The organism is Burkholderia cenocepacia, assembly GCF_900446215.1.
GTDB lineage: Bacteria > Pseudomonadota > Gammaproteobacteria > Burkholderiales > Burkholderiaceae > Burkholderia > Burkholderia cenocepacia.
The window spans coordinates 225,423-681,196 of the sequence record NZ_UAQZ01000012.1 but is presented as its reverse complement, the minus strand read 5'-3'; the positions used below and the strand labels follow the sequence as shown (position 1 = coordinate 681,196).

Genomic DNA, 455,774 nt, shown 5'->3' with positions numbered 1-455,774 from the left:
GCAGGCCTGTTCACGTCGGTCGGTCCCAAGGACGCCTTCGTCATCAAGCGCTCGCTTTCGAGCCCTCACCTGCTCTCCATCGCCCTCGTCTGCGCAGGCAGCGACGCATTGCTGATCGTGCTCGGCGCGCACGGGCTGTCGGCATTGCTGTCGCGCCATGCCGCCGTGGTGGCAGCCGCGCTGTGGGCCGGTATCGCGTATCTCGCCGGCTACGGCCTGCTCGCGCTGCGCTCGGCGATCGTCGGACGGGAGCCTGAGCATGTAGATGGCTCACGCGTCGCTAGCGAACCCATGCGGTCGCGCACGCTGCTCGCGACCGCCGCGGTTTCGCTGCTCAATCCGTATGCATGGATCGATACGGTGCTGCTGCTCGGGACCGTGATCGTGAGCCACGCGCCGTCTGCCCGCGCACCGTTTGCGATCGGCGCGATGACTGCTTCGCTGGCGTGGTTCCTGATGCTCGTCTATGGCGCACGCGCGTGCCGTGCGTGGTTCGCCCGTACGCTCGCGTGGCGCGTGCTCGATGGCTTCGTCGCGGTGATGATGCTCGGCTTCGCGGTGCGTTTCGCGATCGACGCGCTTTAGGTATCAGCGGCCCGATAGCCCGATAGCGATATCGCGCGGAACGCGTCGTGTGCGTGGGCATGCAGCTCGAATCCGATACCCGGTGCCTGCGGCACGCGCGCGTATCCCGCGTCGACGATTTCGCCATCGGCCAGTCCGCTGAACGGCTGGAACGCGAACGGGCTGATTTCCGCGCCGCCAAGCCCGAGCGCCGCGACGACGTGCAACGAGAACAGATGGCCCCCATGCGGCCAGAACGCGTCGCGCCGCCAGCCGCGCGACACGAAGTGATCGACGATCTGCAGATAGCCCGGCAGCCCGTAGCTGTGCACGGGATCGAACACCAGCACGTCGCGGTCGGCACGCAAGCCGCCGTAGCGGTCGAGCAGCTTCGCTTCCGCGAGCGAAAACAGCGCTTCGCCTGCTGCGATCGGCGGTGCGTATCGCGTGGCGACGTCTGCCTGGAGCGGCAGGTCGAGCGGGTCGCAGATGTCCTCGAACCACCAGAGGCCGAACGGCGCGAGCATGTCGGCCGCCTCGTGGGCGGTCGTCGCGTCGTACGTGTTCATCGCGTCGACTGCGAGATGCGAAGGGCCTGCCAACTGCGCGGCCGCGGCGTCGATGCGGCGCCGGTCCTGATCGAAATTCGCCCCGCCGATCTTGATCTTCGCGTGCGTGTAGCCGAGATCGACGATCCGTCGTATCTCGTCCGACAGGCGCGCGAGATCGTCATGCGGATAGCGGTAGCCGCCGCCCGCGTAGACGCGCACGCGTGGTGCTGCCGTGCGTTGGAGACGATCGGCGAGAAAGCGATGCAGCGGCAGATCGGCGATCTTCGCGGCGGCGTCCCAGATCGCCATGTCGAGCGTGCCGACCGCAACGCAGCGTTCGCCGTGCCCGCCCGGCTTCTCGCCGGCCATCATCGCGCGCCATGCGCGGAACGGGTCGAGGTTCGTGCCGGCCTCGTCGGCGAGCGTATCGGCGGCGGCGAGCAGACGCGGCGCGAAGCGTTCGCGGATCAGGCCGCCCTGCGCGAAGCGGCCGATCGACGCGTAGCCGTAGCCCGTCACCGGGCGCCCGCCGCGCACGACGTCGGTGACGACCGCGACGACGCTCGTCGTCAGGCCGCCAGACGGAATCGCCGGATCGGCATAGCGGGATACGGGAATCGCGCGTTCGTGGATCGCGGTGATGCGCATGGTCGGGGTTCCGAAGGGGCGTCCGGCGCAGGCGGGAGATTCGTGCGCTGCAGCGGAAACGGTGGACGGATCGCTGCATCTTAGGGGTTTGCGCGACCGCGTGCACGACCGGCGAGCGTCATCGTGTCGCCGCCGGACAACCGCGCGTTGAATTCAGCACCGGGTACGGTCGGATAGCGAGAGCCGCCGAGCGGGTGACCATGCTCGGCGCGCCATTTTTCGAACCGGATCGAGTCCGATTGAACCGGCATCCGCCGCTTGCCCTCCCGGCTCCGTGAACCGGAAGGATGTCGAGCGACGACGGTATGCTTGGATCGACCAGCCCGCTCAGGCGAAGACGAAGTACTTGCGCACCGTCTCCACCACTTCCCATGTCCCTTTCATGCCGGGTTCGATCACGAATACGTCACCGGCTTTCAGGTGCTGCGGCTCCTCGCCTTCCGGCGTGATGATGCAGTAACCATCGAGGAAGTGGCAGTACTCCCATTTTTCGTAGTTCACCTCGAACTTGCCCGGCGTGCAGATCCAGGTGCCCATGATCTTGCTGCCGTCCTTCGAGACGTACGCGTTGAGGTTGACGGTATGCGGATCGCCGCCAATGCGCCTCCACTTGGTCGCATCGAGGACAGGCGTCGGGCAGGTTTTGCGCAGAACGGTGATGAAATCGGACATGTCGGCTCCAGACTGACGATCGTGTAAGAGGCTTGTCACGTTAGTTCGAAAGCGTTGTCGCGACTTGTATGCTTCCGACACCGACTCGTCTATTTTCGACATGGGCTTGCGTGCAAAGGAAGGCAGGTTTCCTCCTCTGTCGGAAAGCTGCCATCCCGGTAACGCATGTCTTCCCACAGCAGTCGCCAGCGCACCGCATATTCGTCGTTGGTACCTTCCAGCAGGTACTTGTGAGCCACGCTGCCCTCGAGGAAGTAGCTCGGACAACCGACCTTGCCGCCCGGAAACCATGGCTCCCAGATACCGTCGACAGGGATCTCCCGATCGCTGCAAATCTCGCCGCTTGCGGATTCGTTCCTGGGCGGACACGGAGGAAGCGATGCCGGATATGCACGACCGAGAGGCCAATAGCGCCACGCAGGAAGGGGCGCGTCCGCGAACATGGATTCATAGGTCCAGTGCTCGAAAACACGGGTTCCGCCATCCGCACGCGTTCCGTATGCAAGCATCCCGGTAAAACCGGATCCGACCGTGCACTTGAACGCGTAGCAAATCAATCTCTCGATCCATACGCCCTCCGCGAACCCGGTGGCATACACGGGATCCGCGAAGCTGGTGTCCTTCAGTCCCAGCGAATGGAAAAACGGATCGTATTTCCGGCCGATTTCAAGTGCGCTCCGTCCAAACAACAGGTCGCCGCCTTGCTGACTTCCTGCAAGCAGCGCGTCGTATGCCGCTCGTTTGTCGAGACCTCGGCGTAATGCGTCAATGCCCCGCTCCATTTGCGCGAGTGCCGCCAGGAAATCGTGCGTATACGCGGCCTCCAGCTCTGCCTGATTTGGGCTCGGTGTGTTCAATTGTTTGGCGTACGCGCCGAGGAAATCCCGATACAGACCAACGGCGTACTCGAGGAACGTGAAGCTCGTCCATTGCTTGAGCAGATAGAACGCCTTCGCCCGCGCTTCGTGTTCCTGCCCGGGAGTGATCGTCAATGCATTCAACATCATGGAACCTGTCCGCCCGTGGCCTCTTTGCCGGCATGAGCCACCGCTCGCCGCGCGTGGGCCTGTCGCCTGATCTTGGCCGATCGTTCGCGCTCTGCCGGGAAGAATGCCCGGGCCTCTGCTGGCGACTCGGCCATGAAATCCGACATCGATGCCACCGCTCCGCCCCGGATCCGGACTCGATTCGATACCGTCAGCCGAAACTCCCCGCTTGCCATATCGACTCGAATCCTTGTAGAATTACGCGTTCTGCGGGCGTCGTATAATGGCCATTACCTCAGCTTCCCAAGCTGATGACGTGGGTTCGATTCCCATCGCCCGCTCCACCTCGAACCTAACCGGTTGATTTTGTTCCGGTTACGGTCCTGACAGCACGAATACTCCGCGAGACTACTACAGTGGTGGTCCGTCATGCAGGGTATGTCCTGCCTGTATCGTCGCTCAAGCGGCATCTACGCTGTTCGTCTTGTCGTCCCTAAGCGGTTGCGCGAGTCCATCGGTAGGACGGAAATACACACGTCTACCGGCGTCCGAAGTCTGGCGGTTGCGAAGACTGAGGCGCTTAGAATCCAGCTTCACTGGCGCAAACACTTTCAGGCGATGGACGCGGAAAAACTCAGGAACGAAAGCCCGCTGATTGCTGGCGACGGCATGATTTCAATCACAGCGGCGGCGGAAGCTATCGGTATCTCACCCGGCGCACTTGCTGGCGAACTGCTGAATGATGGGGCGCAGGTCTATACACACGTTCAGGGTCTACGCGGTTGGACGGTTCCTGACTTGAACGACATCGAGCGCGACTATGGCGGCGGCCTCATCCTGAATGACGTTGAGCGCAAAGGCGTCGAGACGATCCATTCCGGCATGGTGCGATTCCTCGATAACCGTGCGACGCTTGGCCGGTTTGTCGCGGGTGAGAGATCCGTAGAGTCCGTTTTGCGGCACGGTGAGCGCGCCGCCGTCATTCTGGATGACGAGCTGGAAGTATCGCTCTCCGAGTGCGTCACGACCAAAACCGCCGTCGCGCAGGTTCGTGCCCGCCTTGCCTTGTATGTGCCGCCAGCAAGCCCTGTCGTGCCGACTGCCACGACGATGCCGCCCGCGCCGCCAGCAAGCCCCGCCGTGACGCCTAGCATGGCGACGCATAGCCCAGACCCAATCACGAGGCGGCAAGGCTCCAAGCGCTTTTCAGACCTGTTCGAGCTTTACAAGCAGGATCGGAGCTGGAAAGAAGAACAGACCCGCCGCATGACAACCGAAGCCGGTCTGTTCGCGGGTCTGATGGATGATCCCGCGCTAGGCGACATCGAGAAAGAGACCGTGCTGGAGTTCGCGCGACTGCTCGCCTTGCTGCCGACAGACCTCCACGATGCACGGCGCAAGTATCTTCGCGAGACCGGCGAGACCAAAACCCTCCACGAGCTGATAGAGCTTGCGAAGCGCGACGGGCTGAAACTCAAGAGTGAAGAGACGGTGAAACGGCACGTCGGAAACGTTAGCCAGATTCTCGGCTACGGCGTCAAGGCGGGCTTGATGCACTTCAATCCGGCATCGGGCTACAAGCGTGGGCGCAGTGCGGGCGCGGGTTCGCGTCCGCAGGACGACCGGCAGACGTTCGAGCCTGACGAACTGGAACGCATCTTTTCGCAGGACTGGTTCACGCGTGGCGCAGGAACCATCACACGCGACGGGTCCACGCGCTGGCGACCGCACTACTACTGGCTGCCGCTGTTGGGCCTGTTGACGGGTGGGCGCATCAATGAACTGTCACAACTCTACCTTGATGACGTGCGGCAGTCTGAGACCGGGACGTGGTTTCTGGACTTCAACCTTGACGGCGACAAGGTGGAGGAGGCGGACGTGCCCGACAAGTCACTGAAGACGGTCAATGCGGAGCGGGTCGTTCCGCTGCATGCCGAGCTGGTGCGTCTCGGCTTACCCGAGTATGTCGCGAGGCTAAGGCGGGCGGGCCATACTCGCCTGTTTCCAGAGCTGAAACGTGACCCCGTGAAGGGCTACGGCAAACCGGCTGGATCGTGGTTCAACGAGCGCTTTCTAGGCAAGAAGCTCGGCATCAAGCGCAACGGGATGAAGACGTTCCACTCGTTCCGGCATACGTTCGTTACAGCACTTGAACGGCTTGACCTGCCAGAGCGCGTGCTGGCGCAGTTCGCAGGCCATGAGCGCGGCACCACGCAGGCCGGAAGCCGCTACGCGAAGGACCGCAGCGCCGACGAGCTGGCGAAGAATCTTGCCGGGCTGCACTTTCCCGCACTCGCTGGCGTAGCGCCGATCAGGATTGACGATGCTTTGGCCGCGATCAAATCGGCAGTGGGGCAGAAGCGACGCGAACCGCGTTGATTCTGCGCTGCGCGCCGTCGGCCACCTCTACTAATCGTCGTCCTCGAAAAGAGCGCTCACTTCGACGCCCAACCCTTCCGCGATGGTTTGAATTGCATCGAGTGATGGGTTCGCCTTGCCCGTTTCGACCCGACCGAAGTAGGAGCGGGCAAAGCCGACTTTATCGGCGAAGGCTTCTTGGCTAAGGTCCGTCTTCTCTTTCCGAAGCTGTCTAACGCGCGCTCCGAAGCGCTGCCGCAAGGATGTGTGGGTCTTCATCCGCGTGATGTTGCGGGGTGGGTATAATCTCGACCACGCACTATTCAGCGCCGCCCCAATAGGGGGCGCTCTAAAAGTGGCGAAATGTGCGTTCATGTGATCTCTGGTGCATAAAAGATGAGCAAAAAAGAAAAGGCCAAATGCTGTCCTGGTTGCGGCGCGGACCAGATCAAGAAAGCATCGCTAGTGCATGCCGAGGGCGTTGGGTTGTCTGCCGGAGCGCTCGCAGGGTCGTCGGGAATCAATGCCGGGATCGGCGTCAATGCTTCAGCTTTGGCCCTCAGGGCCGCGCCTCCCAAGCGGGGCAGCGCATTCAAAAACTTCTTTTGGCTTCTAGTTATCTGGGCGAATGGCTTCGCGTTCGGGCCGAAATGGCTTGGCCTCGACGCTGATACGAGCTTTCCGGTGTGGTGGTTCTTCGGCGGAATTTTGGCAATGGTCGGCGTCGTGGCTGCCAATCGCTCAGAAGCAAAGAAGGTCCACGCCGCTGCACTTGCCGAGTATGAGAAGGTCTTCATGTGCCTTCGTTGCGGGACGTTCTACAAGCCTTTCGAAGACCAAACCGGCAGCCGGACTGTTTGACACCTAGCATTCGCCGCAGTCGCGGCACAAATCGGGGAAACAAAAATGAATATCAAAAGAATCGCCGTGCTGTCCCTTGCTTCATTGGCGGTGAGTGCCTGTATGACTATTGGACATAAGTTCGACCCTGACGCGCTGGACTCGATGCGTCCGGGCGTGACCACAATTCAGGACGCAGAAACCGCGCTGGGCAAGCCCGCATCGTCGTCAGCGGTAGCGAATGGCGGCACGTTGCTGCAATGGATGTATTCGCAGGGCTCCGTGATCGGGGCTTCGGGGGCGCACGTCGCAGTCCTGTTTGATAAAGACGGCAAGATGGTGCGAGTCATGCATCGGAATCAGATGTAACCACGCATATCGCCGCGCTGTCGGGAGCGTCCGGGTCCGGGTGCTCTCTTCCCGTGTATCTTGGCCCGCCGTATAAGGTTTCGTAAAAACTGCCGCCAGTTGAAACACGGTATCCCTTCGAGGTCGGCTATTTCTTCTAGGGGTCTTTACCGCTTCGTGCATGCCGCTTTTTTGTTGCGTGGCGGCAGTGCTGCGTTTCATCCTCTCGGGGCCGGGCGTCGCTTTGCCTCACCCTCTCATGTTCCCGTGAATACAGGGAATGCAGCATGAGAGAGTGTGTGTCAGTGCTGCATGCATATGGTTTACAGTTATTAGGCCCGCCAGACCACCTCTAGGCCCAGCAAGAGCTGGGCGGGATTGAGGTCGTTTTTTTCGCCCCTTTTTTTGGAAAAACCGATCAGGGCTTCAGGTGGCGCAAGGCATCCTTTACCGCGCGCTGAAGCTCGTCGTCCGCTTGCAGGTGGCTGCTCTCGCTTCGTAGGCGTTGCTTCTTGTCGCGCTGCCCTACTGACCGGAAGCTGTGCAGGCCGCGTTCCGGCGTTGCGTCTTTCAAGCGCCTGTTGATCTTGATCGCCTCCAGCTTGAACCGATCCCCTTTGGCTTGTATCTCGGGATCAATGGGCATGCGGAACCGGAAGAAGCGCGCAAGGTTCGTGAACTTGTATCCATCAAGGTCCGCCAGCTTGACTAAGCCAGTGCTCTTGAGTGCATCGCCTTGCAAGGTGACCTCGACGCGTGCGCGCCATTCGTTCGGCGGAAGCGGTTGGCCGCCATCCGTGCGCTTCCAGTAGCACTGCCACGACACGTCATCCCCTTTGTTGCCTTCGCGATAATTTAGAAGCGGGTCTAGCCGCGCTCCCCGCACATCCATGAAGCGATTGGCCCAGACTTGAGGATCGAACTGACGGGGTTTGCTTCCGTCCGTCAGCAAGCTCGATTGCAGGCGACGGGTCATTTCGATAGTTGATGCGTCGCGCTCCACCTCTCCGGTATGCAGGAAGTCGCACGCGACCTCAATCGCTACGATTTCCGGTTCGTGGGTGAGCGGATACGGTGCCGCGAATTCCGCCAATACCTTACTGAGTGCCGCGTAGTTGTTCGCCAACCTGTCGGTTGCGCGCACAACGAACGTATCCGCTACACCACCGGGGCCATCGTCAATAGCGAGGACGTAGAGCTTCCCCGCACCCGCTGCGTCGAGCGCGGATTGGACGTGCTGGAACTGTGTCGGACGTGAGGTGCGAAGCCTCACGTCCAACCAGTCCACACAAGCCTTTCGCCGGAAGTTCTGAAGCGCGACCATGATGCTATGTGCGCGCGGCCAGAGCCGGAGCGGTTGCGATTTTCTGATGCCGCCAGTTGACGTCAGGATCGAATTCGACAACGATGCCCTGCGGCGCTTGCTTCGCGACCGCAAGCGTTGTCGATGCGTGGACGGCCTTGATAAACGCTTTGATTGCACTGCTTGCATACATTGGACGCCACGCGCGCCCGTCGTGGTATCGCACGGCAGGCGTCAGCACATGACCGCACACATCGGTCTTGCCCTTGCGCATGTCGGCGAGAGCGTCATCCCACGACCGCATCGCGCCGAGGAAGTCGCGCAGAATCACGGCGGTTTCGCCCGCTGGATAGATGGTTTCCTTGACCTTCATGCTTTCCCCCTCACGCCGTAGCTCGTTTGCAAACGTCAACGGCTGCTGACAGTTCTTTCAGGACGGCAACCGCGTCCGCCACCTCGATCCGGTAGACCATCAGAGGGTCATCGGTGATTAGCTGGACATATGGCTTCCCGTCCTCGTCCACCTGCGGGTGGATACCGGACACCTTCAGCTTTCTGCCGGTCGTGCTGCCGCCCTTCTCCCCGATGCCATACGCGCGCATGACTTCAGCCGCGCGTCCTGTGAGCGTGACGCTGCCGAGCTGCCGTTGCTTCTCGAACTCGACAAACCGGGCAAGCTCATCCACGACATAGTGAGCCGCCTTGAAGCCCACTACCGTTTGGAATGGGATGCGATACGGGACACGCCTCGTTTGACTGCGATTATTAGTCAGCCAGCGTTGCCAATATCCAACCGACTGCCCCGGCAGGGCCTCATTCAACCATTCCGCTGCCGCCTTGCTGTTCAAAAGTTCCACGTCCTGCTCCTTCAATTTTTCGATAGAGCTATTCTACACACTACTCAAAAACTATTCAATATTTGATTTGAATTAGGTCGTTTTCGGTTATACTGGCCTCACATTAAACGTTCGTCTCGTCGTGAGGCCGCTTGCAGGAGGATGAAATGGCACAAGGGAAATTCGTCGCTTACTACCGCGTCAGCACGGCGCGTCAGGGCGCGTCCGGTTTGGGTCTCGACGCACAGCGCGAAGCGGTTGCCCGCTACCTGAATGGTGGCGAATGGGAACTGGTGGGCGAGTTCACGGAGACAGAGACCGGCAAGGGCGCTGACGCGTTGGCGAAGCGTCCGCAGCTTCGTGCCGCGCTTGAACTGTGCAAGCGCCGTGGCGCGACGCTCATCATTGCGAAGCTCGACCGGCTCGCCCGCAACGTGCATTTCGTGTCGGGCCTCCTGGAAACCGGATGCGACTTCGTAGCCGCTGACATGCCGCAAGCGAACAAGGTCATGATCCAGATGCACGCCGTGATGGCCGAGTGGGAACGCGATCAGATCAGCAAGCGGACAAAGGACGCTCTGGCGGCAGCAAAGGCGCGTGGCGTGAAACTCGGAACGGCAGGAGCCGCGAACCTCAAGCCGAACGTGGAAGCCCGCCAGCGCGCCGCCGACGCCTTTGCAGTGAAGCTGGCAGGCATGGTGGCAGGATTCCGGGCGCGGAACCTCTCTCAGCGTGACATGGTGGCCGAGCTGAACGCTCTTGGCATCAAGACGGCGAACGGCGGTCAGTGGCACCGAGGCCAACTCTGCCGACTGCTCGAACGGATCGAAGCGGCGAACATGCGGCAACAGGTAGACGCCAGCACAGCGCCGACGGTCTGATATACTCCGCGCTACATTTGTTGGTTCCAGCGGGCGAAGTCGCCCACTGGATGTTCCTTTGTAATCAATGGTTTGCGTAGTGTTCGACGCGAGGGTTCGATTCCCATCGCCCGCTCCAGTCCTTCTCAAACCCTTGCCGCGCAAAGCTCACTGGGTTTCCGGCAGCCGCCGAATCTCCCCCCTTCCAGCGATATCCGCCCCTGAATGTGAGTGGCGAAGCATTTCCGTCGCTCGTCCGTCGCAAGATCACCCAATCGCTCGTTCGTGACGAAAAATCCGGCGCCTGCTCCAGCCGCCTCGCGCACGCCGCCTCTACCTTGCAGCAAGAATCACGACGAGAATGGGCAGACACAGCAAACCGTGAAGCACGATCGCGCAATACGCCGGCCTTGCATCCGCTCCAGCATCGCCGTTCGCGTGGAGCAACGCACCTATCGCCCAAACGAGCCCACCGAGCGAAACGACGCCGCACAGGGCCACGACCGCCAGCGCCGCGCCGATCGCGCCGAATCCCGACGAACCGGCAAAGCTCCCCGAATCATCCACGATCGACATGCCGGCGATACCGGCGATCACGCACTCGGCCAGCGCGAGCATGGCCGGGCTGCTGCCGACCTTGCGGCGCACGGAAATCGTTTCACTCATGGCTTTTCTCTCCAAACGCCATTGATCGTGGTTCAAGCCGACGCATCATTTCTCACGACCGTTGCGAAAGCAACCACCGGAGGAACATGAAGCGCCATGTCGGCCGTTACCGCTTCTTGTCGTTCCAGTTGAACTGAAAACGCGCACGGTTCATTGTCATCATGCTGCGCGCGCGTCTGACACGTCCAGCCATGCCGGCTGCGTCAGCGATTCTACTCAATCGCCCCGCAGCGAGACATGGCCGTGCACTCACGGTCCGCACCAAGAAAAAAGGACACGCCCTCCGTCACCGGGAAAGCGTGTCCTAAAACCAGTGCCAGGGAGTGCGCCGTCAGCGCCGGCACCGGTCAACCTTGCGTCGCGCGAGCCGATCGCTCAGCTACCCTGCGCCACTTGCCAGGCCTCGTACAGATCGGGCCCGTCATCACGCGCACGGTGATAAACCAGCTTCATCTCGCGCTCATGCAGCGGCCGCGCAATCTCTACATACCCGCGCGCGGCCGACAGGTCGTACGGCTCGCCGTCCTCGTTCGAATACGCGTAATACACCTCGCTGACGCCCGCCAGATACATCGCCGACAGGCACATCGAACACGGATACCCGCTCGCGTACATCACCGCGCCGCTCAAATCGGTGCTGCCGAGCGCCTTGCTGGCGGCACGCACGGCCTGCATCTCGGCATGCGCGCTCGGGTCGCACGTCGCCTCCACTTCGTTGACCGAACGCGCGAGCACCTTGCCGTCGCGCACGAGCACGGCGCCGAACGGCCAGGTCTTGCGTTCGCGCACGTTCTCCATCGCGAGACGGATCGAATCGACGAGGTAGGTTTCGGTATGAGACATCGGCTTCTCCATTCAGGTGAGGTCAACTGCCGCGGTACGTCGAGAACGACCACGGCGAGCAGAGCAGCGGCACGTGATAGTGCTGTGCCGGATCGAATACGGTGAAACGGATCGGCACGACGTCGGACAGCGCGCTCGCGTCGTTGAAATGCGTGCCGATCGAGAAACGCAGTTCGAACTGCCCGGCCCGGGCTGCTTCGCTGCTCAACATCGGCGCGTCGGTGCGCCCGTCGGCGTTGCTGACCGTCCGCTTCAGCAGACGCGGCGGCGTCACGCTCAGGTCGTAGAGCTCGATCGGCACGCCGCCGATCGGCTTGCCGGTCGTCAGGTCGAGAACATGGGTGCTGATGCCAGCCATTCGCTTGCTCCAATTCGGGTCGGGGGAATCCGCAAAGAACCTGCCGCTCAGCTGCCGCGGTAGTACGTGTAGTTCCACGGCCCGAACTGCACAGGCAGATGCAGCCGCACCGATGCATCGGTGATGCGGAAGCGGATCGGCACCTCGGACAGGAACGCCGGCGACGGCAACCGCACGCCCTTCGTCCGGAAGTAATCGTCGACACGCATCAGCAGCTCGTAGTCGCCGGCCACGTACGTATCGCCGATCAGCAACGGTGCGTCGGTCCGTCCGCTCCGGTTGAGGACTGCGGTGCGGATCGACACGGGTTCGCCCTTCTCGATCCGCGAAAACTCGACGTGCATGCCGACTGCCGGCGCACCATGGTAGGTATCGAGCAGGTGGATGGTCAGCCGCGGGCTCTCGCCATGCTGCGAAATCGGATCGGCAGCCTGCGCGGGTTGCAAGGCATCGCCCTGCCCCGCCGGCAGCGTCGCGGCCTGTACACGGCCGGCCAGCAGCACGCCGCCGGCCGCGGCCATCGACGCCATCACGAACTGCCGGCGCTCACGCTTGATGATGTCGCTCATGATCAGGACTCCTTCGACTTGCGGGCCTGCACGATGGCGGTCACGACCAGGACGGCGGCCATCAGCTCGATCGCCGCGACGAGGTAGAGGCCCGGCGCGAGACTGCCGGTCGCGCTCTTGACGAGCCCGAGCACGTACGGCGCACCGAAGCCGGCGAGGTTCGATACCGAATTGATCAGCGCGACGCCGATCGCCGCCGCACTGCCCGCCAGATACAGGTTCGGCAATTGCCAGAACACCGGAATCGCGCTCATCGTGCCGGCCAGCGCGATGATCATCGCGGCGATCGTGAACGCAGGCGCGACACCGGGCATCCCGAGCAGCACAGCCATCGCCGCCATCGCCAGTGCGCCGCATCCGGCGGGCACCGCGAAATGCCAGCGCACTTCCTGGTTCCGGTCGGAACGCGCGCCGTTCAGGATCATCCCCGCCGCGCCGAACACGTAAGCCAGCGCGGCGATCCAGCCGATCACCACCGTCGCACCGAAGCCCGAGTCGCGAATGATCGTCGGAATCCAGAACGTCAGCGCGGAGTTCGCGCACAGCAGGCAGAAGAAGATCGCGATCAGCAGCCACACCTTCGGATTACGGAACAGCGTGCGCCAGTCGTGGCCGCGCTCGCCGAGCTCGCGTTTGTCCGCGTCCAGCGCGTTGCGCACGACCTGCTGCTCGGCAACGGACAGCCACGTCGCCTGCTCGGGCCGGTCGGTCATGTAGAAGTACGCGACGACGCCCGCCAGCACCGACGGGATGCCCTCGATGACGAACAGCCATTGCCAGCCGTGGAAGCCGTGCGCACCGTCGAGCGACGTCATGATGCTGCCGGCCAGCGGGCCGCCGAACACGCCGGCGATCGCCGACGCCGACATGAAGGTGCCGAACGCCTTCGCACGCCGCGAACTCGGATACCAGTAGGTGAGGTACAGGATGATGCCGGGGTAGAAGCCGGCTTCGAATGCGCCGAGCAGAAAGCGCAGGATGTAGAACTGCGTCGGCGTCTTGATGAACGACTGCAGGATGCAGATGATCCCCCAGCCGATCGTGATGCGCATGATGGTCTTCTTCGCGCCGATCTTCTGCAGCAACGCGTTCGATGGCACTTCGAAGAAGAAGTAGCCGAGAAAGAAGATGCCGGCGCCGAGCCCGTAGACGGCCTCGCTGAACTTGAGCGTATCGAGCATCTGCAGCTTCGCGAAGCCGATGTTCACGCGGTCCAGCCACGCGAGCACCCACAGAGCGCAGAGAAACGGCAGAAGGCGCCACGACACCTTCCGGTAGACGTGCTCCTCGAGCGTCGGCTCGACCGCCGAATAGACTGACGAATGCTGTTCCGTGACCGACACAGGTGTCTCCTGAAATGACGCGGCCGCGCTGCACCGGCGACGCGACCGCCCGTCCCGCGGCCATGCCATGCGGCGGATCGGGTCGAGCATCGGCGGCTTGCAAGGCCGTGATCTTGTTGTGAAGCCCGACCATATCGCAGGGCTCCCGCAGCAGACAGGCGCGGGTTGTTATAGGCCCCATAGCAAACCGCGCTGCTGGCCGCCCCGTACCGCTTCGCGGGGCGTCACCCGTCATGCGCGGCGGTTGTTTCGCCCGGCTCGGCGCCGCTCCCTGCCATCTCGCCATTGCCGCACGCCCCGTTGACGCCGTTCGGCACTCGACGGCAAAGTGGAGCCGCTCAACGAACCCGAAATCACCATGCGCCACGACGACCCGCTCGACACCTACCTGCTTCGCGTGCTCTGTACGCTGGTCGAGGAACGCAGCGTGTCGCGCACGGCGATCCGGATGAATCAGTCGCAACCCGCGCTCAGCAGCGCGCTGAAACGCTTGCGCAAGCTGTTCGACGATCCGCTGCTCACGCGCGAAAAGAACGAGATGGTACCCACCGAGCGCGCGCTGCAGCTCGCGCAGGACGCGCGGGTCGCGCTCAACGCGCTCGACAAGATGTTCAGCGCCGACGACGCCTTCGATCCGCAGCGCACCGACCGCACGTTCACGATCGCGATGCCCGACTACCTCGCACCGCCGTTCTTCGCGGACCTGGCGCGGCGGTTCCGCCAGCACGCGCCGAACGCGAAGCTCGTGACGCTGCCGATGGGGACCGACTACGACTACGAGAAAGCGCTCGCGGAAGGACAGGTCGACGTGGTGATCGGCAACTGGCCGACGCCGCCCGAGCATCTGCACATGAACGTGCTGCTGGAGGACGAAATCGTCTGCCTGATGTCGAAGGACAATCCGCTCGCGAAGCCCGGCAGGCTGACCGCCGAAAGCTATATCGATGCGTCGCACCTGGTGCCGCTGCCCTATTCGAGCTCGCAGCGCGGCGTCGTGGAAAGTTCGCTCGCGACGTTGCGCCTGAGCCGCGGCCGGCAGATGTCGTGCCCGTACTTCAGTCTCGCGCCGTACCTCGTCAGCGAGTCCGACCTGATCCTGACCACCGCGCGGCATTTCGCGGCCTACTACGCGCGCCGCCTGCCGCTGCTGATCCGCCCCGCGCCGTTCAACTTTCCGCTGATGCGCTTCTACGTGCTGTGGCATCCGAACAAGCATCGCTCGAACGCGCACGCGTGGCTGCGCGGGCTGCTGTCGGACAGCGGCGAGCGGCTGACGTCGATCGCCGGCACCGCGTGACGCGCACCACGCGGCAGGCCTGCAACGGCCGGCATGCGGGGTCGATGCGTCGACTGGTATACGGCCAATAGGTCTTGCCCACTTCTGGTCGGACCGGCGCGATTCCTATACTCGGAACCTCCATTCCCGCTCGAAGGTTCCTGCAGACGATGTCCTCGACTCCACTCGACACCACCCACCTCGCCGCGCTCAACGCGATGACGAAGGACCAGTTCGTTCAAGCCCTCGGCGACATCTTCGAGCACTCGCCGGACGTCGCCGAAGCCGCATGGGCCGCGCGCCCGTTCGCGTCGGTCGACGCGCTGCACGACGCGATGATGGCCAGCATCCGCGCGCGCAGCATCGACGCGAGAAAGGCGTTCTTCGATCGCCATCCGGAGCTGTCGGCACAGGCGGTACGCGGCGGCGGACTGACGCACGCATCGGTCAGCGAACAGACGAGCGCCGGTCTCGACGCGCTGACCGACGACGAGGAAATCCGCCTGCAGCGGATGAACCGCGCGTATCGCGAGCAACACGGTTTCCCGTTCATCATCTGCGTGCGCCACTACACGAAGGCCGGCATCTTCTTCGAACTGGAAAGCCGGGTGGCGCGCGACACCGCCTTCGAACTCGACTACGCGCTGAACCAGATCAAGGCGATCACGCGCCGCCGGCTCGATCAGCGCGTCGCGTGACGCACGCCGTGCCCGGTCGCGGAAACGAGGGCCGAAGCGGCATGCGCGTCGGCCCTCGGGCCATTTGACCCCGGCCCGGAGCGCGCCCGGCCGGGCGAGCGGCGCGCCGGCGGCGACCCGCACAACCTTGCCAGCCCGATCAAACCAGTCCATAATCCGGCTCTTTCCGGTTGGCTGAACGGGAAATCCTTAAGGATCAACGGCTTGACGGCGTATCGCCGCTCCCGTCGCCACGTTCCGCAACCGCGCGCCAGCCGCCTCGTCGAAGGCGGCTTTTTTGTACCGCGCCGGCGCTTCCCGCGCGCCCGATGCCCTCGCCCGAACCGAGCCTTTCTCTGTACCGATGATGCACGACGATCCGAACGAAGCCGGCCTGCCGCCGCACGACGACGCCATTCCCGACGCAGCCGACCAAGCCGCCGAAGGCGCCGACGAAGTCAACCCGCTGCACCGCCGCCGCATCCGCAGCTTCGTGACGCGCGCCGGCCGCGTGTCGACCGGCCAGCGCCGTGCGCTCGACGAATTCGGCCCGCGCTTCGTGGTCCCGTATGCGCCGGAGCTGCCCGACTGGGACGCGATCTTCGGCCGCAGCGCACCGCGTATCCTCGAGATCGGTTTCGGGATGGGCGCGTCGACCGCGGAAATCGCCGCGCACCGCCCGGGCGACGACTTCCTCGGCGTCGAGGTGCACGAGCCGGGCGTCGGCGCGCTGCTGAAGCTGATCGGCGAGCAGGATCTGTCGAACATCCGCATCATCCAGCACGACGCGGTCGAGGTGCTCGAGCACATGATCGCGCCGGCAAGCCTCGACGGCGTGCACATCTTCTTCCCGGATCCGTGGCACAAGGCGCGTCACCACAAGCGCCGGCTGATCCAGCCGCCGCTCGTCGCGCATCTCGCATCGCGCCTGAAACCCGGCGCGTACCTGCACTGCGCGACCGACTGGCAGAACTACGCGGAGCAGATGCTTGAAGTACTCGGCGCGGAACCGACGCTCGAAAACACCGCCGCCGATTACGCACCGCGCCCCGACTACCGTCCGGTGACGAAATTCGAACGGCGCGGGCTGCGGCTCGGCCACGGCGTGTGGGACTTGGTGTTCCGCAAGCGCGCAAGCTGAGCGGCTTCGCCCCACGCAAAATGAAAAAGCCCGACCGGCATCTCTCGCCGGTCGGGCTTTTTCATGGGCCCGCGCATCGGCCCATGCTCGGCATCACGCCCAGTTCAGCCAGCCGCTGTAACCGACCAGCAGCACGAACAACCCGAACGCGATCCGGTACCACGCAAATACCGTGAAATCGTGCGTCGCGACATAGCGCAGCAGCCAGCGCACGCACACGAACGCGCTGACGAACGCGGCGACGAGCCCGAGCGCGAACAGCCCGAGCGAATCGACGGTGAACGCCTGCCAGTCCTTGACGGTTTCGTACAGCGTCGCCCCGAAGATGATCGGAATCGCGAGAAAGAACGAGAATTCGGTGGCCACGCGGCGGTCGAGACCGAACAGCATCCCGCCGATGATCGTCGAGCCCGAGCGCGACATGCCGGGCACCAGCGCGAAGCACTGCGCGATCCCGACCTTGAACGCATCGAGCGGCGTCAGCGCATCGACCGACAGCACGCGCGGCGGCTCGCTGCGTTCGCGCTGCCGCGCCTCGGCCCACAGGATGATCGCGCCGCCCACGACGAGCGCGAACGCGACGGGCACCGGCGAGAACAGCACGGCCTTGATCTTCTTCTCGAACAGGAGGCCGAGCGCGATCGCGGGAATCGTCGCGATCACGACGTTCAGCGTGAAGCGCTGTGCGTCGGGCCGGCTCGGCAGCCCGGACACGACGGATACGATCCGCTGCCGGTATTCCCAGCAGACCGCGAGGATCGCGCCGAACTGGATCACGACGTCGAACGTCTTCGCGTGCGAATCGTTGAAATTCAGGAAGCTGCCCGCGACGATCAGGTGACCGGTGCTCGACACCGGCAGGAATTCCGTCAGCCCCTCGACGACGCCGAGGATCAATGCCTTGCAGATCAGGATCCAGTCCATCCGTGGCCCAACTCCGAAATGGTCGAAAGAAAAGGCCACTCTTGCGCGCGCGGCCCGCCCGGCCGTGCGCGCGCCGTCGTCACTTTTCGACGATCGCCACGCGTATGCCGTTTGTAAGAATCGTAATTGTACCGGGTTCGTAGTTCACCCCGGCAAATTGGAGCTGTTCGGGCTTGAACGTGTAGATCGGATAGTTGGTCAGCAACTGCGTCGCCAGCAGGCCGGCGGCCGCGCCGACCTGCTGCGCGTACATCTGCGCATCGCCGTCGAGCATGAGGCTGTCGACGGCCGGCGCCTTCAGCACGACCGAGCGGCTCGGCGCGTCGTACGCGAGCTGGCCCGACACGGTGAACTTGCCGCTGACGGGCCCGCGCAGGAACGGGCTCGCGAAATGGGCGTCGAGCTGCACGGCGACGCGGTTCTGGTCGGGCAGCAGGTTGACGGCCGGGTTCGCGAGCGACACGTCGACCACCTGCGCGACCGTCTTCTGGTAAGGAAACTTGCGCGCGACGGCCTTCTGCACGTCGCCGCGCGAGAACGTGTAGTGATCGGGAATGAACGGGAACGTCGACGCGCACGCGGCAAGCGATACGCACACGCCGACGGCGCCGATGGCGGCAGCGAGAAAACGGCGCCGGCCGGGCGCGCGAGCAACGGTCATGCTGAACCCTCTCCTGGATGCGCCGGCCGCGTCGCGGCCTCGAGGCGCGTGAGCCACGCGAGCGCGTCGTCGCGCGACGCGCCGCACATGTCGGCGGACGGCTGCAGCCCGGAACAGCACGCGGGGCGCTCGGGCCGGCCGAAGATCATGCAGCGCAGGTCGTCGCCCAGCTGCACGCAGCGCACGCCGGCCGGCTTGCCGTCGGGCATGCCCGGAATCGGGCTGGAAATCGACGGCGCGATGCAGCACGCGCCGCAGCCCTCGCGGCACGCATGCGGCGGCGGGACTTCGGCGGGTGCCGGACGGACAGGCATTTCGACGGACACTCGGCTCTCTCGACGAACAACGAAAAACGGTGCGGCAACCGGACGCGGCGTCCGGCAGCCCCACCCCGCATTGTGCCATCGCCCGCTGCGACGTTATTACACAATGCAGCCCGATCGCGCGTTCATATACTCGGAAGCATCCCAAAAAGCGCGAGACCGCCATGCGTTCTGGTTCTGCCGACACGATGTTCCGTCCCGATTTAGTCGCGAAATACGGCGCGAACGGGCCGCGCTATACGTCGTACCCCACCGCGCTGCAGTTCCGCGACGATTTCGACCCGGCCGACTACGGTCGCGCGGCGCGCGACCCCGGCGCATCGTCGAGCGACCTGTCGCTGTACTTCCACATCCCGTTCTGCAACACCGCGTGCTTCTACTGCGGCTGCAACAAGATCGCGACCAACAACCGCCGCCGCGCGCGCCCGTATCTCGACCAGCTCAAGCGCGAAATGGCGCTGCAGGCCGCGCTGTTCGATCCGTCCCGCCCCGTCACGCAACTGCACTGGGGCGGCGGCACGCCGACCTTCCTGTCCGACGACGAAACGGCCGAACTGATGGCGGCCACGCGCGAGCATTTCTCGCTCGCGCCGGATACCGACGCCGAGTTCTCGATCGAAATCGACCCGCGCACGGTCACGCCGGCCACGCTCGTGCACCTGCGCACGATCGGCTTCAACCGGTTGAGCCTCGGCGTGCAGGATTTCGACCCGGTCGTGCAGCAGGCGATCAACCGCATCCAGCCGCTCGCGATGACCGCCGACCTGCTCGGCGCCGCGCGCGCGACGGGCTTTCATTCGGTCAGCGTCGACCTGATCTACGGGCTGCCGCACCAGACGGTCGCGGTGTTCGCGCGCACGCTCGAGACGATCATCGAACTCGCGCCCGATCGCCTGTCGGTGTTCGGCTACGCGCACATGCCGCACCTGTTCAAGATGCAGCGGCAGATCGACGACGCGACGCTGCCGCCGCCCGAAACGCGCATCGCGCTGCTCGGCCTCGCGATCGACATGCTGACGTCGGCCGGCTACGTGTACATCGGGATGGACCACTTCGCGCGGCCGTCCGACGAGCTGGTGCGCGCGCAGCGCAACGGCACGCTGCAGCGCAATTTTCAGGGCTACAGCACGCGTGCGGATACCGACCTGATCGGCTTCGGCGTGTCGTCGATCGGCAAGGTCGGCGACGTCTACGCGCAGAACGCGAAGGACCTGCCCGCGTACGGCGCCGCGCTCGACGCGGGCCGGCTGCCGATCGCGCGCGGCGTGCGGCTCACGCCGGACGACCGGCTGCGCCGCGACGTGATCACGCAACTGATGTGCAACCTGGAACTGCCGTTCTCGCATGTGGAGGCCGCGCACGGCATCCGCTTCGCCGATCATTTCGCACGCGAGCTCGACGCGCTGCGCCCGTTCGAGCGCGACGGGCTGCTGACGATCGCGCGCGACCGCCTGACGATCCACCCGGCCGGCCGGATGGTCGTACGCAACATCGCGATGGCGTTCGATGCATACCTCGGCCAGACGCCGCGGCAGCGCTACTCGCGCACGGTTTAGTGCCGGTTCGCGCCGGCCACGGGCGGGCCGCCGGCCGCAAGCAGGCGGCCGGTTTGATACAGTGTGAGGCTTACACCCGCTTCGCCAGCCCCCAAGATGCGCACCACCAAAGCGACCCACGCGGTCGAACGCCTGAAGACCCGCTCCGGCAACCCGCAATTCGCGGCCGTCGCGATGGCGGGCGGCCTGTTCTATCTCGTCGACCGCTCGGGCGGCACCGCCGAGAAGCGCTGCGAGCCGCTGCCGCTCGACGAATTCGTCAAGTTCGTCGACGAATTCGGCCCCAAAAAACCGCGCAAGGCGAGCAAGCTCGACCTCGCGTTCGAGGCGCAGATCAAGAAGAGCAAGGGGTAAAGGTCTGTTGCAGGCCGCCTGAAGGCTTCGCGGCCGTGCCCTTTGGTACAATCACGAAGTTTCTCTATCCCCGCTGATGGCCGACCTGGCTGCGTGACCACACCATGAATATCGAAAACGCGCGTTTCAACATGATCGAACAGCAGATCCGTCCGTGGGACGTGCTGGATCTGGATGTCCTGGGCCTGCTGTCGATCGTCAAGCGTGAAAACTACGTTCCGGCCCAATACCGCGATCTCGCATTCGCCGATCTCGAGCTGCCGCTGCCCGGCGGCGCCAGCAAGATGCTGTTCCCGCGCGTCGAAGCGCGCGTGCTGCAGGAGCTGGGCGTCAAGAAGCACGAGAACGTGCTGGTGATCGGCGCGGGCTCGGGTTACCTCGCCGCGCTGTTCGCGCATCGCGCGCAGCACGTGACGGCCGTCGAGATCGATCCGGCGATCGCGAAATTCGCGGAAGACAACCTGCGCAACGACGGCGTGACCAACGCCGAAGTCGTGCTCGGCGACGGTTCGCGCGGCTGGGCCGCGAAGGCGCCGTACGACGTGATCTGCGTCGCGGGCGGCCTGCCCGTCGTGCCGCAGGAAATGCTCGAACAGCTCAAGGTCGGCGGCCGCCTGTCGGCGTTCGTCGGCGGCCGTCCGGTGATGAAGGCGCAGATCATCACGCGCATCGACGACAAGCAGTACCGCGTGGCCGACGTGTTCGAAACGTACATCGACCACCTCGTCAACGCGATCGAGCCGTCGCGCTTCAAGTTCTGAGCGGCGGAGCCTCCATGCAGATCCTGACGCCCGCGATGCTCGCGGAATGGCTCGGCGACACGGCGCGCCCCGCGCCGGTCGTGCTCGACGTGCGCGAGCCGTGGGAAATCGCGACCGCGCAGATCGCCGGCAGCGTGTCGATTCCGATGCAGCAGATTCCGGCGCGCAGCGAAGAGCTCGACGACGAAGCGGAAATCGTCTGCGTGTGCCATCACGGGATGCGCAGCGCGCAAGTCGCGATGTTCCTCGAATCGCGCGGCTTCACCAAGCTGTACAACCTGCAAGGCGGGATCGACGCGTGGTCGCGCGACGTCGATCCGTCCGTGCCGCGCTACTGACCGATCCTTCCGGCCGCGCATCACGCGCCGCCGCGCCGCCCGGCCCCCGCCGCCGGCCGCACCGATCCGCCGAACGGGCGCGCATTGCGCGCCCGTTTCTCTTTTCCGCGCGCCGTTCCGTCGTTTCCCGCGTCGCGGCGCCGCGGCACCGCCGTGCACCATTTGCGCCCGCGCGTCTGCACCGCAACGGACCGCGCATGCTGCACCACGCGTCATCCGCACCGCCCCGATGCCCGCCGATGCCCCGCGCAGGCACGCCGGACGTGCATCCGCGCGACTGGCACATGCCTTGCGTTACACGATGGCCGGCGCCGCCACGGCGCACGCACATCCAACACGACAAGGGGATCCCGATGAAACGTCGCAGTCTGTTGAAGTTCGGTTCGATGGCCGGCGCGCTCGCGCTGGCGGGCAAGAGCCCGTTCGCGCACGCGGCCGATGCGGGCACCGGCCCGATCAAGGTCGGCATCCTGCATTCGCTGTCGGGCACGATGGCGATCTCGGAGACGTCGCTGAAGGACACCGCGCTGATGACGATCGCCGACATCAACAAGAGCGGCGGCGTGATGGGCCGCAAGCTCGAACCGGTGGTGGTCGACCCGGCGTCGAACTGGCCGCTGTTCGCCGAGAAGGCGCGCCAGCTGCTCACGCAGGACAAGGTCGCGTGCGTGTTCGGCTGCTGGACGTCGGTGTCGCGCAAGTCGGTGCTGCCGGTATTCGAGGAGCTGAACGGGCTGCTCTACTACCCGGTGCAGTATGAAGGCGAGGAAATGTCGCGCAACGTGTTCTACACGGGCGCCGCGCCGAACCAGCAGGCGATTCCCGCCGTCGAGTACCTGATGAGCACGGAAGGCGGCGGCGCGAAGCGCTTCTTCCTGCTCGGCACCGACTACGTGTATCCGCGCACGACCAACAAGATCCTGCGCGCGTTCCTGAAATCGAAGGGCGTGAAGGACGCCGACATTCAGGAGGTCTACACGCCGTTCGGCCACAGCGATTACCAGACCATCGTCGCGAACATCAAGACCTTCGCGCAGGGCGGCAAGACGACCGTGGTCTCGACGATCAACGGCGACTCGAACGTGCCGTTCTACAAGGAGCTGGGCAACCAGGGGATCAAGGCGACCGACGTGCCGGTGGTCGCGTTCTCGGTCGGCGAAGAAGAGTTGCGCGGGATCGATACGAAGCCGCTCGTCGGCCACCTCGCCGCGTGGAACTACTTCATGTCGGTGAAGAACCCGACCAACACGAAATTCAAGGACCAGTTCGCCGCGTGGGTGAAGGCGAACAACCTGCCGGGCGGCGCGAAGCGCGTGACCAACGATCCGATGGAAGCGACCTACGTCGGCATCCATATGTGGAAGCAGGCCGTCGAGAAGGCGAAGAGCACCGACGTCGACAAGGTGCGCGTCGCGATGATCGGCCAGACGGTCGCCGCGCCATCGGGCTTCACGCTCGCGATGGACGGCAACCATCACCTGCACAAGCCGGTGATGATCGGCGAGATCCGTGGCGACGGGCAGTTCAACGTCGTGTGGAAGACGAAGACGGCCGTGCGCGCGCAACCGTGGAGCCCGTTCATCGCGGGCAACCAGGGCAAGCCGGACGTCGTCAGCTCGATTCCGGCGTTCCTGCGCCGGCAGCGCGCCGCGCTGGCCTGACGTCGAGCGGCGCGTCGCGCTTCGTGTGCGACGTGCCGCCCGCCCGCTGCCGATGCGCCGGCCACGCTTGCCGTGACGGACCGTCGGCAACGGCGCAGCGCCGCCCCACTCCGCTTCCCACGCCCGACAGGATTTCCCGATGCCAACACGCTTTCGCCGAGCCGCCCGCGCGATCGCGGCATGCGCCGCCCTCGCGGGCCTGCTGCCGCACGCCGCGTTCGCGCTGACGGCGGCCGATACCGCCGCGCTCGCCGGCGACGACTTCGACGCGAAGACGGCCGCGATCGAACGGCTCGCCGCCGACACCGATCCGCGCGCCGTTGCGGTGCTCAATGCGCTGTCGAGCGGCGATGCGCTCGCGACCGGCGACGGCCGCCTGCTGATCCAGTCCGGCGACACCGCGCACGACGCGCTCACGCAAGCCGCGACGCCGGCCGGCGACGCGCAGCCGGTGATGCTGAACAACCTGCTGCGCACGAAGATCGCCGGTGCGCTGTCGGGCCTCGCGCTCGCGTCGCCGGACGTGGCCGCGCGCCGCGACGCGATCGACGCGCTGCTGAAGTCGCCCGACCCGGCGCTCAAGCCGATGATCGACCGCGCCCGCGCGAAGGAAACCGATCCGGCGCTGAAACGCCGCCTCGATGCGCTGTGGGCGATCGCCGCGCTGCACGATCCCGATCCGGCGAAGCGCCTCGAAGCCGTGCAGGTGGTGGCCGCGCGCAGCGACCTCGACATGATCGAACAACTGCGCCCGCTCGTCGCAAAAAACGCGGACGGTAGCTACGCGGAGCCCGACGCGCGCGTGCGCGAAGCCGCGCAACACGGGCTCGATACGTTGCACGCGCTGCAGCGCCGCGGCGAAATCGTCGGCACGGTGTTCGCCGGCCTGTCGCTCGGCAGCGTGCTGCTGCTCGCCGCGCTCGGCCTCGCGATCACGTACGGGCTGATCGGCGTGATCAACATGGCGCACGGCGAATTCCTGATGATCGGTGCGTACGCAACCTATGTCGTGCAGACGCTGATCCAGCGCTACGCGCCCGGCGCATTCGACTGGTATCCGCTCGTCGCCGTGCCGGTGTCGTTCGCGGTGGCCGCGCTCGTCGGCATCGTGCTCGAACGGCTCGTGCTGCGGCACCTGTACGGCCGCCCGCTCGAAACGCTGCTCGCGACCTTCGGCGTGAGCCTGATCCTGATCCAGGCGACGCGCATGCTGTTCGGCGCGCAGAACGTGCAGGTCGTGAACCCGTCGTGGATGAGTGGCGGCGTGACGGTGATGCAGAACCTGATCCTGCCGTACAACCGGCTCGCGATCCTCGCGTTCGCGCTCGCGGTGGTGGTCGTCGCGTGGGCCGTGCTGACGAAGACGCGGCTCGGCCTGTTCGTGCGCGCGGTCACGCAGAACCGCCGGATGGCCGCCTGCGTCGGCGTGAAGACCGCGCGGGTCGACGCGTATGCGTTCGCGTTCGGGGCGGGCATCGCCGGCCTCGGCGGCTGCGCGCTGTCGCAGATCGGCAACGTGGGCCCCGATCTCGGCCAGAACTACATCATCGACTCGTTCATGGCCGTCGTGCTCGGCGGTGTCGGGCAGATCGCCGGCACCGTGCTCGGCGGCTTCGGGCTCGGCCTCGCGAGCAAGGCGATCGAACCGTTCTGGGGTGCCGTGCTCGCGAAGATCGCGGTGCTCGTGATGATCGTGCTGTTCATCCAGAAACGCCCGCAGGGCATGTTTGCCCCGAAGGGCCGCAGCGCGGAGGCTTGACGTGACTTCATTCACCGATTCGATATCGAACCCGGTCGCCGACACGTCGAAGCCCGCTGCCGCCGGACGCGCGGTGGACGGCTTCGCGCTCGGCCTGCCGCCCCGCCCCGCGCTGCTGTCGCGCCGCGCATGGCTCGCGCTCGTCGCGCTGTGCGTGGCGATCGGCATCGGCGTGCCGCTCGCCGCACTCGTCGCGCCCGAAGCCAGCGCGTTCCACCTGTCCGCGTACGCGATGACGCTCGCGGGCAAGCTGATGTGCTACGCGATCGCCGCGCTCGCGCTCGACCTCGTGTGGGGCTACTGCGGCATCCTGAGCCTCGGCCACGGCCTGTTCTTCGCGCTCGGCGGCTATGCGATCGGCATGTACCTGATGCGCGAGATCGGCCGCGACGGCAAGTACGGCAGCGACCTGCCCGACTTCATGGTGTTCCTCGACTGGCACCAGTTGCCGTGGTACTGGAGCGGCACGCAGCATCTCGCGTGGGCGCTCGCGCTGGTCGTGCTCGTGCCGGCCGTGCTCGCGTGGGTGTTCGGCTTCTTCACGTTCCGCTCGCGCGTGAAGGGCGTGTACCTGTCGATCATCACGCAGGCGCTGACGTTCGCCGCGATGCTGCTGTTCTATCGCAACGAGACGGGCTTCGGCGGCAACAACGGCTTCACCGACTTCAAGCGCATCGCCGGCTTCGCGATCACGTCGCCGGGCACGCGCACGGTGCTGTTGCTGCTGACGTTCGCGACCCTCGTGCTCGCGTTCATCGCCGCGCGCGCGATCGTCACGAGCAAGCTCGGGCGCGTGGTGACCGCAGTACGCGACGGCGAGACGCGGCTGATGTTCCTCGGCTACAGCCCGCTCGCGTACAAGCTGTTCGTGTGGACCGTGTCGGCCGTGCTGTGCGGCATCGCCGGCGCGCTGTACGTGCCGCAGGTCGGCATCATCAATCCCGGCGAGATGTCGCCCGGCAACTCGATCGAAATGGCGATCTGGGTCGCGGTGGGCGGACGCGGCACGCTGATCGGGCCGATCGTCGGCGCGTTCGCGGTAAACGGCGCGAAGAGCGTCTTCACCGCGTACTTCGCCGAATACTGGCTGTTCTTCCTCGGTCTGATCTTCGTGCTCGTGCCGCTCTTGCTGCCGCGCGGGATCATGGGCCTCGTCGAAACCGTGCTCGCGAAGGGGAAACGCGCATGAATGGAACGGCGCTCTACCAGTTCACGCCGCCCCCCGAGGACGAGCTGACCGTCAGCGGCAGCGCGTCGATGGGGCGCGTCGTGCCGCCCGGCATCGATACGTCGCACGGCACGATTCTCTATCTCGAGGACATCGAGGTGAGCTTCGACGGGTTTCGCGCGCTGAAGAAGCTGTCGCTCTCGATCGACGCGGGCGAGCTGCGCTGCGTGATCGGCCCGAACGGCGCGGGCAAGACGACGATGATGGACGTCATCACCGGCAAGACGCGGCCCGATGCGGGCAAGGTGTTTCTGGGCCAGACGATCGACCTCGCGCGGATGAACGAACCCGAGATCGCGCGGGCGGGCATCGGCCGCAAGTTCCAGAAGCCGACCGTGTTCGAACAGCATCCGGTATGGGAAAACCTCGAACTCGCGATGCAGACCGACAAGGGCTGGCTCGCGTCGCTGCGCGCGCGGCTCGACCGCACCGCGCAGGCGAAGATCGAGGAGACGCTCGCACTGATCGGCCTCGAAAGCCATGCGTATCGCGCGGCCGGCGAACTGTCGCACGGCCAGAAGCAGCGGCTCGAAATCGGCATGCTGCTGATGCAGCGCCCCGCGCTGCTGCTGCTCGACGAGCCGGCGGCCGGGATGACCGACCACGAGACGATGGAACTCGCCGAGCTGCTGAACACGCTGCGCGGCACCTGCTCGATGATGGTCGTCGAGCACGACATGGAATTCGTCGCGGCGCTCGCGGGCGACACGGGACGCGTGACGGTGATGGCCGAAGGCGCGGTGCTCGCGCACGGCACGCTCGACCAGGTCAAGCGCGACGACGCGGTGATCGAGTCTTACCTCGGACGATGATGCGATGCTGAAAATCGAAGCGCTGAACCAGTACTACGGCGGCAGCCATATCCTGCGCAACGTGAACCTCGTCGCCGACGACGGCAAGCTCACCGTGCTGCTCGGCCGCAACGGCGTCGGCAAGAGCACGCTGCTGCGCTGCCTGATGGGCGTCGTCGCCGCGAAAAGCGGCAGCGTGTCGTGGCGCGGCACCGCGCTCGGCGCACTGCCGCCGTATGCGCGCGTCGCGGCGGGGCTCGCGTACGTGCCGCAGGGCCGCGACATCTTTCCGCGGCTCACCGTCGAGGAAAACCTGCTCGTCGGCGCGGCGAGCCGCAAGGCGCCGTCGAAAGTGCCCGATCGCATCTACGACCTGTTCCCGGTGCTCAAGGACATGCGCGCGCGGCGCGGCGGCGACCTGTCGGGCGGCCAGCAGCAGCAGCTCGCGATCGGCCGCGCGCTGATGAGCGAGCCGCAGTTGCTGATCCTCGACGAGCCGACCGAAGGCATCCAGCCGTCGATCATCCAGGACATCGGCCGCACGCTGCGCCAGCTCGTCGACGAATCGCGGATGACCGTGCTGCTCGTCGAACAGTATTACGATTTCGCTCAATCGATCGCCGACCGGTACTGGGTGATGAGTCGTGGCGAGATCGTCGCGGGCGGGGAAGCACAGGACATGGAGACGAACGGGGTGCGGGAGCTGATCGCGGTGTGATGGGCGGCACCGCGGTAGGCACGGCGGTAGGCACGGCGAGGGACACGTACGGTCGGCTCGCGGGACGCGCACACGCGGCGCTTCCTACGAACGCGGCATCTGCATTATTGTTCCGGTAGCATCCACGTTCTTCGCACCCGCTTCCTCGTTTCCCGTTCGCCGCCGATGTCCGCCCCCGATTCGCACGCCTCGCTGTCCCGCCCCGCCGTCGCCAAGTCGTGGCGCGGCCGCCTCGAACTCGGCTTCGAGCGGCATGGTGCGCGCACGACGCTCGCGCACCGGCTGCACGACGGCCCGCTGCGCGTGCAGCGGCCGCTGTACCCGGAAGGCGACGCGATCTGCCACGCGGTGATCGTGCATCCGCCGGGCGGCGTCGCGGGCGGCGACCGGCTCGACATCGACATCGCGCTCGGCGACGGCACGCACGCGGTGCTGACGACGCCCGGCGCGACCAAGTGGTACAAGTCGAACGGCCTCGACGCGACACAGCGTATCGGCATCGCGGTCGGCGCGCATGCGAAGCTCGACTGGCTACCGCAGAACAACCTGTTCTTCGACGCGGCGCACGCGGCGCTCGACTTCACGGTGACGCTCGGCGCAGGCGCGAGCGCGATCGGCTGGGACGCGACGCAGCTCGGCCGGCAGGCGGCCGGCGAAACCTGGTCGGCAGGACGCATCGCGTCGACCTCGGCGCTCGTCGATGCCGACGGCCGGCCGCTGTGGACCGAGCGCGCGCTGCTCGACGCGCGCGACCCGCTGCGCGGCGCGCTGCAGGGCCTCGCCGGTTTTCCCGTCTACGGCACGCTGTGGGCCGCCGGCGCCGCGTGCGACGCCACGCTCGCCGAAGCGCTCGCCGCGCGCATGCCGTTCGACGACACGCTGCGCGCGGGCGCCACCTGCGTGACGCCCGGCATCGTGCTCGTGCGTGCGCTCGCGACGTCGATGGAAGCGCTGCAGCGCCACTTCACCGACTGCTGGCTGCAGTTGCGGCCGATCGTGCACGGCGTCGACGCGCGGCCGCTGCGTCTCTGGCAAACCTGAACGCGCGCATCACGCACCGTTTCGGCGCAGCGCGCGACACGCGCCGCACCCTCTCCATGCATCGCGCACCACGAACGCGCATCGCACCGCGTGCGATGCACATGGCACGCACCTTGCTCCTTACATAAGCGATACACGACGCACGCAAAACAGCGCGGTGCTACGATGAACCGCGCGCCCGCCCGTTGCGTGCGCACCGATAAAAATTACGTTTTCCTGAACGTCTGCCTTCATGAAACTGACTCCCCGCGAAAAGGACAAGCTGCTGATCTTCACGGCGGCGCTGCTCGCCGAACGCCGCCGTGCGCGCGGCCTGAAGCTCAACTATCCGGAGGCGGTCGCCTTCATCACCGCGGCGCTGATGGAAGCCGCGCGCGACGGCAGGACGGTGGCCGAGGTGATGCACTACGGCACGACGCTGCTCACGCGCGACGACGTGATGGACGGCGTGCCGGAAATGATTCCCGACATCCAGGTCGAAGCGACCTTCCCCGACGGCACGAAGCTCGTGACCGTCCACCACCCGATTCCGTGAGGCCCCGCATGATCCCCGGCGAAATCCTCACCGACGACGGCGAACACGAACTGAATGCGGGCCGCGCGACGCGCTCGCTCGTCGTCGCGAACACCGGCGATCGCCCGGTGCAGGTCGGCTCGCACTATCACTTCTTCGAAGTCAACGACGCGCTGTCGTTCGACCGCGCGGCCGCGCGCGGCTTCCGGCTCAACATCGCGGCCGGCACGGCCGTGCGCTTCGAGCCCGGCCAGACGCGCACCGTCGAGCTCGTCGCGCTCGCGGGCGAGCGCGCCGTCTACGGTTTTCAGGGCAAGGTGATGGGGCCGCTGTAAGCCGCGCCCCGCTCTTCAGGAACAGCAACATGACACTACGCTTGAGCCGCCGCGCGTACGCGGAAATGTTCGGGCCGACGACGGGCGACCGCGTCCGGCTCGCCGATACCGAACTGCTGATCGAGATCGAACGCGACTTCACCACGTACGGCGAGGAAGTGAAATTCGGCGGCGGAAAAGTGATCCGCGACGGGATGGGCCAGTCGCAGCGCGTGGCCGCCGACGTGCCCGACACCGTCATCACGAACGCGGTGATCCTCGATCACTGGGGCATCGTGAAGGCCGACATCGCGATCAAGCACGGCCGCATCGCCGCGATCGGCAAGGCCGGCAACCCCGACATCCAGCCGGGCGTGACGATCGCGATCGGCGCCGCGACCGAAGTCATCGCCGGCGAAGGGCTGATCGTGACCGCGGGCGGCATCGACACGCACATTCACTTCATCAGCCCGCAGCAGATCGACGAGGCGCTCGCGTCGGGCGTCACGACGATGCTCGGCGGCGGCACGGGGCCGGCCACCGGCACCAACGCGACGACCTGCACGCCGGGCCCGTGGCACATGGAGCGGATGCTGCAGGCCGCCGACGGCTGGCCGATCAATCTCGGCTTTCTCGGCAAGGGCAACGCGAGCCTGCCGCAGCCGCTCGTCGAGCAGATCGCGGCCGGCGCGATCGGTTTGAAACTGCACGAGGACTGGGGCACGACGCCCGCCGCGATCGACAACTGCCTGTCGGTGGCCGACGACACCGACACGCAGGTCGCGATCCACACCGACACGCTGAACGAGGCCGGGTTCGTCGAATCGACGGTCGCCGCGTTCAAGGGCCGCACGATCCACACGTACCACACCGAAGGTGCGGGCGGCGGCCATGCGCCCGACATCCTGAAGGTGTGCGGCGAGATGAACGTGCTGCCGTCGTCGACCAATCCGACGCGCCCGTACACGATCAACACGCTCGACGAGCATCTCGACATGCTGATGGTGTGCCATCACCTCGATCCGTCGATCGCCGAGGATCTCGCATTCGCCGAATCGCGCATTCGTCGCGAGACGATCGCGGCCGAGGACATCCTGCACGATCTCGGCGCGCTGTCGATGCTGTCGTCCGATTCGCAGGCGATGGGCCGCGTCGGCGAAGTGATCATCCGCACCTGGCAGACCGCGCACAAGATGAAGGTGCAGCGCGGTGCGCTGCCGGAGGACACCGCGCGCAACGACAACTTCCGCGCGAAGCGCTACGTCGCGAAGTACACGATCAACCCGGCGCTCACGCACGGCATCGCGCACGAAGTCGGTTCGATCGAACCGGGCAAATGGGCAGACCTCGTGCTGTGGGAACCCGCGTTCTTCGGGATCAAGCCGTCGATGATCCTCAAGGGCGGCATGATCGCGCTCGCGCAGATGGGCGACCCGAACGCGTCGATCCCGACGCCGCAGCCGGTTCACTATCGCGAGATGTTCGCGACGCGCGGCGGGGCGCTCGCGCGCACGTCGCTGACCTTCGTGTCGCAGATGGCGGCCGATGCGGGCATCGCGGAGCGCTATGGCCTCGCGAAGCGGATCGTGCCGGTGCGCAACTGCCGCAACGTGACGAAGGCCGACATGATTCACAACGCCTGGCGTCCGTCGATCAGCGTCGACCCGGAAACCTACGACGTGATCGCCGACGGCCAGTTGCTCACCTGCGAGCCGGCGACTGTGCTGCCGATGGCGCAGCGCTATTTCCTGTTCTGATTCGAGATCCTCGGTTTCATGCGCACCCTCGACAAACGTATTGCCCCGAACGTGAAACTCGCCGCGTCGCTCGTCGCGCGCGCGCCGACGCTCACGCTCGCCTATGACGCCCGCTGCAAGAGCCGCCTCGCGGCGACGCTCGATACCGGCGAGGACGTCGCGGTCCTGCTGCCGCGCGGCACCGTGCTGCGCGACGGCGACGTGCTCGTCGCCGACGACGGCGCGCTCGTGCGCGTCGCCGCGGCGCCCGAAACCGTGCTGCTCGTGTGCGCGGCCGACCCGCTCACGCTGATGCGCGCCGCGTACCATCTCGGCAACCGTCACACGCCGGTCGAGATCGGCGACGGCTACCTGAAGCTCGAAGCCGATCCGGTGCTCGCGGACATGCTGCGCCGGCTCGGCACGCGGGTCGAAGACGCACGCGCGCCGTTCCAGCCGGAAGCCGGTGCGTACGGCGGCGGCCACAAGCACGGGCACGACGCGACGTTCGCCGAGGATTATGCGCTCGCGCAGCAGGTGTTCGGCGAACATCACGGGCATGCGCATTCGCACGATCACGATCACGATCACGATCACGATCATCAGCATGGTCCCGGCTGCACGCACGGCCACCACGGTCATGACCACCACTGAACTCGTCGCGCTGCTGCACCTCGCGTCGCCGGCGCTGCCGATCGGCGCATACAGCTATTCGCAGGGCCTCGAAGCCGCGCTCGACGCGAACCTGATCCGCGATGCCGATTCCGCGCGCGACTGGATTGCCAGCGGCCTGACCGACGTGCTCGCGCACGGCGAACTGCCGTTCCTCGCACACCAGCTCGCGCGCTGGCAGACCGACGACACGCACGCGCTCGCCGCCGAGAATGCGTGGTTCGTCGCGAGCCGGGAATCGGCCGAACTGCGCCGCGAAACCGAACAGATGGGCTGGTCGCTCGCGCAGCTGTGCGCGTCGCTCGAATGGGGCGACGCCGCACGCCGCGCGACGCTCGCGTCGCTGTCGCCGATCGCGCTGCCGACCGCATTCGCGTACGCGGCCGCCGCACACGATGCCAGCGCCGACGCGACGCTCGCCGCGTATGCGTTCGGCTGGGTCGAGAACCAGACGTCCGCCGCGCTGAAGGCCGTACCGCTCGGCCAGCTCGCCGGGCAACGCATCATCGTCGCGCTGCGCGGCGCGATCGACGCGGCCGTGCGCCGCGCGCTCGCGACACCGCCCGACGCCGTCAACACGTTCGCGCCGCAGCTCGGCATCCTGTCCGCGCGGCACGAAACCCAGTACTCGCGGTTGTTCCGCTCCTGAACCTCTTTGCCCGACCATGAACGCACCTGCCCCCTCCTCCGTCCGCCGCACGAAGAAACTGCCGCCGCTGCGCGTCGGCATCGGCGGCCCCGTCGGCTCCGGCAAGACCACGCTGCTCGAAATGCTGTGCAAGGCGATGCGCGACCGCTACGACCTCGTCGCGATCACCAACGACATCTATACGAAGGAAGACCAGCGACTGCTGACGGTCGCGGGCGCACTGCCCGAGGAACGCATCATGGGCGTCGAGACGGGCGGCTGCCCGCACACGGCGATCCGGGAAGATGCATCGATCAACCTCGAAGCCGTCGACCGGATGCTCGCGCGCTTTCCCGATGCCGACATCGTGTTCATCGAGTCCGGCGGCGACAATCTCGCGGCGACCTTCAGCCCCGAGCTGTCGGACCTGACGATCTACGTGATCGACGTCGCCGGCGGCGAGAAGATTCCACGCAAGGGCGGCCCCGGCATCACGAAGTCCGACCTGCTCGTGATCAACAAGACCGACCTCGCGCCGCTGGTCGGCGCGAACCTCGACGTGATGGCGTCCGACACGCGGAAGATGCGCGGCGAGCGGCCTTACGTGATGACGAACCTGAAGGCGCTCGACGGCGTCGCGGACGTGATCGCATTCATCGAGAAGAAGGGTTTGCTGACGGTGTGAGCGGCGCGGCGGCGCCCTGCGACGCCGCCACGCGAGTCCGGGCGGCATCGCGCCGCCCGCGCCGTCTATGCGTCGTCGTCCGGAGCGTCCTGCACGTCCGGCAGCGCACGCGCGCCGGTTGCGGCAGGCGGCAACAGCGCGGCGAGCACGTCGACCGTGCGCGCGGTCGCGCCGCGGTGACGCGATGCGAAGGCCGCGCCGGCCGCGCCCATCGCGATGCGCCGCGCGTTGTCGGCGAACAGCGCGTCGAGCACGTGTGCGAGATCGAGCGGATCCTCGACCTGCATCGCCGCACCGGCCGCGACCGCATCGGCGGTCGCCTGCGTGAAGTTGAACACGTGCGGCCCGATCAGCACCGGCACGCCGACCGCGCACGCTTCGATCAGGTTCTGCCCGCCGAGCGGCAGCAGGCTGCCGCCGATGAACGCGATGTCGGCCGCCGCGTAGTACGCACCGAGCTCGCCCATCGAATCGCCGAGCAACACCGTGACGTCGTCCGGCAGCGGGTCGGCCGCCGGCCGGCCCGCTGCGAGCGCGGCCGCATCGGCCGCCCACACCGAGCGCCGCACGCACTTAAGCCCGCCGCGCGCGACGAGCGCCTCGACCTCGGCGAAGCGCTGCGGATGACGCGGCACGAGCACCAGCAGCGCGCCGGGCGTACGCATTTCCGCGAACGCCTGCAACACCAGCGCCTCTTCGTTCTCGCGCGTGCTGGCGGCGACCCACACCGGCCGCGCGCCGATCGCGTCGCGCCACGCATGGCCGCGTGCCGCGAGTTCCGGCGGCGTCGTCATGTCGAACTTCAGGTTGCCGAGCACGGTCACGTTGCGGGCGCCGAGCGACGTCAGCCGCTCCGCATCGGCCGGGCTCTGCGCGAGCACGCGCGAGAAGCCGCCGAACACGTCGCGCGTCGCCGCGCCGAATTTTGCCGCGCGCCGGAACGAACGCGCGGACATCCGCGCATTGGTCAACACCAGCGGCACGTCCGCGCGGCGACACTCGTCGATCAGCGTCGGCCACACCTCGGTTTCCATCACGAGGCCGAGCGTCGGCCGCCATGCACGCAGGAAGCGCCGCACCGCGCCCGGCATGTCGTACGGCAGGTAGCAGCGCAGCACGCGATCGCCGAAGATCTGTTCGCCCGTCGCGCGGCCGCTCGGCGTCATGTGCGTGAGCAGGATGTGCGCATCGGGGCGTGCGCGCATCAGCGCATCGATCAGCGGCTGCGCGGCGCGCGTCTCGCCGACCGACACCGCATGCACCCAGATCAGCGGTGCGCGGTCGTCGCGCGAGCGGCCCGCGACGTGACCGAAGCGCTCGGCGATATGCTCGCGATAACCGCGCTCCTTGCGCGAGCGCACGTAGAGCCGGATGACTGCGGCCGGCGCGACGAGCCACCACAGCGCGCGATAGATCGCCCTCAGCATGCGGCCGCCCGGGTATTGCGTCGAAGCAGGCGCGCGCTCAAACCAGCGCCCTGCCCGTCAGGCGTTCGAGAATGCCGAGCGGCGCGCATTCGCGGCGAACCATCGCGTCGACCGGCAGGAAGAAGGTCTGCTCGAGCATGAACTGGCCCGACATCACAGCGTGCGAAGTCTGATCGGAGAAACATATCCACACGCTGCCCGGCGGAAACGGCATCGTTTGCTGCGGACACGTCTTCTGGTAGTCGAGATCGGCCTTCATCCCGTCGTGCAGGTTCAGCATCAGGTGGTCGTATGCGCTGCGCGGCGATTTCGTCACGTGCAGCAGGTTCAGCAGCCACGCCGAGCCCGGGAACTGCGGCCGGATCTTGGGCAGGAAGCGCTTCGCGACGTCCTCGAACGGCTCGCCGACACGCCACACGCGCGGCGCGCCGGCCGGGTTCACGTTCGTGAACACGCGCAGGATGCGCTCGCCGTAGTTCGGCCGCGACGGGAACGCGTCGACGTGCAGCCGGCTGTCGTCCTTGCGCCACGACGTCTGGCGCGTTTCGACCTGCATCAGCCGCAGGCTCGTCGGCGCGACGCGCAGCTTGCCGCGGTATTCGGGAAAGAGGCCGTCGACGAGCGTGCCGGCCTGCTGCTGGAAGCGCGCGACGAGCGCGCGCACGGCCGACTGCGTGACGCTGTCGCCGAGCACGCCGGCGAGCGCGCCGCCGTTCGGCGCGAGGCTGATGTTCTTGCGTTTCGGATCGGCGAGCGCCGGATCGAGCAGCGCTTCCTCGCCGCCTTCGATCGCGAAGCGCAGGTGCGGGAAATACAGCACCTTGCCTTCCTCGACCGCGGCCAGCAACTGCTCGCGCGGCGCCGACAGGTTGTGTCCGCTCCAGTCGGCGGACGGGACTTCGATGATCTGGGATTCGCTCATGATCGGTTCGCGTGTGGACAGCGTTACAGGAGGCCGAAGCCCGCGAGCGCCGACTTCACCTGCGCGATCGACGGGGGCTGCCCCGCCGTGCCGAGATTGACGACGTTCGGCGACCAGTAGCCGCCGGTCCGCCAGGCCGTCGCGAAATTGTACAGTTCGACCGTCGGGCGCTTCAGCGCGGCCGCGATGTGAACCAGACCTGTATCAACCCCGACCGTCGCGGCCGCGCCGTCGATCAGCCCGACCACGGCCGGCAGCGACAGCTTCGGCGGCACGATCGCCGCCGCGCCGAATTCCTTCGCGAGCCGCTCGCTGGTCGCGCGTTCCGCGTCGTTGCCCCACGGCAGCACGAGCGACGCGCCGCGCCGCACCAGCGCCTGGCCGAGCTCGATCCACGCGGCGTCCGGCCACTGCTTGTCGGCGCGCGACGTCGCGTGGACGAACACGACGTACGGCACCGGCAAGTTCAGGCCGAGCGCGGCCACCGCGAGCGCTGCCGCCCGCGTGTCGAGGCCGAACTCGACGGGGTCGGCCGGGGTCGGCGCCGGGTCGTCCAGCGCGGCCGCGACCAACTGGCGCGAGCGCTCGACGACGTGCGTGCGCGGCGCGATCGGCACGCGCTTGCGGTAGAAGAAGCGCACCGGCCATTCGTAGCCGGCGCCGTCGGTGCGGTTGCCGAGCCCGACGAGCGGGCCGCGGGCCCAGCTCGCGACCCACGCGGTCTTGATGAGGCCCTGGCAGTCGATCACGAGGTCGTACTGCTCGGCCGCGAGGCGCCGGCGGAACGCGCGGATCTCGCGCCACGTGGCCCCCGAGAACGGCTTCTTGCGCCAGCGGCGCAGCGAGAACGGCAGCACGTTGCGCACGCCGTCGACGAGCCGTACGAGGTCGACGAAGCTTTCCTCGACGAGCCAGTCGATCTGCGCATCGGGGTGGCGGCGCCGGATATCGGCGATCACCGGCATGTTGTGCACGACGTCGCCCAGCGACGACACACGCACGATCAGGATCTTTTGCACGCTGAAAAAACGCCGGCTGGCAGCCGGCGACAGACATAAAGGGGGGATTTTATCCCGCCCGGAGGGCCGGACAGACAAAAAGCGGCCACGCGCCCGGGGCGCGCGCCGCTTTTCAAGATAAACCCGGCCGATGAGCCGGCCGTCGTACGGGCGGCCCGCCGGCCGCCGGTGCTCAGAACGGCAGCTTGACGTCCGGCTTCGCGGCCGTCAGCACGCGGCGGAAGTCCTCCTGGATGCGCTTGAGCCCTTCCTGCGTCTCGGCTTCGAAGCGCATCACGACGACCGGCGTCGTGTTCGACGAACGCGCGAGGCCGAAACCGTCCGGGTACTCGACACGCAGGCCGTCGATCGTCACGACTTCGTCGGCGCCGTCGAACTTCGCTTCCTTCTGCAACTGCTCGATCAGGCGGAAATTCTCGCCTTCGTCGAGCCAGAGCTGCAGTTCCGGCGTGCTCATCGCGTCCGGCAGGCTGTTGAGCAGCGCGCTCGGATCGGCCGTCTTCGCGAGAATTTCCTGCAGGCGCGCGCCCGTGTACAGGCCGTCGTCGAAGCCGTACCAGCGATCCTTGAAGAACACGTGGCCGCTCATTTCGCCGGCGAGCGGTGCACCCGTCTCGCGCAGCTTCGCCTTCACGAGCGAATGGCCCGTCTTCCACATCAGCGGCTCGCCGCCCTTCGACTTCACCCACTGCGCGAGGTGGCGCGTGCACTTCACGTCGTAGATGATCTGGGCGCCCGGATTGCGCGACAGCACTTCTTCCGCGAACAGCATCAGCTGGCGGTCCGGATAGATGATCTGGCCGTCCTTCGTGACGACGCCGAGACGGTCGCCGTCGCCGTCGAACGCGAAGCCGAGCTCCGCATCGGTGTCCTTCAGCGCCTGGATCACGTCCTGCAGGTTTTCCGGGTGGGCAGGATCGGGGTGGTGGTTCGGGAATGTGCCGTCGATGTCGGTGAAGCGCTCGACGAGTTCGCAGCCGAGCGCCTTGAACAGGCGCGTCGCGAGCGGGCCCGCGACGCCGTTGCCGGCGTCGACGACGAGCTTCAGCGGCCGCGCGAGCTTCACGTCGCCGACGATGCGCGCGATGTACTGATCCGCGACGTCGATTGCTTCATACGTGCCGCTGCCCGTCTCGAACCGCTCGTCGACGATGCGGCGGTACAGCGCCTGGATCTGCTCGCCGTAGATTGCGGCGCCGCGCAGCACCATCTTGAAGCCGTTGTAGTCGGGCGGGTTGTGGCTGCCCGTGACGACGATGCACGAATCGACGCGGCGCTCGCCGCCCTTCAGCGCGAGCGGCACGTTCGCCGCGAAATAACCGACCGGCGTCGGCACCATGCCGACGTCGACGACGTCGACCCCGGCCGCACGCAGGCCGTCGGCCAGCGCGCCGACCAGCTCCGGTCCGGACAGGCGGCCGTCGCGCGCGACGACGACCGCATCGCCGCCCTGCGCACGCACTTCGCTGCCGAATGCCCGGCCGATCCCGCGCGCCGTGTCGACGTCGAGGGTCTTGCCGACCACGCCACGAATGTCATATGCCTTGAAGATGGATTGGGAGATCATCGATTCTCTTCTCTCGGTTGCGTGCATGAAAAATTGTCTGGCTTGCGCGGCCGCCGCTCGCGGGTGCCGCGCATGATACATGCCTGCCGGCGGAACACGGGGCGCAACGGCTGGAGCGGCCGCGATCCCACTTATAATCGCGGGTTTCGATGACGCGCATGTCGCCCATTTTAATGCCTAGCCGCCCCGCCGCCGCCCACCTGCCGCCTCCGGCCGCCCCTCGCGCGCGCCGCCGCTGCCGCGCATGCTGAAGCGCTTCGGCAACCCGGACGTCGCGAAGGCCGTCGCGAACCTCGTCTGGCTGGGGCTCGAACGGCTCACCCAGATCGGCGTCGCGATCGCGATCAGCGGCCTGCTGGCCCGTTATTTCGGGCCAGATCTGTTCGGCAAATGGCAGTATGCGAATACGCTTCTCCTGGTACTGGCGCCGCTCACCTGGGTGTGCGGCGCGGAAATCCTCGTCCCGACCATCGTCCAGCGCCCGCCCGCGCAGCTCGGCGCGGTGCTCGGCAGCGCGTTCGTGCTGCGCATCGCCGTGTCGGCCGCCGCGCTCGCCGCGACCTGGATCGCGATCGCCGCGGGCGCCTTCGACCCGCTGGTCGGCGCGATGCTCGCGGGCCTCGCGGTCACGATGGTGTTCCGCGAGCCGTTCGTCGGCGTGATCAACGCGTGGCTGCAGAGCATGACCTACAGCAAGCCGCAGCTCGTCACCAGCATGGTCACCGCGCTCGCCAAGGCGCTGCTCGTCTGGCTGCTGGTCCGCGCGGCCGCCGGCCCCGCCCGCTTCGCGTGGCTGTGGGCGCTGGAAGCCGCCGCGATCGGCTTCGCGCTGCTGCTGTACTACCGCCATCGTAACGGCGGTGCGCTCGGCTGGACGTTCGACAAGCCGCTGTTCCGGCACTTTGCAACGGCCGGCACCGTGTTCTGGCTCGGCCTCATCTGCATGTACCTGTTCCTGAAGCTCGACCGCCTGATGCTCGAGCGCCACGTGTCGTTCGCCGATCTCGGCCGCTATTCGGCCGCGCAGCAGCTCAACGAAAACTGGATCACGCTCGCGCTGATGCTCGCGCAGACGATCGCGCCCGCCTTCGTCTACCGCGTGCAGGACGTCGCGCGGCTGCGCCGCAACATCGTCCGGCTGATCGCGATGACGGCCGGCCTGATGACGGCCGGCGCGCTCGTGCTCGACGCCGCCGCCCCGCTGATCGTCGGCAAGGTGTTCGGCCGCGGCTACGAGGCGTCGGTCGACATCTTCCGCTGGGCCGTCTGGCTGTCCGTGCCGGCCGGCATCGAGGCGATAGGCAATCTTATCGTTCTCAAATATCAAGCAAAATTCGTGTTGCTGTCGAAATGGCTGCTCGCGCTGGCCATCGCCGCGCTCGTCAACCTGTTCGCGATCCCGCGGCTCGGCCTGTACGGCGCGCTCGTCGGGCTGGCGGCCGGCTACCTGGCCGCGGCCGCCGTCAACTTTTATTACATCCGTTTCAAGCTGCGAACATGACGTCCCCTGCTTGCCCGACCCCGCTCGACGACGTGGCCGTGCTGATGCCGGCCTACAACGGGCACGACGACGTCGTCCGGACCCTCGCGTCGTTTCGCGAGGACGCGCCCGTGCACGTGCTGATCGTCGACGACGGCAGCACGCCGCCGATCGTCGCGCCCGATCTGCCGGGCCTGTCGATCGACGTGCTGCGCATGCCCCGGAACGGCGGCATCGAACGCGCGCTGGCGGCCGGCATCGACGCGCTCGCGGCACGCGGCTTCCGCTACGCGGCCCGTATCGACGCCGGCGATCTCGCCGCGCCGCAGCGCCTCGCGAAGGAGCGCGCCTATCTCGGCGCCCACCCGCGCGTAGCCTGCGTCGGCATGTGGACGCAGGTCGTGTCGCGCGCCGGCGAGCCGCGCTTCATGCTCACGCCGGCCGCCGATCCGCGCACGCTGCGCCGCACGCGCTTCCTGCGCTCGCCGCTCGTGCATCCGTCTGTGATGTTGCGCATCGACGCCGTGCGCGAAGTGGGCAACTATCGGGCAAAGTACCGCGCGGCCGAGGATCTCGATCTTTTTTTACGGTTAATGCAACGCTACGATTGCGCGAACCTGCCGGAACTCGGCCTGTATTACGAGCTTAACGAGGGCGGGATCAGCGCGACCAAACGCCGGCGCCAGCTGGTGTCGACGCTCACGCTGCTGCTGCGCCACTTCAACGTGCTGAACCCGTACGACTGGGCCGGCCTCGCCAAGAACCTGCTGCATTTCGTGACGCCGTACCGTACGCTGCAGCGCATCAAGCAGACGCTGTTCGCCGCGCGGCCGTCCGCCTGACGTGCATCCGGCCCGTTCGGCAATTTCGACGCTTTATTTTTTCTTTTTTTCATGTCCGCCACCTCCCCGCTGCGCATCGCGCTCGTCTGCAACACGGCCTGGGCGATCCATACGTATCGCCACGGGCTGATCCGTGCGCTCGTCGCGCGCGGCGCCGAGGTCGTCGTGATCGCGCCGCACGATCGCACCGTGCCGTTGCTCGAGCAGATGGGCTGCCGCTACGTGGCGCTCGCGGTCGCGTCGAAAGGCACGAGCCCGCGCGAGGATCTCGGCACGCTCGCCGCGCTGGTGCGCCACTATCGCGCGCTGCGGCCCGACCTCGTGTTCCATTACACGATCAAGCCGAACATCTACGGCTCGGTGGCCGCGTGGCTCGCGCGCGTGCCGTCGATCGCGGTGACGACGGGCCTCGGCTACGTGTTCATCCAGAAGAGCCGCGCGGCGAGCGTCGCCAAGCGCCTGTACCGGTTCGCATTCCGCTTCCCGCGTGAAGTGTGGTTCCTGAACCGCGACGATCTCGCGACCTTCACCGACGAGCGCTTGCTCGCGCACCCCGATCGCGCACGGCTGCTGCACGGCGAAGGCGTCGATCTCGAACAGTTCGCGCCCGTGCCGCTGCCCGCCGGCGACGCGCCCGTGTTCATCCTGATCGGCCGGCTGCTGTGGGACAAGGGCGTGCGCGAATACGTGGAGGCCGCGCGTCTCGTGCGCGAGCGCTTCCCGAACGCGCGCTTCCAGTTGCTCGGGCCGCTCGGCGTCGACAATCCGAGCGCGATCGGCCGCGCGGATGTCGACGCGTGGGTCGACGAAGGCATCGTCGAATATCTCGGCGAAGCGCACGACGTGCGACCGCACATCGCGGCGGCCGACTGCGTCGTGCTGCCGTCGTACCGCGAAGGCGTGCCGCGCACGCTGATGGAAGCATCGGCGATGGGCCGCCCGATCGTCGCGACCGACGTGCCGGGCTGCCGCGACGTCGTCGCCGACGGCGAAACAGGTTACCTGTGCCGTGTGCGCGACAGCGCGAGCCTCGCGGAGCAATTGACTCGCATGATCGAACTCGGAACGGCCGGACGCGAAGCGATGGGCGCGCGCGGCCGGCAGAAGGTCACGGCGGAATTCGACGAACAGCAGGTCGTCGAACGCTACCGGCGTACCATCCACTCGTTAACCGGTATCACCCTCTGAAGGAGCGCATCAGCAATGACCGCTAAAGGCACCATCCTCGTCACCGGCGGAGCCGGCTATATCGGCTCGCACACGACCGTCGAGCTGCTCGACAACGGCTACGACGTCGTGATCGTCGACAACCTCGTCAACAGCAAGGCCGAATCGGTGCGCCGGATCGAGCGGATCACGGGCAAGACGCCCGCGTTCCACCAGGTCGACGTGTGCGACGAAGCCGCGCTCGCGAAAGTGTTCGACGCGCATCCGATCACCGGCACGATTCATTTCGCGGCGCTCAAGGCTGTCGGCGAATCGGTCGAGAAGCCGCTCGAGTACTACCAGAACAACATCGGCGGGCTGCTCGCCGTGCTCAAGGTCATGCGCGAGCGCAACGTCAGGCAGTTCGTGTTCAGCTCGTCCGCGACCGTGTACGGCGTGCCCGAGCGCTCGCCGATCGACGAATCGTTCCCGCTGTCCGCGACGAACCCGTACGGCCAGTCGAAGCTGATCGCCGAGCAGATCCTGCGCGATCTCGAAGTCTCGGACCCGTCGTGGCGAATCGCGACGCTGCGCTACTTCAACCCGGTTGGCGCGCACGCAAGCGGGCTGATCGGCGAGGATCCGGCCGGCATCCCGAACAACCTGATGCCGTATGTCGCGCAAGTCGCGGTCGGCAAGCTGGAAAAGCTGCGCGTGTTCGGCTCGGACTACCCGACGCCGGACGGCACCGGCGTGCGCGACTACATCCACGTCGTCGATCTCGCGAAGGGGCACATCGCCGCGCTCGACGCGCTCGCGAAGCGCGACGCGAGCTTCGTCGTGAATCTCGGCACCGGGCAAGGCTACAGCGTGCTCGAAGTGGTGCGCGCGTTCGAGAAGGCGTCGGGTCGTCCGGTGCCGTACGAACTCGTCGCGCGCCGCCCGGGCGACATCGCCGAGTGCTATGCGAACCCGCAGGCCGCGGCCGACATCATCGGCTGGCGCGCGACGCTCGGCATCGAGGAAATGTGTGCCGACCACTGGCGATGGCAGGAGGGGAACCCGCGCGGTTTTGTATAATCCGCTGTCCATTTTCCGAGCGGTCCCATGCTCAGCTTCGCGTCCGGCTTCATCGTCTCCCTGCTCGTCACGCTGTTCATCGTGCGCTACGCGCACCTTCACGAGAAATTCTCGATCGACAGCGACCTGGCCGGCGTGCAGAAATTCCATGTGCGGCCGGTGCCGCGGGTGGGCGGCATCGGGATCCTCGCCGGGGTCGTCGTTGCCGCGCTGGTGCTGTTCCGGCGCTATCCGACGATCTCCGGCAGCATTCTCGGGATCGTTGCGTGCGGGATGCCGGCTTTCCTGTCCGGTCTCGTCGAGGATCTGACCAAGCGCGTGTCGCCGCGCGCGCGGCTGCTCTGCACGATGGGCGCGGCCGCGCTCGCATTCTGGCTGATGCACATCGCGGTCACGCGCATCAGCGTGCCGCCGCTCGACTTCCTGCTCGGCTACGTCGCCATTTCGGCGTTCGTCACCGTGCTCGCGGTCGCCGCGCTCGCGAATGCGATCAACATCATCGACGGCTTCAACGGGCTCGCGTCGATGGTCAGCTTCATGATGTTCGCGTCACTCGCGTATGTCGCGTTCCACGTCAACGACCCGGTCGTGATGTCCGCGTCGATCATCATGATGGGCGCGGTGCTCGGCTTCTTCCTGTGGAATTTCCCGGCCGGGCTGATCTTCCTCGGCGACGGCGGCGCGTATTTCATCGGCTTCATGCTCGCGGAACTCGCGATCATGCTCGTGATGCGCAACCGCGAAGTGTCCGCGTGGTACCCGGTGCTGCTGTTCATGTATCCGATCTTCGAGACCTGCTTCTCGATCTACCGGAAGAAGTTCATTCGCGGGATGTCGCCAGGGATTCCGGACGGCGTGCACCTGCACATGCTCGTGTACAAGCGGCTGATGCGCTGGGCCGTCGGTACGAAGCATGCGCACGACCTGACGCGGCGGAATTCGCTGACTTCACCTTATCTGTGGTTGCTGTGCCTCGTCGCGGTGATACCGGCGACGCTGTTCTGGCGGCATACGGTGCACCTGTTCGCGTTCGTCGTGCTGTTCGCGGTGACTTATGTGTGGCTTTATCTCAGCATCGTGCGGTTCAAGGCGCCGAGGTGGATGGTGGTGAGGAAGCATCGACAGAGCCGTTGAGCGATACGCTCGCTTCCGAACAAAAAAGCGCCCAGCCGGGCGCTTTTTTTACCACTCGGGTTCCGGCCTGGAGCCACGTCACCCGTTCGATGCGACGCGCACCGACGGCACACTCTGCAACACGGGAGCAACCGCCGTCTGGTATTCCGGCACCCAGCGCCGCAGGTCGCGCCGCACTTCGTCATCCGACAGCACACGATGCTGCATCAGCCACGGCAGCAGTTCGTCGAGGAAATTGTCCGGCACTTCGCGCGCCCGCGCGATCCGCAGTTTCGGGTGCGGCGTGCGCGTCGTCGCCTCGTCGTCCGCGAGCAGTTCCTCGTAAAGCTTCTCGCCCGGCCGCAGCCCGGTGAATTCGATCCGGATCTGTTCTTCCGAGAAACCGTACAGGCGGATCAGGTCGCATGCGAGATCGACGATCTTCACCGGTTCGCCCATGTCGAGAATGAAGATCTCGCCGCCGTGCCCCATGCTCGACGCCTGCAGCACGAGCTGCGACGCTTCCGGGATCGTCATGAAGAAACGCGTGATCTCCGGATGCGTGACCGTGACCGGGCCGCCCTTCGCGATCTGCTGCTGAAACTTCGGAATCACGCTGCCCGCGCTGCCGAGCACGTTGCCGAAGCGCACCGTCTCGAACTGCGTGCGCCCGCTCGTCTGCTGCAACGCCTGGCAGGCCATTTCGGCGAGACGCTTGCTCGCGCCCATCACGTTGGTCGGATTGACCGCCTTGTCGGTCGAGATCAGCACGAAGTGACGCACGTCGTGGCGGATCGCCGCCCGCGCCACGCGATAGGTGCCGAGCACATTGTTGCGCAGCGCCTGCCATGCGTTGTGCTCTTCCATCAGCGGCACGTGCTTGTAGGCGGCCGCATGGAACACGATGTGCGGCGCATGGCGCGACATCACCTGATCGAGCAGCAGCGAATCTTTCGCGTCGCCGATGATCGGCAGCACGGGCAAATCCGGAAACCGCTCGCGCAATTCCTCGGTAAGCCGGTACATCGCGTATTCCGAGAGGTCGAACGCAACGAGCTGTGCAGGCGCGAAGCGCAAGATCTGCCGGCACAGCTCGGAGCCGATCGAGCCACCCGCGCCCGTCACCATCACGACGCGGCCACGCAGCAGCGCCTCGACGTGCGGCGTATCGATCGTCACGGCCTCGCGGCCGAGCAAATCCTCGAGATCGATGTTCCGTACCTGCGACAGGAAGCCCTGCCCCGGCATCAGCGCGGTCAGCGACGGCAGCACCATCGCCTTCACGCCGGCCCGCACGCACAGGGTCGCGACGCGGCGCTGGGTTTCGACCGACGCCGACGGAATCGCGATGATCGCGTATTCGACCTTCATCGCATCGGTCCAGTGTTTGAGGTCGTTGAACGAGCCGAGCACCTTGTAGCCGTAGATTTCGCGGCCCTGCTTCGTGACGTCGTCGTCGAGCAGGCCGACGAGGCGCCACTCGCCGGAGCGCGACAGTTCGCGCGCCAGGCTCGCACCTGCCGTGCCGGCGCCGAGCACCAGCACCGGCTTGCCCTTGCCGACGAGTCCGCCGTACAGGTAGTACTCCTTCGTCGCGCGATACAGTGCGCGCGCGCCGCCCATCGCCAGGAACAGCATCAGCGGCGACACGAGCAGCACTGAGCGGGGGATGATCGGTGCCGGCTGGAACATCACGGCGCCGATCATCACGATCATGCCGCCGCCGGTCACCGCTTTCGCGATACGCATCAGGTCGGGCAGGCTCGCGAATACCCAAAGCCCGCGATACAGGCCGAACCCGTGGAACATCAGTGCGTAGACGGGTAGCACCCAAGTCAGCGCCATCAACGCACCGCTCAAGAAGTCATGCGGAACGCTGCCGTTGAAACGGACGAGATAGGCGAATAACCATGCGGCGACAACCGCCGTCAGGTCGAACAGGAAAGCACTCAGGGACAGCCAAGATGCTCTGGATTGCAACATCGGCGGGAAACCTCAAGAATTGTTTTCGGCAGCCACTTGAACCCGGCGCCAACGCATGTCGATCAACCATCCGAACCATGCCAGGACGCCATACCACGCGAGGAACGACAGCCATTGCTGCAGTTCAGGGCGGCCCTTTGCCCACACGGCGACAATTATGCCGGCGAGCATGATGAGGTACCAATAAAGAGCGGTCCGACCGTGGCTGACGCCCGATCGAACCATCCTTTGATAATAATGCTCGCGATGCGCCTGCCAGAACTTTTCTCCGCGTAACAAGCGTCTCAGAAGTGTTACAGATGCATCGAGAATAAAGGGCGAGAACACCATGGCCGGAAACCAGATCGGCCAGACATTGGTACGCCAGCCCCAGTAGCCCAGCGCACCGGCCAGGAAGCCGAGCGGAATCGAGCCGGCGTCGCCAAGGAATAGTCTCGCCGGGTGGAAATTGAGCAGAAGAAAGCCCAGCGCCGCGCCGGCGACCGCCGCTCCGGAAACGACGAGATCGGGCGACTCTTGTGCGCCGCCCAGCGCCGCGACCGCATACCCGCTGAAGCCGAACAACGCCATGCCTCCGGCAAGCCCATCCGCACCGTCCATGAAGTTGTACAGGTTCGTCAGCCAGACCATCGCGAAACCCACGCCAGCGAGCAGCCACCAGGGCGCGTCGACGGGAAAGACGACGATCAGTGCGACGACCGCCACCAAGTGTGCAGAAAAACGCACACGGGCTGGCAGTCCGCGCCGGTCGTCGATCTGCGACATCGCAGCCAGTCCCGCGGCGGCAATCGCGATCAGCCACAGTCGCGGCGCCAGCGTGAGCACTGCAACGACACAGACCGGCACGATACCCCATCCGCCAACGCGGGGTGTAGGCAGCGTATGCAGCGAACGATCGTTCGGAATATCGGTCGCGAGTCGCCAGGCCAGCCCCGTGATGAGTAGCGTCCGCAGGATGAGTGTCGAGGCGACGGCGGCGGCCAGAGCCACTCCCGTCGGCGTAAGCCACGTAGTAATCACGGAATGCATATTGTCTATTTCTGTATGTCGCGCGAACGATACCACGCTGCGGACGCTTCGAGGCCCTCCCGCGTCGTATAGGGCGGTCGCCAGTCCAGTGTGCGCTTTATGCGTCCGGCATCAAGTTGCAGGCTCCCCGTCAGACGATCGACGGCGGCGCTGCGGCCTGTCAGCCTGCCAAGCGCGTACAGCAGCGCGGTGGGGACCGGGAACAGCCGCGCCGGTCGGCCCAGTGCATCGCCGACCATCCGCAGCAATTCTGCAACCGATGGCGCATCGTCATCGGCGACATGAAAGCACTCGCCCGCGGCCCGCGGATCGATTGCGCAACGCAGCAGCGCGTCCCCAAGATTGTCGACATAGACCAGGCTGCGGCGCGCTGCAATCGCGCCCAGCGGAAGAGGCAGCCCCCGCGACACAGCGTCCATCATCCGCAGAAAGTTTGCTCGCACGCCGGGGCCATAGACAAGCGGTGGACGAACGACGACCACATCGAGCCCAGTGCTCGACCCAAATTGCGCGAGCGCCCGTTCCGCATGCAATTTCGAACGGCCGTAGGGATCCCGAGGTTCGGGCGCGACGTCTTCCGCAAGCGGCACGCCGCGGTCGCCTTCGCCGACCGCCTTGATGCTGCTGGCAAACACGAACCGGCGGACACCGTGTGCGCGCGCCGCTTCGGCCACGCGCAGCGTCCCTGTAACATTAGTCGCCTCGAACGCCGCGTCGGGATCGGGAGACTCGTCGCGCATCACGTGAACGCGCGCAGCCAAGTGGATCACACTATCAGCTTCGAGACCGGCCGGCCACGCGTCGACGAGCTCGGCGAAATCCGGCTCGTCATACACCCATTCGCGAACGCCGTCGATGCACCTGCCGGGACGGCGCACCAACGCAGTGACCGTATGCCCTGTGGTCAGCGCCAGCCGGCAGACCGCGCGGCCGACGAAGCCACTCGCGCCCGTCACGACGATGCGGGTCACCACAGCCTCCAACCAAAGCGATTGTAGAACTTGAACGCCGACACCGCGAACATGCGAATGTGCGCTGAGCCCTTGCGGGACGCGCCGCCGCCATGGTGGACCACGCGCGCCAGCGGCACATAGACGGTGCGCGCACATTCGGCAGCCCGCAAGCTGAGATCATAATCCTCGAAATACAGGAAATAGCGCGGATCGAAGCCCTGCAGGCGCGCCAGGACGTCGGTTCGGAACAGCATGAAGCAACCGCTGACAATCGGCGGATCCCATACGACGTCCGTTTCGTTGATGCAGTCGCGCATCTCGTAGCTGGCCAGTCGGCGCTCGAACGGCGACCGCAGGGCCGACGGTAAGAAGCCTCTGACCAACAGATCCACCAACGCAGGATAGCGCCGGCACAGATGCTGGATCCGGCCCGACTCGTCGTCGATGCGCGGTGTCAGCAGGCCTGCTTTCGGATGCACGTCGAGAAAGTCGAGCGCCTGCAAGAGTGTATCCGTCTCGAGGTCGATATCGGGATTCAGGATCAGGTGATAGCGGCTGCGCGCCGCAGTGATCGCGAGGTTATGCCCGCGTCCGTAGCCGACGTTGCCGTGACCGGACAGCACGCTGCACCGGATATCGGCCTCCTCGAAGGCAGCGAGATCCGTCGCGAGATCGGGCAGGCCGCCATTATCGATTACGCAAACGCTGATCGCACTGCCGCCGCGCACGGCATGGAGACGCGCGCACGCAGCGCGGAGACTGGAGAGCGTCCGGGCGAGGAGCGCCTTGTCCGGGTAGTACGTCACGATGGAAACCGACAGTGTTTCGTCGACGGAATGCGGGGAGCGAGAAGATGCTTGCGGAGGAGATGTCACGTGCTGACTGTCGTTTTCCATTGACGTGAAGGACACCCGCAGTGTGCAGGTTGAATGCCCGTCCGTGCAACCGAGATTGCTATTTGTAGCAATTATGCCGTGGCCATTCGTGCCACAGGCATCCAGCGACGAAAAAAGGGCCACAATTTCGGTACGGCGTCTACGGGACACGAACGCCGCCTCTTCGCACCGGCTGCCTTTCCATCACACAACACGCGTTCCCCCGGCAACATCCCTTAGTTGCTTGCGCGTCGCTCGTACCGTTAGACTGATTCCCTTCAGATTGGAGTGAATGATGGAGCGAATCGCTATTTACGGGTGCGGCGGGTTTGGGCGCGAGATTCTGCCGCTGGCACGACGGCATCAAGCCCGAACCAACACAGGATCGGTATCCGGAATCGTATTTGTCTCCGACGCGCCATCGGAAATCGGCACCGTGCAAAACGGTATCGAAGTCATCTCGTTCGATACGCTCGTCTCGCCAGAGCATCGCGATCGCACAGTCGTCGTATCGCTCGGGTCATCGGCGGCGCGACGTGCCCTGGTTCAGCGCTGTGAAAGCGCAGGCCTCACGTTCGGCTCGCTGACGGCCAGCACGCATGTGTCGCTCGACAACATCGAAGTCGGCGAAGGCGCCGTGTTCTGCGATTTTTCGATGTGCACATCGGACGTCAGAATTGGTCGACATTTCCAGTGCAACATCTACAGCTACGTCGCACACGACTGCATCGTTGGCGATTTCGTGACATTTGCTCCACGGGTCTCGTGCAATGGCCGAATCGTGATCGAGGACGACGCCTACATCGGCACGGGTGCCGTCCTGAAGCAAGGTACGCCCGACAAACCGCTGACGATCGGCAAAGGCGCGGTGATCGGCATGGGTGCCGTCGTGACCAAGGATGTGCCGCCGGGTGTAACCGTTGTCGGCAATCCGGCGGTGCCATTGATGAAACGGTCGGCCTAAGCGGATACGAACGCGGGTCGCCCCGCGCTCGCCCGCATACGCTGTCAGCCGTGCCGCTCTGGCGCTTGTGCAGCCAGCACGCCGGGTGGCACATAGCCGAGCAGACTTGCGTACGCTTCTGCACTCACCCACTCGATCCGGTCGAAGTAGGAATTGAATTCCCGCATAAAGTTGAGCACGGGCACGGAAGCATCCGCCGCGATCAACATCTCACATCGTCGGCCCTGGCGCCACGCCTCTTTGAGTTCATCGATCGACGGCATTTGCCCGGCCTCGCTGGAAAAACGCAATACCGGCCCGCTCCGGTCACGTCCGCCGGCCAACCAACGGGTAGTAAACCGCCGCCGGACGATATTGGTCTTCCTGAATTGACCGACACTATCCGACGACGTAACGGACCGCGTATGGACTCGATGCCGATAGAGAGGCTCGTGCAAGTAGTGAAATCGGCCGAACTCCGCGATCTTCAAGGCCAGTTCCCAATCCTGGATACCGGAAAAGGCGTCGTCGGATCCGCCGGCCTTGAGATACGTGCTGCGTCGAATCACCTTTAGATGCGACGCTACCATGCCATCAAGCAGATCGTTCTTGATGTTCATGTCATCCCTGAACGCGATGTTCGGATAGCCGCCATAATCGGCACGACGAACTTCGTCGCCGTTTTCGTCGATATCGAACCGGTCGGTGAACAGATAATCGCATTCCGGCATCTCCGCCAACACTCGCACGACGCGCGCAAGCGCTCCAGGCACCAGCGCATCGTCGCAATCGACGAACGCGATGTATTCTCCCCTCGCGTGCTGGACCGCCTCGTTCTGCGTGTTCGAAATGCCTTTGTTCTCGTCGTTGAGAATGATCCGAACATTCGGGTGGCGCGCTTGTAGGGCGGTCAGCAGCGCCGTCGTACGCTTGTCTGGTGAACAATCGTCGACGCAAACGATCTCGATCGCAACACCCTTCTGCTCGATCACGGACAACAGGCAACCGTCGATGTAGTCGAAATGGTTGTATGCTGGGATCACGACGCTGACAAGCGGCGCTTCCGCAGACATCTCGGCGAGAGCAACTTGCAGCCGCTCAAGCTTCTGCGAGTGCTGCTCCTCCGATTCAGCTTGCCGACCGGATACGCCCGACGCCCCCACCCCCACCTCGTCACGCAGTTGCGCAATTTCTTCGACGTAGGCAGGATGCTTTCGATAAAAATTCTCGAACCAATCGACCGCGGATTCAAAAAAAGCGGGCTCGCGCGCCGAAACCATCGCATCGATCTTCGCCGCAGCATGCAGCCAGCTCTTTCCCATCCTCACATACGACCGGCGCATGCTCTGCGCATGCTGCCGGTAGATCGCATTATGTGCATTGACGTAGGCCATGCGTGCGCCGCGCGCGCTGAGTCCGCACCAGAAGAGCCAGTCTTCCTTCGCACGAGCCGACGTGTCAAATGGATTCTCCGGGAGCGCCGCTCGCCGAAACAGCGCGCAGTGGATCGGAACGGCAAAGCCCCGCTCCCATTTGTAGAGGAAGTCCTGCAAATCTAGCGTAGAATGCGCGATGGCTTCGTCATGCTTAGAAAACACGGTCCGCGAGTCATCGCAGAGCAGGAAATTCGAAATCGACACATCGAGAGCATTCCCCACCCGGAAATGGGCGACCTGTAGGTCGAGCTTCGGCGGAATGATCAGATCGTCCGCATCGAGCAGTTGGATGAACTCCCCTTTTGCGGCCGCAATGCCCGTATTGCGCGCGCCAGACAGGCCTGCGTTGGGTTGTGAAATCACCTGCACGACGGGCGACAGCGCTTCTGCCGCACGCAGATACGCGCCCGTTCTGGCGGCGGTGCTGCCGTCGTCCACAATGATGATTTCCAGCGGCCCGCTATACGCATCCAGCGCTGACGATACAGACTCGATCAGGTACTGCGCCTGGTTGTAACACGGAATCACCACCGACACGAGTGGCAACGACGGGACGTGCGAATCGTTCGACACCATATTTTGTCGGTCAAACTCCATAACCTTCCAACTCCCTAACACACTCCACGAACCGAGGCCACGTATGGCGCGTACCGATCAAATCGACGAGCGCGCGCGCACGCGCGTCCGTCGTGTCCGGATCCGCGATCATCGCCTCCATCGCGACCCGATAGTCGTTTGCAGTCGGGCTCTCGGACAATAGGTATCCCGTGGCACTGGTGATCAGTTCTCCTACGCCACCGACCGCGGGTGCCACGATCGGCACGCCAAGCGCACCGATCTCGAGAAGAATGTTCGGCATTCCCTCCCACTTAGACGTGAAGATAAAGCCGGTATACAACCGGTCCACGACAAGCTCAGCCGGGGATGAGAACGGACCTTCCAGATGCAGATTGGACAGCTTCGGCAACAGTTCGCCCGAATCGACGACCGATTGTCCATACACGTAAAAATCGAACTGCGGGCACACCTTGGCAAGCGCCACCAGCAGATCGATACGCTTCTCCTTGTCGAGTCGACCGGCCCAAAGGAACGCGGGCCGTTTTCCCGACAACGCGGCACTGCGGCGGGCGATACGATCGAGCGCCACATCACGCCAATTCTCCCCCAATGCACGGCTCGGGTTGTAGATCGCATGCAACTTCGCTCCTTGATCGCCGAGTTGATAGACGACGCGGGCGTCCGTCACAAATCGCTGATTGTCGGAGAGCAGAGCCGTCAAGGCCGGCAGACCAGGCTGCAAGAAATATGCGGCGTAACCGGTCTTGCTTTTTCCATCCTCGGCAAACTGGAATGCGAAGATGCATGCAAAAAGCTTGGCAATCCGCTTGAGGTGCTCGCCCGACTCGATGATGACGCTCCAGCCGACCTCGCTATTGATATTGTGAAACACCGCAGGCTTGATCGCCACAATCAGGTCACACAAAAGAACCTGTTTCAACTCATACGAATCGCTGTTCGTGAAATCGCCAAGCACCACCACATGTACGCCGTTGATCTGAACGACACGTTCGTCCACGTGCGACCGGTCGGCTACCACGAGCAATACCTGCTGTTGTGGGTACAATTCACGCACAGCTCGGGCGAAGTTCAGCGCCACGTTCTCCGCACCACCGGTTCCCATAAACGGGACGGCAATGATATGACTTAGAGACGGTTTCAAAAAGGCCCGGTGGGGCTGTTAACTTGCGCGGCGAGCTGTTAACCTCAGGCATCGGAACAACTGAGACCGAGGAGATGGCCAAGCCGATCATTGACGACGAACTGTGGACATTGATCGAGCCGTTATTGCCGCCACCCAAGCCGCGGCGCGAGAAAAACCCAGGCCGCCTGCCTGTTTCGAATCGCGCCGCGCTGACCGGCATCCTGTTCGTTCTCAAGACCGGACTGCGCTGGCGCGACCTGCCCGCCGAGATGGGCTGCGGCTCGGGCGTGACTTGCTGGCGACGGCTACGCGATTGGCAGGCTGCGGGCGTATGGGATCGCCTGCACGAATTGCTGCTTGCGAAGCTGCGAGCAGCAGACCAAATCGATTTCTCGCGAGCCGCAGTCGATTCCTCATCGATTCGCGCCGTTGGGGCGGGCCAAAAACTGGGCCAAACCCCACCGATCGCGCGCGACCAGGTTCTAAGCACCACATCGTCACCGACGCCAATGGCACGCCGCTCGCGGCGATCCTGACCGGCGCGAACGTTCACGATGTCACGCAGCTGCTGCCGCTGATCGATGCGATTCCGCCAATTCGTGGGTTGCGCGGCCACCCACTGCAGAGACCGCGCGTGGTCTACGCCGATCGCGGTTACGACTCTGAGCGGCATCGACGCGCGTTGCGCGATCGCGGTATCGAGCCGGTTATCGCCAAGCGCCGCACCGAACATGGCAGCGGCCTTGGAAAATATCGCTGGGTCGTTGAACGCACGCATGCCTGGCTGCATCACTTCCGTCGTCTCCGCATTCGTTTCGAGCGCCGTGCAGACATTCACGGCGCGTTCCTCAAACTCGGTTGCTGCCTGATCTGCTGGAATACCCTTCGGCGGGCCGACCAGTCTTTATGAAACCGTCTCTTACGTTCTTCACGCCACGGCGGGCTAGGTCGAGTAACAGATTCTGCAAGCGCAATTCCCGCACCCCGTCGCGAAGCATCGGCGGCTGAACGAACGCCGCTTTCAGCGCTCGGCCGATCGATGGGTTCTCCTGTCGCAGCGACAGTAAAACTGGCAGGATCACCCTGCGAATACGCCACTTCATCTGCTGCTGCAGCGGCAGGCGATGATAGACCCGTTGCGCAAAGAACAAAAATTTTTGGTATCGCGGCATAGTTCAGTACCTTGATTTCCCGAATCCAGTCAAATCCGCCCGCCGAGACGCCGATACAACCTGTCTGCCTTGCCCCAAACCGTCCCCCCGATACGTTCGAGCTCAGTCCGAAGCGACGCAATCTCCGCCTGCAACCTCGCATGTTCGGCCTTGAGTGCAACCTGTTCCGATTCAAGCCGCGCCTCTCGCTCGGCACCGGAACGGACCGCTGCTTCGGCATTCTCGAGGTCGCGACGTGCCTGATCCCGCTCGTTACGTACAAGCAGCAAAAACGTCGATGCATCCACAGTGGATAGGGCTATCGTCCGTTCGCGATCGGCGCTCTCTGCCGCGAATTCAGACGACAGCGGTAACGTACCGGCAACCATTTGCGGAGACCACCCGCGCGCAAGCCTCGCGACAAGTGCCGTCAACTCGGGATCGTCGAACAGATGCGACGGAATCGCGAATCGATCACTGTGAGCATTACGCCAATCGAGCAGATCCATCAATTCAAGATATCGGCGCCAGTCGCCATCGACCTCGAAGAATCGCTTGACGAAGATCTGAACGTTTTTCGCGATCAGATCGGGGCGACCCACACGCATCAGATAAGGATGCAGCGTTCGCGCGGAGGTATCCGCGTACTCCCACATTAAGGCATCGAAATTCCGGTGTGTAATGTTGCTTCCGTGGGACCTGTACCGGACAAGCTCCTGCGGAATCACATGAAAAGTCGCCCCGGCCGTCAAGGCGCGTAACCAGAAATTCCAATCAGGCGAATACGTCAGTTCTTCGCGAAACGAGCCGACGCGGTCGTGCACAGACTTTCTCATCAGCACGCCGGAATGGCAAAGATGGTTCTCCCAGATCCAGCAATCAGGCGAATTGAGATCCAGTTCCTTATTGAACCACGGCGCGTACATGTGGCTTTCGCTCGGCACCGGATTGCCCGCATCGTCGATTTCTTCGAGGTACGTACCGCAGATATCGACTTCCGGATGTTGGTCCAGGAATGCCACCTGGACGGCAAGTTTGTCCTCGTTGAATACGTCGTCGGAATCCAGGCTTGCAATGAACTCCCCTCTCGCAAGGCTGAGCGCCGTGTTGTATGCGGCACATGCACCGCGGTTCTTGTCGAAGCGGACTGCATGAATACGTCGGTCCTGAAACGCCTGAATGACGTTCCACGAATCGTCTGTCGAACAGTCGTCGACGATGATCAGTTCCCACGAGTCGAGGGTTTGGTCGATGACGGACCGGATGGTCTCACCAATGAACCGCGCATAGTTATAGGACGTCACGATAATGCTCACACGTGGTCGTCCGCCGTTCCCCGATTGGTTACTTGCCATTACAAATATATTTAACAATATCAACGATACGATGTGCGCCTGCTTCGCCCAGCTCCCCGAACAAGGGCAATGCAAGAACGTCGCGAGATACGCGCGTTGCGACCGGGAGCCGCCCTGGATCGGCGCTAGGCAACGCTCGATAGCAATTGTGCTCACTGCAAAGCGGATAAAAATAGCGACGCGCGAATACGTTGAACTGCTTCAGTCGTTCGTAGAGGTGGTCGCGTGTCACACCACATATTTGTGCATTCACACGAATGATGAAGTACTGCATGCTGTGGCTCACGCCGACCGGCAACCGGAAGCAGCGGACTCCAGGAATCTCCTCGAGCCGATCGAGATAGACTTGGGCAACGCGCTGGCGCGCGTCGTGTTCCGCGTTGTAGTGAGACAAGTTGACAAGTCCGAGCGCTGCCTGAATCTCGTTCATCTTGCCGTTGATTCCAGGCATGATCACGTCGGTTTCGTTCAAAATTCCAAAATTCTTCAGCAAATCGACGCGCTTCTTCAGTGCAACGTCCGCCAGTGCCAAACCGCCGCCTTCCGCCGAATTAAACAACTTCGTCGCGTGAAAGCTGAACATTGTCGCGTCACCGAAACGCGAGATCGGCACTCCATCGATTTCCGTGCCGAATGCATGAGCCGCATCGTAGAGGACCTTGATCCCGTAGTTCTCGCGGATGCGATCGAATGCGGCCACGTCGCACGGCATGCCGTACACATGCACGCCGAGCACGCCGGTGGTACGCGAGGTAATCAATGCCTCAGCGGCCACCGGATCGAGCGTGAGCGTTTCCTCGTCGATATCGCAGAACACCGGCGTCACGTTGTTCCAATGAAGCACATGGGGTGTCGCCGGAAACGTAAACGGTGTCGTGATAACCTCGCCCGCAAGCCGCAACGCCTGGCATGCGACCAGCAAAGCGCTCGTCCCGTTATTGAAGAGCGAAAAATGCGGTGCGCCGAGCCTATCCGCCAGCGCGGCCTCGAGCGCCGCATGCTTCTGCCCACCATTCGTCAACCACGCGCTACCCCATATGTCCGCCAACTGCGCCGAATATTCGTCGAGCGGCGGCAACATTGGCTTGGTCACATAGATCGGCTTGTCGAATACGTCCGGCTTCTGATTCATCCTGCTCTCCACTCCATCCCGTCAGGTTTGCCCGTCGACGCTAAACTCATCATCATCTCGATCACGCTGCGGCCTTCGACAGCAAGCGCGCATGCACCTTGTTCTCGAGGTGGACGGCGCCATACAGTGGCAAATGCGTGCCACGCGACACATTGAATTGCACGGCGATCGGAACGTGATCACATGTGTCGACCTGACCGATGCTTAGATCGATAGGAACCGCCGCCACCGCACTGATGCTGTATTCGCCCGCGCGCAATGGAATCTGGAACGTCCAGTCGACCACATGCACCTCCCCCGCACGGACGTCATAAAGATGAGCATGTTCGAGCCCCGTATCCGAATAGGCGATATCGAAGCCGTTCTTGTCCCGAAGGTGGTAACCGAACGCGAGCGTCGACAGATCCTCTTCCACGTTCACGACCATCCGCAGCGTCACTGTGTCGCCGTAAGTTACCTGTCGCGTCACCCGATCCAGTTCGTCGATCAGTTGCACGTTGACGAACGTCGCGCGGCCATTCCGGATTCGCTGAAATCCGGCACGCTTCTGGAATTCCTCTGCACCAGTACTGATATCAGCGTCCAGTTCGAGCGGTTGCGTCACGGCTTGTGCTTCATCGGAAACGACACGTTGCCTCTTGCGCACGTAAGACGAGTAGTAGGCCTCAATAACGTCATCCGTCGAGCCGCTCGCCAGCATGTTGCCGTGATCGAGAAGAATGGCTCGGTCGCAAAGCGCCTTCACCGCACCTGGATCATGACTGACGAACAGTAGCGTCGTACCCCGGTCCATCAGTTTCTTCATGACGGCCATGCATTTCGCCTGGAACATCGCGTCGCCGACGGACAACGCCTCGTCGACGATCAGAATGTCCGGATTGACGTGAATCGCAACGGAGAACGCCAGCCGTACATACATCCCGGATGAATACGTCTTCAGCGGCTGATCGATGAAGCTCTCGATCTCCGAAAATTCGACGATCGCCGGATACTTCTCTTCGATCTCCTCTCGGCTCATTCCGAGGATCTGACCGTACAGCATCACGTTCTCCCGGCCGGTGAATTCTGGATTGAACCCGGAACCAAGCTCCAACAACGCTGCGACCTTGCCGCTCGTCGCGACGCGTCCGGCACTCGGTGTCAACGTGCCTGAAATCACCTGGAGGAGCGTGGATTTTCCCGACCCGTTGTGACCTACGATACCGACGGTTTCGCCCGGTACGATATCGAAGGAAATATCGCGCAACGCCCAGAATTCCCGATAAAACTGCTTTCGGGAGCCAAGTAGCATCTGCATCAGCCGAGCCCGCGGGCTATCGTAGATGTGAAATACCTTACTCAAGTTCTCTACACTAACCGCAAGATTAGAGGACATCGGCAAATCCCTTCCTGGTACGGTTGAACCACTGGTACCCCAGAGCCGCGACTATGGCGCTCACCAAAAGCATCTTCAACACGCCGAGCCAGTTCGGCGCAGTGCCCCAGATCACGACATTGCGGCTTTGCTCGATGACGAACGCGACGGGATTCAACGAAACGATATGCTGATAGTGGGCTGGCAGCGAACTGACCGGGTAGAACACCGGGGTCAGGAACATCAATACCGTCGTCACCAAGCCAATCGACTGACCGATGTCCTGAATATACACACCGAGCGAAGCGAGAAACCAGCTCAAGCCGAGCGTGAACAGCAGGAACGGCAATACCACCAACGGGAAATAGAACACGGTTGCCGGCACGCTGAATCCCAGCACCACCATCGCGAGCAACAACACGCAAAAGCTGATCGCTGCATGGAAGAGCGCTACGAGCAGAGCCACCGCCGGAAGAACCTCCAGCGGAAACACCACCTTTTTCACATAGTTTGCGTTACTGATGATCAATGACGGAGCACGATTGATCGTTTCGGAAAAGACTTGAAAGACGATCATTCCCACGAACAGCACGACGGCGAATTCGGTCTTCGAGTCGGATCCGGTATTCCATCGTGCCTTGAAGATAACACTAAACACGAACGTATATACGGCCAGCAGGAGCAACGGGTTGAAGAAGGACCACAGCAGCCCGAGCACCGACCCGCGATACCGACCGACGACCTCGCGACGCGTCATTTGATAGATCAGGCGGCGATGCCGCCAGAGGGGAAAGGAACTTTGAATGTTATCCCGCATGACAAACTCTAACTAAACAAGATACCCAAGCGACGCGCCGCACCTTGCGCCATCATCCCGAACAACGTCAGGTGCCGTAATACTCATCGAGAACGAGCGCCAGCGCGTCCACCCATTGCGGGCGATACAGTCCGAAACGTTCATCAAAACGCATATTATCCAGCACCGAATACGTTGGACGTGGCGTCTTGGTCGGATACTCTGCAGCGGGGATAGGGGTTACCTCCCGGATCGCGAGATCGCACTGCGGGGACACACGTCTCGCGCCGGTGAAGATAGCTTCGGCAAACTCGTGCCATGTCGTCGTACCGCGCGCCGTCATATGGTAGACGCCACTCTCAAAAGTACCGGCACGCCGTTCCGCGAGGGACTTCGCGATCGCGTGCACCGTCAGATCCGCGATCGTCCGCGCACTTGTCGGCGCACCATATTGATCGTTGACGACGGACAACGCCTCACGGCTGGTGCCGAGCCGTAGCATCGTGCGCAGGAAGTTTTGCCCACGGGATGCGTAGACCCACGACGTCCGGAACACGAGCCAGTCACCTCCAATATCGGCCACGGCCTGTTCGCCGGCCAGCTTACTTGCTCCGTATACGTTCAATGGACCGATGTCGTCGCTTTCCGAATAAGGTGCCTGCTTGCTGCCGTCGAATACATAATCGGTCGAAAAATGGACCAGCAACGAGCCGCGCGCTGCGGCAACGCGTGCCATCGCACGCACTGCGTCGCGGTTTACGGCAAACGCTGCATCGGGTTCGTTCTCTGCACGATCGACTGCCGTGTACGCCGCCGCGTTGATCACGATATCCGGTGCGACTGTCTCGACAAAGCGCCCTACGGCGGCCGCATCCGCGAAGTCGACGTCGCTGCGTGTCGCGGCCACCACCTTGCCCAGGGGTTGCAGCGCACGCACCAGTTCCCACCCCACCTGACCATTTGCGCCAGTTACGAGAATCGTCGGTTTCCAGCTCATCGTTGCCTCACGCATAGACGTCGGCCTCGCTCAGTTGCTTGCCGGCCGCATCCTTGACTGCCAACAACGGCTCGAAATCGATCGGCCATTCGATCCCGATCTCCGGGTCGTTCCAGACGATGCTGCGCTCATGCTCCGGAAACCAGTAATCAGTCGTCTTGTAAAGGAACTGCGCGGCGTCCGACAGCACGACGAAACCGTGTGCAAAACCAGGCGGCACCCACAACTGCCGATGGTTGTCGTCCGACAGGACAACCCCCACCCACTTGCCGAAGTTCGGCGAATTCTTGCGAATGTCGACGGCGACATCGAAGACCTCACCCTCGACCACGCGAACAAGCTTGCCCTGCGCGTGCTGGATCTGATAGTGCAGGCCACGCAGCACGCCCTTCGACGAGCGCGAATGGTTGTCCTGTACGAATTCGACACCGGGTTCGACCCGCTCGGCGAACTCCTTCCCGTTGAAGCTTTCGTAGAAGAACCCGCGCGCGTCGCCGAACACCCTCGGTTCGATGATCTTGACTTCGGGCAGGGCTGTCACCGTTACTTGGATGGCCATGCAACTTGATCCGTGAGAATATTTTTGAGGTATTGACCGTATGCGTTCTTCGCGAGCGGCTGTGCCAACTTCAGCACTTGCTCCGCGTCGATCCAGTGGCGGCGATAAGCGATTTCTTCCGGACACGCAACCACGAGACCCTGCCGCTTCTGCAACGTCGCGATAAAGCTGGCTGCCTCGATCAGCGAATCGTGCGTGCCCGTATCGAGCCACGCATAGCCGCGCCCCATGATCTCGACGTTCAGGGCGCCGCTGTCGAGATAGCACGAGTTGACGTCAGTGATTTCCAGCTCGCCGCGCGGCGACGGCTTGATGTCGGCCGCGATGTCGCATACGCGATTGTCGTAGAAGTACAGGCCCGTCACCGCGTAGTTCGAACGCGGCTTCGCGGGCTTCTCCTCGATCGACAGCGCGCAGAACGACTTGTCGAATTCGACGACGCCGTAACGTTCCGGATCGTGCACGTGATACGCGAACACGGTCGCGCCCGTTTCCTGCGCATGCGCGCGCTCGAGCTGCTTCGCGAGGTCGTGTCCGTAGAAGATGTTGTCGCCAAGGATCAGCGCCGACGGATCGTTGCCGACAAACTCCTTGCCGATGATGAACGCCTGAGCGAGACCGCCGGGCGACGGCTGTACCGCGTACTGGATGTTCATCCCCCACTGGCTGCCGTCGCCGAGCATCAACTCGAAGCGCGGCGTGTCCTGCGGCGTCGAGATGATCAACACGTCGCGAATGCCCGCGATCATCAGCGTCGACAGCGGGTAGTAGATCATCGGCTTGTCGTACACCGGCAGGAGCTGCTTCGATACGACGTGCGTGATCGGATACAGCCGTGTGCCGGAACCGCCGGCGAGAATGATGCCTTTACGTGCCATCGCTTCTCTCCTCAGGTGCGTTTCGCGTAGTTCGTTTCGACCCACTTGCGGTACTCACCCGATGCGACCTCATCGGCCCAGACCTGGTTGTCGAGATACCAGTCGACCGTCTTCGCCATGCCGGTTTCGAACGTCTCTGCCGGCTTCCAGCCCAGTTCGCGTTCGAGCTTGCGCGCATCGATCGCATAACGACGGTCGTGACCGGGACGATCCGTCACGTAGGTAATCTGGTCGCGATACGAGCCGGCCGCTTTCGGACGGGCGCGGTCGAGCAGATCGCAGAGCGTATGGACGACTTCGAGGTTCTTCTTCTCGTTCCAGCCGCCGATGTTGTATGTCTCGCCGGGCACGCCGCGCGCGAGCACTTCGCGAATCGCGCTGCAGTGATCGCCGACATACAGCCAGTCGCGCACGTTCTGGCCATCGCCGTACACCGGCAGCGGCTTACCCGCGAGCGCGTTCGCGATCATCAGCGGAATTAGCTTTTCGGGGAACTGGTACGGACCGTAGTTGTTCGAACAGTTCGTCGTCAGTGTCGGCAAGCCATACGTATGATGGTAGGCGCGCACCAAGTGATCCGAGCCGGCTTTCGTCGCGGAATATGGGCTGTTCGGCGCGTACGGCGTCGTTTCGGAGAATTGCGGGTCGGTGGCCGACAGCGAACCGAACACCTCGTCTGTGGACACATGCAGGAAGCGGAAGGCCGCCTTGTCGTTGTCGCTCAGGCCGTTCCAGTATTGACGGGCGACCTCCAGCAGCGTGAACGTGCCGACCACGTTGGTCTGGACGAAGTCCGCCGGACCGTGGATCGAGCGATCGACGTGGCTTTCCGCAGCGAAGTGCAGCACGGCACGGGGCTTGTGCTCGGCAAACAGCGTGTCAAGCGCACCGCGATCGCAGATGTCGACGCGCGCAAAAACATGTTTCGGGTTCCGGTCAAGCGACTGCAACGTGCGCAGGTTCCCGGCGTACGTCAGCTTGTCGACGTTGAGCACGGCTTCGTCGGATGCGCGCAACCAGTCGAGTACATAATTGGCACCGATAAAACCCGCGCCGCCCGTAACCAGGATCATGAGGCTCCCTTTAGTAATACACGGTGAACACCCTCGAGGCGCTCGCCGCATCAAATTCGCAAATGCTCGTCACTGGCAACTTGTGACTACTACGCCAAACCGCGGATTTTAACCGGTCGACATGGCCTCCAAAGTCATCAAATGCTAATTTTGTTGGGGAGAAGCACAATTATAGGGAGGCGCCTCACGCAAAAGCCATGCCGCTAACAACTTGATACAGCGCTCCGAACCCGTACTGACCATGAAATTTTATGCCAATTCGTTGAGATTTTTTCATGGAAAATTGTGCGAAATAATGTCAACTCGACCAATATTCCTACGCAGCCGAAACACGGAACCTACGTCGCCTCATGACTCATACCCCCATCGCCATCGGCGACATCCAAGGCTGTCACTCCGCTTTCCAGGCGCTGTACGAAAAGCTTTCGCCCCCCGCCGACACGCCGCTCTGGATCGCCGGCGACGTCGTCAACCGCGGCCCCGGCTCCCTCGCCGCACTGCGTGCGCTCGTCGACCTCGGCCCACGCGCGACCGTCGTGCTCGGCAATCACGACCTCCACTTGCTCGCGGTTTCCGCCGGCCTGCGCACCGAGCGCCTTGGCGACACCATCGGCGAGATCCTCGATGCGCCCGACGCCGACGCGCTGCTCGACTGGGTCCGCCACCGCCCGTTCGTGCATGCGGAGCACGGAATGCTGCTCGTGCACGCGGGCGTGCTGCCGCAATGGGATGCCACGCTCGTGCTCGAGCTGGCGGACGAGCTCCAGCGCGCGCTCCGTGCCCCCGACTGGCGCGACACGCTGCAAGGCCTGTACGGCAACGAGCCGAATGAATGGAGTCCGAACCTGAAAAAACGCGACCGGATGCGCGTCGCGTTCAACGCGTTCACGCGCCTGCGCTTCTGCACGCCCGACGGCGCGATGGAGTTCAAGGCGAACGGCGGCCCCGACAGCGCGCCGCCCGGCTACCTGCCGTGGTTCGACGTGCCCGGGCGCCGCACCGAGGACGTGACGGTCGTGTTCGGGCACTGGGCCGCGCTCGGCCTGATGCTGCGCGACAACGTCGTCGCGCTCGATTCGGGATGCGTATGGGGAAACCAGTTGTCGGCCGTGCGGCTCACGGCCGATCCGGCGCAGCGCACGGTCACGCAGGTGCAGTGCGAAGCGTGCCGCTCGCCGGGCGGCGAGTGACGGCACGCTGATTGGCCGGCCCCGGCCGGGCGGCGCGTCAGCCCTCTCGCCCCGGCACGGGCGCGTCGGTCGTCGCCTCGCCCGCCGCACCGGCACCGAGCTCGGTCGCCGGATACGCATGCTTCTGCAATTCGGCGAGCGACTCGGCCGTCGGCTTGCCGACCTTCTCCTGCAGCGTCGCCAGTGCAGCGGCGATCGCGTCGCGCGCCGCCGCGGACGTCGCGCGACGGTCGCCACCCGGCGCGATCGGTTCGCACACGTAGAGATGCGCGACGAGCGGGCCGCCGCGCAGCACCATGTCGAGCGACTTGCCGAGCGACAGGTCACCCGTGTAGGCCGGCGCGACCGACTGTCGCCCGCTCGCGTCCTCGTACATCAGGCAGATCGGCTGCACCGCGCAGCCGGCCGAGACCGCGGCCTGGAACAGGTTCGCATGGAACGGCAGCAGCTCCTGGCCATCGGACGTCGTCCCTTCCGGAAACACGCACATCAGCCCGCCGGTGCGCAGGCGCTCGGCCATCTCGTGCATGATCCGCATCGCCTCGGTGCGCTTCTCGCGCTGCAGGAACACGGTGTCGAGCTTCTCGGCGAGCCAGCCGACGACCGGCCATTGCCGCACCTCGGCCTTCGACACGAACGGTGTCGGCCGCCACGCGTTGACCGCGTAGATGTCGAGCCACGACACGTGGTTGCCGACGACGAGCGCGCTCGCGTCGAGCCGCGCGCCGTCGTTGTGGACGACGAGGCGCATCCCGCAGATCCGCAGCATCTTGATCGACCAGCGGCGCGTCATCTCGGCGCGGCGCGCGGGCGTGACATGCGAAAAACGCAGCGCGACGATCACCATGCCGCGCAACAGATGAAAGACGAGACGCAGCTTGCGAAAGGCGATCATGGCGAAGGTCCGGCGAGGTTCAGTGGCGCTCGAACGCGACCTGCCCGGCCACGAGCGTGGTACGCACGGTGGCCGGCAGTTCGTAGCCGAGGAACGGCGAGTTGTGGCCCTGGCTCTTCAGCGCACGCGGCTCGACACGCCAGTGCGCGCGCGGATCGAACACGCACAGGTCGGCCGCGCCGCCTTCGGCGAGGCGGCCCGCCGGCAGTTGCAGCACGTCGGCCGGCGCGGACGTGATGCGGCGCAGCGCCTGCGCGAGCGGCGTGCGCGTCTCGTCCGCCCACTTCAGCGTCAGCGACAGCAGCAGTTCGAGCCCCGTCGCGCCCGGCGTCGCTTCGCCGAACGGCAGCAGCTTCTCGTCGTCGTCGACCGGCGTGTGATCCGAGCAGATCGCGTCGATCGTGCCGTCGGCGAGCGCCACGCGGATCGCTTCGCGGTCGCGCTCGCTGCGCAGCGGCGGATCGAGCCGGAACTGCGAATCGAAGTAGCCGATATCGACGTCGATCAGGTGGACGTGGTTCACGCCGACGTCGCAGGTCACCGGCAGCCCTTCCGCCTTCGCCGCGCGCACGAGCGCGAGGCCGGCCGCCGACGACAGCCGCGCGAGGTGCACGCGTGCGCCCGTCACGCGCATCAGTTCGAAAATGGTGTGCAGCGCGATCGTCTCGGCCGCGACCGGCACGCCGGACAGCCCGAGCCGCGACGCAAGCGCGCCGCTCGCGGCCACGCCGCCGCGGCCGATGAACGCGTCGAGCGGACGCAGCCACGTCGTGTAGCCATAGGTGCTCGCGTACTGCAGCGCGCGCAGCAGCACCTGCGTGTCGCGCACCGGCACGTTGGCGTGCGTGAAGCCGACACAGCCGGATTCCGTCAGCGCGACCATCTCGGTGATCACCTCGCCCTTGAGGCCGACCGTCAGCGCGCCGAGCGGATGCACGTTCGCCTGGTGGAGGTTGCGCGCACGGAACTTGAGCATTTCGACGAGGCCCGGCTCGTCGAGGACGGGATCGGTGTCCGGCGGGCACACGAGGGTCGTGACGCCGCCCGCGACGGCCGCGGCCATCTCGGACGCGAGCGTCGCCTTGTGTTCGTAGCCGGGCTCGCGCAGCCGCGCGCACAGGTCGACAAGGCCGGGCGCGACGACCAGGCCCGACGCGTCGATCGTCTTGTCCGCGTTGAAACCGGCGGGCGCGCTGCCCAGCGCGGCGATCTTGCCGTCCGCGACGAATACGTCGGCCTGCCCTTCGGTACCGGCGACCGGGTCGATCAGCGTGCCGCCTTTGATATGAATCTTCATGCGCTGTCTGTGAATGCGTTGATTGCGTTGAATGCCTGAACGAGGAGGCGCGAAAGCGGGCTCAGTCGCTGTTGCCGGCGACGATGCCCATCACCGCCATCCGCACCGCGATGCCGAACGTGACCTGGTTGAGGATCACCGACTGCGGACCGTCGGCGACCTGCGAATCGATCTCGACGCCGCGGTTCATCGGCCCCGGGTGCATCACGATCGCGTCGGGCGCGGCGAGCGCGAGGCGCTCGGGCGTCAGGCCCCACGTCTTGAAATACTCCTGCGCGGACGGCAGCAGCGCGCCGCTCATCCGTTCGTTCTGCAGGCGCAGCATGATGATCACGTCGACGCCCTTCAGTCCCTCGTCGAGGTTGTGGAACACCTTCACGCCCATCTGTTCGAGGCCGCCCGGCAGCAGCGTGCGCGGGCCGATCGCGCGCACTTCCGGCACGCCGAGCGTGGTCAGCGCGTGGATGTCGGAGCGCGCGACGCGCGAATGCAGGATGTCGCCGACGATCGCCACGCGCAGCTTCGTGAAGTCGCGCTTGTAGTGACGGATCGTGTACATGTCGAGCAGGCCCTGCGTCGGGTGCGCGTGGCGGCCGTCGCCGGCGTTGATCACGTGCACGTGCGGCGCGCAGTGCTCGGCGATCAGGTACGGCGCGCCGCTCGATGCGTGGCGCACGACGAACAGGTCGGCATGCATCGCCGACAGGTTGTTGATCGTGTCGAGCAGCGATTCGCCCTTGCTCGTCGACGACGCGTTGATGTTCAGGTTCAGCACGTCGGCCGACAGGCGCGTCGCGGCGATCTCGAAGGTCGTGCGCGTGCGCGTCGAGTTCTCGAAGAACAGGTTGAACACGGACTTGCCGCGCAGCAGCGGCACCTTCTTCACCTCGCGGTCCGTCACGCTGACGAACTGCTCGGCCGTATCGAGGATGTGATTGACGATCGAGCGCGGCAGACCCTCGATCGACAGCAGATGCTTCAGCTCGCCGTTTTTCGTGAGCTGCGGGTTGCCCTTCAGGAACCCGTAGCGAAACCGGTCGGGGCTCGCGGCCGCCGCGGGATTGCCGGTGCGGCCAGTGGTGTCGGTGGTCATGGTGTGCGTGATTCCAACTATGCAAACGGGCCGCGGTGCAAACCAGCGGCCCGGGATACGGTTCGCGTGTCGTTCAGGCGCCGTGCGACTCGCTCTGGGCCTCGATACGCAGCGTGAATCGCGCATCGTCGCGCGCGAGCACGAGCGTCGCGTCGGCCGGCACGTCGAGCGCGCCGCCCGCGAAGCGCGCAGCGACCGGCAGCTCGCGGCCGCCGCGATCGGCCAGCACCGCGAGCTCGACCGCGGCCGGACGGCCGTAGTCGAACAGCTCGTTGAGCGCCGCGCGCACGGTGCGCCCGGTGTACAGCACGTCGTCGACGAGCACGATGCGCGCGCCGTCGATCTCGAACGGCAGCGACGTCGGGCTGGCCTGGCTGTGCAGCCCCTTCTTCGCGTAGTCGTCGCGATGCAGCGCGACGTTGACGACGCCGAACGCCGGTGCGCCGAGATCGCGTGCGAGGCGCTCGGCGAGCCATGCGCCGCCGCTGTGAATGCCGGCGAGCCGCGGGCCGCCCGGTGCGGCGAACGTCGTGCCGTATGCGGCGCGGATCTGGTCGAGCAGGACGCGGTAAAGCGCCTCGGCGTCAATGGTGCTCATGGTCGGACAATTGATCGAGATACTGTTGAAGGATGACGCGCGCGGCTTCGGCATCGAGCATGTCGGTGCGTGCGCGGCCGCGCACGTTACGCTCGCGCAGTCCGGCCTCGGCCTCGACCGACGAATAGCGCTCGTCGACCCACGTGACGGGCAGCCCGAAGCGGCCGTTCAGCTGGTTGCCGAAGCGCTTCGCCTGCTGCGTCATGTCGTGCGGCGTGCCGTCCGGATGCATCGGCAGGCCCACGACGAGCGCGTCCGGCCGCCATTCGGCCAGCAGGTCGCCGACCGCCTTGAAGCGGTGCTCGCGGTTCAAATTCTGGATCACGACGAGCGCGCGGGCCGAGCGCGTCAGTGCGTTGCCGATCGCGACGCCGATCCGTTTTTCGCCGTAGTCGAACGCCAGGAGCGTCGCATCGCGCGCGCTCGCGCCACTCATGCGTGCCCTGCTTCGCCGGACAGCATCGACGAGCTGACGCCGAGCAGGCCGAGCGCGGCTTCGAAGCGCTCTTCGGCCGGCGTGTCGAACACGATGCGCGGATCGGCGGCGACCGTCAGCCAGCCGTTGCGGGAAATTTCTTCCTCGAGCTGCCCTGCCCCCCAGCCTGCATGGCCGAGCGTCAGCAGGAAGCGCTTCGGGCCGGTGCCCGTCGCGACCGCCTCGAGCACGTCCTTCGACGTCGTCATCTCGAGCCCGCCGTCGACGGACATCGACGAGTTGTAGCTCGCGCCCTCGACCGGCTCGTGCAGCACGAAGCCGCGCTCGGTCTGAACCGGGCCGCCGAAGTACACGGGAATGTGCAGCAGCGGCTCGATGTCGAGCTTCAGGTCGATGCGGTTGAACAGCGATTCGAGGTCGATGTCGGTAGGACGATTGATGACGAGGCCGAGCGCACCGCGCTCGCTGTGATCGCAAAGATAGACCACCGTTCCCGAGAACGTCGGATCGGCCATGTTGGGCATGGCGATCAGGAACTGGTTGGTGAGATTGATGCGATCGGAAGGCTTTGACATGGTTTGAATTTTAGCAAAGACGCCGCGACCTGACCGGGCCGCGATCAACAAGCAACGCCGCGCCACGCTGGCAACGGCGCGCGCGGATCACACGGCACTCTAACACGCGCGCGGGCGCTGTCGGCAGCGTGTTGCAGGCCCGCGCGACAAGGGCCGCCGTCGCGTGTCCGTCCCCTTGTTCGTCAGCTCCGGCCGAGCGCCGTACCGAGCGCTGCGGACGCCGCGGTGAGATCCGGCGGCGCGACGCCGGCCGCGATCTTCAGGAGCGCCGCGCGCAGCATGTCGGACGCGTGGCGGTGCGCGTCGAGGCCGCCGTCGGCGAGCGGCACGCCGTGCGCCGCGCGGCGCCACGCTAGGCCGAGCGTGTCGGCGAGCAGCGCCGCGTGGCCGAGCCCGAGCGCGCATGCGGCCGTGCCGACCCGATAGGCCGCGCCGGACGCGTGCCACGCGGCGCCGGCGTCGGCCGTGGCCGGGTCGGCCGCCAGATCGGCCATCGACGCATCGGCGGTCTGCAGGAAATCCTCATAGGCATGCGCGTTGACGGTCACGACGCCGAGCGCGCGAGTGGGCGCGGCCGCGACCGCATCGCGCTCGGCCCGCGCGGCATCGGCCTCCCACAACGCTTCGGACGCGGGCGTGCCGGCGACGTGCCAGTCGACCGTCAATCCGTAGTCGTGCAATACGTCGACGAGCGCGACGTCCTCGGCCGCGGCGCCGAACAGCGCAAAATCGCGCCACAGCAGCGCCACCGTCTCGCGCACCAATTCGGGCGGCGCGCTGCGTCGGCCCTGCGCGTGTTCGCCGAGCAGCAGGTTGGTCCGCGCGAGAAAGCGCTTCAGCTCGGGCGCGCCGCTTGCGCGCAGCGCGCGCGCACACGCGGCCGCGAGCCGCCAGAAATCGTACGGCCCGTCGTCGGTGAGCGCGGCGAGCAGCGCGGCGAGTTCGTCGAGCGCGGCGCCCGGCGCGCCGTGTTCGGCCCGCAGTACGCCGAGCAGCGCCTGCTCGTAACGGGCGCGAATCCGGGGCGCGAATGCGCCGGGCAACGCGCGCAGCGTGGCGGGCGGCACCGCGCGGCCGACCAGCGCGAGCGCATCGGGCGGCGTGCGCGTGCGCAGGTCGGCGGCGCTTTGCGCGCGCAACGCACGGAAATGCTCGAAGAGAACGGGCGAGCACGCGAGCTCGCGCAGGTTGTGGCGTCCGACGGCCGCACGAAAATCGCGCAGCGCGGCACGCCAGCCGGCCGAGGTCGGTTCGGTGACGACGAGCGGCACGGCGGCCGACAGTTGCCCGGCAAACCGTGCGGCCGGCAACCAGCCGGCTTCCGCCAGCACGGCCGCGGCCGCGGAAAGCGGCGCCGCTGCGTCGTCGCGCCGCTCGAATGCGTCGGCGGCCGCCGCCAGCCACGCGTCGGCCGCGCGCACGGCTCCGCCGCGCGGGTTGGGCAATGCGTCAGGGTGGGGAACGTTCGCCGGATCGGACGTCATGGACACGCGCGCCTGTCATCGTCAAGTCGCTCGCGCGAACCGCGGCGCGCGAGCGCCGGGCCGGTGCGAGGCCTGAGCGGAGTGTCCGTGGGCCAGCGGCCCGGTCAGATCTGGACCATCTCGAAGTCTTCCTTGCGGGCGCCGCATTCGGGACACGTCCAATTGATCGGGACGTCTTCCCAGCGCGTGCCCGGGGCGATGCCCTCTTCCGGCAGCCCGGCTTCTTCGTCGTAAATCCAGCCACAAATCAGGCACATCCAGCTCTTGTATTCCATCTTAAGCCGCGTCGGGGAAAAGTCGGTAAATTCGGGAGCCATGATGGTACCGTGTCGGGGCCGGACTGCCTAGCAATCGCGCTGGAGGACGGCAACTACGTTGCGCTGCGCTAAAAATTCCGTCGTACCGGCCGGATTCCACCGCATAATGGTTGAAAAGTGCGGCCTGCCGGGCAACACAGGGCAAAAAAAGCCCATTCGCCTCGCCGTCCGCATTTCCGTCGCTTGTCCGTTTTTCTCTTGCCCCATTTTTACATGTCCAGCAACGCCCCTCCGATCGTCCTCACCTTCGGCCTGTCCGATCCCACCGGCGGCTCCGGCCTCCAAGCCGATCTGATGACCCTGGCGAGCATGGGCTGTCACGGCGTGTCCGTCCTGACCGGCTATACCGTGCGCGACTCGGCCGCCTGCGATGAAGTCACGGGCCTCGATCCCGACGTCGTCGCCGCGCAGGCGCGCATGCTGCTCGAAGACATGCCGGTTGCCGCGTTCAAGATCGGCGCGGCGACGCGTGCGGAAGTCGTGAGCGCGATCGCCGAAGTCGTCGCCGACTACGACGGCGTGCCGCTCGTGCTCGCCCCGGACTTCACGCTCGACGACGAGCACGTGCTCGCCGCCGACGACCTGCGCGAATCGATCGCCGACCTGCTGGCGCCGCAAACCACCCTGCTGGTCGCCGACCACGCGACGCTGATCGCGCTCGCCCAGCCGGACGGCGATGCCGAAGCGCCGAATCTCGACGCGGCCGTATCGCACCTGCTGTCGCAGGGCTGCGAATACATCCTGTCGTCGGAAACCGGCTCGCACCGGCTCGTCAATACGCTGTACGGCGAAGAAGGCCAGCTGCGCGAAGACATGTGGGATCGCTCGCCGCACCGGCTGATGGGCATCACCGACACGCTCGGCGCGGCCATCGCGGCGCTGCTCGCGAACGGCCAGGAGCCGCCCGAAGCCGTGCGCGAGGCGCAGGAATACCTGTACCAGGCCGTGCGCGACGCATTCCGGCCCGGCATGGGCGCGTACCTGCCCGACCGGTTCTTCTGGGCGCGCAGCAACGACGATTCGGATACGCCGCCGGCCGTGAAGGCCGACCCGGCGCCGAGAACGTCGCACCGGCATTGAGTCGCGACGCGGCGGGCAGGTCCCGCCGTCGCACGCCGCGCCTCGACGCTTTGAGGCGTGGCGTATCCGGCCGCCTCGCGTACGCATCGAAAACCGCGCACATAAAAAAAGACCCGCATCGCTGCGGGTCTTTTCTTTTGGCTGGAACGCGCATCGCTGCGCGCCCCGGACACCGTCGACCGAAGTCGATTACATGTCCATGCCCATGCCGCCCATGCCGCCCGGCATGCCGCCCGGCATCGGTGCGTCTTCCTTCGGCAGTTCTGCGACAGCTGCGTCCGTCGTCAGCAGCAGGCCTGCCACCGAAGCTGCGTTCTGCAGCGCGGTACGCGTGACCTTGGTCGGGTCGACGACGCCGGCTTCCACCATGTCGACGTACTCGCCCGTTGCTGCGTTGTAGCCGTAGTTGCCCTTGCCTGCTGCAACTGCCGCCACCACGACGCTCGCTTCTTCGCCACCGTTCGTGACGATCTGGCGCAGCGGCTCTTCCATCGCGCGCAGCACGATCTTGATGCCGGCGTTCTGGTCGGCGTTCGCGCCGGTCAGACCTGCGATCGCGGTGCGTGCACGGATCAGCGCAACGCCGCCACCTGCCACGATGCCTTCTTCCACAGCTGCGCGGGTTGCGTGCAGTGCGTCTTCGACACGGGCCTTCTTTTCCTTCATTTCGACTTCGGTCGCAGCACCGACCTTGATCACTGCAACGCCGCCTGCCAGCTTGGCCACGCGCTCTTGCAGCTTTTCACGGTCGTAGTCCGACGTCGCTTCCTCGATTTGCGCGCGCACTTGCTTCACGCGTGCTTCGATGCTTGCAGCTTCGCCTGCGCCGTCGATGATCGTCGTGTTTTCCTTGCCCACTTCGATGCGCTTCGCCTGGCCCAGTTCCGCCAGCGTTGCCTTCTCGAGCGTCAGGCCGGTTTCTTCCGCGATGACTTGACCGCCGGTCAGGATCGCGATGTCTTCCAGCATCGCCTTGCGACGATCGCCGAAGCCCGGCGCCTTGACCGCAACGGTCTTCAGGATGCCGCGGATGTTGTTGACGACCAGCGTCGCGAGCGCTTCGCCTTCGACGTCTTCTGCGATGATCAGCAGCGGACGGCCAGCCTTCGCGACTTGCTCGAGCACCGGCAGCAGATCACGGATGTTCGACACCTTCTTGTCGTGCAGCAGCACGAACGGGTTGTCGAGGACGGCGACTTGCTTGTCCGGGTTGTTGATGAAGTACGGCGACAGGTAGCCGCGGTCGAATTGCATGCCTTCGACGACGTCGAGTTCGTCGGCCAGCGACTTGCCGTCTTCGACGGTGATGACGCCTTCCTTGCCGACCTTGTCCATCGCTTCAGCGATGCGATCGCCGATCGACGAATCGCTGTTCGCCGAGATCGAGCCGACTTGTGCGATTTCCTTGTTGGTCGTGCACGGCTTGCTGATCTTCTTCAGCTCTTCGACAGCCGCTGCGACTGCCTTGTCGATGCCGCGCTTCAGGTCCATCGGGTTCATGCCCGATGCGACGTACTTCATGCCTTCGCGAACGATCGATTGCGCGAGGACGGTTGCCGTCGTCGTGCCGTCGCCTGCGTTGTCGCTGGTCTTGGAAGCCACTTCCTTGACCATTTGCGCGCCCATGTTCTGGAGCTTGTCCTTCAGCTCGATTTCCTTCGCGACCGACACACCGTCCTTGGTGACCGTCGGGCCGCCGAAGCTGCGCTCGAGCACGACGTTGCGGCCCTTCGGACCCAGCGTGACCTTGACTGCGTTGGCGAGAATGTTCACGCCTTCGACCATCTTCGAACGGGCGGAATCGCCGAATACGACGTCTTTAGCTGCCATCTTCTAACTCCTTGAATTCTTGGGAATATGTACCGTCGGATGACGCTTACTTGGCGTTGACCACGGCCATGATGTCTTCTTCGCGCATGACCAGCAGTTCCTGGCCGTCGACCTTCACGGTCTGGCCTGCGTACTTGCCGAACAGGACGCGATCGCCGACCTTCACGTCGAGCGCGATCGGCGCACCCTTGTCGTCGCGCTTGCCCGGGCCGATGGCCAGGACTTCGCCCTGATCCGGCTTTTCAGCAGCGGCGTCGGGGATCACGATGCCCGAGGCGGTCTTGGTTTCCTGATCCAGGCGCTTGACGATCACGCGATCGTGCAAAGGACGAAGGTTCATATTCACTCCTCTCTTGACTGAGATTGAAGAACGCTTAGGGAATCTGCCCGGCTCATCGCCCGGCAGAGAATTGTTAGCACTCTCGTGCAGCGAGTGCTAATTATATGGACGGGTTTTGACAAATTCAAGAAGGGGAACCGGAGGAATTTTCGGGGCGGCGGCGCAGCGGGGAAAACAGACAAAAGCGACAAAAAACCCTTTTAAAACAAAGACAAACCGAACACATCCTGCTCCGCCCGCGGGCTCGTGCGGCCCGCGCATCTCATCCAGCCCCGTTTGGACACCGGGTAAGCCCGGAGTTCCCGAGACCGCTGACATCGCATCGAAAAAACCGCACGGACGCCGATTTCGTCCGTCGCGACGCGTCCGTCACTCGGCTTCGCCGGGCCGATCCTCACGCATCGGCGCAGTCCGCGCCCGACAGCGGCCGAAAGGTCCTGCCGTCCGTCTCGACGGTCGCACCGAGCCGCCGTGCGAGCCCTTTCGCGCCTTCGCGCATCACGACGTCGTGATTCCACCGGAACAGCGGCCGCGCGAGCGGTTCCAGCCAGTTCATCCAGCGCGCGTGCGTGCGGATGTGCCAGTCGTAGCGCACGACGGTGCGCGCGCCGTCGGCGACGAACGACCAGCGGCCGTCGCCCTCGATCGCGCCGCTCGCATGGCCTTCGAGCGCATGCGGCCGCTCGACGCGCCGCACGCGCATGTCGAAGGTCAGCCGGTACGGCAGCGCGCCCTTCCAGGTATACCGGTGCAGCGCGCCGACGCCGCGCGCGTCGCCGGGCTCGAGCTCGACGGTACGCACGGCGCCCTTCCACCAGTCGGGCCAGCGGTCGACCTGGTAGATCGCGTCCCAGACCGCCGCGAGCGGCGCATCCACCCGCCAGGTCGTCGAAAACCGGTACTCCGCCATGCAGCCTCCGGCATGCGCGTCAGGAACGCGGATGGCGCGCCGTCAGGGCGCGAAGAAACGCTCGGGAAACGCGACGTCGATCTCCACGTCGTCGAGCGTCACGGTTTCGAGCGGCGTGTCGTCATCGCTCGCGTAGCTGATGACCTTCAGCGGAAAACCGTCCGCGGCGTCGAGCCACAGCCGGTAGCGATGCACGCCGTCGACCGCGTGCGCGGGCGCGCCCGTGACCAGCACGCGCAGCGCGGTCCGGCCACCGACGGCCTCCTCGCCTTCGGTCACCGTCGCGCCGCCCTGCTGCAGCGCATGCACGTTGCGCAGCAGTTCGCCGACGTCCGAGCGGTCGACCCGGTGGCCGGTGCGGTCGCGCACGAGCGGATTGGACGGCGACAGCGTCAACGCGGGCGGCGCATGCGTGCCGAACGGGCGCAGCCGCACCTTGCCGTCGCCGGGATCGTACGCGAGCACCGCGCCGCGATGCGGCGACACGAAATCCATCCGGACGAAGCCCGGTTTCAGGTACGCGTAGCGGATTTCGGTGTGCTCGCCGTCGCGCGCCGACGAGCGAATCGTCGCGCGGTACGAGCGGACGTGGTCGAAATGCGCCTGCGCGACGGTCACGGGATCGGCTGTCATGCTCGCTCCTATCAGGCTCGCGGCCAGCAACGCGGCGATCATGGCGCCGCCTCGACATCGAGCACGCCTTCCATTCCGCGCGCGCGATGGCTACCGAAAAACAGCAGCCGGTGCGTGCAATAGTAGGCGAACCGCCCCGGCTGCTGCGGCGTGAAACGAAACGTTCTCGGCGTCGTACCGAGTTCGGTATGCACCGCGATGCCCGCCTGCGGCGGCGCGTCGATCTCGAAGCTGTGCGGCACGACGCCGGGTTCGGCCGATACGGTCAGCTCGACCGGCACGTGCGCGCGGACGATCACGTGGTTGGGCCGGAAGAAATAGCTGCCGCCGACGATCGTCACCCGCTGCACGCCATCGGCATCGACCGGCACGCGCACCGGCGCATCGCCCTGCGCTCGCGCAAGCATCGTGCCCGCGACGCACGCCGCCAGCACGAACCCCTTCATCGTCGCCGTCTTCATTGCCTGCTCCCTGCGGGCGCCGCGCGTCATCCCTTCCACGCGTCGGTCGGGCCGCCCAGCGCACCGCATGCGTCGATCGCGAGTTCGCGCAGACGCCGTTCGTCGCCACGGCCGGACAGCGCATAACCCATGCCGCGATCCGACCCGAAATACGTGTAGCGACCGTCGGTCGACATCGCCCGCGGCGCGAGGCGGCGCGCATCGTATGCGGTCATGTACAGCGTCACGCGCGCGCCGTCCGCACGCTGGTACATGAGCTGCGCGGCCGGCCCCGCGTCGCCGGGCAGCAACCGGCCGCCCAGCAGCGCGTAACCGTATTCGTCGAGCGACGGCGCGCGCACCGGCCGGCCGATGCGCGCCGACAGCCACGCGGCGAGACGGGCGGGATCGGCCGCACCCACCTCCACCGGATGCTCGCGGTCGGCGGCGTACACGGCGTACGCGACATCGGCGCGCGCGGCGAACGCCGGTGCGCGGCCGAATGCCGCCCAGCCCGCATGCAGCGCGACGCCGATCAGCAGGCCGGCCGCCAGCCCCGCGAATGCATGCGCGACGGCGCGCCAGCGCGGCGCGCGGCGCTGCACGAACAACGCGGGCGCGGCACCCGGCAACGGGAACAGCGCCTTCAGCGCATCGCGCTGCGCACGGTAATGCGCAAATCGTTCGGCTTCCTGCGGATCGGACTGCAGGCGCTCGAGCATCTCGCGGCGTTCGTGCCCGGACAATTCGCCGTCCAGCAACGCGGACAGCAGTTGCGCCGACGCATCGTCGTCCTGCTGGTTCGAAGGCTTGCGCGGATCGTCCATCATGGCTTCCCGATCACCCGTAACGTGGCCGTGCCGTGCGCCGGCGGCGCGTCCGACAGCAACGCGCGCATCTGCGCGCGCGCCCGTGCGAGCCGCGACATCACCGTGCCGACCGGCACGCCGAGCACCTGCGCGGCATCGCGATAGCTCAACTCCTCGAGCGCGACCAGCAGCAGCACCTCACGCTGTTCGACCGGCAGCCGGTACAGCGCGCGCTGCACGTCGCGCAACTCCAGCCCGCCGACCGCGCCCGCAGGCGCGGCCATCGTCTGCCACGGCGCCGTCGCGTCGTCGACCGCGATCTCGTGCCGCGCGCGCAACTGGTCGATGAAGCGGTGCCGCAACAGCGTCAGCAGCCATGCGCGCAGGTGGCCGCCGTCGCGCGGCGGCCGGTTCAGCGCACGCTCGAGCGTGTCCTGCACGAGGTCGTCGGCCCATGCGCACTCGCCCGTCAGCGCACGCGCATAGCGCGTGAGATGCGGGAGCCACACCAGCAGGTCCGACTCATAGCTCATCGGGATGCCTCGCGCGTCGCCGCGCGGTCATGGCCGCGCGACGTGCCACATGCCGCCGATTCCGTCGCCGCCCGCGTCGCCAGCCTTGTGGTCCATCTTCCAGCGATACAGCGGGCGGCCGCGGTACGCCCACTGCTTTTTGCCGTCGTCGCGGGCGACGAGGCTCAGCGCGCCCGACGCCTTGTCGTACGCGTCGGCGAGCGCGGGCGGCCAGTTGGCCGCGCACGTGCCGTCGCACATGCTCTTGCCTGGCGCATCGCGATCGAATACGTACAGCGTCATGTGGGCTTCGTCGACCAGTTTCCCGTCGCCGGCCTGTGGCGGTTCGGCGGCCGCCGGCCGCACGATCGCCGCCGTCAGCGCGGCAGCGAAGATCATCCGTTTCATTCCCGTTCTCCTTGGCGTCGTGTCGCGACACGGCGCCGCCGGACGGGACGATCGGCTGCGTCGCGATCATTATCCCGCCGGCCGGCGGTGCCGGAACTCGGTATGTAAACGGACGGCGACGGCCGGTTATTCCATCCGGCAGCGCGACGAGCGGCGACGATCGTTCATGCGACGAAAGAAAGCGACAACGCGGCATGACATCGCTGTCATGCCGCGTTGCGCGACCCGTATTGCACGTCCGTTTCGCACGACGGCCGATGCAGCGCCGTCGTGCAGTTTCGGCCGGTTTCGGCCGCTTACCTCGGCAGTGCGCCGGTCAGCGACTGGAGCAGCGTCGTCACCGGTGCGAGCGGGTTGTTCGGCGAGCTGTTGCCCGAATGCGGCGTCACCGACAGGCTCGGCGCGGAACCGAGCGCCGTGCCCACCGACGTGCCGACCGCGTTGACGACCGTCGCCGTCGAGTTGGCCCCCGTCGTCAGCAGCGAACCGACCGCGCCGGCCGTACCGCCGGCCGCGTTCGCGCCCGCGCCGAGCAGGCTGCCGCCCGCCGCTGCCGTCGAACCGGCCGCCCCCGACAGCGCGCCGGCCGCCTGGCCGAGTGCCGCCGGGCCGGATCCGAGTGCGCCCGTCACCGAACCGAGCGCACCGGTCAGTGCGCCGGCCGGGTTGCCGCCGCCCGTCAGGCCGCTCACGAGGTTCGTGATCGGCGCGATCGGGCCGTTGCCCGCAGCGCCGGACAGCGTGCCGACCACCTGGTTCACGACGCCTTGCACCGGCGCCAGCGGGTTGGAGCCGCCGAGATTGCCGAGGGCACCCGTCACCGAGTTCAGCGCGCCCGTCAGTGCACCGGCCGGATTGCCGCCGCCGAGCGTGCCGACGACCTGGTTCACGACACCCTGCACCGGCGCCAGCGGATTGGTGCCGCCCAGTGCGCCGAGCGCGCCCGCCGCCGAGCCGACCGCGTTGCCGAGGGCGCCCGTGGCCGTGCCGATCGCGTTGCTCAGCGTGCCGGCCGGGTTGCTGCCGCCCAGTGTGCCGACGACCTGGTTCACGACGCCTTGCACCGGCGCCAGCGGGTTGGAGCCGCCGAGATTGCCGAGCGCGCCCGTCACCGAACCGAGTGCGCCGGTCAGCGCGCCGGCCGGATTACCGCCCGGCAGCGCATTCTGCAGACCGTTGACGAGGTTCGTGATCGGCGTGATCGGGCTGCCGCCGCCCGTACCGGACAGCGTGCCGACGACCTGGTTGACGACACCCTGCACCGGCGCCAGCGGGTTCGCGCCGCTGAGCGCGCCCGTCACCGAGTTCAGCGCGTTCGTCAGCGCACCGGCAGGATCGCCGTTGCCGAGCGTGCCGGCGAGCTGCGTGACGGCACCTTGCACCGGCGCGAGCGGGCTCCCGGCGCCGCCGACGTTGCCAAGCGTGCCCGTGATCGTGTTGACCGCGTTGCTCAGTGCGCCGGCCGGGTTGCCGCTGCCGAGCGTGCCCGTGACCTGGTTCACGACGTTCTGGATCGGGGTGATCGGGTTTGCGCCGCCGCCGAGGTTGCCCAACGCGCCGGTTACCGTGCCGAGGGCACCGGTCAGTGCGCCTGCCGGATTGCCGCCGCCGACGCCACCCAGTGCGCCGGTTACCGTGCCGAGGGCACCGGTCAAGGCGCCTGCCGGATTACCGCCGCCAACGCCGCCCAGTGCGCCGGTTACCGTACCGAGGGCACCGGTCAAGGCGCCTGCCGGATTGCCGCCGCCAACACCGCCCAGTGCGCCGGTTACCGTACCGAGGGCACCGGTCAAGGCACCTGCCGGATTGCCGCCGCCAACACCGCCCAGTGCGCCGGTTACCGTACCGAGGGCACCGGTCAGTGCGCCTGCCGGGTTGCCGCCGCCAACGCCGCCCAATGCGCCGGTTACCGTACCGAGGGCACCGGTCAAGGCGCCGGCCGGATTGCCGCCGCCAACGCCACCCAACGCGCCCGTCACCGTGCCGAGCGCGCCGGTCAGTGCGCCTGCGGGATTGCTGCCGCCAAGTGCACCCGTCACGCCGTTCACTACGCCTTGCACCGGCGCCAGCGGGTTCGAGCCGCCGCCAAGGTTGCCCACCGCCCCAGTGATCGTGCCCACGGCGCCAGTCAGCGCACCGGCCGGATCGCCACCGCCGATTGTGCCCGTGAGCCCGTTCACGACGCCCTGAACCGGTGCCAGCGGGTTCGAGCCGCCGCCGATGCCGCTCAGCGCGCCCGTTGCGGTGCCGAGTGCGTTGCTCAGCGTGCCGGTCGCCGTATTCAGCGCGCCGGTCAATGCACCGGCCGGGTTGCCACCGCTCAGGGCACCCGTTACTTGATTCACCACACCCTGAACCGGTGCCAGCGGGTTCGAGCCGCCACCGATGCCGCCCAGCGCACCCGTTGCCGTACCGAGCGCGTTGCTCAACGTACCGGTTGCCGTGTTCAGCGCGCCAGCCGGATTGCCGCCGCTCAACGCACCCGTTACTTGATTCACCACTCCCTGAACCGGCGCCAGCGGGTTCGAGCCGCCACCGATGCCGCCCAGCGCGCCCGTTGCGGTGCCGAGCGCGTTGCTCAGCGTGCCGGTTGCCGTATTCAGCGCGCCGGTCAATGCACCGGCCGGGTTGCCGCCGCTCAACGCACCCGTTACTTGATTCACCACACCCTGAACCGGCGCCAGCGGATTCGCACCACCGCCGATACCGCCCAGCGCACCCGTTGCCGTGCCAACCGCATTGCTCAGCGCGCCCGTCGCCGTATTCAGCGCCCCGGTCAGCGCGCCTGCCGGGTTGCCACCGCCGAGCGCCCCGGTCACCTGATTCACCACGCCTTGCACCGGCGCCAGCGGCTGCACCCCGCCGCCACCGCTGAGTGCGCCCGTCACCGCCCCCACGGCGCCGGACAGCACGTGTCCCGGATCACCGAGCGACGTCTGAATCGCCCCCGACCCGCCCGCCGTCACGGTGACCGAGCCCAGCGGCGACGTGCCCGTCGCGACCAGCCCGACCGACACGCTGTTCGTCGGCGGATTGACGATCACTTGCGGTATCGGCAGCGAGTCGAGCGCCCCCGCCATCGCGGAACCCGAAGCCAGCACCCCGAACACCGTCGCGACCGACAGCGCCACACCCGTCAATTTAAAATTCTGTCCCATCTTTATTTTCCCCATCTCGGTTGGCACTACGTTGACAAAGCATGGGGACGGATTGCACAAAGCGTGCCAATTCCAAAAACGGGATTGATTCGTCTGCCTAATGACCGGTAATAACGTTTTTTAATCGATTTCAGGCGAAATTCGTGAATTGCGGAGCCCGAATCGTCTGATGAAAAAGGTCGCCGGAACGCGGATGTAACGTAACGTTTGCGAGCCCCGTAGTAACGTGTTCCGGTACATTCCGCGTAACGTCGAAACACGCGGGCACGATGAGACCCCATACCGCCATGACGGCCTGCCCATTACGCATTTCAGCAATATGAAAATGCATTGATAAATAGCGAATTTGCTGATTTTCTTTTATCGCGCGATTTTCTTTCTTATCGATTACGCAGATCATTTACGATTGCGTGGATTTCGATAACCCGGATAGCAGAATGAAAAACTGTGAAGCATGCGCATGGCCACCGGCGCGTGCCGGCGGCCGAAGCCGCATCTGCGTGCCGCAGGCTCAGCCGAAGCGTGCGGGCCGGTACGGATGGGGATCGATATAGGTCGGCGCGCCCGTCATCATTTCGGCGAGCAGGCGGCCGGTCGCGGGCCCGAGCGTGAGCCCGTGATGGCAATGACCGAACGCGAACCACAAATGCCGGTGGCGCGGCGCGGGCCCGATCACCGGGCGCATGTCGGGCGTGCACGGCCGCAACCCGAGCCACGGCTCCGCGTCGAGCCGCTCGCCGATGCCGAACGCGTCGCGCGCCAGCGGCTCGGCGCGCGCGAGCTGCACGCCGGTCGGCGGCGCGTCGCGCGGCGCGATCTCGACGCCCGTCGTGAGCCGCAGGCGGCCGCCCTCCATCGGCGCGACGACGAAGCCTGCCTCGGTATCGCATACGGGCACGTTCAGCGGCGTGCGCGTCGGCCGGTAATGCATGTGATAGCCGCGCTTCGCGCGCAGCGGAATCCGGTAACCGAGCGGCGCGAACACCTGATCGGACCACGGGCCCAGCGCGACCACGGCCGAGCGTGCCACGAGCGGCCCGTGTTCGGTCCGGACCTGCCAGCCGTCATCCACCTGCACGAGCGTCGTCGCGTCGCCGCGCACGAACGTGCCGCCGTCACGCTCGAACAGCCGCGCATAGGCCTTGGTCAGCCCGCCCGGGCTCGACACGGTCTTCGGGTCCTGCCAGTGAAACGCGCCGCAGAAGGCGTCGCCGATACCGGGCTCGCGCGCGCGCAGCGCATGCGCGTCGAGCACGGTCATCCGCAGCCCGTGCGCGTCGGCCACGCGCTGCTGCGCGCGCGCTTCCGCGTCGAACAACGCGGGCGAACGAAACGCCTCGATCCAGCCGCCGTCGTGCACGAGCGGCTGCGCGTCGGTGCGCGCGAGCAGCGCATCGTGCTCGACGACGCTCGCCGCGACGAGCGGCAGCAGGTCGCGCGCGGCGGCCGCGAGCCGCTGCGGCGACGATTCGCGCCAGAAGCGTGCGAGCCAGCCCGCATACGCGGGCAGCGCGCGGTAGTCCCAATAGAGATCGACGGAGCGGTTGCGCGCATAGCGCAGCAGCGTGCCGAGCCGGCGCGGAAACGCATACGGCACGACCGACGAGCGCTCGATCAGTCCCGCATTGCCGTGGCTGGTTTCCTCGCCGGGCGCGCGCCGGTCGACGAGCGCGACGCGCAGCCCGCGATCCTGCAGATGCAGCGCCGACGACACGCCGACGATGCCGGCCCCCAGAACAATCACGTCGAAATCCATGGTTCCCCGCACTGCGTCGAGATGGGATGCGCCGTGCGCCGGCCCCGCGGCCGGCACGCGGCGGCGCTTACTTCGCGATGATGTCGCGCTTGAAGTACTTCTGCGACAGCGCGCTCAGCGTGCCGTCCTTCTTCAGCGCGTCGAGCGCGCCGACGATCTTCGCCTGCAGCGCCTTGTCGTTCTTGCGCATCCCGAAGCCGGTGCCTTCGCCGAGCGTCGCCGGATCCTTCAGCGGTTCGCCGACGATCTGGTAGTCGCGGCCGGCCGGCTTGTCGAGGAACCCGTCCTGCGCGGTCTGCGCTTCCTGCACGGCCGCGTCGAGACGCCCCGCGACGAGATCGGCATAGATCTGGTCCTGATCCTGGTACGACACGACGGCCACGCCCGCACTGGCCCAGTGCGCCTTCAGGAAATCCTCCTGCGACGAGCCCTGCAGCACGCCGACGTGCTTGCCGCGCAGGCTCGCGACGTCGGGCTTCAGCGGCGAGCCGTGCTTCGCGACCATCACGATCGGCACCACGTAGATCGCCGGCGTGAAATCGATGCTCTGCTTGCGCTTCGCGGTGATGTTCATCGCCGAGTTGATCGCGTCGAATTTGCGCGCCTGCAGCGCCGGGATCAGCCCGTCGAACGAATTCTCGACCCACACGCACTTCATGTTCAGCTTCGCGCACACCGCGTTGCCGACGTCGACGTCGAAACCCTGCAACTGGCCGGCCGGCGTCTTGCTCTCGAACGGCGGATAGGCGGCTTCGATCCCGAAGCGCAACGTGGTTTCCGCATGGGCCGTGACGGCCGCGCACGCGAGCGCCGCAGCGGCGCAGAGGGAAAGTTTCCAGTTCATGACGGTCCTTCTGTTCTGGAGTGTGGCGATGAAGATCGGGTCGTACGGCGCGCCGGGTCGGGCGCCGGGTCGGCATTCGACGCAGGTGGCCGCCGCATGGCGACGTGTCGGGTCCCGCACGCAGAAATATAGACTTAAAGTCTACTATAGACCATAGGGGATACGAGGAGATCGCGCTGCTTCTTCACGTCGAAATTTCGTCACCCGCTCTTAATACCGTTGATTTCATGGTGTTTTTTAGGACGACGGCAAAGAATCTCTGTCCCGAAAATAAAAATCCTCCCGATTTCATTTGTCTATATTAGACTTTTCGTCCATAACAGACCCCACCGGACGCCGTCTTTCGAGACTTTCTGTCCAGCCCGAACCGGAGATGTCCTCATGACGCAAACCGTCCCTACTCTGCCGCTGACCGTCGACGAGGCCGCGGTGCGCGCGGCGCTGCCGTCGCTCGACGTGCTCGGCACACTGCGCCGCATGTTCGCGTCGCTCGCCGCGGCGCGCGCGGTGCAGCCGCCGCAGACGCTCACGCTGTTTCCCGACCAGGCCGGCGACTTCATCACGTATCTCGGCGCGCTCGCCGACGCACAGGTATTCGGCGCGAAGCTGTCGCCTTACGTCGTGACGGGCGGCAAGCCCGACGGCAAACCGATCGTCACCGCGTGGACCGCGCTGATGTCGATGCAAACCGGCCAGCCGCTGATGTGGTGCGACGCCGGGTTGCTGACCGTCGAACGCACGGCCGGCACGACGGCGCTCGCGGTCGACTGCCTCGCGCCGCGCGACGCGCGCCATCTCGCGATCGTCGGCGCGGGCGCGGTCGGCCTCGCGCACCTGAAGCACACGGCGGCGCTGCGCGACTGGGACGCGATCCGCGTGTACTCGCCCGCGCTGGCCGGCAACGCGGCGCTGCAGGCGGGCCTCGCCGCGCTCGACCCGCGCACACGCGCGGCGGCGAGCGTCGAGGCCTGCGTGCGCGACGCGGACGTGGTGATGCTGTGCACGTCGTCGGGCACGCCCGTGCTCGGCGACGGAATGCTCACGCGCCCCGCGCTCGTCACGTCGATCAGCACGAACGTCGCGCGCGCGCACGAAATCCCGCCCGCGTGGCTGCCGGACATGGACGTCTACTGCGACTACCGGCACACGACGCCCGCGAGCGCCGGCGAGATGCAGATCGCCGCGGCCGAGCACGGCTGGGATGCCGGCCGGATCGTCGGCGACCTGCCCGCGCTCGTCGCCGGCAGTTGCGCCGCGCCATCGCGCACGCGTCACGCGTTCTTTCGCTCGATCGGCCTCGGGCTCGAGGACATCGCGATCGCGCACGCGCTGTACACGCATCTGACGCGTGCATGAGCGGCACGCGCACGCGGGGCCGATACAATGGCGCAACCGCCGCGGCGGCCGCGCGCGCGCACGGGCATGCCGACCGACGGTACGCCGGCTCGCCGGCCCGGCACGCTGCCCGGCGCCCGCCCACCCGAGATCGCGACACCGATGCGCAAGAAGAAATCTCCCGTCAAAGACCTGCTGCTCACCCGCTATGCGCCGATCGCCGACGGTATCGCCGCGCTGTTCTTCCCGTACGCGGAAGTCGTGATCCACGACCTGCACGACCAGACCGTGCTGTATCTCGCGAACAACCTGTCCAAGCGCGAGGTCGGCGACGATTCGGCGCTCGAGGAAATCGATCATTCGGCGCGCGAGCGCGTAATCGGCCCGTACGAGAAGCTGAACTGGGACGGCCGGCGCATGCGCTGCGTCAGCAACGTGCTGTTCGACGACGAAGGCCGGGCGGCCGGGATGATGTGCATCAACTTCAACATCGCGGTGTTCGACGAGGTACGCGCGACGCTCGACCTCTTCATCAAGGGCGCGGGCGTCGTCGCGCAGCCCGACGAGCTGTTCCGCGACGACTGGCAGGAGCGCATCAACACGTTCCTGCACGGCTGGCTGCGCGAGCGCCAGGTCGGGCTGAACGGGCTCACGCGCGAACACCGGCGCGAGCTCGTCGAGGCGCTGTACGCGGAAGGCGCGTTCCGCGGCAAGAGCGCGGCGAACTACGTCGCGAACGTGCTCGGGATGGGGCGCGCGACGGTCTACAAGCACCTCAAGCATCTGAAGGAAACCCAAGGCGACGCCTGAGCGCGACGCGGCGAGCGTAATGACGGCCGGCCCGGTCATCGGTACCGGGCTGGACTGCCGGTTTCGCGTCCATGCTTCGCGACAGGTGGGCGCGGCCCCTTCCGCACGGTCCCCCGGACGACGAAACGTCGAAACATAAAGTGATATAGTCTCGGTTACATTTTTTGCCGCCCCGGACCGCCCATGACGACCGCTCCCACCCCGACTGCCCGCCCGACCCTGACCGTCGAAATCTGGTCCGACCTGATCTGCCCGTGGTGCTGGATCGGCAAGCGCCGCTTCGACGAGGCGCTGGCCGCGTTCGCGCACGCCGACCGCGTCGACGTCGCGCTGCGCGCATACCGGCTGATGCCCGGCCAGCCCGTCGAGCCGGTCGAGGCGATGCTGGCGGGCAAGTACCGGATGTCGCCCGCGCAGGTCGACCAGATGCTGCGCCAGGTGACCGAGGCGGCGGCGAGCGTCGGGCTGCGCTACGACCTGCCCGGCACGCTCGTCGGCGACACGCTCGACGGCCACCGGCTCGTCAAGCTCGCGGAAGCCACGGGTCGCGCGCATGCGCTGACCGAGCGGCTGTATCGCGCGTATTTCTGCGAACACGGCTCGCTGTTCGATCATGCCGCGCTGACCGAATTTGCGGTCGAAGCCGGGCTCGAGCGCTCGGCCGTCGAAGCGGTGCTGCACAGCGACGCGCACCGCGACGAAGTCGAGGCCGACATCGCGCGTGCCGCGCAGATCGGCGGGCGCGGCGTGCCGCTGTTCGTGTTCGGCGGCCGCTACGCGGTGTCCGGCGCGCAGCCGGCCGACGCGTTTGCGCAGGCGCTCGACCGGGCGTGGCGCGACGGCATCGTCGAACTCGGCGGCAGCGACGCGGCCGCCTGCGGCCCCGACGGCTGCGAATTGCCCCGGTCGTAACGCGCCGCCCGCTGCACGCGCGCCGGGCCGGGCGCCACTACGCGACGCTCCTGCCACAAACCGGCAGGAAGCCCGCGCCGTCGACGTCTACAATGCATCCTTTCAAATAACTATCAGAAGGCTGCAGGCCCATGACCCACGGGATTCACGGCGAGAAGCGCTGGTACGCGCTGATCGTGCTCTGTCTCGGCGTGCTGATGATCGTGCTCGACAGCACGATCGTGAACGTTGCGCTGCCGTCGATCAGCACCGACCTCCACTTCACCGAAACGGCCCTCGTGTGGGTCGTCAACGCATACCTGCTGACGTTCGGCGGCTGCCTGCTGCTCGGCGGCCGGCTCGGCGACCTGTACGGCCAGCGACGCATGTTCCTCGCGGGCCTCGTCGTGTTCACGCTCGCGTCGCTCGCCTGCGGCCTCGCGCAATCGCAGGCGATGCTGATCGCCGCGCGCGCGGTGCAGGGGCTCGGCGGCGCGGTCGTGTCGGCCGTCTCGCTGTCGCTGATCATGAACCTCTTCACGGCCCCCGGCGAACGCGCCCGCGCGATGGGCGTCTACGGCTTCGTGTGCGCGGGCGGCGGCAGCATCGGCGTGCTGCTCGGCGGGCTGCTGACGAGCTCGCTGTCGTGGCACTGGATCTTTCTTGTCAACCTGCCGATCGGCGTCGCGGTCTACGCGATGTGCGTCGCGCTGCTGCCGCGCACGCGTGCGCCGGCCGGCACGGCGCGGCTCGACGTCGCCGGCGCGATCACCGTGACCGCGTCGCTGATGCTGGCCGTCTACGGGATCGTCGGCGGCAACGAGGCCGGCTGGCTGTCGACGCAGACCGTCGCGCTGATCGGCGCGGCCGTCGTGCTGCTCGCGCTGTTCATCGCGATCGAATCGCGCGCCGCGCATCCGTTGATGCCGCTCACGCTGTTCGCCGCGCGCAACGTCGCGCTCGCGAACACGATCGCCGTGCTGTGGGCGGCGGCGATGTTCGCGTGGTTCTTCCTGTCCGCGCTGTACATGCAGCGCGTGCTCGGCTACGGGCCGCTGCAAGTCGGCCTCGCGTTCCTGCCGGCGAACCTGATCATGGCCGCGTTCTCGCTCGGGCTGTCGGCCCGGATCGTGATGCGTTTCGGGATCCGCGGCCCGATCGCCGCCGGCCTGCTGATCGCGGCATGCGGCCTCGCGCTGTTCTCGCGCGCGCCAGTCGACGGCGGTTTCGTGTGGCACGTGCTGCCCGGCATGACGCTGCTCGGCATCGGCGCGGGCGTCGCGTTCAATCCGATGCTGCTCGCCGCGATGAGCGACGTCGACCCGGCCGATTCCGGGCTCGCGTCGGGCATCGTCAACACCGCGTTCATGATGGGCGGCGCGCTCGGGCTCGCGGTCCTCGCGAGTCTCGCCGGCGCCCGCACCGACGCGCTCGCGGCAGCGCGGGCCGCGCCGCTCGACGCGCTGAACGGCGGCTACCACGCGGCCTTCGCATTCGGCGCGGCGTTCGCGGCCGTGGCCGCGCTGATCGGGTTCGCGCTGCGGATCCGGCCGCCACGCGCGGTCGAAGGCGCCGGCCCGGCGCTGCACTGACCGTCGGCAGCCGAACCGGGAGCCTGCATCGAATCAGGGCGCGCAGTGTCGCGCCCTTTTTTGCGCGCGGCGGAGGCGCGCGGTTCGTCATATCTGTCAGGCTGACGACGATCCTCGCCCCCGGCTCAAACGCCCGTTTCACATCCCGCCGGCCGCCGCCCGCGCGAGCCTTCCCGGCCGATTTTTAACGCGGTCGTACATTGACGCGCCACTTTTGCGACAATGGCGGACTTTGATGCGCGCCGCCGCGGCCGCGCGCCGTCGCCGAACGCCGCATAACCGCCTGCTTCCGATGTCGCTTCCCCATATCGATCTGCTGTACTCCCTGTCCGGCCTGTTCGTCGGCATTCTCGTCGGCCTGACGGGCGTCGGCGGCGGTTCGTTGATGACGCCGATTCTCGTGCTGCTGTTCGGCGTCCACCCCGCGACGGCGGTCGGCACCGACCTGCTGTACGCGGCCGCGACCAAGGCCACCGGCACGCTAGTCCACGGCCTGAAAGGCTCGATCGACTGGCGCATCACCGGCCGGCTCGCGGCGGGCAGCGTGCCGGCCGCGGCGCTCACGCTGTGGTGGCTGCACACGCACGGGATGAACACGCCGGGCACCGCGCGGATGATCCAGCTCGTGCTCGGGGTCGCGCTGCTGCTCACGTCGCTCGCGTTGATCTTCCGGCCGCAGCTCACGGCATTCGCCGCGCGCAACCCGCTCGCGCCGAACCCCGCACGCACGCTGTGGTCGACCGTGCTGACGGGCGCCGTGCTCGGCGTGCTCGTGTCGATGACGTCGGTCGGCGCCGGCGCGATCGGCGTGACCGTGCTCCTGCTGCTGTATCCGCTGCTCGCGACGACCCGCATCGTCGGTTCCGACATCGCGCATGCGGTGCCGCTCACGCTGGTCGCGGGCATGGGCCACTGGCTGCTCGGCTCGGTCGACTGGTCGATGCTGCTGTCGCTGCTGCTCGGTTCGCTGCCCGGCATCGTACTCGGCAGCCTGCTGTCGGCGCGCGCGCCCGAGCGGCTGCTGCGCAACCTGCTCGCCGCGACGCTCGTCGCGGTCGGCGTGCGGCTCGTGCTGGCGTAAGCAGCCTCTCACGCCTGCCGAAAAACGCCGCCTCAGTGGGTACCCCCACAACCATCTGTCGCCTGTCTTGACGGACGACCAAGCGGTTTCACGACATACCGGTCAGCGCACGTGCAATAGGCAGGTATTTCTCCAGGATGCCCAGCATGGTGGCGGCCTCGGCTTTCGACACCGGCGGAAACGGCGAAACGTACGACGTGCCGTTGCGTCGCTCGTGGGCCTTCGTGATGAAGGCGAATTCCGGGGGGCTCACACCCAACGAGGTGGAAACGCGCTGGATAGCCAGATTGCGGCCGGCATCTTTGGTCCTCACCTCGTAGAACTCGAGAACAGCCTGTACGAGCTGGAAGTAGCCTTCGTAGGCCAAGGTAAATACCTGCAAATGCCGGGTGGGATCCAGTTCGTCGGCAGTGGCCTTGTAGTCCTCCGCATTGCGCAGGAAGCCCGCGATTGCCCCGGGCGTCGGCGCAACCGCCTCGAAGGCTCTCGTCTTGACGAGGTTTTCGTATTCGGTCGGACGCGGCATCACAGAATCCTCAAAGTCGGGCCCTGGGCGATCTGCGCGATAACGGGATCGCTATCGACCAGCGCGGCCCATTCGGCAGGTTCGTACAACGAGAAGTTGATGGGACGCCGCAGATCATGCTCGGCCGCGTGCAAGGCTTCGGATAGATCGAGAAGTTGGGCGTCGCCGATGACGATCAGGTCGATGTCGCTTCGGCTGCTGTCGGTACCCTTGGCCACCGAGCCAAACACGAAGGCCGTGGAAATATGCCCGGCAAAAGGCAACAAGGCGTCCTTCAACGGCTCCGCGACAGCGAACGTCTTTCGCGCGATCTCGACGAGTTCCGGATAGAGGACGAAGTCCGTATTTGCGCGGATGCTCCGCTGCCGGCCTCGGCGCGCGTCCTCCTTGAGTACGCCGGCCTCAATCAGCCGGTCTATCTGCTTTTGAGCGCTGCCGTGTCCACTGCTTGCCAGACGCAGCAATTCCTGCAGCGTAAAGCAGCGGTCGGGTTCTAGCAGCGTGGCACCCAGCACACGTTGCATACCGGGTGTGAGGAGAAAGTCGGCGACGCCCACAAAAATCCTTGGATCGGGGATGACTGTCCTCATTATGAGGATATTTCACCTAATCCTCAATAGAGGGATATAAATCCCTATTTCAAGGATTAAGTGTGCCATCACCCGCAACTTCCGGGGCGACGCCCGTCGAACACAAAAGCCGATGCCCCGGGAGTCCATGACTCACGGGGCATCTGGAACAACAGCGACGCCACCAACGCACGAGACCGGAAGCACCGGCCCGCATTGCGCGAGTGCACTTTTTCGTCGCGTCGCGGCGGGCACCACCCGCCGCCCGCCGCGCTTACTGCCCCTGCTGCTGCAGTTTCTGCTGCTTCAACTGCTGCGTGCGCGCCTGCAGCTTCAGCACGCGCTGCAGCGCGGTGCGGTTCGCGAGGATGCCGTCGTAGAAGTTGGCGAGGTCGCCCTTCAGCGCGGTCCGCGACGCGTCGTTCAGGTAGATCATGTGGCCCGACGGGTAGTTCTTGATCGTCAGGTTCTGCGCCTTGAGCGTCGGATCGAGCGGCATCTGCGCGAGCGTCAGCTCCGTCTGGTGGAACGGCGTGACGGCGTCGAAATAGCCGTTCGCCGACAGCACCTTCAGGTCCGGGTTCACGCTCATCGTCGACGCCAGGTCGCCGGCCGTGTACAGCGTATTGCCACCGCCCTTGTTCGCGCCGGTCGGGTCGATATGGCTGAAGTCCCAGTTGTTGAAGACCTGGTCGTTCAGGTCCACGAACGACGACGTCGACGTGTACTTGAGGTCGGTGTTGATGTAGCTGTTCCACAGCACCGTGTACGCGCCGCCGACGTTCGTGATCGACGGATCGTTGCTGCCGGAGTTCGGCAGGATGTACGGCGCGATGCCCTTGCCCGTGAAGTTCGCGCGACCGTCGTACTGGCCGATCTGCGTGCCCGGCACGAGCGTCAGGAAGAACGTGTACGGCGGGTTGTCGTCCGACGACGGCACGTTGCCGAGCGCGGCCGGGTTGCCGAAGGTCTGGATCAGCGACGTCGGGTCCGTGCCGATGTAAGCGCCCATCTGCTGCGCGGTCGCGAGCTTTAGGTTCAGCCGCACGTTCACGAAGCCGCCGTCCTGCGGGTTCGGCTTCTGCGCGAGCGGCGCGAGCGTGTTGTCCGCGTAGTTGCGGGCCTGGACCATGTACGCGTCGAGATCGGTCGGCGTCGGGTTCAGCGTCGTCTTCTTCCAGTAGAACGCGTCGGCCGCGAGCGTCGGGAACGTGCCCGGGGCGGACAGCGCGTTCGCGTAGTCGAGGATCGACGACTGCAGCGTGATCCCGTTCAGGTCGATGCCGTCCTCGTGCAGCACCCACGACACGACCGCGCTGCGCGCGGTGCCGTACGACTCGCCGTACAGGAACTTCGGCGAATTCCAGCGCGAATACTTGGTCAGGTAGCGCTGGATGAAACGGTCGATCGAGCGCGCGTCCTGGTCGGTGCCCCAGAAGTCCTTGTTCTTCGCCGGGGCGATCGCAGTCGAGTAACCGGTGCCGACCGGGTTGATGAACACGAGATCGGTGCGGTCGAGCAGGCTGTCCGGGTTGTCGAGCAGCTTGTACGGCGCGGGCGGCGTGAAGTTGGGGAACGACGACTGCAGGCGCTTCGGCCCGTACGAGCCGAGCAGCAGGTAGACCGACGACGAGCCGGGGCCGCCGTTGTAGAAGAACGTGACCGGGCGCGGCTTCGACGGGTCCGGATTGTCCTGCGTGTACGCGACGTAGAACATCTTCGCGTTCGGGGCCGACGTGATCGGATCGATCGTCGTCAGGTGGCCGGTGGTGGCCGTGTACTTGATCGTCTTGCCGCCGATCGCGACCTGCCGGTGCACGACCGCCGCGCCTTCCGTCGAGTCGGTGACCGCGTCGTTCGGCCCGGTGCCGTACACGTCGGTGTCGACGTACGGCTGGTCGGCCGCGGTGGCGGTCGTGGCGTCGGCGGTGGCCGACGTGCTGCCGCTGGACGTCGCGGCCGCGGTGGCGGCCGCCGCGCTCGGGCTCGGCCCGTCGTCGCCGCCGCACCCCGTGACGAGCAGCGCCGCGGCCGCCGCGGCGGCGAGCGGTACGCTCAAGGTCGTTCCGAATAGCGCGAAACCGTCTTTCAAGGACTTCCGTGTCGTCATTATTGCCTCTCGAACAGAACGATAAATACCGCCGGTCGCAAAGGATCATTTGCGCCGGCGCTCCGCACCAGGAATGCATTCGTTATGCGACGCACTCCGAGTTTTTTACCGGATCGGCGCATACCGACCGGCACGATTTACCCCACCCATGTTTTTGCAACCGCACAATGGAATCAATTCCATTGCAAACAACCATTCAACGGTTCGCGGCAATATGAATTCATTTCACGAATTCGCACGCGCACGAAATCGATGACGAAGAATCACCCCGTGAAGCCCGCCCACCGGGGCGCCTTCACTTCGAACGGACGAACGATTCCCGTCGGCGAGACACCAATTAATCGCGAAACGGCGATCAATCGCGACTCGAGCCGATTGAATAAAACCGAAAGGATCGATTAACTAAACGGAAAGGAATATTCTCGTATCAGTAATTTATTAAATTAAGTGAAAATACCGGCGCATATTAGGTTCCGGATTTATCGCCGTAAAGTAATAATTTGTTACAGCGCTCGCCATTCGGATGGAAGGCGGTACGGGACCGATTCCAGGCGACGTCGATAAAAAAGCCGGACGGCTGTCCGGCTGGCGGGAGGGGGCGCGACGGCCCGGCCGTCAGAGCGGCACGTCGATCGTGCCGGCGCCGACGGAAATCGCGTTCGCGCCCGGCGCGGCCGAGATCGGCGGCAGGTTCGCGCTCGTCAGCGCGGGCGCGGCGCCCGGCGTGCCGCCGCGCGGCACCGTGCGGATCACCTGCGACGGCGGCAGCGGCGCGCCGTTCTTCAGGTGCTGCCACATCAGGTTCAACGCCTGCACGTTGTAGTAGTGAACCGGCACGAAGCGCGTGTCGAATCCCGGCACCGACAGGAACGCGTCGAAGTGCTGGCCGTTGGTCACCTCGTAGAACACCAGCTGGCTGCGCCCGGCTTCGCTGATGCCGTTCTGCGCGACGTACGCGCGCGACGCGTGGTTCACCGGCACGAGCGCGTCGCTGCGGCCCTGCACGATGATCGCCGGCTTGCCGTGCAGGTTCGCGTTCACGCGCACTGCATCGACGTTCGCGGGCATCCCGAGCATCCCGTTGGTCCACAGCTGGCGCAGGCACAGCGCGCCCGCGAAGCTCGCATCGGGCGTCGCGAGCCGGTGGTCGACGCCGGCGCCGTTGTTGAACACGAGATTGATGCCGGCCGTCGGCGGCACGCCGTTGCCGGCGCCGAACACGGCCGGCATCGGCGACGCGGCGGGTGGCGCGACCGCGCCCGTCGCCGGGTTGGTCGTCGCGAAGCTGAAGTTGCACAGGTTGTCGGTGACGCGCGAGCGCGTGTACGCGTTCGCATAGGTGACCGCGATCGCGGGAATCGCCTGCGAATCCCACATCGACGCCTGCAGCAGGTCGGAATCGGCCAGATAGCCGGCCGCGTGGAGCTGCGCGAGCGCGTCGGCCGCCTGGCTCTGCGTGTCGGCGCCCGCCACCAGCCCGGCCGCGGCGAGCGTCGCGCAGCGCTGCGTGCGGATCGACTGCGTGGTCGCGGCCGGCAGCGCGCTCAGGTACGGTGCGCCGGCGAGCGACGCCGACGCGGCCGCGCACGGTTCCAGCAGGTTCGCGAGCGTCGCGTAATCGGCCAGCGGCCGGCCGAACGACGGCACCGCCTGGCCGCCCGCGCGAACCACCACATTCGGCGCCATCCGCACGTTGATCTGCGGCTCGCCGACCACGACCGCGGTAATCCAGCCGCGGCTGTCCTGCTCGGCCGCCGCGAGCGACGCGCCGCCGCCGTTGCTGACCGACGCGGCGATCGTCGTGATGTCGCCCGCGCGATAGCGCACGCCGTGATGCGTACCGTCGATCACCGGTCCGAACTGTTCGTTGAGCGCCCAGTACGCAAATTCGACCGACTGCAGCGTCGCGCGCCCCCAGTCCTGCTCCGGGTTCTGCTGCGAATGCGCGTGCTTGAACGCGTAGCGGTTCGGGAAACGGCTGTTGAACGCGGCGAGATCGCCGCTCGTCACGTTCGCGGTGAACAGGCTCGCGGTGCCGGCCAGCACCGCGTTGGCGAGCGTGCCGTCGATCAGCGTGACGGTGTCGGAGCCGAGTTCATGCGCGCCGTTGCCGCCGCCCTTGTCGTTGTAGGCCACCGCGCAGCCGCGCTTGAGCGCCCACTCGCCGGCCGCGGAAATCGCGCCGTACACGCCGCGCGAGCCGGACGACGTCGCGGTGACGATGCAGGGCTGCGCGGGATCGAAGCGGGCGGGTACCTGCACGAGCAGCGTCACGTTCTTCGTGCCGCTGCCGTCATCGGCGTACGCGAGATATTCGGCGCCGGCGATCTTGCCTTCGCCGAGCGTATCGTTGCCGTCGAGGTCGACGTTCGGCCCCCATAAGCGGCCGTAGCCGCCGTTCGCGCTCATGTCGACGAGCGCGCGGTAGTTCGACCAGATCGCGAGGCGGCGCAATTCCGCGCTGGTCGGCCGCGCCGGGTTCGCGAAGCCGGGCGCGCTCGCCGCGGCAAGGCCCGTCTTGCCGAGGCCGGCCGTCAGCAGGTCGTCGCTCGCGCCGTCGTAGGCCGTCGTGCGCACGCTGCCGGCCACGAAGCCGGGCAACCGGTTGCGCTCGGCCGAATCGTCGCCGTTGCAGGCGCCGAGCATCGCGACCGCGGCCAGCGCCGCCCCCCACACCACCCGCCTGCCCCACCCGAGCTTCGTCATCGCCGCCCTCTCGATATCGTTATCGGTCCGCCGCCGCGTCCCGCGGCTTTCGGCCTCTGAAGCGCAAACGGGCCCCGGCATGCCGGGGCCCGCCTGGAACGGGCGTGCGCGGCGCTCGCGCGCCGCCGCCCGGCGTTACTGCTGCTGCACCGTCAGCTTGTTCGAGACCGACGTCACGCCCTTCACGCTCTTGGCCGCCTCTTCCGCCTTGTCGATCTGTGCCTGGTCGGGCACCGTGCCCTCCAGCGAGATCGCGCCGCCCTTCGAGCGCACGACGATGTTCGCCACGTCGATGCCGCCGGCCTTCGTAATGGCCTTGCGCACCGCGTAGCCGAGCTTGCGGTTCGCCTTCTTCGCGGTTTTCGCGGCGGCCTTCGGCGCGCTCGTCGCGGCCGCCGGCGCTTCCGTTGCCGCTGCGTCGCTCGACTGCGCATACACGCTGCCCGACAGACAGGCCGCCACGGCGGCGACGCCCAACGCTCTCAACACGATCGACTTCATGCTATCTCCTTATCACTCCGGAACGGCCGTGCACAGTACGGCCGGATACCCCCAAAAACAGCCGGCCCGCGCGCGAACGGGCGGGACAGCCGGTGTTTTCCACGGCGATACGAGAGAGGCGTCACGGGCCGGCGGCCGGCGCACGCGAAAGCGGGCCGGCCGGGCCGGACAGCCGCCGGCCGGACGCGCCCGGTCTCATCACCTGCCGGGTCGCGCGCGAATCGGGCGCGGCTGCGTCGCACAATGTAATCCAGCGCCCGCGGAAGCGCAAAGTTTTTGACGCGGCGGCGCCCGCCGCCGTCGCCGCGCAGCCGCGCGAGCCCGCCCGACTCGCGCATGCGCGGGGAAACCGGTTACCATCGCCGCGAGAATCCGCGTCGTCCCGCGACGACCGTCACCGATGCGTCACGCCAGCGTCATCCGCCGATCCCATGAAGCCTGCCCGCCCTCGCCCGCCGCGCCGCATCCTCGCCCGCTTCGTCGCCGTCTCGTGGCGCGACCTCGCGCTGTCGATCGGCCCGACCGTGCTGCTCGCCGGCGCGGCCGTCTGGCTCGCGGTCAAGCTGATCCAGCCGGCGCCGCCGTCCACGCTCGTGATCTCGTCCGGGCCGCCCGGCAGCACGTACTGGAACGCCGCGCAGAAATACAAGGCGATCCTCGCAAAAAACGGCGTCACGCTCGACGTTCAATCGTCCGAAGGTTCCGCGCAGAACCTCGCGCGGCTGTCGAACCCGAACGCGCCGGTCGACGTCGGTTTCGTGCAGAGCGGCATCGGCCCGAAGGAGCGCGACGAGCATCTCGTGTCGCTCGGCAGCATCGGTTACGTGCCGCTCGCGATCATGTACCGCGGCCCGGTCGTCGCGCGCCTGTCCGACTTCAAGGGCAAGCGGCTCGCGCTCGGCGCGGAAGGCAGCGGCGCGCGCGAACTGAGCCTCGCGCTGCTGAAGATGAACGGCATCGTGCCGGGCGGCCCGACCGAGCTGTTGCCGACCGCCGGCGAGGACGCCGCGACCGCGCTGCTCGACGGCAAGATCGACGCGGCCTTCCTGTCCGGCGACTCGACGCAGATCCCGGTGATGGCGAAACTGTTCCGCGCGCCGGGCGTGCACGTGTATTCGTTCACGCAGGCCGAGGCCTATGCGCGGCGCTTTCCGTACCTGACCGCGATCACGCTGCCGATGGGCGTCTACGACCTCGGCCGCAACCTGCCGCCCGCCGACATCCACACGGTCGCGCCGACGATCGAACTCGTCGCGCGCGACTCGCTGCACCCCGCGCTGTCCGACCTGCTGATCGAGGCCGCGCGCGAAGTGCACGGCCACGCGACGATCCTGCAGCATGCCGGTGAATTCCCGTCGTCCGTCACGCGCGGCTTCCCGCTGTCGGACGATGCCGCGCGCTACTACAAGTCGGGCAAGACCTTCCTGTACCGGCGGCTGCCGTTCTGGGTCGCGAGCCTCGTCGATCGGCTGCTGGTGGTGGTCGTGCCGCTGATCGTCGTGCTGATCCCGGGGCTGCGGCTCGTGCCGTCGCTGTACGGCTGGCGCGTGCGCTCGCGCATCTACCGGTGGTACGGCGCGCTGATCGCGCTCGAGCGCAGCGCGCTCGGCGAACATACGGCGGAGGAGCGCGTCCAGCTGCTTGACGAGCTCGACGACATCGAGGAAGCCGTGAACCGGATGAAGATGCCGCTCGCGTACGCCGGACAGTTCTACGTGCTGCGCGAGCACATCGGCTTCGTGCGCGAACGGCTCACCGCGCACGACCACGACGCGCCGGCGGGCCCGCCCGGCGCCGGCAGCGCGCCGCAGGGGCGCACCGACCCCGCGCCGCCGGCCAGCGACGCCCCCCGGGCGACTCCCGGTTCCGCGTGAGCGGACGATCCGCGATCATTGCTGCATGCGCGTGCCGCCGCGTAACATGGAGGCCGCCGCCAGGCGCCGCACGCCCCACCTTCTGGAGAACGACATGACAACCGGCCTCGATACCGCCCAACCCGCCTGGTTCTTCGACTTCGTGTCGCCGTTCTCGTATCTGCTGCTCGAGCAGCACGACAAATGGCCGGACGTGCCGTTCGACCCGGTGGCCGTGTCGCTGCCCGACCTGCAGCGCCACTGGGGCCAGCGCTCGAGCGCCGACGTGCCGGCCAAGCGCGTGTTCACGTACCGCCACGCGCTGTTCCGCGCGGAACAGCTCGGCATCCGCTTCAAGATGCCGCCCGCGCACCCGTTCGATTCCGACAAGGTGCTGCGCCTCGCGATCGCGCTGCGCGCCGATATCGTCACGGTGCTGGAAATGTTCCGTTTCATCTGGCGTGAAGGCAACGATCCGTCGACGCCGGAAGGCTTCGCGGCGCTGTGCGAACGTGTCGGCGTCGGCCACGGCGACGAGCTGATCGAATTCGAGGAAACCGCTGCGCAGCTGTCGCGCAACACGGCCGACGCGATCGCGCTCGGCGTGTTCGGCGTACCGACGTTCTGGATGAACCAGCAATTGTTCTGGGGCGAGGACGCGCTGCCGATGGTGCTGTACTGCGCACGCACGCCGAACTGGCTCGAATCGCGCGAGGTCAAGCGGATCAGCACGCTGCCGAAGGGACGTACGTGATGGCCGGTATCACGCACGGCAACGCGCGGCTGCGGTAAGGTTACGCGTCACCCGAATCACCCTCCACGAATGGACGACGACCGTACCGCCTCGCTCGACATCTGGCTCGTGCGCGTGTTGCGCACGCTGCTGCTCGAGCGCAGCGTCACGCAGGCCGCGCTGCGGCTGAACCAGACCCAGCCCGCGATCAGCACCGCGCTGCGCAAGCTGCGCGAGACGCTGAACGACCCGATCCTCGTGCGCGGCAAGTCGGGCATGGTGCCGACCGAATACGGCGCATCGCTGCTCGAAGCCGCGTCGCGCGCGCTGCGCGAGGTCGACTTCATCGCGACGCCGCACGGCGACTTCGATCCGTCGTCCGCGCGGCGCACGTTCCGCGTCGCCGCGCCCGACTACCTGAACGATTTCTTCATGCCGACGCTGATCGAGCGTTTTCGCGACGCGGCGCCGCATGCTCATCTGGAAATCGATTCGCTGAATCCCGCGCTCGACCACGCGGGCGCGCTCGAATCGGGCGCGCTCGATCTCGTGATCGGCAACTGGCCGAAGCCCGACCCGCAGTTCGCGCGCCAGGACCTGTTCTCCGACACGATCGTGTGCCTGATGCGCGACGCGCATCCGCTCGCCCGCGCACCGCTCACACGCGAAGCGTACGCGTCGGCCGCGCACGTCGCGCCGACGCCGTACACCGGCGACAAGCGCAACGCGATCGAGATCGGCCTGGCACGCGCGCGCCTCACGCGGCGCATCGTGACGACGCTGCCGTACTTCGGCATCGTGCCGCAGGTGCTGCTGCAGTCGGACCTGATCTTCACGACGACGCGCCGCTTCGCGACCCACTATGCGCAACTGCTGCCGCTCGTCGTCGCCACGCCGCCCGTGCCGTTCCCGCGCATCAAGAGCTACCTGCTCACGCACCCGCAACCCGATCGGCCGACCGACATCGCGTGGCTGTGCGCGCTGATGCAGAGCGTGTCCGACGAGCTGACGGTCGTCCGCACGCGCAAGCGCTGACGCCGCGGCCGGCGTGAAGCGCGGCTGGTCAGGCAGCGCGGCCGCTCAGGCCGTGCAGAAGGTTTCCTGCAGATGGGACCAGCGCACGACGCCCGCCGCATCACGCGTGAACACGGCGGTCGCGCGGCGCGCAGGCAGCTCGCCCGCTGCCGCGTGCTGCGCTTCGAGATAGGTGAGCACCGCATGCGCTGCGTCGGCCGCGAGCACGCGGATCTCCGACAGCGTGATGCGCAGCCCCGGCTTCGCGCCCGCCAGCTTCGCGAACAGCGCGCGCGTGCCGTCGTGGTCGACCACGCGGCCGTCGGTCAGGATCATCGTGAATTCACCGGAAAACGCCGCGAGCAGCGCGTCGAGCGCCGCCGGCGCGGTATCGACGCCGGACAGCCAGCGCTCGATGGCGACGAGGCTCGCGTCGAGCGCGTCGAGATAGACGGAGTGATCGGACATGGGCGCGTGCACGTTGAGATGAAGCGCGGCCCGCTGCCGCGCGTTGCCGTGCAGTGTAGGCAAAAACGCGCGGCCGTGCGCCGGCCGCGCGGGGTCGGCGTCTTATCGCACGCAACTCACATCGTCGCGCGCGCGCCCGGCCGCGACTGCCTTCGCAGCGGCCACCGGCATGCCCGAGCGGGCCTGCAGCAGCTCCGCGCAGACGGCCACCGCGATCGCGCCCGGCGCCTTGTCGACGATGCCCGCGACGCCGATCGGGCACACCATCTCCACGAGCCGCGCGGGATCGACGCCGCGCGCGGCGAGCCGGCGCTCGAACTTCACGCGCTTGGTGCGCGAGCCGATCATCCCGAAGTACGCATAGTCGCGCCGCCGCATGATCTGCGCGGCGAGCGAGAAGTCGAGCGCATGGTTGTGCGTCATCACGAGGAAGTACGCGCCGGGCGGCGCCGCGTCGACGACGGCCTCCGGCGTGTCGGTCGGCTCCGGCTGCACGTTCGGCGGACATTCGTCCGGGAACAGCTCGTCGCGCGTGTCGACCCACTGCACGACGCACGGCAGCGCGCCGAGCAACGTGACGAGCGCGTGGCCGACGTGCCCCGCGCCGAACAGCACGACGTGCATCGGCGCCGGCGCGCCGGTCGCGCGGTTGCGCTGGCCGGTGCCTTGCGCGAACGGCGGGTTCGACGGCCGCGCGTTGCCGCACGCGCCGTCGCAGCCAGCGGCGAACGCGTGGGGCGCGGGATGCGGTGGACGAGCGGGCCCGTTCACGTCAGCCTGCCCGCGCGGCGCTCGCCGCCCGCACCGCGCCGATCGCGCGCAGGATCGACTCGCCGGTGGCCGGCGCGTCGAGCGGCGGGTTCACCCGGTAGTCGCCGACCGCGGCCACGGCGTCGCGCACCGCGAAGAACACCGAGAACGGCAGCAGCAGCGGCGGTTCGCCGACGGCCTTCGAACGGTGGATGCTATCCTCGACGTTGCGGTTCTGGAACAGCCGCACGTTGAACTCGGGCGGCGTGTCGTTCACCGTCGGGATCTTGTACGTCGACGGCGCATGCGTCATCAGCTTGCCGCCCTGGTTCCACCACAGCTCCTCGGTCGTGAGCCAGCCCATCCCCTGGATGAACGCGCCTTCGACCTGGCCGATGTCGAGCGCCGGGTTCAGCGACGCGCCCACGTCGTGCAGCGCGTCGACGCGCAGCGTGCGCATCTCGCCCGTCAGCGTGTCGATCACCACTTCCGACACGGCCGCGCCGTACGAGTAGTAATAGAACGGCCGGCCCTGCAGCTTCGACTGGTCCCAGTACAGCTTCGGCGTCGCATAGAAGCCGTCGGACCACAGCTGCACGCGCGCGAGGTACGCCTTCGCGATCACTTCGCCGAACGGCACGCCATGGCCGCCGACCCACACGACGTCGTTGCCGAACTTCACGTCGGCCGCATCGACCTTGCCGTCGCCGAACTGCTTCGCCGCGAACACCGCGAGCCGCTCGCGCAACTGGCGCGCCGCATCCTGCGCGGCCTTGCCGTTCAGGTCCGACCCGGTCGACGCGGCGGTCGCGGACGTGTTCGCGACCTTGCTGGTATCGGTCGCCGTCACGCGGATCCGGCCGAAACGGATGCCGAGCTCGTGCGCGACCACCTGCGCGACCTTCGTGTTGAGCCCCTGCCCCATCTCCGTGCCGCCGTGGTTCACGAGCACCGAGCCGTCGGTGTAGATGTGCACCAGCGCGCCGGCCTGGTTGAAGTGCGTGACGTTGAACGCGATGCCGAATTTCACCGGCGTGAGCGCGATGCCCTTCTTCAGCACCGTGTTGCGTGCGTTGAAGGCGCGCACGCCCGCGCGCCGCGCACGGTAGTCGCTCGTCGTCTCGAGTTCGCCGAGCAGCTCCTGCAGCACGTTGTCCTCGACCGTCTGCCCGTACGGCGTCACGTTGCGTTCGGTCTTGCCGTACAGGTTCGCGTAGCGCACGTCGAGCGGATCGCGGCCGAGCGAGCGCGCGATGTCGTCGAGGATGTATTCGATCGCGAACGCGCCCTGCGGGCCGCCGAAGCCGCGGAACGCGGTGTTCGACTGCGTGTTGGTCCTGCCGCAGTAGCCGGCGATGTCGACGTCGCCGAGCCAGTACGCGTTGTCGAAGTGGCACACCGCGCGCGTCATCACCGGGCCGGACAGGTCGGCCGAGAAGCCGCAGCGCGACGTCATGTCGAGCGCGACGCCGTCGATGCGGCCGTCGTCGTCGTAGCCGACGTCGAAGCGGTAATGGAAGTCGTGCCGCTTGCCGGTGATCATCATGTCGTCGTCGCGGTCCGGGCGCAGCTTCACCGGGCACAGCAGCTTCCACGCGGCGAGCGCCGCGCAGCACGCGAACAGGCCCGACTGCGATTCCTTGCCGCCGAACCCGCCGCCCATCCGGCGGCATTCGACCAGCACGTTGTGCGACGCGACGCCGAGCACGTGCGCGACGAGGTGCTGCATCTCGCTCGGGTGCTGCGTCGAGCAATACACGTGCATGCCGTCGTCGTCCTTCGGCACCGCGTACGCGATCTGCCCTTCCAGATAGAACTGCTCCTGCCCGCCGAGCAGCATCTCGCCCGACTCGCGGTGCGGCGCGACCGCGAGCCGCGCGGCCGCATCGCCGCGTGCGAGCTTCAGCGGCGGGATCACGTAAGTTTCGGCCGCGCGCGCTTCCTGCGCGGTCAGGATCGCCGGCAGCTCCTCGTAGTCGACCTGCGCGCGACGCGCGGCGAGCCGCGCGATGTCGTGCGACGTCGCGACGACGATGAACATCGGCTGGCCGACGAACTGCACGACGCCCTTCGCGAGCACCGGATCGTCGTGGATGATCGGACCGCAATCGTTGACGCCCGGAATGTCGTCGGCCGTGAACACGGCGACCACGCCCGGCGTCGCGCGCACCGCGTCGAAGTTCATCGACACGATCTTCGCGTGCGGCTTCGCCGACAACCCGAGCGCCGCGTGCAGCGTGCCGGCGACGATCGGAATGTCGTCGGTGTAGGTGGCGCGCCCGCTCACGTGCAGATGGGCGGATTCGTGGGCGCGCGACACGTGCACCTGCGCGGCGTCGGCTTGCGGGTCGAGGGTGCTCAGGAACGGTTCTGCTTGCTGGTTCATGTTCGGTGTTCTCCGTCTTCAGACGCGCGCCGATGCATCGGCAACGTCGGCGCCGGCTTCGGCGGCCACTTCACGCACGTTCAGGGCTTGCGGCGGCAGCGGGTCGTGCGGACGCGTCTCCAGCCAGAACCGGTACACCAGGTTCTTCGCGGTATCGAGCCGATACCCGCTCGTCGCACGCATGTCCGACAGCGGCTGGTAGTCGCGCTCGAGCGCCTGCATCGCGGCCTGCGCGGTGGCTTCGTGCCACTGCGCGCCGTCGAGCACCGCCTCCGTGTGGGTCGCGCGCTTGGGCGTCGCGGCCATCCCGCCGAACGCGATGCGCGGCTCGCGGATCGTGTCGCCGTCCGCGATGAACGCGAATGCCGCGCACACGGCCGAGATGTCCGAGTCGAAGCGCTTCGACAGCTTGTAGGTGCGGAACTGCAGCTGTTCGCGCGCACCGGTGCGGGTCGGCACCTTCAGGCCGACGACGAATTCGTGCGGCGCCATGTCCTTCTGCTGGTAGCCCGTGTAGAGCGCCTCGAGCGGCAGCTCGCGCACCGTGTCGCCGCCGCGCAGCACCACGCGCGCGCCGAGCGCGATCAGTCCCGGCATCGAATCGCCGATCGGCGAGCCGTTCGCGACGTTGCCGCCGATCGTGCCCGCGTTGCGGATCGGCAGCGACGCGAAGCGCTTCCACATCTCGGTCAGCTCCGGATACGTGCCGGCCAGCGCCGCATAGGCCTTCTCGACCGTCACGCCCGCGCCGATCTCGATCCAGTCGCCACGCTCCGCGAGCCGCTGCAGTTCGGCGATCTGGCCGACGTAGATCAGATCGTCGAGCCGGCGCATCTGCTTGGTGACCCACAGGCCGATGTCGGTGCTGCCGGCGAGAATGCGCGCGTCGGGACGCTCGGCCTTCAGCGCGGCCAGCGCGTCGAGCGTGCGCGGCGCCGCGAAGCGTGCACCGTCGACCGTCGTGTAGTCGAACGTGTCGTCGCGCTTGAGCGACGCGAGCGTGCGGGCCAGCGCGGCCGTGTCGACCGGCGCCGACGGGGCCGGCGCGCCTTCGCCGGTCGCACCTTCGCCGGCCGCACCTTCGCCGGCCGCGTCGAACATCCGCACCGCCGCATCGACGATCGGACGATAGCCGGTGCAGCGGCACAGGTTCCCGGTCAACGCGTCGGCGATCTCGGTGCGCGTCGGCACGTCCTTCGCCTTCGCGCACGCGCTGCCGCAGCCTTCGTGGCCGTGCTTCTCGTACAGCGCCCACATCGACATCACGAAGCCGGGCGTGCAAAACCCGCATTGCGAGCCGTGGCAGTCGACCATCGCCTGCTGCACCGGATGCAGCGTGCCGTCCGGCTGGCGCAGGTCCTCGACCGTCAGCAGCGCCTTGCCGTCGAGCGTCGGCAGGAACTGGATGCACGCGTTGACGGCCTTGAACTCGACCGCGCCGGCGTCGGTCAGCTCGCCGACGACGACCGTGCACGCGCCGCAGTCGCCTTCCGCGCAGCCTTCCTTGGTGCCGGTGCAATGCGCGTCCTCGCGCAGGTATTGCAGCACGGTGCGGGTCACGTCCGCGCCGCTGACTTCGCGGATCGCGTGACGATGGTAGAAGCGGATCGGCTCACTCATGTCTCGATGGTTCTTCAAATGGGGGGCAAGGCGGCCTGCGCGGAGCGCTCGACCGACGTTTTTCTGACAGTTTGCACGCTATCACCGTCAAATTCCGCAACCCATAGCCCATCACGCATGCGGCCCATATAACTGCCGCGATATGCGCACCGCGCCGGCCGACAGCCTTGTCGCATGGCGCGCCCGGGCCCGCCCTGGTCGCCCGCGACCGTTCGTGATCCGCCAGAACAAGGTTCGATTAACTAAATGGTACCTGCGGGAAAACCGGTTCCATGGGAAAATCCCGATTCCCTTTTCCGCCGTTTTCCGTTCGTTTCACCATTCGTTCCGACCCCATGTCAACCGATTCCGCCACACCGCCGCGCAGCGGGCTCGCGGTCACGCTGCAAATCGTGTCCGTCGTCTGCTTCACGTTCATCTGCTACCTGACCATCGGCCTGCCGCTCGCGGTGCTGCCGGGCTTCGTCCACGACGACCTCGGCTTTTCCGCGATCGTCGCGGGCGGCGCGATCAGCGTCCAGTACTTCGCGACGCTCGCGTCGCGGCCGCTCGCCGGGCGCCTCGCCGATACGCTCGGGCCGAAGCAGACGGTGCTGCGCGGGCTGATCGGCTGCGGCGTGTCGGGCGTGCTGCTGCTCGTCGCGCTGCTGCTCGCGCACTGGCCGGTCGCGAGCCTCGTGCTGCTGGTCGCGAGCCGGCTCGTGCTGGGCGTCGGCGAAAGCCTGTGCGGCACCGGCGCGATCCTGTGGGGCATCGGCCGGGTCGGCGTCGCGCACAACGCGAAGGTGATCTCGTGGAACGGCATCGCGACCTACGGCGCGCTCGCGCTCGGCGCGCCGGTCGGCGTCGCGATCGCGCATACGCTGAATCCGGCGCTGATCGGCGTGATCGTCATCGCGCTGGCCGCGCTCGGCTTCTACCTCGCCCGCCTGATCGATCCGGTGCCGCTCGTGCACGGCGAACGGATGTCGTACGCGAGCGTGTTCACGCGCGTGCTGCCGCACGGCCTCGGCCTCGCGCTCGGGTCGGCCGGCTTCGGCTCGATCGCCACCTTCGTCACGCTGTACTACGCGGCGCGCCACTGGCCGAACGCCGCACTGTCGCTGACGGTATTCGGCACGCTGTTCATCGGCGCGCGCCTGCTGTTCGCGAATACGATCAAGACCTACGGCGGCTTCCGCGTCGCGATCGTGTCGTTCGCGTTCGAATGCTCGGGCCTCGTGCTGCTATGGCTCGCGCCGGTGCCGCACGTCGCGCTCGTCGGCGCGGCGCTCACGGGCTTCGGCTTCGCGCTGATCTTCCCGGCGCTCGGCGTCGAAGCCGTCGCGCTCGTGCCGCCCGCGAGCCGCGGCGCGGCGCTGTCCGCGTACTCGGTGTTCCTCGACCTGTCGCTCGGCATCACCGGCCCGCTCGCCGGCTATGTCGCGGGCGCGTTCGGCTATCCGCAGGTGTTCCTGTTCGCGGCGGTGGCCGCCGCCGCGGGCGTCGCGCTGTCGATGATGCTGTACCAGCGACAGGCGCGCGTGGCGGGCAGCGGCGCGGCGGCCTGATCCCGCCGGCACCGTGGCAGCCCGGCGGCCGGTCGCGAACGTCGCACCGCCGCCGGGCCAAAAGAAAACGCCCGCGCGATGCGGGCGTTTCGTCATCCGTCGACCGGGTACGGCGGCCGCGCGGCCCGATCAGGCCGTGCGCAGAAACAGCCGGCGCGTGAGGTCGAACGCGACGAGATTGCCGGCCACCACGAGCAGCAGCCCGATCACCGCCAGCGGCGACCACTGGTAGCCCTCGAACACCGTCGACACGGCCAGCGCGACGATCGGGAACAGCACCGTGCAGTACGCGGCGCGCTCCGGCCCGATCCGGCCGACGAGGGTCAGGTACGCGGTGAAGCCGATCACCGAGCCCGGCACGGCCAGGTACACGAGCGCGCCGAGATAGCGCGGGCTCATGTCGGGCGTGAACGGCATCCCGGCCAGCGCGCTGCCGACGGTCAGGATCGCCGCGCCGATCAGCATCGCCCAGCCGTTGGTCGCGAGCGGGTGCAGCCCCATCGACTGCATCCGGCTCGACAGCAGGTTGCCCGCCGAGAAGCACATCGTGCCGGCGAACGCGATCGCGAGCCCCGTCCAGGTCGCGTGGTCGTCGAGATGGCCGGCCATCTGCTGCCAGAACAGGCACGCGATGCCGGTCAGGCCGAGCAGCGCGCCGGCGATCGCCGACGGCCGCAGCGGGCGGCCCATGAACAGCCGCCCGTTGATCGAGTTCAGCAGCGGCGCGGTCGAGAAGATCACCGCGACGAGCCCGCTCGGCACGACCTGCTCCGCGTAGTAGAAACACAGGAAGTTCAGGCAGAACAGCGCGAAGCCCTGCGCGACGAGAAAGCGCCACGCTTCGCGCGGCGGGCGCGCCGGCCGGCGCATCACGCGCAGCAGCGCGAACAGCACGGCGGCCGCGAGCCAGAAGCGCCACGCGATCGATACGGGCGGCGGCACCGAGCCGAGTTGCCACTTGATCGCGATCCAGGTGGTGCCCCAGATCAGCACGGTGACGAAATAAAGCGACAGGTTCATGGCGGCAATCCGGAAAATCGGGTGAATCGGGATCCCGACTATGCCGCCGCACGGCGCGTGCCGATTGTCCGGAATTGCGGTCTTTTTCGGCGCGCCGCACGCGCCGCCGCGCGCCCGCTTATACTCGACGCATCATGAGTTTCTCCCTCTGCGCCCCGCCCATCGACCGCGCCGCCGCCCTGGCCGGCGGCGATCTGCCGTTCGGCCTGCAATCGGTCTGCCGCACGCTCGCCGACGCCAACGCGACGCTCGAGCGCTTCGCGTGGCTCGGCGACCATCTCGCGATCGCCGAATGGACGCGGATCACCGACGAAAGCGAGACGGTCTACGAGCAGCCCGGCCACCACACGCTGTCGTGCTATCTCGACGGCGGCTACCGGACCGAGCGCCAGCGCGTGCCGCGCTACGGCGCGCCGAGCCTGCTGTGCGCGCTGCCGGGCGACCATGAATCGCGCTGGTGGGTGCGCGGCGAAATGCATTTCGTCCACCTGTATTTCCTGCCCGAGCACTTCACGCAGCGCGCGATCCGCGAGCTCGATCGCGAGCCACGCGAGCTGAAGCTCGCGGATCGCACCTACTTCGAGGATGCCCGGGTCGCCGCGCTGCTGCGCTCGCTCGCGCTGGAGGGCTGGGACGATGCCGACGAGCGGCTGCGCGTGAACGAGACCGCGCACGACGTGCTGAGCCTGCTGTTGCGCGGGCAGAGCACGACGCGCACCGATACGTCGTTCCGCGGCGGGCTCGCGCCGGCCGTGCGCCGCCGCGTGCGCGACTACATCGACACGTATCTCACGCAGCCGCTGACGCTCGGCGAACTCGCCGAGGTCGCCGCGCTGTCCGAATACCATTTCTCGCGGATGTTCCGGCTGTCGTTCGGCCGCGCGCCGCACGCGTGGGTAGCCGAGCAACGGCTCGCCCGCGCCCGCGAGCTGCTGCGCACGACGGCACTGCCGCTCGCGCAGATCGCGGCCGCCTGCGGCTACGCGAACGCCGGCCACTTCAGCCATCGCTTTCGCGACGCGCACGGCACGACGCCGAATACGTACCGGCGCGCGATGCAGGGCCGCTGAGCGCGGCCCGCTTCCTCGTTTCGTCGCGGCGTCGCGCTTACGCGCCGCGCCGCGACAGTTCCTGCTCGAGCGCCGCGACGCCGGCCGGCAGGTCGACCGGCACCTTCAGGTCGACCATCGTGCGGCCGAACGCATGCAGCGTGCGGAACAGGTTGTGTTCGCGGCACTGCTCGCCCATCTGGCCGATCCGCACGATCGGCAACCCGAACGAACCCGAGATCTCGACCTGGTACTGCTTCGAGATATGGCCGCAGACCATCCCGGGCGTGAGCCCTTCCGGCGTCTCGATCCCGACCACCGAATTGAGCCGGCAGTCCTTCGGCGCATAGAGCTTGAGCCCCATCGATTCGACGCCCGCCTGGAGCGCCAGCGAGCAGCGCAGATGGCGCGCGAAGCGGCTCTCGAGCGTCTCCGCGCAGACGAGCCGCAGCGCCTCGTGCAGCGCGAGCACGCCCGACACGGGCGCCGTGTAGTGATAGCCGGCGTTGTGCCAGAAGTTCTCCGCGAGCGCCATGTCGAGGCACCAGTGCGCATTCGGCTCGGGGCGATTCTTCATGCGCTCCCACGCGGCGTCGGAGAACGCGATCAGCGACACGCCCGGGATCGACGACAGCCCCTTCTGGCCGCCGGTGATCACCGCGTCGATGCCCCATGCGTCCATCTCGAGCGGCATCGTCGACAGCGTGCACACCGCGTCGACGACGACCAGCGCGCCGGCCGCCTTCGCGAGCGCCGCGATGTCGCGCAGGTCGCGGTTCCACACGGTGTTCGACGTTTCGCCCTGCACGATCGTGACGATCTCGGGCCGCTCGCGCGCGATCGCGTCGGCGATCTCGTCGAGGCTCGCGACCGCGCGATCGGCCACTTCGAGCGTCGCGACGTCGGCGCCGACGCGCGTGGCCATCTCGGCCATCCGCGCGCTGAAGAAGCCGTTGCGGATCGACAGCACGCGCGTGCCGCGCCATGCGAGGTTCGAGATCGCCATTTCCATCGCGGCCGAACCGGGGCCCGCGACACCGAGCACCCACTTCGTGCGGGTCTGGAACACGTAACGCGCCATCTCCTTCACCTGCTCGATGATCTTCGCCATCGTCGCGCCGAGGTGGTTGATCACGATCGTGTTCGCCTTGGCCACCGCGGCCGGGATCGGGACCGGGCCGGCCCCCATCATCAGCAGCGGTTCTTCGGGCAGGATCGCGTCGAGCGGCACGACGACGGGACAGGGAATCGGCGAGTAATCGATGGACATGGCTGGAAAAAGATGAGGAAAGGAAGTGCCCGGACGCGCCGCGGCCCTGCGCCCGCAGCACCGCGCCCGTGGCACGGCGCAGCGAACTGATCGATCATTCCGCGTTCCGCCGCCTCGCGCAAGAGGCACGCACGTGCGGACAGCGCGACGCTGGCCCGGTCCCCGGACCGGGCCAGCCGGACGCGCACCGCGCGCGCGATGGCCTTCCGGATTGAAAAAACGATTGGCTGCCGGGTGCGAAACGGTTCCATTCGGGTTCCGGACGCGCGATTTTCTCGGCCAATATCGAAACGATTCTTCGAAACCGGTGGTTCAGCGCCTTTCGTGGATCGAACGAAATACACCGACCACCTGATACAAATCGCGGAGCGAATTCGATACACAAAATCCGAACGTGGAAAAAACATCCACCATTGCGGTATGTATTGGGGAACGACTCCCGAATTCGCCGTGCCCCGGCGCGTCGCAATTTACCCCAACCCATTGATTGGAATATGGAATCCTCGAAACAGCGACGCATATTCGAATACCGCGACGGTTTTCCAGCGCACGTCCTTGCTGCATTGCAACCTTAAACCGGTACCCGCGATTTCGATTTTACGCAAGCCGCCCGTTTTCTCAGGTTGACGGATATCGGTTCCGCATTTAACAATTGTCTGCGGAATCGAAAAATCTCATTTTCGATACGAGAGCGAACTGGGGCCGCGCGATGCGTTTTCGACGTTGCGTGGCAAAAAATCACAACCAAAATCAATCAACCGGGCCAGAAATACGCAAGCCATGAACCAGATTCAGACCATGCGTGTATTCGTCTGCGTCGCCGAGCAGCAAAGCTTCCGGCGCGCGGCGCACCATCTCGGCGTGTCCAATGCGCTCGTCACGCGTTCGATCGCGATGCTCGAGGGCCACCTGAACACACGGCTGATCCATCGCACCACGCGCAACCTGTCGCTCACCGAGGCCGGCGTGCGCTACCTCGATGGTTGCCGCGCGCTGCTCGAGGAATTCGACCACCTCGAATCGTCCGTCGCGCATGCCGTGCGCGAGCCGGCCGGCACGCTGCGCGTCGTCGCGTCGGGGCTGCTGTCGCCGCTGGCGCTGACGCCGCTCGTCAGCAGCTTCCGGCACCGCTACCCGGAGCTGCGCGTGCAGTTGACCGTCGCCGAAGGGCCGCTCGACGTGCTCGATTCGGGCTACGACGTCGGCATCGTCACCGGCACCCGGCTCGACGGCAACCCGTCGCTGATCGGCCATGCCCTCGCGCCGAACCCGTTCGTCGCGTGCGCGGCGCCGGCCTATCTCGACCGCCGCGGCGAGCCGCGCGTGCCCGACGACCTCCCGGGCCACGACTGGGTCACGCTCGCGCCGCACCAGCACGCGCCGACGTGGCAACTGGTCGGCCACGACGGCGTCGCCCATTCGGTCACGGTGCGCCCCGCCTGCACCGTCAACCAGCTCGCGCTCGTCCAGGCGGCGGCCGTGGCCGGCGCCGGCATCGCGATCCTGCCCGAGCCGTGCGTGGCCGATGCCCTCAACCACGGCACGCTCGTGCGGCTGATGGCCGGCTACCGGATCGACGATCCCGACGCGCAGTTGTCGCTCGTCTATCCGAACCGCCAGTACGTGCCGGCCCGCACGCGCAGCTTCGTCGAGCACGCGCTCGAGCACTTCAGCGCGCCGTCCGCCCGCGACCACACCGACTACGGCTTCCTGCGGCCGGTGCGCGGCCCCGAACGTTCCGACATCGTCACGGGCCTGCAGTAAACTGCGCGCGTCAGCCATCGGAGGTGCAGCGTGCGCGTGATCCTGTTCAGCAGCCGGCAGTACGACGACGATTCGTTCACCGCCGCCAACCGGCCGTTCGGCTATCGGCTGCACTTCCAGCCGTCGCACCTCGACGCGGAAACCGCGATCCTCGCGCACGGCTATGACGTCGTCTGCCCGTTCGTCAACGACACCGTCGACGCGGCCGTGCTCGAACGGCTCGCCGACGGCGGCACGCGGCTCATCGCGCTGCGCTCGGCGGGCTTCAACCATGTCGACCTCGCCGCCGCCGAGCGGCTCGGCATCGCGGTCGTGCGGGTGCCCGCGTATTCGCCGCACGCGGTCGCCGAGCACGCGGTCGCACTGATCCTCGCGCTCAACCGCCGCCTGCCGCGCGCCGTCGCCCGCACCCGCGAAGGCGACTTCTCGCTGAACGGCCTGCTCGGCTTCGACCTGCACGGCAAGACCGTCGGCGTGATCGGCACCGGCATCATCGGCAGCGTGTTCGCGAAGATCGTGATGGGCTTCGGGATGCACGTGCTCGCGCACTCGGTGCCGCCGTACAACGACGAGCTGATCGCGTTCGGCGCGCGCTACGTCGAGCTCGACGAACTGCTGCATCGTGCCGACATCGTCAGCCTGCATTGCCCGCTGCTGCCGTCGACACACCACCTGATCAACGAGCGGACGCTCGCGAGAATGAAGCACGGCGCGATGCTGATCAACACCGGGCGCGGCGGCCTCGTCGATGCGCAGGCGCTGGTCGACGCGCTCAAGAGCGGCCAGCTCGGCCATCTCGGGCTCGACGTGTACGAGGAGGAAAGCGGGCTGTTCTTCGAGGATCACTCCGACCTGCCGCTGCAGGACGACGTGCTCGCGCGCCTGCTGACGTTCCCGAACGTGATCGTCACGTCGCACCAGGCGTTCTTCACGCGCGAGGCGCTGGCCGAGATCGCGCACACGACGCTGCTGAACATCGAGGCGTGGCATGCGGGCGCGCCGCAGAACGTCGTGACGGCAAATCGCTGAGAAACGGCCAATTCGACGGCCCGCAGCGCATCCGCAATCGTTTGCTTGCGCCCCATGCCGCGCACCACCCCTTTCTTCGTCAACAATTCCGCGCATTGTTTCGAATGAAGTAACGTTTCGCGCGCGCCGTCTGCTATCGTTGCGCCGACGTCATCCCTGCCTTCGCCGCTCATGCGTTTCGACGATTCCGACATCGCCGCCGTCTACCGCGCCATCTTCGAACGGCGCGACATGCGCCACTTCACGCCGGCGCCCGTCGATCCGGCCGTGCTCGCGCGCCTGCTGCGCGCGGCGCACCACGCGCCGAGCGTCGGCTTCATGCAGCCGTGGCGCTTCATCCGCATCACCGATCCCGCCTTGCGCACCGCGATTCACGCGCTGGTCGAGGCCGAGCGCCGCGCGACGGCCGACGCGCTCGGCGAGCGCCAGGACGAATTCATGCGGCTGAAGGTCGAGGGCGTGCGCGAATGCGGCGAGCTGCTGGTCGTCGCGCTCGCCGACGGCCGCGAACGCCACGTGTTCGGCCGCCGCACGCTGCCGGAGATGGATCTGGCCTCCGCCGCGTGCGCGATCCAGAACATGTGGCTCGCCGCGCGCGCGGAAGGGCTCGGCATGGGCTGGGTGTCGTTGTTCGACGTCGATGCGGTGCGCACGCTGCTGCGGATGCCCGACGGCGCGAAGCCGATCGCCGTGCTGTGCGTCGGGCACGTCGATGCGTTCTATGCGAAGCCGATGCTCGAGGAAGAACGCTGGGCCGCGCGGATGCCGATCGAAGCGTGCCTGTTCGAGAACGGCTGGGACGCTCCGGCGGCCATCGATGGGGCCGATTCGGCTGCGTCGCCCGCAGGCCCGGACAGCGAAACGAAGCACACCCCGGACGCGATGCCCGACCGGTCGTCCGAACGCATCGCGTGATCGACGGCCGGCGGTCGCCATCATCCCGGCCCTGACACCGCCCAAATCCCACACTGTGAGCTTCCCGGTCGCTGCCTCGTCGCCCGCCGGCAACAAGCGCTCTGGCCCCAAGCATAGGGGTTTTCACTGAAGTAGAATCGCGGCTGACGTTCGCCTCATCCCGCCCGTCCCGCGCATCCTGCGCCTGGCTCGAGCGGCATCTTTTCCCGAGCCTACCGCGATGCCCCTGCCTCTTTTCGCCCTTGCCGTCGCCGCATTTGGAATCGGTACCACCGAATTCGTGATCATGGGCCTGCTGCCCAATGTCGCGCGCGACCTCGGCGTGTCGATCCCGGCCGCCGGGATGCTCGTGTCGGGCTACGCGCTCGGCGTGACGATCGGCGCGCCGATCCTCGCGATCGTCACCGCGAAGATGCCGCGCAAGCGTGCGCTGATGGCCCTGATCGGGCTGTTCATCGCCGGCAACCTGTTCTGCGCGATCGCGCCCGGCTATGCGGTGCTGATGGCCGCGCGCGTCGTCACCGCGTTCTGCCACGGTGCGTTCTTCGGCATCGGCTCGGTGGTGGCCAGCAACCTCGTCGCGCCGAACCGCCGCGCGCAGGCGATCGCGCTGATGTTCACCGGGCTCACGCTCGCGAACGTGCTCGGCGTACCGCTCGGCACTGCGCTCGGCCAGGCGTTCGGCTGGCGCGCGACGTTCTGGGCCGTCACCGGCATCGGCATCGCCGCGGCCGCCGCGCTCGCGGTGTGCCTGCCGAAAAACCTCGCGATGCCCGATACCAGCATCACGCGCGAATTCAGCGTGCTGAAGCACCCGCAGGTGCTGATGGTGCTCGGCATCAGCGTGCTCGCGTCCGCGAGCCTGTTCAGCGTGTTCACGTACATCACGCCGATCCTCGAGGACGTGACAGGCTTCTCGCCGCGCCAGGTCACCTACGTGCTGCTGCTGTTCGGCCTCGGCCTGACGGTCGGCGGCACGCTGGGCGGCAAGCTCGCCGACTGGCGGCGGATGCCGTCGCTGATCGCGACGCTCGCGCTGATCGGCATCGTCCTCGCGCTGTTCGCGGGCACGATGCATCTGCCGTTCGCCGCGCTCGCGACGATTTTCGTGTGGGGCATCCTCGCGTTCGCGATCGTGCCGCCGCTGCAGATCATGATCGTCGACCGCGCGAGCGACGCGCCGAACCTCGCGTCGACGCTGAACCAGGGCGCGTTCAACCTCGGCAACGCGACCGGCGCGTGGCTCGGCGGGATGGCGATCGGCTCGGGCGTGTCGCTCGTGAGCCTGCCGTGGGTCGGCGTCGCGATGGCGGTCGCCGCGCTCGCGCTCACGCTGTGGTCGGCGTCGCTCGAACGCCGCCCGGTGGCCGTGCCGACCGAATACGTGTGACGCGGCCCTGCCGCGATCGTTGCGTACGCAACTCCATTCGAACGTGACGGCCTTCATGGACCTTTCAACGGTCGCGGTGTAGCATCGCGGCCGATGAAAGCCATTCTCAATCGCGATTTCCTCGCGCTGATCCTGAGCGTCGCGGTCGTCGGCCTCGGGACCGGCGCCACGCTGCCGCTGACCGCACTCGCGCTCACCGAAGCCGGACACGGCACCAACGTCGTCGGCATGCTGACGGCCGCGCAGGCCCTCGGCGGTCTCGCGATCGTCCCGTTCGTCACCGCGCTCGCGCGGCACATCGGCGCGCGCCGCGCGATCGTCGTGTCGGTCGTGCTGCTCGCGGCCGCCACCGCGCTGATGCAGTTCACGTCGAACCTGATCCTGTGGGGCGTGCTGCGCGTGCTGTGCGGCGCCGCGCTGATGCTGCTGTTCACGATCGGCGAAGCGTGGGTCAACCAGCTCGCCGACGATGCGACGCGCGGGCGCGTCGTCGCGATCTACGCGACCAATTTCACGCTGTTCCAGATGGCCGGCCCGGTGCTCGTCAGCCAGATCGCCGGCGCGACGCACATCCGCTTCGCGCTGTGCGGCGCGCTGTTCCTGCTCGCGCTGCCGACGCTCGCGACGATCCGCCGTGCGCCGCTCGCCGGCGACGACGCGCATCACGAAGCACACGGCCGCTGGCTCGACGTGCTGCCGCGCATGCCCGCGCTGATCATCGGCACCGGCTTCTTCGCGCTGTTCGATACGCTCGCGCTGTCGCTGCTGCCGCTCTACGCGATGGATCACGGCGTCGCGAGCGCGACCGCCGTGCTGCTCGCGTCGATCATGCTGTTCGGCGATACCGCGATGCAGTTCCCGATCGGCTGGCTCGCGGACAAGCTCGGCCGCGAGCGCGTGCACCTCGGCGCCGGCTGGATCGTGCTGGCCGGCCTGCCGATGCTGCCGTTCGTGATCGCGAATCCGTGGCTGTGCTGGCCGCTGCTGTTCGTGCTCGGCGCGGCGGCCGGCAGCATCTATACGCTGTCGCTCGTCGCGTGCGGCGAACGTTTCCGCGGCGCGGCGCTCGTCACCGCGAGTTCGCTCGTGTCGGCGTCGTGGAGCGCCGCGAGCTTCGGCGGCCCGCTGGTGGCGGGCGCGTTGATGGAGCAACTGGGCAGCAATGCGCTGGTCGGCGTGCTGGTCGCTTGCGTCGCCGCGTTCGTCGCGGCGGCGTTGTGGGAGCGGCGCGCCGCAGTACAACGCGCGGTCTGACGCCGATCGGCGTTGGCGTTGGCGTTGGCGTCGGCGTTGGCGTTGGCGTTGGCGTTGGCGTTGGCGTCGGCGTCGGCGTCGGCATCATGCACCGATACGCATCGGGCCGCTCGCGCCCCCTCCTCCGGTAAACGAAAAACGGCCCGCGCAATGCGGACCGCCCTGTCCTTCCGGACTACGCGTGATCTACACGTGACCTACGCGTAACGTTTCGCGCCGCGATCCGTCACGCACTCCGCGCCGGCAAGATCCTGCCCGCACACGTGCCAAAGCCGACGCGATACCCATCTCCCTGGCACCAGCCGGCGAGCGTCAGCTCGTCGCCGTCCTCGATGAACGTGCGGCTGCCGCCGCCGTTCAGCGCGACCGGCTCCTTGCCGTTCCACGTCAGTTCGAGCAGGCTGCCGAACGAATCCTTCGTCGGCCCGCTGATCGTGCCCGAACCCATCAGGTCGCCCACGCGCGTGTTGCAGCCGGCGACCGTGTGATGCGCGAGCTGCTGCGCCATCGTCCAGTACATGTGCCTGAAGTTCGTGCGGCAGATCGACGTGGCCTCGGCCGCACCTTCGGCGCGCAGCGTCACTTCCAGCGCGATGTCGAACGCATGCTTGCCCGCATGCCGCAGATACGCGAGCGGCTGCGGCGACTGCTCGGGCTGCGCGACGCGGAACGGTTCGAGCGCATCCAGCGTGACGATCCACGGCGAGATCGTCGTTGCGAACCCCTTCGAGTTGAACGGGCCGAGCGGCACGTATTCCCACTGCTGGATGTCGCGCGCGCTCCAGTCGTTCAGCAGCACCATCCCGAAGATATGCGCTTCCGCGTCCTCGCACGCGATCGGCTCGCCGAGCGCGTTGCCCTTGCCGACGATGAAGCCCGTTTCCAGTTCGATGTCGAGCTTGCGGCACGCGCCGAACACCGGGCGCTCCTGGTCGGGCAGCTTCAGTTGCCCGTTCGGGCGCCGCACCGGCGTGCCGCTCACGACCACCGACGACGCGCGGCCGTTGTAGCCGATCGGCATCTCCGACCAGTTCGGCAGCAGCGCATTCTTCGGATCGCGGAACATCGAGCCGACGTTGGTCGCGTGTTCCTTCGACGAATAGAAATCGGTGTAGCCGGGAATCTCGACCGGCAGATGCAGCGTCGCGTCGCGCTGCGCGACGAGCACCTGCGCGCGCAGCGCCGCATCGTCACGCAGTGTCGCGTCGTCACGCGAGAACAGCGCCGACAGCTGCACGCGCACGCTGCGCCACGCGTCGCGGCCGAGCGCGATGAACGCATTGAGCGTCGGTGCGGCGAGCACGTCGGCGCCGGCCGGCAGCGTGACGAGGCCCGCACGCGCGAGCGCCGCGAGATCGACGATCTGGTCGCCCAGCGCGACGCCCGGGCGGCGCGCGCCCTTCGCATCGCTGAAGATGCCGAACGGCAGGTTCTGGATCGGGAAATCGCAGGCGGGATCGTTCGCGGTCTCGATCCAGCTCTTGCGAGCCGGGTCGAGCGTCGCGCGCCAGTCTTGGGTGTCGCTCATCGTTGCTCCGGATTGAAGTGTTTCTTGATGCCTTGCCAGCATTCGAAGTAATCGGCCTGCAGCTGCGCGGTGTCGAGCGCGTAGCGCGTCGGCCGGATCAGCGTGCGGGTTTCGAACATGAACGCCATCGTCGCGTCGACCTTGTGCGGCTTCGTCGTGTCGCTCACGGACGCCTTCTCGAACGTGTCCGCATCGGGTCGGTGGCCCGACATGCAGTTGTGCAAACTCGCGCCGCCCGGCACGAAGCCCTCGGCCTTCGCGTCGTACGCGCCGTGCACGAGGCCCATGAACTCGCTCGCGACGTTGCGGTGGAACCACGGCGGGCGGAACGTATCCTCGGCCGCGAGCCAGCGCGGCGGGAAGATCACGAAGTCGATCGTGTCGACGCCCGGCGTGTCGCTCTGCGCCTGCAGCACGAGGAAAATCGACGGATCGGGATGATCGAAGCTGATCGAGCCGATCGTGTTGAACAGGCGCAGGTCGTATTTGTAGGGCGCGTAGTTGCCGTGCCACGCGACGACGTCGAGCGGCGAATGGCCGATGTCCGCGCGCCAGAGGCGCCCGTTCAGCTTCGCGATCAGCTCGAACGCGCCTTCGCGGTCTTCGTAGGCGGCCTGCGGCGTCAGGAAGTCGCGCGGGTTCGCGAGCCCGTTCGAGCCGATTGGGCCGAGATCCGGCAGGCGCAGCAGCGCGCCGAAGTTCTCGCAGATGTAGCCGCGCGCGTCGCCGTCCGGCAGCGCGACGGCAAAACGCACGCCGCGCGGGATCACCGCAATCTCGAACGGCTCGACGTCGAGCCGGCCGAATTCGGTCGCGATGAACAGGCGCCCCTGCTGCGGCACGATCAGCAGCTCGCCGTCGGCGCTGTAGAAGAAGCGGTCCTGCATCGAGCGGTTCGCCGCATACAGGTGGATCGCGCAACCGTTCATCGCGGCGGCCGACCCGTTGCCGGCCATCGTCACGAGGCCGTCGACGAAATCGGTCGGCTCGACCGGCATCGGCAGCGGATCCCAGCGCAACTGGTTCGGCGGCGTGGGCGGCACGTCGGCCGAATCGCCGAACTCCGACACGAGCCGCTGCGCGCCCGCATACGGCTCGAACGGCCGGTGCACGGCGGCCGGGCGAATCCGGTACAGCCACGAGCGGCGGTTGTGGCCGCGCGGCGCGGTGAACGCGGTGCCCGACAGCTGCTCCGCGTACAGCCCGTACGGCGCGCGCTGCGGCGAGTTGCGGCCGTGCGGCAGCGCGCCGGGCAGTGCCTCGGTCGCGAATTCGTTCGCGAAACCGCTCAGGTAGCCGGCGGTTGCCGGTTTCGACAGGTCAAGCGTCATCGTTTCCTTTCTCCATCAATTCATCACGGTGTTCGGCGCCTGCGCGCCGCTGCGCCGCGTGACGCCTGCGAGGCCCAGCACGAACAGCGCCGAGCACAGCACGGGCACCGCGGCCGCATGGAACAGCGCGCCGTTCGACCAGTTGAGCGCAATCAGTTGTCCGCCGACGAGCGGCCCGAGCACCGAGCCGATCCGGCCGATGCCGAGGCTCCAGCCGATGCCCGTCGAGCGCAGCGACGTCGGGTAATACTGGCCCGCGAGCGCGTTCACGGCCGGCTGCCCGCCGACCACGCAGAACCCGCCCGCGAACACGACGACCAGCAGCCACGGCAGCGCATGCGCGACCGAGCCGATCAGCCCCACCGACACGGCCGCGCACGCGAAGCACGCGAACAGCACGCGCACGAAGCCGTAACGTTCGATGAACCAGCCGAGCGACAGCGTGCCGATCACGCCGCCCGTCTGCAGCACCGTGCCGACGATCACCGCAGTGCCCGGCGAATAGCCGGCGTCGCGCATCACGGTCGGCAGCCAGTTCGACAGGAAGTACAGGTCGATCAGGTTCATGAAGCTGATCGACCACAGCAGCAGCGTGACCGGCAGGCGGCCATGGCGGAACAGCTCGGCGACCGGCGCGCCGCTTGCCGCGCGTTCGCGCACGACGAGCCGCGTGTTCGCATCGATGCCGGCTTCCGGCGCGAACCGCGCGAGCCAGTCGCGCGCCTGCACGACACGCCCTTTCAGCACCAGGAACTGCAGCGACTCCGGCAGCCGCGCGACCATCGCGATCGTCAGCACGAGCGGCACCGCGCCGCCGACGAAGAACACCGAACGCCAGCCGAGCGCCGGAATCAGCGCCGCGCTGATGAAGCCGCCGATCGCCGCGCCGAGCGTGAAGCCGCACGACACGATCATCATCCGCTTCACGCGATGCGCGGCCGGGCTGAACTCGCCGACCAGCGCCATCGCGTTCGGCATGATGCAGCCGAGGCCGAGCCCCGTGACGAAGCGCAACGCCATCAGCACGGGGATCGAGCCCGCGAACGGCGTCGCGAGCATCGTCACCGCGAAGAACAGCGTCGAGCCGATCAGCACCGGGCGCCGCCCGATCCGGTCGGCGAGCACCGACAGCCCGAGCGCGCCGAGCAGCATCCCGAACAGGCTCGCGCTGAACACGGGCCCGAGCGCCTGCTTCGGCACGCCCCATTCGGCGATCACGCTCGGCGCGACGTAGCCCATCGCCTGCGCATCGAAACCGTCGATCACGAGGCACAGCCCGCACAGCGCGAGCAGCATCCAGTGAAACCCCGGGCGACGAGTCTCGTCGATCACGCGCTCGACTTCGAGCACGCGCGCGTCGGCCGGCGCCGCGCTCATTGCGCCACCTCGGCGGCCGGATGCACGGGCGGCGTCACGCCCTGGCGCGCGAGCGCCATCGCTTCGCGCAGCACGTCGGCGTCGCCGACCTGGTTCGCGAGCAACAGGATCAGCTTCGCGTTGACGAGCTGGCTGTCGGCGTCCGACAGGTCGCGATGCATGTCGATCAGCGCTTCGTAGAACGCGTCGGGATCGGCCAGGCGCGGGCGGGTGTCGAGTGAGGGCATGACGGTGTCTCCGGTATCTTGGTCGTATCAGCGTGCACAGGTCGCGCGCGCCAGTGCGTCGGCAATCGCCTGACGGTCGAGCGTGCGCGTGCGGGCGCAGACGTGCTGGTCGGGACGCAGCAGGTAGAACGTGCCAGGCTGCGCGTCGTAGCGCCGCGCGGCGAGCCCGTCGACGTCCTCCACGACGTCGACGCCGGCCACCGGCTGCGCGTGCCCGGCCGGCACGACGAGCACGGGACGCACCGGCAGCGCGAGCCCGTCGACGGCCTGCGCCAGCGCGGCCGCATCGCCCGGCAATCCGAACAGCACGCCGGTGAAACCGTCGCGCAGATGCTGCAACAGCCAGCCCGGCGCACCCTGCGCACGCACCGGCGCATCGGCCGCCGCCGCGCCCGGCCGCATCGCGCACGCGAATGCGTCGCCGCCGCGGTCCGGCGTGTTGAGCGGCGAATCGGCCAGCACGGCCGGCACCGACAGGCGCCCGCTGTTCACCAGCTTGCGCGCGAACTCGCAGTCGCGCGCGAGCTTCAGCGTCGCATCGCGGAACACGCGCGACACCGCGCTTTTCGGCGTGATGAAGTCGGTCGAGCGCGTCGAATTGCGGATGTTCTCGTCGGCCGCGAACTCGCGCTCGCTCGCATACGTATCGAGCAGGCGGTCGTGCGCGCGGCCGTCGAGCACCAGCTTCAGCTTCCACGCGAGGTTGTCCGCGTCCTGCACGCCGCTGTTCGCGCCGCGCGCGCCGAACGGCGACACGCCATGCGCGGAGTCGCCCGCGAACAGCACGCGGCCGTGCCGGAACGTCTCCATCCGCTGGCAGCGGAACGTGTAGACGCTCACCCACTCGAGCTCGAACTCGACGTCTGGCCCGAGCAGCGCGCGCACGCGCGGGATCACGCGCTCCGGCTGCTTCTCGGCGACCGGATCGGCATCCCAGCCGAGCTGGAAGTCGATGCGCCACACGTTGTCCGGCTGGCGGTGCAGCAGCACCGACTGGTTGCGGTGAAACGGCGGGTCGAACCAGAACCAGCGCTCGGTCGGAAACTCCGCCTTCATCTTCACGTCGGCGATCAGGAAGCGGTCCTTGAAGGTGCGGCCGCGGCTCTCGAGGCCCATCATCGTGCGCATCGGGCTGCGCGAACCGTCGGCCGCGATCACGTACTGCGCGCGCAGCGTCGCGACGCCGTCCGGCGTCTCGATCGTCAGCACCGCATGTTCGGCCGACTGGTCGACGCCCGTCACCTTGTGCTTCCAGCGGATGTCGATGTTCGGCAGCTCGAACGCGCGGTCGGCCAGATACCCTTCGACGTAGTACTGCTGCAGATTGATGAACGCCGGGCGCGCATGCCCTTCCTCGGGCAGCAGGTCGAATGCGTAAAGCTGCTCGTCCTGCAGGAACACCTTGCCGACGTGCCAGCTCACGCCCTTGTCGACGAAGCGCTCGCCGCAGCCGAGCCGGTCGAAGATCTCCAGCGTGCGCTTCGCGAAGCAGATCGCGCGCGAGCCGGTCGACAACGTGTCGTCGTCGTCGAGCAGCACGACCGGCACGCCCTGTTGCGCGAGGTCGATCGCGGCCGCGAGGCCGACCGGCCCCGCGCCGACGACGACCACCGGGTGGACGGCCGCGTCGTGCACGCGGGCGCGGTACTCGAACTTCAGCGTCTGGTAATCGAGGCTCATGGTCGCCATCCGCGCGTCAACCCCGCCCGTGCGCGCACCGCCGCGCCCGTCGTCCCGTCCGTCTCCTGCCGGCGCGCCGGCCCGCCTGTCCTGTCAACCGCCACGTCTCGCTCCTTGCTTCCTGTTGATTCGTGAACGGCGCCGTTTCGCGGCGCCCGCATGCCGCATTTCTTGATCGGCGACAAATCCTTGGATTTACGAATAGTAAAACCAATTACGAATAGTGAAATCAACGTAAACCCTAGGCGTTGGCGCGAGGACGGGATAACCATATGAGTGAAACGCCAAGCCGAGCGCGGCGCGCGCTGCTAATATCAAGTCAAGAGGCGGCCCTTTCGGCCGCCATTTTTCCTTCTCACGCCGATGATTCCGCCTACCATCCCCGAGCTGGTCAGCCGTGCCGGGCAACTGCCGTATCTGCGGGAACACCTCGCGCTAGCCGAAGGCGGCACCGCGTGCGCGAATCTGCCCGAGCGCACGCTCGCCAGTGCGTACGAGCCGATCTACGACGTGACGATGCCCGGCGCGCCGCAATCGACGTCGTTCGCCGACGCGATCGAGCGCTACGGCGACGAGCTCGGCTTCCAGGCCGTCACACTGGTCACGGGGGCGCAGCACGATCCGGTCGACGCGGCCGTCGACGACCAGACGCTGGTCGCGATCGACCGCCTGTCGCGCGCGCTGCATGCGATCAATTTCTTCGGCGCGCAACGCCACGGGCTGCTGTTCCTGCGCGTGCACGAGCGGCTGCTCAAGAGCGTGAAGTACGACCACGGCAAGCATTTCTCGTCGGTGCTGCAGCGCTTCGGGCTGCCGCCCGAGCGGATCGTGATCGAGCTGCCGGCGGTCGCGGTCGCCCACAAGACGTTCCTCGGCTACCTGACGCGCAGCTACCAGCATCACGGTTTCAAGGTCGCGGACAAGCTGCCGGACCCGGGCCGCATCCTCGCGGTCGAATCGGACATGGCGCGCCCCGACTACATCAAGATGGATGCGGGCATCGCGTTGCGCGACGGGATGGTCAAGGCGCTCGTCGCCTATGCGCAGCGCGTGCGGATCCCGCTGATCTTCGACGGCGTCGTCGACGAGACGCAGTGCGAGCTGCTGCGCCAGCACGACGTGCGGTTCATGCAGGGGCCGGTGTTCGCGAAGGTCGTGACGGCCTGAACGATTCGCGGAGAAGGCGCGCGCGGGGAGCGGCGCGCCGGATCGCGGATTCCGGAGTCGTGCTGCTTCGGGAAGCGGGTTTCAGCACGCGGCGTCGCTCGACGCCGGCCGGTTCGCTGTTCGTTCACGCAGAAAGATCGGCCGTGCGTGCGCGCGCGATCGACATCGGTGTATCGGCGCGGATGAGCCGCCTATTCTCTTCCACCGTCGTCGTACTTCGGCAAATCGTCGCCGATCTCGACACCCGGCAAACGATCCCGATACCAGACGTGCCACGCCGGACGCAACCGCGACGGTTCGTCGAGCGTCGCGTAGTTGATCTCGACCGTCTGCGGCGCGTCGGCGCGCCGGTATTCGAGTTGCGCGCCGCAACGGCCGCAGAAACGCCGCTCGCCCCATGCGCTCGACGCGTAGACGGTCGGTTCGCCCTGCAGGTATTCGAACGCGTCGATCGGCACCGTTGCCGACGCGACGACCGCCGCGCCGGTCGTGCGCTGACAGAGCCGGCAGTGGCAGAAGCCGGCATCGGTCGGAACGTCGGCGATACGGTAGCGGATCGCGCCGCACGCGCATCCGCCTTCCATCGATTCGGGGTGCGCCATCGCAGACCTCGTCGTCGGTAAGCAGGCGAACGATGATGAGCGCGGTTCGCCCATCGCGCAATACGCCACCGCGCCGCCTCTGCATCCGCCGCGCACGAGCCGATTGCCGCGCGGCGGCAACAGCCGCACGCACGCGTGGCTCAGACCGTCTGGCCGAGCCGCTGCGCGAGCGCCTTCAGTTGCGGCCCGACCTGCGTGCGAAACACGCCCTCGTCCATCGACGACGCCGGGCCGCTGCAGCTCAGGATCAGCCAGCGTCCCTCGCGCGGCTCGCGAAACGGCACGGCCGCCGCGTTCACGTCCATGTGCCACGCACGGAACGAATAACAGCACCCGCCCGCCGAAAATTCGGCCACCGCCTGCTGCGCGGCGGCGACGAGCGCATCGGCGTCAGCCGCGCCGCCGGCCGCACGGTGCAGCTCGGCATAGAGCGCGCGGCGCACGTCCTCCGGCTGCACGGCCAGGTACGCGCGCCCCATCGAGCTCGTCAGCATCGACAGCCGCGAACCGGGCGCGAGCCCGAGCGTCAGGGCGGTCTCGCTGCGGATCGTCTCCAGATAGATCATGTCGAGCCCGTCGCGGCAGCCGAGCGACACGGCCGCGCCGATCTCCCGCGCGAGCGCCTGCATGTGCGGCCGCGCGAGATCGATCGTCCCGAAACCCGACAGCAGCGCGTAGCCGAGCGACAGCACGCCGGCGTCCAGCGCATACTTTCCAAGCGTCTCGTCGTAGCGCAGATAGCCGAGCACGGTGAGCGTATAGGCGAGCCGGTTCACCGTCGCCTTCGGCAGCCCCGTGCGTTCCGCGAAATCGCGATTGCCCAGCATCGTCTCGCCGGGCCGGAAGGCGCGCAGCAGGTCGAGCCCGCGCGCGAGCGCGACGACGAACTTGCGCTCGTCGATCGTGGTGTCGTCGATGGTTGAAAGTGTCATCCGGTGCTACACTGGGTTCGATTTGCAAAACATTGTTCCGCACAGCGGAACGCGAGTCAAGCAAACTTTGACACGGGGCCGGCTCGAAGACCGGACCAACAGGAGATGAGACGATGAGTGCTGCAACTTTTCATTGGGACGATCCGCTGCTGCTCGACCAGCAACTGACCGAGGAAGAGCGGATGGTCCGCGATGCCGCGCAGGCGTATGCACAGGACAAGCTCGCGCCGCGCGTCACCGAAGCGTTCCGCCACGAACGCACCGACGCGGCCATCTTTCGCGAGATGGGCGAGGTCGGCCTGCTCGGCCCGACGATTCCCGAGGAATACGGCGGCCCCGGCCTCAACTACGTGAGCTACGGGCTGATCGCGCGCGAAGTCGAGCGCGTCGATTCCGGCTACCGGTCGATGATGTCCGTGCAATCGTCGCTCGTGATGGTGCCGATCTTCGAATTCGGCTCGGACGCGCAAAAGCAGAAATACCTGCCGAAGCTCGCGAGCGGCGAATGGATCGGCTGCTTCGGCCTGACCGAGCCGAACCACGGCTCCGATCCGGGCAGCATGGTCACGCGCGCGAAGAAGGTGCCCGGCGGCTATTCGCTGTCCGGCGCGAAGATGTGGATCACCAACTCGCCGATCGCCGACGTGTTCGTCGTCTGGGCGAAGCTCGAAGAGAACGGCAAGGACGCGATCCGCGGCTTCATCCTCGAGAAGGGCTGGAAGGGCCTGTCGGCGCCGGCGATCCACGGCAAGGTCGGGCTGCGCGCCTCGATCACCGGCGAGATCGTCCTCGACGAGGTGTTCGTGCCGGACGAGAACCTGATGCCGAACGTGAGCGGCCTGCGCGGCCCGTTCACGTGCCTGAACTCGGCGCGCTACGGGATCGCGTGGGGTGCGCTCGGCGCCGCCGAGTCCTGCTGGCACACCGCGCGCCAGTACGTGCTCGACCGCCAGCAGTTCGGCCGGCCGCTCGCCGCGAACCAGCTGATCCAGAAGAAGCTCGCCGACATGCAGACCGAAATCACGCTCGGCCTGCAAGGCGTGCTGCGCCTCGGCCGGATGAAGGACGAAGGCACGGCCGCCGTCGAGATCACGTCGATCATGAAGCGCAACTCGTGCGGCAAGGCGCTCGACATCGCCCGCCTCGCGCGCGACATGCTCGGCGGCAACGGCATCTCCGACGAATTCGGCGTCGCGCGCCACCTCGTGAACCTCGAGGTGGTCAATACGTACGAAGGCACGCACGACATCCACGCGCTGATCCTCGGCCGCGCGCAGACGGGCATCCAGGCATTCTTCTGATGATCCGGCCATGACGCACGCGGCAGCGTTGCCGCGCACGTGCGCGCCGCCAAGGAAAAAGCCCGCCCGGCATCGCTGCCGGGCGGGCTTTTTTCAGCGGAGCCGCGGCTGCGGGCCGCCGATGCTTACTTGTTCGGCTGCGGCGTCAGGCGCAGATACGGACGCACCGCGTTGAAGCCCTTCGGGAAGCGCTTCTTCAGTTCTTCCGGATCCTGCAGCGACGGGACGATCACGACGTCGTCGCCATCCTTCCAGTTGCCGGGCGTCGCGACCTTGTAATTGTCGGTCAGTTGCAGCGAATCGATCACGCGCAGCACTTCGTCGAAGTTGCGCCCCGTGCTGGCCGGATAGGTGATCGTGAGCCGGACCTTCTTGTTCGGGTCGATCACGAACAGCGAACGCACCGTCAGCGTTTCGTTCGCGTTCGGGTGAATCATGTCGTACAGCTGCGACACCTTGCGGTCCGCGTCGGCGATGATCGGGAAGCCCACGACCGTCGACTGCGTTTCGTTGATGTCGTTGATCCAGCCCTTGTGCGATTCGACGCCGTCGACCGACAGCGCGATCACCTTCACGTTGCGTTTCTCGAATTCGCCCTTCAGCTTCGAGGTCAGCCCGAGTTCGGTCGTGCACACCGGCGTGTAGTCGGCCGGATGGGAGAACAGGACACCCCAGCTGTTGCCGAGCCACTCGTGAAACTTGATCGTGCCCAGGCTCGATTCCTGCTCGAAATCCGGTGCGATGTCGCCAAGACGCAGACTCATGATGTTCCCTCCTCGAACGATGCTGGTTGAAACCGCGCGCTGGACAGCGCGGGGCAGTCCATCAGCTTACGGGAAGCAATGGGCCGTGCGAACGATTATTCCGTTTGATATTCATACTTTTTTGTCATTTTTACCCGGCGTCGTGGCAGGACGGCGGGCTGAAGAGGAAACTTTTCAACCCGTTTGCCGCTCTGTTCATGATTACAAGTCGTTTACCATGCAGTCTTGCGCTGCCGCCGTGTGTCTTCCCGGCTCGCCAGCAGGCAGGGGTTTCGCTACGATGTGAACCTGCAGCATGACAGCACGAAGGGAGTTGCAATGTCGGAAATCAACAAGGAGAAACTGATGTCGGATATCAAAACCGTTCTCTCGGACGCCGAAGACCTGCTCAAGCAAGCTGCGAGCAGCACGGGCGACCGTGCGGCCGAGCTGCGCGAGAAGGCCATGTCGCGCCTCAAGCAGGCCAAGGAAAAGGCAGCCGACGTCCAGGTCGTGGTGGTCGAGAAAGGCAAGAAGGCCGCGCGCGCGACCGACGACTACGTGCACGAGCATCCGTGGACGTCGATCGGCGAGGCCGCCGGCGTCGGCGTGCTGATCGGCCTGCTGATCAACCGCAAGTAACGCGCTCTGCGCCGTTTCGTCCCGCAGGCCGCATGTGCGGCCCGCGGGCGTCGAAGCCTGCCGGTCTGCGCCGGCCGGCTTTGTCCTAGCTGCTCACTGCACGCGCAAGCACCTCATCCATGACGACAGACACCCACTCGCAGCCGTCCGGTCAAGGACCGCTGCGCCGCCTCGTCGGCTCCGCCATCGGCCTTCTGCAGACGCGCCTCGAACTGGTGGGCATCGAGCTTGCCGAGGAGAAGGAGCGCCTGATGGGCGTGCTGTTCCTCGGTCTCGCCGCGATGATGCTCGCGACGATGGCGCTCATCAGCCTGACCGTGCTGATCGCGATCGCGTTCTGGGATACCTACCGCTGGCAGGCGCTCGCCGCGATCACCGCACTGTATGCCGTTGGCGGCATCGTATGCGCGCTGAAGGCGCGTTCGGGCCTGCGCGACGCGCCGACCGTGTTCGAGGCGACGCTCGCCGAACTCGAGAAAGACCGCGACCTGTTCCGCGGCAAGCCGTGAACGCCCTCGCGCTCATCCCTCTCACCTACTTCGCCGACGCGCCATGAGCCAGAACATCACGGGCAATCCATCCCGCTCCCATTCGTCGCGATCGCACTGGAGTGCGTCGCAGCACCGCGCGCTCCGCAAGGAATTGCTGATCCTGCGATCCGAAGTCGAGCGGCTCGAACTCGCGGAAGCCGCCGCCGAAATGCGTCAGGCCGTCACGCGCTTCAGTTGGCTCAAGGTGTTCATCCCCGGCCTGTCCTCGCACAAGTTCGGCCAGTCGGCCAAGAACCTGAACGCAAGCCTCGGCCAGCTCGTCAACCAGTATCCGATGCTGAGTTCGCTCGCGTCGCTCGTGCTGGCGAAGCCCGTCCGCTCGCTGCTGCGCGCGAGCGCGGGCCCCGCGTTGAAGTGGGGCACGCTCGGCTTCGCCGCATGGGAGGTCTACCGGATCTGGAAGCAGTCCCGCGACGAGCGCGGGCTCGACGCACACGACGACTGATCGTCGGCACTCCGCGCGCACGGCCATGCGCCGGTGCGCGCCTTTCTTGCGAACTCAGCGCACGCCCCAGCACGCAGCACCCGGTTCGTCGGCGCCATCGCCTCCTGCGTTGCCTTTCGTTCCGTCCGAGCGCAGCGTGAACGTGCCGCATGTATCGTCGCGCATCGGCCCGGTGTCGAGCGGCGTCGCCGTCAGTTCCTAGCTCACCGGCGAACCGTCGCCGTCCGGCGGCGTGTGCGCGAGCGCGAGCGCGTCCGACAACGCCGGGGGCGGCGCCATGTCGAGCACCGCGAGCGACATGGCGACCATCAACTCGACGAGCGTGAATCCGCACGATCGTTGCACCACATTCTTCAAGGGTCGAGCGCCCCGTTCCATCGCAATCGCCCTCCGCCACGGTGATGCGACGACTGTAGCGGCGCGTGCAAACGTGCGCCATTTGCCTAACGGCCGAGGCGACATGCGATCGCGACCGACACAATCGGCGCGAATCGAACCAATGGAGCAGACGATAAACGGACGCAGCGCGTCAGCGCTTACGTGGAGTCTTGGCGGGGGAGGCGCGACGGAACTCTTCGATCACGTCGGCAAATTCGGAAACGTCCTCGAACCGGCGATACACCGATGCAAAGCGGACATAGGCGATCGTATCGAGGCCGCGCAACTCGTTCATCACGAGCTCGCCCAGCTTCTCGCTACGCACTTCGCGCTCGCCGGTGGCGAGCAGTTGATATTCGATGCGGGCGACCGCCGCGTCGATCGCGTCGGCTGCAACCGGCCGCTTGCGCAGCGCGAGTTGCATGCTCGCGACGATCTTGCGACGGTCGAATTCCGTGCGGCTGCCGTCCTTCTTCACGACGAACGGCAGGGACAACTCGACCCGCTCGTACGTCGTGAAGCGCTTGTCGCAAGCCGAGCAGCGACGGCGCCGCCGGATCGCGGCGCCATCCTCGGACACACGCGAGTCAACGACCTGCGTGTCGTCATGCCGGCAGAACGGGCAGCGCATCGGCGATCAGCGATAGACCGGGAAACGCTTGGTCAGCTCGGCGACCTGCGCGCGCACGCGCTCGATCGTCGCTGCGTCTTCCGGGTTCTCCAGCACGTCGGCGATCAGGTTGCCGACCTGCTCGGCTTCCGCCGGCCCGAAGCCGCGCGTCGTCATCGCCGGCGAGCCGAGACGGATGCCGCTCGTCACGAACGGCTTTTCCGGGTCGTTCGGAATCGCGTTCTTGTTCACCGTGATGTGCGCCGCGCCGAGCGCCGCTTCCGCCGCCTTGCCCGTGATGTGCTTCGCGCGCAGGTCCACCAGCATCACGTGGCTTTCCGTACGGCCCGACACGATCCGCAGCCCGCGCTTGACCAGCGTTTCGGCCAGCACGCGTGCGTTCTCGACCACCTTCTGCTGATATTCCTTGAACTCCGGCGACAGCGCTTCCTTGAACGCCACCGCCTTCGCCGCGATCACGTGCATCAGCGGGCCGCCCTGGATCCCCGGGAAGATCGCCGAGTTGATCGGCTTCTCGTATTCCGCCTTCATCAGGATCACGCCGCCGCGCGGGCCGCGCAGGCTCTTGTGCGTCGTCGTCGTCACGAAATCCGCGTGCGGCACCGGGTTCGGGTACACGCCCGCCGCGATCAGGCCTGCGTAGTGCGCCATGTCGACCATCAGGTATGCGCCGACCGACTTCGCGATCTTCGCCAGACGCTCGAAATCGATCTTCAGCGCGAATGCCGATGCGCCCGCGACGATCAGCTTCGGCTTGTGTTCGTTCGCCAGCTTCTCGGCCGCGTCGTAGTCGATGTCTTCGTTCTCGTTCAGGCCGTAGCTCACCACGTTGAACCACTTGCCCGACATGTTCACCGGCGAGCCGTGCGTCAGGTGGCCGCCGTGCGCGAGGCTCATGCCCATGATCGTGTCACCCGGCTTGAGCATCGCGAAGAACACGCCCTGGTTCGCCTGCGAACCCGAGTTCGGCTGCACGTTCGCCGCTTCCGCGCCGAACAGCTGCTTCACGCGGTCGATCGCCAGCTGCTCGACCACGTCCACGTACTCGCAACCGCCGTAGTAGCGCTTGCCCGGATACCCTTCCGCGTACTTGTTCGTGAGCTGCGAGCCCTGCGCGGCCATCACGGCCGGGCTCGTGTAGTTTTCCGACGCGATCAGCTCGATGTGATCTTCCTGGCGGCGGTTTTCCTGCTCGATCGCTGCAAAGATTTCGGGATCGACGTTCGCGATGGTGCTTTGGGCTCTGTCAAACATACGGTTTCCGTTAAGTGTGTACAGGTTGACCGGAGTGGCCGAGTACGGTGCGCTGCTGGCGGGACCAGCTCGACGTGGCGGAGGAATCCGTATGACGCGAGGCAGGACAGCCACCGGCGATGCACGCAACGGCGCACAACGGCTGCCCAGGCGAACGGCAAAAACGGCGCCCCGCGCTTCACGGTGGGATGCTCCACCTTGAACCCGATGGGTTCTATCGCCAGTCACGCAGGGGTGATGAGCGCATTAGTGTATTGGATGCGTCATGAATAGGCAACCGCACGGCAGTGCGCCCGAATCAATTGGGGCCAGACTCTACGCGCCCGTGCCGAAACGCTTTGCCGCCTTGCCGCGGTGCGGCATTCTCAGTAGGCTTGCGGGATTCCACCCGCTATCACGTTACCGACCAGGAGCAGCAATGATCGTGTTCGTCACAGGCGCGTCCGCCGGCTTCGGCGCCGCCATCTCCCGAGCCTTCGTCAAGGGAGGCCATCGCGTCGTCGCGACCGCGCGCCGCAAGGATCGTCTCGATGCGCTCGCCGCCGAACTTGGCGACGCTCTTCTGCCGCTCGAGCTCGACGTGCGCGACCGCGCGGCCGTCGAGGCCGTGCCGGCCGCCCTTCCCGCCGAATTCGCGGCGCTCGACGTACTGGTCAACAACGCCGGCCTCGCACTCGGCGTCGAGCCGGCCCACAAGGCCAGCCTCGACGAATGGCGGACGATGATCGACACGAACTGCGCGGGCCTCGTCACCGTCACGCACGCGCTGCTGCCCGGCATGGTCGAGCGCGGTCGCGGTCATATCTTCAATATCGGCTCGGTTGCGGGTTCGTACCCTTATGCGGGCGGGAACGTCTACGGCGCGACCAAGGCTTTCGTCAGGCAGTTCAGCCTGAACCTGCGCGCCGACCTGCTCGGTACGCCGTTGCGCGTCACCGACATCGAGCCCGGCCTGTGCGGCGGCACCGAGTTCTCGAACGTCCGCTATCGCGGCGACGACGCGAAGGCGGCGAACGTCTACAACAATGTCCAGCCGCTGATGCCCGAAGACATCGCCGACACGATCTACTGGATCGCGACGCGCCCGGCCTACGTCAACGTCAACACGATCGAGCTGATGCCGATCGCGCAGGCGCCCGGCGGCCCGATCGTCCACCGCGGCTGAAACCCCGCGGGCCCGGCCCCGGGGCCGGGCCCGCGGGGTGCCACGACGCACTACATTCCGTTACGAATCGGTTACGAATCGGGTCTTTGCCTTCCGGTAGAATGCGCGCCATGACTCAGCCTACCCGCTCCCCGGAAGCGCCCCCCGGCTTTACCTGGCCGGTGCGCGTGTACTACGAGGATACCGATGCAGGCGGCATCGTCTTCTATGCCAACTACCTGAAGTTCTTCGAGCGCGCCCGCACCGAGTGGCTTCGCGCATGCGGCGTCGACCAGCGCCAGCTCGCCGACGATACCGGTGCGATCTTCATCGTGCGCAGCACGTCGCTCGACTACCGCGCGCCGGCGCGACTCGACGACACGCTGACGATCACGAGCCGGCCCGGACGCATCGGCCGCGCGTCGGTGGAATTCACGCAGGAAGCCTGGTGTGGCGACACGCTGCTCGTGGCGGGGCACATCCGCCTCGGCTGCGTCGACCGGCACGGCATCCGGCCCGCGGCCATCCCGCCGGCCGTGCTCGACGCGCTGCAACGCGGGCCCGTCATCGACGCCGGGCAGACTGTATTGTCAACGAAGCGCGCATGAGCGCCGTTTAGACAAAGCCTATGAACTTGCCGTTCTGATTCGATACTAAGCAAGGTTCGGCGTCAGGCATGGCCGGCGCGCCGCGCCGCACGCACGCCGGACACCCTTGCCGGGCACCCCCGAAGGGACGTTACTCAAACCTCTATGAACACTTCTCAAGACCTGTCGATCATTTCCCTCGTCCTCAACGCGAGCGTGCTGGCCCAGGCCGTGATGGGACTGCTGCTGTTGCTGTCGCTGATGTCGTGGACCTTCATCTTCCGCAAGTGGTTCGCGATCCGCCGCGCACGCGCACAGACCGAACGCTTCGAGAAGGATTTCTGGTCGGGCGGCGACCTGCAGGCGCTGTATCAGAGCGCGGCGAACAACCGCCACACGATCGGCGCGCTCGAGCGGATCTTCGAATCGGGGATGCGCGAATTCCTGAAGGCGAAGGAAAAGCGCCTCAGCGATCCGGGCCTCGTGCTCGACGGTGCCCGCCGCGCGATGCGCGCATCGTTCCAGCGTGAAATGGACGTGCTCGAAGCCAACCTCGCGTTCCTCGCGTCGGTCGGCTCGGTCAGCCCGTACATCGGTCTGTTCGGCACGGTCTGGGGGATCATGAACTCGTTCCGCGGCCTCGCGAACGTGCAGCAGGCCACGCTCGCGAACGTCGCGCCCGGCATCGCCGAGGCGCTCGTCGCCACCGCGATCGGCTTGTTCGCCGCGATTCCCGCGGTGGTCGCATACAACCGCTACGCGCACGACATCGACCGCCTCGCGATCCGTTTCGAGACCTTCATCGAAGAGTTCTCGAACATCCTGCAGCGTCAGGCCCAGTAAGGAGCGCGCCATGGCAGGAAGCCCCATCCGATCCAGCATGCGCGGCGGCCGCTCGCGGCGCGCAATGGCCGACATCAACGTCGTGCCGTACATCGACGTGATGCTGGTGCTGCTCGTGATCTTCATGGTCACCGCACCGCTCGTCGCCCCGTCGATCATCAACCTGCCGACCGTCGGCAACGCGGCGCCGCAGGAGCAGACGCCGCCCGTCGTCGTCAACATCAAGGCCGACCGCACGATGAGCGTCAAGTACAAGGGCGACTCGGGCGCGACCCAGGAAGACACGATGACGAAGGCCGAGCTCGACAGCTTCATTTCGGCCCGGCAGGCCGACCACCCCGACCAGCCGGTCGTGATCGCAGCCGACAAGACGGTGCAGTACGATGCCGTCATGACCGTGATGTCCGATCTGAAGGCGCGCGGCGTCAAGCGCGTCGGCCTCCTCGTCAAATCGCAATGAACCGGCAGCAATCCACGCGCAGATCCGCCTACCCGCTCCAGCCGCCCCGCGAGCGCGGGACGTGGCGCGCGTTCGCGCTCGCCGCGCTGATGCATGTGCTGCTTGCGCTGTTCCTCTATCACGGCGTGCAGTGGCAGAACAGCACGCCGGCCGGCGCCGAGGCCGAGTTGTGGACCGAAGTGCCCGACGTCCCCGCGCCGCGGCCCGTCGTCACGCCCGCGCCGCCCGCCAAGGTCGCGCCGCCCCCTCCCCCGGTGCGCGACGAGCAGGCCGACATCGCGCTGCAGCAGAAGAAGCGTCAGCAGGAAGCGGCCGCGCGCGAAGCGCTGCTCGAACAGCAGCGCCGTGCGCAGCAACTGAAGGCCCAGCAGGAAGAGGAAGCCCGGCGCGCGCAGCTCGCCGCGCAACAGGCCGCCGCGCTCGCCGCACAGAAAGCCGCGGAACGCGACAAGCAGAAGCAGGCCGAGAAACTCAGGCAACAGCAGCTCGCCGAGCAGCAGAAACTCCAGCAGCAAAAGCAGGCGCAACTCGAAGCGCAGCAGGCAGCGAAGGCCAAAGCCGACGCGGCCGCGAAGGCCAAGGCGGAAGCCCAGGCCAAGGCGAAGGCCGAAGCCGCAGCGCGCGCGAAGGCCACTGCGGCGGCGAACGCGAAGCTCGACCGCGAGCGCAGCGCGCGCCTCGCGCAGTTGCAGGGCCTGTCCGGCGCCGGCGAAGGCGGCGGCGAAGGCCTCGCGAAAAGCGGCACGGGTACGGGCTCCGGCGGCAATGCCGCCACGCCCGGCTATGCCGACAAGGTGCGCCGCCGCGTCAAGCCGAACATCGTTTGGGGCGGCGAGCGGGCAGGCCTGACCACCGTCGTCAAGATTCGGTGCACGCCGTCCGGTGACGTATTGAGCGCATCGGTCTCCCGCTCGAGCGGGAATTCGGGGTGGGATCAAGCCGTGGTCAATGCGATCCACGCATCGGTCCCGTTACCGCCCGATTCTAACGGTCGTACCCCGTCTGACATTACGATCACCTTCAAGGCGGCGGAGTGAAAGGAAATGCGCTTACACTCCGGGCGTCGCTGTCAGGCGGGAACGAATCGGGTATTTTTACTGTCTCTGCGGTTGCGCAGCGATCCAAGCCATACGGGAAGCAAGAAGCATGAGTTTGATGACAAAGCTAGGTTTCAGGGCACTCGTGGCCTCGTGTCTGATTACGGCGGGCAGCGCCGCTAACGCCCAGGTCAACGTGCTGATCACCGGTGTCGGGTCGACCCAGTTCCCCATTGCCACCGCCAATTTCACGAACGAGGCGAACCTGCCGCAGCAGGTCACGTCGATCGTCCGCGCCGACCTCGCCCGCAGCGGTAAGTTCACCAACATCGACGCAGGCAGCACGCCCGTGCCCGAGACCGCATCGGTCGATCTCGGCGCATGGAAGGCCAAGGGGGCGAATGCATTCGTCGCCGGCAGCGTGAACCGCGAGGCGAACGGCCAGTACAAGGTCAACTTCATCCTGTACGACACCGTGAAGCAGCAAAGCCTCGGCGGCCTGTCGCTGACGGCCACCGACACCACGCTGCGCACGGCCGGCCACAAGATCGCCGACTACATCTACCAGAAGCTGCTCGGCGTGCGCGGCGTGTTCGCCACGCGCCTGTCGTACGTGATCAAGACCGGTAACCGCTACCAGCTGCAGATTTCCGATTCGGACGGCCAGAACGCGCGCATCGCGCTGTCGAGCACCGAACCGATCATCTCGCCGGCCTGGTCGCCGAGCGGCACGAAGGTCGCGTACGTATCGTTCGAGCGCAAGAAGCCGATCGTCTACATCCACGACCTGCCGACCGGCCGCCGCTACATGGTCTCCGACCAGAAGGGCAACAACAGCGCACCGGCGTGGTCGCCGGACAGCAACACGCTCGCCGTCGCGCTGTCGCTGACGGGCAATACGCAAATCTATACGGTCAACGCGAACGGCGGCGGCCTGCGCCGTCTCACGCAAAGCAGCTCGATCGACACCGAACCGTTCTACTCGCCGGACGGCCGCTGGATCTACTTCACGAGCGATCGTGGCGGTGCGCCACAGATCTACCGGATGCCCGCGCAGGGTGAAAGCGCCGGTGCCGCGCAGCGCGTGACCTTCACCGGCAGCTACAACACCAGCCCGCGCGTGAGCCCGGACGGCAAGCTGCTCGCTTACATCTCCCGCACGGGCGGGGGCTTCAAGCTGTACGTTCAGGATCTGCAGACTGGCGCGGCGAACGCCATCACGAATACCAATCGCGACGAATCGCCGAGCTTCGCGGCAAACGGCCAGTACCTTCTGTACGCTACCCAGTCGGGTGGTCGCAACGTTCTGGCTGCAGTGCCCTCCGACGGCAGCGCGCCGCCGCAGATCCTGTCCGTCCAGGGCGGCTCCGTTCGCGAGCCGTCGTGGGGGCCCTTCATGCAATGACCACAAGGAGAGTAACCATGATGTCGAATAAAGCTCGTCTGGCCCTGGCCGTGATGATGATCAGCGCGCTCGCAGCGTGTAAGTCGGGCGTGAAGCTCGACGACAAGGCAAACAATGCGGGCGCAGTCAGCACGCAACCGAGCGCCGACAACGTCGCGCAAGTGAACGTCGATCCGCTGAACGACCCGAACAGCCCGCTCGCGAAGCGCAGCATCTACTTCGACTTCGACAGCTATTCGGTGAAGGACGAGTACCAGCCGCTGATGCAGCAGCACGCGCAGTACCTGAAGAGCCACCCGCAGCGCCACGTGCTGATCCAGGGCAACACCGACGAACGCGGCACGAGCGAGTACAACCTCGCGCTGGGCCAGAAGCGTGCGGAAGCCGTCCGCCGCGCGATGGCACTGCTCGGCGTGAACGATTCTCAAATGGAAGCCGTGAGCCTCGGCAAGGAAAAGCCGCAGGCAACGGGTCACGACGAAGCATCGTGGGCGCAGAACCGTCGCGCCGACCTCGTCTACCAACAGTAAGTAACGGAAGAATCGCCGTATGACGCACCGTTCAACCTGGCTGCGCGTTGCCGCAGCATTCTGCGTCGCGGGCGCGGCGTGGTCGGCCGCGCCGGCGCACGCCGGCATGTTCGACGACAACGAAGCGCGCCGTGCCGTGCTCGATCTGCGCAGCAAGAGCGACAACCTGTCGAGCCAATTGTCGGCCGCCCAGCGTACGATCCTCGATCAATCCGGCCGTATCGACCAGCTGAACCAGCAGGTCGCGACGCTGCGCGGCGAGAACGAGGATCTGACGAACCGGCTGACGACGCTCGAGCGGCAGCAGAAGGAGTACTACCAGGATCTCGACACGCGGCTCAAGAAGTTCGAGCCGCAGCAGGCGACGATCGATGGTGTCGAAGGCACCGTGCAGCCGGGTGAAACGGATGCGCTCAGCGCGGCGCAGCAGCAGTTCCGCAACGGCAACTTCAAGGCGGCCGCGGCTTCGTTCCGCGCGTTCATCGCGAAGTATCCGCAGAGTCCCTATCAGCCGACCGCGCAGTACTGGTACGGCAACGCGCAATACGCGCTGCGCGACTACCGCGGCTCGACGGCGACGTGGCAAGGGATCGTCAGCAAGTTCCCGCAACACCCGCGCGCGGCCGACGCCCTCGTGGCGATCGGCACGAACCAGCTCGAGCAAGGCCAGAAGGCGGCCGCGAAGAAGACGTTCGAGCAGGTCGTGTCGCAGTACGCCGGTTCGAATGCGGCGCAGACGGCGCAGGGCAAACTCGAAACGATCAAATAATTATCGTGACGCGTTGTTGACAGCCCCGCAACCCGTCGCTATAATCTTTTGCTCTTTGGGTCGTTACCCAAGTTGTTGAAGCAACGAACCAAAACAAGTTTCAAGAACGTGGGGTGGTAACTCAGTTGGTTAGAGTATCTGACTTTTAATCAGAGAGTCGAGGGTTCGAGTCCCTCCCACCCTACCAACTATCTTCGATAGTGCAAAAAGCCTCCCTCGCGGAGGCTTTTTTGCGTCTGTCGCCGGGCGGCGTATGCTGCTCATTTCCACTTCCCGGCTAAACGCCCGTCGCCCCTCCCCTTGATCGCATCGCTACCACGGTTAGTCCGGCTTCTCCTGGTCGGCACCTGATATCGCGACGATCAGGTCGCCGATCCAATACCGCCCCTCCAACACGACGCCCACTGCCAAAAAGCGGGATGAGCAACTATTGCGACGACCGTTCAGTAATTGCCTCTATCAGTGCCAAAATCACCTCGCGTTTTCGCGCGTCGAGCGCTCGAAATCCAGAGACGATCCGCTGCTCGTCTGGGTTTTCGAGCCGGGCGCCCTCTTCACCGGTAAGCACGTACCAGACATCGACGCCAGCAAGTGCAATCGCGCTCAAGTAGTCGGAGTTCGGGCGCCTCATGCCCTTTTCGTACTGAAATTGCGCGTGTTTCTGGACCCCTCCTAGCGCCGCCAGTTCAGTCTGATTGAGCCCCAAACGCAGTCGTTCCCTTTTTAGTCGCACTTCAAAATCATTCATTTGATATTTTTTTCCCTTGACAATATATCAAACGACTCTAAACTGGAATCCAGAAGTATCCGATTGCTAGCAAACCTCCCGATCGTGGGGCGTTTGTGCGGGCCGACGCTGGCCAGGATCCCTCGATGCGGAGGTTGCATGTCCCTCACCTATGAAATATGCGGCTCACTGTCTGTACGCGGCAATTTCCGGCACTACCATGCGCAGCAATTCGCTCGGAGCATTGCCGAGCCCGCAGACATCTACTTCGCGACCGATGCCGTCACGCGATCTCTCGTGATTCGCATTCGTGGCGCACTGACAGACGACGAAATGAAATCGGTGGACGGTGCATTGGAACAATTCTCCCAGAAATGGGCGCAGACCGGCGCAATCTTCAGGCGAGTGCGCTATGGCGAGGTGTCGTTCGTGCCTGTTGGATTCGCTTTGCATACTGAATTGCTCCAGAAGCTCATTGATGAACAGACTCAACTGGAAGCCCTTCTACAGCGTCAAGCACGGATTCTCGAAAAGTTTCGGCCTACTGCGAGCTAGCGTACGGGCCCACCAACATTGGAGCGCCAACTGCAGCGGTATGGAATCAAACCAACGGAGGTTCAGCATGAAAGAGGTAGCGCCTTATGTCCTGACCGGCGCTCTGGCCGTGCAGGACGATTTGGAAGACGAGCAACTCGATCGCGTATCCCGCCATCTAGGGGGTATCGCCACGGTGTATGCGAAGCACGACAAGATTGCCCACACTGTCGCACTGCGGATCTCGGGCACGCTGGTGCGTGACGACGTGCGCTATATCGAGCAGCGCGTGGAGCGGTTTGCCGAGGAAAACGCCCGCGTCGCCGCGATTCTCATCAGCGAATGGAATGGTGTGACGAGCGAGCTCGTTGTCGGTATGAACTGGGACGCACAATGTCTGCTCAGGCTCGGCGCTGCACAGGAACAGCTCGGGAAGCTCACGGAACAGTACTTCGACTTTTTGCTGCGTATCGAACCCCCAAGTTCCCCTGTCAACGGTAGTCCGCTCGTGCGTGTCGCGATCGAAGCACAAAACGCTTAGTGTTCGATGAATGTTCGATGAACAGGTTCGCACCCTGACCCTGGCTCCGAGATCCCAGTTTGAAGGCCCCCGTTCAAGGAAGGCCGCGTCTCATTGAACCGTTACATGTAACGCTGTATCCTTCGTTACATGTAACAGGAGAATTGAAATGAACGCGTCCCACCCGTGAACGTGAGAGCAGAAAAAGGGGTGGACCCTCACGGGCCAACGGCATCGATGTGCCCAAGTGGAAAATGCACGCATTTCCCGGCAACCGGAGGATCCACGATGAACAGTATGGCCGTAGGAGTCGACGTCGCCAAGCAGGTTTTCCAAGTGCACTACGTTGATAGGGAAACCGGCGGGATCGTGAATAAGGCAATCAAGCGGGCGAAATTCCTTGAGTTCTTCGCGAACCGCGCGGCCTGTCTTATCGGGATGGAAGCGTGTGGCGGAGCCCACCATTGGGCGCGGCAATTGACGCAGATGGGTCACGAGGTCAGGCTGATGCCGGCCGAGTTCGTGAAGGCGTTCAACATCCGCAACAAGAACGATGCGGCGGACGCACGGGCGATCTGGCTGGCGGTACAGCAACCCGGCAAGCCGGTGGCGGTGAAGACCGAGATGCAGCAGGCGATGGTAGCACTGCACCGGATGCGCGAGCAGTTGGTGAAGTTCCGCACGATGCAGGTCAACGGATTGCGAGGTTTGCTGACGGAATACGGGGAGGTAATGAGCAAGGGGCGGGCGAAGCTGGACAAGGAAATACCGGTCGTGCTTGGCCGAATCGCGGAGCGCTTGCCAGCGGCGCTAATCGATACGTTGCGCGAGCAATGGAACGGGTTGGCAAAGCTCGACGAGCAGATCGCGGAAATCGAACGCCGGATGCGCGAATGGAAGAAGGAAGACAAGGCGGTGAAGGCGATTAGCGAGATACCGGGCGTAGGTTTGCTGACGGCCACCGCAGCGGTAGCAATGATGGGCGACCCGAAGGCGTTCAGCTCGGGACGAGAGTTCGCGGCGTGGGCCGGGTTAGTGCCGAAGCAGACCGGCTCGGGCGGTAAGGTGAACTTACACGGGATCAGCAAGAGGGGCGACATGTATCTGCGCACGCTACTGATTCACGGGGCACGAAGCGTGCTGACGCATGCGAAAGAGCCCGGTGAGTGGATCGAGCAGATGAAGAAGCGGCGACCGCCGAATGTGGTGATCGTCGCACTGGCCAACAAGATGGCACGGACGATCTGGGCTGTACTGGCCCATGACCGGCCGTACCAAAAGGGTTACGTGAGCGTGAAGCCGGCCTGATCGGTGAATGCCACGTTGAAGATCAACGTTTAACACTGGGTGAACGTCGAAAGGTTGCGCAGGAATCGAGTGTGATGACAAGCCAGGTAGGACCGGGACTCGCTAAACCTGAATCGTGGTAAGAGCTTCGAGCTCGCCAGGAGAATGAGGCGCGAGTCAGCGAATTTCATAGGGGCCCGCAGCGGCAGTACTGGCTGCAACAAGGCCGGATATAGAGCTGCAGCCCATCCTGTCTGTCTGAACACACGAAAACTGTTGCAAACGGGACGCGTTCATATAGGCCACAATGGCAGCTACCACTTCCGAGCGTGTTCGAATTCACCGCGAGAATCTTCGTGCGGCCGGGCTACGTCCAATTCAGATATGGGTGCCGGACGTCCGCCAGCCGGGTTTCGCCGATGAATGCGCTCGGCAATCGCGCATGGTCCACCAGAGCATCGACGAGAACGATCTGCTCGATTTCATTGAACAGGTTACGGACCTCGGACACTCACAATGAATCGCGGGAGCATTGTCACAGTCGCGCTCCAAGGTGACTTCGGCAAGGCTCGGCCGGCGCTCGTGGTGCAGTCGGACCTGTTTGCCGAACATCCCAGCGTAACGTTGCTGCTAATGTCGAGCGCAATGGTCGATGCGCCCTTGATACGCATTACTGTTGTCCCATCCGAGCAGAACGGCTTGCGCATGCCGTCCCAGATTGCCGTAGACAAAATGTTCACCGTGCGCCGCGAGAAAATCGGTCGCCCCATCGGCCACCTCGAAGATGAACTGATGGTTGCCGTCAATCGTTCGCTACTCGTTTTTCTAGGACTAGCGTAACCGAGCCGCAAAAACAGCGGGCGGATTGCAGTACAAGACAAGGCCCCCTCTCCGATCACTGCATCAGTGACAGTCGGCACTTACCGCCCTTGATCGCGACCTTTTTGTTTGCCGGAGACAACTGCACACTATGGTCGCCGTGCGTACGCCTGTCAACGCCAAACCTACCCAGTTGCCACGCTGGTACTCCCTCCGTAGATTCGAACCAATGCAGCGATCCATCTGCGTGCCTTGCAAGGTCGGGTAAGCGACGCGCTTGCAATACGTCGTCACCGTCGTCGCTATCCGCGCACCACACCGCTTCCAACATGCGCCGAACATGTGCAAACAAGCCCGAGCCAGACTAAGCGTTGAACTCGGCCCGCTAAAGCGGGAGTGGGACGCATATTGTGCACAGCGTGGCCTGACACCCAGTGAGGGTTTGCGGCAGTTCGTTGCGAAGGTCATAGCAAACGCTACAAATCAACCGCAGCCACATCAGCCCCTACCGCCACGACAAGGCCCATGCAAACAAATTGGGATCGCGTTGACCCACGCCGAGCTCGCACGCGTAAAAAGTGCGGCCTATCTTGACGGCTTCACGGCAAATCGATGGATTGTGGCACTGATCCGCGCATACCTGACGGACGAACCGCAGCTGGGTAACCGAGAATTGACGCTTCTCGCCGAATCAAACCAACAGCTCGCGGTAATTCGGAGGCAGCTGGGCGAGCTTGCAAGACACGTCAACGCAACCGGGTGTATAGACGGGCTCGATGGAGAGCAAATCCGTGCCACGATCGACGCCCATCTACGTACCGTGGCGAAGCTGCTGCGCAGAAACCTCGATCGCTGGAGCCGGTGATATGTCTTTTCCGAGAGTCTACGTCGACGAACTTTTGCTCAACTGGGGAGATCGCCTGTTTCACGATCCCCTACGGCATGTTCAGCCGCCGCGCCTTTCGGAGTGGGCGTTCCACCGAGACGCAATGCATCTGCGCGAGAAGCTGATGATGACACTTCGAGGCGCCCCCGAAGTGATGGTCAAGATCAGCAATAGGGCATCCGGTCCGCAGGGAATGAGCGTCGTCCGTCGTCACTTGAAGTACATTTCGCGCGACGGTTGTGTCGAACTGGAGGGCCAGGACGAATGCCTGATTGCCGGAAAGCAGGCATTGGATGCTCTGATCGAACAATGGCATGTAGGCGGATGGGGCATCCCTCAAGAAAGCAAACGTCGAGAGACTCTCAACGTCTTGCTATCGATGCCCCCGGGTACCGACCGCCAGGCAGTATGGGACGCGGCACGGGCATTTGCACACGAAACTTTTGGTGACGGACGTCCGTATGTCTTCGCGAAACACGATGACGAGGCACATCCCCACGTACATATGAGCGTTCACACCCGTGGTCCGGACGGCCGGCGACTCAATCCACGCAAACGAGATTTGCATCAATGGCGAGAAGCCTTCGCCCAACAACTTCGCGCACGCGGCGTCGACGCAAATGCAACGCCCAGAATGGCACGCGGCCAAACGCGGCGTCTTTCGAAGCAGGCAGCTATTTGGGGGATGCTACAAGAGACCCCAATACGCTCTCCCGTAATCGACGACGGGACACGCCATGACTTGTGGAAAGCACATATCGAAACCTTGAGCGCCTGGCACCAAATTGCACGCACATTGGCTAACTCCAATGCCCCCAAAGATCGGGCGATGGCGATAGGCGTCGTAGAGTTCGTACGGCAAATGCCCATTTGTTCATTGGGCCCGACGAACATCCCGGGCTCACTGCCATGGCCGACCCAGTCGACGGAGCGAGGGCGTTCACCAGCGGTACCAGACCTGCAACTGGACAGAAGTCGCCTGCCATCATTAGATGTTGAGCGCTGATGACCGACCGCCACACGGGCACATGAACAAAGGACAGTGAACCCGCGGCACACCGACGAACGCGGCCATCGCGGACATCATCGCTCAGCAGACGGCTTCGGCGGCGCACGCCCCGCAAGTCGTCACTCTTGAATTGACTGCGCGGAATCGGCGTCGATATAACGCGGCTTCGCGTTCTGCAAGTCGCGCGTGTTCTTCTGCACGGCCACCGAGCCGAACAGCGCGAGCACGAACGACATCGCGTAAAAGCCCTTCTCGCTCAATTGCAGCGTCGCGTTGAAAAGGCCGACGATCAGCAGCGCGATCGACAGTAGCAGCGCGATCCAGCTGAGGCCGTAGTAGATGCCGGTGACGGGAATGCCTTCCGCGCGGTCGCGCACGCTCTTCTGCAGCGAGATCGCCGCATAGAGGCCGAACACCAGCACGGTGAAGTAGTAGCCCTTCTCGTTGAGCTGCATGCCGGCGTTCCAGAGCCCGATCAGGAAGGCTGCGAAACCGGCGAGCAGCGCGGCCCACGATGCGGCCACGAACGCGAACGACGGTTGCTGGATGGTGGTCTGGTTCATTGCTGTGCCCTCTCTTTCTTGTTGTTCGAAATCGTTTTCGTTGAACTGCGTTTCGCGCATGGTAGCAGCTTTGGCGCGTGTCCCGACGGCCGTGTTTGCACGCTTACGTTTCGCGCCGCGCGCGCCGCCAGCGCCCCGGCGTCGTGCCGAGCACCGCGCGAAACGCCTTGCCGAACGCGGCCTCGGACTGGTAGCCGACCGCCTGGCCGATTTCCGCCTGTCCGCGCTGCGTGTCCTGCAGCAGCGCGCACGCATGCATCATCCGGATCTGCGCGACGAACGCGCCGACGCTCATCCCCGCCTTCTCGCGGAAATGCCGCGCGTAGGTCGCACGCGACATCGCCGCCGCGGCGCCGAGCGATTCGACCGTCCACGGTTGCGCCGGCGCCTGCAGCACGGCCTGGACCGACGGGCCGAGCCGCGCATCGGCCGCGAGCGCGAGCCAACCGGACGGCACGCGCGCGCCGCGACCGTATGCGCGCAACGCATATGCGAGCAGCGCCTGCCCGAGCGCATTCACGATCGCGCCAGCGCCCGGCTGCACGTTCGACGCCTCGGTACGCAGCACACTCGTCAGCAGTTGCAGCGGCACGGCCCCCGAGGTGTCGCGCAACCCGACGTGCAATACCTGCGGCAGCGTACGCATCAGCAGTTCGCCCGCGCCGCGTGCATAGATGAACCGCCCGCAGAGCAGATCCACGCTCGCGTTGCCTGTTACGGCCGGATCGACATTCGACTTGACCGGCAGAACCACACCGTCGCCGGCCCCCGAATCGCGCAGCGGCGCGAGCGGCTTCGACCGGTGGCCCGCTGCGTCGAGCAGGTCGTGCGCGCCACCTGCAGGCAGCAGCACGAAATCGCCGTCGGCGAGTTGCAGCGTGCGCCCGTCGGCGGCGCGCAGCCGGCAGGTTCCAGCCAGCACCAGGTGGAACGCCGCCTCGCCGGGCGGCAGCGGATCGTGCGGCATCGCGAACGGGCCGTCGAGCAAGCACCGCACGTCGAGCTCGACATGGCTGCGCCCCAGCGACAGCAGTTGACTCAATGCATCCATGAGACGATCGCGCTAAAAATTGACACTCTAACGTATCGAAACCCTCAGCGCGAGCGATCAGAATAGCCTTGCATCGCACGAGATCGCGGCACCCGCCGCCCTCCTCACTCTTCTCGAAAAGGACGCATCATGCTGAACTGGAACGAATACCGGAAGGAACTCTCGACGCGTATCGGAGACATCGCCAAGCTGTCGCCCGATACGCTGGCCGGCTACAAGGCGCTGTCCGGCGCCGGGGCCAAGACCGGCCATCTCGACGCGAAGACGCGCGAGCTGATCGCGCTCGCGGTGGCCGTCACGACACGCTGCGACGGTTGTATCGCCGTGCACACGGCCGAAGCGGCCAAGCATGGCGCGACCAAGGAGGAAGTGGCGGAAGCGCTCGGCGTCGCGATTGCGCTGAATGCCGGTGCGGCGCTCGTCTATTCGGCGCGGGTGATGGACGCGCTCGGCGACTGAGCCGGCGGGTGCGGCACGATCAGCGGGCCGCACCGCATTGCATCGTATGGCGTTGCGTGGTGCCCGGCCGCATGGCCGGGCGGCTGCGCATCGCGCGTACGGGCCTGCCACGCATGACGATTGTGGGCGACTCGCCTGGACGCGCCTGCGTCGCGGAGTCGGCTACCATGCGCAAACGATACATCGTGAAGGAGCGCTCCATGTGCCGCTGGCTCGCCTATACGGGTAATCCGATCCATCTGGAAACCGTGCTGTTCCGCGCGAAGCATTCGCTGATCGACCAGAGCCTGCATTCAGAGCTGGGCGCCACGACCACTAACGGCGACGGCTTCGGCATCGGCTGGTACGGGCATCCCGACGAACTCCCGTTCCGCTATCGCTCCGTGCATCCCGCGTGGAACGACCGCAACCTGCGCGAAGCCGCGCGTGCGATCCGCTCGCGGATGTTCATCGCGCATATTCGCGCGGCGACCGACACGCCCGTTCAGGAAACCAACTGCCATCCGTTCCGCCACGGTCGCTGGCTGTTCGCGCACAACGGGCTGATCCGCGATTTTCACAAGCTGCGCCGCGACCTGACGATGAAGGTCGATCCCGCGCTGTTCCCGACGCTCGAAGGCTCGACCGATTCCGAGTTGATGTTTCGCCTCGCGCTGACGTACGGCCTCGAGCAGGCGCCGCTGCCCGCGCTCGAACGGATGGTCGGTGTGGTCGAGGAAACCGCCGCGCGGCATCGCGTCGCCGACCCGCTCAACATGACGATCTGCGCGACCGACGGCGAACGGATCGTCGCGGTGCGTTACTCGAGCGAGCGGCAATCGCGCTCACTGTTCCACAGCACGTCGTTCAAGCATCTGCACGAGCTGTATCCGCACAACCCGCGTATCGCCGAAGCCGGCGATGACGCGTTCATGGTCGTGTCCGAACCGCTCGTCGACTTGCGTGGCGCGTGGGAGGAAGTGCCGGAAGGGATGGCGATCGTCGCGCATGGCGCGGATGTGCAGCAGCGGCCGTTCACGCCGCGGCACAAGTAGCGGCCGCGCCGTTGATCGCGTCGAATGGAGAAGCCAAACGTATGCGGAGGAACGAATTCGTGAAAAAAGAGCGGATTGCAAACTTTCCGGCGCGTTACAATTGTCAACAGCAGTTAACGAAGTTCGCACAAAACCGCTGCACGACGCCCGCACCTCCGATCGGAAATGATCCAAGATTCCAGAAATCAGCCGTCCGCCATGATGGCGGACCATGAATCCACACATCCTCGTCTGAAACAGCATCGAGCCTTCGTGGTGTGGCTGACCGGAATCTCCGGCGCAGGCAAATCGACACTGGCGAATCTGCTAAAGGAACAGCTCGATGCGCGCGGGCTTCGCACGTATCTACTGGACGCCGATCGTCTGCGTGAGGGACTGAACCGGGATCTCGGATTCAGTGACGCCGACCGCCATGAAAATATCCGACGAACCGCCGAAGTGGCCAAATTGCTGGTGGATGCCGAATTCATCGTCATCGCCGCGCTGATCTCACCGTTTCAGGAAGCACGCGAGAAGGCCCGTGCTTGCTTCGACGCTGGCACGTTTGTCGAGGTCTTTGTCGACGTTGCACTGGACATCGCCGAGGCACGCGACCCCAAGGGACTTTACGCGCTGGCCCGACAAGGCACCATTCGCCAGTTTACCGGCATCGATTCCACCTATGAACGGCCGCGATCACCTGACGTGCACGTCCGAACGGCCGAGGCCAGTCCTTCGGAGTGCGTGGACGCGATCCTCCGGAAACTGCCGCTCGACAACTGACGCCGTCGAGATGGCCATCGTTACATGGTTGTCGGCTCGCTGCGAAGGGAACGGCACTCACTTCCGCGCGTGCCACCCATGTGCAGAAGCGGTCAACGCCAATCGCGCCATCAGCCGCGGCCCGCAAACCTCATCCGAACCGACTCAAGCTCACCCGGCAACCTGCGCGAACGCGTGCGCCGCCGCGGCAGCGCGACGAACCCCAGGCGTTCGTACAGCGCCCGCGCGCGCACGTTGCGCGTCAGCACGTCGAGCACGACATCGCGATCGCCATCGGCCGGCAACACGCCGGTATCCAGCGCATCGCGAAACAGCGCGCTGAAAACGCCGGTGCCACGCTGGCGTTCATCCGTCGCGCAATGCGCGACGAGGATCTGCGAACGCTTCGGCGCCGGAATTTCCGTTTCGAGGATCAGCCCGCGCAACAACTGGCCGATCGTGCGGCGCACGCCGAAAAAACGCGAGAGTGCCCACACGACATGCAGGTCGTCGAACATCGTCTGCTGCCCGTCGTGAATCGCCAGCACGCCGAGCACGGTGCCGTCGTCGGCGACCGCGACACGATGCCGGCGCCACGAGAAGCGCCCATGACGCGACCGGAACGCCTGCTGCAGGAACGCGATGCAGCGCGCGTCGCTTTCGCCGAGAAAGAACCCGAATTCGGCCACGCCGGACGCAAACACGAGCGGCGCGCACGCCGCCGCGTCGGCCGCCTCGGCCGCACGAAACCGCACGCGCTCACCGGCGCGCGGCACCGCTTGCGCGAACGCACCGGCCAGCGTCATGCGCTTCGCCCCGCGAGTCGCGACAACACCCCGACCGTCCGGCTGATCTGCTCGGGCTCATGCGTCGAGCAGATGAAGAAGCGCAGGCGCGCGGCCTTTTCCTCGACGGCCGGATAGAAGATCGGCTGCACGTTGATTCCTTCATCGAACATCGCGTTGGCCCATTGCGCGGCCTTCAGCGAGCTCCCCGTGATCACCGGCACGACCGCGAACCCGGCGCTCGTGCCCGTGTTCAGCCCGGCGGCGCGCGCCTCGGTCAGGAACTGCCGCCCGCGCGCCTGCAGTTGCGCGACGCGCTCCGGCTCGGCCTGCAGGCGCTCAAGCGCGGCCAGCGACGCTTCGGCGAGCGTCGGCGCGAGCCCGACGCTGTACAGGAAGCCCGGCGCCAGGTGCCGCAGCATGTCGACCAGCGGCTGGCAGCCGGCGATGAAGCCGCCGCAGCCGGCCAGCGTCTTGCTCATCGTGCCCATCCACATGTCGACCTGGTCGGGCGCCACGCCGCAATGCTCGCGAATGCCCTTGCCGGTCGCGCCGAGCACGCCGAGCGAATGCGCCTCGTCGACCAGCAGGAATGCGCCGTGGCGCGTCTTCACGTCGACGAAGCGCTGCAGGTCGGGGAAATCACCGTCCATGCTGTACAGCCCTTCGATCGCGATCAGTACGTGCCGGTATTCGCGGCGCACGCGCGACAGCAGCTCGTCGAGCGCCTGCCAGTCGTTGTGCGCGAAGCTCAGCCGCTTCGCGCCGCTCAGCTGCGCGCCCTGCACGATGCTGTTGTGCGCGAGCGAATCGTGGACGACGAGATCGCCGGGGCCAAACAGCGCGCCGATCACGGTCACGTTCGTCGCGTGGCCGCTCACGAACGCGACACAGTCGTCGGTCTCGTAGAACGCAGCCAGCGCGCGCTCGAGATCACGCTGCACCGGGCGCTCGCCCGCGACCATCCGGCTCGCGGAGGCCGACGTGCCGTAGCGGTCGATCGCGGCTTTCGCACGCGACGACACGGCCGGATCGCCGGCCAGGCCGAGGTAGTTGTAGTTCGCGAAGTTCAGGTACTCGCGGCCGCCGATCTGCGTCGTCGCGCCGGCCACGCCTTCATGCACGCGGAAGAACGGCGAGTCGACGCGCAGCTTCTCGCCCATCTCGCGCATGATCCGGACCTGCTGATACTGCGGCATCGATTCGAAGCGGCTGCGCGCCGATGCGGTCTGCGCGGCCAGCGTGCCGGGCACGCCCGGTGCCGCGGCCGCATCGGTCGCGCGCTCCAGCTGCCGTTTCAACGCTTTCGCCGCCAGTTGCTGGCGAAGATGCTCTCCCAGTGCCATTGCTTCCTTCGCTTGTATCTCGAAAAGGCGCTATGTTACGCCGAGCATCATGAAAAAGCGTGGTGTCACGCGTCGGGAAACTCGGCCCACTGCCATGCGTCGGATTCGGCCAGCAGCGCGTCCACCAGCCGGAAATTCATCTCGTGGCTCGGCCGCAGTGCGCTCACGCGCGCCAGCAGCGGCGCGCCGGCCAGCGCGAGATCGCCGACCAGGTCGAGCACGCGGTGGCGGACGAACTCCTCCGGCAGCCGCATCCCGCCCAGCACGCGATTGCCGACGATGGACGCCGTGCACGACGGTCGCGCGCCGCGCAGGATCGGCACGCCGCGCAGATAACCGGCGACGATCGCGGGTACCGCCCACTTCACGCGGCCATACGAGCGCGACGGCGCGATTTCGGTCGCGAATGCGGCCGGCGTCAGCGCCCCATCCCAGTGCATGTCGCCGAAGCCGCGCAGGTCGTTGCGCACGCTCAGTTCGTAACGCGGCGCCGGTTCGATCCGCATTTCGCGCCGCTGGTCGCCCTCGCCGTCCGTGACGACGACGGGCCGCAGCACGCGGATGAAGCGTTTCGGCGCATCGAGCGCGACACGGCCGCACGCGCGGATCGCATCCACCCAAGGTGCCGCGCTGCCATCGAGAATCGGCACTTCTTCCGCATCGATCTCGACGATCGCGTGATCGATCTCGCATGCGAGCAGTGACGCAAGCAGATGCTCGATCGTGCGAACGCCGACGCCGTCGGCGTTGCGCAGCATCGTGCACAGCGGCTGCGCGCGGCGCAGCGCGGGATCGACCGGCAGCGTCGCGAGCGTGCGCCCCTGCGCGACGCGACGGAACGCGATGCCCGTCACGCCCTCTTCCGGACGCCCGGGCAGGATCCGCACACCCACCCGGCGCCCCGTGTGCAGCCCGTGACCGTCGATCGCCAGCGGACGTGCCAGCGTGCCCTGACGCGTCGCCCAGCCGGACGGCGCGCTCATCGCGTGACCTCCAGCGTCGGCGACGCCTGGCCCGCGGCGGGTGCCTGCCGCGCATCGAGCATCGCGCGCGCTTCGCCGTCGATCGCATGCTTCGCCGCGAGCGCCGCGACGGCCTCCTGCGCGGCATCCGTCGCGGCATCCGTCGCGGCGCCAGCATCCGCATCGGTCGACGCGCCGATCGAATCGACGATACGCCCGGCCAGCGTCGTCACCGACGCGCCTTCGGCAATCGCCATCACCGACAGCTTGACCTCGAACGCTTCCTCGACCGCGAGGCCGAGTTCCATCCCCATCAGCGAATCCATGCCCATGTCGAGCACCGACTTGTCGAGCGCAATGCGATCGGGCGTCATATGCAAAATCCGCGCGATCTGCGCCTGCAGCGTCCGCGCCACCAGCGCGATCGCTTCGTCGCGCGGCAACGCCAGCACCTCTTCGCGCAGCTGCGTGCCGCCATCGCGCGCATCGCCGCCGCTCGCATGCGATTGCAGCAGCGAGTACCGGCGCGCCTTCGCGGCCGGCATCCCGCGCGCTACCGCGTGCCAGTCGAGCCGGACCACGGCTTCGCCGGCCGCGCCCGCGACCAGTGCGCGCTCGAGCGCGACCATCGCCTCGTCGGACGTGATCGACGCACCGCCGATCCGCGACTGCAACGCCTCGCGCGTATCCGCGTGGCGCGCGAGGAAGCCGACGTCCTCGAGCGGCCCCCAGGCCATGAACGTGCCCGGCAACCCTGCCGCGCGACGATGTTCGACGAGCGCCTCGAGGAAGGTGTTGGCCGCGACGTAGTTCGACTGCCCCGGATTGCCGAGATAGGTCGTCGCCGACGAATAGACCACGAACAGGTCGAGCGGCAACGCGCGCGTCGCGCGATGCAGGTTCCACGCGCCGGCCAACTTCGGTGCGAGCACCGCGACCATCCGCGCGTCGTCGAGATTGCGCACGAGGCCGTCGTCGATCGACATCGCGGAATGCAGCACGCCCTTCAGCGGATGGGCGCCTCGGACGATCGCGGCAATCATCGCGTCGACCGCTGCGGCATCGGTCACATCGCACGACACGACGTCGACGGTGACGCCGAGCGACGCGTGCCAGCGCGCCACCTCGGCGCGCGCCGCGACAGTGAGTTCGCCGGAGCGGCTCGCGAGCGTCAGCCGGCGCGCGCCATGCTCGACCATCCAGCGTGCGCTCGCGAAGCCGAGGCCACCCGTGCCGCCGACCACCAGGTAAGCACCATGTGGATCGAGCGCGAACGACTCCGCGCGCGCGACGCCGCGCGTCGGCGCGGGCGTGCCCGACGGATAGGTCACGAGCACCTTGCCGATCTGGCGCGCCTGCTGCATGTAGCGGAACGCATCCTCGGCCCGCTCGGCCGGGAACGCGCGATACGGCAACGGATGCAGCACGCCTGCCGAGAACAGCGCCATCACTTCGCCGAACAGCCGCGCGGTCAGCTCCGGCAACGCACCCATCAACTGGTCGGCGTCGATGCCGAAATAGCTGATGTTGTTGCGGAACGGACGCAGCCCGATATGGCTGTTTTCGTAGAAATCGCGCTTGCCGAGTTCAAGGAAGCGGCCGAACGGACGCAGCGTATCGATGCTGCGCACCATCGCTTCGCCGGCGAGCGAATTCAGCACGATGTCGATGCCCTCGCCGCCCGTCATCGCGCGAATCTGATCCGCGAACGCAAGGCTGCGCGAATCGAGCACGTGATCGGCGCCGAGCAGGCGCACGAACTCGCGCTTCTCGTCGCTGCCGGCCGTCGCGAACACTTCCGCGCCGAAGTGGCGCGCCAACTGGATCGCGGCGATCCCGACGCCGCCCGCGCCGCCGTGCACGAGCACGCGCTCGCCGCGGCGCAGCCGCGCGAGTTCGACGAGCGCGTAGTACGCGGTGAAGAACGTCGTCGGCACGGTCGCCGCTTCCTCGAACGACAGGCGTTCGGGTTTCGGCGCGATGGCCTGCGCGCGCGTCCTGACACGCGTCGCGAACGACGCCGGCGCAAAGCCGAGCACCGCATCGCCCGGTGCGAACTTCGTCACTGCCCTGCCCACCCGGACGACGCGGCCCGACAATTCCATGCCGATCGTCGCGCCCGCGAAGCCGGTCTCGACCGCTTCATCGGACAGGAGCCCCATCGCATACATCACGTCGCGGAAATTCAGGCCGGTGGCCACCGGCTCGATCTCCACCTCGTCGTCGCCCAGCGCGCTTTCCGGCAACGCGAACCATTCGAGATTGCGCAGCGAGCCCGGTGCGTCGAATGCCAGCACCGACGCGCGTGCAATCGCGCCGTCGCTGCGCGCCGCGGCCTGTGCGGCCGTCAGCATGCGCGGCACCAGCCGCCCGTGCGCGCTCAGCACGACTTCTTCCTCGACCGCCGCGCCGGTCAGCTCGCGAATCAGCGCATCGGGAATCCCGTTCGCCGCGGGGTCGACGTCGATCAGGCGGCACGCGAGTTCGGGATGCTCGTTCGCCAGCACGCGACCGAGGCCCCACAGCGTCGCCTGTTCCGGATGCGCGTTCGCGGCGCCGGCGAACGGCGCGCCGCCGCGCGTGACGACGGTCAGCCGCGTGGCCGCGTTCGGCTGCGCACCGAGCGCGCGCACCAGCGCCGCCAGCGCGATCACGCCGTGACGCAGCGCGGCCATCAGGACGTCTCCGGTCGTCGTATCGGCAAGCGGCGTTTCCGGTGCGCAGAACACGACATGCGCGGGCTGCCCGACCGGCAACGACGCGATCGCATCGGCTGCGTGCGTGACGTCGACGATATCGGCCGGATAGCCGGCGTGCGCGAGCGCATCGGCCAGTTTCCCGCCGAAACCGCCGGCCTCGGCCGGGGCGTGCATCACGAGCCATTGTTCGCTGCGGGCGAGCGTATCGAGATCGTTCGGTTCCTCGCCGCGTTGCGCGACAACGGCGCTCGCGGGGTTGCGCGCGATGACGAACGTCGGCGTGCCGTCCAGATCGAGCGATTGCTCGACGTGCCGCACGACATCGACGAAGCCCGCGCGTTCGAGTGCCGCATCGAGATCCGCCGGTGTCAGCGGCACGGGTGCATCGGCGTCCGTCGACGAAGCCTGCGCGCCGAATACGATGTCGGAGAAACGGCCGCGACGCGATTCGGCCAGCAGCAGCAATCCGCCGGGCGCCAGCCATGACCGCATTGCATTCAACGCGTCGGCCACATCGTGGCGGCCGCTCAACGCGCGGTTCGCGACGATCAGGTCGTAAGGGCCGGCTTCGTCGGCCGCCAGCGACAGCCGCTCGCCCGATTGCAACGCAACCGTGCGCACCGCCGCTTCCGCATCCGCGTCGAACCCGGCGAGTTGGCCGGCAGTCCCGGCGATCGTGTGATCGCAACGTGCGGCCGCGAGATGCATGCCGAGCGTCTGCAGCACGTCGCCATCCGTCGCGCCCAGCTCGAGCACGCGCAACCGGCGTGCCGGTTGCCATTCATCGACCGCCTGCTCGACGCTCGCCGTCAGCAACGCGTGCACGTGCTGCCACGTCGGCGATGCGGCCAGGAGTTGTTCGACCAGGCTGTGGCCGGTCGGCGACAGCAGGCGTGCGCCGTCCTTCGCGCCGTTCAGCACGTCCGGCAACGCCGCGCCGCAATGCGCGAGCAGCGTCAGCTCGGCCACGTGCCCCGGCGATTCGGCCAGCAGCCCGCGCCACAGCTCGTCGAGCGGCGGCAACGCCGCGCACGCCGCGTCGTCACGCACGAGCAGCGCGCCATCGCGATGAGCGAGACCGTCTTCGACCAGCATGTCGGCAAGACGTGCGGCCAGCACCTCACGCCCGGCCGCCGGCTGCCATGTGCCGGCGAATGCGCCGAGCGCATCGAACGCGCGGAGCGCGTAGAGGCTCGCCAGCACGTCGAGCAGCGGCAGGATTTCGGTCAGATGCTGCGTCCGGCGGCCGTCGTGCCCGGCCGCGTCGAGCCGCGCGGCTGCATGCGCGAGCAACGCGTCGGGGGCCGGCAAACCGGCTGCATCGACGTCACCCGGCAGTGGCACCTCTTCAAGGCGGTAGACGAAGCGCGCGGGCAGGTTCTGCCGGCGGCCGACGAGATCGACACGCCGGAACCGGCATGCGCCGAGCCGCGCGACGATCGCGCCGCGCGCATCGAGGAATTCGAAATGCGCGACGATCGAATGCGGGCTGTGCCGGTCGATCCGCACGAGCACCCGCTCGACCGTGTCGCCGCGCAGATAGTCGACCCGTCCGATCTGCACCGGCACGTAAGCCGGATGCTCGCCTTCGCGCGCATGCGCCGCAAGGAGTGCGAACAGCGGATGAAACCCGCTGTCCATCAGCGCCGGATGCAGCAGATAGGTGGACAATGCCCGCGCGTCGCCGCATGCGGCCGGCGCGGCGACGTCGGCCAGCGCCGCGTCATCGTCCGCGGCGACCCGCACGGTGCGGACCCAGCGGAATGCTGGCCCGTAGCTGAGGCCGATGGCCGCCGTGTTTGCATACAGCGTGTCGCCGTCGGCGGCGGGCAACGCGAGCAGGCGATCGAGCGCGCCCGGCGGCACGACGCTCGCATCGCCGAGCGTGTTGCCGCTTTCCAGCATCCGCCCCGTCACGTTCAGCGTCCATGCACCGTCGGACATCCGGTCGCGCGTCTCGATCGTGAAGGTCGCGGTACGCGACTCGATCACGAGCCGGAACAGCTTCGCCTGCTGCGGCTGGAATACCACCGGCGTGCGGATTTCGACGTTTTCGAGCGCCGCATCCGGCATATCGAAGAAGGTGCGTGCCGCGGCGAGTGCCATTTCCACGTAGCCCGCCCCCGGGAACGCCACGCCGCCGTCGACGACGTGATCGGCCAGCATCGGCAGCTTCGCCGGATCGAGCTGGTTTTCCCACGCGAATGCGTGCTCGTGCAGGCGATAGCCGAGCAGCGGATGCTCGCGGCGACGATTGACGAGGCCGTAGCCTTCGACGGTCGGCGTCAGCCAGAAGCGGTCGCGCTGCCACGGATAGGTCGGCAATGCAGCGCGCGATTCGCCCGGCGCGAAGCGGTTGGGATCGACGCTCGCGCCGTGCGCGATCGCCGCGAAGATCGCTTGCCGCAGCGTCGCCGCGCTGCCGTGATCGCGCTTGAGCGTCGGCAGCGCCATACCGGTCACGCCGGCGGCCGCGAATGCCTGCTTCACGTACGTGCGCAGGATCGAATGCGGCGAGACCTCGACGAACAGCCGGACGCCCTGCTCGATCAGATGCCCGATGCCGTCGCCGAAGCGCACCGGCTCGCGAATGTTGCGCCACCAGTAGCGGGCATCGAGCTCGGTGCCGGCCAGCGCGCCGCCGGTCACGGTCGACACGAACGTGCCGTTGCCCGGCTGCGGCCGCAGGCTCGCCAGCTCGGCCAGCACGACCGGCTCGATGCGGTCCATGTGGCTGCTGTGGAATGCGTAGTCAAGATCCAGCATCTGGAAGAACTTGCCGCTGCCGCGCAGCGCGGCCTCCAGTGCCTGCAAGCCCTGCAGCTCGCCCGCAAGCGTCACCGCGTCGGGGCTGTTGATGCCCGCGATCTCGACGCGCCGCGCCAGCCCGTGACGCGCGATCAGTTCGCGCGCCGCCGCATCGCCGATGCCGACGGCCGCCATCCGGCCGCTGCCGCGCGTCATCGCCTGCGCGCGGCTGCGGATCTTGATCACGCGAACCGCGTCGGCGAGCGACAGCGCGCCCGTCACCCACGCCGCGGCAATCTCGCCGACGCTATGGCCGATCGCCGCGTCGTAACGCATCCCGCGCGCGTCGATCACGCGAATCATGCCGACCTGGATCGCGAACAGCAGCGGCTGCGCGTTCTCCGTCGCGGCGAGCCATTCGGCGCCCGCGCCGGCCAGCCATTCCGCGCTCGGGCCGCCGCGCATCACGTCGACGAGCGACGGGCTGCCATCGGCGCACCACAGCGCGTCGACTTCGTCGAGCGCCGCGCGGAACACGGCGTTCTCCGCATAGAGTTCGTTGCCCATCCCGACCCACTGGCAGCCGTTGCCCGAGAAGACGAGCGCGGTGCGCACCGCATCGGCCGGCGCCTGGCCGGTTGCCACGCAGGCCGGCAGGCCTTCCTGCGCCGGCTGGGCCAGTGCCGCAAGCGCGGCGCGGCCTTCGGCTTGGTCGGCCGGGGCAACGATTGCGCGATGTTCCAGCCACTGGCGACGACGTGCGGCCGCGGCGGCTAGTGCCTGCCAGTCGCCGCCGTTGTCGAGCATCGCCAGATAGCGGCCCGCGAGCGCGCCGAGCGCATTCGAGCTGCGCGCGGTCAGGACGAGCGGAGACAGTTGTGCTTGTGTCGGCTCGGGCTCACGCGCGGCCGCCGACGCCGCGTTTGCAGCCGGCGCCTCCGTCAGCACGACGTGTGCGTTCGTCCCGCCGAAACCGAACGAGTTGACGCCGACCGTCAGCGGCGCGTCACCCGTGTCGAGCCGCATGTAGCGATCGACGACACGCAAACGCCCGCCGTCGAAATCGATCCCAGGATTGGGCGTGACGAAATGCAGCGAGCGCGGTACCGCGCGATGCTTCAGGCACAGCACGGCCTTCAGCAGCCCGGCCATGCCGGATGCCGTCTCGAGATGGCCGATGTTGGTCTTGACCGAGCCGATGAGCAGCGGACGATCCGCCGGGCGCTCGCCCGACACGACGTCGATCAGCGCACGCGCTTCGATCGGATCGCCGACCGCCGTACCGGTGCCGTGCGCTTCGAGATAGGCCAGCGACTGTGGATCGATGCCCGCGCGGGCGTACACGCTGCGCAGCAGCGACGCCTGCGCGGCCGCGCCCGGCACGCTGATGCCGCCCGGCGAGTGGCCGACCGAGTTCACGCCGGAGCCGGCGATCACCGCATGGATCGTGTCGCCGTCGGCGAGCGCGCGATCGAGCGGCTTGAGCAGCACGAACGCGCCGCCTTCCGAGCGGACATAGCCGTCGCCGGTCGCATCGAACGCCCGGCAACGGCCGCGCGGCGACAGCATCGACGCCTTCGAGAAGCTGACGAAACCGAACGGGTGCAGCAGCAGGTTGACGCCGCCTGCGAGCGCCACGTCGGCTTCGCCGGACTGCAGCGCCTTGACGGCCTGGTGGAGTGCGACGAGCGACGACGAGCAGGCCGTATCGACGGACATGCTCGGGCCGCGCAGGTCGAACAGGTAGGACACGCGGTTCGACGCGATGCTCAGGGTGTTGCCGGTCGCCGAATATGGATCGATCACGTTCAGATCGTCCATGTTGCGGTTGCCGTAATCCATGCTGGCGGCACCGACGAAGACGCCGCAGTTGCTGCCGCGCATGTCGGCCGGGCGCACGCCCGCGTCCTCGAATGCTTCCCATGCGAGTTCGAGCAGCAGGCGCTGCTGAGGGTCCATCTGGGCCGCTTCGCGCGGGGAAATGCCGAAGAATGCGGCATCGAAGCCGGCGACGTTGTCGAGCACGCCGGCAGAGAACGTATAGCTCTTGCCCGGCTCGCGCTTGGACGGGTGCTGGTAGAAATCGGTGCCGAAGCGGTCGGCGGGGATTTCGGTGACGGCGTCGCGTTCGTCGCGCAGGAGTTGCCAGAAGTCGCCGAGATTATTCGCGCTTCCGGGAAACCGACAAGCCACCCCAATTATTGCAATCTTACTGTTCATCTTTTATGTCGCTTTCTCGGATGCGTGCGGTTCTTCCGCGCGATTTCCGTCGTCTTGTGTCACGTGCAGCAATACCGCCCCTAACTCCTCCGCCGGCAAATTTCGGCATTCGGGAGCAACTGCGCCGTAATTCCGCCAGATGAAATAATCGCTGTGTTGCGGATTTACGTCCAGTTTATGAAAAACATGAGGCAGCGCGGGAACGTGATCGCCGTAGAAACAAACGACCGTTTCACGATTGCTGGTACGCAAATGATCGAGCAATCGTCCGATCATCGCGTCCGCATTTTCAATGTGCCGCAAGTATGCTGTAAGGTCTTGCCAGGAGGCATCTTCGCCGAGAGTATGCCTTGAACACGATTCTCCGGGTAATACCTGCTCCAGATGCAGCGGGCCATGGTTCTCCATCGTCATCGAGAAAATGAAGCGCGGGCGGCCGCCAGGCGCATCGAGCGCGGCAATAATCGCATCCGCCACCGCGTCATCGGAAACATAGGGCCCGGAGCGGGACGCCGCCGCAAAATGTTCGATATCGAGGAATTGCTCGAATCCAAGCAACGGAAATACCCGGTTTCGCCCGAAGAAGTCCGCATAGTACGGGTGAATCGCAAGTGTTTCGTAATTTCCGCGCCCGAACCAGCGGGCAAGCGATGCGCAGACACTGCGTACGAAAGTGTAAGGATAGAAACGCGCATACCCCAACGCCGCCTGGGGCACGCCCGTCAACACCGCAAATTCGGTGCGCATCGTGTTTGCCCCCCAGGCCGGCACGGTCAACTTGCCGTGGCACACCGACTCGCGCCGCGCCTCATCGAAGCGCGTGTACACCGCCGAATCCACCGCCCCGCTGACATGGCGCACATCAAAGTACGACTCGCTCTGGATCACGATGACGTCGGGACACTTCACCGGCTCGCCGGTCGCAAACGGACTGGATTCGTTGGCACGCGCGAACGAGTCGAACGTCGCGGGACGCAGACCATTGAGCAGATAAGCCACGAACACCGCAAAAAAGCCGTGGCGCTGCTGATCGGCTATCGGATCAAGCGTCAGCGGCAGGCGGGCTGCAAGCCCTCGGCACAGTAAGAATGTGACTCCGGGGACAATCGCGAAGGCCAGCCATGGGCGCGGAGAGATCGCGGGCTCGGACAGGTAACCAATCAGCACGATCAACACGCCCGCCACGATCGCAATCACCTTGTCGAGGCTCAGGAACGGCAAGTAGAGTCGAGGGTGGGAAAACAACTGGCTGAACAGGCTAAGATCGGTAAAGACAAAGGGTTCGCGTAAGGATTCGTATTTCGCGTTGCTGACAAGCTCGACCAAGCCAACGAGTGCGATCGCGACGAACGCGGAAAAAATCGGACGGGCAGTGACGAAGAGGAGCAGCGACGCGATGAATAGAACTGCGAGTGCGCGGACCAATGCCCCGGCAAGCGAACGACGCTGCGGGAAACGGGGCACTGCGATGCGATCGGGCGCGAACGACAGGATAGCGGCAGCAATACATGTCAGCCAGGGCATCGCAGTCACTTGATGTCTTCCTCCCTGGGAAAATAAGACAGCTTGTCGAGAATGGCGTCAGCGAGTGACGACGGCAACAGCGGCAACAAGCGCATTCCGAACGCCAGCAGACCGGGAAACGCAACTTCGGCGCGCCCGGCTGCGAGTTTGCGACGGATATATGACGCCGCCTTGTTCGCTGTCCAGAGAAATGGCTTGTCGCTGGGAAATACGTCGCTCATTGACGTTTCAACGAATCCGGGCAAGACCACCGACATCCGGATGCCATTGCGCTTGAGCAACGGCCGGACGGAATCGGCATACGCCTTGATCGCCGACTTGCTCGCACAATAGGCCGGCGAGATCGCCATCCCGCGCAGCGCGGCCAGCGACGCGACCATAACGACATGGCCCTGCTGTCGTCCGCGCATCCGGTCGACGACAGGCAGCACGGCATGCAGGGCGCCATAAAAATTCGTGTCGACCACCCGCGCCGTGCGCTCCAGCCCCTCCCAGTCGTTCGCCGTGGCAAGCGTACTCGCAACTCCCGCGTTCGCGATCAGCAGATCAATCGGATGGGCGTCGTCGAAGCCGTCAAGCCACACTTTTGCACTGTCGGCATCGCGCACGTCAAACTGCCCCGTAACAACAACAGCACCGCGAGTACGGCATTCCGAGGCACTTGCGTCGAGCCGCTCGATATCGCGGCCGACGAGACCGAGCACGACACCCGGCCGGGCGTAAGCCAGCGCAAGCGCACGGCCGATACCGGCGCTTGCGCCAGTGATAACGACATTACGTGGTTGGGCAAGGCTACCCATGCACCTCCTCCACTCGGGCGACGACGCCCGCCACAGCCATCTCGATACCGGACTTTGTGTAGAAATCGCCGTTAATTTGCGTGTGATGCATCACGTAATCGAGAAAGGCACGATAGAGATGCATGTCCGGGCCGTCCGCCTGCGTCCAAAAATCGTCGAGACTACCCTGCCAGGTCAGGCCGGGTATCGCGTAAATCGCCGTGCCAAGCGCGATCAGGGGCCGCTCGTGGTGCAAGGCAGACAAACCCACGGTGCTATTGACGACGACTACCCCACGGGAATGGTCAAGCAAGGTGGGAAGATGGCCGGCATCGATAAAAATCATGCGCTGATCGATGCCGAGTTCCCGAGCCAGTGTCGCTGCGAATTGCTTGTAGGCGATCAGGCCCGTGTCCAGCGGATGGTTCTTGATGACAAGCCGTGCACGAGACGGGGCGTGGCGAGCAAATGAACGCAATACGGCCGAAATGGCAGCGCAAATGCCGTCGAATGGAGAATGCGCGACGATCTGCGCGTCGGAGTTCAGTTGAAGCGGGAACAGGTAATACTCTCGCTTCTCGTCCAGCAATTCCCTGACGACCCGATCGGCCTCCCAGGCATGAACGCGCGACTGGGCGGCGCGATAGGCCAGACCAGCGTATTCCTGGAAACCATTTTTGGGGCGATGGCTCCGGTAGTACGGAAACCGGCGGGCGTGCAACGCGTTCGCCAGACGGTAGGCGATATCGTGGTACACGCGTACCTTCAGGTTATAGCCGGTCGGGTGGCCAAAGCCCGCGGGCGGGACATGCTTGCGTTGGTCGCGATACCAGTCCGGGTCGCGCGGCAGCAACGAGCGACCATTGACGCCGTGATGCTCCATCGTGATCCAGTGGGGACGAACATAGCCCTCCTCGAAAACGTGTACGCGCAGGCCGAGATCCTGTGACCTGCCCCCATCAATAGGGCCAATGGGCTTCTAGCAAAGTCCCTTTAAACCAACTCCTGGAAAGCGGCAGGAGTATCCGCGGTTGCCCGATGTTTCGCCGCAAACTCTGACGGCGCAAGGTAGTTCAGTGCGCTGTGCGGCCTTTGCTCGTTGTAGTCCTGACGCCATGCCGCGATGACTGCCCGAGCATGCGCGAGCGTCGTGAACCAGTGCTCGTTAAGGCATTCGTCGCGGAACTTGCCGTTGAACGATTCGATGTACGCATTCTGCGTTGGCTTGCCCGCCTGAATCAACTTCAGAGCGACGCCGTTCGCATACGCCCACTGGTCAAGCGCGCGGCTCGTAAATTCGGGGCCCTGGTCTGTTCGCACCGCCTTGGGATAGCCACGGAAGCGAGCTGCGCGGTCCAATGCCCGAGCGACATACAAACCTGAGATGCCATGGTCGACAACGATGTCGACAGCCTCTTTCGTGAAGTCGTCGACGACGGTCAGGCACTTCACGCGCCGGCCGTTGGAAAGCGCATCCATCACGAAATCGATTGACCACACCTCGTTGGGGGCGCCCGGCAATGCCAGTTGCTCGCGCTCAATCATTACGCCGTGGCGCTTGCGACGGCGCCGCACAGCCAGCCCTGCCTCACGGTACAGGCGATAGATGCGCTTGTGATTGGCGTGCGTGCCTTCGCGTTCCACTAGGGCGTGCAATCGGCGGTAGCCGAATCGACGACGTTCGTGTGCCAACTCCACCAGACGCGCCGCTAGCACCTCATTCTCGTGGTCTGGCTTCGCGTCGTAATGCAGCACGCTGCGAGAAAGCCCGACAAGCCGGCAGGCGCGGCGCTCGGAGATGTTGACCTTCCCCCGAATCGCCGATACTGCTTCGCGTTTGGCTTGCGGGCTCAGGGCTTTCCCTTGACGACGACCTTCAACGCTTCCATATCGAGCATTGCTTCGGCCAGCAGCTTCTTCAGCCGGGCATTCTCCACCTCGAGGTTCTTGAGCCGGCGGGCTTCCGAGACCTCCATGCCGCCGAACTTCGCACGCCAAGTGTAGAACGACGCATCACTGAACCCGTGCTTCCTGCACAGTTCCTTGACCGGCATACCGGCCTCGGCTTCCTTCAGAAACCCGATGATTTGCTGTTCCGTAAAGCGCTTCTTCATGTTCGTCTTCTTCTCCGAAAACGAACTTTACTAGACTCCGGCTGGCCCTGTTTGCAGGGGGCAGGTCACCTGAACGACTGCATGTATCGGTCGATGGATTTCGCGGCAATCGCCAAACAGGAAGACATCGGTAAAGTCGTTGGCTTCGACGATGTGACGGTACCAGGCCGACAAGCCTTCCGCCTTGTCACAATAATTCCAAGCCGCGCCCCCACCGGCGTAGGCCAGGTCGCCGCCACAAAAATTGACGCGGGTCACATGGTGGCCGCGGCTGCCAAGAACATGCGCGAGCTGGCTGAAAAAAGGGGACGCCGTGCCTTGCAAGGCAAGGAAAGAACGACTCATAGATCAACTATGCAGTAATGGAAAAACCGGCAAACATCGCCATCGAGGCAATATCAATGGGTGCGTTCGGTGAACCGGCATCTTGCCGAGTCGTGTCGATCTTGGTGGAGATCAGTGAGTTGACGCGTCTCACCTTTCAACTTGCCGCTGTTCATCGATTGTCACATTGAGAGATGGCTATTTTTATTCGGAGAGTTGTAGTGGATCTGTAAGTGGAGCGCCACTGCCAGGCTGTGGATGTGACGGCAAGCAGCGCCCTGAAGTATGCCTTATTCCGCCCCTGAGCCGTTAGGGCTGCACGCACTATCGCTCACCGCAACCGGGCATCGGGCGTGGCAGAGCGCCCTGCAGTCGGGTTAATAGATATCTTTGTCTCATTTGCGTCACATCCTGGCGAATGCATTACCAGACGCCGACTCGCAAACGGAGTGGCGAGGGACTCATCAGGTGCATGACAGAGGACCGGCCAGCATTAGAATTGGGCGGCACTGAAGCCGCCGCCCCCGGGTATCGACACCCCTACCGATTGGCTTCCACACTCGTTCTTATGACGATTGCAAGCGATTGACCCGTGCCAGCCAGCGGGAACGAGAGCGGCCTCTCGAAATATCCGTAGCGGCAAGATTCCAGCGTCGACGCAACACGCTGGCCGCATCGCCCGGCAGATGCGGGCGTTGCGCGCGGTCGTCTCGTGGACGCCACGCCGTGCGATGCGGGCGAGGGCGTGGTGACGCACACCCTCGCCCTGCCGCAAGCGCTTATTCAACTGGTGCGGCCGACAACGAGATCGAGATCGCGCATGACATTTGAAGGCGCGCACTGCCCAGGGGCTGGTGATCGCCGCAAAACGCTCTGACAGGATCATGAAATCCCGATGCGCCCAGCTCGCCAGGACACTCGCCCCCCCTACCGCTACACCGCAATCAATCGCCGCCAGAATCGCTTGGTCTTCCCGATTCCCTTGATAACAGGCCGCCACGCCCTGGCCAGCGGAAGCACATCGCGCAAGGCCATGGGCCCTTCGTCCAACCGCAACTCGTTAAAAAGACGGTCCCGTTGAGAACTCAATTCATCATGCCTGCGCGAGAGATCGATGTAAGATTTTTGTAATTCTTCTAGCGCCAGGATGGTCGCAGCATTTTCAGCAAGCGCGTTGTCTCGAGCTTCCGAGATCGTCGCCAGTTCCTGCCTGTGACATTCGCTTGCAATACGCGCGTTTTCGATCTCGCGAGCCGATATGGACTCCCGCTCGGTCACAAGATTATTGAGAGACGAATGAAGGGCGTCCCGATCATGCACCAAGCTATGGCGCTCTTGAATCAGCCCGTCTCGCTCGTGGATCAGCGCATTTCGTTCATGAATCAGCCCGTCACGCTCGTGGATCAGCGCATTTCGTTCATGAATCAGCCCGTCACGCTCGTGGATCAGCCCGTTTCGCTCATGAATCAGTCCATCCCGTTCGTGGGTCAGCCCGTTTCGCTCATGGACCAGCCCGTCACGCTCGTAGATCAGCCCGTTTCGCTCATGAATCAGCCCATCCCGCTCGTGGGTCAGCCCATTTCGCTCATGGACCAGCCCGTCACGCTCATGGACCAGCCCGTCACGCTCGTAGATCAGCCCGTTTCGCTCATGAATCAACCCATCCCGCTCGTGCACCAACCCGTCGCGCTCATGGATCAGCCCATCCCGCTCGTGAATCAACCCCTCTCGCTCATGGATCAGCCCATCCCGCTCCTGAACCAATCCGTCCCGCTCTGAATGAATAGCCAGGCGGCGGCTTGCTCTTTCCCTATATATATTGAATGTGACTTCCGAGATCAGGTCATCGCTAAACCTCATCAGCCCCATTAATTTGTAAGCCGCGTAATCGTAAAACTCTTCGATCGGGTGAAATTTCGCCTCACCATACGGGGCATCAAAAGATGTGATAGAAAAACGCCCGTTCAAGTCAAGAACGTTCAATTTCGCCATCAAGCCATCAATTTTCTTCCAAAGCAGATCAACCCACCAATTGATTTCGGACGATTCCGGATCACCCAATCCGGTTACGCCTTCGCCAGTGATTTTATTGACGCAAGTTCGCCGCTTCATAATAATAAGCGGGACACCGATCTCTTCGGATAAAGCAATGAGATCTTTCAGATAATGGAGATAAATCTCCAGGTACTGATGGCTTGTTGGAGAAATCCTGGTCCAACTACCGTCCATGAACCCGTCCGGCCATTTCCAGTGCGGACCCAGCGCCCCCGACTCCATGTCGGATATAATGCAGCCGTCTTTCTCGTAATAATCGTTGGTGAAATCGCTCGTCGGATCGAAAAGCAAAAACTCATACGAACCCTTTTTGAGTTTGTGGAGTGCCTGCTTCGTCAGCTCGAAATTGATCCGCTCAGACAACTGGTGCTCGGAGGATCCGAAGTATGTGCGTCCGTCAACTTTATTCGACATCAAACAAGGCACACTTACACGCCACAGATGGGTAACATCCGCCAACCGGCTCATTCTTCCAGCCAGAACCTCGGTAACGCACCCTCCGATGCTCAATATTTTGGGCTTTCGCAAAACCGAGACTGGAGCCTGCCCGGCTTCGGTAATATCGGTCCCACCCACTCGAAAAATTTCGCTGATGCTCATGATCTCTTGATTGCCACGATCGCGCCGGCTGGAGCGACACATTCGTGGTCGCCCCCCTTTCGGCCGCAGCAGCACAACTCGACCGTCAGACGAATCGGGCTGCCTACAGGCTTATACTTTCCGTACAGAAAACCTTACAATTTGCATATATTGACACATCAGATCGAGATTTCTCGACAAATAAGAAAGAAAACAAAACAAACTCCGGCGCCGACGTTGCAATTAAGCCACGTCGATACGAAATGCACGCCGCACTCCTTGACAGACGCAAATTGACCGGATTGAAAGGTGAGCAGGGCGAAATTCACAATCGCCCCTGTATAGGCATGAATCGTCAGACTCGATTCAATCTCCGACGACCTGGGATGCTAATACCGAACGCGGGATTCGACCGTCAAGACCGGCCGAAAACGGATCCTGGTCAGGCCTCGGGCGCAAATTTCCGGACAGCGGGCACGACCGTTGCCATGTCCGACAGGTTCAGAAGATGCAATTCAGATGCCTCATCGACGGAAGTATCGTGAGACCTGGTGACCTATGGAGTGCGGGTTGATGCTCGCGACCGGACTCAATTACATACAACACTTCGATCATCAGTAAAAACATGACGCGAGCGCTTGCACCAATTGAAGCGTGTCCGCACGGAGCCTGATTCGGAATCTGAAGACCCCACCGACAAACGTTTGCGCAGCCGGCAAAAAAAACGGCAGCGGTAGGAACACGTTTGCCGGGCATACTAAGGAAGCCACATGAGTAACGGCGGAACGGATTCAAACCATCCCGCACCACTCAAATACTGCGCCAATCTTGCCGGTAGTTCGCGAAACTGAATCGAATCAAATCGATCATGACGCGTCGTGAGAATTGGTGATCCGTCGAAATCCCACCGAATCCCGCAATATACAAGGTCGCAACTTGTCGCCGCTCACGCAGCTCAGAATACGCAAACAAGGGAGGGAAATCAGGAGTAGACCATCAAACCCGGCGAACCACCTTCCCCGTCACCGACCGGATATCAGCCCGATTGCCACATCTTTTGCTTTTTATCTCAAAAATTGGCAACGCTCAGCCGATCTCCAGCCCTCGAATTTATTCAAAAGGTCGCTTCACCGACATGCCAAGCTTCTTTAAAAGAGAAAAATCAAGAACATCTGCCTTTCTCTTTCCGAGAGACTCAACCTGGTAAACCTCCAGGGATTTGAACGCCAGCCCAAGTGCACGCTCATCGTCGCTCTTTTCAAGCTCCGACGGTCGCGTAGCGTGATGAATCAGGAACTCCAATGTAATACCATTCGACGCGTCCGACTCCGCAGGCCTGAAGAATATTTGCTCCTGCACCCACATATTCTTCTCGGCAAACGTCCATCCGGCAGCTCTAACACCGTTCGCAAAGAGATCAACCTTCTGCTCTTTCACGGTAGGCGGGACGAATGCCGAAATGTTGATATCAATTCTCATGAGCGTTCGCGGAGCAAGCGCGTGCCCGGGCACGACAAGCCTCACCACCGACTCCTTGGACCAACGCCCAAACGACTCGGCAAACGACAGGCCCTCACAAGCGATCGAAACAGGATCTTTGGAAAAATCAGCAACCAAAGTTTGCCTTATTTTCCCCGGAACAACATCGGACCGCATAACACATTCCCCTTCAAATTAAGGTACAAAACTCGACAAAGTCATCAAATGCTGACTTAACTCCGACGAACCACTATCTCGAATCGCCTCGCCCAAAGCATCGAGCGACCCATTGACAACGGGTACATCATTGAATCACGTCGTTCGTGAAGTCGGTGGCACGCCCGCATTCGAGGATGCGTAATTCTGCACCATCCCGACCGAGACCGCGAGTGCAATCTGCCGACACACGTTGAAAATAAGTAAAATTCAACATTATGGCGATAATGTAAGCGCGATCCATGCCGGAAGCTCCGGAACTGCACCACCATGGCACACGCCGTCACGGTCATGAAACCCTGCATCCGAGAAATAGTTCCGGCAGGTCACATTTCTCTCGGCAACATTACGAATAGCTTTCACTTCGTCATGGTTAGCGAGTAACCGAGTCATCACAAAGTTTAACAATGCCACCTCAACACCCAAGCCGAAGACGCGACAAGACATTACCACTTGCTCAATGATACTGTCGCGAATCACTGCGACCGCCACTATCCCGTGCCCCGCATGTTTATCCACCATGTCAAAAGCAAGGAACTCTCCACCCGCAGCGAACAGCGCCTCGCACTCCTGCTCGGTCCAACGCTTTCCGGTCGTGTTGAATTGATTCGTCTTATTTAACAATTCGAATGATCTGACGTATTTTGCATCATCGCGGCGATTAATTACTCCTGGCTTTACCCGGATCTCCAGGGATTGCAAATAGGCCTGACGATCCACGCCTCGAGAATTGAGCTCTCGATCGATCTTTGCTCGAATCAGCCCTGTACGCGCCTTCGACTCATCTGTCACGACCGACACCTGCGTTTCTGGCGAATAATGAAGAATCATCCTCCATCGACGCTGATCGCCCGTGAGCATCCGCATCTCCGGGAACGCCCGCCTGACCTCGTCCAGCTCTGCCGGATTATCATCGATAAACAGCACATTCTGCGGAAGTACGTTGACTTCTCGCAGAATCTCCTTGATTGAATCGGACTTCGCCCCCCAATTCACCTTAATCGAGCAAAAATCCTCGAGAGAAATACGACTCCCCCAAACCCTTGAAAAATTCTCAAGAATAAATTTCTCGTCATTCTTACTTGATATAGCCAATAGAATGCCTCGCCTCTTGCACTCCAGGAGTGCTTCCGCGTATCCAAGAGGCCAACCTTCGACGAGCGACGCACTGACAATCTCATCCTCCTCGGCCAAAACCCCTTTCCACAAGGTATTATCAAGATCGGTGACAATCAGTTTTATCGGATTTTTTGATTTCAAAATCCTTAGCGCCTGATCAACGCGCGAAATCAATGCCAGATAAAACTCCGAGCTATCGTTGGCAGCATGAGTAAAATGATTGAAATACCCGTCGTAGCTGAACATATCACCATAATGCTGGCGAAGGTCATTTAACTCAACATAGTACCCGTCATGAGTATGATCCAGAATCTCGGCCAGGCGATCGTTCATGGAACGAACGAGCACATACAAAGATGTTTTTCGATTATTCCAGAACACCCCCCTGTGACTCGCTATCGGCTCGATAAATGAAGTGAAGAAGACAGGCACACCCGCCGGAAGGGCCGACATGAACTTGTTTACAAGTTTCTCCAGGAGTTCGCCGGCATCTCTCAATAGGGACGCCTGCTCCTTCTCCGACATCTTCACATGCATCAAGTCATCCTCGTGGCGAGAGATGACTTGGTACAGGACAAAACGCAATGTCAACTGGACCAGGACCGCATCGTAGTGTTGCCCTGAAATATCCGGAATTTCATTGGGCAACCACGAATTCATTAAAAAATGATCCGCCCTGTGCGAAGTATTGCGGACAATATCCGTCAGCATTTCCGCCGTACATGTTCCGATAACAGCGAAATTTCTTGATTCGCCCTCGTCCAAATCCAATTCGCTTGGAAACATCCATTTTGGATCTGGGCGCATCCTCGTGCTCTCCGACGGATACCACGCCCCCGTTAGCAGCCCAAGATCAAGGACATCGCCATCGACATGCTCTCCCGCCTCAATTTGATAAACATCTAGCGACTTGAGCGCAAGGCCAAGTGAGCGAGAATCGTCAAGCGAATGATCGACATCCATCGGCCTGGTTGGATGATGGATAATAAATTCGAGGGTTACACTACCCACCCCACCATCCTTCGTCACCTTAAAATAGATGCTCTCTGTCTTATTCTTATTATCTTCGTTAAAAGACAATGTCTTTGCCCTAACACCATTTAGTAAAACATCGGCCCTTTGACACCCAACACCCGGAGATATGAATGCCGAAACATTCACCTCGATCTTCATGACGGCACGGGTAGAGACAATTTCGGCCGGCAGGCCAACCTTGGCGATCGTTCCATCAGTCCATCGACCGAACGACTCGGCGGAACATATACCACTGCTCGTACACGGTAACACTTCATCCCGAAAATCAATCCTCAGAACTCGCATCATTTGCTTTCTCGCTCGGATTTCTTTCAGTTTTTTCGGAATACGCCACAGTCGCATGATCAATAGATTTGTCAAATTTTCTTAATTTTACTAAAAACAATCCACGCCGCTGAACATCTGTCTCGACGCCTGGATCACCGACGACGACCAAGCCTCCCTCCCCCTTCACCATTCTCGCGTCGAACTTGTGCATCTTTTCCATCGTCACCCTCTACGCCATCGGATTCTAACCTTGAAGAGAAATTACGATAAAGATTGGCATTTTTCCCAATTCGAAGCCGAACTGGAATTCGCGATATTACGATGTGACACCCAGCGACATGCTCTCGAAACCACCGATCTTGACTAAGACGTTGCCCGACCACTTTGCCCAGTTTTTCCAGCTATACCGTGTCGAACTCGAGGAGATAGCCACGCGCACGGTTACGGCTCACCGAACCCTGACGAGTATGGCGCTAGCTGTCGGCCGCAACGGGCGCTCATCTCCCGGATCAGAGATTGCACGTCGCGATACTCACGGTCTGGTCGACGGTACAACCGCTTCAGCGACATCGTTCTTACGATGCTCGCCTGACTTGCTCATAGGGTGACAACTCTCGGTGACTCCAACTCTGTCGCCACCGTACACGATACCGATCGCATCAACGCGCCTGGATCGGCCTTCCCCGACCCGATAAGCCAATCGTTGAGCAATGAACACGGTCAATTGATAGCGTGATCGGCGCCGCTTTGCGCCGTGACTGGCGGCAACTTCCTTTGGCGGACCGACTTCGGCGACAGCAACGGCCGAGAATTCCTTAGAAGGAGCAGCCCGAGCTGAAGACGGTACGCCAGCGCGGTCACAGGCTTGCCGCGCCCCCTCAACTTGCGAGAGGTCGATTCCGCTCGTATCGAGCCGGCACCGCCAAGCCGCGCACATATTCGATGCATGGACGACATGCACGGACTCAGTGCAAGATTCCGCGATGCGCACCCTTCAACCTCGTGCGTCACAAGTCTCTTGCTCAGGAGCCGTCCGGTTAAAATAGCGCACGCATCAAATTTCGCAGCACTCGGAATCTCATCTTATGGCCAAGGCGACACACCAGACCGTCGACATCGCGTCGAACCGCCGCGCGGGCGGTCTATCACGAAGACGAAAGGCGTCTTGGTTCGAGCGCCGTTGCTCCCGTCAGCATGCTCGGGAAATCCTCGTCCCGGCCGTCCAGACGCAATGCCTCAACGACCTGTCGCTCCCCGAACAGCAATCGACAGCTTCAACGGTGAAGATCGCCTATCGACCTGACGACGCCTACAGCCGAAAGCCGCTGACCGCGGCTGAGCGGCGCGTACTCTGGACGTCAGGGTCCCGCTCGGCCGACAACTTGGTAGAAGCATATGGCCGCGAGCAAGTGATGGGCGTTGACAACATGGACGGCGCCCCCTGCAGAACGGCAGCCGCACTAGGGAATCCGGAGTTGACGCATGCAACGCCACTTGATGAAAACCTCAGCATGAGTACCCCTCTCCCCGACATCAGGCCACAACGATCGGGCGCCCTCTCGGCATGACCCCACTTCCATCGCCGGCGCGCTTCGGATGACATTTGCCCCCGGAGAATTGAGGGCTCGCGCTACAGTGCTCCCATCATTGAGCCGGGTATCGACAGAGGATAGAATATTTATAGCGCCATCAATCCACTCCAGGCAGAAAGACGGAGACATATTTTGGAATTTATTTACAAGCGGAATTAACAAAGAGGCGTGCAAATGGACATCAAAAGCATAATCGATAATCCGCTTCGATTTAAGTTGGGCGACGGCAGCATTTCAAAAAACAATCTGATACTTCGAAGCAGCGGCGAAATTGAAGGTGGACTCGACGAAATTTCGTGGAAAACCGAAGACGGCGCGCTCCTGTTTTTTGACAAAGAAGGCAAAAACTGCACCAAATTCGATTCGATCATATTCGAATCTCCTGAACGGTGGCAGATGTATGGAAGCGGATTTTCACTTGAGAAAAAGAGTCGATCGATCCGCATTCTTGAGCCACTGACGGCCGGCCACTGGAACCATCTCGTTAGTAAAATCAACATCGAAATCGGGAAGAATTTCGAATCCGAAGCGCTTCTAGTTATATTTAACTCCGCAGGTTGCTCTTTTGGGTCGAGAGGCCCCGGAGGAACAAGATGGGAATTTTTTGGCCTCCCAATTGCCCTCAGCATGGATTTCGTCCGCTTTTCCGAAAGCGGCCCCGCCCACTGGTATCTCTACGACGTTCAATATATATTGGACTCAATAACCGGCCTAATAAACAGCGGAAAATACAAGCACGTATTCATGTGCGGAATGAGCTCGGGAGGCTATGCCGGGATATTTTATTCCGAGAAACTATCCGAACTACACCCGGCCGTTAACTTTGTCAGTCTGGCCATTAATCCACAAACAGGTCACGCACCAGAACATCGAAAATTCCTCCGGGAAAGCATTAAGGAGAATTTGCCCGCGATCATATCGGATGACTGTTATGACGCACGCTCTCACGACGAAACCGATATAAGAAATATCATCCTAAATCGTGGCGATCGAACAAACTTAAAGCATAAAATATTTTACGATAGCCTCAATGCTGCGGAACAGTATTATGCTGAAATGCTGACCGGCCTGAAGCAAGTGAACGCCTTTCCACACAAACTCGGAATGAACCACTTCGACGGCTGCATGACGCTATTTAATCTCGACGTAATATCAAATGGAATTCTAGAAGAGCTGGGCGGAGAAAAGCTCAATCTCGACTATATATACTAATTCGCGCATTAGACAGGTGATGGAATGATTGCTTTTTTGAAGAAAAAGCAGGCAAGTGAAGTAGCAGAAGAAGCGCAGCGGAACTGGGAAAGCGTCACCATTGAAAATAGTGACGCCATCGTTGTGATCGGCGACAGCCACATGGATGGCTATTTCTCCCTGCGAGACAAATCCGCCATTAGCCTGCTTTCCTCCTTAACGAAATATCAGGTTAAGAATTTCTCCGTCGCCGGAAACGACTGCTTGACGATGATGAAACGAATCATCGATGACGAGCCTTATTTTGACGGGAAGAGATTCAGCGATTTTAACGCGAAATTCGCTGTAGTCATTAGCAGAGACAATGACGAGTGGATGCGAGCAGCTGGCATGCGACACTGGCAATTCGCCATTGAGCGTTTAATTCGCACCGTCCGCTGCTTTGGCATCGAACCCATCCTCGCCACAGAATTTCGCGGCAGTGCGACAGAGTACTCAGCACTTCGATACATCGCGGATAAACATAACGTGATGTTCGTCGACTCCATGACGCACAACCAGCAAATTGGAGAATTGACGCCAAGCCCATTCTTTGGCGCCAACGAAATTCATACCGGCACACGATCCAATGGGATATTGTGGTTCAATATCGCATCCGCACTCAACAGCTTGCCGGCACCGGATCGGTCGTTAAAACTCTACCGGCCCCGCCATCAAACTACGACCTATCAGATCGAAGATCTAATTAATCTCGACAACTTCGACCTGCTGAACAAATGGAAAGAGATATCAATCACTCACAGCCATCTGCACCGATCGAAACAGAGAGATTACGATTGTGTAGATAACATGTCGGTGGGTGACAACTCGAGAAAGACAGACGAGTATTTTCTACTTGAAAGCAAGCAATCCCTTTTGTTCCCCAATGTCGGTCTGGTAGAGGCAACCCTACCCGGTACACCGAGAACATTAGATGAAGTTAAAGTCGAAGTTAGCACTTTCGAGCAAGGCGTCAGAATTTTTGTTCACGACCACCTCGACGCCGGCTCATTCATTTCCAACCAGGAAAAGTATCAATCAGGACGTGGGGTAGTTAACGGTGCATGGAGGGAGATCGGAGTTTCAAATGAACCGATCTATATTTCGAAGAAAGAATTGCCTCGTGCCATGTGCAATGACAGCATTTCTTTGCTTATCGAAAGCCCTTCGCCCTGGAAGTTAATGGATGTCAAAATCTCGTACCGAGGCAGCCTGGGTAAGCCATCTCTCCCGGCCAAACCTGTATTCCGGGAGTTTGGTGGAGAAATGCTGGTGAATCCGGGCCTTGATCTGACTGATGGCTGGTCGATCACGGGGGAAATCGAACGCATCCAGCCGATTGATGCAGTCAATTTGCCCTTGGCCCCGGACGGAACCGATGGTCATTCTGCCTATCGTCTGGATATTGGCACAGCCCTTGGTCAATCAGTCCGATTGCAGCGGCCGGTGGTGGAGCGCCGCTATCGTTTGACGGTATGGGCCCGCTGCTTCCCCCCAGCCTTTGTCGACCCCGATAAAATCGATCCCACCATCGGTGAAAATAGAGAATTTATCGATCGATCGACTTACAAAGGCCCCCCCCCCATCACTTCAGCTACAAATGATCTGAAGATGCTCCGCCTCGAGTATTCATTTGGAAATATTATTCCAAACGGCGGCGGCATATATATGGAAAATTTTGTTCCGCTGATATGGGCTCCGATATCATTTGATTTTGTTTACCCTGCATTCCCCCGTGACAACGCATGTTTCACATTCCGCTGCTCTGCCCCAAGCGGAGAGATTCAAATTTCAAAAATGTCACTTAGAGAAGTACGCTAAATTTCAACGGAAATTGGCTCGTTTCGTGCGTCTGGAAAGATAGTGCAATAGGAATATCGGAGCGGATATCACTTGGGGTACCGCTCCGCCGTTCGCTGATCTTGCTGACATCCGAAGGCGGCCTCGTTGACCATGACGCGCACGAAATGCTGATGCGGCGCCGAACCCACTGCCCGGCGCCGACAAGCTTGGCAAGGTCAATCGATCCGCCACCGGAATGTTGATCAGTTCGGCCGAAGAGCCAAATTTGCATCGACATCGGTGCTTCGGGATTTCGGGTCGAATCCGGCTGCCGCTTCCGCAATCCGGGCCGTGTGGGTGCGTCCCAAACGGGTAGCAAGCACGGCCCTCAGACCGCATGAGTCGGCTGCGCCGGCTACGAGAGAAATCCTGTTCATTGCATAGTTCTCGAGCCCTCGCCAGGATCAAGGTTGCTTCGGGTAATTCCACATCTAGACGAGCCCGATAACCGTATCAAATTTCTTTCGTGATTTTTAGATACACTCGTTTCGACGCAATCAAATGCTCTGCACGTATTTTCGAACGAAAGCGATTATCTCGGCAGCTCAAGGTATTTCAAGCGCCCTTCCCGAAGCTAGCACCGATGACAGATGTGCCCTCCGGTTCTAACAGCGCTCTGAAGAATGGACAGTACAGAAACCGCGAACCTGCAACCGAGATGATCTATACTTTGACATTCGGCATTGGTATGGCCCAAGAGATGGCAATTGATCTTGCACGACGGTCCCGGGAAGATATCGCTTCTGAGATCAGCTCGTAGAGTTCCTGCCGCGCGTTGCCCATCACAATCGGAACTTGACTGATATGAGAAGTAAACGGCAATTCCCGTTGAGTGCGGCACATCCGCTTATCCGGATGATCCGGACGCGATAGAAGCGATGCCCGCGCAAGCCATCATTCGGAAATTTGATGCCCACGGACATGCGATCCTATTGCAGTAACGCTTCGTGAAGAGAACCCACCTCAATGGCCAACAGCGCTATTTTTTCGATCTGCACACCTAGCCACATCGGGCAAGCATCCGTATTTTTCAACAGCCTGAACGATGCAGATCCTCAAAACAGAAGCAACATCGACAGATATTTATTTGTAGTCGGCGCACCCGCTGATTTTTCGCTTGACGAGTCATTCTGCGACAAGATCATTCGTGCAGAAAGCGTAACCCCACCTCAATTTATAGAGAAGCTTTCAACTCAATACACTCCCGCCGAACTCTGCTGGTCACTCAAACCGGTAATGTTTAAGAAAATATTGGAGAAATACGAATCGGCGCTATATTTCGACACTGACATATGGTTTACAGGAAAAATCGCTGGTATTTTTACCGATTTTCGCGATTCGGATATATTGCTCACGCCGCATTACCTCGAACCGTTCAATCACCAAACGCCATTTGGAGTCAAGGCGCTTAGCCTACTCCGTGGCGGCGTTTTTAACGCCGGATTCATCGGAGTTCGGCGAGGCACTCAGGGTATTTCGTTCCTTGATTGGTGGGCGAGTCAGGTAATCAGATACGGTAGAAATGATCCAGATAAGGGGATGTGCGGCGATCAACGCTGGCTCGATCTCGTTCCGGCACTATATCCGAGTTGCAAAATCTCTCGCCACCCAGGCATGAACGTAGGATATTGGAACTTACACGAGCGACATATCGATCTCACTCAAGGGCAACTTACAGCCAACGGGCGCGAGCTTATTTTTATTCATTTTAGTGGATTTGATCTGGAGCGACCGGAATCTTTCTCCACTCACCTCCCCGCATTCAAGGCACAAGAGCCACTGCTGTCAATCGTTTTGGCTTATAATGCTGCCCTCAAGAAATCCTCAGCCCTAGATAAAAACATCTATATTTATAAAAAATGGTGGCATAAGCAGGTCAAATTTTACAGACGAATTCGAGATGCATACAAAAACCCGCGGGATCAGTTCTCTTCCTAAGCCGCGCACGGCAGCGATCCTTGTGACGTACAATAGATGCGACTATTTGAAGCTCGCTATCAATTCGCTCGAAAGTCAAATTAAGCAAGTTGATTCGCTCTATATCGTTAACAACGCCAGCACCGATGGCACTGCAGAGTACCTGGCCAGCAGCGGGTACAACTCCGATCCTCGCTTCAAAATAATAAATTCAACTCGCAATGAAGGTGGGGCGGGAGGATTTCATCGCGGAATGCGACAGGCAATCGAGGATGGTTACGACTGGCTTTGGCTTCTCGACGACGACTGCGTAGCCCATCCAGCCGCTCTTTCCGAGCTAATGAAAATCGCCATCGGTCCGATCAACAATATCGGATTCGTCTGCAGTCATGTGGTTTGGAAGGACGATAGCCCACATGAAATGAATCTTCCAGGGATTCGGCTACATTCATCGGGCCAACCATTCAATAAGCTTCTTGAACACAATGGCCTACTGGTACGCTCTTGCTCGTTCGTTTCGGCTCTCATCTCCAGAGATGCAGTTCTAAAATTCGGCCTCCCATTTAAAGAAATGTTCATTTGGGGCGACGATATAGAATACACCGAGAGAATTACGAATGGGGAAATGCTTGGAATTTACGCATTCAAGAGCGTCGTTACGCACCTGACGGATAAAAACGAGAGCGACGATCTACTTCGCGCCTCGCCCGAGAAATTCAGAAAACACTATTACGGGATAAGAAATAATCTTTTCAGAAAGAGAATTTCAAAAGGATGGCGACCGTACCTGCTAGATCTCGCTGAAAGTATTTTTATTTATAATGCGAAAATAGCATCCGAACGCAGCAACTCGAGATTGTCTGCCATTTCAACAAACACGCGCGCATCTTTGGCGAGCTTGTTCTTTCGACCATCTGTCGAATATCCCGATCAAGCACGACGCCCCAATCGCAAAGAAAACAGTTCGTCGTGCTAGTTCCTGCCCTGTAAACTTCCAAATTTACAGGGCGACTGGAATGATGGGTTACGCGAGCGGGTCGACTACAAAAGGCGACATCGGAACTCCCGATTTAACCGCGGACAGATACTGCTCCGCGACATCAAGCGCCTCTCCAATCGTTACGTGCATATCCAGGTAGCGATAGGTGCCCAATCTCCCGACGAAGGTCGTATTTTCTTCCTTTCGCGCCAACGCGACATAGCGATTCAGTAACTCCTTATCGTCGACCAGGCGGACAGGATAATAAGGGACGTCGTCCGGACCGCAAGTCCGACTGTGCTCCTTATAAATCACCGTCTTTTCATGCTCCTCCCACGGAGAAAAATGCTTGTGCTCGGAGATACGCGTCCAGGGCACATTTTCTTCGCAGTAGTTGATTACAGCATTTCCCTGGTAGTCCCCTTCGTGCCGCTCGGTAACAAAATCGAGCGTTCGATAGCCCAGGCGACCGTATTCGAAGCCGTACCATGCGTCCAACGGGCCGCTGTAAAATACGTGATCGTAGCTCTCAAGAGTATCTTTTTCAACTTTCGTACCGAGATGCACCTTGATGCTTGGGTGATCAATCATCTTCTCGACGATGTACGTATACCCGTGCTTCGGCATCCCTTGAAATTTGCTTGCGTAATAATTGTCGTCGTAATTGAAACGAATCGGCAATCTTTTCAGAATGCTCGCAGGCAGAACTGAAGGATGCAAGCCCCACTGTTTCGTCGTGTAGCCCTTGAAGAATGCTCCGTAGAGCTCTTTCCCGACAAACCTGAGCGCCTGCTCCTCAAAAGTTTGAGGATCTTCGATAGTTTTATCACCGAGCTCGGCGACAAATTCCTTCGCCTCGTCCGGAGAGAAAGTCTTATTGAAGAAATTATTAATCGTGAAGAGATTAATCGGCAACGAATACACCTTGCCACCGGTTATCGCCTTTACCCGATTTGTGAACGGCATAAATTCATCGAATTGCCGGACATAGTTCCAGACTTTTTCGTTACTGGTATGGAAAATGTGGGGCCCATAAACATGGAGCATCACCCCGGTTTCCGGATCCCGTTCCGAATGGCAATTACCCGCAAGATGATCACGGCTTTCAAATATATCAACGGTCATGCCTGCCAAAGCCAACTCACGAGCGATGACCGCACCAGAAAATCCAGCACCAATAACGCAAATTTTTTTCACGTCAACGTAAGCGGCCAGCCAACCCGTCTTGAGTTTGGCCGAGGCGCTTGGGAGTATCGTGTCCACTTAACGAATAAGCGGACACGTGAACACTATCGAATCGGAATCACTCCCGGAGCGTCGTCGTCGGCAACGCTATAGTGAGGAGTTCAAGGCGCAGGTGGTAGCGGCCTGCCAGGGAATCGGCGTATCGGTTGCGGCGGTCGCTCTGGAACACAGGCTCAACGCGAATCTGCTGCGGCGCTGGATCGATCAGGCGGAAGGCCGACTTCCCAAGAGACCGCTGGGCCGTCCGCCGGCCACGCCACCGTCGCTGCCAGCCTTTGTGCCGGTGGCATTGGGAGCGCCGAGTCCGCATTCGCCGGAGATCCGCATTGAGATTCGCCGAGGAGATCAGTCGATCACGGTGAGTTGGCCGGTATCCGAGGCAACCCAGTGTGCCGTCTGGCTGCGCGAGTGGCTGCGGTGATTCGTGTCGACGAGATCTGGCTGGCGGTCGATCCACTGGACATGCGGGCCGGTTTCGACACGGCCCTGGCACGTGTGGTCAAGGTGTTCGGCGCCGCGCACCCACACCATGCCTATCTGTTCGCCAATCGGCGCGCCACCCGCATGAAGGTCCTGATTCACGACGGGATCGGCATCTGGCTGGCCGCGCGACGCCTGAATCAAGGGCAGTTCGCGTGGCCGCACATCGGCAGCGAACCGAAGCAGCGTGTCTTGACGCACGAACAACTGGCCGGCCTGGTGCTGGGCTTGCCCTGGCAACGCATCGGCGAGGATGGCGTGATCCGTGTCGTCTAAATCCGGCGGGGAGGTAAACAGTCACGCTTCCTCCGTCGGCAGGGTTCTGGCAGACTGACCCGCATGAACCCCGCCGACCTCGACGCACTCAACCCGGAACAGTTGCGCGCCCTTGCCGCGCAACTGATTGCCGAGGTCAAGGAGAAGGAGCGGGAAGCGAGTGAACGAGACAGGGAGCTACGCTTCCGGCAGACCCGTATCGATCAACTCACCCATGAGGTCTCGATCCTCAAGCGCCAGCAGTTCGGCCGGCGCAGCGAACAGCTCAACAGCGAGCAGATGAACCTGCTCGACGAGGCCATCGATGGCGACTTGGTTGCCATCGAGATGGAACTCGAGCAACTCGAGCCGACGCGAGCTGAACGGCAACGCGAGCAACCGAAACGGGCACTGCTGCCGCCGCAACTGCCACGCACCGACGTCCATCACGAACCGGACAGCACAACGTGCCAGTGCGGTTGCGAACGCATACGGATCGGCGAGGACGTGAGCGAGAAGCTGGACTACACGCCGGGCGTGTTTACGGTGGAACGGCACATCCGCGGCAAGTGGGTGTGCAAGGCGTGCGAGACGCTGATCCAGGCGCCGGTTCCACCGCATGTGATCGACAAGGGCATGCCCACCGCCGGGTTGCTCGCGCAGGTACTGGTCGCTAAGTACGGCGACCACTTGCCCCTGTATCGCCAGGAACAGATCTTTGGTCGTGCGGGACTGGCCATCCCGAGATCCACGCTGGGTGCCTGGGTGGGCCGGTGTGGCGTGCAGTTGCAGCCGTTGGTCGACGCACTCGGCCAGGCCATCCGGCAACAGGCGGTGTTGCACGCCGACGAGACGCCGGTGCAAATGCTCAGTCCCGGCAAGGGTAAAACGCACCGGGCATACCTGTGGGCGTATACGTCGACTCAGTTCAGCGAACTGCGCGCGGTGGTCTACGACTTCGCCGAGAGCCGCGCCGGTGCGCACGCTCGCACGTTCCTGAAGGGCTGGCACGGCAAGCTGGTATGCGACGACTACAGCGGGTACAAAGCCTCGTTCCAGCACGGCATCACCGAGATCGGATGCGCGGCCCATGCCCGACGCAAGTTCTTTGAATTGCACGCCAACCACAGCAGCCAGGTTGCGGGGCAGGCCCTGCCGTTCTTTACCGCGCTCTACGACATCGAACGCGAAGCCGCAGCACTGGATGCCGACGAACGGCAGCGGCTTAGACAGCGTCGGGCCAAGCCGGTGTGCGACGCCCTCTATGAATGGCTGATGGCGCAGCGCAAACTCGTTGTGGAGGGCTCGGCGATTGCGAAGGCGCTGGACTACAGCCTGAAACGATGGGATGCACTCACGCGCTATCTCGATGACGGGAATGTGCCGATCGACAACAACTGGGTCGAAAACCAGATCCGTCCGTGGGCAGTCGGGCGGTCCAATTGGTTGTTCGCCGGATCACTGCGTGCGGGTCAGCGCGCGGCCGCCATCATGAGCTTGATCCGCTCGGCACAACTGAACGGGCTCGAGCCTCTCGCCTATCTGAAGGACGTGCTGACGCGCTTGCCGACCCACAAGGCCAACGACATCGACGCGCTGCTGCCGCATCGCTGGCAGCCACTCTCGGCCGCCGCCTAAACTCGCTCGTCAAGATGGGTTGGCTGGCCGCTTACACGTCAACAACCTCAATATTCTGAAATAATATTCAAATGACTCAAACATTTCACCCAGCCTCTATCTAGACTGGAAACGCAAAAATTATGAATACAATTTCTTGTTGATCAGATAAAGTGAATTTTCCGTAACCCTGGATTGAACCTTTCCGACAAATTCGTTCCGAATCGGAAGAATACTGATAAGCAACCGCATGAGAGGCGTACGGAATATCTTGCCTTTACGAAGATAGGCATCCAATGCCTCAAATGGTATTTTATTCCCTTTTGCCTCACCCGAAATACGCAGCCTCTCAAGAATATCTGCCTTGGCAATCCCCGCGCGCAAGAGATCCGTGTAATGCCTCAACCCATCAGGATCGGCTGCTCTGCGCAGAAGTACCCAATAGACGGCGTGGATAAAATCAGCGTCGTGAAGCTTCAACAGATTTCGCAAATCACTTTCGTCGTATGCCGACTTCACCACCGGGATAAGCTCCCGCCTACCGGACAGGTACTCGATTTCCGTGAAGAAATGTGGATCCAGGTTAAGAAACTCGGTGAACTTCACGCTTAATGACGGAGTAGTCAGCGACGTCACCTTATTTTCAACAGGCGCCATCTCGGGCATCGCAATCTCGGTACCCTTTGGCTTTGATTCGTTCGCAGTAACCGCAGCCAGGATTTCAGAAAGCGAGGGACTCGTAATTACGCGAATGATCGGCAACACGAATTTCTGATAATAGTCATTCAAATCCGGATGAAGACTCAGCTCATCTGGATTGCACCCATTCGAAACAGCCTCATCAATCGTTTCCTTGGCGCTCGCGTAAAAACTAAGAAGCGCCTCACCCTTCAATCGATTCGAATGAAAGACGAAATCGAAGAATTGGTGAATGTAGTAGAAATTCGAAAATTTCTCGAACAACCCCATCCGCAGGAGTTCATCCTTGATTTTTCCGTAATTTACAAAATGCGCTTTTTCCTTTCCGTTAGCCGCGCTGGACGATCCAGCAGCAAACACTCGATAGTTGTAGAAAGGACGATCAACCAAGATCACTTCGTCAGCACTGGCGTAGGTAACGAACTTCCAGACCACATCCTGGAATGCCGCGCCACTGGTCTCAAGCATCTTTATCTGATGCTCATCCAGAAAGCTCTTTTTGTAGATGGCCGACCAGATCGACGACTCATAGATCATCAATTCGAGTGACTCGACCGGCTTCACCGAATTTTCGCCTGGTCGAACGACGTGCCGGAAATTATGAGGCGCGGGCGGCTTACCATCGTGATGCTTTGCGAAACTCCCTTTCACGATATTGGCATCGGATTCCTTTGCCTTCTCGTAAAGAGTCTCGAGCATATCCGGCTCAACCCAATCGTCGGTTTCGACAATCGCGATGTATTCGCCACGCGCCTGCATCAAGCCCGCATTTACAGCCGCACCATATCCCCGATTTGGTTGATGAATTGGCTTAACCCGGAAATCTTCCGACGCAAACCTATCCATGATTTCACCGCAACGATCAGGACTTCCGTCGTCGACCGGGATAATTTCGATATTTCTAAGAGTCTGATTGGTAACACTCGAAATGCATTGCTCGAAATATTTCTCGACCTTGAAAGTCGGCATCACCACCGAGATCAAAGGTCGCACATCGGCAATTTGCTCGACATACTTTCCAAAGGAAAGTTTTTTCGACAAATTGTCAAAGACGGCGCGACTTTCTTGCCAGATACTTTCGAGCTGACCGCTGTTCACCGCCAGGTCTTCAATGAACGTAGCAACGCTCTTGATAGAATCAGCCTGATGATAAGGAGCGGAAACCGGAACGCCGGTACTTGCATGTTTCGTGCAGATAAACGGGACGCCAAATGAAAATGCTTCAATGCATTTGATTTTGATTCCGGAAATCAGGGTGTCAGGATTGACAAATACGTTGCAATCCCGATAAAAATCCACAAGGTTATCCACTCGACCGACAATTTCGACTTCCGGCGGCAGAGTTTCGTTTTTTAACGCGGCGTAAATCGATCCCGCGATCTTAAATTTAATTGGAAGCGAGAAATCGATTTTTGAGATCAGATCCAGTACCGCGACAACGTTAGGCGCGTGACTGGACCCGATATAACCGACCACTAGTTTTTTGTCGATTGGACGCAGGTCCAGGTAGCGCTTCGGCGGCAGGTAATAGACGGTATCAACCTTCTTTCCCTCTTGCACGAGTTCACTGAAAAAGTCTGCTTCTTCAGGCTGCAGTGCAACGACATAGTCGGCGCGATTCAAGGCTACAGCTTCCGACTCACGGGTAACCGAGAAATCGAGATTAGTTACACCCCGATCCGAGAGCTTTTTGTTTCTATTAGTGAAAACGTCGTGAGTACAGAGAATTTTTTTAGTCTTTTCTTTCAGCCCCAGAAATGCACGAGACAGGAAAATATAGTTAACGACGCAAATATCAAAATCGAACTCAGCATCGAGCTGCTCGACAAACGACGGCAGTTCCTCACCGGCCCAATCGTCGATACCGTTCGAATAATCTGCCGTGGCGTCGGCCGGCCTTTTCCAAAGCTCGACTGACTGGGCTTTCAGGCAATAGACATGATGCCAATAGTGGTTACCTGGCCGATAGCTCGCGTCGTTATACGTAAGCGCGTGCACAATGTAGCCCAAATCATACAATGCGCGAGAGAATTCACTAAAAATAAGGCTTGCAGCATCCGGGCCGAAAAACGGCATGATGATCAATGCGTGTCGTGCCTTCTTTGCCGCCACGTGCGGAATCGGCGGATAAATGTAACTGCCAGCCATCAAAATCCCCTGTTGAGAAATTAGAGCGATTCGTAAATTTTAATTGCTTCATCAACCGTATCGCAAACCTCGAGTACGCCCTTATTCAGTACTGCGGCATGGTCACAATGGTTGCGAATTAGATCGGTTTGGTGCGCGACGATGATCATGGCTCTATCGGCACGCTTTTCAAATAATTCGACATTACATTTCTGATGGAATCGATGATCGCCGACAGACATACCCTCGTCAATCAGGAAGCAATCGAACTCAATCGACATTGAAATAGCAAATGCCAAACGGGAAGCCATACCGGACGAATATGACTTGACCGGCTCGTTGAGATATCCGCCAAGCTCGGCAAAATCCTCAACCATATTGAGGGTTTTTCGGTAATCTACATTGTAGACACGCGAAATCAGACGTATGTTGTCCTTCCCCGTCAGACTTCCCTGGAATGTCCCACCGAAAGCTAAAGGCCATGAAACGGACATGGTCTTGACGATCTCACCCGAATGCGGCCGGTCCGATCCGCTGATGATTCGGATTAGCGTTGACTTGCCGGCGCCATTGCGACCAAGGATCCCCCATTTTTCTCCGGACTGAACGCGAAAATTGATACCTTTCAGCACTTCGCGCTCCGCCCTCCCATGATGTATAGGATAACGTTTATAGACGTTCCGCAATTCGATCATGGAGCACTCCTAGTGCAACTGCACGCGCCGGATGGCAACATGAGCTATCGACAAAGCGAATAGCGTAAAAATTGACAACACGAAACACGTATATTCGAGGTTATACATCGTAGGCATCCGCGCCCCATAATATCCGTGATGGAAATATTCAACCGCGTCAACCAGCGGAAAATAAATCATCATCTCGCCGATGTGAGGCGGCAGAAGATATGTCGGCACGAAAACCCCGGTAAACGGCAACATCAAATACAAGATTACGTGGGACACTCTTTCGACACTTTCACTCAGCTCCGACAGCGCCGCCATGGTTATCACAAAGCAAAATGAAAACCACATTACCAGAAAATACCCGACCAGCATCGCCAGCAAATCCGCCGGAAGATGGCAAATCCCTATTACGACCAGCACCGCATACAAAACAAGAAACGATGCCGTCGCGCCCGCAAACTCCAGAATGATGCGCGCGTAGAGAATATCCATCGGCCGGATAGGATTGTGATGCAGCAACGCCCGATTGTATTCAATGGCCTTCAATAATCGGGCCGCGGTATTTCGCCAAAACAATATTGTTGGATAGCTAACCGCAAGATACTCGGCAACCGAGTACCCCGTCATCTTCTCGGTGTGGCTAAAAATCAACATGACGCCAACGACAAACATTGCCGGCTCGGCCATCATCCACAATACACCAATCCCCTCCCGCCCGAAACGAGTGATCATTTCACGCATGACCAGCGCCCAAATTACCCGGCACTGAATGCGTAATTGGGTCAGAAATGCAGGCGAACGGGAATTAGCGGTCATAATGCTCTTTTACCCCACCAATCACGATGGTCAACACGCCCCAAAACACTAGCCCAAGCAAGAAGGTCGCAAGAATATTGCGGCCACGGCGCGGGGACATCGCATAATCCGGCAGACTGGGGGCCGCAATTCGCTCCAGATAGAGTTGCTTTCTCTCGGCTTCAGTTCTGGCCTGCTCCAACGAACTGATGGCGCTGGCGAGGATTTTATCAGCAAACTCTTTTTCCAATGTCAGTCGTTGAAATTCCGCAGCCTTGCTCGCGAGGGAATTTCCAGACTCACTGGCGACATGCTGACTAACCTGATCGATGGCCTTTTGCAGCAGAATCGCTCGTTCCCGCAAATTGGGAAGCCCAGGGTTTGCAGGCGACAACCGCTCCATTTCGGCAATTTGTACACGCGTCGTGATCAATTGATCTTGCAACTTGCCGACTTGCTGCAACGGAATCGAAGACTGACGTTCCGGATCGATCACTCCAGCCGTATTTCGATATTTCGCCAGTGCAAGCGCTGCGACACGATCATTTTCTTTGGCAATGTCGACATCTCGTTGAGCCGAGCTGATCAGGTCGAGGCGGGCGCGCTCATTCATTTGATTGACGACTTGCTCGCTCAAATCCAGCAGGCGCTTGTTTATGTTCCACGCGAGTTTCGCATCGAAGGCGTGAGTGTTGAGCGTAACGATTGAAGCGGTTGCGTCAACCTGTACGTCAACAATTTTCTCCGTGTAGTAGCGATAAAACTCTTCGAGGCTATCGCTCCAGCTGAAGCCGGCAAAGCGATTGAAAGGATCGATCGGGCCGTGCTGGAACGCCGACTTGATGTTCTGCTCCTTGTTCAACAGCATCATCGCGTCGCGAGACAGGATGTAATTCTGCACGGTATACGAATCATCCGCCGATCGGGAGAAGCCCCCGACACCTTTCAGCAACCCGCCCAACGTCGGTGAATTAGAGGTTGCCGGGCTGCGAATGAGAAAACTGCTTACGGACGTGTATTCGTCACTCGCAATCAGACCGAAATATACCAATGAAATTCCAGTAGGGATCACGACCGTAAAGAGAAACAACCGATTAATACGCCGCAAAAAATTCATAAACAGTCCGCGATAGATCTTTGATAAATATTTTCTGCTTTTCAGCCAATTTCCGGCAACCTACCACACCTGCTTACTTGAACGTCTGAACGCCGGACACAATCGGATACGCGACAGAGAACACCAGATTCAGTACTTTTTGAAGCTCCGTGATCGGTGCATTCGAGACGTAGAGAAGATCCTTGTTGTTCATCATGAAGCTTTGCGCCACAAAGAAGGAATTCGGATCCTTCAAGTTAACGCGATAAATGACAGGAACCTTTCCGTCAACAGTCGTCCGAACCGGCTCGGTCGGCCAGTTGAGCGCCCGCTGATCCTCCAGCCGGAAAACGAATACACCCTGGACGTCGGCACGAGAATCTTGCAAGCCTCCCGCCCGCGCCATCGCCTGCGCCAGGGTTATGCCCTGACCCTCAAAGTTGATTTCCGCGTTCTTGCCGGTTGCCCCAAAGGCCGTGAGACTGTAAGGCTCGTAGAGCGCAGTCACGACATCCCCGGCGCGGAGATGCACGTTCTGGCGGGGATTGCGGATGATCGACTGCAAGGGCTCCGACGCCACCGCCTGACCGCGCGTGACCTGGATCAACACCTTGTCGACAGGTTGCTTGGCGCCGCCCGCAGATGCAAGCGCATCAAGGACCCGCTCCCGTCGCGCGCTGAGCTGCATACGGGTACTGCTGACCACATCCCCCACAACCGTGACATAGGATGTTTCGTTGCGAGCCAGTTGAACCAGAACTTGAGGGTCGTGCGCAATCGGTTTCAGACGACCGGCGATATAGGCCTGCAATTCGCTCGGCGAACGACCTCGCGCCTTAACCGCTCCGACGAACGGTATGTTGATGTTCCCATCACCATCGATGACCTGAACCGGCAGCTTGGTCACGCGCGCACCGGTCGGCACGCTCCCGGTGGCCATGTCAGCCGTGCTGCCCCCGAACAGGGTCGCCGGCGGCGCCTCCCAGATCGACACCTCAACGACGTCACCCACGCCAAGTTGCTGCTGAAATGACGTATCGTCACCCAATACCGACGCAAAATCTGCGTTGCTACGTTCAGCGTAGAGCCGGCGAGCGACTTGCTCCGTCAAGTCAACGATCTGGATTCCCTGAGGACTATTCTGCGCACCGGCATCGCTGATCTGCGAGCGGCTCGGCCCCGAAGTCGGGATACTCGAACAGGCGCTTAGTCCTATCACACCACCGGCAATAAGCGTCGCCCACGCACTGCGATATACACTAGACATATTTTTGGAGGTCCGTTCTCGTCATTCAAATAGCGACCCGGATTGTCTCACGAGGTAGATTAATTTTGCGTTTCCTAGTCAGAATTCGTAGAATGGCGGGATTCGAACGGCCCGGCCTGCAATCAGGTCGCTCACAAAGACATTACACTCCGCCGTGTTGAATATCTGCCTTGATATTTCCAGATTGCTGTCGCGCCTTGCAGACGGCTTGTTGCCAACTGGCGTCGATCGCGTCGGCCTCGCATATGTTGAGCATTATCGACCTCGTGCCCGCGCGATTTTGAGTGAACTCGGCTATTCGAAAGTGCTCTCCCGAGCAGACTCTGAACGAGCTTTCGATCTGCTGCTCGGTCCGACCCCCACCCGCACCACGATTCGAACGCTCGTCATGCGTGGCCTCCTGGCGCCGCGCCGCGAGCGATTCGACGATGCGGTTCTGTTGCATACGAGTCACAGTGGCATGGAGCGCCTCCGCTACCACCGTGCAATGCGACAGCGCAATATCCGGTCGGTCTTCATGGTGCATGACCTGATCCCGCTCACTCACGCAGAATACTGCCGCCCCGGCATCGACTCGGCGCATCGCCAACGTATCCATACTGCACTACGTCACGCCGACGGCCTGATCGCAAACTCCCAGGACACGCTGGACGCGCTCGAGACCGAGGCCAATCGCGCCGCTCTTCCACTGCCCCCCAGCGTCGTGGCCCGGCTCGCACCAGGCATTACCTCCCGCGACAACGCGCCGCCTCCGCTCGATGAGCCGTACTTCGTGATGCTCGGTACGATCGAACCACGCAAGAATCACTGGTTCATGCTGCATGTTTGGCGCCGCCTCGTCGAAACGCTCGGTGAACGTGCACCCAAGCTCGTCGTCATCGGGCGCCGCGGCTGGGAATGCGAGAACGTCGTGGACATGCTCGAGCGCTGCGACGCGATCAAAAGTGTCGTCATCGAAGAATCGAGTTGCAGCGACACCCGTCTGCGCGCCTGGTTGCAACACGCGCGTGCGCTGCTCTTCCCTTCGTTCGTCGAGGGTTACGGCATGCCGCTTGTCGAGGCGCTTACGTTGGGCGTTCCGGTATTGGCCAGCGATCTCGGCGTATTTCACGAGATCGCGGACGACATCCCGGATTATCTGGACCCGCTCGACGGTCCCGGCTGGATTGCACGGATTCGCGCCTATTCGCAAAGCGACAGTGCCGAGCGCACCGCTCAACTGACTCGTATCGCTCACTTCCAGGCACCGACGTGGCATCAGCATTTCGAGCAGGTGGATCGATTTCTGGAAACGTTTTCTCAATGAGCGTCGCCCCCTTCGGCCCCGCCAGCTCGCACCTGCATCTCTGGTCGAACGGCATCATGCCTCGTCGCGCCGGTCCCGATTTGTCGTGGTTCGCCGCGCCGCTTGCCGAGCGAACTCCGCAGGCCTGGATCGCCTGCATCGACGCCGCGCTGGCCGAAGGCCGCACACTTCACGCCCCTCAGGATGTACGCGCGTTGATGGAGCGCTTCCGCGATGCGTGCGTGTTCGATCCGCCCAACCTTGCGCCGCGCGCTCACCCCGATCTGCTCGAACGCACCGGTACCACGCGAGTGCTCCTGATCGACGAGCCGCTGCCGGACAGCTTGAGCCGCTCGAAACCCGGGCGAATCAGGCAGTTCACCGATATGGTCGACGCCGTTCATCGCGAACATCCCGACTCGGAAATCTGGCTCGCCCGTAACGGCGTCCGACGCGTTGGCGAATACCTCTCTTCGCATGTTTCCCTGCCGGCAAAGACGCTTCGGCAACTCGACGCAAACGGATCCCTTTGCGCATCCATCGCATACTTCGATCACGTCTACACGGTTTCCGCCGGGGAAGGCCTGCAGGCCTTGCTTCACGGCATTCCGTTGCATGTGTTCGGAACCCCGTACTACGCGGGGTGGGGCCTGACTCACGACCATGTCCCCCAACCGGCGAGAAACACGCAGGCGTCGCTGGACACCCTCTTCGCCACCGTATTCCTGCGCCTCGCGCGCCACGTCGATCCGGTCACGCGCGATCCAGGCACGCTCGACGCGCTTCTCGCCACGATCGAAGCTCATCGTGCGGCGATACTGCGCCTCGCCGACTTCCCTCGCCTCGCCGGCATCCGTTTCCAATGGTGGAAGCGCCCCTACGCCACGCCATACCTGACAGCCGGTGGCGCCTCCCTGCGCTGGATCGACAAGCCGGAGCAAACGCGCAAGGATGAACACGCGGTTGTATGGGGCGGACGTAGCGCAACCGGGCTGCCGAAAGACACGCCCATGATCCGACTCGAAGACGGATTTTTTCACTCGACAGGCCTCGGCTCCGATCACATTGCGCCGTGCAGCCAGATCATCGACCGGCGCGGCATCTACTTCGACGCGACCCGTCCGAGCGAGCTGACCGCCATCCTCAACACCGCGCACTTCACCGACGCCGAACTGTCCCGCGCGCGCCAGCTGCGTCACGATATCGCCAACCTGGGCGTCACCAAATACAACCTCGGTCGTCGCCGCCCCACGTGGAGCGCCCCGCGCGACCAGCGCATCGTGCTGGTGCCCGGCCAGGTCGCCGACGACGCGGCTGTCCGCCTTGGCACGCAGCACATCGCGACTGCCGAGGATCTGCTGCACGAAGTACGCCAGCGCTGCCCGGACGCGTTCATCGTCTATAAGCCGCATCCCGATGTCCTCTCGGGCAATCGACGCGGCCTGATCGACGCGGCGTCGCTCGCCAATGCCGTCGATCGCGACTCCGACCTCATTTCCCTTATCGAGATCGCCGACGAAGTGCATACGCTCTCGTCACTATCCGGCTTTGAGGCCCTGATTCGCGGAAAGCGCGTCCATACGTATGGACTTCCTTTCTATTCCGGCTGGGGGTTGACACACGATGCGCTCGAGCAACCGTGGCGCGACCGCGAGCTGACGCTTGACATGCTGACGGCCGGGGTACTGCTCCGGTATCCGCTTTACTGGGACTGGTCGCTCCGACTATTCACCACGCCGGAGGCAATCGTGCGGCAGCTTGCAAGTACAGCGTCCCGGCCTCTGGAAAAAATAGAAGGCGACCGCCTGCGGCTGTTGCGTAAAGCCATCCGCTGGAGCAGAAACGGCCTGTGGTACCTCGCATGGCAATGTCGGAAAAGTTTTGAATTGCGAACGCAACCGGACACGACGCCACAACGCACATTTCGCTCGGTTCATGGCAAGTAGACCAATCGACGTTGAACCGAAGGGGACTCGGATACTGAAAAACTCATTGTTCGTGCCTTCCGGAAAATACTACCTGGATGGGTCAGTCGATCATCGAGAAATCCCGGCTGAACACCGTCGGGCCGTACACTGGCATGCCCCGGGCGGTCGGCCACTAAAGGCTGGACATGCCACTGGATTTTCCAGGTAAGTCCGTAGCCGCTGCAAAGGCACCATTGCATTCAGGCACCTTGCCGAAATGACAAATCACTTGGGCCAGCATGAAAGCAAGCGGCCCGCACATGGAAAATATTGTTTCGTTGAAAGCTTGTGTATTTGCTTCAACGTCACACTGCGGTCACGAGAATGAAGGATTTGAAGGAAAAATTACGTAAAAATACGATGCCCACAAAGCGTTCGCACAGCCCGGCGTGGCAGAATGCGAATCAATTGTTCGATCTTGCACTGCCTGACATCTCTCTATGAACATTTATCCGGTAATCCTGTGTGGCGGCAGTGGCACCCGCCTGTGGCCCATGTCACGCGGCGGCTATCCGAAACAATACCTGAAGCTGACGGGCGACCAGACGCTCGTCCAGCAGACGGCAATCCGCCTTCAGCACATTCCCAGTGCGGCGGCGCCCATCGTCGTCACCAACAACGAACAACGCTTCCTGGTCGCGGAACAACTTCGTCAGGTCAACATCACGCCATCGTCGATCGTGCTCGAACCGGTCGGCCGCAACACCGCGCCCGCCATCGCGATCGCGGCGCTGCTCGCCATGCGCGAATCGCCCAACGCGCTGCTGCTGGTGCTGCCGTCGGACCACGTCATCCTCAACGAGCAGGCATTCATCGCTGCAGCCGGTGAGGCAGCCGCCATCGCAGCAGATCAGCGCCTCGTCACGTTCGGCATCACGCCGACGGAAGCGCACACCGGCTTCGGCTATATCCGCCGCGGCCCGGCCGTCGCCGACGGCAAGCAGGTTTACAAGGTCGACGCGTTTGTCGAAAAGCCCGACGCGCCGACGGCCGAGCGCTTCCTCAGCGACGGCAATTACTACTGGAACAGCGGCATGTTCATGCTGAAGGCGTCCACGTACATGGAGGAATTGCATCGCCATGCGCCGGAGATCGCCCGTCAGGCGGAACTCGCATTCGAATCCGCCAAGCGAGACAACGACTTTGTCCGTCTGGACGCGGACGTGTTCGCAGCCTGCCCCAACGTCTCGATCGACTATGCGGTCATGGAAAAGACCGAACGCGCCGCAGTTGTCGCGGCAGCGGACCTAGGCTGGAACGATATCGGCTCGTGGAGCGCGCTTGCGGAAATTGCTGACGCCGACGAGCAGGGCAATGCGCTCATCGGCGACATCTTTACCGACGCGGTGAAGAACTCGTACATCCGCGCGGAACACCGGATGGTTGCCGCTATCGGCCTCGACGACATCGTCATCGTGGAAACCGCCGACGCCGTGCTGGTCGCGCATCGCGACAAAGCGCAGGACGTCAAGAAAATCGTCGAGTGGCTGAATGCGTCCGGTCGTCACGAATCGGTTACGCATCGTCGCGTTGTCCGCCCGTGGGGCTCCTACGAGGGTATCGACCAGGGTGACCGCTTCCAGGTCAAGCGCATCATCGTGAACCCCGGCGCGCAGTTGAGCCTGCAGATGCACCACCATCGCGCCGAGCACTGGATCGTCGTGAAGGGCACCGCAATGGTCACGAACGGCGACAAGGAAATCATGCTGACCGAAAACCAGTCGACCTACATTCCGCTCGGCGCGACCCATCGGCTGACGAATCCGGGCAAGATCCCGCTCGAACTGATCGAAGTCCAGTCGGGCGCATATCTTGGCGAAGACGACATCGTCCGCTTCGAAGACACGTACGGTCGCGCAGCGAAGTAAACACGGCAATTTCCGGTCACGCGCCGTAACCGGCGCCGATCCGAAGCACCAGATGGGCAGCACGCACACGCGTCCTGCCCATTTCTCATTACGTCAACCAATGTCAGCCCGGTTGCCCGCCCCTCCCAGGTCAGGTTATAAAAGCGCCACCCATCCGGTGCATGCGCCGCCCTTTCTACCCCTGACTTCGGAGAACGCATGATCGATCTCGCCACAGCCCAGCAATTCCTGATGACCCGCGGTCTCGACTTCGGCCTCAACCTCCTCGCCGCGATCGTATTGTGGTTCGTCGGTCGCTGGGCGATCCGCATCGCCACGCGCCTGCTCGGCAAGGTCGTGCGCCGCAGCGGCAAGGTCGACCCGACACTGACCGACTACCTGACCTCCGTCGTCGGCGTGCTGCTGACGATCCTGCTGATCCTCGCGATCCTGCAGATCTTCGGCGTTCAGACCACCTCGTTCGCTGCCCTGCTCGCCGGCCTCGGCCTCGCGATCGGCACGGCCTGGGGCGGCCTGCTCGCGCACTTCGCCGCAGGCGTGTTCATGCAGGTGCTGCGCCCGTTCAAGATCGGCGACGTGATCAGCGCAGGCGGCGTCACGGGCACGGTGAAGGAGCTCGGTCTGTTCGGCACGACGATCGTCACCGCCGACAACATCGTGACGATCGTCGGCAACAACAAGATCTTCTCGGACAACATCGCGAACTACAGCGCAACGTCGTACCGTCGCGTCGACCTGACCGCGAAGATCGCGAACGGCGTCGATGCGGTCGACGCGATCAACCGCCTGAAGACGTCGATCCAGCAGATCCCGAACGTGCTGAGCACCCCGGCGCCGGACGTCGGCGTGCTGCAGTTCACGCCGGAAGGCCCGCTGCTGTTCGTGCGCCCGTCCACGGCGCCCGAGAACTACTGGCAGGTGTACTGCGACACCAACCGCGTGATCCTCGAGACGTTCCGCGACGCGCAATACCCGACGCCCGAAACGCCGCTCCTGCATCGAAGCGCATGACGGCGGTACCGGACGAAAAAAAGCGTGGCACTGAACTGACCCCGCAAAGTTGGACGGTTAACCGCTAAGCGCCCAAGGGCTGAGTCCTGTATTGCACGGGACTCAGCCCTTTCAATTTGAGCTTGATGCGTTCGTGGTTGTAGTAGTGGATGTAGTGGTCGAGCGTGTCGCGTAAATGGCTCACGCAAGTGAAACGATGACCCTTGTAGCACTCGGACTTGAGCGTACCGAAGAAGCTTTCCATCGCGGCATTGTCGAGACAGTTGCCCTTGCGCGACATGCTCTGGGTCAGCTTGCGCTCCTCCAGTTGCCGGCGATACGCCGGCATCCGGTATTGGGCGCATTCAACCGGTCGTCGCAACACCTTTAATCGAAGAGGTGTTGCATGAAGCGAACGGCGGGACGGGGATATCAACTGACGGGGCGAGAAGCGATGCCTTCGCCGGGTGCCCCATCGCTTCGGAATGAGATCGAGCGTAGGTTTTGGGAACTGAGGTTCCCTCGGTTTTTCGCCTTCCAACGGTCCCGAGTTATGCAGCCGCATCCTTGGTCTGCTGAGCTTTGATCCAGTCCCGAAGGAACTGCTCCGGAGAAACGAGGCCGAGAGACGAATGGCGACGACTGCGGTTGTAAAACACTTCGATGTATTCGAACAGATCGGCCTTCGCGTCCTGATGCGTCCGATAGCGCGTGGCGTGGACCCGCTCGTTCTTCAAACTGTTGAAGAAGCTTTCCGTCGAACCTGTCCGCATTTTTGTGGGCGAGGCGGTTGAACAGCACGTTATCCACGCGCCTGCATAAATCGCTCGCCGAACAGGATAGCAAACTGGTTCATTGCTGATTTCCAGTCGAACGCGGACCGCACGGTCTTGGCCAGTACGTTGCGCAGCGCCAGCCAGAGCAGCTTGATTGCCGCCTCGTCGTTCGGGAAGTGACCACGGGTCTTGATGATCTTGCGCAGTTGCATGTTCAGACTCTCGATGGCGTTTGTCGTATAAACGACCCGTCGAATCTCCGGCGGAAACACGTAGAACGGCACGACGTGCTCCCACGCGCGTTGCCACGACTGCACGATCGTTGGATACTTCACGCCCCAAGGCCCGTCGGCGAAGTCTTGCAGCGCCTGCCGTGCCGCCTCTTCGCTGGCAGCCGCGTAGATCGGGCGCAGCGCGGCGGCGAGCACCTTACGGTCCTTGTAGCTGGCGTACTCCAGACTGTTGCGGATCAGATGCACGATGCAGGTCTGAACGGTGGTCCGCGGATAGGCCGCGCTGATGGCCTCGGTCAGCCCCTTCAATCCGTCCACCACGGCGATCAGGATGTCCTGACAGCCGCGCGTCTTCAGTTCGTTGAACACCTTGAGCCAGAACTTGGCGCCCTCGGTCTGCTCGATCCAAAGGCCCAGCACATCGCGCTGGCCGTCGGCCTGAATGCCCAAGGCCAGATAGACAGCCTTGTTGCTGACCACGCCGTCGTCGCGGATCTTGACCCGCAGTGCATCGAAGAACACGACCGGATACATCGTCTCAAGCGGGCGGCTCTGCCAGCTCAGCGCCTCGGCCATCACCTCGTCGGTGACCGAACTGATGAAGTCGGGAGATACCTCGGTGCCGTAGCTCTCAGCCAGAAAGGCCTGAATCTCGCGCACGCTCATGCCGCGGGCGTACATCGCGATGATGCGTTCGTCGAAGCCGGTGAAGCGGCGCTCATGCTTTGGAATCAGGATCGGTTCGAAGCTGCCGTCGCGATCGCGGGGGACTTCGACCCGAACCGGGCCCCGATCGGTGATGACGGTCTTGCCGCTGGCGCCGTTGCGCTCGTTGGCTTGCCCGGCCGGCTTAGACTGGCCCGACGGGTAGCCCAGATGCAGATTCATCTCGGCACCCATTGCGCGTTCGATGACTGCTTTGTTGAACGCCAGCATCAAATCCTGGACCTCGGTCGGCGTCATCGGCCCCTTGACCAGTTGGTCCAGCAGTTCCTTGGGCAGTTCAGGCAGCGGCCCGCGGGCCGCTGCCTGACGCGCTACAGTTTGCCTTTTCTTCTTCATTGGCATATCCATGACCTTTACACCTCATGATATGCCCCGCCCACGAAATCACGGATAGGCCCTTTCCGTCGGGGCGTTATCCCAACAATTTCCCTTGCGGCTCATCGAACAGCGCATACCGTAGCTGGCCAGTTTGCGCTGGAACTCGTGACTCGCGTACTGGCTGCCCCGATCCGAGTGGCACAGTGCGCCCGGCGCGGGTCGGCGGCGGAACCAAGCCATCGTCAGCGCGTCCGTCACGAGATCCGCCGTCATGCGCGGCCTGATCGACCAGCCAACCACCTCCCGGTTGAACAGGTCAAGCACCACGGCCAAGTACAGCCAACCCTCGTCGGTCCAGATGTACGTGATGTCCGAGCTGAACACCTGATTCGGCTCGGCGGGCGTGAACTCGCGATTCAACAGATTCGGCGCAACCGGCAGCTTGTGCTTCGAATCGGTCGTCGCTCGGTAACGGCGCTTGTGCCGGGCCCGGATGCCGTTCTCACGCATCAGCCGTTCCACGCGCTCCTTGCTGGCTGGAAAGCCGCGCTCACGAATTTCCTTGGTCATGCGTGGCGAGCCGTATGCACCCTTGGCCTCGGCGTGCACCGTCCGGATCAGCGTCAGCAATTGCGTGTCCGTCAATCGCGTTCGACCCGGTCTACCGCCGCGCTTCCACGCGCGATAACCGTTCACGCTAACCGACAGCACGTAGCACAACGACGACAGCGGATATTGCCCGACCTGCCGGTCGATCCAGGCATACCTCACAGCAGGTCCTTCGCGAAGTATGCTGCCGCTTTTTTTGCGATCTCAAGCTCCATCTGCAGGCGCTTGTTCTCCGCTCGCAGACGCGACAGTTCCATCTGCTCCGGCGTGACCGGCTTCGCTCCGGCGCCGTTGAGCTTGCCCGACGCTTCGCTCTTCACCCAGTTGCGAAGCGTCTGCTCAGAAATGCCCAACTCGCGGGCCACCACGGCCACTCTCTGGCCATCCTTGACCCGCCGTACGGCGGCCAACTTGAACTCTGCCGTGTACGACTGTTTCGGTACCTTGAACATGCCTGATTTCCTTCCTTTCCGTCGAGTTTACACACGACCTATTGGAAGGCGAAATTTCAGGGGAAGCTCAGTCCGATCATGCTCGCTTCACTATCGAGTCCGGTGTACAGGTATTTTTCGCCGACCCACATAGTCCATGGCAACGTGGCACGAATGAGAATACGAACGGCCTATTGCGACAATACTTTCCGAAGGGTACAGACCTATCCCGATGGAGTGCACGAGAGATCCAAGCCGTTGCACATACACTGAACACAAGGCCTCGAAAGGCGCTCGGGTGGAAGACGCCGGCAGAAGCTCTGAACGAATATCTAAAATCTGATCAACAATCGAGTGTTGCGACGACCGGTTGAATGCGCCTTGCCAGCCTTGATCCGAATGCAATAACGGTTTGTCCTTGCCTCGCAGCTTGGCTAGCGCCTTCTTCAGCATGTCGCTGACCAACTTGAAGGTTGGACGTTGATCCATCTGGTAAGCCACGATCTCGCCGTTGTATAGATCCATCACCGGCGACAGATACAGCTTCTGCCCGCCGACGTTGAATTCCGTCACATCCGTCACCCACTTCTGGTTGGCCTGCGTGGCACTGAACTGACGTTGCAGCAGGTTGGGCGCGGCCTGACCGACCTCACCTTGCCAGGAACGGTATTTCTTCGGGCGCACCAAGGACTTCAGTTGCAACTGCTGCATCAGCCGCTGCACGGCCTTGTGGTTGACGAGATGCCCGGCTTGCCGAATCGCGGCCGTGACGCGTCGATAGCCGTAGCGTCCCTTGTGATGGTCGAACACCGTCCGGATCTTTGCCTTCAGATCAGCGTGACGATCGTCGGCATTCAGCGTCCCGAGCTGGTAATAGAACGTGCTGCGCGCCAAACCGGCCACCTTCAGAAGTGCTGCTACCGGATGATGCTGTCTGAGCTCGCGCACTATTTGCGTTTTTTCTTTTGCGCTGCCTGCTTCTTGGCCAGCAGCGCATCGAGCTTTTTTAGGTACGCCACCTCCGCACGCAGATACTCGTTTTCCTTGAGCAATTCCTCGCGCGAGCGTTCATCCGGTGTGCCGGCTTCGGTGGGTTTGGGTGGAGGTGATGTGACCATCTGTCGGGAGCGCCCTCGCGGCCGGGGCGTCAAAGCGTTTATACCGCCTTCATCATACAGACACGCCCAACGGGCCACACTACCCGCATCACGAATGTCATACAGCGCCGAGACTTCACGCAGCGACAACTCATCGCGCTGCATGTGCTGCAACACCCGCAGCTTGAATGGTGCGTCGTAACTACTGTATTTGCTCTGCAGTCCCGCACGGCCATGCGCGCGATACGCCGCAACCCAACGCTGCAACATTCCGGAATGGATGCCGTGACGGGCTGCCAGTGCGTCAAAACCACTATCGCCACGCAAATATGCGCTGACCACCTGTTGCTTGAATTGCTCGTCGTACTTCGTCATGAAAAACACCCCAAAGATTGGATCGGTGTCCAACTTTTGGGGTGCAGTTCACACCCGCCACGCTTTTTTATTGACTGAAGCAAAGCTCCCGCTCAACGCCCACCCGCCTTCGGCACATTATCCGACTGCTTCCCGCGCACCAGCTTCCACACCGCGCCAAGCGCAACCGGCACGACCGCCGCTCCGATCCCGACCAGCACGATCACGTTCAGGTACTGGCGGATGAACGGGATGTTGCCGAAGAAATAGCCGAGCAGCACGAGCAGCAGCACCCACACCAGCGCACCGATCACGTTGAAAAGCTGGAAACGCGCGGCGCTCATCGACGACGCCCCCGCCACGAACGGCGCGAACGTCCGCACGACCGGAATGAAGCGTGCGAGCACGATCGTCTTGCCGCCGTGCTTGTCGTAGAACGAATGGGTCTTCTGCAGCGCGGCGCGATCGAGGAAGCGCTCGAGCACCGGGATATGCGTATTGAACACCTTCGGGCCGATCCAGCGGCCGATCATGTAATTGACCGTGTTGCCGGAAATCGCCGCGACGAGCAGCAGCACGATCAGCAGGCCGACATTCATCTCGCCCGTCGCCGCGAACGCGCCGCCGATGAACAGCAGCGAATCGCCGGGCAGGAACGGGAACACGACGAGCCCCGTCTCGCAGAACACGATCAGGAACAGCACGAGATAGACCCACGCGCCGTACTGCCGGATGAAGTCGCCGAGGAAGGCGTCGATATGCAGGACAAGGTTGACGAAATGAAGCAGCGTATCCAAATGCGATTCCTCGAAGGCGATAGGGCCGGAACGGCCGAAAAAGGCTGAAGCGCCCGCCGGTCAAGGCCGGGCGTGTTACGGACCCATGATACAGAAACTACCTTAAGGCTCCGTGAAAAAACGTAACCGCCGGTCGCCCCGGCACGCATTCGCCGCCTCGCTATAATTCGGCCATGTCCGATATCACCGAAACGGCCGCGGGCGCCGCGCCCGCCCCTGCTCCGCGCCCGCTGCGCGCAATCCAGCCTCTGCCCGACCAGCTGATCAGCCAGATCGCCGCCGGCGAGGTCGTCGAACGCCCGGCGTCGGTCGTCAAGGAGCTGCTCGAGAACGCGATGGACGCCGGCGCCAGCACACTGCGCATCGTGCTGGAAGAAGGCGGCGTCAAGCGCATCTCGATCACCGACGATGGCTGCGGGATCCCGCCCGACGAGCTGGCGCTCGCGCTGATGCGCCATGCCACCAGCAAGATCCGCTCGCTCGAGGAGCTCGAAGCGGTCGCGACGCTCGGGTTCCGCGGCGAAGCGCTCGCGTCGATCGCGTCGGTCGCCGAGATGTCGATCACGAGCCGGACGGCCGATGCCGCGCATGCGATGAAGATCGACGCGCAGACGGGCGTGCTGTCGCCCGCCGCCGGCGCGACCGGCACGACGATCGAGGTGCGCGAGCTGTACTTCAACACGCCCGCGCGGCGCAAGTTCCTGAAGAGCGAGCAGACCGAGTTCGGCCACTGCCTGGAAATGATCCGCCGCGCGGCGCTCGCGCGGCCGGACGTCGCGATCTCGGTGCTGCACAACGGCAAGGCGGTCGAGCACTGGAATGCGACCGAGCCGGCGCAGCGCGTCGCGAAGATCCTCGGCGACAGCTTCGCGACCGCGCACCTGCCGCTCGACGAGCAGGCCGGCCCGCTCGCGGTCTACGGCTGCGCCGGCCTGCCGACCGCAAGCCGCGGTCGCGCCGACCAGCAATACTTCTTCGTCAACGGCCGCTTCGTACGCGACAAGCTGCTGACGCACGCGGTACGCGCGGCCTACGAGGACGTGCTGCACGGCGACCGCTACCCGTCGTATGTGCTGTTCCTCGATCTGCCGCCCGAAGCCGTCGACGTGAACGTGCACCCGTCGAAGATCGAAGTTCGCTTCCGCGATTCGCGTTCGATCCACCAGTACGTGTTCCATGCGGTTCAGCGCGCGCTGGCGCGCCACGCGGGCGCGTCGCCGGAAACCACCGCGGGCGGCCATGCCGCGCAACTCTCACCGGTACCGCGCGGGCCCGCTTCGTTCCTGGACACACCGCTCGGCCAGAGCCAAGGCCACGCAACCGGCAGCGGCGGTAGCGGCTTCTCATCGCCGTCGTCGTCCTCGTCCTCGTCGTCGGGCAACACGTGGATGCGCCAGGCGCGGATGACCCAGGGCACGCTGCCCGTCGCGCAGCCGCTCGCGCTCTATGACGCGCTGTTCGGCCGCAAGGACACCGGCGCGGGCACGCCGGACGGCACGACGACCCTCGCACGCGATTCGGCCGACGCGCCAATCGCACCGCTGTCGGGCTTCACCGCGTCGCCGATCGCAACGACCACGCACGACGAGCAGCCGCTCGGCTTCGCGCTGGGTCAGATCCACGGCATCTACGTGCTCGCGCAGAATGCACACGGCCTGGTTATCGTTGACATGCACGCGGCGCACGAGCGGATCCTGTACGAACAGTTCAAGAACGCGCTCGCCGACCGCTCGGTCGCCGTGCAGGCGCTGCTGCTGCCGATCTCGATGACGGCCACGCCGGTCGAGATCGGCACGGTCGAGGAAGAACGCGACACGCTCGAATCGCTCGGCTTCGACCTGGCGGTGCTGTCACCGACGACGCTCGCGATCCGCGCGGTCCCGGCGCTGCTGAAGGATGCCGACCTGCAGTCGCTCGCGCGCGCGGTGCTCGCCGACCTGCACGCGTTCGGCGGCTCGCGCGTGCTCACCGAGCGTCAGCACGAACTGCTCGGCACGCTCGCGTGCCACCACGCGGTGCGCGCGAACCGGCGCCTGACGCTCGACGAGATGAACGCGCTGCTGCGGCAGATGGAAGCGACCGAACGCGCGGACCAATGCAATCACGGCCGGCCGACGTGGTATCAGCTCACGCTGAACGATCTCGACCGCCTCTTCATGCGCGGACAATGAGCGCGGTACCGCACGCCACCCCCAGCCCGACGACGATCGCCTGCCTGCTCGGCCCCACCGCATCGGGCAAGACGGCCGCGGCGCTGGCGCTCGCCGCGCGTCGCCCGATCGAGATCGTCAGCGTCGATTCGGCGCTCGTCTACCGCGACATGGATATCGGCACCGCGAAGCCTTCGCGCGACGAGCGCGCGAGCGTGCCGCATCACCTGATCGACATCATCGATCCGGCCGATGCGTATTCGGCCGCGAGTTTCCGCGCGGACACGCTGCGCCTGATCGGCGAGATCGCCGCGCGCGGCCGCACGCCGCTGCTCGCGGGCGGCACGATGCTGTACTACAAGGCGCTGACGCAGGGGCTCAATGACCTGCCGGGCGCCGATCCGGACGTGCGCGCGACGCTCGATGCCGAAGCCGAGCGCGATGGCTGGCCCGCGCTGCACGCGCGGCTCGCGCAAGTCGACCCCGACACGGCCGCGCGGCTCGCACCGAACGATTCGCAGCGGATCCAGCGTGCGCTCGAAGTGTTCATGCTGAGCGGGCAGCCGATGTCGGTGCTGCTCGCCGCACCGCGTCGCACGGACGATGCGGCTGCGGCTTACCGCTTCGTGCCGGTCGCGCTCGAACCGTCGGATCGCGCGGTATTGCACAAACGGATCGCACAGCGCTTCGATGCGATGCTCGACGCAGGCTTCATCGACGAAGTCGAGCGGCTGCGCCGTCGCGAGGATCTCCATCCCGACCTGCCGTCGATGCGCTGCGTCGGCTACCGGCAGGCGTGGGAATTCCTCGACGGCGATACCGACTACCGGACGATGCGCGACAAGGGCATCTTCGCGACGCGCCAGCTCTGCAAGCGCCAGATCACCTGGCTGCGCGCGATGCCGGAGCGGATCGTCGTCGACTGCATCGCGCCGGACTCGACGGCCCGCGCACTCGACGCGCTCGAACGCGTGCTCGACGGCCGCACGCCGGGCTGACCGCGTCAGCCGCGCGCTCGCGCTGCCAGATGCGCGCGGGCGCCGTCGACGATCAAGGCCACACCACGCTCGAACGCTTCATCGCCGCCGCGCGCGCGCAGCGCGGCCCAGCCCTTCGCGAGTAGCGGATACTCGGCCGCGTCCGGCAGCGGCGCATCGGCGTCGCCGTCCGCTTCCGCCTGCTCTTCCAGCACCCATCCAACCACGAAGCGACCCAGCGCATACATCACGTCGACCGCGTCGTCCGGCGCGAAACCCGCGTCGCAGAGCAGCGCGACCTTGCGTTCGATCGAGCCGAAATGCAGCGCGCGCGGCCGCGTCCCGGCATGCAGGCGCGCGTCGTCGCGATAGGCCAGCAGCGCACGACGGAAACTGCGCGCGTTGTCCAAAAGCCACGCATCCCACGCTTCGCCCGGCCGCGGCAGCGACGCATCGTGACGCTCGAGCATGATCGCCTCGGCCATCGCATCGAGCAGTTCGCCCTTGTTCCTGAAATGCCAGTAAAGCGTCGGCGACTGCACGCCGAGCCGCTCGGCGAGCTTCCGCGTCGACAGCCCGTCGATGCCGACTTCGTCGAGCAGCTCGAGCGCCGCGCGCAATACCATGTCGCGCGTCAGCCGCGCTCCTGTGTCCTTCATCTCTATCACCGATAGGGAAAGCTGTGGAATAATTGCCACTCTATCACCGATAGAGTCACGCTCTTGAATCCGTCCCTGATTGCCATCCTGACCACGGTCCTGCTCGACGCGATCGGCGTCGGGATCGTGATGCCGATCCTGCCGGGGCTGCTGCGCTCGCTCGCCGACGCGGGCAGCACCGATACCCACTACGGGATCCTGCTCGCGCTGTACGCGTTCGCGCAGTTCCTGTGCGCCCCGCTGCTCGGCGCGCTGAGCGACCGCTTTGGCCGCCGGCCCGTCCTGCTCGCGTCGCTCGCGGGCGCTGCGCTCGACTACCTGCTGATGGCGCTCGCGCCGACCCTCGCGTGGCTTTACATGGGGCGGCTGATCGCAGGCATCACCGGCGCGAACGTCGCGGTCGCGACTGCCTACGTCACCGACGTCACCGCCGAACCCGATCGCGCACGACGCTTCGGCCAGCTCGGCGCGATGATGGGCATCGGCTTCATCGCGGGCCCGCTGATCGGCGGCCTGCTCGGCGCGCTGCACCTGCGTGCACCGTTCGTCGCGGCCGCCGTGCTCAACGCGCTCAATCTCGTGCTGGGCTGGCGTGCGTTGCCGGAATCACGGGCGCCTTCGGCCCGCGAAGGCCATGCAGTTGGCGCGCTCAATCCGTTCGCCAGCCTGCGCCGGCTGACCGGCGCGCCCGCGCTCGCACCGCTGATCGGCATTTACGTGATCGTGGCGCTGGTGTCGCAGGCGCCCGCAACACTGTGGATCCTGTACGGCCAGGAGCATTTCGGCTGGTCGACGCCGATCGCGGGGCTGTCGCTGGCGGGCTACGGCGCGTGTCACGCACTCGCGCAGGCATTCGCGATCGGGCCGCTGATCGCGCGGCTCGGCGAGCGCCGCGCGCTTGCACTGGGCCTCGCGGGCGACGCGCTCGGGCTCGTGGCGATCGCGTTCGCGACCGCCGCGTGGGTGCCGTTCGCGCTGCTGCCGCTGTTCGCGGCAGGCGGCAGACGTTGCCGGCCCTGCAGGCAATGCTGGCGCGGCAGGTCGACGATGCGCGCCAGGGTGAACTGCAAGGCGCGCTCGCGAGCGTGGCCAGCCTGATCGGCGTCGCGGGGCCGCTGGTCGTCACCGCGACCTATGCGGCGACACGCGCGACGTGGCCGGGGCTCGTCTGGGCCGCGGCCGCGCTGCTTTATCTGCTCGTCCCGCCGTTGCTGGCCGGTGCCCGGCCGGCGGGCGCGGCACGGCCGTCGGCATGAGCGTTGGCGCGCACCGTCGCGCTCACTGCGCGAGCGTCACCAGATTCGCGTCGCGCACGAGCTGCCAGCGGCCGTCGGCCTTGCGGACGATCGTCAGCGTATGGCCCGACCGGCGGATCGTCTCGCCGCCCGGCGGGGTCGCCTCGATCTCGATGAAATTGCGCATGTACGCCCAGTCGCCCAGCACGCGCAGCTCGTCGATCCGGTAACGGCCGTCGATCTTCGGCGCGTTGCCGCCCCCGGCGTTCGCGTCGCGCGACGCGGCCGCGAACGCCGCCTTGTCGAACGGCGGCTTGCCGGCCACCATGAAGATCGCGTCGTCGGCGATCAGGTCGAGCACCGTCGCCAGATCGCCGCGCCGGCTCGACACGAACCAGTTGTCCACGAGCTCGCGGATCGCGTGTTCGTCTTCGGTCATCGTCGTCCCTCCTTCGTCGGCGCGCGCCCGTACGCCACGCGGCGCCCGAAAAAAAACCGCCCGGATCGACTCCGGGCGGTTTTCCGTGCTGCATCTACTGCAGGCAGTGCGTCAGACCACGACCGTCTGCGCCTCACCTTCGCGGGTCGCACGCACGGTGCCGATCTTCCACACCTGTTCGCCGGCGGCGGTCAGGTCGGCGATCGCTGCGTCGGCATCGGCCGCCGAAACGATCACGGCCATGCCGATGCCGCAGTTGAACACGCGGTGCATTTCCGCATCGGCGACGCCGCCGTGCTCCTGCAGCCACTTGAACAGCGGCGGCAGCGGCCATGCGTTCTGGTCGAGCTCGGCGGTGAGGCCTTCGCGCAGCACGCGCGGGATGTTCTCGACGAGACCGCCGCCCGTGATGTGCGCCATGCCCTTCACCGACAGCTTCTGCATCAGCGCGAGCAGCGGCTTCACGTAGATGCGGGTCGGCGCCATCAGCGCGTCGGCCAGCGAGCGGCCGTGGAAATCGGCCGACAGGTCGGGGTTCGCGCGCTCGATGATCTTGCGCACGAGCGAGAAGCCGTTCGAGTGGATGCCGCTCGATGCGAGGCCCAGCACCACGTCGCCTTCGGCGATCGTGCTGCCGTCGATGATCTTGCTCTTCTCGACCGCGCCGACCGCGAAGCCGGCCAGGTCGTATTCGCCGTCCGGGTACATGCCCGGCATTTCGGCCGTTTCACCGCCGATCAGCGCGCAGCCCGACAGTTCGCAACCCTGCGCGATGCCCTTGACGACCGTTGCCGCGGTATCGACGTCGAGCTTGCCGCACGCGAAGTAGTCGAGGAAGAACAGCGGCTCGGCGCCCTGCACGAGGATGTCGTTCACGCTCATCGCGACGAGATCCTGGCCGACGGTGTCGTGTTTGTTCAGATGAAACGCCAGCTTGAGCTTGGTGCCCACGCCGTCGGTGCCCGACACGAGCACGGGCTCCTTGTACTTCTTCGGCACTTCGAACAGCGCGCCGAACCCGCCGATGCCGCCGAGCACGCCGTCGCGCAGGGTTTTCTTCGCAAAAGGCTTGATCTTGTCGATGAGTGCGTCGCCCGCGTCGATGTCGACACCTGCGTCGCGATAGGACAGACCCTGAGCGTCGGGAGCGGATTTCGGAGGATTCATGGGGGAATGCGAGAAGGTCGGTAAAATGCGATTTTACCCGAAGCCGGCCCGTTGGCCGGAATTCCCAGCACCGAATCGTCAGGGATTGCATCTTGGTCAACACGTCCCCGTTTTCATCGCCGAGCGAACCGCGCCGAAACCGGCGTGGCGCCGTGCGTGCGGCCGCGCGTGAAGCCCGTGAGGATACAAGCCCCGGCGCGTGCCCGGCGTACGGCGCGCGTTTTTTCAACCGACCCGCATTGTGACTGTTGTGTCTCGTCAACTGACGCTCGATCTCGGCACGCCGCCGCCCGCCACGTTCGACAACTTCATCATGAACGAGGAGAACGACGAGCTCATCTCGCGCCTGCAGAAGCTCGACCTCGCGCTCGCGGCGGGCCCCGTGCCGGACCGGTCGTTCTACATCTGGGGCGAGCCCGGCTGCGGCCGCACCCATCTGCTGCAGGCGCTCGTGAGCGACGCGTCGTACGGCTATGCGCGCTACCTGACGCCGCAGAGCCCGCTCGGCGCGTTCACGTTCGACCCGCGCATCGGCATCTACGCGATCGACGACTGCGACCGGATGAGCGACACGCAGCAGGTCGCGCTGTTCAACCTGTTCAACGAAGTGCGCGCGCACCCGTCGAGCGCGTTCGTCGCGGCGGGCCCCGCGGCGCCGCTCGCGCTCGACGTGCGCGAGGATCTCCGCACGCGCCTCGGCTGGGGGCTCGTGTTCCACCTGTCGCCGCCTTCCGACGCCGGCAAGATCGCCGTGCTCAAGCTCGCGGCGAAGGAGCGCGGGATCGCGCTGACCGACGACATCGCCGCGTACCTGCTGACCCATTTCCGCCGCGACATGCCGAGCCTGATGGCCTTGCTCGACGCGCTCGACCGCTTCTCGCTCGAGCAGAAACGCGCGGTCACGCTGCCGCTGCTGCGCCGGATGCTCGCGCGTCCCGGCGACGACATCACACCACCGGGCACGGGCCCGAACCGCTTCGAGTAAAATGCGCTTCCATGACTAATCTGGCACTCTTTGACCTCGATCACACGCTGATCCCGACCGATAGCGACCACGAATGGGGTCGCTTCATGGTGAAGCTCGGCATCGTCGACGCGGAAAGCTTCTCGCGTCAGAACGACCAGTTCTTCGCCGACTACAAGGCCGGCCAGCTCGATATCCACGCGTACCTGTGCGCGATGCTCACGCCGCTCGCGAAGTATTCGCGCGCGCAGCTCGCGCAATGGCACGAGCAGTACATGCACGAGGTGATCCGGCCCGCGATGACGCCCGCCGCGCTCGAACTCGTGCGCCGGCACCTCGATGCGGGCGACCTCTGCTGCGTCGTGACGGCGACCAACGAATTCATCACGCGCCCGATCGCGACCGCGTTCGGCGTCGACACGCTGATCGCCTGCGAGGTCGAGACGACCGACGGCCACCCCGATTCCCCGTACACGGGCCGCCCGACCGGCACGCCGAGCTATCGCGAAGGCAAGATCGTGCGGACCGAAGCGTGGCTCGCGTCGCTCGGCAAGCACTGGGACGACTTCGAACACAGCTACTTCTACAGCGACTCGCACAACGACATCCCGTTGCTCGAGAAAGTCACCGACCCGATCGCGACCAACCCTGACGACACGCTGCGCGCGCATGCAAGCAACCGCGGCTGGCGTATCCTCGATCTCTTCTGAACGTCGTGATCAAAAAATTCATCCGCAAGCTGCTCGGCCAGGACGAAACCGAGCAAACGCCTCCCGCCGCTGCCCCGGCCGACGCAGCGGCCCCTGCTGCCCCGCGCACTCCGAAGGGCGCCCGCGGCGGCGGCGCGAAGAAACCGCGCAGCAACCATGAGCCGACCGTCGTGCCGGCCAGCGTGCACGGCATCAACCCGGCGCTGATTTCGAAGAACGCGGTGCGCGTGACCGACACGCTGCAGCAGGCGGGCTTTCGCGCGTTCATCGTCGGCGGCGCCGTGCGCGACCTGCTGCTCGGCATCGCGCCGAAGGACTTCGACGTCGCGACCGACGCGACGCCGACCGAGGTGCAGCGCCTGTTCCGCCGCGCGCGCCTGATCGGCCGCCGCTTCCAGATCGTGCACGTGCAGTTCGGCCAGGAACTGATCGAGGTGTCGACGTTCCGCGCGCTGGTCGACGCGCCGCCCGAGGCGGCCACGGCCGAACCGCCGAAGCGCCTGAAGCGCGACGAACTCGATCGCCGCACGCACGCGGTCGACGCGAGCGGCCGCGTGCTGCGCGACAACGTGTGGGGCGAGCAGCACGAGGACGCCGCGCGCCGCGACTTCACGATCAACGCGATGTACTACGACCCGTCGACGCAGACGGTGCTCGACTACCACGACGGGATGGCCGACGTGCGCGCCCGCCTGTTGCGGATGATCGGCGATCCGGCCACGCGCTTCCGCGAGGATCCGGTGCGGATGCTGCGCGTCGTGCGCTTCGCGGCGAAGCTCGGCTTCGAGATCGAACCGCATACGCGCGAGCCGATCCACGCGCTCGCCGACCTGATCAACAACGTGCCGGCCGCGCGCCTGTTCGACGAAATGCTGAAGCTGCTGCTGTCGGGCCACGCGCTCGCGTGCCTGCAGCGGCTGCGCAAGGAAGGGCTGCACCACGGGCTGCTGCCGCTGCTCGACGTCGTGCTGGAACAGCCGCAGGGCGAGAAGTTCATCACGCTCGCGCTGAACAACACCGACGCGCGCGTGCGCGCCGGCAAGCCGGTGTCGCCGGGCTTCCTGTTCGCGACGCTGCTGTGGCACGACATGCGCCAGCGCTTCGAGCAATACACCGCCGCGGGCGAGATCCCGGTGCCGGCGCTCCATCGCGCGATGGACGACGTGCTCGACATGCAGACCGAGAAGCTCGCGATCCACAAGCGCTACTCGGCCGACATGCGCGAGATCTGGGGCCTGCAGCTGCGCCTCGAGAAACGCTCGGGCCGCAGCGCGATGCGGCTGCTGGAACACCAAAGGTTTAGAGCGGGGTATGATTTCCTCCTGTTACGCTGCGAATCCGGCGAGCTCGATGCGGAAGTCGGACAGTGGTGGACGGATTTCATCGAAGGCGACGCGGCCGCTCGCGAGGCATTGCTCACGCAGGGCGGCTCGAAGGAAAAATCGCCCCGCAAGCGGCGGCGCCGCGGCGGGGCGCGCAACCGCAAGCCGGGTGAAGGTGCCGCCGAGCAGGCACCGGATACCGCAGGCGATACCGCGAGCGGTTCCGACGACTGACGCGCGCGCCGGCGAACGACGTAGGAAGTGATGCCATGACGGTTGCATATATCGGACTGGGGGCGAATCTCGGCGATGCGCGCCAGACCCTGAAGGACGCGGTGGTGTGCCTCGCGCAGCAGCGCACCATCTCGATCCTCGGCAAATCGAGCCTGTATCGCACGGCGCCCTTCGAAGCGGGCGGCGACGATTACTACAACTGCGTCGTCAAGCTCGACACGACGCTGTCGGCTCGCGAGCTGCTCGCGCTCTGCCAGAAGATCGAACATCACTTCGGCCGCGAGCGCCCGTATCGCAATGCGCCGCGCACGCTCGACCTCGACATCCTGCTGTTCGGCGCCGATTCGATCGACGAGCCCGACCTGATCGTCCCGCACCCGCGCCTTACCGACCGCGCGTTCGCGCTCGTGCCGCTCGTCGAGATCGAGCCGGCGCTCGACATCCCCGCGCGCGGCCGGGCCGACGCCTTTCTCGCCGCCGTCGCGGATCAGCGCGTCGAAAAGGTGCAGACCTGCCAGTGCCTGATGCAAAAGGCGCTCGCTGCCGGCGAAGACGCCGACAAGACCCGCTGCCGATGAACGCCACTCCGCTGACCGTCACCGCGCCCGACCTGCGCGCCCCACACCGCTATCTCGTGATCGAAGGCCCGATCGGCGTCGGCAAGACGACGCTCGCGCGCCTGCTCGGCGAGCGCTGGTCGATGCAGACGCTGCTCGAGCGCCCGCAGGACAACCCGTTCCTCGAACGCTTCTACCGCGACACCGCGCGCTACGCGCTGCCGGTCCAGCTGTCGTTCGCGCTGCAGCGCGCGCAGCAGGCGCGCGAGTTGATCGGCGCGCTCGACACGGGCCGCCCCGTCATCGCCGATTTCATGCCGCAGAAGAACGACATCTTCGCGCGGCTGAACCTGCCGGAAGACGAGTGGCAGTTGTACCGCTCGGTCGCCACGCACGTCGACGTGCCGCAGGCGCCGTCGCCCGATCTCGTCGTCTATCTGCAGGCGAGCCCCGAAGTGCTGTTCTCGCGCATCCAGAAGCGCGGGCTGCCGATGGAATTGCAGATCAGCGACGCGTACCTGCGCTCGCTCGTCGACGCGTACAACGAATTCTTCTACCACTACGACCGCACGCCGGTGCTGACGGTCGCAGCCGAACACCTGAACCCGCTGGATTCCCCCGAAGATCTCGCCCTGCTGGTCGAGCGCATCGAAACGATGCGCGGCCGCAAGGAATTCTTCGTCAAGGGCGAGACGACGCGCTGACGCGTCCCGCCTGTCGCTCTTCACCCATCGACCCGGATTTCCCATGACCTATCTCCAGGAATCGAGCCGGCCTGCCGTGACGGTACCCAAGCTGCAGGCAATGCGCGACGCCGGCGAGAAGATCGCGATGCTCACCTGCTACGACGCGAGCTTCTCCGCGCTGCTCGATCGCGCCGGCACCGACGTGCTGCTGATCGGCGATTCGCTCGGCAACGTGCTGCAGGGCCACACGACCACGCTGCCGGTGTCGCTCGACGACATCGCGTACCACACCGCGTGCGTCGCGCGGGCCCAGCCGCGCGCGCTCGTCGTCGCCGATCTGCCGTTCGGCACGTACGGCACGCCGGCCGAGGCGTTCGCGAATGCAGTCAAGCTGATGCGCGCCGGCGCGCAGATGGTCAAGCTCGAAGGCGGCGAATGGCTCGCCGATACGATCCGCTTCCTCGTCGAGCGCTCGGTGCCCGTCTGCGCGCACCTCGGCCTCACGCCGCAATCGGTGCATGCGTTCGGCGGCTTCAAGGTCCAGGGCAAGACCGAAGCCGGCGCCGCGCAGCTGCTGCGCGATGCGCGCGCGATCGAGGATGCCGGCGCGCAACTCGTCGTGCTCGAAGCCGTGCCGACGCTCGTCGCGTCCGAAGTCACGCACATGCTGAAGATTCCGACGATCGGCATCGGCGCGGGCGTCGACTGCTCGGGGCAGGTGCTCGTGCTGCACGACATGCTCGGCGTGTTCCCCGGCAAGCGGCCGCGTTTCGTGAAGGATTTCATGCAGGGGCAGCCGAACATTCAGGCGGCCGTCGAAGCCTACGTGCGCGCGGTGAAGGATCGGTCGTTCCCCGGCCCCGAACACTCGTTCTGACGTAGAAGCCCGGATGTAAAAAAGCGCGGCGCCCTTTGCGGGGCGCCGCGCTTTTTTTGCGTGCGGCATGGACGACCGGCTCGCGGCTCCAGCGCCCGCCCGTCGCGTCGTTACTTCAGCACCGCGTCGAGCGCACCGCGCAGTGCATTGGTCAGCAGCAGCCCCTGCGCGCGCGCCAGATCATCGCAGGTCACGACGCGCTCGACCGCTCCGAATGCGGGATCGTCGAGCAGCACGCCGCGCATCACGCCCGGCAGCACGCCGGACGCCAGCGGCGGCGTCACCCACTGGCCATCGAGCTTCACGAACAGGTTCGAGCGCCCGCCTTCCGTCACCTCGCCGCGCTCGTTGACGAACAGCATGTCGAACCCGCCGAGCGCCTCCGCCGCCTGCCACGCGCGGTCGTATTCGGCGCGGCGCGTGGTCTTGTGCAGCAGCAGCGCATCGCTCGCGCGGGTCGGCGCGAAGCCGTGGGCCGACGCGAGCATCGCGCCGACCGGCCCCGCCGGCAGCGGCTTGAGCGGCGCGGCGACGATCTCGATCGTGCCGTCCTTCGCCAGCGCGAGCTTCATCCGGTACGCGCCGTTGCCGTCGAGCGCCGCGCAGCGTGCATCGATCTCGCGACGCAACGCGTCGGCGTCGAAGCGGAAGCCGAACGCATCGGCGCTTCGCTGCAGCCGCGCAAGATGACGATCGAGGTGGCGGATGCCGTCCGCCCGCGTGGCGGCCGTCGTTTCGAACAGCTGGAAGCCGGGATCGGCATCCGTCAGGAATCGCGCTTTCAACTCGCACTCCGCATATTCGTCGGCCGCGACGCTGTCGAGCACGATGCCCGCGCCGACGCCCATCGTGCCACGCCGCCGGCCGGCAATCGCCGTTGCCGCGTCGCGCGTGGCGCTCGTCGCGACGGCATCGGCTGCGACCGCCTCGAGCGTCAGCGTCCGGATCGCGACCGACAGGCAGAAATCGCCGCAACCGGGCGCGCCGTCGGGCGCTGCAGCACCTGTCGGCGCGGCCTCGTCCTGCGGCGCATCGAGCCAGCCGATCGCGCCCGTATAGAGCCCGCGCGGCGTCGACTCGATCGTGTCGATCAGCTGCATCGTCTTGTACTTCGGCGCACCGGTGATCGACCCACACGGAAACAGCGCGCGCAGCATCTGCGCGAACGTCGTGCCGTCGCGCCAGCCGGCTTCGACCGTCGACGTCATCTGCCACACCGACGCATAAGGCTCGGCGGAGAACAGCGCCGGCACCTTGACGGTGCCCGTGCGCGCGATCCGCGACACGTCGTTGCGCAACAGGTCGACGATCATCACGTTTTCCGCACGGTTCTTCGGATCGCTCGCGAGGAACGCGGCGGCCGCCGTGTCTTCACGTGGATCGGCCGAGCGCGGCGCGGTGCCCTTCATCGGCCGCGCACGCAGCACGTCGCCGTGCTTCTCGACGAACAGTTCGGGCGAGCACGATACGACCCATGCGCCGCCCGGCAGCGCGATCAGCGCGCCGTAGCGCACCGGCTGACGCGCGCGCAGCCGCCGGTACAGCGCGAGCGGCGTGCCGAACACGTCGAAATTCAGCCGGTACGTGTAATTGACCTGATACGAATCGCCTGCGCGCAACGCGTCGTGCACCGCGGCGATCGCCGCGTCGAACGCATCGCGCGACACACTCTTCGCGACATGCGCGACACCGGCGATCGACGGCGTGCCGCCGCCGTCCTGCTGCGCGAGCCACGCATCGACTTCGTCGCGCGACAGCCGCTCGCAGCGCGCATACAGCAAAAAGCGCAGCGGGGCATCGCCCGGCTGCGCCCGTTGCAGGTTGCGTCCGAATGCGTAATCGCCGACGACGACCGCATGCAGCCCGTCGCGCAGATCCTGCGCGAGCGCCGCATCGACCGCGTCGAGCTGCGCCGGGTCCGTGCACACGCGTTCGCGCACGAAGCCCGAATACAAACGACTCGACCGCGCGGACGCGGTCGAGTCGCAATCGTCCAAGAGCGCGAACGACGCGCTCTCGTTGCCTTCAGTCATGCTTTACTCGAAGAAGCTCTTCACACGGTCGAACCAGCTCTTGCTCTGCGGGCTGTGACGCGCGCCGCCCTCGGCCAGCGACTTCTCGAACTGCTTGAGCAGATCGCGCTGCTGGTCGGTCAGCTTCACGGGCGTCTCGACCTGCACGTGCACGTACAGATCGCCCGCAATGCTCGAGCGCAGCCCCTTGATGCCCTTGCCGCGCAGGCGGAACGTCTTGCCCGACTGCGTGCCTTCCGGCACCGGGAACGACGCACGGCCGGCCAGCGTCGGCACCTCGATCTCGCCGCCGAGCGCGGCGGTCGTGAACGGGATCGGCATCTGGCAATGGAGATCGTCGCCGTCGCGCTCGAACACCGAGTGCGGCTTGATGTGGATCTCGACGTACAGGTCGCCCGGCGGCCCGCCGTTGATGCCCGGCTCGCCGTTGCCGGCCGAACGGATCCGCATCCCGTCGTCGATCCCGGCCGGGATCTTCACTTCGAGCGTCTTGGTTTCCTTCACCTTGCCCGACCCGTGGCAATGCGCGCACGGCTCGGGGATGTAGGTACCCGTGCCGTGGCACTTCGGGCAGGTCTGCTGGATGCTGAAGAAGCCCTGCGACATGCGCACCGTGCCTTGGCCGTGACAGGTCGGGCAGGTTTCCGGCTTCGTGCCGGGCTTCGCCCCCGACCCGTGACAGACTTCGCACGACACCCAGCTCGGCACGCGGATCTGCGTGTCGTAGCCGTGCGCGGCCTGCTCGAGCGTGATTTCCATGCTGTAGCGCAGGTCGGCGCCGCGATACACCTGCGGGCCGCCGCGGCCGCCGCGCGCGGCGCCACCCGCGGCCTGGCCGAAGATGTCGCCGAAGATGTCGCCGAAGGCATCCGCGAAGCCGCCGAAGCCCTGTGCGCCCGCACCGCCCATGTTCGGATCGACGCCCGCGTGGCCGTACTGGTCGTACGCCGCCCGCTTCTGGCCGTCCGACAGCATTTCATAGGCTTCCTTCGCCTCCTTGAAATGCTCTTCCGCATCCTTGCTGTCCGGATTGCGGTCAGGGTGATACTTCATCGCAAGCTTGCGATATGCCTTCTTGATTTCGTCGTCGCTCGCATTCTTCGCGACGCCCAGAACCTCGTAGTAATCCCGTTTCGCCATATCGATTCACTGTGCCGCCACGCATCGCGCACGCGGCGGCTCCTTTCGCCCGCAGTAAAGTCTCTCGACTCGTCTGGCGCTGCACCGTCCGCGGACGGCTCGCGCAGCACCCGCCAAAAAACAAATGTGCCCGGAGGGCCGCAAGGCCCGCCAGGCGTGGAGTCGATCCGGCCATCCGGAAGGAAAGACAGACCGCTTGTCAGCCGCGCCGCGCGCGTTTCGCGCGCGGCGTACGGTGCCATTGCAACCCGGCTCAGTCCTTCTTCACTTCCTTGAACTCGGCGTCGACGACGTCGTCGGCAGCCTGTTGCGCACCGCCCGCATGGGCCGCGCCTTCCGCTGCACCGGCCGCGCCGGCGGCACCTGCCTGCTGGGCCTGCATGTCGGCGTACATCTTCTCGCCGAGCTTCTGCGAGACCTTGCCGAGCTCCTCGACCTTCGCGTCGATCGCCGCCTTGTCGGCCGACGTGTCCTTCAACACGTCCTCGAGCGACTTCAGCGCGGCTTCGATCGCTTCCTTCTCGCCCGCGTCCAGCTTGTCGCCGTACTCGGTCAGCGCCTTCTTCGTGCTGTGCACCAGCGCGTCGCCCTGGTTGCGCGAATCGGCCAGCTCGCGCAGCTTGTGATCTTCCGCTGCGTTCGCTTCCGCGTCCTTGATCATCTGGTCGATTTCAGCCTCGGACAGGCCCGAGTTCGCCTTGATCGTGATCTTGTTTTCCTTGCCGGTCGCCTTGTCCTTCGCGCCGACGTGCAGGATGCCGTTCGCGTCGATGTCGAAGGTCACTTCGATCTGCGGCACGCCGCGCGGTGCCGGCGGGATGCCTTCGAGGTTGAACTCGCCGAGCAGCTTGTTGCCCGCTGCCATTTCGCGTTCGCCCTGGAACACCTTGATCGTCACGGCGCCCTGGTTGTCGTCCGCCGTCGAGTACACCTGGGCGTGCTTCGTCGGGATCGTCGTGTTCTTGTTGATCATCTTCGTCATCACGCCGCCGAGCGTCTCGATACCGAGCGACAGCGGGGTCACGTCGAGCAGCAGCACGTCCTTGCGGTCGCCCGACAGCACCTGGCCCTGGATTGCCGCGCCGACCGCGACGGCTTCGTCCGGGTTCACGTCACGGCGCGGATCCTTGCCGAAGAACTCCTTCACCTTCTCCATGACCTTCGGCATGCGCGTCTGGCCGCCGACCAGGATCACGTCGTCGATGTCCGACACCTTGACGCCTGCGTCCTTGATCGCGATACGGCACGGTTCGATCGTGCGCTCGACGAGATCCTCCACCAGCGCTTCCAGCTTCGCGCGGGTGATCTTCAGGTTCAAGTGCTTCGGGCCCGACGCGTCCGCCGTGATGTACGGCAGGTTGATTTCGGTCTGCTGGCCCGACGACAGCTCGATCTTCGCCTTTTCGGCGGCTTCCTTCAGGCGCTGCAGCGCGAGCACGTCCTTCGACAGGTCGACGCCCTGCTCCTTCTTGAACTCGCCGATGATGTAATCGATGATGCGCTGGTCGAAGTCTTCGCCGCCGAGGAACGTGTCGCCGTTGGTCGACAGCACTTCGAACTGCATTTCGCCGTCGACGTCCGCGATCTCGATGATCGACACGTCGAACGTACCGCCGCCGAGGTCATACACGGCGATCTTGCGGTCGCCCTTCTCGGCCTTGTCGAGGCCGAACGCGAGCGCCGCCGCGGTCGGCTCGTTGATGATCCGCTTGACTTCGAGGCCCGCGATGCGGCCGGCGTCCTTGGTCGCCTGGCGCTGGCTGTCGTTGAAGTACGCCGGCACCGTGATCACGGCTTCCGTGACCGGCTCGCCGAGGTAGTCTTCGGCGGTCTTCTTCATCTTGCGCAGCACTTCGGCCGAGACCTGCGGCGGCGCGAGCTTTTCGCCGTGCGCTTCGACCCATGCGTCGCCGTTGTCGGCCTTGATGATCGAGTACGGCATCAGGCCGATGTCCTTCTGGACTTCCTTCTCTTCGAAGCGGCGGCCGATCAGGCGCTTCACCGCGAACAGCGTGTTCTTCGGGTTGGTCACCGACTGGCGCTTGGCCGGCGCGCCGACGAGCACTTCGTTGTCGTCCATGTACGCGATGATCGACGGCGTGGTGCGCGCACCTTCCGAGTTCTCGATGACCTTGACCTGGTTGCCTTCCATGATGGCGACGCACGAGTTCGTGGTGCCGAGGTCAATACCGATGATCTTTCCCATTTTTTCCTAATCTCCAGAAATGCTTGTTTGCTGCGCGAAACGCCGCGTTTTTGGGCGGTTTCGCACGCCAGAATTCAACTCTGTTCCCGAAATGCGTCCGTCCGATCCGTTTTCAAGACCGGACGAGCGATGCGGATATTAAATTTTTTCAATCGCCGCCGGCTAGCGGATCGTGTGGGCCATCGGTGCCGTCGCCGGCCGGCGCACCGGCCGCCGCGGCGATCTTCGCGCGTGCCGCCGCGACGGCTGCCTGGAACTGCGCGAGGCCATGCCAGCCCGTCGCGCGACCGAGCCGCTTGCCGCGGTGGAAGAAGAACCACGTCGGCACGCCGTGCAGCCCGAAGCGGCGCCCCAGCTCGCGATGTTCGTACACGTTGCAATGGAACCACTTCAGGCGGAGCGCACGGATGGCATCGGGCTGCGCGAGCATCGCCTTCTTCGCGATCTCGCAGTTGAAGCAGTCGACGCCCCAGAAGAACACCACCGCCAGCGCTTCGCCCGCGCCATCGATGGCCGCGTCGAACGTGCCGGCGTCGAGCGCCTGCATGTCGAACGCGTCGAACGCGGCCGGATCGACGCCGGCGGGCACCATTTCCGCTGCCTTACTTCGACTGCGCGACGGTGACGAGCGCCGGGCGCAGCACGCGGTCGGCGATCATGTAACCCTTTTGCAGCACGGTGACGACGGTGTTCGGCTCCTGCTCGGCCGGCACCATCGAAATGGCCTGGTGCTGGTGCGGATCGAACTTCTCGCCGACCGGGTTGATCGCGACGACGCGGCCCTTCTCGAGCGCGCTCGTCAACTGGCGCAGCGTCAGCTCGACGCCTTCGCGCACCTTCGCGATGTCGCCGGAGGTATCGCTGACGGCCGCTTCCAGGCTGTCCAGCACGGGCAGCAGGTGTTCCGCGAAGCTCTCGATCGCGAACTTGTGCGCCTTCGACACGTCGTCCTGCGCGCGGCGGCGCACGTTCTCGGTCTCGGCCTTCGCCCGCAGGAAGCTTTCCTGAAGCTCGGCGACCTTGGCTTGAGCCTCCGCGAGCGCCGCGTCGGCGGCTTCGGCGGCGGGTGCGGCGCCTTGCGCCGCCTGCTTCTCGCTGCCGATGTCTTCGGCCGATGGGGTAGCCGGGTTCTCTTGCGTGTTTTCCATGTCGCTGAAAGTCGATTAGAGGTTGAAGCCAAATCGGCAACCGCCGGACGTATACCCGGCGGCACCGCACATTACTGGTGCAAATAAGGGCGAAAACTGCGATTTCAAGAGGGTCATTCGCCGGCATTCGCCAATGCCGCGAAACAACCGCGCATTTTCCGGTGCAGGCGTCGCATAGTCCGCCGGATCGGGCGAAACGGCCTGTAACAACGCTTACCCGGCAAGGACTAGCTCCGCACAGGCCGGCTGCACTACACTCCATTCAAGCGTCGGAAAGCGTGTTTACCCTGAGCTGACCGCCGCCTGACATCCACCTGGCGCCGTTTTCACCCTTGTTCTCGAGGGGAGTACCGTGAAACTGACCTTTGCGATATCGGTGGTCGCGCTGGTACTCATTGCCGGCACCACCACCATATGCCTGTCGGGAGCCGTCACCGACCGCACGACCGAGTACGGAAGCGCGCGGGCGACGTTCGACCAGATGTTCAGCTCCCACCAGAAAATCTGTCGATGATGCGCCGGTCGCGCTTCGTCGGCCGGCCGTGCAGTTCGGCCGCCGGCTCGCGATACGTGCGGCGCCGCTCCAGTTCGGCGAGCCGCGCGGCCCGCCCCGCTTCCGTTTCCTCGTAGAGCGTCTGCGCGACGCTCGCGGGCCCGCGCACGTCGCATACGCCCAGCACGGCAATGTGCCAGACGATGCCGTCGATCGCAATCTCGACCTCGTCGCCCACCCGCACGTCCTTCGCCGGCTTGACCGCCGCGCCGCCGATCTTCACGTGGCCCTTGTCGACCGCGTCGGTCGCGAGCGAGCGCGTCTTGAAGAACCGGGCCGCCCACAGCCATTTGTCGATGCGCAGCTTCGCGCCCGGCTCGGTGGAAATCTTGTAGTTCATGATCAGTTGACCGGTTCGGGCTGCGCAGCCTTGACGGGCCAGCCCTGCAGATTCTCCGCGACGATTTCACCGAGCGCGCCGATCCATGCGGACGCGCCGTTCAGGCACGGAATGCGGTGGAAGGTCTTGCCGCCGCCCGCAAGGAACTCGTCGCGCACTTCCATGCCGATTTCCTCGATCGTCTCCAGGCAATCGGCCGTGAAGCCGGGACAGAACACGTCGGCCCGCCGCACGCCGGCCTCGCCGAATTCGCGCAGCGTCGGCGCGGTGTACGGCTGCAGCCATTCGGCCTTGCCGAAGCGCGACTGGAACGTGACGCGGCACTCGGTGGTCGACAGCCCGAGCGCGGCCATCAGCAACGCGCCCGTCTGCTGGCACTGGTCGTGATACGGATCGCCGAGGTCGAGCGTGCGCTTCGGCACGCCGTGGAAGCTCAGCACCAGCTTGTCGCCGGCCGCGAAATCGGGCCGGCCGTGCTGCGCCCAGTACTGGCGCACCTGCTCGGCCAGCGCGTGGATATAGGCCGGATGGTCGGCATAGTGCCGCACCGTGCGCACTTCCGGCTGATTGCGCATGCGCGCGAGCGCGTCGAACGCGGCATCGAATGCGGTGGCCGTGGTCGACGCCGAGTATTGCGGATACATCGGCATCAACAGCACGCGCTCGACGCCCGCGCGCTTGAACTGGGCAAGCGCGTGCGAAATGTTCGGGCTGCCGTAGCGCATCGCGTAGTCGACCGTCACGTGATAGCCGTTCGACGTGAGCAGATGCCGCACGCTGTCGGTCTGGCGCTCGGTGTACACGCGCAGCGGCGAACCCTCGGGCATCCAGACGGCCGCGTACTTCTTCGCGGACGCGCGGCCGCGCAGCGGCAGGATCAGCGTGCGCAGCAGCACCTGCCAGACGGCCTGCGGGATTTCGACGACCCGCGGATCCGACAGGAATTCGGCCAGATAGCGCCGCACCGCGCGCGGCGTGGGCGCGTCGGGCGTGCCGAGATTGATCAGCAGCACACCGATGCGGTGGGCGGCCGCGACGCTCGAAGGCGGCTCAAGATCGAAACGCATGGGCAAGAACGTGCTCGGGGCACGGGACCGGACGGCCCTCAATTATAGCGGGCCGCCCCATGCCGTTCGGCCGACTGTCGCCGCGAGCGGCGCCGCGGCACGATAGCGGGGCGGGATCGAGACGGTGATTGCCTGCAATCGCCGGCGATCGCGGGTTATTGCTGGCTCAGCGTGAGCGACAGCAGGCGCGCGGTGATGTCGACGATCGGTATCACGCGGTTGTACGCCATGCGGGTCGGGCCGATCACGCCGAGCGTGCCGACGATCTTGCCGTTCACCTCGTATGGTGCGGTCACGACGCTCATTTCCTCGATCGGCACGAGCGTCGATTCGCCGCCGATGAAGATCTGCACGCCCTGGGCGTGGCTCGATACGTCGAGCAGTTGCAGGAGGCCCGTCTTTTGGTCGAATACGTCGAACAGCTTGCGCAGCCGCGCCATGTCGGACGAAAGGTCCGCCACTTCGAGCAGGTTGCGCTCGCCGGAAATCAGCACGGTGTCCTCGGTGTCGGGCACCTCGGTGCTGGCCGTCACGGCCGCGTGCATCAGCGTCGTCATGTCGCCGCGCAACTGGTCGATCTCGTCGCGCAGGCGGCGGCGCACCTCGTCGAACGACAGGCCGGCGAAATGCGCATTGATGTAGTTGGACGCCTCGGTCAGCTGCGACGGCGAATAGTCGCGCGGCGTCGCGAGCATGCGGTTCTGCACGTCGCCCTCGGGCGTGACGATGATCAGCAGGATGCGCTTGTCGGACAGGCGCATGAACTCGATCTGCTTGAACACGTGGCTGCGGCGCGGCGTCAGCACGACGCCCGCGAACTGCGACAGGTTCGACAGCACGCTCGCGGCGGCCGCGACCACCCGCTGCTGCGGCTCGCCGGCCTGCAGCGTGTTCTGCACCTGGCGCGCGACGGCCTCGGCGTCGATCGGCGCCTCGACCGTCAGCATCGTATCGACGAACAGCCGGTAGCCGCGCGGCGTCGGAATGCGGCCGGCCGACGTGTGCGGGCTCGACACGAGGCCGAGCTCCTCCAGGTCGGACATCACGTTGCGGATCGTCGCCGGGCTCAGCTCGAGCCCGGAGTAACGGGACAACGTGCGCGATCCGACTGGCTGACCGTCGGCGATATACCGTTCGATCAGGGTTTTCAGGAGGGTTCGTGCGCGAGGATCTAGCATGGTGGAAAATTTTAGCGCAACCGCGCGACCGCGGCGAGTACCGTCCGCCACCGTTGCGCGGGCCGGCCCGATCCGGCCCCGTCGGCGCACAGCCGGTTCTTTTCGTCAACGAGCTATGGTGTAATGCCGGCATGAAAACCGGTAATCAGTTCAATACTGTCGCGCTCGTCGGCCGGAGCAACACGCCCGGCATCGCCGAGCCGCTCGCCACGCTGGCGGACAGCATCGCCACGCTCGGCTTCGAGGTCGTCTTCGAAGGCGATACCGCGCGGGAAATCGGCATCGCCGGCTACCCGGCGCTCACCCCGGCCGAAATCGGGGCGCGAGCGGACGTGGCGATCGTGCTCGGCGGCGACGGCACGATGCTCGGCATCGGCCGCCAGCTCGCGCCGTACCGGACACCGCTGATCGGGATCAACCACGGGCGGCTCGGCTTCATCACCGACATCGCGGCATCCGACATGCAGGCGCTCGTCCCCGTGATGCTGGCCGGCAAGTTCGAGCGCGAGGAGCGCTCGCTGCTCGAGGCGCGGATCGTGCGCGACGGCGAACCGATCTACCACGCGCTCGCCTTCAACGACGTCGTCGTGAACCGCAGCGGCTTCTCCGGGATGGTCGAGCTGCGCGCGTCGGTCGACGGCCGCTACATGTACAACCAGCGCTCGGACGGGCTGATCGTCGCGACGCCCACTGGCTCGACCGCGTATGCGCTGTCGTCGGCCGGCCCGATCCTCCATCCGCAGCTGGCGGGCATCGTGCTCGTGCCGATCGCGCCGCACGCGCTGTCGAACCGGCCGATCGTGCTGCCCGACGATTCGAAGATCGCGATCCAGATCGTCGGCGGCCGCGACGTCAACGTGAACTTCGACATGCAGTCGTTCACGTCGCTCGAACTGAACGATACGATCGAGGTGCGCCGCTCGAAGCACACGGTGCCGTTCCTGCACCCGATCGGCTACAGCTACTACACGACGCTGCGCAAGAAGCTGCACTGGAACGAACACGCATCGAACGAAGACGACAAGGCGTCCTGACGCCGCTGCTCCCGACACCATGCTCCGCCACCTCTCGATCCGCGACTTCGTCATCGTCGCCGCGCTCGATCTCGAATTCGACAGCGGCTTTTCCGTCTTTTCCGGCGAAACCGGCGCCGGCAAATCGATCCTGATCGACGCCCTCGCCCTCGCGCTCGGCGAACGCGCCGACGCGAGCGTCGTGCGCACCGGTTGCGGCCGCGCCGACATCACGGCCGAATTCACGCCGCACGACCGCGTCGCGCGCTGGCTCGACGAACACGCGTTCGACGCCGAGGACACCGTGATGCTGCGCCGCGTGATCGACGCGAACGGCCGCTCGCGCGCGTTCATCAACGGCACCAGCGCGACGCTCGCGCAACTGCGCGAGCTCGGCGAGATGCTCGTCGACATCCACGGCCAGCACGCGCACCAGCTGCTGATGCGGCCCGACGCGCAGCGCGAGCTGTTCGACACGCATGCGGGGCTCGTCGCCGATGCCGCGAACGTCGCGCGCGCATGGCGCGTGTGGCGCGACGCGACGCAGGCGATCGACGCCGCGAAGGCGCACGAGCGCGAATTGCAGCTCGAACGCGAAAAGCTCGCGTGGCAGCTCGCCGAGCTCGACAAGCTCGCGCCGCAAGCCGGCGAATGGGACGAAGTCAGCAACGAACACAAGCGCCTGTCGCATTCGGCGAACCTGATCGAAGGCGTGCGCGGCGCGCTCAACGCGCTGTCCGAGTCCGACGACGCGATGCTCGCGCAGCTCGGCGCGATCGTGTCGAAGCTGCGCAGCCTGGCCGACTACGACACCGCGCTCGGCGATGCGCTCGCGTCGCTGGAGCCGGCCGAGATCCAGTTGCAGGAAGCCGTCTATTCGCTGTCGCACTACGCGCAGCGCGTCGATCTCGACCCGGAGCGGCTCGCGCAGGTCGAAGCGCGGCTCGACGCGCTGCACTCGACCGCCCGCAAGTTCCGGCTGCCGCCCGATACGCTGCACGAAGAGCATGCGGCGCGCCGCGCGCAGCTCGCCGCGCTCGACGCGGCCGCCGATCTCGGCGCGCTCGAGGCCGCGCAGGCGAAGGCGCGGGAAGCCTATCTCGCCGACGCCAAACGCCTGTCGAAAGCGCGCGCGCAGGCCGCGAAGGCGCTCGGCACGGCCGTCACGGCCGGCATGCAGGAACTGTCGATGGCGGGCGGAAGCTTCGAGGTCGCGCTCGTGCCGCTCGCCGACGGCGGCCCGCACGGGCTCGAACAGGTCGAATTCCGCGTGGCCGGGCACCCGGGCGTGCCGCTGCGGCCGCTCGCGAAGGTCGCGTCGGGCGGCGAGCTCGCGCGGATCAGCCTCGCGCTCGCGGTGATCGCCAGCGCGGCGAGCCCGACGCCGACGCTGATCTTCGACGAAGTCGACACGGGGATCGGCGGCGGCGTCGCCGAAGTGGTCGGCCGCCTGCTGCACCAGCTCGGGCGCGACCGCCAGGTGTTGTGCGTGACGCACCTGCCGCAGGTCGCCGCGCGCGGCGACCATCATTTCCAGGTGGCGAAGGGCGCCGACGAGCGCGGCGGCACGGTATCGACCGTTGTTGCACTCGACCGCGCGAACCGGATCGAGGAAGTCGCGCGGATGCTCGGCGGGCTCGAAATCACGGCCACCACACGCAAGCACGCGAAGGAAATGCTGGCGGCCTGATGCGAGGCGGGAGCCGTCCCGCGCAAGCCGAACGGGCTCGCTCCTTCGATTCAGGGCGGTACGCGGATCGATGCCGCGCCCCGCCCTGCTTTCTTCAAACGGCCGTTTCAACCGCACCGAATACGCGTGTCCACAACGCCGTCACGGCCGCCCGCTCGTCGGCCACCACCGCCGGGTCGACGCGCGCCTTCTCCATCCCGTCGAGCCGCAGCTTGTGCTGCAGCTTCCGGTACTTGCGGTACGCCGCGCCGACGCGCTCGGCCTCGTCCTGGCCCATCAGCCCGAAGCGCGCGACCTCGCGCAGCAGCGCGATGTTGCCGGTGTTGCGGATCAGCTCGGCGTCGCTCGACGCATGCAGCAGCACCCAGTACTGGACGATGAACTCGATGTCGACCATCCCGCCGCGATCGTGCTTCAGGTCGAACAGCTCGGTCTGGTTCGGGTGGCCGGCAAATACCTTGCCGCGCATGTCGACGATCTCCTTCGCGAGCACGCCGCCGTCGCGCGGCGTCGTCAGCACCTGCTGGCGGATCGCCTCGAAATCCGCGCCGATCTGCGCGTCGCCCGCGCTGTAGCGGGCGCGCGTCAGCGCCTGGTGCTCCCACACCCACGCGGTATTCGCCGCATCGCCCTCGCGCAGTTGATAGCGGCGAAACGCGTCGAGATCGGTGACGAGCAGCCCGGCCTCGCCGTTCGGCCGCAGCCGCAGGTCGATGTCGAACAGTGCGCCCGCGCCGGTCGCCGTCGTGAGCCAGGTGATCAGGCGCCGCGTAAAGGTGGTGTAGACGTCCGCCGCGCGTTCGTCCGGATCGTCGTACAGGAAGATCAGGTCGAGATCCGACGCGTAGCCGAGCTCCTTGCCGCCCAGCTTGCCGTACGCGATCACCGCGAACTTCGGCACGTCGCGATGGCGCTTCGCGAGCTGCGACCAGACGACTTCGATCGTCACGTCGAGCACCGCGTCGGCCAGCTCGGACAGCCGGTCGCTCACATGCTCGACCGACAGTTGGCCGGCCAGATCGATCAGCAGGATCCGGAACACCTCGGCGTGCTGCGCGTGGCGCAGCAGGTCCATCTGCTGCTCGGGGCCGTCGGCCGCCGCGAGCCGCGCGCGCAGCGCATCCTTGAACGCGGGCCAGTCGAACGGGCTCGCGATCGCCTCGTCGTCGAGCAATTCGTCGAGCAGTTGCGGGTGGCGGATCAGGTAGCCGCCGCCCCAGCGCGTCGCGCCGAGCACCGACAGCACGCGGTCGAGCGCGGCCGGGTATTCGGTCAGCAGCGCGAGATAGACGCCGCGCCGGCTCACCGTCTCCAGCAGGTCGAACAGGCGCACGATCGTGTCGTCGCGGCGCGCGGCGTCGATCTTCGGCGCGGCGTCGAGCGCCCGCTGCGCGACGCTGTCGAAGCGCTGCCGGCTCTTTTCCGGCAGCCCGGTGTAGCGCGACGATTGCCAGATCGCGCGCAGCCGCGCGAGCACGGCGGCCGGATCGGTGAAACCCAGGCCGTCGAGGCGCGCGACCAGCGCGTCGTCCTCGCCGTCGTCGGCCAGCGCGCCGCTCCAGATCCACGCGGCGGCCGTGTCGTCGCCGGCCGCGCACGGCGCGCCGTTCGCCTTGTCGGCAAAAATCTGGTCGAACTGCGTTTCGACGAACGTGCGGTGGCCGTCCAGCACCGTCATCAGCGCCGCATAGTCGGCAAACCCGAGCGACGCGGCAAGCGCCGCACGTTCGTCGGGCTCGACCGGCATCGCATGCGTCTGCGCGTCGTTGCGGTATTGCAACCGGTGCTCGAGCGTGCGCAGGAAGTTGTAGGCGTCGGTCAGCCGCGCGCATACGTCGTCACCGATCAACCCGCGCGCGTGCGCATGTCGCAGCACCGCGAGCGTCGGCCGCACGCGGAATTCCGCATCCTGGCCGCCACGGATCAACTGGAACACCTGCGCGCTGAACTCGATCTCGCGGATCCCGCCGCGCCCGAGCTTGATGTCGTCGGCCTTGTCGGGCCGCATCGACGCGCGGCGCGCGGCTTCTTGCCGGATCTGCTGGTGCAGCGAACGGATCGCGCCGATCACGCCGAAATCGAGATAGCGGCGGTACACGAACGGCTTGACGATCGATTCGAGCTGCGCCGCGAGCCGCTGCGCGGCGTCGCTGTCGCCTTCCGACACGAGCCGCCCCTTGATCCACGCATAGCGCTCCCATTCGCGCCCCTGCACGTAGAAATATTCCTCGAGCATCCCGATGCTGCAGACGAGCGGCCCCGAATCGCCGTTCGGCCGCAACCGCATGTCGACGCGAAACACGTAACCGTCGGCCGTGACCTCGGACAGCACGCCGATCAGGCGCCGGCCGAGCCGCGTGAAGTATTCCTGCGTGGACAGCGGCGAACGCGCGCCGCCGGTGGTCTCGCCGTCGTCCTCGTAGACGAAGATCAGGTCGATGTCCGACGACACGTTGAGCTCCCGGCCGCCGAGCTTGCCCATCCCGACCACGCCGAGCACGACGCGCTGGCCGTCGGCGCCGCGCGGCTCGCCGTACAGCGCCTCGAGTTCGGCCGACAGCAGCGCGAGCGAGCGCTGCACGGCCACTTCGGCGAGGTCGGTCATCGCGCCCGTCACCTCGGCGACGTCGGCCAGCCCGCGCAGGTCGCGCTCCGCGACCGCGCCGAACGCCTCGGCGCGCAACTGCCGCAGCGCGCGCTTCAACTGCTCCTCGCCCGGCGCCGCCGTGCCGGCGGGTGTCGCGAGCAGCTCGGTGAGGCGCGCGTCGAGCTGCGCGCGGCCGAGCGGCGCGGCCGCCCACGCGGCGATCTGCTCGGCCAGCGCGGGCCGCGCGGCAGCGGCGCGGGCAAGGTATCGGGAATAGGACGTGCTGATCAGGGCGGAAGCGTCGGTCATCGAGAAGCGGGCCTGGCGAAAAGGCCGGCAGGCTGCGGGCCGGCGCGTACGCGCCCCGCTGCCGACCGGCCCCATGGACTCGGCGCGGCACCCGCCGGACGCGCGCGCGCCCGTCGCGACACCGCGCGCCGGAAAGCCCGTGCCGTGCTGCCCCAACGGCCGCCGGCACGAACCCGTGTGATACATTTCAACGTCAGTCTGCAAAACTACCATATCGCCGCCCGTCCGCCGCATGTCCGACCGTCAGGAATCCGCCGTAGCTGCGCCCGAAGCGGGACCTCCGAAGCACGATCATCCGGTCCTGCGTCGCGTGTTCAGGGTGACGCTGGCAGTCGGGATCGGCACCTACTTCGTCGCGTCCGGCGCCTTCCTCGGGCTGCGCTACGTGCTGCTGCCCCGCATCGACGAATTCCGCCCGCGCATCGAGCGCGCGGTGTCCGACAAGCTCCACGCGCAGCTTTCGATCGGCAAGCTTTCCCCGAACTGGTCCGGCATGCAGCCGGGCGTCGAACTCACGAACCTGACGATCCGCGGCCGTGACGGCAAGGTCGCGCTGTCGGTGCCGCATGCGACCGCCGCGCTGTCGTGGATGTCGCTGCTGCGGCTGTCGCCCGCCCTGTCGAGCCTGATCGTCGACCAGCCCGACCTGGTCGTCGCGCGGGCGGCCGACGGCTCGCTGAGCGTCGCGGGCGTCGGCGTGGCCACCACCCACGGCGGCAACGACACGTTCGGCACCTGGCTGCTGAAGCAGGAGGCGATCGTGCTGCGCGGCGGCACGCTGCGCTGGCGCGACGCGCAGCACGACGCACCGGAGCTCGTGCTGTCGGGCATCCGGCTCGCGGTGCTCAACGACGGTCGCGTGCACAAGGCGGCGCTGCAGGCGCCGGCCAACGGCACGCTGCTGCTCGGCCCGCTCGATTTCCGCGCACGCTTCAAACACAAGCCGCTCGCGCCGATCGGCAAGCCGGCGAACTGGACCGGCGACGCGTACCTGTCGACCGGCCCCGTCGACCTGCAGACGCTCACGCGCTATCTCGACGTGCCGCTCACGATCCACGCGGGGCGGATCGACAACGCGATCTGGGCGACCTTCGGCGACGGCCACTTGCGCTCGGCGGGCGGCGACCTGCAAGGCGCCGACGTCGCGCTGCGCGTGCGCCCGACGCAACCGCGGCTCGACGTGCCGACGGTCGGCTTCGGCTGGGACATGGTGCTCGACTCGGGCCACGACTACACGCTGCACCTGACGCGCTTCAATGCGGAACTCGGCCAGCCGCCGCTGCCGGACGGCACGCCGCTCGCGCGCTCGCTCGCGCTGTCGACGCTGACGGCGCGCTACCGCGTGCCGACCGCGAACCAGGGGCAACTGCTCAGCGTGGTCGGCGACCGCGTCGATCTCGGCATCCTCAGCGAATTCATCCGCGGGCTGCCGCTGCCGGCGCGCCTGCGCAACGAGCTGATCAAGATCGACCCGCGCGGGATGGTGTCGAACTATCACATCGAGGTCGAGCGCGCGAAACCCGCGCACCCCGATCTCGCCGACGAGGAGCGGCGCATGGGCGCCGCACCGATCGTCCGCTACCGCTTCCTCGGCGATCTGCAAGGCATCAGCTTCGCCGCGCAGGAGCCGCCGCCCGGGCTCTCGCCGCGCGGCCACCCGCGCGCCGGCTGGCCGGGCGTCGAGAACCTGTGGGGCCGCGTCGATGCGAACGAGACCGGCGGCGCCGCGCATATCGACACGGTCAACGCGGCCGTCACCGTGCCCGGCGAATTCGACGAGCCGCGCCTGACGTTCGACCGGCTGCGCGGCAATGCCAAATGGACGATCACGCCCGCGCCCGGCGACAAGCACGCGCGCGTCGACGTGTCGCTGCCCGACCTGCTCGTGTCGAACCCGGATGCCGAAATCGCGGTGTCGGGCTCGTACACGAACCCCGGCCACGGCCGCGGCTCGCTCGACCTGCGCGCCGATTTCGCGCGCGCGTCGGTCGCGCGCATTCCGCGCTACCTGCCGACCGGGATGTCCGAGCACCTGCGCGACTATCTCGGCCACGCGCTGCAGGACGGCAAGGTGACCAAGGGCGCATCGATCGTCGCGCGCGGCCCGCTCGAGAAATTCCCGTTCGAACACGAGCCGGACGCCGGCGTGTTCCACATCGTCGCGCCGTTCACCGGCGGCCGCTTCGAGCCGACGCCGTACCCGCCGCGCAAGCTTGCGAACGGCACGCCGAGCGTCTGGCCGGCGCTCGACGGAATCGACGGCGTGTTCGAGCTCGCGCAGAACAAGCTGCGTTTCGACATCGACCGTGCACACTACAAGCGCGTCGCGCTGACGAAGGTCGCGGGCCGCATAGACAACCTCGGCAATCCGTCGCACTCGCCGCTGATCATCGACGGCCATGCGCAGGGCCCGCTCGCCGACCTGATCGACTACGCGGACAACAGCTCGCTCGGCACGATGAGCAACCACATCGGCCAGCGGATCGACGCGCAGGGCCCCGCGTCGCTCGCGCTCAAGATCACGATTCCGCAGCACGTCGCCCATCCGCACACGCACATCGAAGGCGCGCTCGGGTTCGGCGGCAACACGCTGTCGACGAGCGGCGTGCCGCCGCTGTCGGCGCTGCGCGGCAGCGTCCGCTTCACCGAGGCGGGCGCGTCGCTGCACGCGCTGTCGGGGCGCTTCCTCGGCGGCCCGGTGCGCGCGAACGGCACCTTCCAGTCACACGGCCCGTACGCGGTGGACGTCGACGGCCGGCTCGCGCTCGACGCCGCGCGTGGCCTGAACCTGCACGGCGCGGCCGCCGCGCTGCTCGAACACGTGGTCGGCGACGCGCCGTACAAGGTCGCGGTGCGCGGCGCGCCGGGCCGCCTGCCCGACGTCAGCGCGCAATCCGACCTGACCGGCGTCGCGCTGAACTTCCCGGCGCCGTTCGCGAAACCGGCCGGCACGCCGATGCCGTTCCGCTTCACGCTGCAGCCGGCGCCGCAGGCGGACGGCAAACGCCTCGAACATGCCGACCTGACGCTCGGCCCCGTGTCCGCGACCTACCTGCTCGACGCGACGCGCGGCCAGCCGCTGCGCGCGGTGCGCGGCGCGATGGGCATCCACCGGATGCCCGACATGCCGCAGGACGGCGTGAGCGCGGCCGTCGACGTCACCGAGCTGGACGCCGACGCGTGGCTCGCCCTCGCCCACACGCTGCAGCCCGACACGCCGCGGGCGCCGGAACCGCAAGCCGCGCCGCGCGTCGATTTCGCGAGCTTCGCGCCGAAGCGCTTCGCGTTCCACTTCGGCACGCTGAAGCTGCTCAAGCGCAACTGGGAGAACGTGATCGTCGGCGCGTCGCACGTCGACGACCTGTGGCAGGCCAACATCGCGTCGAACCAGGTGTCGGGCTACCTGTCGTGGGCGCCGGGCGGCGGTCACAACGGCGCGGGCGTGCTGAACGCGCGGCTCGCGAAGCTGGTCGTGCCGCAGAGCTCGCAGCACGACCTCGTCGGCCGCGCGATGAACCTGCCGACGCCGACCGACCGGCCGATGCCGTCGATCGACCTGATCGTCGACCAGGTCGTCGCGCGCGATCACGACATCGGCCGGCTCGTCGTCAACGCACGCAACATCGACGAAGACGGTACGCCGGTGTGGCAGCTCGACAAGCTGGAACTGTCGAACCCGGCCGCGAAGCTCACGGCGACCGGCAACTGGCGCACCTCGCGCCGCGCACTGGCCCGCGGCGTCGACGAAAACGACGCGCCGCGCCGGACCGTGTTCGACTTCAAGCTCGACATCGACAACGCGGGCGCGCTGCTCGACCGCGTCGGCCTGCCGCGCACGCTCGCGGACGGTCACGGCTCGGTCACGGGCAAGGTCGGCTGGCGCGGCGGCCCGACCGCGCTCGACTTCCCGTCGCTCGGCGGGCAGGTCGCGCTCGACCTCGAACACGGGCAGATCCTGAAGGTCGATCCGGGCGCGGCGAAACTCCTCGGCGTGCTGAGCCTGCAGAGCCTCGCGCGCTTCCTGACGCTGAACTTCCGCGACGTGGTCGGCAAGGGGCTGCCGTTCGACAAGATCACCGGCACCGGCCGAATCTCGAACGGGATCGCGCGCACCGACGATTTCTCGATGATGACGGGGCCCGCGAACGTCACCGTGCGCGGCGCGGTCGATCTCGGCACCGAGACACAGGACCTGCATGCGCACGTCGCGCCGAAAATCAGCGCGGGCGCGGCCGCGATCGGCGCGGCCATCATCAACCCGCTGCTCGGCGTCGGCGTGCTGGCCGCGAACTACGCGCTGTCCGAGACGCTGTCGCGCGCGTTCGCGCTCGACTACGCGATCACCGGCTCGTGGGCGTACCCGCACATCGAGCGGGTGCGGAGCGATCAGGGTAAGATGAATCACGGTCCGGCCGATGCGGCGAACCATTGAGCGCGCATCGCACCACGCAGGGCGCCGGGCCGCACCCCATTTATGACGCAACCGATTCCGCGATGACCGACCACGCCCGTTCCGCCACGCCCTTCCAGGTCGCCGCGCTGCAGATGGTGAGCACGCCGGACGTCACACGCAATCTCGCCGAAGCGCGCCGCCTGATCGCGGAAGCCGCCGGCGAAGGCGCGCAGCTCGTGCTGCTGCCCGAGTATTTCTGCTTCATGGGCCACCGTGACACCGACAAGCTCGCGCTCGCCGAACCGTACCGGGACGGCCCGATCCAGCAGTTCCTCGCCGACGCCGCGCGCCGCCACGGCATCTGGGTGATCGGCGGCACGCTGCCGCTGAAGGCGCCCGAACCCGATCGCGTGCTGAACACGACGCTCGTGTTCGATCCGTCCGGCAACGAAGCCGCGCGCTACGACAAGATCCACCTGTTCAACTTCGAGAAAGGCGACGAATCGTTCGACGAGGCGCGCACGATCCGCGCGGGCGACACGGTCGTCGCGTTCGATGCGCCGTTCGGGCAGGTCGGCCTGTCGGTCTGTTACGATCTCCGCTTTCCGGAGCTGTATCGCCGCATGGGCGACTGCGCGCTGATGGTCGTGCCGTCGGCGTTTACGTATACGACGGGCCGCGCACACTGGGAAACGCTGCTGCGCGCGCGGGCCGTCGAGAACCAGTGCTACGTGCTCGCGGCCGCTCAGGGCGGCAAGCACGAGAACGGCCGGCGCACGTGGGGCCACAGCATGCTGATCGACCCGTGGGGCGAGATCGTCGCGGTGCGCGACGAGGGCGCCAGCGTCGTGCTCGGCGCGATCGATCCGCAACGCATCGTCGACGTACGCCAGAGCCTGCCTGCGTGGCGGCACCGCGTGCTGACCTGAATCCGCCGCACCGCTTGAAACGCCGCGCGGCCCACCTATCTGCCCGGCAGCACCCGACAACTTTTTGAGAAACCCCGATATCCGCATGAACATCATCGAACCCGGCATCCGCAATCTCGCGCTGGCGAAGGACATCCTGCTCACGCCGTACGGCCTCGACGAAAGCCTGCTCACGCGCACGATCGCCGACATCTTCACGCATCGCGTCGACTACGCGGACCTGTACTTCCAGGCAACCCGCAGCGAAGCGTGGAGCCTCGAGGAAGGCATCGTCAAATCGGGCAGCTTCAGCATCGACCAGGGCGTCGGCGTGCGCGCGGTCGCGGGCGACCGCACCGCGTTCGCGTACTCGGACGACCTGTCGCCCGAAGCGATCGCGCAAGCCGCCGCCGCCACCAAGGCGATCGCGGCGGCCGGCGGCGGCCGCCAGAAGATCAAGGCAGCCACGTCGCTGACGGGCATCTCGGGCCGCGACCTGTACCTGCCGTCCGACCCGCTCGCGTCGCTCGACGCGACGGCCAAGGTCAAGCTGCTCGAACGCATCGAGCAGATGGCGCGCGGGCGCGATCCGCGCATCACGCAGGTGATGGCGGGCCTCGCCGGCGAATACGACGTCGTGCTGGTCGCACGCAGCGACGGCGCGCTCGCGGCCGACATCCGCCCGCTCGTACGCGTGTCGGTGACGGTGATCGCCGAGCAGAACGGCCGTCGCGAGATCGGCTCGGGCGGCGGCGGCGGCCGCTTCGACTACGGCTACTTCACCGACGACGTGCTGTCGCGCTACGTCGACGACGCCGTGCACGCGGCGCTCGTCAACCTCGATGCACGTCCCGCGCCGGCCGGCGCGATGACGGTCGTGCTCGGGCCGGGCTGGCCGGGCGTGCTGCTGCACGAGGCGATCGGCCACGGCCTCGAAGGCGACTTCAACCGCAAGGGCTCGTCCGCGTTCGCGGGCCGGATCGGCGAGCAGGTCGCCGCGAAGGGCGTGACGGTGGTCGACGACGGCACGCTGCCGAACCGCCGCGGCTCGCTGAACATCGACGACGAGGGTAACCCGACGCAGTGCACGACGCTGATCGAGGACGGCATCCTGAAGGGCTACATCCAGGACACGCTGAACGCGCGCCTGATGAAGATGCCGGTGACGGGCAACGCGCGGCGCGAGTCGTACGCGGCGCTGCCGATGCCGCGCATGACGAACACCTACATGCTGAACGGCGACAAGGATCCGCAGGAAATCATCGCGTCGGTGAAGAACGGCCTGTACGCGGTGAACTTCGGCGGCGGCCAGGTCGACATCACGAACGGCAAGTTCGTGTTCTCGGCGTCCGAGGCGTACATGATCGAGAACGGCAAGATCACCTACCCGGTGAAGGGCGCGACGCTGATCGGCAGCGGCCCGGAATCGCTGAAGTACGTGAGCATGATCGGCAACGACATGTCGCTCGACACGGGCGTCGGCGTATGCGGCAAGGAAGGCCAGAGCGTGCCGGTCGGCGTCGGCCAGCCGACCCTGCGGATCGACAAGATGACGGTCGGCGGTACGGCATAACCGCATCGCGGCGCAGACAATCCGCGCAGTTTGACGAAAACACGCGGATTGTCCGCATTTTCGACGGTTCCCGGTTGCCAGCCGGCCGGGGACGGGGTATAAATTCCGAATCAACTTTTTTGACGAGCCGAATTTCCGTCATGTCCGCCAAGTTTTACTTTTACTTTTTTTGGTATCTCAGACCGCTGGCGGATCGAGAGGGTTGATGGCGCGTAAAGCGCAACCGAAATTCCCGAAAAAACCGCCGGCGAACCCGGCGGTTTTTTTTCGCCCTTCGCCAGCCGGTCGCCGCCGCAGCCGTTCAGCAGCCCCGACCGACACCACTGAATCGCCCGAATCGATGAATCTGCCGCACGCCCACTGACCGAACGGCGCCCGGAAAATGAGGAGAAACAGCATGCCCCCGCACAACACCGACGACGTCCGCATCCGCGAACTCAAGGAACTGACGCCGCCCGCCCACCTGATCCGCGAATTCGCGTGCTCCGAAGCCGCGTCCGAGCTGATCTACCACTCGCGCCAGTCGATGCACCGCATCCTGCACGGGATGGACGACCGGCTGATCGTCGTGATCGGGCCGTGCTCGATCCATGACACGAAGGCGGCGATCGAATACGCGGGCCGGCTCGTGAAGGAACGCGAGCGCTTCAAGGGCGAACTCGAAATCGTGATGCGCGTGTACTTCGAGAAGCCGCGCACGACGGTCGGCTGGAAGGGGCTCATCAACGATCCGCACCTCGACAATAGCTTCAAGATCAACGAAGGGCTGCGCACCGCGCGCGAGCTGCTGCTGCAGATCAACGAAATGGGGCTGCCGGCAGCAACCGAATACCTCGACATGATCAGCCCGCAGTACATCGCCGACCTGATCTCGTGGGGCGCGATCGGCGCGCGCACGACCGAGTCGCAGGTGCACCGCGAACTCGCGTCGGGGCTGTCGTGCCCGGTCGGCTTCAAGAACGGCACCGACGGCAACGTGAAGATCGCGGTCGACGCGATCAAGGCCGCGTCGCAGCCGCACCATTTCCTGTCGGTGACGAAGGGCGGCCATTCGGCGATCGTGTCGACGGCCGGCAACGAGGACTGCCACGTGATCCTGCGCGGCGGCAAGGCGCCGAACTACGACGCGGACAGCGTGAATGCCGCGTGCGCGGACATCGGCAAGGCCGGCCTCGCCGCGCGTCTGATGATCGACGCGAGCCATGCGAACAGCTCGAAGAAGCACGAGAACCAGATTCCCGTGTGCGCCGACATCGGCCGCCAGGTCGCGGCCGGCGACGAACGCATCGTCGGCGTGATGATCGAGTCGCACCTGGTCGAGGGCCGTCAGGACCTGAAGGAAGGCTGCGCGCTGACCTACGGCCAGAGCATCACCGACGCGTGCATCGCGTGGGACGACAGCGTGAAGGTGCTCGAAGGCCTCGCGGAATCGGTGAAGGCGCGCCGCGTCGCGCGCGGCAGCGGCAATTGAAGGACGCGTACGGCCTCGCCTGGCGGCAGATTGGCCACCCGGCCAGCCTGCGGTCGGCGCGTCGCCCTGCCAGACTAGCTAACACTACCTAGCTAATCAGAGGCCGACCATGCCGACCGTCAACATGCACGATGCCAAGTCGCGGCTTTCGAGCCTCGTCGAAGCGCTTGAATTGGGGCGGGAGTCCGAAGTCGTGATCGCCCGCAATGGGCATCCGGTCGCCCGGATCGTTCCTTACGCCGCGCCGAAGCGGATCGGCGCAGCCCGTCAGCTGCTGGCCGGATTGAATATCCCGACAAGCGTCGACGCATTCAATGCCGGCGATGAATCGATCGCCGCCGACTTCGATGCCAGCTCGGATCACGGGCTCGCGCCGTGAAGCTGCTGCCCGACACGCACATCGCGCTCTGGGCGGCTGAAGGCGCGCCGCAACTGTCGGCAACCGCGGCCGCGTTGATCGAACATCCCGAAAACAGGCTGTACGTCAGCGCCGCGTCAATTTGGGAAATCGCGATCAAGTACCGCACAGGCAATCTGCCCGTCCATCCGAGAGATGCACGTTCGGCCTTTCGGCTTGCGGGTTTTGCGGAGTTGCCGATCAGCAGCGATCACGTCGAAGGCGTCGCCGTACTGCCCGACTTTCCCGATCATGCCGATCCATTCGACCGCATGATGGTCGCGCAGGCACTCCATGAAGGGATACCGCTGATCAGCGCCGATGCCAAGGTGTGGCGCTATCACCCCACCTTGATGCTGCGCGCCTGACGTGCCATCCGCAACGAAGAAGCCCGGCTCGCGCCGGGCTTTTTTATTGGCCGGAGACCATCGGTGCGCGCATCACTCGAGCGCGCCCGAACCGAAGATCTCGGTATTCACGCGCTCCGGCGCGACGCCCAGCGCGACGAGCGCGTCGCGCTGGGCCTTCATGAACGCGACCGGCCCGCAGATGTAGTAATCGGCGTCCGCCACCAGCGCGTACTGCTGCACGCGCTCCGGCGTGAGGCGCCCTTCGAGGTCGTGGTCGATGCCGACGCGATCGTTCGGGCCGACCAGTTCGTACAGCACCGTGCGCTTCACGTTCGCGTGCTCGCCGACGGTGTCGTTCAGCCAGTCGCGGAACGCGTGCACCGCGCCCGAACGGCAGGCGTGGATGAACCGCACGTCGCGCGGGCTGCCCGCCGCGATCAGCGCCGACGCCATCGACATCATCGGCGTGATGCCGACGCCGCCCGAGATCAGCACGACCGGCGTATCCACGTCGCGCTTCAGCGAAAAGTCGCCCATCGGCGCGGTGACTTCGACGATCGCGCCCTCTTCGACGCCATCGTGCATCAGCATCGACACCTTGCCGGCCGGAATCGCTTCCGGCTTGCCGGCCTCGCGCTTCACCGAGATGCGCAGCCACTGGCCGTGCGGCGCATCGGACAGGCTGTACTGGCGCGGCTGGTCGACGCCGAGCTCGCCGACGAAACGCTTCACCGTGACGTACTGGCCCGGCTCGAACGTCGGTGCTTCGCCGCCGTCGGCGGGCGTCAGGTAGAACGACGTGATCTCGTCGCTTTCACGCACCTTGCGCGCGACCTTGAACGGACGGAAGCCGCTCCACGCGGCGTTCGCGTACAGATCGGCCTCGGCGCCGATCATGATCTGCGCGAGCTGGCCGTATGCGACGCGCCAGGCTTCGAGCGTGTCGGCATCGACCGCGTCGCCGAGCACCTCGACGATCGATGCGAGCAGGTTCTCGCCGACGATCGGGTAATGCTCGGGGCGGATGTTCAGGCTCGCGTGCTTGTGCGAGATGCGCGACACCGCGCCGCCCAGCGCGCCGAGGTTGTCGATGTTCGCCGCATACGCGTAGACGGCCTTCGCGAGCGTCTCGGGCTGGCTGCCGGTCTTCTGGTGCGTCTGGTTGAACAGGTTCTTCAGTTCCGGATGACGCGCGAACATGCGCTGGTAGAAGTGCTTCGTGATCGTCGCGCCGTGCTCGGCGAGGACGGGGGCGGTGGCCTTCACACGGGCCATCTGGTCAGCGGTGATGTGGGTCATGTTCGTTCTCCGTTAAACATGCACAAACAATACATGTTTAAAAACGGACGCCCCCCGGGCAAATTGTCGCAGTGCGCAAAAACGCGACGGCGGGCTAGCGGACGCGCCCGCGTTCCCACAGCACGTCGGCGCCGCCGCCGGCGCGGTTCAGCACGCGCGCCAGCACGAACAGCAGGTCGGACAGCCGGTTCACGTACCGCCGCGGTGCGTCATTGAGCGTGTCGCTACGCCCGAGCGCGACGATCGAGCGCTCCGCACGGCGGCACACGGTGCGGCAGACGTGCGCGAGCGACGCCGCGCGCGAGCCGGCCGGCAGGATGAATTCCTTCAGCGGCGGCAGCGTCGCGTTGTAGTCGGCGAGCCACCGGTCGAGCCGGGCGAGATGCGTGTCGTCGAGCACCGCGTGGCCGGGAATGCACAGCTCGCCGCCGAGATCGAACAGGTCGTGCTGGATCGTGACGAGCGCCGCGCGGACGTCGTCCGGCAGCGTCTCGGCCAGCAGCACGCCGAGATTCGAGTTCAGTTCGTCGACGTCGCCGATCGCGGCGATCCGCGCGTCGTCCTTGCCGATGCGCCGCCCGTCGCCGAGGCCGGTGGTGCCGTCGTCGCCCGTGCGCGTCGCGATCTTGCTCAAGCGGTTGCCCATGCGAATGTCCTCTCGTGCGCGGCCGCCACGCGGCCCGGTTGGCTGGAACGCGATTATCGCAGCCCGCGGCGGCAGGCGCAGCGGACGTTACAGCGTAGAATGGGCCGACAGTTCGACAAGCAGTCAGGAGACATTCGTGAATCACCCTGCCCCGCCGGCCGCCACGCGCCGCCCGCTGCCCCCCGCCATGCTCGATGCACTGCGCGCCGCCTTCGGCGAGCGCGTGTCGACCGCCGACGCGGTCCGCGCCCATCACGGCCGCGACGAATCCCCGTTCGATCCGCAACTGCCCGACGCCGTCGTGTTCGCGCACAGCACCGACGACGTGCGCGAGGTCGTGTCGCTGTGCTCGCTCTACAGCGTGCCGCTGATTCCGTACGGCGCCGGCTCGTCGCTCGAAGGCCACCTGCTCGCGGTGCGCGGCGGCGTGTCGCTCGACCTGTCCGAAATGAACCGCGTGCTGTCGATCAACGCCGAAGACCTGACCGTGACGGTCGAGCCGGGCATCACGCGCAAGGCGCTCAACGAAGCGCTGCGCGACACCGGCCTGTTCTTCCCGATCGATCCGGGCGCCGACGCCAGCATCGGCGGGATGACCGCGACCCGCGCATCGGGCACCAACGCCGTACGCTACGGCACGATGCGCGAGAACGTGCTCGGCCTGACCGCGGTGCTCGCGGACGGCCGCGTGGTGAAAACCGGCTCGCGCGCGCGCAAGTCGTCGGCCGGCTACGACCTCACGCGCCTGTTCGTCGGGTCCGAAGGCACGCTCGGCGTGATCACCGAGATCACGCTGCGCCTGCACCCGCTGCCCGAGGCCGTGTCGGCCGCGATCTGCACGTTCCCGACGATGGGCGACGCGGTGCGCACGGTGATCGAGACGATCCAGATCGGCGTGCCGATCGCGCGCGTCGAATTCGTCGATGCGCTTGCGGTGCGCTCGATCAACCGTCACTCGAACCTGACGCTGACCGAGGCGCCGACGCTGTTCTTCGAGTTCCACGGCACCGATGCCGGCGTGAAGGAACAGGCCGAACTCGTGCAGGCGCTCGCCGGCCAGAACGCCGGCCAGGGCTTCGAATGGGCGACCCGTCCCGAGGATCGCACGCGGCTCTGGTCCGCACGCCACAACGCGTACTTCGCGATGCTGCAGTTGAAGCCCGGCTGCCGCGCGGTGACGACCGACGTGTGCGTGCCGATCTCGCAGCTCGCCGCGTGCGTCGAGGAGACCGAGATCGACCTGCGCGCGTCGTCGCTGCCCTGCCCGATCGTCGGCCACGTCGGCGACGGCAATTTCCACGTCGCGATCCTGATCGATCCCGACAAGCCCGAGGAACTCGCCGAAGCCGAACACATCAACGACCGGATCGTCGAGCGCGCGCTGCGCCTGGGCGGCACCTGCACGGGCGAGCACGGCGTCGGGCTGCACAAGATGCGCTTCCTGCCGAAGGAGCACGGCGACAACGCGATCGACACGATGCGCGCGATCAAGCTCGCGCTCGATCCACGCAACCTGATGAATCCAGGCAAGATTTTCACGTGCTGACCGGCGGCGCGAGCTCGCGCCTCACGCAGGAGACTTCATGAACGCTCCCGTCGAACTGTCGAGCGCCGCACGCGCGCAGCGCCAGCGCGAAGTCGTGCAGGCGCTGATGGCCGTGCTGCCGACGCACTGCCTGCTGTACCGCGACGAGGACACGGCGCCGTACGAATGCGACGGCCTGTCCGCGTACCGCCGGCTGCCGCTCGCGGTCGCGCTGCCCGAGACGGAATCGCAAGTGCAGCGGATCGTGCAGATCTGCCGCCGCATGGAAGTGCCGATCGTGCCGCGCGGCGCCGGCACGAGCCTGTCGGGCGGCGCGCTGCCGATCGCGCTCGGCGTCGTGCTGTCGCTCGCGCGCTTCACGCGCATCGTCGAAGTCGACCCGTACGCGCGCACGGCGACCGTGCAGCCCGGCGTGCGCAACCTCGCGATCTCGGAAGCGGCCGCGCCGTACGGCCTGTATTACGCGCCCGATCCGTCGTCGCAGATCGCGTGCACGATCGGCGGCAACGTCGCGGAAAACTCCGGCGGCGTCCACTGCCTGAAATACGGGCTGACCGTGCACAACGTGATGCGCGTGCGCGCGGTGACGATCGACGGCGAGGTCGTCGAATTCGGCTCGCTCGCGCTCGACATGCCGGGCCTCGACCTGCTCGCGGTGATGATCGGCAGCGAAGGGATGTTCGCGATCGTCACCGAGGTCACGGTGCGGCTGATCCCCAAGCCGCAGACCGCGCAGCTCGTGATGGCGAGCTTCGACGACGTCGTCAAGGGCGGCGAGGCGGTGGCAGCGATCATCGCGTCGGGCATCATCCCGGCCGGGCTCGAGATGATGGACAAGCCGGCCACGCAGGCCGTCGAGGCGTTCACGCACGCGGGCTACGACCTCGACGCGAAGGCGATCCTGCTGTGCGAATCGGACGGCACGCCGGAAGAAGTCGCCGAGGAAATCGTGCGGATGACGGCCGTGCTGCGCGAACACGGCGCGACGCGCATCCAGGTGTCGCGCAACGAACATGAACGGCTGCGCTTCTGGTCCGGCCGCAAGAACGCGTTCCCGGCCGCCGGGCGCATTTCCGCCGATTACTACTGCATGGACGGCACCGTGCCGCGCCGCGCGATCGGCCCGCTGCTCGCGCGCATCGAGCAGCTCGAAACGCGCTACGGGCTGCGCTGCATCAACGTGTTCCATGCGGGCGACGGCAACATGCATCCGCTGATCCTGTACAACGCGAACGATCCGGACGAGCTGCACCGCGCCGAGCAGTTCGGCGCGGAAATCCTCGAATGCTGCGTGGAATTCGGCGGCAGCGTGACGGGCGAGCACGGTGTCGGCATCGAAAAACTCAATTCGATGTGCGTGCAGTTCTCGCCGCAGGAGCGCGACGCGTTCTTCGCGGTCAAGCGCGCGTTCGATCCGGCCGGGCTGCTGAACCCGGACAAGGGCATCCCGACCCGTGCGCGCTGCGCGGAATACGGTCGCCAGCACGTGCGCGGCGGGCTGCTGCCACGCCCCGACCTGCCGCGCTTCTGAGCGGCGTGCGGGCCGTGGCCCGCACCGGTGGCCGCGGTCCGCGGGTCTGCCGCGCCCGCGCGGCGCGTTCGCGCGCCGGCGCGAGCCTGCCGCACGCGATACGGGGCTTAGGGATAGTCGCGATGTGGAATCGCGCCACCCCGGTACAATCGACCGGACAACGAGACGAGAAAGCAACGGAACATGGAAGAGGACGACATCGTCGCCGGATGGGCCGAGCGCATCCGCGCCGCCAGTGCCGACGGCCGGCCGCTGCGGATTCGCGGCGGCGGCACCAAGGACTGGTACGGCCAGGCGCTCGAGGGCGAAATACTCGACACGCGCGCGTTTCAGGGCGTCGTGTCGTACGACCCGGCCGAACTCGTCGTCACGGTCCGCGCGGGCACGCCGCTCGCGCAGCTTGAAACCGTCCTCGCCGAGTGCGGCCAGATGCTGCCGTTCGAACCGCCGCATTTCGGGCGCGCGGCCACCGTCGGCGGCTGCGTCGCGGCCGGTCTCGCGGGCCCGCGCCGCGCCACCTGCGGCGCTCCGCGCGATTTCGTGCTCGGCACCACGCTGATGAACGGCCGCGGCGAGATGCTGCGCTTCGGCGGGCAGGTGGTGAAGAACGTCGCCGGCTACGACGTGTCGCGGCTGATGGCCGGCGCGCTCGGTACGCTCGGGCTGATGCTCGACCTGTCGATCAAGGTGCTGCCGATGCCCGTCGCCGAAGTCACGCTGAAGTTCGAGATGACCGCGACCGACGCGGTGCGCAAGCTCAACGAATGGGGCGGCCATCCGCTGCCGGTCAGCGCGAGCGCGTGGCGCAACGGCACGCTCGTGCTGCGCCTGTCGGGCGCGGAAGCCGCCGTCAAATCCGCGAAAACGCTGCTCGGCGGCGAAGTCGTCGACGCGGTCGAGGCCGAGCGCTTCTGGTCCGGTCTGCGCGAGCACACCGACCCGTTCTTCAACGGCATCCCGCCCGGCTACGCGCTGTGGCGCCTGTCGCTGCCGTCGATCACCGAACCGATGCACCTGCCGGGCACCCAGTTGATGGAATGGGGCGGCGCGCAGCGCTGGTGGATCACCGACGCCGACGCGCAAACCGTGCGCATGAGCGCGAAGCAGGCCGGCGGCCATGCGACGCTGTTCCGCGCGGGCGACACCTACGACCGCAGCGCGGGCGTGTTCACGCCGCTGCCGGCGCCGATGATGAAGATCCACCGCGGGCTGAAAAGCGCGTTCGATCCCGCCCGCATCTTCAATCGCGGCCGGCTTTACCCTGAGCTCTGAGGGCTGGATGCAAACGAATCTCGCCGATTTCATCCGCAATACGCCCGACGGCGACGAGGCCGACGCGATCCTGCGCAAGTGCGTGCACTGCGGGTTCTGCACCGCGACCTGCCCGACCTATCAACTGCTCGGCGACGAACTCGACGGCCCGCGCGGCCGCATCTACCTGATCAAGCAGATGGTCGAAGGCGCGGCCGTCACGCGCAGCACGCAACAGCATCTCGACCGCTGCCTCACGTGCCGCAGTTGCGAGACGACCTGCCCGTCCGGCGTCCAGTACGGCCGGCTCGTCGAGATCGGCCGCAAGCACGTCGAGGCGCAGGTGGAGCGCCCCGCGCAGCAGCGGCTGATGCGCCGCGTGCTCGCGAGCGTCGTGCCGAACGCCGCGCTGTTCTCGCCGATGATGCGGCTCGGCCAGCACGTGCGGCCGCTGCTGCCGAAGCGGCTGCGCGACAAGGTGCCGCCGCGCACGCGGCTGCTCGAATGGCCGCACCGCACGCATCCGCGCAAGATGCTGATGCTCGGCGGCTGCGTGCAGCCGTCCATGCTGCCGAACATCAACATCGCGACCGCGCGCGTGCTGGACGCGCTCGGCATCGAGACGGTCGTCGCGCCGGACGCGGGCTGCTGCGGCGCGATCCGCCTGCATCTGAACTATCACGACGAAGCGCTCGACGACGCACGTCGCAACATCGACGCGTGGTGGCCCCACGTCGAACAGGGCGCCGAGGCGATCGTGATGAACGCGTCGGGCTGCGGCGCGACGGTGCTCGAGTACGCGCACCTGCTGCGCGACGATCCGGCCTACGCGGAGAAGGCGCAGCGCATCGTGTCGCTGACGCGCGACATCTCCGACGTGCTGCTCGCGTTCGAGGCCGAACTCGCGACGATCGCGCGGCGCCGCGCGATCCATACGGTCGCCTACCACCCGCCGTGCACGCTGCAGCACGGTCAACAATCGCGCGGCAAGGTCGAGCGCCTGCTGGAGACGCTCGGCATCGACGTGCGGCTGCCGGCCGACAGCCACCTGTGCTGCGGCTCGGCCGGCACCTACTCGCTGACGCAGCCGTCGCTGTCGTACCGGTTGCGCAAGCAGAAGCTGCTGAAGCTCCAGGCGCTCGAGCCGCAGATGATCGTGTCCGGCAACGTCGGCTGCATCGCGCACCTGCAAAGCGGCACGCAGGTGCCGGTCGCCCACTGGGTCCAGCTCGTCGAGCATCTGCTGTACGGCTAGGGGCTGTTCGCGCCCATAACGGGCGCGCGCGGCGTCCGTATAATGAGCGGATCGATGCGCCGCGGATCGCGACGCATCGGCTTCATGCCCGCTTCCGTGCCGCTCCCGTGCCTGCTTCCGTGCCCGTCATGTCCGATCTCGCCGCCCGTCTCGACTCCGTTCACCGCCGCATCGCCGACGCCGCCCGCGCGGCCGGCCGCGATCCCGCCACCGTCGCGCTGCTCGCCGTGTCGAAGACGTTTCCGGCCGACGACGTGCGCGCCGCGCATGCGGCCGGCCAGCGCGCCTTCGGCGAAAACTACGTGCAGGAATCGATCGACAAGATCGACGCGCTCGCCGACCTGCGCGCGAGCCTCGAATGGCATTTCATCGGCCCGCTGCAATCGAACAAGACGCGCCCCGTCGCCGAGCGCTTCGACTGGGTCCATTCGGTCGACCGGCTGAAGATCGCGCAGCGCCTGTCGGAACAGCGCCCCGCGCACCTGCCGCCGCTCAACGTGTGCGTGCAGGTGAACATCAGCGGCGAGGCGTCGAAGAGCGGCGTCGCGCCGGCCGACGTGGCCGAAGTCGCGCGGGCGGTCGCCGCGCTGCCGTCGCTGCGGCTGCGCGGCCTGATGGCGATTCCCGAACCGGCCGACGACCCCGACGCGCAACGCGCGCCGCATCGCGCGCTGCGCGCGTTGTTCGACACGTTGCGCGCCGGCGGCCTGCCGCTCGACACGCTGTCGATGGGCATGTCCGCCGATCTCGATGCCGCCGTGCTCGAAGGCGCGACGATCGTGCGCGTCGGCACCGCGATCTTCGGCGCGCGCGATTACTCGCACTGAACGCCGCGCCCTTTTCCGGCTTTCCGTTCACTCACTCGCTCATTCCCGACATCATGAAAATCGCATTCATCGGCGGCGGCAACATGGCCGCGGCCCTGATCGGCGGCCTGATCAAGCGCGGCGTCGCCGCGGACGGCCTGTATGCCATCGACGTCAACGAAGAAGTCCGCGCGCGCGCGGCACAGCAATTCGGCGTGCACACCGGCGCGGCGATCGACGCGACGCTCGCCGATTACGACGCGATCGTGCTCGCGGTGAAGCCGCAGGTGCTGCACGACGTCGCGCAGGCGCTGGCGCCGCACCTGAAGTCGCAGCTCGTGATCAGCATCGCGGCCGGCATCCGCGGCACGGATCTCGCCCGCTGGCTCGGCGGCTACGCGCGCGTCGTGCGCACGATGCCGAACACGCCCGCGCTGGTCGGCATGGGCGTGACGGGCCTGGCCGCGCTGCCGGGCGTCGACGCCGCCGGCCGCGAACTCGCGTCGAACGTGCTCGGCGCGGTCGGCGAGATCGTGTGGTTCGACGACGAAGCGCAGCTCGATGCGGTCACCGCGATTTCGGGCAGCGGCCCCGCGTACGTGTTCTATTTCATCGAAGCGCTGCAGGAAGCCGCGCGCCGCCTCGGCATGAACGACGAGCAGGGCCGCGCGCTCGCGGTCGCGACGTTCACCGGCGCCGCGCAACTGGCCGCGCAGTCGGGCGAGCCGGCCAGCGTGCTGCGCGAACGCGTGACGTCGAAGGGCGGCACGACGGCCGCCGCGCTCGCGGCGTTCGACGCGCAGGGCGTGAAGGAAGCGATCGTGCGCGGCGCGCTCGCGGCCGAAGCACGCGCGAAGGAAATGGGCGACGAGCTCGGCCGCGCGTAAGCGTGACGGCGGCGCCGGTCATGCGTAAGCACGAGACCAGTACCGTCTGTGAACGCTCGGTGACGAGTGCCATGATGTCCTGTGAAGGACACGAATGACCGGTCGTGTCCACGATAGGAGTTGTGGACAGAGTGACTCAGACAGTCGAGATCCCGCCGAAACGGCAAACTCGCCGACATCCGACGGAATGGAAGCGGACCATCGTCGCGCTGACATTCGAGCCCGGCGCGTCGGTCGCCCGTGTTGCTCGCGAGAACGGCATCAATGCCAATCAGGTGTGGGCATGGCGCCGCCTCCATGCGCAAGGCCTGCTAACGGACGATGCGATTCCAGACGCAATGCTGCCGGTTGTCGTCAACGAACCGTCTCAGCCGTCGATGGCGCTCGAGGTGCCGACTGAGACCGACAACATACCGTCCGGCTCGATCCAGATTCAGCATGGCAAGACGTCGATTCGCATCGAAGGCGCGCCGGACCCCGACGTGCTGCGTTCTGTTCTCGATCGCATTCTACGATGATCGGTCTGCCTCAAAACACGCGGATCTGGATCGCGGCGGGCGTCACCGATATGCGATGCGGCTTCAATTCGTTGGCCGCGAAGGTACAGACGGTGCTGGAGAAAGATCCGTTCTCTGGACACGTGTTCGTGTTCCGGGGCAAGCGCGGTGACCTGCTGAAGTGCTTGTATTGGAGCGACGGCGGGCTATGTTTATTGGCGAAGCGGCTCGAAAAAGGACGCTTTGCTTGGCCCCGTGCCGACTCTGGTGTGGTCGCGCTGACAACCGCGCAGCTGTCGTTGTTGCTCGAGGGCTTCGATTGGCGACAGCCGGTCGAAGCCGTGCGTCCACGTAGCGCGCTGTAAACCATTGTTAACTGGCGTTCGCGTGATCGCGGGCAGTCGTAAACTGTCCTCATGGAATCAACCTCGACCGCGCTGCCCGACGACATCAACGCTCTGAGAGCGTTGCTGCTTGAGCGTGATGCTCAGGTAGCTGAGCTGCGAAAGCAGCTCTCGTCGCGGGCTCTCGAAATCGAGCATCTGAAGCTCACGATCGCGAAACTGCGCCGAATGCAGTTCGGCCGGAAATCGGAGAAACTAGATCTCCAGATCGAACAGCTCGAATTGCGGCTGGAGGATCTGCAGGCTGACGAAGGCGCCGCCGATGCGTCTGCCGCTCCCGAGGCAAAGCGGCCGCGCCGCGAAGGTGCGAGCCGCAAGCCGCTACCCGGACATCTTGAACGCGAAGAGCGCGTCCATCTGCCCGCCGATGATGACTGCCCCGATTGCGGTGGGCAGCTCAAGCCGTTGGGCGAAGACATCGCGGAGCAACTCGAATACGTGCGTGCGCACTTCCGTGTGATCCGTCATCGCCGCCCGAAGCTGGCCTGCGCGCGCTGTGACCGCATCGTGCAGGCCGCGGCGCCGAGCCGCCCAATCGATCGGGGCATCCCGGGTCCGGCGCTGCTCGCCCACATCGCCGTGTCGAAGTTCGCATACCACCTCCCGCTGCACCGCCAGGCGGTGATGTACGCGCGTGACGGCGTCGAGATCGATCCCGGCGCGATGGGCTACTGGATGGGTAGCATCACGGCGCTGCTCGCACCGTTGGTCGACGCCGTGCGCCGCTACACGTTGGCCTGCGGTAAGGTGCATGCGGACGACACTCCGCTACCGGTGCTGGTGCCGGGCAACGGTCGTACGAAGACAGGACGCCTCTGGGTCTACGTGCGCGATGATCGGCAGAGTGGCTCCGACGAACCGCCGGCGGCCTGGTTCGCCTACACGCCTGATCGCCGTGGTGAGCATCCGCAGCGACATCTCGCTGACTTCGCCGGCGTGCTGCAGGCTGACGCGTTCGCTGGCTATGCCGAGCTGTATCTCGACGGCCGCGTCCAGGAAGCCGCATGTATGGCTCACGCGCGCCGGAAGATCCACGACCTGCATGCGGTGCGCCCCAACGCCGTGACGGAGGAGGCGCTGCGGCGGATCGGTGCGCTCTACAAGATCGAAGAGCAGATCCGCGGCAAGCCGCCCGACGAACGGCGCAGTGTGCGCCAAGCGCGGGCGGTGCCGCTACTCGACGACATGAAGCGCTGGTTCGAAGCGACGCTTGCCACGCTCTCTGCAAAATCTGACACGACCAAGGCGATTCGGTACGCGCTGAATCGCTGGCCGGCGCTCGTCTACTACTGCAGCGATGGGTGTACGGAGATCGACAACCTGATCGCCGAGCGAGCATTGCGAGGCGTCGCTCTCGGACGGCGGAACTATCTGTTCGCCGGCGCCGACTCTGGCGGCGAACGTGCCGCCGCGATGTACAGCCTGATCGGCACGGCACGTCTGAACGGCCTCGATCCCGAGGCGTATCTCGCCTACGTGCTCGAGCGCATCGCCGACCATCCGGCCAACCGGGTCGACGAACTGCTCCCGTGGAACGTCGCACCATCGCTGCCGCCTACTGCTCGCGTCGAGCCCATCCGATAGCGTCGCGGAGCTCCGCGGTCAACAACCTGCACTACGGTACTGCTCGGGCGCTTACGGTCATGCCGGCGCCGGATGTAAAAAAAGCGACCGTCAGGTCGCTTTTTCGTTGGCGCCGCGAGAAAGAGCGCGCGGTGTGTCGTTCAGTTGCCCGCCAGCAGGTAATGCGCGGCGATGCCCGCGAACAGCACGCCGCCCAGCCAGTTGTTGTGGCGGAACGCCGCGAAGCACGGCATCCGTTCGCGGTCCTTGATCAGCGTGTAGTGATACAACGCGCAGCCGAGCGCCGCCGCCCAGCCCACCCAGTACGCGGGACCGAAGCCGAGCGTCACGCCGATCCACACGTAGATGCCGAGCGTCATCGCGTAGCACGCAATCACGGCCGCGACGTCGAAACGGCCGAACGTCAGCGCGGACGTGCGGATGCCGATCTTGATGTCGTCGTCGCGATCGACCATCGCATATTCGGTGTCGTACGCGACCGACCAGAAGATGTTCGCGACCAGCATCACCCACGCCAGCATCGGCACCGTATCCTGTACGGCCGCGAACGCCATCGGGATGCCGAAGCCGAACGCGATGCCGAGATACGCCTGCGGAATCGCGAAGAAGCGCTTCATGAACGGATAGGAGCCGGCGACGAACAGCGCGACGACCGACAATTGTTTCGTCAGCGTATTGAGCGGCAGGATCAGCAAAAACGCGATGAACGACAGCCCGACCGCGATCGCGACGGCTTCCCATGCGTGGATCTTGCCGGACGTCAGCGGCCGGTCGGCCGTGCGCTTCACGTGACGGTCGAAATCGCGGTCGGCGTAGTCGTTCATCGCGCAGCCGGCCGAGCGCATCAGCAGCGTGCCGAGCGTGAAGATCACGAGCAGCGGCCAGCGCGGGTGGCCGTCCGACGCGATCCACAGCGCGTTGAGCGTCGGCCACAGCAGCAGCAGGCTGCCGATCGGCTTGTCCATCCGGACGAGCCGCAGATACAGGGGAAAGCGGGCAAGCATGGCGAAACACCGGGAAGAGAATCCCGGCATTTTAGAGCCGAGCGGTGCTTCGCGTCATGTCGGCACGACGCGCCGCCGGTGACCGCAGCGGGCCGGCGGGCCGCCGCGACCCGCTACGCGCGGCCACGCAGCGGCGCGCATCAATCCGGGGACAGATGCAAAGCCGCTCCGAAGCAGGCCGGCTGCCGTCCCCGGCCGCGTGCGGCTTACGCGAGCAGCGACCGCAGCATCCATGCGGTCTTTTCATGCGTCTGCAGGCGCTGGGTCAGCAGGTCCGCGGTCGGCTCGTCGCTCGCCGCATCGGCGATGGGGAAGATTTCACGCGCGGTGCGCACGACCGCCTCGTGCCCTTCGACGAGCTGACGGATCATTTCCTCGGCGGCCGGCACGCCCTTCGCTTCCGGCACCGACGACAGTTTCGCGAACTCGCCGAACGTGCCGGGCGCGACGACGCCCAGCGTGCGAATGCGTTCCGCGACGGAATCGACCGCGAGCCACAGTTCGTTGTACTGCTCCTCGAACATCAGGTGCAGCGTGTTGAACATCGGTCCGGTCACGTTCCAGTGGAAATTGTGGGTCTTCAGGTACAGCGAAAACGTATCGGCGAGCAGGCGCGACAGGCCGTCCGCGATGTTCTTGCGGTCCTTGTCGCTGATACCGATGTTGATCTGCGTGGCGTTGCCTTTCTTGGCCATCTTCGGGACTCCTCATTCGAAATGTTGAACCGGCGAAAATGCGTCGAGCAATCCGCATGCCGCGTCGCGCGGCATCCGTTCGCGACTCGCCAGTCTAGCGTCGCGAAATCGTCGCTGCCCTCGCTGCCATCGTTGTCGTCAGCCGCCTGCGGCCGACACGACCGGCGCGAGCGCGTGCAGCGCCTGCGAGACCAGCTCCACCGCCCCGCCGACGACGATCGCGAAGCCGACGGCGTAGCGCGCCAGTTCGACCGGCGAGCGCAGAATGGGCGACGCGGCGGCACGCATGTTGAGCATCATTTGCGTCATGGTCACTCCTTCGACAAGACATCGTTCCGAGAAGAAACGGCCGGTCGTTCGACCGGCCGTTTCAGGTTACTGCATCACTGCTTTACTGCATCACCGCATCACGGCCAGGTTCATGCGAGGTCGAAGCGGTCGAGGTTCATCACCTTGTTCCAGGCGGCGACGAAGTCGCGCACGAACTTCTCCTGCGCATCCGCGCTGCCGTACACCTCGGCCAGCGCGCGCAGTTGCGAGTGCGAGCCGAAGATCAGGTCGACGCGCGTGCCCGTCCACTTGACCGCGCCCGTCGCGCGATCGCGCCCTTCGAACACGTCGTTCGCGGCCGACACCGGCTTCCATTCCGTGCGCATGTCGAGCAGGTTCGCGAAGAAGTCGTTCGACAGCGTGCCCGGACGATCGGTGAACACGCCGTGCTTCGAGTCGCCGACGTTCGCGCCGAGCACGCGCAAGCCGCCGACCAGCACGGTCATCTCCGGCGCCGTCAACGTCAGCAGTTGCGCCTTGTCGACCAGCAGCGCCTCGGCCGGCGTCTTGTACGGGTGCTTCAGGTAGTTGCGGAACCCGTCGGCGAGCGGCTCGAGCACGGCCATCGCGTCGACGTCGGTTTCTTCCTGCGACGCATCCATCCGGCCCGGCGCGAACGGCACCGTGATCGCGATGCCCGCGTTCTTCGCCGCCTGCTCGACGCCGGCCGCACCGGCCAGCACGATCAGGTCGGCCAGCGACACCTTCTTGCCGCCCGTCTGCGCATCGTTGAACGCCTTCTGCACGCCTTCGAGCGCTTCGAGTACCGCCGCGAGCGCCGCCGGCTGGTTCACTTCCCAGTCCTTCTGCGGCGCGAGGCGGATGCGCGCGCCGTTCGCGCCACCGCGCTTGTCCGACCCGCGGAACGTCGCCGCGGACGCCCAGGCGGTCGACACGAGCTGCGACACCGACAGGCCCGTGGCCAGCACCTTCGCCTTCAGCGCGGCGACGTCGGCGTCGTCGATCAGCGGATGATCGACGGCCGGGATCGGGTCCTGCCACAGCAGGTGTTCCGCCGGCACTTCCGGGCCGAGGTAGCGCGAGCGCGGACCCATGTCACGGTGCGTCAGCTTGAACCACGCACGTGCGAATGCGTCGGCGAATTCGGCCGGGTTCTCGTAGAAGCGGCGCGAGATCTTTTCGTAGGCCGGGTCGAAACGCAGCGACAGGTCGGTCGTCAGCATCGTCGGGCGATGCTTCTTCGACGCGTCGTACGCATCGGGAATCACCTCGTCCGCATCCTTCGCGACCCACTGGTGCGCGCCGGCCGGGCTCTTCGTGAGCTCCCACTCGTAGCTGAACAGGTGCTTGAAGAAGTCGTTGCTCCACTTCGTCGGCGTCGAGGTCCACGTGACTTCGAGGCCGCTCGTGATCGTGTCCTTGCCCTTGCCGGTGCCGAAGGTGCTCTTCCAGCCGAGCCCCTGCTCCTCGAGGCCCGCGGCTTCCGGCTCGGGGCCGACGTTCGAGGCCGGGCCGGCGCCGTGCGTCTTGCCGAACGTGTGACCGCCCGCGATCAGCGCGACCGTTTCCTCGTCGTTCATCGCCATCCGCGCGAACGTCTCGCGGATGTCGTGCGCGGCGGCGACCGGGTCGGGGTTGCCGTCCGGACCTTCCGGGTTCACGTAGATCAGGCCCATCTGCACCGCGGCGAGCGGGCTTTCGAGCTCGCGCTTGCCCGTGTAGCGGCTGTTCGGGCCGCCGCTCAGTTCCAGCCAGATCTTTTCCGAGCCCCAGTAGACGTCGTCCGGTTCCCACGTGTCGACGCGGCCGCCGGCATAGCCGAACGTCTTGAAGCCCATCGATTCGAGCGCGACGTTGCCGGTCAGGATCAGCAGGTCGGCCCACGAGATGTTGCGGCCGTACTTCTGCTTGATCGGCCACAGCAGGCGGCGCGCCTTGTCGAGGCTCACGTTGTCCGGCCAGCTGTTGAGCGGCGCGAAGCGCTGCTGCCCGCCGCCCGCGCCGCCGCGGCCGTCGGCCGTGCGGTACGTGCCCGCGCTATGCCACGCCATGCGCACGAACAGACCGCCGTAGTGGCCGAAGTCGGCCGGCCACCAGTCCTGCGACGTCGTCATCAGCGCGTGCAGGTCCTGCTTCACCGCGGCGAGATCCAGCTTCTTGAACGCCTCGGCGTAGTCGAAATCCGGGTCCATCGGATCGGACAGCGCCGAATGCCGATGCAGGACGTTGAGGTTCAGCTGATTCGGCCACCAGTCCTTGTTCGTCGTGCCGCTGCCTGCGGTGTGGTTGAACGGGCACTTGGTTTCGTTCGACATGCTTTTTCTCCTTTACTTGCTCGTAGGCCCCCACGTGCCGGGCGCGGTTCGTGGAGCATTGCGGGGGGTAAGAAACGGAACAGGCGGCTTCTCCTGTCGTACTACGGGATGTCGTGCGCGGCCTTCGGCACGCGTTCCCGCTGCAACGCGCCGCAGGCGGGGCGCTCGGGGACGCGGCGGCCGGCAGTCGTCATGCCGGCGCGGCGGGTGGTTTTTCGTGTATCGGACATGCAATGCTCCCTCATGGCTTGACGGCGGGTGAATCGGGGGAACACAGAACCGGTGCGCGGCGGCACTCATCCGCCATACACACGGTCCGCCAGGTACGCGAACGCAATCGGACGCAGGCCGCGAACCGCCGCCCTGGCGCGATGTACGACCATGTCGCGCGACGGGATGTTCCGTTGCGCGTGCTGCAATACCGACCGCATCATAACATCCTCCTTTGACGTTTGCATTCAACGTGCATCCCGCACGTCGGCTACGACGCCGATCCATGTAGAGGATTCTATCTTCATCTATCAATTATTTGAATTTGATAAATTTCATCTATGCGATAGGGAAAAATAAACGGGGCCGCAAGGCCCCGTTCATCATGCCGCCACACCCGCATGCGCGGGCGTCAATTCATCGTGGCCGGCATGTCGAGCTTCGCGACGCCGGGCAGCTCGCAGGCAGAGATGGCGTCGCTGATCGCGTCGATCGCGGGCATCCGCGTGAAGCTCTTGCGCCATACGAGCACCACACGCCGATCGGGCACCGGTTCGTTGAACGGCACGTACGACAGCAGTTCGGCATCGGGACCGTTCGCGCGCGGGCCGATCTCGGCGACCGACATCCGCGGCAGCACCGTGATGCCGACGCCGCTCGCGACCATGTGGCGAATGGTTTCGAGCGACGAGCCCTCGAAGGTCTTCTGGATGCCGTCGGCCGTCTGCGAGAAGCGCATCAGTTCCGGACACACGCCGAGCACGTGATCGCGGAAGCAGTGGCCGTTGCCGAGCAGCAGCATGGTTTCCTGCTTCAGGTCCTCGGCGTCGATCTCGTCGCGCTTCTCCCACGGGTGGCCCGCCGGCAGCGCGACGACGAACGGCTCGTCGTACAGCGGCCGCACCATCAGGCCGGTTTCGGGGAACGGCAGCGCCATGATCGCGGCGTCGATCTCGCCCTGCTTCAGCAGTTCGAGCAGCTTCAGCGTGTAGTTCTCCTGCAGCATCAGCGGCATCTGCGGGACACGCTGGATCATCTGCTTGACGAGCGTCGGCAGCAGGTACGGCCCGATCGTGTAGATCACGCCGAGGCGGAACGGGCCGACGAGCGGGTCCTTGCCCTGCTTCGCGATCTCCTTGATCGCGAAGGTCTGCTCCAGCACGCGCTGCGCCTGGGTGACGATCTGGTCGCCGATCGGCGTCACGCTCACTTCGCTCGCGCCGCGCTCGAAAATCTGCACGTTGAGCTCGTCTTCGAGCTTCTTGATCGCCACCGAGAGCGTCGGCTGGCTCACGAAGCACGCTTCGGCCGCGCGGCCGAAATGCCGCTCGCGCGCAACCGCGACGATGTATTTCAATTCAGTCAGCGTCATTGTGGGTCAATCAGAGATATACAGGCGATAGGTTTAATTTATACACCTGTTGGCACCGGTTCGCCAAGTTTCTCTGCATCGCAAGGCGTCGATTGGCGTCGATCGGCGGCTTTCGATCCGGCCCCGGGCCGCTCGATCAGGCCTTCAGGTACTGTTCGCGCGCGCCGAGCCAGCGCGCGAGATGCTGCGTGACGACCTCCGGGTACGCGGCAATCAGCCGCGCCGCGGCCTCGCGGGCCGGGTCGATCAGCCAGCCGTCGGTCTCGAGGTTCGCGAAACGCAGCATCGCCGCGCCCGACTGGCGCGCGCCGAGGAATTCGCCCGGGCCGCGGATTTCGAGGTCGCGCCGCGCGATCTCGAAGCCGTCGGTCGTCTCGCGCATCGTCTTCAGCCGCTCGCGGCCGGTGAGCGACAGCGGCCCGCTGTACAGCAGTACGCACACCGACGCCGCGGTGCCGCGCCCGACCCGGCCGCGCAGCTGGTGCAACTGCGCGAGGCCGAAACGTTCCGCGTGCTCGATCACCATCAGCGACGCGTTCGGCACGTCGACGCCCACCTCGATCACCGTCGTCGCGACCAGCAGCTGCACTTCGTTGCGCGTGAACGCCTCCATCACGGCCGCCTTGTCGGCCGGCGACAGCCGGCCGTGCACGAGCCCGACCTTCAGCTCGGGCAGCGCCGCGGCCAGCGTCTCGTAGGTTTCGACGGCCGTCTGCAACTGCAGCGTCTCGCTCTCCTCGATCAGCGGGCACACCCAGTACACCTGGCGCCCGGTGAGCGCGGCCTCGCGCACGCGGGCGATCACCTCGTCGCGCCGCGCGTCGCCGACGACGCGCGTCAGCACCGGCGTGCGGCCGGGCGGCAACTCGTCGATCGTCGACACTTCGAGATCCGCGTAGTACGTCATCGCGAGCGTGCGCGGAATCGGCGTGGCCGACATCATCAGCTGGTGCGGCTGAAAGTCGCGCGCGCCGTTGGCCGCGTTCGCGGCCTTCGCACGCAGCGCGAGACGCTGCTCGACGCCGAAGCGGTGCTGCTCATCGACGATCACGAGGCCGAGCCGCGCGAATTCGACCGTGTCCTGGATGATCGCGTGCGTACCGATCACGAGCTGCGCGGTGCCGAGCGCGGCCGCCTCGATCGCCGCGCGCTTCTCCTTCGCCTTCAGGCTGCCCGCGAGCCACGCGACCGTGACGCCGAGCGGCTCGAGCCATGCGCGCAGCTTGCGCGCGTGCTGTTCCGCGAGGATTTCGGTGGGCGCCATCAGCGCGGCCTGGTAGCCGGCGTCGATCGCCTGCGTGGCGGCCAGCGCCGCGACGACCGTCTTGCCGCTGCCGACGTCGCCCTGCAGCAGCCGCTGCATCGGGTGCGCGAGCGTGAGGTCGTGCGCGATCTCGTCGACGACGCGCGCCTGCGCGCCCGTCAGCGTGAACGGCAGCGCCGCGTAAAGGCGCGTGGTCAGCGCGTCGGCATCGCGCGCGGTGCGGCGCGGCATCGCGGGCGCGGCGCGCGTGCGGCGCTCCTCGTGCGCACGCTTGAGCGACAGCTGCTGCGCGAGCAGTTCCTCGAACTTGATGCGCGTCCACGCCGGATGCGAGCCGTCCATCAGCGCGGCTTCGTCGGAATCGACGCGCGGGTGGTGCAGGATGCGCACCGCCTGCTCGAGCGTCGGCACGTCGAGCGGCTTCAGGTAATCGCGCTGGATCTCCGGCGGCAAGAGCTCGGGCAGCGGCGTGCGCTCGACCGCGTTCTCGATCGCCTTGCGCAGATACGCCTGCGACACGCCGGCCGTGCTCGGGTAGACGGGCGTGAGCACCTGCGGCAGCGGCGCATCCGCTTCGACGACGCGCACGGCCGGATGCACCATCTCCATCCCGAAAAAGCCGCCGCGCACGTCGCCGCGCACGCGCAGCCGCTGGCCGACGGCCATCTGCTTGACCTGCGACCCGTAGAAATTCAGGAAGCGCAGCACGAGCTGCTCGCCGTCGTCGTCCCGGATCTTCACGACGAGCTGGCGGCGCGGCCGGTACGCGACCTCGTTGTCGAACACGACGCCTTCGGTCTGCGCGATGCCGCCCGGCAGCAATTCGCCGATCGGCGTGAGCGTGGTTTCGTCCTCGTAGCGCATCGGCAGATGCAGCACGAGATCGATCGAACGCGTGAGCCCGAGCTTCGCGAGCTTGTCGGCGGTTTTCACCGGCTTGTCGGCGGCCGGCTTCTTCTTGCGCTTCGCACCGGCCGCGCCTGCCTCGTCGCTCGCGGCGGCGCCGTCGGCGTCGGGCGCGGCGGCCGCGGGCTGCGCGAGCCGGCCGTCGGCGCCGCGCTTCGGGCCGGCGCGACGCGTACCGGCGCCCGATGCGGACGGCACGGGCGACGCGGCATCGTCCGCGTCGAACGGATCGGCGGAATCGGCAACGGCGGCGGGAGAACGGCGTGGTGACACAGGCATCGGATCGTCTGGGTGCTTCGCAAGGCAAGTACAATAGCGGCTTTCACGTCGTCCGAACGAACGACGCCGGCCAGGCCGCGCATCCCGTCATCATAGCGGCTCGCGCGCCCCGATTACGCGTTTCCGCCCTGCCGGCGACGCCCGCCGGCCGCTTCGAACCAGCCCGCATGTTCACGCTTTCCGATTTCGATTTCAATCTGCCGCCCGAGCTGATTGCACAAACCGCGCTGCCCGATCGCACCGCGAGCCGCCTGCTCGAGGTCGACCGCAGCGTCGAGCCCGCACGCCTCGTCGACCGCCATTTCGCCGAATTGCCGTCGTGCATCGCGCCCGGCGACCTGCTCGTGTTCAACGATACCAAGGTGCTGAAGGCGCGTTTCTTCGGCCAGAAGGCCAGCGGCGGCAAGATCGAGGTGCTGATCGAGCGCGTGACCGGCACGCACACGGCGCTCGCGCAGATCCGCGCGAGCAAGTCGCCGGGCGCCGGCACGACGCTGCGTCTGGCCGACGCGTTCGACGTGACGGTCGGCGAGCGCGTCGAGCCGTTCTTCACGCTGCACTTCCCCGCGCCGTGCCTCGACCTGATCGAACAGTACGGCCGCCTGCCGCTGCCGCCGTATATCGAGCACGATCCCGATGCGACCGACGAGACGCGCTACCAGACCGTCTATGCGAGCAACCCGGGCGCGGTCGCCGCGCCGACGGCCGGGCTCCATTTCGACCAGCCGCTGCTGGAGCAGCTCGACGCGCTGGGCGTCGAGCGCGCGACGCTCACGCTGCACGTCGGCGCCGGCACGTTCCAGCCGGTGCGCGTCGACAACATCGCCGAGCACAAGATGCACAGCGAGTGGTACGACCTGCCGCAGTCGCTCGTCGACAAGATCGCCGCGACCCGCGCGCGCGGCGGCAACGTGATCGCGGTCGGCACGACGTCGATGCGCGCGCTCGAAGCCGCGGCGCGCTCGGCCGACGAAGCCGGCCGCCCGCTCGCGGCGACGCAGGCCGAAACCGACATCTTCATCACGCCCGGCTACCGTTTCCGCGTGGTCGACCGGCTCGTGACGAACTTCCACCTGCCGAAATCGACGCTGCTGATGCTGGTGTCCGCGTTCGCGGGCGTCGAGACGATCCGCGCCGCGTACCGGCACGCGATCGAAGAACGCTATCGGTTCTTCAGCTACGGCGACGCGATGCTGCTCACGCGGCGCGACACGCCGGAGGCGCCGGGCGCGTGAGCTCCGCGGGCGGCTCGTCCGCCTGGTGCGTCACCCGTTTTTTCACCGCCGCCGGGCTTCCCGGCGGCGTTTCCAACATGCGCCGGACTGTTTTCCGGTAGCGAGGAGCACGACACGATGACCGAAGGTTCATCCCACGATACGCACGCCCCCGTGCAGGACCGCCCGGCCAACGGGCTCGAATTCGAACTGCTGACGACCGACGGCCACGCGCGCCGCGGCCGCGTGAAGCTCAACCACGGCACGGTCGAGACGCCGATCTTCATGCCGGTCGGCACGTACGGCACCGTGAAGGCGATCCAGCCGCGCGAGCTGCACGAGATCAAGGCCCAGATCATCCTCGGCAACACGTTCCACCTGTGGCTGCGCCCGGGCCTCGACACGATCGACGCGCACGGCGGCCTGCACGGCTTCATGGGCTGGAACAAGCCGATCCTGACCGACTCGGGCGGCTTCCAGGTGTTCTCGCTCGGCGACCTGCGCAAGATCACCGAGGACGGCGTCACGTTCGCGTCGCCGATCAACGGCGACAAGCTGTTCCTGTCGCCGGAAGTGTCGATGCAGATCCAGAAGGTGCTGAACTCCGACGTGGTGATGCAGTTCGACGAATGCACGCCGTACGCGACCAACGGCGTGCCGACGACGCACCAGGAAGCGGCCGACTCGATGCGCATGTCGCTGCGCTGGGCGAAACGCTCGCTCGACGAATTCAACCGGCTCGACAACCCGAACGCGCTGTTCGGGATCGTCCAGGGCGGGATGTTCGAGGACCTGCGCGACGAATCGCTCGCGGGCCTCGCGGAACTCGGTTTCCACGGCCTCGCGATCGGCGGGCTGTCGGTCGGCGAGCCGAAGGAAGACATGATGCGCGTGCTGCGCCACGTGGGCCCGAAGCTGCCGGCCAACAAGCCGCACTACCTGATGGGCGTCGGCACGCCGGAGGACCTGGTCGAAGGCGTCGCGAACGGCGTCGACATGTTCGACTGCGTGATGCCGACCCGCAACGCGCGCAACGGCTGGCTGTTCACGCGCTTCGGCGACGTGAAGATCCGCAACGCGACGCACAAGAACTCGCTGAAGCCGCTCGATTCGACCTGCACCTGCTACACGTGCCAGAACTTCTCGCGCGGCTACCTGCATCACCTGCACCGGGTCGGCGAAATCCTCGGCGCGCAGCTGAACACGATCCACAACCTGCACTACTACCTGCAGCTGATGAGCGAGATTCGCGAGGCAATCGAGACGCACACGTTCGACGCATTCCGGCAACGCTTCGCGGAGGATCGCGCGAGAGGGGTCGACTGACGGGCCGGCGGCCCGCATCGCGGCCAGTCACATAGGACGTGTACTAATTGGCCTGATCAAATCACCGGTCGCGACCGCCAAACATTACAATTACCTTTCCAAACAAGTCGCAACGGTGTCGGTTCGCGCTTTAACAGCTTGATCCGAAAGCGCATTTGCCGATCCGTCTGCGCATGGGGCCGGTGGTAGAATAACCGGCTTATTTTTCGATCTTCCCCTACGGAGAGACCAACGTGCCGTTCATTTCCAATGCCTTCGCGCAAGGTGCCGGTGGCGCCGAATCGAGCCTGATGAGCTTCCTGCCGCTCATCCTGATGTTCGCGGTGCTGTACTTCATCATGATCCGTCCGCAGATGAAGCGTCAGAAGGAACACCGCAACATGCTCGCGGCCATGGCGAAGGGCGACGAAGTCGTCACGAGCGGCGGCCTCGTCGGCAAGGTGACGAAGGTCACCGAAGGCTACATCGGCGTCGAAATCGCCGAAGGCACCGAAATCACCGTGCAGAAGGCTGCCGTCACGACCATTCTGCCGAAGGGCACGATCAAGTCGCTGTAAGGCTTTCACCGAGCGTCCGGCTCCCCGCGCCGTGCCCGCCTGAGAGAGCGGGCCGCCGCGGCGCCGGACGCGACGCTTTCACGCCAACCACCCGTTCGGCCCCCTCATGAATCGTTATCCACTCTGGAAATATGTCGTGATGGTCGTGGCGCTCGCCATCGGCCTTCTGTACACATTGCCCAACTTCTTCGGCGAAGCGCCGGCGGTGCAGGTGTCGAGCGGCAAGGCCACGGTCAAGCTCGACTCGACCACGCTGACCCAGGTCGAATCGGCGCTCGCATCCGCGCAGATCAAGCCGGACGACGTCACCTTCGAGAACACGGCGACCAACGCGAACATCCGCGTGCGCCTGAAGGACACCGATACGCAGCTGCGCGTCAAGGACCTGCTGCAGAAGTCGCTGAACGCCGACCCGAACGATCCGCAGTACGTCGTCGCACTGAACCTGCAGAGCGCGTCGCCGCGCTGGCTGACCGCCCTGCACGCGCTGCCGATGTATCTCGGCCTCGACCTGCGCGGCGGTGTGCACTTCCTGCTCCAGGTCGACATGACGGGCGCGCTCACCAAGAAGCTCGACTCCGACGCCTCCGACGCGCGCTCGCTGCTGCGCGACAAGAACATCCGCGACGGCGGCGTGAGCCGCGTCGAGCAGTCCGTGGTCGTCAACTTCAGCGATGCGCAGACGGCGGAAGACGCCCGCAAGGTGCTCGCCGCGTCGATCACCGAGCTGCAATGGGCGACCCAGCCCGGCGGCGGCGGCACGCAGGTGGTTGGCACGTTTACGCCGGCCGTGCAGAAGGCCGTCGAGGACGCCGCGCTCAAGCAGAACCTGACGACGCTCCACAACCGCGTGAACGAACTCGGCGTGTCCGAGCCGATCCTGCAGCAGCAAGGCAGCGACCGCATCGTCGTCGAACTGCCGGGCGTGCAGGACACCGCGAAGGCGAAGGACATCATCGGCCGCACCGCGACGCTCGAGGCGCGCCTCGCCGACCCGATCAACACGCACCCGAACCCGAACGACCCCGTGCCGCCGGGCGAGGAGCTGTTCACGCAGGGCATCCAGGCGCCCGTGCTGCTGAAGAAGGACGTGATCTTCACCGGCGACCGCATCATCGACGCATCGGCCGGTTTCGACGAACACCAGCGTCCGTCGGTCAACATCCGCCTCGATTCGGCGGGCGGCCGCGCGGTGCGCACGGTGTCGCGCGACAACATCGGCAAGCCGATGGCGATGGTGCTGTTCGAGAAGGGCAAGGGCGAAGTGCTGACGGTCGCGACGATCCAGTCCGAACTCGGCGACCGCTTCCAGATCACGGGCCAGCCGACGCCGCAGGCCGCGGCCGACCTCGCGCTGCTGCTGCGCGCCGGTTCGCTCGCCGCACCGATGGACATCATCGAGGAACGCACGATCGGCCCGAGCCTCGGCGCCGACAACATCAAGATGGGCGTGCACTCGGTGATCTGGGGCTTCTGTGCGATCGCCGTGTTCATGATCGCGTACTACATGCTGTTCGGCGTGGTGTCGGTGATCGGCCTGTCGGTGAACCTGCTGCTGCTCGTCGCCGTGCTGTCGCTGATGCAGGCGACGCTGACGCTGCCGGGTATCGCGGCCATCGCGCTCGCGCTCGGTATGGCGATCGACTCGAACGTGCTGATCAACGAGCGCGTGCGTGAAGAACTGCGCGCCGGCCAGCCGCCGCAGCTCGCGATCCAGGCCGGCTACGCACACGCGTGGGCGACGATTCTCGACTCGAACGTCACGACGCTGATCGCCGGCCTCGCGCTGCTCGCGTTCGGCTCGGGCCCGGTTCGCGCGTTCGCGATCGTGCACTGCCTCGGTATCCTGACGTCGATGTTCTCCGCGGTGTTCTTCTCGCGCGGGATCGTCAACCTCTGGTACGGCGGCCGCAAGAAGCTGAAGTCGCTCGCGATCGGCCAGGTGTGGAAGCCGGAAGGCGCCGCTGCCGCCGCGTCGTTCACCGATGCGGACGAATCGACCGACACCGCGCGCGCCGCGAAGCTCGCCGCCCCGGCGAAGGGCAACGCGCCGCGCGCCGGCAAGCCGCAGCTGCGCAACCGCGCGCAGCAAGGCGTGTCGCCGAAGAAACCGGGCTCGACCCAATAAGGCCCCGGAGACGAAGCCATGGAATTTTTCCGCATCCGTAAAGACATTCCGTTCATGCGGCACGCGCTGGTGTTCAACGTGATCTCGCTGGTCACGTTCCTCGCCGCCGTGTTCTTCCTGTTCCACCGCGGGCTGCACCTGTCCGTCGAATTCACCGGCGGCACGGTGATCGAGGTGCAGTACCAGCAGGCCGCGGAGCTCGAACCCGTGCGCGCGACGCTCGGCAAGCTCGGCTATGCCGACGCGCAGGTGCAGAACTTCGGCACGTCGCGCAACGTGCTGATCCGCCTGCAGCTGAAGGAAGGCCTCACGTCCGCGCAGCAGAGCGACCAGGTGATGGGCGCGCTGAAGGCGCAGAGCCCGGACGTCACGCTGCAGCGCGTCGAGTTCGTCGGCCCGCAGGTCGGCCGCGAGCTCGCGACCGACGGTCTGCTCGCGCTCGCGTGCGTCGTGATCGGCATCGTGATCTACCTGTCGTTCCGCTTCGAATGGAAGTACGCGGTGGCGGGCATCATCGCCAACCTGCACGACGTCGTGATCATTCTCGGCTTCTTCGCGTTCTTCCAGTGGGAGTTCTCGCTGGCGGTGCTCGCGGCGATCCTCGCGGTGCTCGGCTACTCGGTCAACGAGTCGGTCGTCATCTTCGACCGGATCCGCGAAACGTTCCGCCGCGAACGCAAGATGAGCGTGCAGGAAGTGATCAACCACGCGATCACGACCACGATGTCGCGCACGATCATCACGCACACGTCGACGGAAATGATGGTGCTGTCGATGTTCTTCTTCGGCGGCCCGACGCTGCACTACTTCGCGCTCGCGCTGACGGTCGGCATCATGTTCGGCATCTACTCGTCGGTGTTCGTCGCGGGCTCGCTCGCGATGTGGCTCGGCATCAAGCGCGAAGACCTGATCAAGGAAAAGAAGACCGCGCACGATCCGGACGATCCGAACGCCGGCGCGCAGGTTTGAGCGCCACGCCGTTTCGGCATCGAAGCAAAGCCGGCCCTCTGGGCCGGTTTTTTATGCGCGGGCCGCCACGATGCGGCATGCCAACGGCCCGGCCGGCATCGTCACGGGTGTCGGCTACAATCGTCACCGCCCTGCCCCGCCGCCTGCCGGCCGCGCGCGTGGACCGGGCAAGCCCCCCTCTTCACCCGTCCGAACGTGCGGTCCCGATGATGCCTCCCATGCGTGTCGTTCGTCGCCTCGCCGTCTGCGCAGCCGTCGCGGCCGCGTTCCCGTATGCGCCGCTCGTCGGTGCGCAACCGGCATCCGCGCCGGCCGCCGCTTCGGTGCCCGCCGCCCCACCGCCATCGCCCTGCCCGCCCGACTGGGAGCCGCAGATCTGCGAACTGAAGGCGGCCGTCGACGTGCTGAAGCAACAGCACCTGACCGACGTCGACATCGGCGCGCTGCTCGACGCCGCGACCCACGACGGGATCAAGACGCTGCCGTACGCGCGCTTCTTCAACGCGAAGGAAGAGCAGGAACGGCGCGACGACGAGCGGCGCGCCCGCGACGGCACACCGGGCATCGGGATCGTGTTCGAAACGCGGCCCGACGGGCTGCACATCATCGACGTGGTTCCCGATGCGCCGGCGGAAAAGGCCGGCGTGCGGCCCGACGATCTCGTCGTCGCGATGAACGACCGGAGCGTCGTCGGCATCGACGGCGGCGAACTGATGAAACTCGCGAAGGGCGACGCGGGCGTGCCGCTGAAGCTCACGGTGCAGCGCGGCCCGAAGCATGCGGTGCTGACCTTCGCGCCGGTGCGGGCGATCGTCAAGCCGCGTCCGGCAACCGTGAAGCGGCTCGACGGCGACATCCTGTACACGCGGCTGTCGAGCTTTCCGGAGCCGGCGGTCGGCGACTATATCGATGCGGTGCAGGCCGCGCGTCGCGCGGGGCCGCCGGTCAAGCAGATGATCCTCGACCTGCGCATCAATGGCGGCGGCGCGCTCAATGCGGCGATCGGCATCACCGCGCTGTTCGCGGGACGCGACCGCACCGCGATGGTGACGGTCGAGCGCGGCGACACGCATCGCCGCCGCTACACGACCAACTGGCCCGACTACGAACTGCCCGTCATGCACGGCCAGGATCCGCTCGCGCCGCTGCAGGCCGACGACTGGTGGCGCACCGTGCCGCTCGTCGTGCTCGTCGACGGGCAAAGCGCGTCGGCTGCAGAAGCGACCGCGGCGGCGCTGAAGGATCTCGGCCGCGCCAAATTGCTCGGCATGCCGACCTACGGGAAAGGGCTCGCGCAGACGGGCGTCGACCTGATCGACGGCACGCGCCTGAATTTCACGTTCGCGCGCAATCTGCGGCCGAACGGCTGCCCGATGGACGGCTACGGCGTCGTGCCGGACTGGCTCGTGCCGCCGCGCCGCGATGCGGACGTCGACGGCGTGCTGCTGTGGTATCGGGAAGTCGATCTCGCCCGCGCCCCGTATGCGGACCGGCAGGCGCCCGACCCGTTCGCGCAGGTGCGCAAGGCCCGCCAGAAGCTGCGCGACGAGCGCGTGCGCGCGAAGGTCGATACGGCGCGGAGCGCGGCGCTGCCGCAGCGCGCATTCGGCACGGCGGCCGACTGGCAGCTCCGGCAGGCGCTCGATGCCCTCGCCGGCCGCCCGGTGCAGACCATCGCCGCGCCCGCGCAACTGATGCCGGCGCAGCCGGTCTGCGAGCGCGGCGGCAACTGAGCCGCCGCCCGCCCCGTTTCAGCGGAATCCGAACCGCCGCCGCAGCACGACCAGCGCCGCGAGGCTCAACACGGCCGCGAACATCAGGTAGAAGCTCGGCGCGGTCTTCATCCCGGTCTCGCGGATCAGCCACGCGATGATGAACGGCCCGAAGCCACCGAAGATCGTCACCGCGACGTTGTACGCGAGCGACATCCCGGTCGTGCGCGTCTGCACCGGAAACACCTCGGACAACAGCCCCGGCAGCGCCGCGAAGTAGCCGGTCATCAGGAACGCGAGCAGCACCTGCAGCGCGATCAGCGTGCCGAAGCCCGGATGCGCGACGAGATACGCGAACGCCGGATAGATCAGCACGAGGATGCCGACGGCCGGCGCGATCATCACGCGCACGCGGCCGTAGCGATCCGACCAGTGGCCGACGAGCGGCGCGAACGCCATCTGGATCACGCCGACCACGAGGATCGCGGCGAATGCGGCGGACGGCGCGAGGCCGAGCTGCTTCACGCCGTAGGTCGGCATGAACAGCACGAGGTAGGTGGCGACGGTGCCGAGCACGACCACGCCCATGGCCGCGACGAGGCGCGCCTTGTGCGACGCGAACGTATCGCGCAGCGGGTTGGCGGTGCCTTCGGCCGCGAGGAATTCGGGCGTCTCGTCGACCTTGGTGCGGATGTAGTACGCGACCGGCCCGAGCAGCAGCCCGAAGAAGAACGGCACGCGCCAGCCCCACGACGCCATCTGCGCGGCCGACAGCTGCGCGTTCAAGACGGTGCCGAAGCCCGCGGCGAGCAGCGTCGTGAGCCCCTGGCTCGCGACCTGCCAGCTCGCGAAGAAGCCGCGCCGGCCGGGCACGTGCTCGGCGAGGAACGCGGTCGCGCTGCCGAACTCGCCGCCGGCCGAGAAGCCCTGCATCAGCCGCGCGGCGACGAGGATCACCGGCGCGGCGACACCGATCGTCTCGTAGGTCGGCAGCACCGCGATGATCAGCGTGCCGGCCATCATCAGCAGGATCGACAGCGTGAGCGCGGCCTTGCGACCGGCGCGGTCCGCATACGCGCCAAGCACGATCGCGCCGAGCGGCCGCATGAAGAACGACACGCCGAACGTGCCGAGCGTGAGCAGCAGCGACACGGTGTCGTTGCCGGCCGGGAAGAACAGCTTCGAGATCGTCACCGCGAAAAAGCCGTAGACGACGAGATCGAACCACTCGAGCGCGTTGCCGATCGACGCGGCGACCACCGCGCGCCAGACGCGCGGCGACGAGGCAATGGAGCTGGACTGCGTGACGGCATGCATCGGCGATCTCCTTGTCGTTGTACGTTCTGTTCGAGGCGGCCGCCGTCGCGCCGTCGGCCTGCCCGGCGCCGCATGGCCACATGCGGCGCTCGGGCGATTATAGGCGCGCAAAAAAAAACGCCGCGCCCCGGTAACGGGAACGCGGCGGTTGATCCGCGGCGGCCGGCACGATGGCCGGCCGTGCCGGGAAGCCTTACTGCTGCTTGACCGCTTCGGCCGTGATCAGCAGCTTCGTCTTCATCTTGAAGCCGTACTGCTTGCCGTAGTCGAGGCCGAAATCGTCGCGGCTGAATTCGCCGACCGCGTCGACGCCGCACACTTCACGCTTGAGCATCGGGTGCGGCATGCACTTGAACGAATCGATCTTCAGCGTGAGCGGCTTCGTGACGCCATGCAGCGTCAGGTTGCCGACCACCGACACCGGCTTGTCGCCGTCGAACTTGATCGTGCCCTTGTAGTTCGCCTGCGGGAACTTCGCCGCATCGAAGAACTCGGCCGTCTGCAGGTGCTCGTCGAGCTTCGCGCTGCCCGTGTGGATCGACGCGATGTCGGTCGTCACGTCGACCGTGCCGGTCTTCGCCGCACGGTCGAGCGTCACGGTGCCGCTCGACTTGTCGAACTTGCCGCGCCAGACCGACAGGCCGCCGAAGTGGTCGGCCTCGAAGCTCGGGTACGTGTGGCTCGGGTCGAACTGGTAGGTGGCGCTTTCGGCGAAAGCCGAGAACGACAGCGAAGCGGCCAGCGCGCCGGCGGCGATGATCAGATGCTTTTTCAAACCTTTTCTCCTGGAAACGGCGCCGCGCCCTCGCGCGGCATTCAGTTGAGGCAACAACCCGCCGCCTACTTCGTGGCGACGAGATGGAACTTGATCTGCACTTCGTCCGCGACGATCGACGTGTCCTTCCACTCGCCGGTGCCGACGTTGAAGGCCGAACGCTTGATCGGCAGCACGCCGTCGAACGTCTGCGTCGCGCCGTTTTGCGCGACCGTGACGGGCACCGTGACGGTCTCGGCCTTGCCCTTGATCGTCAGCTTGCCGGTCACGTTGTACTTGTTGCCGCCGGCCGGCGCGATCGCCGACGACACGAAGGTCGCCTGCGGATAGGTCTTCGCGTCGAACCAGTCCTTGCCGGCGACCTGGTCGTTGTACATCTTGTCGCCGAGGTCGAAGCTCGCGACGTCGATCGTCATTTGCGCGCTGCCCTGCGCGGCTTTCGCCGGGTCGAACTTCACCTGCGCGGAAAACTTCTTGAACGCGCCTTCGGTCGGCACGTTCATCTGCTTCGACACGGCGGACACCTTGCTCTTCGCGAGATCGACGTCGGCATGCGCCGCGCCCGACGCGACAAGCGCCGCCGCGGCGAACGCGGTCAGCATGGAGCGGGAGAAAGACACTTTCATGGGATCCTTCATTTGGCAAAGGGAAGCATGCGCGACAGCAGGCCGTCGCGGTCCAACAGCTGGTGCTTGAGCGCCGCGAGCACGTGCATCGCGACGAGCGCAAGCAGAATGTAATTCAAAGACACGTGCAGCGTCTTGAAGGTTTCCTTGAGCGCCGGATCGGGATCGATCAGGCGCGGCAGCGGCACGATGCCGAGATAGACGACCGGGATGTTCGACGCCGAGCTGTACAGGTAGCCCGTCACCGGGATCACGATCATCAGCACGTACAGCAGCATGTGCACGCCGTGCGATGCCGCGCGCTGCCACGCCGGCGTGTCGCCCGGCAGCGGCGGCGGCACGTGGGTCGCCCGCCACAGCACGCGCACGACGGCCAGCGCGAACACCGTCACGCCGATCCACTTGTGCCACGAGAAGTACTTCAGCTTGGTCGGCGTGAAGCCGGGGATGTCCGTCATCACCCAGCCGAGCGCGAAGCCGCAGACGATCAGCAGCGCGATCAGCCAGTGCAAGGCGATCGCGGTGTGTGCGTACCGTGCCGGCGCGGCCGGCGGCGATTTCGATGCCATCTTGGATTCCTCAGTTCAGCGAACGGCTGCGCCGGTAAATTCGTCCGACGCATGTCAAGGGCGCCATGCTACCGCAACCTTTTGACGTGCGCGGACTCCGAGAACAGGCGCGCCAGCCGGCTGACGGCTTCCCGCCATGTTACCGACCGGTCACGAAACTCACGATCCTTGACGCATCGAAAAAGCCCTTTTGGTAAGATTGGCGCGGGTTCCGGCCCCGTCGACGCGTTCCCCCAGCCGTCGCGACACCGCCTTTTCCATGCAACGATACGACCTGATTGCCTGCCACGAATGCGACGCACTGTTGCATAAACCGCGCCTGAGCGGCCGCGAGATCGCGCGCTGTCCGCGCTGCGACGCGCTGCTTTATCGCAACAGCACCACGCAGATCGAGCGCATCACCGCGCTCGCGGTCGCCGCGCTCGTCACGTTCATCATCGCGCAGACGTTCCCGATCCTGGAAATGGACCTGAACGGCACGCGCGTGCAGACGACACTGATCGGCGCGATCGACGCGCTGTGGCGTCAGGACATGGCGATCGTCGGCGTGATGGTGTTCTGCTCGACCGTGCTGTTCCCGCTCGTCGAGATGGCCGCGCTGCTGTACGTGCTGCTGCCGATCCGGCGCGGCATCGTGCCGCCCGGCCTGAACCTCGTGCTGCGCACGATCCAGCTCGTGCGGCCGTGGGGGATGATCGAGGTGTTCATGCTCGGCATCCTTGTCACGATCGTGAAGATGGTGAGCCTCGCGCGCGTCGTGCCCGACGCGGCGCTGTTCGCGTTCGGCGCGCTCACGCTGATGACCGCCGTCGTGCTGATGTTCGACCCGCGCACGCTGTGGGACATCGCCGACGACCTGCGCGCCGGCCGCGCGCCGGAGCGGCCCGACGCCGCCGCGCCGCTGCCGGACGCACCCCGCCGATGACGAGGCCCATGCCGACCGCCGCCCGCGAGGGTTACGCCAGCTGCCACGCGTGCGGGCTCGTGCAGACGATCGACCAGCCGCACGCGCATTGCGCGCGCTGCGGCAGCGCGCTGCACGTGCGCACGCCGAACAGCATCATGCGCACGTGGGCGCTGCTGCTCGCGGCCGCGATCCTCTACATTCCGGCGAACCTGCTGCCGATCATGCGCACGTCGTCGATCGTCGGGTCGCAGCAGGACACGATCATGAGCGGCGTCATCTATTTCTGGACGTCCGGCGACTGGCCGCTCGCCGTGGTCGTGTTCGTCGCCAGCATTCTCGTGCCGATGCTCAAGCTCGGCGTACTGACGATCCTCGTCACCAGCGCGCAGCGTCGCGCCGCCTGGCGGCCGCTGCAGCGCACGCGTCTCTACCGGATCGTCGAGCGCATCGGCCGCTGGTCGATGCTCGACATCTTCGTCGTGACGCTGACCGTCGCGCTCGTCCATTTCCGTTCGCTCGCCGTCATCACGGCCGGCCCCGGCGCGCTCGCGTTCGGCTCGGTCGTGATCCTGACGATGCTCGCGTCGATGCAGTTCGATCCCCGCCTGATCTGGGATCCAGTCGAAACCTCAGGGAATCACCATGAATAGTCCACAAGGCCCGCAGCACGACGCGCCCCGGCCGCCCGATCCGGCGATCTCGACGAAAAGCGGCTGGCTGCCGTCGCTCGTCTGGCTCGTGCCGCTGATCGCCGCGCTGATCGGCATCGGCCTCGTGATCAAGTCCGTGCGCGAGCGCGGCCCGGAAATCACGATCAGCTTCCACAGCGCCGAAGGGCTCGAGCCGGGCAAGACCCAGGTCAAGTACAAGGACGTCGAGATCGGCATGGTCAAGACGATCAAGCTGTCGAAGGACCTGTCGCGCGTGCTGGTCCAGGTGCAGCTCAAGAAGGAAGCGGAGGACTTCGCGGTCCAGGGTTCGCGCTTCTGGATCGTGCGGCCGCGCGTCGGCGCGACCGGCGTCTCGGGGCTCGGCACGCTGCTGTCCGGCGCGTACATCGGCGTCGACGCCGGTCACGGCCAGGACACGCTGACCGACTTCACCGGCCTGGAGACGCCACCCGCCGTCACCGGCGACCAGAAAGGCACGCAATACGTGCTGCGCGGCGATTCGCTCGGCTCGGTCGACATCGGCTCGCCGGTCTACTACCGCCGCGTCCAGGTCGGCCAGGTGGTCGGCTTCTCGCTCGACAAGGACGGCACGGGCGTCACGTTCAACGTGTTCGTCAATGCGCCGTACGACCAGTACGTCGGCCTGAACTCGCGCTGGTGGCAGGCGAGCGGCGTCGACCTGCGGCTCGATTCGAGCGGCCTGAAGCTGAACACGCAGTCGCTCGCGACGGTGATCCTCGGCGGCATCGCGTTCCAGACGCCGCCGAACCAGGGCAGCGGCGCGACCGCACCGAACAACACGACGTTCCGCCTCGGCTCCGACGAGGGCGACGCGATGCGCGACCCGGACGGCCAGCCACTGCAAGTCGTGATGAACTTCAGCCAGTCGCTGCGCGGGCTCGCCGTCGGCGCGCCGGTCGACTTCCGCGGCATCGTGCTCGGCGAAGTGACGAACATCGGCATCGACTTCGATCCGAAGACGAAGAACTTCCTGATGCCGGTGACGATCAACGTGTATCCGGAACGCCTCGGCCGCCGCTTCCGCGAGACGATCGAGAGCAAGGGCGAACCGGCGCGCCGCGAGATCGTCGAGCGGCTCGTCCAGCACGGGCTGCGCGGCCAGTTGCGCACCGGCAACCTGCTGACGAGCCAGCTGTACGTCGCGCTCGACTTCTTCCCGAAGGCGCCGGCCGTGAAGATCGACACGAGCCGCCTGCCGCTCGAACTGCCGACCGTGCCGAATACGCTCGACGAGTTGCAGCTGCAGGTCGCCGACATCGCGAAGAAGCTCGACAAGGTGCCGTTCGACCAGATCGGCGCGAACCTGAACAGCGCGCTCGCGAACGCCGACAAGCTGTTCAAGCAGCTCGACACGCAGGTCGCGCCGGAAGCGCGCGACACGCTGTCGGCCGCGAAGCAGACCTTCTCGACCGCCGAGGCGACGCTGCAGCAGGATTCGCCGCTGCAGTCCGACGTGCGCGGCGCGCTGAAGGAACTCACGCGCACGCTGCAATCGCTGAACGCGCTCGCCGACTATCTGGAGCGCCACCCCGAATCGCTGCTCAAGGGCAAGCCAGGAGATAAACAATGACGACACGCGTGAACGGTTTCGCGAGCGGCGCGGCGACGGCGCTCGCCGTACTCGCGCTCGCCGCGTGCAGCTCGCCGCCCGCACGGTTCTACACGCTCAGCCCGGCCGACGCCGCGGCGCCGCTGCGCACCGCGCCGGCCAATCCGGCGTTCCTGATCGAGGTGCCGTCGGTCGGCGTGCCCGAGCAGGTCGCGAAGAGCCAGCTGGTCGTGCAGAAGAACGCCGCGCAGGTCGACGTGCTCGAGCAGGAACGCTGGGCGTCGCCGCCCGCCGACGAGATCCGCCGCGCGCTGTCGGACGATCTCGCCGCGCAGCTCGGCACGATCGACGTCGCGAATTCCGCTTACCCGCCCGGCGTGCCCGTGTACCGCATCAGCGTGAACGTGCAGCGCTTCGAATCGTGGCCGGGCAAGCGCGCCGCGGTCGACGCCGTGTGGAGCGTGCGCTCGCTCGCCACGCAGGCCGTGATGACCTGCCGCACGAGCGTCGCGGAACCGGTCGCCGACGGCTACGACGCGCTCGTCGCCGGCCACCGGCGCGCGCTCGACGTGATCGCCTCGCAAGCCGCGGACGGCGTGCGCGCGATGGCCGCACGCCGCGGCACGGCGGCGACGGCCACGCCCACGGCCGGCGGCAAGACGGCCGCCGCGCCGGTCGTGCCGTGCCCGGCCAGCCCGACGTCCGGCGGCGATGCCGGCGCGACGGGCAAGTCCGGCGCATAAGCGGACGCGGACGGCGCGCGGGCGAACGTTCGACACGACGTGCGACTGCGCGGTGTCGAATGGCGCCGCCCGGCCAGCCGTGCCCGCGAGTATCGTCGGCCGCACGCCGCCGCAGCCGGCTTCGCCGATCGCCGTCATTGGCCAAGCGGTCGTTGACATTCTTTGTCAAAGCCGCCGGAACCCGCGCCATGCAACGCGGTCGGCTTGCGTTTTCCGGCCCGATTGACGATCCTACGCACTTTCAGGCTCGCGCCGTTCGCCGTGCGCACCAGCCAGCGGCGCCGGGCCGCGTTCGGCCCGACCGCCATGCCTCCCGGCGCCCGCACGCGAATCGCGTGCATCGCAGCGGGGCAGCCGCATCGCGGGTCGCCGCCCGTCGTCCGGCACCGGCCCCGTCTCACCCGTTCTCACCGGCGCCGCGCCGTTGCTCCGGCCGGCATCCCGAACCCGCCCGTCCCGGGCTTTCGCTATTCCGTTTATGTTTCGTTCCCTGACGACCCTGATCAAGAAGTGGCGCGCGTCGCGCAATGCCGGTCACCAGCTCGATGCGCTGCTCGCGCACGCCGATGCCGACGCGTCGTACGCCGAGCGCAGCGAATGGCTGATCGAGCTCGCGCACTGGCTGCGCCGCAACGGCACGGTGCAGGACGCGCAGGCCGAACGCGACGCCGACACGCGCGCGTATCCGGCCCATGCGCGGTTGCGCTACCTGTTCCACGTGCTCGACCGCAATCCCGCGTGGAAAGCGCACGCCGCACGCATCCTGCGCGGCATCCTGCGCGAGTGCGACGGCATCTCGCTGCTGTGCGATGCAGGCATGCCCGTGCATTCGGGCTTCTTCGGCGCGCTGTTCGAGCGGATCGACTCGTCGCTGATCCCGCCCGCGCCGAACCGCCGCGAGCTGTCGGCGTTGTTCACGCTGATGTTCCCGACGCCCGAGGACGCGAAATGGATCGACGCGCTGCCCGACGACCTGCTCGCACGCCTGGCCGAGCTGATCTCGTTCGACGTCACCGAAGAAGAGCGCCACGAGCCCGGCTCGTTCTCGCGCGACCTGCTGGCCGCGCTGCACAACCTGACCTGCCAGATCAGCTCGACGGGCCTGTCGCAGACGGTGCGCAGCCGGCTGTCCGACGACGATGCGCGCAAGCCGCTCGAATCGCAGCCGTTCTACCGCCTCACGCGCGCGATGCTCGCGGTCGAGACCGCGCATGCGGCCGTCGAGGACGGCGGCGACCCGAGCAAGCTGCTGCACGAGGTGAACTACCTGCGCGTGCTGCTCGACGAATGCCGGATCGCCGTCGACGACGTGTTCGCGCACCTGTACCGCAACGGCGTGTCGGTCGACATCGTGTTCCAGGTCGAGCGGATGCGCATGCGCATCCTGCGCGCCGAAACGCTGCTGAACGCATGGATGGCGCGCGACGACCTGCATGGGATGGCGCACCTGACCGCCGAGCTCGTCGACGCGAACCAGAACAGCCAGAGCGTCGCGCACCTCGTGCGCAGCAACTTCTCGCTGTTCGCGCGCAAGCTCGTCGAGACCAACGCGGACACCGGCGAGCACTACATCTCGCGCGGCCGCGCCGAGTACCTGAAGATGCTGCGGATGGCCGCGGGCGGCGGCCTCGTCACCGTCGTGACCGTGTGCGTGAAGTTCGCGATCACGGGCGCGCACCTGCAGTCGATGCTCGAAGGGCTGCTCGCGGGCATCAACTACGCGGCCAGCTTCATGCTGATGCACTTCCTGCACTTCACGCTCGCGACCAAGCAGCCCGCGATGACCGCGCCGACGCTCGCGCGCGAACTCGACGACACCGGCCACGAGGAAGGCGTGAAGGCGTTCGTCGCGTCGGTGATCGCGCTGATCCGCACGCAAGCGGCCGCGATTTCCGGCAACGTGCTGGTCGTGCTGCCGGTGTGCCTGCTCGTGCAGCTGTTCGCGAGCAACGTGCTGCACGCGAACCTGATCTCGCCGGAGAAGGCGCACGCGACGCTGCATTCGTTCTCGCTGCTCGGCCCGACGCCGTTCTACGCCGCGCTCACCGGCGTGCTGCTGTGGGCGTCGAGCCTGCTCGCCGGCTGGGCCGACAACTGGTTCGTGCTGCACCGGGTCGGCGATGCGCTCGCGTACAACCGCCGGCTGCGCCTGACGCTCGGCGCGGCCGGTGCCGCGAAGCTCGCGCACTTCTGTCGTTCGAACGTCGCCGGCGTGGTCGCAAACGTCGGCCTCGGCCTGATGCTCGGCCTGATCCCGGCGATCGTCACCGTGTTCATGTTCCCGTTCGAGGTGCGGCACGTGACGCTGTCGGCCGGCTCGATCGGGATCGCGCTCGGCGTGCTGGGCAAGGGTGCGCTCAGTACGCCCGAACTGTGGTGGGCCGGCGCCGGCGTGCTGAGCATGGCGATCCTCAACGTGCTCGTGAGCTTCGCGCTCGCGTTCACGATGGCCGTGCGCTCGCGCAGCCTGCGCCCGACCAAGGTGCGCGCGCTCGTCGCGGCGATCGTCCGCACGGTGCTGTCGAATCCGCTCGCGCTGTTCTGGCCGGCGGGCAACCCCGCCGCGCGCGCCGGCCAGCCGGGCGCGCACTGACCTGCGGCGGGGTGCGAGGCGGCCGGTCGCCGCCGCGCCGCCCTTCCGGCGCGCACCTATGACCGTCGCGCCGGCGCCGCCGCGCCGAAACGCCGGCCCCGGTCGTCCGCGCCGCGTACAATAGTGGACTTTTGCACGTCCTCACCCGCCTTATGTCCTCGCCCACCCTGTTCGAATTCTTCGCCCCCTGCCCGCGCGGCCTCGAAGCGGCGCTTGCCGCCGAGCTGGCCGAAATCGCCGGCCGCCACCTGAACGGCGCGCCGTTCACCGCGGGCGCGCAGGTGCCGGGCGGCGTCCATTTCAGCGGCGGCTGGGCCGCCGGCATGGCCGCGAACCTCCATTCGCGGATCGCGAGCCGCATTCTGCTGAAGATCGCGCACGGCCCGTACCGCAACGAGCAGGACGTCTACGCGCTCGCGCTCGAGCAGCCGTGGGAGCGCTGGTTCGCGTCGACGCAGACGCTGCGCATCGACATCACCGCGATCAAGTCGCCGCTGAAGAGCCTCGAATTCACGACGCTGCGCGTGAAGGATGCGATCTGCGACCGGATGCGCGAGAAAACCGGCGCGCGCCCGAGCATCGACACCGGTGCGCCGGACGTGCGCGTGTTCGCGTTCCTGACGGCCAACGAATGCACGCTGTACCTCGACACGTCGGGCGAGCCGCTGTTCAAGCGCGGCTGGCGTCTCGACAAGGGAGCGGCGCCGCTGCGCGAGAACCTCGCTGCCGGCATCCTGCGCCTGACGGGCTGGACGCCCGGCACCGCACTGTACGACCCGATGTGCGGCAGCGGCACGTTCCTCGCGGAAGCCGCGCAGATCGCGCTCGGCGTGGCGCCCGGCGTCGAGCGCCGGTTCGGCTTCGAAAAGCTCAAGCAGTACGACATTACCGCGTGGCAGGGGCTGAAGGTCCCGGCGCTCGACGCGAAGCGCGCGGCGCGCGCCAGGCGCGGCGAAGCGCTCGGCGTGTACGGCAGCGACATTTCCGGCGACATGCTCGAGAAGGCGCGCGCGAACCTCGAACGCGCGGGCGTGCCGTCGGTGTGGCTCAAGCAGGTCGACGCGCGCGGGATGACGCCGCCGTCCGACGGGCCGGGCATCCTCCTCGCGAACCCGCCGTACGGCGAGCGGATCGAAGTGCGCGGCCGCAGCGCCCGCGGCGAGGTGCGCGAAACCGGCCGCAACCGCGGCAACGACGACGCATTCCGCCGCACGCACACCGACGCGCCGGACAGCGAGTTCTTCAACGCGCTCGGCGATGCGCTGAAGCAGCGCTTCACGGGCTGGCAGGCGTTCCTGCTGACGTCCGACCGTTCGCTGCCGGGCCAGTTGCGCCTGCGCGAATCGGCCAAGACGCCGTTGTTCAACGGCGCGCTCGAATGCCGGTTGTTCCGCTTCGACCTGATCGCCGGCAGCGTGAAGGCGCGCCCGGCGGCCGCGGAAGGCGACGCGTAAGCCAGCCGTCCGCTGTCACGAGCAACGACGTCCAGGGGCCGCCATCGCGGCCCCTGTGCTTTTGCGCGACCGGTCAGTGCTTCGACTTCGACCAGCGCGCCATCGTGAACGGCAGCGCCTGCCCGGTCTCGAGCAGCGTCTTCAGGCTCGACAGCACGACCGGCCAGCCGCCGCGAATCCCGCGATCCATCTCCGAACCGGGCACCAGCCCGTCGTGCGTGACGGTCAGTTTCACGACGCCCTCGTACGGCTCGACCAGATAGGTCACGCGTGATTCCTCGCCCTCTCCCGACGGCGTGCGCCACGTGACGACCAGCCGGCGCGGCGGATCGTTCTCGACCACTTCGCCGACGATGTCGACCCGTGACGGGTCGTCGTAGTCCTGATGTTCCCAGCGCGACCCCGGCCGCCAGTCGGGCGACGCGTTGCGATGCCGCACCCAGTAGTCCTTCGTCAGCTCGGCGTTGGTCAGCGCATCGAACACGCGCTCGGGCGTGGCCGCGATGAAGGTCACGTACACAAAGGCGGGATTACCCATCGTCATCTCCTGTGTCGCGGGGCGCTTCCAGCCCGCGCTTGAGATCCGCCAGCGCCTGCAGGCGCTGACGCTCGAACTTGCCGATCCAGCGTTCCGCGATGTCATGGATCGGCACCGGATTCAGGTAATGCAGCTTCTCCCGGCCGCGCCACGTCGTCGCGACGAGATTCGCGGCCTCGAGCAGCGCAAGGTGCTTGCTGACGGCCTGCCGGCTCATCGCGAGCCCGTCGCACAGCTCGGACAGCGTCTGGCCGTTTTTCGCATGCAGCAGGTCGAGCAACTGACGGCGCGTGGCGTCGGCCAGCGCCTTGAAAACGAGGTCCATGCCGCTCCCGGGTCGATGACCTCATTATGCAACCAAATGGTTGCATGTCAAGGGTGACAACTCTACTGACAATACGGTGTCAGCAGCCCGCGATCACACTGCAATCCCGGCGCAATGCAGGCTGGTTTCCACACCGAATCCGCATAACAACGCAAACAACGCAACAAGGAGCTCGTCATGACGTCAGCAACCGCTACTGCCACCCTGGAACGCGCGATCGCCTGGTTCGACATTCCGTCCCTCGATTTCGACCGCGCGATCCGCTTTTACGAAACCGTGCTGCAAACCACGTTGCAGCGCGAAATCATCGGCGGCGTGCCGATGGCGACCTTCGATCGCGACGCGTCGAGCACGGGCGGCAGCATCGTGTTCGATCCGCAGCAGATGAAGCCGAGCGCGAACGGCGTGCTCGTCTACCTGAACGCCGGCGAATCGGTCGTCGCGGCGCTCGAACGCGCGAAGCGCGCGGGCGGCGTCGTGCAGGGCTCGGTCGTCGAGCTGCCGAACAACTACGGCTACGTCGGCTACCTGATCGACACGGAAGGCAACCGCGTCGGCCTGCACGCGCCGAAATGCCACTGAGCGCGGCGCTCAGCGGGCCGGCGCGGCGCTATCATCGCGAAGTCCCCGTAGCCAGAGGAATCGAGGTGCTGTCATGACCCGCCGTGCCGACCGCCTGTTCCAGATCGCCGAGCTGTTGCGCGGGCGTCGCCTCACGACCGCGCAGCAACTGGCCGACTGGCTGTCGGTGTCGCCGCGCACGGTCTATCGCGACGTGCGCGACCTGCAACTGTCAGGGGTCCCGATCGAAGGCGAGGCCGGCATCGGCTACCGGCTGAACCGCAACGCGAGCCTGCCGCCGCTCACGTTCACGGCCGAGGAGCTGGCGGCGCTCGCCACCGGCGCGCGCATGCTCGAGACCTGGGGCGGGGCGCGTTTCGCGAGCGGCGCACGCTCGGCGCTCGCGAACATCGCGTCGGCGATGCCGGCCGACAAGCGCACGGCGCTCGACCGCCTGCCCGTGTTCGCGCCGTCGTTCCACATCGACGAGACGTTTTGCGCGAAGGTCGACGCGATCCACCAGGCGATCGACACGCGCCACATCGTCAGCTTCGGCTATCGCGACCGGCTCGGCGCGCATTCGCAGCGCCGCGTATGGCCGCTCGGGCTCGTCTACTGGGGCGGGCGCTGGACGATCGGCGCGTGGTGCGAGCTGCGCGACGATTTCCGCACCTTCGACATCGCGCGGATGGGCGACATCACCGTGCACGAGCAGTTCCCGGACATGGAAGGCCGGCGGATCGCCGACTACATGCGGATCGCGGAAGCGCCGATGCGCTGACGCGACGCGGCGGCGCGCACCCGCCGCCGCCCTTCGTTTTCCGCGCGCCGTGTGGCGCCCACCTCCGCTTTCGCTACCCGCCGAATACCACGGGCCGCTTCGGCCGCTCGTCGACGTGCAGCGAAAACACGTCCGCACGCGCATAGTGGCCGACGACGTCGAAGTCGTAGCGCGCCTTCACGAGCTCGTCGGTGTCGATACGGGCGGTGACGAGCCCGGCCTCGCCGATCAGCGGCTCCGTCAACGGGTCGCCGAGCGGCCCGACGATCACGCTGCCGCCGCGGATCAGCGGCCGCTCGGGGTCCCAGCCCGGCACGTCGATGCCGAGCGCGCGCGGCGACGGCTGCACCTGGCACGCGCTCACGACGAAGCAACGCCCTTCGTGCGCGATGTGCCGCATCGAGCTTTGCCACACGTCGCGCTCGTCGACGGTCGGCGCGCACCAGATCTGCACGCCTTTCGCGTACATCGCGCAGCGCAGCAGCGGCATATGGTTCTCCCAGCAGATCGCGGCGCCCGCGCGGCCCGCGGCCGTCTCGACGACGGGCAGCGTCGAGCCGTCGCCCTGCCCCCAGATCAGCCGCTCGGTGCCGGTCGGCATCAGCTTGCGGTGCTTCGCGACGAGCCCGTCGCGCGGATCGAAGAACAGTGCCGTGCAGTACAGCGTGCTGCCGCCGCGCTCGATCACGCCGACCACGAGGCTCGCGCCGGTGCGCTGCGACAGCGCGGCCAGTTCGTCGGTTTCGGGCCCCGGTACGTCGATCGCCTGCGCGGCGTAGCGCGCATACGCGTCGCGCCCTTCGGGCAACCGGTAGCCGAGCCGCGTGCCGAAGATTTCGCCTTTCGGATAGCCGCCGAGCACGGCCTCGGGCAGCACGACCAGCGACGCGCCGCTGTCGCGGATCGCGGTTTCGTAGCCGAGGATCGTGTCGAGCGTGGCGCGCGTGCCGGCGGGCGATGCGCCGATCTGCAGCGCGGCGATGACTGACGTGGACATGAAGGCGTCTCCGGTGAATGCGGTGAATGGGATGACGCCATCTTTGTCGATATCATTTCATCGATCAAATCGATACAACGATAACTGACATGAATATGGATGATATCGCCGGGCTCGACCTGAATCTGCTGAAGGTGTTCGAGGCGCTGTACGAGGAAGGCGGCGCGAGCCGCGCGGCGCTGCGGCTCGATCTCACGCAGTCGGCGGTCAGCGCGGCACTCGGGCGGCTGCGCGTGATCTACGCCGATCCGCTGTTCGTGCGCACCGGCCGCGGGCTCGCGCCGACGCCGCGCGCCGACGAACTGAAGCCGATCCTGTCCGACGCGCTCGACCGCTGCCGCGAAAGCCTCGCGATCGCGGCGGACGGCGGCGAGCGCGTCGGCCGCACGATCTCGATCGGGCTGTCCGACGATTTCGAGATCGCGCTCGGCCGCGCGCTGATCGATGCGGTCGCGCAAGCAGCCGCCGGCATCCGGCTGATCTTCCGGCAGACCCACAGCGGCATCGCCGGCGACGCGCTGCTGCGGCACGGCGTCGATCTCGCGATCGCGTCGGGCGGATTCTCGGCGAACGGCCTCAGCAGGCACGCGGTCGCCACCGGCGGCTATGCGTGCCTGATCGATCCAGCCGGCCGCGCACGGACGCCGCGCACGCTGACGCTCGCCGAGTTCCTGCGGCGCGACCACCTGCTCGTGTCGTCGGGCGGCGTGATCGGCATCGTCGACGAGGCGCTGGCCGCGCTCGGCCACAAGCGGCGCGTCGCGGCGTCGACCACGCATTTCGCCGCGCTGCCGTACCTGCTCGCCGGCTCCGACGCGGTCGCGACGATTCCCGCGCATGCGGCGCGTGCGATCGCGCAGGCGACTTCGCTGCGCGCGCTCGCGTGCCCGGTCGACCTGCCGCGCTATCCGGTCGAAATCGGCTGGCGCACGAGCACGCAGCGCGACCCGGCGATCGTGCGCGTACGCGACGCGATCGCCGCCTGCGTCGCACGCCTCGTCACACCATGAAAAAGACCCGGCCGGCTTGCACCGGTCGGGCCTGTCCGGAGGCGCGGCGCCGCGCATCGAAGCGGGCGCCGCGTAGCCGGGGCGGGCGTTACTCGACGGCCTTCACCATGTCCTCGATGACCTTCTTCGCATCGCCGAACACCATCATCGTCTTGTCCATGTAGAACAGGTCGTTGTCGAGACCCGCGTAGCCGGCCGCCATCGAGCGCTTGTTGACGATCACCGTGCGCGCCTTGTACGCCTCGATGATCGGCATCCCCGCGATCGGCGATTTCGGATCGTTCTTCGCGGCCGGGTTCACGACGTCGTTCGCGCCGAGCACGAGCACCACGTCCACCTGGCCGAATTCGCCGTTGATGTCCTCCATCTCGTGCACGATCTCGTACGGCACTTCCGCTTCCGCGAGCAGCACGTTCATGTGCCCCGGCATCCGCCCGGCAACCGGGTGGATCGCGTACTTCACGTCGATGCCCTTCTCGACCAGCTTGTCGGTCAGCTCCTTCAGCGCGTGCTGCGCGCGGGCGACGGCGAGCCCGTAACCCGGCACGATCACGACCGATTCCGCGTTGCCGAGCATGAACGCCGCGTCGTCGGCCGAACCCGACTTCACCGGCCGCTGCTCCTGCGCGCCCGCCGCACCGCCGGCCGCCGCTTCGCCGCCGAACCCGCCGAGGATCACGTTGAAGAACGAGCGGTTCATCGCGTGGCACATGATGTACGACAGGATCGCGCCCGACGAGCCGACCAGCGAACCGGCGATGATCAGCATCGCGTTGTTCAGCGAGAAGCCGATGCCGGCCGCCGCCCAGCCCGAGTACGAGTTCAGCATCGACACGACCACCGGCATGTCCGCGCCGCCGATCGGGATGATGATCAGCACGCCGAGCACGAACGCGATCGCCGTCATGATGATGAACGGCAGCCACGCCTGCGTGATGAAGAACAGGATGCCGAAGCCGAGCATCGCGATCGCGAGCATCAGGTTGATCAGGTGCTGGCCGGCATACACGACCGGCGCGCCCTGGAACAGCCGGAACTTGTACTTGCCCGACAGCTTGCCGAACGCGATCACGGAACCGGAGAACGTGATCGCGCCGACGAACGTGCCGATGAACAGCTCGACGCGGTTGCCGTACGGGATGAAGCTCGACGACACCGCGTCCTGCGGCACGAGCCCGAACGCTTCCGGCTCCGACACCACCGCGTACGCGATGCACACGGCCGCGAGACCGATCAGCGAGTGCATCGCCGCGACGAGTTCCGGCATCTTGGTCATCTCGACGCGCGCGGCGACGAATGCGCCGACGCCCCCGCCGACGATCAGCGCGCCGAGCACGAGCGCGAGGCCGAGCGGCAGGTTCGCGCCGAGCCACGCGGCCTGCTTGACGATCAGCGCGATCGTCGTGAGGATCGCGATGGCCATCCCGACCATCCCGAACAGGTTGCCGCGCCGCGCGCTCTTCGGGTTCGACAGGCCCTTCAGCGCCTGGATGAAGCACACCGACGCGACGAGGTACAGCAGCGTAACGACGTTCATGCTCATCGCGCGCCCTCCTTGCCGCCCTCGACACGCTTGGGCTCCTTCTTGCGGAACATCTCGAGCATGCGCCTCGTCACGAGAAAGCCGCCGAACACGTTGACGGCCGCGAGCGCGACCGCGAGCGTGCCGAAGAACTTGCCGGTCGCGCCGACGGTGAGCGCGGCCGCGAGCATCGCGCCGACGATCACGATCGCCGAGATCGCGTTGGTCACGGCCATCAGCGGCGTATGCAGCGCCGGGGTGACGTTCCAGACGACGTGGTAGCCGACGTACACCGCCAGCACGAAGATGATCACGTTGATCACCGTGTGATTGATGACTTCCATGGTCTCCTCCGTTATTTGCGCGCGAGCTCGCCGTCGCGGCACAGCAGCGTCGCGGCGACGATGTCGTCGGTCAGGTCGATGTTCAGCGTGCCTTCCTTCGTGACGATCAGCTTCATGAAGTCCAGCAGGTTGCGCGCGTACAGCGCCGACGCGTCCGACGCGACCATCGATGCGAGGTTCGTGTAGCCGGCGATCGTCACGCCGTGGTGCACGATCACCTGGTCGGCGACGGTCAGCGGGCAGTTGCCGCCCTTGCGGCCGTCGATTTCCGGGCCGCGGCCGGCCGCGAGATCGACGAGCACCGAGCCGGGCTTCATCGACTGCGCGGTGTCGACCGAGATCAGCGTCGGCGCCGGACGGCCGGGAATCAATGCGGTGGTGATCACGATGTCGGCCTGCTTCGCGCGCTCGTGCACGAGCGCGGCCTGGCGGCCGAGCCACGACGGCGGCATCGGGCGCGCATAGCCGCCGACGCCCTGCGCGGCTTCGCGCTCTTCGTCGGTTTCGAACGGGACGTCGAGGAACTTCGCGCCGAGCGACTCGATCTGCTCCTTCACGGCCGGCCGCACGTCGGACGCCTCGATCACCGCGCCCAGCCGCTTCGCGGTCGCGATCGCCTGCAGGCCCGCGACGCCCGCGCCGAGAATCAGCACGCGCGCCGCCTTCACGGTGCCCGCGGCCGTCATCAGCATCGGCATGAAGCGCGGATACAGCGATGCGGCCACCAGCACGGCCTTGTAGCCGGCGATGTTCGCCTGCGACGACAGCACGTCGAGACTCTGCGCACGCGTGGTGCGCGGCGCGGCCTCGAGCGCGAAACCGGTCACGCCGGCCGCGGCGAGTTTCGCCGCCTGTTCGCCGTTGAACGGCTCGAGCATGCCGACCAGCACGGCGCCGCGCTTGAGCAACGGCAGTTCGGCGTCGGTGGGCGCCTGGACCTTCAGCACGAGGTCGGCGGCAAAAGCGGCCGACTGGTCGGTCAATTCGGCACCGGCGGCCACATAGGCTTCATCGGGATAGCTGGCTGCGCTGCCGGCCCCTTTCGCGATACTGACGCGATGGCCGGCCGCCGCGTATTTCTTCACGGTTTCCGGCGTCGCAGCCACACGCGCCTCGTTGGCCCGCGTTTCAGCAGGCACTCCAATATGCATCGTCAGTTCCTCCAGTCATTGTCAGTATTTCTTTTCTTGCGATTTTTACTGCGCAACGAGCCGGACAGGCTGACTTACCGGCTCACGAGCAACGGCTTTCACGCTGCACTTTAACCGAAAGCGATGGCCCCGCCAGCACTTTCCGCACGACCGTGCTCGAATGCGACATGCGCTTGACCCGTGCCGTCACGCATCCCCGGCACGGACGATCTGCCGGGGTCGGATTCGTCTAACCAGACGGCCGGCAGCGTTCGGGCGCAACCGGTAAAATGCCGAACCATGAAACCCGAACTCTGGACCCCGCATGTGACGGTCGCCGCGCTCGTCGAGCGCGCCGGCCGCTTTCTCGTGATCGAGGAAGAAACCTCGACGGGCCTGCGCATCAACCAGCCGGCCGGTCATCTCGAAGCCGGCGAAACGCTGGCCGACGCCGTGATCCGCGAAACGCTCGAGGAAACCGCGCACCCGTTCACGCCCGACGCGCTCGTCGGCGTCTATCTCGCGCACTACGAGCGCCCCGGCAGCGCCGGCGCGACCTACCTGCGCTTCACGTTCTGCGGCACGGCCGGCGAGCCGATCGCGGGCCATGTGCTCGACGACGGCATCGTGCGCACGCTGTGGATGACGGCCGACGAGCTGCGCGCGTGCAGCGAGCGCCATCGTTCGCCCGCGGTGATGCGCTGTGTCGACGACTATCTCGCCGGGCGGCGCATCCCGCTCGATTTCGTGCACACGCATTCGGTCGCCCCGCGCCCCGAGGCATTCGAACGTCAGGCGGTCAGCAAATGAGCAAGCGCCGTGTAGTGGTGGGCATGTCGGGCGGCGTCGATTCGTCGGTGACCGCGTGGCTGCTGAAGGAACAGGGCTACGACGTGGTCGGCCTGTTCATGAAGAACTGGGAAGACGACGACGACGGCGAGTACTGCTCGACGCGCCAGGACTGGATCGACGTCGTGTCGGTGGCCGACCTGATCGGCATCGACGTGGAAGCCGTCAACTTCGCCGCGGAATACAAGGACCGCGTATTCGCCGAGTTCCTGCGCGAATACTCGGCCGGCCGCACGCCGAACCCCGACGTGCTGTGCAATGCCGAGATCAAGTTCAAGGCGTTCCTCGACCACGCGATGTCGCTCGACGCGGAAATGATCGCGACCGGTCACTACGCACGCGTGCGCGAACGCGACGGGCGTTTCGAACTGCTGAAGGCTTTCGATCATACGAAAGACCAGTCGTACTTCCTGCACCGGCTGAACCAGGCGCAACTGTCGAAGACGATGTTCCCGCTCGGCGAGATCCCGAAGACGAAGGTGCGCGAGATCGCCGCGCAGATCGGGCTGCCGAATGCGAAGAAGAAGGATTCGACCGGCATCTGCTTCATCGGCGAACGGCCGTTCCGCGATTTCCTGAATCGCTACCTGCCGACCAAGCCGGGCCCGATGAAGACGCCCGACGGCAAGGTGGTCGGCGAGCACATCGGCCTCGCGTTCTATACGTTCGGCCAGCGCAAGGGCATCGGCCTCGGCGGCAGCAAGAGCGGCAGCGGCGAGCCGTGGTTCGTCGCCGCGAAGGACATCGCGTCGAACACGCTGTACGTCGTGCAGGGCCACGATCATCCGTGGCTGCTGTCGCGCGAGCTCGTCGCCGGCAACGTGAGCTGGGTCGCCGGCGAGCCGCCGGCCGACGGCTTCGCGTGCGGCGCGAAGACGCGCTACCGGCAGGCCGACGCGGCGTGCGTATTCGGGCTGGCCGCGACAGGCGCCGAGGCCGCCGGCCCGGCAGGCGAAGCGCGCTTCTCGCTCGCGTTCGACGACGCGCAATGGGCCGTCACGCCCGGCCAGTCGGCCGTGCTGTACGACGGCGAGATCTGCCTCGGCGGCGGCATCATCGAATCCGCGGCCACCGGCCAGCCCGGTCAGGCCACGTCGACGGGCCACGCGCCGGCACTCGCCGAAGCACGCTGACATCCATTCGGTTTAGACTTGCGGCACGTCGCGCCCGGCGGAACACGATTCCGCCGCGGCCGGCGCGCCGCCGCGCAGCGTACGCATGGCGGTATTTCAAGATTCTTACGGAGTCCCCATGCTTTCAAGACGCTACCTCGCGATGTGGTGTGCTGTCCTGCTGCTCATCGCCGCGGCCGCACTCGCGTCGATCCACGTGCTTTCGTGGCTGTGGATCATCCTCCCCGTCGCCCTCGTCGCGCTCGGCCTGTACGACCTGAACCAGGACCGCCACGCGATCCTGCGGAACTACCCGCTCTGGGGCCACTTCCGCTTCCTGTTCGAATTCATCCGACCTGAAATCCGCCAGTACTTCGTCGAGGACGACACCGACGAGAAACCGTTCTCGCGTGCGCAGCGCAGCCTCGTCTACCAGCGCGCGAAGAACGTCGCCGACAACCGCCCGTACGGCACCGAGCTGAACGTGAAGGCCGTCGCGCACGAATGGATCAGCCATTCGCTCGCGCCGACGAAGCTGCCGAACCACGATTTCCGCATCCGCGTCGGCGCGAGTCGCGCGCAACCGTACGACATTTCGATCTTCAACATCTCGGCGATGAGCTTCGGCTCGCTGTCCGCGAACGCGATCCGCTCGCTGAACCTCGGCGCGAAGAAAGGCGGCTTCGCGCACGACACCGGCGAAGGCTCGCTGTCGAAGTACCACCGCGAGCACGGCGGCGACATCATCTGGGAAATCGCGTCCGGCTACTTCGGCTGCCGCAACGACGACGGTACGTTCAATCCGGACAAGTTCGCGAAGCAGGCCGCCGATCCGCAGGTCAAGATGATCGAGGTGAAGCTGTCGCAGGGCGCGAAGCCCGGCCACGGCGGCGTGCTGCCGGCCGCGAAGATCACGCCCGAGATCGCCGAGACGCGCGGCGTGCCGATGGGCAAGGACTGCATCTCGCCCGCGACGCATTCGGAATTCTCGACGCCGCGCGGGCTGCTCGAATTCGTCGAGCGGCTGCGCACGCTGTCCGGCGGCAAGCCGACCGGCTTCAAGCTGTGCATCGGCCATCCGTGGGAATTCTTCGGGATCGCCAAGGCGATGCTCGAGACCGGCATCGTGCCCGACTTCATCGTCGTCGACGGCGCGGAAGGGGGCACCGGCGCGGCGCCGCTCGAATTCACCGACCACGTCGGCGTGCCGCTGCAGGAAGGGCTGCTGCTCGTGCACAACACGCTCGTCGGAATCGGCGTGCGCGATCGCGTGAAGCTCGGCGCGAGCGGCAAGATCATCACCGCGTTCGACATCGCGCGCACGCTCGCGATCGGCGCGGACTGGGTGAACTCGGCGCGCGGCTTCATGTTCGCGGTCGGCTGCATCCAGGCGCAGCACTGCCACACCGACCGCTGCCCGACCGGCGTCGCGACGCAGGATCCGGTGCGCCAGCGCGCGCTCGTCGTGCCCGACAAGGCCGAGCGCGTGTACAACTTCCACCGCAACACGCTGCATGCGCTGCAGGAACTCGTGCAGGCGGCCGGACTCGCCCATCCGTCCGAGCTGCGCGCGCATCACATCGTGCAGCGGGTCGCGCCGCACGAGGTGCGATTGATGTCGCAACTGCTGAAGTACCTGAAGCCCGGTGCGCTGCTCGACGGCCAGACCTGCGGCTTCTCGCTGTACGACAAGTGGTGGCCGATCGCGCGCAGCGATTCGTTCACGCTCGGCGAAGCCGTGTACGCATCGATCGAGTGACGCACGCGGCCGCTCCGCTGCGGCGGCCCACGCGACAAAAAGAAAAGCGCCCCGCGGGGCGCTTTTCTTTCGTCTGCCGAATGCGCGCGGGCCGGGCCGCGGCTCAGTTCTGCGGCAGCGTATCGGCGAACGACGGTCGCTGCTGCAGCTTCACGAAGTGCTTGTCGAGGTTCGGGTGGCGATCGCGCCAGTTGAGCTCGGGCATCCGGAAGTCGAGGTAGCCGAGCGCGCAGCCGAGTGCGATGTCGGCGAGCGTGTAATGATTACCGACGCACCACGTCTTGCCGCCGAGCCCCTGCGACATCGCGACGAGCGCATCGTCGATCTTGCGTTGCTGGCGCGCGATCCAGCTCGGGCTGCGCTGCCCTTCTTCGCGCAGCGTGTGTTCGAGACGGATCGCGACCGCCGCGTCGAGCACGCCGTCGCCCAGTGCTTCCCAGCAGCGCACTTCCACGCGCTCGCGGCCCGACGGCGGAATCAGCTTGCCGACCGGCGACAGCGTATCGACGTATTCGCAGATCACGCGGGAATCGAACACCGCGGCACCATCCTCCATCACGAGGCACGGGACCTTGCCGAGCGGATTCGAAGCATGAATATCCGTCTCCGGCGCCCACACGTTCTCGAGCTCCAGCTTGTAGTCGATCTTCTTTTCAGCAAGCACGATCCGCGCCTTTCGGACGTACGGGCTGCTGAGCGAACCGATTAATTTCATCATCTGCCTTTTTAAGGGAACCGCCGAGAGTATACGTTGTCGTCGATCATAACCGGCCGGTGCAGCCGGGTAGAAAATCGCCCGTCCGGCCTGTGGATGGTTTGCAACAGCGGCCGCGCGGGCCCAGTCGGTGCGGCTTCCGGCCCCACTCTCACGCACGGCGTCACGCGGCGCTACAATCGCACGAATGAACGCGCCCCTCGATACCGCCATCGCCGTCGATGTCTACCGCCAGCGCCGTGAACGCGTGCTTGCCGCACTGCGTGCCGCGGGCGGCGGCGTCGCCATCGTCCCCACCGCGCCGGAAATGCTGCGCAACCGCGATACGGCCTACCCGTACCGGTTCGACAGCTACTTCCATTACCTGACGGGCTTCACCGAGCCGGATGCCGTGCTCGTGCTGAACGCGGCCGCGCCGCACGGCGCGCCGGAATCGATCCTGTTCTGCCGCGCCAAGAACGTCGACCGCGAGATCTGGGAAGGCTTCCACTACGGGCCCGAGGCCGCGCGCGACGCGTTCGGCTTCGACGCGGCGTTCGCGGTCGACGTGATCGACACCGAGATGCCGCGCCTGCTCGCCGATGCGGGCACCGTCCACTACCGGTTCGGCGCATCGGCCGACTTCGAGCGCCAGCTCGCCGGCTGGATCGACGCGGTGCGCGCGCAGGCACGCGCGGGCGTCGCCGCGCCGGACGCGCTGCTCGATCTCACGCCGCTGCTCGACGACATGCGGCTCGTGAAGGACGAACACGAACTCGCGATCATGATGCGCGCCGCGCACATCTCCGCGCTCGCGCATCGCCGCGCGATGCAGGTGTGCCGCCCCGGCATCCGCGAATACGAGCTCGAGGCCGAGCTGCTGTACCTGTTCCGCAAGCACGGCGCGCAGGCGCCCGCGTACGGCTCGATCGTCGCGGCCGGCGCGAACGCGTGCGTGCTGCACTACCCGGCCGGCAACGCGGCCGCGCGGGACGGCGACCTGATCCTGATCGACGCCGCCTGCGAACTCGACGGCTATGCATCCGACATCACCCGCACGTTCCCGGCGAACGGGCGCTTCTCGCCCGCGCAGCGCACGCTGTACGACATCGTGCTCGCCGCGCAGCAGGCCGCGATCGACGCGACGCGCGCGGGCGTGCCGTTCGAGGCGCCGCACGACGCGGCGGTACGCGTGCTCGCCCAGGGGCTGCTCGACACCGGCATCATCCCGAAAACGCGCTTCTCGAACGTCGACGACGTGATCGCCGAGCGTGCGTACACGCGCTTCTACATGCACCGCACCGGCCACTGGCTCGGCATGGACGTGCACGATTGCGGCGACTACCGCGAGCGGCTCGCCGCGCGCGACGCCAACGGCGCGCTGCCGTGGCGCACGCTGAAGCCCGGCATGACGCTCACCGTCGAGCCCGGCCTGTATGTGCGCGCGGCCGACGACGTGCCGCCCGAGTACTGGAACATCGGCATCCGCATCGAGGACGACGCGATCGTGCGCGAACACGGCTGCGAACTGATCACGCGCGGCGTGCCGGTCGCGGCCGACGAGATCGAGGCGCTGATGCGCGCGGACGCATGACCGGCCGCCGACCGTACCCTCCGTTTCACGAATCAAGATGACGACCGCTTCCTCCCCGGCCACGCCGGACTACGACCTCGCCATCGTCGGCGCGGGCCCCGTCGGGCTCGCGCTCGCCGGCTGGCTCGCCCGCCGCAGCGCGACGCAGCACGCGTCGATCGCGCTGATCGATGCGCGCGAACCGGCCGCGAGCGCGAACGACCCGCGCGCGATCGCCGTGTCGCACGGCAGCCGCGTGCTGCTCGATACGCTCGCATGGCCCGCCGACGCCACGCCGATCGAACATATCCACGTGTCGCAGCGCGGCCATTTCGGCCGCACGCTGATCGACCGCGACGAACACGCGCTCGCCGCGCTCGGCTACGTGGTGCGCTACGGCTCGATCGTGCAGGCACTCGCGGGCGCCGTACGCGGCACGCGCGTCGACTGGCTCACGTCGACCACCGCGCACACGCCGCAGCAGGATGCCGACGGCGTCACGCTGACGCTCGACGGCCCGCAAGGCGAACGCACGCTGCGTGCGCGCATCGTCATCAACGCCGAAGGCGGGCTGTTCCACCAGCAGCAGGCCGATACGGGCAAGCATCGCCGCGACTACGGCCAGACCGCGCTCGTCGGCACGGTCACGGTATCGGCGCCACGCCCGAACGTCGCGTGGGAACGCTTCACGCACGAAGGCCCGCTCGCGCTGCTGCCGCTGGGCGGGCCGCGTCAGGCCGACTACTCGCTCGTCTGGTGCTGTACGCCCGACGAAGCGGCGCGACGGGCCGCGCTGCCCGACGATGCGTTCCTGCGCGAGCTCGGCAGCGTGTTCGGCGAACGCATGGGCGAATTCGTCGCGATCGCCGGGCGCGCGTCGTTCCCGCTCGGCCTGAACGCCGCGCAGACGCTCGTCAACGGCCGCATCGCGATCGTCGGCAATGCCGCGCAAACGCTGCATCCGGTGGCAGGCCAGGGGCTCAACCTCGGCCTGCGCGATGCACACACGCTCGTCGACACACTGTCCGCACAAGGCTTCGAAGCGACCGCGCTCGCGACCTTCAACGCGCGCCGCGCGCTCGACCGGCGCTTCACGATCGGCGCGACCGACACGCTGGCGCGCCTGTTTACGATCGATGCGGGCCCGCTGCCGCTGCTGCGTGGCGCGGCGCTCACCGCGCTCGAATTCGTGCCGCCGCTCAAGAAGGCGATCGCACGCCAGATGATGTTCGGCCAGCGCAACTGACACGCGGCGCGCCGCACCGCCTCTCCAGGCAAACCGGGTCAAATCGGCGGGGCATGGGAATACGGTAAAATGCCCGTTTTCCGTCTTCCCTTCCCCTGCCCGCGCGTGCCGCGGGCGGCGCCATTGCGATGCCCGTTATCGGCCCTCACGTATTGCGTAACAACCTGTTCGTCGCCCCGATGGCCGGGGTGACGGATCGTCCGTTCCGCCAGCTGTGCAAACGGCTGGGGGCCGGTTACGCCGTGTCCGAGATGGTCGCGTCGAACGCGCAGCTGTGGAAAAGCGCGAAGACGATGCGGCGCGCGAACCACGAAGGCGAAGTCGAGCCGATCGCGGTGCAGATCGCCGGCGCCGATCCGGAGATGATGGCCGAAGCGGCCCGCTACAACGTCGACAACGGCGCGCAGATCATCGACATCAACATGGGCTGCCCGGCGAAGAAGGTCTGCAACGTCGCGGCCGGCTCCGCGCTGCTGCAGAACGAGCCGCTCGTGCAGCGGATCGTCGAGGCGGTCGTCGCGGCGGTCGGTACCGGGCCCGATGCGGTGCCCGTCACGTTGAAGATCCGCACCGGCTGGGACCGCGAGCACAAGAACGCGATCACGGTCGCGCGCCTGGCCGAGGCGGCCGGCATCTCGATGCTGACCGTGCACGGCCGCACGCGCGCCGACCTGTACCGGGGCGACGCCGAGTACGACACGATCGCGGCCGTGAAGGCGGCCGTGCGGATTCCGGTCGTCGCGAACGGCGACATCACGTCGCCCGCCAAGGCGAAGGCCGTGCTCGATGCAACCGGCGCCGACGCGCTGATGATCGGTCGCGCCGCGCAAGGCCGGCCGTGGCTGTTCCGCGAAATCGATCATTTCCTGCAAACCGGCGAGCTGCTGCCCCCGCCGCGGATCGACGAGATCCAGCACGTGATGAACGAACACCTGGAAGACCACTACGCTTTCTATGGCGAATTCACCGGCGTCCGTACTGCGCGCAAGCACATCGGCTGGTACACTCGCGGCCTTTCCGGTGCCAACGGGTTCCGGCACCGAATGAACACGCTCGATTCCACCCGCGAGCAACTCGCCGCCGTCAATGCATTCTTCGAGGCGCAAAAGGCGCTGTCGGACCACCTCGTCTACGTCGACGACGAAGAGGAAAACGGCCAGGGCGAGTCGGACGACCATAACCAGTTAGCAGCATGAGCAAGCACAACATCGAACAATGTGTCCGCGAGAGCCTGGACGTGTATTTCCGGGATCTAGACGGCTCCAATCCGCACGACGTCTATGAAATGGTGATGTCCTGCGTCGAAAAGCCGATGCTCGAGGTCGTGCTCGTACAGGCCGGCGGCAACCAGTCGCTCGCCGCGGAGTACCTCGGCATCAATCGCAATACGCTGCGCAAGAAGCTGCAGCAGCACGGCCTGCTGTAGGCGGCCGTCCCGTCCCCGTTTCCCTGGCTATTGGTGGTTCCATCATGATCAAGCAAGCGCTCATTTCCGTTTCCGACAAGACCGGCATCGTCGACTTCGCGAAGTCGCTGTCCGACCTCGGCGTCAAGCTGCTGTCGACGGGCGGCACCGCGAAACTCCTCGCCGACGCGGGCCTGCCCGTGACCGAAGTGGCCGATTACACGGGCTTCCCGGAAATGCTCGATGGGCGCGTGAAGACGCTCCACCCGAAGGTGCACGGCGGCATCCTCGCGCGCCGCGACCTGCCCGAGCACATGCAGGCGCTCGAACAGCACGGCATCCCGACGATCGACCTGCTCGTCGTGAACCTGTATCCGTTCGTCGCGACGATCGCGAAGGACGACTGCACGCTCGCCGACGCGATCGAGAACATCGACATCGGCGGCCCGACGATGCTGCGCTCGGCCGCGAAGAACCACCGCGACGTGACGGTCGTCGTCGATCCGGCCGACTACGCGGTCGTGCTCGATGAAATGAAGGCGAACGGCAATACGGTCGGTTACCCGACCAACTTCCGCCTCGCGACGAAGGTGTTCGCGCACACCGCGCAATACGACGGCGCGATCACGAACTACCTGACGAGCCTGACCGACGAGCTGAAGCACGCATCGCGCAGCGCGTACCCGGCCACGCTGAACCTGGCGTTCGACAAGGTTCAGGACCTGCGCTACGGCGAGAACCCGCACCAGAGCGCGGCGTTCTACCGCGACCTCGCGGCGCCGGCCGGCGCGCTGGCGAACTACCGCCAGTTGCAGGGCAAGGAACTGTCGTACAACAACATCGCGGATTCGGACGCGGCGTGGGAATGCGTGAAGACGTTCGACGCGCCGGCCTGCGTGATCATCAAGCATGCGAACCCGTGCGGCGTCGCGGTCGGCAACGACTCGGCCGACGCGTACGCGAAGGCCTTCCAGACCGACCCGACCTCGGCATTCGGCGGCATCATCGCGTTCAACCGCGAAGTCGACGAAGCGGCCGCGCAAGCCGTTGCGAAGCAGTTCGTCGAAGTGCTGATCGCCCCGTCGTTCTCCGACGCCGCGAAGCAGGTGTTCGCCGCGAAGCAGAACGTGCGCCTGCTCGAAATCGCGCTGGGCGACGGCCATAACGCATTCGACCTGAAGCGCGTCGGCGGCGGCCTGCTCGTGCAGTCGCTCGATTCGAAGAACGTGCAGCCGCACGAGCTGCGCGTCGTCACGAAGCGGCACCCGACGCCGAAGGAAATGGACGACCTGCTGTTCGCATGGCGCGTCGCGAAGTACGTGAAGTCGAACGCGATCGTGTTCTGCGGCAATGGCATGACGCTCGGCGTCGGCGCCGGCCAGATGAGCCGCGTCGATTCCGCCCGCATCGCGAGCATCAAGGCGCAGAACGCCGGCCTGACGCTGACCGGCTCGGCCGTCGCGTCGGATGCGTTCTTCCCGTTCCGCGACGGCCTCGACGTCGTCGTGGCGGCCGGCGCGACCTGCGTGATCCAGCCGGGCGGCTCGATGCGCGACGACGAAGTGATCGCGGCAGCCGACGAGCACAACATCGCGATGATCCTGACGGGCGTGCGCCACTTCCGTCACTGATCGCCGCACGCGGCCCGCGCGGCCGCTGCACCGGAACCCGGCGGCATCATCCCCGCCGGGTTTTTTATTGCGCGACGCCTTCGCGCACGGCCGGGCAACCGGTGTGCCGCACCATTCGTTGTAGTATCGCTGCATCACGCCACTCTCCTCACTCATGCGAATTCTCGGCATCGACCCCGGCCTGCGCGTCACCGGCTTCGGCGTCATCGACGTCAGCGGCCACCGGCTCGCCTATGTCACGAGCGGTGTGATCCGCACGCCGACGGCCGACCTGGCCACCCGGCTCGGCACGATCTTCCAGGGCGTGTCGACGATCGTGCGCGAACACGCGCCCGACCAGGCCGCGATCGAAAAGGTGTTCGTCAACGTGAACCCGCAGTCGACGCTGCTGCTCGGCCAGGCGCGCGGCGCCGCGATCTGCGGCCTCGTCGCGGGTGGCCTGCCGGTCGCCGAATACACGGCGCTGCAGCTCAAGCAGGCCGTGGTCGGCTATGGCCGCGCGACCAAGACGCAGATGCAGGAAATGGTCACACGGCTGCTCAACCTGTCCGGCCAGCCCGGCTCCGATGCGGCCGACGCGCTCGGCATGGCGATCTGCCATGCGCACGGCGGCAACACGCTCAGCACGCTGGGCGGCCTCGCGCCGGCGCTCGCGCAGAAAGGGCTGCGGGTGCGGCGCGGCAGACTGGTCGGCTGACGCCGCACACCGCGGCCCGGCACGTCGGCTCGACTGCATTGGCCGCCTTGCCCGGTTTGCCCGCGCCCGCCATGCGCGCGACCCGCGCCGCTTCGGCCTGACGGCCGCGCCCATCGGCATTGCGCCGCGCGTGCGCTACACTCGCGCTTTCTTCCTCGCATCCCGTCCTCCATGATCGGTCGCATCGCCGGCATCCTGCTCGAAAAGAACCCGCCTCATCTGCTCGTCGACTGCAACGGCGTCGGCTACGAAATCGACGTGCCGATGAGCACCTTCTACAACCTGCCGCAAACGGGCGAACGCGTCGTGCTGCTCACGCAGCAGATCGTCCGCGAGGACGCGCACCTGCTGTACGGCTTCCTGACGCAGCAGGAGCGCACGACCTTCCGCGAACTGCTGAAGATCACCGGCATCGGCGCGCGCATGGCGCTCGCCGTGCTGTCCGGCATGAGCGTGCAGGAACTCGCGCAGGCCGTGACGATGCAGGACGCCGCCCGCCTCACGCGCCTGCCCGGCATCGGCAAGAAGACCGCCGAGCGCCTGCTGCTCGAACTGAAGGGCAAGCTCGGCGCCGACCTCGGCGCGCTCGCCGGCGCCGCGTCGCCGTCCGACCACGCGACCGACATCCTCAACGCACTGCTGGCGCTCGGCTACTCCGAGAAGGAAGGCCTTGCCGCGATCAAGAACGTACCGGCCGGCACCGGCGTGTCCGAAGGCATCAAGCTCGCGCTGAAGGCATTGTCGAAGGCGTAACGCGCGTTCGATCCGGCCGTCGAAGCCAGTGTCGCGCCGCCGCGCGGCGCTCGCCAGTCGGCCGTTCGGCCAGGTGGCCCGGGCTGCGTCGCGCGGTACAATGGCCGCATGATTGAAACCGACAAACTCGCCACCGAGCAGCGGATCATCGCCGCCACACCTGCCTCGTCGCACGAGGAGGTGTTCGAACGTGCGTTGCGACCGCGCCAGCTCGATGACTACGTCGGCCAGGAAAAGGTGCGCGGCCAGCTCGAGATTTTCATCGAAGCCGCGAAGCGCCGCTCCGAGCCGCTCGACCACGTGCTGCTGTTCGGGCCGCCGGGTCTCGGCAAGACGACGCTCGCACACATCATCGCGCGCGAGATGGGCGTGAACCTGCGCCAGACGTCGGGCCCCGTGCTCGAGCGCGCGGGCGATCTCGCCGCGCTGCTGACGAACCTCGAAGCGAACGACGTGCTGTTCATCGACGAAATCCACCGGTTGTCGCCGGTCGTCGAGGAAATCCTGTATCCGGCGCTCGAGGATTACCAGATCGACATCATGATCGGCGAAGGCCCGGCCGCGCGCAGCGTGAAGCTCGACCTGCAGCCGTTCACGCTGGTCGGCGCGACCACCCGCGCGGGGATGCTCACCAACCCGCTGCGCGATCGTTTCGGGATCGTCGCGCGCCTCGAGTTCTACGACGCCGATCAACTGTCGCGCATCGTACGGCGCTCGGCGTCGCTGCTGAATGCGCAGATCGATCCGAACGGCGCGCTGGAAATCGCGAAACGCTCGCGCGGCACGCCGCGGATCGCGAACCGGCTGCTGCGTCGCGTGCGCGACTTCGCGGAAGTGAAGGCCGACGGCCAGATCACCGCGGCGGTTGCCGACGCCGCGCTCGCGATGCTCGACGTCGATCCGGTCGGCTTCGACCTGATGGACCGCAAGCTGCTGGAAGCGATCCTGTACAAGTTCGATGGCGGCCCGGTCGGCATCGACAACCTCGCGGCGGCGATCGGCGAGGAGCGCGACACGATCGAGGACGTGCTCGAACCGTACCTGATCCAGCAGGGCTTCCTGCAGCGCACGCCGCGCGGGCGCGTCGCGACGCTGCTCACGTATCGCCACTTCGGGCTGTCGGTACCCGACGCGCGCCGCCCCGAACGCGACGAGTGGGATACCCCCGACGGGAAGTAATCCGTCGCCCGAGCCGCACCGCCATGACGACGCCGCCCAGCCGCCACCCCACCGCGCCCGCGCCGGGCCCGCGCTGGGCCGAGCCGATCCGCAAGCGGCTCGTGGCCGGCATCACGCACCTGACGGCCGGCGGCGGTGGCCCGTCGATCGATCTCTCCTCTCCGCCCGGAGACCCGGGGCTGTTCGGCCCCGACGCCGTCTGCTGGCGCGTGCATGCCGATTTCACGTCGATGATGACGGGCGGCATCGCCGCGTTGCTGCTGCAGGCGCTCCACCCGCTCGCGCTCGCGGGCGTCTGGGATCATTCGTCGTTCCGCACCGACATCTTCGGCCGCTTGCGGCGCACCGCCACGTTCATCACGGGGACGACGTTCGGCAGCCGCGCGGACGCGCTCGCGCTGATCGAGCGCGTGAAAGCGATCCATGCGCGCGTCACGGGCAGCGCGCCGGATGGCCGGCCGTACCGCGCCGACGATCCCGCGTTGCTGACCTGGGTGCACGTCGCGGAAGTGTCGAGCTTCCTCGCCGCGCATCTGCGTTACGTGAATCCGGCGCTGCCGGGCGAACTGCAGGACCGCTACTACGCGGAGACGGCACTGATCGCCGAGTTGCTCGGCGCCAATGAGGTTCCTCGTTCACGCGCCGAGGTGGCAACCTATCTCGCGCGCATGCTGCCCGAACTCGAAGCCGGGCCGCGTACCTTCGACGTGATGTCGATCCTGCTGAACGTGCCGGTCGCGAAGCCCGCGCTGCGGCCTGCCGCGTCGCTGGTGATGCATGCCGGGATCGACCTGCTGCCGCCGTGGGCGCAGCGCATGCTCGGCGTGTCGACGTTCGCGCCGTTGCGGCGCGCGGTGGTCCGGCCCGGCATCCGCGCGGTCGCCCCCGTGCTGCGCTGGGCGCTCGTCAACGGCGCGTCAAAGCGTGCGCGCCGCCGCGCGACGGCCACCCCGTCCGACGACACTCCGCCAGCCTGACGATCCGCTTGTTCGGATCATTTCAATTTACCGTCAAATACCTGTGACAAGCTGACGGGCTTGCACCCGCGCACGGTCGCACGTCCTGCCTGTCACGCACGCCCGTGGCCCGCGCGGTGTCCCGCCACCCGCTACCGACACCCGATGCCCGCGATGCCACGCCTGCCGATCCGTTTCGCCCTTGCCGCCAGCCTGTCCACCCTCTTCGCCCTCGCCGCGTGCGGCGGCGACGACGTCGTCGCCGTCGCACGCACGGACGCACAACCGCCATCCGGCGGCACGACGACGCCGGCTCCCACGCCGCCCGCCACGACCACCCCGCCACCGGGCAAGTGGAAGGCGGCCCGCGCCGGCGACCTGATCGACGTCACGCTCGGCGATCTCCATCCGACGCAGGGTGCGATCGGCTACGACCAGATCTACTACAAGCTCGGCCGCTACGAACTGCAGCCCGACAAGAAGTTCGACGACTTCTGCGCGGATGAAGGCCTCGGCGGCGTCGCATCAAGCGGCTACACGGCCCGATCGTCGCTGCGCGAGCCGGCCAGCTACACGTGCGCAACGACCGACGCGAACGCCCGCGACCGCTCGGTGCTGAACCCCGTCGTGATCGGCCCGAACGGCGACGCGCTGTACCTGACCGACGGCCACCACGGCCTGTCGACCTATTACGAAACGCCCGACGGCGGCCCGGCGCTGCACGTGCACGTCGTCGTCAAGGACAACCTCAGCGACTACTCGGGCGACGCGTTCTGGCAGCAGATGCAAAGCCGCGGCTACCTGCGCCTGAAGAACGGCGAAGGCAAGCCGATCACGACCGCGCAACTGCCGACCGGCCTCGGCCTGACACTCGGGATGACGAACGACCGCTACCGCTCGCTCGTCTATTTCACGCGCGACATCGGCTACAGCAAGCCCGCACAAGCGACCGACTACCTCGAGTTCTACTGGGCCGACTGGCTGCGCGCGCAGCCCGGCACGTTCGCGCTGGCGAGCTACGACCTCACGCGCGGCGGCACGACCGATCCCGACCCGGCGAAGGCCGACACCGGCTACCTGAATGCGGTCTGGAACGCATCGACGCGGATGGTCGCGGCCACCGACCCCGTGATCGACGGCAAGACGGGCGCCGACCTCGGGCGCGCCGATGCGATCAACGGCGGGAAGAAATACAGCAAGGGGGAATTCGACAAGCTGCGCCAGCCGATCACGGCCGACAAGCCCGGCAAGATCGCGTACGCGCTCGACTACAAGACGCGTCACGGGCTGCCGCAGTAAGCATCACACCGAAAGGAAGAAAGGGCACCCCGGGCCGGCCATGCCGGACGGGGGTGGCGCGCTCAAAGCACCTTGCGGTACCCGTCGTCGTCGCTCGCGGCTTCGAGATGCGACACGTCGGCCCACCGCACGACCTGCGCACGACCATCCACGTAATCGACGACGTTGATGCTGGTGTTGAGCAGCTGATAGGTACGCGGCGCCGACAGCTCGATCCCGTTCGCGAAGCGATACACGCAATCGAGCACGCCGCCGTGCGCGACGCACGCGATGCGGCCGCCCGGATGCGCGGCGACGATCGGTTCGAGCGCATGCAGCACGCGGTGATAGAACGCACGCTGCGACTCGCCGCCCTCCGGCGCGAAGCCCGGGTCGCGCGTCTGCCAGGCCGCATACGCGTCCGGAAACAGCGCCTCGATCTCGGTGCTGTCGTGCCCCTGGAATGCGCCGTACGAACGCTCGCGCAACCCTTCGCGCAGCAGCAGCGGCAACCCGAGCGCATCGGCGAACGGTTGCGCGGTCTGTTGCGCGCGCATCAGGTCGCTCGAATACACCGCGTCGATCCGCGCGCCGTCGCGCGCCTCTCTCGCGAGCCGCGCCGCCAGCCGCTGCGCCTGCTCGAGCCCGGTGTCGGCCAGCGGGATGTCGATATGCCCCTGGATACGCTTGATGCGGTTCCAGGCCGTCTCGCCATGGCGGATGAAAAGAATCTGCGTGGTGGCCATCGCGGCGAATCTCCGGGGAAGAATCAGGGCCGCACTTGCAGCCAGAACGTCACGGGGCCGTCGTTGACGAGCGACACCTGCATGTCGGCGCCGAACTCGCCCGTCTCGACGACGGGATGGCGCGCCCGCGCGGCGGCGACGAAATAGTCGAACAGCCGCGCGCCTTCGTCGGGCGGCGCGGCCGGCGTGAAGCTCGGACGCAGTCCGCTGTTGGTATCGGCTGCCAGCGTGAACTGCGACACGAGCAGCAGCCCGCCCGCGCGGCCTTCGCCGTCGATGTTCGATACCGGGAGGTTCATCTTGCCGGCTGCGTCGCTGAACACGCGGTAGCCGAGCAGCTTCGCGAGCAGCTTGTCGGCCGCGGCCTCGGTATCGCCACGCTCCGCGCAGACCAGCGCGAGCAGGCCCGCGCCGATCTCGCCCGTCGTCCGGCCGCCGACGCGCACGTCGGCGCGCGTCACACGCTGGATCAGCGCGATCATGCGGTCAGCGTGACGCGTGCGAAGCGGCGCTTGCCGACCTGCACGACGAACTCGCCGGCCTCGACCTTCAGGCCCTTGTCCGACACGGTCGCGCCGTCGATCTTCACGCCGCCCTGCTCGATGTTGCGCAGCGCTTCGCTGGTCGACGGCACGAGGCCCGCCTGCTTCAGCAACTGCCCGATCGCCAGCGGCGCGCCGGCCAGCGTGACCGACGGAATGTCGTCCGGCACGCCGCCCTTCGCGCGGTGGTTGAAGTCCTCGAGCGCGCGCTCGGCGTCGGGCTGCGAGTGGAACCGCGCGACGATTTCCTGCGCGAGCAGCACCTTGAAATCGCGCGGGTTGCGGCCGCCTTCGGCCTCGCGCTTGAAGCCGGCGATCTCGTCGAGGCTGCGGAACGACAGCAGCTCGAAGTAACGCCACATCAGCGTGTCCGAGATGCTCATCAGCTTGCCGAACATGTCGGTCGGCTTCTCGCTGATGCCGACGTAGTTGCCCTTCGACTTCGACATCTTCTCGACGCCGTCGAGGCCTTCGAGCAGCGGCATCGTCAGGATGCACTGCTGTTCCTGGCCGTACTGCTTCTGCAGTTCGCGGCCGACCAGCAGGTTGAACTTCTGGTCGGTGCCGCCGAGTTCGAGATCGGCGTTCAGCGCGACCGAATCGTAGCCCTGCATCAGCGGGTACAGGAATTCGTGGATCGAGATCGGCACGCCGCCCTGGAAGCGCTTCGTGAAATCCTCGCGCTCGAGGATCCGCGCGACCGTGTAGCGCGACGCGAGCTTGATCATCCCGTCCGCGCCGAGCGGCATCGACCATTCGCTGTTGTAGCGGATCTCGGTCTTGTCGCGATCGAGCACGAGCGCGGCCTGCTCGAAGTAGGTCTTCGCGTTCGATTCGATCTGCTCGCGCGTGAGCGGCGGGCGCGTCGCGTTGCGACCCGACGGATCGCCGATCAGCGACGTGAAATCGCCGATCAGGAAGATCACCGTATGGCCGAGATCCTGCAGCTGGCGCATCTTGTTCAGCACGACCGTATGGCCGATGTGGATGTCCGGTGCGGTCGGATCGAGGCCGAGCTTGATGCGCAGCGGCGTGCCCGTGGCTGCGCTGCGCGCGAGCTTCTGCGCGAACTCTTCCTCGATCAGCAGCTCGTCGACGCCGCGCTTCGTGACGGCGAGCGCATGCCGGACTTCGTCGGTGATCGGGAAAACGGGCTTGGAACTGGGTTCGGTGCTCATCGGTGCCAGGAAGAATGTCGCAAAAACAGGGATTTTCCCATAACTTGCGCGCGCATCGCTTAACGACGCGTCACGTTACGCGGATAATCGGGCGCAAGGCGCGCGGCACCGGCCCGCGCCGCACGATCCAGGAGAACCCAACGTGCCGCAACGACAGCCGCAGCCTGCCCATCCGGCAGACGGCATCTACTTCGGGCTGATGTCGGGAACCAGCATGGACGGCGTCGACGGCGTCGCCGTGCGTTTCGAGGCCGGCCGCGCGCCGGTCGTGCTCGCGGAAGCGTTCGTCGGCTTCGCGCAATCGCTGCGCGACGCGCTGTTCGCGCTGCAGCAGCCCGGCGACAACGAGATCGACCGCGAATCGCTCGCGGCGAATGCGCTCGTCACGCGCTATGCGGTGTGCTGTCATGAATTGCAGCGCACGGCCGGCCTGTCGCGCGACGAGATCCGCGCGATCGGCGTGCACGGCCAGACGGTGCGCCATCGCCCCGAGCGCGGCTATACGCGCCAGCTCAACAATCCGGCGCTGCTCGCCGAACTGACGCAGGTCGACGTGATCGCCGATTTCCGCAGCCGTGACGTGGCCGCCGGCGGTCACGGCGCGCCGCTCGCGCCCGCGTTCCATGCGACGGTGTTCGGCGCACCGGGCGAAACGCGGGTCGTCTGCAATCTCGGCGGGATCAGCAACATCACGATCCTGCCCGGCGCGGGCGGCGACGTGCGCGGCTTCGACTGCGGCCCCGCCAATGCGCTGATCGACGCATGGGCGACCCGCCATCTGGGCAAGCCGTACGACGACGGCGGCAAGTTCGCCGCCCGCGGCACCGTCCACGCGGCGCTGCTCGCTGCGCTGCTCGACGAACCGTATTTCACCGCGCCGCCGCCGAAAAGCACCGGACGCGACCTGTTCAATCCCGCGTGGCTCGATGCGAAGCTCGCCGCGTTCTCGCAGGTCGCACCGGAGGACGTGCAGGCGACGCTCACCGCGCTCACCGCCGTGTCGGTGGCGCGCGAAGTCGCGCAGCACGCACCCGGCTGCAAGGCCGTGTTCGTATGCGGCGGCGGCGCACGCAATCCGGTGCTGCTCGACGCACTCCGGCACGCGCTGCGTGAAGCCGGCGTGCCGGCCACCGTCGATACGACGGCCGCGCTCGGCGTGCCACCGCAGCAGGTCGAAGCGCTCGCGTTCGCGTGGCTCGCGTACCGCTTCACCGCGCGCCAGCCCGGCAATCTCGCGACGGTCACCGGCGCAGCCGGCAACCGCGTGCTGGGCGCGCTCTATCCGCGCTGACGCGATATCCGCCGCGCGGCGAGCGCTGCAGCGCGAGCGCGCATAAAAAAACGGGGCATGAAGCCCCGTTTTTCATTCCGGCGAACCGGCGCGAATCTGTCGCGCGCTCAGACCGAGAACGACGAACCGCACCCGCAGGTGGTGGTCGCGTTCGGGTTCTTGATCACGAACTGGGCGCCGTTGAGGTCGTCCTTGTAGTCGATCTCGGCGCCGACCAGGTACTGGTAGCTCATCGAGTCGATCAGGAGCTGGACGCCGTTCTTGTTCATCACGGTGTCGTCCTCGTTGACTTCCTCGTCGAACGTGAAGCCATACTGGAAGCCGGAGCAGCCGCCACCCTGCACGAACACGCGCAGCTTCAGGTCGGGATTGCCCTCTTCGTCGATCAGTTGCTTGACCTTGTCGGCCGCGGCGTCGGTGAAGACGAACGGCAGCGGCATATCGGTCGTCGTTGCTGCGGTTTCGGTAACAGCGTTCATTCGAACTCTCCAAAAAGCTTTAGCCGCTATTGTAGGGCCGATCAGAAGATCGTGCCGAAGTCCATGAAATCAATAGGTTCTTGTCGATTTCATCAAGCGTGCCCGCGCGAGCGGCCGCCGCAGCGGCCCGGGCGCGGGAAACAGCGCGCATAAAAAAACCGCCAGCGTGAAAGCTGGCGGTTTTTCCGGCGGACGCCACCCGAAAGCGGCGAGGCCATGAAGCGGAATTAACGCTTCGAGAACTGCTTTGCGCGGCGTGCCTTGCGCAGACCGACCTTCTTACGCTCGACTTCACGCGCATCGCGCGTGACGAAGCCTGCGCTCGACAGCGACGGCTTGAGCGTCGCATCGTAGTCGATCAGTGCACGGGTGATGCCGTGGCGCACTGCGCCTGCCTGACCCGTTTCGCCGCCGCCGTTGACGTTCACCTTGATGTCGAACGTCTGGCCGTGGTTCGTGAGTTCCAGCGGTTGACGCACGATCATCAGCGACGTTTCGCGCGAGAAGTAGTCAGCGATGGGCTTGCCGTTGACGATGATGTCGCCCTTGCCAGCCTTGATGAAGACACGTGCGACAGCGCTCTTGCGGCGGCCCGTGCCGTAGTTCCAGTTACCGATCATGTGGGCTCCCCTTAGATCTCGAGCGCCTTCGGCTGTTGAGCCGAGTGCGGATGCGTCGCTTCTGCGTAGACCTTCAGCTTCTTGATCATCGCGTAGCCGAGCGGGCCCTTCGGCAGCATGCCCTTGACCGCCTTCTCGAGCGCGCGGCCCGGGAAGCGTTCCTGCATCTTGCCGAACGTCGTTTCATAGATACCGCCCGGGTAGCCCGAGTGACGGTAGTACTTCTTGTCCAGCGTCTTGTTGCCCGTGACCTTCAACTTGCTCGCGTTGATGATGATGATGAAATCACCAGTGTCGACGTGCGGGGTGAACTCAGGCTTGTGCTTGCCGCGCAGACGGCGTGCCACTTCGCTGGCAACACGGCCGAGAACCTTATCCGTCGCGTCAATCACGTACCATTCGCGCGTCACCTCATGGGCTTTTGCGGAAAACGTCTTCATGATCGATCCAAAAAAAATGCTTTGCCCGATGTGTTCTTCCTGCTTGTCTGTGTGCGCTTCGAGGCGCGGTGCAGGCTCTCCCTGTTCTTTTTCCGTGGGCATGAATGCGGAAAAGCCCTGAATTATAAAGGAAATACGGTTGCGTGGTCAAAGAGAATCCACGTCCCGTGTCCGCGGCGGCCGAAATGGGCCAAAATTCGGTCGTGCCCCGACAAGCCAGGCGAACCGAGCGCCTGCGGCGGCACCCCTCGACGCGCGGCACATGACCTTGCCGCGCCAGACCGGCCGAACCCGAAAAACAACAAACCAGCATGATGAAACAACGACTTACGCCCTTCGTCGCGGCCGCCCTGCTGGCCGCCGCGGCGCCCGCCGTCGCCGCCCGCTCCGGCTGCGAAGCCAAGCTCGACGCGCTCGATGCGCGCATCGCCGAGGCCCGAACCGCCCATGCCGAAGATCGTATCGCGCGCCTGCGCGCGGTGCGCGAACGCGTCCGCCACTTCTGCGCGCGCGGCCACGGCCACGCATCGGCCGCCCATGCGCCGGCGCCCGATGCCGGCTCGCGCGGCACGCCGCCCGACGCGACCTCGCAGCCGGCTGCGCGCCAGCCGGCGTAACGGTGCCGACGCGCGCAAGCCGCGCGCCGATGTTTGCATGGGACGAAAAAAAGCCCGAACGGCTGGTTCGGGCTTAATCCACCTTAGGAGGAGGGTGGAGGAGACATTCGGAGGTTGCCGCAGCGCGACAACCAATGAGGCTCATTATACGAATGCCCCGCCGACTTCACAAGAAAATTTGCATTGCGAAATCAAATCTCATGATGCGGGATTTCGATCGGCAAGCCGAGGAAGGTAATTTTCTCTTTCAAATCATATACATAACCACCTCACACGCGACCTGAAACCGTCCTCGCCTAGAGCAAAACCCCTAAATCCGGCAGGGAAATCATCGGCCGGCGCCCCGCTCGCGCGGCGCCGGCATGGCGCGTCGTGCAGCGCATCAGCCGATCGTTGCACCGCGGGCTACAATGCCGGATCGAATCCGAATCAGGCAACGCTGGAGTGCAAGCATGGAATGCAAAGTAAGCTGGATGGGCCAGGACGGCATGGCGTTTTCCGCCGAGACCGGCAGCGGGCACCTCGTCACGATGGACGGCGCGCCGGAAGGCGGCGGCCACAACCTCGCGCCGCGTCCGATGGAAATGGTGCTGCTCGGCACTGGCGGCTGCACGGCCTATGACGTCGTGCTGATCCTGAAGAAGAGCCGCCAGGAAGTCACCGGCTGCTCGGTTACGCTGAAGGCCGAGCGCGCGAGCGAAGATCCGAAGGTGTTCACGAAGGTGCACTTCCACTTCACGGTCACGGGCCGCAACCTGAACCCGGCCACGGTCGAGCGCGCGATCAACCTGTCGCACGACAAGTACTGCTCCGCGTCGATCATGATCGCGAAGACGGCCGAACTCACGCATTCGTTCGACATCGTCGCGGCCTGACCGCACGGCGCGCAAGAAAAAAGGGCCGGCGCTCCGCAAGGAGACGCCGGCCCTTTCGCATTCGAACGGCAAAGCAGGCCGATAAGCCGGATTCTGTGCACGCCGCGCACCGAAGCACGCAACGCGTGGCAGTCATTCCTCTAGGCGCGCCATTGCTGACGCGCTCAAGCTTCCTACCCGCAGACGAGACGGGGGCCCCGTCCTGCATCCGAAAATGCGCGCCTGCCTACTTGGAATTGCTCCGGGTGGAGGTTACCGTGCCGGCGAACGTCGCCGTCGCCGCGGTGCGCTCTTACCGCACCGTTTCACCCTTACCTGATCCCGGCTTGCGCCGGGCCATCGGCGGTTTGCTTTCTGTTGCCCTGTTCCGCGTGTCGCCACGGATGGCCGTTAGCCATCACCCTGCCCTGTGGAGTCCGGACTTTCCTCGCCCCCGCGCGCCCGAAGACGGCGAGGCCGCGACTGCCTGGCCTGCTTTGCGACGCGCATTCTAGCACTGCGCGCCGCCGTCGGCAGCGCGCGAGCGGCGGCCGCGGCGAAACACGGCCGGATCGTCGTAGAACGCGGCGTCGGCGTTCGCCGCGCACCAGCCCGGCACGCCGAGCACCGGCAGCGGCGCGAAGTCGCGGCTCGTCAGCGCGCGCGTCGCCAGTTCGGCGGCGATGTGCGCGTCGACATGCGCGATCCGTCGCGCGTCGGGCCATGAAAAATAGTCGGCGCTCACTTCGACGATCCAGGCGTGCGCGGTGCAGGACTTGTACGGTACGACGAGCTGTTCGAGCAGCGCATGGCCGACGAGCCGCGCTTCGCAACGCGTGCCCCACGCATCGCGCGAGCTCACCAGCAGCCGCGGCCAGTCGAAGCCGCGCAGCGCGTCGGCGAGCGCGTGGTCGGCGGTGACGAACAGCGTGCCGTTCTCGTCGAACAACGTGAGCGCATCGCGCAACGTGCCGCGCACCGGGCCGACGCCGCCCGCCGCGTCGATCGCCGCGGCCTGGCGCGCGTTCAACGCGGCCTTGGTGCGCGGGTACGCGAACCAGACGAGCGCATTGAAGAAGTCGTGAAGATGGTGGCGGGTCGGCACCCGCCCGGTGTCGGCAATATGGGTCTCGTACGCGACGCCGGGCGGCAGTTCGGCCTGCGGCACGAAGCGCAGCGGCCTGCCGCGACCGGTGACGCGATCGCCGCCTCGCGATACGCGATCCAACGCGCCGTTCAACGCATCGAGCAGCGCGGCCGCGCCCGCACGGGCAGCCGCCTGCCACGCGCGGCCCGGCTCCGCGTAAGGCGCGAGCCACGGCGCGGACCAGTCGATCCGCGCGAAATCCGCCGCCGCGCGACCGGCCGCGGGGCCCGGTTCGCGCGGTGGCGCGCAGCTCACGCCAGTTTCCAGCCGATCGTCTCGCCGCCGCGCAGCGGCACGACCGGCGTCTCGCCCGCGAAGATCTCGCGCGGCAGTTCCCACGGCTCGCGGCGCAGCGTGACCGTCTCGGCGCTGCGCGGCAGCCCGTAGAAATCGGCGCCGAAGAAGCTCGCGAACCCTTCCAGCTTGTCGAGCGCGCCGGCCGTGTCGAACGCTTCCGCGTACAGCTCGAGCGCGTGCAGCGCCGTGTAGCAGCCCGCGCAACCGCACGCGGTTTCCTTCGCGTCGCGCGCGTGCGGCGCGCTGTCGGTGCCGAGGAAGAAGCGCGGGTTGCCCGACGTCGCGGCCTCGACCAGCGCCACGCGATGCGTCTCGCGCTTCAGCACCGGCAGGCAGTAGTAATGCGGGCGGATCCCGCCGACGAACAGCGCGTTGCGGTTGTACAGCAGGTGATGCGCGGTGATCGTCGCGCCGAGCAGGCCGGGCGCCGCGTCGGCATCGCGGACGTAGTCGGCCGCGTCCTTCGTCGTGATGTGTTCGAACACGACCTTCAGGCCCGGGAAATCGCGGCGCAGCGGCGTCATCACGCGGTCGATGAACACCTTCTCGCGGTCGAACAGGTCGATCGACGCATCGGTCACCTCGCCGTGCACGAGCAGCGGCATGCCGGTTTCCTGCATCGCCTCGAGCGTCTTCGCACATTTCGCGAGATCGGTGACGCCATGGTCGGAATTCGTCGTGGCGCCTGCCGGATACAGCTTCACGCCGTGCACGAAGCCGCTTTCGCGCGCGCGGCGGATTTCGTCGGGCGGCGTGTTGTCGGTCAGGTACAGCGTCATCAGCGGCTCGAACGTCATCCCGGCCGGCAGCGCGGCGAGGATGCGCTCGCGATACGCCTGCGCCTGCGCGGTGGTCGTGACCGGCGGCTTCAGGTTCGGCATGACGATGGCGCGGCCGAACTGGCGGGCGGTGTGCGGCAGCACGGCGGCGAGCATGTCGCCGTCTCGCAGGTGCAGGTGCCAGTCGTCGGGACGGGCGAGCGAAAGCGTCGCCGGGGAAGAAGCGTTCGAGGCAGTCATAGGAGGCGTCGTGAGGAACGGGCGTGCCATCGGCGGGGCCGGAACGCACGTGCGCGGGCCGACTGACGGCAAACCGCAACACGGGGCCTTTGGCCAGCGGAATCCGCTTTTTACCGCTCAGGGCTCGGTGATATGCTAGAAGCCGCATTGTACCGGGGTTCGCCCGGTTCGTTACCCCCTGCTTCAGCCTGCCGCCCCACGTAAAATGTGCCAACTCCTAGGAATGAACTGCGCCGCGCCGACGGACGTCACATTCTCCTTCACAGGTTTCGCGGCCCGGGGCGGGCTCACCGATCACCATGCCGACGGCTGGGGCATCGCGTTCTTCGAAGACAAGGCCTGCCGCCTCTTCATCGATCACCAGGCATCGGCCACGTCGCCGATCGCCGAAATGGTGAAGCGCTACCCGATCAAGTCCAAGAACACGATCGCGCACATCCGCAAGGCGACGCAGGGGCACATCCTGCTCGAGAACAGCCATCCTTTCATGCGCGAACTGTGGGGCCGGCACTGGATCTTCGCGCATAACGGCGACCTGCAGGACTACGCGCCGGACATGGACGGCAGCGTCTACCATCCGGTCGGCACGACCGACAGCGAACAGGCGTTCTGCGTGCTGATGCAGGGGCTGCGCGAAGCCTTTCCCGGCGCGCAGCCGCCGCTGCCGGAGCTGTTCGAGCGGGTCGGCGAACTGACGCGCGGCATCACCGATCACGGCGTGTTCAACTTCCTGATGTCGAACGGCCAGGCGCTCTTCGCGCACTGCTCGACGCGGCTGCACTACCTCGTGCGGCGCTGGCCGTTCTCGACCGCGCATCTCGTCGACGAAGACCTGTCGATCGACTTCGCCAAATACACGACGCCCGAGGATCGCGTCGCGGTGATCGCGACACAGCCGCTCACCGACAACGAAGTCTGGACCGCATTCGAGCCGGGCGAGCTGATCATGTTCCAGTGCGGCGACGTCGCCGCGCGGATGCAGATTCCGGTGCCCGAGCGCGTGCTCGAGAAGCTGCGCAACCCGTCACTCGACGCGTCGGCGTCCGCGCCGCGCGCGGTGGTTCGCGAAGCGCTCGCTACCGCGGCCGACGGCGATTCCGACGACGCGATCGATTTCTGACGCCCGGCGCGGCATCGGCTGCGCCCGCTTTCTGCTCATTTACCGCTGGCTGCGCAGGCGTCATACCGCACTGTCGACGACGCGCGTCGTCGGCGCAAATCGCTCGGCTCCGGGCAATCGGGTTCCATTTTGAGCACCAGCCGGCGCAATCAATCGATGCCACACAACACTCGCTTGATTTTATTAAATTACAAGCGAAAATAAATAAAAGATGCAGCAAACAAAATAATCACCAATCAAAACGAAAATCCCGGATCTGCATTTTAACGCGCGCACGCCTGCCGGAACCGTGCGCTATCCCACCTACTCCGGTCACCCTACCGGATTCTCACACCCACCGCCCAAACCCGCCTCCATCATAGCTTTCGGTTCGATTACCCACACAAATCAAAAATACCACGCACTACGGTTCGCATCATTACAGTTTCCAGTTTATCGATAATCGACGCCCATTCGAATCAGTAGACTCCGCCCATCCTCGGTGTAACTAAACACGATTGGCGCGACACGCAGCCATAGCCGCCGCACGCCCCTTCGGATTATTTCCCCACCGCGGAATGCGAATTCGCCGAATGGCGGCGAATGCCACGTCAAAAGAAGAAAGAGGGGTATGTCGTGAATCACTCATTTCGATCGATATGGAGCGAGGCCGCCGGCTGCTGGGTCGCGGTGGCGGAAACGACCCGGGCGCGCGGCAAGCGCTCGGGCAGCGCATCGGGGGCAAGTCGCCGCACCGCGCACGAGGCAACGCGTCACGCCACGCGCCGGTCGCCACTGCGCGTCGCGGCGCTCGGCGCCGCCCTGGCCGCGCTGTCGGTCGGCACCGTACACGCGTCGACCTGCGGCAACGGCGCCGCAATCGCGAGCGGCGGCACCTGCGTGCTCGACAGTTTCAACCCGACCGTCAACAACGACCTCGTCGGCGCCACGACCGTGTCGGGCGGCGACCGGGTCGGCCTGACGGGCGCCTGGACGGGCGCGACCGGCGACATGGGCTACACGCCGATGCCGCTCGCCAACACGTCCATCATTTCGGGCAACTCGAATCAGCCGTTGGTCACGCTCGGCGGCAAGACGCAAAGCGTCGGCACCCCCGATTCGATCACGGGCGGTCGCACGTCCGTCGCCACCTACGACTCGTCCGCGTTCGTGTCGTCGAACGCCGGCTCGACCGTCGTGCAGGTGTACCACGACGTGAACGGCGACCAGTACGTGAACACGCGGATCGGCACGGTCGCAAGCTCGGGCGGCACGCTCGACGTCTCGATCGGCAACGCGGCGAACGCGCCCGCGGCGACCGGCAACGTGATGACGATCGCGGCCAAGCAGAGCGATCTCACCTACGCGGACGGCACCGGCTCGGTCCCGAGCGTCATCAACTGGAATTCGCGCAACCAGATCTGGTTCATCACCGGCGACTATCTCGCGAGCGGCGGCCCCGTCGGCAGCATCCAGCTCGACGTGCCGACCTACGCGGGCACCTTCACCGCGTTCGACGGCAGCACGTGGACCGTCACCGATGCCGCGTCGCTCGCCGCGTACAACGACTTTCTCGTGCGTTCGGTCCGCAACGGCGCGCTCGGCTCGCAGACCGCCTACGACAACGCATTCGGCCAGGCCGTGACGCTCTCCCCGCAGACCTTCGAGTATGCGAACAACGTGTCGCCCGGCGACAAGAACGCGCTGCCCCGGAACTACCCGTCCGCGATGCACGGCACGGGCGCAAACGCGACGCTGCACATCGGCGAGGACGGCCAGATCGACTTCCGCGGCTCCAACACGATCGACGCGAGCGCGGCGGTCGTCGCGGAGAACGGTGCGCACTTCGTCAACGACGGGCGCCTGTCGGGCGACTTCACGCTGGTGCGCCTGCTGAGCGGCGCGAGCGGCGTCAACAACGGCACGATCTCATCCGGCTACACGGCCGGCGACAACGTCGACACGGGCACCGCCCGGCCCGACAACTTCGGGCTCGGCACGTATGTCGAAGGCAGCGGCGTGTATGCGAACGGCGCGGGCACCACGTTCGTCAACAACGGCGTGATGAACGTCGGCGCGTGGGATCTCACCCGCAACCGGCTCGACCTGCAGAACTACGCGGTGGCCGCGACGGACGGCGCGCACGCGTCGAACGCCGGCACGATCAACGTCGGCGTCAACGCGACGACGCTGGACAGCCAGGTGATCGGCGGCCTCGTCGCCGGCGGCAGCTTCACGAACGAAGCCGGCGGCACGATCTATCTCGGCCGCGCCGCGCAGTACGACGTCGCCGCGCCCGAAGCCACGAACGACGTCGCGCTCGCCGCGCACGCGTACGGCATCCTGCTCGGCGCGTCGGGCACCGCGAGCAATCTCGGCACGATCGTGATCGGCACGCAGACCCAGAACGGCGCCGCGCTGGCGAGCATCGGCTCGACTTCCGGCACGCTGACCAACGCGGGCGCGATCGTCGTCAACGGCGCCGCGGCCGGCACGCCGCTCGCCAACGTCGGCATGCTGGCGGCCAACACCGCCGCGACCGTGACCAACACGGGCACGATCACGCTGAATGGCGTGAACGGCATCGGCATCATGGTCGTCGGCACCGGCACGAACGCGACGGCCGCGACGTCGACCGGCACGATCAACGTGGCGGGTGGCCTCGATCCTGCGTCGGGCACGCGCAACTATGGCGTCTGGGCCGAGGGGCCGCTCGCGAAGGCCACGCTCGACGGCGCGCTGAACCTGACGGGCGCGGGCGCGATCGGCGTGCATGCGCGTTCGGGCGCGACGATCGACGTCGGCGCGAACGCCGTGCCGGCCTTCATGTCCGGCACCAACCAGATCGGCTTCTACGCCTACGGCGCGGGCTCGAAAATCAACGTCGCCGCGCAGCACCTGAGCGTCGACACCGACGATTCGACGCTGTTCCGCGTCGCGGGTGGCGCGGCCTACACGGGTGCATCCACGGCCGGCGTGCTGACGACCGACGTCAACGGCCAGCGCTCGCGCGGCGTACTCGCAACCGACGCCGGCACCACGCTGTCGACCGGCAACGCGGTCTACGACGTCAACGGCGCGAACGGCATCGCGATCGCGGTCGAAGGCGGCGCGAAGGGCACGATCGACGCCGGCGCGACGATCAACCTGAACGCGGCCGGCGCGACGGCGGGCGTCGTCGACGGGCAGGCGCACGACCTCGCCGGCGCGAATGCCGGCGCGCCGGTCGCGACGACGCTGACCAACCACGCGGCCGTCACGTCGTCGACCGCCGGCGTGACCGGCTTCATCGCGCAGAATCTCGGCACGCTCGAGAACCGCAGCACGGTGCTGCTGACCGGCGCCGGCTCGACGGGCGTCGTGGCCGGCACGCTCGGCACGGTGAACAACGCGTCGACGATCCGCGTGACCAACGGCACCGGCGCGCTCGTGCAGGGTGCGTCGGCCACGCTCGCCAATGCGGGTTCGATCGAAGCCGACGACGGTGTCGCGGGCGTGCGTCTGACGGGGGCCGGCGCATCGGTCGCGTTGTCGGGCGCCGGCACCGTCATCGCGAACGGCAACGCCGACGGCGTGCTGATCGACTCGACCGTCACGGGCGGCGGCATCGCGGCCGGCGCGACGTCGATCGCGGTCGGCGGCTCGGGCAGCGGGGTCCGCAACCTCGGTGCGAATGCAACGATCGCGCTGTCCGGCACGCAGGTCGCCACGACCGGCAACGGCGCCGACGGCCTCACATCGACCGGCGCCGGCGCGCGTATCGCGACCGATGCGGCCACGGTCGTCCGCACGGCGGGGGCCGATGCGCGCGGCGTGTCCGTGTCAGGCGCCGACTCCACGCTCACGGCCAACGGGACGACCATCGCGACGACCGGCGCGAACGCGCATGCGATCATCATGGACGGTGGCGCGACAGCCCTGCTGTCGGGCGCGAAAGTCACCGCGTCGGGCAACGCGGCCGACGGCATCGTCGCGCAAAACGGCGGCCGCATCGCCGATACGGGTTCGTCGCTCGCCAGCGCGGCCGGCAGCGGCGCCACCGCGAACAGCGGCGGCGTGCTCGCGTTGACCGGCACGGCGCTCACGGGCGCGACGGCCGGCGTGCTGACGTCGGACACGCTCGCGAACGGCGCGACCAGCTCGGTGCTCATCGACGGCGGCAGCGTGACGTCCGCCACCGGGCCGGCCTTCGCCGCGCGCGGCGGCACGGCCGACATCGCGGTGCGCAACGGCACGGTCGTGACGGCCGGCAACGGCACGCTGCTGAATCTCGCGAACGGCAGCAACGTCACGTTCAGCGCATCGGCGGTCAACCTCGCGGGCGACATCGTGTCGGACGCGTCGAGCACCGGCAACGTGTTCCTCGCGAACGGCACCACGCTGACCGGCAAGATCGACCCGGTCGCGCTGACCGTCGACGGCACGAGCACGTGGCGCATGACGGGCAGCTCGGTGCTGAGCAGCCTGACCAACGCGGGCCTCGTCGCGTTCGCCGCGCCGACCGGCTCGCCGACGCTGACGGGCAGCTACAAGACGCTGACGACCGGCGGCTACGTCGGCAACGGCGGCACGATCGCGCTGAACACGTATCTCGGCGCCGACGCATCGCCGACCGACCGGCTGATCGTGAACGGCGGCGCGGCGACCGGCACGACCGGCCTGAAGATCGCCAACACGGCCGGCGCCGGCGCGCAGACGACCGGCGACGGGATTGCCGTGGTCGTCACGGCCAACGGCGGCACGACCACCGCGTCGGCGTTCCATCTCGCCGGCCCGGTACAGGCCGGCGCGTACGAATACCGGCTCTATCGCGGCGGGCAAGGCGATGCGAACGGCTGGTACCTGCGTTCGCAGCTCGACCCGACCGACCCGGTCGACCCGATCCACCCGTCCGGCGGCGGCGACGGCGGCAGCAACGGGAATGGCAACGGCAACGGCGGCGCGCTCGCGTATCGTCCGGGCGTCTCCGGCTACGCGATGACGCCGCTGCTGAACGCCGACTACGGCTTCTCGACGCTCGGCAGGCTGCACGAGCGCGTCGGCGACCTCTACAACGTCGAGAAGCAACAGCCCGGCAATCGCGACGGCGTGTGGGGGCGCATCGGCGGCCAGAGTCTCGATGCGAACGCGGGTCGCTTCTCGGCCGACGAACGCACGTTCTTCGCGCAGTTCGGCAAGGACTGGACGCTCGACCAGGCACCGGGCGGCGCCGGCAGCACGCATGCGGGCGTGACGGCCAGCATCGGCGTGTCGAACGCGAGCTTCAGCGACATGGCGCGCGCCGGCTCGCCGAACCTGTCGACGTCGACGGGCTCGGTCGAGATGCATGCACAGAGCGTCGGCGGCTACTGGACCCGCTACCTGTCCGACGGCACCTACTTCGACAGCGTCGGGCAGGTCACGCACTACGGCAACCGCTATCGCGACAGCTACGGCAACGAAGCGTCGCAGAACGGCTTCGGCGTCGCGCTGTCGCAGGAAGTCGGCAAGCCGTTCGCGATCGGCACGTTCCCCGTTGCGATCGAGCCGCAGGCGCAGCTGATGTATCAATACCTGAAGCTGAACGGGTTCAACGACAACGTGTCGGCCGTATCGGGCACGACGACGAATGCGCTGCGCGGCCGCGTCGGCGTGCGCATCTTCCGGCCGAACCTCCAGTCGGACGCGGGCGGCGGCGCCGCGACGCCGTACTTCACGGCCGACGTGCTGCACGACTTCCTGTCGCCGGGGCAGACCGTCGTCGGCGGCACGCCGTTCGCCACGCATCTCGGGCGCACCTGGTACGAGCTCGGCGTCGGCGTGACCGCCGGCTTCGGCAAGTCGGGCGAGCTGTACGCGAACGCGAAGATCGCGCGCAACATCGGCGGTGACTACCGGCGCGGGATCGTCGGGCAGGTCGGCTACCGGTACAGCTGGTAACGCCCGGCGGCGGACGAAAAAAAACCGCCCGGCTGCCTGCCGGGCGGTTTTCGCATGGTCGCGCGCCAAAACGCGCGAACGCTCATCAGTGCAGGATCTTCGCGAGGAAGTCCTTCGCGCGTTCCGATTTCGGATTCGAGAAGAAATCATCCTTGCGGTCGTCCTCGACGATCGCGCCCTTGTCCATGAAGATCACGCGATGCGCGACCTTCTTCGCGAAGCCCATCTCGTGCGTGACGACCATCATCGTCATCCCTTCCTGCGCGAGTTCGACCATCACGTCGAGCACTTCGTTGATCATCTCGGGATCGAGCGCGGACGTCGGCTCGTCGAACAGCATCGCGATCGGGTCCATCGACAGCGCGCGCGATCGCGACACGCTGCTGCTGGCCGCCCGACAACTGGCCCGGATACTTGTGCGCATGCGCCTTCAGGCCGACGCGATCGAGCAGCTTCATGCCCTTCTCCGCCGCTTCGTCCTTGCCGCGGCCGAGCACCTTGATCTGCGCGAGCGTCAGGTTCTCGGTGATCGACAGGTGCGGGAACAGCTCGAAATGCTGGAACACCATCCCGACCTTCGAGCGCAGCTTCGACAGGTTCGTCTTCTTGTCGCCGACCGACTGGCCGTTCACGAGGATCTCGCCCTGCTGGAACGGCTCCAGGCCGTTCACGGTCTTGATCAGCGTCGACTTGCCCGAGCCCGACGGCCCGCACACGACGACCACCTCGCCTTTCTTGACCTCGGTCGTGCATTCGGTGAGGACCTGAAACTGGCCGTACCACTTCGAAACGTTCTTGATGGAAATCATCTTGTGACCTTTTTCTGGAGACCCTTGACGAGAGCAGACGCCAACGAGCAAATCACGAAATAGCATGCGCCGGCGAACAGGACCATCTCGACGGTCGTGCCGTCGCGATCGCCGATGTTGGCGGCCGTGCGGAAGAAGTCCGCGAGACTGATCACGTACACGAGCGACGTATCCTGGAACAGGACGATCGCCTGCGTGAGTAGCAGCGGCACCATCGCGCGGAACGCCTGCGGCAGGATCACGAGGCGCATCGCCTGCGCGTAGTTCATGCCGAGCGCGAACGCGGCATTCACCTGCCCGCGCGGCACCGCCTGGATGCCGGCGCGGATGATCTCGGAATAATACGCGGCTTCGAACAACGAGAACGCGACCATCGCCGAGGCAAGGCGGATGTCGATCGTCGGCGACAGCCCGAGCACGCCCTGCAGCACCTGCGGCACGATCAGGAAGAACCACAGCAGCACCATCACGAGCGGGATCGAGCGGAACACCGTCACGTACGCCTTCGCGAACCATGCGAGCGGCTTGACGCCGGACAGCCGCAGCAGCGCCAGCAGCGTGCCCCAGACGATCCCGACCACGATCGCGATCAGCGTGATCTTGAACGTGACGACCGCCCCCGACCACAGCGTCGGCAGCGCGCCGGGAATACTACTCCAGTCGAACTGATGCATCACTTGCCTCCGATATAGCCGGGCAGCCGCGTACGGCCTTCGATCCAGCGCATGAACGCCATCACGACGAGGTTGATCAGCACGTAGGCGAGCGTGACCGCGATGAACGACTCGTAGGTCTGCGCGGTGTAGTCGACGAGCTGGCGCGCCTGCGCGGACAGGTCGAGCAGACCGATCGTCGACGCGACGGCGGAATTCTTGAAGATGTTCAGGAATTCCGACGTGAGCGGCGGCACGATGATCCGGTATGCCACGGGCAGCAGCACGTAGCGATACGTCTGCCATTGCGTGAAACCCATCGCGAGGCCGGCCGCGCGCTGGCCCTTCGGCAGCGCGTTGATCCCCGAACGCACCTGTTCGCACACGCGCGCGCCCGTGAACAGGCCGAGACAGACGATCGACGCGGTAAAGAACTGCGTGGTCGGCGGCAACTGCTTGATCCAGGTGCCGATCGACGCAGGCAGCAACTCGGGTATCACGAGATACCAGACGAAGAACTGCACGATCAGCGGAATGTTCCGGAAGATCGACACGTACACGGTACCGATCGCGGACAGCCATTTGTTCGGCACGGTGCGCAGCACGCCGAACAGCGACCCGACGATCAGCGCGATGACCCAGGCGACGAGCGACACTTCGATCGTCACCCAGAAGCCGGACATCAGCCATCCGAAATAAGTCGTCGGCTCGCCGGTCGACACGGGGCTCAGAAAGATGCCCCAGTTCCAGTGGTAAGACATGGGCAAGACTCCAGCAAAAAGAAACGGAAGAAGCAGCGCCTCTTCCGTTTCAGTAGCGTCATTTCTGCATCAACGGCCGTGTGGTCAGTCGAGCGCCTTGTCGTTCGGGTTCGCGTACAGCTTCTTCATCGAATCGGACAGCGGGAAGTTCAGGTTCAGCCCCTTCGGCGGGATCGGGTTCTCGAACCACTTCGCGTAGATCTTCGCGGCTTCGCCCGACTTCTCGACTTGCGAGATCGCGTCGTCGACGACCTTCTTGAAGTCGGCGTCGCCCTTGCGCATCATGCAGCCGTAAGCCTCTTCCGATTGCGGCGTGCCGACGATCACCCATTCGCCCGGCTGCTTCGCCTTCGCGCGCTCGCCCGCGAGCAGCGCGTCATCCATCATGAATGCGACCGCGCGGCCCGATTCCAGCGTGTTGAACGAATCGCCGTGATCCTTCGCGCTGATGATGTTCATGCCGAGCTGCTTGTCGTTGTTCATCTTGCGCAGCAGGCGCTCCGACGTCGTGCCGGCCGTCGTCACGACCGTCTTGCCCTTCAGGTCGGCGAAATCCTTGACGCCCGAATCCTTCTTCGTCATCAGGCGCGTGCCGATCACGAAGATCGTGTCGGAGAACGCAGCCTGCTGCTGGCGCTCGAGGTTGTTGGTCGTCGAGCCGCACTCGATGTCGACCGTGCCGTTCTGCACCAGCGGAATACGGTTCTGCGACGTGACGGGGATGTTCTTCACCTGCAGGTTCGGCAGGTTCAGCTTCTTCTTCACCGCGTCGACCACCTTCAGCTGGAACTCGCGCGAATAGCCGACCACCTGCTGGTTCTGGTCGTAATAGGAGAACGGAATCGACGATTCGCGGTGGCCCAGCGCGATCACGCCCGTGTCCTTGATCTTCTTCAGCGTGCCCGTCTCCTGAGCATGCGCGCCGCTTGCGAACGCGCAAAGCGCCGCGACCGTCAGGACTGCCTTGTGGAATTTCATTTTGGTCATCTCCTTGGCTAAAACCCGCGCCAGTGTATCAAAGTAATATTTTTGAAAGTACTGGTTGTTTACCGCACTACGAATCGCCCTGTGCGAAGCCTTCCTCCAGACTTCGGGCGCTCCGAATGCGCGCGCGGGCGATGCCGGATCCGGCACCGCCCGCGAGGGTTCATATCCGCAATCGGGTGGATTGCGTCATGAATCGATCATAGTCGACGATCAGGGACGCCCGGTTAGGGACGCCCGGTCAGGGACGCCCGATCAGGGGTAGAGGCCGCGCATTTCGCGCGCCATCAGGATGCGCTTGCACGCGACGATGAACGCCGCCGTACGCACCGTCACCTTGTGCTCTTCCGCGACCGCCCACACGCCGGCGAACGCTTCGCGCATCACGCGCTCGAGACGATGGTTGATCTCGTCTTCCGTCCAGAAGAAGCTCGAGAAATCCTGCACCCACTCGAAGTACGACACGGTCACGCCGCCCGCGTTCGCGATCACGTCGGGGATCACCAGCACGCCGTTCGCGCTCAGGATGTCGTCCGCCGCCGTCGTCGTCGGGCCGTTCGCGCCTTCGACGATGATCTTCGTGCGGATCTTCGCTGCGTTCTTCTCGGTGATCTGGTTTTCCAGTGCCGCCGGGATCAGGATGTCGGTCTCGACCGTCCAGAACTCGTCGTTCGGCATCGGCTCGGCGCCTTCGAAGCCCGCGACGCCGCCCGTGCGTGCGACGTGGTCGAGCAGCTTGTTCGAATCGAGGCCGGCCGGCTGGTAGATCGTGCCCGTGTGATCCTGCACCGCGATCACCTTCGCACCCGCTTCCTGGAACAGCTTCGCCGCGATGCCGCCGACGTTGCCGAAGCCCTGCACCGCGATGCGCGCGCCTTCGATCTCGAGGCCCTTCTTCTTCGCCGCTTCCGAGCCGACGACGAACACGCCGCGGCCCGTGGCTTCCTTGCGGCCGAGCGAACCGCCGAGCGAGATCGGCTTGCCGGTCACGACGCCGGTCGACGTCTGGCCCTGGTTCATCGAGTACGTGTCCATCATCCACGCCATCACCTGTTCGTTGGTGTTGACGTCCGGTGCCGGAATGTCGGTGTTCGGCCCGATGATGATGCCGATTTCGCTGGTGTAGCGGCGCGTCACGCGCTCGAGCTCACCACGCGACAGCTTGCGCGGGTCGACGCGGATGCCGCCCTTCGCACCGCCGTACGGCACGTTCACGGCCGCGTTCTTCACCGACATCCATGCCGACAGCGCCATCACTTCCGACAGCGTCACGTCCTGGTGGTAGCGCACGCCGCCCTTGCCCGGGCCGCGCGACACGTTGTGCTGCACGCGATAGCCTTCGAAGTGCGCGACGGTGCCGTTGTCGAGCTCGATCGGGCAGTCGACGATCAGGATGCGCTTCGGGCGCTTCAGCGTTTCGAGCCAGCGCGACAGCGAACCGAGGTACGGCGCGACGCGATCGACCTGCTGAAGGTAGTTGCCCCACGGGCCGAGATCGTCGGCGTGCAGGTAGGACGGGATGGACTGCTGTTGCGAAGACATGGATGCTCCAACGTTCAACGGATTGCGCACATTGTCGAAAAACCGGTTTTTTTTATCCAATGCCGTTTGTTTATTCGATTATGCGTTTCTTGCATGATCGCGATTTTTCGCAAATCCGCGGTCGATTTGCGCAAGAACGGCCGCGATCGGCCGTGCATCGCGTTCGCGAAAAATCGGATGGCGTGGATGCGTGCCGCCCGCCGGACCGCCGTCCGACAGGCGCCGCAAGGCCGCCGTCGGCCGGCCGGGCCCGGTTGGCCGGATTAACCGCCGGCGGTTAATCTGCCGTGTCGCCGGCTGTGTCGCGCAGTTCGTCACGCACGACGTCCCACAGTGCGCGCACCAGTTTCTGCCGCGGCTCGTCGCCCTGCAGCGCGAGCTTGTCGCAGTACAGCCGGATCTCCATCGTCAGCGTGAACGGATGCGCGCCGCGCGCCGACCGGTCGAGCCGGATCAGCCGGCCGCCCGCGACCGCATCGTCGACCGCGCTGTGCGGCAGGAACGCGACGCCGTGCCCCGCGAGCGCCATCGCCTTCAGCCCTTCGGCCATGTCGGTTTCGTACACGCGATCGAGGAACAGCCGGGTCGGCGCATTCGCGATGATGACTTCGGTCATCCGGCCGAGATACGCGTTCGGCGTATACGACAGGTACGGCACGCGCGCGTCGGCCGCGCCCGGCAGCGTATGGCGCGGCCGGCCCGCGCGGCCGGGCGCCGAGAACGGGCTGATCGGCTCGCTGCCGAGGATCAGCATGTCGTAGCGCGCCGGGTCGAGCGCGACCGGGTGGCTCGGGTGGTGGTAGCCCATCACGAGATCGCAGCCGCCCTCGACGAGCGACAGCACCGCGTCGTGCACGTTCAGCGCGCGCAGCCGCGTGTGGACCTGGCCCATCTTCGCCTCGATCCGCTGCAGCCAGCGCGGGAAATACGTGAGCGACAGCGTGTGCGGCACCGCGAATTCGATCGTCGGCACCGGCGCGCCGACGTGGCCACGCAGCAGCGTGCGCGCCTCGTGCGCCTGCGACAGCATCGTCAGCGCCTGCTCGTAGAAGATCTGTCCGGCCTGCGTGAGCCGCGTCGGATAGACCGACCGATCGATCAGCTCGGTCGCGAGCCACGCCTCGAGCGCCTGGATACGCCGCGAAAACGCCGGCTGCGACACGTGCCGCAGCTCGGCGGACCGGCTAAAGCTGCGCGTTTCCGCGAGGGAGACGAAGTCTTCGAGCCATTTCAGTTCCATGCAGGCGGGCGCGGCGGGCGGCGGTCGGGAAGAAGCCTGCATTCTACCGGCGGCCGGACCCGGCCGGCGGTGTCGAGCGCGGCCCGGCGAGCCGGCGCGGGCGCCCGCCGGCCGGCCATTCGCGCGTCGCTGCGCCGCCGCCCGGGCGTCGCGCGCCCGCGGCCACCGCGGCCGGACCGGTTCGGCCGGGATCGGCCCGCGCCAATGGTAAAATGCCGGATTCTCCTTCCCCTCGCTCGACCCGGCCCCAAGGCCCGCCCGATCATGTCCGACACTCGTCCCGATACGCTTTTCGCCCTCACCGCGCTCTCGCCCATCGACGGCCGCTACGCCAGCAAGACCGAAGCGCTGCGCGACTGGCTCTCCGAAGCCGCTTTCATGCGCCACCGCGTCACCGTCGAGGTGCACTGGCTGATCGCGCTGTCGCGCGCCGGCTTCGCGGAAGTCCCGCGCTTCTCCGATGCGTCGGAACAGTTCCTGCTGCAGCTCGCCGAGCGCTTCACCGCGCACGACGCCGCGCGCATCAAGGAAATCGAGCGCGTGACGAACCACGACGTGAAGGCCGTCGAATACTGGCTGAAGGAATCGGTGAAGGGCCAGGCCGAACTCGAGAAGGCGAGCGAATTCATCCACTTCGCGTGCACGTCCGAGGACATCAACAACACGTCGCACGGGATGATGCTCGCCGGCGCGCGCGAACACGTGATCCTGCCGGCGCTGCGCACGGTCTACCAGCGCCTCGTCGCGCTCGCGCACGCCCACGCCGAACAGCCGATGCTGTCGCGCACGCACGGCCAGCCGGCCAGCCCGACGACGCTCGGCAAGGAACTCGCGAACGTCGCGGCCCGCCTCGCCCGCGCGATCACGCGCATCGAGAAGGTCGAGATCCTCGGCAAGATGAACGGCGCGGTCGGCAACTTCAACGCGCACCTGTCCGCGTATCCGGAATTCGACTGGGAAGCGTTCTCGCGCGACGTGATCGAAAACCGCCTGAAGCTCACGTTCAACCCGTACACGATCCAGATCGAGCCGCACGACTACATGGCCGAACTGTTCGACGCGGTCGCCCGCGCGAACACGATCCTGCTCGACCTCGACCGCGACGTGTGGGGCTACATCTCGGTCGGCTACTTCAAGCAGAAGACGAAAGCCGGCGAAATCGGCTCGTCGACGATGCCGCACAAGGTCAACCCGATCGACTTCGAGAACTCGGAAGGCAACCTCGGCCTCGCGAACGCGACGCTGCGCCACCTCGCCGACAAGCTGCCGGTGTCGCGCTGGCAGCGCGACCTGACCGACTCGACGGTGCTGCGCAACATGGGCGTCGCGCTCGGCTACTCGCTGCTCGCGTACGACTCGCTGATCCGCGGCCTCGACAAGCTCGAAGTGAACCCGCAGCGCCTGAACGAAGATCTCGACAACTGTTGGGAAGTGCTCGCCGAGCCGGTGCAGACGGTGATGCGCCGCTACGGCATCGAGAACCCGTACGAGCAGCTGAAGGAACTGACGCGCGGCAAGGGCATCACGCGCGAGGCGCTGCAGGAATTCGTCGGCACGCTGGCGATCCCGCAGGATGCGAAGGAGCGCCTGCTCGCGATGACGCCGGCGTCGTACATCGGCAAGGCCGTCGAACTCGCGAAGCGGATCGCGTAAGCGCCGCCGCCTGACGAAAAAAGCCCGATGCGAGCAATCGCATCGGGCTTTTTGCTTGTCGGACGATCAGAACGAAATCATCCGCCCCGGGTTGAGCGCGCTCATCACGCTCATCGCCGCCTTCGCGGCCGGAATCGCGATCGGCGACAACTGCCGGCCAAGCGGAATCGCGCGATGGTCGATGCCCGTGAGCATCGAGAAATCGTCGTTGCGACCGACGAAATCGTCGCAGATCGCCTTGCCGATCCGCACCGTCTGCGCGACGCCGTGCCCGCTCCAGCCCTGCACCATGTACATCGGCACGCGGCCGTCGGTCTTGCGGCTGTCGGTGGCGCCGTTCAGCGTGAAGTCGCTGACGCCGCTCCAGCAGTAGTCGAGCGCGAAGCGGCCGTCGTGCTGCGGAAACACCGTGTTCAGCCGCGTCAGCAGATACGCGTTGACGTCGGGCTGCGCCCAGCAGGTGCCGGTGCCCTGCCCGCCGAACAGCAGCCGGTTGCCGCGTACCGGCCGGTAGTAGTCGATCTGGAACTGCGTGTCGTACACCGGCATCCCGGCCGGCATCAGCGTCGCGACGTCGACGTCGAGCGGCGCCGTCACGCTCACGTACGTGAAGAACGGCACGGTGGTCGCCGCGCCGTCGTCCAGCAGCCGGAACGTCGTGTTGTGCAGCGCGAGCACGACGCCGCGGCGCGCGGTGATCGTGCCGCCCGGCGTCGTCGCGACGACGCCCGCGGGCGTCTCGTCGAGCTCGAGCACTTCGGTGCCCTCGTACAGCGCGCCGCCGTTCAGCTGGAAGCCGTGCACGAGGCCGCGCACCAGCGCGAGCGGATGGATCTGCCCGCCGATCGCGTCGATCGCCGCGCCGTGGTACAGCCCCGAGCGCACGTATTCGTCGTGCAGCTGATGGCGGCCGACGAGCGTCACGCCCGCATCGCCGAGATGACGGCGCGCATCCGCGCCGTCGAGCAGCGCGCTCATGTGGCCGGGGTGAACCGCCGCCGTCACGTGGCCGCGCTTGCGGTCGAGATCGAGCGCGTAACGCGCGCCGATCTCGTCGATCAGGTCCATCGACTCGGCCGACGCGAAGCGCCACAGCCGCTTCGCGTCGTCGTGCGCCAGGTGGTCGATCATGTCGGCGGCTTCCCAGCGCGCGAGGCCGGGCGTCAGCTGGCCGCCGTTGCGGCCCGACGCGGCCGAGCCGACGTGATGCTTGTCGACGAGGATCGTGTCGACGCCCGCTTGCGCGAGATGCAGCGCGGCCGACGCGCCGAGCAAGCCCGCGCCGATCACGAGCACGTCGCACACGATGTCATGCGCGAGCGGCGCGCTGTTTTCATGGCGCGACAGCGACGCTTCGTACCAGTTCGCCGGATGCTCGCCGTCGTAGCGGGCCGGATCGCACCAGTTCCAGTTGTCTTTTTCGATGTTCAGTTGCGTTTGCTCGAAACGCGCTTCTCCCTGGATCAGGGGTTTGCTGTTGGACGTCATGATTGCACTTGCATGGTCTTGGGCCGCCTGTCGATGAGCCTGCTGGCTTCGCGGGTGGGGCAGCCGGTTCCACATGGGTGTCAACGAGAAAGGGGGCGCGATGGCCCGTGTTGACGGCGGGCACGCTCGTGCCGCCTGGATCCCGGACTGTGCGAAAGCACGTATTGAAAGGTGCCGGGACACCCAATTTCTACACCGCAGAAATAATTCTACAGTGTAGAATAAGCTTTCGTCAAGTTTACAACTGGCGCCGTGCCGGCCTGCCAGCCCGTCTCGATGAAAGACAAACCTGCCCAGGGGCCGCGCGGCCTCGACAAGGACGCGATCGTCGCGGCCGCGCTCGCGCTGCTCGAAGACGTCGGCGAAGCCGCGTTCAGCGTGCGCAAGCTCGCGCAGTCGGTCGGCTGCGACCCGATGAGCGTGCTGTATCACTTCAAGTCGAAGGAAGGCCTGAGCCGCGCGATCGCGAATGCGCTGTCGCGCTCGCTCGTGCCGGTCGATCCTTCCCTGCCGTGGCGCGAACGGCTGCGCGACCTCGCGCGTCAGTACCGCGCACTCGCGTTGCGCTACCCGGCCGCGTTCGCGCTGCTGCAGCGGCACATGAGTACGGGGCCGGCCGATCTCGCGCACATCGAGGCCGTGCATCGCGCGCTGACCGACGCCGGCATCCCGCGTGCGGCGCTGCCGGCGGTATGCGTCGGCTGGTACGCGAGCGTGATCGGCCTCGCCGCCGCCGAAACGGGCGGCCTCACGCGTGCCGCGAACGACGTCGAACTCGCGGAAATGCACGCGCTGTCCGACGCCGGGCATCCGCTCGTCAAGTCGGCCGCCCCGCTCTATGCGCAGCTCGATCCGGCCGTCGTGCACGACACGATGCTCGACGTGCTGCTCGACGGGATCGCGCAACGCGCGCGCACGGCCTGACCGGCCCGCGCATCGCAAACGAAAAAGGCGCCCGAAGGCGCCTTTTCCATGACGATGGCCGCGGACCGCGCTCAGTGCTGCTGCGCGAGACCGATCTTCAGCATGACCTGATCGACGATCTGCTCGGGCGTCAGCTCGATGCTGACCTCGATCGCCTCGTCCGGGCCCGGCTCCTCGAGCGTGTCCAGCTGGCTCTTCAGCAGCGACGGATCGAAGAAATGGCCGGTGCGGCTCTTCAGGCGCTCCTGCAACACTTCGAACGAACCCTTCAGATACACGAACCGCACGTCGGTGTCGGCGCCGCGCAGCACGTCGCGGTACGACCGCTTCAGCGACGAGCACGTGAACACGGCCGTCTCGCCCGCGCGCTGCTTTTCCTCGATGGCCGCGCGAATCGTGCGCAGCCACGGCCAGCGGTCTTCATCGGTCAGCGGAATACCGTGGTGCATCTTTTCCTTGTTCGCCGCGCTGTGAAACGCGTCGCCATCGGTATAGCTGCACGACAGGCGTTCCGCCAGCATTTCGCCGATCAGCGACTTGCCGGCGCCCGACACGCCCATTGCGATCAGAATCATTGACTACCCCTTGTTACAGAACCATGCTCAGCAGCAACGTGAAACTGAGACCGAGCACCGAGATGATGGTTTCAAGCAGCGACCAGGTCTTGAACGTCTGACCCACCGTCATCCCGAAGTATTCCTTGATCAGCCAGAACCCGCCGTCGTTCACGTGCGAGAAGATCAGCGAGCCCGAGCCCGTCGCGAGCACCAGCAGCTCCGGGCTGACCGACGCGCCCGACGCCGCCGCGATCGGCGCGACGATACCGCAGGCCGTCGTCATCGCGACCGTCGCCGAACCCGTCGCGAGACGCATCAGCGCCGCGACGAACCAGCCGAGCAGCAGCGGCGACAGGTGCGCATGCTTGGCGGTCTCGACGATCTGCTGCGAGATCCCGCTGTCGCGCAGGACACCGCCGAAGCCGCCGCCCGCGCCGACGATCAGCGTGATCCCGGCGATCGGCGCCAGGCACTCGCCGCAGAACTTCTGGATCTGGTCGCGGTTGAAGCCCTGCAGCTTGCCGAACGTGAAGAAGCTCACGAGCACGGCGATCAGCAGCGCGACGTCCGAGTTGCCGGCAAAGCGCAGCAGGTTGTTCGGCAGCGACTTCGGTGCGAACACCAGGTCGGCCCAGCTGCCGACGAGCATCAGCACGACGGGCAGCAGGATCGTGAACAGCGTGATGCCGAAGCTCGGCAGTTCGCGCTTGCGGCCATCCGCGTTCGAATCGACGAATTGCGACGCGAGCGGGTTGTTTTCCGGCAGCTTCACGAACTTCGAGATCGTCAGCGCGAACAGCGGGCCCGCGATGATCGCGGTCGGCACGCCGACGACGAGACCGAAGGCGATCGTCTTGCCGATATCGGCGCCGTATTGCTGGACGGCCAGCAGCGCGGCCGGGTGCGGCGGGATCAGCCCGTGCACGACCGACAGGCCGGCCACCATCGGCAGGCCGACGACGAGCAGCGACTTGCCGGTGCGCTTCGCGACGTTGAACGCGATCGGGATCAGCAGCACGAAGCCGACTTCGAAGAACACCGGCAGGCCGACGATGATCGCGACGAACATCATCGCCCAGTGGATGTTCTTTTCACCGAACCAGTCGATCAGCGTGGTCGCGATCCGTTCGGCGCCGCCCGATTCGGCCATCATCTTGCCGAGCATCGTGCCGAGGCCGACGACGATCGCAATGTGGCCGAGCGTGCCGCCGGTGCCCGTTTCGAACGACTTGACGATCTTGTCCATCGGCATGCCGACGACGAGACCGAGGCCGAGCGAGACGATGATCAGCACCAGGAACGGGTAGATCTTGTAGCGCGCGATCATCAGGATCAGCGCGGCAATCGCGATCAGCGTGAATACGAGCAGCATGCTGCCTTGGACGGCCCCCATGTGGCACTCCTCCTAGAATTGTTCGAACCGGGCGAGTCGTTGCGAGTATGCCCGGCTATGCAGGTCTCCGAAACACGGGGGGTACCCACCCCGTCAGGACGCTGAATTTTACTTATCTTTGCGATCCGCGGATAGAACCGGTTCCATCAGCAAAAACCCTCGGTAAAACAAGCACTAACGCTCGCTTTCCGAGGGCTGATTCTTCATTTCATACAAGTATTAACGGGGCAGCTGGCTCGCCGCTTGCGCGAGGCGCGTGACTTCGGCCCAGTCCTGCGCGGCGAGCGCGGCCTTCGGCGTGAGCCATGAGCCGCCGACGCACACGACGTTCGGCAGTTTCAGGAAGTTCGGCGCGGTATCGACCGTGATGCCGCCCGTCGGGCAGAACTTCAGCGCCGGGAACGGACCGTGGAACGCCTGCAGCATCGGCACGCCGCCCGCCTGCTGCGCGGGGAAGAACTTCACGATGTCGTAGCCGAATTCGAGCGCCTGGATGATGTCGCTCGGCGTCATCACGCCCGGCAGCAGCGGCAGGCCCGCGTCGAGCGACGCGAGGTGCAGCTCCTTCGTCAGGCCCGGCGACACGCCGAACGTGGCGCCCGCGCGCTTCGCCTGCGCGCAGTGCTCGGGCTTCGTGATCGTGCCGACGCCGACGACGATGTCGTCCGCGAGCTGGCTCGCGCGCTGGATCGCTTCCAGCCCGGCCGGCGTGCGCAGCGTGATCTCGAGCACCTTCACGCCGCCCGCGTGCAATGCACGCGACACGTTTTCGCCCTGCTCGACCGAGTCGAATGCGAGCACCGGAATGACCGGGCCCAGCTTCACGATTTCAGCAATCGTCTTCATTGAATTGGCTCCTTGAAATTCATGCGGCGACGCTGACGGCGGTTTCGCCGACCAGCGTCCCGAAAACCGATGCGCCCTGCTCGGCCGGCGCCGCGGCCGCGCGGAACACGCCGAACAGTTCGCGCCCGAAACCGACTTCGTTCTCGGCCTGGTGGCGCGGCTGCGCGACCGGGCGTGCGTGCCACTCGGCGTCGTCGACCTCGATGTCGAGCACGCCGGCTTCCGCGTCGATCACGAGCACGTCGCCCGTCTTCACCTTGCCGATCGGGCCGGCCAGCAACGCTTCCGGCGACACGTGGATCACGGCCGGCACCTTGCCCGACGCGCCCGACATGCGGCCGTCGGTGACCAGCGCGACGTGAAAGCCCTGATCCTGCAACACGCCGAGCAGCGGCGTCAAACGGTGCAGCTCGGGCATGCCGTTGGCGCGCGCGCCCTGGAAGCGCACCACCGCGACGAAATCGCGCTTCAACTCGCCGCGATCGAACGCTTCCTGCACGGCTTCCTGCGAGTCGAACACGATCGCGGGCGCCGTCACCTTGCGGTGCTCGGGCGCGACCGCCGAAATCTTGATCACGCCGCGACCGAGCCGGCCCTGCATCAGGCGCAGGCCGCCGTCCGGCTGGAACGGCTCGCGAATGCCGCGCAGCACCTTCGTGTCGTGGCTCTCGGCCGCGCCATCGACCCACGTCAGCTTGCCGTCGATCAGCTTCGGCTCCTTCGTGTAGTGCGCCAGCCCCTTGCCGGCGACCGTCGTCACGTCCTCGTGCAGCAACCCGCCTTCGAGCAGGTTGCGTACCAGGAACGCGACACCGCCCGCCGCGTGGAAATGGTTCACGTCGGCCTTGCCGTTCGGGTAGATCTTCGCGAGCAGCGGCACGACCGCCGACAGCTCGTCGAAGTCGTTCCAGTCGATCAGGATGCCGGCCGCGCGCGCGATCGCGACGAGGTGCAGCGTGTGATTGGTCGAGCCGCCCGTCGCGAGCAGCGCGACGATCCCGTTGACGATCGCCTTTTCGTCGATCACATGGCCGATCGGCGTGTAGTGGCCGCGCTCGACGGTCAGGTCGAGTACGCGGCGCGCGGCCTCGGCCGTCAGCGCGGTGCGCAGCGGCGTGTGCGGGTGAACGAAGGCCGAGCCCGGCAGGTGCAGCCCCATCAGCTCCATCAGCATCTGGTTGCTGTTCGCGGTGCCGTAGAACGTGCAGGTGCCGTGGCCGTGATAGGCGGCCGATTCGGCTTCGAGCAGCGCGTCGCGGCCGACCTGGCCGGTCGCGAACTGCTGGCGGATCTTCGCCTTGTCGTCGTTCGACAGGCCGCTCGTCATCGGGCCGGCCGGCACGAAGATCGTCGGCAGGTGGCCGAACTGCAGCGCGCCGATCAGGAGGCCCGGCACGATCTTGTCGCAGATGCCGAGGCAGAGCGCCGCGTCGAACATGTTGTGCGTGAGCGCGATCGCCGTGCCCATCGCGATCGCCTCGCGCGAAAACAGCGACAGCTCCATCCCCGGGTTGCCCTGCGTGACGCCGTCGCACATCGCCGGCACGCCGCCCGCGAACTGCGCGACCCCGCCGTTCTCGCGCGCGGCGGCCTTGATGATGTCGGGGAAGTCCTTGTACGGCGCATGCGCGGACAGCATCTCGTTGTACGAGGACACGATGCCGATGTTCGGCTCGCGGATCGCCTTGATCGCGAACTTGTCGTTACCCTCGAGGCCCGCGAAGCCGTGCGCGAGATTCGCGCACGACAGCGCGCCGCGTGCCGGGAACTTGCCTTGCGCGCCGTCGATGCGCTGCAGATAGGCGGAACGGGTCGATTGGCTGCGGGCGATCACGCGTTCGGTGACCTTCGCCAGAGTGGGGTGCAGCGACGTCATGCTGGGCGCTCCTGTATGCCGGCCGACACCGGCGGTTGGAATCGTGGGGACGGTCGAGCTTCGTCGATCGAACGAAGGCAGTCTAGTAGAAAAACTACAAGCACGCAATGTGGTTTCGCGCCCTCGCAACCGTTATTCCCGCCACCAGCAAGGCTTTAATCAGTGAAAACCCTAATCCACCTTACTCGACCCAAGCCGAAACTTCTGCAATATCGCTAGTATTTTTATGTAGATTTTCTACAATTCGATTGCGATACACTCCCGCATCCGAACCCGATTTCCACGTGCCGTCCCATGCTGCCCCGCATTGAAGCGATCCGCCCCGAGCTGCGCCCGTCCGAGCGCAAGCTCGCCGACTACATCCTCGCCGCGCCGCGCGAAGTGCTCGACCTCGCGATGACCGAGCTGTCGACCCGCGCCGGCGTCAGCCAGCCGACGATCGCGCGCTTCTGCCAGGCGCTCGGCTGCAGCGGCTTTCGCGAATTCAAGATCCGGCTCGCGCAGAGCGTCGCGCCAGGCGTGTCGTCGGTGTACCGCGACGTCGAGCCCGACGAACCCGCGCCGGGCATCATCGGCAAGGTGTTCGACCGCACGATCGGCGCGCTGATCGAGGTGCGCAACAGCCTGTCGGCGGGCAGCGTCGCCGACGCGATCGCGCTGCTGTCGAACGCGTCGCGGATCGAGTTCTATGGCGCCGGCGGCTCGGGCATCGCCGCGCAGGACATCCAGCACAAGTTCTTCCGGCTCGGCGTGCCGAGCGTCGCGTATTCGGATCCGCACACGTTCTCGATGTCGTCGGCGCTGCTCGGGCCGCACGACGTCGTCGTCGCGATCTCGAACACCGGCCGCACGCGCGACATCGTCGACGCCGCGCGCTCCGCGCTCGCGTGCGGCGCGAAAGTCGTCGCGATCACGCAAAGCCATTCGCCGCTCGCGAAGCTCGCGACGGTCAGCCTCGCGTCGAACGTCGCCGAGGAAACCGACGTGTTCTCGCCGATGACGTCGCGGATGTCGCATCTCGCGATCGGCGACATCCTCGCGGTCGGCGTCGCGCTGTCGCGCGGCCCCGCGCTGATGGAGCGCGTCGGCCGCGCGAAGGAAGCGATCACGCGGCGCCGGATCGACGACCCGACGAAGGAGTAGCGGTCGCGGCGACGCCGCGCGTAAACGAACAACGGCGCCCCGAGGGGCGCCGTTGCGCACGATTCGGCGGTGACGTACCGCCGGCCGCGCCGCCGCCGGCCGCGCCGCTCAGAACGGCTTGATCACCACCAGCGCGACCGCCGCGAGCATGCCGAGCACCGGCAGCTCGTTGAACACGCGATACCACTTGTCGGTGCGGGTGTTCTCGCCGCGCTCGAACACCCGCAGCAGGTGCCCGCAATACGCGTGGTAGACGATCAGCAGCAGCACCACGGTCACCTTCGCGTGGATCCAGCCCTGCCCCTGGCCGATGCCGATCACGAGCCACAACCACAGCCCGCACGCGAGCGCCGGCACCGCGATCATCGTCATGAAACGGAACAGCTTGCGCGCCATCAGCAGCAGGCGCCGCACCGCGGCCGGATCGGTCTCCATGGCCAGGTTCACGTAGATGCGCGGCAGGTAGAACAGCCCCGCGAACCACGCGGCGATCAGAACGACATGGAACGTCTTGACCCAGAGCATTGCCATCGGTTGTGCGCCTCGCTGTTGACTTACTGACGGCCTTCGCCGTGCCCGAGCACCACGTACTTCAGCGACGTGAGCCCTTCCAGGCCGACCGGGCCGCGCGCGTGCAGCTTGTCGTTCGAGATGCCGATTTCCGCGCCGAGGCCGAATTCGAAACCGTCCGCGAAGCGCGTCGACGCGTTGACCATCACGCTCGCCGAATCGACTTCGCGCAGAAAACGCATCGCACGGTCGTGATCCTCGGTGACGATCGCGTCCGTGTGATGCGAGCCGTAATGGTTGATGTGCTCGATCGCGGCGTCGAGGCCGTCGACGACCTTGATCGCGAGCACCGGCGCCAGATACTCGGTGTGCCAGTCTGCTTCCGTCGCGTCGACGAGCGGGCCGACGCCCGCGTCGGCGAGCACCGCGCGCGCGGTCGCATCGACGCGCAGTTCGACCTGCTTGTCGCGATACAGCTTGCCGAGCGGCGGCAGCAGCTTCGCGGCGATGCCGCTCGACACGAGCAGCGTCTCCATCGTGTTGCAGGTGCCGTAGCGGTGCGTCTTCGCGTTGTCGCAGACGGTCAGCGCCTTGTCGAGATCGGCGCGATCGTCGACGTACACGTGGCAGATGCCGTCGAGGTGCTTGATCATCGGCACGCGGGCCTCATTGATCAGCCGTTCGATCAGGCTCTTGCCGCCGCGCGGCACGATCACGTCGACGTATTCGGTCATCGTGATCAGCTTGCCAACCGCCGCGCGATCGGCCGTCGCGACGACCTGCACCGCGTCCTGCGGGAGGCCTGCCGCCTCGAGCCCTTCGCCGATCAGCTTCGCGAGCGCCGCATTCGATTCGAGCGCTTCGGAGCCGCCGCGCAGGATCGTCGCGTTGCCGGACTTCAGGCACAGCGCGGCCGCGTCGATCGTCACGTTCGGGCGCGACTCGTAGATGATGCCGATCACGCCGAGCGGCACGCGCATCTGGCCGACCTGGATCCCACTCGGGCGGAACTTGAGGTTGCCGATCTCACCGATCGGATCGGCGAGCGACGCAACCTGGCGCAGCCCTTCGACCATCGTCTTCAGCGCCTTGTCCGACAGCGTCAGGCGATCGACGAACGCCGCATCGAGCCCCTTTTCACGGGCGCGGGCGACGTCGCGTGCGTTCGCCTCCTTCAGCGCCTGCGCGTCGCGCTCGATCGCGCGGGCCACGGCGTCGAGGGCCGCGTTCTTCGCGGCCGTGCTGGCGCGCGCCATCGCGCGGGAAGCGTGCCGGGCGCGACGGCCCAGGTCGGTCATGTACTGATCGATATCCATCGTGTGACTCGAGAAGCGAGCCGCGCGGAGCGGCATGAATTCGTGGGGAAGCGGGGGACGGCCACCCGGGGACGGCCACCCGGGACGGCCGTCCGGGAGTGACGATTCGCGGGACAACCGTCCGTGCAGGGCAGCGGCCGATATGCCGCGCCAGCTATCGAAGCATTGTAAGCGGGTTGCGCAGCGCGCGCTGAAGGCACGAACGGGACTTAGCGTCGCACGCGACCCGCGGTCGGCGGTCGCTCGCCGCGGGCGCCCGCGACCGTCATCGCGAGCTGGAACAGCCCGTCCCACGGATCGGGCGGCGGTTCGTCCTGCGTGCGGCGGCCCGGCGTGACGGCCGTCAGCCCCTTGACCTGCCGATCGAGCTTCGCGGCGAACGCGAGCGCCTTTTCGAGCACCGCCTCCGACACGCGGTTCAGCGCGGGCGCGATCAGCCGCTCGCGCGGCCCCCACACACGGTTCTCGCGCAGCAGCGTCGCGAGCGGCTTGCCGGCCGTCGTGCCGCGCTTGATCCGCAGCAGCGTGCGCAACTCCTCGACGACGGCCCACATCACGAGCACGATCGCCTCGCCCTCGCCTTTCAGCCCGTCGATCATCCGCGCGAGCCGCGCGGCGTCGCCGGCGAGCATCGCTTCGTTCAGCTTGAACACGTCGTAGCGCGCGACGTTCAGCACCGCGTCGTGCACCTGCTCGAACGACAGCGCGCCCTGCGGATACAGCAGCCCGAGCTTCTGGATTTCCTGGTGCGCGGCGAGCAGGTTGCCCTCGACGCGCTCCGCGATGAACTGCAGCGCGCGCCGCCCGTCCTCGCCGGGCGCGGCGCGCTGGCCCTGCATCGCGAGTCGCTGGCCGATCCAGTTCGGCAGTTGCGCACGGTCGACCGGATCGATCTTCAGCGCGACGCCGCCGTTCTGCAGCGCGGTAAACCATGCGGATTTCTGCGTGGCCGCGTCGAGGCGCGGCAACGTGACGAGCATCAGCGCGTCGGGGTTGGGCGTGGCCGCGAGCGTCTTCAGCGCGTCGGCGCCTTCCTTGCCGGGCTTGCCCGACGGAATGCGCAGTTCGATCAGCTGGCGCTCGCCGAACAGCGACATCGCCTGGGTCGCGCCGAGCAGCACGCTCCAGTCGAAGCCGCGCTCGACCGTATGCACCGACCGCTCGGTGAAGCCGGCCGCGCGTGCGGCCGCACGAATGCGGTCGCACGCTTCCTGCGCGAGCAGCGGCTCGTCGCCGTAGACGGTATAAAGCCCGGCCAACCCCTTCGCGAGGTGCGGCTCCAGCGCATCAAGTCGCAATTGCATCGCTGCGTGCGCCCGCGATCAGAGCGGCGGCGGCGGCAGCGGCGCGCGCGGCGCCACGCCCGGCACCACGTCCTCCGGCGCCGGCGTCAGCGAGTGGACGATCGCGAGGCGCCGCATCAGCTGGTCGACCGCGTCGTTCTGCATGTCGCCGTACAGGATGTCGGCTTCCTGCGCCTTCGCGTTCGTGTACTGGTCGCTGTACGTCATCGCGCGGTTCAGCGCGATCGCGCTCGGCGGGATCAGCACGGTGCCGTCCTTGCTCGTCAGCGTGTAGTTCAGCGTGTAGAACAGCGCGTATTCCTGCGCGGAGCCGTACTTGTTGAGCGTCAGCGTGTTCTGGCCACGCGACTCCCACATGCGCAGCACGGCGTCGGCGTCGTCCGCCGACTTGACGATCTTCGTGTCGCTGCCGGCCTGGACGAGGCGCGTGAGCCGCGCCTCGACGGGCGCCGGCGCACCGGCCACGAACAGGTGCTTGAACGCGTAGTCCTGCTGGCCGCGCAACTGGAAGCCGCATGCCGACAGCGCGACCGCGCTGCCGACGAGCATCAAAAACGATCTGCGGATCACCTTCGCTCCTTCTGGGTACGTCCGACGGCCGGCGGCCGTCAGACGACGATGTTCACGAGGCGGCCCGGCACGACGACGATCTTCTTCGCCGGCTTGCCGTCGCTGAACTTCGCGAATGCCTCGTCGGCGACCGCCGCCGCTTCGATCGCGTCGCGGCTCGCATCCTTCGCGACCTTCAGCGCACCGCGCACCTTGCCGTTCACCTGCAGCACGAGTTCGATCTCGGCCTGCTCGAGCGCGGCCTCGTCGACCTTCGGCCACGGCGCATCGAGCAGCGGGCCGAATTCGTCCGCGTAGCCGAGCGCCTTCCACAGCTCGAACGTGACGTGCGGCACGACCGGGTACAGCACGCGCAGCAGCACGCCGTACGTCTCGCGCAGCACGGCGGGCGTCGCGCCCTTCGCGCCGTCGATCGCGTTCAGCATCTTCATCGCGGCCGACACGACCGTGTTGTACTGCAGGCGCTGGTAGTCGAAATCGGCCTGCTTCAGCACGCTGTAGATCTCGCGGCGCAGCGCCTTGTCGGCGTCGCCGAGCGTCGCGGCGTCGAACCCGGCGCGCGCGGCGAGCGCTTCGCGGTTGCCGTAGCCGAAGCTCCACACGCGGCGCAGGAAGCGGCTCGCGCCTTCGACGCCCGCGCCCGACCACTCGAGCTGCTGCTCGGGCGGTGCCGCGAACATCGTGAACAGGCGCGCGGTATCGGCGCCGTACTGGTCGATCAGCAGTTGCGGATCGACGCCGTTGTTCTTCGACTTCGACATCTTCTCGATGCCGCCGAGCACGACCGGCTGGCCGTCCGCGTTCAGCGTCGCACCGACCGGGCGACCCTTGTCGTCGTGCGTGACCGTCACGTCGAGCGGGTTGTACCAGGTCTTCTTGCCTGCCGCGTCCTCGCGGTAGTACGTCTCGTTCAGCACCATCCCCTGCGTGAGCAGGTTCTTCGCCGGCTCGCCGAACTTCACGAGGCCGAGGTCGCGCATCACCTTGGTCCAGAAACGCGAATACAGCAGGTGCAGGATCGCGTGCTCGATGCCGCCGATGTATTGGTCCATCGGCATCCAGTAATCGGTGCGCGCGTCGACCATGGTCTCGGCGTCCGGCGCCGTGTAGCGCGAGAAGTACCACGACGAATCGACGAAGGTGTCCATCGTGTCGGTTTCGCGCTTCGCCGCCGCGCCGCATGTCGGGCACGTGCAGTTCAGGAACGCTTCGGACTTCGCGAGCGGGTTGCCCGTGCCGTCCGGCACGAGGTCTTCCGGCAGCACGACCGGCAGATCCTGCTCCGGCACCGGCACGTCGCCGCACGACGGGCAGTGGATGATCGGGATCGGCGTGCCCCAGTAGCGCTGGCGCGACACGCCCCAGTCGCGCAGGCGCCACGTGACCTGCTTGTCGCCGAAGCCGCCGGCCTTCAGGTCGGCCGCGACCGCGTCGACCGCTTCCGCGTAGCGCAGGCCGTCGTACTTGCCGCTGTTCACGCAGACCGCGGTTTCCTTGTCGCCGTACCACTCTTGCCATGCGTCGAGCGAGTACGTCTGCCCCTCGCTCGCGATCACCTGCTTGATCGGCAGGTCGTATTTCTTCGCGAACGCGAAATCGCGCTCGTCGTGGCCCGGCACGCCCATCACCGCGCCTTCGCCATAGCTCATCAGCACGTAGTTGCCGATCCACACCTCGACCGGCTCGCCGGTCAGCGGGTGCTTGACCGAGAAGCCGGTCGCGACGCCCTTCTTCTCCATCGTCGCGACGTCGGCTTCGGCAACGCCGCCGCGCTTGCATTCCTCGATGAACGCGAGCAGTTCCGGCTTGTCCTGCGCGAGGCGCGTGGCGAGCGGGTGCTCGGCCGCGATGGCGCAGAACGTGACGCCCATGATCGTGTCGGCGCGCGTCGTGAACACGCGCAGCAGCTTCTGCTCGCCGTCGAGTTCATACGGGAAGCCGAAGTTCACGCCGAAGCTCTTGCCGATCCAGTTCTGCTGCATGATCTTCACGCGCTCGGGCCAGCCGAGGCCGTCGAGATCGTTCAGCAGCTCATCCGCGTACTGCGTGATGCGCAGGTAGTACATGGGGATCTCGCGCTTCTCGACGAGCGCGCCCGAGCGCCAGCCGCGGCCGTCGATCACCTGCTCGTTCGCGAGCACGGTCTGGTCGACCGGGTCCCAGTTCACGGTGCCCGTCTTCTTGTACGCGATGCCCTTCTCGAGCATCTTCAGGAACAGCCACTGGTTCCACTTGTAGTAGTCAGGCTTGCACGTCGCGATTTCGCGCGACCAGTCGATCGCGAGACCCATCGACTGCATCTGGCCCTTCATGTAGTCGATGTTGTCGTAGGTCCACTTCGCGGGCGGCACGCCGTTCGCCATCGCGGCGTTCTCGGCCGGCATCCCGAACGCGTCCCAGCCCATCGGCATCAGCGTGTTGTAGCCGTTCATCCGCAGATAGCGGTACATCACGTCGTTGATCGTGTAGTTGCGCACGTGACCCATGTGCAGCTTGCCGGACGGGTACGGCAGCATCGATACGCAGTAGAACTTCGGCTTCTGCGAATCTTCCTTCGTCTTGTAGGCATCGGCTGCGCGCCAGTCGCCCTGGGCGGCGGCTTCGACGTCGGCGGGTACGTATCTCTCGTGCATGGTGTGGTTCGGGCTAGGCTTTAAGCGGCGCGACGGCTCGCGCGCAGGATTGGATCGAAAATCGTGCGTGCCCGGCGCGGGAACGGGCTGACCGGTTCCGCGCCGGGAAAAACGTCGATTATACCGCCCGTGCGGGCCCGCACGGCCGGTCGCGCGGGCCAGGGCCCGTTCACGCCAATAACGGGCTTGCGCCGGCCCCCGGAATGAATTTTTCCAAACCGGGGAGCGCGCGCCGGGGCCCGCAGCGACGGCGTATCAGGCGTATCAGGGTTTCGCGCCGGCGGCGGCCGGCGCGGCCGCGCTCCCGGCCGGCGGCACGTCGGTCACGAAGCCGATCCGCGTGAGGCCCGCGGCCTGCGCGGCGCCCATCACCTGCGCGATCACGTCGTAGCGCGTCGCGCGCGACGCACGCAGCCGCAGTTCGGGCGGCGCGGCGCCCGCGGCGGCGGCCTTGAACCGCGCCGGCAGCGCGTCGAGCGCCACGGGCGCGTCGTCCCAGTAGAGCTTGCCCGCGTCGTCGATCGACAGGGTGACGGATTGCGGCGTGTCGCGCGCGACACTCGCCGCGACCTTCGGCAGGTCGAGCCGGATCGCGTGCGTCATCAGCGGCGCGGTGATGATGAAGATGACGAGCAGCACGAGCATCACGTCGATCAGCGGCGTCATGTTGATTTCCGCCATCGGCGCGGACGTCTTGTGGTGCTCGAGCCCGCCGAATGCCATGGTCGTTCCTCCGGAACCGGCGCGTCAGGCGCCCTGCGCGCACACGAAGACGTGCAGATCGCGCGCGAAGCCGTCGAGTTCCTCGGCGAGCTGCCGGACGAGCCGGCCGAGGATGTTGTACGCGAGCACTGCGGGAATCGCGACGACCAGCCCGAACGCGGTCATGATCAGCGCCTCGCCAACCGGCCCCGCGACGTTCTCGATCTGCGCCTGCCCGCTCGCGGCGATGCTGCCGAGCGCGTGATAGATGCCCCACACGGTGCCGAGCAGCCCGACGAACGGCGCGGTGCTGCCAATCGACGCGAGCAGCACCTGGCCGAATTCGAGACGCCGCTGCGAGCGCAGCATCGCGTGACGCAACGCGCGCAGCACGCGTTCGCTGCGCTCGACACGCGCGGCCAGCGCGGCCGGGTCGTGGTCGTCGGCCGCATCGCGCGCGGCTTCGGCGAGCGGCACGAACACGCGCTCGCGATCGGCGCCGGCCAGCGCGGCGATGCCCGCGTCGAGCGACGGCGCGCGCCAGAACGCGGCGAGCGCGCGCGGCCCCTGCCGCTTCGCGCGGATCAGCAGCCAGGCTTTCATGAAGAGGAAGCACCAGCTGGCGACGGACATCGCCAGCAGCACATAGGAGACGGCGTGCGTGATCGCATCGCCGCTTTCGAGGTAGTGGACAACGCCGGTGGGAATCGCCATCGGAGTTTCCTCGCGGTGTCAGCGCAGGCCGAGCACGTCCTGCATGTCGAACAAGCCGGCGCCGCGCGCCGACAGGAAGCGGACCGCACGCAACGCGCCCTGCGCGTACGACACGCGGCTCGACGACTTGTGCGTGATCTCGATGCGCTCGCCGATCCCGGCGAACAGCACGGTGTGATCGCCGACGATGTCGCCGCCGCGCACCGCGGCAAAGCCGATCGACGACGGATCGCGCTCGCCCGTCACGCCGTGGCGGCCGTACACCGCGCAGTCGTCGAGCGAGCGGCCGAGCGCGCCGGCGACGGCTTCGCCCATCATCAGCGCGGTGCCCGACGGCGCGTCGACCTTGTGGCGGTGATGCGCTTCGATGATCTCGATGTCGTAGCCGTGCGAGAAATGCTTCGCCGCGAATTCGAGCAACTTCAGCGTGACGTTCACGCCGACGCTCATGTTCGCCGCGAACACGATGCCGATCTTGCCCGCCGCGGCTTGCAGCTCGGCCTTCTGCTCGGCGGTGAAGCCGGTCGTGCCGATCACGAGCTTCACGTCGTGGCGCAGCGCGGCCGCGATATGGGCCATCGTGCCTTCCGGACGCGTGAAATCGATCAGGTACTCGGCCTGCGCGAACACGGCGTCGAGATCGTCGGTCAGCTTGATCCCGGTGTCCTTGCCGAGGAACGCACCGGCGTCCTGGCCGAGGAACGGCGAACCGGCGCGGTCGAGCGCGCCGACGAGCTGCGCGTCGGCATCGTTGAGAACGGCTTCGATCAGCATCCGGCCCATTCGGCCCGATGCGCCGGCAATCGCAATCTTCATGGCTTTCTACACGACAGGTCTAAAGGCGGGCGGCGCATGCCGCCCCGTTTCCGCACGCCGGCCGCTTACTGCGCCGGTGCGGTGAGCGGCTGGTTCTGCAGGTTGTCCGAGCCTTGCGGGCCGACGGGCGGCGACGCCTCGTTCGACACGTTCGGCGGCGGCGGACGGTGGAACTGGAACTGCGGCTGGATCGCCGGCGCGGCGCCCGGCGGCTGGCCGCCCGGCACCGGCGCGCCGCCCGAGGCCTGCGCGGCCGGCGTGAACCGGCGCGAACCCGAACCCTGGCCCGACACCTGGTTGGTCGCGCGGTTCGCCGCGCGCGCCGCCTGGGCGTTCGCATCCTGGTCGACCGCCGCGCCGGATGCCGGCACGGTGGCCGGGCTCGCCGCAGCGGCAGCCTGCGCGGCGCTCGCGGCGGCCGCGGCTTCGGAAGCCTTCTTCGCCGCGGCAGCGGCCTTCGCCTTCTTGCCGCCGCGGTCGCCGTCGATGTCGGCCAGCAGGTCGAGCTCGGACGGCAGGTTGTCGGCGCCGGTCCAGCTCGTGACGCGATCGCCCGAGAAGTTGACCACGAGGTCGCGCTGCTGGACGATCGACGTCGAGCCGCGCTTGAAGTAGAAGAGATAATCCCAGCGATCCGCGTGGAACATGTCCGCCAGCAGCGGTGTGCCGAGCAGCGCGCGGACCTGCTCGCGCGTCATGCCGGCCTGCAACTGTGCGGCTTTCTCCTGCGACACGAAGTTGCCCTGCACGACGGTGATCCGATACGGCGTGATGCTCTGCGCAATGCGCTGCGTCACGCTGTCGTACGACGAACAACCCGCCAGCGCGACAACGGCGGCGGCAGCGATGATGGCACTCCGCATGCGACTCCTCTGAAAGTGCGAAAGCGATTCTGGGATCATTTCCTTCACCGTGCTGGCCCGCGTGCAGGCCGCGCGTATATCTGGAACGGCGAAAAGCCGGTAACATTGAAGCCCTGCATTGTACTCTAGGGATGCCTAGCCATGACCAATCCGACGGATCTCAAGAATATCGGGCTAAAGGCCACCCTACCGCGCCTCAAGATTCTCGAGATCTTCCAGCAGAGCCCCGTGCGCCACCTGACGGCCGAAGACGTCTACCGCAACCTGCTCAACGAGCAGCTCGACATCGGGCTCGCCACCGTCTATCGCGTGCTCACGCAGTTCGAGCAGGCCGGCCTGCTGTCGCGCAGCAACTTCGAGTCCGGCAAGGCGGTGTTCGAACTGAACGAAGGTTCGCACCACGACCACCTCGTGTGCCTCGATTGCGGCCGCGTCGAGGAATTCTTCGACGCCGAGATCGAGAGCCGCCAGCAGGCGATCGCGAAGGAACGCGGCTTCCGGCTCCAGGAGCACTCGCTCGCGATGTACGGTTCGTGCACGACCGAGAACTGCCCGCACCGCAAGCACTGAAGCGCGCCACCCGCGCACGCAAGACGGCCCGGCCGGCATCTCGCCGCCCGGGCCGTCCGCTTTTTCGGGGAATGGTGCCGCGCGCCCGGAAGGCTTACGAAAGCCCTTCGGCGCCCGCGCAGGCCGGCTCGAACTCGAGCGCCCACGCGCATTCCAGCGGGATCTCGTCGCAATTCGGCTGCGGCCCGCCGCGATCGACGATCACGAAATCGCTGACCGCGTCGAGCGCGAGCAGCGGATGGTGCCAGACGCCCTTCGCATAATTGACGCCCTGCCAGCCCTCGGCCAGGAACGCGCGCATCGCGTCGGGCCGGAATTCGCCGGCCGGCGCGACGACGATCGCGTAGCGCGACACCGCCGCGAGCGGGATGAACGCCTGGCTGCCGTGAGGATGACGCTCCATCAGCGTGATCGCGACCGGCACCGCGCGCGGCTGCGCGCGAAACACGCTGACGAGCGGCCGGCCGCCGTCCGCGCAGACGTCGATCGTCGCGAGATCGTGAAAGCGCTCGGTCGTGCCGCCGTTGATCGGGAAATGCCGCGCGCCTTCGAGCGCGATCACGTCGCCGAACGGCGCGAACGCTTCGCGGGTCAGGCGCTCGACGCGCAGGATCGGGGTTCCGCTCATGCCGCTGCCCTCCTTCAAGCCGGCTCGCCCCACAGACGCAGGCGCGACACGCCGCCGTCCGGGAAGATGTTGAACCGCACGTGCGTGACGGGGCCGAGCGCCGCGAGCTGGTCGAACGTGTGCACGTGATCCATCTGCAGCTTCTGCTCGCCGAGCAGTTCGGCCCAGAACATCGCCTGCGTGACGAGCGAATCGTCGGTGCCGCCCGTGACGTGCGCGGCCTGCAGCGAGCAGCGATCGGGGAAATTGCCCTTGAAGAACGCCGTGTCGACCTCGACGCGCCGGAGGATGCCCGGCCGCGCGAGCGCGACGATCGCCCAGTCGTTGCCGGGCTCGCGGCGGCGCCGCGTTTCCCAGCCGTCGCCCATGTTCACGCCGCGCCCCGGCATCAGCATCTGCGAGGCCGGGCCGAAGTGCTGGTTGTTCGCGGCCACCAGATAACCGCCGTTCTCGATCGCCGCGAGATCGACCAGCTCGCCGGCCGGCACGTGACGCCAGTCGCGCTGCGGCTGGCCGTACACGCGCAGCCGCGCGAGCCCGCCGTCCGGATACAGGTTCACGCGCAGGTGCGTGACCGGCCGCGCATCGTCGACGCTCACGTAGTGATGCGAGTTGCCCTGCAGCGTCGTCGCGGGGACGATGGTGCGCCACTCGGCGTCGTCGGGCGGCGTGTCGCCGTCCACCGCGCAGGCCTCGATCGACGCGGCCGGCGGAAAGTTGCCGGTGAAGTGGCTCGTATCGAGATCGACGCCGAAGATCACGCCCGGGCGCGCGAGGCGCACCACGCAGAAATCATGGCCGGTCGTGCGCTTGCGGCGCGTTTCCCAGCCGTCCATCCACTTGCCGTGGTCGTCGTACTTGCCGGGAATGAACACGGCCGGCTCCGGATTCAGCATGCGCTCCTTCGGCGCGAAGAATTCGTCGCTGGCGAACAGCGCCTGCGCCCCGAGGCGCGGGTCGGCGAGGTTCATGTAGCGCCGCGTGAAAGCCGGCGCGTTCGGATCGAGAATGGGGGCTGCCATGTCGTCTCCATCATGTTGAGAAGCGCCGGCACGTCATCGCACCGGTCGCATGAAGTTCGGTCGCGCGGGGCGGCCAGGGGCGCCGCGCCGCGCGGGAGTCGCGTTCAGAGCGCGTGGGCCTGGTCGCCGGCGACCGGTGCGGCGCTGCCCGGCGCGTCGGCCACGTAGCGCAGCTCGCGGTTCAGCACGCGTTTCGCGCGGGCGCGGTCGATGTCGTTCTCCCACACCGCGACGACGACCGTCGCGACGCAGTTGCCGATCAGGTTGGTCAGCGCGCGGGCGATGCCGACGAACCAGTCGACCGGCAGGATCAGCACGAGGCCGAGCACCGGAATCGCGGGAATCGCCGACAGCGTCGCCGCGAGGATCACGATCGCCGAGCCGGGGATGCCGTGCGCGCCCTTCGACGTGACGAGCGACACGAGCAGCACGACGATCAGGTCGTGCGTGGACAGCGGCGTGTTGGTGGCCTGTGCGATGAACAGCACGGCGAGCGTCAGGTAGATCGAGAAGCCGTCGAGGTTGAACGAATAGCCGGTCGGGATCACGAGGCCGACGGTCGAATCCTTGATGCCCATGTATTCGAGCTTGCTCATCACCTGCGGCAGCACCGCGTCCGACGATGCCGTGCCGAGCACGATCGACAGTTCCTCGCGCAGGTAGCGGATCAGCTTGAACACCGAGAAGCCCGCGAGCCGCATCACCGCACCGAGCACGACCGTGACGAACACGAAGCAGCTCAGGTAGAACACCGCGACCAGGTAGCCGAGCTGCTTGAGCGACGCGACGCCGTACTTGCCGGTCGTGAACGCGATCGCGCCGAGCACGCCGAGCGGCGCGAGCTTGATGATGAAGCCGATGATCCGGAAGAACACGTGCGACAGTTCCTCGATCAGCGAATTGACGCGTTGCGCCTTGTCGCCGAGCAGCGACAGCGCGGAGCCGAACAGCACCGCGAACACGAGGATCTGCAGGATGTCGCCCTTCGCGAACGCGTCGATCGCGGTCTCGGGGATGATCTTCATCAGGTAGCCGGCCGTGTCCTTCAGGCTTTCGGCGTTCTTCGCGTACGTCGACAGCGACGCCGCGTCGAGCGAGCGCAGGTCGATGTTCATCCCGACGCCCGGGCGCGTGAGCCACGCGAGCACGAGCCCGATGCCGAGCGCGAGCGTCGTCATCACCTCGAAGTAGACGACGGCTTTCAGGCCGACCCGGCCGACCTTCTTCAGGTCGCCCGCATTGGCCATCCCGCTGACCACGACGCAGAACACGATCGGGCCGATGACCATCTTGATGAGCTTCAGGAAGCCGTCGCCGAGCGGTCGCAGCGACTCGGCGAAATGCGGGAAGAACGCGCCTAGCGCGACCCCCAGGATCAATGCGACGACTACCCGGCCAAACAGCGAATTGAGGAATTTCGACACGGCGCTCTCCCGATCCAACGGTTGCAGTTTCGTCTGTTCATACTGGTAAGACCAGTGATGTTATGGTGGATAGTAGGAAGCCGATATAGTGGCGTCAAGGACGGACAAAATAGGGATTTCCCGCCCCTGTGCACGCCCCGCCGGCGCATCGGAAAGGGGCAGATCGTGGCTTTCCCGTAGGGCGGTCGTGCGCCGCCCGCGTGCGGATTACAATGCCGGTCAGACCGGCCATCGTTCACATCATGAAAAATGTTCCGCATACCGTGACCGACGCCGCCATCGCGACGATCCGCGACCGGATCGAGGCAGGCGTGTATCCGGTCGGCAGCCTGCTGCCGGCCCAGCGCCAGCTCTCCGAGGAGCTGGAGATCAGCCGCGCGTCGCTGCGCGAGGCGCTGTCGACGCTCGAGGCGCTCGGGATGCTGCGCATCCGCGCGGGCAAGGGCGTGTACGTCGAAAGCGCGCAGGCGTCGGCCGCGCATCCGTGGCAATTCGCCGAGCAGTCGTCGCCGCCCGATACCTACCAGATGCGCTATGCGCTCGAAGGGTTCGCCGCGCGAATGGCCGCGCACGTGGTCAGCGATGCCGACATCGCGTGGTTCGAGGACAACCTCGCCGACCTGCACGTCGCGCTGACCGAAAGCGCGCTCGACGAGGCGTCGCGGCTCGATTTCGACTTCCACATGCGGATCATCCATCTGGCCGGCAACGCGGCGATCGAGTCCATCCTGCGCAGCAGCGCGGACATCATGAAGGAAAGCCAGCGCATGCCGTTCTACCGGCGCGAGCTGCTGCTGTCGACGTGGCACGAGCACCGCGCGATCGTCGACGCGCTGATCGCGCGCGATGCGGCGGCCGCCGGCACCGCGATCGAAACGCACATCGCGAACGCCGCGCAGCGCGCGGGCATCTTCTTCCCGACGCCCGGCGCGTAATCCCCCCGCGCCGCCGCCCGGCCGGTCCGGTCACCGTTCCGACCGATCGCGATACGCGCGCACGCAGTCGATGAACGCGCGGGCCGCGACGCTGCGGTATGCGCCCTTGCGCGTGAGCAGCGCGGCCGTGCGCGTCGGCAGCGGCGGATCGATCTCCAGCGCGCACAGGTCGCCGCTCTCGCGCGCGACCGCGTCGGGCAGCACCGTCGCGAGCCGGCCGCGCCGCACGAGCTCCAGCACCGCGCTGACCGTATTCGTCTCGATCGCGATCAACGGTCGCGCGTCGTGCTCGACGAAATACCGGTCGATCCGCTCGCGCGTCGCGAACGCACGGCTCAGCAGCACCAGCGGCTCGCCGCCGAGTTCGGCCGGCGTGAGCGCGCGGCGATGGCGCGCGAGCCGATGCGTGCGGCCCGTCACCAGCGCGAGCGGCTCGTCCCACAGCGGCAGCGCGTCGATGTCCGGCGCGCGCGGCGGCATGAACGCGAAACCGGCGTCGAGCCGGTCGTCGGCGAGCAGCGCCTCGATGCGTTCCTGCGGCATCGCGTCGATCGTCAGCGCGACGTTCGGATGGTCGGCATGGAACGCGTCGATCAGCGAGCCGCTCAGGTAGGCCGCGAAAGTCGGCATCATCGCGAGCCGCAGCGAACCGCGGCCGAGATCCGCGACATCGTGCAGCGCGCGCTGCCCGGTATCGAGCTCGTGCAGCGCCGCGCGCGCATGGCGCGCATAGACCTCGCCGAATTCGGTGAGCCGCACCGTGCGGCCCGAGCGGTCGAACAGCTGCACGCCGAGCGTTTCCTCGAGCTGGCGGACCTGCTGCGACAGCGTCGGCTGCGACACGTGCAGCGCGTCGGCCGCGCGCGTGAAACTGCGCTGCTCGGCGACGGCCAGGAAATAGCGGATGTGGCGGAGAAGCATCGCGGCCAACGTATTGGTTTTGCCAATAGAGACCATAACGATCCAGTCTTGGACGCTATGGGTCGATTCCCGCATCATACGCACATCCGCTTCCACGCACCGCCGCTGCCGGCGCACCGGAGCGGCACGCCCGGGCCTGCCCTGCCGCCCGCCGCACGACGATCCGCCGGCCGCCCGATCCGGGCCCGGCCGCGATCCGCCCGGCGCGCATCGGCTCACCGCCGATCCGTCGACGCCGGCCCCGATTTCCGTCACCCCGCGCAGCCCACGGCCCCGTGCCGCCGGCCGGCGCCGCCGTTTTTCGCGATAATGGAACCGCATCACGACAACCACCCTCCCCTCACCCGCGGCATGACGCTGCTGTTCGCGTGCGCGTGCGGCATCGTCATCGGCAACATCTACTACGCGCAGCCGCTGCTCGCCGCGATCGCGCACAGCTTCGGGCGCGCGCCGACCGAGCTCGGCTATCTCGTCACGCTGACGCAGCTCGGCTATGCGGCCAGCCTGCTGCTGATCGTGCCGCTCGGCGATGCGGTCAATCGCCATACGCTGATCGTGCGGTTGCTGATGCTGAACGTCGTCGCGCTGGTCGCGGTCACGTTCAGCACCAACTTCACGATGTTCGTCGTCGCGAACGTCGCGGTCGGCTTCGTCACCTGTTCGACGCAGCTGCTCGTGCCGTTCGCGGCGTCGCTCGCCGATGCGCGCTCGCGCGGCCGCGCGGTCGGCACCGTGATGAGCGGACTCCTGCTCGGCATCCTGCTCGCGCGCGTCGCGGCCGGCGCGATCGCCGACGGGTTCGGCTGGCGCGCGGTGTACGGCATCGCCGCGGTGCTGGTGCTCGCGCTGACCGCAGTGCTCGCCGTGAAGCTGCCGAAGGATCGGCGCGACGCGCGGCTCGACTATGCGGCGCTGATGAAGTCGCTCGTCGCGCTGGTGCGCGCGCAGCCGCTGATCGCGCTGCGCTCGACCTACGGCGCGCTCGTGTTCGCGTGCTTCAGCCTGCTGTGGACGGGTCTCACGTTCCTGCTGAGCCAGCCGCCGTACAGCTATTCCGAAGGACAGATCGGCCTGTTCGGCATCGTCGGCGCAGTCGGTGCGCTCGCGGCGACGTCGGCCGGCCGGCTGGTCGATCGCGGCCACGGCAATGCCGCCACCGGCCTGTTCGCGGCGGCCGTGCTCGGCGCGTTCGCCCTGATCGCGACCGGCGCGCATTCGCTCGCGGCGCTGATCGCCGGCATCCTGCTGCTCGACGTCGGCGTGCAGGGCATGCACATCTCGAACCAGAGCGTGATCTATGCGCTGGCCGGCCATGCGCGCAGCCGCGTGACGACGATCTACCTGACGAGCTACTTCATCGGCGGCGCGCTCGGCTCGTTCGCGGCGAGCGTCGCGTACGGCCTCGACGGCTGGCGCGGCGTATGTATCGCGGGTGCCGCGCTATCGGGTGTGCTGATCGCGCTGTGGCTCGCGTCGCAACGCGTCGGTTCGCGGCAGGTCACGCAATGAGGCGGTAGAGCGGCAATCCGGCGATTCGTTTGCGCCGCACGACGAAAAAGGCACGCGCCGCGCATCGCGGGCGTGCCTTTTTGCCAGGGGCGTCGCTGCCGTCTCGACGCGCCAGCGCCGCACCGTCACGCGGCCTCGTTCGCGAAATCGATCAGCACCTTCATCGCCCGCTGGCGGTCGCCTGCCAGTTCGAATTCGAGGTTCGCGTCGCGCATCGGGAACACGCGCGTGACGGCCGGCCGCAGGTCGACGCGCCCCGCGTTGATCAACTGCACCGCCAGCGCGAATTCCGCGTGGAAGCGGAACGAGCCGCAGATCGACAGCTCCTTCGCGACCACGACGTTCTGCGGCAGGCTCACGTCGCCGCCGAGCCCGAGCTGCACGACGATGCCGCGCGGGCGCATCACGTCCAGCCCGTCGCGCAGCGCGCGCGCATTGCCCGAACACTCGATCATCACGTCGAACGTGCCCTTGCCGGCGCCGTAGCGCTCGACCCAGCCGGCATCGGCTGCCGCATTGATCGTGCGGTCCGCGCCGAGCGCGCTCGCGATTTCCAGCGGCGCGTCGACGACGTCGGTCGCGACGATCTCCGCCGCGCCGTGCACGCGCGCCGCCGCGACCGCCAGCACGCCGATCGGCCCGCACCCCGATACGAGCACGCGCTTGCCGATCAGCGGGCCTGCCCGCGACACCGCATGCAGCCCGACCGCGAACGGCTCGGCGAGCGCCGCGAGCGACAGCGGCACGTGATCGGCGACCTTCACGCACTGCACCGCGTCGCACACGAGCGCGTTGCGAAACGCGCCCTGCACGTGCGGCATCCGCATCGCGCTGCCGTAGAAGCGCATGTCGAGACACTGGTTCGGCAGCCCTTCGAGACAGTAGCGGCACACACCGCACGGCCGGCTCGGATTGACCGCGACGCGATCGCCGACCTTCACCGACGTCACGTCCGGCGCCACTGCCGCGACCGTGCCCGCGACTTCGTGGCCGAGCACCATCGGCTGCTGCAACCGGATCGCGCCGAAGCCGCCATGCCGGAAGTAATGCAGGTCCGAGCCGCAGATGCCGCCCATCGCGACGTCGACACGCACCTGGCCCGGGCCGATCTCGCCCGCGTCCTGCTCCTCGACCCGCAGGTCGTTCGGCCCGTGGATCACCACACACATGCAACGCAACCGCATGACGCGCTCCTGGTTAGACGGCACTGGTCAGCCCGCCGTCGACGAACAGCGTCTGGCCGTTCACGAAATCGGACGCGGCCGACGCGAGGAAGATCGCCGCGCCGCACAGCTCGTCGACCTGCCCCCAGCGGCCGGCGGGCGTACGCTTGCACAGCCAGTCAGAAAACGCCGCGTCGTCGACCAGCGCGCGATTCAGTTCGGTTTCGAAATAGCCGGGTGCGAGGCCGTTCGCCTGGATGCCGTAGCGCGCCCAGTCGGCGCACATCCCTTTGGTCAGCATCCGCACCGCGCCCTTGGTCGCCGCATACGGCGCGATCGTGGGCCGCGCGAGCTCGCTCTGCACCGAGCAGATGTTGATGATCTTGCCGTGGCCACGCGCGATCATGTGCCGCGCGACGGCCTGCGCGACGTTGAACACGCCGTCGAGATTCACGCGCATCAGCGCATGCCAGTCGTCCGGCTCGAAAGCGTCGAGCGGCGCGCGGCGCTGGATGCCCGCGTTGTTCACGAGGATGTCGATCGCGCCGACGCGCGCCTCGAACTCGTCGATCGCCGCACGGACCTGCGCGTGCTCGGCCACGTCGAACACCGCATGGTCGGCCGCGAAGCCTTCGTCGCGAAACCGGCGCGCGAGCGTCGCGGCCTTCTCTTCATTGCGATCGTTGATGACGATCGCCGCGCCGGCTTCCGCGAGCCCGCGGGCGAGCGTCAGTCCGATCCCGCGGCCGGAACCGGTAATCAGCGCGCGGCGGCCGTCGAGGCGGAACCGGTCAAGCGCATGGGTCATGGATGTCTCCTCGTGCCAGTCGAGCCGGCCGCCCGTCGCGCCCGGTCTCGTGTTCACGATATCTTCGGCCGCCGGCCCGGCCCGCGCCAATGGTCTTTTTTGATCCGGTTATCATGAAAACTGATTACCGTCGCGTCGTACCCGCCACCCATGGAACTCAAGCAATTGCGCGCCTTCGTCACGCTCGCGGAAGAGCTGCATTTCGGGCGCGCCGCGCAGCGCCTGTTCATCGTGCAGCCCGCGCTGAGCATGCAGATCAAGGCGCTCGAGGCGGAACTCGGCGCGCGCCTGTTCGAGCGCGACCGGCACAAGGTCGAGTTGAGCGACACCGGACGCGTGTTCCTGCCGGAAGCGCGGGCGACGCTGCAGCAGGCCGCGCGCGCGGAACAGATCGCGCGGCTGTCGAGCCGCGGCGAAATCGGCACGCTGCGGATCGCGTTCGTGTCGTCGGTGTTGCCGGCGCTGCTGCCGGCCGTGCTGCGCACGATGCGCGAGCGCTACCCGCTGATCACGCTCGAATTGAAGGACATGCCGACGCCCGACCAGGTCGCCGCGCTGCGCGACCGCCGGATCGACTTCGGGATGATCCGGCTGCCGGCTGCGTATGCGGGCATCGACACGCGCGTGGTGCTCGAGGAAGGGTTCGTCGTCGCGCTGCCGCTCGACCATCCGCTCGCCGCGCACCACACGGTTTCGGCAGCCGCACTGCGCGGCCAGCCCGTGTTCGTGCTCGCGCGCCGCTACGCGCCCGGCTTTCACGACGACATGCTGCTCGCGCTGAGCCGCGCGGGCACGACGCTCGACATTGCGCAGGAGTTCGGCGAATTCACGACGATGCTCGCGCTCGTCGCGGCGGGAATGGGGATCGGGCTGATCCCGGCGGAAGCGGCCAGCGCGCTGCCGCCGAACGTGCTCGCGCGGCCGCTCGACCTGGCCGGGCATCGCAGCGGCATCGGCCTCGCGTGGACCGATCTCGACAGCCCGCTGAAGCGCGCGTTCGTCGATGCGATCGAGCACGTGACGGCGAACGCCGGGCAATAAAAAACCCGGCCGGGAAACCCCGGGCCGGGCTCGTTCGCCACGCCGGCCGCGTTGCGACGGCCGCGCGACGTGCGGGATTACTTCGCGTTCGCGAACGCGACAGCCGTATCCAGCATGCGGTTCGAGAAACCCCACTCGTTGTCGTACCAGCTCGACACCTTCACGAGGCGGCCCGACACCTTGGTCAGCGTCGCGTCGAACGTCGACGAAGCCGGGTTGTGGTTGAAGTCGATCGACACCAGCGGTGCGTCGTTGTAGCCGAGGATGCCCTTCAGCGCGCCTTCCGATGCTTCCTTCATGATCGCGTTGACTTCCTCGACCGTCGTGTCGCGCTTCGCGATGAACGACAGGTCGACGATCGACACGTTGATCGTCGGGACGCGGATCGCGTAACCGTCGAGCTTGCCGTTCAGTTCCGGCAGCACGAGGCCGACGGCCGATGCCGCGCCCGTCTTCGTCGGGATCTGGCTGTGCGTGGCCGAACGCGCGCGGCGCAGGTCTTCGTGATAGACGTCCGTCAGCACCTGGTCATTCGTGTACGCGTGGATCGTCGTCATCAGGCCGGTTTCGAGGCCGATCTTGTCGTTCAGCGGCTTGACGAGCGGCGCGAGGCAGTTCGTCGTGCACGATGCGTTCGAGATGACCGTGTGCTCGGCCTTCAGCACGTCGTGGTTCACGCCGTAGACGATCGTCGCGTCGACGTCCTTGCCGCCCGGCGCCGAGATGATCACCTTCTTCGCGCCGCCCTTCAGGTGCGCGCTCGCCTTTTCCTTCGTCGTGAAGAAGCCCGTGCATTCCATCACGACGTCGACGCCCAGCTCGCCCCACGGCAGTTCGGCCGGGTTGCGGTTCGCGAGCACGCGGATCTTGTCGCCGTTCACGACGAGGTAGTCGCCGTCGACCGACACTTCGCCCGGGAACTTGCCGTGCGCGGTGTCGTACTGGGTCAGGTGCGCGTTGGTCTTCGCATCGCCCAGGTCGTTGATCGCGACGATCTCGAGATCGTGCTTCTTGCCGTTTTCATAGAACGCGCGCAGCGTGTTGCGGCCGATACGGCCGTAGCCGTTGATTGCGACGCGAATCGTCATGGTCTATCTCCTGATGGCTGAAAAAATTCGTTTCGTGCAGCTTCACGGTGCGACGCGCGCGAGGGGTGGCGCGCGTCGCGTATGCTTTTAGGCCAGCACGGCCTTCGCGGTCTCGACGACGTGCTCGACGGTGAAGCCGAAGTACTTGAACAGCACGCCGGCCGGCGCCGATTCGCCGAACGTGTCGATCCCGACGACGCCGCCTTCGAGGCCGACGTACTTGTGCCAGAAGCTCGTCACGCCCGCTTCGATCGCGACGCGGCGCACGCCGTGCGGCAGCACGCGTTCGCGGTACTCGGCGTCCTGGCGGTCGAACACGTTGGTCGACGGCATCGACACGACGCGGGCCGCGATGCCCTGCTGCGCGAGCGGCTCGACGGCCTTCATCGCGAGTTCGACTTCCGAGCCCGTCGCGATCAGGATGATCTTGCGCGCGACGATTTCTTCGTCCCAGTCCTTCAGCACGTAGCCGCCCTTCTCGATGTTGGCGATCTGCGCATCGGTACGCGGGTTGAACGCGAGGTTCTGGCGGCTGAAGATCAGGCTCGACGGACGATCCGCGGCGACCGCGTGAGTCCAGGCGACGGCCGTCTCGACCGTGTCGGCCGGACGCCAGACGTCGTGGTTCGGAATCAGGCGCAGGCTCGACACGTGCTCGATCGACTGGTGCGTCGGGCCGTCTTCGCCGAGGCCGATCGAATCGTGCGTGAACACGAAGATCGACGGCACCTTCATCAGCGCGGCCACGCGCAGCGCGTTGCGGCTGTAGTCGGAGAACGTCAGGAACGTGCCGCCGAACGGCTTGTGGCCGCCATGCAGCGCGAGGCCGTTGATCGCGGCGCTCATGCCGAATTCGCGCACGCCGTAGTTGATGTGGTTGCCGAGCAGCACGCCCGCGCCTTCCGGATTCGCGCGCACCGCCTTCGACGCCTTCCAGTTGGTCAGGTTCGAGCCGGTCAGGTCGGCCGAGCCGCCGAGCAGTTCGGGCAGCGCGGCGGCCAGCCCTTCGATCGCCTGCTGCGACGCCTTGCGGGTCGCGACCGTCTCGGCGCGCTCGTTCGCGCCGGCGATGATCGCTGCCGCCTTCTCGGCCCAGTCGGCCGGCAGCTTGTTCGCCATCCGGCGCTCGAATTCGGCGGCTTCCGCCGGGAACTTCGCGCGATAAGCGGCGAACGTCGCGTCCCATTCGGACTCGGCGCGCTTGCCGGCTTCCTTCGCGTCCCAGGCCGCATAGACTTCCTGCGGAATCACGAACGGCTCCCACTTCCAGCCGAGCGCTTCGCGCGTCTTCGCGATTTCTTCCGCGCCGAGCGCCGCGCCGTGCACGTCGTGGCCGCCGGCCTTGGTCGCCGCGCCCTTGCCGATCACCGTCTTGCAGCAGATCAGCGTCGGCTTGTCCGACAGCTTCGCCTTCGCGATGGCCGCGTCGACCGCGTCGACGTCGTGGCCGTTCACGTTCGGGATCACGTTCCAGCCGTACGCTTCGAAGCGCTTCGGCGTGTCGTCGTGGAACCAGTTGACGACGTCGCCGTCGATCGAGATGCCGTTGTCGTCGTACAGCGCGATCAGCTTGTTCAGCTTCAGCGTGCCCGCGAGCGAGCAGGCCTCGTGCGAGATACCTTCCATCAGACAGCCGTCGCCGAGGAACACGTACGTGTGGTGATCGACGATCTTCGCGCCGTCACGGTTGAACTCGTCGGCCATCAGCGCTTCGCCGAGCGCCATGCCGACCGCGTTCGCGAGACCCTGGCCGAGCGGGCCGGTGGTCGTCTCGACGCCCGGCGTGATCCCGTATTCCGGGTGGCCCGGCGTCTTCGAGTGCAGCTGGCGGAAATTCTTCAGCTCCTCGATCGGCAGGTCGTAGCCGGTCAGGTGCAGCAGCGAGTACAGCAGCATCGAGCCATGGCCGTTCGACAGCACGAAACGGTCGCGGTCGGCCCAGTGCGGGTTCGTCGGGTTGTGCTTCAGATGGCGCGACCACAGCGCGACGCCGATTTCGGCCATGCCCATCGGCATGCCGGGGTGGCCGGAGTTCGCTTGCTGGACGGCGTCCATCGCGAGCGCACGGATCGCGTTGGCCATCAGGGTGGTGGAGGCGGGAGACGAAGTCGTCATGTCGAGTCCGGAGAACGAGTCGAGGAAACGGGGGCACGGCGGCATCCGGAAGCTCGAGCGTCAATCGTTCCCGGCGCGCGGTGCGGCGCCTGACGGACGCGAAGCGGACGGAGCCAACGGACGGGGCTGCAAAGCTCGTCATTTTAACAGATGGGCTGACATTTCCCTTGTCGGCGCATCGTGTTCCGGCACGGTTTTCCACCAAACCGCCCGCCTCCTATAATTCAGGCGTCGGAACTGCCCGCCCCAGCGGCCCGCCCGTGAGCACCACCCTTCTCTTTCACCCTACGCCCGACGCCACCTACGGCTTCCCGAATGCGCGGCGGCTCGCGCACGTCGCGTCCCCGCACCAGCAGATCGAAGTCTGGGAAACCCCGCAGCTCGGCCGGCTGTTCACGCTGGACGGCCGGCCGATGACGTCGGTCGGCGACGAGTACGTGTATCACGAGTGCATGACGCACCCGGCCGCGCTCGCGCATCCGTCGCCGAAGAAGGCGCTCGTGCTCGGCGGCGGCGACGGCGGCGCCGCGCGTCAGTTGCTCAAGCACGCGTGCATCGAACGGATCGTGATCGCCGAACTCGACGACGAGGTGGTCGGGATGGCGCGCCGCTATCTCGACGACGTGCACCAGGGTGCGCTCGACGACCCGCGCGTCGAGGTCGTGATCGGCGACGCCGCGCATTTCGTCGAGGCGACGATCGAACATTTCGATCTCGTCGTGTTCGACCTCACGCCGCCCGATTCGCCGGCGGCCGGCCTCTATACGCGCGCGTTCTACGCGCGGCTCAAGCGGATCCTCACGCGCTGCGGCGCGATCTCGATGCATCTCGGCTCGCCGGTGTTCCACGCCGCGCGCATCGCGGCGCTGCTCGACGACCTGCGCGCGAGCTTCGCGGTCGTCGATCCGCTGTCCGCGCACGTGCCGCTGTACGGCTCGCAGTGGCTGATGGCGATCGCGAGCGACACGCTCGATGCGGCCGCGCTGTTCGCGCACGATGTCGACGAACGGCTCGCGGCCCGCCGCGTCCACGGCCTGCGCTACTACGATGCGCGACTGCATGCGTCCCTCTTTGCCCTGCCGCGCGCGCTGCGCGATACACTGGGCGTTCGCCGCTGAACATCCGGACGGCCGCAACGTTCCGTTGTTCCAGCATGAGACCGGCGCAGGCGCGAGAAGCGCCGACACTGTGCAACAGGAGATTTTCATGACCGATCCACGTCCGGCCAACGTGCCTTGGTTGACGCCCTACCTGGCCGTGCGCAACGCGCGCGCGGCCATCGAGTTCTTCCAGGCCGCATTCGGCTTCACGGTGCGCGACGTGCACGACGAGGACGGCGCGATCATGCACGTCGAGATGGCCTATCGCGGCCAGCTGATCGTGATGTTCGCGCCCGAAGGCGCGTTCGGCTCGCCCGCGCTCACGCCGAAGCACGCGAACGCCACCGCGCCGCAATCGTTCTATCTGTATGTCGACGACGTCGACGCCACCTGGCAGCGCGCGCTCGACGCGGGCGCGAAATCGCTGAGCGCGCCGCAGGATCAGTTCTGGGGCGACCGGTTCGCGCAGATCGAGGATCTCGACGGCTACCGCTGGGCGCTCGGGTGCCGTCTCGACGCATGACCGAAACCGCCACACGCATGACCGAAGCCACCACCACCGCGGCCGTGCCGCGCTTTTTCGTCGACGCCGCGCTGCGCGCCGACGCCACGCTCGCGTTGCCGGCCGACGTCGCGCGCCACGTGCAAGTGCTGCGCCTGCAGCCCGGCGACGTGCTCGCGCTGTTCGACGGCACGGGCGGCCAGTACCGCGCGCGGCTCGTCGAGGTCGACAAGCGCAGCGCGCTCGTGCAGGTCGATTCGTTCGAGCCCGCCGAGGCCGAGCCGCCCTATCGCGTGACGCTCGCGCAGGGGATCGCCGGCGGCGACAAGATGGACTGGGTGATCGAGAAGGCCGTCGAGCTCGGCGTCGCAGCGGTCGTGCCGCTGTCGACCGCGCGTGGCGTCGTGAAGCTGTCCGGCGAACGCGCGGACAAGCGCGTCGCGCACTGGCGCGGCGTCGTGCGCGCGTCGTGCGAGCAATGCGGCCGCAACCGCGTGCCCGACGTCGCGCCGGTCATCGGCTTCAGTGCATGGCTCGACGCGCTGCCGGCCGCGCCGGCCGACGGCGAACTGCGGCTGCTGCTGTCGCCGCGCGCGAGCATCCCGTTCGCGTCGCTGCCCGACGCGCCGCCCGCGGCCGCCGTCACGCTGCTGATCGGACCCGAAGGCGGGCTGTCGCCCGACGAGGAAAATGCAGCTCGCGCACGCGGGTTCACCGCGCTGTCGCTCGGGCCGCGCGTGCTGCGTACCGAGACGGCCGGCGCGGCCGTGCTCGCGGCGTTGGCGGCGCGCTGGGGCGGGTGGTAAAAACGCGTCGGCGCGCCGCGTTCAACGGCTCGCCCCACACCGTGCTTCGCGCGCCACGCCCTGCAGCCGGACGCGAATCGCAGACGCAAAAAAGCCCGCTCGAAGCGGGCTTTTGACGGGTCGTTCGGCGAATCGGCCACGCGGACCGATGCGCTTACGCGAACGAGTAGAACACGCGGAACGCGACCTTGCGCTCGGCCCAGAATTCGGCCGCCTCGCGAAACACGTCGAGCAGCGTTTCGCGCCCTTCCTTGTCGAATTTCTGCGCGATCGGCAGCCCTTCGAGGACGATCACGAAGCCGGGCTGCGCGCCGGCCTTCGCAACGAGGTCGGTCAGGCAGTCGTACAGCGCGTCATAGTTCTTCCCGAAATGCTTCGGAAACAGGAACGAGGTCGCGATCGTTTCCATCACTTCCTGCTTCGACTGCGCGGCGCCGCAATACGCGTACAGGAAATGCTGGCCGAGCCGACCGGCTTCGTCGGCGAGATCCTGCACGCGGAACGCGCGGATCGACTGCACGAGATTGGGTCGCACGGTCGTGAAAAGGCTCATAGGCTCCTCGTTCGATGAAAGCCCGGGCTCGGCTTCCTGTTGCTCCGGCGTGCCGCCGGCCTGCGCCGCCGCGTGCAGCTGAATCACACGCTGAAACAGATTGCCGTCGCCGGCCGCGAACAGTTCCGCCGCCGCCGTATCGTGCGCGTAGATGGAGTCGCTCATGCCATTCGTCCCGAAGTCATTCAACAATACGTTTAAAACTGTTGTAGTGGTCGCCCGTGTAATAACAGTTGTCGATCCGGCGCAACGGACCGCCACAGACGATCCGGCGCGCGCCGCGATTGCGCGCACGCGGCGTCGGCACCGTGTACTCATGGTAGTAGCCGCGCTTCGCCTTCGGCAGGATCCGCTCGCGATTGCCGAATACGACGCCGTCTTTCTCGTACGGATAGGGGCCGCCGGCGGCGATCAGGCTTAGCGTGGTCACGGCCTCGCGCGGAAGACTGGCAGTCGGGATCGTATCGAGCCCGCTGGCAGCCACGTCGGCCGGAACGGCCTCCCGTGCGTAAGCGGCGGAAACCAGACTGCCCGTCGGCGTGCCGACGATACCCATCGCGAACATCGCGAAGACGGACGCGAGCGCGCCGTTGCGGAGCCACTTGCGTGCCATGAACCAGGGTTCCCGCTGTTAAATCAAGTAGTTGACGACCAACAAAGGCGTTAGCGTAGCGTTATTGGCCGCGCGAATCAATGTCCGTTTGGGAATGGAAAGCCTCGCGATGCCGCGAATTCCGCATTTTTTACCGAAATCGCACTACATTTATCTTACATAAGATAGAATGCGTGCGGCACCTCTCGGTGGGCAAGAACTGCCTCCTTGCCTCGCTCGCTGCCTGGAGTGGAGAGATGCTGCTGTTGCTTTGCGGGAAGCGCGTGTGCGCCCTGCCCGGTGGCGTGCCCGTTGCGGGCACGCCTCTTTTTGCTTTTGTTTACAATTTTCCCGGGCGCGCCACGCCGGTTCGACCGGGTGGCGCGTTCGTTCTGGCTCAGCGCGCGGCGTTCACGTCGGCGACCAGCAGCGCCGCCATGTTGACGATGCGACGAACGGTCGCCGATTCGGTCAGCACGTGCACCGGCTGCGCGGCGCCCAGCAGGATCGGCCCGATCGCGATGTTGTTGCCGGCGGCCGTCTTCAGCAGGTTGTACGCGATGTTGGCGGCGTCGATGTTCGGCAGGATCAGCAGGTTCGCGTCGCCTTCCAGCGTCGATTCCGGCAGGATCTCCTTGCGCAGCGCCGCGTCGAGCGCGACGTCGCCGTGCATCTCGCCGTCGACCTTCAGTTCCGGTGCGGTTTCCTGCAGGATCGCGAGCGTATCGCGCATCTTCTTCGCCGACGGTGCGTTGCTCGTGCCGAAATTCGAGTGCGACAACAGCGCGACCTTCGGCTCGATACCGAACCGGCGCACTTCTTCCGCGGCCATAATCGTGATCTCGGCCAGTTCTTCCGGGGTCGGATCGACGTTCACGTGCGTATCCACGAGGAAAATCTGGCGGCCCGGCAGCACGAGGCCGTTCATCGCCGCGTACACGCTGCAGCCCGGACGCTTGCCGATCACCTGGTCGATGAAGTGCAGGTGGCGGTGCGTGGTGCTGATCGTGCCGCAGATCATCCCGTCCGCTTCGCCCTTCTTCACCAGCATCGAGCCGATCAGCGTCGTGCGGCGGCGCATTTCGACGCGCGCGAGCTGCTCGCTGATGCCCTTGCGCGCCATCATCTTGTGGTACGTCTGCCAGAAGTCGCGGTAACGCTCGTCGTGCTCGGTGTTGACGACCGTGAAATCGGTGCCGGGCGTGAGGCGCAGGCCGTAGCGCTGGATACGGTGCTCGATCACCGACGGGCGGCCGATCAGGATCGGCTTCGCGAGCTTTTCGTCGACGATGATCTGAACGGCACGCAACACGCGCTCTTCTTCGCCTTCCGCGAACACCACGCGCTTCTTCTCTTCCGGCGCGGCGCGCGCGATCTGGAAGATCGGCTTCATCGTCGTGCCGCTGTGATACACGAACTGCTGCAGGTGGACGCGGTACGCCTCCATGTCCTCGATCGGGCGGGTCGCGACGCCGCCGTCCATCGCGGCCTGCGCGACGGCCGGCGCGATCTTCACGATCAGGCGCGGATCGAACGGCTTCGGAATCAGGTATTCGGGCCCGAACGACAGATCCTGGATACCGTATGCGGTCGCGACGATGTCGCTCTGCTCGTGCTGCGCGAGCTCGGCGATCGCGTTGACGGCCGCGATCTCCATTTCACGCGTGATCGTCGTCGCGCCGACGTCGAGCGCGCCGCGGAAGATGAACGGGAAGCACAGGACGTTGTTGACCTGGTTCGGGTAATCGGTGCGGCCGGTGGCCAGCACGGCGTCCGGGCGCACTTCGAGCGCGAGCTCCGGCAGGATTTCCGGCGTCGGGTTCGCGAGCGCGAGGATCAGCGGGCGCTCGGCCATACCCTTCACCATCTCCTGCTTCAGCACGCCGGCGGCCGACAGGCCGAGGAAGATGTCCGCGCCGTCGATCACCTCGGCCAGCGTGCGCGCGTCGGTCTCGCGCGCGAAACGCTCCTTGTCCGGATCCATCAGTTCTGCGCGCCCCTTGTAGACCACGCCGGCCAGGTCGGTCACCGTGATGTTCTCGAGCGGCAGCCCGATGTCGACCAGCAGGTCGAGACACGCGAGCGCGGCAGCGCCCGCACCGGACGCCACCAGCTTGACCTTCTTGATGTCCTTGCCGACGACCTTCAGGCCGTTCGTGACGGCCGCGGCCACGACGATCGCGGTGCCGTGCTGGTCGTCGTGGAACACCGGGATCTTCATCCGCTTGCGCGCTTCGCGCTCGACGATGAAGCAGTCCGGCGCCTTGATGTCTTCGAGGTTGATCCCGCCGAAGGTCGGCTCCAGCGCGGCGATCACGTCGACGAGTTTGTGCGGGTCCGACTCGTTCAGCTCGATGTCGAACACGTCGATGCCCGCGAACTTCTTGAACAGCACGGCCTTGCCTTCCATCACCGGCTTCGACGCGAGCGGGCCGATGTTGCCGAGACCGAGCACCGCCGTGCCGTTCGTCACGACGCCGACCAGGTTGCTGCGCGCGGTGAAACGCGCCGCGTTGAGCGGATTCTCGACGATCTCCTCGCACGCGTACGCCACGCCCGGCGAATACGCGAGCGCGAGGTCGCGCTGGTTGATCATCTGCTTGGTCGGGGCGATCGCGATTTTGCCGGGGGTCGGAAATTCGTGATAGTCGAGCGCGGCTTCGCGCAGCTTGGCTTTGGAGGAGGCTTGGGTGGACATGTGTCTCGTGACGGGCGGATTAGAATAACTGTTCGACGGCATTGTAGCGCCAATCATCGGCCGCCAGACCGGCGATTCGGGTGCAACAGCCGCGACAAAAATGTACTGGATAGTGCAGGAGCGCCGCCACTCGCCTCGTACAATGCCGTTCCTTTCACCGTTTCGGATCGCCCGCCGTGCCAGCCGCCCTCTCCGAGTTTTCGCTGATCGAACGCTTCTTCACGCGCCGCGCCGCGCAGGGCGCGCGCGCGTCGACGCTCGGCATCGGCGACGATTGCGCACTGATTGCGCCCCGATCCGGGAAATTGCTGGCCATTTCGACGGACATGCTGGTGGAAGGCCGACATTTCTTCCCCGACGTCGCGCCCGACGCGCTCGGTCACAAGACGCTCGCGGTCAACCTGTCGGATCTCGCCGCGATGGGCGCTGAGCCGCGCGCGTTCACGCTCGCATGCGCGCTGCCGCGCGCCGATGCGGCGTGGCTCGAGGCCTTCAGCAACGGGCTGTTCGCGCTGGCCGAGCGATACGGCTGCGAGCTGATCGGCGGCGACACGACGAGCGGGCCGCTGAACCTGTGCGTGACCGTGTTCGGCGAAGTCGCGCCGGACGCGGCGCTGCGGCGCGATGCCGCGCGCGACGGCGACGACGTGTGGGTATCCGGCACGCTCGGCGACGCGCGCGCGGGCCTCGGCGTCGCCCGCGGCGAGTGGACGGCCGGCGCGGACGAAGCCGCCGCGTTCCGGCACGCGCTCGAGCGGCCCGAGCCGCGCGTCGCGCTCGGCCTCGCGCTCGCGGGCGTCGCGCACGCGGCGCTCGACCTGTCGGACGGCTTGGCCGGCGATCTCCAGCACATTCTGACGCGCTCGAACGTACGCGCCGAGATCGACGCCGACGCGGTGCCACGCTCGGCCGCGCTCGCGACGCTGCCGGCCGACGTGCAGCGCCGCTGCACGCTGGCGGGCGGCGACGACTACGAACTGTGCTTCACCGCGCCGGTGGCAGCCCGCGCGGCGGTCGAAGCGGCGGGCGCCGCGGTCGGCGTGCCGGTCACGCGAATCGGTACAATACGCGCGTTGTCCGCGCCGTCGGCGCACCCCGCCATCGCGTGGCGCGACGCCGCCGGCGCGCCCCTCGCTCTCACGTTGCACGGCTTCGACCACTTCCATGCAGACTGATCCGACGCCCGCGCGCGCCGCGGCCGAGCCCGGCGCCGCGCCACCCGCGCCGACCCGCGTGACGGCCCGCTTCATGCTGTCGCACCCCGCGCATCTCGTGTCGCTCGGCTTCGGCAGCGGCCTCGCGCCGATCATGCCCGGCACGTTCGGCTCGCTGTTCGGCTGGCTCACGTTCGTCGTGCTCAACCGCTACCTGACGGTGCCCGAATGGTGGGTGCTGATCGCCGTCGGCTTCATGGCCGGCACGTGGGTCACCGGTTTCACCGCGAGGAAGGCCGGCGTGGCCGATCCGGGCGCCGTCGTCTGGGACGAGATCGTCGCGATCTGGCTCGTGATGCTGTTCGTCACGCCCGCGACCTTCGTCGGTCAGCTGTGGGCGTTCGTCGCGTTCCGCTTCTTCGACATGCTCAAGCCGCCGCCGATCCGCTACTTCGACCGCCGCCTGAAAGGCGGGCTCGGCATCATGGTCGACGACCTGGTCGCCGCGTTCATGACGCTGCTCGTGATCGCGCTGTGGCGCTCCGTCGGCGGCTGACCGATTTCCCGACTCCCGTTTCCCGACGCGCATGCCAACCGATTCCGTCGTCCATCAGCTTGCGATCCGCGCAGGCAACAAGCTACGTGACGAGCACCTCACGCTCGCCACCGCCGAATCCTGCACCGGCGGGATGATCGCCACGGCGATCACCGACATTTCCGGCAGCAGCCAGTGGTTCGAGCGCGGCTTCGTCACCTATTCGAACCAGGCCAAGATCGAGATGATCGGCGTGCCCGCCGACCTGATCGACAAGCACGGCGCGGTCAGCGAGCCCGTCGCGCGCGCGATGGCCGAAGGCGCGCTGCGCAACAGCCGCGCGCAGGTCGCGCTGTCCGTCACCGGCATCGCGGGCCCGGCCGGCGGCAGCGAGAAGAAGCCGGTCGGCACCGTGTCGTTCGGCTGGAGCAACCGGCTGCATACCGATGTCGAGACGCTCGTGTTCAAGGGCGATCGCGAACAGATCCGCACGCAGGCAGCCGCGCATGCACTGCGCGGGCTGCTGAAGCTGCTCGACGAGCGCGAAGGCTGACCGGCCCGGGCGCGTGCCGCGCCCCTGTTCGGTTATTGAATCGCGTCGGGCTTCACGACGATCCAGTTCTTGTCCGCCGTCACCGGCAGGCCGAGCGACTTCTGCTTCGCGGCCGATTCGTCCGACCACGCGCGGATCTGCACCATCTGCTTGTCCTTCTTGTTGACCCACACGCGCACGCCGCCGCGCGCGACGTCGGTCGCGTTCAGCAGCATGTAGCCGTCGGACGTCGGCGTGTCGCCCGCGACGAGCACCGGCTTCTTCCACTGGTCGATCCAGCCGACGATCGAACCGAGCTTGCCTTCGTACCACGTCATCGGGTTCATCAGGAACGGCGTGATCACCAGCGCGCGGTTCGCGGCCTCGTCGTACTTGCCGGCCTTGATCTGCAGCCGCGACGTCGTCAGCGCGCCGGTCGCCGGATTGCGCAGCAGCGTCGTCACGCCGATCACGTTCTGCGGCTTCACGTTGTAGCCGTACTTCGGGTCGGCCAGCACGAGCCGCGCGAGCTCCTCGTGCGCGGCCGTCATCACGTAGACCTCGATGCCGTTCTCGCGCAGCGCGTTGTACAGCTCCTGCATCCCGCGGAAGAAGCGCGGCGGATTGACCGTGCCGTCGACCACCTTGTCACCCTGCCAATAGCGGATCGGGATCGGCTTGCCGTCGGCGAGCATCGCGTCGACGTGGCGCTTCAGGTCGGCGAGCGACTGGCCGGCGAACGCCTGCGCGATCCACGGATAGCAGACCAGATCGTCGATCTCGCACAGCCGGTAGTAGTAGCTCGTCAGCGACTCCTTGTAGTCGGCGGAATCCTTGAACGGGATCAGCTTCAGCGACGGGTCGAGCGCGTCGCGCGTCAGCACGCCGCGATTTTCGAGGTACGGCAGCAGCGATTCCTCGAGGTCGTAGCGGTAGGTCGTGTTGTCGGCGTCGAACACCGCGTAGTCGCCGCGGTTCGCGTGCGCGGCGATCATCGCGTTCAGCGCCTTCGCGCCGTCGGCCGGCCAGTGCGACAGATCCGCCGCATGGGCGAACGTCATGCACAGCGACGCGGCGAACGCGCTCAGAAGACGGCGGGACAGCTTGGGCATGGCGTCGCTCCCTTTCTTGACGTTTTCGTGACGGATCGATGACAAGCCGCAGCATCGCGCGATTGGTGCGCGGGGATGCGGTGCGGAAGCGACGGGAAGTTGTCCGCGTGCGCCAGCGCGCGCCGGGCCGGCAGAGGAGCGGAAAAACGGGAGGGAAGCGGCGGGCTCGCGCGCGGGAGCACGCCGGCGCCGGCTGCCCGGGCGGGCGCTGGCGCCGGCCCGGACCACCGGTGCGGCCGATCAGCGATGCGCGTTGATCGTGTCGCGCGTCTTCTGCGCGGCGAGCGCCGCGGCTTCGGCGAAATCCTCGCCCTTGCTCGCGTACAGGATCGCGCGCGACGAGTTGATCATCATCCCGGTGCCGTCCGCCGTGCGGCCTGCGTTGACGGTCGCCTGCACGTCGCCGCCCTGCGCGCCGATGCCGGGAATCAGGAGCGGCATGTCGCCGACGATCCCGCGCACGATCTCGATCTCCTTCGGGAACGTCGCGCCGACCACGAGGCCGAGCTGGCCGTTCTTCGCGTTCCATTTGTTCGCCGCGAGGTCGGCGACCACCTGGTACAGCGGCCGGCCGTTCGTGTCGAGGAACTGCAGGTCCGAGCCGCCCGGGTTCGACGTGCGGCACAGCACGATCACGCCCTTGCCTTCATGCTCGAAGTACGGCTCGACCGAGTCGTAGCCCATGTACGGATTCACGGTGACGGCGTCCGCGCGATAGCGCTCGAACGCCTCGCGTGCATACTGCTCGGCCGTGCTGCCGATGTCGCCGCGCTTCGCGTCGAGGATCACGGGCAGGCCCGGATGCTGCAGATGGATGTGCGCGATCAGACGTTCGAGCTGGTCTTCCGCGCGATGCGCGGCGAAGTAGGCGATCTGCGGCTTGAACGCGCTCGCGTACGGCGCGGTCGCATCGACGATCTGCCGGCAGAATTCGAAGATCGCGTCGGGCTGGCCGTCGAACTGCACGGGAAAGCGCGACGGCTCGGGGTCGAGGCCGACGCACAGCAGCGAATTCGTGCGTTGCCACGCGGCGCGCAGCGATTCGATGAAAGTAAGCGGGGAAGACATGGCGGGTACTCGCGGCAAACCGTTGGTAGACCGCGTATTTTACCCGCGTCGCCGGCGCCCCTCGTGTGTCGCGGCATTGCTGCGCGCATCGGCGCGCTCGACGGTGAACGCGAAACGCCGCGTGAGCCGCTCGCCGGGCGCGAGCAGCGTCATCCCGTGCGCGGCCGCGCCGCCCGGCAGGTTCACCGCATTGATCGGATGATCGACCGGCTCGAAGCAGAAGAAATCCTCGCCCGGCGGCGTGTAGAGCACGTATGCGTCGGCGTCGGCCGCGACGGTCAGCGACAGCCGCCGGCGCGGCCAGCTCACCGTCGCGTGGCCGCCCCAGCCGGTGAACGCGTGATTGACGAGCGTGGCCGGCAGCGGATACGCGACGCCGAACTGCCAGGCCGGCGGCACGCTGACGTGCCGCACCGGCAGGAAATCGGCGCCCGACAGCCACAGGCCGCCCGCCGCCGCGGCCAGCTCGGTCGCCACATCGCGCACCAGGAACGGATGCACGCCGAGCCCGAACGGCAGCCGCGCGCGTCCCGCGTTCTCGATCGTCAGCGCGATCGACAGCGTCGCGTCGTCGAGCTCGAACGACTGGATCGCGCGGAATGCATACGGCGCGCCGGCCGTCCGGTCGAGCGACAGTTGCAGCGACGTGTCGGTCGCATCGTCGACCTGCCACGGCGCGAGCCAGCCGTCGCCGTGGATCGGCAGCGGCTCGTCGCGACGGTTGCGCGGCACCGCGACCTTGCGCCCGTCGCATTCGAAGCGCCCGTCGCCGATCCGGTTCGAATACGGCAGCAGCGGATAGCATGCGAGCTCGTTCGGGTCGGTCGCCGTCTCCGGGTGCTCGCAACGGCGGAACACCGGCACCAGCGCGCCGTTCTCGCCGCGCCAGTCGAAGCGCGCGATGCCGCCGCCGAGGTGCGGCAGCACGTCGAGCCGCAGCGACGCGTTCGACAGCGTGACGGCCGCCGCATGCGCGGCGCCGACGCCCTGCGCGAACACGGCCGTCTGCGGGCCGGGGCTGACCGGCTGGGCGGCGGCGGCCAGGCGCGCGCGGCGCGACTGGCTGGTGGACGACGATGCGCGCGAGGACGTGGCGGTCATGGTGAGCTCCTTTCCTTCGTCGAAGAAACGATGCAGGTCGGTGCGAACGGTCAGGCCCAGCCGCCGTCGACGATCACGTCCTGCGCGGTGATCATCCGGCTGTCGTCGGCCGCGAGAAACAGCGCCATCCGGGCGAGGTCGGCCGGCAATAGTTCGGCGTCGATGCACTGGCCGGCCTTGATCGCCGCGCGGCCCGCATCGTCGAGCCACAGCCGGCGCTGCTTGTCGGTCATCACCCAGCCCGGCACCAGCGAATTCACGCGGATGCCGAACGGGCCGAGATCGCGCGCGAGGCCGCGCGTCAGGCCCTGCACGGCCGCCTTCGCCATCACGTAGACGGGATAGCCGCCGTTCTTCAGCATCCAGCTGATCGAGCCGAGATTGATGATCGCGCCGCCGCCCTGCCGCTTCATGTCGTCGATCACCGCCTGCGCGGCGAAGAACTGGTGACGCAGGTTCACCGCGATGCCCGCGTCGAACGACGCGGGCGTCACGTCGCCGATCGCGTGGCGCGTGTCGTTCGCCGCATTGTTCACAAGCACCGCGATCGCGCCGATGCGCGCGCGGATCGCGTCGATCGCCCCGCGCAGCGCATCGATGTCGGTCAGGTCGCACGGCAGGAACAGCGGCGCATGGCGCACGTGCGCGAGGCGTTCGGCCAGCGCGGCGCCGGCCGCCGCGTCGAGGTCGACGAACGCGACGCGCGCGCCCTGTTCGGCGAAGTGCTCGACGAACGACGCGCCGATGCCGGTCGCGCCGCCCGTGATCAGCACCGCGCGATCCTCGAGGCTCGGGTAGCGCGCGAAGCGCGCGTCGCTCGCGGCGTGCGAGTCCGGCGCGGAAGTATCGATGGTCATGCGGATCGTCTCCGTGGAAACAGGTCGGTCAGTCGCGTACGCCGCGGTTCTTCAGCTGGTCGAGCAGCACGGCCGCGAGCAGGATCGCGCCACGCACGAGGTACTGGTAGAACGCGTCGATGTTCAGCAGGTTCATCACGTTCTCGACGGTGCCCATGATCAGCACGCCGATCACGACGCCCGAGATCGTCGCGCGGCCGCCCATCAGCGACACGCCGCCGAGCACGCACGCGGAGATCACGTTCAGCTCGAAGCCCTGCGCGGCGTTCGGCTGGCCCGACGTGATGCGCGACGCGAGAATCACGCCCGCGAGGGCTGTGACCGCGCCCTGGATCAGGAAGATGTACACGCGCGTGCGTTCGACGTTGATCCCCGCGAGCCGCGACGCTTCCGGATTGCCGCCGATCGCGAGCGTGTTGCGGCCGTACACGGTCTGGTTCAGCAGCACGCCGAAGCCGATGAAGCACAGCAGCGTGACCCAGATCGGCAGCGACACGCCGAACATCGACATCCCGCCGAGCGCGATGAAGGTATCCGACGACACGCCGACCGCCTGCCCCTTCGACACGATGAAACCGAGCCCGCGCACGATCTCCATCGTCGCGAGCGTCGTGATCAGCGCGTTGATGCGCAGGTACGCGATCACCGCGCCGTTCACGAAGCCGATCGCGGCGCCGGCCGCGACCGCCGCGACGATCGCGACGAACGTGTTGTCGGTCGCGTTCAGCACCATCGCGCACAGCACGCCCGAGAACGCGACGGTCGAGCCGATCGACAGGTCGAAGTCGCGCGACGCGAGACAGAACATCATCGTGCACGCGACCATGCCGATCTGCGAGATCGACAGCGCGAGGCCGAGCATGTTGTCGATCGAGAAGAAGTGATCGACGGTCAGCGACATCGTGATGAACATCACCGCGAAGATCGCGATCAGGCTGTATTCGGTCAGATGCTGCCACCACTTCTGGCGGTCGCTCTGCTGCGGAACCAGCGCGTCGGCCGACGGCTTCACGGCGGCGCTGGCCAGGTTTTCGTTGACTTGCATGATGTGTCTCCTGCTCCTGCATCGCGCGGCCCGCGCCGCGCGTGTTCGATTCGAATGTCGTATGCCGCGTCAGGCCGCCTCGGCCGCGCTCGTCTGCGGCAGCGCGAGGTTCAGCACCGCGTGCTCGTTCGCCTGCGCGCGCGGCAGCTCGCCGGCGATCCGGCCTTCGCGCATCACGACGACGCGGTCGGACACGCCGAGCACTTCCGGCAGTTCCGACGACACCATCACGATCGCGCAGCCGCGCTCCGCGAGCCGGTAGATCACGTCGTAGATCTCGTGCTTCGCGCCGACGTCGATGCCGCGCGTCGGCTCGTCGAGGATCACGACCTTCAGGTCGGGCTCCGCGAGCCAGCGCGACAGGATCGCCTTCTGCTGGTTGCCGCCCGACAGGAAGCGGATCTTCTGGCGCCGGTTCGGCGTCTTGATCTTCAGCCGCTGGATGAAGCGGTCGGCCGTTTCGCTCTCGGCCTTGCCGTTGATGAACAGACCCGCGCGCAGCGAATGGCGGCGGCAGCTGATGTTGATGTTCTCCGAGACCGACGCGATCGCGATGATTCCTTCTTCCTTGCGGTCCTCGGGGCACAGCACGATGCCGTGGCGGATCGCGTCGCCCGTGCGCTTCACGTCGATGCGCGCGCCGTCGAGCGTCAGCACGCCCGCGCGCCGGCGGTCCGCGCCGTACACGAGCCGCATCAGCTCGCTGCGACCCGCGCCGACGAGCCCGAAGAAGCCGACGATCTCGCCCGCGCGCACCGAGAAGCTTGCCGGTTCGCGCAATGCCGGCCCGTCAATGCCTTCGGCGGAAAACCGCACGTCGCCGAGCGCGCGCGGCGCGTAATGGTAGATGTCCGCGATCTCGCGCCCGACCATCTCGGCGACGAGCCGCTCGCGCGGCACGTCGGCCAGCGCTTCGTGCGACGCGATCTTGCGGCCGTCGCGAAAGATCGTGCACGCATCGCACAGCCGGTAGATCTCGTCCATCCGGTGCGAGATGTAGATCAGCGCGCGGCCCTGCGCACGCAGGTCGTCGACCAGCTTGAACAGCACTTCCGTCTCGCGATGCGACAGCGAGCTCGTCGGTTCGTCGAGCGCGATCACGCGCGCGTTGCGCATCAGCGCCTTGCAGATCTCGACCATCTGCCGCTGCGCGATCGACAGCCGCCCGAGCCGCGCATCGGGATCGAGATCGACGCCCATCTCGGCGAGCCGCTCGCGCACGTAACGCTTCGCCTCGCGTTTCCTCACCCAGCCGAACGCGTTCGGCAGGCGGCCGAGCAGCAGGTTTTCCGCGACCGTCAGGTCGGGCACGTACTGCAATTCCTGGTGAATCACCGCGATGCCGGCCGCGATCGACGCGGCCGCATTCGCGAACTGCACGGGCTGGCCGTCGACCAGCACGCTGCCCGCATCGGGCTGATATTCGCCGCCGAGAATCTTCAGCAGCGTCGACTTGCCCGCGCCGTTCTCGCCCATCAGGCCATGCACCTCGCCCGCATGCACGTCGAACGAAATGCCATCGAGTGCGCGCACGCCAGGAAACACCTTGCCGATATTGTCAAAACGCAGTGCCGCTGACACGTCGTCTCTCCACTTCAGAATCGATCGACCGCCGGCCGCCGCATCGCCGCGGCAGCCGGCGGGCCGCTTACTTCGACGCGAGCCCCATCTCCTCGCGCACCTTCGCCACGTTGTCGCGCGTCGCGAGCATGCCCGTCGTCAGCGTCAGCGGCGGCGGTGCCTTGCCCTGCGTGATCCACGCGTACATCAGGTCCGAGGTTTCCTCGCCGTGGCGCTTCGGGCTGATGATCACGGTGCCGTAGAAGCCGGTCGGCTGCGGCTTCTTGAACTCGTTCAATGCCGAATCGGAACCGCCGATGCCGATGCCGATCATGTTGTCGGCCTTGAAGCCGCGCCCTTCGGCCGCGCGCACCGCGCCGAGCACGGCCTCGTCGTTCAGGCCGTACGCGACCCAGTGCTTGAACTGCGGGTTCTTGGTGAGTGCGATGTTCGCCGCGTTGAACGCGTTCTCGGTGTCGGTCTTCGCCTGCGGTGCCGCGATCACGTTCGCCTTCGGGAAGCCGGCGGCGACCAGCGCGTCGGTCGCGCCGCTCGTGCGGTCGTGCGCGGTCGGCAACTGCTCGTAGGTGATGTCGATCGCGCCGACGTCCTTCATGTCCCAGCCGCGCTTCTTGATCTCGGCCGCGATGCCGTCGCCGACCTGCTTGCCGATGTTGTACGCGGAAATCCCCATGTGCGGCACCGACTCGATCGGCTTGCCCGCGCCGTCGACGAGGCGGTCGTCGACCGTCATCATCTTCAGGTTGTGCGACTTCGCCTTCGCGACGATGCCCGGCCCGAGCTTCACGTCGGGCGTGCAGATGATGAAGCCCTGCGCCTTCTGCGCGGACAGGTTGTCGATCGCGCTCATCACCTTCTCGCCGGACGGCGCGCCGATCTTCACGAGCGTGAAGCCCTTCTGCTTCGCGGCGATCTCGGCGAATTTCCATTCGTCCTGGAACCACGGCTCCTCAGGCTGCTTCACCAGGAAGCCGATCTTGACCGGGTCGGCCGCGTGCGCGACCGGGCTGCCCATCACCACCGCGGCCGCAGCGGCCAGCGTTACGAACGTTCTGCGTTTCATCTCCAGTGTCTCCTTGTTTTCATCGAACAGGATGCAGCCGCTTGTTGGTTTCGACGCAGCGTGCGCGCGGCCGTCGCACGTGCGGTCTTTCGAATCGTTACGTCAGTTGCGTCAGTCGTGATACAGCGCCGCGCGCCCGCCGTCGACGGTGATGCACGCGGCGTTGATGAACGGCGCCTCGTCGGACGCCAGGAACACGGCCGTCATCGCGACCTCCTCCGGGCGGCCGATCCGCTTCATCGGCTGCAGCGCGAGCGTCTCCGCGCGCGCGGCGGCCGGATCGGGCTGCGCGTCCCACCAGTCGCGCGTCAGTTGCGTCTCGATGTAGCCCGGCGCGATCGCGTTCACGCGCACGTTGCGCGCCGCGTATTCGATGCCGAGCGCACGCGTCAGGCCGAGCACGCCGTGTTTCGCGACCGGATACGGGAAGCAGCCCGGGATGATCCTGAACGCATGCGTCGATGCGATGTTCACGATGCTGCCGCGACCGCGCTCGACCATGCCCTCCAGCGCCGCGCGGCAGCCGTGCCACACGCCGTCGAGATCGACCGCGAAGCAGCGCCGCCAGTCGTCGTCGGTCATCGTCAACGGATCGGCGAACACGTTGATGCCCGCGTTGTTCACGAGCACGTCGAGCGGGCCGAACGTCGCTTCCGTCCGCGCGAGCGCATCGCGCACCGCCTGCTGCCGCGCGACGTCCGCCTGCAGCGGCAGCACGCGCGCGCCGTCGCATTCGTGCGCGATCGCGGCGGCCGTGTGCTGCGCCTGCGGGAAGTCGAGATCGACGAGCGCGACGGCCGCGCCTTCGCGCACGAACGCGCGCGCGATCGCGGCGCCGATGCCGCGGCCCGCGCCCGTCACCATCGCGACCTTGCCCGCGAGGCGGCCCATCATGCGGCTCCGCCGCGCGCCGCGCGCAAGCCGACCTGGAACGCGCGCGCGTTCGCCGCGGTCGTGTCGGCAGACTGGCCCGGGCGATACAGCGCCGAGCCAAGCCCGAAGCCGTTCGCGCCGGCGTCGAGGAACGGCCGCATGTTGTCCGGCGCGATCCCGCCGACCGGAATCAGCGGCACCGCGCGGTCGATCACCGCGCGCCAGGCCTTCACGACGCTCACGCCGAGCTGTTCGGCCGGGAACATCTTCAGCACGTCGGCGCCGTTCGTCAGCGCCGCGAACGCTTCGGTCGGCGTCGCGACGCCCGGCGCGCTCGCCAGCCCGCGCGCGCGCGCGCGGCGGATCACGGCCGCGTCGCTGTGCGGCATCACGATCAGCGCGCCGCCCGCATCCTGCACGCGGTCCACGTACTCGGCGCGCAGCACGGTGCCCGCGCCGACGATCATGTCGTCGGGCAACGCGCGGCGCAGCTCCGCGATGCTGTCGAACGGCTCCGGCGAGTTCAGCGGCACCTCGACGATCCGGAAGCCGGCTTCGTAGAGCGCGCGGCCGTGGTCGGCCGCTTCGGCGGGCGTGATGCCGCGCATGATCGCGATCAGCGGACACGCATCGAACGCGCGCATCAGCGCGGCGTGGGGCGTGTACGGCGCGGGCAGTGTCAGGTCGGACGACATCGAAAGTTCCTCCGCAAACAGTTCATTGATCCGCGCAGACGGGCTCGCCGTCCGCGCGCACGAGCCCGGCACGCGACGCGATCCGCCACAGGCCCAGCTCGGTCGCATGCGCGGCCACGCGCGCATGCGCATGGCCGAATACCTGGAGCGCGTCGACGTAACGCGAACACAAGCCGTCGTCGCCGATCAGCAGCAGCGGCTGATCGGCGAGCGCGATGCCGCGCTCCGCGAGCATCGCGTCGAGCGCATTGAGCTCGTGACCGATCAGCAGGCCCGACAGGTAGTCGCCCTGCGCATCGGGCGCGAGCCGGTCGGTCAGCCCCAGCGTGCGCGTGCTGAAAATCGTCGCGAGCAGCCCCGTGTGCTGCGCGCCGCGTGCGACCGATACGCCGCGCACGAACGCGTCGCGGTCGGGCGACGCACCCGGGCGCATCGTGCGGCCGAGGATCGTGTGATCGCGCAGCACCGCGAACAGCTCGCCGGTCATGAAGGTCTGGAAGCGTTCGATCATCCCGTCCTTCACCCACGCCCATTTCGCATGCGTGCCCGGCAAGCCGATCAGTACCCCTGAACGATCGGCGCCAAGCGTGGGATCGCTCGCGAGCGCGCCGACGATCTGCGTTTCTTCGCCGCGCATCACGTCGGGCAATTCGCCCGTCGCGATCACGCCCGGCACGATCGAGACCGTCGCGCCGCGCGACGTCGTCACGGTGATGAGCCCCGCGACGAGCGCGTCGGCGCCGGCCGGCACCGCGACGTACGGCGCTTCGCGCCAGCCCTGCGCGCTGCCGACCATCCCGGCGGCGAGCACCGGCAGGCCGGGCGTACGGTCGAGCCAGTCGCCGCACGCTTCCTCGAACACCGCGTCGAACGCGCGCGCGCCGCCGCCCGGCACGTGCATCACGCCGGCCGCCCGGCTGCGCGTGTCGATCGGCACGCCGTGCGCGTCGTACAGATACGCGCGCAGCGACGTGGTGCCCCAGTCGAGCGCGATCAGCGACGGGGAGGCGGAACTGGCATCCGGAGCGGGCCGGGTCGAAGTCGTCATCGTTTGATCCTGCGGGTACCCTGCGGCGGGCTCCAGCCCAGTTCCGCGGAAATGGCTCGCGCTTCGCGCTGCACGAGCGGAATCAGTTCGTCCATGCGGTCGTGCGGCATGTACGGAATCGTGCTCGCGACCGACACCGCCGCGACGATCGCGCCCGACGCGTCGCGGATCGGCGCGGCCACGCAGCGGATCGACGCCTCGTTTTCCTCGAGATCGAACGTATAGCCGCCGGCCGCGTAATGGGCCATGCGCTGCAGGAACGCGCTCGTCTCGGGCCGGTTGTCGGGCTTGAAGTTGACGCCGGCCAGCGCGCGCCGCGCGGCCTCGAACAGCGAGCGCCACAGGTCCGGATCGAGGTCGAGCATCATCGCCTTGCCGATACCCGTCGACGCGAGCGGCATCCGGTGGCCGACGCGCGAGCGCATCTCGAGGCCGCGCGTGCCGGGAATCTTGTCGATGTACAACACGTCGTCGCCGTCGCGCACGCCGAGATGGATCGTGTCGAGCGTCGCTTCCGCGAGCGCTTCCAGATGCGGGCGCGCCACCGCGGTGAGCGGCATCTGCTCGAGCGCGATCGTGCCGAGCTCGATCAGCTTCGGGCCGAGCAGGTAGCCGCCCTGCACCTGGCGCAGATAGCGCGCCTGCACGAGGCTGCTGACGAGCCGGTGCGTCGTGCTGCGCGTCGTGCCGAGCGCGGCGCCGATCGCGCGCATGTCGCGCGCGCCGTTGGCGATCGCCTCGAGAATCGCGAGGCCGCGCAGCAGCGTCTGCGTGCCGGCCTGCTGCGCGGCGAGGTCGAGCGGCGTGCTGGTCGCGCCGATGCTGTCGGTCAGCGACGCATCGTCCGGCATCGCGCGCCGGGCGTCGAGGGCAAGGGAGTCTGGCATCTTGGTCATGGGGCGGGGCTTCTTCAACGGAATCGGTGAAGCCGCCCGCGCGGCGCCGGAACTACGTCCGATGCGGCGGCGTGGCGGCGGTCGATGCACCGAGTAAAGCGCCCGGCGAACTTCATGGAAGGTGTCTCCGTGTGCGACGGGCGCCGCGCGATGCGTGGGTCCGAAGCTGTCGATGTGCTTCGGATTGTAGGAGCGCACGCATTCGTCTCCAATATTTGAATGCGTTGCCCAGATAATGAGAATCCCGGCTAAATCCACGGCGAGCCCGGTATCCCCGGCCGCGCCATGCGCACGGGGGCGGAACCCGCCGTTCCGCAGGTTCCGCCCCCGTTTGTTCGCCGCGTGCCGCGCTTACTGCTGGCTCGTGCTGCTGCGCGCCTGCATGTAGCGCTGTACGTCCGCGAACGACACGCGGCCGCTACCGGCGGCATCCATCTGCCGGAAATGGTTCGCGACATAGCCGAGGCCGGCCGCGCGCGCCTGCGCCTCGGTGATCGACCCCGTGTTCTGCGTGTCGGCCGCGCTGAACTGCCGCGCGAGCTTGCGCACCACCTGCGCGTGCAGCGCGGCGCCGGTCGTCTGCGTGCCGGCGGTCGCGTGGCGCGCGGCCGGCGGCACGTACGGGTCGCCGAGCTGCGCCTGGCGCGCGCGCGCCGGTGCGGCGGCGTCGCTCGCCTGCGCGAACGCGGAGAGGGATGTTGCGGCGCCGGCGCATGCGAGCGCCGCGGCAACGACGATGAAACGATTCTTCATGTCAGGCTCCAGTCTGGAATGAGGTCGTCGACGGCCGGCGAGCAGCGCCACCTGGGGCGCCTGTCGCCGGCCTCACGCATCGCATCAGTGCGCGGCCGCGCCGTAGAAGGTCACGAGATCGGCTTTCTCCTGCGGACGCGACGTATCGTCGAGATAGACCATGTGCCCGCCCTGATAGTCCTTGATCGTCAGGTTCGGTTGCGTGCCGAGTCGCGCGAGGTCGAGCTCGGTCTGGTAGAACGGCGTCGCGATGTCGTGATACCCGTTCAGCGACAGCACCTTCAACTGCGGATTCAGCGTCAGCGCCGCGGCCAGATCGGGAATCGTGTCGGGCATCGCGAGGCCGTCGTGCGTCCAGTCCCACGTGTTGATCGCATTGCTGCTCACCGAGTAGGCCGACTGCGCGGTGTACTTCAGCTCGTTCGGCAGGTAGCTGCCGATCGTGTCGGTGAACGGCTTCGTGATGAACGAGCTGGACGGATCGCCGTCGGCCGCGAGCGGGCTCGACACGGGCACGTTCACGCGTGCGTCGTAGCGGCCGATCAGCGTGCCCGGAATCAGCGACAGCTGGAAGCTGTTGTCGAAGAAGGTCGGGACCACGTTGAAGTCGGCATTCCACAACGCCTGCTTCACGCCGGTCGAATTCGCCATCGTCGTGACGAGATTCGGCGGCGGCGGCGTGTGGCTCGCGAGGTACGCGTTCACGGCCGGCGCGTAGCTGCCGGCCGTCAGCAGGCGCATCTGGTCCGCATACTGCGGCAGGTTCGACGGGTTCGGATTGTCGAGCTGATAGTACGCGCCGACCGTGCCGTACGACGGCACGAAGCCCGCGCAGCTCACAGGGCTCGCGCCCCTGTTCGAGTTGCCGACATAGTCGCTCGCCATGTCGCAGTTCGTGTTGTAGTTCAGGATCGACGACTGCAGCACGATGCCGTCGAGCTTCACGCCGGCCGTCTCGAGCAGGTTCGCGAGCACGTCGGTGCGCGGCGTGCCGTACGACTCGCCGAACAGGTACTTCGGCGAAGCGCTGCGCTGGTTCACGCTCAGGTAGCGCGTCACGAAATCGCGGAACGCGCCGGCGTCCTGGTCGACGCCCCAGAACGTCTGGTTCGTGTTCGGTGCGACCGCTTCCGAGAAGCCGGTGCCGATCGCATCGACGAACACGAGGTCGGTCGTGTCGAGCAGGGTTTCCTGGTTGTCGACGAACGGGAACGTCGACGTGTTCGCGTTCGGGTCGCCGGTCTGGATCCGGCGCGGGCCGAACGAGCCGAGGTGCAGCCACACCGACGCCGAGCCGGGGCCGCCGTTGTACAGGAACGTGACGGGCCGCTTCGCCGCGGGCTGGTTGTCGGCCGTGTAGGCGACGTAGAAGAACGATGCTTCGGGCGCGCCCGTCTGCGGATTGCGGGCGACGAGGTGGCCGGCGGTGGCCGTGTACCGGATCGTCTTGCCGTTCAGCGTGATCTGATGGTGCGTGACGGCGGCCTTCTCGACCGCGGCGGACGCGTCGAGCGACGCGTTTGCACTCGACGAATAACTGTTCGGATCGTTGTACGCGCGGTCGACCTGACCGGCGGGATCGGCTGAATTCGCGACGCTCGCGGCAGACGACGACGTCACGTCGTCGTTGCAGGCCGTCAGAATCAGCGAAGAACACACCACTCCCAACAACAGCTTCGCTTTGCTCGCTGGCATCGTTGCGTTCCTTCTCTCGGATGTTTTTTGTGTCGAGCGGCCGGATAAGCCACCCCCCGCCTCGATTGCGGCCGATAAGCCGAGGCGCTGGCCAATATACGCGAGCCCGTCAGCTTTGAAAAATTTTGAAATATTTGGCGTGCAAGCGGTGCAGCGCACACCTTTCAGGAATGCTTCGATTCGCGAAACGTTGCATTTCACGGCGCTTTCAGCGACTTTCGCGTTTACCCGCGGCGGCTAAAAAAGCACGGATTTCGTGCGACGCCGGTCAACAAAATCGCGCACTTATCGGTATTGCTCAGTAAAGCGAAATAGACGGATTCGTCTAAAGGATGTGGCCCGAAATGGCGGCGACACGGATGCGCTGCAGCGCACCAATCGCGCGTCGACGACGGAATGGACAACGCAGCAGCGCGGGCGCGCCGCTCACTCCGATTGCGGCAGTTCGGCCGCGCCCATGCGGCGCGCGATGACCGCCGCGCGCTGCGCCTGATAGGCCGAGCCGCGATGCGCATCGAACCAGCGCGGCTTCGGCAGCATCACCGCGAGACGCGCGGACTGCCACGCGCCGAGCCGGCTCGCGGGAATCTTGTAGTAATAGCGCGCGGCCGCTTCGGCGCCGTACACGCCGCGCCCCCATTCGACCGAATTCAGGTAGATCTCGAAGATGCGCTCCTTGTCGAGCACCGTTTCGAGCATCCACGTGATGATCAGCTCCTGGCCCTTGCGGATGTAGCTCTTCTCGCGCGACAGGAACAGGTTGCGTGCGAGCTGCTGCGTGATCGTCGAGCCGCCCGCGACGATCCTGCCGCGCGCCTTGTTCTTCTCCCACGCCTGCAGGATCGCGTCGACGTCGTAGCCGTTGTTGGTCGCGAAGGTCGAATCTTCGGACGCGATCAGCGCCCGCTTCAGGTTGCGCGAGATCTGGTCGTACGGCACCCACTGGTGCCGGATCTGCGCGGGCGGCGTGTCGCGCGACAGCCACCACGCGTCGGTGCGCATGAAGGCGGTCGAGCCCGGATTCACGAACGACCACAGCGCGATCTGCGCGAGATAGAACAATTGCGTCGCGAGCCACGCGCCCGCGAACACCGATCCCGCGTAGACGGCCCAGCGAGCGAGGCTCACCGTCCGCGTGCGCTGCGTGCCGCTCACCGCCACCACGGGCCGCGCTCCGTTCAGCTCGCCGCGAGCGCCTGGCGCAGCGCGGCCAGCACCGGTGCGCCGTCCGGCCGCACGCCGCGCCAGATGAAGAACGATTCGGCCGCCTGCTCGACCAGCATCCCGAGGCCGTCGGCCGTGCGCGCGCCGAGCGACGCCGCGTGCTGCATGAACACGGTCGGCTGCGCGCCGTACATCATGTCGTACGCGAGCGTGCCGGCACCGAACGCCGCGGGGTCGCATTCCGGCAGCGCGGCGTCGAGGCTGCCGGCCGTCGCATTGATCACCACGTCGTACGGCTCGGCCCGCACGACGCCGGGGCCACCGCCCGCGAGCGTGCAGCCCGCGTCGTGCGCGGCCTGCATGAACTGGCCGACGAGCGCTTCGGCCTTGCTCGCGGTGCGGTTCACGATTCCGATCGACAGCGGTGCGCGATCGAGCAGCGGCAGCACGACGCCGCGCGCGGCGCCGCCCGCGCCGAGCAGCAGGATGCGCGCGCCGGCAAGCGACACGCCGAGATTCGCCTCGATGTCGCGCACGAGGCCGACGCCGTCGGTGTTGTCGCCGTGGAGGCGGCCGTCGGCGTCGACGCGCAGCGTGTTCACCGCGCCTGCCGCCGCCGCGCGCGCCGACAGCGTGTCGGCGAGCGCATGCGCGTCCAGCTTGAACGGCACCGTCACGTTCGCGCCGCGCCCGCCTTCGGCGACGAACGCGCGCACGGCCGCCTCGAACCCGTCGATCGGCGCGAGCCGGTGCGTGTATTCGATCGGCTCGCCGGTCTGCGCGGCGAATTGCGCGTGGATGAACGGCGACTTGCTGTGCGCCACCGGGTTGCCGAACACGACATAGCGGTCGGCGCCGCTCGTCGACGCAGCTGCGCTCATGATGCGCGCCCCTCTTCGCCGTCGTTGCCGCTCGCGGCTTCGCCGCCGTCGGCCGCCGCGCCGTCTGCCTCGGCCAGCGCTTCGGCCTCGGTTTCCGCCGACGCGTCTTCCGCGTCGACCAGCGTGTCGTCGCCGCCTTCGGCGTCGTCCTCTTCGTCGGCCGCGTCGCCGCTCGTCACGGTCGGCGCGTCGAGCACGTTCAAGAGGCGCACCGACGCCTCGATCGTCAGCTCGTCGAGCGACATCACGTCGAGCAGCACGCGCGTGCCGCGCGCATGCACGCCGAGCCCCGGCACGTGCAGCAGCAGCGGGATTTCCTCGAGGCGCACGAGATCGCCCTTCACGACGCTCGCGACCACCTGCTTCTTCTGTTCCTGCGCGAGCCAGCGCAGGCACCAGAAGTACTCCATCCGGCGCTGGTAGTCGGCGTAGGCCGTATACGTATCGTCGAAGCCCTGCACGACCGCGTAGAGATCGGCGTCCTTCGGCTTGAACGGCGCGGCGAGCTTCGCGGTGACGCCGTGCTGCACGCACGCGAGCAGTTGCCACTGGTTCACGAGGTCGACGTAGCGGCGCAGCGGCGACGTGCTCCACGCGTACTGCGCGACGCCGAGGCCTTCGTGCGGCGCGGCCGTCGTCTGCATCCGCGTGCGCTTCGGGCCCGGCGCGCCGAAGCCGCGCTGCGAGCGGTAGATGCCCGGCACCGTGTGGTCGTGCAGGAACGCGCCCCAGGTCGAGTTCGCGAGGATCGCGAGCTCCGACACGATCAGGTCCAGCGGCGAGCCGCGGCGGCGCGGCGTGATCGTCACGTGCTCGCCTTCGACGTAGAAGTTGTAGTCGGTGTTGCGCTGCACCTCGCGCTTCAGGCCGTAGCCCGCGCGCGCGACCTGGCGCTTCTCGAACAGCGCCTGCGCGAGCGGCCACAGCACGGCGATGTCGTCCTTGTGCGGGTAGTCGCCGGTGCCGGCCGCGAGCGTCTCTTCGTTGACGAGCTCGTCGAGCGTGTTGTGGCGCAGGTTGTTCTTCACGAACACGAGCTCGGCGCGCGTCTCGCTTGCGACGATGTCCTGCGTGTCGCGGTTGACGATGATGTACAGCGACAGCGCCGGGCGGTAATCGCCCTCTTTCAGCGTGAACACGTCGACGACGTCGTCCGGCAGCATCGTGATCTTGTCGCCCGGCATGTAGACGGTCGACAGGCGCGCGCGCGCGATCGCGTCGACCGCGTCGCCGCGCACGATGCCGAGCGCCGGCGCCGCGATGTGCACGCCGATCCGCACGCGGCCGTCGGCCAGGTGCTCGACCGAGAACGCGTCGTCGATTTCGGTGGTCGTGATGTCGTCGATCGAGAACGCCTCGACGTCCGCGCGCGGCAGATCGTCCGGCAGCGGGCCGACCGTGACGGGCGGAAAGCCCGTGCCGTGCGGGAAGAATTCCGCGAGAAAGCGCGCTTCGTGCAGCGCACGCGGCGACTCGATGCCGCCGCAGTCGAGCATCAGCCGCGCCGGCGACACGCCGCGCGCGCCGGCCGCCGCTTCCATCGCCTTGTATTCGATCGAATTCTTGTCCGGCCGCGTGAGCAGCCCGAGCACCTTGCCCGCGAACGCTTCCGGCAGCTTGCCGGCCTTCAGCTCCTCTTCATACTGCGCCTGCACCAGCGCCTGCTGGCGCTTGCGCTCGAGCGACGCGAGCGCCATCTTGAGCTGCTCTTCCGGCGCGCGCTGGTACTGGCCGCGCCCCTTGCGACGGAAGTAGACGGGCGAGCCGTGCAGCCGCAGCACCAGCGCCGCGCGCTCGACCGGGCCGTACGTCGCGCCGAAGTATTCGGCGGCCAGCGCCGTGTACGCGAACTCGTCGGCCGGCGCGCATTCCCACAGGAAGTCCAGATCGATCTGCTGCGCGGCCGTGTCGGCCTCCTGCATCAGTTCGCCCGCGGCCGGCTTGTCGAATTCGATCAGCACGTCTTTCGCGCGCACCTTCGCACGCCGCCCGCCGGGCAACTCGACCTGAAATGCGTCGCCCTGGCGCGACAGCACGCTGCCCGCCTTGAAACTGCCCGATTCCTCGAAGAAAACGTTCACTCAGTACTCTCGTTCAGACTGCCGGGCGCCGCGTCGGCGGCGCCGCATGATGATGGGGATTCGATCGGCACGCGGCCGGTTAAGACGTCTTTCCGTCGCAAAACGCGAGAACGTCGTCGACATAGTCGGCAAATTCGCTGATCCCGTGATCGCTGCCGTCGATCACGCGGGTTTTCGCGCCCGGGTAATGGGCCAGCATCTCGCGGTAATCGAGCACTTCGTCGCCGGTCGCCGCGAACAAATAGTAGCGGTCGGCGCGCGTGATCGCCGGCACGCGCAGCGCGTCGAGTTCGTGCAGATGCCGGCGCTCGACGACGATCGTGCCGCCGCCGTGCCACAGCGGCTGTTCGCCCAGATGCTGCTCGAGATCGCGCTGCGGCACGATCGCCGGATTCAGCAGCACGGCCTTCCAGCCGTGCTTTTCGGCGAGCCATGTCGCGTAATAACCGCCGAGCGAGCTGCCGATCACGGTGACGTCGCGGGCACCCGCGACCTCGGCTTCCGCGACGGCGATCGCCTCGAGCGGCGACACCGACAGCGACGGGCACCGCCACTCGCCGGTGCGGCCGAGTTCGGCCATGCGCGCGGCGAGCAGCCGCGACTTCTGCGATTCCGGCGATGACCGGAAGCCGTGCAGATACAGGATCACGTGCGGCTCCCGAGCGCATCGAGCAGCTTCTGGTGCACGCCGCCGAAGCCGCCGTTGCTCATGACGAGCACGTGGTCGCCCGGACGCGCGGCCTCGACCACCGCCTTCACCAGCAGATGCAGATCGTCGAATGCGCGCGCGCGGTCGCCGAGCGGCGCAAGCGCTTCGGCGAGATTCCAGCCGAGCGCATCGCGCCCGGTCGGCGCGCCGTAGCCGAACACGAGATCGGCATCGGCGAGGCTCGCCGGCAATTGCGACTTCATCACGCCGAGCTTCATCGTGTTCGAGCGCGGCTCGAGCACGGCGAGGATGCGGGCATTCTGGCGGCCGATGCGCGCACGAAGGCCGGCGATCGTGGTGTCGATCGCGGTCGGATGGTGCGCGAAATCGTCATAGACGGTCACGCCGTCGACGCTGCCGCGCACTTCCATGCGGCGCTTCACGTTGCGGAACGATGCGAGCGAAACGGCCGCCTGCGCGGGCGGCACGCCGACGTGGCGCGCGGCGGCGATCGCCGCGAGCGCGTTCATCCGGTTGTGGTCGCCCTGCACCTGCCACGCGACTTCGCCGACGCGCTCGGCGTGCGAATACACCGCGAAGCGTTCGTCGACCGGCACGCCGTCCTCGGCCGGCAGCGCCTGCCAGCCGCCGTCGACGCCGAAACGCTCGACCTCGCTCCAGCAGCCGCGCGCCAGCACGCGCTCGAGCGCATCCGAGCGGCCGTTCGTGACGATCCGGCCGACCCCGGGCACGGTGCGCACCAGATGATGGAATTGCGTCTCGATCGCGGCGAGATCGGGGAAGATGTCGGCGTGATCGAATTCGAGGTTGTTCAGTACCGCGGTACGCGGCCGGTAGTGGACGAATTTCGAGCGCTTGTCGAAGAATGCCGTGTCGTACTCGTCGGCCTCGATCACGAAGAAGCTCGAATCGGTGAGCCGCGCGGACACGCCGAAGTTCAGCGGCACGCCGCCGATCAGGAAGCCCGGGTTGAGCCCGGCGTCCTCCAGCAGCCACGCGAGCATCGACGACGTGGTCGTCTTGCCGTGCGTGCCCGCGACCGCGAGCACCCATTTGCCGGCCAGCACGTGCTCGCCGAGCCACTGCGGGCCCGACACGTACGGCAAGCCGCGATCGAGGATCGCCTCCATCAGCGGGTTGCCGCGCGTGACGACGTTGCCGATCACGAACAGGTCCGGTTTCAGGTCGATCTGCTCGGCGCCGTAGCCCTCGATCAGCGTGATGCCCTGCGCCTCGAGCTGCGTGCTCATCGGCGGATAGACGCCCGCGTCGCAACCCGTCACCGTGTGGCCCGCCTCGCGTGCAAGTACGGCGAGACCGCCCATGAAGGTGCCGCAGATGCCAAGAATATGGATGTGCATAGATGAATGCTTTCGCGCCGCCGGGCGCCGTCGATTCGGAAAGGATGCGTGTGCGTCGCGCCGGACGGGCCGTGCGGCCGGCGCCCGGCCCACGACTTTGCCGCGACACAAAGGACACTATTGTAACTGACGGCCTGCGATGCCCGGCGACCCGAACGATGCCCGCGAACGGCGCCGGCGCCCTCGGGCGGCGGGCCGCCGCACCCGTGCTCGGGCGCCGCGACGATCGAGTATGATTGCCGGATCATGTCTCGCAAACCTCTTGTCGATCCGCGGCGCGTCCGCGAGGAAATCGCCCAGTCCGCCGCCCGCCTGATCGCGGAGGACGGCCTGGACTACGCCGGCGCGAAACGCAAGGCCGCGCGCCAGTTGCTGGGCGATTCGCGCGTTGCCGGCGAATGGCTGCCGGATAACGACCAGATCGAGGAAGAATTGCGCGAGTACCTCGCGCTGTTCCAGAGCGACACGCAGCCGGACGAATTGCGCCGCCTGCGCGAGATCGCGCTCGACTGGATGCGCCGGCTCGCCGAGTTCCATCCTTATGTGACGGGCGCCGTGCTGAACGGCACCGCGAACGCGCATTCGGATATCCATTTGCAGGCATTCACCGACAACCCGAAGGACGTCGCGATCTACCTGCTGAACCAGAACGTCCAGTACAACGTATCCGAGACGCGGCATTTCGCGGGCCGCGGCGACGTCGAGACGCTCAGTTTCCTGTGGCGCCCGCGGCGCGACGTGGATGCGATCGGCATCCATCTCGCGCTGTATGCGAGCGACGACCTGCGCGGCGCGGTGAAGGCCGACGCGCGCGGCCGCGTCGCCCGCGCGGACGCCGCCGCGCTGCGCGCGCTCGTCGCGGCAGGCCAGGCCCCTTCCGAACCGGAATGATTCAACGATGATGATGAAACGCATGTTGGCGCTCGCGGTGGTCGCGGCCGCCGCCGTCGCCGGCGGAGTCGCCGCCGGTCACTGGTTCCGCGGCACGGCCGACGACGGTGTCGCCGTCGCCGCGCCGACCGCCCACGGCAATCCGGTCGAGCAGCTGTGGGCGTCGTCGCTCACCGGCGTCGACGGCAAGCCGGCGACGCTGACCGCCTTCAAGGGCCAGAAGGTCGTCGTCAATTTCTGGGCGTCGTGGTGCGGCCCGTGCGTCGAGGAGATGCCCGAGCTGGTCGCGCTGTCGCACCAGTACAAGCAGAAAGGCATCCGTTTCGTCGGGATCGGCGTCGATTCCGAGCAGAACGTGAAGAACTTCCTGCAGAAGGTGAAGGTCGACTATCCGGTGTTCGTCAGTGGCTACGCGGGCGCCGATCTGGCCCGTAATTTTGGGAATACCGCCGGCGCGCTGCCGTTTACCGTCGTCATCGACGAAACCGGCAAGATCCGCGAGACAAAATTAGGACAAATCCAGCCGGCCGAGCTGAAAAAGACGCTCGACGCGCTGTAATCGGCCCGGACAGCGGCCCGCGCGTTGCCGGCGATTTGCAGGTCGATCGCCGCAATTTCGCGGGAATTCGCCGATACTTTGCGTTCGCACCGGTAATTCTTGCAGGTCCGACGCGTCTGGCCGTTCGGCAAAACTAGACAAATTTCTCTAAATAGCGCTAAAGTTCGCGCAATTCCGCAGAAATAGAAGCGACCATGACACGATTGCTGGTGTTGCACGGCCCCAACCTGAACCTTCTCGGCACCCGGGAACCGGAGGTGTACGGCCGCGTCACGCTCGCGCAGATCGATCAGGCGCTTGCCGCGCGCGCCCGGGAAGCCGGCGCCGACCTGTCGTCGTTCCAGAGCAACCATGAAGGCGCGCTGGTCGACCGCATCCAGGCCGCGCGGGAGGAACAGACCGATTTCATCCTGATCAATCCGGCCGCGTATACGCACACGAGCGTTGCGATCCGGGACGCGATCGCCGGTGTTGGCATCCCGTTCGTCGAGGTTCACCTGTCGAACGTGCATCGCCGCGAAGCGTTCAGGCACCACTCCTACTTTTCCGACCAGGCCGAAGGCGTGATCTGCGGGCTCGGCTGGAAAGGTTATCTGTACGCGCTCGAGTACGCGCTGGACAAGCTGCAAGGCACGTCGCGCGGCTGATTTCGCGATCTAGATTCAGCGCCGGCCCCTAACCGGCGCTTTCACGTATTGAAAGGGGAATTCCCGATGGATCTTCGTAAGCTGAAAACTCTGATCGACCTCGTTTCCGAATCCGGCATCTCCGAGCTGGAAGTGACGGAAGGCGAAGGCAAGGTGCGTATCGTCAAGAACGCGCCGCCGGTCTACGTGCAGCCGACGGCTGGGTATGCCCCGCAAGTCAGCGCGCCCGCTCCGTCGGTCGCGCTGCCGACCGAAGGCGCTGCCGCGCCGGCCGCCGGCGCCGCCGCCGCACCGGCCGCTCCGCAGGGCCACGTCGTGACGTCGCCGATGGTCGGCACGTTCTATCGCGCGCCGTCGCCGGGCGCCGACCCGTTCGTGCAGGCCGGCGACACGGTCAAGGAAGGCCAGACGATCTGCATCATCGAAGCGATGAAGCTGCTCAACGAGATCGAGTCGGACAAGGCCGGCGTGATCAAGGAAATCCTCGTCGAGAACGGCCAGGCCGTCGAATACGGCCAGCCGCTTTTCGTGATCGGCTAAGCCCGCCGCGCGGCCCTGCCGGCCGCGCGCCGCCGATGCTCGCCAGGCGCCGTTCGCGCGCCCCTCGAAGAGACGAATACTCGCTATGTTTGAAAAAATCCTCATTGCCAACCGCGGTGAAATCGCGCTGCGCATCCAGCGCGCGTGCCGCGAACTCGGCGTCAAGACGGTGGTCGTCTACTCGGAAGCCGACAAGGAAGCCAAGTACGTGCGCCTCGCGGACGAAGCCGTCTGTATCGGCCCGGCCCCGTCGAACCTGAGCTACCTGAACATGCCGGCGCTGATCAGCGCCGCGGAAGTCACCGATGCCGAGGCGATCCACCCCGGTTACGGCTTCCTGTCGGAGAACGCCGATTTCGCGGAGCGCGTCGAGCAGTCGGGCTTCACGTTCATCGGCCCGCGCCCGGAAACGATCCGCATGATGGGTGACAAGGTCACCGCGAAGCAGACGATGATCAAGACCGGCGTGCCGTGCGTGCCGGGTTCGGAAGGCGCGTTGCCGGACGATCCGAAGGAGATCGTCAAGATTGCGCGCACGATCGGCTATCCGGTCATCATCAAGGCGGCCGGCGGCGGCGGCGGGCGCGGGATGCGCGTCGTGCACACCGAAGCCGCGCTCGTCAACGCGGTGAACATGACCCGCGAGGAAGCCGGCCGTGCGTTCGGCAACCCGCAGGTGTACATGGAGAAGTTCCTCGAGAACCCGCGCCACATCGAGATCCAGGTGCTGTCGGACGCGTACAAGAACGCGATCTGGCTCGGCGAGCGCGACTGCTCGATGCAGCGCCGCCACCAGAAGGTGATCGAGGAAGCGCCGGCGCCGGGCATTCCGCGCCGCCTGATCGACCGTATCGGCGACCGCTGCGCGGACGCGTGCAAGAAGATGGGCTACCTCGGTGCGGGCACGTTCGAATTCCTGTACGAAAACGGCGAGTTCTACTTCATCGAGATGAACACGCGCGTGCAGGTCGAGCACCCGGTATCGGAGCTGATCACGGGCGTCGACATCGTGCAGGAACAGATCCGCATCGCGGCCGGCGAGAAGCTCACGCTGCGCCAGCGCGACATCCAGTTCCGCGGACACGCGATCGAATGCCGGATCAACGCCGAAGATCCGTTCAAGTTCACGCCGTCGCCGGGCCGGATCACGTCGTGGCATACGCCGGGCGGCCCGGGCGTGCGCGTCGATTCGCACGCCTACAATGGCTATTTCGTGCCGCCGAACTATGATTCGATGATCGGCAAGCTGATCACCTACGGCGCGACGCGCGAACAGGCGATCCGCCGGATGCGCATCGCGCTGTCGGAAATGGTCGTCGAAGGCATCCAGACCAACATCCCGCTGCACCGCGAGCTGATGATCGACTCGAAGTTCGTCGAAGGCGGCACCAGCATCCATTACCTCGAAAACCGGCTCGCGCAGAAGCAGCAGGTCGCACCGGAAGAAGCGTAAGCATGAGTTATCGCGAACTCGTCGTCGAACTGGCCCGCGAGCATGCGGAGGCCCTGTCCGACGCGCTGCTCGATCTCGGCGCGCTGTCGGTGTCCGTCGAAGACGCCGACGCCGACACGCCCGACGAACAGCCGCTCTTCGGCGAGCCGGGCCTCGTGCCGGATCGCACCGCGTGGCAGCACTCGCGCGTGGTCGCGCTGCTGTCGGCCGACCATGAGCCAGCCGTGCTGCTCGCGGCGGCCACGAACGAGATCGGCCTCGCCGAAACGCCGCAGTTCGTCGTGCGCGAAGTCGAGGAGCAGGACTGGGTGCGGCTCACGCAGTCGCAGTTCGAGCCGATCCCGATCGGCGAACGGATCTGGGTCGTGCCGTCGTGGCACGATGCGCCCGACCCCGATGCGCTCGTCCTCGAACTCGATCCCGGTCTCGCATTCGGCACCGGCAGCCACCCCACCACCCGTCTGTGCATGGAGTGGCTCGAGCAGTCGGTGAAGCCCGGCCAGTCGGTGCTCGACTACGGTTGCGGCTCGGGCATTCTTGCGATCCTCGCGAAGAAATGCGGGGCGAACCCCGTGATCGGCATCGACATCGATCCGCAGGCGGTCGAATCGGCGCGCCAGAACAGCGAACGCAACCGTGCGGAGGTCACGTACGGGCTGCCCGATGCATGCCCGGACGGCGAATTCGACATCGTCGTCGCGAACATCCTGTCGAACCCGCTGAAGCTGATGGCATCGATGCTCGCGTCGAAGGTCAAGCCGGGCGGGCGCATCGCGCTGTCGGGCGTGCTCGCGCGCCAGGCGGACGAAGTCGCGGCCGTTTATGCGCGCTACGTCGACATCTCGGTCTGGCGCGAACACGAAGGCTGGGTATGCCTTGCCGGAACCCGCCGCGAAAGCCATTAGAATAGCGCTGTCCTTCACTCTGGCCAGCAGGCCGCCCGGCTCGACATGCTTCTTGCGACGCGCTGCCCTCATTGCGAAACCGTCTTCCGGCTGCAGCAGGAACAGCTCGCGCTGCATCAGGGGCTCGTGCGCTGCGGGCATTGCCACGAAGTCTTCAACGCCTCCGAATCGCTCGTTCCCGAGTACGCGCAGCAGCCCGAGCCGGCGTTGACCGAACCAGCTGCCGCGCCGAGCGACAGTGAGGCGCAGCCGCAGGCCGTGCCGGCCCGGCTGTTCGCCGCCGACGCACCGCCTTCCGGCCTGCCGACCGGCACCGACTACAAGCCGGAAGGCTGGGACATGTGGGCGCCGTGGCTCGACGCCGGCGTCGATCCGTCGCTGCAGCACAGCGTCGAGACCGTGCGCACCGAGCCGCTGATACCGGTCGCGCTCCCGTCCACGGAAGCCGGCGTCGTTCATCTGTCGGGCACGCCCGCACCGTTCGCGTCCTCGCCGGCCGAGCTGGATTCGTCGACTACCGTCGAGCAAGCGGCCGAACCGCATTCGCCGCACACGCGGCACGAACCGCATGAACCCGAAGCGGCCGAGCACGCGCCCGTCGAGCGCGATCCGCGCGAGCCGCGCTTCGTCGCTCGTCCTCCGTCGGAAGCGGACACCGCGGCTGAACCCGCCGAACCTGTCGGTCACGCGCGTTTCGCCGCGCCGGACGACGAACACGCGCCGCGCGAACCGCGTTTTGCGTTCACGCCCGCACCGGCCGTCAGCGAAGCCGAAACCGCATCGGAACCCGATACTTTCCCCCGGCACGACACCAGCCCGACCGCGGCAGCGGCCGATGAACCGGCAGCCCGGCCTGCCATCCAACCGGCCGTCCAACCGGCCGTCCCGTTCCCCGCCGCACTGGCCGATGACGATCGTCCACACTTCGCCGTCACGCGCGAGACCCGCGCGCCGCAGCGACGCGGGATGCTCGGCGGCTTTGTCGGCGGCCTCGTCGCGGCCGCGCTGGTCGGGCTGCTCGCCGTGCAACTGGCGTGGTGGCAGCGCGAAACGCTGATGATCTACTGGCCCGTCACGCAAGGCTGGTTCCGGCAGGCCTGCGCGCCGCTCGGCTGCACGGTCACGCCGCCGCGCGCGATCGACGGCCTGCGGCTCGACGCGACCGACCTGCGCCAGCTCGACGGCCCGCGCGAGCTCGAACTGAAGGTGCCGCTGACGAACCGCTACCGCGTCGCGCTCGCGTACCCGTCGCTCGAACTCACGCTGCTCGACGATACCAATCACGTCACCGTGCGCCGCGTGCTCGCGCCGCGCGACTACGTGCGCCCGGGCACGCCGATCGACGCCGGGCTGCCGCCCGGCACGACGCAGACGATGGTCGTCCGCCTCGAAACGAACGGCACGCCCGCCTCGAATTTCCGCGTCCAGATCTTCTATCCGTGACGCGCCGCGGCGCGCTTGCGCGCCCGTCTCAACCCGCGCGCCCGAGCGGCGCGCTATTTCGGAGCACGAACATGAGCAAAGTTACGCTGGGTGGCAACCCGATCGATCTCGCCGGCACGTTCCCGGCCGTCGGCGCGCAAGCCGCCGATTTCAAGCTGGTCGGCAAGGACCTCGCCGACCTGTCGCTCGCCAGCTTCGCCGGCAAGCGCAAGGTGCTGAACATCGTGCCGAGCCTCGACACGCCGACCTGCGCGACGTCGACCCGCAAGTTCAACGAAGCCGCGTCGTCGCTCGACAACACCGTGGTGATCGTCGTGTCCGCCGACCTGCCGTTCGCCGCCACGCGCTTCTGCACGACCGAAGGCCTCGCGAACGTCGTGACGGCATCGACGTTCCGCACCGGCCGCGCGTTCGCGAACGCGTACGGCGTCGACGTGACGAGCGGCCCGTTGAACGGCCTGACCGCACGCGCGGTGGTCGTGCTCGACGCGCAGGACAAGGTGATCCACGCGGAACTCGTCGGCGAAATCAAGGACGAGCCGAACTACGATGCAGCGCTCGCCGCACTGAAGTAAGCTTTCTTCCGCTTTCTCCTGCCGCGCCGCGCCCTTCGCGCGGCGTTGTCGCGCAGGGCCCCTCATTTCTACAGGAACGCACACCTTGGCTACGCTGATTTGCGGCTCGATCGCCTACGACTCCATCATGACCTTCGAAGGGCGGTTCCGCGAGCACATCCTGCCCGACCAGGTGCACCTCATCAACCTGAGCTTCCTCGTGCCGACGATGCGCCGCGAATTCGGCGGCTGCGCGGGCAACATCGGGTACGCGCTGCACCTGCTCGGCGGCGATGCGCGCATCATGGGCACGATGGGCGCGCTGGATGCGCAGCCGTATCTCGACCGGCTCGACCAGCTCGGCCTGCGCCGCGACCACGTTCGCGTGCTGCCCGATACGTACACCGCGCAGGCGATGATCACGACCGATCTCGACAACAACCAGATCGCGGCGTTCCACCCGGGCGCGATGATGCAGTCGCACCTGAACCATGCGGGCGACGCGCCGGACATCAAGCTCGCGATCGTCGGCCCGGACGGCTTCGACGGGATGGTCCAGCACGTGGAAGAGCTCGCCAAGGCCGGGGTGCCGTTCGTGTTCGATCCGGGCCAGGGTCTGCCGCTGTTCGACGGTGCGACGCTGCGCCGCAGCATTGAACTTGCGACCTACGTAGCGGTCAACGACTACGAGGCCAAGCTGGTGAGCGACAAGACGGGATGGTCCGAAGATGAAATCGCCAGCCGGGTCGACGCCCTCGTCATCACGCGCGGCGAGCACGGCGCGACCATCCGCCACAAGCAGGGCGCGGAGCAGATTCCGGTCGTACCGGCCGAGCGCATCGCCGATCCGACCGGCTGCGGCGACGCCTTCCGGGGCGGCCTGCTGTACGGCATCGAGCATGGCCTCGACTGGGCAACCACCGGCCGCCTCGCGAGCCTGATGGGCTCGCTCAAGATCGCCCATCAAGGGCCCCAGACTTACGTACTGACGCGCGCCGAAATCGACGCACGCTTCGAGACTGCATTCGGTTACAGTCTCAAATGAATATTGTGGGAGAGCAAAGATGTTGACGAAAAAAACCCTCACGCTCGCGGCCATGCTGACGGCCACGCTGACCCTCGCCGGCTGCTTCACGGCACCCGGCTCGGCGGATGTCTATAGCGTCGGCCAGGCGCAGCGCGAACAGACCGTCCGCATGGGCACGGTCGAAAGCGTCCGCGCGGTGCGCATCCAGTCCGACGGCGGCGGCAGCGCGATCGGCACGCTCGGCGGCGGCGCCCTCGGCGCGGTCGCGGGCAGCGCGATCGGCGGCGGCAAAGGCTCGATCCTGACGGCGATCGCCGGCGGCCTCGTCGGTGCGGTCGCGGGTAACGCAGTCGGCGAAAACCTCAGCACCGCGAACGGTGTCGAAATCACCGTGCGCCTCGACAACGGCGATCTGCGCTCGATCACGCAGGCGGCAAGCGGCGAAGCGTTCCGCGCCGGCGAGCGCGTGCGCCTGCTGTCGAGCGGCGGCGTCACGCGCGTCACGCACTAACCGGCATCCTCAGCACGCGGCGCAAGCCGCGGTCGAACGCATGTGCGAAGCCGCACATGCGTTTTTTTTCGTCCGCGCGCCTTCGTCCACGCACGCGTCGGCCAGCCGATCGATGATCCATGCGGACGAAAAAAATCCCGCCACCTGAGCCAGATGGCGGGATTGATTGAGTAGCGCTACTCAACCCACGGACACCACGTGAGTGCCCGGGTGATGCTGCTCAGCCGCGATTACGGACGGCTGCCGGTCGGGAACGGCCATGCCGCTGCCGGGTTGAGCGCGGTCTTCACGCCCGATGCCGGCGCAACCGATGCGGTCGACGCGGTCGTTGCCGGTGCAGCCTTCTTCACGACGGCCTTCTTCGGAGCAGCAGCCTTCTTCGCCGGTGCGGCAGCCTTCTTCGCAGGGGCAGCCTTCTTGGCGGGCGCAGCCTTCTTCGCTGCAGCCTTCTTCGCAGGCGCGGCCTTCTTCGCTGCAGCCTTCTTCGCCGGCGCGGCCTTCTTCGCAGCAGCCTTCTTCGCCGGTGCGGCCTTCTTCGCAGCAGCCTTCTTCGCCGGTGCGGCCTTCTTCGCAGCAACCTTCTTCACTGCGACTTTCTTGGCGGCAACCTTCTTCGCAGCGGCCTTCTTAGCCGGTGCTGCCTTCTTCGCGGCGACCTTCTTGGCTGCAACCTTCTTCGTTGCGACCTTCTTGGCTGCGACCTTCTTCGCAGCGGCCTTCTTCGCCGGTGCTGCCTTCTTCGCGGCAACCTTCTTCACCGCGACCTTCTTCGCAGCAACCTTCTTCACTGCGGCCTTCTTCGCCGGAGCAGCAGCCTTCTTCGCAACGGTCTTCTTGGCAGCAACTTTCTTAGCAGCCGGTTTCTTCTTGGCAGTAGCCATGTTGTTCTCCTTCAGGTTCAGATGAGAGTCAGTTCAAACTACACCCTTCGTCAAAACCCGCTTCCCGCGGACGCTGTTCAGGACGTGCGCTTCGAAGCGGGCTATTCATCGGCGTACGCAGATACCGCGCGCTTACGCTAATGAATACGGTATGGCGCGCGTGACCACCCGGCCTCGCGCGCCAAATCAAGTCGGTAGCCGGCGCACCTCGCGCCGCTACCCCTAATCGCTTGATCAAGCGGACCGCCACATGGCCGTCCGCTTTTTCCGGAGGGAAGTTTGCCCATCCCACTGAAGGGTTCGCAAAGTGCCTGTCGTATCGTTGGGCCGTTAAGGCACCGGGCATGCTTTGCATCAGGCGTTCTTGCTCCTAAACCTTGGGCCGGGGCCGAGAGGCCACCGGCTGCTCCATCATGTAACGGGTTCGCTGCTGCGGGTTATTCCCAGGACAGCGCGCCCCCCGTCTGATACTCGATCACACGCGTCTCGAAGAAGTTGCGTTCCTTCTTCAGGTCGATCATCTCGCTCATCCACGGGAACGGGTTTTCCTCGTTCGGGAACAGCGGATCGAGGCCGATCTGCTGGCAACGGCGGTTGCTGATGAAGCGCAGATAGCTCTTGAACATCGACGCGTTCAAACCCAGCACGCCGCGCGGCATCGTGTCTTCGGCGTAGCGGTATTCGAGTTCGACAGCCTGCTTGAACAGCTCGCGGATCTCGGCGCGGAATTCCGCGGTCCAGAGATGCGGGTTCTCGAGCTTGATCTGGTTGATCAGGTCGATGCCGAAGTTGCAGTGCATCGACTCGTCGCGCAGGATGTACTGATATTGCTCTGCAGCACCCGTCATCTTGTTCTGGCGGCCGAGTGCGAGAATCTGCGTAAACCCGACATAGAAGAACAGGCCTTCCATGATGCAGGCGAACACGATCAGCGACTTCAGCAGCTTCTGATCCGCCTCGAGCGTGCCGGTCTTGAAGGCCGGGTCCGTCAGCGTATGAATGAACGGGATCAGGAATTCGTCCTTCGCGCGGATCGACGTGACCTCGTGATACGCGTTGAAGATCTCGCCTTCGTCGAGGCCGAGCGATTCGACGATGTATTGGTACGCGTGCGTGTGAATCGCTTCCTCGAACGCCTGGCGCAGCAGGAACTGCCGGCACTCGGGCGCCGTGATGTGGCGGTACGTGCCGAGCACGATGTTGTTCGCGGCGAGCGAGTCGGCCGTCACGAAGAAGCCGAGGTTGCGCTTCACGATGCGGCGCTCGTCCTCGGTCAGACCGTTCGGGTCCTTCCACAGTGCGATGTCGCGGGACATGTTGATTTCCTGCGGCATCCAGTGGTTCGCGCAACCGGCCAGATACTTTTCCCACGCCCACTTGTACTTGAACGGCACCAGCTGATTGACGTCAGTCTGGCCGTTGATGATGCGCTTGTCGGCGACATTGACCCGCGCTTCCGTACCGCCGGCGGGAACAGCCGATGCTTGCGGCGGCACCGCAAGATCGCCTTCGAAAATGTCACGGACCTGATGGGCGGCAGGCGTTGCAGCCTGCATTCCGACAGCCATCCCGGCGGAGGTGCGCATCGCGTTTTGCTGCGCTCCGCTCGCGGGGGTTACGGCAGTCTTCTCGTCATCCCAGTTGAGCATAAATTCTCACCATCAATTTAGAACGGTTTGTACCATCTTTTCCTGAGCGATAAAAGGGTTCGCTCACGAAAAATCCTTTTTTCGATTCGCGTTGCGACCTCGATACAACACTTTGAGCAACGCATCGTCGTTCATGCAGCGCGCGATGTGAGTCGCGCTTGTATCGCGAGGTGCGCTCGACGCATCGAACGCTGATCGAAACGCGACGCCGTCGGGGCTGTTTCGATCGCTTGTCACTGCCTGCAACGCAGGTGTCGCGTTACAGATTCCTTATCATTTTTTTAGTTGAGAGCGGCGCACACTGCAACCTCGATCGGTCGTCGTGTGCGCCGCGCAGGCCTGCTTCTCAGGTCAGGCGCACTGCGTTACTGGCACGCTTCGCATTCGTCGAAGCCGGGATCGCCCGGACGCATCGTGCACACCGGACCGTCCGCTTCGACCGGCGCGAGTGCCGGCGCCGCGTTGATCGCGCCCGACGATGCATCGCCGCCTGCCGCACCGAAACCGCCCGCCGCGCCTTGCGCGCCGCCGCTGCCCGAGCCGCCGCTGCCTGCACCGCCCGTCGGCACTGCGTTCAGCGCGCCGTGTGCGACCGTCGACTTCTCGACGTGCGTCGCCGCCATCGTGCGGAGGTAGTAGGTCGTCTTCAGGCCGCGCAGCCATGCGAGCTTGTAGACCTCGTCGAGCTTCTTGCCCGACGCGCCGCCCATGTAGATGTTCAGCGACTGCGCCTGGTCGATCCACTTCTGGCGACGCGACGCCGCTTCGACCAGCCACGTCGGGTCGACCTCGAACGCGGTCGCGTAGATCGCGCGCAGGTCGGCCGGGATGCGGTCGATGCGCGACAGCATGCCGTCGAAGTACTTCAGGTCGGCGACCATCACCTCGTCCCACAGGCCGCGTTCCTTCAGGTCGCGGACAAGATACTCGTTCACCACCGTGAATTCGCCCGACAGGTTCGACTTCACGTACAGGTTCTGGAAGGTCGGCTCGATACAGGCCGACACGCCGATGATGTTCGAGATCGTCGCCGTCGGCGCGATCGCGACGCAGTTCGAGTTGCGCATGCCGTGCGCGGCGATCCGCGAACGCAGCGTCGTCCAGTCGAGCGATTCCGACGTGTCGACCTCGACGTAGCCGCCGCGCGCTTCCGTCAGCAGCTTCAGCGTGTCCTGCGGGAGGATGCCGCGATCCCACAGCGAACCGCGGTAGCTCGAGTAGCGGCCGCGCTCTTCGGCCAGCTCGGTCGACGCGTAGTACGCGTAGTAGCAGACGGCTTCCATCGAACGGTCCGCGAACTCGACCGCCGCTTCCGACGCGTACGGCGTGCGCAGCAGGTGCAGGCAGTCCTGGAAGCCCATGATGCCCATGCCGACCGGGCGGTGCTTCAGGTTCGAGTTACGCGCCTTCGGCACCGCGTAGTAGTTGATGTCGATCACGTTGTCGAGCATGCGCATCGCGACGCTGATCGTGCGCTTCAGCTTGTCGTGGTCGAGCGCGTAGCTGCCGTCGGCCTGCTTCACCAGGTGGGCGACGAGGTTCACCGAGCCGAGGTTGCACACCGCGATTTCGGTGTCGCTCGTGTTCAGCGTGATTTCCGTGCACAGGTTCGACGAGTGGACGACGCCGACGTGCTGTTGCGGCGAGCGCACGTTGCACGGATCCTTGAACGTGATCCACGGGTGGCCCGTCTCGAACAGCATGCCGAGCATCTTGCGCCAGAGCTGCTGCGCCGGGATCTTCTTGAACAGCTTGATCTCGCCGCGCGCGACCTTGTCTTCGTAAGCCGTGTAAGCCTTCTCGAAGTCGGCGCCGAACTTGTCGTGCAGGTCCGGGCAGGTCGACGGCGAGAACAGCGTCCAGTCGGCGCCTTCCATCACGCGCTTCATGAACAGGTCGGGGATCCAGTTCGCCGTGTTCATGTCGTGCGTACGGCGACGGTCGTCACCGGTGTTCTTGCGCAGCTCCAGGAACTCCTCGATGTCGAGGTGCCACGATTCCAGGTACGCGCAGACCGCGCCCTTGCGCTTGCCGCCCTGGTTCACCGCGACGGCCGTGTCGTTCACGACCTTCAGGAACGGGACCACGCCTTGCGACTTGCCGTTCGTGCCCTTGATATGCGAGCCGAGTGCGCGCACGCGCGTCCAGTCGTTGCCGAGGCCGCCCGCGAACTTCGACAGCAGCGCGTTCTCCTTCAGCGCTTCATAGATGCCGTCGAGATCGTCCGCGACCGTCGTCAGGTAGCACGACGACAGCTGCGAGCGGTGCGTGCCCGAGTTGAACAGCGTCGGCGTCGAGCTCATGAAGTCGAAGCTCGACAGCACGTTGTAGAACTCGATCGCGCGCGTTTCGCGGTCGATCTCGTTCAGCGACAGGCCCATCGCGACGCGCATGAAGAATGCCTGCGGCATTTCGATGCGGGTGCCGTCGACGTGCAGGAAGTAGCGGTCGTACAGCGTCTGCAGGCCGAGGTAGCCGAACTGCAGGTCGCGGTTCGCGTCGAGGGCTTCGCCGAGGCGCTTCAGGTCGAACTGCAGCAGCTTGTCGTCGAGCAGGCCGGCGTCGACGCCGCGCTTCAGGAACTGCGGGAAGTATTCGGCGTAGCGGGTCGACATCTCGGCCTGCACGACTTCCTCGCCGAGGATCTCGCGGCGGATCGTGTGCAGCAGGATGCGGGCCGTGACCTGGCTGTATGCCGGATCCTTTTCGATCATCGTGCGCGCCGCGAGGATCGCCGAGTCGTAGACCTGGCTCATCGGCACGCCGTCGTACAGGTTCTTCACCGTCTCCGCGACGATCGGGTCAGGGTTAACCGCAGCGCCGAGGCCGTCGCACGCCGACACGATCAGCGCGCGCAGCGCGTTCAGGTCGAGCGGGCGCGTGACGCCGTTGTCGACGACGTTGATGCCGGTGGTCGACTCGCCGCCCGCGGCCGCCGCTTCCTCGCCCGCATGCTGGCGCTCGAGGTGACGCTTCTCGCGATACAGCACGTACGCACGCGCGACGTTGTGCTCGCCGCCGCGCATCAGCGCGAGTTCGACCTGGTCCTGGATGTCTTCGATATGGAACGTACCGCCGTTCGGGCGGCTGCGCACGAGCGCGCGAACGACATTGTGCGTCAGTTGTTCGACCTGCTCGCGTACGCGCGCCGATGCCGCGCCCTGCCCGCCATTGACGGCCAGGAAAGCCTTGGTCACCGCGATCGCGATCTTCGAGGGTTCGAACGACACCACGCTGCCATTGCGGCGGATCACCTTGTAGTCGGCGAACGTGGCCTGCGGCGCGAGCGCCTTCGCGCCCTGTTCGGTCCCGCCGAGCGGACGGCTCGAGGCGCTCTCGTACTGGGACGTCGCGTTGTCGGTGGTTTGCATGTGCAAAGCTCCTGGTGTTGGATGGTGCGGAGAGAACCGCGGATTAAAACGAACGCTGCGCAATGCGGTGCGCGAGCGGTAAGAGGCGAGCGATGCGCCGGGGAAGCCGGTTCGGTCGATGCGCGACAACCAAACCGGTCGTGTGCTTCGTCATGTATACCCTGCCCCGTCGATGTTCGCTGCGCTGATCGCGACGCCCGGACCGCCCGGCCTGACGCGCCGCCCTGAGAACCCTGTCCGCCGGCGTGGCCGCCGGCTGGTGCCGCTCGGGTTTTCCCCTGCGACACACACTATATCTAGTACAGAACTGCTCAACTGGCACCAAGTATAGTGGACATTCGGAGGACGTCCAAACGGATAATTTGCGATAGAGGTCTTGACATCGCTCACGCGCAGACACGGCAAGGCATTGGTCGGAGAAAAAACTTTCTCCGCTCAAAAAACCCCGCGATCAGTGCTGACGGAAAGGAAAGTATTCGGCGGAAAAACCGGCATCGCTCGCGAAGCGTTGCCAATCGAAATGCGGGCCCGGGTCGGTCTTGCGGCCCGGTGCGACGTCCGAATGCCCGGCGAACGCGTCGACCGGGTAGCGCGCGGCGAGCGCGCGGGAGAGCGCGGCGAGCACCGCGTATTGCGCCTCGTCGAACGGCACGTCGTCCGCGCCCTCGAGCTCGATGCCGATCGAGAAGTCGTTGCAGCGCGTGCGGCCGAAGAACTCGGACGCGCCCGCGTGCCACGCGCGCTCGTCGCACGACACGAACTGCACGAGCTCGCCGCCGCGGCGGATCAGGAAATGGGCGGACACGCGCACGCCGCGCAGGTGGCTCTGGTAATAGGGGTGCGCATCGCAGTCGAGGCGATTCAGGAACAGCGCCTCGATCGCGTCGCCGCCGAATTCGCCGGGCGGCAGGCTGATGTTGTGGACGACCACGAGCGTCGGCACCGCACCCGCGGGCCGCATCTCGAAGTTCGGCGACGGCGCATGGCGCGCTTCGCGCACCCAGCCGTTCGCGTCGACCGACAACGCCGGCGCGTCGCTCATCGCGCGTCGCGGCCGTTCACGCGCGCGGCGTGGCGCTGCGCATGCTCGACGCTGCAGAAGTATTCGCCGCTCGCGGCCACGGCGTCGCCCTTCGGCGCATGCACGCCGCATTCGGCGCAGCGCACCATCGGTTCCGGCAGCGACCGCGCGTCGCCGCTCGGGCGCGCCGCGCCGGCGCCAGCACCGGGCGCACCGTCGTAACCGGCGCCGCGGCCGGCGCGCGCCTGCGCCTGTTCCTGCGCGTGGCGCAGCTTGCGCGCGAGCCACGAACCCGCGAAGAAGAGAAGGATCAGGAGAAGAATCTGTCGCATCGGAAACCTGCGGTCAAACCACGGAGCGGTGCAGCAGCACCTCGAAAACGAACCGGCTGCCGACATACGCGAGCAGCAGCGCGGCGAACGACACGAGCACCCAGCGCGCGGCGCCGCGGCCGCGCCAGCCCGACGTCTTGCGGGCAACCAGCAGGCCGCCGAACATCAGCCACGACAGGATCGCGAACACCGTCTTGTGGTCGAGCCGCAACATGCGCGCGTCGACCTGCTCGCTGAACAGGATGCCCGACGCGAGCGTCAACGTCAGCAGCACGAAGCCAGCGCCGATCAGGCGGAACAGCAGCTTCTCGAGCGTGAGCAGCGGCGGCAGCGTTTCGAGCCAGCTCGCGATCCAGCCCGTCGAGCCGTCGCGCCCACCGCTTCTCAGCGACTGCAGGCGGCGCTCGACCATCAGCATCAGGATCGCGTGCAGCGCGGCGATCGCGAACAGCCCGTAGGCGATGTTCGCGATCAGGAAATGCAGCTTGAACAGCGGCGCTGCGGCATAAGGAAGCACCCGCACGCCGCCGAACACGAGCGGCAGCAGCGACGCGCCGCACGCGAGCGGCAGCACCAGCAGGCGCAGACTGTCGAGCGGGAAGAAGAAGCTCTCGATCCAGTAGATGCCGGCGCCGAGCCAGAACATCGCCGACAGCGCGAACGCGAAGCCGAACACCATCGCGTCGTTCGGAAAGATCGTCATGTGGAGCAGCACGCCGTGCGCGACCAGCGCGGCGAACAGCAGCGCGCGGCCGGCCCCGCTCATCCCGGACGCGGCGGACGCCGGAACCGGCACGGCCGGCACGCTCGCGACGAGCGGCGTCGCGCCCTGGCGGTGCGAGCGCCAGCCTGCGACGGCGAGGCCGCCGTACAGGAATGCGGTGAGGGCATACAGTACAATATCCATGTTCGAAGTTTACACTAGGCCCCCTTCCCGCGACGGCTCCCTTTGTTCGGTTCCGCCGCGCCTTCGGGCCCCACTGTCCATCGCTCCCCATGCTCGACAATCTCACTCAACGGATGGCGCGCGTCGTCAAGACGCTGCGCGGCGAGGCCCGGCTCACCGAGGCGAACACGCAGGAGATGCTCCGCGAGGTGCGTCTCGCGCTGCTGGAAGCCGACGTGTCGCTGCCGGTCGTTCGCGAATTCATCGCCAAGGTCAAGGAAAAGGCGCTCGGCGAAGAAGTGATCAGCAGCCTGTCGCCGGGCCAGGCGCTCGTCGGCGTGGTCCAGAAGGAACTGACCGCCGTGATCGGCGGCGACTACGAAGGCAAGGCCGCCGAGCTGAACCTCGCGGTCACGCCGCCCGCCGTGATCCTGATGGCCGGCCTGCAGGGCGCGGGCAAGACCACGACCGTCGGCAAGCTCGCGAAGCTGCTGCGCGAGAAGTACAAGAAGAAGGTGCTGACCGTGTCGTGCGACGTGTATCGCCCGGCCGCGATCATGCAGCTGAAAACGGTGACCGAGCAGGTCGGCGCCGACTTCTTCCCGTCCACGCCGGACCAGAAGCCCGTCGACATCGCGCTCGCCGCCGTCGACTGGGCGAAGCGCCACTACCATGACGTGCTGCTCGTCGACACGGCCGGCCGCCTCGGCATCGACGAGGCGATGATGCAGGAAATCGCCGCGCTGCACGGCACGCTGAAGCCGGCCGAAACGCTGTTCGTCGTCGACGCGATGCTCGGCCAGGACGCGGTCAACACCGCGAAGGCGTTCAACGACACGCTGCCGCTCACCGGCGTCGTGCTGACCAAGCTCGACGGCGACTCGCGCGGCGGCGCCGCGCTGTCGGTGCGTCACGTCACGGGCAAGCCGATCAAGTTCGTCGGCGTCGCCGAGAAGCTCGACGGCCTCGAGGTGTTCCACCCCGACCGGATGGCGAACCGGATCCTCGGCATGGGCGACATCCTCGCGCTCGTCGAGGAGGCGCAGCGCGGCGTCGATGTCCAGGCCGCGCAGAAGCTCGCCGACAAGGTCAAGAAAGGCGGCGATTTCGACCTGAACGATTTCCGCGCGCAGATCTCGCAGATGAAGAACATGGGCGGCCTGTCGTCGCTGATGGATAAGCTTCCCGCGCAGTTCCAGCAGGCGGCGGCCGGCGCCGACATGGGCCAGGCCGAGAAGTCGATCCGCCGGATGGAAGGGATCATCAGCTCGATGACGCCCGCCGAGCGCGCGAAACCCGAGATCATCAAGGCGACGCGCAAGCGCCGCATTGCAGCCGGCGCGGGCGTGCCGGTGCAGGAAGTCAACCGGATGCTGAACCAGTACGACCAGATGCGTACGATGATGAAGAAGCTGAAGGGCGGCAACATGCAGAAGATGATGCGCGGCCTGAAGGGCATGATGCCCGGCATGCGCTGATTTCGTCCGTCGGCCGGCGCGCGGGTTTTTGCCGTAGCGCGCGCCTGCCGTTCTGCTTCATCCTTATTTGTATACCGACTGCCCGCCAGAACACATGAACCGCGAAGAAGCCCTCCACATTTTCGACCACTCCGAAGAGATCGTCTCGGCCGACGCCGTCAACGCGTCGATCTCGAAGATGGCCGACGCGATCCGCGCCGAGATCGGCGACGCGTTCCCGCTCGTTCTCTCGGTGATGGGCGGCGCCGCGGTGTTTACCGGGATGCTGCTGCCGCATCTCGATTTCCCGCTCGAATTCGACTACATCCACCTGACCCGCTACCGCAACACGACGCAGGGCAGCCCGGAGATGCACTGGCGCGTCGCGCCGCGCGAATCGGTGAAGGACCGCATCGTGCTCGTACTCGACGACATCCTCGACGAAGGCGAGACGATGGCCGCGATCCGCGACCGCATCCTCGACATGGGCGCGCAGCGTTTCATGTCGGCCGTGCTGTGCGAGAAGACGCTCGCGAAGGCGAAACCGCTGCACCCGGACTTCTGCGGCTTCTCGGTGCCGGACCGCTACGTGTTCGGCTGCGGGATGGACGCGAAGGGCTACTGGCGCAACCTGCCGACGATCCGCGCGCTGACCGCGAACGTCTGATCGCCGCCCTGCCCGCCATATAAACAGAAAGCGGCGCGCCGGTTTCCCGGCGCGCCGCTTTTTTTCGTCGACCGCCCGCCCGCGCTACGGCTGCAACTGGTGCACGAACGCGCGAATGCCCGCGAGCAGCATCTCGACCGAGATCGCGACGAGCACGAGGCCCATCAGCCGCTCGAACGCCGCGACGGTCCGTTCGCCGAGCCACGCCTGAATCCTTTCGGCCAGCACCAGCGTGATCGCGCAGACGATCATCGTGACCGTCAGCGCGCCGACCCACTCGAACATCTTGCCCGGCGCCTGCGACGTCAGCAGCATCACCGTCGCGAGCGCGGACGGCCCGGCCAGCGCCGGAATCGCGAGCGGCACGATGAACGGCTCGCCGCCCGCGCGCGGATCGCTGCCGAGCGCGCCGTCCGGATGCGGGAAAATCATCCGCAGCGCGATCAGGAACAGCACGATCCCGCCGCCGAGCCGCAGCGACAGGTCGGTGAGGCTCATCATCCGCAGGAAGCGGTCGCCGACCACCATGAAGAACAGCAGGATCATGAACGCGATCCCCACTTCACGCAGGATCAGCTTCACGCGCCGCTCGCGCGGCACATCCCGCATCGCCGAAATGAACAGCGGGATGTTGCCGAGCGGATCCGTGATCAGCACGAGGAGCACGGTGGCCGACAGGAACGTGTATTCCATCGTGTCCCCCGGTCGCCGCGCTTAGTGCGCGAGCGCGGCGCGGATCTTCTCGGCGACCGTCGCCGCGGCCGTGTCGGCCGGCAGCAGCGTCGCTTCGGCATCGCGGCGGCCCTGGTACTCGATCTTGCCTTCCTTCAGGCCGCGCTCGCCGATCACCAGACGATGCGGCACGCCGATCAGTTCCCAGTCGGCGAACATCACGCCCGGGCGCTCGCCGCGATCGTCGAGGATCACGTCGATGCCGGCCGCGACGAGTTCCGCGTACAGCTTGTCGGCCGTCTCGCGCACCAGGTCGCTGCGGTCATAGCCCATCGGGCACAGCACGACCTCGAACGGCGCGATCGACTCCGGCCAGATGATGCCGCGGTCGTCGAAGTTCTGTTCGATCGCCGCGCCGAGAATACGCGTGATGCCGACGCCGTAGCAGCCCATCAGCATCGGCTGCGGCTTGCCCGACTCGTCGAGGAACGTCGCGCCCATCGCTTCCGAGTACTTGGTGCCGAGCTGGAACACGTGGCCGACTTCGATGCCGCGGCAGATGTCGATCACGCCCTTGCCGTCCGGCGACGGATCGCCCTTCTTCACGTTGCGCACGTCGGCGACGTCCGGCTCCGGCAGGTCGCGGCCCCAGTTCACGCCGGCGATGTGATAGTCGACCTCGTTCGCACCGACGACGAAGTCGCTCATGTTCGCGACCGTGCGGTCGGCGATCACCTTCACCGGCTTCTTCGTGCCGACCGGGCCGAGATAGCCCGGCGGCGTGCCGAACCACTCGACGATTTCCTGCTCGGTCGCGAAGCGATGGTTCTTCAGGCCCGGCAGCTTCGACACCTTGATCTCGTTCAGGTCGTGGTCGCCGCGCAGCATCACGAGCCAGATGGTCGGCTCGGCGCCTTCGTTGTCGGTCGCGAGCACGATCGACTTGATCGTGCGCTCGAGCGGGATCGACAGCAGTTCGGCGACGGCCTCGCACTTCGCCTTGCCGGGCGTCGCGACCTTTTCCATCGCTTCGGCGGGCGCCGCGCGCTCGGCAATCAGCGGCAGCGCTTCGGCCGCCTCGACGTTCGCTGCGAACTCGGACGTCGGGCAGTACGCGATCGCGTCCTCGCCGGTGTCGGCGATCACGTGGAACTCGTGCGAGAAGTTGCCGCCGATCGAGCCGCTGTCGGCCGCGACCGCGCGAAACTCGAGGCCGAGGCGCGAGAAGATGCGCACGTACGCGTCGTACATCTTGCGGTACGACTCGTTCAGGCCGGCCGCATCCTTGTCGAACGAATACGCGTCCTTCATGATGAATTCGCGGCCGCGCATCACGCCGAAGCGCGGACGGATCTCGTCGCGGAACTTCGTCTGGATCTGGTAGAAGTTCACCGGCATCTGCCGGTAGCTCTTGATCTGGTTGCGCGCGATGTCGGTGACGACTTCCTCGTGCGTCGGCCCGATCACGAAATCGTTGTCCTTGCGGTCCTTGAAGCGCAGCAGCTCGGGGCCGTACTGCTCCCAGCGACCCGACTCCTGCCACAGCTCGGCCGGTTGCACGGCCGGCATCAGCAGCTCGATGGCGCCCGCCCGGTTCATTTCCTCGCGCACGATCGCCTCGACCTTGCGAATCGAACGCAGGCCGACCGGCAGGTAGTTGTAGATGCCGCCGGCGACGCGACGGATCATGCCGGCGCGGACCATCAGCTTGTGGCTGACGATCTCTGCGTCGGCGGGTGCCTCTTTCAGGGTGCCGATAAAGAAACGGGAAGCTTTCATGCGGACGGTTCCAAAAACGGCGCCCCCAGGCGGGGCGCCCGAAAAAGTTTCAAGGTGAAAAAGCTGCGCGCGGCGAACAACGAGGGACGACGATGGCGCAGACGACGTAGCAGACTAATCAGGGACAATTCAGCCGGCGTACCCCGCGCGGATTCGCTCCGTCACGGTGCGCAGCGCCCGTTATCTGTTTATAATCAAAGCAATTTTAAAGGATTCGAAGGTGGTTGTATGCTGGATCGTGAAGGCTTTCGCCCGAACGTCGGCATCATCCTCTTGAACGCGCGCAACGAGGTGTTTTGGGGCAAGCGGCTCCGCGAGCATTCCTGGCAGTTTCCTCAAGGTGGGATCAAGTACGGCGAGACCCCCATGCAGGCGATGTACCGGGAACTGCACGAGGAAACGGGCCTGCATCCGGAACACGTCAAGATAATCGGCCGCACTCGCGACTGGTTGCGTTACGAGGTGCCTGACAAGTTCATCAAACGCGAAGTACGCGGTCATTACCGCGGCCAGAAGCAGATCTGGTTCCTGCTGCGGATGGTTGGACGCGATTGCGACATTTGCTTGCGCGCGACCGACCACCCGGAGTTCGATGCGTGGCGCTGGAACGAGTACTGGGTGCCGCTCGATGCGGTGATCGAGTTCAAGCGGGATGTCTATCAGTTGGCGCTGACGGAACTGTCGCGCTTCCTGCGCCGCCCGGCGCAGCGAGCCGAGAAGCCGCGCGGGCCGCGTGTGTCGCGCTATCCGCGCGTCATCGGCGCACAGGCCCAGACGCTGACGATTGTCGACGCATCGGTAGTCTGTTCGGAGATCGAAGTGGAGGCGAGCACGCTCGACGAGATGCCGCCCCGCGTGATCGTCGGCAAATGACGAGTCGGACTGCATGACCGGGCGCGACCTTGTGTCGCGCCCTTTTTTTACGAGGAATGCATATTGAAAGCGATTGCTCTCGCGCTCGCATCGATCGCCGCGCTGGCCGCCCTGGCCGGCTGCGCGAACTCGAAAGCGCCGTCCAACAAGGATGACAGCGAGTTCGTGTACCTGCTCGACCGTCAGGGAAGCTGGAAGGAAAATACCGTCGACACGCTGCCGCCGCTGCCGCAAACGGGCGATCTGCTGCCGTTCAACGTGTCGCAGAACACGCCACTCAAGTTCTTCGTCGATGCGAAGTCGCTCGACGTCGGCACCGACGGCGTCGTGCGCTACGCAGTCGTCATCACGAGCCCGGCCGGTGCCCGCAACGTGAACTACGAAGGCATCCGCTGCGACACCTACGAATGGCGCCAGTACGCGGGCCTGAACGCCGACCACAACGGCTGGGATCGCACGGTCGAGAACGACTGGCGGCGCATCGAGAACGGCGAGCTGAACGCCTACCACTCCGCGCTCTACCAGGACTACTTCTGCGCGAACAAGATGCCGCAGGGCTCGACCCGGCAGATCCTCGAAAACATCCGGTTCCACCGCACCGCGATGACGCAGTTGCGCTGACGGTACGCGATGCGGGCCGCCCGCATCGTCCCGCCGCACGAAAAAGCCCGCATTGCGCGGGCTTTTTCATTTGAACGACGGCACCCGGCCGGCGATCACACCAGCACGAGGTTGTCGCGATGAATCAGTTCGGGCTCCAGCATGTAGCCGAGCACGGTCTCGATCTCGCCGCTCGGCTTGCGGTGAATCAGCTTCGTTTCCGCACTGCTGTAGTTCGTGAGCCCGCGCGCCACCTCGCGCCCGTCCGGGCCGACACATGCGATGACTTCGCCGCGCGCGAATGCGCCCTGCACGTCGATCACGCCGATCGGCAGCAGGCTCTTGCCGCCGGCCGTCAGCTTCTCGACCGCGCCCGCGTCGATCACGACGTGGCCGCGGACCTGCAGATGGTCGGCCATCCATTGCTTGCGTGCCGCCATCCGCGCGGTCCGTGCGATCAGTTGCGTGCCGATCGCCTCGCCGGCCGCCAGACGCACGAGCACGTCGGCCTCCCGGCCGCTCGCGATCACGGTATTCGCGCCGCTGTGCGCCGCACGCTTCGCCGCGAGGATCTTCGTCAGCATCCCGCCGCGACCGAGACTCGAACCCGCGCCGCCTGCCATCGCCTCGAGCTCGGGGGCGCCCGCATTGGCCTCGCCGACGAGCGTCGCATTCGGGTCCTTGCGCGGATCGGCCGTAAACAGCCCCGACTGGTCGGTGAGGATGATCAGCGCATCGCCTTCGATCAGGTTCGCGACGAGCGCGCCGAGCGTGTCGTTGTCGCCGAACTTGATTTCGTCGGTGACCACCGTGTCGTTTTCGTTGATGATCGGCACGACGCCGAGCCGCAGCAGCGTGAGCAGCGTCGAACGCGCATTCAGGTAGCGCTCGCGGTCCGCCAGATCGGCATGCGTGAGCAGGATCTGCGCAGTGCGGATGCCGTGCTCGGTGAAGCGGCTTTCGTAGACTTGCGCGAGCCCCATCTGGCCGACCGCGGCGGCGGCCTGCAACTCGTCGATTTCCCGCGGCCGCTTGCTCCAGCCGAGCCGCTGCATACCTTCGGCAATCGCGCCCGAACTGACGAGCACGACTTCCTTGCCCTGCGCACGCAGCGCAGCGATCTGGGCCGCCCAGCGGCCGATTGCAGCATGATCGAGCCCCTTGCCGTCGTTGGTCACGAGGCTGGAGCCCACCTTCACCACCAATCGCTTCGAATCCGCGATGATCGAACGCATCCTGCACTGTCTCCTGTATCTGATGCCTGCCCGGCCGGGCGCGATTGAACGCCAACGCCGGGCGGCACGCCCGGCGCGTTGGCGAACGCTCAGGCGTCGTCGCCCGGCGTCGCACCGCCCTTCGCCGGCGGCGCATCGCGGAAACGCACGTCGGCCGCGAGATCCTCCGCCTCCGCCGCGCGATGCGCGTCCGAATGCTCGGAAAGGTAGTCGTAGATCGCGTAGCACAGCGCTTCGCAGCCCTGGCCCGTCAGCGCCGAGATCTCGAACACGGGGCCGTCCCAGCCGAAGCGGTCGAGGAAATCCGCGACGCGCGCCTCGCGCTCGTCTTCCGGCACCATGTCCAGCTTGTTGAGCACGAGCCAGCGCGGCTTCTCGTAGAGCGCCTCGTCGTACTTGCGCAGCTCGCCGACGATCGCCGTCGCTTCCGCGACCGGATCGACGCTTTCGTCGAACGGCGCGAGATCGACCAGATGCAGCAGCACACCGGTACGCTGCAGGTGGCGCAGGAATTGATGCCCGAGGCCCGCGCCTTCGGCCGCGCCTTCGATCAGCCCCGGGATATCGGCGATCACGAAGCTCTTGCTCGGACCGACCCGCACCACACCGAGATTCGGCGCGAGCGTCGTGAACGGGTAGTCGGCGATCTTCGGCTTCGCGTTCGACACCGACGAGATGAAGGTCGACTTGCCCGCGTTCGGCATGCCGAGCAGGCCGACGTCGGCGAGCACCTTCAGCTCGAGCTTCAGCATGCGCCGCTCGCCCGGCTTGCCGTCCGTCTTCTGGCGCGGCGCGCGGTTCGTGCTCGACTTGAAATGCAGGTTGCCGAGGCCGCCGGCGCCGCCCTGCGCGAGCATCACCCGCTGGTCGTGCTCGGTCAGGTCGGCGATCAGCTCGCCCGTGTCCATGTCGCTGATGATGGTGCCGACCGGCATGCGCAGCGTGACATCGTCGCCGCCCTTGCCGTAGCAATCCGAGCCGCGACCGTTTTCGCCGTTGCGCGCGAGGTGCTTCTTCGCGTAACGGTAGTCGATCAGCGTGTTGATGTTGCGGTCGGCGATCGCGTAAACGCTACCGCCGCGGCCGCCGTCGCCACCGTCCGGCCCGCCGAACGGGACGAATTTCTCGCGGCGCATCGACGCGCTGCCATCGCCTCCGTCGCCGGCGATGACTTCGATTCGTGCTTCGTCAATGAACTTCATTCGTCACTCCGCCCAGTATTTCCGCTATTGTGCCGCGCGCCGGCACGCTTGAACAATCTGCCGTTCGGCCGATCGTACGCCGGTCGCGCGAGGGTCGCCGGCCCGCATTTGCAGGCGGCGACCCAATAAAAAAGGCCCCGCGAAGACTGCGGGGCCTTTCGGCTACGAAGCCCGTGGGTGCCTGACTTAGGCAGCCGCCGGGACGACGATGACCAGATGCTTCTTGTCCGCGCCCTTCGTCGCGAACTTGACGTGACCGTCGACCAGCGCGAACAGGGTGTGATCCTTGCCCATGCCGACGTTCTCGCCAGCGTGCATGCGCGTACCGCGCTGACGCACGATGATGCCGCCGGCATTGATTGCCTGGCCGCCGTACACTTTCACGCCGAGACGTTTCGACTCGGAGTCGCGGCCGTTCCGGGAAGAGCCGCCTGCCTTTTTGTGTGCCATCTGATTGCTCCTTTACCGAGGCGCTTACGCGTTGATCGCGTCGATGCGCAGCTCAGTGTAGTTCTGGCGGTGGCCGCCGTGCTTTTGGTAGTGCTTCCGGCGACGCATCTTGAAGATGGTGACCTTGGCATGACGACCGTGCGACACAACGGTGGCCTTGACGGAAGCCCCACTGACCAGCGGCGTACCGAACTTAATCGATTCGCCTTCGCCCACTGCGAGAACCTGGTCGAGCGTGATTTCAGCGTCAATGTCAGCCGGTATCTGTTCTACTTTGAGTTTTTCGCCAACGGCAACCTTGTACTGCTTGCCGCCGGTTTTTATGACCGCGTACATTGAGAACCTCACTCTGGATCCAATTTTTCCGCACACCACGCGCGGAAAACACGTGATTATACATGGGGTTAGCACCGAAGTCAAAACCGATCGACGATTACCGCGCGCGGGCCTCGGCCAGACGGCCAAAATCGCGCTGCCGGTACGTCTGACAGACCGGCATATCGCGGATTCGACTTATAATCCGCCGCATCACCCAATTCCATCATCATGTCGTCGTCCACCGCCTCCCCCACCCTCAGCGCCGCCCACCTGCTCGCCCCGATCACCAGCGACATGGAGCAGGTGAATCGCGTTATCCGGCAAAGCCTCGCGTCCGACGTGCTGCTGATCAACCAGATCGCCGAGTACATCATCGGCGCGGGCGGCAAGCGGCTGCGTCCGGCGTTGCTGCTGCTCGTCGCCGGCGCGCTCGGCGAAACGTCGCACCAACGGCACGTGCTGGCCGCCGTCGTCGAGTTCATCCACACGGCCACGCTGCTGCATGACGACGTCGTCGACGAATCCGAGCTGCGCCGCGGCCGCCAGACCGCCAATGCGCTGTTCGGCAACGCGGCGAGCGTGCTGGTAGGCGATTACCTCTACTCGCGCTCGTTCGAGATGATGGTCGGCGTCGGCAAGATGCGCGTGATGGAGATCCTGTCCGAAGCGACGACGATCATTTCGGAAGGCGAGGTGCTGCAGCTCCTGAACATGCACGACGCGGACGTCGACGAAACGCGCTACATGCAGGTGATCCGCTACAAGACGGCCAAGCTGTTCGAGGCGTCGGCGCGCCTGGGCGCGGTGCTCGCGGGCGCCGATGCGCCGACCGAGGCCGCCGCCGCCGAATACGGCCGCCGGGTCGGCACCGCGTTCCAGATCATGGACGACTGGCTCGACTATGCGGGCACCGCCGAGGCAATGGGCAAGAATGCCGGCGACGACCTGCGCGAAGGCAAGCCGACGCTGCCGCTCATCTATCTGATCGAGCGCGGCACGCCCGAACAGTCGGCGCTCGCACGCGAGGCGATCGAACAGGGCGGCACCGATCGCTTCGACACGATTTTCGAAGCGATCACGCGCTCGGGCGCGCTCGATCACACGCTCGAATGCGCACGCCAGGAAGCGCAGGCCGCGGCAGCGGCGATTGCCGCGTTCCCCGATTCGATCTACAAGGAAAGCCTGCTCGGGTTGTGCTCGTACTCGACGTCGCGGCAGTCATGAACACGCCGCGAACGGGACGCGGCGCCTTGTCCCGAAAAATTTCTTCATCAAAGTATTCCCTTTTAGAAAAAACATTGTTATAGTTACGTTCTTGCTTGAGACGACGCAGCGATCTTCACGAAGACAGCGAAGTCCGAAGAGCAAAAATCGGGGTGTAGCTTAGCCTGGTAGAGCGCTACGTTCGGGACGTAGAGGCCGGAGGTTCGAATCCTCTCACCCCGACCAGATTTAAAAAAACCGTGCACCGTGTGCACGGTTTTTTTTCGTCCGGCCGCCGCGAGCCCCTCGTGTCGCGCGCGACACATCGCGGTCGCCGGCCTCTGCTATATTTCCCCCATCCCTGTCCTTCACTGCCCTTTCCAACGCGTGGACCAAATTCCCTTATGGGCGCAAATCGGCGCCGTCTTCCTGCTTCTCCTCTGTTCCAGCTTCTTTTCCATTTCCGAGACCGCGATGATGGCGCTCAATCGCCATCGGCTGAAGCATCTCGCCGGCCAGGGCGCACTCGGCGCGAAAACCACGCAGGGGCTGCTCACGCGCACTGACTTGCTGCTCAGCGTGATCCTGATCGGCAACAACCTGTTCAACACGATCATCCCCGTCCTCACGACGTCGCTCGCACTCCATACGTTCGGCCGCAACAATCTCGCGCTGTCGATCGCGACCGGCGTCGTCGCGTTCCTGATCATCGTGTTCGCGGAAATCGCGCCGAAGATCGTCGGCGCGACGTTCCCCGAGCGCATCGCACTGCCCGCGAGCCTCGTGATCGCCCCGCTGATGCGCGTGTTCAAGCCGGTCGTCTGGTTCGTCAATGCGCTCGCGAACGGCGTGCTGTGGGTGCTGCGCATCAACACGAAGAAGGGCCGCGACCAGCGGATGTCGGCCGACGAGCTGCGGGCCATCGTGCTCGAATCGAGCAGTTTCATGCCGACCAAGCACCGCAGCATCCTGCTCAACCTGTTCGACCTCGAGAACATCACGGTCGACGACGTGATGGTGCCGCGTCGCCAGATCGAGTCGCTCAACTTCTACGCGCCGCTCGACGACATCCTCCATCAGCTCGAAACCTGCTATCACAACCGGCTGGTGGTCTACGAAGGCGACATCGACAAGGTGCTCGGCGTGCTGCACGTGCGCAAGACGCTCACCGCGCTGCACAACCAGGATTTCGACCGCGAGACGCTGCGCTCGCTGCTCACCGAACCGTACTACGTGCCGTCGGGCACGCCGGTGGTCCAGCAGCTCCAGTTCTTCCAGGAAACCCGGCATCGCACCGCGCTCGTCGTCAACGAATACGGCGAACTCGAAGGGCTCGTCACGCCCGAGGACATCATCGAGGAACTGATCGGCGAATTCACGACGTCGATGCCGCGCAGCGAACGCGCGGGCGGCTGGGACGAGAACGGCGAATGCATCGTCTCGGCCAGCATGCCGCTGCGCGAACTGAACCGCTGGCTGCACCTGAAACTGCCGACCGACGGGCCGAAGACGCTGAACGGGCTGGTACTCGAGATCCTCGAGGAAATTCCGGAAGACGACGTGTGCCTGAAAATCGGCGACGTGATGCTCGAAGTGATGCGCAGCGACGATCAGGCAGTGCGCACCGTCAAGCTGTTCAAGCCGCGCGGCGCGCGCACCGGACGCACCGCAGCGCGCTAGGGCCTGTTCGCGCTAATAACGGGCTTGCGCTAGCCCTAGCCGAACGGCCGACTGCCGGCGCCGCCCGCGGCGCGCGATCATCTGCGCATCACGGTCAACAGGCGGCCCGCGTGCCGGCTCACATGCATTTCCCTTCCTCCGGGGCGCCGCTGCATCCGCAGTCGTCGCCCGCGCACGCCGGCGCGCCGCCCACCGCGCCCCACGCACTCGATGCGGCCCAGCTCGACGATGCTCCCGCCGTACGGCTGCTGACGGACACGCTGCATGCGGCGCGCGTGCGCGACGCGTCGGACATCCACGTCGAGCCATTCGAAGCCGGCTGGCGCATCCGTCTTCGCATCGACGGCGTGCTGCACGAACATGCGCGCCCGCCGCTACACCTGCGCGATGCGCTCGTCACGCGGATCAAGGTGCTCTCGCGCATGGACATCGCCGAGCGGCGGCTTCCGCAGGACGGCCGGCTGCGCATCGCGATCGACGGCGGCACGCGCGGCGACTACCGCGTCAGTTCGCTGCCCACGCTGTTCGGCGAAAAACTCGTGCTGCGGCGGCTCGAAACACTGCCGCCCGATCTCTCGCTTGCCAACCTCGGCTTCGACGCGCGGCAGGCCGCCGCGATGGAGGCCGCGATCCGCGCGCCGCACGGCCTCGTGCTCGTCACGGGCCCGACCGGCAGCGGCAAGACCCTGTCGCTCTACTGCGCGCTGCAGATGCTCGATCGCGACGCACACAACGTCTGCACGGTCGAGGATCCCGCCGAGATCCAGCTCGACGGGATCAACCAGGTCGGGGTCGCCGACAAGGCGGGACTCACGTTCGCGACCGCGCTGCGGGCGCTGTTGCGGCAGGATCCGGACGTGATCATGGTCGGCGAGATTCGCGATGCGGAGACGGCCGATGTCGCGATCAAGGCTGCGCAAACCGGCCACCTCGTGCTGTCGACGCTGCACACGAACGACGCGCCGGCCGCCGTCGCGCGGCTGCTCGATATCGGCGTCGCGCCGTACAACCTCGCGGCCGCGCTGCATCTCGTCACCGCGCAGCGTCTCGTCCGGCGCCTGTGCGTCGCCTGCCGCGTGCATTCGGACGCATCGGTGCGTGCGCTGCGGGAAGCCGGCTGCGACCCGGCGGCGCTGGCAGCCGGATGGCGGCCGTTCGTCGCGCGTGGCTGTTCCGCCTGTCACGGCATCGGCTATCGCGGCCGCATCGGCCTGCATCAGACGATGCCGGTATCGCCCGCGCTGGCGGAGCGCATCGTCGCGCGGGCGAGCGTCGGCGAACTCGCGCAGTGCGTGGCGGCCGAGGGGGTCCGCAGCCTGCGCGACGCGGCATTCGCCCGCGTCCTGGACGGCACGACGAGCATCGCGGAAGCCGTCGCGGCCACACCTGCGGCATGAGCATAAGTATGCGCACGCCACCGCGCGAAACCCGCTTTGCATGGCGCGGGCGCCATCGCGACGGCTCGCCGCGCCGCGGGATCGTCGTCGCCTTCGACGCCGCGGCCGCGCGCGCCACGCTCGCACGCGACGGCATCGCGGTACTGTCGCTCGACGGCCGCGGGCCGGCCCGTCCGCCCGCGGCGGCCGCACGCGACATCACGCGCTTCACGCGCCAGCTCGCAAGTCTGCTGCAGGCCGGCCTGCCGCTTGCGCCGTCGCTCGAGATGCTCGCCCGCACCCGCACGCGCGACGGCGTGCCGCGCATCGCCGCGGGACTCGCCCGTGAAATCGTCGGCGGCCGGCGCTTTGCCGATGCGCTCGCACGCTATCCATCGCAGTTCGGCACGCTGTATCGCCAGTTGATCGAGGTCGGCGAGGCGTCCGGGTCGCTCGGCATCGTGCTGACCCGGGTCGCGGAACATCGCGAGCGCGCCGATGCGCAATGGCGCAAGCTGCGCGCCGCACTCGCGTATCCGGCCGCCGTCATCCTGTTCGCGCTCGCGATCTCGGCAGCCTTGATGGTGTGGGTCGTGCCGACCTTCCGGCAGATCTTCGACGGTTTCGGCGCCGCCCTGCCCGCGCCGACCCGCGCACTACTCGCGCTGTCCTCGGCACTGTCGGCGTGGGGCGGTGTGCTGCTGGCCGGTGCGGCCGCCATAGCGCTGGCCGCGCAGCATGCGCTGCGGCGCTCGGTCGCGCTGCGTCATGCGCTCGCGCGGCGCCTGCTGCGCGCGCCGCTCGCGGGCAGCGCGCTGGAACGGTTCGCGGCCGCACGCTGGTGCCGCTCGCTGGCGACCCTGCTCGGCGCCGGCGTGCCGCTCGCCGATGCGTTCGCCACGCTCGAGCGCACGGCCGGCCACCCGGTGTTCGCGCACGCCACCGCGCACATCGCCGCACGCGTGTTGCGCGGCGTCCGTCTGGCCGATGCGATGCATTCGGCCGGCTGCTTTCCGGACGACGTCGTGCAACCGATCGCCGTCGCCGAGGAAACCGGTGCGCTCGACTCGATGCTCGGCGACATCGCCGCATTGTGCGAACGCCAGCTCGACGCGCGTCTCGATGCGCTCGCGGCGCTCGGCGAACCGTTGATCGTGATCGTCCTGGGCGCGCTCGTCGGCGGCCTCGTGATCGCGATGTACCTGCCGATCCTTCAGCTCGGCAACGTGGTGTAGCATCGCAACCGATTCTGTCGCCTTTTAGTCCGATCCTTGAGCCTCATGACGCCAGCGCCCCTGTCCGCCGTTTCCGATTCGCCCGAGAGCACGCTGCTCGCGCTGGCGATGCTGCCGCCCGCGCTGCAGTATGCGTTCGCGGTCGTCATCGGCCTTTGCATCGGCAGCTTCCTGAACGTGGTCGTGCACCGGTTGCCCGTGATGATGCAGCGCGCGTGGCAGGCCGAGATCGCCGAAGCGACGGGCGCCGCAAGCACCCCGCCCGACGATGGTTATCCGCCGCGCTACGATCTGTGGCGCCCGCGCAGCGCCTGCCCGCATTGCGGCCACGTGTTGCGCGCATGGGAGAACATCCCGGTCGTCAGCTATCTGATGCTGCGCGGACGCTGCCGGTGCTGCGGCCATGCGATCGGCATCCGCTATCCGCTCGTCGAGCTCGCGTGCGCAGGGCTCGCGGCCGGCTCGCTCGCGGCGTTCGGCCCGACCGTCGCCGCGCTTGCCGCGTTCGCGCTGTGCGCGGCGCTGCTCGCGATGAGCGCGATCGATATCCGGACCGGCTACCTGCCCGATTCGATGACGCTGCCGCTGCTGTGGGCCGGGCTCGTGCTGAACCTCGGCGGCACGTTCGCTTCGCTGCGCTCGGCCGTGATCGGCGCGATGGCCGGCTACCTGTTCCTGTGGTCGATCTACTGGCTGTTCAAATGGCTGCGCGGCATCGAGGGCATCGGTTTCGGCGACCTGAAGCTGCTTGCCGCGCTCGGCGCATGGATGGGCTGGGCCGCACTGCCGCAGGTCGTACTGTTCGCGGCGGTGACCGGCGCGGTCGTCGGGCTCGTCGCGACTTGGCGCGGCCGCATGCGCTTCGAGGAGCCGATTCCGTTCGGCCCGTTCCTCGCGGCCGGCGGCGTCGCCACGCTGTTTTTCGGCACCCCTTTCTATGCGGCGCTCGGAGGCTGACATGTTTTCAGTAGGACTCACGGGCGGCATCGGCAGCGGCAAGACGACCGTTGCCGACCTGTTCGGCGCCCGTGGCGCGTCGCTCGTCGATACCGACCTGATTGCCCATCGCATCACCGCGCCGGGCGGTCTCGCGATGCCGGCTATCGAGCACGCTTTCGGTCGCGGCTTCGTGGCCGCCGACGGCTCGCTCGATCGCGCGAAGATGCGCACACTGATCTTCAGCGACGACGACGCGCGCCGGCGCCTCGAAGCGATCACGCATCCGCTGATCCGTGCAGAGACCGATCGCGAGGCGCGCGAGGCTCGGGGCCCGTACGTGATGTTCGTCGTGCCGCTGCTCGTCGAGTCGGGCACGTGGAAGGCGCGCAGCGATCGCGTGCTGGTCGTCGACTGCCCGGTCGAAACGCAGATCGCGCGCGTGATGCGGCGCAACGGCTTCACGCGCGAACAGGTCGAAGCGATCATCGCGCGACAGGCGACGCGCGAGGCCCGCCTCGCGGCGGCCGACGACGTGATCGTCAACGACGCGGTCACGCCCGACGCGCTCGCCGCGCAGGTCGATGCACTGCACCAACGCTATGTCGCGTTCGCGGCCGCCGCGCACTGAGCATCGCGCGCAATCGTGATGGTGTACGAAATTGGCGCGTTGCTAGGGTAGAGAGGGGGCATTAGAATGTCCTTCATTGTTTCAATCCCTACCCAAGAGGCGAGCGCGCTTGATTCTTTACGAGTATCCGTTCAACGAGCGAATTCGCACGCTGTTGCGTCTCGAAGATCTGTTCGAGCGCTTCGCGTTCTTTTTGGCTCAGGAGGACCCGCGTGAACACCACGTCGCGCTGACGACGCTGTTCGAAATCGCCGAGGTAACGGGCCGCGCGGACCTGAAATCGGATCTGATGAAGGAGCTCGAACGTCAGCGCCAGACGCTCGCCCCCTTTCGCGGCAATCCGGGCATCGAGCAGAACGCGCTCGAAGCCGTGCTCGGTGAAATCGAGCAAACGCTCGCGAATCTTGCGCAGATGCAGGGCAAGACCGGCCAGCACCTCGTCGACAACGAGTGGCTCGCCAGCATCCGCAGCCGCGCGGTGATTCCGGGCGGGACATGCAAGTTCGACCTGCCGTCGTACTACGCGTGGCAGCAATGGCCCGCCGAGCAGCGGCGCCAGGACATCGCGAAGTGGGTCCTGCCGATGCTGCCGTTGCGCGACGCCGCGGCGATCGTGCTGCGGCTTGCGCGCGAATCAGGCCAGGCGTCGAAGGTCATGGCGATGCAGGGCAGCTACCAGCAGATGCTGTCCGGCCGCACCTATCAACTGATGCAGGTGCGGGTAGCGCCGGAGCTGCGCGTCATTCCCGAAGCGAGCGCAAACAAATACATGCTGTGGGTACGGTTCACCATGCAGGACGGCGACGTGCGGCCGCGTGCGGTGGACATCGACGTGCCGTTCCATCTGACCCTGTGTAATCTGTAACGGCCGCGTGCCGGTTCAACGCTTTCGTATGACTACCGTTGTGAAATGTCCGTCGTGCGGCGCAGAAGTGCGCTGGACGCCTGAAAACAAGTTCCGTCCCTTCTGTTCGGCCCGCTGCAAGCAGCTCGACCTTGGCGCATGGGCCGCGGAAAAGTATCGGATCGGCGGCGCCTCCGACGAGGGCCCGTCGTCGGAAGAGGACGGCACGGACAACCGCCGCGACAGCTGAGCGGCGCGCGGCGCCGCCGTCCGCCGATATGGCCCGCGTTTCCGGCGGGCCGCCACGGCGTCATTGCGACGCCGCTTCCTTCTCGAGCAGTTCGAGCACCGGCAGCGCCGCCGGCAACAGCGGCGCGACCTCGACCGGCAGTTGCTGCCATACGAACGCCTGCCCTTCCTTGCTGTGCGGCTCGCCCGTCCAGCCCGTCACCTTGCAGAAATAGAGCCGCACGTACGCGTGCGGATAATCGTGCTCGAGCGTGTGCCAGCGGTGGCTGGCCGTGACCTCGATGCCGAGTTCCTCGTGCAGCTCGCGCGCCAGCGCATCCTCGACGCTTTCGCCGGCCTCCAGCTTGCCGCCCGGAAACTCCCAGTAACCTTCATACGGTTTGCCCTGCAGGCGTTGCGCGAGCAGATACCGACCGTCCGGCTGCACCATCACGCCGACCGCGACTTCCGTCACCTTGCGGCCGTCCGGCGCCCGCACGGCGCCCTGTGCCAGATCCGCGCTCATGCCTGCTCCTTGCGGCCCGACCAGTCCCGCGCGAACTGCCACGCGACGCGGCCCGAGCGCGAGCCGCGCTCGAGCGCCCACACGAGGGCGTCGCCGCGTGCCGTGTCGATCTCCGTCTCCGGGCAGCCGAAGTGGCGCAGCCAGTGCGCGACGATGTCGAGGTAGTCGTCCTGCTTGAACGGATAGAAGCTGACCCACAGGCCGAAGCGCTCCGACAGCGAGATCTTCTCCTCGACGACTTCGCCGGGGTGAATCTCGCCGTCAGGAAGATGCTTGTACGACTCGTTGTCGCTCATGTACTCGGGGAGCAGGTGGCGACGGTTCGACGTCGCGTAGATCAGCACGTTGTCCGACTGCGCGGCGATCGACCCGTCCAGCGCGACCTTCAGCGCCTTGTAGCCCGATTCGCCGTCCTCGAACGACAGGTCGTCGCAAAACACGATGAACCGCTCCGGACGCTGCGAGATCAGGTCGACGATGTCGCCGAGATCGTGCAGGTCGTCCTTGTCGACTTCGATCAGGCGCAGCCCGTCGTTCGCGTACGCATTCAGGCACGCCTTGATCAGCGACGACTTGCCGGTACCGCGTGCGCCGGTCAGCAGCACGTTGTTGGCCGGCTTGCGCTGCACGAACTGCCGCGTGTTCTGGTCGATCAGCGCCTTCTGGCGGTCGATGTTGTGCAGGTCGCCGAGCGTGATCGATGACACGGCCGGTACCGGCTGCAGGTAACCGCGCCCCTGGCGCTTGCGCCAGCGGAACGCATGCGCCGCGTTCCAGTCGATGGCCGCCGGTGCGGGCGGCAGCATCCCTTCGAGACGGCCGAGCAGCGCTTCCGCGCGCGTCAGAAACTGTTCAAGCTTGTCCATGTCGTTCGAGCGCTCCCGATCAGGAGCGGTAATCCGCGTTGATGCTCACGTAATCGTGCGACAGGTCGCACGTCCAGACGGTGGCCTGCGCGTCGCCGCGCCCGAGCAGCACGCGGATCGTGATCTCGCTCTGCTTCATCACGCGCTGGCCGTCCTCTTCCTGGTAGGCCGGATTGCGGCCGCCTGCCTTCGCGACGAGCACGTCGTCGAGATAGAGGTCGATCTTGCCGACGTCGAGATCCGCGACGCCCGCATAGCCGATCGCCGCGAGAATCCGGCCGAGGTTGGGGTCGGATGCGTAGAAGGCCGTCTTCACGAGCGGCGAATGGCCGATCGCGTACGCGATCTGGCGGCATTCGGCGACGCTCTTGCCGCCTTCGACCTGCACCGTCATGAATTTCGTCGCGCCTTCGCCGTCGCGCACGATCAGTTGCGACAGCACCTGCGCGACTTCCGTCACCGCGTCGCGCAGCGCCGCATAGGCCGGCGAATCGGTCGACGTGATGGCCGGCAGCGTGCTCTTGCCCGATGCGATCAGGATGAACGAGTCGTTCGTCGACGTGTCGCCGTCGATCGTGATGCAGTTGAACGAGCGGTCGGCGACTTCCTTCACGAGCGTGTCGAGCACCGGCTGCGCGACGTTCGCATCGAACGCGAGGAAGCCGAGCATCGTCGCCATGTTCGGCTTGATCATGCCCGCGCCCTTGCTGATGCCCGTCAGCGTGACCGTGTGACCGTCGATCGTCACCTGGCGCGACGTCGCCTTCGGCAGCGTGTCGGTCGTCATGATCGCCTGCGCGGCGTCGAACCAGTTCGCGGCCTTGCGGTTCGCGAGCGCGGCCGGCAGACCGGCCTTCAGGCGGTCGATCGGCAGCGGCTCGAGGATCACGCCGGTCGAGAACGGCAGCACTTGCGCCGGCTCGATGCCCGCGAGGCGTGCGAGTTCCGTGCACGTTTCACGGGCGTTCACGAGGCCCGGCTCGCCGGTGCCCGCGTTCGCATTGCCGGTATTCACGACCAGTGCGCGGATGCCCGCGCCGCCCGCACGCACCTTCGCCAGATGCTCGCGGCAGACGGTGACCGGCGCTGCGCAGAAACGGTTTTCGGTGAACACGCCCGCGACCGTCGCGCCTTCGTCGACGGAAATGACCAGCACGTCCTTGCGATTCGGCTTGCGGATGTTCGCCTCCGCCCAGCCGAGCGTGACGCCGGCGACGGGATGCAGTTGGGCGGGATCGATCGACGGAAAATTGACTGCCATGGGGCACACCTGCCGGATGGAAAATGCCGGCACGCGCCGGCATCGATTGGAAGAACCGGCGGCCGCACGCGCGGGCCGCCACAACTCACATCACTGATTCGAAGCTGCGAACGACGCGGCACGCGTGACGCGCGCCGCCGACGATCATGACAGCTTCCCGTGACATTGCTTGTACTTCTTGCCGCTGCCGCACGGGCACGGGTCGTTGCGGCCGACCTTCGGCATTTCGCCGCCGGGGCCGCCGTGCGTCATCGCGCTGCCGACCATGTCGGCCGTCGCCGTGGCCGCCGCAGCAGCAGTCGTGACGTTCGCCACCGGGGCGCCGGCGTCCGCGTAGTCGGCGTGCTGGTATTCGACGTTCTCGAGATGACCGCCGCGCTCCTCGATCTGCTCGGCCGCCTCCTCGAGCTGCTCCGGCGACTGGATCTGCACGTTCATCACGATGCGCGTGACTTCCTGCTTGATCGCGTCGAGCATCGCGGCGAACAGTTCGAACGCCTCGCGCTTGTACTCCTGCTTCGGGTTCTTCTGCGCATAGCCGCGCAGGTGAATGCCCTGGCGCAAGTGGTCGAGCGCCGCGAGGTGCTCGCGCCACAGGCGGTCGACCGTCTGCAGCATCACCGAGCGCTCGAACGCGCTGAACGATTCGCGACCGACCATCGCGACCTTCGCCTCGTACTGCTCGTCGGCGGCCGTCGTCACCGCGTCGAGGATCTCCTCGGCCGTGATCGACGACGACTCGTTCACCATTTCCTGGATCGCGAGATCGAGCTGCCAGTCGTTGCGCAGCGCTTCCTCGAGCTCGGGCACGTCCCACTGCTCTTCGATGCTGCCTTCCGGCACGAACTGGCGGACGACTTCGGTGATCACGCCGTGACGCATCGCAGTGATCGTCTCGGTGATGTCGTGTGCTTCGAGCAGCTCGTTGCGCTGCTGGTAGATCACCTTGCGCTGGTCGTTCGACACGTCGTCGTATTCGAGCAGCTGCTTGCGGATGTCGAAGTTGCGCGCTTCGACCTTGCGCTGCGCCGATTCGATCGACCGCGTGACGATGCCGGCTTCGATCGCCTCGCCTTCCGGCATCTTCAGGCGATCCATGATCGAGCGCACGCGGTCGCCCGCGAAGATGCGCAGCAGCGGATCGTCGAGCGACAGGTAGAAGCGCGACGAGCCCGGATCGCCCTGACGGCCTGCACGGCCGCGCAGCTGGTTGTCGATCCGGCGCGATTCGTGGCGCTCGGTGCCGATGATGTGCAGGCCGCCCGCGGCCTTCACCTCCTCGTGCAGCGTTTCCCACTCGTCGTGCAGCTTCTGGATGCGGCGCGCCTTTTCGTCGGCCGGGATCGAATCGTCGGCCTCGATGAACGCCGCCTGCTTCTCCGCATTGCCGCCGAGCACGATGTCGGTCCCGCGGCCGGCCATGTTGGTCGCGATCGTGATGCGCTTCGGACGGCCAGCTTCCGCGACGATCGCCGCTTCACGCTCGTGCTGCTTCGCGTTCAGCACTTCGTGCGGCAGCCCGGCCTGCTTCAGCAGGTGCGACAGCAGTTCGGAGTTCTCGATCGACGTCGTGCCGACCAGCACCGGCTGGCCGCGCTCGTAGCAGTCGCGGATGTCGCGGATCACCGCGTCGTAGCGCTCCTTGGCCGTCTTGTAGATCTGGTCCTGCTTGTCGATCCGCTTCGGCGGGCGGTTGGTCGGGATCACGACCGTCTCGAGACCGTAGATCTCGTTGAATTCGTACGCTTCGGTGTCCGCGGTGCCGGTCATGCCGGCCAGCTTCGCGTACATCCGGAAGTAGTTCTGGAACGTGATCGACGCGAGCGTCTGGTTCTCGCTCTGGATCTTCACGTGTTCCTTCGCCTCGACGGCCTGGTGCAGGCCGTCGGACCAGCGGCGGCCGGCCATCAGGCGGCCCGTGAATTCGTCGACGATGACCACTTCGCCGTTCTGCACGACGTAGTGCTGATCCTTGTGGAACAGCGTATGGGCGCGCAGCGCCGCGTACACGTGGTGCATCAGCGTGATGTTCTGCGGCGCGTACAAGCTTTCGCCCTCGCCGATCAGGCCCCATTCGGCAAGCAGGCGCTCGGCCTTCTCGTGGCCCGATTCCGTCAGGAACACCTGGCGCGCCTTCTCGTCGAGCGTGTAGTCGCCCGGCTTCTCGACGCCCGTGCCGTCGGCCTTCTCTTCGCCGATCTGGCGCTCGAGCAGCGGCGGCAGTGCGTTCATCCGCACGTACAGCTCGGTGTGATCCTCGGCCTGGCCCGAAATGATCAGCGGCGTACGCGCTTCGTCGATCAGGATCGAGTCCACTTCGTCGACGACCGCGAAGTTCAGGGCCCGCTGCACGCGCGCGTCGGTCTCGTAGACCATGTTGTCGCGCAGGTAGTCGAAGCCGAATTCGTTGTTCGTGCCGTACGTGATGTCCGCCGCGTAGGCCTGCTGCTTCTGGTCGTGCTCCATGCCGGACAGGTTGATGCCGACCGACAGACCGAGGAAGTTGTAGAGGCGCGCCATCCATTCGGCGTCGCGCTGCGCGAGGTAGTCGTTGACGGTCACGACGTGCACACCGCGGCCGGCCAGCGCGTTCAGGTACACGGGCAGCGTCGCGACGAGCGTCTTGCCCTCGCCGGTGCGCATTTCCGCGATCTTGCCGTAGTGGAGCACCATGCCGCCGATCATCTGCACGTCGAAGTGCCGCATCTTCAGCACGCGACGGCTCGCCTCGCGACACACCGCGAAGGCCTCGGGCAGCAGCTTGTCGAGCGACTCGCCGGCCGCGACCCGCTGGCGGAATTCGTCCGTCTTGCCGCGCAACTGGTCGTCCGTCAGCTTCTCGATCTGCGTTTCGAGCGCATTGATCGTCGCGACGGTCTTTTGGTATTGCTTGACGAGCCGCTGGTTGCGGCTGCCAAAAATTTTCTGGAGAAAACCGGTTGTCATCGGATCGGATCCTGCGTCGCAGCACCGGCGCCCGGCGCGTGTTGCGCGCCCCGGCGCCCGAGCCTCGGCGGCTTAGCGAATTAGTGGACTCAAACGTCGAATTTTAGCACGCGGGGACGCGTGCGCCTGCGTCCCGGCCGCACGGGCATGGCGCGCCGGGGCCGGGCGGACGGGGGCGAAAGCCGCCCGTGCGCGGGCCGGCACGGGTACAATCGGCTGCAACGTCCGCGCGCGTGCGCGCTCGAATAAAGCCTCGATGAACCGATTTTCCAAGCGTTTCGGCCCGCTCGCCGCCTATCGTCCGCAACCCGTGTCCGAAGTGCTCGGTCGTACCGACGCATTCGCGGCGCTGCGCGCCGGTGTCGAGCAGATCGCGTCGCTGCAGCGCGACCTGGGCGCTTGCCTGCCCGATTATCTGGCGAATCACGTCGAACCGGGCTTCATCAAGGACGGCACCCTGACCCTCTTTGCCGCGCACAATGCGCTGGCAGCACGGCTGCGACAGGTCGAGGTGCGGCTGCTCGGCGACCTCCAGAAGCGCGGCTGGCCCGTGACGACGCTGCGCGTGCGCGTGCGGCCGAAGGACGCGCCGGAGCCGCCGCACGTGAAGCAGGCTCGGATGACCTCGGCCGGCGCCGCCGCGCTGCGCGACCTCGCCGACCACCTCGAACCGTCGCCGCTGCAGGCCGCGCTCGCGCGGATGGCGGCACGACACGGCGCGAAGCCGCGTTGACCGCACCGGTCATCGGCGGCCGCCAGCCAACAAAAAAGCGACCCGAGGGTCGCTTTTTTTATCGCTTGCGCTGAACGCCGGTCACGCGAAGGCCGTCTGCGCGTCGAACGCGAACCCCTTCGGTGCAGCCTGCGGATCGTCGAACGTCACAATCTCGTACGCGTCTTCGTGCGCGAGCAGTTCGCGCAGCAACGCGTTGTTCAGGCCGTGGCCCGACTTGTACGCGGTGTACGACGCCAGCAGCGGATGGCCGATCACGTACAGATCGCCGATCGCGTCGAGCATCTTGTGCTTCACGAACTCGTCGTCGTAGCGCAGCCCGTCGTTGTTCAGGATCCGGTACTCGTCGAGCACGATCGCGTTGTCCATGCTGCCGCCGCGCGCCAGGCCGATCTCGCGCAGCATCTCGGCTTCGTGCGCGAAACCGAACGTGCGCGCACGCGCGATCTCGCGAACGTACGACGTGGTCGCGAAATCGACCTCGAGTTCCTGGCCCGTCTTGTCGACGGCCGGGTGACGGAAGTCGATCGAGAACTTCAGCTTGAAGCCGAAATACGGATCCAGCCGCGCGAACTTGTCGCCGTCACGGATTTCGACCGGCTTCTTCACCTTGATGAAACGCTTCGGCGCGTTCTGTTCCTCGATGCCGGCGGACTGGATCAGGAACACGAACGTGGCGGCGCTGCCGTCCATGATCGGGATTTCCTCGGCCGTCACATCGACATACAGGTTGTCGATGCCGAGACCCGCACACGCGGACATCAGGTGCTCGACCGTCGACACGCGCACGCCATCCTTCTGCAACACCGACGCGAGCCGCGTGTCGCCGATCGACATCGCCGATGCGGGAATGTCGACCGGCGTGGGCAGGTCGACGCGTGAAAAGACGATGCCCGTGCCGGGCGCGGCGGGACGGAGCGTCAACTCGATCTTGCGGCCCGAGTGGACACCGATACCCACGGTCTTCACGATGGATTTGATGGTGCGCTGCTTCAACATGGTCTTCTTCGTCTTGATTGAAGATATCAATCAGGAGTTATATTCGATAGGCGGGATTATAGCGTAATTCCCTATTCAACGCTGTCTGAAACTGCGTATCAATCTGTTTCGACAGTTTACCCGTGCCGATACGGGACGGGCCGATGCCCGGAACGGAGGCGTTTCCGGTCATCAGCCCGTGTTACAACTGCCCTGAGGCCGGTGAGCAGCGTTGCCGCAAGGCAACGGCGCACCGCACGATCAGGACGTCAACGTCGCAAGAACACTCGCCGCATCGCTCACTTCGAATTTGCCCGGCGCCTCGACGGCCAGCGTCTTGACCACACCGCCGTCAATCACCATCGCGTAGCGCAGGGAACGAATTCCCATGCCACGCGCGGACAAATCCTGCGTCAGCCCCAGCGCATGAGTGAAAGCCGCGCTGCCGTCCGCCATCATGCGCACCTTGCCCGCGGTGTGCAGATCACGTCCCCATGCGCCCATCACGAATGCGTCGTTGACGGACACGCACCAGATCTCGTCGATCCCCGCCGCGCGCAATTGCTCGGCGTGTTCGACGTAGCCCGGCACATGCTGCGCCGAGCAGGTCGGCGTGAAAGCGCCCGGCAATCCGAAGATCACCACCCGCTTTCCCGCCACCTGGTCGCGCACGCTGCAGGCGTTCGGCCCCAGCGTGCACCCTTCGCGCGCGTCGTCGATGAACTCGAACAATTGCGCGTCGGGCAGCGCGTCGCCCACTTGAATCATGGCTGGTCCCTCATAGCGATACGGTTTTTCAGCGTGTTGCGGACAGCCCGGCCCATCCCGCTTCGCTTGAGCGAAGAGGGCACCTTTCCCGGCCCGGCGTCGCATCCGACGCGGCCTGTCTGGGTCCGTAGCATCCGTCACGCCGGCGATACCGCGGCGATCTCAACGACTGCGCCGCGGCTTCGCCTGTGTTTGCGTCAGTCAGCCTGCTTGCGCAGGAAAGCCGGGATGTCGTACGTGTCGACACCCTTCTCCTGCAGCGCCTGCACGTGCGATGCCGCGGTTTCGCGCGAATTGCGCCACACCGCCGGCGTATCGAGCGCGCCGTAGTCGGCCGTGCTGACGTGCTGCGCCGGCGCGTAGCCGTGCGACACCGCGCTGACCGGCTGGTTGTCCGTACCCGTGCGCAGCAGCGTCATCGGTGCCGACTGCTGCTTCTTCGCCGCACGGCCCAGACCCGTCGCCACGACCGTCACGCGCAGTGCATCGCCCATCGCGTCGTCGTACACCGCACCGAAGATCACCGTCGCATCTTCCGCCGCGTAGCTCTTGATCGTGTTCATCACTTCGCGCGTTTCCGACAGACGCAGCGAACGGCTCGACGTGATGTTGACCAGCACGCCGCGCGCGCCCGACAGATCGACGCCTTCGAGCAGCGGGCTCGCCACGGCCTGTTCCGCCGCGAGGCGCGCGCGATCGACGCCGGCGACCGTCGCCGTGCCCATCATCGCCTTGCCCTGCTCGCCCATCACCGTCTTCACGTCTTCGAAGTCGACGTTCACGAGGCCGTCGACGTTGATGATTTCCGCGATGCCTGCCACCGCGTTGTTCAACACGTCGTCCGCGCACTGGAAGCACTTGTCCATCTCGGCGTCGTCGCCCATCACGTCGAACAGCTTGTCGTTCAGCACGACGATCAGCGAGTCGACGTGATCCTCCAGTTGCTGCGAGCCTGCTTCGGCGACGCGCATGCGCTTGCCGCCTTCGAACTCGAACGGCTTGCTGACGACACCGACCGTCAGAATGCCCATCTCCTTCGCGATCTGCGCGACCACCGGCGCCGCGCCCGTACCCGTGCCACCGCCCATGCCGGCCGTGATGAACACCATGTGCGCGCCGCGCAGTGCGTCGGCGATGCGCTCACGCGCTTCTTCCGCCGCCGCACGACCCATTTCCGGCTTCGCACCGGCGCCCAGACCCGTGTTGCCGAGCTGGATCACCGACGATGCGCGCGAACGCGACAGCGCCTGGGCGTCCGTGTTCATCACGATGAAGTCGACGCCCTGCACGCCGCGGTTGATCATGTGCTGGACGGCATTGCCGCCAGCGCCGCCAACGCCGACCACCTTGATGATGGTGCCGTTGGTCTCGGTTTCCAGCATTTCGAATTCCATTGTTGCCTCCGTCAAGAGAATGACTGCTACTCGGCCGTTATTCGGCAGGAGATCGGGCAACCCCCTGTCGCGCGCCAGCCGCCGGCACCAGCGCGAATTTCGATTCGGTTTGTCAGAAGTTGCTCAGGAACCATTCCTTCATCCGCGAGAACACCTGCCCCGCGTTGCCGGACTGCACGGCGACCTTGCGGCCGCGCATGCGCTGCGCACTGCCTTCGACGAGCAGCCCCATCGCCGTCGAGTAGCGCGGATTGCGCACGACGTCGGACAGGCCGCCTGCGTATTCCGGCGCGCCGATGCGCACCGGTTTCAGGAAAATGTCTTCGCCGAGCTCGACCATGCCCGGCATCATCGAGGCACCGCCGGTAATGACCACGCCGGAGCTCAGGAGTTCTTCATAACCGGACTCGCGCACGACCTGCTGCACGAGCGAGAACAGTTCCTCGACGCGCGGCTCGATCACCGCCGCGAGCGCCTGGCGCGACAGCGTGCGCGGGCCGCGTTCGCCGAGGCCCGGCACTTCGACCATTTCGTCCGGATCGGCGAGCGCCTGCTTCGCGATCCCGTAGCCGACCTTGATGTCTTCCGCGTCCGGCGTCGGCGTGCGCAGCGCCATCGCGATGTCGCTCGTGATCTGGTCGCCGGCGATCGGGATCACGGCCGTATGACGGATCGCGCCTTCGGCGAAGATCGCGATGTCCGTCGTGCCGCCGCCGATGTCGACCAGCACCACGCCGAGATCCTTCTCGTCTTCCGTCAGCACCGCCAGCGACGACGCGAGCGGCTGCAGGATCAGGTCGTTCACTTCCAGCCCGCAGCGGCGCACGCACTTGACGATGTTCTGCGCGGCGCTCACCGCGCCCGTCACGATGTGCACCTTCACTTCCAGCCGGATGCCGCTCATCCCGATCGGCTCGCGCACGTCTTCCTGGCCGTCGATGATGAATTCCTGCGTGAGGATGTGCAGCACCTGCTGGTCGGTCGGGATGTTGATCGCCTTCGCGGTCTCGATCACGCGCGCGACGTCCGTCTGCGTGACTTCCTTGTCCTTGATCGCGACCATCCCGCTCGAGTTGAAGCTGCGGATGTGGCTGCCCGCGATCCCCGTAAACACGTTGGTGATCTTGCAGTCGGCCATCAGCTCGGCTTCCTCAAGCGCGCGCTGGATCGACTGCACGGTGGCCTCGATGTTGACCACCACACCTTTCTTCAGACCCTTCGACTCGCTCTGGCCGAGACCGATCACCTCGTAGTGACCCTCGCCCTTCAGCTCGGCGACGATGGCCACCACCTTCGACGTGCCGATGTCGAGGGAAACCAGCAGATCCTTGTAGTCTTTGCTCATAAAGTGCTCTTGCGTGTGATCTCTCGTTACTTCTTGCGCTTGTCGGTATCGGTCAGGAACCGCATGCCTGCCGCGCGAATCGCGAATCCGTTCGGATAACGCAGGTCCGCGTACTCGATGTCGTTGCCCCAACGCTCCGTGACGGCCGGCCACGCGGCGACCAGGCGCTGGCTCCGGTCATGCAGCGTGTCGCTGTTGCGTTCCTTGCCCAGTTCCACCTGCATGCCGTTCGACAGCTTCACCGTCCACGCGTACCGCGCCGACAGCGTCACTTCTTCCGGCGCCGCCTTCAGCGGCGCAAACCATTTCCCGAAGTCGCGATACCGCGTGACGACTTCCTTCGCGCTGCCTTCCGGGCCGTCGAACGCCGGCAGTTCCTGCTCCAGCTCGCCCTGGTTCGCGGTGAACAGCTCGCCGTCGACGCTCACCAGCTGATCGCTGCCCCAGGTCCCGAGCGGTTTGTACTCCTCGAGCGTGACAGCCAGCGCATTCGGCCACACCCGGCGCACGCTCGCGTGACGCACCCACGGCATCTGCTCGAACGCCGCGCGCGCCGTATCGAGATCGACCGTGAAGAAATTGCCCTTCAGCCGGCCGACCACGCCCGCGCGCACCGTCGGCGAGTTGATGTGCTCGGTATCGCCGTCGATCCGGATTTCCCGCAGCGCGAACGTCGGGCGCTGGATCAGCCAGTAGCAGCCGGCCGCCGCCAACACGAGCAGCAGCAGCGCGTACAGCGCGCTGGCGGCAAGGTTGAGTTGGCGAACGTTGTTCCACATACGTCGTTCCGTTCCTGCGTCAGTCGTTGAGCGTGAGCGACAGCACCTTCACGACCAGCTCCGAATAGCTGATGCCGACCGCGCGCGCGGCCTTCGGCGGCAGCGAGTGGTCGGTCATCCCGGGGGCCGTGTTCACTTCCAGGAAATACGCATTGCCGGCCGCGTCGAGCATGAAATCCGCGCGGCCCCAGTCGGTGCAGCCGAGCACGTCGAACGCGCGGCGCGCGATGCGCTTCAGTTCCGCTTCCTGTTGCGCCGGCAGGCCGCACGGGATCAGGTATTGCGTATCGTCGGCGACGTACTTCGCGTGGTAGTCGTAGAACTCGCCCGCCGGCACGATCTTGATCAGCGGCAGATCGAGATCGCCGGCGATGCACGCGGTGTATTCGCCGCCGCCTTCGATGCTCTTCTCGACGATCACGATCTTGTCGTGCGTCGCGGCTTCCTCGAGCGCGGCCGGCAGCGCGTCGGCCGTCTTCACCTTCAGCACCGCGACGCTCGAGCCCTCGCTCGCCGGCTTCACGAACAGCGGCAGACCGAGCTTCGCGACGATGTCGGTCGCGCGCGCGGCCAGGTCGTCGCCGCGCATCACCGTCTCGAACGGCGGCGTCGGCACGCCCGTCTGCTGCCACACGAGCTTCGTGCGGAACTTGTCGAGGCCGAGCGCCGACCCGAGCACGCCGCTACCCGTGTAGCGGATCCCGTAGAAATCGAGCGCGCCCTGGATCTGGCCGTTCTCGCCGTAGCCACCGTGCAGCGCGTTGAACGCGCGCACGAAGCCTTCGTCCTTCAGCGCCGACAGCGGCCGCTCGGCCGGGTCGAACGGATGCGCGTCGACGCCCGCGTCACGCAGGCCCTGCAGCACGAGGCGGCCCGAGGTGAGCGACACCTCGCGCTCGGCGGATTCCCCGCCGAACAACACTGCCACCTTGCCGAAACGTTTCGGATCGATCCCGCTCATGTCATGCCTTCTGTTGAATGTGTTGCACGAGCTTCGCCGGCACGCCGCCGATCGAACCCGCTCCCATCGTGATCACCACGTCGCCGTTCCGGGCGACCTTCGCCAATGCGTCCGGCACGTCGTCGACCGTCGCGACGAACACCGGGTCAACCTTGCCCGCCGCGCGCAGCGCGCGCGACAATGCGTCGCCGCTGGCCGTCGGGATCGCGGCCTCGCCGGCCGCATAAACTTCGGTCAGCACCAGCGCATCGACGGTCGACAGCACGTTGACGAAATCGTCGAAGCAGTCGCGTGTGCGCGTATAGCGGTGCGGCTGGAACGCCAGCACGAGGCGGCGGCCCGGGAACGCTCCGCGCGCGGCCGCGATCGTCGCCGCCATCTCGACCGGGTGATGGCCGTAGTCGTCGATCAGCGTGTACTGGCCGCCGTCCGCGCTCGGCACCTCGCCGTAGCGCTGGAAGCGCCGGCCGACACCGTTGAACTCCGCCAGCGCCAGCTGGATCGCGTCGTCCGACACGCCGAGATCGGTCGCGATCGCGATCGCCGCGAGCGCGTTCTGCACGTTGTGCAGGCCCGGCATGTTCAGCACCACCGCGAGCGGCGCGCGCCCTTCGCGGATCACCGTGAAATGCATCCGGCCGTCGCGCGCGTCGATGTCTTCCGCGCGCACCTGCGCGTCCGGCGACAGGCCGTAGCGCACGACCGGCTTCGAGATGAACGGGATGATCTGCCGCACGTTCGGATCGTCGACGCACACCACCGCGCTGCCGTAGAACGGCAGGCGCTGCGTGAATTCGATGAACGCCTGCTTGAGCCGCGCGAAATCGTGGCCGTAGGTGTCCATGTGGTCGGCATCGATGTTCGTGATGACTTCGATCACCGGATACAGGTTCAGGAACGACGCATCCGACTCGTCGGCCTCGGCGACGATGAAGTCGCCCGTGCCGAGCCGCGCGTTCGCGCCGGCGCTGATCAGCCGGCCGCCGATCACGAAGGTCGGGTCCAGCCCGCCCGCCGCGAGCACGCTCGCGACGAGGCTCGTCGTCGTGGTCTTGCCGTGCGTGCCGGCGATCGCGATTCCCTGCTTCAGGCGCATCAGCTCCGCCAGCATCACCGCGCGCTGCACGATCGGCACGCGCTTCGCGCGCGCGGCCAGCACTTCCGGGTTGTCGGAGCGCACGGCCGTCGACACGACGACCGCGTTCGCGCCCTCGATGTTCGCCGCGTCGTGACCGATCGCGATCCGCGCGCCCAGCGCTTCGAGCCGGTCGGTCACCGCATTGCGCGACAGGTCCGAGCCGCTGACCGCGTAGCCGAGGTTGGCCAGCACTTCGGCGATGCCGCTCATCCCCGCGCCGCCGATCCCGACGAAATGAATGTGTTTGACGATGTGTTTCATTGCAGTTGTTCCAGGTTCGCGCCGGCCGCCTTCGCGCAGACGCGCGCGACTTCGTCGGTAGCCTCGGGCTTCGCGAGCGAGCGCGAACGTTCCGCCATGTCCGCGAGCGAGGCCCGCGACTGGCCGCGCAGCCAGTCGGCGAGCAGTTCCGCCGACAGGTCGCGTTGTTGCACCAGCACGGCCGCGCCCGCATCGGCGAGAAACGCGGCGTTGGTCGTCTGGTGATCGTCGACCGCATGCGGGAACGGCACGAACAGCGCCGCCACGCCCACCGCCGCGATCTCCGACACCGTCATCGCGCCCGACCGGCAGATCACCAGATCCGCCGCCGCATACGCGGCCGCCATGTCGTCGATGAACGGCACGAGCCGCACGTCCTCGCCGGCCGCGAAACCGGCCGCTTCGTAATTCGCCTTCAGTGCCTCGATGTGCTTCACGCCGGCCTGGTGCACGACGCGCGGACGCTCGCCCGGCGCCAGCAGCGCCAGCGCGCGCGGCACGACTTCGTTCAGCGCGGCCGCCCCGAGGCTGCCGCCGACGACCAGCACGTTCAGCGGGCCGCCGCGCGACGCATAGCGTGCCTGGGGCGGTTCCGTGTGCGCGAGTTCCGCGCGAATCGGGTTACCCGTCCATTCCGCGTGCGGCAGCGCGCCGGGGAATGCGACGAGCACGCGCTTCGCGAGTTTCGCGAGCACCTTGTTCGTGAGGCCCGCGATCGAATTCTGTTCATGCAGCACGAGCGGACGCCCCGACAGCGCGGTCATCACGCCCGCCGGAAACGTGATGTAGCCGCCCATCCCGAGCACGACGTCGGGCCGCACGCGGCGCAGCGCGCCGAGGCTCTGCCAGCATGCGCGCAGCAGGTTGACCGGCAGCGTCAGCTTGGTCTTCAGGCCCTTGCCGCGCAGCCCGCCGAACCGCACGTACTCCATCGGAATACCGTGCTTCGGCACGAGCGTCGCTTCCATCCCGGCCGGATTGCCAAGCCATACGACGCGCCAGCCCGCCGCTTCCATCCGGTGCGCGACCGCGAGCCCCGGGAACACGTGGCCCCCGGTGCCGCCTGCCATCACCATCAGCGTGCGTTGCGACGCGGTCATACCTTCCCTCCGCGCATCAGCACCCGGTTCTCGTAGTCGACCCGCAGCAACACCGCGAGCGCGACGCAGTTCAGCAGGATGCCGGAGCCGCCGTAGCTCACGAGCGGCAGCGTCAGGCCCTTGGTCGGCAGCAAGCCGAGATTCACGCCCATGTTGATGAACGTCTGCGCGCCGAACCAGATGCCGATGCCCTTCGCCATCAGGCCCGCGAACGTGCGATCGAGCGCGAGCGCCTGACGGCCGATCTCGAACGCGCGGCGCACGATCCAGTAGAACAGCAGGATCACGACCAGCACGCCGACGAAGCCGAGCTCCTCGCCGATCACCGCGAGGATGAAGTCGGTATGCGCTTCCGGCAGGTAATTCAGCTTCTCGACGCTGCCACCGAGGCCGACGCCGAACCACTCGCCGCGGCCAAACGCGATCAGCGAGTGCGTGAGCTGGTAGGCCTTGCCCTGCGCATAGCGCTCGTCCCACGGATCGAGATACGCGAAGATCCGCTCGCGACGCCACGGCGACAGCCACACGAGCATCGTGAACGTGCCGACCGCCGTCGCGACGAGGCCGCCGAACAGCTTGCCGTTCACGCCGCCGAGGAACAGCACGCCCATCGCGATCGCGGCGACCACCATGAACGCGCCCATGTCGGGCTCGAGCAGCAGCAGCGCGCCGACCAGGCCGACCGCGAACGCCATCGGCAGGAAGCCCTTCGCGAAGCTCTGCATGTATTCCTGCTTGCGCACCGTGTAGTTCGCCGCGTAGATCGTCACCGCGAGCTTCATGATTTCCGACGGCTGCATGTTGGTGATGCCGAGCGGAATCCAGCGGCGCGCACCGTTCACGCCCTTGCCGACATGCGGGATCAGCACGATCACGAGGCCGACCAGTGCGATCAGGAAAAGATGCGGCGCGTACTTGTCCCAGGTCGACACCGGCACGCGGAACGCGAGAACCGCCGCGATGAACGCGACGGTGAGCGACACGCAGTGGCGCATCAGGAACGCGTAGTCGTGATACGACGCGTATTTCGGCGAATCGGGCATCGCGATCGACGCCGAATACACCATCACGACGCCGAGCCCCAGCAGCGCGATCGCGACCCACAGCAGCGAATAGTCGAAATCGAGCATCCGCGAACGGCTCGGGCGCACGCCGTTGACGACGCTCGCGAGGCCGCCCGTCGCGGCGCGCGTGGCCGACGCGACGCGGCCGCCCGCGGCATTGCCGCCGGTGTCGCGCCGGTCGTTGAAACGGGAGACGAGGCGATCGGACCAGCTCATGGCGTCGCTCCTTTGTCGATGGCGATTTCGTCGACCGCCGCGCGGAACACTTCCGCGCGATGGGCGTAGTTCGTGAACATGTCGAGGCTCGCGCATGCAGGCGACAACAGCACCGCATCGCCCGGCTCAGCCAGGTCGGCCGCCGCGTGCACCGCGCCTTCGAGCGTCGCGTGGTCCACGAGCGGCACGCCGGTTTCGGCGAGCGTGTCGCGGATCGCCGGCGCGTCGCGGCCGATCAGCATCACCGCGCGGCACCAGCGCGCGACCGGCGCGACCAGCGGCGCGAAATCCTGCCCCTTGCCGTCGCCGCCCGCGATCAGCACGATCTTCTGCGCGAGCCCGTCGAGCGCGGCCACCGTCGCGCCGACGTTCGTGCCCTTGCTGTCGTCGACGTAGTCCACGTCGTCGATCGTCGCGATCACTTCGACGCGATGCGCTTCGCCGCGGTATTCGCGCAGTGCGTGCAGCAGCGGCGCTGCCGGCAGGTCGATCGCGCGTGCGAGCGCGAACGCGGCCAGCGCGTTCGCCGCGTTGTGCAGCCCGCGGATGCGCAGCGCGTCGGCCGGCATCAGGCGCTTTTGCGCGATGTCCGGCGTATGCGCGGCGTCGCGCTTGCGCCGGCGGGTCGTCGTCGCTTCATCCGGCGCGTCGCGATCGACGGCTTCCACCAGCCACGCGATGCCGTTGTCGCGCGACAGGCCGTAGTCGCCGTCCTGCGTCGGTTCGTTCAGACCGAACGTGACCGTGCGCGGCGCGTCGGCCGCGCCGGCGACGGGCGCGAACTTCATCACGGCCGCGTCGTCGCGGTTCAGCACGCGCGTCGTCGTCGCGCCGAAGATCCGGCCCTTCGCCTGCGCGTACGCGTCGAAGCTGCCGTGCCAGTCGAGGTGGTCCTGCGTGATGTTGAGGATCGCGGCCGCATCGGGCGCGAACGTGCGTGCCGTCTCGAGCTGGAAGCTCGACAGTTCGAGCACCCATACGTCGGGCAGCGCGGTGTCGTCGATCGCGCTCGCGAGCCGGTCGAGCATCGCCGGGCTGATGTTGCCCGCGACGGCGACCTTCTTGCCCGAACGCTGGCACAGCAGGCCCGTGAGGCTCGTCGTCGTGGTCTTGCCGTTGGTGCCAGTAATCGCGAGCACCTTCGGCTGGTAGCCGCTCGTGCCGAGCGCGCGCAGCGCCTGCGCGAAGAATTCCAGCTCGCCCCATACCGCGACACCGCGCTCGTGCGCGGCGGCGAGCAGCGCGGCGAGCGCCGGTTCGAGCGGCGACAGGCCGGGGCTCAGCCCGACGATCTCGACACCGCCATCGAGCAGCGCGGGCGTGAACGCCCCGCCGACGAATTCCGCATCGATGCCTTCGGCCTGCAGCGCGGCAAGGTGCGGCGGCGCCTCGCGGGTATCGGCAATACGCAGCCGGCACCCGTGCCTCGCGCACCATCGCGCGATCGCGAGACCCGATTCCCCGAGCCCCAGTACGAGCACCATCGGCCGTTGCCGATCTCCAAACATCTCGCCAGACATCCTTGTTACCTTTCCTTTACCGCAGCTTGAGGGTGGTCAGACCGAACAGGCACAGCATCAGCGTGATGATCCAGAAACGCACGACCACCTGCGTTTCCTTCCAGCCGGACAATTCGAAATGGTGATGCAGCGGCGCCATCTTCAGCAGGCGCCGCCCTTCGCCGTAACGCTTCTTCGTGTACTTGAACCACGACACCTGCAGCATCACCGACAGCGTTTCCGCGACGAAGATGCCGCCCATGATGAACAGCACGATTTCCTGGCGCACGATCACCGCGACCGTGCCGAGCGCGCCGCCGAGCGCCAGCGCGCCGACGTCGCCCATGAATACCTGCGCGGGGTGCGTGTTGTACCAGAGGAACGCGAGCCCGGCCCCGCCCATCGCGGAACAGAAGATCAGCAGTTCGCCCGCGCCCGGGATGTGCGGGAACAGCAGGTATTTTGAATAGACCGCGCTGCCCATCACGTACGCGAACACACCGAGCGACGCGCCCACGAGCACGACCGGCATGATCACGAGGCCGTCGAGCCCGTCGGTCAGGTTCACCGCGTTGCTCGCGCCGACGATCACGAAGTAGGTCAGCACGATGAAGCCCCACACGCCGAGCGGATAGCTGATCGACTTCAGGAACGGCAGCATCAGGTCGGCGCGCGCCGGCAGCCCCATCGACAGGCCGCTGCGCACCCACGCCATGAACAGGTCGAACACGCGCACGTTGTTCGCCTCGGACACGCTGAACGCGAGATAGACGGCCGCGAACAGCCCGATCACCGATTGCCAGAAATACTTCTCGCGCGACGACATCCCGCGCGGATCCTTGTGGACGACCTTGCGGTAATCGTCGACCCAGCCGATCACGCCGAAACCGAACGTCACGAGCATCACGATCCAGATGAAACGGTTCGTCAGGTCGCCCCACAGCAGCGTCGCGACCGCGATGCCGATCAGGATCAGCACGCCGCCCATCGTCGGCGTGCCGGACTTGACGAGGTGGGTCTGCGGGCCGTCCTTGCGCACGGCCTGCCCGACCTTCATTTGCGTCAGCTTGCGGATCACCCACGGTCCGCACACGAGCCCGATCCCCAGCGCGGTGATGGTGGCCATCACCGCACGGAACGTGAGGTACGTGAACAAGCGCAAAAAGCTTGCGTCTCCTTGCAGCCATTGCGCCAGCGCCAGCAGCATGCTTCCTTCCTTCTACTCAGTGTGCGGCGGGCACGGTGCCCGCCGCGGGTTGGTTCGTCAGCGCGTCGACCACGCGCTCCATCTTCATGTACCGCGAGCCCTTCACGAGCACCGTCGCCTGCGCGCCGTAACCGGCCGCGAGCAGCGCCGACACGAGCGCGCCGACATCGTCGAAATGGCGCGCGGTGTCGCCGTAGGCCGTGCACGCGTCGCGCGACGCGTCGCCGAGCGCGAACAGCGCGTCGATCCCGCGTTCGCGCGCGTACGCGCCGATCTCGCGGTGGAATGCCGGCCCTTCGTCGCCGACTTCGCCCATGTCGCCGATCACCAGCACACGCGGCGCCGGATGCGCGGCGAGCACGTCGATCGCCGCACGCATCGAATCGGGGTTCGCGTTGTACGTATCGTCGACGACCGTCGCGCCCGCGAGGCTGCCGACGCTCGCCGGCTTCACCTGCAGCCGGCCCTTGACCGGTTCGAACGCTTCGAGACCCTGCCGGATCGCCGACAGCGCGACGCCGGCGCCGAGCGCCGCGGCCGTCGCGGCCAGCGCGTTACGCGCGTTGTGCTCGCCGAGCGCACGCAGCCGCACCGTGACGGCGCCGGCCGGCGTGTCGATCGCGAGTTCGTCGCCGTGCATGCGACCGACGATCTGTGCGTCGTTCTGCCGTTCGGCGTCGTGCAGCGCGAAATCGAGGATCCGGTTGCCGGTTGCCGCGACGCGCCAGATGCCCGCGTACGCGTCGTCGGCCGGGAACACCGCGACGCCGTCCGGCGGCAGCGCGTGGATCACGGCCGCGTGTTCGAGCGCAACGGCTTCGACCGTCGCCATGAATTCCTGGTGCTCGCGCTGCGCGTTGTTGACGAGCGCGACCGTCGGCGCGGTGAGGCGCGCGAGGACTTCGGTTTCGCCCGGATGGTTCATGCCGATCTCGATCACCGCGAGACGATGCGCGGCCGACAGGCGCAGCAGCGTCAGCGGCAGGCCGACATCGTTGTTCAGGTTGCCGGCCGTCGCGAGCCGCGCGTCGGCACCGACCGCCGCCGCGAAGATCGACGCGATCATTTCCTTGACGGTCGTCTTGCCGTTGCTGCCCGTCACCGCGACGACCGGCAGCGGGAATCGCATCCGCCAGCCGTGCGCGAGCGCGCCGAGCGCGGCACGCGTTTCGCCGCCAGCGATCATCGGCATCGCGACGCCCGCCGGCGCGTGCGCGACGAGCGCCGCAGCGGCCCCGCGCGCGGCGACGTCGCCGAGAAAGTCGTGCGCGTCGAAGCGCTCGCCCTTCAGCGCGACGAACAGGTCGCCCGGGCCGACCGTGCGGCTATCGGTCGACACGCGGTCGAACGTGACGCCCGCGTCGCCGTGGACGGTGGCGCCGGGAATCAGGCGGGCGGCTTCGCCGAGACTGAGCATCGTCATTCGGCGCCTCCCTTGCCGTGCGTGGCGCGCGCTGCAAGCGCGAGCCGCGCGTGATCCTGGTCGGAGAAGGTGCGCTTCTTGCCCATGATTTCCTGCGTAGCCTCGTGGCCCTTGCCGGCCAGCACGACGACATCCTCGCGTGCGGCGCCGCGCACCGCCTGCAGGATCGCGCTCGCGCGATCCTCGATACGGCGTGCACGCTCGGGCGCGGTCATGCCCGCGATGACCTGGTCGATGATGTGCTGCGGATCTTCGCTGCGCGGGTTGTCGCTCGTGACGACGACTTCGTCGGCGAGCCGCTCCGCGATCGCGCCCATCAGCGGGCGCTTCGTCGCATCGCGATCGCCGCCGCAGCCGAACATGCAGACGAGCCGGCCGCCGCGCGCCGCGGCGATCGGGCGCAGCGCGTCGAGCGTCTTGTCGAGCGCGTCGGGCGTATGTGCGTAATCGATCACGACGAGCGGTTCGTCGTTCTGCAGCCGGCCGCCGAGCCGCTGCATCCGGCCATTGACCGACTCGAGCCGCTCGATCTCGGCGAGGGCCGCGTCGAACGGCACGTCGGCCGCGAGCAGCGAGCCGAGCACGGCGAGCAGATTGCTGACGTTGAACGTGCCGAGCGTGCCAACCTCGACGTCCGCGTCGCCCCACGACGAACGCAGGCGGAAGGCGGTACCCGTCGCGGTGGCGCGCACGTCGAGCGCGACCAGTTCGCGATCGGCGTCGGGCGCCGGTGCGTCGCCGATCCCGTACGCGATCGTGCGCACGCGGCCGGCCAGCTTCTCGAGCAGGCGGCGGCCAGCCGCATCGTCGCGGTTGAGCACCGCCGCGCGCAGACCGCGCCACGCGAACAGCTTCGCCTTCGCGGCCTCGTACGCGTCGAACGTGCCGTGATAGTCGAGGTGATCCTGCGTGAGGTTCGTAAACACCGCGATGTCGAACGCGGTCCCGTTCACGCGCCCCTGGTGCAGCGCATGCGACGACACTTCCATCGCCACGGCCTGCGCGCCCGCCGCACGCAATTGCGCGAGGCTGCGCTGCAGTTGCGGCGCGTCGGGCGTCGTGAAGCCGGTCGGCACGAGCTGGCCGGGCATCCCGGTGCCGAGCGTGCCGATCACCGCGCACGGCTGATGCAGCGCCGTCAGCGCGGTGGCGATCCACTGCGTGCACGACGTCTTGCCGTTCGTACCCGTGACACCGACCGCGAGCAGGCTGTCGCTCGGATCGCCGTACCAGCCGCTGGCGATCTCGCCCGCGAGCTGGTCGAGCGCCGGCACCGCGAGCGCGACGGGGACGGCCGGCGCATCGGTCAGCCCGTCCGGCTGATACAGCACGGCGGCCGCACCGCGCGCGACGGCGTCGGCCATGAAAGCGCGGTTATCCGCCCCGTCGACCGCATACGCGACGAACACGTCGCCAGCCTGGAGGCTGCGCGTGTCGGCATGCAGTTGCGCCGCGGGGGCCACATGCTGACGCAGCCACGCGAGCGCGGCTGCGATCTGCTGATGCGCCGGATGGGAACTGCGGGCGGCGCTCATCGAACTACTCCTGGTGAATTACGCGTCGTGCTGGACACGATCATATGCTTTGCGCCGCTACCCGCGGCCAGCTTTTGCGGGCCCTTGGCGGCAGGCGATTCCGGCGAATCGTCGGACACGACGAGCTGCTTGATCGGCATGTTCGGCGGCACGTTCAGCGCACGCATCGTGTCGCCGGCGATCGCGGAGAATACGGGGCCGGACACCTGGCCGCCGAAGTGGCTGCCGGCCGTCGGCTCGTCCACCGACACCGCGATCACGACGCGCGGATTCGGCATCGGCGCCATTCCGACGAACGACGCGCGGTACTTGCGCGTATAGCCGTGACCTTCGTGCTTGTACGCGGTACCGCTCTTGCCGCCGACGCGATAGCCCGGCACGGCCGCATCCGGCGACGTGCCGCCCGGCGCGACCACCGTCTCGAGCATCGCGCGCACTTCCCGCGCGGTGGTGGGGTTGAACACCTGCGTGCCGGCGATCGGCTGATTGGGGTCGGTCTTGAAAATGGTCACGGGCATCAGCTCGCCGTCGTGCGCGATCGCCGTGTACGCCCGGGCGAGCTGGAACAGCGACACCGACAGGCCGTAGCCGTACGACATCGTCGCCTGCTCGATGCGGCGCCAGCTCTTCCACGGACGCAGGCGGCCGGCCACCGCGCCGGGGAACCCGACCTTCGGCGCCTGGCCGAGGCCGATGCTCGTATACATATTCCACATTTCCTCGGGCCGCATCGTCATCGCGATCTTCGTCGCGCCGATGTTGCTCGACTTCTGGATCACGCCGCCGACCGTCAGCGTACCGAAACCCGCGTCGTCGGTGATCGGCGCGCCGTCGAGCACGAAATGCCCGTTGCCCGTCTCGACGAGCGTGTTCGGCGTCACGCGATGCAAGTCGAGCGCGAGCGATACCGTAAACGGCTTCATGATCGAGCCCGGCTCGAACACGTCGGTCATGATCCGGTTGCGCAACTGCTCGCCGGTCATGCGCGAGCGGTCGTTCGGGTTGTACGTCGGGTAGTTGACGAGCGCGAGCACTTCGCCGGTACGCACGTCGACGACCATCGCCGCGCCGGCCTTCGCCTTGAACTTCTCGACGGCGGCCTTCAGGTTCGCGTACGCGATGTACTGGATCTTGCTGTCGATCGACAGGTCGACGTCGGTGCCGTTGTGCGGCGGAATCTGCTCGGCGACATCCTCGATGATGTGCCCCATCCGGTCCTTGATCACGCGGCGCATGCCGGACGTGCCGGACAGCATCTTCTGGTCACCCAGTTCGACGCCTTCCTGCCCTTCGTCCTCGACGTTCGTGAAGCCGATCAGGTGAGCGGTGATCTCGCCTTCCGGGTAGAAGCGCTTGTATTCGTTGCGCTGATAGATGCCGGGGATGTCGAGCGCGGCGACCTTGTCGGCGACGTCGATCGGCACCTGGCGCTTCACGTAGACGAAACCCTTGTCTTCCGACAGCTTCACGCGCAGTTCCTTCGACGTCATGCCGAGGAGCTTGCCGAGCTGGTTGATCTTGTCGGCGTCGAGGTCGTCCGGCACCGCATCGGGAATCGCCCAGATCGCGCGCACGGGCAGGCTCGTCGCGAGCACGAGCCCGTTACGATCGAGGATCTTGCCGCGCGTCGCGGGCAGTTCGATCGTGCGCTGGTAGCGGCTTTCGCCCTGCTTCTGATAGAACGCGTTGCCGGGACCCTGGATCCAGAACGCCCGGGCGGCCAGCGCGACGAACGCCATGAACAGCATGAACACGACGAGCTTCGAGCGCCACATCGGCAGATGCACGCCCAGCACGGGGCTCGACGAGAACTTCACGTTCTGGCGCTTCTGGGACGGCTTCATCGCGCGCCCCCCTTGCCCTTGCCGGCCGTGTCGGCCGACGCCGGGATCGGCGCGTCGATCGCCTTCGCGGCGCCCGGCGGCAGCGTCAGGTATTGCGTGCGGCCGGTCGAGATCGGCTGCATTTTCAGCGAATCGTTCGCGAGCTGCTCGATGCGCGACGTCTTCGACAGCGCGCTCTGCTGATATTGGAGCTGCGCATAGTCCTGCTGAAGCTGGCGCTCCTGCGACTGCGCGCGCTGCAACTGAATGAAGATCTGGCGTTGCTGGTTCGTCGAGTTGACGACCGACAGCGCGCAACCCATCACGATGATCAGCAGGAAGATATTGAGGCGGCTCATGGCGTGACGCGCTCCGCAATGCGCATCACGGCCGAGCGGGCGCGCGGATTCGCGGCGACTTCCGCTTCGCTCGGAAACTGGCGGCTGATGATCTTGAGCGGCGGGCTCGGGAGGTCGACGGCGCGGATCGGCAGGCGACGATCGACCGCAGGCGCACTCGCGTGCGCCTGCATGAATCGTTTGACGATCCGGTCCTCGAGTGAATGAAAGCTGATGACCACCAGCCGCCCCCCTTGCTCCAGCAACGACAATGCCGCGTCTAGTACGACTTGCAGGTCCGCAAGCTCTTGATTGACGTGAATCCGTATAGCCTGAAAGGTGCGGGTTGCCGGATCCTTGCCCTTCTCACGGGTTTTGACGACGTGACCCACGATTTGGGCAAGCTCGCCCGTGGTGTCGAGAGGCCCAAGACGGTCGGACTCTGCCCGGCGAGCAACAAGCGCCTTTGCAATCTGAAAAGCAAACCGTTCTTCCCCATAATCCCGTATCACCTCCGTCAATTCCTGCACCGAAGCCCGCGCGAGCCATTCGGCCGCCGACTCGCCGCGCGTCGGATCCATTCGCATGTCCAGCGGACCATCGGCACGGAAACTGAAGCCGCGCGCCGGATCGTCCACCTGCGGCGAGGACACGCCCAGGTCCAGCAACACCCCCGACACCTTCTCGACGCCGCGCGCCGCAAGCGCGTCGCGCATCGAAGCAAAGCTGTCATGCACGATCGAGAAGCGCGCATCCTTGATGCCCTGCGCCGTCTCGATCGCCCTCGGATCCTTGTCGAACGCGATCAGCCGCGCGGCCGGCGCCAGCCGCGCGAGCACCGCGCGGCTATGGCCGCCGCGCCCGAACGTGCCGTCGACGTACACGCCGTCCGGTCGCGTCACGAGCGACTCGACCGCCTCATCCAACAGCACCGTCCGATGCCGCAATTCATTTCCCATCGCGGGCGTCTCCGTCACCGCAATCAGAACGTGAAATTCTTCAGCGCGTCGGGCATGCCCTGCGCCATCGCTGCCTGCTCCTTCGCGTTGTAGGTCTGCGAATCCCACAGCTCGAAGTGACTACCCATTCCCAACAACATGACTTCCTTTTCCAGTCCGGCTGCCATGCGCAGCTCGGGCGATACGAGAATCCGGCCCGCGCTGTCGAGATCGACGTCCATCGCATTGCCGAGAAAAATTCGCCGCCACCAGTGCGCGTCCATCGGCAACGCGGCGATCTTGGCGCGGAACACTTCCCATTCGGGGCGCGGAAACAGCAACAGGCAGCCGTCCGGGTGCTTGGTCACAGTCACCCGTCCTTCTGCCTGTCCTTGCAGCGCTTCGCGATAGCGAGCCGGCACCGACATCCGCCCTTTCGCATCGAGCGTCAGCGCCGACGCCCCTTGGAACACTTTCCGCTCTCCCGTTCAGGGCACCGAAGCACCCGCTCAATGCTGAGAATTTAGCCGGAATAGCCTGCTAAATCACACAAAAATACACTTTCTCACACTGTCTCCCACTTTAGAGGAAGGGTGTGGCACGGTCAAGGGAGCGGCCCGCTTTTTTGACGAATTTTGTTAGTTAGAACAAGGACTTACGCGCACATGCTCATGCGACCCCTCATTCCAAAAACCGTTATAAATGAATGAGCTAGTGCAACTTGTGAAGGTGATACGTGAGAAAGACGGCCCAGACGGGCGTGCGGACGGGGCTTTCGGGGGCGGGAAAACGAGGAGTGAGCGGGCGGTATCGGGGGCGGTGAACCGGGGCGGCGTCCCACGCCACCCCGGCGCCAATCTCAGAGATAGTACGCAGTGCTCGTCATGACTTTCGACGCGGCGCGCATCAGCATCCGCGCGGGCAGCGGCAGCTCGATGCCGCCGGCGTCGGTCGCGGCCTTGCCGTGCTTCACCTCGTCGATCCGCATCTGGTCGACGATCGCGCGCGACGCGGTGTCGGTCGCCGGCAGCTCGGACATGTGGCCTTCGAGATGGCTCTCGACCTGCCGCTCCGTCTCGGCCATGAAGCCGAGGCTGACCTTGTCGCCGAGCGCGCCAGCCGCCACGCCGATCGCGAGCGCGCCGGCATACCACAGCGGGTTGAGCAGGCTCGGGCGCGAGTCGAGCTCCTTCAGGCGGTGCGCGGTCCACGCGAGGTGATCCTCCTCCTCGCGCGCGGCCTCCTCGAACATCGCCTTCGCCGACGCCGTGCGCGCGGTGAGCTTCTGCGCCTGGTAGAGCGCCTGCGCGCAGACCTCGCCGACGTGATTCACGCGCATCAGGCCGGCCGCGTGCGTGCGCTCGGCGGGCGTCAGCTCGGCGTCCGGCGCATCGGCCGGCGCGGGCACCGGCCGGCTCATCCGGCTAATGCCGGTCAGCGATCGCAGGCCGCGATCGAATTCGCTGATCAGTTCATCCAACACCATCCTGTTCTCCTGGCTGCAGGTGCCGCTGCACGCGGCAAGGGCACGAGTCCGCTGCGTAACCGACTTGATTATTCAGCGGAAATTGCGGTTAACCCGTGATTTTAACCATTGTTGCATAAAGGAAACATGGCGGCGTTGAGCTGCAGCATTTCGCTTTGTGGCAAAAATCGGCTTTGCTACATTACGTGCGACTTCTTGCGAAGTTGATGGGGCCCGTCAACAGAACATAACTATCCGCCCCGCCAAAAAAATTCAGTGATTCTTGGAGATCCGTTAATGAAAAAGTCGCTTCTCGCGCTCGTCGCGCTGGGCGCGTTCGCTGGCGCTGCCCATGCGCAAAGCAGCGTGACGCTTTACGGCATCATCGATGAAGGCCTGCTCTTCAACAACAACGCAGGCGGCAAGCACCTGTACAGCATGGCCAGCGGCGTGATGCAAGGCAGCCGCTTCGGTCTGCGCGGCACCGAAGACCTCGGTGGCGGCCTGAAGGCGATCTTCACCCTCGAAAACGGTTTCGACGTGAACAGCGGCAAGCTCGGTCAGGGCGGCCTGATGTTCGGCCGTCAGGCTTACGTCGGCCTGTCGAGCCAGTACGGTACGGTCACGCTGGGTCGTCAGTACGACTCCGTCGTCGACTTCGTCGGCCCGCTCGAGGCAGGCGACCAGTGGGGCGGCTACATCGCCGCTCACCCGGGCGACCTCGACAACTTCAACAACGCGTATCGCGTGAACAACGCGGTCAAGTTCACGAGCCAGAGCTACGGCGGCTTCACGTTCGGCGGCCTGTACAGCTTCGGCGGCCAGGCAGGTCAGTTCGCGAAGAACCAGGTCTGGTCGCTCGGCGCAGGCTACAACAACGGCCCGCTGGTCCTCGGCGTCGGTTACTTGAACGCACGCACGCCGAACCAGTTTGGCGGCATGTTCAACAACGGTTCGACGTCGTCGTCGGTCTCGTCGCCGATCTACGGCGCGTACGCGAACAACGCGAACACGTACCAGGTCATCGGCGCAGGCGGCGCGTACACGTTCGGCGCAGCGACGATCGGCGCGACGTACTCGAACACGAAGTTCAAGGGCTTCTCGGCAGGCCCGTTCGTGAACCAGACCGCGACGTTCAACAACGGCGAAATCAACTTCAAGTACCAGTTGACCCCGGCGTTGATCCTCGGCGCGGCGTACGACTACACGCAAGGCAGCAAGATCGACGGCAACTCGGCAGCCAAGTACCACCAGGGCTCGCTGGGCGTCGACTACTTCCTGTCGAAGCGCACCGACGTCTACGCGATCGGCGTGTACCAGCACGCATCGGGCAACGTGCTCGATTCGAACGGCAACGTCCTGAAGGCAACGGCAGCGATCAACGGTCTCGCAGGTTCGAGCACCAGCAACCAGGTCGCAGCACGCGTCGGCATCCGTCACAAGTTCTAATCAGCTTGTCTGACAAGCCGCAGCATCTTGAAGGCGCCTTCGGGCGCCTTTTTCTTTTTCGGGCGGCGGGTCAGCAGGTCGGTGGGTCGACATGCAAACGTGCGTCGCAGCGTGCCGACGCCAGCCGTCAGGTCGAAATGCAAGAACTGCCGCCGGCTCCCGCACGAAACACGTGCCCCCGGCCATCCACCCGCAGCCGCAAACAAAAAGCCCGGCATGGGCCGGGCTTTTTCGTTCAACCGTCTCGTTGCGTGCGTTACGCGCGTCCGTCACGCAGTTCGCGCCGCAGGATCTTGCCGACGTTCGTCTTCGGCAGCTCCGTGCGGAACTCGACCAGCTTCGGCCGCTTGTACCCGGTGAGCCGCTCCTTGCAGTAGGCGAGGATGTCCTTGTCGGTCAGCGCCGGATCCTTTTTCACGATGAACAGCTTCACGGCTTCGCCGGAATGCTCGTCCGGCACGCCGACCGCCGCGACCTCGAACACGCCCGGATGCGACGCTACCACGTCCTCGACTTCGTTCGGATACACGTTGAAGCCAGACACGAGAATCATGTCCTTCTTGCGATCGACGATCTTCACGTAGCCGCGCGCATCCATCACGCCGACGTCGCCCGTCTTGAAGAAGCCGTCCGCGAACATGACCTTCGCGGTCTCGTCCGGCCGGTTCCAGTAGCCGGCCATCACCTGCGGCCCGCGGATGCAGATCTCGCCGGGCTCGCCGAGCGCGACGTCGTTGCCTGCATCGTCGCGGATCGCGACTTCGGTCGACGGCAGCGGCAGGCCGATCGTCCCGCTGTATTCGGTCGCCGTCACGGGGTTGCAGGTTGCCACCGGCGACGTTTCGGACAGCCCGTATCCTTCGATGATCGCGGTCCCGGTCTTTTCATACCAGCGCCTCGCGACGCCCTCCTGGATCGCCATGCCGCCGCCGTTGGCGATCACGAGCTTCGACAGGTCGAGCTGACCGAATTCCGGATGGTTCAGCAGCGCGTTGTACAGCGTGTTGACCGCAGGAATCGTCGAGATCCGGTAACCCTTCAACTCCTTGATCATGCCGGCGATGTCGAGCGGATTCGGGATCAGGATGCCCATGCCGCCCGTGCGCATCGTCAGGAAACCGCAGACGGTCAGCGCGAACACGTGATACAGCGGCAGCGCGACAACCGTCACGAACTGTTCCACCTCCGGATACTTCTCGTGAGCCGGGTGGTGCCACGCGCCGGCCTGCAGCACGTTCGACACGATGTTCCGGTGCAGCAGCGTCGCCCCCTTCGCGACGCCGGTCGTACCGCCCGTGTACTGCAGGAACGCGACGTCGTCGGGACCGATCTTCTGCGGCTTGAACGCCTGTCGTGCGCCCTCCGACAGCGCGGCCTTGAAGCGCGTGAACGACGGCAGCTGCCACGCGGGCACCATCTTCTTCACGTTGCGCACGACGTAATTGACGAGCCATCCCTTGATGCCCAGCAGGTCGCCCATCGATGCGACGACCACGTGCTTGACGGCCGTATTGGCGATGACGGCCTGCAGTGTCGACGCGAAATTCTCCAGGATGACGATCGCCTCCGCACCGCTGTCCTTCAGCTGATGCTCGAGCTCGCGCGGCGTATAGAGCGGGTTGACGTTGACGACGGTGTAGCCGGCGCGCAGCACCGCGGCGATCGTCACCGGGTACTGCAGCACGTTCGGCATCATGATCGCGACGCGCGCCCCGCGCGCCAGGCCGCGGGATTGCAGCCACGCGCCGAACTGGCGCGACAGCTTGTCCAGTTCGCCATACGTGATGCCCTTGCCCATGCAGACGAACGCGGTACGGTCGCGATACTGCCGGAAGCTCTCGTCGAGCAGGTCCGGGACGGACGGATAAGCAGAGGAGTCAATTTCGGCTGGAACGCCGGGTGGGTACGATTTCAGCCAAATTTTGTCCATGCCGCGCGTCTCCTCACAGATTTTCGAATGGTCGTGCTAAAACGCATCGTAACGGCTCCCCCGCCCCGAGACAACAGGGTTAGATGTCCACTTCGAACTTCCATATCAATTTCGTCTGATCATACGGCGATATTCGATCAAATGCGCTCAACTTCCACAAGACAATCGTAAAACGTCGCCGAATTGCCCAGATCGGTCAGTGCCTGGCTCGTCACTTCGTTCGCGTTCCTGCCGTCCGGCGACAACTTCTTCCACCAGATCGACAATCCGACGACCAGCCCGGCGCGCGCCCGATCGGTAATACGCGCAAGCGCCTGCATCGAGCCGCGATCGTTGAAGATACGGACGACGTCGCCCTCCGCGATGCCGCGCGCGCTGGCGTCGGACGGGTGCATGTCGAGGTGCGGCTCGCCTTCCGTCGAACGCAGGCTGTCGACGTTCACGAACGTGCTGTTCAGGAAGTGACGGGCCGGCGGCGAAATCATCGCCAGCGGATAGCGTGCGGCGAGTTCGGGCGCGGCTTCGACTGATTCGAACGGCGGCAGATAGTCGGGAACGGGGTCCATGCCCATCTGCTCGAGCCGCGGGCTGTAGAACTCGCACTTTCCCGATGGCGTGCGGAAACCGCCATTCGCGAACGGCGCCTCCGGCAGTTTGAGTTTCAGCCAGCCGGCCTGCTTCAGCGTGTCCCAGTCGCTGTCGAGCACCGGATCGTCCCAGCGAAGCGCCGCGCGCGCGACCGCTTCGTCGCTGTGATAGAGCGCGGGCTCGTCGAGTCCCATGCTGCGCGCGATCCCGCGAAAGATCTCCGTGTTCGGCCGCGCGTCTCCCACCGGCGGAATCACCGGCAGATTCGCCATCACATAGGTATGGCCGTACGACTTATGGATATCCAGATGTTCGAGCTGCGTGGTTGCCGGCAATACAATGTCGGCGAAATCGACCGTATCTGTCTTGAAGTGCTCGAGAACGACCGTGAACAGATCGTCACGCGCGAAGCCCGCGGCGACCTTCGACGAATCGGGCGCGACCGCCACCGGATTCGAGTTGTACACGATCAGCGCTTCCACTTTCGGCCCGAACGTCGCATCGCCCGGATGCAGCAGCGCGTCGCCGATCGCGTTCATGTTGATGATGCGCGGCAACTTGTTCGGCCAACCCGGCATCAGGTCCGGACGTAGCAGCGCGGCCTGGTTGACCGGCGCGGACTCCGACGACGAGAGCAGCAAGCCGCCCGCCCGATCGCGCCACGCCCCCGTCAACGCCGGCAGGCTGGCAATCGCGCGCACGGCATTGCCGCCGCCGCGAACGCGTTGCATGCCGTAGTTGAGGCGGATCGATGCCTTGCGGGTGGCGCCGTAGCGACGGGCAAGATCGACCAGCTCCGACGCGTCGATGCCGCAGATCTGCGCGACACGTTCCGGCGGATAGGTCAGGGCGCGCGCCTTCAGTTCGTCGAAGCCGAGCGTATGGTCGGCGATGTAGTCGTGATCGAGCAGGTTTTCGGTAATCAGCACATGCATCATGCCGAGCGCAAACGCGCCATCGGTACCGGGCTTCAGGGCGATGTGCTGATGGCACTTCTCCGCGGTCAGCGAACGATACGGGTCGATCGCGACAAGACGCGCACCACGGCGCTTCGCTTCCTGCGCGCGGGTCCAGAAGTGCAGACTCGATGCGATCGGATTCGCGCCCCATATCAGAATCAGTTCGCTTTCCTCGAAGTGCTCGAGGTGCATGCCGACACTGCCGCCATACGTGTATCGCAGCCCCGCGGCACCGGCCGCCGCGCAGATCGCACGCTCGAGCCGCGACGCACCGAGCTTGTGAAAGAAGCGCTGGGCAATGCCCTCGCCTTGTACGAGTCCCATCGTTCCCGCATAGCTGTACGGCACGATCGCTTCCGGCGCGCGCGCGGCGATCTCACCGAGGCGACGCCCGATCTCGTCGAACGCCTCGTCCCAACTGATCGGCACGAAGCGCCCTTCCCCTTTTTCGCCGATACGCCTGAGCGGGACAGTGAGGCGATCGGGATGATGAACGCGATCCGCGTATCGGCTGACTTTCGTACACAAGACGCCCTGTGTCGGCGGATGGTCGGGATCGCCCGTGACCTTGATTGCCTTGCCGTTCTCGACGGTCACGCGCATTGCACACGTGTCCGGACAATCATGCGGGCAAACGGCCCGGGCTACCTGGGTGACGGCGTTCATCGTTTTGAATGCTGAGATGGGGGTACGCAAATTTTACGTGGACCACGCCGAATAACGCGTTCATTTCACAGCGTTTTTGGACGATCTGATGGAAGACTGGGTGGAAGTGGCAGGTTTCGGCGGGCGGGAGGCCGTGGACGTAGCCTTGGCACCGTTGCGCCGCACGCTTTTCTGGCGCACCAATGCAAAAACCCCCGCCTTTCGGGCGGGGGTTCTTGGCTTAGGGAGCCTGACGATTACCTACTTTCACACGGGAATCCGCACTATCATCGGCGTAGAGTCGTTTCACGGTCCTGTTCGGGATGGGAAGGGGTGGGACCGACTCGCTATGGTCATCAGGCAAAGGGGGTTGTTCTGCTGGCGTGGCCAACAGAACCAATCTTGGAAGAAGCAGTAATTTTGAGTTGTGTGTATCACACACGAGAATCCAACTTGTCGCTCTGGATCGCGGCCAGTGCTTTCACACGGCGCCGATCTACAAGGCAGACTTGTTATAGGATCAAGCCTTACGGGCAATTAGTATCAGTTAGCTGAACGCATTACTGCGCTTACACACCTGACCTATCAACGTCCTGGTCTCGAACGACCCTTCAAGGGGATCTAGTCCCCAGGGATATCTCATCTTAAGGCGAGTTTCCCGCTTAGATGCTTTCAGCGGTTATCTCTTCCGAACATAGCTACCCGGCGATGCCACTGGCGTGACAACCGGTACACCAGAGGTTCGTCCACTCCGGTCCTCTCGTACTAGGAGCAGCCCCCTTCAAATATCCAACGCCCACGGCAGATAGGGACCAAACTGTCTCACGACGTTTTAAACCCAGCTCACGTACCTCTTTAAATGGCGAACAGCCATACCCTTGGGACCGGCTACAGCCCCAGGATGAGATGAGCCGACATCGAGGTGCCAAACACCGCCGTCGATATGAACTCTTGGGCGGTATCAGCCTGTTATCCCCAGAGTACCTTTTATCCGTTGAGCGATGGCCCTTCCATACAGAACCACCGGATCACTATGACCTGCTTTCGCACCTGCTCGACTTGTCGGTCTCGCAGTTAAGCACGCTTATGCCATTGCACTATCAGCACGATTTCCGACCGTACCTAGCGTACCTTCGTACTCCTCCGTTACGCTTTGGGAGGAGACCGCCCCAGTCAAACTGCCTACCATGCACTGTCCCCGACCCGGATCACGGGCCAAGGTTAGAACCTCAAACAAACCAGGGTGGTATTTCAAGGACGGCTCCACCGAAACTAGCGTTCCGGTTTCATAGCCTCCCACCTATCCTACACAGATCGGTTCAAAGTCCAATGCAAAGCTACAGTAAAGGTTCATGGGGTCTTTCCGTCTAGCCGCGGGTAGATTGCATCATCACAAACACTTCAACTTCGCTGAGTCTCGGGAGGAGACAGTGTGGCCATCGTTACGCCATTCGTGCAGGTCGGAACTTACCCGACAAGGAATTTCGCTACCTTAGGACCGTTATAGTTACGGCCGCCGTTTACCGGGACTTCAATCAAGAGCTTGCACCCCATCATTTAATCTTCCGGCACCGGGCAGGCGTCACACCCTATACGTCCACTTTCGTGTTTGCAGAGTGCTGTGTTTTTATTAAACAGTCGCAGCCACCAGTTTATTGCAACCCCTTCACCCTCCTGGCGCAGGCCAGTCAAGCTACAAGGGCGTACCTTATCCCGAAGTTACGGTACCAATTTGCCGAGTTCCTTCTCCCGAGTTCTCTCAAGCGCCTTAGAATACTCATCTCGCCCACCTGTGTCGGTTTGCGGTACGGTCATCGTTAGACTGAAGCTTAGAGGCTTTTCTTGGAACCACTTCCAATTGCTTCGCTCCCGAAGGAGCTCGCGCCACACCCTTGAATTACGCGCCCGGATTTGCCTAAGCGCCTTCTCCAATGCAGCGACCGGGACTTCCAACACCCGGACAACCTTCCGCGATCCGTCCCCCCATCGCATCTAACAATGGTGCAGGAATATTGACCTGCTTCCCATCAGCTACGCATTTCTGCCTCGCCTTAGGGGCCGACTCACCCTACGCCGATGAACGTTGCGTAGGAAACCTTGGGCTTACGGCGAGGGGGCCTTTCACCCCCTTTATCGCTACTCATGTCAGCATTCGCACTTCCGATACCTCCAGCACCCTTTACAAGGCACCTTCGCAGGCTTACGGAACGCTCTCCTACCATGCGAGCAAGCTCGCATCCGCAGCTTCGGTATATAGCTTAGCCCCGTTACATCTTCCGCGCAGGACGACTCGATCAGTGAGCTATTACGCTTTCTTTAAAGGGTGGCTGCTTCTAAGCCAACCTCCTGACTGTTTTAGCCTTCCCACTTCGTTTCCCACTTAGCTATATTTGGGGACCTTAGCTGGCGGTCTGGGTTGTTTCCCTCTTGACACCGGACGTTAGCACCCGATGTCTGTCTCCCGTGATTGCACTCTTCGGTATTCGGAGTTTGCTATGGCGGGGTAATCTGCAATAGACCCCCCAACCATGACAGTGCTCTACCCCCGAAGGTGAGACACGAGGCACTACCTAAATAGTTTTCGGAGAGAACCAGCTATTTCCAGGTTTGTTTAGCCTTTCACCCCTATCCACAGCTCATCCCCTAACTTTTCAACGTTAGTGGGTTCGGACCTCCAGTACGTGTTACCGCACCTTCATCCTGGCCATGGATAGATCACCTGGTTTCGGGTCTACGCCCAGCAACTGAACGCCCTATTCGGACTCGCTTTCGCTACGCCTGCCCTATACGGTTAAGCTTGCTACTGAACGTAAGTCGCTGACCCATTATACAAAAGGTACGCCGTCACCCCTTACGAGGCTCCGACTGTTTGTATGCATGCGGTTTCAGGATCTATTTCACTCCCCTCCCGGGGTTCTTTTCGCCTTTCCCTCACGGTACTGGTTCACTATCGGTCGATCACGAGTATTTAGCCTTGGAGGATGGTCCCCCCATCTTCAGACAGGATTTCACGTGTCCCGCCCTACTTGTCGCACACCTAGTTCTTTCATACTGTTTTCGCCTACAGGGCTATCACCTGCTATGGCCGCACTTTCCAGAGCGTTCGGCTAACAATACAAATAAAGAGTGCAAGGCTCATCCCATTTCGCTCGCCACTACTTTGGGAATCTCGGTTGATTTCTTTTCCTGCGGTTACTTAGATGTTTCAGTTCACCGCGTTCGCTTCGCATGGCCTATGTATTCAGCCATGGATACTCCAAAAGGAGTGGGTTTCCCCATTCGGACATCTACGGATCAAAGCTTGTTTGCCAGCTCCCCGTAGCTTTTCGCAGGCTACCGCGTCCTTCATCGCCTGTGATCGCCAAGGCATCCACCACATGCACTTGTTCGCTTGACCCTATAACGAGTCTGTCTCATCGACAGTCGCTACAGGTTGAGTTCTCGCGTTGTGCCGTATTCCAATTGAGTCGAACATAGAGTTCGAATCATCTTGAGATACATCGATACAATCACAACCCGGATAGTTTCCACGTCCATCTCAAGACGCTTCCGCTATCCAAATTACTTACTTCTTCCAGATTGTTAAAGAACGACAGCCGATATCTGTTGATATCCTCTGACTGGCTCAATCGCCAATGAGAAAAACTCGAACCAAACTTCATTCGAATGTTTGTCATTGAGGATTATCGAAAGCGGCCGGCATTATAACCGTTTAAACCGCTAACAGACAGTCTTTCTGTCTTTACCAACAGCCGATAAGCGTGAGCGCTCAACTTTGCGAGATAGCTCTGGAAAGGAGGTGATCCAGCCGCACCTTCCGATACGGCTACCTTGTTACGACTTCACCCCAGTCATGAATCCTACCGTGGTGACCGTCCTCCTTGCGGTTAGACTAGCCACTTCTGGTAAAACCCACTCCCATGGTGTGACGGGCGGTGTGTACAAGACCCGGGAACGTATTCACCGCGGCATGCTGATCCGCGATTACTAGCGATTCCAGCTTCATGCACTCGAGTTGCAGAGTGCAATCCGGACTACGATCGGTTTTCTGGGATTAGCTCCCCCTCGCGGGTTGGCAACCCTCTGTTCCGACCATTGTATGACGTGTGAAGCCCTACCCATAAGGGCCATGAGGACTTGACGTCATCCCCACCTTCCTCCGGTTTGTCACCGGCAGTCTCCTTAGAGTGCTCTTGCGTAGCAACTAAGGACAAGGGTTGCGCTCGTTGCGGGACTTAACCCAACATCTCACGACACGAGCTGACGACAGCCATGCAGCACCTGTGCGCCGGTTCTCTTTCGAGCACTCCCACCTCTCAGCGGGATTCCGACCATGTCAAGGGTAGGTAAGGTTTTTCGCGTTGCATCGAATTAATCCACATCATCCACCGCTTGTGCGGGTCCCCGTCAATTCCTTTGAGTTTTAATCTTGCGACCGTACTCCCCAGGCGGTCAACTTCACGCGTTAGCTACGTTACTAAGGAAATGAATCCCCAACAACTAGTTGACATCGTTTAGGGCGTGGACTACCAGGGTATCTAATCCTGTTTGCTCCCCACGCTTTCGTGCATGAGCGTCAGTATTGGCCCAGGGGGCTGCCTTCGCCATCGGTATTCCTCCACATCTCTACGCATTTCACTGCTACACGTGGAATTCTACCCCCCTCTGCCATACTCTAGCCTGCCAGTCACCAATGCAGTTCCCAGGTTGAGCCCGGGGATTTCACATCGGTCTTAGCAAACCGCCTGCGCACGCTTTACGCCCAGTAATTCCGATTAACGCTTGCACCCTACGTATTACCGCGGCTGCTGGCACGTAGTTAGCCGGTGCTTATTCTTCCGGTACCGTCATCCCCCGACTGTATTAGAGTCAAGGATTTCTTTCCGGACAAAAGTGCTTTACAACCCGAAGGCCTTCTTCACACACGCGGCATTGCTGGATCAGGCTTTCGCCCATTGTCCAAAATTCCCCACTGCTGCCTCCCGTAGGAGTCTGGGCCGTGTCTCAGTCCCAGTGTGGCTGGTCGTCCTCTCAGACCAGCTACTGATCGTCGCCTTGGTAGGCCTTTACCCCACCAACTAGCTAATCAGCCATCGGCCAACCCTATAGCGCGAGGCCCGAAGGTCCCCCGCTTTCATCCGTGGATCGTATGCGGTATTAATCCGGCTTTCGCCGGGCTATCCCCCACTACAGGACATGTTCCGATGTATTACTCACCCGTTCGCCACTCGCCACCAGGTGCAAGCACCCGTGCTGCCGTTCGACTTGCATGTGTAAGGCATGCCGCCAGCGTTCAATCTGAGCCAGGATCAAACTCTTCAGTTCAAACCTGTTACTGTTTTCGGTTCAGTTAAGAACCGGTCGCTCACTCAAAGCTGACAGGAATATGAATCACTTCATAAACCTGACTTACTTTAGTGTGAGACTCTTGATACTTTTGCCATCTGATCCGAGGATCAGCTCGCTGCCATCAAGCGCCCACACTTATCGGCTGTTAATTTTTAAAGAGCATGTCTGCGAGGGATCTTGAACCCCTCAGCAGCGCTGCGTTTTCAGCAGCAGAGAAGCGAGATTATCAACCGTTTTTTGAGACTCGTCAACAACTTTTTTAACTACTTCGCTGCGACGACTGCGGTTTAATTTCACGTGCACTGGAATCGATAAAACCGACTTCTACAGCACCGCTTCCCTCTTCTTCCCCCGCGCTGCGTTTCCGTTAGCGCGAAAGAGGCGTGATTCTATGCATCCGCCCCGGTCTCCGCAACCCCTTTTGTGAAATATTTTTGACGTGCTATGGCGGGGACCGCTGAGCCTTCCCAGTGCCCCTATATAGGCGGCACGGCAGGCGCAGCCTCGGTCGCCCTTGAACAGCCCCGCCGTATCGCACCCAACCTTCCATCGATTACCGCCCCACCATCGCCCTCACCACGCCGTCCCGCCGAATCAGCCCGTGATACAGCGCCGCGGCAAAGTGCGCGAGGAACGTCAGGAAGAACAGATAGGCCAGCACGCGATGCGCGACCCGGAGCCACGCGAACGTCACCGGATCGGCCGACACCAGCGCCGGCAGTTGCACGCCACCGCCCAGCGTCACCGGATACCCGCCCGCCGACAGCATCGCCCAGCCGATCAGCGGCATCGCCACCATCAGCGCATACAGCACGAGATGCGACCCGTGCGCGGCCACCTTCTGCCACCACGGCAGATCGTCGGGCAACGCCGGCGGCTTCGACAGCATCCGCACCACGATCCGCACACACACCAGCACCAGTACGGCCACGCCCAGCGGCTTGTGAATCGCCACCAGGATTGCGTGCCGTTCGGAAACGGACGCCACCATCCCCACCCCGATGAACAGCATCGCGAGAACCATCGCGGCCATCACCCAATGCAGCACCCGCGCCGGCACACTAAACGTCGTCGAAGCCTTCATCATCGTCCCTCCCCACTCAGTCGCGCCGCGCCCGCCACGCCGGCCTCTTCACTCGTGCGCCGCAGATACGAATCCGCATACGCGGCCGAGCGCGCGGCCAGCAGCGGATCGCCCGACACCTGGATCCCCTGCGGCAGCACCGTCGGGTCGTAATTCACGTCGCGGCACGGGCCGCTGTCCTGCGCCTCCACGCGGTCGAGCACGAGCGTGCCCGCGTCGATCGTCGTGCGCTGCGCGGGCCAGACCTTCGTCGCGTCGTCCACCGGGTCGCCGGGCTCCGCCAGCGTGACCAGCAGCTTCCACTTCTGCGCACCGGCCGCGATGCGCTGCGTCACGTCCTGCTGCAGCACGTTCGGATCCGCGGCCGTCGCGACGTCGCCGGCGCCGGCGCCGGCCGCCTGCTCCGGCACGACGCGCCACCGCACCGCCTGGCGCTTGCCGGCCGCGTCGACGAAATAGAACGCGTTCAGCCCGTAATAGCTTTCGGTGACGTAGCTCGCGCTCGGCTTCGCACCCTTCACCCACTTCAGGAACGCGCCCGCTTCCGGGTGCGCGCCGAAGAACGCCTTCACCTTCGCCGGATCCGGCTTGCCCGTCTTCGGATCGGGGCGGGTCGCGAGCGTCTGCTCGTAGAACGCCTGCGGCGTCGCGACCGGAAACACCGGCATCGCGTTCATCCCGGTCCGCCATTGCTCGCCGTCCGGCGCGGTGAGCTTCAATGCGAGGCTTCGGATCGGCACGCTGCTGTCCGGCGCGTACGGATTTCCGCCCGGCAACGCGAAGCGCCCGACCACCGGCGTGCGCACCGCCTTGAAGAACGGCGCGACCGAATACGCGCTCGCGGCGCCGTTGCCTTCGAAGTAGCCGGTCACGCACACGCCCTTCGCGTGATTGCGCCGGTAGCCGGGATGGACGCCGCTGTTGGTCTGCAGCGCGTCGACGAGCCGGTGCGGGGTCAGACGCGCCGGCGCGAGCCACCCGCCGGCATAGCCGAACGCCGCGGCCACGCCGGCCACCGCGCCGCCGATCACGGCCCAGCGCCACCACCCGCGCCCGGGCTCGCGCTGCGGCGAAGAAGAGGAAGATTGCTTCATCAATGCACTCCCGATCGTCAGATCATTGTCGAACGCGCGTAGGACGCCGCCCGCGCCGCTTTATTCCACGAAAAGTTTTTTCGTATGCTGGAGGGAATAATCGATGCCGGCCGGCGTCCTACGCGGCATCCACGACCCTTTCGGCAACCGGCCCGGCCATGCCCTCCAACGCCCTCGACGACGAAGCATTGCGCGAACTCATCCCCCGGCTGCGACGCTTCGCGCTCTGGCTGGCGCGCGACGTCCACGCGGCCGACGATCTCGTCCAGTCGACGCTCGAGCGCGCGCTGTCGCGCTGGACGAGCCGTCGCGACGACGCGTCGTTGCGCAGCTGGCTCTTCACGATCCTGTACCGACAATTTCTCGACGGCAAACGCAGCGCGAAGCGCTACAGCTGGCTGCTCGGCCGCATCCGCGACGACGACGAAGCGCACTGGCCGTCCGCCGAACGCGAATTCGCGGCACGCGCGACGCTCGAAGCATTCGGTCGGCTCTCGGACGAGCAGCGCAGCCTGCTGTTGCTCATCGCGGTCGAGGGCTTCACCTATCAGGAAGCCGCGGACCTGCTCGAGGTGCCGATCGGCACGGTGATGTCGCGGCTCTCCCGCGCGCGCCAGGCGCTGCGCCAGCTCAGCGACGGGGAACTTCCTGCTCCTTCCTTGCGGCTGATGAAGAAATGAACATGCCTCCGAACGAACACGACCTTCAGGCCTATGTCGACGGCCAGCTCGACGACGATGCGCGTGCCGCGGTCGAGCGCTATCTCGCGCTGCATCCGGCGCGTGCGGAACAGGTGAAGCAATGGCAGCAGGACGCGCAGCGGTTGCGGGCCGCGCTGGAGAGCGTGCGGATGCCGGCCGATAATCCCGCGCTCGATCCGGCGGCGATTCGCGGCCGGCGAGCCGAACGCTCGCGGATGCGGTTCGCGATGGCGGCTTCGTTCGTGTTCTGCGTCGGGCTCGGGACGTTCGGCGGATGGCAGGCGCGCGGGTGGAACGCGCCGCCGCCCATCGCGCCGATGAGCGATGCGGTCAAGGCTTACCAGATGATGGTGGTCGATCGGACGGCCAAGGTCGATTACCGGCCGACCGGTGCGGGTGATTTGCAGGGCTGGCTCACCCGGCGCGTGGGCGCATCGGCGAAGCTGCCGGATTTGAGCGCGGCGGGGTTCAGGCCAGTCGGTGGACGGTTGTTCACGACGGACAGCGGGGCCACCGCCGCGATGGTGCTCTATCAGGATGACGCGGGGCGGACGCTGAGCTTCTATCTCCGGCCCGCGGAATCGGAACATCGGCTGCTAACCGCTGGACAACGCGTGGATGGCGCGCTGCTGGCGCGGTATGGATCCGTGAACGGGCTCAACTATGCGGTGGTCGGGCCGGCCGGGAGTCTCGGGGAAAAGGCGGTCGTGCAGGCGCTCGATCAGCAGACTTGAAGCGGCAGGATGCGCGTCCGGCTGGCGGTCGGTAATGGCCGCCAGCGCCTTTTTTGGCGCGGCTTGGCCGGCTTGCACCGGTGCGTGCTCACCACTCGAATGCACAGCGTTTCGACTGACTTGCTCGCACTGTTATTCACACCGAAACCTCGCTGGCACCCTCACCTTTAAAATCACAGGGTTTCGAGTCGCCGCGGAACGGGATATCCACACCTCTCCTGATGGTGCTGCGTGCTGACTTCGATGGGTTCGCTCACCGTTGACATGCACAGCGTTTCTCGTTGTTTTGGGCATCGATATCCACAACCCGGGTAATTGACCGATCGTCTTCGCCGGGTTCGACTACGCTCACCCATTGAATGCAGCCGGTTTCGAGTGGCTTCGAGTCAACGATATCCACACGGCATTCGACATCCGGACGTCGCCGGCGATTCGTTCGCTGCCCTCTTTCATGGTCGGCAAAGCCTTGCCGGGCAATGCATTCAGGCCGACGAGCCCATCGAAACCGGGACGCTCACCGCTCGGATGCACAGGGTTTCAACTGGATCGTGCGCCGGTTATCCACACACCGCCGCTCGCGCGTCGGGTCACTTCGTCCCGACTCTCCCGAGAATCTCGCCGGTTTCCGGCGCGATGACGTAGTGGATCGACTTCCCGAGCCGATTTGCATTGCCCAGTCCGCGCATACCCGGAATCAGCTTTGCCACGAACGTGATGGTGACGACATCGTCATCTGGCACGGGGTCCACCGTGGATGCCCTTTTATCCGTGATGCAGATCTCGAAGTTATGCAGATCCTGCCCGGTCGCCGCAAAGTCTTCGTAGGTAGCCTTCAGGCCCAGCAGCGTCGCTGTGTTGAGCGTGACCGAACACTGGTCGACCGTGCCGAAATTCAACGTGCTCATCGTGTTCTGCGAATATCACCGGGCGAAAACTGCCCGCGCTGCCGGATGCGCGCGGCAATGCCCGCGGATATCGTGATCCCGTTATCGGGTCCGTGCGGACGGCACATGATCGGTCCCGTTACCTGCTCCCTTTGCAAGCGCCGCTCGCATCACTCTGCTCTTTCCTCGGTTTCGTGACTGGCTCAGGATTCGAAATCAACCGTTGTACGTCGCGACAAAAAAATAGTCGGTGATCGCCGAGATCACGGCCTCGCGCGTGGCGTTATCGATCGTCTCGCCATCGCCTTGGGGCTCGACGTACTTCGTCGAATCGACATAGACGACGAATGCGGGACCGTTGTCCACGCCGGACGACAATGCCTCGCCAGGCACCCGCACGGTACGGTTTCCGTCGGACAGCACGATTTCGCCGCGCGACACCATCGGGACCGTGTACGTCATCGCGTTGCCTCGCGTGATTCAGTCATGTCGTTCGACCACGTATTGCGACGGCCCGCGCCATGCAACCGAACGGTAACCACTTCGAACGACACCGATCTCCCGGTAATACTCGACGAGTGCCTGCGGGCTCCAGTCACGGCCTGCGGAGAACAGCGCATCGAGATCGATGAGCGCGGCTACGAGCGCCTGGCGGTCATGGTCATCTGCGATCGCGCGTTCCCAGCGATCGGATTGTCGAGCGAAGCCCAACTGCTTCAGCACATCGGCGGCAGCTGTCAGCTCGGTCACGACGACCGCAACGCGGCCTGCGATATCCGTCACCAGCATCTCATTGACAGGTGCCTTCATCGATCGCTTCGCCCCGTATCGTCTGCCGTGATCACCCTGCCTCCTTCGTGAGCCATCCAACGATCTTCGC

General features: G+C 65.9%; 412 protein-coding genes, 3 tRNA genes, 3 rRNA genes, 1 other RNA gene, 9 pseudogenes and 1 riboswitch (2 of these 429 cut by a window edge). Of the genes and pseudogenes, 187 read left to right on the top strand and 241 right to left on the bottom strand.

The window, feature by feature from the left end; genetic code table 11:
- Nucleotides 1-585: the 3' portion of a LysE/ArgO family amino acid transporter gene (locus tag DTA15_RS20575; protein ID WP_006488548.1), read on the top strand. 42 nt of this gene lie to the left of the window's left edge; the window shows 585 of its 627 coding nt (coding positions 43-627); its start codon lies beyond the left edge, outside the window; the stop codon is at nt 583-585.
- Here DTA15_RS20575 and DTA15_RS20570 read toward each other — a convergent pair.
- The 3 genes from DTA15_RS20570 to DTA15_RS20560 form a co-directional block, all read right to left on the bottom strand.
- Entirely contained in the window at nt 582-1,763 is a 1,182-nt protein-coding gene (locus DTA15_RS20570; protein ID WP_006488567.1) for an enolase C-terminal domain-like protein, read from the bottom strand. The genes DTA15_RS20575 and DTA15_RS20570 overlap by 4 nt on opposite strands.
- Nucleotides 1,764-2,090: 327 nt before the next feature.
- Entirely contained in the window at nt 2,091-2,435 is a 345-nt protein-coding gene (locus tag DTA15_RS20565) for a cupin domain-containing protein (protein ID WP_006488545.1), read from the bottom strand.
- Nucleotides 2,436-2,524: 89 nt separating this feature from the next.
- A complete protein-coding gene (locus DTA15_RS20560) occupies nt 2,525-3,442 on the bottom strand; it encodes an Imm71 family immunity protein (protein ID WP_006488561.1) in 918 nt (305 codons plus the stop codon).
- Nucleotides 3,443-3,690: 248 nt separating this feature from the next.
- On the opposite strand from DTA15_RS20560, the gene DTA15_RS20555 reads away from it, so the two are divergent.
- Together DTA15_RS20555 and DTA15_RS20550 are read left to right on the top strand one after the other, a co-directional pair.
- Nucleotides 3,691-3,765 (top strand) — tRNA-Gly (locus DTA15_RS20555).
- Nucleotides 3,766-3,850: 85 nt separating this feature from the next.
- Nucleotides 3,851-5,800, top strand: a complete 1,950-nt coding sequence (locus DTA15_RS20550; RefSeq protein ID WP_006488546.1) for a site-specific integrase — start codon at nt 3,851-3,853, stop codon at nt 5,798-5,800.
- Between the two features lie 30 nt (nt 5,801-5,830).
- On the opposite strand, the gene DTA15_RS20545 is transcribed toward DTA15_RS20550, so the two are convergent.
- Nucleotides 5,831-6,058, bottom strand: a complete 228-nt coding sequence (locus tag DTA15_RS20545; protein WP_012492888.1) for a helix-turn-helix domain-containing protein — start codon at nt 6,056-6,058, stop codon at nt 5,831-5,833.
- Between the two features lie 117 nt (nt 6,059-6,175).
- Here DTA15_RS20545 and DTA15_RS20540 point away from each other — a divergent pair, with 117 nt between their 5' ends.
- Nucleotides 6,176-6,640, top strand: a complete 465-nt coding sequence (locus DTA15_RS20540) for a hypothetical protein (RefSeq protein WP_012492889.1) — start codon at nt 6,176-6,178, stop codon at nt 6,638-6,640.
- A gap of 45 nt (nt 6,641-6,685) precedes the next feature.
- Entirely contained in the window at nt 6,686-6,988 is a 303-nt protein-coding gene (locus DTA15_RS20535) for a hypothetical protein (RefSeq protein WP_012492890.1), read from the top strand.
- 397 nt (nt 6,989-7,385) lie between these two features.
- On the opposite strand, the gene DTA15_RS20530 is transcribed toward DTA15_RS20535, so the two are convergent.
- Genes DTA15_RS20530 through DTA15_RS20520 form a run of 3 tightly spaced genes read right to left on the bottom strand, consistent with a single transcriptional unit; the run spans nt 7,386 to nt 9,127 of the window.
- A complete protein-coding gene (locus DTA15_RS20530; protein ID WP_012492891.1) occupies nt 7,386-8,291 on the bottom strand; it encodes a hypothetical protein in 906 nt (301 codons plus the stop codon).
- A gap of 4 nt (nt 8,292-8,295) precedes the next feature.
- The gene (locus DTA15_RS20525) at nt 8,296-8,643 is read right to left on the bottom strand and encodes a hypothetical protein (RefSeq protein WP_006488549.1); all 348 of its coding nucleotides are present in this window, start codon (nt 8,641-8,643) and stop codon (nt 8,296-8,298) included.
- Nucleotides 8,644-8,653: 10 nt separating this feature from the next.
- On the bottom strand, nt 8,654-9,127 hold the full coding sequence (locus DTA15_RS20520) for a hypothetical protein (RefSeq protein ID WP_127837588.1): 474 nt from the start codon (nt 9,125-9,127) through the stop codon (nt 8,654-8,656).
- A 146-nt stretch (nt 9,128-9,273) separates the two neighbouring features.
- On the opposite strand from DTA15_RS20520, the gene DTA15_RS20515 reads away from it, so the two are divergent.
- Nucleotides 9,274-9,987: a recombinase family protein gene (locus DTA15_RS20515; protein ID WP_006493965.1), complete on the top strand. Its 714-nt coding sequence runs from the start codon at nt 9,274-9,276 to the stop codon at nt 9,985-9,987.
- Between the two features lie 312 nt (nt 9,988-10,299).
- Here DTA15_RS20515 and DTA15_RS20510 read toward each other — a convergent pair whose 3' ends face one another.
- From DTA15_RS20510 to DTA15_RS20490, 5 genes are all read right to left on the bottom strand, one after another.
- Nucleotides 10,300-10,632, bottom strand: coding sequence for a hypothetical protein (locus tag DTA15_RS20510; protein ID WP_006488579.1), 333 nt, complete (start codon nt 10,630-10,632; stop codon nt 10,300-10,302).
- 375 nt (nt 10,633-11,007) lie between these two features.
- Nucleotides 11,008-11,475: a nucleoside deaminase gene (locus DTA15_RS20505; RefSeq protein ID WP_006488558.1), complete on the bottom strand. Its 468-nt coding sequence runs from the start codon at nt 11,473-11,475 to the stop codon at nt 11,008-11,010.
- A gap of 22 nt (nt 11,476-11,497) precedes the next feature.
- Complete coding sequence (gene uraH, locus DTA15_RS20500) at nt 11,498-11,833, bottom strand: hydroxyisourate hydrolase (RefSeq protein ID WP_006488577.1); 336 nt, start codon at nt 11,831-11,833, stop codon at nt 11,498-11,500.
- A 47-nt stretch (nt 11,834-11,880) separates the two neighbouring features.
- Nucleotides 11,881-12,402: a hydroxyisourate hydrolase gene (locus DTA15_RS20495; RefSeq protein ID WP_006488562.1), complete on the bottom strand. Its 522-nt coding sequence runs from the start codon at nt 12,400-12,402 to the stop codon at nt 11,881-11,883.
- Nucleotides 12,403-12,404: 2 nt separating this feature from the next.
- Nucleotides 12,405-13,745: an MFS transporter gene (locus DTA15_RS20490; RefSeq protein ID WP_006488553.1), complete on the bottom strand. Its 1,341-nt coding sequence runs from the start codon at nt 13,743-13,745 to the stop codon at nt 12,405-12,407.
- A 358-nt stretch (nt 13,746-14,103) separates the two neighbouring features.
- Here DTA15_RS20490 and DTA15_RS20485 point away from each other — a divergent pair, with 358 nt between their 5' ends.
- From DTA15_RS20485 to trmB, 3 genes are all read left to right on the top strand, one after another.
- On the top strand, nt 14,104-15,042 hold the full coding sequence (locus tag DTA15_RS20485; RefSeq protein ID WP_012492896.1) for a LysR substrate-binding domain-containing protein: 939 nt from the start codon (nt 14,104-14,106) through the stop codon (nt 15,040-15,042).
- 149 nt (nt 15,043-15,191) lie between these two features.
- On the top strand, nt 15,192-15,719 hold the full coding sequence (uraD, locus tag DTA15_RS20480; protein WP_006488536.1) for a 2-oxo-4-hydroxy-4-carboxy-5-ureidoimidazoline decarboxylase: 528 nt from the start codon (nt 15,192-15,194) through the stop codon (nt 15,717-15,719).
- Nucleotides 15,720-16,062: 343 nt separating this feature from the next.
- Nucleotides 16,063-16,839: a tRNA (guanosine(46)-N7)-methyltransferase TrmB gene (gene trmB, locus DTA15_RS20475; protein WP_006488575.1), complete on the top strand. Its 777-nt coding sequence runs from the start codon at nt 16,063-16,065 to the stop codon at nt 16,837-16,839.
- Between the two features lie 93 nt (nt 16,840-16,932).
- On the opposite strand, the gene DTA15_RS20470 is transcribed toward trmB, so the two are convergent.
- From DTA15_RS20470 to DTA15_RS20460, 3 genes are all read right to left on the bottom strand, one after another.
- Nucleotides 16,933-17,763, bottom strand: coding sequence for an undecaprenyl-diphosphate phosphatase (locus DTA15_RS20470; protein WP_006488560.1), 831 nt, complete (start codon nt 17,761-17,763; stop codon nt 16,933-16,935).
- Between the two features lie 79 nt (nt 17,764-17,842).
- Nucleotides 17,843-18,424: a DUF1439 domain-containing protein gene (locus tag DTA15_RS20465; RefSeq protein ID WP_006488582.1), complete on the bottom strand. Its 582-nt coding sequence runs from the start codon at nt 18,422-18,424 to the stop codon at nt 17,843-17,845.
- On the bottom strand, nt 18,421-18,738 hold the full coding sequence (locus tag DTA15_RS20460) for a YkgJ family cysteine cluster protein (protein ID WP_012492897.1): 318 nt from the start codon (nt 18,736-18,738) through the stop codon (nt 18,421-18,423). The genes DTA15_RS20465 and DTA15_RS20460 overlap by 4 nt, the downstream gene beginning before the upstream one ends.
- A gap of 173 nt (nt 18,739-18,911) precedes the next feature.
- Here DTA15_RS20460 and hemN point away from each other — a divergent pair, with 173 nt between their 5' ends.
- The 16 genes from hemN (at nt 18,912) to ureG (ending at nt 33,503) form a co-directional block, all read left to right on the top strand.
- Nucleotides 18,912-20,303 (top strand): oxygen-independent coproporphyrinogen III oxidase, encoded by a 1,392-nt coding sequence (hemN, locus tag DTA15_RS20455; RefSeq protein ID WP_006488538.1) that lies wholly within the window; start codon nt 18,912-18,914, stop codon nt 20,301-20,303.
- A 96-nt stretch (nt 20,304-20,399) separates the two neighbouring features.
- Entirely contained in the window at nt 20,400-20,657 is a 258-nt protein-coding gene (locus DTA15_RS20450) for a hypothetical protein (protein ID WP_006488573.1), read from the top strand.
- Nucleotides 20,658-20,761: 104 nt separating this feature from the next.
- Entirely contained in the window at nt 20,762-21,418 is a 657-nt protein-coding gene (locus DTA15_RS20445; RefSeq protein WP_006488564.1) for a protein-L-isoaspartate O-methyltransferase family protein, read from the top strand.
- 14 nt (nt 21,419-21,432) lie between these two features.
- Nucleotides 21,433-21,756, top strand: coding sequence for a rhodanese-like domain-containing protein (locus DTA15_RS20440; protein ID WP_006488544.1), 324 nt, complete (start codon nt 21,433-21,435; stop codon nt 21,754-21,756).
- A gap of 353 nt (nt 21,757-22,109) precedes the next feature.
- Nucleotides 22,110-23,417, top strand: coding sequence for an urea ABC transporter substrate-binding protein (gene urtA, locus DTA15_RS20430; RefSeq protein ID WP_006488550.1), 1,308 nt, complete (start codon nt 22,110-22,112; stop codon nt 23,415-23,417).
- Between the two features lie 139 nt (nt 23,418-23,556).
- A complete protein-coding gene (gene urtB, locus DTA15_RS20425; RefSeq protein WP_006488541.1) occupies nt 23,557-25,176 on the top strand; it encodes an urea ABC transporter permease subunit UrtB in 1,620 nt (539 codons plus the stop codon).
- Between the two features lies 1 nt (nt 25,177).
- Entirely contained in the window at nt 25,178-26,365 is a 1,188-nt protein-coding gene (gene urtC, locus DTA15_RS20420) for an urea ABC transporter permease subunit UrtC (protein ID WP_006488547.1), read from the top strand.
- Nucleotides 26,362-27,216 (top strand): urea ABC transporter ATP-binding protein UrtD, encoded by an 855-nt coding sequence (urtD, locus tag DTA15_RS20415; protein WP_006488543.1) that lies wholly within the window; start codon nt 26,362-26,364, stop codon nt 27,214-27,216. The genes urtC and urtD overlap by 4 nt, the downstream gene beginning before the upstream one ends.
- A gap of 4 nt (nt 27,217-27,220) precedes the next feature.
- Nucleotides 27,221-27,913, top strand: a complete 693-nt coding sequence (gene urtE, locus DTA15_RS20410) for an urea ABC transporter ATP-binding subunit UrtE (protein WP_006488540.1) — start codon at nt 27,221-27,223, stop codon at nt 27,911-27,913.
- 165 nt (nt 27,914-28,078) lie between these two features.
- Nucleotides 28,079-28,954, top strand: coding sequence for an urease accessory protein UreD (locus DTA15_RS20405; RefSeq protein WP_006493966.1), 876 nt, complete (start codon nt 28,079-28,081; stop codon nt 28,952-28,954).
- 232 nt (nt 28,955-29,186) lie between these two features.
- Nucleotides 29,187-29,489 carry an urease subunit gamma gene (locus DTA15_RS20400; RefSeq protein WP_006491064.1) on the top strand — a complete coding sequence of 101 codons (303 nt, stop codon included), beginning with the start codon at nt 29,187-29,189 and terminating at the stop codon, nt 29,487-29,489.
- Nucleotides 29,490-29,497: 8 nt separating this feature from the next.
- Nucleotides 29,498-29,803, top strand: a complete 306-nt coding sequence (locus DTA15_RS20395) for an urease subunit beta (RefSeq protein ID WP_006491066.1) — start codon at nt 29,498-29,500, stop codon at nt 29,801-29,803.
- A gap of 29 nt (nt 29,804-29,832) precedes the next feature.
- Nucleotides 29,833-31,539: an urease subunit alpha gene (gene ureC, locus DTA15_RS20390; RefSeq protein WP_006491061.1), complete on the top strand. Its 1,707-nt coding sequence runs from the start codon at nt 29,833-29,835 to the stop codon at nt 31,537-31,539.
- A gap of 18 nt (nt 31,540-31,557) precedes the next feature.
- Nucleotides 31,558-32,172, top strand: a complete 615-nt coding sequence (gene ureE / locus DTA15_RS20385; protein WP_006491067.1) for an urease accessory protein UreE — start codon at nt 31,558-31,560, stop codon at nt 32,170-32,172.
- Entirely contained in the window at nt 32,159-32,839 is a 681-nt protein-coding gene (locus tag DTA15_RS20380; protein ID WP_012492899.1) for an urease accessory protein UreF, read from the top strand. The genes ureE and DTA15_RS20380 overlap by 14 nt, the downstream gene beginning before the upstream one ends.
- Before the next feature lie 16 nt (nt 32,840-32,855).
- Nucleotides 32,856-33,503 (top strand): urease accessory protein UreG, encoded by a 648-nt coding sequence (gene ureG / locus DTA15_RS20375; protein ID WP_006476704.1) that lies wholly within the window; start codon nt 32,856-32,858, stop codon nt 33,501-33,503.
- 65 nt (nt 33,504-33,568) lie between these two features.
- Here ureG and waaA read toward each other — a convergent pair whose 3' ends face one another.
- The 4 genes from waaA to DTA15_RS20355 form a co-directional block, all read right to left on the bottom strand.
- On the bottom strand, nt 33,569-34,930 hold the full coding sequence (waaA, locus tag DTA15_RS20370) for a lipid IV(A) 3-deoxy-D-manno-octulosonic acid transferase (protein WP_012492900.1): 1,362 nt from the start codon (nt 34,928-34,930) through the stop codon (nt 33,569-33,571).
- 37 nt (nt 34,931-34,967) lie between these two features.
- Nucleotides 34,968-35,852 carry a Kdo hydroxylase KdoO gene (gene kdoO, locus DTA15_RS20365; protein ID WP_006485119.1) on the bottom strand — a complete coding sequence of 295 codons (885 nt, stop codon included), beginning with the start codon at nt 35,850-35,852 and terminating at the stop codon, nt 34,968-34,970.
- A gap of 23 nt (nt 35,853-35,875) precedes the next feature.
- On the bottom strand, nt 35,876-36,871 hold the full coding sequence (gene waaC, locus DTA15_RS20360) for a lipopolysaccharide heptosyltransferase I (RefSeq protein ID WP_006485129.1): 996 nt from the start codon (nt 36,869-36,871) through the stop codon (nt 35,876-35,878).
- Nucleotides 36,872-37,043: 172 nt separating this feature from the next.
- On the bottom strand, nt 37,044-38,438 hold the full coding sequence (locus DTA15_RS20355; protein WP_006485103.1) for a phosphomannomutase/phosphoglucomutase: 1,395 nt from the start codon (nt 38,436-38,438) through the stop codon (nt 37,044-37,046).
- A 244-nt stretch (nt 38,439-38,682) separates the two neighbouring features.
- On the opposite strand from DTA15_RS20355, the gene DTA15_RS20350 reads away from it, so the two are divergent.
- Genes DTA15_RS20350 through DTA15_RS20330 form a run of 5 tightly spaced genes read left to right on the top strand, consistent with a single transcriptional unit; the run spans nt 38,683 to nt 44,120 of the window.
- A complete protein-coding gene (locus tag DTA15_RS20350; RefSeq protein WP_006485120.1) occupies nt 38,683-39,939 on the top strand; it encodes a lipopolysaccharide biosynthesis protein in 1,257 nt (418 codons plus the stop codon).
- Complete coding sequence (locus DTA15_RS20345) at nt 39,936-40,760, top strand: glycosyltransferase (protein WP_006485112.1); 825 nt, start codon at nt 39,936-39,938, stop codon at nt 40,758-40,760. Before DTA15_RS20350 ends, DTA15_RS20345 begins: the two co-directional genes overlap by 4 nt.
- A 51-nt stretch (nt 40,761-40,811) precedes the next feature.
- On the top strand, nt 40,812-41,948 hold the full coding sequence (locus DTA15_RS20340; RefSeq protein WP_006485113.1) for a glycosyltransferase family 4 protein: 1,137 nt from the start codon (nt 40,812-40,814) through the stop codon (nt 41,946-41,948).
- A gap of 15 nt (nt 41,949-41,963) precedes the next feature.
- Nucleotides 41,964-42,986: a UDP-glucose 4-epimerase GalE gene (gene galE / locus DTA15_RS20335; RefSeq protein ID WP_006485111.1), complete on the top strand. Its 1,023-nt coding sequence runs from the start codon at nt 41,964-41,966 to the stop codon at nt 42,984-42,986.
- Nucleotides 42,987-43,013: 27 nt separating this feature from the next.
- Complete coding sequence (locus tag DTA15_RS20330; protein WP_006485106.1) at nt 43,014-44,120, top strand: MraY family glycosyltransferase; 1,107 nt, start codon at nt 43,014-43,016, stop codon at nt 44,118-44,120.
- Nucleotides 44,121-44,198: 78 nt separating this feature from the next.
- On the opposite strand, the gene DTA15_RS20325 is transcribed toward DTA15_RS20330, so the two are convergent.
- Genes DTA15_RS20325 through DTA15_RS20310 form a run of 4 tightly spaced genes read right to left on the bottom strand, consistent with a single transcriptional unit; the run spans nt 44,199 to nt 48,960 of the window.
- Complete coding sequence (locus tag DTA15_RS20325; protein ID WP_006485114.1) at nt 44,199-46,082, bottom strand: polysaccharide biosynthesis protein; 1,884 nt, start codon at nt 46,080-46,082, stop codon at nt 44,199-44,201.
- A gap of 12 nt (nt 46,083-46,094) precedes the next feature.
- Complete coding sequence (locus DTA15_RS20320) at nt 46,095-47,111, bottom strand: MraY family glycosyltransferase (protein WP_012492902.1); 1,017 nt, start codon at nt 47,109-47,111, stop codon at nt 46,095-46,097.
- A gap of 5 nt (nt 47,112-47,116) precedes the next feature.
- Nucleotides 47,117-48,082 (bottom strand): UDP-glucose 4-epimerase family protein, encoded by a 966-nt coding sequence (locus DTA15_RS20315; protein WP_006493016.1) that lies wholly within the window; start codon nt 48,080-48,082, stop codon nt 47,117-47,119.
- The gene (locus tag DTA15_RS20310) at nt 48,079-48,960 is read right to left on the bottom strand and encodes a glycosyltransferase family 2 protein (RefSeq protein ID WP_012492904.1); all 882 of its coding nucleotides are present in this window, start codon (nt 48,958-48,960) and stop codon (nt 48,079-48,081) included. The genes DTA15_RS20315 and DTA15_RS20310 overlap by 4 nt, the downstream gene beginning before the upstream one ends.
- Before the next feature lie 274 nt (nt 48,961-49,234).
- Between DTA15_RS20310 and DTA15_RS20305 the strand changes: the two genes are divergently transcribed.
- The gene (locus tag DTA15_RS20305; RefSeq protein ID WP_012492905.1) at nt 49,235-49,903 is read left to right on the top strand and encodes an acetyltransferase; all 669 of its coding nucleotides are present in this window, start codon (nt 49,235-49,237) and stop codon (nt 49,901-49,903) included.
- A 44-nt stretch (nt 49,904-49,947) separates the two neighbouring features.
- Here DTA15_RS20305 and DTA15_RS20300 read toward each other — a convergent pair whose 3' ends face one another.
- On the bottom strand, nt 49,948-51,894 hold the full coding sequence (locus DTA15_RS20300) for a glycosyltransferase family 2 protein (RefSeq protein WP_006485126.1): 1,947 nt from the start codon (nt 51,892-51,894) through the stop codon (nt 49,948-49,950).
- Nucleotides 51,895-51,904: 10 nt separating this feature from the next.
- Entirely contained in the window at nt 51,905-52,975 is a 1,071-nt protein-coding gene (locus DTA15_RS20295) for a glycosyltransferase family 4 protein (RefSeq protein ID WP_227743234.1), read from the bottom strand.
- A 137-nt stretch (nt 52,976-53,112) separates the two neighbouring features.
- Here DTA15_RS20295 and DTA15_RS20290 point away from each other — a divergent pair.
- Nucleotides 53,113-53,930 (top strand): IS5-like element IS402 family transposase gene (locus DTA15_RS20290; RefSeq protein ID WP_085964347.1). Its coding sequence is split into 2 segments (ribosomal slippage): nt 53,113-53,461 and nt 53,461-53,930, totalling 819 coding nucleotides; the frame shifts between segments, so codons are not numbered across the junction.
- Nucleotides 53,931-54,221: 291 nt separating this feature from the next.
- Here DTA15_RS20290 and DTA15_RS20280 read toward each other — a convergent pair.
- The 8 genes from DTA15_RS20280 to rfbB form a co-directional block, all read right to left on the bottom strand.
- On the bottom strand, nt 54,222-55,487 hold the full coding sequence (locus tag DTA15_RS20280) for a glycosyltransferase (RefSeq protein WP_006485123.1): 1,266 nt from the start codon (nt 55,485-55,487) through the stop codon (nt 54,222-54,224).
- Between the two features lie 28 nt (nt 55,488-55,515).
- On the bottom strand, nt 55,516-56,658 hold the full coding sequence (locus DTA15_RS20275; RefSeq protein ID WP_006485127.1) for a DegT/DnrJ/EryC1/StrS family aminotransferase: 1,143 nt from the start codon (nt 56,656-56,658) through the stop codon (nt 55,516-55,518).
- Between the two features lie 61 nt (nt 56,659-56,719).
- Nucleotides 56,720-57,955: an ABC transporter ATP-binding protein gene (locus DTA15_RS20270; RefSeq protein WP_227743235.1), complete on the bottom strand. Its 1,236-nt coding sequence runs from the start codon at nt 57,953-57,955 to the stop codon at nt 56,720-56,722.
- 67 nt (nt 57,956-58,022) lie between these two features.
- Nucleotides 58,023-58,829, bottom strand: a complete 807-nt coding sequence (locus DTA15_RS20265) for an ABC transporter permease (protein ID WP_006485117.1) — start codon at nt 58,827-58,829, stop codon at nt 58,023-58,025.
- A 67-nt stretch (nt 58,830-58,896) separates the two neighbouring features.
- The gene (rfbD, locus tag DTA15_RS20260; protein ID WP_006485121.1) at nt 58,897-59,805 is read right to left on the bottom strand and encodes a dTDP-4-dehydrorhamnose reductase; all 909 of its coding nucleotides are present in this window, start codon (nt 59,803-59,805) and stop codon (nt 58,897-58,899) included.
- 7 nt (nt 59,806-59,812) lie between these two features.
- A complete protein-coding gene (gene rfbC, locus DTA15_RS20255) occupies nt 59,813-60,364 on the bottom strand; it encodes a dTDP-4-dehydrorhamnose 3,5-epimerase (RefSeq protein ID WP_006485116.1) in 552 nt (183 codons plus the stop codon).
- Nucleotides 60,349-61,242: a glucose-1-phosphate thymidylyltransferase RfbA gene (gene rfbA / locus DTA15_RS20250; RefSeq protein ID WP_006485115.1), complete on the bottom strand. Its 894-nt coding sequence runs from the start codon at nt 61,240-61,242 to the stop codon at nt 60,349-60,351. Before rfbA ends, rfbC begins: the two co-directional genes overlap by 16 nt.
- 11 nt (nt 61,243-61,253) lie before the next feature.
- On the bottom strand, nt 61,254-62,315 hold the full coding sequence (rfbB, locus tag DTA15_RS20245; RefSeq protein WP_006485109.1) for a dTDP-glucose 4,6-dehydratase: 1,062 nt from the start codon (nt 62,313-62,315) through the stop codon (nt 61,254-61,256).
- A 350-nt stretch (nt 62,316-62,665) separates the two neighbouring features.
- Between rfbB and DTA15_RS20240 the strand changes: the two genes are divergently transcribed.
- Nucleotides 62,666-63,505: a symmetrical bis(5'-nucleosyl)-tetraphosphatase gene (locus DTA15_RS20240; protein WP_006485125.1), complete on the top strand. Its 840-nt coding sequence runs from the start codon at nt 62,666-62,668 to the stop codon at nt 63,503-63,505.
- A gap of 37 nt (nt 63,506-63,542) precedes the next feature.
- Here DTA15_RS20240 and DTA15_RS20235 read toward each other — a convergent pair whose 3' ends face one another.
- The 8 genes from DTA15_RS20235 to DTA15_RS20200 form a co-directional block, all read right to left on the bottom strand.
- Nucleotides 63,543-64,400 carry a lysophospholipid acyltransferase family protein gene (locus DTA15_RS20235; RefSeq protein ID WP_006485105.1) on the bottom strand — a complete coding sequence of 286 codons (858 nt, stop codon included), beginning with the start codon at nt 64,398-64,400 and terminating at the stop codon, nt 63,543-63,545.
- A gap of 19 nt (nt 64,401-64,419) precedes the next feature.
- Nucleotides 64,420-65,697 carry a dihydroorotase gene (locus DTA15_RS20230; protein WP_006485101.1) on the bottom strand — a complete coding sequence of 426 codons (1,278 nt, stop codon included), beginning with the start codon at nt 65,695-65,697 and terminating at the stop codon, nt 64,420-64,422.
- Between the two features lie 61 nt (nt 65,698-65,758).
- Entirely contained in the window at nt 65,759-66,790 is a 1,032-nt protein-coding gene (locus DTA15_RS20225) for an aspartate carbamoyltransferase catalytic subunit (RefSeq protein ID WP_006476735.1), read from the bottom strand.
- 73 nt (nt 66,791-66,863) lie between these two features.
- On the bottom strand, nt 66,864-67,388 hold the full coding sequence (gene pyrR / locus DTA15_RS20220; RefSeq protein WP_006493013.1) for a bifunctional pyr operon transcriptional regulator/uracil phosphoribosyltransferase PyrR: 525 nt from the start codon (nt 67,386-67,388) through the stop codon (nt 66,864-66,866).
- A complete protein-coding gene (gene ruvX, locus DTA15_RS20215; protein WP_006476737.1) occupies nt 67,375-67,824 on the bottom strand; it encodes a Holliday junction resolvase RuvX in 450 nt (149 codons plus the stop codon). The genes pyrR and ruvX overlap by 14 nt, the downstream gene beginning before the upstream one ends.
- On the bottom strand, nt 67,821-68,399 hold the full coding sequence (locus DTA15_RS20210) for a YqgE/AlgH family protein (RefSeq protein WP_006491354.1): 579 nt from the start codon (nt 68,397-68,399) through the stop codon (nt 67,821-67,823). Before DTA15_RS20210 ends, ruvX begins: the two co-directional genes overlap by 4 nt.
- A gap of 182 nt (nt 68,400-68,581) precedes the next feature.
- A complete protein-coding gene (locus tag DTA15_RS20205) occupies nt 68,582-69,883 on the bottom strand; it encodes a FimL-related protein (RefSeq protein ID WP_020979900.1) in 1,302 nt (433 codons plus the stop codon).
- A 104-nt stretch (nt 69,884-69,987) separates the two neighbouring features.
- Nucleotides 69,988-70,158 carry a rubredoxin gene (locus tag DTA15_RS20200; RefSeq protein WP_004186709.1) on the bottom strand — a complete coding sequence of 57 codons (171 nt, stop codon included), beginning with the start codon at nt 70,156-70,158 and terminating at the stop codon, nt 69,988-69,990.
- 255 nt (nt 70,159-70,413) lie between these two features.
- Between DTA15_RS20200 and DTA15_RS20195 the strand changes: the two genes are divergently transcribed.
- Nucleotides 70,414-71,280 (top strand): hydroxymethylpyrimidine/phosphomethylpyrimidine kinase, encoded by an 867-nt coding sequence (locus tag DTA15_RS20195; RefSeq protein ID WP_012492910.1) that lies wholly within the window; start codon nt 70,414-70,416, stop codon nt 71,278-71,280.
- A 189-nt stretch (nt 71,281-71,469) separates the two neighbouring features.
- Here the strand turns inward: DTA15_RS20195 and groL are convergent, their stop codons facing one another.
- The 12 genes from groL to DTA15_RS20135 form a co-directional block, all read right to left on the bottom strand.
- On the bottom strand, nt 71,470-73,110 hold the full coding sequence (gene groL, locus DTA15_RS20190) for a chaperonin GroEL (protein WP_006485462.1): 1,641 nt from the start codon (nt 73,108-73,110) through the stop codon (nt 71,470-71,472).
- Between the two features lie 46 nt (nt 73,111-73,156).
- Nucleotides 73,157-73,450 (bottom strand): co-chaperone GroES, encoded by a 294-nt coding sequence (gene groES / locus DTA15_RS20185; RefSeq protein ID WP_004186661.1) that lies wholly within the window; start codon nt 73,448-73,450, stop codon nt 73,157-73,159.
- Nucleotides 73,451-73,844: 394 nt separating this feature from the next.
- Nucleotides 73,845-74,360: an SRPBCC family protein gene (locus DTA15_RS20180; RefSeq protein ID WP_006485459.1), complete on the bottom strand. Its 516-nt coding sequence runs from the start codon at nt 74,358-74,360 to the stop codon at nt 73,845-73,847.
- 42 nt (nt 74,361-74,402) lie between these two features.
- Nucleotides 74,403-75,035, bottom strand: a complete 633-nt coding sequence (locus DTA15_RS20175) for a LolA family protein (RefSeq protein WP_006485463.1) — start codon at nt 75,033-75,035, stop codon at nt 74,403-74,405.
- On the bottom strand, nt 75,032-75,454 hold the full coding sequence (locus DTA15_RS20170; protein ID WP_006485460.1) for a cupredoxin domain-containing protein: 423 nt from the start codon (nt 75,452-75,454) through the stop codon (nt 75,032-75,034). Before DTA15_RS20170 ends, DTA15_RS20175 begins: the two co-directional genes overlap by 4 nt.
- A 26-nt stretch (nt 75,455-75,480) precedes the next feature.
- Entirely contained in the window at nt 75,481-76,263 is a 783-nt protein-coding gene (locus tag DTA15_RS20165; RefSeq protein ID WP_012492912.1) for an anti-sigma factor family protein, read from the bottom strand.
- Nucleotides 76,260-76,775 (bottom strand): sigma-70 family RNA polymerase sigma factor, encoded by a 516-nt coding sequence (locus DTA15_RS20160; protein ID WP_006490113.1) that lies wholly within the window; start codon nt 76,773-76,775, stop codon nt 76,260-76,262. Before DTA15_RS20160 ends, DTA15_RS20165 begins: the two co-directional genes overlap by 4 nt.
- A gap of 27 nt (nt 76,776-76,802) precedes the next feature.
- Nucleotides 76,803-77,162: a COG4315 family predicted lipoprotein gene (locus DTA15_RS20155; RefSeq protein ID WP_006490109.1), complete on the bottom strand. Its 360-nt coding sequence runs from the start codon at nt 77,160-77,162 to the stop codon at nt 76,803-76,805.
- A gap of 296 nt (nt 77,163-77,458) precedes the next feature.
- Nucleotides 77,459-80,320, bottom strand: a complete 2,862-nt coding sequence (locus DTA15_RS20150) for a beta strand repeat-containing protein (protein WP_034178589.1) — start codon at nt 80,318-80,320, stop codon at nt 77,459-77,461.
- Nucleotides 80,321-80,450: 130 nt separating this feature from the next.
- Nucleotides 80,451-80,720, bottom strand: a complete 270-nt coding sequence (locus DTA15_RS20145; protein ID WP_006487595.1) for a hypothetical protein — start codon at nt 80,718-80,720, stop codon at nt 80,451-80,453.
- Between the two features lie 111 nt (nt 80,721-80,831).
- Nucleotides 80,832-82,076: an NAD(P)/FAD-dependent oxidoreductase gene (locus DTA15_RS20140; RefSeq protein ID WP_020979908.1), complete on the bottom strand. Its 1,245-nt coding sequence runs from the start codon at nt 82,074-82,076 to the stop codon at nt 80,832-80,834.
- A gap of 67 nt (nt 82,077-82,143) precedes the next feature.
- Entirely contained in the window at nt 82,144-82,920 is a 777-nt protein-coding gene (locus tag DTA15_RS20135; protein ID WP_006486410.1) for an ABC transporter substrate-binding protein, read from the bottom strand.
- A 381-nt stretch (nt 82,921-83,301) separates the two neighbouring features.
- Between DTA15_RS20135 and DTA15_RS20130 the strand changes: the two genes are divergently transcribed.
- From DTA15_RS20130 to DTA15_RS20110, 5 genes are all read left to right on the top strand, one after another.
- Entirely contained in the window at nt 83,302-84,276 is a 975-nt protein-coding gene (locus tag DTA15_RS20130) for an ornithine cyclodeaminase family protein (protein WP_012492916.1), read from the top strand.
- Between the two features lie 141 nt (nt 84,277-84,417).
- The gene (locus tag DTA15_RS20125; RefSeq protein WP_012492917.1) at nt 84,418-85,065 is read left to right on the top strand and encodes a helix-turn-helix transcriptional regulator; all 648 of its coding nucleotides are present in this window, start codon (nt 84,418-84,420) and stop codon (nt 85,063-85,065) included.
- Nucleotides 85,066-85,248: 183 nt separating this feature from the next.
- Nucleotides 85,249-85,977, top strand: a complete 729-nt coding sequence (locus DTA15_RS20120; RefSeq protein WP_006485874.1) for a DsbA family oxidoreductase — start codon at nt 85,249-85,251, stop codon at nt 85,975-85,977.
- 131 nt (nt 85,978-86,108) lie between these two features.
- Nucleotides 86,109-87,548, top strand: a complete 1,440-nt coding sequence (locus DTA15_RS20115; RefSeq protein WP_006485880.1) for a DHA2 family efflux MFS transporter permease subunit — start codon at nt 86,109-86,111, stop codon at nt 87,546-87,548.
- Between the two features lie 292 nt (nt 87,549-87,840).
- Nucleotides 87,841-88,629 carry a sulfite exporter TauE/SafE family protein gene (locus tag DTA15_RS20110; protein WP_034178579.1) on the top strand — a complete coding sequence of 263 codons (789 nt, stop codon included), beginning with the start codon at nt 87,841-87,843 and terminating at the stop codon, nt 88,627-88,629.
- A gap of 88 nt (nt 88,630-88,717) precedes the next feature.
- Here the strand turns inward: DTA15_RS20110 and DTA15_RS20105 are convergent, their stop codons facing one another.
- The 3 genes from DTA15_RS20105 to DTA15_RS20090 form a co-directional block, all read right to left on the bottom strand.
- On the bottom strand, nt 88,718-89,155 hold the full coding sequence (locus DTA15_RS20105) for a hypothetical protein (RefSeq protein WP_006485879.1): 438 nt from the start codon (nt 89,153-89,155) through the stop codon (nt 88,718-88,720).
- Nucleotides 89,155-89,745, bottom strand: coding sequence for a nucleotidyltransferase domain-containing protein (locus DTA15_RS20100; protein WP_006494106.1), 591 nt, complete (start codon nt 89,743-89,745; stop codon nt 89,155-89,157). Before DTA15_RS20100 ends, DTA15_RS20105 begins: the two co-directional genes overlap by 1 nt.
- Nucleotides 89,746-89,998: 253 nt before the next feature.
- A complete protein-coding gene (locus DTA15_RS20090; RefSeq protein WP_012492918.1) occupies nt 89,999-91,834 on the bottom strand; it encodes a S10 family peptidase in 1,836 nt (611 codons plus the stop codon).
- Nucleotides 91,835-91,918: 84 nt separating this feature from the next.
- Here DTA15_RS20090 and DTA15_RS20085 point away from each other — a divergent pair, with 84 nt between their 5' ends.
- Nucleotides 91,919-92,236: a hypothetical protein gene (locus DTA15_RS20085; RefSeq protein ID WP_006484778.1), complete on the top strand. Its 318-nt coding sequence runs from the start codon at nt 91,919-91,921 to the stop codon at nt 92,234-92,236.
- Between the two features lie 213 nt (nt 92,237-92,449).
- Here the strand turns inward: DTA15_RS20085 and DTA15_RS20080 are convergent, their stop codons facing one another.
- On the bottom strand, nt 92,450-94,540 hold the full coding sequence (locus tag DTA15_RS20080) for a D-(-)-3-hydroxybutyrate oligomer hydrolase (protein ID WP_020979923.1): 2,091 nt from the start codon (nt 94,538-94,540) through the stop codon (nt 92,450-92,452).
- 135 nt (nt 94,541-94,675) lie between these two features.
- Nucleotides 94,676-95,041, bottom strand: coding sequence for a BON domain-containing protein (locus DTA15_RS20075; RefSeq protein WP_006489437.1), 366 nt, complete (start codon nt 95,039-95,041; stop codon nt 94,676-94,678).
- A 431-nt stretch (nt 95,042-95,472) separates the two neighbouring features.
- Here DTA15_RS20075 and DTA15_RS20070 point away from each other — a divergent pair, with 431 nt between their 5' ends.
- The 3 genes from DTA15_RS20070 to DTA15_RS20060 all read left to right on the top strand — a co-directional run bounded on the left by DTA15_RS20070 (nt 95,473) and on the right by DTA15_RS20060 (nt 98,662).
- Nucleotides 95,473-96,915: a TAXI family TRAP transporter solute-binding subunit gene (locus tag DTA15_RS20070; RefSeq protein ID WP_012492920.1), complete on the top strand. Its 1,443-nt coding sequence runs from the start codon at nt 95,473-95,475 to the stop codon at nt 96,913-96,915.
- Between the two features lie 94 nt (nt 96,916-97,009).
- A complete protein-coding gene (locus tag DTA15_RS20065) occupies nt 97,010-97,648 on the top strand; it encodes a 2-hydroxychromene-2-carboxylate isomerase (protein ID WP_006484951.1) in 639 nt (212 codons plus the stop codon).
- Between the two features lie 69 nt (nt 97,649-97,717).
- Nucleotides 97,718-98,662, top strand: coding sequence for a LysR family transcriptional regulator (locus tag DTA15_RS20060; RefSeq protein ID WP_006484931.1), 945 nt, complete (start codon nt 97,718-97,720; stop codon nt 98,660-98,662).
- A gap of 45 nt (nt 98,663-98,707) precedes the next feature.
- On the opposite strand, the gene DTA15_RS20055 is transcribed toward DTA15_RS20060, so the two are convergent.
- From DTA15_RS20055 to xdhA, 4 genes are all read right to left on the bottom strand, one after another.
- Nucleotides 98,708-99,109, bottom strand: a complete 402-nt coding sequence (locus DTA15_RS20055) for a hypothetical protein (protein ID WP_006484912.1) — start codon at nt 99,107-99,109, stop codon at nt 98,708-98,710.
- A 102-nt stretch (nt 99,110-99,211) separates the two neighbouring features.
- Complete coding sequence (gene xdhC / locus DTA15_RS20050; RefSeq protein WP_006485004.1) at nt 99,212-99,880, bottom strand: xanthine dehydrogenase accessory protein XdhC; 669 nt, start codon at nt 99,878-99,880, stop codon at nt 99,212-99,214.
- A 1-nt stretch (nt 99,881) separates the two neighbouring features.
- Nucleotides 99,882-102,245, bottom strand: a complete 2,364-nt coding sequence (gene xdhB / locus DTA15_RS20045; RefSeq protein WP_006484995.1) for a xanthine dehydrogenase molybdopterin binding subunit — start codon at nt 102,243-102,245, stop codon at nt 99,882-99,884.
- 18 nt (nt 102,246-102,263) lie between these two features.
- The gene (gene xdhA / locus DTA15_RS20040) at nt 102,264-103,865 is read right to left on the bottom strand and encodes a xanthine dehydrogenase small subunit (RefSeq protein WP_006484993.1); all 1,602 of its coding nucleotides are present in this window, start codon (nt 103,863-103,865) and stop codon (nt 102,264-102,266) included.
- A 335-nt stretch (nt 103,866-104,200) separates the two neighbouring features.
- On the opposite strand from xdhA, the gene DTA15_RS20035 reads away from it, so the two are divergent.
- Nucleotides 104,201-105,415: an MFS transporter gene (locus DTA15_RS20035; RefSeq protein ID WP_006484942.1), complete on the top strand. Its 1,215-nt coding sequence runs from the start codon at nt 104,201-104,203 to the stop codon at nt 105,413-105,415.
- A 129-nt stretch (nt 105,416-105,544) separates the two neighbouring features.
- Here the strand turns inward: DTA15_RS20035 and DTA15_RS20030 are convergent, their stop codons facing one another.
- Nucleotides 105,545-106,435 carry a DMT family transporter gene (locus DTA15_RS20030; protein ID WP_006484958.1) on the bottom strand — a complete coding sequence of 297 codons (891 nt, stop codon included), beginning with the start codon at nt 106,433-106,435 and terminating at the stop codon, nt 105,545-105,547.
- Between the two features lie 134 nt (nt 106,436-106,569).
- On the opposite strand from DTA15_RS20030, the gene DTA15_RS20025 reads away from it, so the two are divergent.
- Nucleotides 106,570-107,505, top strand: a complete 936-nt coding sequence (locus DTA15_RS20025) for a helix-turn-helix domain-containing protein (protein WP_006484916.1) — start codon at nt 106,570-106,572, stop codon at nt 107,503-107,505.
- A 37-nt stretch (nt 107,506-107,542) separates the two neighbouring features.
- Here DTA15_RS20025 and DTA15_RS20020 read toward each other — a convergent pair whose 3' ends face one another.
- Entirely contained in the window at nt 107,543-108,754 is a 1,212-nt protein-coding gene (locus DTA15_RS20020) for a pyridoxal-phosphate-dependent aminotransferase family protein (protein ID WP_006484921.1), read from the bottom strand.
- Nucleotides 108,755-109,534: 780 nt separating this feature from the next.
- On the opposite strand from DTA15_RS20020, the gene DTA15_RS20015 reads away from it, so the two are divergent.
- The 5 genes from DTA15_RS20015 (at nt 109,535) to DTA15_RS19995 (ending at nt 115,106) form a co-directional block, all read left to right on the top strand.
- Nucleotides 109,535-110,518: a LysR family transcriptional regulator gene (locus DTA15_RS20015; RefSeq protein ID WP_006484979.1), complete on the top strand. Its 984-nt coding sequence runs from the start codon at nt 109,535-109,537 to the stop codon at nt 110,516-110,518.
- A 30-nt stretch (nt 110,519-110,548) separates the two neighbouring features.
- Nucleotides 110,549-111,547 (top strand): 2-hydroxyacid dehydrogenase, encoded by a 999-nt coding sequence (locus DTA15_RS20010; protein WP_006484953.1) that lies wholly within the window; start codon nt 110,549-110,551, stop codon nt 111,545-111,547.
- Between the two features lie 171 nt (nt 111,548-111,718).
- Complete coding sequence (gene bluB, locus DTA15_RS20005) at nt 111,719-112,462, top strand: 5,6-dimethylbenzimidazole synthase (RefSeq protein ID WP_006484990.1); 744 nt, start codon at nt 111,719-111,721, stop codon at nt 112,460-112,462.
- Nucleotides 112,463-112,682: 220 nt separating this feature from the next.
- Nucleotides 112,683-113,852: an MFS transporter gene (locus DTA15_RS20000; RefSeq protein WP_006484914.1), complete on the top strand. Its 1,170-nt coding sequence runs from the start codon at nt 112,683-112,685 to the stop codon at nt 113,850-113,852.
- A gap of 93 nt (nt 113,853-113,945) precedes the next feature.
- Nucleotides 113,946-115,106 carry an MFS transporter gene (locus DTA15_RS19995; RefSeq protein WP_006484903.1) on the top strand — a complete coding sequence of 387 codons (1,161 nt, stop codon included), beginning with the start codon at nt 113,946-113,948 and terminating at the stop codon, nt 115,104-115,106.
- A gap of 226 nt (nt 115,107-115,332) precedes the next feature.
- Here the strand turns inward: DTA15_RS19995 and fahA are convergent, their stop codons facing one another.
- From fahA to DTA15_RS19965, 5 genes are read right to left on the bottom strand one after another with little or no spacing between them, the layout of a single operon-like run.
- Complete coding sequence (gene fahA, locus DTA15_RS19985; protein ID WP_006484974.1) at nt 115,333-116,634, bottom strand: fumarylacetoacetase; 1,302 nt, start codon at nt 116,632-116,634, stop codon at nt 115,333-115,335.
- On the bottom strand, nt 116,631-117,965 hold the full coding sequence (gene hmgA / locus DTA15_RS19980) for a homogentisate 1,2-dioxygenase (protein ID WP_006484957.1): 1,335 nt from the start codon (nt 117,963-117,965) through the stop codon (nt 116,631-116,633). Before hmgA ends, fahA begins: the two co-directional genes overlap by 4 nt.
- Nucleotides 117,966-117,980: 15 nt before the next feature.
- Nucleotides 117,981-119,342, bottom strand: a complete 1,362-nt coding sequence (locus DTA15_RS19975; RefSeq protein WP_006484902.1) for an MFS transporter — start codon at nt 119,340-119,342, stop codon at nt 117,981-117,983.
- Nucleotides 119,339-119,569 carry a DUF2783 domain-containing protein gene (locus tag DTA15_RS19970; RefSeq protein WP_006484941.1) on the bottom strand — a complete coding sequence of 77 codons (231 nt, stop codon included), beginning with the start codon at nt 119,567-119,569 and terminating at the stop codon, nt 119,339-119,341. Before DTA15_RS19970 ends, DTA15_RS19975 begins: the two co-directional genes overlap by 4 nt.
- Nucleotides 119,570-119,596: 27 nt before the next feature.
- A complete protein-coding gene (locus DTA15_RS19965; protein WP_034178576.1) occupies nt 119,597-121,258 on the bottom strand; it encodes an FAD-dependent oxidoreductase in 1,662 nt (553 codons plus the stop codon).
- A 354-nt stretch (nt 121,259-121,612) separates the two neighbouring features.
- Here DTA15_RS19965 and DTA15_RS19955 point away from each other — a divergent pair, with 354 nt between their 5' ends.
- Nucleotides 121,613-122,416, top strand: coding sequence for an EAL domain-containing protein (locus tag DTA15_RS19955; RefSeq protein WP_006484944.1), 804 nt, complete (start codon nt 121,613-121,615; stop codon nt 122,414-122,416).
- A 191-nt stretch (nt 122,417-122,607) separates the two neighbouring features.
- On the opposite strand, the gene DTA15_RS19950 is transcribed toward DTA15_RS19955, so the two are convergent.
- Nucleotides 122,608-123,018 (bottom strand): GFA family protein, encoded by a 411-nt coding sequence (locus DTA15_RS19950; RefSeq protein ID WP_006484913.1) that lies wholly within the window; start codon nt 123,016-123,018, stop codon nt 122,608-122,610.
- 140 nt (nt 123,019-123,158) lie between these two features.
- Complete coding sequence (locus tag DTA15_RS19945; RefSeq protein WP_006484924.1) at nt 123,159-123,950, bottom strand: IclR family transcriptional regulator; 792 nt, start codon at nt 123,948-123,950, stop codon at nt 123,159-123,161.
- A gap of 113 nt (nt 123,951-124,063) precedes the next feature.
- On the opposite strand from DTA15_RS19945, the gene DTA15_RS19940 reads away from it, so the two are divergent.
- A complete protein-coding gene (locus tag DTA15_RS19940; RefSeq protein WP_006484906.1) occupies nt 124,064-125,251 on the top strand; it encodes an acyl-CoA dehydrogenase in 1,188 nt (395 codons plus the stop codon).
- 125 nt (nt 125,252-125,376) lie between these two features.
- On the opposite strand, the gene DTA15_RS19935 is transcribed toward DTA15_RS19940, so the two are convergent.
- Nucleotides 125,377-126,015 carry a peroxiredoxin gene (locus tag DTA15_RS19935; protein WP_006476788.1) on the bottom strand — a complete coding sequence of 213 codons (639 nt, stop codon included), beginning with the start codon at nt 126,013-126,015 and terminating at the stop codon, nt 125,377-125,379.
- Nucleotides 126,016-126,333: 318 nt separating this feature from the next.
- Between DTA15_RS19935 and DTA15_RS19930 the strand changes: the two genes are divergently transcribed.
- From DTA15_RS19930 to DTA15_RS19920, 3 genes are all read left to right on the top strand, one after another.
- On the top strand, nt 126,334-126,636 hold the full coding sequence (locus DTA15_RS19930; protein ID WP_006485005.1) for an ElaB/YgaM/YqjD family protein: 303 nt from the start codon (nt 126,334-126,336) through the stop codon (nt 126,634-126,636).
- Nucleotides 126,637-126,755: 119 nt separating this feature from the next.
- A complete protein-coding gene (locus DTA15_RS19925) occupies nt 126,756-127,145 on the top strand; it encodes a phage holin family protein (RefSeq protein WP_006476790.1) in 390 nt (129 codons plus the stop codon).
- A 43-nt stretch (nt 127,146-127,188) separates the two neighbouring features.
- Entirely contained in the window at nt 127,189-127,632 is a 444-nt protein-coding gene (locus tag DTA15_RS19920) for a DUF3318 domain-containing protein (RefSeq protein ID WP_006484985.1), read from the top strand.
- 198 nt (nt 127,633-127,830) lie between these two features.
- Here the strand turns inward: DTA15_RS19920 and DTA15_RS39465 are convergent, their stop codons facing one another.
- From DTA15_RS39465 to glyA, 3 genes are all read right to left on the bottom strand, one after another.
- Nucleotides 127,831-127,977 (bottom strand): prepilin-type N-terminal cleavage/methylation domain-containing protein, encoded by a 147-nt coding sequence (locus DTA15_RS39465; RefSeq protein WP_306172275.1) that lies wholly within the window; start codon nt 127,975-127,977, stop codon nt 127,831-127,833.
- 184 nt (nt 127,978-128,161) lie between these two features.
- Nucleotides 128,162-128,641, bottom strand: coding sequence for a transcriptional regulator NrdR (gene nrdR, locus DTA15_RS19910; protein WP_006476792.1), 480 nt, complete (start codon nt 128,639-128,641; stop codon nt 128,162-128,164).
- 6 nt (nt 128,642-128,647) lie between these two features.
- Nucleotides 128,648-129,895, bottom strand: a complete 1,248-nt coding sequence (gene glyA / locus DTA15_RS19905; RefSeq protein WP_006485003.1) for a serine hydroxymethyltransferase — start codon at nt 129,893-129,895, stop codon at nt 128,648-128,650.
- Nucleotides 129,896-130,032: 137 nt separating this feature from the next.
- Nucleotides 130,033-130,133: riboswitch (ZMP/ZTP riboswitch) on the bottom strand.
- 180 nt (nt 130,134-130,313) lie between these two features.
- Between glyA and DTA15_RS19895 the strand changes: the two genes are divergently transcribed.
- The 9 genes from DTA15_RS19895 to DTA15_RS19855 all read left to right on the top strand — a co-directional run bounded on the left by DTA15_RS19895 (nt 130,314) and on the right by DTA15_RS19855 (nt 136,857).
- Nucleotides 130,314-131,060 (top strand): SDR family NAD(P)-dependent oxidoreductase, encoded by a 747-nt coding sequence (locus tag DTA15_RS19895; RefSeq protein WP_006484918.1) that lies wholly within the window; start codon nt 130,314-130,316, stop codon nt 131,058-131,060.
- Between the two features lie 101 nt (nt 131,061-131,161).
- Nucleotides 131,162-131,647 carry a tol-pal system-associated acyl-CoA thioesterase gene (ybgC, locus tag DTA15_RS19890; RefSeq protein ID WP_012492926.1) on the top strand — a complete coding sequence of 162 codons (486 nt, stop codon included), beginning with the start codon at nt 131,162-131,164 and terminating at the stop codon, nt 131,645-131,647.
- A 144-nt stretch (nt 131,648-131,791) separates the two neighbouring features.
- Nucleotides 131,792-132,469 (top strand): protein TolQ, encoded by a 678-nt coding sequence (tolQ, locus tag DTA15_RS19885; RefSeq protein ID WP_006484959.1) that lies wholly within the window; start codon nt 131,792-131,794, stop codon nt 132,467-132,469.
- A gap of 10 nt (nt 132,470-132,479) precedes the next feature.
- Nucleotides 132,480-132,929 (top strand): protein TolR, encoded by a 450-nt coding sequence (gene tolR, locus DTA15_RS19880; protein WP_006484943.1) that lies wholly within the window; start codon nt 132,480-132,482, stop codon nt 132,927-132,929.
- Entirely contained in the window at nt 132,926-133,966 is a 1,041-nt protein-coding gene (tolA, locus tag DTA15_RS19875) for a cell envelope integrity protein TolA (RefSeq protein ID WP_006484905.1), read from the top strand. Before tolR ends, tolA begins: the two co-directional genes overlap by 4 nt.
- 109 nt (nt 133,967-134,075) lie before the next feature.
- Complete coding sequence (gene tolB, locus DTA15_RS19870) at nt 134,076-135,371, top strand: Tol-Pal system beta propeller repeat protein TolB (protein ID WP_012492927.1); 1,296 nt, start codon at nt 134,076-134,078, stop codon at nt 135,369-135,371.
- 17 nt (nt 135,372-135,388) lie between these two features.
- Nucleotides 135,389-135,901 carry a peptidoglycan-associated lipoprotein Pal gene (gene pal / locus DTA15_RS19865; protein WP_006484980.1) on the top strand — a complete coding sequence of 171 codons (513 nt, stop codon included), beginning with the start codon at nt 135,389-135,391 and terminating at the stop codon, nt 135,899-135,901.
- Between the two features lie 19 nt (nt 135,902-135,920).
- Complete coding sequence (gene ybgF, locus DTA15_RS19860; protein WP_006484965.1) at nt 135,921-136,670, top strand: tol-pal system protein YbgF; 750 nt, start codon at nt 135,921-135,923, stop codon at nt 136,668-136,670.
- 110 nt (nt 136,671-136,780) lie between these two features.
- Nucleotides 136,781-136,857: transfer RNA gene (locus DTA15_RS19855), tRNA-Lys, on the top strand.
- A gap of 240 nt (nt 136,858-137,097) precedes the next feature.
- Here DTA15_RS19855 and DTA15_RS19850 read toward each other — a convergent pair.
- Entirely contained in the window at nt 137,098-137,418 is a 321-nt protein-coding gene (locus tag DTA15_RS19850) for a helix-turn-helix domain-containing protein (RefSeq protein ID WP_012492928.1), read from the bottom strand.
- A gap of 138 nt (nt 137,419-137,556) precedes the next feature.
- On the opposite strand from DTA15_RS19850, the gene DTA15_RS19845 reads away from it, so the two are divergent.
- From DTA15_RS19845 to DTA15_RS19815, 7 genes are all read left to right on the top strand, one after another.
- Nucleotides 137,557-137,952: a hypothetical protein gene (locus DTA15_RS19845; protein ID WP_006484952.1), complete on the top strand. Its 396-nt coding sequence runs from the start codon at nt 137,557-137,559 to the stop codon at nt 137,950-137,952.
- A gap of 67 nt (nt 137,953-138,019) precedes the next feature.
- A complete protein-coding gene (locus tag DTA15_RS19840) occupies nt 138,020-138,472 on the top strand; it encodes a hypothetical protein (protein ID WP_006484947.1) in 453 nt (150 codons plus the stop codon).
- Between the two features lie 267 nt (nt 138,473-138,739).
- Complete coding sequence (locus tag DTA15_RS19835; protein WP_012492245.1) at nt 138,740-139,759, top strand: IS110-like element ISBcen5 family transposase; 1,020 nt, start codon at nt 138,740-138,742, stop codon at nt 139,757-139,759.
- A gap of 286 nt (nt 139,760-140,045) precedes the next feature.
- Entirely contained in the window at nt 140,046-140,258 is a 213-nt protein-coding gene (locus tag DTA15_RS19830) for an antitoxin MazE family protein (RefSeq protein WP_012492929.1), read from the top strand.
- Complete coding sequence (locus DTA15_RS19825) at nt 140,255-140,578, top strand: type II toxin-antitoxin system PemK/MazF family toxin (RefSeq protein ID WP_006484901.1); 324 nt, start codon at nt 140,255-140,257, stop codon at nt 140,576-140,578. The genes DTA15_RS19830 and DTA15_RS19825 overlap by 4 nt, the downstream gene beginning before the upstream one ends.
- Nucleotides 140,579-141,104: 526 nt before the next feature.
- Complete coding sequence (locus DTA15_RS39145; RefSeq protein ID WP_226245292.1) at nt 141,105-141,422, top strand: hypothetical protein; 318 nt, start codon at nt 141,105-141,107, stop codon at nt 141,420-141,422.
- Nucleotide 141,423: 1 nt separating this feature from the next.
- Nucleotides 141,424-142,449 carry a relaxase/mobilization nuclease domain-containing protein gene (locus DTA15_RS19815; RefSeq protein ID WP_012492931.1) on the top strand — a complete coding sequence of 342 codons (1,026 nt, stop codon included), beginning with the start codon at nt 141,424-141,426 and terminating at the stop codon, nt 142,447-142,449.
- A gap of 122 nt (nt 142,450-142,571) precedes the next feature.
- Here DTA15_RS19815 and yiaA read toward each other — a convergent pair whose 3' ends face one another.
- Entirely contained in the window at nt 142,572-143,015 is a 444-nt protein-coding gene (gene yiaA / locus DTA15_RS19810; RefSeq protein ID WP_011544671.1) for an inner membrane protein YiaA, read from the bottom strand.
- A 103-nt stretch (nt 143,016-143,118) separates the two neighbouring features.
- Nucleotides 143,119-144,066, bottom strand: a complete 948-nt coding sequence (locus DTA15_RS19805) for a cupin domain-containing protein (protein WP_006484950.1) — start codon at nt 144,064-144,066, stop codon at nt 143,119-143,121.
- Nucleotides 144,067-144,195: 129 nt separating this feature from the next.
- Here DTA15_RS19805 and DTA15_RS19800 point away from each other — a divergent pair, with 129 nt between their 5' ends.
- The 3 genes from DTA15_RS19800 (at nt 144,196) to cysC (ending at nt 146,321) form a co-directional block, all read left to right on the top strand.
- The gene (locus DTA15_RS19800; protein ID WP_006484989.1) at nt 144,196-144,525 is read left to right on the top strand and encodes a carboxymuconolactone decarboxylase family protein; all 330 of its coding nucleotides are present in this window, start codon (nt 144,196-144,198) and stop codon (nt 144,523-144,525) included.
- 200 nt (nt 144,526-144,725) lie between these two features.
- Nucleotides 144,726-145,559: a class II glutamine amidotransferase gene (locus DTA15_RS19795; protein ID WP_012492932.1), complete on the top strand. Its 834-nt coding sequence runs from the start codon at nt 144,726-144,728 to the stop codon at nt 145,557-145,559.
- 198 nt (nt 145,560-145,757) lie between these two features.
- Nucleotides 145,758-146,321 (top strand): adenylyl-sulfate kinase, encoded by a 564-nt coding sequence (gene cysC / locus DTA15_RS19790; protein WP_012492933.1) that lies wholly within the window; start codon nt 145,758-145,760, stop codon nt 146,319-146,321.
- Between the two features lie 110 nt (nt 146,322-146,431).
- Here the strand turns inward: cysC and DTA15_RS19785 are convergent, their stop codons facing one another.
- The 13 genes and pseudogenes from DTA15_RS19785 to DTA15_RS38320 form a co-directional block, all read right to left on the bottom strand.
- Entirely contained in the window at nt 146,432-147,106 is a 675-nt protein-coding gene (locus tag DTA15_RS19785; protein WP_006484910.1) for a GNAT family N-acetyltransferase, read from the bottom strand.
- On the bottom strand, nt 147,103-148,431 hold the full coding sequence (locus tag DTA15_RS19780) for an aminotransferase class I/II-fold pyridoxal phosphate-dependent enzyme (RefSeq protein ID WP_006484929.1): 1,329 nt from the start codon (nt 148,429-148,431) through the stop codon (nt 147,103-147,105). The genes DTA15_RS19785 and DTA15_RS19780 overlap by 4 nt, the downstream gene beginning before the upstream one ends.
- 65 nt (nt 148,432-148,496) lie before the next feature.
- The gene (locus tag DTA15_RS19775; RefSeq protein ID WP_006484998.1) at nt 148,497-149,414 is read right to left on the bottom strand and encodes a UDP-3-O-acyl N-acetylglycosamine deacetylase; all 918 of its coding nucleotides are present in this window, start codon (nt 149,412-149,414) and stop codon (nt 148,497-148,499) included.
- On the bottom strand, nt 149,411-157,060 hold the full coding sequence (locus DTA15_RS19770) for a type I polyketide synthase (RefSeq protein ID WP_006484972.1): 7,650 nt from the start codon (nt 157,058-157,060) through the stop codon (nt 149,411-149,413). Before DTA15_RS19770 ends, DTA15_RS19775 begins: the two co-directional genes overlap by 4 nt.
- A gap of 3 nt (nt 157,061-157,063) precedes the next feature.
- A complete protein-coding gene (locus tag DTA15_RS19765) occupies nt 157,064-158,584 on the bottom strand; it encodes an LTA synthase family protein (protein ID WP_012492934.1) in 1,521 nt (506 codons plus the stop codon).
- 5 nt (nt 158,585-158,589) lie between these two features.
- On the bottom strand, nt 158,590-159,384 hold the full coding sequence (locus tag DTA15_RS19760) for an SDR family NAD(P)-dependent oxidoreductase (RefSeq protein WP_006484930.1): 795 nt from the start codon (nt 159,382-159,384) through the stop codon (nt 158,590-158,592).
- Nucleotides 159,377-160,300 (bottom strand): annotated as a pseudogene (locus DTA15_RS19755) (capsular biosynthesis protein); the annotation flags it as partial. The pseudogene DTA15_RS19755 and the gene DTA15_RS19760, both read right to left, overlap by 8 nt.
- A 56-nt stretch (nt 160,301-160,356) precedes the next feature.
- Nucleotides 160,357-161,477 (bottom strand): IS3-like element IS407 family transposase gene (locus DTA15_RS19750; RefSeq protein WP_102896096.1). Its coding sequence is split into 2 segments (ribosomal slippage): nt 160,357-161,219 and nt 161,219-161,477, totalling 1,122 coding nucleotides; the frame shifts between segments, so codons are not numbered across the junction.
- A 63-nt stretch (nt 161,478-161,540) separates the two neighbouring features.
- A pseudogene (locus DTA15_RS19745) lies at nt 161,541-161,822 on the bottom strand (capsular biosynthesis protein); the annotation flags it as partial.
- A gap of 912 nt (nt 161,823-162,734) precedes the next feature.
- Complete coding sequence (locus DTA15_RS19740; RefSeq protein ID WP_227743236.1) at nt 162,735-164,456, bottom strand: coiled-coil domain-containing protein; 1,722 nt, start codon at nt 164,454-164,456, stop codon at nt 162,735-162,737.
- A gap of 1,089 nt (nt 164,457-165,545) precedes the next feature.
- Nucleotides 165,546-166,091 carry a hypothetical protein gene (locus DTA15_RS19735; RefSeq protein WP_012492935.1) on the bottom strand — a complete coding sequence of 182 codons (546 nt, stop codon included), beginning with the start codon at nt 166,089-166,091 and terminating at the stop codon, nt 165,546-165,548.
- A gap of 255 nt (nt 166,092-166,346) precedes the next feature.
- Complete coding sequence (locus tag DTA15_RS19730) at nt 166,347-168,422, bottom strand: HAD-IIIC family phosphatase (RefSeq protein ID WP_227743237.1); 2,076 nt, start codon at nt 168,420-168,422, stop codon at nt 166,347-166,349.
- Between the two features lie 127 nt (nt 168,423-168,549).
- Nucleotides 168,550-168,762: a hypothetical protein gene (locus DTA15_RS38320; RefSeq protein ID WP_127837589.1), complete on the bottom strand. Its 213-nt coding sequence runs from the start codon at nt 168,760-168,762 to the stop codon at nt 168,550-168,552.
- 874 nt (nt 168,763-169,636) lie between these two features.
- Between DTA15_RS38320 and DTA15_RS38315 the strand changes: the two genes are divergently transcribed.
- From DTA15_RS38315 to DTA15_RS19715, 5 genes are all read left to right on the top strand, one after another.
- Entirely contained in the window at nt 169,637-170,119 is a 483-nt protein-coding gene (locus DTA15_RS38315) for a hypothetical protein (protein WP_012492938.1), read from the top strand.
- Nucleotides 170,120-170,317: 198 nt separating this feature from the next.
- Entirely contained in the window at nt 170,318-171,355 is a 1,038-nt protein-coding gene (locus DTA15_RS19725) for a hypothetical protein (protein WP_006492985.1), read from the top strand.
- 24 nt (nt 171,356-171,379) lie between these two features.
- Nucleotides 171,380-173,194 carry an SGNH/GDSL hydrolase family protein gene (locus DTA15_RS38310; protein ID WP_006484908.1) on the top strand — a complete coding sequence of 605 codons (1,815 nt, stop codon included), beginning with the start codon at nt 171,380-171,382 and terminating at the stop codon, nt 173,192-173,194.
- A 987-nt stretch (nt 173,195-174,181) separates the two neighbouring features.
- Entirely contained in the window at nt 174,182-175,153 is a 972-nt protein-coding gene (locus DTA15_RS38305) for a fucosyltransferase (RefSeq protein WP_012492940.1), read from the top strand.
- Entirely contained in the window at nt 175,116-176,108 is a 993-nt protein-coding gene (locus DTA15_RS19715) for a glycosyltransferase family 2 protein (protein ID WP_077176182.1), read from the top strand. Before DTA15_RS38305 ends, DTA15_RS19715 begins: the two co-directional genes overlap by 38 nt.
- A gap of 48 nt (nt 176,109-176,156) precedes the next feature.
- On the opposite strand, the gene glf is transcribed toward DTA15_RS19715, so the two are convergent.
- Nucleotides 176,157-177,308 carry a UDP-galactopyranose mutase gene (glf, locus tag DTA15_RS19710; protein WP_006484978.1) on the bottom strand — a complete coding sequence of 384 codons (1,152 nt, stop codon included), beginning with the start codon at nt 177,306-177,308 and terminating at the stop codon, nt 176,157-176,159.
- A gap of 85 nt (nt 177,309-177,393) precedes the next feature.
- Between glf and tnpA (DTA15_RS19705) the strand changes: the two genes are divergently transcribed.
- The 3 genes from tnpA (DTA15_RS19705) to DTA15_RS19695 all read left to right on the top strand — a co-directional run bounded on the left by tnpA (DTA15_RS19705) (nt 177,394) and on the right by DTA15_RS19695 (nt 179,729).
- Entirely contained in the window at nt 177,394-177,777 is a 384-nt protein-coding gene (tnpA, locus tag DTA15_RS19705) for an IS66-like element accessory protein TnpA (protein WP_012492467.1), read from the top strand.
- Nucleotides 177,774-178,112 carry an IS66 family insertion sequence element accessory protein TnpB gene (gene tnpB / locus DTA15_RS19700; protein ID WP_006481817.1) on the top strand — a complete coding sequence of 113 codons (339 nt, stop codon included), beginning with the start codon at nt 177,774-177,776 and terminating at the stop codon, nt 178,110-178,112. The genes tnpA (DTA15_RS19705) and tnpB (DTA15_RS19700) overlap by 4 nt, the downstream gene beginning before the upstream one ends.
- Before the next feature lie 63 nt (nt 178,113-178,175).
- Entirely contained in the window at nt 178,176-179,729 is a 1,554-nt protein-coding gene (locus DTA15_RS19695; protein WP_006484960.1) for an IS66-like element ISBcen19 family transposase, read from the top strand.
- 120 nt (nt 179,730-179,849) lie between these two features.
- Here the strand turns inward: DTA15_RS19695 and DTA15_RS19690 are convergent, their stop codons facing one another.
- The 5 genes from DTA15_RS19690 to DTA15_RS19670 all read right to left on the bottom strand — a co-directional run bounded on the left by DTA15_RS19690 (nt 179,850) and on the right by DTA15_RS19670 (nt 186,375).
- Nucleotides 179,850-182,555, bottom strand: a complete 2,706-nt coding sequence (locus DTA15_RS19690) for a glycosyltransferase (RefSeq protein WP_006484938.1) — start codon at nt 182,553-182,555, stop codon at nt 179,850-179,852.
- A gap of 20 nt (nt 182,556-182,575) precedes the next feature.
- Entirely contained in the window at nt 182,576-183,229 is a 654-nt protein-coding gene (locus DTA15_RS19685) for an ABC transporter ATP-binding protein (protein ID WP_006484936.1), read from the bottom strand.
- A gap of 9 nt (nt 183,230-183,238) precedes the next feature.
- A complete protein-coding gene (locus DTA15_RS19680) occupies nt 183,239-184,033 on the bottom strand; it encodes an ABC transporter permease (protein WP_006484915.1) in 795 nt (264 codons plus the stop codon).
- Nucleotides 184,023-185,129, bottom strand: a complete 1,107-nt coding sequence (locus tag DTA15_RS19675) for a KpsE/RkpR family capsule polysaccharide export protein (protein WP_006484976.1) — start codon at nt 185,127-185,129, stop codon at nt 184,023-184,025. Before DTA15_RS19675 ends, DTA15_RS19680 begins: the two co-directional genes overlap by 11 nt.
- Before the next feature lie 73 nt (nt 185,130-185,202).
- Nucleotides 185,203-186,375, bottom strand: a complete 1,173-nt coding sequence (locus DTA15_RS19670; protein WP_006484977.1) for a polysaccharide biosynthesis/export family protein — start codon at nt 186,373-186,375, stop codon at nt 185,203-185,205.
- A 154-nt stretch (nt 186,376-186,529) separates the two neighbouring features.
- Here DTA15_RS19670 and DTA15_RS19665 point away from each other — a divergent pair, with 154 nt between their 5' ends.
- The 4 genes from DTA15_RS19665 (at nt 186,530) to DTA15_RS19650 (ending at nt 192,506) form a co-directional block, all read left to right on the top strand.
- A complete protein-coding gene (locus DTA15_RS19665; protein ID WP_006484962.1) occupies nt 186,530-187,681 on the top strand; it encodes a glycosyltransferase family 4 protein in 1,152 nt (383 codons plus the stop codon).
- Nucleotides 187,678-189,606 (top strand): capsular polysaccharide export protein, LipB/KpsS family, encoded by a 1,929-nt coding sequence (locus tag DTA15_RS19660; RefSeq protein ID WP_006484940.1) that lies wholly within the window; start codon nt 187,678-187,680, stop codon nt 189,604-189,606. Before DTA15_RS19665 ends, DTA15_RS19660 begins: the two co-directional genes overlap by 4 nt.
- A gap of 461 nt (nt 189,607-190,067) precedes the next feature.
- Nucleotides 190,068-191,495 (top strand): mannose-1-phosphate guanylyltransferase/mannose-6-phosphate isomerase, encoded by a 1,428-nt coding sequence (locus DTA15_RS19655; protein WP_006484949.1) that lies wholly within the window; start codon nt 190,068-190,070, stop codon nt 191,493-191,495.
- 198 nt (nt 191,496-191,693) lie between these two features.
- Nucleotides 191,694-192,506 (top strand): mechanosensitive ion channel family protein, encoded by an 813-nt coding sequence (locus DTA15_RS19650; RefSeq protein WP_006484969.1) that lies wholly within the window; start codon nt 191,694-191,696, stop codon nt 192,504-192,506.
- 64 nt (nt 192,507-192,570) lie between these two features.
- Here the strand turns inward: DTA15_RS19650 and DTA15_RS19645 are convergent.
- The 4 genes and pseudogenes from DTA15_RS19645 to DTA15_RS19625 form a co-directional block, all read right to left on the bottom strand.
- Nucleotides 192,571-192,843 (bottom strand): annotated as a pseudogene (locus DTA15_RS19645) (IS3 family transposase); the annotation flags it as partial.
- Nucleotides 192,844-193,036: 193 nt separating this feature from the next.
- A pseudogene (locus tag DTA15_RS19635) lies at nt 193,037-193,243 on the bottom strand (IS3 family transposase); the annotation flags it as partial.
- A gap of 44 nt (nt 193,244-193,287) precedes the next feature.
- Entirely contained in the window at nt 193,288-194,562 is a 1,275-nt protein-coding gene (locus DTA15_RS19630) for an IS256-like element ISBcen18 family transposase (RefSeq protein WP_370448167.1), read from the bottom strand.
- Nucleotides 194,563-194,619: 57 nt separating this feature from the next.
- A pseudogene (locus tag DTA15_RS19625) lies at nt 194,620-195,599 on the bottom strand (IS3-like element ISBcen17 family transposase); the annotation flags it as partial.
- A gap of 59 nt (nt 195,600-195,658) precedes the next feature.
- On the opposite strand from DTA15_RS19625, the pseudogene DTA15_RS19620 reads away from it, so the two are divergent.
- Nucleotides 195,659-195,952: pseudogene (locus tag DTA15_RS19620) on the top strand (IS30 family transposase); the annotation flags it as partial.
- Nucleotides 195,953-195,959: 7 nt separating this feature from the next.
- Here the strand turns inward: DTA15_RS19620 and DTA15_RS19615 are convergent.
- Nucleotides 195,960-197,050, bottom strand: a pseudogene (locus DTA15_RS19615) (IS3-like element ISBcen16 family transposase); the annotation flags it as partial.
- A 92-nt stretch (nt 197,051-197,142) separates the two neighbouring features.
- Complete coding sequence (locus DTA15_RS19610; protein WP_006484968.1) at nt 197,143-197,826, bottom strand: DedA family protein; 684 nt, start codon at nt 197,824-197,826, stop codon at nt 197,143-197,145.
- Nucleotides 197,827-197,999: 173 nt separating this feature from the next.
- On the opposite strand from DTA15_RS19610, the gene mutL reads away from it, so the two are divergent.
- Both mutL and miaA read left to right on the top strand, forming a co-directional pair.
- Nucleotides 198,000-199,997: a DNA mismatch repair endonuclease MutL gene (gene mutL / locus DTA15_RS19605; protein WP_006484994.1), complete on the top strand. Its 1,998-nt coding sequence runs from the start codon at nt 198,000-198,002 to the stop codon at nt 199,995-199,997.
- Complete coding sequence (miaA, locus tag DTA15_RS19600) at nt 199,994-200,974, top strand: tRNA (adenosine(37)-N6)-dimethylallyltransferase MiaA (RefSeq protein WP_006484937.1); 981 nt, start codon at nt 199,994-199,996, stop codon at nt 200,972-200,974. Before mutL ends, miaA begins: the two co-directional genes overlap by 4 nt.
- Before the next feature lie 5 nt (nt 200,975-200,979).
- On the opposite strand, the gene tetR is transcribed toward miaA, so the two are convergent.
- The gene (gene tetR, locus DTA15_RS19595; RefSeq protein ID WP_006484987.1) at nt 200,980-201,612 is read right to left on the bottom strand and encodes a tetracycline resistance transcriptional repressor TetR; all 633 of its coding nucleotides are present in this window, start codon (nt 201,610-201,612) and stop codon (nt 200,980-200,982) included.
- Between the two features lie 63 nt (nt 201,613-201,675).
- Here tetR and tet point away from each other — a divergent pair.
- A pseudogene (gene tet / locus DTA15_RS19590) lies at nt 201,676-202,868 on the top strand (Tet(A)/Tet(B)/Tet(C) family tetracycline efflux MFS transporter).
- Nucleotides 202,869-202,890: 22 nt separating this feature from the next.
- Here tet and DTA15_RS19585 read toward each other — a convergent pair.
- Nucleotides 202,891-203,286 (bottom strand): YybH family protein, encoded by a 396-nt coding sequence (locus tag DTA15_RS19585; RefSeq protein WP_006485000.1) that lies wholly within the window; start codon nt 203,284-203,286, stop codon nt 202,891-202,893.
- Nucleotides 203,287-203,397: 111 nt separating this feature from the next.
- Nucleotides 203,398-204,453 carry a phosphoribosylformylglycinamidine cyclo-ligase gene (gene purM, locus DTA15_RS19580; protein ID WP_006484927.1) on the bottom strand — a complete coding sequence of 352 codons (1,056 nt, stop codon included), beginning with the start codon at nt 204,451-204,453 and terminating at the stop codon, nt 203,398-203,400.
- A 250-nt stretch (nt 204,454-204,703) separates the two neighbouring features.
- On the opposite strand from purM, the gene hda reads away from it, so the two are divergent.
- From hda to panB, 6 genes are read left to right on the top strand one after another with little or no spacing between them, the layout of a single operon-like run.
- Nucleotides 204,704-205,438: a DnaA regulatory inactivator Hda gene (gene hda, locus DTA15_RS19575; protein ID WP_006484992.1), complete on the top strand. Its 735-nt coding sequence runs from the start codon at nt 204,704-204,706 to the stop codon at nt 205,436-205,438.
- Between the two features lie 11 nt (nt 205,439-205,449).
- Nucleotides 205,450-206,127 carry a histidinol-phosphatase gene (locus DTA15_RS19570; protein ID WP_006484935.1) on the top strand — a complete coding sequence of 226 codons (678 nt, stop codon included), beginning with the start codon at nt 205,450-205,452 and terminating at the stop codon, nt 206,125-206,127.
- Between the two features lie 5 nt (nt 206,128-206,132).
- On the top strand, nt 206,133-207,683 hold the full coding sequence (gene pcnB / locus DTA15_RS19565) for a polynucleotide adenylyltransferase PcnB (protein ID WP_006484964.1): 1,551 nt from the start codon (nt 206,133-206,135) through the stop codon (nt 207,681-207,683).
- Between the two features lie 35 nt (nt 207,684-207,718).
- Entirely contained in the window at nt 207,719-208,261 is a 543-nt protein-coding gene (folK, locus tag DTA15_RS19560; RefSeq protein WP_006476832.1) for a 2-amino-4-hydroxy-6-hydroxymethyldihydropteridine diphosphokinase, read from the top strand.
- Nucleotides 208,258-208,944 carry a deoxynucleoside kinase gene (locus DTA15_RS19555; RefSeq protein WP_006484932.1) on the top strand — a complete coding sequence of 229 codons (687 nt, stop codon included), beginning with the start codon at nt 208,258-208,260 and terminating at the stop codon, nt 208,942-208,944. Before folK ends, DTA15_RS19555 begins: the two co-directional genes overlap by 4 nt.
- 43 nt (nt 208,945-208,987) lie before the next feature.
- Nucleotides 208,988-209,803, top strand: a complete 816-nt coding sequence (gene panB, locus DTA15_RS19550; protein WP_006485002.1) for a 3-methyl-2-oxobutanoate hydroxymethyltransferase — start codon at nt 208,988-208,990, stop codon at nt 209,801-209,803.
- A 110-nt stretch (nt 209,804-209,913) separates the two neighbouring features.
- On the opposite strand, the gene DTA15_RS19545 is transcribed toward panB, so the two are convergent.
- The 5 genes from DTA15_RS19545 to grpE all read right to left on the bottom strand — a co-directional run bounded on the left by DTA15_RS19545 (nt 209,914) and on the right by grpE (nt 216,330).
- Nucleotides 209,914-211,836: an aminodeoxychorismate synthase component I gene (locus DTA15_RS19545; protein ID WP_006484970.1), complete on the bottom strand. Its 1,923-nt coding sequence runs from the start codon at nt 211,834-211,836 to the stop codon at nt 209,914-209,916.
- A gap of 3 nt (nt 211,837-211,839) precedes the next feature.
- Entirely contained in the window at nt 211,840-212,976 is a 1,137-nt protein-coding gene (gene dnaJ / locus DTA15_RS19540; RefSeq protein WP_006476837.1) for a molecular chaperone DnaJ, read from the bottom strand.
- 253 nt (nt 212,977-213,229) lie between these two features.
- Nucleotides 213,230-215,182 (bottom strand): molecular chaperone DnaK, encoded by a 1,953-nt coding sequence (gene dnaK / locus DTA15_RS19535; RefSeq protein ID WP_006484920.1) that lies wholly within the window; start codon nt 215,180-215,182, stop codon nt 213,230-213,232.
- 148 nt (nt 215,183-215,330) lie between these two features.
- Nucleotides 215,331-215,774 carry a thioredoxin family protein gene (locus tag DTA15_RS19530; protein ID WP_006484982.1) on the bottom strand — a complete coding sequence of 148 codons (444 nt, stop codon included), beginning with the start codon at nt 215,772-215,774 and terminating at the stop codon, nt 215,331-215,333.
- 10 nt (nt 215,775-215,784) lie between these two features.
- The gene (gene grpE / locus DTA15_RS19525; RefSeq protein ID WP_006484988.1) at nt 215,785-216,330 is read right to left on the bottom strand and encodes a nucleotide exchange factor GrpE; all 546 of its coding nucleotides are present in this window, start codon (nt 216,328-216,330) and stop codon (nt 215,785-215,787) included.
- 352 nt (nt 216,331-216,682) lie between these two features.
- On the opposite strand from grpE, the gene DTA15_RS38630 reads away from it, so the two are divergent.
- Nucleotides 216,683-216,844, top strand: coding sequence for a hypothetical protein (locus DTA15_RS38630; RefSeq protein ID WP_006476841.1), 162 nt, complete (start codon nt 216,683-216,685; stop codon nt 216,842-216,844).
- Here DTA15_RS38630 and DTA15_RS19515 read toward each other — a convergent pair.
- The 3 genes from DTA15_RS19515 to hrcA form a co-directional block, all read right to left on the bottom strand.
- Nucleotides 216,816-217,223, bottom strand: a complete 408-nt coding sequence (locus DTA15_RS19515; protein WP_006484997.1) for an RNA-binding S4 domain-containing protein — start codon at nt 217,221-217,223, stop codon at nt 216,816-216,818. The two genes, DTA15_RS38630 and DTA15_RS19515, sit on opposite strands and share 29 nt — an antisense overlap.
- A gap of 2 nt (nt 217,224-217,225) precedes the next feature.
- Nucleotides 217,226-218,290, bottom strand: coding sequence for a ferrochelatase (gene hemH, locus DTA15_RS19510; RefSeq protein WP_006484983.1), 1,065 nt, complete (start codon nt 218,288-218,290; stop codon nt 217,226-217,228).
- Between the two features lie 155 nt (nt 218,291-218,445).
- The gene (hrcA, locus tag DTA15_RS19505) at nt 218,446-219,468 is read right to left on the bottom strand and encodes a heat-inducible transcriptional repressor HrcA (RefSeq protein ID WP_006484956.1); all 1,023 of its coding nucleotides are present in this window, start codon (nt 219,466-219,468) and stop codon (nt 218,446-218,448) included.
- 131 nt (nt 219,469-219,599) lie between these two features.
- Here hrcA and DTA15_RS19500 point away from each other — a divergent pair, with 131 nt between their 5' ends.
- Both DTA15_RS19500 and recN read left to right on the top strand, forming a co-directional pair.
- Nucleotides 219,600-220,502, top strand: coding sequence for an NAD kinase (locus tag DTA15_RS19500; RefSeq protein ID WP_006492558.1), 903 nt, complete (start codon nt 219,600-219,602; stop codon nt 220,500-220,502).
- A gap of 19 nt (nt 220,503-220,521) precedes the next feature.
- Nucleotides 220,522-222,171: a DNA repair protein RecN gene (gene recN, locus DTA15_RS19495; RefSeq protein WP_006484926.1), complete on the top strand. Its 1,650-nt coding sequence runs from the start codon at nt 220,522-220,524 to the stop codon at nt 222,169-222,171.
- A 94-nt stretch (nt 222,172-222,265) separates the two neighbouring features.
- Here recN and glnE read toward each other — a convergent pair whose 3' ends face one another.
- Nucleotides 222,266-225,067 (bottom strand): bifunctional [glutamate--ammonia ligase]-adenylyl-L-tyrosine phosphorylase/[glutamate--ammonia-ligase] adenylyltransferase, encoded by a 2,802-nt coding sequence (gene glnE / locus DTA15_RS19490; protein ID WP_020979361.1) that lies wholly within the window; start codon nt 225,065-225,067, stop codon nt 222,266-222,268.
- 232 nt (nt 225,068-225,299) lie between these two features.
- Here glnE and DTA15_RS19485 point away from each other — a divergent pair, with 232 nt between their 5' ends.
- The 3 genes from DTA15_RS19485 to tldD all read left to right on the top strand — a co-directional run bounded on the left by DTA15_RS19485 (nt 225,300) and on the right by tldD (nt 231,941).
- The gene (locus DTA15_RS19485) at nt 225,300-229,499 is read left to right on the top strand and encodes a YhdP family phospholipid transporter (RefSeq protein WP_006489292.1); all 4,200 of its coding nucleotides are present in this window, start codon (nt 225,300-225,302) and stop codon (nt 229,497-229,499) included.
- Nucleotides 229,500-229,561: 62 nt separating this feature from the next.
- Complete coding sequence (locus DTA15_RS19480; protein WP_012492945.1) at nt 229,562-230,389, top strand: carbon-nitrogen hydrolase family protein; 828 nt, start codon at nt 229,562-229,564, stop codon at nt 230,387-230,389.
- An 85-nt stretch (nt 230,390-230,474) separates the two neighbouring features.
- Entirely contained in the window at nt 230,475-231,941 is a 1,467-nt protein-coding gene (tldD, locus tag DTA15_RS19475; RefSeq protein WP_006489294.1) for a metalloprotease TldD, read from the top strand.
- A 177-nt stretch (nt 231,942-232,118) separates the two neighbouring features.
- Here the strand turns inward: tldD and DTA15_RS38625 are convergent, their stop codons facing one another.
- Nucleotides 232,119-232,340 (bottom strand): hypothetical protein, encoded by a 222-nt coding sequence (locus DTA15_RS38625; protein ID WP_006497499.1) that lies wholly within the window; start codon nt 232,338-232,340, stop codon nt 232,119-232,121.
- Here DTA15_RS38625 and aroG point away from each other — a divergent pair.
- The 3 genes from aroG (at nt 232,339) to DTA15_RS19460 (ending at nt 234,177) form a co-directional block, all read left to right on the top strand.
- The gene (gene aroG / locus DTA15_RS19470; RefSeq protein WP_006489288.1) at nt 232,339-233,412 is read left to right on the top strand and encodes a 3-deoxy-7-phosphoheptulonate synthase AroG; all 1,074 of its coding nucleotides are present in this window, start codon (nt 232,339-232,341) and stop codon (nt 233,410-233,412) included. The two genes, DTA15_RS38625 and aroG, sit on opposite strands and share 2 nt — an antisense overlap.
- A 109-nt stretch (nt 233,413-233,521) precedes the next feature.
- Nucleotides 233,522-233,791, top strand: coding sequence for a type II toxin-antitoxin system Phd/YefM family antitoxin (locus tag DTA15_RS19465; protein WP_006489304.1), 270 nt, complete (start codon nt 233,522-233,524; stop codon nt 233,789-233,791).
- Nucleotides 233,788-234,177, top strand: coding sequence for a type II toxin-antitoxin system VapC family toxin (locus tag DTA15_RS19460; protein ID WP_006489298.1), 390 nt, complete (start codon nt 233,788-233,790; stop codon nt 234,175-234,177). The genes DTA15_RS19465 and DTA15_RS19460 overlap by 4 nt, the downstream gene beginning before the upstream one ends.
- Nucleotides 234,178-234,249: 72 nt before the next feature.
- Here DTA15_RS19460 and hmpA read toward each other — a convergent pair whose 3' ends face one another.
- Nucleotides 234,250-235,458, bottom strand: coding sequence for an NO-inducible flavohemoprotein (gene hmpA, locus DTA15_RS19455; protein WP_006489296.1), 1,209 nt, complete (start codon nt 235,456-235,458; stop codon nt 234,250-234,252).
- Nucleotides 235,459-235,552: 94 nt separating this feature from the next.
- Nucleotides 235,553-236,104 (bottom strand): cob(I)yrinic acid a,c-diamide adenosyltransferase, encoded by a 552-nt coding sequence (locus DTA15_RS19450; RefSeq protein ID WP_006489302.1) that lies wholly within the window; start codon nt 236,102-236,104, stop codon nt 235,553-235,555.
- Between the two features lie 136 nt (nt 236,105-236,240).
- On the opposite strand from DTA15_RS19450, the gene DTA15_RS19445 reads away from it, so the two are divergent.
- The 9 genes from DTA15_RS19445 (at nt 236,241) to DTA15_RS19400 (ending at nt 245,865) form a co-directional block, all read left to right on the top strand.
- On the top strand, nt 236,241-237,650 hold the full coding sequence (locus DTA15_RS19445; protein ID WP_006489300.1) for an FAD-binding oxidoreductase: 1,410 nt from the start codon (nt 236,241-236,243) through the stop codon (nt 237,648-237,650).
- A 37-nt stretch (nt 237,651-237,687) separates the two neighbouring features.
- Nucleotides 237,688-239,181: an FAD-linked oxidase C-terminal domain-containing protein gene (locus DTA15_RS19440; protein ID WP_006492994.1), complete on the top strand. Its 1,494-nt coding sequence runs from the start codon at nt 237,688-237,690 to the stop codon at nt 239,179-239,181.
- A gap of 183 nt (nt 239,182-239,364) precedes the next feature.
- Complete coding sequence (gene glcE, locus DTA15_RS19435) at nt 239,365-240,453, top strand: glycolate oxidase subunit GlcE (RefSeq protein ID WP_006488938.1); 1,089 nt, start codon at nt 239,365-239,367, stop codon at nt 240,451-240,453.
- Nucleotides 240,454-240,460: 7 nt separating this feature from the next.
- A complete protein-coding gene (gene glcF / locus DTA15_RS19430; protein WP_006488935.1) occupies nt 240,461-241,687 on the top strand; it encodes a glycolate oxidase subunit GlcF in 1,227 nt (408 codons plus the stop codon).
- Between the two features lie 128 nt (nt 241,688-241,815).
- Complete coding sequence (locus DTA15_RS19425) at nt 241,816-242,514, top strand: YggS family pyridoxal phosphate-dependent enzyme (RefSeq protein WP_006488936.1); 699 nt, start codon at nt 241,816-241,818, stop codon at nt 242,512-242,514.
- A 53-nt stretch (nt 242,515-242,567) separates the two neighbouring features.
- Nucleotides 242,568-243,380 (top strand): pyrroline-5-carboxylate reductase, encoded by an 813-nt coding sequence (gene proC, locus DTA15_RS19420; protein WP_006492995.1) that lies wholly within the window; start codon nt 242,568-242,570, stop codon nt 243,378-243,380.
- Between the two features lie 131 nt (nt 243,381-243,511).
- Nucleotides 243,512-243,898 carry an IS66-like element accessory protein TnpA gene (gene tnpA, locus DTA15_RS19410; RefSeq protein ID WP_006481758.1) on the top strand — a complete coding sequence of 129 codons (387 nt, stop codon included), beginning with the start codon at nt 243,512-243,514 and terminating at the stop codon, nt 243,896-243,898.
- Entirely contained in the window at nt 243,895-244,242 is a 348-nt protein-coding gene (gene tnpB / locus DTA15_RS19405; RefSeq protein ID WP_006481825.1) for an IS66 family insertion sequence element accessory protein TnpB, read from the top strand. Before tnpA (DTA15_RS19410) ends, tnpB (DTA15_RS19405) begins: the two co-directional genes overlap by 4 nt.
- Before the next feature lie 51 nt (nt 244,243-244,293).
- Nucleotides 244,294-245,865 carry an IS66-like element ISBcen14 family transposase gene (locus DTA15_RS19400; protein ID WP_006482547.1) on the top strand — a complete coding sequence of 524 codons (1,572 nt, stop codon included), beginning with the start codon at nt 244,294-244,296 and terminating at the stop codon, nt 245,863-245,865.
- 140 nt (nt 245,866-246,005) lie between these two features.
- On the opposite strand, the gene ubiA is transcribed toward DTA15_RS19400, so the two are convergent.
- The 7 genes from ubiA to recG form a co-directional block, all read right to left on the bottom strand.
- On the bottom strand, nt 246,006-246,869 hold the full coding sequence (gene ubiA / locus DTA15_RS19395; protein WP_006483666.1) for a 4-hydroxybenzoate octaprenyltransferase: 864 nt from the start codon (nt 246,867-246,869) through the stop codon (nt 246,006-246,008).
- A gap of 206 nt (nt 246,870-247,075) precedes the next feature.
- Nucleotides 247,076-247,564: a non-specific DNA-binding protein DpsA gene (dpsA, locus tag DTA15_RS19390; RefSeq protein ID WP_006483665.1), complete on the bottom strand. Its 489-nt coding sequence runs from the start codon at nt 247,562-247,564 to the stop codon at nt 247,076-247,078.
- A gap of 138 nt (nt 247,565-247,702) precedes the next feature.
- Nucleotides 247,703-247,873: a hypothetical protein gene (locus DTA15_RS38620; protein ID WP_006483662.1), complete on the bottom strand. Its 171-nt coding sequence runs from the start codon at nt 247,871-247,873 to the stop codon at nt 247,703-247,705.
- Between the two features lie 110 nt (nt 247,874-247,983).
- Nucleotides 247,984-250,170 carry a catalase/peroxidase HPI gene (katG, locus tag DTA15_RS19385; RefSeq protein WP_006483659.1) on the bottom strand — a complete coding sequence of 729 codons (2,187 nt, stop codon included), beginning with the start codon at nt 250,168-250,170 and terminating at the stop codon, nt 247,984-247,986.
- A gap of 101 nt (nt 250,171-250,271) precedes the next feature.
- On the bottom strand, nt 250,272-250,400 hold the full coding sequence (locus DTA15_RS39140) for a hypothetical protein (protein WP_006483667.1): 129 nt from the start codon (nt 250,398-250,400) through the stop codon (nt 250,272-250,274).
- A 392-nt stretch (nt 250,401-250,792) separates the two neighbouring features.
- Nucleotides 250,793-251,752, bottom strand: coding sequence for a LysR substrate-binding domain-containing protein (locus tag DTA15_RS19380; RefSeq protein WP_006483664.1), 960 nt, complete (start codon nt 251,750-251,752; stop codon nt 250,793-250,795).
- Nucleotides 251,753-251,888: 136 nt separating this feature from the next.
- Nucleotides 251,889-254,201: an ATP-dependent DNA helicase RecG gene (gene recG, locus DTA15_RS19375; RefSeq protein ID WP_034178660.1), complete on the bottom strand. Its 2,313-nt coding sequence runs from the start codon at nt 254,199-254,201 to the stop codon at nt 251,889-251,891.
- 167 nt (nt 254,202-254,368) lie between these two features.
- On the opposite strand from recG, the gene queA reads away from it, so the two are divergent.
- From queA to DTA15_RS19345, 6 genes are all read left to right on the top strand, one after another.
- Complete coding sequence (queA, locus tag DTA15_RS19370; RefSeq protein WP_006482460.1) at nt 254,369-255,436, top strand: tRNA preQ1(34) S-adenosylmethionine ribosyltransferase-isomerase QueA; 1,068 nt, start codon at nt 254,369-254,371, stop codon at nt 255,434-255,436.
- A gap of 117 nt (nt 255,437-255,553) precedes the next feature.
- On the top strand, nt 255,554-256,741 hold the full coding sequence (gene tgt / locus DTA15_RS19365; RefSeq protein WP_006482458.1) for a tRNA guanosine(34) transglycosylase Tgt: 1,188 nt from the start codon (nt 255,554-255,556) through the stop codon (nt 256,739-256,741).
- A gap of 233 nt (nt 256,742-256,974) precedes the next feature.
- Nucleotides 256,975-257,298 carry a preprotein translocase subunit YajC gene (gene yajC / locus DTA15_RS19360; protein ID WP_006476868.1) on the top strand — a complete coding sequence of 108 codons (324 nt, stop codon included), beginning with the start codon at nt 256,975-256,977 and terminating at the stop codon, nt 257,296-257,298.
- A gap of 106 nt (nt 257,299-257,404) precedes the next feature.
- A complete protein-coding gene (secD, locus tag DTA15_RS19355) occupies nt 257,405-259,426 on the top strand; it encodes a protein translocase subunit SecD (protein WP_006482461.1) in 2,022 nt (673 codons plus the stop codon).
- A gap of 18 nt (nt 259,427-259,444) precedes the next feature.
- The gene (gene secF / locus DTA15_RS19350; RefSeq protein WP_006482457.1) at nt 259,445-260,395 is read left to right on the top strand and encodes a protein translocase subunit SecF; all 951 of its coding nucleotides are present in this window, start codon (nt 259,445-259,447) and stop codon (nt 260,393-260,395) included.
- A gap of 218 nt (nt 260,396-260,613) precedes the next feature.
- Nucleotides 260,614-262,128, top strand: a complete 1,515-nt coding sequence (locus DTA15_RS19345; RefSeq protein ID WP_006482459.1) for a S41 family peptidase — start codon at nt 260,614-260,616, stop codon at nt 262,126-262,128.
- A gap of 18 nt (nt 262,129-262,146) precedes the next feature.
- On the opposite strand, the gene DTA15_RS19340 is transcribed toward DTA15_RS19345, so the two are convergent.
- The 4 genes from DTA15_RS19340 to DTA15_RS19325 form a co-directional block, all read right to left on the bottom strand.
- Nucleotides 262,147-263,424, bottom strand: a complete 1,278-nt coding sequence (locus DTA15_RS19340) for an MFS transporter (protein ID WP_006482466.1) — start codon at nt 263,422-263,424, stop codon at nt 262,147-262,149.
- Between the two features lie 193 nt (nt 263,425-263,617).
- The gene (locus DTA15_RS19335) at nt 263,618-264,199 is read right to left on the bottom strand and encodes a YceI family protein (RefSeq protein ID WP_006476873.1); all 582 of its coding nucleotides are present in this window, start codon (nt 264,197-264,199) and stop codon (nt 263,618-263,620) included.
- A gap of 65 nt (nt 264,200-264,264) precedes the next feature.
- Nucleotides 264,265-264,825, bottom strand: a complete 561-nt coding sequence (locus tag DTA15_RS19330) for a YceI family protein (RefSeq protein WP_006482463.1) — start codon at nt 264,823-264,825, stop codon at nt 264,265-264,267.
- Nucleotides 264,826-264,833: 8 nt separating this feature from the next.
- Nucleotides 264,834-265,394, bottom strand: coding sequence for a cytochrome b (locus DTA15_RS19325; protein ID WP_006482464.1), 561 nt, complete (start codon nt 265,392-265,394; stop codon nt 264,834-264,836).
- A 259-nt stretch (nt 265,395-265,653) separates the two neighbouring features.
- Between DTA15_RS19325 and DTA15_RS19320 the strand changes: the two genes are divergently transcribed.
- The 6 genes from DTA15_RS19320 to DTA15_RS19295 all read left to right on the top strand — a co-directional run bounded on the left by DTA15_RS19320 (nt 265,654) and on the right by DTA15_RS19295 (nt 273,332).
- Nucleotides 265,654-266,319: a paraquat-inducible protein A gene (locus tag DTA15_RS19320; protein WP_012492950.1), complete on the top strand. Its 666-nt coding sequence runs from the start codon at nt 265,654-265,656 to the stop codon at nt 266,317-266,319.
- Nucleotides 266,320-266,327: 8 nt separating this feature from the next.
- Nucleotides 266,328-266,951 (top strand): paraquat-inducible protein A, encoded by a 624-nt coding sequence (locus DTA15_RS19315; protein ID WP_012492951.1) that lies wholly within the window; start codon nt 266,328-266,330, stop codon nt 266,949-266,951.
- A complete protein-coding gene (locus tag DTA15_RS19310) occupies nt 266,944-268,563 on the top strand; it encodes a PqiB family protein (RefSeq protein ID WP_006482664.1) in 1,620 nt (539 codons plus the stop codon). The genes DTA15_RS19315 and DTA15_RS19310 overlap by 8 nt, the downstream gene beginning before the upstream one ends.
- Nucleotides 268,560-269,285 (top strand): PqiC family protein, encoded by a 726-nt coding sequence (locus tag DTA15_RS19305; RefSeq protein WP_006497516.1) that lies wholly within the window; start codon nt 268,560-268,562, stop codon nt 269,283-269,285. Before DTA15_RS19310 ends, DTA15_RS19305 begins: the two co-directional genes overlap by 4 nt.
- A 478-nt stretch (nt 269,286-269,763) precedes the next feature.
- On the top strand, nt 269,764-271,878 hold the full coding sequence (locus DTA15_RS19300; RefSeq protein WP_006493515.1) for a site-specific recombinase: 2,115 nt from the start codon (nt 269,764-269,766) through the stop codon (nt 271,876-271,878).
- Between the two features lie 152 nt (nt 271,879-272,030).
- On the top strand, nt 272,031-273,332 hold the full coding sequence (locus tag DTA15_RS19295; protein ID WP_006483445.1) for a THUMP domain-containing class I SAM-dependent RNA methyltransferase: 1,302 nt from the start codon (nt 272,031-272,033) through the stop codon (nt 273,330-273,332).
- 73 nt (nt 273,333-273,405) lie between these two features.
- Here the strand turns inward: DTA15_RS19295 and DTA15_RS19290 are convergent, their stop codons facing one another.
- Nucleotides 273,406-273,870 carry an SRPBCC family protein gene (locus DTA15_RS19290; protein ID WP_006493327.1) on the bottom strand — a complete coding sequence of 155 codons (465 nt, stop codon included), beginning with the start codon at nt 273,868-273,870 and terminating at the stop codon, nt 273,406-273,408.
- On the bottom strand, nt 273,863-274,195 hold the full coding sequence (locus tag DTA15_RS19285) for an ArsR/SmtB family transcription factor (RefSeq protein ID WP_006483451.1): 333 nt from the start codon (nt 274,193-274,195) through the stop codon (nt 273,863-273,865). Before DTA15_RS19285 ends, DTA15_RS19290 begins: the two co-directional genes overlap by 8 nt.
- A 177-nt stretch (nt 274,196-274,372) precedes the next feature.
- Between DTA15_RS19285 and DTA15_RS19280 the strand changes: the two genes are divergently transcribed.
- Both DTA15_RS19280 and DTA15_RS19275 read left to right on the top strand, forming a co-directional pair.
- A complete protein-coding gene (locus DTA15_RS19280) occupies nt 274,373-274,777 on the top strand; it encodes a VOC family protein (protein WP_006483432.1) in 405 nt (134 codons plus the stop codon).
- 73 nt (nt 274,778-274,850) lie between these two features.
- Complete coding sequence (locus tag DTA15_RS19275; protein WP_006483440.1) at nt 274,851-275,537, top strand: helix-turn-helix transcriptional regulator; 687 nt, start codon at nt 274,851-274,853, stop codon at nt 275,535-275,537.
- 73 nt (nt 275,538-275,610) lie between these two features.
- Here DTA15_RS19275 and DTA15_RS19270 read toward each other — a convergent pair whose 3' ends face one another.
- On the bottom strand, nt 275,611-276,534 hold the full coding sequence (locus DTA15_RS19270) for a carbon-nitrogen hydrolase family protein (protein WP_006483427.1): 924 nt from the start codon (nt 276,532-276,534) through the stop codon (nt 275,611-275,613).
- 89 nt (nt 276,535-276,623) lie between these two features.
- Between DTA15_RS19270 and DTA15_RS19265 the strand changes: the two genes are divergently transcribed.
- Entirely contained in the window at nt 276,624-277,544 is a 921-nt protein-coding gene (locus tag DTA15_RS19265) for a LysR family transcriptional regulator (protein ID WP_006483426.1), read from the top strand.
- Between the two features lie 88 nt (nt 277,545-277,632).
- Here DTA15_RS19265 and DTA15_RS19260 read toward each other — a convergent pair whose 3' ends face one another.
- Genes DTA15_RS19260 through DTA15_RS19250 form a run of 3 tightly spaced genes read right to left on the bottom strand, consistent with a single transcriptional unit; the run spans nt 277,633 to nt 280,561 of the window.
- On the bottom strand, nt 277,633-279,087 hold the full coding sequence (locus DTA15_RS19260) for an NAD(P)(+) transhydrogenase (Re/Si-specific) subunit beta (RefSeq protein ID WP_006483443.1): 1,455 nt from the start codon (nt 279,085-279,087) through the stop codon (nt 277,633-277,635).
- Complete coding sequence (locus DTA15_RS19255; protein ID WP_006476884.1) at nt 279,084-279,410, bottom strand: NAD(P) transhydrogenase subunit alpha part 2; 327 nt, start codon at nt 279,408-279,410, stop codon at nt 279,084-279,086. The genes DTA15_RS19260 and DTA15_RS19255 overlap by 4 nt, the downstream gene beginning before the upstream one ends.
- Before the next feature lie 11 nt (nt 279,411-279,421).
- Nucleotides 279,422-280,561 carry a Re/Si-specific NAD(P)(+) transhydrogenase subunit alpha gene (locus DTA15_RS19250; protein ID WP_012492952.1) on the bottom strand — a complete coding sequence of 380 codons (1,140 nt, stop codon included), beginning with the start codon at nt 280,559-280,561 and terminating at the stop codon, nt 279,422-279,424.
- Between the two features lie 279 nt (nt 280,562-280,840).
- On the opposite strand from DTA15_RS19250, the gene DTA15_RS19245 reads away from it, so the two are divergent.
- The 3 genes from DTA15_RS19245 to DTA15_RS19235 all read left to right on the top strand — a co-directional run bounded on the left by DTA15_RS19245 (nt 280,841) and on the right by DTA15_RS19235 (nt 284,260).
- The gene (locus DTA15_RS19245) at nt 280,841-281,350 is read left to right on the top strand and encodes an NUDIX hydrolase (protein ID WP_006493325.1); all 510 of its coding nucleotides are present in this window, start codon (nt 280,841-280,843) and stop codon (nt 281,348-281,350) included.
- A complete protein-coding gene (gene mnmA / locus DTA15_RS19240) occupies nt 281,347-282,522 on the top strand; it encodes a tRNA 2-thiouridine(34) synthase MnmA (RefSeq protein WP_012492953.1) in 1,176 nt (391 codons plus the stop codon). The genes DTA15_RS19245 and mnmA overlap by 4 nt, the downstream gene beginning before the upstream one ends.
- A gap of 118 nt (nt 282,523-282,640) precedes the next feature.
- Entirely contained in the window at nt 282,641-284,260 is a 1,620-nt protein-coding gene (locus DTA15_RS19235; RefSeq protein ID WP_006483441.1) for an FMN-binding glutamate synthase family protein, read from the top strand.
- 103 nt (nt 284,261-284,363) lie between these two features.
- Here the strand turns inward: DTA15_RS19235 and DTA15_RS19230 are convergent, their stop codons facing one another.
- The gene (locus DTA15_RS19230) at nt 284,364-284,978 is read right to left on the bottom strand and encodes a glutathione S-transferase family protein (protein WP_034178360.1); all 615 of its coding nucleotides are present in this window, start codon (nt 284,976-284,978) and stop codon (nt 284,364-284,366) included.
- A 184-nt stretch (nt 284,979-285,162) separates the two neighbouring features.
- On the opposite strand from DTA15_RS19230, the gene DTA15_RS19220 reads away from it, so the two are divergent.
- The 10 genes from DTA15_RS19220 (at nt 285,163) to DTA15_RS19175 (ending at nt 295,693) form a co-directional block, all read left to right on the top strand.
- Nucleotides 285,163-286,548: an aminopeptidase P N-terminal domain-containing protein gene (locus DTA15_RS19220; RefSeq protein ID WP_006483436.1), complete on the top strand. Its 1,386-nt coding sequence runs from the start codon at nt 285,163-285,165 to the stop codon at nt 286,546-286,548.
- Nucleotides 286,549-286,585: 37 nt separating this feature from the next.
- Nucleotides 286,586-287,773 carry a UbiH/UbiF/VisC/COQ6 family ubiquinone biosynthesis hydroxylase gene (locus tag DTA15_RS19215; protein WP_006483428.1) on the top strand — a complete coding sequence of 396 codons (1,188 nt, stop codon included), beginning with the start codon at nt 286,586-286,588 and terminating at the stop codon, nt 287,771-287,773.
- A gap of 128 nt (nt 287,774-287,901) precedes the next feature.
- Complete coding sequence (gene dusB, locus DTA15_RS19210; protein WP_006483438.1) at nt 287,902-288,969, top strand: tRNA dihydrouridine synthase DusB; 1,068 nt, start codon at nt 287,902-287,904, stop codon at nt 288,967-288,969.
- Nucleotides 288,966-289,199 (top strand): Fis family transcriptional regulator, encoded by a 234-nt coding sequence (locus DTA15_RS19205; RefSeq protein WP_006476892.1) that lies wholly within the window; start codon nt 288,966-288,968, stop codon nt 289,197-289,199. The genes dusB and DTA15_RS19205 overlap by 4 nt, the downstream gene beginning before the upstream one ends.
- A gap of 44 nt (nt 289,200-289,243) precedes the next feature.
- Nucleotides 289,244-290,809: a bifunctional phosphoribosylaminoimidazolecarboxamide formyltransferase/IMP cyclohydrolase gene (gene purH / locus DTA15_RS19200; protein ID WP_006483450.1), complete on the top strand. Its 1,566-nt coding sequence runs from the start codon at nt 289,244-289,246 to the stop codon at nt 290,807-290,809.
- Between the two features lie 154 nt (nt 290,810-290,963).
- Nucleotides 290,964-291,506: a crossover junction endodeoxyribonuclease RuvC gene (ruvC, locus tag DTA15_RS19195; protein WP_006476894.1), complete on the top strand. Its 543-nt coding sequence runs from the start codon at nt 290,964-290,966 to the stop codon at nt 291,504-291,506.
- A 171-nt stretch (nt 291,507-291,677) separates the two neighbouring features.
- A complete protein-coding gene (gene ruvA, locus DTA15_RS19190; RefSeq protein ID WP_006483429.1) occupies nt 291,678-292,259 on the top strand; it encodes a Holliday junction branch migration protein RuvA in 582 nt (193 codons plus the stop codon).
- Nucleotides 292,260-292,367: 108 nt separating this feature from the next.
- A complete protein-coding gene (ruvB, locus tag DTA15_RS19185) occupies nt 292,368-293,438 on the top strand; it encodes a Holliday junction branch migration DNA helicase RuvB (RefSeq protein WP_006483430.1) in 1,071 nt (356 codons plus the stop codon).
- A gap of 23 nt (nt 293,439-293,461) precedes the next feature.
- Nucleotides 293,462-294,415, top strand: a complete 954-nt coding sequence (locus tag DTA15_RS19180) for an oxygenase MpaB family protein (RefSeq protein ID WP_006483448.1) — start codon at nt 293,462-293,464, stop codon at nt 294,413-294,415.
- Nucleotides 294,416-294,568: 153 nt separating this feature from the next.
- Entirely contained in the window at nt 294,569-295,693 is a 1,125-nt protein-coding gene (locus DTA15_RS19175; protein WP_034178361.1) for a ParB/Srx family N-terminal domain-containing protein, read from the top strand.
- Between the two features lie 62 nt (nt 295,694-295,755).
- On the opposite strand, the gene DTA15_RS19170 is transcribed toward DTA15_RS19175, so the two are convergent.
- The 3 genes from DTA15_RS19170 to tyrS are packed head-to-tail and all read right to left on the bottom strand — an operon-like array spanning nt 295,756 to nt 298,138.
- Nucleotides 295,756-296,418: a histidine phosphatase family protein gene (locus DTA15_RS19170; RefSeq protein ID WP_006483446.1), complete on the bottom strand. Its 663-nt coding sequence runs from the start codon at nt 296,416-296,418 to the stop codon at nt 295,756-295,758.
- Nucleotides 296,419-296,441: 23 nt separating this feature from the next.
- Complete coding sequence (dtd, locus tag DTA15_RS19165) at nt 296,442-296,900, bottom strand: D-aminoacyl-tRNA deacylase (RefSeq protein WP_006483442.1); 459 nt, start codon at nt 296,898-296,900, stop codon at nt 296,442-296,444.
- Entirely contained in the window at nt 296,897-298,138 is a 1,242-nt protein-coding gene (tyrS, locus tag DTA15_RS19160) for a tyrosine--tRNA ligase (protein WP_006483424.1), read from the bottom strand. Before tyrS ends, dtd begins: the two co-directional genes overlap by 4 nt.
- A gap of 142 nt (nt 298,139-298,280) precedes the next feature.
- Between tyrS and DTA15_RS19155 the strand changes: the two genes are divergently transcribed.
- Complete coding sequence (locus DTA15_RS19155; RefSeq protein WP_006483425.1) at nt 298,281-299,429, top strand: anhydro-N-acetylmuramic acid kinase; 1,149 nt, start codon at nt 298,281-298,283, stop codon at nt 299,427-299,429.
- A gap of 107 nt (nt 299,430-299,536) precedes the next feature.
- Here DTA15_RS19155 and erpA read toward each other — a convergent pair whose 3' ends face one another.
- The 3 genes from erpA to rplM form a co-directional block, all read right to left on the bottom strand.
- Nucleotides 299,537-299,908 (bottom strand): iron-sulfur cluster insertion protein ErpA, encoded by a 372-nt coding sequence (gene erpA / locus DTA15_RS19150; protein WP_006476903.1) that lies wholly within the window; start codon nt 299,906-299,908, stop codon nt 299,537-299,539.
- Between the two features lie 227 nt (nt 299,909-300,135).
- Nucleotides 300,136-300,528: a 30S ribosomal protein S9 gene (rpsI, locus tag DTA15_RS19145; RefSeq protein ID WP_006476904.1), complete on the bottom strand. Its 393-nt coding sequence runs from the start codon at nt 300,526-300,528 to the stop codon at nt 300,136-300,138.
- Nucleotides 300,529-300,539: 11 nt separating this feature from the next.
- On the bottom strand, nt 300,540-300,968 hold the full coding sequence (gene rplM, locus DTA15_RS19140; protein WP_009687896.1) for a 50S ribosomal protein L13: 429 nt from the start codon (nt 300,966-300,968) through the stop codon (nt 300,540-300,542).
- Between the two features lie 311 nt (nt 300,969-301,279).
- Between rplM and DTA15_RS19135 the strand changes: the two genes are divergently transcribed.
- Nucleotides 301,280-301,585 (top strand): DUF1090 family protein, encoded by a 306-nt coding sequence (locus DTA15_RS19135; protein ID WP_012492956.1) that lies wholly within the window; start codon nt 301,280-301,282, stop codon nt 301,583-301,585.
- A 410-nt stretch (nt 301,586-301,995) separates the two neighbouring features.
- The gene (locus DTA15_RS19130) at nt 301,996-302,460 is read left to right on the top strand and encodes an OsmC family protein (RefSeq protein ID WP_012492957.1); all 465 of its coding nucleotides are present in this window, start codon (nt 301,996-301,998) and stop codon (nt 302,458-302,460) included.
- A gap of 66 nt (nt 302,461-302,526) precedes the next feature.
- Here DTA15_RS19130 and rnpB read toward each other — a convergent pair.
- From rnpB to pyrC, 3 genes are all read right to left on the bottom strand, one after another.
- Nucleotides 302,527-302,938: RNase P RNA component class A (gene rnpB, locus DTA15_RS19125), an RNA gene on the bottom strand.
- 12 nt (nt 302,939-302,950) lie between these two features.
- The gene (locus tag DTA15_RS19120) at nt 302,951-303,841 is read right to left on the bottom strand and encodes a DUF3025 domain-containing protein (protein WP_012492958.1); all 891 of its coding nucleotides are present in this window, start codon (nt 303,839-303,841) and stop codon (nt 302,951-302,953) included.
- Nucleotides 303,838-304,902: a dihydroorotase gene (gene pyrC, locus DTA15_RS19115; protein WP_006492342.1), complete on the bottom strand. Its 1,065-nt coding sequence runs from the start codon at nt 304,900-304,902 to the stop codon at nt 303,838-303,840. Before pyrC ends, DTA15_RS19120 begins: the two co-directional genes overlap by 4 nt.
- A gap of 205 nt (nt 304,903-305,107) precedes the next feature.
- Between pyrC and DTA15_RS19110 the strand changes: the two genes are divergently transcribed.
- The gene (locus tag DTA15_RS19110) at nt 305,108-306,022 is read left to right on the top strand and encodes a class II glutamine amidotransferase (protein WP_006483857.1); all 915 of its coding nucleotides are present in this window, start codon (nt 305,108-305,110) and stop codon (nt 306,020-306,022) included.
- 615 nt (nt 306,023-306,637) lie between these two features.
- The gene (locus DTA15_RS19105) at nt 306,638-311,920 is read left to right on the top strand and encodes an autotransporter outer membrane beta-barrel domain-containing protein (protein ID WP_012492959.1); all 5,283 of its coding nucleotides are present in this window, start codon (nt 306,638-306,640) and stop codon (nt 311,918-311,920) included.
- 85 nt (nt 311,921-312,005) lie between these two features.
- Here DTA15_RS19105 and DTA15_RS19100 read toward each other — a convergent pair.
- The 6 genes and pseudogenes from DTA15_RS19100 to DTA15_RS19075 all read right to left on the bottom strand — a co-directional run bounded on the left by DTA15_RS19100 (nt 312,006) and on the right by DTA15_RS19075 (nt 317,909).
- A pseudogene (locus DTA15_RS19100) lies at nt 312,006-312,729 on the bottom strand (amino acid ABC transporter ATP-binding protein).
- The gene (gene gltK, locus DTA15_RS19095; protein WP_006483854.1) at nt 312,726-313,403 is read right to left on the bottom strand and encodes a glutamate/aspartate ABC transporter permease GltK; all 678 of its coding nucleotides are present in this window, start codon (nt 313,401-313,403) and stop codon (nt 312,726-312,728) included. Before gltK ends, DTA15_RS19100 begins: the two are co-directional and overlap by 4 nt.
- Nucleotides 313,403-314,143: an amino acid ABC transporter permease gene (locus DTA15_RS19090; RefSeq protein ID WP_006483858.1), complete on the bottom strand. Its 741-nt coding sequence runs from the start codon at nt 314,141-314,143 to the stop codon at nt 313,403-313,405. Before DTA15_RS19090 ends, gltK begins: the two co-directional genes overlap by 1 nt.
- Nucleotides 314,144-314,227: 84 nt before the next feature.
- On the bottom strand, nt 314,228-315,121 hold the full coding sequence (locus DTA15_RS19085; RefSeq protein WP_006483860.1) for a glutamate/aspartate ABC transporter substrate-binding protein: 894 nt from the start codon (nt 315,119-315,121) through the stop codon (nt 314,228-314,230).
- A 261-nt stretch (nt 315,122-315,382) separates the two neighbouring features.
- The gene (locus DTA15_RS19080) at nt 315,383-316,669 is read right to left on the bottom strand and encodes a Glu/Leu/Phe/Val family dehydrogenase (protein WP_006483853.1); all 1,287 of its coding nucleotides are present in this window, start codon (nt 316,667-316,669) and stop codon (nt 315,383-315,385) included.
- Nucleotides 316,670-316,946: 277 nt separating this feature from the next.
- Nucleotides 316,947-317,909, bottom strand: coding sequence for a LysR substrate-binding domain-containing protein (locus tag DTA15_RS19075; protein ID WP_006483851.1), 963 nt, complete (start codon nt 317,907-317,909; stop codon nt 316,947-316,949).
- Between the two features lie 264 nt (nt 317,910-318,173).
- On the opposite strand from DTA15_RS19075, the gene purB reads away from it, so the two are divergent.
- On the top strand, nt 318,174-319,562 hold the full coding sequence (gene purB, locus DTA15_RS19070; RefSeq protein WP_006483408.1) for an adenylosuccinate lyase: 1,389 nt from the start codon (nt 318,174-318,176) through the stop codon (nt 319,560-319,562).
- A gap of 66 nt (nt 319,563-319,628) precedes the next feature.
- Here the strand turns inward: purB and DTA15_RS19065 are convergent, their stop codons facing one another.
- Entirely contained in the window at nt 319,629-321,050 is a 1,422-nt protein-coding gene (locus tag DTA15_RS19065; protein WP_006483418.1) for an NAD(P)/FAD-dependent oxidoreductase, read from the bottom strand.
- Between the two features lie 276 nt (nt 321,051-321,326).
- Between DTA15_RS19065 and DTA15_RS19060 the strand changes: the two genes are divergently transcribed.
- Entirely contained in the window at nt 321,327-321,974 is a 648-nt protein-coding gene (locus tag DTA15_RS19060) for a TetR/AcrR family transcriptional regulator (RefSeq protein WP_006483411.1), read from the top strand.
- A gap of 71 nt (nt 321,975-322,045) precedes the next feature.
- Here the strand turns inward: DTA15_RS19060 and DTA15_RS19055 are convergent, their stop codons facing one another.
- The 4 genes from DTA15_RS19055 to edd all read right to left on the bottom strand — a co-directional run bounded on the left by DTA15_RS19055 (nt 322,046) and on the right by edd (nt 326,646).
- Nucleotides 322,046-322,549, bottom strand: a complete 504-nt coding sequence (locus tag DTA15_RS19055; RefSeq protein ID WP_006483421.1) for a gluconokinase — start codon at nt 322,547-322,549, stop codon at nt 322,046-322,048.
- A gap of 13 nt (nt 322,550-322,562) precedes the next feature.
- The gene (locus DTA15_RS19050; RefSeq protein ID WP_006483417.1) at nt 322,563-323,924 is read right to left on the bottom strand and encodes a GntP family permease; all 1,362 of its coding nucleotides are present in this window, start codon (nt 323,922-323,924) and stop codon (nt 322,563-322,565) included.
- Nucleotides 323,925-324,143: 219 nt separating this feature from the next.
- Nucleotides 324,144-324,770: a bifunctional 4-hydroxy-2-oxoglutarate aldolase/2-dehydro-3-deoxy-phosphogluconate aldolase gene (gene eda / locus DTA15_RS19040; protein WP_006483410.1), complete on the bottom strand. Its 627-nt coding sequence runs from the start codon at nt 324,768-324,770 to the stop codon at nt 324,144-324,146.
- Nucleotides 324,771-324,789: 19 nt separating this feature from the next.
- The gene (gene edd, locus DTA15_RS19035) at nt 324,790-326,646 is read right to left on the bottom strand and encodes a phosphogluconate dehydratase (RefSeq protein ID WP_006483415.1); all 1,857 of its coding nucleotides are present in this window, start codon (nt 326,644-326,646) and stop codon (nt 324,790-324,792) included.
- Between the two features lie 294 nt (nt 326,647-326,940).
- On the opposite strand from edd, the gene DTA15_RS19030 reads away from it, so the two are divergent.
- A complete protein-coding gene (locus tag DTA15_RS19030; protein WP_006483414.1) occupies nt 326,941-327,789 on the top strand; it encodes a MurR/RpiR family transcriptional regulator in 849 nt (282 codons plus the stop codon).
- Nucleotides 327,790-327,897: 108 nt separating this feature from the next.
- Here the strand turns inward: DTA15_RS19030 and DTA15_RS19025 are convergent, their stop codons facing one another.
- The 9 genes from DTA15_RS19025 to DTA15_RS18985 all read right to left on the bottom strand — a co-directional run bounded on the left by DTA15_RS19025 (nt 327,898) and on the right by DTA15_RS18985 (nt 337,217).
- Nucleotides 327,898-328,320: a CopD family protein gene (locus tag DTA15_RS19025; RefSeq protein WP_006483416.1), complete on the bottom strand. Its 423-nt coding sequence runs from the start codon at nt 328,318-328,320 to the stop codon at nt 327,898-327,900.
- A 23-nt stretch (nt 328,321-328,343) separates the two neighbouring features.
- Complete coding sequence (locus tag DTA15_RS19020) at nt 328,344-329,615, bottom strand: glutamate-5-semialdehyde dehydrogenase (RefSeq protein WP_006483406.1); 1,272 nt, start codon at nt 329,613-329,615, stop codon at nt 328,344-328,346.
- Between the two features lie 209 nt (nt 329,616-329,824).
- Entirely contained in the window at nt 329,825-330,919 is a 1,095-nt protein-coding gene (gene holA / locus DTA15_RS19015) for a DNA polymerase III subunit delta (protein ID WP_006483419.1), read from the bottom strand.
- Between the two features lie 18 nt (nt 330,920-330,937).
- The gene (locus DTA15_RS19010) at nt 330,938-331,489 is read right to left on the bottom strand and encodes an LPS-assembly lipoprotein LptE (RefSeq protein WP_006483412.1); all 552 of its coding nucleotides are present in this window, start codon (nt 331,487-331,489) and stop codon (nt 330,938-330,940) included.
- 38 nt (nt 331,490-331,527) lie between these two features.
- Nucleotides 331,528-334,122, bottom strand: a complete 2,595-nt coding sequence (leuS, locus tag DTA15_RS19005; protein WP_006483409.1) for a leucine--tRNA ligase — start codon at nt 334,120-334,122, stop codon at nt 331,528-331,530.
- 264 nt (nt 334,123-334,386) lie between these two features.
- Nucleotides 334,387-334,845: an ExbD/TolR family protein gene (locus DTA15_RS19000; RefSeq protein ID WP_006496723.1), complete on the bottom strand. Its 459-nt coding sequence runs from the start codon at nt 334,843-334,845 to the stop codon at nt 334,387-334,389.
- Nucleotides 334,846-334,869: 24 nt separating this feature from the next.
- Nucleotides 334,870-335,538, bottom strand: a complete 669-nt coding sequence (locus DTA15_RS18995; RefSeq protein ID WP_006491493.1) for a MotA/TolQ/ExbB proton channel family protein — start codon at nt 335,536-335,538, stop codon at nt 334,870-334,872.
- An 18-nt stretch (nt 335,539-335,556) separates the two neighbouring features.
- Nucleotides 335,557-336,354, bottom strand: a complete 798-nt coding sequence (dapB, locus tag DTA15_RS18990) for a 4-hydroxy-tetrahydrodipicolinate reductase (RefSeq protein WP_006485630.1) — start codon at nt 336,352-336,354, stop codon at nt 335,557-335,559.
- A 65-nt stretch (nt 336,355-336,419) separates the two neighbouring features.
- Complete coding sequence (locus DTA15_RS18985) at nt 336,420-337,217, bottom strand: outer membrane protein assembly factor BamE (RefSeq protein WP_006496725.1); 798 nt, start codon at nt 337,215-337,217, stop codon at nt 336,420-336,422.
- A gap of 141 nt (nt 337,218-337,358) precedes the next feature.
- On the opposite strand from DTA15_RS18985, the gene fur reads away from it, so the two are divergent.
- The gene (gene fur / locus DTA15_RS18980) at nt 337,359-337,787 is read left to right on the top strand and encodes a ferric iron uptake transcriptional regulator (RefSeq protein ID WP_006400349.1); all 429 of its coding nucleotides are present in this window, start codon (nt 337,359-337,361) and stop codon (nt 337,785-337,787) included.
- 94 nt (nt 337,788-337,881) lie between these two features.
- Here the strand turns inward: fur and DTA15_RS18975 are convergent, their stop codons facing one another.
- The 3 genes from DTA15_RS18975 to DTA15_RS18965 form a co-directional block, all read right to left on the bottom strand.
- Nucleotides 337,882-338,415 (bottom strand): ureidoglycolate lyase, encoded by a 534-nt coding sequence (locus DTA15_RS18975; protein ID WP_006484667.1) that lies wholly within the window; start codon nt 338,413-338,415, stop codon nt 337,882-337,884.
- Between the two features lie 14 nt (nt 338,416-338,429).
- Complete coding sequence (alc, locus tag DTA15_RS18970) at nt 338,430-339,437, bottom strand: allantoicase (protein WP_006484663.1); 1,008 nt, start codon at nt 339,435-339,437, stop codon at nt 338,430-338,432.
- Between the two features lie 104 nt (nt 339,438-339,541).
- Nucleotides 339,542-340,861 (bottom strand): C4-dicarboxylate transporter DctA, encoded by a 1,320-nt coding sequence (locus tag DTA15_RS18965; RefSeq protein WP_006484664.1) that lies wholly within the window; start codon nt 340,859-340,861, stop codon nt 339,542-339,544.
- A gap of 212 nt (nt 340,862-341,073) precedes the next feature.
- On the opposite strand from DTA15_RS18965, the gene DTA15_RS18960 reads away from it, so the two are divergent.
- Nucleotides 341,074-341,796 (top strand): FadR/GntR family transcriptional regulator, encoded by a 723-nt coding sequence (locus DTA15_RS18960; RefSeq protein ID WP_006484666.1) that lies wholly within the window; start codon nt 341,074-341,076, stop codon nt 341,794-341,796.
- Nucleotides 341,797-341,826: 30 nt separating this feature from the next.
- Here the strand turns inward: DTA15_RS18960 and cynR are convergent, their stop codons facing one another.
- Nucleotides 341,827-342,717 (bottom strand): transcriptional regulator CynR, encoded by an 891-nt coding sequence (gene cynR / locus DTA15_RS18955; protein ID WP_034178447.1) that lies wholly within the window; start codon nt 342,715-342,717, stop codon nt 341,827-341,829.
- Between the two features lie 309 nt (nt 342,718-343,026).
- Here cynR and DTA15_RS18950 point away from each other — a divergent pair, with 309 nt between their 5' ends.
- Nucleotides 343,027-344,226 (top strand): MFS transporter, encoded by a 1,200-nt coding sequence (locus tag DTA15_RS18950; protein WP_012492961.1) that lies wholly within the window; start codon nt 343,027-343,029, stop codon nt 344,224-344,226.
- Nucleotides 344,227-344,351: 125 nt separating this feature from the next.
- Here DTA15_RS18950 and DTA15_RS18945 read toward each other — a convergent pair whose 3' ends face one another.
- Both DTA15_RS18945 and DTA15_RS18940 read right to left on the bottom strand, forming a co-directional pair.
- A complete protein-coding gene (locus tag DTA15_RS18945; protein ID WP_006485710.1) occupies nt 344,352-345,410 on the bottom strand; it encodes an L-idonate 5-dehydrogenase in 1,059 nt (352 codons plus the stop codon).
- A gap of 13 nt (nt 345,411-345,423) precedes the next feature.
- Nucleotides 345,424-346,197, bottom strand: a complete 774-nt coding sequence (locus DTA15_RS18940; RefSeq protein WP_012492962.1) for an SDR family NAD(P)-dependent oxidoreductase — start codon at nt 346,195-346,197, stop codon at nt 345,424-345,426.
- A gap of 150 nt (nt 346,198-346,347) precedes the next feature.
- Here DTA15_RS18940 and DTA15_RS18935 point away from each other — a divergent pair, with 150 nt between their 5' ends.
- A complete protein-coding gene (locus DTA15_RS18935) occupies nt 346,348-347,238 on the top strand; it encodes a LysR family transcriptional regulator (protein WP_006485713.1) in 891 nt (296 codons plus the stop codon).
- 77 nt (nt 347,239-347,315) lie between these two features.
- Here DTA15_RS18935 and gap read toward each other — a convergent pair whose 3' ends face one another.
- Together gap and tkt are read right to left on the bottom strand one after the other, a co-directional pair.
- The gene (gap, locus tag DTA15_RS18930; RefSeq protein ID WP_006485712.1) at nt 347,316-348,326 is read right to left on the bottom strand and encodes a type I glyceraldehyde-3-phosphate dehydrogenase; all 1,011 of its coding nucleotides are present in this window, start codon (nt 348,324-348,326) and stop codon (nt 347,316-347,318) included.
- A gap of 87 nt (nt 348,327-348,413) precedes the next feature.
- Nucleotides 348,414-350,486 (bottom strand): transketolase, encoded by a 2,073-nt coding sequence (tkt, locus tag DTA15_RS18925; RefSeq protein WP_006485709.1) that lies wholly within the window; start codon nt 350,484-350,486, stop codon nt 348,414-348,416.
- Nucleotides 350,487-350,701: 215 nt separating this feature from the next.
- On the opposite strand from tkt, the gene speE reads away from it, so the two are divergent.
- The 3 genes from speE (at nt 350,702) to DTA15_RS18910 (ending at nt 352,849) form a co-directional block, all read left to right on the top strand.
- On the top strand, nt 350,702-351,559 hold the full coding sequence (gene speE, locus DTA15_RS18920) for a polyamine aminopropyltransferase (RefSeq protein WP_006485711.1): 858 nt from the start codon (nt 350,702-350,704) through the stop codon (nt 351,557-351,559).
- Between the two features lie 88 nt (nt 351,560-351,647).
- Entirely contained in the window at nt 351,648-352,064 is a 417-nt protein-coding gene (locus DTA15_RS18915) for a VOC family protein (RefSeq protein ID WP_006485715.1), read from the top strand.
- A 17-nt stretch (nt 352,065-352,081) separates the two neighbouring features.
- On the top strand, nt 352,082-352,849 hold the full coding sequence (locus DTA15_RS18910; protein ID WP_006493615.1) for a 16S rRNA (uracil(1498)-N(3))-methyltransferase: 768 nt from the start codon (nt 352,082-352,084) through the stop codon (nt 352,847-352,849).
- Between the two features lie 154 nt (nt 352,850-353,003).
- Here DTA15_RS18910 and DTA15_RS18905 read toward each other — a convergent pair whose 3' ends face one another.
- The 3 genes from DTA15_RS18905 to DTA15_RS18895 all read right to left on the bottom strand — a co-directional run bounded on the left by DTA15_RS18905 (nt 353,004) and on the right by DTA15_RS18895 (nt 356,734).
- On the bottom strand, nt 353,004-353,567 hold the full coding sequence (locus tag DTA15_RS18905) for a barstar family protein (RefSeq protein ID WP_006476945.1): 564 nt from the start codon (nt 353,565-353,567) through the stop codon (nt 353,004-353,006).
- A 16-nt stretch (nt 353,568-353,583) separates the two neighbouring features.
- Nucleotides 353,584-354,015, bottom strand: coding sequence for a guanyl-specific ribonuclease (locus DTA15_RS18900; RefSeq protein WP_006490731.1), 432 nt, complete (start codon nt 354,013-354,015; stop codon nt 353,584-353,586).
- Between the two features lie 376 nt (nt 354,016-354,391).
- Nucleotides 354,392-356,734 carry an NADP-dependent malic enzyme gene (locus tag DTA15_RS18895; protein ID WP_034178301.1) on the bottom strand — a complete coding sequence of 781 codons (2,343 nt, stop codon included), beginning with the start codon at nt 356,732-356,734 and terminating at the stop codon, nt 354,392-354,394.
- Nucleotides 356,735-356,868: 134 nt separating this feature from the next.
- Here DTA15_RS18895 and thiL point away from each other — a divergent pair, with 134 nt between their 5' ends.
- From thiL to DTA15_RS18875, 3 genes are read left to right on the top strand one after another with little or no spacing between them, the layout of a single operon-like run.
- Nucleotides 356,869-357,867 (top strand): thiamine-phosphate kinase, encoded by a 999-nt coding sequence (gene thiL, locus DTA15_RS18885; RefSeq protein ID WP_006496735.1) that lies wholly within the window; start codon nt 356,869-356,871, stop codon nt 357,865-357,867.
- Complete coding sequence (locus DTA15_RS18880; RefSeq protein ID WP_006493898.1) at nt 357,857-358,402, top strand: phosphatidylglycerophosphatase A family protein; 546 nt, start codon at nt 357,857-357,859, stop codon at nt 358,400-358,402. The genes thiL and DTA15_RS18880 overlap by 11 nt, the downstream gene beginning before the upstream one ends.
- Before the next feature lie 31 nt (nt 358,403-358,433).
- Nucleotides 358,434-358,934 (top strand): CinA family protein, encoded by a 501-nt coding sequence (locus tag DTA15_RS18875; protein ID WP_006488662.1) that lies wholly within the window; start codon nt 358,434-358,436, stop codon nt 358,932-358,934.
- A gap of 32 nt (nt 358,935-358,966) precedes the next feature.
- Here the strand turns inward: DTA15_RS18875 and DTA15_RS18870 are convergent, their stop codons facing one another.
- The 18 genes from DTA15_RS18870 to mpl form a co-directional block, all read right to left on the bottom strand.
- Complete coding sequence (locus DTA15_RS18870) at nt 358,967-360,025, bottom strand: hypothetical protein (RefSeq protein ID WP_006488664.1); 1,059 nt, start codon at nt 360,023-360,025, stop codon at nt 358,967-358,969.
- A gap of 240 nt (nt 360,026-360,265) precedes the next feature.
- The gene (gene pyrF, locus DTA15_RS18865; protein ID WP_006483119.1) at nt 360,266-361,093 is read right to left on the bottom strand and encodes an orotidine-5'-phosphate decarboxylase; all 828 of its coding nucleotides are present in this window, start codon (nt 361,091-361,093) and stop codon (nt 360,266-360,268) included.
- 39 nt (nt 361,094-361,132) lie between these two features.
- A complete protein-coding gene (locus DTA15_RS18860) occupies nt 361,133-362,194 on the bottom strand; it encodes an aldose 1-epimerase (protein ID WP_020979358.1) in 1,062 nt (353 codons plus the stop codon).
- 50 nt (nt 362,195-362,244) lie between these two features.
- On the bottom strand, nt 362,245-363,051 hold the full coding sequence (locus DTA15_RS18855) for an SDR family NAD(P)-dependent oxidoreductase (RefSeq protein ID WP_006491029.1): 807 nt from the start codon (nt 363,049-363,051) through the stop codon (nt 362,245-362,247).
- Between the two features lie 28 nt (nt 363,052-363,079).
- Nucleotides 363,080-364,096: an L-arabinose ABC transporter permease AraH gene (araH, locus tag DTA15_RS18850; protein WP_006491027.1), complete on the bottom strand. Its 1,017-nt coding sequence runs from the start codon at nt 364,094-364,096 to the stop codon at nt 363,080-363,082.
- A 69-nt stretch (nt 364,097-364,165) separates the two neighbouring features.
- A complete protein-coding gene (gene araG / locus DTA15_RS18845; RefSeq protein WP_006491028.1) occupies nt 364,166-365,677 on the bottom strand; it encodes an L-arabinose ABC transporter ATP-binding protein AraG in 1,512 nt (503 codons plus the stop codon).
- Nucleotides 365,678-365,744: 67 nt separating this feature from the next.
- Nucleotides 365,745-366,740: an arabinose ABC transporter substrate-binding protein gene (locus DTA15_RS18840; protein ID WP_006491025.1), complete on the bottom strand. Its 996-nt coding sequence runs from the start codon at nt 366,738-366,740 to the stop codon at nt 365,745-365,747.
- 111 nt (nt 366,741-366,851) lie between these two features.
- Nucleotides 366,852-367,631 carry an SDR family oxidoreductase gene (locus DTA15_RS18835; RefSeq protein WP_012492966.1) on the bottom strand — a complete coding sequence of 260 codons (780 nt, stop codon included), beginning with the start codon at nt 367,629-367,631 and terminating at the stop codon, nt 366,852-366,854.
- Nucleotides 367,631-368,308, bottom strand: coding sequence for a 2-dehydro-3-deoxy-6-phosphogalactonate aldolase (locus DTA15_RS18830; RefSeq protein ID WP_006487539.1), 678 nt, complete (start codon nt 368,306-368,308; stop codon nt 367,631-367,633). The genes DTA15_RS18835 and DTA15_RS18830 overlap by 1 nt, the downstream gene beginning before the upstream one ends.
- Before the next feature lie 22 nt (nt 368,309-368,330).
- Nucleotides 368,331-369,356 (bottom strand): 2-dehydro-3-deoxygalactonokinase, encoded by a 1,026-nt coding sequence (locus tag DTA15_RS18825; protein WP_006487542.1) that lies wholly within the window; start codon nt 369,354-369,356, stop codon nt 368,331-368,333.
- Nucleotides 369,353-370,252 (bottom strand): IclR family transcriptional regulator, encoded by a 900-nt coding sequence (locus DTA15_RS18820; RefSeq protein WP_012492967.1) that lies wholly within the window; start codon nt 370,250-370,252, stop codon nt 369,353-369,355. The genes DTA15_RS18825 and DTA15_RS18820 overlap by 4 nt, the downstream gene beginning before the upstream one ends.
- A 351-nt stretch (nt 370,253-370,603) precedes the next feature.
- Nucleotides 370,604-371,005 (bottom strand): EF-hand domain-containing protein, encoded by a 402-nt coding sequence (locus DTA15_RS18810; protein WP_006496742.1) that lies wholly within the window; start codon nt 371,003-371,005, stop codon nt 370,604-370,606.
- 84 nt (nt 371,006-371,089) lie between these two features.
- Nucleotides 371,090-372,700 (bottom strand): S10 family peptidase, encoded by a 1,611-nt coding sequence (locus DTA15_RS18805; protein ID WP_006496743.1) that lies wholly within the window; start codon nt 372,698-372,700, stop codon nt 371,090-371,092.
- Between the two features lie 426 nt (nt 372,701-373,126).
- Nucleotides 373,127-373,864, bottom strand: a complete 738-nt coding sequence (gene mtgA / locus DTA15_RS18800) for a monofunctional biosynthetic peptidoglycan transglycosylase (RefSeq protein ID WP_006484660.1) — start codon at nt 373,862-373,864, stop codon at nt 373,127-373,129.
- Nucleotides 373,865-373,878: 14 nt separating this feature from the next.
- Nucleotides 373,879-374,745 (bottom strand): shikimate dehydrogenase, encoded by an 867-nt coding sequence (aroE, locus tag DTA15_RS18795; protein ID WP_006493556.1) that lies wholly within the window; start codon nt 374,743-374,745, stop codon nt 373,879-373,881.
- The gene (locus tag DTA15_RS18790) at nt 374,742-376,826 is read right to left on the bottom strand and encodes an RNB domain-containing ribonuclease (RefSeq protein ID WP_006489403.1); all 2,085 of its coding nucleotides are present in this window, start codon (nt 376,824-376,826) and stop codon (nt 374,742-374,744) included. Before DTA15_RS18790 ends, aroE begins: the two co-directional genes overlap by 4 nt.
- Nucleotides 376,827-376,905: 79 nt before the next feature.
- Nucleotides 376,906-377,475 carry a YqiA/YcfP family alpha/beta fold hydrolase gene (locus DTA15_RS18785; RefSeq protein WP_006489407.1) on the bottom strand — a complete coding sequence of 190 codons (570 nt, stop codon included), beginning with the start codon at nt 377,473-377,475 and terminating at the stop codon, nt 376,906-376,908.
- A complete protein-coding gene (gene mpl, locus DTA15_RS18780) occupies nt 377,472-378,857 on the bottom strand; it encodes a UDP-N-acetylmuramate:L-alanyl-gamma-D-glutamyl-meso-diaminopimelate ligase (protein ID WP_006489410.1) in 1,386 nt (461 codons plus the stop codon). The genes DTA15_RS18785 and mpl overlap by 4 nt, the downstream gene beginning before the upstream one ends.
- Nucleotides 378,858-379,103: 246 nt before the next feature.
- On the opposite strand from mpl, the gene DTA15_RS18775 reads away from it, so the two are divergent.
- The 10 genes from DTA15_RS18775 (at nt 379,104) to DTA15_RS18730 (ending at nt 387,387) form a co-directional block, all read left to right on the top strand.
- Entirely contained in the window at nt 379,104-379,748 is a 645-nt protein-coding gene (locus DTA15_RS18775; RefSeq protein ID WP_012492969.1) for a hypothetical protein, read from the top strand.
- Between the two features lie 7 nt (nt 379,749-379,755).
- Complete coding sequence (locus DTA15_RS18770) at nt 379,756-380,307, top strand: TlpA family protein disulfide reductase (RefSeq protein WP_006491130.1); 552 nt, start codon at nt 379,756-379,758, stop codon at nt 380,305-380,307.
- Between the two features lie 194 nt (nt 380,308-380,501).
- Nucleotides 380,502-380,954 (top strand): type II 3-dehydroquinate dehydratase, encoded by a 453-nt coding sequence (gene aroQ / locus DTA15_RS18765; protein WP_012492970.1) that lies wholly within the window; start codon nt 380,502-380,504, stop codon nt 380,952-380,954.
- Between the two features lie 66 nt (nt 380,955-381,020).
- A complete protein-coding gene (gene accB, locus DTA15_RS18760; protein ID WP_006496751.1) occupies nt 381,021-381,494 on the top strand; it encodes an acetyl-CoA carboxylase biotin carboxyl carrier protein in 474 nt (157 codons plus the stop codon).
- Nucleotides 381,495-381,579: 85 nt separating this feature from the next.
- Nucleotides 381,580-382,947 carry an acetyl-CoA carboxylase biotin carboxylase subunit gene (accC, locus tag DTA15_RS18755; RefSeq protein WP_006490723.1) on the top strand — a complete coding sequence of 456 codons (1,368 nt, stop codon included), beginning with the start codon at nt 381,580-381,582 and terminating at the stop codon, nt 382,945-382,947.
- 2 nt (nt 382,948-382,949) lie between these two features.
- The gene (prmA, locus tag DTA15_RS18750; RefSeq protein ID WP_006490720.1) at nt 382,950-383,852 is read left to right on the top strand and encodes a 50S ribosomal protein L11 methyltransferase; all 903 of its coding nucleotides are present in this window, start codon (nt 382,950-382,952) and stop codon (nt 383,850-383,852) included.
- Between the two features lie 45 nt (nt 383,853-383,897).
- The gene (locus tag DTA15_RS18745) at nt 383,898-385,295 is read left to right on the top strand and encodes a zinc-ribbon and DUF3426 domain-containing protein (RefSeq protein WP_006490718.1); all 1,398 of its coding nucleotides are present in this window, start codon (nt 383,898-383,900) and stop codon (nt 385,293-385,295) included.
- A 71-nt stretch (nt 385,296-385,366) separates the two neighbouring features.
- Nucleotides 385,367-385,870, top strand: a complete 504-nt coding sequence (gene tpx / locus DTA15_RS18740; RefSeq protein WP_006476975.1) for a thiol peroxidase — start codon at nt 385,367-385,369, stop codon at nt 385,868-385,870.
- An 85-nt stretch (nt 385,871-385,955) separates the two neighbouring features.
- Nucleotides 385,956-386,894, top strand: coding sequence for a carbohydrate kinase family protein (locus tag DTA15_RS18735; protein WP_006490717.1), 939 nt, complete (start codon nt 385,956-385,958; stop codon nt 386,892-386,894).
- A 19-nt stretch (nt 386,895-386,913) separates the two neighbouring features.
- On the top strand, nt 386,914-387,387 hold the full coding sequence (locus tag DTA15_RS18730; RefSeq protein ID WP_006476977.1) for an outer membrane lipoprotein: 474 nt from the start codon (nt 386,914-386,916) through the stop codon (nt 387,385-387,387).
- A gap of 230 nt (nt 387,388-387,617) precedes the next feature.
- Here DTA15_RS18730 and DTA15_RS18725 read toward each other — a convergent pair whose 3' ends face one another.
- The 7 genes from DTA15_RS18725 to DTA15_RS18685 form a co-directional block, all read right to left on the bottom strand.
- Nucleotides 387,618-388,268: a histone H1-like DNA-binding protein gene (locus DTA15_RS18725; RefSeq protein WP_006490719.1), complete on the bottom strand. Its 651-nt coding sequence runs from the start codon at nt 388,266-388,268 to the stop codon at nt 387,618-387,620.
- 28 nt (nt 388,269-388,296) lie between these two features.
- The gene (locus tag DTA15_RS18720) at nt 388,297-388,623 is read right to left on the bottom strand and encodes a hypothetical protein (protein ID WP_077021886.1); all 327 of its coding nucleotides are present in this window, start codon (nt 388,621-388,623) and stop codon (nt 388,297-388,299) included.
- An 82-nt stretch (nt 388,624-388,705) separates the two neighbouring features.
- Nucleotides 388,706-389,917, bottom strand: a complete 1,212-nt coding sequence (locus DTA15_RS18715) for a ribonucleotide-diphosphate reductase subunit beta (protein ID WP_006476978.1) — start codon at nt 389,915-389,917, stop codon at nt 388,706-388,708.
- Nucleotides 389,918-390,282: 365 nt separating this feature from the next.
- A complete protein-coding gene (locus DTA15_RS18705; protein WP_006490722.1) occupies nt 390,283-393,288 on the bottom strand; it encodes a ribonucleoside-diphosphate reductase subunit alpha in 3,006 nt (1,001 codons plus the stop codon).
- 451 nt (nt 393,289-393,739) lie between these two features.
- Nucleotides 393,740-394,330 (bottom strand): 1,6-anhydro-N-acetylmuramyl-L-alanine amidase AmpD, encoded by a 591-nt coding sequence (gene ampD, locus DTA15_RS18695; protein WP_006490721.1) that lies wholly within the window; start codon nt 394,328-394,330, stop codon nt 393,740-393,742.
- The gene (locus DTA15_RS18690) at nt 394,327-394,641 is read right to left on the bottom strand and encodes a PP0621 family protein (RefSeq protein ID WP_006491491.1); all 315 of its coding nucleotides are present in this window, start codon (nt 394,639-394,641) and stop codon (nt 394,327-394,329) included. The genes ampD and DTA15_RS18690 overlap by 4 nt, the downstream gene beginning before the upstream one ends.
- 13 nt (nt 394,642-394,654) lie before the next feature.
- A complete protein-coding gene (locus DTA15_RS18685; protein ID WP_006489256.1) occupies nt 394,655-395,548 on the bottom strand; it encodes a cytochrome C assembly family protein in 894 nt (297 codons plus the stop codon).
- 89 nt (nt 395,549-395,637) lie between these two features.
- On the opposite strand from DTA15_RS18685, the gene ffh reads away from it, so the two are divergent.
- Nucleotides 395,638-397,005 (top strand): signal recognition particle protein, encoded by a 1,368-nt coding sequence (ffh, locus tag DTA15_RS18680; protein WP_006476982.1) that lies wholly within the window; start codon nt 395,638-395,640, stop codon nt 397,003-397,005.
- A gap of 94 nt (nt 397,006-397,099) precedes the next feature.
- Nucleotides 397,100-397,651 (top strand): hypoxanthine-guanine phosphoribosyltransferase, encoded by a 552-nt coding sequence (locus tag DTA15_RS18675; RefSeq protein ID WP_006489240.1) that lies wholly within the window; start codon nt 397,100-397,102, stop codon nt 397,649-397,651.
- 84 nt (nt 397,652-397,735) lie between these two features.
- Here DTA15_RS18675 and DTA15_RS18670 read toward each other — a convergent pair whose 3' ends face one another.
- Nucleotides 397,736-398,344 (bottom strand): MarC family protein, encoded by a 609-nt coding sequence (locus DTA15_RS18670; RefSeq protein WP_006489246.1) that lies wholly within the window; start codon nt 398,342-398,344, stop codon nt 397,736-397,738.
- Between the two features lie 21 nt (nt 398,345-398,365).
- Nucleotides 398,366-400,102 carry a proline--tRNA ligase gene (locus DTA15_RS18665; RefSeq protein ID WP_006489236.1) on the bottom strand — a complete coding sequence of 579 codons (1,737 nt, stop codon included), beginning with the start codon at nt 400,100-400,102 and terminating at the stop codon, nt 398,366-398,368.
- Nucleotides 400,103-400,330: 228 nt separating this feature from the next.
- Here DTA15_RS18665 and DTA15_RS18655 point away from each other — a divergent pair, with 228 nt between their 5' ends.
- Both DTA15_RS18655 and DTA15_RS18650 read left to right on the top strand, forming a co-directional pair.
- Nucleotides 400,331-400,975 carry an RNA pyrophosphohydrolase gene (locus DTA15_RS18655; protein WP_006496762.1) on the top strand — a complete coding sequence of 215 codons (645 nt, stop codon included), beginning with the start codon at nt 400,331-400,333 and terminating at the stop codon, nt 400,973-400,975.
- 63 nt (nt 400,976-401,038) lie between these two features.
- Nucleotides 401,039-401,596 carry a CNP1-like family protein gene (locus DTA15_RS18650; protein WP_006489238.1) on the top strand — a complete coding sequence of 186 codons (558 nt, stop codon included), beginning with the start codon at nt 401,039-401,041 and terminating at the stop codon, nt 401,594-401,596.
- A gap of 95 nt (nt 401,597-401,691) precedes the next feature.
- Here DTA15_RS18650 and proB read toward each other — a convergent pair whose 3' ends face one another.
- The 4 genes from proB to rplU form a co-directional block, all read right to left on the bottom strand.
- Nucleotides 401,692-402,810, bottom strand: a complete 1,119-nt coding sequence (gene proB / locus DTA15_RS18645) for a glutamate 5-kinase (protein ID WP_006476997.1) — start codon at nt 402,808-402,810, stop codon at nt 401,692-401,694.
- An 89-nt stretch (nt 402,811-402,899) separates the two neighbouring features.
- Nucleotides 402,900-404,012: a GTPase ObgE gene (gene obgE, locus DTA15_RS18640; protein WP_006489254.1), complete on the bottom strand. Its 1,113-nt coding sequence runs from the start codon at nt 404,010-404,012 to the stop codon at nt 402,900-402,902.
- Nucleotides 404,013-404,198: 186 nt separating this feature from the next.
- On the bottom strand, nt 404,199-404,462 hold the full coding sequence (rpmA, locus tag DTA15_RS18635) for a 50S ribosomal protein L27 (protein ID WP_006476999.1): 264 nt from the start codon (nt 404,460-404,462) through the stop codon (nt 404,199-404,201).
- A gap of 24 nt (nt 404,463-404,486) precedes the next feature.
- Nucleotides 404,487-404,798, bottom strand: a complete 312-nt coding sequence (rplU, locus tag DTA15_RS18630; protein ID WP_006025184.1) for a 50S ribosomal protein L21 — start codon at nt 404,796-404,798, stop codon at nt 404,487-404,489.
- 210 nt (nt 404,799-405,008) lie between these two features.
- Between rplU and DTA15_RS18625 the strand changes: the two genes are divergently transcribed.
- From DTA15_RS18625 to DTA15_RS18585, 9 genes are all read left to right on the top strand, one after another.
- A complete protein-coding gene (locus DTA15_RS18625; RefSeq protein ID WP_006489248.1) occupies nt 405,009-406,004 on the top strand; it encodes a polyprenyl synthetase family protein in 996 nt (331 codons plus the stop codon).
- A gap of 148 nt (nt 406,005-406,152) precedes the next feature.
- Nucleotides 406,153-406,229, top strand: a tRNA-Pro gene (locus DTA15_RS18620).
- 141 nt (nt 406,230-406,370) lie between these two features.
- Nucleotides 406,371-407,663 (top strand): HlyC/CorC family transporter, encoded by a 1,293-nt coding sequence (locus DTA15_RS18615; protein ID WP_006489250.1) that lies wholly within the window; start codon nt 406,371-406,373, stop codon nt 407,661-407,663.
- A 122-nt stretch (nt 407,664-407,785) separates the two neighbouring features.
- The gene (locus DTA15_RS18610; RefSeq protein WP_020979379.1) at nt 407,786-409,060 is read left to right on the top strand and encodes a GspE/PulE family protein; all 1,275 of its coding nucleotides are present in this window, start codon (nt 407,786-407,788) and stop codon (nt 409,058-409,060) included.
- Nucleotides 409,061-409,068: 8 nt separating this feature from the next.
- Entirely contained in the window at nt 409,069-410,274 is a 1,206-nt protein-coding gene (locus DTA15_RS18605; RefSeq protein WP_006496766.1) for a type II secretion system F family protein, read from the top strand.
- A gap of 45 nt (nt 410,275-410,319) precedes the next feature.
- Nucleotides 410,320-411,231 (top strand): prepilin peptidase, encoded by a 912-nt coding sequence (locus tag DTA15_RS18600; RefSeq protein WP_006487139.1) that lies wholly within the window; start codon nt 410,320-410,322, stop codon nt 411,229-411,231.
- Between the two features lies 1 nt (nt 411,232).
- Nucleotides 411,233-411,841, top strand: coding sequence for a dephospho-CoA kinase (gene coaE, locus DTA15_RS18595; protein WP_006487123.1), 609 nt, complete (start codon nt 411,233-411,235; stop codon nt 411,839-411,841).
- A gap of 109 nt (nt 411,842-411,950) precedes the next feature.
- Nucleotides 411,951-412,706 carry a cell division protein ZapD gene (zapD, locus tag DTA15_RS18590; RefSeq protein WP_006487143.1) on the top strand — a complete coding sequence of 252 codons (756 nt, stop codon included), beginning with the start codon at nt 411,951-411,953 and terminating at the stop codon, nt 412,704-412,706.
- Between the two features lie 28 nt (nt 412,707-412,734).
- Nucleotides 412,735-412,935 carry a DNA gyrase inhibitor YacG gene (locus DTA15_RS18585; RefSeq protein WP_011544509.1) on the top strand — a complete coding sequence of 67 codons (201 nt, stop codon included), beginning with the start codon at nt 412,735-412,737 and terminating at the stop codon, nt 412,933-412,935.
- A 60-nt stretch (nt 412,936-412,995) separates the two neighbouring features.
- Here DTA15_RS18585 and DTA15_RS18580 read toward each other — a convergent pair whose 3' ends face one another.
- The 4 genes from DTA15_RS18580 to secA form a co-directional block, all read right to left on the bottom strand.
- Nucleotides 412,996-413,439, bottom strand: a complete 444-nt coding sequence (locus tag DTA15_RS18580; protein ID WP_006487137.1) for an NUDIX domain-containing protein — start codon at nt 413,437-413,439, stop codon at nt 412,996-412,998.
- Nucleotides 413,436-414,305, bottom strand: coding sequence for an ATP-binding protein (locus DTA15_RS18575; RefSeq protein ID WP_006487097.1), 870 nt, complete (start codon nt 414,303-414,305; stop codon nt 413,436-413,438). The genes DTA15_RS18580 and DTA15_RS18575 overlap by 4 nt, the downstream gene beginning before the upstream one ends.
- Nucleotides 414,306-414,324: 19 nt before the next feature.
- Nucleotides 414,325-415,566 carry a bifunctional glutamate N-acetyltransferase/amino-acid acetyltransferase ArgJ gene (gene argJ, locus DTA15_RS18570; RefSeq protein ID WP_006496770.1) on the bottom strand — a complete coding sequence of 414 codons (1,242 nt, stop codon included), beginning with the start codon at nt 415,564-415,566 and terminating at the stop codon, nt 414,325-414,327.
- 144 nt (nt 415,567-415,710) lie between these two features.
- The gene (gene secA, locus DTA15_RS18565) at nt 415,711-418,512 is read right to left on the bottom strand and encodes a preprotein translocase subunit SecA (RefSeq protein WP_006493335.1); all 2,802 of its coding nucleotides are present in this window, start codon (nt 418,510-418,512) and stop codon (nt 415,711-415,713) included.
- A 256-nt stretch (nt 418,513-418,768) separates the two neighbouring features.
- Here secA and DTA15_RS18560 point away from each other — a divergent pair, with 256 nt between their 5' ends.
- A complete protein-coding gene (locus DTA15_RS18560; protein WP_006487136.1) occupies nt 418,769-419,245 on the top strand; it encodes a DciA family protein in 477 nt (158 codons plus the stop codon).
- Between the two features lie 81 nt (nt 419,246-419,326).
- On the opposite strand, the gene lpxC is transcribed toward DTA15_RS18560, so the two are convergent.
- The 18 genes from lpxC to coq7 form a co-directional block, all read right to left on the bottom strand.
- On the bottom strand, nt 419,327-420,244 hold the full coding sequence (gene lpxC / locus DTA15_RS18555; protein ID WP_006487145.1) for a UDP-3-O-acyl-N-acetylglucosamine deacetylase: 918 nt from the start codon (nt 420,242-420,244) through the stop codon (nt 419,327-419,329).
- Between the two features lie 240 nt (nt 420,245-420,484).
- A complete protein-coding gene (locus tag DTA15_RS18550) occupies nt 420,485-420,991 on the bottom strand; it encodes a peroxiredoxin (RefSeq protein WP_012492974.1) in 507 nt (168 codons plus the stop codon).
- Nucleotides 420,992-421,188: 197 nt separating this feature from the next.
- The gene (gene ftsZ / locus DTA15_RS18545) at nt 421,189-422,385 is read right to left on the bottom strand and encodes a cell division protein FtsZ (protein ID WP_006487140.1); all 1,197 of its coding nucleotides are present in this window, start codon (nt 422,383-422,385) and stop codon (nt 421,189-421,191) included.
- A 112-nt stretch (nt 422,386-422,497) separates the two neighbouring features.
- Nucleotides 422,498-423,730 (bottom strand): cell division protein FtsA, encoded by a 1,233-nt coding sequence (gene ftsA, locus DTA15_RS18535; protein WP_006487138.1) that lies wholly within the window; start codon nt 423,728-423,730, stop codon nt 422,498-422,500.
- Between the two features lie 26 nt (nt 423,731-423,756).
- The gene (locus DTA15_RS18530; protein ID WP_006477014.1) at nt 423,757-424,509 is read right to left on the bottom strand and encodes a cell division protein FtsQ/DivIB; all 753 of its coding nucleotides are present in this window, start codon (nt 424,507-424,509) and stop codon (nt 423,757-423,759) included.
- A gap of 19 nt (nt 424,510-424,528) precedes the next feature.
- Nucleotides 424,529-425,470, bottom strand: coding sequence for a D-alanine--D-alanine ligase (locus DTA15_RS18525; RefSeq protein WP_006487105.1), 942 nt, complete (start codon nt 425,468-425,470; stop codon nt 424,529-424,531).
- A 1-nt stretch (nt 425,471) separates the two neighbouring features.
- Nucleotides 425,472-426,869, bottom strand: a complete 1,398-nt coding sequence (gene murC, locus DTA15_RS18520; protein ID WP_006487095.1) for a UDP-N-acetylmuramate--L-alanine ligase — start codon at nt 426,867-426,869, stop codon at nt 425,472-425,474.
- Nucleotides 426,866-427,969 (bottom strand): undecaprenyldiphospho-muramoylpentapeptide beta-N-acetylglucosaminyltransferase, encoded by a 1,104-nt coding sequence (gene murG / locus DTA15_RS18515; protein WP_006487111.1) that lies wholly within the window; start codon nt 427,967-427,969, stop codon nt 426,866-426,868. The genes murC and murG overlap by 4 nt, the downstream gene beginning before the upstream one ends.
- Nucleotides 427,966-429,249 (bottom strand): putative lipid II flippase FtsW, encoded by a 1,284-nt coding sequence (ftsW, locus tag DTA15_RS18510; RefSeq protein WP_006487115.1) that lies wholly within the window; start codon nt 429,247-429,249, stop codon nt 427,966-427,968. The genes murG and ftsW overlap by 4 nt, the downstream gene beginning before the upstream one ends.
- Nucleotides 429,246-430,757, bottom strand: coding sequence for a UDP-N-acetylmuramoyl-L-alanine--D-glutamate ligase (gene murD, locus DTA15_RS18505; protein WP_006487155.1), 1,512 nt, complete (start codon nt 430,755-430,757; stop codon nt 429,246-429,248). Before murD ends, ftsW begins: the two co-directional genes overlap by 4 nt.
- A 28-nt stretch (nt 430,758-430,785) precedes the next feature.
- Entirely contained in the window at nt 430,786-431,955 is a 1,170-nt protein-coding gene (gene mraY, locus DTA15_RS18500) for a phospho-N-acetylmuramoyl-pentapeptide-transferase (RefSeq protein WP_006477019.1), read from the bottom strand.
- A 16-nt stretch (nt 431,956-431,971) separates the two neighbouring features.
- Nucleotides 431,972-433,378 carry a UDP-N-acetylmuramoyl-tripeptide--D-alanyl-D-alanine ligase gene (locus DTA15_RS18495; RefSeq protein ID WP_006487084.1) on the bottom strand — a complete coding sequence of 469 codons (1,407 nt, stop codon included), beginning with the start codon at nt 433,376-433,378 and terminating at the stop codon, nt 431,972-431,974.
- On the bottom strand, nt 433,375-434,913 hold the full coding sequence (locus DTA15_RS18490; protein WP_006487098.1) for a UDP-N-acetylmuramoyl-L-alanyl-D-glutamate--2,6-diaminopimelate ligase: 1,539 nt from the start codon (nt 434,911-434,913) through the stop codon (nt 433,375-433,377). Before DTA15_RS18490 ends, DTA15_RS18495 begins: the two co-directional genes overlap by 4 nt.
- The gene (locus DTA15_RS18485; RefSeq protein ID WP_006487157.1) at nt 434,910-436,757 is read right to left on the bottom strand and encodes a peptidoglycan D,D-transpeptidase FtsI family protein; all 1,848 of its coding nucleotides are present in this window, start codon (nt 436,755-436,757) and stop codon (nt 434,910-434,912) included. The genes DTA15_RS18490 and DTA15_RS18485 overlap by 4 nt, the downstream gene beginning before the upstream one ends.
- A complete protein-coding gene (gene ftsL, locus DTA15_RS18480) occupies nt 436,754-437,095 on the bottom strand; it encodes a cell division protein FtsL (RefSeq protein WP_006487110.1) in 342 nt (113 codons plus the stop codon). Before ftsL ends, DTA15_RS18485 begins: the two co-directional genes overlap by 4 nt.
- Entirely contained in the window at nt 437,092-438,033 is a 942-nt protein-coding gene (gene rsmH, locus DTA15_RS18475) for a 16S rRNA (cytosine(1402)-N(4))-methyltransferase RsmH (RefSeq protein ID WP_006487159.1), read from the bottom strand. The genes ftsL and rsmH overlap by 4 nt, the downstream gene beginning before the upstream one ends.
- A gap of 23 nt (nt 438,034-438,056) precedes the next feature.
- Nucleotides 438,057-438,485, bottom strand: a complete 429-nt coding sequence (gene mraZ, locus DTA15_RS18470; RefSeq protein WP_006487094.1) for a division/cell wall cluster transcriptional repressor MraZ — start codon at nt 438,483-438,485, stop codon at nt 438,057-438,059.
- A gap of 386 nt (nt 438,486-438,871) precedes the next feature.
- Entirely contained in the window at nt 438,872-439,498 is a 627-nt protein-coding gene (coq7, locus tag DTA15_RS18465; RefSeq protein ID WP_006487096.1) for a 2-polyprenyl-3-methyl-6-methoxy-1,4-benzoquinone monooxygenase, read from the bottom strand.
- A 276-nt stretch (nt 439,499-439,774) separates the two neighbouring features.
- Here coq7 and DTA15_RS18460 point away from each other — a divergent pair, with 276 nt between their 5' ends.
- Entirely contained in the window at nt 439,775-440,926 is a 1,152-nt protein-coding gene (locus tag DTA15_RS18460; RefSeq protein WP_006487141.1) for a porin, read from the top strand.
- Here the strand turns inward: DTA15_RS18460 and DTA15_RS38615 are convergent.
- The 8 genes from DTA15_RS38615 to DTA15_RS18415 all read right to left on the bottom strand — a co-directional run bounded on the left by DTA15_RS38615 (nt 440,923) and on the right by DTA15_RS18415 (nt 452,575).
- Nucleotides 440,923-441,069 (bottom strand): hypothetical protein, encoded by a 147-nt coding sequence (locus DTA15_RS38615; protein WP_006487162.1) that lies wholly within the window; start codon nt 441,067-441,069, stop codon nt 440,923-440,925. The genes DTA15_RS18460 and DTA15_RS38615 overlap by 4 nt on opposite strands.
- A gap of 113 nt (nt 441,070-441,182) precedes the next feature.
- Nucleotides 441,183-442,856 (bottom strand): long-chain fatty acid--CoA ligase, encoded by a 1,674-nt coding sequence (locus DTA15_RS18455; RefSeq protein WP_006487153.1) that lies wholly within the window; start codon nt 442,854-442,856, stop codon nt 441,183-441,185.
- Nucleotides 442,857-442,993: 137 nt separating this feature from the next.
- Nucleotides 442,994-445,069, bottom strand: a complete 2,076-nt coding sequence (locus DTA15_RS18450; RefSeq protein WP_012492976.1) for a molybdopterin-containing oxidoreductase family protein — start codon at nt 445,067-445,069, stop codon at nt 442,994-442,996.
- 227 nt (nt 445,070-445,296) lie between these two features.
- A 5S ribosomal RNA gene (gene rrf, locus DTA15_RS18445) occupies nt 445,297-445,409 on the bottom strand.
- Nucleotides 445,410-445,564: 155 nt separating this feature from the next.
- A 23S ribosomal RNA gene (locus DTA15_RS18440) occupies nt 445,565-448,445 on the bottom strand.
- A 395-nt stretch (nt 448,446-448,840) separates the two neighbouring features.
- Nucleotides 448,841-450,373 (bottom strand): 16S ribosomal RNA (locus tag DTA15_RS18430).
- Together the 16S, 23S and 5S rRNA genes form the textbook arrangement of a ribosomal RNA operon.
- Nucleotides 450,374-450,950: 577 nt before the next feature.
- Nucleotides 450,951-451,484: a cytochrome b gene (locus DTA15_RS18420; RefSeq protein ID WP_006487164.1), complete on the bottom strand. Its 534-nt coding sequence runs from the start codon at nt 451,482-451,484 to the stop codon at nt 450,951-450,953.
- Complete coding sequence (locus DTA15_RS18415; RefSeq protein WP_006493049.1) at nt 451,481-452,575, bottom strand: catalase family peroxidase; 1,095 nt, start codon at nt 452,573-452,575, stop codon at nt 451,481-451,483. Before DTA15_RS18415 ends, DTA15_RS18420 begins: the two co-directional genes overlap by 4 nt.
- A 158-nt stretch (nt 452,576-452,733) precedes the next feature.
- Between DTA15_RS18415 and DTA15_RS18410 the strand changes: the two genes are divergently transcribed.
- Together DTA15_RS18410 and DTA15_RS18405 are read left to right on the top strand one after the other, a co-directional pair.
- Entirely contained in the window at nt 452,734-453,255 is a 522-nt protein-coding gene (locus DTA15_RS18410; RefSeq protein WP_006487309.1) for a sigma-70 family RNA polymerase sigma factor, read from the top strand.
- Nucleotides 453,252-454,010, top strand: a complete 759-nt coding sequence (locus DTA15_RS18405) for an anti-sigma factor family protein (RefSeq protein WP_006487304.1) — start codon at nt 453,252-453,254, stop codon at nt 454,008-454,010. The genes DTA15_RS18410 and DTA15_RS18405 overlap by 4 nt, the downstream gene beginning before the upstream one ends.
- Before the next feature lie 587 nt (nt 454,011-454,597).
- Here the strand turns inward: DTA15_RS18405 and DTA15_RS18395 are convergent.
- From DTA15_RS18395 to DTA15_RS39135, 4 genes are all read right to left on the bottom strand, one after another.
- Nucleotides 454,598-454,915, bottom strand: coding sequence for a hypothetical protein (locus DTA15_RS18395; protein WP_012492978.1), 318 nt, complete (start codon nt 454,913-454,915; stop codon nt 454,598-454,600).
- A gap of 195 nt (nt 454,916-455,110) precedes the next feature.
- A complete protein-coding gene (locus DTA15_RS18390) occupies nt 455,111-455,338 on the bottom strand; it encodes an Imm74 family immunity protein (RefSeq protein ID WP_227743238.1) in 228 nt (75 codons plus the stop codon).
- Between the two features lie 36 nt (nt 455,339-455,374).
- Nucleotides 455,375-455,704, bottom strand: coding sequence for a hypothetical protein (locus tag DTA15_RS18385; protein WP_012492979.1), 330 nt, complete (start codon nt 455,702-455,704; stop codon nt 455,375-455,377).
- 31 nt (nt 455,705-455,735) lie between these two features.
- Nucleotides 455,736-455,774 carry the 3' portion of a hypothetical protein gene (locus DTA15_RS39135; RefSeq protein ID WP_227743239.1) on the bottom strand. Its footprint extends 330 nt past the window's final position, so only the last 39 of its 369 coding nucleotides appear in the window; its start codon lies off the right edge, out of view; its stop codon occupies nt 455,736-455,738.

Excerpts from the sequence above, each read along its gene's own strand:
- DTA15_RS20570 (WP_006488567.1), bottom strand. The coding sequence starts at position 1,763 with ATGCGCATCACCGCGATCCACGAACGCGCGATTCCCGTATCCCGCTAT.
- DTA15_RS20565 (WP_006488545.1), bottom strand. The coding sequence starts at position 2,435 with ATGTCCGATTTCATCACCGTTCTGCGCAAAACCTGCCCGACGCCTGTC.
- DTA15_RS20560 (WP_006488561.1), bottom strand. The coding sequence starts at position 3,442 with ATGATGTTGAATGCATTGACGATCACTCCCGGGCAGGAACACGAAGCG.
- DTA15_RS20550 (WP_006488546.1), top strand. The coding sequence starts at position 3,851 with ATGCAGGGTATGTCCTGCCTGTATCGTCGCTCAAGCGGCATCTACGCT.
- DTA15_RS20545 (WP_012492888.1), bottom strand. The coding sequence starts at position 6,058 with ATGAAGACCCACACATCCTTGCGGCAGCGCTTCGGAGCGCGCGTTAGA.
- DTA15_RS20540 (WP_012492889.1), top strand. The coding sequence starts at position 6,176 with ATGAGCAAAAAAGAAAAGGCCAAATGCTGTCCTGGTTGCGGCGCGGAC.
- DTA15_RS20535 (WP_012492890.1), top strand. The coding sequence starts at position 6,686 with ATGAATATCAAAAGAATCGCCGTGCTGTCCCTTGCTTCATTGGCGGTG.
- DTA15_RS20530 (WP_012492891.1), bottom strand. The coding sequence starts at position 8,291 with ATGGTCGCGCTTCAGAACTTCCGGCGAAAGGCTTGTGTGGACTGGTTG.
- DTA15_RS20525 (WP_006488549.1), bottom strand. The coding sequence starts at position 8,643 with ATGAAGGTCAAGGAAACCATCTATCCAGCGGGCGAAACCGCCGTGATT.
- DTA15_RS20515 (WP_006493965.1), top strand. The coding sequence starts at position 9,274 with ATGGCACAAGGGAAATTCGTCGCTTACTACCGCGTCAGCACGGCGCGT.
- DTA15_RS20510 (WP_006488579.1), bottom strand. The coding sequence starts at position 10,632 with ATGAGTGAAACGATTTCCGTGCGCCGCAAGGTCGGCAGCAGCCCGGCC.
- DTA15_RS20505 (WP_006488558.1), bottom strand. The coding sequence starts at position 11,475 with ATGTCTCATACCGAAACCTACCTCGTCGATTCGATCCGTCTCGCGATG.
- uraH (WP_006488577.1), bottom strand. The coding sequence starts at position 11,833 with ATGGCTGGCATCAGCACCCATGTTCTCGACCTGACGACCGGCAAGCCG.
- DTA15_RS20495 (WP_006488562.1), bottom strand. The coding sequence starts at position 12,402 with ATGAGCGACATCATCAAGCGTGAGCGCCGGCAGTTCGTGATGGCGTCG.
- DTA15_RS20485 (WP_012492896.1), top strand. The coding sequence starts at position 14,104 with ATGCGCCACGACGACCCGCTCGACACCTACCTGCTTCGCGTGCTCTGT.
- uraD (WP_006488536.1), top strand. The coding sequence starts at position 15,192 with ATGTCCTCGACTCCACTCGACACCACCCACCTCGCCGCGCTCAACGCG.
- trmB (WP_006488575.1), top strand. The coding sequence starts at position 16,063 with ATGATGCACGACGATCCGAACGAAGCCGGCCTGCCGCCGCACGACGAC.
- DTA15_RS20470 (WP_006488560.1), bottom strand. The coding sequence starts at position 17,763 with ATGGACTGGATCCTGATCTGCAAGGCATTGATCCTCGGCGTCGTCGAG.
- DTA15_RS20465 (WP_006488582.1), bottom strand. The coding sequence starts at position 18,424 with ATGACCGTTGCTCGCGCGCCCGGCCGGCGCCGTTTTCTCGCTGCCGCC.
- DTA15_RS20460 (WP_012492897.1), bottom strand. The coding sequence starts at position 18,738 with ATGCCTGTCCGTCCGGCACCCGCCGAAGTCCCGCCGCCGCATGCGTGC.
- hemN (WP_006488538.1), top strand. The coding sequence starts at position 18,912 with ATGCGTTCTGGTTCTGCCGACACGATGTTCCGTCCCGATTTAGTCGCG.
- DTA15_RS20450 (WP_006488573.1), top strand. The coding sequence starts at position 20,400 with ATGCGCACCACCAAAGCGACCCACGCGGTCGAACGCCTGAAGACCCGC.
- DTA15_RS20445 (WP_006488564.1), top strand. The coding sequence starts at position 20,762 with ATGAATATCGAAAACGCGCGTTTCAACATGATCGAACAGCAGATCCGT.
- DTA15_RS20440 (WP_006488544.1), top strand. The coding sequence starts at position 21,433 with ATGCAGATCCTGACGCCCGCGATGCTCGCGGAATGGCTCGGCGACACG.
- urtA (WP_006488550.1), top strand. The coding sequence starts at position 22,110 with ATGAAACGTCGCAGTCTGTTGAAGTTCGGTTCGATGGCCGGCGCGCTC.
- urtB (WP_006488541.1), top strand. The coding sequence starts at position 23,557 with ATGCCAACACGCTTTCGCCGAGCCGCCCGCGCGATCGCGGCATGCGCC.
- urtD (WP_006488543.1), top strand. The coding sequence starts at position 26,362 with ATGAATGGAACGGCGCTCTACCAGTTCACGCCGCCCCCCGAGGACGAG.
- urtE (WP_006488540.1), top strand. The coding sequence starts at position 27,221 with ATGCTGAAAATCGAAGCGCTGAACCAGTACTACGGCGGCAGCCATATC.
- DTA15_RS20405 (WP_006493966.1), top strand. The coding sequence starts at position 28,079 with ATGTCCGCCCCCGATTCGCACGCCTCGCTGTCCCGCCCCGCCGTCGCC.
- DTA15_RS20400 (WP_006491064.1), top strand. The coding sequence starts at position 29,187 with ATGAAACTGACTCCCCGCGAAAAGGACAAGCTGCTGATCTTCACGGCG.
- DTA15_RS20395 (WP_006491066.1), top strand. The coding sequence starts at position 29,498 with ATGATCCCCGGCGAAATCCTCACCGACGACGGCGAACACGAACTGAAT.
- ureC (WP_006491061.1), top strand. The coding sequence starts at position 29,833 with ATGACACTACGCTTGAGCCGCCGCGCGTACGCGGAAATGTTCGGGCCG.
- ureE (WP_006491067.1), top strand. The coding sequence starts at position 31,558 with ATGCGCACCCTCGACAAACGTATTGCCCCGAACGTGAAACTCGCCGCG.
- DTA15_RS20380 (WP_012492899.1), top strand. The coding sequence starts at position 32,159 with ATGACCACCACTGAACTCGTCGCGCTGCTGCACCTCGCGTCGCCGGCG.
- ureG (WP_006476704.1), top strand. The coding sequence starts at position 32,856 with ATGAACGCACCTGCCCCCTCCTCCGTCCGCCGCACGAAGAAACTGCCG.
- waaA (WP_012492900.1), bottom strand. The coding sequence starts at position 34,930 with ATGCTGAGGGCGATCTATCGCGCGCTGTGGTGGCTCGTCGCGCCGGCC.
- kdoO (WP_006485119.1), bottom strand. The coding sequence starts at position 35,852 with ATGAGCGAATCCCAGATCATCGAAGTCCCGTCCGCCGACTGGAGCGGA.
- DTA15_RS20355 (WP_006485103.1), bottom strand. The coding sequence starts at position 38,438 with ATGATCTCCCAATCCATCTTCAAGGCATATGACATTCGTGGCGTGGTC.
- DTA15_RS20350 (WP_006485120.1), top strand. The coding sequence starts at position 38,683 with ATGCTGAAGCGCTTCGGCAACCCGGACGTCGCGAAGGCCGTCGCGAAC.
- DTA15_RS20345 (WP_006485112.1), top strand. The coding sequence starts at position 39,936 with ATGACGTCCCCTGCTTGCCCGACCCCGCTCGACGACGTGGCCGTGCTG.
- DTA15_RS20340 (WP_006485113.1), top strand. The coding sequence starts at position 40,812 with ATGTCCGCCACCTCCCCGCTGCGCATCGCGCTCGTCTGCAACACGGCC.
- galE (WP_006485111.1), top strand. The coding sequence starts at position 41,964 with ATGACCGCTAAAGGCACCATCCTCGTCACCGGCGGAGCCGGCTATATC.
- DTA15_RS20330 (WP_006485106.1), top strand. The coding sequence starts at position 43,014 with ATGCTCAGCTTCGCGTCCGGCTTCATCGTCTCCCTGCTCGTCACGCTG.
- DTA15_RS20325 (WP_006485114.1), bottom strand. The coding sequence starts at position 46,082 with ATGTTGCAATCCAGAGCATCTTGGCTGTCCCTGAGTGCTTTCCTGTTC.
- DTA15_RS20320 (WP_012492902.1), bottom strand. The coding sequence starts at position 47,111 with ATGCATTCCGTGATTACTACGTGGCTTACGCCGACGGGAGTGGCTCTG.
- DTA15_RS20310 (WP_012492904.1), bottom strand. The coding sequence starts at position 48,960 with ATGGAAAACGACAGTCAGCACGTGACATCTCCTCCGCAAGCATCTTCT.
- DTA15_RS20305 (WP_012492905.1), top strand. The coding sequence starts at position 49,235 with ATGGAGCGAATCGCTATTTACGGGTGCGGCGGGTTTGGGCGCGAGATT.
- DTA15_RS20300 (WP_006485126.1), bottom strand. The coding sequence starts at position 51,894 with ATGGTGTCGAACGATTCGCACGTCCCGTCGTTGCCACTCGTGTCGGTG.
- DTA15_RS20275 (WP_006485127.1), bottom strand. The coding sequence starts at position 56,658 with ATGAATCAGAAGCCGGACGTATTCGACAAGCCGATCTATGTGACCAAG.
- DTA15_RS20270 (WP_227743235.1), bottom strand. The coding sequence starts at position 57,955 with ATGCAGATGCTACTTGGCTCCCGAAAGCAGTTTTATCGGGAATTCTGG.
- DTA15_RS20265 (WP_006485117.1), bottom strand. The coding sequence starts at position 58,829 with ATGCGGGATAACATTCAAAGTTCCTTTCCCCTCTGGCGGCATCGCCGC.
- rfbD (WP_006485121.1), bottom strand. The coding sequence starts at position 59,805 with ATGAGCTGGAAACCGACGATTCTCGTAACTGGCGCAAATGGTCAGGTG.
- rfbC (WP_006485116.1), bottom strand. The coding sequence starts at position 60,364 with ATGGCCATCCAAGTAACGGTGACAGCCCTGCCCGAAGTCAAGATCATC.
- rfbA (WP_006485115.1), bottom strand. The coding sequence starts at position 61,242 with ATGGCACGTAAAGGCATCATTCTCGCCGGCGGTTCCGGCACACGGCTG.
- rfbB (WP_006485109.1), bottom strand. The coding sequence starts at position 62,315 with ATGATCCTGGTTACGGGCGGCGCGGGTTTTATCGGTGCCAATTATGTA.
- DTA15_RS20240 (WP_006485125.1), top strand. The coding sequence starts at position 62,666 with ATGACTCATACCCCCATCGCCATCGGCGACATCCAAGGCTGTCACTCC.
- DTA15_RS20235 (WP_006485105.1), bottom strand. The coding sequence starts at position 64,400 with ATGATCGCCTTTCGCAAGCTGCGTCTCGTCTTTCATCTGTTGCGCGGC.
- DTA15_RS20230 (WP_006485101.1), bottom strand. The coding sequence starts at position 65,697 with ATGAAGATTCATATCAAAGGCGGCACGCTGATCGACCCGGTCGCCGGT.
- DTA15_RS20225 (WP_006476735.1), bottom strand. The coding sequence starts at position 66,790 with ATGACCACCGACACCACTGGCCGCACCGGCAATCCCGCGGCGGCCGCG.
- pyrR (WP_006493013.1), bottom strand. The coding sequence starts at position 67,388 with ATGAGCACCATTGACGCCGAGGCGCTTTACCGCGTCCTGCTCGACCAG.
- ruvX (WP_006476737.1), bottom strand. The coding sequence starts at position 67,824 with ATGAGTGGCGCGAGCGCGCGCGATGCGACGCTCCTGGCGTTCGACTAC.
- DTA15_RS20210 (WP_006491354.1), bottom strand. The coding sequence starts at position 68,399 with ATGTCAAAGCCTTCCGATCGCATCAATCTCACCAACCAGTTCCTGATC.
- DTA15_RS20205 (WP_020979900.1), bottom strand. The coding sequence starts at position 69,883 with ATGACGTCCGATCCGGCGAACGTTCCCCACCCTGACGCATTGCCCAAC.
- DTA15_RS20200 (WP_004186709.1), bottom strand. The coding sequence starts at position 70,158 with ATGGAATACAAGAGCTGGATGTGCCTGATTTGTGGCTGGATTTACGAC.
- DTA15_RS20195 (WP_012492910.1), top strand. The coding sequence starts at position 70,414 with ATGTCCAGCAACGCCCCTCCGATCGTCCTCACCTTCGGCCTGTCCGAT.
- groL (WP_006485462.1), bottom strand. The coding sequence starts at position 73,110 with ATGGCAGCTAAAGACGTCGTATTCGGCGATTCCGCCCGTTCGAAGATG.
- groES (WP_004186661.1), bottom strand. The coding sequence starts at position 73,450 with ATGAACCTTCGTCCTTTGCACGATCGCGTGATCGTCAAGCGCCTGGAT.
- DTA15_RS20180 (WP_006485459.1), bottom strand. The coding sequence starts at position 74,360 with ATGGCGGAGTACCGGTTTTCGACGACCTGGCGGGTGGATGCGCCGCTC.
- DTA15_RS20175 (WP_006485463.1), bottom strand. The coding sequence starts at position 75,035 with ATGATCGCCGCGTTGCTGGCCGCGAGCCTGATAGGAGCGAGCATGACA.
- DTA15_RS20170 (WP_006485460.1), bottom strand. The coding sequence starts at position 75,454 with ATGAAGACGGCGACGATGAAGGGGTTCGTGCTGGCGGCGTGCGTCGCG.
- DTA15_RS20165 (WP_012492912.1), bottom strand. The coding sequence starts at position 76,263 with ATGATGGACGATCCGCGCAAGCCTTCGAACCAGCAGGACGACGATGCG.
- DTA15_RS20160 (WP_006490113.1), bottom strand. The coding sequence starts at position 76,775 with ATGAGCTATGAGTCGGACCTGCTGGTGTGGCTCCCGCATCTCACGCGC.
- DTA15_RS20155 (WP_006490109.1), bottom strand. The coding sequence starts at position 77,162 with ATGAAACGGATGATCTTCGCTGCCGCGCTGACGGCGGCGATCGTGCGG.
- DTA15_RS20150 (WP_034178589.1), bottom strand. The coding sequence starts at position 80,320 with ATGGGACAGAATTTTAAATTGACGGGTGTGGCGCTGTCGGTCGCGACG.
- DTA15_RS20145 (WP_006487595.1), bottom strand. The coding sequence starts at position 80,720 with ATGATCTGCGTAATCGATAAGAAAGAAAATCGCGCGATAAAAGAAAAT.
- DTA15_RS20140 (WP_020979908.1), bottom strand. The coding sequence starts at position 82,076 with ATGGATTTCGACGTGATTGTTCTGGGGGCCGGCATCGTCGGCGTGTCG.
- DTA15_RS20135 (WP_006486410.1), bottom strand. The coding sequence starts at position 82,920 with ATGAACTGGAAACTTTCCCTCTGCGCCGCTGCGGCGCTCGCGTGCGCG.
- DTA15_RS20130 (WP_012492916.1), top strand. The coding sequence starts at position 83,302 with ATGACGCAAACCGTCCCTACTCTGCCGCTGACCGTCGACGAGGCCGCG.
- DTA15_RS20125 (WP_012492917.1), top strand. The coding sequence starts at position 84,418 with ATGCGCAAGAAGAAATCTCCCGTCAAAGACCTGCTGCTCACCCGCTAT.
- DTA15_RS20120 (WP_006485874.1), top strand. The coding sequence starts at position 85,249 with ATGACGACCGCTCCCACCCCGACTGCCCGCCCGACCCTGACCGTCGAA.
- DTA15_RS20115 (WP_006485880.1), top strand. The coding sequence starts at position 86,109 with ATGACCCACGGGATTCACGGCGAGAAGCGCTGGTACGCGCTGATCGTG.
- DTA15_RS20110 (WP_034178579.1), top strand. The coding sequence starts at position 87,841 with ATGTCGCTTCCCCATATCGATCTGCTGTACTCCCTGTCCGGCCTGTTC.
- DTA15_RS20105 (WP_006485879.1), bottom strand. The coding sequence starts at position 89,155 with ATGCCGCGTCCGACCGAATACGAAAACCTCGTCAAGACGAGAGCCTTC.
- DTA15_RS20100 (WP_006494106.1), bottom strand. The coding sequence starts at position 89,745 with ATGAGGACAGTCATCCCCGATCCAAGGATTTTTGTGGGCGTCGCCGAC.
- DTA15_RS20090 (WP_012492918.1), bottom strand. The coding sequence starts at position 91,834 with ATGACGACACGGAAGTCCTTGAAAGACGGTTTCGCGCTATTCGGAACG.
- DTA15_RS20085 (WP_006484778.1), top strand. The coding sequence starts at position 91,919 with ATGCGACGCACTCCGAGTTTTTTACCGGATCGGCGCATACCGACCGGC.
- DTA15_RS20080 (WP_020979923.1), bottom strand. The coding sequence starts at position 94,540 with ATGACGAAGCTCGGGTGGGGCAGGCGGGTGGTGTGGGGGGCGGCGCTG.
- DTA15_RS20075 (WP_006489437.1), bottom strand. The coding sequence starts at position 95,041 with ATGAAGTCGATCGTGTTGAGAGCGTTGGGCGTCGCCGCCGTGGCGGCC.
- DTA15_RS20070 (WP_012492920.1), top strand. The coding sequence starts at position 95,473 with ATGAAGCCTGCCCGCCCTCGCCCGCCGCGCCGCATCCTCGCCCGCTTC.
- DTA15_RS20065 (WP_006484951.1), top strand. The coding sequence starts at position 97,010 with ATGACAACCGGCCTCGATACCGCCCAACCCGCCTGGTTCTTCGACTTC.
- DTA15_RS20060 (WP_006484931.1), top strand. The coding sequence starts at position 97,718 with ATGGACGACGACCGTACCGCCTCGCTCGACATCTGGCTCGTGCGCGTG.
- DTA15_RS20055 (WP_006484912.1), bottom strand. The coding sequence starts at position 99,109 with ATGTCCGATCACTCCGTCTATCTCGACGCGCTCGACGCGAGCCTCGTC.
- xdhB (WP_006484995.1), bottom strand. The coding sequence starts at position 102,245 with ATGAACCAGCAAGCAGAACCGTTCCTGAGCACCCTCGACCCGCAAGCC.
- xdhA (WP_006484993.1), bottom strand. The coding sequence starts at position 103,865 with ATGAGTGAGCCGATCCGCTTCTACCATCGTCACGCGATCCGCGAAGTC.
- DTA15_RS20035 (WP_006484942.1), top strand. The coding sequence starts at position 104,201 with ATGTCAACCGATTCCGCCACACCGCCGCGCAGCGGGCTCGCGGTCACG.
- DTA15_RS20030 (WP_006484958.1), bottom strand. The coding sequence starts at position 106,435 with ATGAACCTGTCGCTTTATTTCGTCACCGTGCTGATCTGGGGCACCACC.
- DTA15_RS20025 (WP_006484916.1), top strand. The coding sequence starts at position 106,570 with ATGAGTTTCTCCCTCTGCGCCCCGCCCATCGACCGCGCCGCCGCCCTG.
- DTA15_RS20020 (WP_006484921.1), bottom strand. The coding sequence starts at position 108,754 with ATGTCCATCGATTACTCGCCGATTCCCTGTCCCGTCGTCGTGCCGCTC.
- DTA15_RS20015 (WP_006484979.1), top strand. The coding sequence starts at position 109,535 with ATGAACCAGATTCAGACCATGCGTGTATTCGTCTGCGTCGCCGAGCAG.
- bluB (WP_006484990.1), top strand. The coding sequence starts at position 111,719 with ATGCGTTTCGACGATTCCGACATCGCCGCCGTCTACCGCGCCATCTTC.
- DTA15_RS20000 (WP_006484914.1), top strand. The coding sequence starts at position 112,683 with ATGCCCCTGCCTCTTTTCGCCCTTGCCGTCGCCGCATTTGGAATCGGT.
- DTA15_RS19995 (WP_006484903.1), top strand. The coding sequence starts at position 113,946 with ATGAAAGCCATTCTCAATCGCGATTTCCTCGCGCTGATCCTGAGCGTC.
- fahA (WP_006484974.1), bottom strand. The coding sequence starts at position 116,634 with ATGAGCGACACCCAAGACTGGCGCGCGACGCTCGACCCGGCTCGCAAG.
- hmgA (WP_006484957.1), bottom strand. The coding sequence starts at position 117,965 with ATGACGCTTGACCTGTCGAAACCGGCAACCGCCGGCTACCTGAGCGGT.
- DTA15_RS19975 (WP_006484902.1), bottom strand. The coding sequence starts at position 119,342 with ATGAGCGCGGCGCCGGCCGACGCGCGCGTGCTCGAAGTCGAGCGCGTG.
- DTA15_RS19970 (WP_006484941.1), bottom strand. The coding sequence starts at position 119,569 with ATGCCCTCACTCGACACCCGCCCGCGCCTGGCCGATCCCGACGCGTTC.
- DTA15_RS19965 (WP_034178576.1), bottom strand. The coding sequence starts at position 121,258 with ATGGCGACCATGAGCCTCGATTACCAGACGCTGAAGTTCGAGTACCGC.
- DTA15_RS19955 (WP_006484944.1), top strand. The coding sequence starts at position 121,613 with ATGATTCCGCCTACCATCCCCGAGCTGGTCAGCCGTGCCGGGCAACTG.
- DTA15_RS19950 (WP_006484913.1), bottom strand. The coding sequence starts at position 123,018 with ATGGCGCACCCCGAATCGATGGAAGGCGGATGCGCGTGCGGCGCGATC.
- DTA15_RS19945 (WP_006484924.1), bottom strand. The coding sequence starts at position 123,950 with ATGACACTTTCAACCATCGACGACACCACGATCGACGAGCGCAAGTTC.
- DTA15_RS19940 (WP_006484906.1), top strand. The coding sequence starts at position 124,064 with ATGAGTGCTGCAACTTTTCATTGGGACGATCCGCTGCTGCTCGACCAG.
- DTA15_RS19935 (WP_006476788.1), bottom strand. The coding sequence starts at position 126,015 with ATGAGTCTGCGTCTTGGCGACATCGCACCGGATTTCGAGCAGGAATCG.
- DTA15_RS19930 (WP_006485005.1), top strand. The coding sequence starts at position 126,334 with ATGTCGGAAATCAACAAGGAGAAACTGATGTCGGATATCAAAACCGTT.
- DTA15_RS19925 (WP_006476790.1), top strand. The coding sequence starts at position 126,756 with ATGACGACAGACACCCACTCGCAGCCGTCCGGTCAAGGACCGCTGCGC.
- DTA15_RS19920 (WP_006484985.1), top strand. The coding sequence starts at position 127,189 with ATGAGCCAGAACATCACGGGCAATCCATCCCGCTCCCATTCGTCGCGA.
- nrdR (WP_006476792.1), bottom strand. The coding sequence starts at position 128,641 with ATGCGCTGCCCGTTCTGCCGGCATGACGACACGCAGGTCGTTGACTCG.
- glyA (WP_006485003.1), bottom strand. The coding sequence starts at position 129,895 with ATGTTTGACAGAGCCCAAAGCACCATCGCGAACGTCGATCCCGAAATC.
- DTA15_RS19895 (WP_006484918.1), top strand. The coding sequence starts at position 130,314 with ATGATCGTGTTCGTCACAGGCGCGTCCGCCGGCTTCGGCGCCGCCATC.
- ybgC (WP_012492926.1), top strand. The coding sequence starts at position 131,162 with ATGCGCGCCATGACTCAGCCTACCCGCTCCCCGGAAGCGCCCCCCGGC.
- tolQ (WP_006484959.1), top strand. The coding sequence starts at position 131,792 with ATGAACACTTCTCAAGACCTGTCGATCATTTCCCTCGTCCTCAACGCG.
- tolR (WP_006484943.1), top strand. The coding sequence starts at position 132,480 with ATGGCAGGAAGCCCCATCCGATCCAGCATGCGCGGCGGCCGCTCGCGG.
- tolA (WP_006484905.1), top strand. The coding sequence starts at position 132,926 with ATGAACCGGCAGCAATCCACGCGCAGATCCGCCTACCCGCTCCAGCCG.
- tolB (WP_012492927.1), top strand. The coding sequence starts at position 134,076 with ATGAGTTTGATGACAAAGCTAGGTTTCAGGGCACTCGTGGCCTCGTGT.
- pal (WP_006484980.1), top strand. The coding sequence starts at position 135,389 with ATGATGTCGAATAAAGCTCGTCTGGCCCTGGCCGTGATGATGATCAGC.
- ybgF (WP_006484965.1), top strand. The coding sequence starts at position 135,921 with ATGACGCACCGTTCAACCTGGCTGCGCGTTGCCGCAGCATTCTGCGTC.
- DTA15_RS19850 (WP_012492928.1), bottom strand. The coding sequence starts at position 137,418 with ATGAATGATTTTGAAGTGCGACTAAAAAGGGAACGACTGCGTTTGGGG.
- DTA15_RS19845 (WP_006484952.1), top strand. The coding sequence starts at position 137,557 with ATGTCCCTCACCTATGAAATATGCGGCTCACTGTCTGTACGCGGCAAT.
- DTA15_RS19840 (WP_006484947.1), top strand. The coding sequence starts at position 138,020 with ATGAAAGAGGTAGCGCCTTATGTCCTGACCGGCGCTCTGGCCGTGCAG.
- DTA15_RS19835 (WP_012492245.1), top strand. The coding sequence starts at position 138,740 with ATGAACAGTATGGCCGTAGGAGTCGACGTCGCCAAGCAGGTTTTCCAA.
- DTA15_RS19830 (WP_012492929.1), top strand. The coding sequence starts at position 140,046 with ATGGCAGCTACCACTTCCGAGCGTGTTCGAATTCACCGCGAGAATCTT.
- DTA15_RS19825 (WP_006484901.1), top strand. The coding sequence starts at position 140,255 with ATGAATCGCGGGAGCATTGTCACAGTCGCGCTCCAAGGTGACTTCGGC.
- DTA15_RS19815 (WP_012492931.1), top strand. The coding sequence starts at position 141,424 with ATGTCTTTTCCGAGAGTCTACGTCGACGAACTTTTGCTCAACTGGGGA.
- yiaA (WP_011544671.1), bottom strand. The coding sequence starts at position 143,015 with ATGAACCAGACCACCATCCAGCAACCGTCGTTCGCGTTCGTGGCCGCA.
- DTA15_RS19805 (WP_006484950.1), bottom strand. The coding sequence starts at position 144,066 with ATGGATGCATTGAGTCAACTGCTGTCGCTGGGGCGCAGCCATGTCGAG.
- DTA15_RS19800 (WP_006484989.1), top strand. The coding sequence starts at position 144,196 with ATGCTGAACTGGAACGAATACCGGAAGGAACTCTCGACGCGTATCGGA.
- DTA15_RS19795 (WP_012492932.1), top strand. The coding sequence starts at position 144,726 with ATGTGCCGCTGGCTCGCCTATACGGGTAATCCGATCCATCTGGAAACC.
- cysC (WP_012492933.1), top strand. The coding sequence starts at position 145,758 with ATGATGGCGGACCATGAATCCACACATCCTCGTCTGAAACAGCATCGA.
- DTA15_RS19785 (WP_006484910.1), bottom strand. The coding sequence starts at position 147,106 with ATGACGCTGGCCGGTGCGTTCGCGCAAGCGGTGCCGCGCGCCGGTGAG.
- DTA15_RS19780 (WP_006484929.1), bottom strand. The coding sequence starts at position 148,431 with ATGGCACTGGGAGAGCATCTTCGCCAGCAACTGGCGGCGAAAGCGTTG.
- DTA15_RS19775 (WP_006484998.1), bottom strand. The coding sequence starts at position 149,414 with ATGAGCGCGCCGTCCGGCTGGGCGACGCGTCAGGGCACGCTGGCACGT.
- DTA15_RS19770 (WP_006484972.1), bottom strand. The coding sequence starts at position 157,060 with ATGAACAGTAAGATTGCAATAATTGGGGTGGCTTGTCGGTTTCCCGGA.
- DTA15_RS19765 (WP_012492934.1), bottom strand. The coding sequence starts at position 158,584 with ATGCCCTGGCTGACATGTATTGCTGCCGCTATCCTGTCGTTCGCGCCC.
- DTA15_RS19760 (WP_006484930.1), bottom strand. The coding sequence starts at position 159,384 with ATGGGTAGCCTTGCCCAACCACGTAATGTCGTTATCACTGGCGCAAGC.
- DTA15_RS19740 (WP_227743236.1), bottom strand. The coding sequence starts at position 164,456 with ATGAGCATCAGCGAAATTTTTCGAGTGGGTGGGACCGATATTACCGAA.
- DTA15_RS19735 (WP_012492935.1), bottom strand. The coding sequence starts at position 166,091 with ATGCGGTCCGATGTTGTTCCGGGGAAAATAAGGCAAACTTTGGTTGCT.
- DTA15_RS19730 (WP_227743237.1), bottom strand. The coding sequence starts at position 168,422 with ATGAAGATCGAGGTGAATGTTTCGGCATTCATATCTCCGGGTGTTGGG.
- DTA15_RS38320 (WP_127837589.1), bottom strand. The coding sequence starts at position 168,762 with ATGCACAAGTTCGACGCGAGAATGGTGAAGGGGGAGGGAGGCTTGGTC.
- DTA15_RS38315 (WP_012492938.1), top strand. The coding sequence starts at position 169,637 with ATGGCCAAGGCGACACACCAGACCGTCGACATCGCGTCGAACCGCCGC.
- DTA15_RS19725 (WP_006492985.1), top strand. The coding sequence starts at position 170,318 with ATGGACATCAAAAGCATAATCGATAATCCGCTTCGATTTAAGTTGGGC.
- DTA15_RS38310 (WP_006484908.1), top strand. The coding sequence starts at position 171,380 with ATGATTGCTTTTTTGAAGAAAAAGCAGGCAAGTGAAGTAGCAGAAGAA.
- DTA15_RS38305 (WP_012492940.1), top strand. The coding sequence starts at position 174,182 with ATGGCCAACAGCGCTATTTTTTCGATCTGCACACCTAGCCACATCGGG.
- DTA15_RS19715 (WP_077176182.1), top strand. The coding sequence starts at position 175,116 with ATGCATACAAAAACCCGCGGGATCAGTTCTCTTCCTAAGCCGCGCACG.
- DTA15_RS19695 (WP_006484960.1), top strand. The coding sequence starts at position 178,176 with ATGAACCCCGCCGACCTCGACGCACTCAACCCGGAACAGTTGCGCGCC.
- DTA15_RS19690 (WP_006484938.1), bottom strand. The coding sequence starts at position 182,555 with ATGGCTGGCAGTTACATTTATCCGCCGATTCCGCACGTGGCGGCAAAG.
- DTA15_RS19685 (WP_006484936.1), bottom strand. The coding sequence starts at position 183,229 with ATGATCGAATTGCGGAACGTCTATAAACGTTATCCTATACATCATGGG.
- DTA15_RS19680 (WP_006484915.1), bottom strand. The coding sequence starts at position 184,033 with ATGACCGCTAATTCCCGTTCGCCTGCATTTCTGACCCAATTACGCATT.
- DTA15_RS19675 (WP_006484976.1), bottom strand. The coding sequence starts at position 185,129 with ATGAATTTTTTGCGGCGTATTAATCGGTTGTTTCTCTTTACGGTCGTG.
- DTA15_RS19670 (WP_006484977.1), bottom strand. The coding sequence starts at position 186,375 with ATGTCTAGTGTATATCGCAGTGCGTGGGCGACGCTTATTGCCGGTGGT.
- DTA15_RS19660 (WP_006484940.1), top strand. The coding sequence starts at position 187,678 with ATGAGCGTCGCCCCCTTCGGCCCCGCCAGCTCGCACCTGCATCTCTGG.
- DTA15_RS19655 (WP_006484949.1), top strand. The coding sequence starts at position 190,068 with ATGAACATTTATCCGGTAATCCTGTGTGGCGGCAGTGGCACCCGCCTG.
- DTA15_RS19650 (WP_006484969.1), top strand. The coding sequence starts at position 191,694 with ATGATCGATCTCGCCACAGCCCAGCAATTCCTGATGACCCGCGGTCTC.
- DTA15_RS19630 (WP_370448167.1), bottom strand. The coding sequence starts at position 194,562 with ATGCCAATGAAGAAGAAAAGGCAAACTGTAGCGCGTCAGGCAGCGGCC.
- mutL (WP_006484994.1), top strand. The coding sequence starts at position 198,000 with ATGTCCGATATCACCGAAACGGCCGCGGGCGCCGCGCCCGCCCCTGCT.
- miaA (WP_006484937.1), top strand. The coding sequence starts at position 199,994 with ATGAGCGCGGTACCGCACGCCACCCCCAGCCCGACGACGATCGCCTGC.
- tetR (WP_006484987.1), bottom strand. The coding sequence starts at position 201,612 with ATGAAGGACACAGGAGCGCGGCTGACGCGCGACATGGTATTGCGCGCG.
- DTA15_RS19585 (WP_006485000.1), bottom strand. The coding sequence starts at position 203,286 with ATGACCGAAGACGAACACGCGATCCGCGAGCTCGTGGACAACTGGTTC.
- purM (WP_006484927.1), bottom strand. The coding sequence starts at position 204,453 with ATGAATCCTCCGAAATCCGCTCCCGACGCTCAGGGTCTGTCCTATCGC.
- DTA15_RS19570 (WP_006484935.1), top strand. The coding sequence starts at position 205,450 with ATGACTAATCTGGCACTCTTTGACCTCGATCACACGCTGATCCCGACC.
- folK (WP_006476832.1), top strand. The coding sequence starts at position 207,719 with ATGACGGTTGCATATATCGGACTGGGGGCGAATCTCGGCGATGCGCGC.
- DTA15_RS19555 (WP_006484932.1), top strand. The coding sequence starts at position 208,258 with ATGAACGCCACTCCGCTGACCGTCACCGCGCCCGACCTGCGCGCCCCA.
- panB (WP_006485002.1), top strand. The coding sequence starts at position 208,988 with ATGACCTATCTCCAGGAATCGAGCCGGCCTGCCGTGACGGTACCCAAG.
- DTA15_RS19545 (WP_006484970.1), bottom strand. The coding sequence starts at position 211,836 with ATGACTGAAGGCAACGAGAGCGCGTCGTTCGCGCTCTTGGACGATTGC.
- dnaJ (WP_006476837.1), bottom strand. The coding sequence starts at position 212,976 with ATGGCGAAACGGGATTACTACGAGGTTCTGGGCGTCGCGAAGAATGCG.
- dnaK (WP_006484920.1), bottom strand. The coding sequence starts at position 215,182 with ATGGGAAAGATCATCGGTATTGACCTCGGCACCACGAACTCGTGCGTC.
- DTA15_RS19530 (WP_006484982.1), bottom strand. The coding sequence starts at position 215,774 with ATGGTGCCCGCCGGCGTCGATCCGGCCGCGTTCGACGCGTTCGACATG.
- grpE (WP_006484988.1), bottom strand. The coding sequence starts at position 216,330 with ATGGAAAACACGCAAGAGAACCCGGCTACCCCATCGGCCGAAGACATC.
- DTA15_RS19515 (WP_006484997.1), bottom strand. The coding sequence starts at position 217,223 with ATGAACTACAAGATTTCCACCGAGCCGGGCGCGAAGCTGCGCATCGAC.
- hemH (WP_006484983.1), bottom strand. The coding sequence starts at position 218,290 with ATGCGTTTCGATCTTGAGCCGCCTTCGAGCGTCGCGGCCGCCCACCGC.
- hrcA (WP_006484956.1), bottom strand. The coding sequence starts at position 219,468 with ATGCTAGATCCTCGCGCACGAACCCTCCTGAAAACCCTGATCGAACGG.
- DTA15_RS19500 (WP_006492558.1), top strand. The coding sequence starts at position 219,600 with ATGAAAACCGGTAATCAGTTCAATACTGTCGCGCTCGTCGGCCGGAGC.
- recN (WP_006484926.1), top strand. The coding sequence starts at position 220,522 with ATGCTCCGCCACCTCTCGATCCGCGACTTCGTCATCGTCGCCGCGCTC.
- glnE (WP_020979361.1), bottom strand. The coding sequence starts at position 225,067 with ATGACCGACGCTTCCGCCCTGATCAGCACGTCCTATTCCCGATACCTT.
- DTA15_RS19485 (WP_006489292.1), top strand. The coding sequence starts at position 225,300 with ATGTCCGACCGTCAGGAATCCGCCGTAGCTGCGCCCGAAGCGGGACCT.
- DTA15_RS19480 (WP_012492945.1), top strand. The coding sequence starts at position 229,562 with ATGACCGACCACGCCCGTTCCGCCACGCCCTTCCAGGTCGCCGCGCTG.
- tldD (WP_006489294.1), top strand. The coding sequence starts at position 230,475 with ATGAACATCATCGAACCCGGCATCCGCAATCTCGCGCTGGCGAAGGAC.
- aroG (WP_006489288.1), top strand. The coding sequence starts at position 232,339 with ATGCCCCCGCACAACACCGACGACGTCCGCATCCGCGAACTCAAGGAA.
- DTA15_RS38625 (WP_006497499.1), bottom strand. The coding sequence starts at position 232,340 with ATGCTGTTTCTCCTCATTTTCCGGGCGCCGTTCGGTCAGTGGGCGTGC.
- DTA15_RS19465 (WP_006489304.1), top strand. The coding sequence starts at position 233,522 with ATGCCGACCGTCAACATGCACGATGCCAAGTCGCGGCTTTCGAGCCTC.
- hmpA (WP_006489296.1), bottom strand. The coding sequence starts at position 235,458 with ATGACCCACATCACCGCTGACCAGATGGCCCGTGTGAAGGCCACCGCC.
- DTA15_RS19450 (WP_006489302.1), bottom strand. The coding sequence starts at position 236,104 with ATGGGCAACCGCTTGAGCAAGATCGCGACGCGCACGGGCGACGACGGC.
- DTA15_RS19440 (WP_006492994.1), top strand. The coding sequence starts at position 237,688 with ATGAACGCTCCCGTCGAACTGTCGAGCGCCGCACGCGCGCAGCGCCAG.
- glcE (WP_006488938.1), top strand. The coding sequence starts at position 239,365 with ATGGAAGAGGACGACATCGTCGCCGGATGGGCCGAGCGCATCCGCGCC.
- glcF (WP_006488935.1), top strand. The coding sequence starts at position 240,461 with ATGCAAACGAATCTCGCCGATTTCATCCGCAATACGCCCGACGGCGAC.
- DTA15_RS19425 (WP_006488936.1), top strand. The coding sequence starts at position 241,816 with ATGTCCGATCTCGCCGCCCGTCTCGACTCCGTTCACCGCCGCATCGCC.
- proC (WP_006492995.1), top strand. The coding sequence starts at position 242,568 with ATGAAAATCGCATTCATCGGCGGCGGCAACATGGCCGCGGCCCTGATC.
- tnpB (WP_006481825.1), top strand. The coding sequence starts at position 243,895 with ATGATCGGTCTGCCTCAAAACACGCGGATCTGGATCGCGGCGGGCGTC.
- DTA15_RS19400 (WP_006482547.1), top strand. The coding sequence starts at position 244,294 with ATGGAATCAACCTCGACCGCGCTGCCCGACGACATCAACGCTCTGAGA.
- ubiA (WP_006483666.1), bottom strand. The coding sequence starts at position 246,869 with ATGCTTGCCCGCTTTCCCCTGTATCTGCGGCTCGTCCGGATGGACAAG.
- dpsA (WP_006483665.1), bottom strand. The coding sequence starts at position 247,564 with ATGGCCAAGAAAGGCAACGCCACGCAGATCAACATCGGTATCAGCGAC.
- DTA15_RS38620 (WP_006483662.1), bottom strand. The coding sequence starts at position 247,873 with ATGACGCAAATGATGCTCAACATGCGTGCCGCCGCGTCGCCCATTCTG.
- katG (WP_006483659.1), bottom strand. The coding sequence starts at position 250,170 with ATGTCGAACGAAACCAAGTGCCCGTTCAACCACACCGCAGGCAGCGGC.
- DTA15_RS39140 (WP_006483667.1), bottom strand. The coding sequence starts at position 250,400 with ATGTCCGATACACGAAAAACCACCCGCCGCGCCGGCATGACGACTGCC.
- DTA15_RS19380 (WP_006483664.1), bottom strand. The coding sequence starts at position 251,752 with ATGACGCTGACTGAATTGAAATACATCGTCGCGGTTGCGCGCGAGCGG.
- recG (WP_034178660.1), bottom strand. The coding sequence starts at position 254,201 with ATGCCTGTGTCACCACGCCGTTCTCCCGCCGCCGTTGCCGATTCCGCC.
- queA (WP_006482460.1), top strand. The coding sequence starts at position 254,369 with ATGTTCACGCTTTCCGATTTCGATTTCAATCTGCCGCCCGAGCTGATT.
- tgt (WP_006482458.1), top strand. The coding sequence starts at position 255,554 with ATGACCGAAGGTTCATCCCACGATACGCACGCCCCCGTGCAGGACCGC.
- secD (WP_006482461.1), top strand. The coding sequence starts at position 257,405 with ATGAATCGTTATCCACTCTGGAAATATGTCGTGATGGTCGTGGCGCTC.
- secF (WP_006482457.1), top strand. The coding sequence starts at position 259,445 with ATGGAATTTTTCCGCATCCGTAAAGACATTCCGTTCATGCGGCACGCG.
- DTA15_RS19345 (WP_006482459.1), top strand. The coding sequence starts at position 260,614 with ATGCGTGTCGTTCGTCGCCTCGCCGTCTGCGCAGCCGTCGCGGCCGCG.
- DTA15_RS19340 (WP_006482466.1), bottom strand. The coding sequence starts at position 263,424 with ATGCATGCCGTCACGCAGTCCAGCTCCATTGCCTCGTCGCCGCGCGTC.
- DTA15_RS19330 (WP_006482463.1), bottom strand. The coding sequence starts at position 264,825 with ATGAAAGTGTCTTTCTCCCGCTCCATGCTGACCGCGTTCGCCGCGGCG.
- DTA15_RS19325 (WP_006482464.1), bottom strand. The coding sequence starts at position 265,394 with ATGGCATCGAAATCGCCGCCGGCCGCGCCGGCACGGTACGCACACACC.
- DTA15_RS19320 (WP_012492950.1), top strand. The coding sequence starts at position 265,654 with ATGCAACGATACGACCTGATTGCCTGCCACGAATGCGACGCACTGTTG.
- DTA15_RS19315 (WP_012492951.1), top strand. The coding sequence starts at position 266,328 with ATGCCGACCGCCGCCCGCGAGGGTTACGCCAGCTGCCACGCGTGCGGG.
- DTA15_RS19310 (WP_006482664.1), top strand. The coding sequence starts at position 266,944 with ATGAATAGTCCACAAGGCCCGCAGCACGACGCGCCCCGGCCGCCCGAT.
- DTA15_RS19305 (WP_006497516.1), top strand. The coding sequence starts at position 268,560 with ATGACGACACGCGTGAACGGTTTCGCGAGCGGCGCGGCGACGGCGCTC.
- DTA15_RS19300 (WP_006493515.1), top strand. The coding sequence starts at position 269,764 with ATGTTTCGTTCCCTGACGACCCTGATCAAGAAGTGGCGCGCGTCGCGC.
- DTA15_RS19295 (WP_006483445.1), top strand. The coding sequence starts at position 272,031 with ATGTCCTCGCCCACCCTGTTCGAATTCTTCGCCCCCTGCCCGCGCGGC.
- DTA15_RS19290 (WP_006493327.1), bottom strand. The coding sequence starts at position 273,870 with ATGGGTAATCCCGCCTTTGTGTACGTGACCTTCATCGCGGCCACGCCC.
- DTA15_RS19285 (WP_006483451.1), bottom strand. The coding sequence starts at position 274,195 with ATGGACCTCGTTTTCAAGGCGCTGGCCGACGCCACGCGCCGTCAGTTG.
- DTA15_RS19280 (WP_006483432.1), top strand. The coding sequence starts at position 274,373 with ATGACGTCAGCAACCGCTACTGCCACCCTGGAACGCGCGATCGCCTGG.
- DTA15_RS19275 (WP_006483440.1), top strand. The coding sequence starts at position 274,851 with ATGACCCGCCGTGCCGACCGCCTGTTCCAGATCGCCGAGCTGTTGCGC.
- DTA15_RS19270 (WP_006483427.1), bottom strand. The coding sequence starts at position 276,534 with ATGTCCACGTCAGTCATCGCCGCGCTGCAGATCGGCGCATCGCCCGCC.
- DTA15_RS19265 (WP_006483426.1), top strand. The coding sequence starts at position 276,624 with ATGAATATGGATGATATCGCCGGGCTCGACCTGAATCTGCTGAAGGTG.
- DTA15_RS19260 (WP_006483443.1), bottom strand. The coding sequence starts at position 279,087 with ATGAGCATGAACGTCGTTACGCTGCTGTACCTCGTCGCGTCGGTGTGC.
- DTA15_RS19255 (WP_006476884.1), bottom strand. The coding sequence starts at position 279,410 with ATGGAAGTCATCAATCACACGGTGATCAACGTGATCATCTTCGTGCTG.
- DTA15_RS19250 (WP_012492952.1), bottom strand. The coding sequence starts at position 280,561 with ATGCATATTGGAGTGCCTGCTGAAACGCGGGCCAACGAGGCGCGTGTG.
- DTA15_RS19245 (WP_006493325.1), top strand. The coding sequence starts at position 280,841 with ATGAAACCCGAACTCTGGACCCCGCATGTGACGGTCGCCGCGCTCGTC.
- mnmA (WP_012492953.1), top strand. The coding sequence starts at position 281,347 with ATGAGCAAGCGCCGTGTAGTGGTGGGCATGTCGGGCGGCGTCGATTCG.
- DTA15_RS19235 (WP_006483441.1), top strand. The coding sequence starts at position 282,641 with ATGCTTTCAAGACGCTACCTCGCGATGTGGTGTGCTGTCCTGCTGCTC.
- DTA15_RS19230 (WP_034178360.1), bottom strand. The coding sequence starts at position 284,978 with ATGATGAAATTAATCGGTTCGCTCAGCAGCCCGTACGTCCGAAAGGCG.
- DTA15_RS19220 (WP_006483436.1), top strand. The coding sequence starts at position 285,163 with ATGAACGCGCCCCTCGATACCGCCATCGCCGTCGATGTCTACCGCCAG.
- DTA15_RS19215 (WP_006483428.1), top strand. The coding sequence starts at position 286,586 with ATGACGACCGCTTCCTCCCCGGCCACGCCGGACTACGACCTCGCCATC.
- dusB (WP_006483438.1), top strand. The coding sequence starts at position 287,902 with ATGCCCGTTATCGGCCCTCACGTATTGCGTAACAACCTGTTCGTCGCC.
- DTA15_RS19205 (WP_006476892.1), top strand. The coding sequence starts at position 288,966 with ATGAGCAAGCACAACATCGAACAATGTGTCCGCGAGAGCCTGGACGTG.
- purH (WP_006483450.1), top strand. The coding sequence starts at position 289,244 with ATGATCAAGCAAGCGCTCATTTCCGTTTCCGACAAGACCGGCATCGTC.
- ruvC (WP_006476894.1), top strand. The coding sequence starts at position 290,964 with ATGCGAATTCTCGGCATCGACCCCGGCCTGCGCGTCACCGGCTTCGGC.
- ruvA (WP_006483429.1), top strand. The coding sequence starts at position 291,678 with ATGATCGGTCGCATCGCCGGCATCCTGCTCGAAAAGAACCCGCCTCAT.
- ruvB (WP_006483430.1), top strand. The coding sequence starts at position 292,368 with ATGATTGAAACCGACAAACTCGCCACCGAGCAGCGGATCATCGCCGCC.
- DTA15_RS19180 (WP_006483448.1), top strand. The coding sequence starts at position 293,462 with ATGACGACGCCGCCCAGCCGCCACCCCACCGCGCCCGCGCCGGGCCCG.
- DTA15_RS19175 (WP_034178361.1), top strand. The coding sequence starts at position 294,569 with ATGCCACGCCTGCCGATCCGTTTCGCCCTTGCCGCCAGCCTGTCCACC.
- DTA15_RS19170 (WP_006483446.1), bottom strand. The coding sequence starts at position 296,418 with ATGGCCACCACGCAGATTCTTTTCATCCGCCATGGCGAGACGGCCTGG.
- dtd (WP_006483442.1), bottom strand. The coding sequence starts at position 296,900 with ATGATCGCGCTGATCCAGCGTGTGACGCGCGCCGACGTGCGCGTCGGC.
- tyrS (WP_006483424.1), bottom strand. The coding sequence starts at position 298,138 with ATGAGCACCGAACCCAGTTCCAAGCCCGTTTTCCCGATCACCGACGAA.
- erpA (WP_006476903.1), bottom strand. The coding sequence starts at position 299,908 with ATGAACGCTGTTACCGAAACCGCAGCAACGACGACCGATATGCCGCTG.
- rpsI (WP_006476904.1), bottom strand. The coding sequence starts at position 300,528 with ATGATCGGTAACTGGAACTACGGCACGGGCCGCCGCAAGAGCGCTGTC.
- rplM (WP_009687896.1), bottom strand. The coding sequence starts at position 300,968 with ATGAAGACGTTTTCCGCAAAAGCCCATGAGGTGACGCGCGAATGGTAC.
- DTA15_RS19135 (WP_012492956.1), top strand. The coding sequence starts at position 301,280 with ATGATGAAACAACGACTTACGCCCTTCGTCGCGGCCGCCCTGCTGGCC.
- DTA15_RS19130 (WP_012492957.1), top strand. The coding sequence starts at position 301,996 with ATGCCGGATCGAATCCGAATCAGGCAACGCTGGAGTGCAAGCATGGAA.
- pyrC (WP_006492342.1), bottom strand. The coding sequence starts at position 304,902 with ATGACTGCCTCGAACGCTTCTTCCCCGGCGACGCTTTCGCTCGCCCGT.
- DTA15_RS19110 (WP_006483857.1), top strand. The coding sequence starts at position 305,108 with ATGTGCCAACTCCTAGGAATGAACTGCGCCGCGCCGACGGACGTCACA.
- gltK (WP_006483854.1), bottom strand. The coding sequence starts at position 313,403 with ATGCATCAGTTCGACTGGAGTAGTATTCCCGGCGCGCTGCCGACGCTG.
- DTA15_RS19090 (WP_006483858.1), bottom strand. The coding sequence starts at position 314,143 with ATGTCTTACCACTGGAACTGGGGCATCTTTCTGAGCCCCGTGTCGACC.
- DTA15_RS19085 (WP_006483860.1), bottom strand. The coding sequence starts at position 315,121 with ATGAAATTCCACAAGGCAGTCCTGACGGTCGCGGCGCTTTGCGCGTTC.
- DTA15_RS19080 (WP_006483853.1), bottom strand. The coding sequence starts at position 316,669 with ATGTCTTCGCAACAGCAGTCCATCCCGTCCTACCTGCACGCCGACGAT.
- DTA15_RS19075 (WP_006483851.1), bottom strand. The coding sequence starts at position 317,909 with ATGGAACTGAAATGGCTCGAAGACTTCGTCTCCCTCGCGGAAACGCGC.
- purB (WP_006483408.1), top strand. The coding sequence starts at position 318,174 with ATGTCCGACACTCGTCCCGATACGCTTTTCGCCCTCACCGCGCTCTCG.
- DTA15_RS19065 (WP_006483418.1), bottom strand. The coding sequence starts at position 321,050 with ATGACGTCCAACAGCAAACCCCTGATCCAGGGAGAAGCGCGTTTCGAG.
- DTA15_RS19060 (WP_006483411.1), top strand. The coding sequence starts at position 321,327 with ATGAAAGACAAACCTGCCCAGGGGCCGCGCGGCCTCGACAAGGACGCG.
- DTA15_RS19055 (WP_006483421.1), bottom strand. The coding sequence starts at position 322,549 with ATGATTCTGATCGCAATGGGCGTGTCGGGCGCCGGCAAGTCGCTGATC.
- DTA15_RS19050 (WP_006483417.1), bottom strand. The coding sequence starts at position 323,924 with ATGGGGGCCGTCCAAGGCAGCATGCTGCTCGTATTCACGCTGATCGCG.
- eda (WP_006483410.1), bottom strand. The coding sequence starts at position 324,770 with ATGAAGACGATTGCTGAAATCGTGAAGCTGGGCCCGGTCATTCCGGTG.
- edd (WP_006483415.1), bottom strand. The coding sequence starts at position 326,646 with ATGACGTCGCTGCACCCCACTCTGGCGAAGGTCACCGAACGCGTGATC.
- DTA15_RS19030 (WP_006483414.1), top strand. The coding sequence starts at position 326,941 with ATGCTGCCCCGCATTGAAGCGATCCGCCCCGAGCTGCGCCCGTCCGAG.
- DTA15_RS19025 (WP_006483416.1), bottom strand. The coding sequence starts at position 328,320 with ATGGCAATGCTCTGGGTCAAGACGTTCCATGTCGTTCTGATCGCCGCG.
- DTA15_RS19020 (WP_006483406.1), bottom strand. The coding sequence starts at position 329,615 with ATGGATATCGATCAGTACATGACCGACCTGGGCCGTCGCGCCCGGCAC.
- holA (WP_006483419.1), bottom strand. The coding sequence starts at position 330,919 with ATGCAATTGCGACTTGATGCGCTGGAGCCGCACCTCGCGAAGGGGTTG.
- leuS (WP_006483409.1), bottom strand. The coding sequence starts at position 334,122 with ATGCACGAGAGATACGTACCCGCCGACGTCGAAGCCGCCGCCCAGGGC.
- DTA15_RS19000 (WP_006496723.1), bottom strand. The coding sequence starts at position 334,845 with ATGGCATTCGGCGGGCTCGAGCACCACAAGACGTCCGCGCCGATGGCG.
- DTA15_RS18995 (WP_006491493.1), bottom strand. The coding sequence starts at position 335,538 with ATGGCGATTCCCACCGGCGTTGTCCACTACCTCGAAAGCGGCGATGCG.
- dapB (WP_006485630.1), bottom strand. The coding sequence starts at position 336,354 with ATGAAGATTGCGATTGCCGGCGCATCGGGCCGAATGGGCCGGATGCTG.
- DTA15_RS18985 (WP_006496725.1), bottom strand. The coding sequence starts at position 337,217 with ATGCGGAGTGCCATCATCGCTGCCGCCGCCGTTGTCGCGCTGGCGGGT.
- fur (WP_006400349.1), top strand. The coding sequence starts at position 337,359 with ATGACCAATCCGACGGATCTCAAGAATATCGGGCTAAAGGCCACCCTA.
- DTA15_RS18975 (WP_006484667.1), bottom strand. The coding sequence starts at position 338,415 with ATGAGCGGAACCCCGATCCTGCGCGTCGAGCGCCTGACCCGCGAAGCG.
- alc (WP_006484663.1), bottom strand. The coding sequence starts at position 339,437 with ATGGCAGCCCCCATTCTCGATCCGAACGCGCCGGCTTTCACGCGGCGC.
- DTA15_RS18960 (WP_006484666.1), top strand. The coding sequence starts at position 341,074 with ATGCCGGTCAGACCGGCCATCGTTCACATCATGAAAAATGTTCCGCAT.
- cynR (WP_034178447.1), bottom strand. The coding sequence starts at position 342,717 with ATGCTTCTCCGCCACATCCGCTATTTCCTGGCCGTCGCCGAGCAGCGC.
- DTA15_RS18950 (WP_012492961.1), top strand. The coding sequence starts at position 343,027 with ATGGAACCGCATCACGACAACCACCCTCCCCTCACCCGCGGCATGACG.
- DTA15_RS18945 (WP_006485710.1), bottom strand. The coding sequence starts at position 345,410 with ATGCGGTTGCGTTGCATGTGTGTGGTGATCCACGGGCCGAACGACCTG.
- DTA15_RS18940 (WP_012492962.1), bottom strand. The coding sequence starts at position 346,197 with ATGACCCATGCGCTTGACCGGTTCCGCCTCGACGGCCGCCGCGCGCTG.
- DTA15_RS18935 (WP_006485713.1), top strand. The coding sequence starts at position 346,348 with ATGGAACTCAAGCAATTGCGCGCCTTCGTCACGCTCGCGGAAGAGCTG.
- gap (WP_006485712.1), bottom strand. The coding sequence starts at position 348,326 with ATGACGATTCGCGTCGCAATCAACGGCTACGGCCGTATCGGCCGCAAC.
- tkt (WP_006485709.1), bottom strand. The coding sequence starts at position 350,486 with ATGCCGCCGTGCCCCCGTTTCCTCGACTCGTTCTCCGGACTCGACATG.
- DTA15_RS18915 (WP_006485715.1), top strand. The coding sequence starts at position 351,648 with ATGACCGATCCACGTCCGGCCAACGTGCCTTGGTTGACGCCCTACCTG.
- DTA15_RS18910 (WP_006493615.1), top strand. The coding sequence starts at position 352,082 with ATGACCGAAGCCACCACCACCGCGGCCGTGCCGCGCTTTTTCGTCGAC.
- DTA15_RS18905 (WP_006476945.1), bottom strand. The coding sequence starts at position 353,567 with ATGAGCGACTCCATCTACGCGCACGATACGGCGGCGGCGGAACTGTTC.
- DTA15_RS18900 (WP_006490731.1), bottom strand. The coding sequence starts at position 354,015 with ATGGCACGCAAGTGGCTCCGCAACGGCGCGCTCGCGTCCGTCTTCGCG.
- DTA15_RS18895 (WP_034178301.1), bottom strand. The coding sequence starts at position 356,734 with ATGCCGTCGAACAGTTATTCTAATCCGCCCGTCACGAGACACATGTCC.
- DTA15_RS18880 (WP_006493898.1), top strand. The coding sequence starts at position 357,857 with ATGCAGACTGATCCGACGCCCGCGCGCGCCGCGGCCGAGCCCGGCGCC.
- DTA15_RS18875 (WP_006488662.1), top strand. The coding sequence starts at position 358,434 with ATGCCAACCGATTCCGTCGTCCATCAGCTTGCGATCCGCGCAGGCAAC.
- DTA15_RS18870 (WP_006488664.1), bottom strand. The coding sequence starts at position 360,025 with ATGCCCAAGCTGTCCCGCCGTCTTCTGAGCGCGTTCGCCGCGTCGCTG.
- pyrF (WP_006483119.1), bottom strand. The coding sequence starts at position 361,093 with ATGTCTTCCCCGCTTACTTTCATCGAATCGCTGCGCGCCGCGTGGCAA.
- DTA15_RS18860 (WP_020979358.1), bottom strand. The coding sequence starts at position 362,194 with ATGACCGCCACGTCCTCGCGCGCATCGTCGTCCACCAGCCAGTCGCGC.
- DTA15_RS18855 (WP_006491029.1), bottom strand. The coding sequence starts at position 363,051 with ATGACCATCGATACTTCCGCGCCGGACTCGCACGCCGCGAGCGACGCG.
- araH (WP_006491027.1), bottom strand. The coding sequence starts at position 364,096 with ATGCAAGTCAACGAAAACCTGGCCAGCGCCGCCGTGAAGCCGTCGGCC.
- DTA15_RS18840 (WP_006491025.1), bottom strand. The coding sequence starts at position 366,740 with ATGAAACGCAGAACGTTCGTAACGCTGGCCGCTGCGGCCGCGGTGGTG.
- DTA15_RS18835 (WP_012492966.1), bottom strand. The coding sequence starts at position 367,631 with ATGGGCCGCCTCGCGGGCAAGGTCGCGATGGTGACGGGCGCGGGCCGC.
- DTA15_RS18830 (WP_006487539.1), bottom strand. The coding sequence starts at position 368,308 with ATGTCGTCCGACCTGACACTGCCCGCGCCGTACACGCCCCACGCCGCG.
- DTA15_RS18825 (WP_006487542.1), bottom strand. The coding sequence starts at position 369,356 with ATGACGACTTCGACCCGGCCCGCTCCGGATGCCAGTTCCGCCTCCCCG.
- DTA15_RS18820 (WP_012492967.1), bottom strand. The coding sequence starts at position 370,252 with ATGACCAAGATGCCAGACTCCCTTGCCCTCGACGCCCGGCGCGCGATG.
- DTA15_RS18810 (WP_006496742.1), bottom strand. The coding sequence starts at position 371,005 with ATGAAGAATCGTTTCATCGTCGTTGCCGCGGCGCTCGCATGCGCCGGC.
- DTA15_RS18805 (WP_006496743.1), bottom strand. The coding sequence starts at position 372,700 with ATGCCAGCGAGCAAAGCGAAGCTGTTGTTGGGAGTGGTGTGTTCTTCG.
- aroE (WP_006493556.1), bottom strand. The coding sequence starts at position 374,745 with ATGAGCGCAGCTGCGTCGACGAGCGGCGCCGACCGCTATGTCGTGTTC.
- mpl (WP_006489410.1), bottom strand. The coding sequence starts at position 378,857 with ATGCACATCCATATTCTTGGCATCTGCGGCACCTTCATGGGCGGTCTC.
- DTA15_RS18775 (WP_012492969.1), top strand. The coding sequence starts at position 379,104 with ATGTCTCGCAAACCTCTTGTCGATCCGCGGCGCGTCCGCGAGGAAATC.
- DTA15_RS18770 (WP_006491130.1), top strand. The coding sequence starts at position 379,756 with ATGATGATGAAACGCATGTTGGCGCTCGCGGTGGTCGCGGCCGCCGCC.
- aroQ (WP_012492970.1), top strand. The coding sequence starts at position 380,502 with ATGACACGATTGCTGGTGTTGCACGGCCCCAACCTGAACCTTCTCGGC.
- accB (WP_006496751.1), top strand. The coding sequence starts at position 381,021 with ATGGATCTTCGTAAGCTGAAAACTCTGATCGACCTCGTTTCCGAATCC.
- accC (WP_006490723.1), top strand. The coding sequence starts at position 381,580 with ATGTTTGAAAAAATCCTCATTGCCAACCGCGGTGAAATCGCGCTGCGC.
- prmA (WP_006490720.1), top strand. The coding sequence starts at position 382,950 with ATGAGTTATCGCGAACTCGTCGTCGAACTGGCCCGCGAGCATGCGGAG.
- DTA15_RS18745 (WP_006490718.1), top strand. The coding sequence starts at position 383,898 with ATGCTTCTTGCGACGCGCTGCCCTCATTGCGAAACCGTCTTCCGGCTG.
- tpx (WP_006476975.1), top strand. The coding sequence starts at position 385,367 with ATGAGCAAAGTTACGCTGGGTGGCAACCCGATCGATCTCGCCGGCACG.
- DTA15_RS18730 (WP_006476977.1), top strand. The coding sequence starts at position 386,914 with ATGTTGACGAAAAAAACCCTCACGCTCGCGGCCATGCTGACGGCCACG.
- DTA15_RS18725 (WP_006490719.1), bottom strand. The coding sequence starts at position 388,268 with ATGGCTACTGCCAAGAAGAAACCGGCTGCTAAGAAAGTTGCTGCCAAG.
- DTA15_RS18720 (WP_077021886.1), bottom strand. The coding sequence starts at position 388,623 with ATGCAAAGCATGCCCGGTGCCTTAACGGCCCAACGATACGACAGGCAC.
- DTA15_RS18715 (WP_006476978.1), bottom strand. The coding sequence starts at position 389,917 with ATGCTCAACTGGGATGACGAGAAGACTGCCGTAACCCCCGCGAGCGGA.
- DTA15_RS18705 (WP_006490722.1), bottom strand. The coding sequence starts at position 393,288 with ATGCAAACCACCGACAACGCGACGTCCCAGTACGAGAGCGCCTCGAGC.
- ampD (WP_006490721.1), bottom strand. The coding sequence starts at position 394,330 with ATGAGCGACGCGCCGGCGTTGTCGGTCGACGCGAACGGCTGGGTGCGC.
- DTA15_RS18690 (WP_006491491.1), bottom strand. The coding sequence starts at position 394,641 with ATGCGACAGATTCTTCTCCTGATCCTTCTCTTCTTCGCGGGTTCGTGG.
- DTA15_RS18685 (WP_006489256.1), bottom strand. The coding sequence starts at position 395,548 with ATGGATATTGTACTGTATGCCCTCACCGCATTCCTGTACGGCGGCCTC.
- ffh (WP_006476982.1), top strand. The coding sequence starts at position 395,638 with ATGCTCGACAATCTCACTCAACGGATGGCGCGCGTCGTCAAGACGCTG.
- DTA15_RS18675 (WP_006489240.1), top strand. The coding sequence starts at position 397,100 with ATGAACCGCGAAGAAGCCCTCCACATTTTCGACCACTCCGAAGAGATC.
- DTA15_RS18670 (WP_006489246.1), bottom strand. The coding sequence starts at position 398,344 with ATGGAATACACGTTCCTGTCGGCCACCGTGCTCCTCGTGCTGATCACG.
- DTA15_RS18665 (WP_006489236.1), bottom strand. The coding sequence starts at position 400,102 with ATGAAAGCTTCCCGTTTCTTTATCGGCACCCTGAAAGAGGCACCCGCC.
- DTA15_RS18655 (WP_006496762.1), top strand. The coding sequence starts at position 400,331 with ATGCTGGATCGTGAAGGCTTTCGCCCGAACGTCGGCATCATCCTCTTG.
- proB (WP_006476997.1), bottom strand. The coding sequence starts at position 402,810 with ATGCGTTCGATCATCGCGGATTCGAAGCGATTGGTGGTGAAGGTGGGC.
- obgE (WP_006489254.1), bottom strand. The coding sequence starts at position 404,012 with ATGAAGTTCATTGACGAAGCACGAATCGAAGTCATCGCCGGCGACGGA.
- rpmA (WP_006476999.1), bottom strand. The coding sequence starts at position 404,462 with ATGGCACACAAAAAGGCAGGCGGCTCTTCCCGGAACGGCCGCGACTCC.
- rplU (WP_006025184.1), bottom strand. The coding sequence starts at position 404,798 with ATGTACGCGGTCATAAAAACCGGCGGCAAGCAGTACAAGGTTGCCGTT.
- DTA15_RS18625 (WP_006489248.1), top strand. The coding sequence starts at position 405,009 with ATGTCGTCGTCCACCGCCTCCCCCACCCTCAGCGCCGCCCACCTGCTC.
- DTA15_RS18610 (WP_020979379.1), top strand. The coding sequence starts at position 407,786 with ATGCATTTCCCTTCCTCCGGGGCGCCGCTGCATCCGCAGTCGTCGCCC.
- DTA15_RS18605 (WP_006496766.1), top strand. The coding sequence starts at position 409,069 with ATGCGCACGCCACCGCGCGAAACCCGCTTTGCATGGCGCGGGCGCCAT.
- DTA15_RS18600 (WP_006487139.1), top strand. The coding sequence starts at position 410,320 with ATGACGCCAGCGCCCCTGTCCGCCGTTTCCGATTCGCCCGAGAGCACG.
- coaE (WP_006487123.1), top strand. The coding sequence starts at position 411,233 with ATGTTTTCAGTAGGACTCACGGGCGGCATCGGCAGCGGCAAGACGACC.
- DTA15_RS18585 (WP_011544509.1), top strand. The coding sequence starts at position 412,735 with ATGACTACCGTTGTGAAATGTCCGTCGTGCGGCGCAGAAGTGCGCTGG.
- DTA15_RS18580 (WP_006487137.1), bottom strand. The coding sequence starts at position 413,439 with ATGAGCGCGGATCTGGCACAGGGCGCCGTGCGGGCGCCGGACGGCCGC.
- DTA15_RS18575 (WP_006487097.1), bottom strand. The coding sequence starts at position 414,305 with ATGGACAAGCTTGAACAGTTTCTGACGCGCGCGGAAGCGCTGCTCGGC.
- argJ (WP_006496770.1), bottom strand. The coding sequence starts at position 415,566 with ATGGCAGTCAATTTTCCGTCGATCGATCCCGCCCAACTGCATCCCGTC.
- secA (WP_006493335.1), bottom strand. The coding sequence starts at position 418,512 with ATGACAACCGGTTTTCTCCAGAAAATTTTTGGCAGCCGCAACCAGCGG.
- DTA15_RS18560 (WP_006487136.1), top strand. The coding sequence starts at position 418,769 with ATGAACCGATTTTCCAAGCGTTTCGGCCCGCTCGCCGCCTATCGTCCG.
- lpxC (WP_006487145.1), bottom strand. The coding sequence starts at position 420,244 with ATGTTGAAGCAGCGCACCATCAAATCCATCGTGAAGACCGTGGGTATC.
- DTA15_RS18550 (WP_012492974.1), bottom strand. The coding sequence starts at position 420,991 with ATGATTCAAGTGGGCGACGCGCTGCCCGACGCGCAATTGTTCGAGTTC.
- ftsZ (WP_006487140.1), bottom strand. The coding sequence starts at position 422,385 with ATGGAATTCGAAATGCTGGAAACCGAGACCAACGGCACCATCATCAAG.
- ftsA (WP_006487138.1), bottom strand. The coding sequence starts at position 423,730 with ATGAGCAAAGACTACAAGGATCTGCTGGTTTCCCTCGACATCGGCACG.
- DTA15_RS18530 (WP_006477014.1), bottom strand. The coding sequence starts at position 424,509 with ATGTGGAACAACGTTCGCCAACTCAACCTTGCCGCCAGCGCGCTGTAC.
- DTA15_RS18525 (WP_006487105.1), bottom strand. The coding sequence starts at position 425,470 with ATGAGCGGGATCGATCCGAAACGTTTCGGCAAGGTGGCAGTGTTGTTC.
- murC (WP_006487095.1), bottom strand. The coding sequence starts at position 426,869 with ATGAAACACATCGTCAAACACATTCATTTCGTCGGGATCGGCGGCGCG.
- murG (WP_006487111.1), bottom strand. The coding sequence starts at position 427,969 with ATGACCGCGTCGCAACGCACGCTGATGGTGATGGCAGGCGGCACCGGG.
- ftsW (WP_006487115.1), bottom strand. The coding sequence starts at position 429,249 with ATGAGCTGGTCCGATCGCCTCGTCTCCCGTTTCAACGACCGGCGCGAC.
- murD (WP_006487155.1), bottom strand. The coding sequence starts at position 430,757 with ATGTTTGGAGATCGGCAACGGCCGATGGTGCTCGTACTGGGGCTCGGG.
- mraY (WP_006477019.1), bottom strand. The coding sequence starts at position 431,955 with ATGCTGCTGGCGCTGGCGCAATGGCTGCAAGGAGACGCAAGCTTTTTG.
- DTA15_RS18495 (WP_006487084.1), bottom strand. The coding sequence starts at position 433,378 with ATGACGATGCTCAGTCTCGGCGAAGCCGCCCGCCTGATTCCCGGCGCC.
- DTA15_RS18490 (WP_006487098.1), bottom strand. The coding sequence starts at position 434,913 with ATGAGCGCCGCCCGCAGTTCCCATCCGGCGCATCAGCAGATCGCAGCC.
- DTA15_RS18485 (WP_006487157.1), bottom strand. The coding sequence starts at position 436,757 with ATGAAGCCGTCCCAGAAGCGCCAGAACGTGAAGTTCTCGTCGAGCCCC.
- ftsL (WP_006487110.1), bottom strand. The coding sequence starts at position 437,095 with ATGAGCCGCCTCAATATCTTCCTGCTGATCATCGTGATGGGTTGCGCG.
- rsmH (WP_006487159.1), bottom strand. The coding sequence starts at position 438,033 with ATGGGAAATGAATTGCGGCATCGGACGGTGCTGTTGGATGAGGCGGTC.
- coq7 (WP_006487096.1), bottom strand. The coding sequence starts at position 439,498 with ATGGTGTTGGATGAACTGATCAGCGAATTCGATCGCGGCCTGCGATCG.
- DTA15_RS18460 (WP_006487141.1), top strand. The coding sequence starts at position 439,775 with ATGAAAAAGTCGCTTCTCGCGCTCGTCGCGCTGGGCGCGTTCGCTGGC.
- DTA15_RS18455 (WP_006487153.1), bottom strand. The coding sequence starts at position 442,856 with ATGGACAAAATTTGGCTGAAATCGTACCCACCCGGCGTTCCAGCCGAA.
- DTA15_RS18450 (WP_012492976.1), bottom strand. The coding sequence starts at position 445,069 with ATGAACGCCGTCACCCAGGTAGCCCGGGCCGTTTGCCCGCATGATTGT.
- DTA15_RS18420 (WP_006487164.1), bottom strand. The coding sequence starts at position 451,484 with ATGATGAAGGCTTCGACGACGTTTAGTGTGCCGGCGCGGGTGCTGCAT.
- DTA15_RS18415 (WP_006493049.1), bottom strand. The coding sequence starts at position 452,575 with ATGAAGCAATCTTCCTCTTCTTCGCCGCAGCGCGAGCCCGGGCGCGGG.
- DTA15_RS18410 (WP_006487309.1), top strand. The coding sequence starts at position 452,734 with ATGCCCTCCAACGCCCTCGACGACGAAGCATTGCGCGAACTCATCCCC.
- DTA15_RS18405 (WP_006487304.1), top strand. The coding sequence starts at position 453,252 with ATGAACATGCCTCCGAACGAACACGACCTTCAGGCCTATGTCGACGGC.
- DTA15_RS18395 (WP_012492978.1), bottom strand. The coding sequence starts at position 454,915 with ATGAGCACGTTGAATTTCGGCACGGTCGACCAGTGTTCGGTCACGCTC.
- DTA15_RS18390 (WP_227743238.1), bottom strand. The coding sequence starts at position 455,338 with ATGGTGTCGCGCGGCGAAATCGTGCTGTCCGACGGAAACCGTACCGTG.
- DTA15_RS18385 (WP_012492979.1), bottom strand. The coding sequence starts at position 455,704 with ATGAAGGCACCTGTCAATGAGATGCTGGTGACGGATATCGCAGGCCGC.